The organism is Colwellia demingiae, from assembly GCF_007954275.1.
Classification (GTDB): Bacteria; Pseudomonadota; Gammaproteobacteria; order Enterobacterales; family Alteromonadaceae; genus Colwellia; species Colwellia demingiae.
The window spans coordinates 115344-469614 of sequence record NZ_VOLT01000005.1; the positions used below are offsets into that span (position 1 = coordinate 115344).

At 37.9% G+C, this 354271-nt stretch carries 282 protein-coding genes, 21 tRNA genes and 7 pseudogenes (1 of these 310 running past the window's edge); 130 read left to right on the forward strand and 180 right to left on the reverse strand.

Annotated features, from left to right (window positions below; translation table 11 throughout):
* The 3 genes from ESZ36_RS11075 to ESZ36_RS11085 all read right to left on the reverse strand — a co-directional run.
* Positions 1-403, reverse strand: partial view of a glycosyltransferase family 2 protein gene (locus ESZ36_RS11075; protein ID WP_146787701.1) — the 5' portion only. Its footprint begins 611 nt before the window's first position; 403 of the gene's 1014 nt are visible here — the first part of the coding sequence; it begins with the start codon at positions 401-403; the stop codon falls past the left edge of the window.
* Positions 404-416: 13 nt separating this feature from the next.
* Entirely contained in the window at positions 417-1682 is a 1266-nt protein-coding gene (locus ESZ36_RS11080) for an oligosaccharide flippase family protein (protein ID WP_146787703.1), read from the reverse strand.
* A gap of 173 nt (positions 1683-1855) precedes the next feature.
* Positions 1856-3322 carry a sigma-54-dependent transcriptional regulator gene (locus ESZ36_RS11085; RefSeq protein WP_146787706.1) on the reverse strand — a complete coding sequence of 489 codons (1467 nt, stop codon included), beginning with the start codon at positions 3320-3322 and terminating at the stop codon, positions 1856-1858.
* A gap of 380 nt (positions 3323-3702) precedes the next feature.
* Between ESZ36_RS11085 and ESZ36_RS11090 the strand changes: the two genes are divergently transcribed.
* The 10 genes from ESZ36_RS11090 to ESZ36_RS22885 all read left to right on the forward strand — a co-directional run bounded on the left by ESZ36_RS11090 (position 3703) and on the right by ESZ36_RS22885 (position 18842).
* The gene (locus tag ESZ36_RS11090; RefSeq protein ID WP_170235825.1) at positions 3703-4434 is read left to right on the forward strand and encodes a hypothetical protein; all 732 of its coding nucleotides are present in this window, start codon (positions 3703-3705) and stop codon (positions 4432-4434) included.
* 175 nt (positions 4435-4609) lie between these two features.
* The gene (locus tag ESZ36_RS11095) at positions 4610-5917 is read left to right on the forward strand and encodes a WecB/TagA/CpsF family glycosyltransferase (RefSeq protein WP_170235826.1); all 1308 of its coding nucleotides are present in this window, start codon (positions 4610-4612) and stop codon (positions 5915-5917) included.
* Entirely contained in the window at positions 5917-6597 is a 681-nt protein-coding gene (locus ESZ36_RS11100; protein WP_146787715.1) for a sugar transferase, read from the forward strand. The genes ESZ36_RS11095 and ESZ36_RS11100 overlap by 1 nt, the downstream gene beginning before the upstream one ends.
* A gap of 298 nt (positions 6598-6895) precedes the next feature.
* Positions 6896-8173 carry a polysaccharide biosynthesis/export family protein gene (locus ESZ36_RS11105; RefSeq protein ID WP_211357779.1) on the forward strand — a complete coding sequence of 426 codons (1278 nt, stop codon included), beginning with the start codon at positions 6896-6898 and terminating at the stop codon, positions 8171-8173.
* A 7-nt stretch (positions 8174-8180) separates the two neighbouring features.
* Entirely contained in the window at positions 8181-9593 is a 1413-nt protein-coding gene (locus tag ESZ36_RS11110; protein WP_146787717.1) for a GumC family protein, read from the forward strand.
* 272 nt (positions 9594-9865) lie between these two features.
* The gene (locus ESZ36_RS11115) at positions 9866-11134 is read left to right on the forward strand and encodes an O-antigen ligase family protein (RefSeq protein WP_146787720.1); all 1269 of its coding nucleotides are present in this window, start codon (positions 9866-9868) and stop codon (positions 11132-11134) included.
* Complete coding sequence (locus tag ESZ36_RS11120; protein ID WP_146787722.1) at positions 11127-12272, forward strand: polysaccharide pyruvyl transferase family protein; 1146 nt, start codon at positions 11127-11129, stop codon at positions 12270-12272. Before ESZ36_RS11115 ends, ESZ36_RS11120 begins: the two co-directional genes overlap by 8 nt.
* Positions 12232-13170, forward strand: coding sequence for a glycosyltransferase family 2 protein (locus ESZ36_RS11125; protein WP_146787725.1), 939 nt, complete (start codon positions 12232-12234; stop codon positions 13168-13170). The genes ESZ36_RS11120 and ESZ36_RS11125 overlap by 41 nt, the downstream gene beginning before the upstream one ends.
* Positions 13171-13416: 246 nt before the next feature.
* Entirely contained in the window at positions 13417-14814 is a 1398-nt protein-coding gene (locus ESZ36_RS11130) for an FAD-dependent monooxygenase (protein ID WP_246129087.1), read from the forward strand.
* Positions 14815-15230: 416 nt separating this feature from the next.
* Positions 15231-18842 carry an EAL domain-containing protein gene (locus ESZ36_RS22885; RefSeq protein WP_170235827.1) on the forward strand — a complete coding sequence of 1204 codons (3612 nt, stop codon included), beginning with the start codon at positions 15231-15233 and terminating at the stop codon, positions 18840-18842.
* Positions 18843-19043: 201 nt separating this feature from the next.
* Here ESZ36_RS22885 and ESZ36_RS11140 read toward each other — a convergent pair whose 3' ends face one another.
* From ESZ36_RS11140 to ESZ36_RS11205, 14 genes are all read right to left on the reverse strand, one after another.
* Entirely contained in the window at positions 19044-20840 is a 1797-nt protein-coding gene (locus ESZ36_RS11140) for a sensor histidine kinase (protein WP_146787732.1), read from the reverse strand.
* A 32-nt stretch (positions 20841-20872) separates the two neighbouring features.
* Positions 20873-22111, reverse strand: a complete 1239-nt coding sequence (locus tag ESZ36_RS11145; RefSeq protein ID WP_246129071.1) for an ABC transporter substrate-binding protein — start codon at positions 22109-22111, stop codon at positions 20873-20875.
* 478 nt (positions 22112-22589) lie between these two features.
* Positions 22590-22674 (reverse strand) — tRNA-Leu (locus ESZ36_RS11150).
* A 96-nt stretch (positions 22675-22770) separates the two neighbouring features.
* A tRNA-Gly gene (locus tag ESZ36_RS11155) sits at positions 22771-22846 on the reverse strand.
* A 39-nt stretch (positions 22847-22885) separates the two neighbouring features.
* Positions 22886-22970 (reverse strand) — tRNA-Leu (locus tag ESZ36_RS11160).
* 74 nt (positions 22971-23044) lie between these two features.
* A tRNA-Gly gene (locus ESZ36_RS11165) sits at positions 23045-23120 on the reverse strand.
* A gap of 68 nt (positions 23121-23188) precedes the next feature.
* A tRNA-Gly gene (locus ESZ36_RS11170) sits at positions 23189-23264 on the reverse strand.
* 42 nt (positions 23265-23306) lie between these two features.
* A tRNA-Leu gene (locus ESZ36_RS11175) sits at positions 23307-23391 on the reverse strand.
* 6 nt (positions 23392-23397) lie between these two features.
* Positions 23398-23471: transfer RNA gene (locus ESZ36_RS11180), tRNA-Cys, on the reverse strand.
* A gap of 63 nt (positions 23472-23534) precedes the next feature.
* Positions 23535-23610, reverse strand: a tRNA-Gly gene (locus ESZ36_RS11185).
* A gap of 251 nt (positions 23611-23861) precedes the next feature.
* Positions 23862-24443, reverse strand: coding sequence for a CDP-diacylglycerol--glycerol-3-phosphate 3-phosphatidyltransferase (gene pgsA / locus ESZ36_RS11190; protein WP_146787737.1), 582 nt, complete (start codon positions 24441-24443; stop codon positions 23862-23864).
* A gap of 159 nt (positions 24444-24602) precedes the next feature.
* The gene (gene uvrC, locus ESZ36_RS11195; protein ID WP_146787739.1) at positions 24603-26522 is read right to left on the reverse strand and encodes an excinuclease ABC subunit UvrC; all 1920 of its coding nucleotides are present in this window, start codon (positions 26520-26522) and stop codon (positions 24603-24605) included.
* Positions 26523-26547: 25 nt separating this feature from the next.
* Positions 26548-27192, reverse strand: coding sequence for a UvrY/SirA/GacA family response regulator transcription factor (gene uvrY, locus ESZ36_RS11200; RefSeq protein WP_146787742.1), 645 nt, complete (start codon positions 27190-27192; stop codon positions 26548-26550).
* A gap of 157 nt (positions 27193-27349) precedes the next feature.
* Positions 27350-27631, reverse strand: coding sequence for a hypothetical protein (locus tag ESZ36_RS11205; protein WP_146787744.1), 282 nt, complete (start codon positions 27629-27631; stop codon positions 27350-27352).
* A 454-nt stretch (positions 27632-28085) separates the two neighbouring features.
* Here ESZ36_RS11205 and fabA point away from each other — a divergent pair, with 454 nt between their 5' ends.
* Positions 28086-28601: a bifunctional 3-hydroxydecanoyl-ACP dehydratase/trans-2-decenoyl-ACP isomerase gene (fabA, locus tag ESZ36_RS11210; RefSeq protein ID WP_011044043.1), complete on the forward strand. Its 516-nt coding sequence runs from the start codon at positions 28086-28088 to the stop codon at positions 28599-28601.
* 158 nt (positions 28602-28759) lie between these two features.
* Here the strand turns inward: fabA and rmf are convergent, their stop codons facing one another.
* From rmf to rlmKL, 5 genes are all read right to left on the reverse strand, one after another.
* Entirely contained in the window at positions 28760-28933 is a 174-nt protein-coding gene (gene rmf / locus ESZ36_RS11215) for a ribosome modulation factor (protein ID WP_011044044.1), read from the reverse strand.
* A gap of 247 nt (positions 28934-29180) precedes the next feature.
* On the reverse strand, positions 29181-31022 hold the full coding sequence (locus tag ESZ36_RS11220; protein WP_146787747.1) for a DUF3466 family protein: 1842 nt from the start codon (positions 31020-31022) through the stop codon (positions 29181-29183).
* Positions 31023-31112: 90 nt separating this feature from the next.
* Positions 31113-33050 carry an ATP-binding cassette ATPase Uup gene (uup, locus tag ESZ36_RS11225; RefSeq protein ID WP_146787750.1) on the reverse strand — a complete coding sequence of 646 codons (1938 nt, stop codon included), beginning with the start codon at positions 33048-33050 and terminating at the stop codon, positions 31113-31115.
* 22 nt (positions 33051-33072) lie between these two features.
* Positions 33073-33336 carry a glutaredoxin family protein gene (locus ESZ36_RS11230; protein WP_146787753.1) on the reverse strand — a complete coding sequence of 88 codons (264 nt, stop codon included), beginning with the start codon at positions 33334-33336 and terminating at the stop codon, positions 33073-33075.
* Between the two features lie 17 nt (positions 33337-33353).
* The gene (gene rlmKL, locus ESZ36_RS11235) at positions 33354-35501 is read right to left on the reverse strand and encodes a bifunctional 23S rRNA (guanine(2069)-N(7))-methyltransferase RlmK/23S rRNA (guanine(2445)-N(2))-methyltransferase RlmL (protein WP_146787756.1); all 2148 of its coding nucleotides are present in this window, start codon (positions 35499-35501) and stop codon (positions 33354-33356) included.
* A gap of 302 nt (positions 35502-35803) precedes the next feature.
* Here rlmKL and ESZ36_RS11240 point away from each other — a divergent pair.
* The 6 genes from ESZ36_RS11240 (at position 35804) to ESZ36_RS11265 (ending at position 36795) form a co-directional block, all read left to right on the forward strand.
* Positions 35804-35880 (forward strand) — tRNA-Met (locus ESZ36_RS11240).
* Positions 35881-36024: 144 nt separating this feature from the next.
* A tRNA-Met gene (locus ESZ36_RS11245) sits at positions 36025-36101 on the forward strand.
* 79 nt (positions 36102-36180) lie between these two features.
* Positions 36181-36257, forward strand: a tRNA-Met gene (locus ESZ36_RS11250).
* A 109-nt stretch (positions 36258-36366) separates the two neighbouring features.
* Positions 36367-36443 (forward strand) — tRNA-Met (locus tag ESZ36_RS11255).
* A 110-nt stretch (positions 36444-36553) separates the two neighbouring features.
* A tRNA-Met gene (locus tag ESZ36_RS11260) sits at positions 36554-36630 on the forward strand.
* A gap of 88 nt (positions 36631-36718) precedes the next feature.
* Positions 36719-36795, forward strand: a tRNA-Met gene (locus ESZ36_RS11265).
* 259 nt (positions 36796-37054) lie between these two features.
* Here the strand turns inward: ESZ36_RS11265 and ESZ36_RS11270 are convergent.
* Complete coding sequence (locus ESZ36_RS11270) at positions 37055-37594, reverse strand: XRE family transcriptional regulator (protein WP_146787759.1); 540 nt, start codon at positions 37592-37594, stop codon at positions 37055-37057.
* Between the two features lie 249 nt (positions 37595-37843).
* Between ESZ36_RS11270 and ESZ36_RS11275 the strand changes: the two genes are divergently transcribed.
* Together ESZ36_RS11275 and ESZ36_RS11280 are read left to right on the forward strand one after the other, a co-directional pair.
* Complete coding sequence (locus ESZ36_RS11275; protein WP_101154834.1) at positions 37844-38032, forward strand: hypothetical protein; 189 nt, start codon at positions 37844-37846, stop codon at positions 38030-38032.
* A 252-nt stretch (positions 38033-38284) separates the two neighbouring features.
* Complete coding sequence (locus tag ESZ36_RS11280; RefSeq protein ID WP_146787761.1) at positions 38285-39235, forward strand: DUF808 domain-containing protein; 951 nt, start codon at positions 38285-38287, stop codon at positions 39233-39235.
* A 75-nt stretch (positions 39236-39310) separates the two neighbouring features.
* Here the strand turns inward: ESZ36_RS11280 and ESZ36_RS11285 are convergent, their stop codons facing one another.
* The 4 genes from ESZ36_RS11285 to ESZ36_RS11300 form a co-directional block, all read right to left on the reverse strand.
* Positions 39311-39661, reverse strand: a complete 351-nt coding sequence (locus ESZ36_RS11285) for a zinc-binding dehydrogenase (protein WP_146787764.1) — start codon at positions 39659-39661, stop codon at positions 39311-39313.
* A gap of 6 nt (positions 39662-39667) precedes the next feature.
* Positions 39668-40300, reverse strand: coding sequence for an alcohol dehydrogenase catalytic domain-containing protein (locus ESZ36_RS11290; protein ID WP_146787767.1), 633 nt, complete (start codon positions 40298-40300; stop codon positions 39668-39670).
* Positions 40301-40445: 145 nt separating this feature from the next.
* Positions 40446-40814 carry a HopJ type III effector protein gene (locus tag ESZ36_RS11295; RefSeq protein WP_146787769.1) on the reverse strand — a complete coding sequence of 123 codons (369 nt, stop codon included), beginning with the start codon at positions 40812-40814 and terminating at the stop codon, positions 40446-40448.
* On the reverse strand, positions 40814-41074 hold the full coding sequence (locus tag ESZ36_RS11300; RefSeq protein ID WP_146787772.1) for a DUF2999 family protein: 261 nt from the start codon (positions 41072-41074) through the stop codon (positions 40814-40816). Before ESZ36_RS11300 ends, ESZ36_RS11295 begins: the two co-directional genes overlap by 1 nt.
* A gap of 280 nt (positions 41075-41354) precedes the next feature.
* On the opposite strand from ESZ36_RS11300, the gene ESZ36_RS11305 reads away from it, so the two are divergent.
* A complete protein-coding gene (locus tag ESZ36_RS11305) occupies positions 41355-41894 on the forward strand; it encodes a M48 family metallopeptidase (RefSeq protein ID WP_146787775.1) in 540 nt (179 codons plus the stop codon).
* A gap of 86 nt (positions 41895-41980) precedes the next feature.
* On the forward strand, positions 41981-42151 hold the full coding sequence (locus ESZ36_RS22520; protein ID WP_170235828.1) for a hypothetical protein: 171 nt from the start codon (positions 41981-41983) through the stop codon (positions 42149-42151).
* Positions 42152-42269: 118 nt separating this feature from the next.
* Here ESZ36_RS22520 and ESZ36_RS22525 read toward each other — a convergent pair whose 3' ends face one another.
* From ESZ36_RS22525 to ESZ36_RS11315, 3 genes are all read right to left on the reverse strand, one after another.
* Complete coding sequence (locus ESZ36_RS22525; protein ID WP_011044058.1) at positions 42270-42437, reverse strand: hypothetical protein; 168 nt, start codon at positions 42435-42437, stop codon at positions 42270-42272.
* Between the two features lie 519 nt (positions 42438-42956).
* Entirely contained in the window at positions 42957-44129 is a 1173-nt protein-coding gene (locus ESZ36_RS11310; protein WP_146787777.1) for a vWA domain-containing protein, read from the reverse strand.
* 27 nt (positions 44130-44156) lie between these two features.
* Positions 44157-45002 carry an AAA family ATPase gene (locus tag ESZ36_RS11315; protein WP_101154827.1) on the reverse strand — a complete coding sequence of 282 codons (846 nt, stop codon included), beginning with the start codon at positions 45000-45002 and terminating at the stop codon, positions 44157-44159.
* 407 nt (positions 45003-45409) lie between these two features.
* Here ESZ36_RS11315 and ESZ36_RS11320 point away from each other — a divergent pair, with 407 nt between their 5' ends.
* Both ESZ36_RS11320 and ESZ36_RS11325 read left to right on the forward strand, forming a co-directional pair.
* Positions 45410-45706 (forward strand): hypothetical protein, encoded by a 297-nt coding sequence (locus ESZ36_RS11320; RefSeq protein WP_146787780.1) that lies wholly within the window; start codon positions 45410-45412, stop codon positions 45704-45706.
* A 93-nt stretch (positions 45707-45799) separates the two neighbouring features.
* Positions 45800-47017, forward strand: coding sequence for a methyl-accepting chemotaxis protein (locus ESZ36_RS11325; RefSeq protein ID WP_146787783.1), 1218 nt, complete (start codon positions 45800-45802; stop codon positions 47015-47017).
* Between the two features lie 199 nt (positions 47018-47216).
* Here ESZ36_RS11325 and ESZ36_RS11330 read toward each other — a convergent pair whose 3' ends face one another.
* Entirely contained in the window at positions 47217-48032 is an 816-nt protein-coding gene (locus ESZ36_RS11330) for a class I SAM-dependent methyltransferase (protein ID WP_146787785.1), read from the reverse strand.
* A 239-nt stretch (positions 48033-48271) separates the two neighbouring features.
* Here ESZ36_RS11330 and ESZ36_RS11335 point away from each other — a divergent pair, with 239 nt between their 5' ends.
* Positions 48272-49300, forward strand: coding sequence for a Solitary outer membrane autotransporter beta-barrel domain (locus ESZ36_RS11335; protein WP_146787788.1), 1029 nt, complete (start codon positions 48272-48274; stop codon positions 49298-49300).
* An 83-nt stretch (positions 49301-49383) separates the two neighbouring features.
* Here the strand turns inward: ESZ36_RS11335 and ESZ36_RS11340 are convergent, their stop codons facing one another.
* Genes ESZ36_RS11340 through ESZ36_RS11370 form a run of 7 tightly spaced genes read right to left on the reverse strand, consistent with a single transcriptional unit; the run spans position 49384 to position 70193 of the window.
* Positions 49384-49818 carry a hypothetical protein gene (locus ESZ36_RS11340; RefSeq protein WP_146787791.1) on the reverse strand — a complete coding sequence of 145 codons (435 nt, stop codon included), beginning with the start codon at positions 49816-49818 and terminating at the stop codon, positions 49384-49386.
* A 35-nt stretch (positions 49819-49853) separates the two neighbouring features.
* A complete protein-coding gene (locus tag ESZ36_RS11345; RefSeq protein WP_146787794.1) occupies positions 49854-50405 on the reverse strand; it encodes a hypothetical protein in 552 nt (183 codons plus the stop codon).
* Between the two features lie 57 nt (positions 50406-50462).
* Positions 50463-50903, reverse strand: coding sequence for a DUF805 domain-containing protein (locus ESZ36_RS11350; protein ID WP_146787796.1), 441 nt, complete (start codon positions 50901-50903; stop codon positions 50463-50465).
* A 25-nt stretch (positions 50904-50928) separates the two neighbouring features.
* A complete protein-coding gene (locus ESZ36_RS11355) occupies positions 50929-65103 on the reverse strand; it encodes a VCBS domain-containing protein (protein ID WP_146787799.1) in 14175 nt (4724 codons plus the stop codon).
* A 9-nt stretch (positions 65104-65112) separates the two neighbouring features.
* Positions 65113-66438: an HlyD family type I secretion periplasmic adaptor subunit gene (locus ESZ36_RS11360; protein ID WP_146787801.1), complete on the reverse strand. Its 1326-nt coding sequence runs from the start codon at positions 66436-66438 to the stop codon at positions 65113-65115.
* Between the two features lie 4 nt (positions 66439-66442).
* Positions 66443-68488, reverse strand: a complete 2046-nt coding sequence (locus tag ESZ36_RS11365) for a peptidase domain-containing ABC transporter (protein WP_146787804.1) — start codon at positions 68486-68488, stop codon at positions 66443-66445.
* Positions 68481-70193, reverse strand: coding sequence for an ABC transporter transmembrane domain-containing protein (locus tag ESZ36_RS11370; RefSeq protein ID WP_146787806.1), 1713 nt, complete (start codon positions 70191-70193; stop codon positions 68481-68483). The genes ESZ36_RS11365 and ESZ36_RS11370 overlap by 8 nt, the downstream gene beginning before the upstream one ends.
* 301 nt (positions 70194-70494) lie before the next feature.
* Between ESZ36_RS11370 and ESZ36_RS11375 the strand changes: the two genes are divergently transcribed.
* The 10 genes from ESZ36_RS11375 (at position 70495) to ESZ36_RS11425 (ending at position 85186) form a co-directional block, all read left to right on the forward strand.
* Entirely contained in the window at positions 70495-71361 is an 867-nt protein-coding gene (locus tag ESZ36_RS11375; RefSeq protein WP_146787809.1) for a putative selenate ABC transporter substrate-binding protein, read from the forward strand.
* Complete coding sequence (locus tag ESZ36_RS11380; protein WP_146787810.1) at positions 71361-72071, forward strand: ATP-binding cassette domain-containing protein; 711 nt, start codon at positions 71361-71363, stop codon at positions 72069-72071. The genes ESZ36_RS11375 and ESZ36_RS11380 overlap by 1 nt, the downstream gene beginning before the upstream one ends.
* 9 nt (positions 72072-72080) lie before the next feature.
* Positions 72081-73601, forward strand: a complete 1521-nt coding sequence (locus ESZ36_RS11385; protein WP_146787813.1) for a PhnE/PtxC family ABC transporter permease — start codon at positions 72081-72083, stop codon at positions 73599-73601.
* Positions 73602-73793: 192 nt separating this feature from the next.
* Positions 73794-74687: a glutathione-dependent disulfide-bond oxidoreductase gene (gene yghU, locus ESZ36_RS11390; protein ID WP_146787815.1), complete on the forward strand. Its 894-nt coding sequence runs from the start codon at positions 73794-73796 to the stop codon at positions 74685-74687.
* Between the two features lie 285 nt (positions 74688-74972).
* A complete protein-coding gene (locus ESZ36_RS11395; RefSeq protein WP_146787817.1) occupies positions 74973-76931 on the forward strand; it encodes a TonB-dependent receptor plug domain-containing protein in 1959 nt (652 codons plus the stop codon).
* 19 nt (positions 76932-76950) lie between these two features.
* Positions 76951-78114 (forward strand): HmuY family protein, encoded by a 1164-nt coding sequence (locus ESZ36_RS11400; protein ID WP_146787820.1) that lies wholly within the window; start codon positions 76951-76953, stop codon positions 78112-78114.
* A gap of 101 nt (positions 78115-78215) precedes the next feature.
* Complete coding sequence (locus ESZ36_RS11405; RefSeq protein ID WP_146787823.1) at positions 78216-78824, forward strand: MotA/TolQ/ExbB proton channel family protein; 609 nt, start codon at positions 78216-78218, stop codon at positions 78822-78824.
* Complete coding sequence (locus ESZ36_RS11410; protein ID WP_146787827.1) at positions 78811-79116, forward strand: DUF2149 domain-containing protein; 306 nt, start codon at positions 78811-78813, stop codon at positions 79114-79116. Before ESZ36_RS11405 ends, ESZ36_RS11410 begins: the two co-directional genes overlap by 14 nt.
* 28 nt (positions 79117-79144) lie before the next feature.
* Positions 79145-83473, forward strand: coding sequence for a cobaltochelatase subunit CobN (locus ESZ36_RS11415; RefSeq protein WP_170235829.1), 4329 nt, complete (start codon positions 79145-79147; stop codon positions 83471-83473).
* Between the two features lie 399 nt (positions 83474-83872).
* Positions 83873-85186 (forward strand): 3-oxoacyl-ACP reductase, encoded by a 1314-nt coding sequence (locus ESZ36_RS11425; RefSeq protein WP_170235830.1) that lies wholly within the window; start codon positions 83873-83875, stop codon positions 85184-85186.
* Positions 85187-85673: 487 nt separating this feature from the next.
* Here ESZ36_RS11425 and ESZ36_RS11430 read toward each other — a convergent pair whose 3' ends face one another.
* The 4 genes from ESZ36_RS11430 to ESZ36_RS11445 form a co-directional block, all read right to left on the reverse strand.
* The gene (locus ESZ36_RS11430) at positions 85674-85817 is read right to left on the reverse strand and encodes a tyrosine-type recombinase/integrase (protein WP_281285040.1); all 144 of its coding nucleotides are present in this window, start codon (positions 85815-85817) and stop codon (positions 85674-85676) included.
* Positions 85818-86159: 342 nt separating this feature from the next.
* Complete coding sequence (locus tag ESZ36_RS11435) at positions 86160-86342, reverse strand: hypothetical protein (RefSeq protein ID WP_146787836.1); 183 nt, start codon at positions 86340-86342, stop codon at positions 86160-86162.
* A 666-nt stretch (positions 86343-87008) separates the two neighbouring features.
* A complete protein-coding gene (locus tag ESZ36_RS11440; RefSeq protein WP_246129072.1) occupies positions 87009-87242 on the reverse strand; it encodes a hexameric tyrosine-coordinated heme protein in 234 nt (77 codons plus the stop codon).
* Positions 87243-87351: 109 nt separating this feature from the next.
* Positions 87352-87774 (reverse strand): MarR family winged helix-turn-helix transcriptional regulator, encoded by a 423-nt coding sequence (locus ESZ36_RS11445; protein WP_146787839.1) that lies wholly within the window; start codon positions 87772-87774, stop codon positions 87352-87354.
* 142 nt (positions 87775-87916) lie between these two features.
* Between ESZ36_RS11445 and ESZ36_RS11450 the strand changes: the two genes are divergently transcribed.
* Positions 87917-88873 (forward strand): catalase, encoded by a 957-nt coding sequence (locus tag ESZ36_RS11450; RefSeq protein WP_146787842.1) that lies wholly within the window; start codon positions 87917-87919, stop codon positions 88871-88873.
* 557 nt (positions 88874-89430) lie between these two features.
* Entirely contained in the window at positions 89431-91263 is a 1833-nt protein-coding gene (locus ESZ36_RS11455) for a monovalent cation:proton antiporter-2 (CPA2) family protein (RefSeq protein WP_146787845.1), read from the forward strand.
* A gap of 126 nt (positions 91264-91389) precedes the next feature.
* Here ESZ36_RS11455 and ESZ36_RS11460 read toward each other — a convergent pair whose 3' ends face one another.
* From ESZ36_RS11460 to ESZ36_RS11505, 10 genes are all read right to left on the reverse strand, one after another.
* Complete coding sequence (locus ESZ36_RS11460; protein ID WP_246129073.1) at positions 91390-92283, reverse strand: MBL fold metallo-hydrolase; 894 nt, start codon at positions 92281-92283, stop codon at positions 91390-91392.
* 673 nt (positions 92284-92956) lie between these two features.
* Entirely contained in the window at positions 92957-93892 is a 936-nt protein-coding gene (locus tag ESZ36_RS11465; RefSeq protein WP_146787851.1) for a DMT family transporter, read from the reverse strand.
* 265 nt (positions 93893-94157) lie between these two features.
* Complete coding sequence (locus ESZ36_RS22890; protein ID WP_246129074.1) at positions 94158-94910, reverse strand: PEP-CTERM sorting domain-containing protein; 753 nt, start codon at positions 94908-94910, stop codon at positions 94158-94160.
* A gap of 367 nt (positions 94911-95277) precedes the next feature.
* Positions 95278-95778 carry a peptide-methionine (S)-S-oxide reductase MsrA gene (msrA, locus tag ESZ36_RS11475; protein WP_146787854.1) on the reverse strand — a complete coding sequence of 167 codons (501 nt, stop codon included), beginning with the start codon at positions 95776-95778 and terminating at the stop codon, positions 95278-95280.
* 21 nt (positions 95779-95799) lie between these two features.
* The gene (locus tag ESZ36_RS23180; protein WP_425457384.1) at positions 95800-95961 is read right to left on the reverse strand and encodes a peptide-methionine (R)-S-oxide reductase; all 162 of its coding nucleotides are present in this window, start codon (positions 95959-95961) and stop codon (positions 95800-95802) included.
* A gap of 345 nt (positions 95962-96306) precedes the next feature.
* Complete coding sequence (locus tag ESZ36_RS11485; RefSeq protein ID WP_146787857.1) at positions 96307-97734, reverse strand: aldehyde dehydrogenase family protein; 1428 nt, start codon at positions 97732-97734, stop codon at positions 96307-96309.
* 50 nt (positions 97735-97784) lie between these two features.
* Positions 97785-99443, reverse strand: coding sequence for an acetolactate synthase large subunit (locus ESZ36_RS11490; protein ID WP_146787860.1), 1659 nt, complete (start codon positions 99441-99443; stop codon positions 97785-97787).
* Positions 99444-99809: 366 nt separating this feature from the next.
* Positions 99810-100037 carry a hypothetical protein gene (locus tag ESZ36_RS11495; protein ID WP_146787863.1) on the reverse strand — a complete coding sequence of 76 codons (228 nt, stop codon included), beginning with the start codon at positions 100035-100037 and terminating at the stop codon, positions 99810-99812.
* Positions 100038-100070: 33 nt separating this feature from the next.
* Positions 100071-100325 (reverse strand): hypothetical protein, encoded by a 255-nt coding sequence (locus ESZ36_RS11500; protein ID WP_146787866.1) that lies wholly within the window; start codon positions 100323-100325, stop codon positions 100071-100073.
* A 10-nt stretch (positions 100326-100335) separates the two neighbouring features.
* Positions 100336-102444, reverse strand: a complete 2109-nt coding sequence (locus tag ESZ36_RS11505) for an LruC domain-containing protein (RefSeq protein ID WP_146787869.1) — start codon at positions 102442-102444, stop codon at positions 100336-100338.
* A gap of 248 nt (positions 102445-102692) precedes the next feature.
* On the opposite strand from ESZ36_RS11505, the gene ESZ36_RS11510 reads away from it, so the two are divergent.
* Positions 102693-103538 carry a DUF3108 domain-containing protein gene (locus tag ESZ36_RS11510; protein WP_246129075.1) on the forward strand — a complete coding sequence of 282 codons (846 nt, stop codon included), beginning with the start codon at positions 102693-102695 and terminating at the stop codon, positions 103536-103538.
* Between the two features lie 17 nt (positions 103539-103555).
* Here ESZ36_RS11510 and ESZ36_RS11515 read toward each other — a convergent pair whose 3' ends face one another.
* On the reverse strand, positions 103556-103984 hold the full coding sequence (locus ESZ36_RS11515) for a hypothetical protein (RefSeq protein WP_146787872.1): 429 nt from the start codon (positions 103982-103984) through the stop codon (positions 103556-103558).
* Between the two features lie 404 nt (positions 103985-104388).
* On the opposite strand from ESZ36_RS11515, the gene msrA (ESZ36_RS11520) reads away from it, so the two are divergent.
* Positions 104389-105642, forward strand: a complete 1254-nt coding sequence (gene msrA, locus ESZ36_RS11520; RefSeq protein WP_146788426.1) for a peptide-methionine (S)-S-oxide reductase MsrA — start codon at positions 104389-104391, stop codon at positions 105640-105642.
* Between the two features lie 234 nt (positions 105643-105876).
* Here the strand turns inward: msrA (ESZ36_RS11520) and ESZ36_RS11525 are convergent, their stop codons facing one another.
* Entirely contained in the window at positions 105877-107511 is a 1635-nt protein-coding gene (locus ESZ36_RS11525; RefSeq protein ID WP_146787875.1) for a peptide MFS transporter, read from the reverse strand.
* A gap of 276 nt (positions 107512-107787) precedes the next feature.
* Here ESZ36_RS11525 and ESZ36_RS11530 point away from each other — a divergent pair, with 276 nt between their 5' ends.
* A complete protein-coding gene (locus ESZ36_RS11530; protein WP_146787878.1) occupies positions 107788-109200 on the forward strand; it encodes an alpha-amylase family protein in 1413 nt (470 codons plus the stop codon).
* Positions 109201-109278: 78 nt separating this feature from the next.
* On the opposite strand, the gene ESZ36_RS11535 is transcribed toward ESZ36_RS11530, so the two are convergent.
* Both ESZ36_RS11535 and ESZ36_RS11540 read right to left on the reverse strand, forming a co-directional pair.
* Entirely contained in the window at positions 109279-109704 is a 426-nt protein-coding gene (locus tag ESZ36_RS11535; RefSeq protein ID WP_146787881.1) for a MaoC family dehydratase, read from the reverse strand.
* Between the two features lie 454 nt (positions 109705-110158).
* On the reverse strand, positions 110159-110851 hold the full coding sequence (locus tag ESZ36_RS11540) for a PEP-CTERM sorting domain-containing protein (protein WP_146787884.1): 693 nt from the start codon (positions 110849-110851) through the stop codon (positions 110159-110161).
* A gap of 700 nt (positions 110852-111551) precedes the next feature.
* Between ESZ36_RS11540 and ESZ36_RS11545 the strand changes: the two genes are divergently transcribed.
* The 3 genes from ESZ36_RS11545 to ESZ36_RS11555 all read left to right on the forward strand — a co-directional run bounded on the left by ESZ36_RS11545 (position 111552) and on the right by ESZ36_RS11555 (position 114934).
* On the forward strand, positions 111552-113837 hold the full coding sequence (locus tag ESZ36_RS11545) for a marine proteobacterial sortase target protein (protein ID WP_146787887.1): 2286 nt from the start codon (positions 111552-111554) through the stop codon (positions 113835-113837).
* Positions 113821-114399: a class GN sortase gene (locus ESZ36_RS11550; RefSeq protein ID WP_146787890.1), complete on the forward strand. Its 579-nt coding sequence runs from the start codon at positions 113821-113823 to the stop codon at positions 114397-114399. The genes ESZ36_RS11545 and ESZ36_RS11550 overlap by 17 nt, the downstream gene beginning before the upstream one ends.
* 226 nt (positions 114400-114625) lie before the next feature.
* Positions 114626-114934: a putative signal transducing protein gene (locus ESZ36_RS11555; protein WP_146787893.1), complete on the forward strand. Its 309-nt coding sequence runs from the start codon at positions 114626-114628 to the stop codon at positions 114932-114934.
* A gap of 81 nt (positions 114935-115015) precedes the next feature.
* Here the strand turns inward: ESZ36_RS11555 and ESZ36_RS11560 are convergent, their stop codons facing one another.
* Positions 115016-116209 carry an amino acid aminotransferase gene (locus ESZ36_RS11560; protein WP_146787896.1) on the reverse strand — a complete coding sequence of 398 codons (1194 nt, stop codon included), beginning with the start codon at positions 116207-116209 and terminating at the stop codon, positions 115016-115018.
* Positions 116210-116460: 251 nt separating this feature from the next.
* Complete coding sequence (locus ESZ36_RS11565) at positions 116461-117366, reverse strand: EamA family transporter (protein ID WP_146787898.1); 906 nt, start codon at positions 117364-117366, stop codon at positions 116461-116463.
* Between the two features lie 215 nt (positions 117367-117581).
* Between ESZ36_RS11565 and ESZ36_RS11570 the strand changes: the two genes are divergently transcribed.
* Complete coding sequence (locus ESZ36_RS11570; RefSeq protein ID WP_146787902.1) at positions 117582-119084, forward strand: aminotransferase-like domain-containing protein; 1503 nt, start codon at positions 117582-117584, stop codon at positions 119082-119084.
* An 8-nt stretch (positions 119085-119092) separates the two neighbouring features.
* On the opposite strand, the pseudogene ESZ36_RS11575 reads toward ESZ36_RS11570, so the two are convergent.
* The 4 genes and pseudogenes from ESZ36_RS11575 to ESZ36_RS11590 form a co-directional block, all read right to left on the reverse strand.
* Positions 119093-119836, reverse strand: a pseudogene (locus ESZ36_RS11575) (alpha/beta hydrolase family protein); the annotation flags it as partial.
* A 67-nt stretch (positions 119837-119903) separates the two neighbouring features.
* Positions 119904-120374 (reverse strand): DoxX family protein, encoded by a 471-nt coding sequence (locus ESZ36_RS11580; protein WP_011044156.1) that lies wholly within the window; start codon positions 120372-120374, stop codon positions 119904-119906.
* 93 nt (positions 120375-120467) lie between these two features.
* The gene (locus ESZ36_RS11585; protein ID WP_011044157.1) at positions 120468-120782 is read right to left on the reverse strand and encodes a thioredoxin family protein; all 315 of its coding nucleotides are present in this window, start codon (positions 120780-120782) and stop codon (positions 120468-120470) included.
* Positions 120783-120806: 24 nt separating this feature from the next.
* Complete coding sequence (locus ESZ36_RS11590; protein WP_146787908.1) at positions 120807-121292, reverse strand: YHS domain-containing (seleno)protein; 486 nt, start codon at positions 121290-121292, stop codon at positions 120807-120809.
* A gap of 132 nt (positions 121293-121424) precedes the next feature.
* Between ESZ36_RS11590 and ESZ36_RS11595 the strand changes: the two genes are divergently transcribed.
* From ESZ36_RS11595 to ESZ36_RS11605, 3 genes are all read left to right on the forward strand, one after another.
* Entirely contained in the window at positions 121425-122246 is an 822-nt protein-coding gene (locus ESZ36_RS11595) for an AraC family transcriptional regulator (RefSeq protein WP_146787911.1), read from the forward strand.
* 291 nt (positions 122247-122537) lie between these two features.
* The gene (locus ESZ36_RS11600; RefSeq protein WP_146787914.1) at positions 122538-122921 is read left to right on the forward strand and encodes a VOC family protein; all 384 of its coding nucleotides are present in this window, start codon (positions 122538-122540) and stop codon (positions 122919-122921) included.
* A gap of 223 nt (positions 122922-123144) precedes the next feature.
* Positions 123145-123825: a helix-turn-helix transcriptional regulator gene (locus ESZ36_RS11605; RefSeq protein ID WP_146787917.1), complete on the forward strand. Its 681-nt coding sequence runs from the start codon at positions 123145-123147 to the stop codon at positions 123823-123825.
* 95 nt (positions 123826-123920) lie between these two features.
* Here the strand turns inward: ESZ36_RS11605 and ESZ36_RS11610 are convergent, their stop codons facing one another.
* Both ESZ36_RS11610 and ESZ36_RS11615 read right to left on the reverse strand, forming a co-directional pair.
* Positions 123921-125219 (reverse strand): DEAD/DEAH box helicase, encoded by a 1299-nt coding sequence (locus ESZ36_RS11610; RefSeq protein WP_146787920.1) that lies wholly within the window; start codon positions 125217-125219, stop codon positions 123921-123923.
* A 230-nt stretch (positions 125220-125449) separates the two neighbouring features.
* Positions 125450-125854, reverse strand: a complete 405-nt coding sequence (locus ESZ36_RS11615; RefSeq protein WP_146787923.1) for a hypothetical protein — start codon at positions 125852-125854, stop codon at positions 125450-125452.
* Positions 125855-126274: 420 nt separating this feature from the next.
* Between ESZ36_RS11615 and ESZ36_RS11620 the strand changes: the two genes are divergently transcribed.
* Positions 126275-129691 (forward strand): DEAD/DEAH box helicase, encoded by a 3417-nt coding sequence (locus tag ESZ36_RS11620; RefSeq protein ID WP_146787926.1) that lies wholly within the window; start codon positions 126275-126277, stop codon positions 129689-129691.
* A gap of 220 nt (positions 129692-129911) precedes the next feature.
* Here ESZ36_RS11620 and ESZ36_RS11625 read toward each other — a convergent pair whose 3' ends face one another.
* The 14 genes from ESZ36_RS11625 to ESZ36_RS11690 all read right to left on the reverse strand — a co-directional run bounded on the left by ESZ36_RS11625 (position 129912) and on the right by ESZ36_RS11690 (position 145185).
* Complete coding sequence (locus tag ESZ36_RS11625) at positions 129912-130715, reverse strand: HvfC/BufC family peptide modification chaperone (protein WP_146787929.1); 804 nt, start codon at positions 130713-130715, stop codon at positions 129912-129914.
* Positions 130716-131579, reverse strand: a complete 864-nt coding sequence (gene bufB, locus ESZ36_RS11630; protein WP_146788429.1) for an MNIO family bufferin maturase — start codon at positions 131577-131579, stop codon at positions 130716-130718.
* Positions 131580-131637: 58 nt separating this feature from the next.
* A complete protein-coding gene (gene bufA2, locus ESZ36_RS11635) occupies positions 131638-132111 on the reverse strand; it encodes a BufA2 family periplasmic bufferin-type metallophore (RefSeq protein WP_146787931.1) in 474 nt (157 codons plus the stop codon).
* Between the two features lie 315 nt (positions 132112-132426).
* Positions 132427-133638, reverse strand: coding sequence for a cation:proton antiporter (locus ESZ36_RS11640; protein WP_246129076.1), 1212 nt, complete (start codon positions 133636-133638; stop codon positions 132427-132429).
* Positions 133639-133843: 205 nt separating this feature from the next.
* Positions 133844-134395, reverse strand: coding sequence for an isochorismatase family protein (locus ESZ36_RS11645; RefSeq protein ID WP_146787934.1), 552 nt, complete (start codon positions 134393-134395; stop codon positions 133844-133846).
* Between the two features lie 64 nt (positions 134396-134459).
* Positions 134460-134957 carry a PaaI family thioesterase gene (locus tag ESZ36_RS11650; protein WP_146787937.1) on the reverse strand — a complete coding sequence of 166 codons (498 nt, stop codon included), beginning with the start codon at positions 134955-134957 and terminating at the stop codon, positions 134460-134462.
* Between the two features lie 138 nt (positions 134958-135095).
* A complete protein-coding gene (locus ESZ36_RS11655; protein WP_146787940.1) occupies positions 135096-136346 on the reverse strand; it encodes a phenylacetate--CoA ligase family protein in 1251 nt (416 codons plus the stop codon).
* A 206-nt stretch (positions 136347-136552) separates the two neighbouring features.
* On the reverse strand, positions 136553-137374 hold the full coding sequence (locus ESZ36_RS11660) for an ABC transporter ATP-binding protein (protein ID WP_146787943.1): 822 nt from the start codon (positions 137372-137374) through the stop codon (positions 136553-136555).
* Between the two features lie 114 nt (positions 137375-137488).
* On the reverse strand, positions 137489-138748 hold the full coding sequence (locus tag ESZ36_RS11665) for an ABC transporter substrate-binding protein (protein ID WP_011044174.1): 1260 nt from the start codon (positions 138746-138748) through the stop codon (positions 137489-137491).
* Between the two features lie 343 nt (positions 138749-139091).
* Positions 139092-140165 (reverse strand): branched-chain amino acid ABC transporter permease, encoded by a 1074-nt coding sequence (locus tag ESZ36_RS11670; protein ID WP_011044175.1) that lies wholly within the window; start codon positions 140163-140165, stop codon positions 139092-139094.
* A 93-nt stretch (positions 140166-140258) separates the two neighbouring features.
* A complete protein-coding gene (locus ESZ36_RS11675; protein ID WP_011044176.1) occupies positions 140259-141152 on the reverse strand; it encodes a branched-chain amino acid ABC transporter permease in 894 nt (297 codons plus the stop codon).
* Positions 141149-143119, reverse strand: a complete 1971-nt coding sequence (locus tag ESZ36_RS11680; RefSeq protein ID WP_146787946.1) for a long-chain fatty acid--CoA ligase — start codon at positions 143117-143119, stop codon at positions 141149-141151. Before ESZ36_RS11680 ends, ESZ36_RS11675 begins: the two co-directional genes overlap by 4 nt.
* Positions 143119-143931: an ABC transporter ATP-binding protein gene (locus ESZ36_RS11685; protein ID WP_146787949.1), complete on the reverse strand. Its 813-nt coding sequence runs from the start codon at positions 143929-143931 to the stop codon at positions 143119-143121. The genes ESZ36_RS11680 and ESZ36_RS11685 overlap by 1 nt, the downstream gene beginning before the upstream one ends.
* A 213-nt stretch (positions 143932-144144) precedes the next feature.
* Positions 144145-145185: a DcaP family trimeric outer membrane transporter gene (locus ESZ36_RS11690; RefSeq protein WP_146787952.1), complete on the reverse strand. Its 1041-nt coding sequence runs from the start codon at positions 145183-145185 to the stop codon at positions 144145-144147.
* A 274-nt stretch (positions 145186-145459) separates the two neighbouring features.
* On the opposite strand from ESZ36_RS11690, the gene ESZ36_RS11695 reads away from it, so the two are divergent.
* Positions 145460-147949, forward strand: coding sequence for a PAS-domain containing protein (locus tag ESZ36_RS11695; RefSeq protein ID WP_342779729.1), 2490 nt, complete (start codon positions 145460-145462; stop codon positions 147947-147949).
* Between the two features lie 12 nt (positions 147950-147961).
* The gene (locus ESZ36_RS23130) at positions 147962-149014 is read left to right on the forward strand and encodes a hybrid sensor histidine kinase/response regulator (protein ID WP_342779730.1); all 1053 of its coding nucleotides are present in this window, start codon (positions 147962-147964) and stop codon (positions 149012-149014) included.
* A 240-nt stretch (positions 149015-149254) separates the two neighbouring features.
* Here the strand turns inward: ESZ36_RS23130 and ESZ36_RS11700 are convergent, their stop codons facing one another.
* Both ESZ36_RS11700 and ESZ36_RS11705 read right to left on the reverse strand, forming a co-directional pair.
* On the reverse strand, positions 149255-149905 hold the full coding sequence (locus tag ESZ36_RS11700) for a response regulator transcription factor (RefSeq protein ID WP_146787963.1): 651 nt from the start codon (positions 149903-149905) through the stop codon (positions 149255-149257).
* Positions 149906-150142: 237 nt separating this feature from the next.
* Complete coding sequence (locus ESZ36_RS11705; protein ID WP_146787966.1) at positions 150143-151072, reverse strand: LysR family transcriptional regulator; 930 nt, start codon at positions 151070-151072, stop codon at positions 150143-150145.
* A 137-nt stretch (positions 151073-151209) separates the two neighbouring features.
* On the opposite strand from ESZ36_RS11705, the gene ESZ36_RS11710 reads away from it, so the two are divergent.
* From ESZ36_RS11710 to ESZ36_RS11725, 4 genes are all read left to right on the forward strand, one after another.
* Positions 151210-152712, forward strand: coding sequence for a CoA-acylating methylmalonate-semialdehyde dehydrogenase (locus ESZ36_RS11710; RefSeq protein WP_146787969.1), 1503 nt, complete (start codon positions 151210-151212; stop codon positions 152710-152712).
* Between the two features lie 104 nt (positions 152713-152816).
* A complete protein-coding gene (mmsB, locus tag ESZ36_RS11715; RefSeq protein WP_146787972.1) occupies positions 152817-153707 on the forward strand; it encodes a 3-hydroxyisobutyrate dehydrogenase in 891 nt (296 codons plus the stop codon).
* Positions 153708-154241: 534 nt separating this feature from the next.
* Positions 154242-156443, forward strand: coding sequence for a TonB-dependent siderophore receptor (locus tag ESZ36_RS11720; protein ID WP_170235831.1), 2202 nt, complete (start codon positions 154242-154244; stop codon positions 156441-156443).
* A gap of 123 nt (positions 156444-156566) precedes the next feature.
* Positions 156567-157238 (forward strand): Fe2+-dependent dioxygenase, encoded by a 672-nt coding sequence (locus ESZ36_RS11725; RefSeq protein ID WP_146787978.1) that lies wholly within the window; start codon positions 156567-156569, stop codon positions 157236-157238.
* 145 nt (positions 157239-157383) lie between these two features.
* Here the strand turns inward: ESZ36_RS11725 and ESZ36_RS11730 are convergent, their stop codons facing one another.
* The 5 genes from ESZ36_RS11730 to ESZ36_RS11750 all read right to left on the reverse strand — a co-directional run bounded on the left by ESZ36_RS11730 (position 157384) and on the right by ESZ36_RS11750 (position 165267).
* Entirely contained in the window at positions 157384-159024 is a 1641-nt protein-coding gene (locus ESZ36_RS11730; RefSeq protein WP_146787981.1) for an AMP-binding protein, read from the reverse strand.
* 106 nt (positions 159025-159130) lie between these two features.
* On the reverse strand, positions 159131-160546 hold the full coding sequence (locus ESZ36_RS11735; RefSeq protein ID WP_146787984.1) for a coniferyl aldehyde dehydrogenase: 1416 nt from the start codon (positions 160544-160546) through the stop codon (positions 159131-159133).
* A complete protein-coding gene (locus ESZ36_RS11740; protein ID WP_146787987.1) occupies positions 160546-162909 on the reverse strand; it encodes an efflux RND transporter permease subunit in 2364 nt (787 codons plus the stop codon). The genes ESZ36_RS11735 and ESZ36_RS11740 overlap by 1 nt, the downstream gene beginning before the upstream one ends.
* Positions 162910-162913: 4 nt before the next feature.
* On the reverse strand, positions 162914-164101 hold the full coding sequence (locus tag ESZ36_RS11745) for a WD40/YVTN/BNR-like repeat-containing protein (protein WP_146787990.1): 1188 nt from the start codon (positions 164099-164101) through the stop codon (positions 162914-162916).
* A gap of 140 nt (positions 164102-164241) precedes the next feature.
* Positions 164242-165267, reverse strand: a complete 1026-nt coding sequence (locus ESZ36_RS11750; RefSeq protein WP_146787992.1) for an AraC family transcriptional regulator — start codon at positions 165265-165267, stop codon at positions 164242-164244.
* Between the two features lie 159 nt (positions 165268-165426).
* Between ESZ36_RS11750 and ESZ36_RS11755 the strand changes: the two genes are divergently transcribed.
* From ESZ36_RS11755 to ESZ36_RS11775, 5 genes are all read left to right on the forward strand, one after another.
* Positions 165427-167268, forward strand: a complete 1842-nt coding sequence (locus ESZ36_RS11755; RefSeq protein WP_146787995.1) for a DUF1302 domain-containing protein — start codon at positions 165427-165429, stop codon at positions 167266-167268.
* A gap of 30 nt (positions 167269-167298) precedes the next feature.
* On the forward strand, positions 167299-168660 hold the full coding sequence (locus ESZ36_RS11760) for a DUF1329 domain-containing protein (RefSeq protein ID WP_146787998.1): 1362 nt from the start codon (positions 167299-167301) through the stop codon (positions 168658-168660).
* 115 nt (positions 168661-168775) lie between these two features.
* The gene (locus ESZ36_RS11765; RefSeq protein WP_146788000.1) at positions 168776-170395 is read left to right on the forward strand and encodes a GMC family oxidoreductase; all 1620 of its coding nucleotides are present in this window, start codon (positions 168776-168778) and stop codon (positions 170393-170395) included.
* 15 nt (positions 170396-170410) lie between these two features.
* A complete protein-coding gene (locus ESZ36_RS11770; protein WP_146788003.1) occupies positions 170411-170677 on the forward strand; it encodes a DUF1145 domain-containing protein in 267 nt (88 codons plus the stop codon).
* A 205-nt stretch (positions 170678-170882) separates the two neighbouring features.
* Entirely contained in the window at positions 170883-172007 is a 1125-nt protein-coding gene (locus tag ESZ36_RS11775) for a TDT family transporter (RefSeq protein ID WP_146788006.1), read from the forward strand.
* A gap of 133 nt (positions 172008-172140) precedes the next feature.
* On the opposite strand, the gene ESZ36_RS11780 is transcribed toward ESZ36_RS11775, so the two are convergent.
* On the reverse strand, positions 172141-174396 hold the full coding sequence (locus ESZ36_RS11780) for a sensor domain-containing phosphodiesterase (protein WP_146788435.1): 2256 nt from the start codon (positions 174394-174396) through the stop codon (positions 172141-172143).
* Between the two features lie 290 nt (positions 174397-174686).
* Complete coding sequence (locus tag ESZ36_RS11785; protein ID WP_146788009.1) at positions 174687-175469, reverse strand: phytanoyl-CoA dioxygenase family protein; 783 nt, start codon at positions 175467-175469, stop codon at positions 174687-174689.
* A 1240-nt stretch (positions 175470-176709) separates the two neighbouring features.
* Between ESZ36_RS11785 and ESZ36_RS11790 the strand changes: the two genes are divergently transcribed.
* On the forward strand, positions 176710-177093 hold the full coding sequence (locus tag ESZ36_RS11790) for a c-type cytochrome (protein ID WP_146788012.1): 384 nt from the start codon (positions 176710-176712) through the stop codon (positions 177091-177093).
* A gap of 160 nt (positions 177094-177253) precedes the next feature.
* On the opposite strand, the gene ESZ36_RS11795 is transcribed toward ESZ36_RS11790, so the two are convergent.
* From ESZ36_RS11795 to rlmE, 8 genes are all read right to left on the reverse strand, one after another.
* Positions 177254-179035: a class I SAM-dependent methyltransferase gene (locus tag ESZ36_RS11795; RefSeq protein WP_146788015.1), complete on the reverse strand. Its 1782-nt coding sequence runs from the start codon at positions 179033-179035 to the stop codon at positions 177254-177256.
* A 220-nt stretch (positions 179036-179255) separates the two neighbouring features.
* Positions 179256-179340, reverse strand: a tRNA-Leu gene (locus ESZ36_RS11800).
* A gap of 55 nt (positions 179341-179395) precedes the next feature.
* Positions 179396-179800, reverse strand: coding sequence for a preprotein translocase subunit SecG (gene secG / locus ESZ36_RS11805; RefSeq protein WP_146788018.1), 405 nt, complete (start codon positions 179798-179800; stop codon positions 179396-179398).
* A gap of 2 nt (positions 179801-179802) precedes the next feature.
* A complete protein-coding gene (gene tpiA, locus ESZ36_RS11810) occupies positions 179803-180573 on the reverse strand; it encodes a triose-phosphate isomerase (RefSeq protein ID WP_146788021.1) in 771 nt (256 codons plus the stop codon).
* Positions 180574-180836: 263 nt separating this feature from the next.
* Positions 180837-182174, reverse strand: a complete 1338-nt coding sequence (glmM, locus tag ESZ36_RS11815; protein ID WP_146788024.1) for a phosphoglucosamine mutase — start codon at positions 182172-182174, stop codon at positions 180837-180839.
* 105 nt (positions 182175-182279) lie between these two features.
* Positions 182280-183137, reverse strand: a complete 858-nt coding sequence (gene folP / locus ESZ36_RS11820; protein WP_146788027.1) for a dihydropteroate synthase — start codon at positions 183135-183137, stop codon at positions 182280-182282.
* A gap of 114 nt (positions 183138-183251) precedes the next feature.
* The gene (gene ftsH / locus ESZ36_RS11825; RefSeq protein WP_246129077.1) at positions 183252-185234 is read right to left on the reverse strand and encodes an ATP-dependent zinc metalloprotease FtsH; all 1983 of its coding nucleotides are present in this window, start codon (positions 185232-185234) and stop codon (positions 183252-183254) included.
* A gap of 157 nt (positions 185235-185391) precedes the next feature.
* A complete protein-coding gene (gene rlmE / locus ESZ36_RS11830; protein ID WP_146788034.1) occupies positions 185392-186021 on the reverse strand; it encodes a 23S rRNA (uridine(2552)-2'-O)-methyltransferase RlmE in 630 nt (209 codons plus the stop codon).
* 381 nt (positions 186022-186402) lie between these two features.
* Here rlmE and yhbY point away from each other — a divergent pair, with 381 nt between their 5' ends.
* On the forward strand, positions 186403-186699 hold the full coding sequence (yhbY, locus tag ESZ36_RS11835) for a ribosome assembly RNA-binding protein YhbY (protein WP_146788037.1): 297 nt from the start codon (positions 186403-186405) through the stop codon (positions 186697-186699).
* Positions 186700-186770: 71 nt separating this feature from the next.
* Here the strand turns inward: yhbY and ESZ36_RS11840 are convergent, their stop codons facing one another.
* The 9 genes from ESZ36_RS11840 to putP form a co-directional block, all read right to left on the reverse strand.
* Positions 186771-186971: a type II toxin-antitoxin system antitoxin gene (locus tag ESZ36_RS11840; RefSeq protein ID WP_146788040.1), complete on the reverse strand. Its 201-nt coding sequence runs from the start codon at positions 186969-186971 to the stop codon at positions 186771-186773.
* A 67-nt stretch (positions 186972-187038) separates the two neighbouring features.
* Positions 187039-187884 carry an SPFH domain-containing protein gene (locus ESZ36_RS11845; protein ID WP_146788043.1) on the reverse strand — a complete coding sequence of 282 codons (846 nt, stop codon included), beginning with the start codon at positions 187882-187884 and terminating at the stop codon, positions 187039-187041.
* 504 nt (positions 187885-188388) lie between these two features.
* Positions 188389-188865, reverse strand: coding sequence for a transcription elongation factor GreA (gene greA / locus ESZ36_RS11850; RefSeq protein WP_146788046.1), 477 nt, complete (start codon positions 188863-188865; stop codon positions 188389-188391).
* A gap of 170 nt (positions 188866-189035) precedes the next feature.
* Complete coding sequence (gene carB, locus ESZ36_RS11855; RefSeq protein WP_146788049.1) at positions 189036-192251, reverse strand: carbamoyl-phosphate synthase large subunit; 3216 nt, start codon at positions 192249-192251, stop codon at positions 189036-189038.
* A 28-nt stretch (positions 192252-192279) separates the two neighbouring features.
* Positions 192280-193455, reverse strand: coding sequence for a glutamine-hydrolyzing carbamoyl-phosphate synthase small subunit (gene carA / locus ESZ36_RS11860; protein WP_146788052.1), 1176 nt, complete (start codon positions 193453-193455; stop codon positions 192280-192282).
* 291 nt (positions 193456-193746) lie between these two features.
* A complete protein-coding gene (gene dapB, locus ESZ36_RS11865; protein ID WP_146788056.1) occupies positions 193747-194553 on the reverse strand; it encodes a 4-hydroxy-tetrahydrodipicolinate reductase in 807 nt (268 codons plus the stop codon).
* A 103-nt stretch (positions 194554-194656) separates the two neighbouring features.
* A complete protein-coding gene (locus tag ESZ36_RS11870; protein WP_146788059.1) occupies positions 194657-195076 on the reverse strand; it encodes a hypothetical protein in 420 nt (139 codons plus the stop codon).
* A gap of 110 nt (positions 195077-195186) precedes the next feature.
* Complete coding sequence (gene bamJ / locus ESZ36_RS11875; protein WP_146788438.1) at positions 195187-195804, reverse strand: BamJ family beta-barrel-assembly machinery protein; 618 nt, start codon at positions 195802-195804, stop codon at positions 195187-195189.
* Between the two features lie 275 nt (positions 195805-196079).
* Entirely contained in the window at positions 196080-197567 is a 1488-nt protein-coding gene (gene putP / locus ESZ36_RS11880) for a sodium/proline symporter PutP (protein WP_146788062.1), read from the reverse strand.
* 247 nt (positions 197568-197814) lie between these two features.
* Here putP and ESZ36_RS11885 point away from each other — a divergent pair, with 247 nt between their 5' ends.
* Together ESZ36_RS11885 and ESZ36_RS11890 are read left to right on the forward strand one after the other, a co-directional pair.
* The gene (locus ESZ36_RS11885) at positions 197815-199035 is read left to right on the forward strand and encodes an EAL and HDOD domain-containing protein (RefSeq protein ID WP_146788065.1); all 1221 of its coding nucleotides are present in this window, start codon (positions 197815-197817) and stop codon (positions 199033-199035) included.
* A gap of 208 nt (positions 199036-199243) precedes the next feature.
* Positions 199244-200575: a Na+/H+ antiporter NhaC family protein gene (locus ESZ36_RS11890; RefSeq protein ID WP_146788067.1), complete on the forward strand. Its 1332-nt coding sequence runs from the start codon at positions 199244-199246 to the stop codon at positions 200573-200575.
* 95 nt (positions 200576-200670) lie between these two features.
* Here the strand turns inward: ESZ36_RS11890 and ligA are convergent, their stop codons facing one another.
* Together ligA and zipA are read right to left on the reverse strand one after the other, a co-directional pair.
* On the reverse strand, positions 200671-202740 hold the full coding sequence (ligA, locus tag ESZ36_RS11895) for an NAD-dependent DNA ligase LigA (protein ID WP_146788070.1): 2070 nt from the start codon (positions 202738-202740) through the stop codon (positions 200671-200673).
* Between the two features lie 158 nt (positions 202741-202898).
* The gene (gene zipA, locus ESZ36_RS11900; RefSeq protein ID WP_146788072.1) at positions 202899-204035 is read right to left on the reverse strand and encodes a cell division protein ZipA; all 1137 of its coding nucleotides are present in this window, start codon (positions 204033-204035) and stop codon (positions 202899-202901) included.
* A gap of 488 nt (positions 204036-204523) precedes the next feature.
* On the opposite strand from zipA, the gene cysZ reads away from it, so the two are divergent.
* Both cysZ and ESZ36_RS11910 read left to right on the forward strand, forming a co-directional pair.
* Positions 204524-205279, forward strand: coding sequence for a sulfate transporter CysZ (cysZ, locus tag ESZ36_RS11905; RefSeq protein ID WP_146788074.1), 756 nt, complete (start codon positions 204524-204526; stop codon positions 205277-205279).
* 162 nt (positions 205280-205441) lie between these two features.
* Positions 205442-205888, forward strand: coding sequence for a hypothetical protein (locus ESZ36_RS11910; protein WP_246129078.1), 447 nt, complete (start codon positions 205442-205444; stop codon positions 205886-205888).
* 162 nt (positions 205889-206050) lie between these two features.
* Here ESZ36_RS11910 and ESZ36_RS11915 read toward each other — a convergent pair whose 3' ends face one another.
* Complete coding sequence (locus ESZ36_RS11915) at positions 206051-207955, reverse strand: M1 family metallopeptidase (RefSeq protein WP_146788076.1); 1905 nt, start codon at positions 207953-207955, stop codon at positions 206051-206053.
* Positions 207956-208144: 189 nt separating this feature from the next.
* On the reverse strand, positions 208145-209041 hold the full coding sequence (locus ESZ36_RS11920; protein ID WP_146788079.1) for a flagellar protein MotY: 897 nt from the start codon (positions 209039-209041) through the stop codon (positions 208145-208147).
* A 229-nt stretch (positions 209042-209270) separates the two neighbouring features.
* On the opposite strand from ESZ36_RS11920, the gene rnt reads away from it, so the two are divergent.
* Positions 209271-209966, forward strand: a complete 696-nt coding sequence (rnt, locus tag ESZ36_RS11925; protein WP_146788082.1) for a ribonuclease T — start codon at positions 209271-209273, stop codon at positions 209964-209966.
* 105 nt (positions 209967-210071) lie between these two features.
* Here rnt and ESZ36_RS11930 read toward each other — a convergent pair whose 3' ends face one another.
* Entirely contained in the window at positions 210072-210677 is a 606-nt protein-coding gene (locus tag ESZ36_RS11930; RefSeq protein WP_146788085.1) for a peroxiredoxin, read from the reverse strand.
* A gap of 155 nt (positions 210678-210832) precedes the next feature.
* A complete protein-coding gene (gene grxD, locus ESZ36_RS11935; protein WP_146788087.1) occupies positions 210833-211183 on the reverse strand; it encodes a Grx4 family monothiol glutaredoxin in 351 nt (116 codons plus the stop codon).
* A 272-nt stretch (positions 211184-211455) separates the two neighbouring features.
* Between grxD and ESZ36_RS11940 the strand changes: the two genes are divergently transcribed.
* Positions 211456-212037, forward strand: coding sequence for a Fe-Mn family superoxide dismutase (locus ESZ36_RS11940; RefSeq protein ID WP_146788090.1), 582 nt, complete (start codon positions 211456-211458; stop codon positions 212035-212037).
* 748 nt (positions 212038-212785) lie between these two features.
* Here ESZ36_RS11940 and lolE read toward each other — a convergent pair.
* The 3 genes from lolE to ESZ36_RS11955 are packed head-to-tail and all read right to left on the reverse strand — an operon-like array spanning position 212786 to position 216104.
* Complete coding sequence (gene lolE, locus ESZ36_RS11945) at positions 212786-214054, reverse strand: lipoprotein-releasing ABC transporter permease subunit LolE (RefSeq protein ID WP_146788093.1); 1269 nt, start codon at positions 214052-214054, stop codon at positions 212786-212788.
* On the reverse strand, positions 214047-214823 hold the full coding sequence (lolD, locus tag ESZ36_RS11950; RefSeq protein WP_146788096.1) for a lipoprotein-releasing ABC transporter ATP-binding protein LolD: 777 nt from the start codon (positions 214821-214823) through the stop codon (positions 214047-214049). The genes lolE and lolD overlap by 8 nt, the downstream gene beginning before the upstream one ends.
* A gap of 12 nt (positions 214824-214835) precedes the next feature.
* Positions 214836-216104: a lipoprotein-releasing ABC transporter permease subunit gene (locus tag ESZ36_RS11955; protein ID WP_146788099.1), complete on the reverse strand. Its 1269-nt coding sequence runs from the start codon at positions 216102-216104 to the stop codon at positions 214836-214838.
* Positions 216105-216562: 458 nt separating this feature from the next.
* On the opposite strand from ESZ36_RS11955, the gene ESZ36_RS11965 reads away from it, so the two are divergent.
* Both ESZ36_RS11965 and ESZ36_RS11970 read left to right on the forward strand, forming a co-directional pair.
* Positions 216563-217165, forward strand: a complete 603-nt coding sequence (locus tag ESZ36_RS11965) for a PilZ domain-containing protein (RefSeq protein ID WP_146788105.1) — start codon at positions 216563-216565, stop codon at positions 217163-217165.
* Positions 217166-217320: 155 nt separating this feature from the next.
* The gene (locus tag ESZ36_RS11970) at positions 217321-217488 is read left to right on the forward strand and encodes a DUF2897 family protein (RefSeq protein ID WP_146788108.1); all 168 of its coding nucleotides are present in this window, start codon (positions 217321-217323) and stop codon (positions 217486-217488) included.
* A gap of 300 nt (positions 217489-217788) precedes the next feature.
* Here ESZ36_RS11970 and ppiC read toward each other — a convergent pair whose 3' ends face one another.
* Positions 217789-218067, reverse strand: coding sequence for a peptidylprolyl isomerase PpiC (gene ppiC, locus ESZ36_RS11975; protein WP_146788111.1), 279 nt, complete (start codon positions 218065-218067; stop codon positions 217789-217791).
* A 516-nt stretch (positions 218068-218583) separates the two neighbouring features.
* Between ppiC and can the strand changes: the two genes are divergently transcribed.
* Positions 218584-219183: a carbonate dehydratase gene (gene can, locus ESZ36_RS11980; RefSeq protein ID WP_146788113.1), complete on the forward strand. Its 600-nt coding sequence runs from the start codon at positions 218584-218586 to the stop codon at positions 219181-219183.
* A 113-nt stretch (positions 219184-219296) separates the two neighbouring features.
* On the opposite strand, the gene hppD is transcribed toward can, so the two are convergent.
* Complete coding sequence (gene hppD / locus ESZ36_RS11985) at positions 219297-220352, reverse strand: 4-hydroxyphenylpyruvate dioxygenase (RefSeq protein ID WP_146788116.1); 1056 nt, start codon at positions 220350-220352, stop codon at positions 219297-219299.
* Positions 220353-220861: 509 nt separating this feature from the next.
* Here hppD and ESZ36_RS11990 point away from each other — a divergent pair.
* The 3 genes from ESZ36_RS11990 (at position 220862) to ESZ36_RS12000 (ending at position 225842) form a co-directional block, all read left to right on the forward strand.
* Entirely contained in the window at positions 220862-222796 is a 1935-nt protein-coding gene (locus ESZ36_RS11990; protein WP_146788119.1) for a PrkA family serine protein kinase, read from the forward strand.
* 197 nt (positions 222797-222993) lie between these two features.
* The gene (locus tag ESZ36_RS11995; RefSeq protein ID WP_146788122.1) at positions 222994-224271 is read left to right on the forward strand and encodes a YeaH/YhbH family protein; all 1278 of its coding nucleotides are present in this window, start codon (positions 222994-222996) and stop codon (positions 224269-224271) included.
* A gap of 32 nt (positions 224272-224303) precedes the next feature.
* A complete protein-coding gene (locus tag ESZ36_RS12000) occupies positions 224304-225842 on the forward strand; it encodes a SpoVR family protein (protein ID WP_146788125.1) in 1539 nt (512 codons plus the stop codon).
* A gap of 37 nt (positions 225843-225879) precedes the next feature.
* Here the strand turns inward: ESZ36_RS12000 and fadR are convergent, their stop codons facing one another.
* Positions 225880-226593 carry a fatty acid metabolism transcriptional regulator FadR gene (gene fadR / locus ESZ36_RS12005; RefSeq protein ID WP_146788128.1) on the reverse strand — a complete coding sequence of 238 codons (714 nt, stop codon included), beginning with the start codon at positions 226591-226593 and terminating at the stop codon, positions 225880-225882.
* A gap of 835 nt (positions 226594-227428) precedes the next feature.
* A complete protein-coding gene (locus ESZ36_RS22895) occupies positions 227429-227992 on the reverse strand; it encodes a PEP-CTERM sorting domain-containing protein (protein WP_246129079.1) in 564 nt (187 codons plus the stop codon).
* A gap of 1204 nt (positions 227993-229196) precedes the next feature.
* Here ESZ36_RS22895 and nhaD point away from each other — a divergent pair.
* On the forward strand, positions 229197-230600 hold the full coding sequence (gene nhaD, locus ESZ36_RS12015; RefSeq protein ID WP_146788131.1) for a sodium:proton antiporter NhaD: 1404 nt from the start codon (positions 229197-229199) through the stop codon (positions 230598-230600).
* Positions 230601-230734: 134 nt separating this feature from the next.
* A complete protein-coding gene (gene dsbB, locus ESZ36_RS12020) occupies positions 230735-231253 on the forward strand; it encodes a disulfide bond formation protein DsbB (RefSeq protein ID WP_146788134.1) in 519 nt (172 codons plus the stop codon).
* 208 nt (positions 231254-231461) lie between these two features.
* Here dsbB and ESZ36_RS12025 read toward each other — a convergent pair whose 3' ends face one another.
* From ESZ36_RS12025 to rnm, 8 genes are all read right to left on the reverse strand, one after another.
* Complete coding sequence (locus tag ESZ36_RS12025) at positions 231462-232325, reverse strand: DMT family transporter (RefSeq protein ID WP_146788444.1); 864 nt, start codon at positions 232323-232325, stop codon at positions 231462-231464.
* Between the two features lie 58 nt (positions 232326-232383).
* Complete coding sequence (locus ESZ36_RS12030) at positions 232384-232905, reverse strand: YcgN family cysteine cluster protein (RefSeq protein WP_146788137.1); 522 nt, start codon at positions 232903-232905, stop codon at positions 232384-232386.
* A 62-nt stretch (positions 232906-232967) separates the two neighbouring features.
* Positions 232968-233945, reverse strand: a complete 978-nt coding sequence (locus ESZ36_RS12035; protein WP_246129080.1) for a lytic murein transglycosylase — start codon at positions 233943-233945, stop codon at positions 232968-232970.
* A 65-nt stretch (positions 233946-234010) separates the two neighbouring features.
* A complete protein-coding gene (locus ESZ36_RS12040; RefSeq protein WP_146788140.1) occupies positions 234011-234304 on the reverse strand; it encodes a YcgL domain-containing protein in 294 nt (97 codons plus the stop codon).
* A gap of 152 nt (positions 234305-234456) precedes the next feature.
* On the reverse strand, positions 234457-235596 hold the full coding sequence (gene rnd / locus ESZ36_RS12045) for a ribonuclease D (protein ID WP_146788143.1): 1140 nt from the start codon (positions 235594-235596) through the stop codon (positions 234457-234459).
* Between the two features lie 20 nt (positions 235597-235616).
* Positions 235617-236684, reverse strand: a complete 1068-nt coding sequence (gene rluB, locus ESZ36_RS12050; RefSeq protein ID WP_146788145.1) for a 23S rRNA pseudouridine(2605) synthase RluB — start codon at positions 236682-236684, stop codon at positions 235617-235619.
* Positions 236685-236795: 111 nt separating this feature from the next.
* Positions 236796-237416, reverse strand: a complete 621-nt coding sequence (locus ESZ36_RS12055) for an L-threonylcarbamoyladenylate synthase (RefSeq protein WP_146788148.1) — start codon at positions 237414-237416, stop codon at positions 236796-236798.
* Between the two features lie 90 nt (positions 237417-237506).
* Positions 237507-238412, reverse strand: coding sequence for an RNase RNM (gene rnm, locus ESZ36_RS12060; RefSeq protein WP_146788150.1), 906 nt, complete (start codon positions 238410-238412; stop codon positions 237507-237509).
* A gap of 402 nt (positions 238413-238814) precedes the next feature.
* Here rnm and ESZ36_RS12065 point away from each other — a divergent pair, with 402 nt between their 5' ends.
* The 6 genes from ESZ36_RS12065 to trpA are packed head-to-tail and all read left to right on the forward strand — an operon-like array spanning position 238815 to position 245756.
* Positions 238815-240458, forward strand: a complete 1644-nt coding sequence (locus ESZ36_RS12065; protein ID WP_146788153.1) for an anthranilate synthase component 1 — start codon at positions 238815-238817, stop codon at positions 240456-240458.
* Complete coding sequence (locus ESZ36_RS12070) at positions 240451-241080, forward strand: aminodeoxychorismate/anthranilate synthase component II (RefSeq protein WP_146788156.1); 630 nt, start codon at positions 240451-240453, stop codon at positions 241078-241080. Before ESZ36_RS12065 ends, ESZ36_RS12070 begins: the two co-directional genes overlap by 8 nt.
* Positions 241081-241129: 49 nt before the next feature.
* Positions 241130-242200: an anthranilate phosphoribosyltransferase gene (gene trpD / locus ESZ36_RS12075; RefSeq protein ID WP_425457391.1), complete on the forward strand. Its 1071-nt coding sequence runs from the start codon at positions 241130-241132 to the stop codon at positions 242198-242200.
* A gap of 1 nt (position 242201) precedes the next feature.
* Positions 242202-243644: a bifunctional indole-3-glycerol-phosphate synthase TrpC/phosphoribosylanthranilate isomerase TrpF gene (trpCF, locus tag ESZ36_RS12080; protein ID WP_146788162.1), complete on the forward strand. Its 1443-nt coding sequence runs from the start codon at positions 242202-242204 to the stop codon at positions 243642-243644.
* Position 243645: 1 nt separating this feature from the next.
* Positions 243646-244908: a tryptophan synthase subunit beta gene (trpB, locus tag ESZ36_RS12085; RefSeq protein ID WP_146788165.1), complete on the forward strand. Its 1263-nt coding sequence runs from the start codon at positions 243646-243648 to the stop codon at positions 244906-244908.
* Positions 244908-245756 carry a tryptophan synthase subunit alpha gene (trpA, locus tag ESZ36_RS12090; protein WP_146788168.1) on the forward strand — a complete coding sequence of 283 codons (849 nt, stop codon included), beginning with the start codon at positions 244908-244910 and terminating at the stop codon, positions 245754-245756. The genes trpB and trpA overlap by 1 nt, the downstream gene beginning before the upstream one ends.
* Before the next feature lie 93 nt (positions 245757-245849).
* Here trpA and ESZ36_RS12095 read toward each other — a convergent pair whose 3' ends face one another.
* The 3 genes from ESZ36_RS12095 to ESZ36_RS12105 all read right to left on the reverse strand — a co-directional run bounded on the left by ESZ36_RS12095 (position 245850) and on the right by ESZ36_RS12105 (position 249326).
* Complete coding sequence (locus ESZ36_RS12095) at positions 245850-246206, reverse strand: hypothetical protein (protein WP_146788171.1); 357 nt, start codon at positions 246204-246206, stop codon at positions 245850-245852.
* Positions 246207-248094: 1888 nt separating this feature from the next.
* The gene (locus ESZ36_RS12100; protein WP_146788174.1) at positions 248095-248766 is read right to left on the reverse strand and encodes a GNAT family N-acetyltransferase; all 672 of its coding nucleotides are present in this window, start codon (positions 248764-248766) and stop codon (positions 248095-248097) included.
* Positions 248767-248933: 167 nt separating this feature from the next.
* Positions 248934-249326 (reverse strand): DUF3192 domain-containing protein, encoded by a 393-nt coding sequence (locus tag ESZ36_RS12105; protein ID WP_146788177.1) that lies wholly within the window; start codon positions 249324-249326, stop codon positions 248934-248936.
* A 193-nt stretch (positions 249327-249519) separates the two neighbouring features.
* On the opposite strand from ESZ36_RS12105, the gene ESZ36_RS12110 reads away from it, so the two are divergent.
* The gene (locus ESZ36_RS12110) at positions 249520-249891 is read left to right on the forward strand and encodes a hypothetical protein (RefSeq protein ID WP_146788180.1); all 372 of its coding nucleotides are present in this window, start codon (positions 249520-249522) and stop codon (positions 249889-249891) included.
* An 18-nt stretch (positions 249892-249909) separates the two neighbouring features.
* Here the strand turns inward: ESZ36_RS12110 and syd are convergent, their stop codons facing one another.
* Complete coding sequence (syd, locus tag ESZ36_RS12115) at positions 249910-250509, reverse strand: SecY-interacting protein (RefSeq protein WP_146788183.1); 600 nt, start codon at positions 250507-250509, stop codon at positions 249910-249912.
* Positions 250510-250564: 55 nt separating this feature from the next.
* Between syd and queF the strand changes: the two genes are divergently transcribed.
* The gene (gene queF / locus ESZ36_RS12120) at positions 250565-251425 is read left to right on the forward strand and encodes an NADPH-dependent 7-cyano-7-deazaguanine reductase QueF (RefSeq protein ID WP_146788186.1); all 861 of its coding nucleotides are present in this window, start codon (positions 250565-250567) and stop codon (positions 251423-251425) included.
* A gap of 58 nt (positions 251426-251483) precedes the next feature.
* Here queF and ESZ36_RS12125 read toward each other — a convergent pair whose 3' ends face one another.
* A complete protein-coding gene (locus ESZ36_RS12125) occupies positions 251484-253316 on the reverse strand; it encodes a M61 family metallopeptidase (protein WP_146788189.1) in 1833 nt (610 codons plus the stop codon).
* A gap of 281 nt (positions 253317-253597) precedes the next feature.
* Between ESZ36_RS12125 and ESZ36_RS12130 the strand changes: the two genes are divergently transcribed.
* From ESZ36_RS12130 to ESZ36_RS12150, 5 genes are all read left to right on the forward strand, one after another.
* Positions 253598-255208, forward strand: coding sequence for a GGDEF domain-containing protein (locus tag ESZ36_RS12130; protein WP_146788191.1), 1611 nt, complete (start codon positions 253598-253600; stop codon positions 255206-255208).
* Positions 255209-255300: 92 nt separating this feature from the next.
* On the forward strand, positions 255301-256647 hold the full coding sequence (gene ppnN / locus ESZ36_RS12135; RefSeq protein WP_146788194.1) for a nucleotide 5'-monophosphate nucleosidase PpnN: 1347 nt from the start codon (positions 255301-255303) through the stop codon (positions 256645-256647).
* A 2-nt stretch (positions 256648-256649) separates the two neighbouring features.
* Positions 256650-257480 (forward strand): flap endonuclease Xni, encoded by an 831-nt coding sequence (gene xni / locus ESZ36_RS12140; protein ID WP_146788197.1) that lies wholly within the window; start codon positions 256650-256652, stop codon positions 257478-257480.
* A 66-nt stretch (positions 257481-257546) separates the two neighbouring features.
* Positions 257547-257978, forward strand: coding sequence for a DUF3192 domain-containing protein (locus tag ESZ36_RS12145; RefSeq protein WP_146788200.1), 432 nt, complete (start codon positions 257547-257549; stop codon positions 257976-257978).
* A gap of 268 nt (positions 257979-258246) precedes the next feature.
* On the forward strand, positions 258247-259254 hold the full coding sequence (locus tag ESZ36_RS12150; RefSeq protein ID WP_146788203.1) for an isocitrate dehydrogenase: 1008 nt from the start codon (positions 258247-258249) through the stop codon (positions 259252-259254).
* 117 nt (positions 259255-259371) lie between these two features.
* Here ESZ36_RS12150 and rlmM read toward each other — a convergent pair whose 3' ends face one another.
* The 4 genes from rlmM to ESZ36_RS12170 form a co-directional block, all read right to left on the reverse strand.
* Positions 259372-260478, reverse strand: a complete 1107-nt coding sequence (gene rlmM / locus ESZ36_RS12155) for a 23S rRNA (cytidine(2498)-2'-O)-methyltransferase RlmM (protein ID WP_146788206.1) — start codon at positions 260476-260478, stop codon at positions 259372-259374.
* Positions 260479-260560: 82 nt separating this feature from the next.
* Positions 260561-260989 (reverse strand): DUF423 domain-containing protein, encoded by a 429-nt coding sequence (locus ESZ36_RS12160; RefSeq protein ID WP_146788209.1) that lies wholly within the window; start codon positions 260987-260989, stop codon positions 260561-260563.
* A 27-nt stretch (positions 260990-261016) separates the two neighbouring features.
* On the reverse strand, positions 261017-261727 hold the full coding sequence (locus tag ESZ36_RS12165) for an alpha/beta family hydrolase (RefSeq protein ID WP_146788212.1): 711 nt from the start codon (positions 261725-261727) through the stop codon (positions 261017-261019).
* Complete coding sequence (locus ESZ36_RS12170) at positions 261727-262659, reverse strand: transcriptional regulator GcvA (RefSeq protein WP_146788215.1); 933 nt, start codon at positions 262657-262659, stop codon at positions 261727-261729. Before ESZ36_RS12170 ends, ESZ36_RS12165 begins: the two co-directional genes overlap by 1 nt.
* Positions 262660-262979: 320 nt before the next feature.
* On the opposite strand from ESZ36_RS12170, the gene ESZ36_RS12175 reads away from it, so the two are divergent.
* Positions 262980-263267: a hypothetical protein gene (locus ESZ36_RS12175; protein ID WP_146788218.1), complete on the forward strand. Its 288-nt coding sequence runs from the start codon at positions 262980-262982 to the stop codon at positions 263265-263267.
* A 250-nt stretch (positions 263268-263517) separates the two neighbouring features.
* Here the strand turns inward: ESZ36_RS12175 and kdsA are convergent, their stop codons facing one another.
* From kdsA to hemA, 7 genes are all read right to left on the reverse strand, one after another.
* Positions 263518-264360: a 3-deoxy-8-phosphooctulonate synthase gene (gene kdsA, locus ESZ36_RS12180; protein WP_146788447.1), complete on the reverse strand. Its 843-nt coding sequence runs from the start codon at positions 264358-264360 to the stop codon at positions 263518-263520.
* 222 nt (positions 264361-264582) lie between these two features.
* Complete coding sequence (locus tag ESZ36_RS12185; RefSeq protein ID WP_170235841.1) at positions 264583-265845, reverse strand: DUF819 family protein; 1263 nt, start codon at positions 265843-265845, stop codon at positions 264583-264585.
* Positions 265846-265928: 83 nt separating this feature from the next.
* A complete protein-coding gene (locus tag ESZ36_RS12190) occupies positions 265929-266750 on the reverse strand; it encodes a SirB1 family protein (RefSeq protein ID WP_146788221.1) in 822 nt (273 codons plus the stop codon).
* Between the two features lie 82 nt (positions 266751-266832).
* Positions 266833-267198 (reverse strand): SirB2 family protein, encoded by a 366-nt coding sequence (locus tag ESZ36_RS12195; protein ID WP_011044310.1) that lies wholly within the window; start codon positions 267196-267198, stop codon positions 266833-266835.
* A gap of 150 nt (positions 267199-267348) precedes the next feature.
* Positions 267349-268200: a peptide chain release factor N(5)-glutamine methyltransferase gene (gene prmC / locus ESZ36_RS12200; protein WP_146788224.1), complete on the reverse strand. Its 852-nt coding sequence runs from the start codon at positions 268198-268200 to the stop codon at positions 267349-267351.
* 23 nt (positions 268201-268223) lie between these two features.
* Positions 268224-269312 (reverse strand): peptide chain release factor 1, encoded by a 1089-nt coding sequence (gene prfA, locus ESZ36_RS12205; protein WP_146788227.1) that lies wholly within the window; start codon positions 269310-269312, stop codon positions 268224-268226.
* A gap of 563 nt (positions 269313-269875) precedes the next feature.
* Complete coding sequence (gene hemA, locus ESZ36_RS12215) at positions 269876-271141, reverse strand: glutamyl-tRNA reductase (protein WP_146788233.1); 1266 nt, start codon at positions 271139-271141, stop codon at positions 269876-269878.
* Positions 271142-271336: 195 nt separating this feature from the next.
* Between hemA and lolB the strand changes: the two genes are divergently transcribed.
* The 12 genes from lolB (at position 271337) to ESZ36_RS12275 (ending at position 278282) form a co-directional block, all read left to right on the forward strand.
* The gene (gene lolB / locus ESZ36_RS12220; RefSeq protein WP_146788236.1) at positions 271337-271984 is read left to right on the forward strand and encodes a lipoprotein insertase outer membrane protein LolB; all 648 of its coding nucleotides are present in this window, start codon (positions 271337-271339) and stop codon (positions 271982-271984) included.
* A 46-nt stretch (positions 271985-272030) separates the two neighbouring features.
* Positions 272031-272933, forward strand: a complete 903-nt coding sequence (ispE, locus tag ESZ36_RS12225) for a 4-(cytidine 5'-diphospho)-2-C-methyl-D-erythritol kinase (protein ID WP_146788239.1) — start codon at positions 272031-272033, stop codon at positions 272931-272933.
* A gap of 161 nt (positions 272934-273094) precedes the next feature.
* On the forward strand, positions 273095-274039 hold the full coding sequence (locus tag ESZ36_RS12230; protein WP_011044317.1) for a ribose-phosphate pyrophosphokinase: 945 nt from the start codon (positions 273095-273097) through the stop codon (positions 274037-274039).
* 296 nt (positions 274040-274335) lie between these two features.
* Positions 274336-274971, forward strand: a complete 636-nt coding sequence (locus ESZ36_RS12235; protein ID WP_011044318.1) for a 50S ribosomal protein L25/general stress protein Ctc — start codon at positions 274336-274338, stop codon at positions 274969-274971.
* Positions 274972-275001: 30 nt separating this feature from the next.
* Positions 275002-275586, forward strand: a complete 585-nt coding sequence (pth, locus tag ESZ36_RS12240; RefSeq protein ID WP_146788242.1) for an aminoacyl-tRNA hydrolase — start codon at positions 275002-275004, stop codon at positions 275584-275586.
* Between the two features lie 34 nt (positions 275587-275620).
* Positions 275621-276712, forward strand: coding sequence for a redox-regulated ATPase YchF (ychF, locus tag ESZ36_RS12245; protein ID WP_146788245.1), 1092 nt, complete (start codon positions 275621-275623; stop codon positions 276710-276712).
* A gap of 726 nt (positions 276713-277438) precedes the next feature.
* A tRNA-Met gene (locus ESZ36_RS12250) sits at positions 277439-277515 on the forward strand.
* 64 nt (positions 277516-277579) lie between these two features.
* A tRNA-Leu gene (locus ESZ36_RS12255) sits at positions 277580-277664 on the forward strand.
* 42 nt (positions 277665-277706) lie between these two features.
* Positions 277707-277781 (forward strand) — tRNA-Gln (locus tag ESZ36_RS12260).
* Positions 277782-277837: 56 nt separating this feature from the next.
* Positions 277838-277912, forward strand: a tRNA-Gln gene (locus tag ESZ36_RS12265).
* Between the two features lie 115 nt (positions 277913-278027).
* Positions 278028-278112 (forward strand) — tRNA-Leu (locus ESZ36_RS12270).
* A 93-nt stretch (positions 278113-278205) separates the two neighbouring features.
* Positions 278206-278282, forward strand: a tRNA-Met gene (locus tag ESZ36_RS12275).
* Between the two features lie 366 nt (positions 278283-278648).
* On the opposite strand, the gene ESZ36_RS12280 is transcribed toward ESZ36_RS12275, so the two are convergent.
* Together ESZ36_RS12280 and ESZ36_RS12285 are read right to left on the reverse strand one after the other, a co-directional pair.
* Positions 278649-279842 carry an FAD-dependent oxidoreductase gene (locus ESZ36_RS12280; RefSeq protein WP_146788248.1) on the reverse strand — a complete coding sequence of 398 codons (1194 nt, stop codon included), beginning with the start codon at positions 279840-279842 and terminating at the stop codon, positions 278649-278651.
* Positions 279843-279928: 86 nt separating this feature from the next.
* Complete coding sequence (locus tag ESZ36_RS12285; protein ID WP_170235832.1) at positions 279929-283144, reverse strand: EAL domain-containing protein; 3216 nt, start codon at positions 283142-283144, stop codon at positions 279929-279931.
* A 275-nt stretch (positions 283145-283419) separates the two neighbouring features.
* Here ESZ36_RS12285 and ESZ36_RS22900 point away from each other — a divergent pair, with 275 nt between their 5' ends.
* From ESZ36_RS22900 to lnt, 7 genes are all read left to right on the forward strand, one after another.
* Positions 283420-283893, forward strand: a complete 474-nt coding sequence (locus tag ESZ36_RS22900) for a hypothetical protein (RefSeq protein ID WP_246129081.1) — start codon at positions 283420-283422, stop codon at positions 283891-283893.
* A complete protein-coding gene (locus tag ESZ36_RS12290) occupies positions 283847-286657 on the forward strand; it encodes a ligand-binding sensor domain-containing protein (RefSeq protein ID WP_246129082.1) in 2811 nt (936 codons plus the stop codon). The genes ESZ36_RS22900 and ESZ36_RS12290 overlap by 47 nt, the downstream gene beginning before the upstream one ends.
* Positions 286658-286807: 150 nt before the next feature.
* Complete coding sequence (miaB, locus tag ESZ36_RS12295) at positions 286808-288250, forward strand: tRNA (N6-isopentenyl adenosine(37)-C2)-methylthiotransferase MiaB (protein ID WP_146788257.1); 1443 nt, start codon at positions 286808-286810, stop codon at positions 288248-288250.
* A gap of 47 nt (positions 288251-288297) precedes the next feature.
* On the forward strand, positions 288298-289428 hold the full coding sequence (locus tag ESZ36_RS12300) for a PhoH family protein (RefSeq protein ID WP_425457385.1): 1131 nt from the start codon (positions 288298-288300) through the stop codon (positions 289426-289428).
* On the forward strand, positions 289428-289895 hold the full coding sequence (gene ybeY, locus ESZ36_RS12305) for an rRNA maturation RNase YbeY (protein WP_146788260.1): 468 nt from the start codon (positions 289428-289430) through the stop codon (positions 289893-289895). The genes ESZ36_RS12300 and ybeY overlap by 1 nt, the downstream gene beginning before the upstream one ends.
* A gap of 102 nt (positions 289896-289997) precedes the next feature.
* Positions 289998-290876: a CorC family transporter gene (locus ESZ36_RS12310; RefSeq protein WP_146788263.1), complete on the forward strand. Its 879-nt coding sequence runs from the start codon at positions 289998-290000 to the stop codon at positions 290874-290876.
* Positions 290869-292467 (forward strand): apolipoprotein N-acyltransferase, encoded by a 1599-nt coding sequence (gene lnt, locus ESZ36_RS12315; RefSeq protein ID WP_146788266.1) that lies wholly within the window; start codon positions 290869-290871, stop codon positions 292465-292467. Before ESZ36_RS12310 ends, lnt begins: the two co-directional genes overlap by 8 nt.
* Before the next feature lie 127 nt (positions 292468-292594).
* On the opposite strand, the pseudogene ESZ36_RS12320 reads toward lnt, so the two are convergent.
* Together ESZ36_RS12320 and ESZ36_RS12325 are read right to left on the reverse strand one after the other, a co-directional pair.
* Positions 292595-293563: pseudogene (locus tag ESZ36_RS12320) on the reverse strand (GGDEF domain-containing protein).
* 77 nt (positions 293564-293640) lie between these two features.
* The gene (locus ESZ36_RS12325) at positions 293641-294771 is read right to left on the reverse strand and encodes a response regulator (RefSeq protein ID WP_146788269.1); all 1131 of its coding nucleotides are present in this window, start codon (positions 294769-294771) and stop codon (positions 293641-293643) included.
* A 172-nt stretch (positions 294772-294943) separates the two neighbouring features.
* Between ESZ36_RS12325 and tpx the strand changes: the two genes are divergently transcribed.
* The 3 genes from tpx to ESZ36_RS12340 all read left to right on the forward strand — a co-directional run bounded on the left by tpx (position 294944) and on the right by ESZ36_RS12340 (position 297913).
* Positions 294944-295630, forward strand: coding sequence for a thiol peroxidase (gene tpx / locus ESZ36_RS12330; RefSeq protein WP_146788272.1), 687 nt, complete (start codon positions 294944-294946; stop codon positions 295628-295630).
* A 297-nt stretch (positions 295631-295927) separates the two neighbouring features.
* Positions 295928-296398, forward strand: a complete 471-nt coding sequence (locus tag ESZ36_RS12335) for an Hsp20 family protein (RefSeq protein WP_146788275.1) — start codon at positions 295928-295930, stop codon at positions 296396-296398.
* A 123-nt stretch (positions 296399-296521) separates the two neighbouring features.
* A complete protein-coding gene (locus tag ESZ36_RS12340) occupies positions 296522-297913 on the forward strand; it encodes an FAD-dependent oxidoreductase (protein ID WP_146788277.1) in 1392 nt (463 codons plus the stop codon).
* A 33-nt stretch (positions 297914-297946) separates the two neighbouring features.
* Here ESZ36_RS12340 and ESZ36_RS12345 read toward each other — a convergent pair whose 3' ends face one another.
* Complete coding sequence (locus tag ESZ36_RS12345) at positions 297947-298300, reverse strand: MGMT family protein (RefSeq protein ID WP_146788280.1); 354 nt, start codon at positions 298298-298300, stop codon at positions 297947-297949.
* Positions 298301-298419: 119 nt separating this feature from the next.
* Between ESZ36_RS12345 and ESZ36_RS12350 the strand changes: the two genes are divergently transcribed.
* Positions 298420-298875 (forward strand): YaiI/YqxD family protein, encoded by a 456-nt coding sequence (locus tag ESZ36_RS12350; RefSeq protein ID WP_146788283.1) that lies wholly within the window; start codon positions 298420-298422, stop codon positions 298873-298875.
* Positions 298876-298952: 77 nt separating this feature from the next.
* Here ESZ36_RS12350 and ESZ36_RS12355 read toward each other — a convergent pair.
* The 4 genes and pseudogenes from ESZ36_RS12355 to ESZ36_RS12370 form a co-directional block, all read right to left on the reverse strand.
* Positions 298953-299222: pseudogene (locus tag ESZ36_RS12355) on the reverse strand (ion transporter); the annotation flags it as partial.
* Positions 299223-299422: 200 nt separating this feature from the next.
* Complete coding sequence (locus ESZ36_RS12360; RefSeq protein ID WP_146788286.1) at positions 299423-301867, reverse strand: TrlF family AAA-like ATPase; 2445 nt, start codon at positions 301865-301867, stop codon at positions 299423-299425.
* A 32-nt stretch (positions 301868-301899) separates the two neighbouring features.
* Positions 301900-302145, reverse strand: a complete 246-nt coding sequence (locus ESZ36_RS12365; RefSeq protein ID WP_146788288.1) for a hypothetical protein — start codon at positions 302143-302145, stop codon at positions 301900-301902.
* 199 nt (positions 302146-302344) lie between these two features.
* Positions 302345-302572 (reverse strand): helix-turn-helix domain-containing protein, encoded by a 228-nt coding sequence (locus ESZ36_RS12370; protein WP_146788291.1) that lies wholly within the window; start codon positions 302570-302572, stop codon positions 302345-302347.
* A gap of 150 nt (positions 302573-302722) precedes the next feature.
* Between ESZ36_RS12370 and ESZ36_RS22530 the strand changes: the two genes are divergently transcribed.
* From ESZ36_RS22530 to ESZ36_RS12385, 4 genes are all read left to right on the forward strand, one after another.
* Positions 302723-302896: a hypothetical protein gene (locus ESZ36_RS22530; protein WP_170235833.1), complete on the forward strand. Its 174-nt coding sequence runs from the start codon at positions 302723-302725 to the stop codon at positions 302894-302896.
* A gap of 54 nt (positions 302897-302950) precedes the next feature.
* Positions 302951-303244 (forward strand): hypothetical protein, encoded by a 294-nt coding sequence (locus tag ESZ36_RS12375; RefSeq protein WP_146788294.1) that lies wholly within the window; start codon positions 302951-302953, stop codon positions 303242-303244.
* Positions 303245-303251: 7 nt separating this feature from the next.
* On the forward strand, positions 303252-304706 hold the full coding sequence (locus tag ESZ36_RS12380; RefSeq protein WP_146788296.1) for a DEAD/DEAH box helicase: 1455 nt from the start codon (positions 303252-303254) through the stop codon (positions 304704-304706).
* A gap of 141 nt (positions 304707-304847) precedes the next feature.
* Complete coding sequence (locus ESZ36_RS12385; RefSeq protein WP_146788298.1) at positions 304848-305642, forward strand: ion transporter; 795 nt, start codon at positions 304848-304850, stop codon at positions 305640-305642.
* 190 nt (positions 305643-305832) lie between these two features.
* Here ESZ36_RS12385 and ESZ36_RS12390 read toward each other — a convergent pair whose 3' ends face one another.
* The 5 genes from ESZ36_RS12390 to ESZ36_RS12410 all read right to left on the reverse strand — a co-directional run bounded on the left by ESZ36_RS12390 (position 305833) and on the right by ESZ36_RS12410 (position 312424).
* Entirely contained in the window at positions 305833-306075 is a 243-nt protein-coding gene (locus tag ESZ36_RS12390; protein WP_146788300.1) for a hypothetical protein, read from the reverse strand.
* 525 nt (positions 306076-306600) lie between these two features.
* Positions 306601-307575, reverse strand: coding sequence for a HupE/UreJ family protein (locus tag ESZ36_RS12395; RefSeq protein WP_170235834.1), 975 nt, complete (start codon positions 307573-307575; stop codon positions 306601-306603).
* A 4-nt stretch (positions 307576-307579) separates the two neighbouring features.
* A complete protein-coding gene (locus ESZ36_RS12400; RefSeq protein WP_146788305.1) occupies positions 307580-308497 on the reverse strand; it encodes a peptidyl-prolyl cis-trans isomerase in 918 nt (305 codons plus the stop codon).
* A 112-nt stretch (positions 308498-308609) separates the two neighbouring features.
* On the reverse strand, positions 308610-310601 hold the full coding sequence (locus tag ESZ36_RS12405) for a DUF3604 domain-containing protein (RefSeq protein WP_146788308.1): 1992 nt from the start codon (positions 310599-310601) through the stop codon (positions 308610-308612).
* 308 nt (positions 310602-310909) lie between these two features.
* Complete coding sequence (locus ESZ36_RS12410) at positions 310910-312424, reverse strand: DUF1254 domain-containing protein (RefSeq protein ID WP_146788311.1); 1515 nt, start codon at positions 312422-312424, stop codon at positions 310910-310912.
* A 413-nt stretch (positions 312425-312837) separates the two neighbouring features.
* Here ESZ36_RS12410 and ESZ36_RS12415 point away from each other — a divergent pair, with 413 nt between their 5' ends.
* Positions 312838-313854, forward strand: a complete 1017-nt coding sequence (locus ESZ36_RS12415; protein ID WP_146788313.1) for an AraC family transcriptional regulator — start codon at positions 312838-312840, stop codon at positions 313852-313854.
* A gap of 611 nt (positions 313855-314465) precedes the next feature.
* Here the strand turns inward: ESZ36_RS12415 and ESZ36_RS12420 are convergent.
* The 13 genes and pseudogenes from ESZ36_RS12420 to ESZ36_RS12480 all read right to left on the reverse strand — a co-directional run bounded on the left by ESZ36_RS12420 (position 314466) and on the right by ESZ36_RS12480 (position 327918).
* The gene (locus ESZ36_RS12420) at positions 314466-315143 is read right to left on the reverse strand and encodes a hypothetical protein (RefSeq protein ID WP_146788316.1); all 678 of its coding nucleotides are present in this window, start codon (positions 315141-315143) and stop codon (positions 314466-314468) included.
* A 25-nt stretch (positions 315144-315168) separates the two neighbouring features.
* Positions 315169-315684 (reverse strand): MaoC family dehydratase, encoded by a 516-nt coding sequence (locus ESZ36_RS12425; protein WP_425457386.1) that lies wholly within the window; start codon positions 315682-315684, stop codon positions 315169-315171.
* Positions 315685-315725: 41 nt separating this feature from the next.
* Positions 315726-317168, reverse strand: a complete 1443-nt coding sequence (locus ESZ36_RS12430; RefSeq protein ID WP_146788318.1) for a coniferyl aldehyde dehydrogenase — start codon at positions 317166-317168, stop codon at positions 315726-315728.
* Positions 317169-317470: 302 nt separating this feature from the next.
* On the reverse strand, positions 317471-317632 hold the full coding sequence (locus tag ESZ36_RS12435; RefSeq protein WP_211357782.1) for an acyl-CoA dehydrogenase C-terminal domain-containing protein: 162 nt from the start codon (positions 317630-317632) through the stop codon (positions 317471-317473).
* A 161-nt stretch (positions 317633-317793) separates the two neighbouring features.
* Complete coding sequence (locus tag ESZ36_RS12440; RefSeq protein ID WP_146788324.1) at positions 317794-318972, reverse strand: acetyl-CoA C-acyltransferase; 1179 nt, start codon at positions 318970-318972, stop codon at positions 317794-317796.
* 105 nt (positions 318973-319077) lie between these two features.
* Positions 319078-321192, reverse strand: coding sequence for a 3-hydroxyacyl-CoA dehydrogenase NAD-binding domain-containing protein (locus tag ESZ36_RS12445; RefSeq protein WP_146788326.1), 2115 nt, complete (start codon positions 321190-321192; stop codon positions 319078-319080).
* A gap of 122 nt (positions 321193-321314) precedes the next feature.
* Complete coding sequence (locus tag ESZ36_RS23135) at positions 321315-321443, reverse strand: acyl-CoA dehydrogenase C-terminal domain-containing protein (RefSeq protein WP_146788459.1); 129 nt, start codon at positions 321441-321443, stop codon at positions 321315-321317.
* A gap of 16 nt (positions 321444-321459) precedes the next feature.
* Complete coding sequence (locus tag ESZ36_RS12455; RefSeq protein ID WP_146788329.1) at positions 321460-322224, reverse strand: SDR family oxidoreductase; 765 nt, start codon at positions 322222-322224, stop codon at positions 321460-321462.
* A 58-nt stretch (positions 322225-322282) separates the two neighbouring features.
* Positions 322283-323257 (reverse strand): NADPH:quinone oxidoreductase family protein, encoded by a 975-nt coding sequence (locus tag ESZ36_RS12460; protein WP_146788462.1) that lies wholly within the window; start codon positions 323255-323257, stop codon positions 322283-322285.
* Positions 323258-323277: 20 nt separating this feature from the next.
* The gene (locus ESZ36_RS12465) at positions 323278-324324 is read right to left on the reverse strand and encodes a phosphotransferase family protein (protein ID WP_146788332.1); all 1047 of its coding nucleotides are present in this window, start codon (positions 324322-324324) and stop codon (positions 323278-323280) included.
* An 86-nt stretch (positions 324325-324410) separates the two neighbouring features.
* On the reverse strand, positions 324411-325622 hold the full coding sequence (locus ESZ36_RS12470) for an acyl-CoA dehydrogenase family protein (RefSeq protein WP_146788335.1): 1212 nt from the start codon (positions 325620-325622) through the stop codon (positions 324411-324413).
* 122 nt (positions 325623-325744) lie between these two features.
* A pseudogene (locus tag ESZ36_RS22535) lies at positions 325745-325954 on the reverse strand (histidine phosphatase family protein); the annotation flags it as partial.
* Between the two features lie 167 nt (positions 325955-326121).
* Positions 326122-327918 (reverse strand): acyl-CoA dehydrogenase C-terminal domain-containing protein, encoded by a 1797-nt coding sequence (locus ESZ36_RS12480; RefSeq protein ID WP_146788341.1) that lies wholly within the window; start codon positions 327916-327918, stop codon positions 326122-326124.
* Between the two features lie 967 nt (positions 327919-328885).
* Between ESZ36_RS12480 and ESZ36_RS12485 the strand changes: the two genes are divergently transcribed.
* The gene (locus ESZ36_RS12485) at positions 328886-329494 is read left to right on the forward strand and encodes a TetR/AcrR family transcriptional regulator (protein ID WP_146788345.1); all 609 of its coding nucleotides are present in this window, start codon (positions 328886-328888) and stop codon (positions 329492-329494) included.
* 46 nt (positions 329495-329540) lie between these two features.
* On the opposite strand, the gene ESZ36_RS12490 is transcribed toward ESZ36_RS12485, so the two are convergent.
* From ESZ36_RS12490 to ESZ36_RS12520, 8 genes and pseudogenes are all read right to left on the reverse strand, one after another.
* Positions 329541-329909: an alkyl sulfatase C-terminal domain-containing protein gene (locus ESZ36_RS12490; protein WP_246129083.1), complete on the reverse strand. Its 369-nt coding sequence runs from the start codon at positions 329907-329909 to the stop codon at positions 329541-329543.
* Positions 329910-329926: 17 nt separating this feature from the next.
* Positions 329927-330058: pseudogene (locus tag ESZ36_RS23190) on the reverse strand (alkyl sulfatase dimerization domain-containing protein); the annotation flags it as partial.
* A gap of 269 nt (positions 330059-330327) precedes the next feature.
* Complete coding sequence (locus tag ESZ36_RS12495; protein WP_146788347.1) at positions 330328-331395, reverse strand: patatin-like phospholipase family protein; 1068 nt, start codon at positions 331393-331395, stop codon at positions 330328-330330.
* Positions 331395-333050, reverse strand: coding sequence for an AMP-binding protein (locus tag ESZ36_RS12500; RefSeq protein ID WP_146788350.1), 1656 nt, complete (start codon positions 333048-333050; stop codon positions 331395-331397). The genes ESZ36_RS12495 and ESZ36_RS12500 overlap by 1 nt, the downstream gene beginning before the upstream one ends.
* Positions 333051-333088: 38 nt before the next feature.
* Positions 333089-334477 (reverse strand): DUF1254 domain-containing protein, encoded by a 1389-nt coding sequence (locus tag ESZ36_RS12505; RefSeq protein WP_170235835.1) that lies wholly within the window; start codon positions 334475-334477, stop codon positions 333089-333091.
* Positions 334478-334632: 155 nt separating this feature from the next.
* A complete protein-coding gene (locus ESZ36_RS12510) occupies positions 334633-335394 on the reverse strand; it encodes an SDR family NAD(P)-dependent oxidoreductase (RefSeq protein ID WP_146788355.1) in 762 nt (253 codons plus the stop codon).
* Between the two features lie 72 nt (positions 335395-335466).
* The gene (locus ESZ36_RS12515; RefSeq protein ID WP_146788358.1) at positions 335467-336441 is read right to left on the reverse strand and encodes an NADPH:quinone oxidoreductase family protein; all 975 of its coding nucleotides are present in this window, start codon (positions 336439-336441) and stop codon (positions 335467-335469) included.
* Between the two features lie 452 nt (positions 336442-336893).
* Positions 336894-337664 carry an SDR family oxidoreductase gene (locus ESZ36_RS12520; RefSeq protein WP_146788360.1) on the reverse strand — a complete coding sequence of 257 codons (771 nt, stop codon included), beginning with the start codon at positions 337662-337664 and terminating at the stop codon, positions 336894-336896.
* 376 nt (positions 337665-338040) lie between these two features.
* Between ESZ36_RS12520 and ESZ36_RS12525 the strand changes: the two genes are divergently transcribed.
* The 9 genes from ESZ36_RS12525 to ESZ36_RS22915 all read left to right on the forward strand — a co-directional run bounded on the left by ESZ36_RS12525 (position 338041) and on the right by ESZ36_RS22915 (position 347695).
* Positions 338041-340662, forward strand: a complete 2622-nt coding sequence (locus ESZ36_RS12525) for a TonB-dependent receptor (protein WP_146788362.1) — start codon at positions 338041-338043, stop codon at positions 340660-340662.
* 169 nt (positions 340663-340831) lie between these two features.
* Complete coding sequence (locus ESZ36_RS12530) at positions 340832-341455, forward strand: TetR/AcrR family transcriptional regulator (RefSeq protein WP_146788367.1); 624 nt, start codon at positions 340832-340834, stop codon at positions 341453-341455.
* 46 nt (positions 341456-341501) lie between these two features.
* Positions 341502-343166 carry a sulfatase-like hydrolase/transferase gene (locus ESZ36_RS12535; RefSeq protein ID WP_146788369.1) on the forward strand — a complete coding sequence of 555 codons (1665 nt, stop codon included), beginning with the start codon at positions 341502-341504 and terminating at the stop codon, positions 343164-343166.
* Between the two features lie 131 nt (positions 343167-343297).
* Positions 343298-344401, forward strand: a complete 1104-nt coding sequence (locus ESZ36_RS12540; protein WP_170235836.1) for a glutathione S-transferase family protein — start codon at positions 343298-343300, stop codon at positions 344399-344401.
* A 113-nt stretch (positions 344402-344514) separates the two neighbouring features.
* Complete coding sequence (locus ESZ36_RS12545) at positions 344515-346320, forward strand: acyl-CoA dehydrogenase (RefSeq protein WP_146788375.1); 1806 nt, start codon at positions 344515-344517, stop codon at positions 346318-346320.
* A 60-nt stretch (positions 346321-346380) separates the two neighbouring features.
* The gene (locus tag ESZ36_RS12550) at positions 346381-346839 is read left to right on the forward strand and encodes a MaoC family dehydratase (RefSeq protein WP_146788377.1); all 459 of its coding nucleotides are present in this window, start codon (positions 346381-346383) and stop codon (positions 346837-346839) included.
* A gap of 225 nt (positions 346840-347064) precedes the next feature.
* Complete coding sequence (locus ESZ36_RS23070) at positions 347065-347259, forward strand: SDR family NAD(P)-dependent oxidoreductase (RefSeq protein WP_281285042.1); 195 nt, start codon at positions 347065-347067, stop codon at positions 347257-347259.
* 14 nt (positions 347260-347273) lie between these two features.
* Positions 347274-347531, forward strand: coding sequence for an SDR family NAD(P)-dependent oxidoreductase (locus ESZ36_RS23075; RefSeq protein WP_281285043.1), 258 nt, complete (start codon positions 347274-347276; stop codon positions 347529-347531).
* A gap of 2 nt (positions 347532-347533) precedes the next feature.
* Positions 347534-347695, forward strand: coding sequence for a hypothetical protein (locus ESZ36_RS22915; RefSeq protein ID WP_246129084.1), 162 nt, complete (start codon positions 347534-347536; stop codon positions 347693-347695).
* Between the two features lie 38 nt (positions 347696-347733).
* On the opposite strand, the gene ESZ36_RS23195 is transcribed toward ESZ36_RS22915, so the two are convergent.
* From ESZ36_RS23195 to ESZ36_RS12570, 4 genes are all read right to left on the reverse strand, one after another.
* Positions 347734-348186 carry an acyl-CoA dehydrogenase family protein gene (locus tag ESZ36_RS23195; RefSeq protein WP_425457387.1) on the reverse strand — a complete coding sequence of 151 codons (453 nt, stop codon included), beginning with the start codon at positions 348184-348186 and terminating at the stop codon, positions 347734-347736.
* A gap of 7 nt (positions 348187-348193) precedes the next feature.
* Positions 348194-348472, reverse strand: a complete 279-nt coding sequence (locus ESZ36_RS23200) for an acyl-CoA dehydrogenase family protein (RefSeq protein ID WP_425457389.1) — start codon at positions 348470-348472, stop codon at positions 348194-348196.
* Between the two features lie 57 nt (positions 348473-348529).
* Positions 348530-349240 (reverse strand): histidine phosphatase family protein, encoded by a 711-nt coding sequence (locus ESZ36_RS12565; RefSeq protein ID WP_146788380.1) that lies wholly within the window; start codon positions 349238-349240, stop codon positions 348530-348532.
* 407 nt (positions 349241-349647) lie between these two features.
* Positions 349648-351693 (reverse strand): alkyl/aryl-sulfatase, encoded by a 2046-nt coding sequence (locus ESZ36_RS12570; protein ID WP_146788382.1) that lies wholly within the window; start codon positions 351691-351693, stop codon positions 349648-349650.
* A gap of 273 nt (positions 351694-351966) precedes the next feature.
* Between ESZ36_RS12570 and ESZ36_RS12575 the strand changes: the two genes are divergently transcribed.
* The 4 genes and pseudogenes from ESZ36_RS12575 to ESZ36_RS12585 form a co-directional block, all read left to right on the forward strand.
* Entirely contained in the window at positions 351967-353019 is a 1053-nt protein-coding gene (locus ESZ36_RS12575) for a GMC family oxidoreductase (RefSeq protein WP_246129085.1), read from the forward strand.
* A 30-nt stretch (positions 353020-353049) separates the two neighbouring features.
* Positions 353050-353580, forward strand: coding sequence for a GMC family oxidoreductase (locus ESZ36_RS22920; protein ID WP_246129086.1), 531 nt, complete (start codon positions 353050-353052; stop codon positions 353578-353580).
* A gap of 207 nt (positions 353581-353787) precedes the next feature.
* Positions 353788-354051: pseudogene (locus ESZ36_RS12580) on the forward strand (transposase); the annotation flags it as partial.
* A gap of 44 nt (positions 354052-354095) precedes the next feature.
* Positions 354096-354271 (forward strand): annotated as a pseudogene (locus ESZ36_RS12585) (transposase); the annotation flags it as partial.

Sequence of the window (354271 nt, forward strand, 5' to 3'; positions counted from 1 at the left end):
CAACACCTAAAAGTACACCTTCCTCATCAATGAATAATGAAGGGCAATAGCTAATACCCACTTTTGGGTTCACACTTAAATGTTGAATGTGCTTGGCTAATTTATCAGTTGCCCAATAATCATCTGCGTCCAATAAAGCAATGTATATTCCTCTGGCAGACTCTATACCTGTATTTCGAGCACCTGACAAACCTCTGTTAGCTTGTCTAACAACCTTAATACGAGGATCGGTAAAGTTATTAACTATATCCAAGGTATTATCAACACAGCCATCATCAACCAAAATAAGTTCAAAATGATGGTAACTCTGATTAAGGACACTATTAACACTTTGCTCTATATATTTTTCTACGTTATACATTGGAATAACGACCGATACTACCGGAATTGAATTAGCTTCCATGTGTTTTCTCCTATCAAATTACAGTACGTAAATTGTTACTAAAGGGCTTTATTACATTAATTAAATAAATTGGAATTAAACAAAATAAACTACTAAAAAATATCACCAAAGCGAACTCCATAGGCTCACTGGGAGTAAAGATAAAAAGCGTTACTAGACTGATGAAAAGACAGACTAATCGAGTAAATGTTTCCCGGTGGTATTGCTCGGTTACACGCTGCATGCAACACACAATATCGATTATTAAATTAGGGAGTGCGACTAAACATAAGATGGTAATAATAGGTATCGCTGAAGACCACTTTTCATCAAATAGAATAGGAACATAAATGGGTGCTAATAGCGCTTGAATAACAAACAGCAAGCCAATGCCTAAAGAGATAACAAATACTTTTTTTTGTTGTACTAATAACTGACCTTTTCGTTCTAATTTACACAAGTATGGGAATAAGGCACCAATATAGACTTGGCTAATTGACTGACTTAAGCCAACACCTGCGTTCTTCGCAAAGGTATAAAATCCAAAAAGTTCAGGTGTTAATAACCTACCGGCAATGAATGTATCCGCATGAAGTCGAATACCACGAAGAAATTCAGTATTAAACAGCTTTCCTGATGTTTTAAGCATCTGATGAATGATAAAGGGTTTACAACCAACCCCATATGATTTGACAGGTGAGAATGAAAATAACAATAACCAAAAGATTGAAAAAGCAATTTTTCCCAAAGCCACCGATAAGATATCGGCTCCTAATAAAGCGGCAATTGCAATTGTACAGTTTTCAATAATTACACAAAGGCCATTTCTAATACTGAACCAACGCATTTTGTTTTCACGCTGCAATAAAAATATTTTAATGCTTACCCACGGATATAGAAGGTAAATTACAGCCATCGTTTGTAATAAAAGTGTTATGTCATCATTATCATAAAGTGATGAAAAGTAATTTGCTGAACTGAATTGCCCTATCGCTATGGTTAAGCAAATACCCCATTGGATCACGATACCATTTTTAGCAAAATTTTCTAATTGATGTTGTTTACAATTAATAATTTGGCTACCAACACCTGCACGCAACAACAATCCAAAAACATCGTGAAATGCTAAAGCTAACATCGCAGTACCGTATGACATTGGTGATAATTGAGCAGCTAGCACAATAATGGTGAAAATTCGGGATGTTTTTGCTACAAATTCGGCACTGAGTAACCAAATAGTATTTGATAACAGCTCAATAACTGAATTAAATTGTATTCTAAAAAAATGTAGCAACTGCATTAGAATATTCCTGAATCATTGTTAATTAACAAGGTAGCTTCAAGATTCATTCCAACATGGAGTTTTTTTAATTCATTGATTTTAAATGGATTTATTTTAAGTTAAATATAACCACCGAGATTATTTGCATGATGAAAATCATTACAGTGGTTATTTGCATATTAGGAATACGGTTACTCTGCTGGCGATGTTTGCCATTGCTGTATTTTGCGATAGAGCGTTGATGGACTCACACCTAATTCACTTGCCGCTTTTACAATATTGTCTTGGCACAAGTCTATAGCCTGTTCAATAGTCTGTTTTTCAACTTCAGCCAGTGTAATAATTGGTGATGGCAAATGATTAACCTGATGAGCTTTATTATTTTGATTGTTCGGGGTTATTGAAGGAATGACGCTTTCTTTTTGTGAATTAAACACTGGCTCCGCTTGTTTGCTTTGTTTACCAAGTTGCTGAGCAATAATTTTTTCAGAAATCAGAGGTCCTTCAGACATAACTGTTGAGCTATGAATGATATTTTGTAACTGACGAACATTACCCGGCCATGAATAAGACTTTATCAATGCTTCTGCTCCAGAAGAAAATCCAGCAAACACTTTACCCTCAATTTCACTAAAGTGGCTTAAAAAGTGTTCCGCCAATGTAAGAATATCATTATCTCGTTCATTTAACGGCGGTAAATCTATTGAAATAACGTTTAACCGATAAAAGAGATCTTCGCGTAATTTATTTTCAGCGATAGCAATTTGTGGTTCTCTATTCGTAGCACTAATAAAACGAATATCTACTTTTTCTTCTTTTCCACTACCAACCTTTTGAAAACAACCCGTTTGGATAAATCGTAATAATTTTGCTTGTAAACCAATATCCATTTCGCCTATTTCATCAAGAAATAGACTACCACCATTTGCCAGAGAGGCTGCCCCATCTCGGTTAGAAACAGCGCCAGAAAATGCACCTTTAATATGACCAAAAATTTCTGATTCCATTAATTCTGACGGAATAGCCGCACAATTAAGCGCGATAAAGGGTCCGTTTTTCTTTTTACTTAATCGATGAATTGCTTGAGCTGCAACTTCTTTACCTGCGCCACTTGGTCCTGTGATAAAGACAGAAGCGTTACTAGGTGCACTTTGTTCGATACATGAGTAAACAAATTGCATAGCCACTGAATCACCTATGAAGCCTTCAAAATTTGATTTATGATATTTTTGGTATTGATCAATTGTTCTACGCATTAAAGTTCGTTCAGCCAAAACCTGCTGTAATTGTAAGGCTTGTTTTAACTTTATTATAAGATCGAAGTTATCCCAGGGCTTCTGAAGAAAACCCCATATATGACCATTGTTAATCAAATTAACGATCATTTCCATATCGCCATGGCCTGTCAGCACCATACGAACTGTTTCTGGTGAAATTTTAGCTACCTGTTCCAGTAATTGATTACCATCCATACTTGGCATATTAAAATCAGACACGATGACATCTACAGGACACTCATTAATAATATCCAGTGCATCTTGCCCACTCGAAGCTGTTAAAATAACAGCATCCAGTTTTTTTGTAATACGTTCAAGAGAACGCAGAATTTCTGGTTCGTCATCTACAAATAAAATTCTAGATTTATTTAAGTTCTGCATTTCCAATCCTTAAAATTGCGATTATTGATCATCTAAATTAAATTCAGCAAACACTCAACCGTGTTTTAAATAACTGTTGTCAAATTGATATCTTTCATTTAATAAAACTATAAATATCAAAAACTTTAACAAGCACCAGTTGTGATTATAATAAAACTTTATTTGTTTATATAGATAAATCATAGTTGATATTCATCATTAATAAATGCTCGATAAATAAATATAACCGTTAATTATAAAAAATTGCAAAACATATTTAAATTCAATCGTATAGCCAATAGTAATGCTGAATAAATGCTTTAGTGAAATATATGGAGCAAATATTGCTTGTTAACTTTAAATTAGAGAAAAATTATTGGTTAACTGCAAAGGTGAAATTTATGCAACATAAAACATTAATACTCAGTATTGCTCTAAACGGTTATCAATGGATGTATCAACGGGAGCTTAAATCTCATCAACGCTATGCACAAAAATACGGTTATGTTCACCAAGCCGTAACACGTCCTTTTGTTTCTGCCCTAGGGGTAGAGTGTTGCTGGCTTAAATTAACATTAATGCGAGCGGCTTTATTGTCCGGGTATGAGAATGTATTGTTTTTGGATGCCGATACTATGGTTAATCCAAATTGCCCTAGTTTAACCAATGTGTTTCAAGCGGGAAAGTATGTGTATATGGCAAAAGGATATTCGAATAGATTCAATTCTGGAGTGCTTTTAGCGAGAAACAATGTAATAACCATAGAGTGGCTTACCCGGGTTATTGATTCCCGGTTTGATAAAGTACAAAGTGAAAATGATGTGGGTTGGGGCGAAAATGGCCATGTTATTGAATTCAGTAAAGGAGTCCATTTTATAGTAGAGCTCGAACAGAAGTGGAACAACACATTCGATTATCAGTTAAAAGATTATATTCGTCATCGCAATTGTGGTCCTATGAGAACGGGCTTTTTTAATAATTTTTTTCATAAAATTGTTTTTTTTCTATCAGCCCGATTATTAGCTTTCGTTAATAAAAACAAGTTCATTTCTGCTAGGAAACTTAACGAAGATATTCTGTCACGAGAAACAAATATAATTCTATCTATCTACTCGAAAATTATCTGCCTCTAAAAAATCATAAATATATTGCAAAATGATAATATAATTTCTATTTTGCAATATTTTATCACCACCGCTTTCAATAAAAAGTACAAAATCCTTTATTTACAATCACATAAAATAAAAATACAGATTGGCATAGCTTAAGCAATGTATCAGTTAACCCTCAATGATTAGGTTAACTGAAATGATAAATACTAAATTCTCACTTCAAACGATGACTCAATCCCTTAAGCATTACGATTCCATTAATCATCATTACAGTGGCTCATTTATGGATCGCCCTATTGCACTTATGCTTATTTTAATTCTTCTCCCCTGCTTCCTAATCAATATAGTGTTGGCTCTATGTACTAAAAGAAGCTTATTTTCATTGCAACATAAAATAGATGCTTTAAGCAGACCGGTTATATTACATGCATTTAGTTGTGGTATTTGGGTCAAAACCGCCGTTTTATTTGATATTTACTTCGGAAAAATTTCTTTTTGCGGTATTCCTCTAACACACAGGTTATCACCCGATATACAGTTTTGTGTTATGAACCAAATTAAATGTAAAGCAGGCCTTTTTAGTTTGTATGATTTACACCTTAAAACGGGTTTAACAATAATGAGTAAAGAGCAACTACTTGAACAGCAGCTTAATGGTAATGCAGCTGATTATTTAGCACTTATTATTAAAAGTTTTATGTCTGTTATTTTTTATGGTCAAGAAATAAAAAAACCAATAAAAAAACCAATAAAAAATAATAGCTTATCCTTGTTTGGTTTAAACGTTAAAAACACATCTATGGCAGAAGCTGTTGACTGGATAACACACTCTCAGACACAACCAAATAAAACTCAAATAGTTTTTTTTATTAACGTACATTCAATCAACTTGTCGATAAGCGATCCTAAATTTTTTAATCAATTATCAAATGCTAATGCTTTATTCGCCGATGGTTCAGGCATGAGGTTAGCTGCGAAAAAGGCGGGTTTTCTTCTTAATGGCAATAATAACGGTACAGACATGTTGCCTCACATTTGTAGAAGCTGTGTTGAAAAAAACCAATCTTTGTATTTTTTTGGTGCTAAACCCGGTATTGCTCAACAAGCAGCGAATGCATTATGCAATCAATTCCCTGGTCTTAACATTACTGGTACCGAGCATGGTTATAACGAAGATAATAATTCTGAACAAATTATCGAATCAATAAACAATAGCGGTTGCGACATATTATTAGTCGCTATGGGCTCACCAGTACAGGAGAAATGGTTACTCGATCACAGAGACAAATTGCAATGCAAAACCGCATTAGCTGTAGGTGGACTATTTGATTTTTATTCTGGCAATATTTCACGTTCACCTATGTGGTTAAGAGAAATAGGTATGGAATGGATGTGGCGTTTATTACAAGAACCTCGCGATAAATTTAACCGATATGTTATTGGTAATCCAATTTTTTTATATAGAACTTTCATTCTTGGTTTAGTGAATACAGGGGAAAAATAATGACTATTCAAATTTTACAACTCTTTAAAAATAACGCTTTATTTACTGGTACTCACAAAGCCATTGGTAAAAATTACAAACATAAAGGGATCCCGGTTATCTTGCAACAAACAGTCGCATTCATTGCGTTACTATTAATTAGCCCATTACTTTTATTAGTGCTGCTTTTAATTAAAATTGAAAGCTCAGGCAGTGCATTATTCTCTCAAACAAGAGTGGGTGAGAATGGTCGACATTTTAAAATGTATAAGTTCCGTTCCATGTATTTAAAAACTGACCCTAATTATCAAGAGCCAGATCCTACACAAAGCTCTCGAGAAGGCGTTTGTAAAAAGTATATTAATGACCCAAGAATTACCAAGATTGGGCAATTTATCAGAAAATATTCGATTGATGAGATCCCACAGTTATTTAATATTGTTAGAGGAGATATGTGCTTGGTGGGCCCTAGACCTGCATTATCTATTGAAACTTATGAATATGATAATGTAGTTCAAACAAGATTATTTACCAAGCCGGGTCTAACTGGTTTATGGCAAGTATCTGGCCGAGCAGACACTAATTTTGAAGAACAATTACAATTAGACAAAACCTATATTAAGCAGCAAAGCTTTTTAATGGATTGTAAAATAATAGCACTAACGATACCTGCCGTGTTAAGTGCAAAAGGTGCTTATTAATATTAACCACTTTTTCGTGCTACGACATAATTAAAAAATTACTTATTAAAGATTAAAGTGAATTAATAAAACTCATTATTAATTCACTTTTTTACTTTCTATTCATATCTATTTTGGCTATTTCCTTGTAAATAGCATTTTGCAAAATAGATAAAGCGTATTGCACATTGCAAAACCATGTAACAACTCACTTAAACAATATAAAAAGTTCTTTAAATACAATAACTAAAAATAAAATAACTCTTGGTACGTTAAGTGCAAATACTGTTTATATAGTTAGCATCACCATGGAGATATTATGCTGTATCACACATTTAAAAATTATAAAATGATACCAGTACTTGTTGCTTTGTTAGCAGCTTTAGTTACACAAGGTTGTACTAGGCATTCTTCAGAAAACATGGATAAATCTGCACTTCGGTTTTATGGTAATCCTTCTGACAATGGCGATGACTTTATTCATGAAAAGGCACCCAACAGTGTCTTTTCTGACGGCTTAAGTTGTAGTCAGTTTCAAAATATGGGGGCGGCATTAAACTATAGAACAGATAAACCATTAAATTTAAATACATCGAACATGAAAGCTTCAGCCAAGAACGATCCTATTTTGGCACAAGGTTTACTATTGAGTCCTGGGGATTTAGTTGAAGTGATTATAGAAGATGGCGAAGGCTTTAATGGTCGTTACATTGTTGATAATGCAGGTTATGTCAAATTACCGATTATTGGTGTTGTTGAGGCCGGCGGAGCGACAACCAATAAATTGGAAACAAAAATTGAACTTGCTCTTATTAGAGCAGAAATATTTCAGCCTGATAGTGCAAGCGTAACCATATATGTTTTGAATTGGTCATCAATTGAAGTAGCTGTTGCAGGTGCTGTTTTTCAACCCGGTACAGTATTGATCAATAAGAAACCTACCGGCATTCAAAATTCAGAACATTTAGAAGCTTACGGTGATTATTCAACCACGCGTTTATTATCTGAAGCCATAAGAGCAGCATCAGGTATTAGACCTGATGCCAAATTAGATCAAATAATTTTGATAAGTAAAGGCTGGCAGGTACAAATAGATATGACTGGCATGTTAACTGGAAACCTAGTTAATGATTATCCCTTAGTCGCCGGTGACAGAGTAATAGTGCCTAGTACAGGTTGTTTTCAAGCTCATTTAGTTAGACCAAGCCAAATTACACCTAAAGGTTTTCGTGTGTTTATGTCTAATCTAATTGATTCAGCAGGCGATAACTCTAGTGCCGGTATTGGCCGATTTTCAACAAGCCTGCCCTATGGCACACGCTTACTTCAAGCAGCTGTTTCTGCTAACTGTGTTGGTGGTAAAGAATGGACTAATGCACCACGTAGAGTTGTGCTTTCAAGTAAAAATCCGATAACGGGTGAAACGCAAGTCATCGAACGTTCCGTTGAGCAGTTGATGACAATGCCGAATAAAGCGCGAATTAACCCTTATCTTATGCCAAACGATGCAGTTGCATGCTATGACTCAGACATTACCAATTATCGAGATATAGCTAAAACCCTTACTGACCTTATTATTCCATTCAAATTATTATAGGTGATTTATGAAGTATCCTATTGTTCCATTGACAAAATTTGGATTATTTAGAGCAAAAACATATGCGGTATTGAAACGCCCCTATTTGGTGATGGCTTTAGTTTCTTATTTAATAGTTACACTGCTTGTAATAATTTATTTAAATAAAGCCCCTTCATTTACCAGTGATATGGAAATGGTATTACCCGGCACAGGTAGTAGTAACAGCGTATCCTTAGATAATGTTGGTCAAGTTGTCTCACAAACTAATACCCCTTTTTCTGGTGGTGGTTTTAACCCTCGTGTTAATTATAAAGAAATGTTATCTAGCCGAGGCGTAAGAGCTCGTGCAGCAAAAAAACTGCAGCTTTCGCTCGAGGATCTTGGTGATCCTAGAATTAAACTGACTGAGCAAACGTCAATTATTTCACTTGAGATGAGTGCTAATGGTCAAGAATTAGCGCAAGCAAAGACGCTTGCCTTATATGAATCACTCCAAGACGAGCTAAATAACTTAAGAGCTGATGAAGTATTACGTCGAGATCAAAGTATTGAACAGGTGCTTGACCGATACCGAGAACGAATGAACATAACACGTAATGCCATTGTTGATTTTCAACAGCGTTCAATTGTCGTTTCAACAGACCAAATGGACCAATTAGTAAGAACTCTTTCAGGGGTTAAAGAAAAGCACCTTTATGTCAAAGCTGAAGCAAAACAATTGCAAGAATATATATATCAGTTAAGCGATGAGCTAGGCGTATCACCCAAATTAGCGGGGCAAGCTTTTGCACTGCAATCTGATGTTGAATTTCGTGCTTACATTACTGAGTTAAAGGAAAGCATAACCCAACTAACTGAGTACAGTTCAAGGTGGGGAGTGAATCATCCTAAAGTGAAAGCACAACAAAAAAGATTAAACTTTACGCGTATTTCGATTAACGAACGAAGCAATCAAATGTACGGGGTAAATTCTACTGAAATATTTAATTCATTGAATTTAGATTTAAACCCGAAACGCTCTGAGTTATTTGCAGATTTAATTGACGCATACGCAAAGCAAAAAGGCCAAGAGTCAATGCTGGAAGATTTAGGACGTTCAGCTCTACATTTAGCAGACCAATTAAAAATTTATTCTCGAGAAATTGTCGAATTAGAGCGTTTACAAAGAGAATTCAACATGGCAGAAGCAATATTTACTTCTGCTGCAGCAAGGCTTGAAGCGAGTAAGTCAGATGTTTTTGCCTCTTATCCAGTGCTGCAGATGTTAACAACCCCCTCATATCCAATGAAACAAAGCAGCCCTAAAAACATTATTGCTTTTATAAGTGCAATAACTGGATTTATATTTATCACCTTAGGATTAATTATTTTATCTCAACGTAATAAGTTAATTCAAATAATCCTTAAAAAAGAGGAAACGACTTCAGATAATAGTTAGCTTTTTTACATCAACGACAACAACTAATGAATTGCAAAATGATAATAAGCTTTTTATTTTGCAATTCACAAGTACCTTTTTTCTTCATCACGCCCCCCTTATAAACAAATAACTCAGTAATATCAATAGATTAAATTATTTTCACAAGTTTGGCATACATTTAGCTATACCAAGAGTAACAACACGGTTTTAGGCAAGAGACAAAGTAAGTTGCAATAGCATAATACTTTTAAAACAGCCTTTGTATTACTCACCATTGGACTAATGCTCTTATGACAACAAACCAATTAAACCCTAATTCTACCGAAGAAAAGCTGATCTGGTTTGGGTTAACGTTAACCTACCCATTCTTCGCTTTTGGTGGTCTTTATATTATGGGTTCAGTATTAGGTTGGATGATATTTGCAGTGGTTTTATTACGCTGGTATGTCAATGGTAAAGACAAGTTCTCAGCTATCCCTGCCATCGTTTGGTTATGGGTAATTGGTGGTCTGTTTATGTTATTAGCCTTACTGATTGGGCATTCAAATTGGGATTTAGGTTTGGCGAAAACAATTAAATCATCTATTGGCTGGGCAAAAGGTTGGGCCCTTATGCCCCTATTTTTATTTATTGGTGCCTTTGTTGATATAAAACCGCAATTAATCGTTAGAGCCGTATGCATAGTTTCATTTCATTCATTAATTTTTGGACTTGTCACCATGGCTCTTTATATGGCTGGTGTTCATGGCGACTTATTTGTTTCACCTTTAAAAGTTATTGGTGGCCCTGGCGAAACCTTTTTTACCGTGAGTTTCTTCGGATTAAACCCTGAAACAGGTGCTGGACGATGGAGATTTTTTACCCCTTGGGCGCCAGCTGCAGGTTTTATGGCCTGTATATTTTTAATTTTCACTTGCCAAGAAAAAGATTCTTTTTGGAGAAGTACTGGTTTATTAGGCAGCTTTGTTATGTCTTTGTTGTCTCAATCACGTGCTGGCTGGGTTATTTATATCGCCTTAACTCCATTATGTTTCTTACATAAGCATTTTAAAAATCCAATGCTGTTAGTCCTTATTGGGTTAGTGATCCCTGCTATTACCTTGTTAGGCGAGCCTTTATTTAGTTGGTTGAGCAATAGCTATGCAGACATCAAAGCCTCGCGCCCTGAATCAACACGTGTACGTAATACTTTAGAAGTATTAGCGTTACAACGTTGGGAGTCAGAAGCACCAATTTGGGGGCACGGTATCGTAGAAAGAGGCCCTAAGATTGTTGAAGGAATGCCTATTGGATCGCATCACAGTTGGTATGGGTTGTTATTTGTAAAAGGTATCGTAGGACTATTAGCCCTTGCAATTCCATTAGCATTTACTTGTATTTATTTGTTTTGGAACAGCCTCAAAAGCCAAATTTGTTATACCGCAGCGCTAATGCTTGTGGTGTTTATTTGTTACTCCTTTTTCGAAAACCTAGAAATTTTAAGTTTTATTTACTGGCCAGCACTTTTATGGATTGGTATTGCACTTAACCCATTAAAATCAGGAGAAAAATATGTTTAAGAAATATGATGCTTATTTAGTCGGGTATTACGGTATGCGAAATAGTGGTGATGACGCCCTAATGTACGCCACGGCTTGGGCAGCTAAAAATATTCTCGGATGCAATAACACTAAAGTAGGTTTATATGGTGATTACACCAGAGAAACACAAAGTGATAATCAGCTGCCTCTACAGTTTACTCAACAATTTCCGGGGCAAAACAGGTTACTGCATTATAAAACGGCCATTCAGAGTAAACGTATCATTTTTGGTGGCGGTTCAGTTTTACACAGCGAAAACGACATCAATCTAAAAAGACAATTAATGTCTTTAGCTAACCAGAAAAAAAGCTTAGCGGTCGGTATAGGTATCGGTCCCTTTAATTCTACTATGGCTGAAAAATCTTGCGCAAAATTTTTAGATGAATGTGGTTACGTGGGTGTTAGAGATAACGCTAGTTTAGCAATAGCACGAGATATTGCGCCTCATGCAAACGTACACAAAACATTTGATTTGGCGCCATTGTTGTTGTGCTCGAAACAATACAAACCATCGACGAGAGAACGCCAAGGTATCGCCTTAACCTTATGTTCAGTTGCTATTGATGCCATGGGCAATACAGATGAGTTCGAAGAAGAAAAAAGAGTAGAACAATTTGTTCAATTAATTACCAACATATATACGAGAACCGGTGAGCCTATTACCTTGATTGAGTTTAATGGCCATAAGGTATTGGGTGATTGGAAAATTAATAACAATATTATTACCCGTTTATTAGATAAGTACATTCCAGTGTCCATAAAAAAATACGACCCAAACCCTATTGCATTACTCAACAACCTTTCAGACTACAAAGCTATTATAAGTATGCGTTTACATGGTTCTATTCTCGGTTACTTAGCTAAGACCCCCGTTTTATCCATTAATTATCATAGTAAATGCAAAGGCTGGTGTGATGAAGTTGGTCTGCCAGAAGACTATCAAATAGATTTATTTAACCTAGACATTGAAAAAATTGTTTCGCAAATAACACTCGGTGTATCAACAACTTTTAAGCAACCTACTTTATCTGTTGAAAACGCCTTAAAAAATTCTTTATCTAACTGGAGTATTCAAAATGAACAATTTAAATTTTACCGTAGTTATTCCACTGTTTAATAAAGCAGAGCATATTTTAAGAACGCTACAAAGTGTTGAGTGGCAGAAATATCCTGCAGCAGAAATAATTGTGATTGACGATGGCTCTACAGACGATGGCCCTGCCATAGTAAAAAAAGCTAACATGAAAAATGTAAAACTGGTTCATCAGGAAAATCAAGGGGTATCGGCGGCGCGAAATAATGGTGTTGCCTTAGCTAGTCATGACTATGTTGCTTTTTTAGATGCGGATGACCAATGGTTACCATTATTTTTAGACGAAGTTGCACGCTTAATTGTTAAGTTTCCAGAAGCAAAATTCTTTGCCACGCGCTATCAAATAGTCGAATCAGAAGACAACTATTGTGATGCAAAAATTAAGCTAGAAAATATAAACCCAAAAGGCGTGATATTGGATAACTATTTTGATATTGCTTCTCAAGGCGATTTACCTTTTACTATGTCTTCTATGGTAATTGAACGTTCATTATTTCGGTCAATTGGTGGCTTTCCCCTTAATGAGCCAATTGGAGAGGATCAAGATTTATTTTGTCGCGTTGCTTTAAATGCGCCTATAGCTTATTCACCGAACATTCACTCTCTTTATCATAAAGATGCACAAAACCAAGCCAGTAAAACTAATGTTCCATCAACGGAGTGTGGTTTCAGCATTCGTATAACGAAAGAAGCCAGAAAGGATATAAAAAGAAGTAGTGCTAGAGATATGCTTAAATATAGCGCAGCACATTTATGCCACCTTGCGAAACTCAATATTGGCAATGGTAATTTTTCTAAGGCGAGAACCTTGTTATCGGATCCTCGTTGCAAATTAAAGCCTAAACATTTGGTAGGTCTTTACGGACTTTCATGGATACAACAAACAACACAATGGTTAGCAAATGTCATTCATTACAAATAATTATAATTTTTCATCACTAAAAAATCTATTTTCTAGCTTAACTCTAGCTATAGTATCGAATTTCTCACGGATAATAAAAGTCATGTTCATAGCGTTATTATTAGGCTAGCACCCGCTGTATCGGATAAGATGTACCTTATCAAGCAATGATTAAAGTCTTATTGTATAAAAGGTAGTGAAAAGTTGAAAGATGAACAGGTTAACTGGGCTACATGTCATGAATGTCAGGGACGTGGCAAAAGAAGCATGAGGTTACGCAAAAAGGTTAGACTCCGCTATCAAAGAGAGTTAGCGCTATTTGAAAAAACGAATAACGAAGGCACAGCTCCCGTTCGACCTAAGGGTCACCTTTATGATTGCTTGAATTGTTGCGGAACGGGCTTGGTTCAGTCTACCAACCACCCTATAGCAGATACAGAACACTACCCACACGTTGCTATTATTGGTGGTGGTATCGGAGGGGTTGCTTTGGCTGTCGCTTGTTTGCACCGTGGTATCCCCTTTACACTTTATGAACGCGATAGCGGCTTTGATGCTCGTTCTCAGGGCTATGGACTCACGTTACAACAAGCAAGTAAAGCGATCGAGGGATTAGGCATTTTATCGTTAGATAAAGGGCTGATATCAACAAGACATGTGGTTCATACCACAAAAGGAAAAGTGATCGGTGAATGGGGGATCAGAAAATGGCTGCAGTCAGATACGAAAAAGTCACCCAAGCGCACTAATATTCATATCGCACGGAAATCTTTACGCTTAGCTTTGCTTGAACAACTCGGTGGACATGATGCTGTGCAGTGGGGCCACCAGTTAGTCAGCTTTAAAGAAAGTACTAATGAAAACAAAGATCAAGTTGTTGATCTGAGCTTTCAAGTAGCCGGAAAGATAAAGAACGCCAAAGCTGATCTTGTGGTGGGCGCAGATGGTATCCGCAGTTCGGTACGAAAGTTTTTGATTGGTGAGCATACTTCCCCTTTACAATACTTAGGTTGTCTCGTGATCTTGGGTATTTGCCCTTTGGCAGCTCTCGATGGACTTGAGAATTCTTTGCTGGACTCGGCTACTGTGTTCCAAACCGCCAATGGCCATGAGCGGATCTACATCATGCCTTACTCCTCAGACTCGGTAATGTGGCAGCTTAGCTTCCCAATGCCAGAAGAAGAGGCTAAGGCATTGAGTGCCTTAGGGGTTCAAGCACTCAAGGAAGAAGCATGTCGTAGATGTCAGTGGCACGATCCCATACCTCAAATTTTAGCGGCGACTCTAGAAGCACAGATTTCTGGTTATCCGGTGTATGATCGAGCCTTGCTCAAGTCAGAATTGTTGGAGAAAGGAGAGCAAGTGACACTGATCGGAGATGCTGCTCACCCTATGAGTCCATTCAAAGGCCAAGGAGCGAATCAAGCCCTGCTGGATGCGCTTGCGTTGGCTCGAGGGATATCAATAGGATGTAGACCTTTTTCTAAATGGAGAGAAACTGGAATAAGGGATAGTGTGTTAACCGAGTTTGAATCAGAAATGTTAGCACGCAGTGCTTCCAAAGTGAAAGATTCTGCAGAGGCTGCACAATTCTTGCACTCAGATATCGTGCTCCATGAAGGTGATGAGCCCAGAGGACGGTGTCTACAGAGAAAAGATGCATAGTATCAGTCAAGCCAACTAACAGTATAATTTCTGCGTAGAGATAAATAGCGGACATTAAAAGTGTCTATTTACACATAGAACTTCCACAAATAATATGACTTAAAATCGCACCGAATAACCTTTGAAAGGGCTATTCGGTGCCTGAATCAGTCATTTGCTGTACGTCTTTTCAGGCAGTTTATTCTGATCTGTTAAGCGACGTTTACTATATATTTACTATCCTTGAAGATTATTAATTCAAGTATTCAATTTAATTATGGTTTTTAATTTAATTATGGTGATAATACTTGAGTTTTTGCTATATTAATAATCTTACATATATGATTATTTATAGCATGGCACTGGCTAAAAGGATGTGTCTCTACACCATTGAAATAAAGGACGTTAATCCACTGTATTAAGTATGGATGTACCTGATGACCACTGACTCTCGTAAAATACTCTTTATTTCTATCTCCGTAACACTGTTCACCATGGCAATCATTTACTATTCATTCCTCATCGGACGCGATATAGCAGAACGTTATACTCCTTTAGTTGATGCCACTATGGAAATTAAGCTTGAAGCAACTACAGCACATTTGTGGTTTGAAGAGATTATGAGTGGCGATGAAACGATTGATATCCAAGATATCTGGGACAACCTTGACCAATCAGAATGGTATGCTCAAGCAATGCTTGATGGTGGCACTAACGAGGAAGGCACCTTCCTCGCTTTAAACGACCCCTCCTTACGTAACCAAATTGAAGAAACAATAAACGGTATTCATCACTTTCGCCAAATGGCAAAAAATCGATGGGCATCACAGTCAATATCCGGTATTGGTTCTGATATCGAACAACAATTTGATCTCGCCTTTTTAAAATTTAATCTTTCTGCTGATAGTGTTGAGAGCGCGTTACAAAAAGCAAGAGCAGAAGACTTACAAGCATTTAAATTTACACAACTATTATTAATCACCCTTATTCTTATATTGGGAACCATCATAGGTGGTTTATCACTGCGCTATAACACTAGGCGAATCAAAAATATAGACGTACTAAGATTGAGCGATGAAAATGTTAATACCTCTCAAAAACAGCTTCTAAATGTAATTAATGGAGCGAAGTTGGGTTATTGGGATTGGTGTTATCAGACTGGAGAACATGTTGTTAATGATGAATGGTTATCAATACTTGGCCTGTCACGACAAGATATTACCAATCACATAAGTGACTGGGATGGACTTATTCATCCCAATGACGACGAGTTTATGAAAAAAACTGTCCAAACGCATATTCAGTCTGGAAAAAATTACGTTGTTGAATTCAGAATGAAGCATACTGATGGCCGGTGGGTATGGATTCAAGGCTCTGGCTCTGTTATTGAGTACGATGAAAAAACCCGCGAACCTCTTCGGCTTTGTGGTACACATCAAGATATTACCAAACGAAAACTCGCTGAACTACGTGAAAAATCGCGTACTCATGTATTAGAACTCCTAACAAGTGGCGACCTATTACCTGTGATCCTGGAAGCGATTGTGCGAGGTGTTGAGCAAGAAAACCCAGACATGCTATGTAGCATTCTGTTGCTAGATGATGAGGGTAAACATTTATTGATTGGCGCGGCACCGAGCCTTCCTGATTTTTATAACGCAGCAATTGATGGCATTGAGATTGGTGTCGGCGTTGGCTCCTGTGGTACCGCAGCATTTACCAATGAACGTGTTATCGTTGAAGACATTCCAAATCATCCTTATTGGGCCCCCTACAAAGCGCTAGCAAGCAAGGCAGGATTAGAGGCATGCTGGTCTGAACCAATACGTTCAACGCAAGGGAAAGTACTTGGCACTTTTGCTATCTATCATCATGAGGTAAATCAGCCAACAAAAGCCAATGTCACATTGATTGAGCAAGTAGCCAGTCTAGCAAGTATCGCCATTGAAAAAATTCAAGCCAATTTAGCCTTAAAAGCAAGTGATGAACAAATGCAACTAGTCTTAGCGGGGGCCGATCTAGGCTTTTGGGATTGGAATATAGTCACAGGTAAAGTGGATAGAAATGAGCGCTGGGCAACCATGCTCGGGTATACCCATAAAGAGTTAAAACACACTACTAATCAATGGGCAGACTTCGTACATTATGAAGATAGAGAGAAAGCATGGCAATCCATTAGTGACGTACTTGAAGGTCGATCAAAATCCCATAGTCTTGAATATCGCATGTTAACTAAAGAAGGTGGTTATAGATGGGTGCATGACCAAGCTAATGTGATGCAGCGTCATAGTAATGGCAAGCCACTTCGTATGAGCGGCACACATAGTGATATTACCAACCGAAAACTAGCAGAAGAAAAAATAAAACTAGCAGCCAGTGTCTTCAGCCATGCGGGTGAAGGCATAATTATCACTGATGATAAGGCCACTATTATCGATGTTAACGACGCTTTTACTAACATCACCGGTTTTAGTCATGAAGAGGCTATTGGCAAAAACCCACGTATTCTGCAATCTGGACGGCAATCACCTGAGTTCTACGCTGAAATGTGGCAAGCCCTACAAAAAGAAGGCTACTGGTCTGGCGAAGTTTGGAACAGACGTAAAAATGGTGAAGTATATGCGGTAATGCAAACTATTAGTGCAGTACGTGATGTACATGGTATAGCGACCCATTATGTATCATTAGGTAATGACATAACACAGATGAAAGAACATCAAAATCAACTGGAACACATTGCCCATTTCGACATACTCACTAATTTACCTAATCGCGTATTACTGGCAGACAGATTGTCGCAAGCCATGTTGCAATGTAGCCGTCACGAACAATCGCTCGCGGTGGTATTCTTAGATTTAGATGGTTTTAAACACGTCAATGATACTTATGGGCATGATATAGGCGATGAACTGCTGATAGCTCTCTCTGTGCGTATGAAAGAAGCATTACGCGAAAATGATAGCTTAGCACGCATTGGCGGTGATGAATTTGTGGCTGTATTAGCTGATCTAACCACAGTTGAAGATTGTGAACCCGTATTAGAACGGTTATTGCTAGCCGCGTCAGAGCCGGTCACTTTTGATGGTATTGTATTAAGTATATCAGCCAGTATTGGCGTCACACTCTACCCGCAAGATAATGTGGGTGCCGACTTACTCATGCGGCACGCAGACCAAGCTATGTATGTGGCTAAAGAATCAGGTAAGAATCGTTATCACTTATTTGATACAGCTCAAGATGATGCGGTGAAAGTGCAACGGGAAAGCTTAGGGGCTATTCGCAGTGCATTAGATAATCATCAATTTGTCCTTCATTATCAACCTAAGGTTAATATGAGGAGAGGTACTGTAACGGGAGTTGAAGCACTTATTCGCTGGCAACATCCGGAAAGAGGCCTTTTAAATCCAATAGAGTTCTTGCCTGTCATTGAAAATAATCCCATGAGTATTGAGATGGGTGAATGGGTTATTGATACCGCACTGACGCAAATTAGCCAATGGCAAAAATTGGGACTTAACCTCCAGGTAAGCGTTAGCGTAAATATTGCAGCAGTACAATTACAGCAACCTGACTTTGCGGATAGGCTAATGGCACTGCTAGCAGCCCACCCCGATGTTGAACCACACTATTTAGAGTTAGAGGTGCTGGAAACAAGTGCCCTAGAAGATGTATATAATGTTTCAACAATAATGAATGCCTGTATAGCGCTGGGTGTAAACTTTTCGCTAGATGATTTTGGCACTGGCTATTCGTCCCTGACTTACCTAAGACGATTACCAGCAAACTTAATTAAGATAGACCAGAGTTTCGTGAGAGATATGTTGTATGACGAGGATGATTTAGCCATTGTTGAAGGGGTAATAGCCTTAGCTAAATCATTCAAACGTGACGTGATTGCTGAAGGCGTTGAAACGATTGAACACGGCACCGCACTATTACAGCTAGGATGTGAATTAGCACAAGGTTATGGCATTGCCAGACCAATGCCTGCCAGTGATATTCCTGCGTGGATAAGTCATTGGAAGCCTGATGTTAATTGGCAAACCTGAATGAATGCTAGGACAGTATGATATCTATCAGTTTTACCCTGATGCCGGTTCGCTATAAGGTTGCTGAAATATATATCGAACATCCCTTGTGTTTTTAAACTACTTTATTTAATTCATGTAGTTTAAAAACAAACAATTGGCGATGCATTGAATGTTATTTCTACAAATATTTTAACAAGTCCAGACTGTGAGATCATTGGTTCAACTAATAGGTATGTAAACTGAAAAACAACTTCCCTTGCCTAACTCTGATTTCACCGTTATTTTGCCATTATGTTGTTCGATTATCTGGTGGCTAATAGACAAGCCTAATCCGGTACCCTCTCCGATGGGTTTACTGGTATAAAAAGGGGTAAATATTTGCGTTATATTCTCAGAATCAATGCCACTACCAGTGTCCTCAATTTCAATAACAATATTACCTTCTTCAACAAATGTTCTAACAAAGATGTCCCCTTTATCATTTATTGATTGCCCTGCATTAATCAATAAATTCATAAACACTTGATTTAACTTGCCTGGAAATGCATGAACCTTCGGCAATGGTTGTAAATCGACATGTACTTTACAGCTATATTTAAGCTCATTATGAACCATATTTAAGGTAGCATTTAATCCTTCATTGATATCAATAAGGGCTTTGTCTAGTTGGTCAACACGAGCAAACGTTTTTAAGTTTTTGACTATCTCATTGACGCGATCTACGCCTGAGATACTACTTTTAATTAACGGTGGTGAATCCTTAAAAAGGAACTCTAGCTCATATTTCTTTGCTAGTTTTGTATGGTTTTCCTTATCCACTTCGCTTACAAGCGAGCGATTAAATTCATAATAATATTTTTCAACATCAGAAAAATAATCTTCAAGTACTTCTAAGTTACTTCGAATAAAACCAATAGGGTTGTTTATTTCATGTGCAACCCCCGCAGCTAACACACCGATACTAGCCATTTTTTCAGATTGTACTAATTGTGATTCACTCTGCTTTAATTCTTCATTCGTGTTTGACAGTTTTTCATAACTTTCTTTTAACGCGCGTTCACGTTGGACTACTTTTTCACTCATAAGATTAAATTGATTGAACAAGTCAGCAAACTCCATAAACCTTAAATCGCCTTGTAAGACATCAGGTTTATGACCTTTTTCAAGGCTAGACGTTAACTGGGAAAGAGCAAGAATAGGTTTGACAAAATAGCGATAGCCATACAAATAGGCTAATAACGTCGTTAGCACTATTGCTAGAATAATATAACTACCCATTTGAAAAACTAAATCATATAGCGCATCGTTTCTATAAGCTTCATCAACGGTAAAATTAAAGCTAACCCCTGCATCTTGCCATTGTATTGTTTGCTTAGTACCTACGGCCTGTTTACCAAACTTAGCAATGGTTTGTGTACCCTTCACCACCTCAATCATTAAACCATCAAGAACCTCAACATCTATTTGACCTGCAAGGATAGTTTCTAAAGGAATATTCGCTAATAAAACGCCTTCAACATGTTTGTTATATATTACAGGGAATGCTACACACCAAAAATATCGCCCCTCAATGGCTAAAATTTGTATAGAGCTAGACTGCTCTTCATTGAGTATGGCTTTCACCCATGGAAATTCTTGGTAGTTAACCTCAGTGGCAGAGGTGGAATGTAATGTAGTACCTTCGAAATCAAGCAGGGTTTCATCATACTTCAGACCTAATAATGTTAAGCCCGCCATATAATCCTTTATTTTCCCTATGTTTCTTTTAGGCTGCATTATACCTTGAACAAAAAGTGACTCTTGAGATTGCTCTTTCAGTAAAATCAAGTGATGATTAAGAAACACACGGTAACTACTGTTTAATGCACTGATCTCTCCTTTGGCAATTTTTTCATATTCAGTATTAACTAGATCAACCACATGAGTACTAACTAAGCTGGTAATAATTACCGCTAAGCCGACACAACTAATAAAAACAAATCTTGCTAAAGCAAAAGAGACTGTAGTTTTAATCATTTATTTCACTCAATACTTTCAATAATATTACTTTAATGGTTATCCCCTAACGAGTTAAGTAAAACAATCTCATCTTTAAGAGTATATTTTCCCATTGCATAGTCTTCAATGGTCAATGCTTCATGAGCATTAAGCTGTTTTTTATTATAAGGAGAAAACGGCCGTTGATATCTTTTTAACAGTCCAGGTACAGGTTGGACTAAATGCTCCAAGGCATGATGAACCAAGCTTTTATCTTGGTTTCTATCACCGGTTAATTTAACTTGCTTAATGGCAGTAATGACAATTTTAGTGAGATCATAAGCATGAATAAAACCTGTTTGTGCTTTAATATCTGCGGGGTGTTTTATATTGCTATTGGACTTAACGGCCAAGGCTAATACGTTTTTAGCCAATGCTGATAAGTTATCATTAATGAAAGAGAAATTTGTTTGTATAAATTGCAAATCAATATTCTCACGCTGACTTGCGGGAACGTTGTCAGTAAAGTCTCCCCCTGTTATACCCCAATGGCTCCGAATAGGTAAACGAATGCTTTGGGGTAAATCAACCATAGCCTTAGCAAAAGTAACTCCTTCTGCTGAATTGCCGACAAAAAAGATGACATCGGCACCACTCGCTTTAATATCACGAAGTAACACCTTGGCATGATTCATCCCAACTCCCCAATTAAACCAAGACAAACCTTTAGGTTTTATTGATGATTCATTTAAGGCTTCAGTCATTGTTTTTTCATTAGAACGCCCCCACCCTGTATCCTCTAATAATAAATAGGGTTTACTAAAACCTTGTTCAATCGCTTTTCTACTTATAAATAGTCCTGCATTGCTATCATCAATAGATAAACGGAATATCCAGTTTTTATCTGAACCACTACGAGTTATCGGTCCTGCTGCTGCCCAAGGGTCTAATAATAAAATATCATTATCATTAATAAAGGATTTATTTGCTAACAAAGGGGGCGAATGTAAACCAGAAAAAACCATTAATGCTTGTTCATCGGCTAAGAATGCTTCTAAATTACGTCGGCTGCGCAATGAATTCGCTCTATGGTCTTTCAAAATTACGCCAAACTCGATTCCTTGAATTTGATTATCAACTTCGGCAAGCGCAGTAGTGATACCTTGTTGTATGGCTAAGCTCGATGCAGTAGCACCGCTAAAGTCCGCATCAAGGTAAATAGTATACTTTTGCTGTGCATAAACATTTGAAGTGTAAATAGTCATCAATGTGAGGTAGGAAAACAATAAATACCGAAACAAAAGTGTCATAACAAACATAAAGTATCCTTTTAATAATTAATGACATACTTGTCTTATTGATTTTAGTTAAGTTATCATTTTAGCAGGTTACTAATAAAGCTTATTCAATGTATTTATTGTTGGCGGGTTTAATATGTAGTGACTGATGTCATTTTATTAGGTCAATATAGTTTATTAGTTCGCGCCCACAATGAATAAAAAATAAGTCATAAACGAGGCTTGGAGTCAGCGCCTAAGAATCGAGGTGGGTTCAAGAATAGCATGAAGTGATTTGTATGTTTCTTAACATAATGAAACGATAGAACTTTTGATGATGAGATCTAAAAATATATTTATAATCGAAATTTGTGCAACTAGAAGGTGTGAATAGTTTGATGGTATGAGAGTTTATTTGTTTAAGACTGACAATAACTAAAATTATAACTTTAAATAAAAAATCAAAATGATTTTATTTTTTAACAACTTAGAATTTATTGTAGCTTTTAAATGGTACCCGGAGCCGGACTTGAACCGGCACGCTTTTCGGCGAGGGATTTTAAATCCCTTGTGTCTACCAATTCCACCACCCGGGCATTTTTTCTCATGATAAAGTATCAAGAGATAAAGGGGTAATTTTTTTTAGCGTAGGATATTGGAAACCTACGTAAACTTAGTCTAAATATAAACTTTGGAGCGGCTAACGAGACTCGAACTCGTGACATTCACGTTGGCAACGTGATGCTCTACCAGCTGAGCTACAGCCGCTTCGTAGAGATACTTGTACTAACTATCTTATTAAATAAATGGTACCCGGAGCCGGACTTGAACCGGCACGCTTTTCGGCGAGGGATTTTAAATCCCTTGTGTCTACCAATTCCACCACCCGGGCATAGTTATCTAAAAGATAAAGGGAGTTTTTTATAGTAGGTATTGGTAACCTACTTACTTCTTTTAGTGAAATCTTGGAGCGGCTAACGAGACTCGAACTCGTGACATTCACGTTGGCAACGTGATGCTCTACCAGCTGAGCTACAGCCGCTTCGTAGAATATTAATCTTCACTTACTACTTTTACAGGTAAAACTTCTTTTAGCATTACAACTAAAATTGGAGCGGCTAACGAGACTCGAACTCGTGACATTCACGTTGGCAACGTGATGCTCTACCAGCTGAGCTACAGCCGCTTCATGAGAGCTTTACTTTTTACTTCCCATCATCGTTAAGGATGGTACCCGGAGCCGGACTTGAACCGGCACGCTTTTCGGCGAGGGATTTTAAATCCCTTGTGTCTACCAATTCCACCACCCGGGCACAAAATGGAGGCGGATACCAGAATCGAACTGGTGTACACGGATTTGCAATCCGCTGCATAACCACTCTGCCAACCCGCCATTTTGTTAACGATGTTTTTCAATGATATCAATATCATAAGCTTGTATTTATTTAACTTAAATTGGAGCGGCTAACGAGACTCGAACTCGTGACATTCACGTTGGCAACGTGATGCTCTACCAGCTGAGCTACAGCCGCTAAATTTAAACTTAATAATTACAAACTTTAGTAAAGCGATTTGCTAGATAACGTAACATCATCTTGGCTCATTTCGTTTTACTTGCTGACTCCCTGTCAACGAAAACGCATTCTACATCTAAATATTTTCCAGTCAACTATTAAATCAAATTTTTATTCTAACTGCTTAAAAAGCGAGTCGTTTGCGCTATTTTTAACTAAACGGTCCATTTATTGGACCGTTTATAATTAAACAAAGCTTTTATAAAAGTTTACTGCCCTTTCAACTCTGGCCATGCCGCTTTGAAATAACTAATCCAAGTAGTCACGGTTAAGACCGTCGCAATAGAATAAAAGGCATAAGAAAGATAATTAATCACTTCATGTGGCAAATAAAACAGAATTAATGGAATATCATAACTAGGTTGCCAAATCAGTCCCATAATACCGAGCATTTGTGCAGCGGTTTTATATTTCCCCATATTAGAAACCGCAATAATGTCACGCTTTCCTATAGAAGACATAAATTCACGTAAAGCACTAATAAACACTTCTCTAGCTATCATGATAATAGCAGCGATGGAGACCAACCAAGAACTATAGTCTTGTGCAATCATTACCAACGCAACAACAACCATCAGTTTATCGGCTACGGGGTCTATAAACGCCCCAAAAGCTGATGACTGATTGAGCTTTCTAGCAAGGTAACCATCTAAGATGTCACTAATTGCCGCTAACCAGAAAACGGCAAATGCACCAAAATTACTCCACGAAAGGGGTAAATAGAAAATTATCAAGAAAATAGGGATCAAGACGATCCGAAATAAGGTTATTTGATTAGGTATTGTCCACATTTACTTTTCACTTCAAGTATTTTTCTTTAGTTTACACAAGTTGTTATAGCAGTGCTACGGCAGAATAAGACAAGTGTATGTAAAAGCTTTGAATAAAGTCTTGTATAGGAAAGTCTTTTCTATTTTTCAGCAGAGAGTGTAAATCGTAACACTGAACGCTTATTTATCATGAAGAGCATTATGAATTTTTTCAGCTAAAACATGGCTTATACCGGGAACTTTGGCTAAGGCGGTAATATCGGCTTGCATGACTTCTTGCAAGCCACCTAAAAACGTTAATAGGCTTTGACGTTTTTTTGCACCTATTCCTTCAATTGACTCTAAGCGAGACTTTTTGCTCACCTTTTGTCTTTTCGCTCTATGCCCAGTTATGGCAAAACGGTGTGACTCATCTCGAATATGTTGTACTAAGTGTAATGCTGGTGAGGTAGCTGGTAAAGAGATCAGCTGATGGCTACCCGCTAAAATTAACGTTTCTAGACCTGGTTTGCGTGACTCTCCTTTAGCAACCCCCACTAACAATGGTGTTCTTGTTAGTGCAAGCTGGCTAAAAAACTCTTCGGCTTTAGCAAGCTGTCCTTTACCACCATCTATAAAAACAATATCAGGTAACTTTTCTAATGCACCATGCTCTTCAGGCTTTATTGGGTTAGCTTTTAACTTCCCATAACGTTTGTTTAACGCAAATGCCATGGCTGCATAATCATCGCCAGGAGTGATACCAAAGACATTATAACGGCGATAATCCGTTTTCAGTGGTCCCTCTTGGTTAAAGACAACATTAGAGGCTATCGTTTGTTGTCCCATGGTATGGCTTATATCAAAACACTCAATACGTTGAATGCCATTTTCAAGCTCAAATACTTCGTTTAAAGCTACAAAGCGGGCTTGCATTGATTCTTTATGACTATTTCGGGTTACTAGAGCCGTTTGTGCGTTGGTACCGGCAAGCTTTAGATACTGGGCTCGCTCACTACGTGTATTGGTTGATATCTTAACGTCATACTCTGCTTGTTCACTCAATAGTGCCGCTAACTCTGTTACCTGTTCGATTGACTCTTTAATGACAATCTCTTTTGGAATACTACTCTGTACTTTGCCATGACTTAACGTTTCATTGCTTAAGTAGTGCTGAGCAATAAAAGCTTGTAATATTTCGCTATCGCTACTATCACTCGGCACTGTAGGAAAATAACTCTTACTGCCTAAAATTTTATGTTGCCTAATAAAGAGCAGATGAATACACACTTGAGTTTTGTCTCGATATAATCCCACAACATCAAGCTCTGCCACATGACCACTTACATGCTGCTGCTGCTGGACTTTACGTAATGTTACTATTTGATCACGATATTTTGCCGCAAGTTCAAAATGTAGTTCATTGCTAGCTAATTCCATTTTTTCAACTAACTGCTCTATTACCGCAGAGCTTTTTCCTTGCAAAAATAACTTAGCTAAATTGACTTGTTCTTTATAATCATCAACAGAGATTTTATCAACACAAGGCGCTGAACAACGACCTAATTGATGTTGTAAGCAAGGTCTTGACCGTGCACGATAATAGCTGTCTTCACATTGTCTAATAGGAAATATTTTTTGCATTAAACGCAAACTTTCCCAAACAGCACCAACCGTGGGAAATGGACCAAAATACTCACCTTTAACTTTTTTACCGCCACGGTGCAAACCTAGCTTGGGATGCTTATGAGCGGTAATAAGTAAATAAGGATATGACTTATCATCACGTAATAAAATATTGTATTTTGGTTGATACTTTTTTATGTAGTTATTTTCAAGGATCAGCGCCTCACCTTCCGTATGGGTAACGGTAACTTCAATGGCGGCAATTTGCTTAACTAAGACTTGTGTTTTAACAGACCCCACATCTTTTCGAAAATAACTCGCAAGACGTTTCTTTAACTGTTTGGCTTTACCTACATATATGACAACTTGCTTACTGTCATACATTCGATAAACACCAGCCTGCTCGGTAACTACACGCAAAAAAGCCTCACTATCGAAAGTTGAGGCTTTATTGGTTTGGTTCTTTTCTACATTATCAGTAGTATTTTGAGGCATTGAGGCTAATCTTTTTTAAAGAGATTTACAGCTTTTCTGTTTTTAACATACCATAGCGGATCGCTAAATGTGTTAGCTCTACATCATTACTGACATCAAGTTTTTCAAACATTCGATAACGATAACTGTTAATAGTTTTAGTGCTCAAATTTAGATGCTCTGAGATAGCAGGCACTTTATCACCACGCGTTATCATGATCATAATTTGTAATTCTCGATCGGATAACGTATTAAAATGGTTATCTTCAACCGATTTAAACTGGTTCAATGCCATTTTTTGGGCAATATCAGAAGGGAGGTAACGTTGACCACTGTGAACAGCACGAATAGCATTAACCATTTCATCTGGGCCCGCGTCTTTGGTTAAATACCCAGCGGCCCCCATCTGCATTACCTTACTGGGGAACGGATCTTCGGTATGCGCGGTTAAAACTATAATTTTAACACCGGGTGCAAAACGTAAAATTTTCTTGGTAGCCTCAAGTCCACCCATACCTGGCATATCCATATCCATGAGTAAAACATCAGGTTCATCTTTTCGGCAGAACTTAATGGCTTCTTCACCTGTTTCACATTCGCCGACAACCTTCAACCCTTTAACGCTCGTTAAAATTTTATTAATACCGACACGTACAAGGTGGTGATCATCAACCAATAAAACATTTATCACGCAAGGCAACCTTAATTAGATATGAAAAACAGCAAGGGTATAGCTAAACCACTGACTATTCAATTGATTATTATAGAAAACTAATGCTATTAAGAGTTTACTAGTCTGGTGCTATGTAAAAAAACAAGTACTTGTAAGTTGTTTTTATTAACAACAATTAGAGCTTATTATTTTTCAGCCAGTTATTTAATAAACCTATTTGCCCATTTTTATAAGCAGCATACGTTAGCCGCACTGCATTACTTAATATAACACTATCAGACCAGTTCGTTTGTTCACTAATAAGTTGATAACAATCTTTTGCTTCCGGTGACATATAGCCACGCATTTCCTGTAAACCACGCTCTTTTTGTCGTTCGCGATAGCGCTTTTGCTTCTCAGCGTTGCTCATGGCTACTTTTTTAGTAGGCAACTCGTTTGTTTGTTCGACGTTTTTCATAACAGCTTGGTTTATTTCTAGTTACATAGACCTATAATTACGTATAACGGCAGCAGAATCAAGAGATGAAATAAATTTGATATAATACCAATTACACTAATAAATTGATCAGCTTAGAGTTATGTTAGCGAGCTTAGAACAAGAAGAATTACTTAAACATAGTTATTCTATATTTCTTTAATTTTGAGCCGTTATTAGTTTGCTAATAAACTCCCAAAGGGCGATTTTAAAAGGCTTACATGCATCGTTATTAATTTCGACAAGGGAATAACCATTCTCTTCAATCAATGCCTTGCCTCTAAGCCTTTTAATTATCGCTAAGTGGTCAATTAATTAATGTACTTGGTATAAGACACTTTTTTTAAATATTTAACTGTTCAGAGTTGTTTAGTGTACAAGCGTACGCTAAAGTAGTCTCCTAAAATTTATTATCGGATTTCAGCTTATTATGGCTATGCCACAACAAAACTCATACAGTAAAGAAGATCTAGTAAAAGCAGGCACTGGGGAATTATTTGGTGAAGGTAATTCACAGCTTCCCTCTGATAACATGCTGATGATGGATCGCATAATCACCATCTCTGAAGAAGGCGGTGAAAATGGTAAAGGCTTCATCTTAGCAGAATTAGATATTACACCTGACCTATGGTTTTTTGATTGTCACTTTAAGGGTGACCCGGTAATGCCTGGTTGTTTAGGCTTAGATGCTATGTGGCAACTTGTTGGGTTTTTCTTAGCTTGGACTGGTGGTCCAGGTAAAGGTCGTGCTTTAGGTGTAGGTGAAGTTAAATTTACCGGTCAGATATTACCGACAGCAAAGAAAGTTACTTTCAAAATAGACTTTAAGCGTGTTATCAAACGTAAACTATACATGGGTCTTGCTGACGGTAGTGTTAGTGTTGACGGACGTGAAATATACACAGCTAAAGATCTTAAAGTAGGTTTATTTACTGATACAAGTAAGTTCTAAAGTAGCTTTGCCGTTATTTTAGTAAAGTATTAATTCACTGCTAATAAATACTTACGCTATAAGTTTAGATCGAAAAGCCCAGCAATTTGCTGGGCTTTTTAATAGATTCAAATGGGTTAAAATATTATTGAACTGTTCTTGGTATAACAAGTAATTGTTTATTTAAACAGCCCCTGTTGTTTATCCTCTATGGCTTCTCGCCATCCGCCAAGCCACTGTGACTTTATTGCATCAATTTGGTATGGGCAATGTTCCTTAGAACGACCAGATATACCTGCTTGGTAACCTCTTGTATGTGCCCTACTTTGGCGATCGCGTTTTTGCCGCTTCATCATAAATACACGCTCCTTGGTTGTTCTTAACAGAGACATCAATATCAGTTTTAATAATAAATAATTATTCAAAAGAAAAATCATTCATCAAATAGATATTGCCCAATTTCACTAAGCATAGTTCAAAAAAGTTGAAATACAATGAATTTCAACGTCAAATTTTAGACATAAAAAAAGCACTCAATGGTGCTTTTTTTTTATGCTTAACTATCAATAATTAAGCTATTAAATTTGCTCTTTGCAAAAATTAACGATTAAAAATTCTTCGGCGAAGACCCAATAAACTAAACAAGGCTAATATAGCAATACTGCCAATACTTGCTCCTTGTCTTTCTACTTTCTCTTCAACCGCAGCACAATCATCAATCACACCTTTAGGAATTGGCTTAAGTAAGACTGCTCTTACAACATCAATTCTTACTGCATTACCACTTTCATCAAGTATTAACTCACCTTTAGCATCGTAACTATCGGACTTGATAACGGCAGTAGCGGATATTAACCCTTCATCGTTAATATCACTGGCGTTAAGAACATTATATTCAGAATTACATTCTAGCAGTGTATTCACATCTATGATTACTGGTGAATCATTTGAAGTATCATACAAAAAACCAGCAGTACGGCGAGGATTATTTGTACTATCATTATGGCTTTCTATTTCTGCCTCACCGACAATAATACCGGTTGAATTGACTGCAAAAGCAGTACTCTTCGAGGTAGTAAAGAAATCTTTTGGCGTGATAAGCTTCATTTCACTTTCAGGAACAGTGGTATCAACATAAAAAAACTTTTTAACAGAAGTACTAATGTCATGGGTATAACCAACAGCCAAACCATTGTCATTAATATCTAATGCTCTAGAAAATGAAAAAACTGAGTTGGTATTAAATCTATAATGTAACTGATTAAAATCAAAAACAACTTTATTACCCAATTCATCCTCTTTGAATATTACCGCATAAGAGCCGCTCAATGGCTGAGTTGATGTAGGGGTGGTAACATCATTAGCATCCCAACCATGGGCATAGCCGACAGCTACTCCACTATTATTAATCGCAAGCGCTTGGCTAGAAAAAGCTCTAGTATCGTCAACATGAGGGGTAACTAACAAACCCAACTGCTCTGCTTCTACAACGTTATCAGCCGATAATGTTGCCTTAAATGCTTGGATATAATACATACCACTTTGAACTTTCTGTACACAAATTTCATAAGGAATATCATCTACAAGACCAGGATCGGCACAACCACCAGTTTCATCCAGTACATACTCTTCTCTAAGTTCACTCAACTTATAACTACTATAACCAACAGCACTGCCATTTTCATTCATATCAAAAACAGCTGAAATACCACCACCATATCGAGTTTCAATAGGAAGGACTGGGTAAATTGTCACGCCATTATCAGGAGAAAAGAATCCTCGTTGTCCGTGTTCTCTGACCCAATGGGTATGGAGATTACCAGAACTATCAGTAAATTCCGGCATTGCTAAATAAGGCGCCGATGCCGTACCAAAAGCGATATTGCTATCGGTGACGCCTTCAATAACATCAATTGTTGAACGGGTAATTACGCTTGCTGCGCTATATGTTCCGTCAAATCCAGTATCAAATATTCGTATTTCACTACTTTGGCTGCCATCACCTAGATTAGTCATGGCCGCAGTATCACCAACTATTTGATATTCAAAATTTGGGTTTTGCGATGATGAATTTCTATCTTGTAGGAATAACTTGGTCCAAGCTAAGTCATTAGCTGTTGGATTTCCAGCCTTTAACGCCTCAAAATCTTCAATTTCATCCAAACCAAATTGGTAGTCATGAAATTGCAAAGCAAAGCTTCTTATACTATTAAAATCAGTTTCACTTAAGTGTTCAAACTGCACTGGAAAATTATAGATATTAGTACCAGAAACAGCCATAACCCCTTGGATATTTTGTTTCTTACCGTAAGTATACTCAAGGTTTTCTGCATTACCTTTGTCGACTACTTCATAAGTAGCAGCGTGGCTGAAATTAAGGAAACCGACGCTTAAAGCACTGGTAACTCCTAACGCCAATATATTTTTTGCAAATTGCTTCATTCTACTTGCTTACTCTTTAAGGTTATCTGCTTAATTCGTTTACGTTAAACGAATTAAAGGCTGTTATTTAGGACTACAATTAGTTTACTACTATTGATCATCGAGTTCTTGCCATCTAGCATAAACGATCTCAAGGTTGGACTCACTTTCTGCCAACTGGTTCAAAACTTTTTGCGTTGTTTTATCATCTTTGCTAAAAAAATCAGCATCATTAACTTGTGCTTGCAGTGAATCAATCAATTTTTCTAATTCATCAATTTTTTCAGGCAACATTTCAAGTTCACGTGCGTCTTTAAATGATAGCTTTTTCTTTTTCACTTTAGGCTCTGTCGAACCGTTGCTTTGAGCAGAAGTAGCGCTGTTTTTAGTCTGCTTTTCTTGATTGCTTTTTTCTTGTACACCTTCTGCCATATTTTGACGCTGTACCTTTTTTAAAGCAAGGTATTCATCTACATCATCATAGCCACCAACAATCTGATTTATCTGCCCTGTACCATCAAAATACAAGCAAGTATTCACACAGTTATTAACAAAATCACGGTCATGGCTCACTAAAAGAACAGTTCCAGCATAATTTGCAACAACCTCTTCCAATAATTCTAATGTCTCGATATCAAGATCGTTCGTTGGTTCATCGAGAATAAGTAAGTTACTAGGACGTAAAAATAATCGTGCAAGTAACAATCTATTTTTCTCTCCACCTGATAAAGCTCTTACCGGAGTACGGGCTCTCTTAGGACTGAACAAGAAGTCTTGTAGATAACCTAATACATGGCGAGAACGACCATTAACCATAACCTCTTGTTTACCTTCACCGACAATTTCTTGCACAGTTAGATTTAAGTCAAGGGCTTCGCGATGCTGATCAAAATAAGCAATATCTAAATTAACACCTGAACGCATTTTTCCGCTCGTTGCTGCTTGCTTTTCCATGATGAGCTTAATTAAGGTTGATTTACCCGTACCATTAGCACCTATTAAGGCTAATCGATCATTACGAGAAATAAGTAGATTGAGGTTTTCAATCACTACATTATCACCAAAGGCTACACTAACATCTTCAGCTTCAAAGACCAGCTTGCCAGAGCGATCACCTTGAGTAATATTCATGGTGCTTTGATTACGCACATCACGACGAGCTGTACGTTCAAGACGAAGTTTTTCTAGCGAGCGAACTCGGCCTTCATTACGGGTACGACGGGCTTTAACCCCTTGACGGATCCATACTTCTTCTTCCGCTAATTTTTTATCAAATAGCGAGTTTTGTTGCTCTTCTACTTGTAAATCATGCTGTTTTTGTTCGATATACAAGTCATAATCACCCGGGTAGCTTTTCAATTTACCGCGGTCTAAATCTAAAATACGGGTAGATAGTCCACGGATAAACGCCCTATCATGGCTAATAAATATTATAGTGCCGGCAAAGTCCTTTAAGAATTGCTCTAGCCATAACACGCTTTCAATGTCTAAATGGTTAGTAGGCTCATCAAGCAATAAGATATCAGGGCTCGTAACAAGCGCTTTAGCCAACGCAACTTTACGTAACCAACCACCAGATAAATCACAAATTCTTGCGTCTGCATCCAATGATAAAGTAGTCATTGCTTGGTCAATGCGCTGTTCATCTAGCCAAGCATTCGCTTTTTCAAGCTCTTCTTGCACGTTTGCTAACTTGTTAAGATTTTTGTCACTTGGATCTTCGCCAATCAAGTGAATTAAGGCGTGATAACGACGGATAAGTTCGGCGTTTTCTTTTACCCCTTCAGCAACGTAATCAAACACTGTGATATCAGATGATTCTGGTGGATCTTGTTCTAACATTGACATTTTCATGGTACTAGACTTTAAAATCTGACCATCGTCTAAACCTTGCAAGTCCATTAATATTTTCATTAAAGTAGACTTACCTGCACCATTACGCCCGACTAAACATATGCGTTCGCCAGTTTGTACACTTAAATCTGCTTTGTTTAAAATCTTATCTTCGCCAAAGGCAAGCTCACCATTGGCTATTCTTAATAATTCCATAATTCCATAATTCTTGTAATTGCTACAGGCTTAGTTGTTCAACTTGCGCTTGGGTAAATGGCCAAAACAGTTTCGTATTTTCACTGCTGTTTTGTGCTAACTTTTCGAGTACGGGAATGTGTACACCATACAACTCGACCAGTGTTTTCGTTTCATGGTCAACATTTTCTTGTTCAATAATATCAACTTGCGTTAACTGCTCAACAGGCAATACCGTTAAACAAATGGCTAACGCTTGTTCACATAAATGACAGCCATCGCTACCATACAAATTATACTTATTCATTATTGCTATCTACTTACTTATGTCGCTGTACGCTTAATAGACCAACTATTATGAATGTGCTTATTACGAGCGAAATCTTTATCACGCGTAACATCAGACATTGCTTCTGCAGTTAGGCCCAATTCAACTAACGCTTCAAAATCTATCTTAAAGTTACGTTTGTTATTAGTGAAAAATATCTCACCACCTCTATTAAGTGATTTTAAAGCATCTGTGATTAAATCAACATGATCTCTTTGTACATCAAAGCTATCTTCCATACGCTTTGAATTAGAAAATGTTGGTGGATCGATAAATATTATGTCAAATTTATTAACATTCTTTTTCAACCAATCTAAACAGTCTGCTTGAATAAATTGATATTTATGACCGTTCAACTTATTTAAAGCAAAGTTATCTTCTGCCCAATTTAAATAAGTATTAGACATATCAACGGTAGTAATCGAAGCTGCGCCTTGTACCGCAGCTTGTACTGATACCGATCCCGTGTAGGCAAATAAATTAAGTAATGATTTACCTTGAGATTTCTTCGCAACTATTTGACGCGTTTTTCGGTGATCTAAAAACAAGCCTGTATCGAGGTAATCCCATAAGTTAATTTTAAACAAGGCGCCATGTTCATTAATAGTCAGCGATTGTTTCGTTTTTTCTAATCGTTCATATTGATTAGCGCCTCTTTGCTTAGCGCGCGTTTTCAAAATCACTTTATCTCTTGGAATATCTAATACCTTCGGCGCCCAATAAATAACTTCTTGCAGACGTTTTTGCGCTTTATCTTCTTCAATAGTTTTTGGCGCGGCGTACTCTTGTATCACTAAGTACTCACCGTAAAGATCAATGGCAACATTATATTCTGGAATATCACCATCATATAAACGGTATGCTTCAATTTTATTTGATTTCAACCAGCCCTTTAAATTTTTACGATTTTTCTTTAAACGGTTAGCAAACGCGCTATCTTCTTCAGCAAAGTCAGATTGCGGATTTAACACATCTTTTGCCGTTTGCTTTGCATCAAGATTATATAAAGCTAATTGACAATCTAACGGACCATTTTTAAATTTGTAACGCTTAAAACTCGACAGTTTCAACATAGAAAGCAAATCAACATTCGCCGTTAATATGGCAATACGCCAATCTTTAAACTGTGTTTTAAGTTTTTGACCGAATAAAACGAAGTTTTCTACTAACTCAGGTAATTCACCAATACGTTCACCATAAGGAGGGTTAAATAAAATGGTACCCGGCTGTCCAAAGGTATTATCCATGTCATTGGTGTTTTTACAGGTATACTCAATATATTGGTGTAATTGTGCATTACGGGCATTTTGTTGCGCCGTTCTTATTACACGTTCATCTATATCGATACCAAAGACTTTCACTTTGAGGTTAGACATATTTTCTTCAGAGCTGTCTATCGCTAGCGTTAGTTGTTTTTGCCAAACAGCGTCATCATGAGATAACCAAGACTCAAAACCCCACGATTGTCGGTTAATAGCAGGTGCTTGCTTAGCTGCCATTGAAACCGCTTCAATCAAAATAGTGCCGGAACCACACATAGGATCAACCAATGGCTTGCTGGTATCATTTAACCAACCCGAACGTATTATCAATGCTGCGGCTAAGTTTTCTTTTAAAGGTGCTGCACCGCTGTGCTCACGATAGCCACGTTGGAATAAACCTCGGCCGGAAAAATCAAGAAAAATGGTAACATTATCTCTTAGCAAGCGAGCCTGAAAACTGATTTGTGGTGCTTTTTTATCAACATTAGGGCGTTCAAAGCCTTGTTCTCTAAATTGATCAACTATCGCATCTTTAATCGTTAAGCCACCAAACTGACTATTACGTATCTCTTCACTGTAACCAACAAAGTCGATGGCAAAGGTAGTCGTTGAGTTAAAGATATCTGGCCAGTTAATACTACTAGCGGCTTTGAACAACTCATCTTTATCTTTCGATTCGCCTTCACCTATTTTGAGCATGATACGAGTAGCAAGACGAGTCCAAAGAGATATTTTATATCCCAAAGCTAAAGAAGCTTGAAAATAAACGCCTTCTGGTTTTTGTATAACGTTAAATGCGCCGAGGCTTTTTATTTCATCGAACAGTAAAACTTCAATCCCTGGAGAGGTTAAAGCTAAAAATTGTTGCGTGGATTCTTTCATGGTGACTTTCCGGAGTAAGCAGCAGAGTAAACTATGGGCGCGATTATATACACAAACGCAAAGCACATAAACAAAAGTTAACTTTAACTGTCCGAAACTGCCTGATTTTCACACGTAACGAATAACATTTATGCTAACGGTGTTTTTTTTATAAAAGCGCTTGCTTTATCGATGCTCTATCCTTACTATACGCATCGCTTTCAGGGAGTAACCTTTCTGAAAGAATCTTCTCGCAATAAGAAGTAAAATATTGTGGCTTGTTTAAGTAATCTCTAGCAATAGTAATATTTAAACCATTCGGACGCGGGATGGAGCAGCCTGGTAGCTCGTCGGGCTCATAACCCGAAGGTCGTCAGTTCAAATCTGGCTCCCGCAACCAACTTCGCTAAAGTATAAATAGCAGGTCGTCAGTTCCCTCTTCATAAGATAGGGCTCCAACAACCAATTCTCTGATAATAGAATTAAAACAATTATTGGCTTGTTTAAGTATTTTCTAGCGATAGTGATATTTAAACCATTCGGACGCGGGATGGAGCAGCCTGGTAGCTCGTCGGTCTCATAACCCGAAGGTCGTCAGTTCAAATCTGGCTCCCGCAACCAATTCTCTGATAATAGAATTAAAACAATTATTGGCTTGTTTAAGTGTTTTCTAGCAATAGTGATATTTAAACCATTCGGACGCGGGATGGAGCAGCCTGGTAGCTCGTCGGGCTCATAACCCGAAGGTCGTCAGTTCAAATCTGGCTCCCGCAACCAACTTGTTTCTTTAAAGAGATAAGTATAAAAAGTAAATTCTTAAGTTTGAATTAAAACAACTTGGCTTGTTTAAGTACTTCTAGCAATAGTGATATTTAAACCATTCGGACGCGGGATGGAGCAGCCTGGTAGCTCGTCGGGCTCATAACCCGAAGGTCGTCAGTTCAAATCTGGCTCCCGCAACCAACTTGTTTCTTTAAAAAGATAAGTATAAAAAGTAAATTCTTAAGTTTGAATTAAAACAACTTGGCTTGTTTAAGTATTTTCTAGTAATAGTAATATTTAAACCATTCGGACGCGGGATGGAGCAGCCTGGTAGCTCGTCGGGCTCATAACCCGAAGGTCGTCAGTTCAAATCTGGCTCCCGCAACCAACTTGTTTGTTAAAAGATAAGTATAAAAATTATTCTTAAGTTTGAATTAAAATAACTTGGCTTCCTACTTTATTGTAGGTCATTCGGACGCGGGATGGAGCAGCCTGGTAGCTCGTCGGGCTCATAACCCGAAGGTCGTCAGTTCAAATCTGGCTCCCGCAACCAATCTAAATATTTCTAATAAATCACTCGCTATAACCCTCCTAGCGGTTATAAATAAATCGATAAAATTTATCATACCTGTTTAAAATCTGGCACCCGCAAGACATTCAATATCTATCTTCAAATAAAATCTAGATTCAATCCCTCACTCTAGTACTCATTAATTACCGAAAATTAACACTGTCTGTTGAAAGCTCAATATCCATAACCAATTCAATATAAACTCCCCTTTTAAAAATTCCAAAGTGATTACTTCGATTAACTAAGCCATAAAGACCACCGCAACAGCATTTACCTGTTTCGAACTTTTATTGCCATAACAGTGAGGAAGATGACCATGGAAATAAATTAAGTTACCAGCCTCCACCATGTACTCTTCTCCTTGTACTTCAACACAAGCAATCCCTTCCAAACACAAAAACAACTCATGACTACCTTCTGGGTGTGGCACCCCTTTGCTATAACAATTCGGCTTCATACTAATATCATTTATTTGTAATTTCTGCGTACTAATAGGACTCGTTCGGGTGCTAGAAAATTTACCATCATCTAATTGAATCACCGGCATATCTTTACGAGATACCTCGGTAACATGCGCTGATTGCCGACTGATTAAATCATCAACTGAGACACCCAATGCTTGTGCTACTTTAACAACCAAGGTGATGCTTGGATTTGATTGTTCACTTTCCATATTAGCCAATGTTGCTCGTGGGATATCAGCCATATCAGCTAACTTAGTTTGCGTTAGTTTATGCTGAGCACGTAACCTTTTTATACCTTCACTAATGGGGTTGATCACTAGTTATCTCCATAATTCTGCGTATTGATTTACCACGATGTGAAAGACTTAATCAAGTAAGTCAAACAGTTATATTTAGGACTACAAAATATCAACATATTGCCACCCTTTATTCTATTATTAAAACATATTGTTAATTTATTGTCATTTATAGTGTATCTGCTCTAGACACTGTCGAAATTTTCATTACAATCTAGCCATCTTATCAATCTTGATAATTTCACTCATCAAAATGTCCTGGAGAATAATATGAATGTTGACCAACATATCAAAGTAGCACAATGGCACTTAGAGCAAGCTCGTTTACATAACGTTAGCGCTCACACTTGTGGCTGTCCTGCTAACAAGCATGACCAACGCGCAATCGACGCAGTTGAAGCTGGCTTAATCATTGAAGAGAAAGCGTGTACTTTAGAAGCTAAAGAAGCGCGCGTTTAAGCTGAAGTTTAAAGCCAATTGAATAGTAAAAACCGATAAATTTTTTTATCGGTTTTTTTATACCCTTCGACATTGAATCTGCCTATATCTCTCTTAATACCCTCTCTAACAATCAATTAATAACTCATTAATAATCAATACTATCCTTTAATTATTGTCATTGAGTATTTATCATTGAATAATCCCGTTAAGATAAATATAGTGTTTACTTAGCACTGATAATTTACACAAAAAAAATTTACAAGGATTTCTATGGCTGGTGCAAGTTTACTAACCCTATTGGATGATATTGCCATGCTACTTGATGATGTAGCTGTTTTATCAAAAGTTGCCGCTAAAAAAACCGCAGGAGTTCTCGGTGATGATTTGGCTGTAAATGCTGAGCAACTTTCTGGCGGCTTAAAAGCAGACCGAGAGCTACCCGTCGTTTGGGCTGTTTTTAAAGGCTCTATGCTTAATAAAGCCATTTTAGTACCCATTGCTTTATTACTGAGTTACTTTCTACCTATCGTAATAATGCCTTTGTTAATGCTCGGTGGTGCTTATTTGTGTTACGAAGGTTTTGAGAAAGTGTGGCATAAGTTTTCCCATAAAGAAGAGCAGAAAGAGCAACATGAAGAACTAGTAACTGCACTGCAAGATGAAAATATAGATATTACCCTTTATGAAAAAGATAAGATCAAAGGTGCTATCCGAACTGACTTTATTCTCTCAGCAGAAATTATAATTATTGCATTAGGAACTGTCGCAGACAAACCGATAACAACTCAAATATCAGTCTTAATTTTTATTGCTATTTTGATGACAATCGGAGTTTACGGCTTAGTGGCGGGTATTGTAAAAATTGATGATGGTGGTCTTTTACTGATTCAAGATAAGTCTGTAAACCTTTGGGCAAAAGCAAAACGTTCTTTAGGTTATTTTATGATTTCTTTTGCGCCGAAATTAATGAAGTTTTTAGCTTTTGCAGGCACTATCGCTATGTGGTTAGTCGGTGGCTCACTTATTACTCATGGCGTACCGGCGTTTCATCACACTATTGAATCCGCAACACACTTTGCAAGTAACCTTCCTGTTTTTTCAGGAATATTAGTTTTGCTTACGCCACTGTTAATCGACTTATTCGTTGGCTTTACTTTAGGTGCCCTACTGGTATTTATCTCTTTAGCTATTATGAAAGTAGCTAAAAAAATAAACAATTAATGGTATAAAATTAGTGGTTAGTTAATGCTTGATAAGCGCTTAACTAACCCTTAGCTTTATGCCACTAATTAAGAATTAGCTAACGAGTAAAACTAATTTACCAACATTCTTATTATTTGCCATTTTTTCATGGGCCTGCTCAACTTGATCCCATGGATAAACCGAGTCAATGATCGGTTGAATTCGACCATCAACTAAGTCCGCATAGAAATCATTAATGAAACTAGCAACGAGCTGAACTTTATAGTCCTCACTGCGATTACGTAACGTTGAAGCAGATAACGTTAATCTTTTTGCCAACAGCTTTGCTATGTCAACTTGCGAGCAATATCGTCCACCTAACATTGATAAAGTAACTATGTGTCCATCAAGCGCCGAAACATTAATGTTTTTAGCTAAATACTCACCACTAACAACATCAATAATGACATCTTAACCTGAAGGTATATTTTTTTTAGACCAAGAAACAAAATCCGTATCTTGGTAATTTATAGCACAATCAGCGCCAAGAGCTAGGCACGCTTTCGCTTTAGATTCACTACCCACAGTGACCGTAACATGACATTGCTTCGCTTTAGCAAGTTGTATGGCAGCACTACCCACACCGCTCGCGCCCGCATGTATAAGCACCTTACTTTTATCCGCTAACTTAGCAATACTGAATAAACTTTGATAAGCAGTTAAAAACACTTCCGCACAAGCTGCTCCTTGTTCAAAAGTAAATTGCTCGGGTAAACAAAATAGTTGCCCTGCTTTTACTTTGACATATTGCGCATATCCGCCACCTGCAACTAAAGCGAAAACTTTATCACTTACCTGCCATGGCTTTGCTAAATGATTATCGGAAACCGCCTCTCCACATCGTACAATTTCACCCGAAACTTCCAAACCAAGGATTGGTGACTCTCCCGCAGGAGCTGGGTATTTGCCAGCGCGTTGCAATAAATCGGCTCGATTAATTCCTATAGCGTGAACTTTAATCAAGCACTCATCCGCCGCCAGTTCAGGCATGTCGGTTTGACTAAACACTAATGATTGCTGGTTATCAACATGGATATATTTCAAAGAGATCACCTTACGTTAGGCTTTATTGGTTAAAGCTAGAGAGGAATTACGCTAAATAATAGTTAAGCTAGTGTAGAAATTAATAAAGTGCATAAACTTATACACTTTATCTAATAACTTTAGTTAATAAGCTTAACTTGGGGGGTTAAGCTAGTGGCGTTAAAGCAACAGAGTTGAACTCGACCTTGCTCCAACCACTTTGCATAAAGTTACGAATATTACCGTGGTCATTGCCTTGTGGATTATTTACCACGTCTTCACGATAGAAACGGCCGAAACAAGCTAACGTTTGTTGTTCAGTTAACTGATTAAGTTTGGCAAAATAAAATATCTTGCATGAACCTTCATTCGTGCCAGCTTCATTAAGTAAATCACCATTATTGAACGTTGCAGGTAGATAACGGTAGTTTTCACTAATAATTTGCATTACTTGTTCAAAGCTTACTTGTTCGGCATTTAAATCTAACTGGTTGATAAAATCAGCTACAGTCATATTTACTTCTTGAGTACTCATTAAACATCACCTGTTTTTAATCTAGCTTTTGCTTCCTCGACTTTAGAAAAGTCTAAACCTAGTTCATTAACCGCTTGCTCAATAAGGCTAGGGTCTGCCATGACTAAACTCATAATAGCTTGTAGTTTCTCTGGTGGAATACCAAGTTGTGTAATGAATGCCATTGCCATCATAGGGTTTTCAGTGAGCGCCTGAAACATCTCACTAATTTTTTCATCACTGATATTTAATTCTTTTAAAATTTGAATAATCGGGTTCATTAATTGTCTCTATTTAATATTAGGTATAGCGTTAGTAATAATCAGGCTGGTTTCACAAATATAGCCCTATGCGTCATGCAGATTATAATATCAAATTATAAAGAACTTTACAGACAGCAGCCCATTAATAAATAAAATATCTAATTAACTCACTACACTATTGGAAAAGAAAAAGTATAATAGCGCTGAATTAACGCAGACAAAACACACAATAACTGAGCCATTACTAAATTAATGATGCTCATATAACGCAAACGTTCCTAACTATCTATCATAATTTATGCCATCAAAATTTAAAAATGCAGAGTTTGAGTCTCCTAAATTAAAGTATTTATCTGCTTACTCAGCACAAATACAAATGCAAGTTCAGCAAATGCTCGAACAAAAAAATTTAGAGAAGTATTTATTAAACAAATACCCAACGGTCCATGAGGTAACTAACGACAAAGCCCTACGTGGTTATGTTATGTCACTAAAGAACCAGTATTTGAAAAAGTCATCCCCTTTAAGTCAGATAAAATATGACGATAAAATTCATATCATTAATAATGCTTTAGGCCTGCACACATATGTATCTCGCGTACAAGGCAACAAGCTTAAAAGTAAAAATGAGATACGTATAGGTAGCCTATTTAAAAAGGCCCCTGAAGCTTTCTTAGCCATGATAGTAGTGCACGAATTAGCACATCTAAAAGAAAAGGAGCATAACAAGCCGTTTTATAAGTTATGTCAAAGCATGCTGCCCGATTATCATCAATTAGAGCTAGACTTACGCATTTACCTTACCCAAGTTGAAATGATTGGAGATATTTACACCTAAGACCAATTAAGTCGCTACTTTCCACTTATTTGCTCAAGTAATTTTATATAAACTACTGAGCTACAACCAAAAAATATAATACTAATATGTCTGAAACTAAAATTAAATTTGAACTCGAAAAAGAAAACAAGAACAGTGTTCGCTATAAAGAAATCCCCAAGGATGGCATGCCACCAATTTTAGGCTCTATTTACGTTCAAAAGTGGTATGCAGGTAATAGCAAATATCTAGAAGTGACTGTTAATAAAGTGGATTAATACATTTTTATTTAAACTGTTACCACGTTAAAAGCAAAAAACCAGAATACCTTATAAAGGTAATTCTGGTTTTTTTGGGTTAACCGATAGTTAAACTAACGGTTATGATTTCTGCTTGTTATGCTTGATATAACATAGCTAGAAAATCTTTAGACTCATTCAACTGGCTAAATTTAAACAATTTTGAACCTGCTTGGTCTTTAACAACAACATTTAATTTGTTGATTGAAATAGACTTTACTGGTGCTTCAATAGCGTAAATCTTACCTTGATAAGTATAAGACATAATATAACTACTTTAATTGCGTAAAACGCAACATTAAAAAGCCCATAACTGCATATACATAATTGATAATAATACGATGAACTAACCGAAAATGACTCGGGATCTCATGCAGCAAAAAGCTTTAATTTAATAACTTTTTATTAAGGTGTTGGCTGACTGTGAAAGGGAAAGACAAAACACGAAAAAATCACTGGGGATTAACACCAATTAGATGAGGAAGGCTAATTGATGTTGGGCAATATACTGGGCTTTGTTGATAAAGTAAACATTTATTTTATTAAACACTAAATTATCGCTAAAGCATAATGAAAATGTTGTAAAGAAATAGTTATGATTCTGCGTCAAAACTCGCTTCAGCAATTCATCTGAATGCAATGAACCTCAACCTCAATTAACTTAGACACATAATGTCGTAAATCGCTATTCCTTCACTCCTTTCCCCTCCAGATAATAACTAGGGCCCTTCTCAATGCTCCTAGTTATCTCCTTACAATCGTATAGTCTGAGACGTTATACGACTTATAGTAGTGCCTTTATACCTTGAGTTAACCCTTCAACCGTTAAAGGATACATTTTATTAGCAACAATGCTTTTCATAATATCGATGGAACTATAATATGACCACTGCCTTTCCTCTTGTGGGTTTAACCAAATACTCTTATCGAAATGGCTTAATAACCTTTTCATCCAAACACTGCCAGGCTCTTCATTCCAGTGCTCTACACTACCGCCAGGATAAGTAATCTCATAAGGTCCCATCGTCGCATCCCCAATGAAAATCACTTTATAGTCACTACCATAAGTATGAATGACTTTATGAATATCAACGGGTTCACTGGTTCGACGGTTATTGTCTCGCCATACATGCTCATAAACACAATTATGAAAGTAAAAGAATTCTAAATGCTTAAATTCAGTGTGCACCGCTGAAAACAGTTGTTCACACACCTTAATATGATCATCCATGGAACCACCAACATCAAAAAACATCAGTAATTTAATGGCATTGTGTCGCTCAGGTTTCATCTTAATATCAAGATAACCCGCATTACGAGCGGTAGCAGATATCGTATCATCAAGTGCCAATACATCACTGGCACCAGTACGCGCAAATTTTCGAAGCTTGCGCAGGGCAACTTTGATGTTTCGTGTGCCAATTTCAACGTTATCATCTAGATTTCGATATTGACGCTTATCCCACACTTTTACGGCTTGGCGATGTCGAGAGTTTTCTTGACCCACTCTTACACCTTCTGGGTTGTAACCATTTGCACCAAATGGCGATGTACCACCCGTGCCAATCCACTTATTACCCCCTTCATGGCGTTCTTCCTGCTCTTTCAAGCGTTCAGCCAAGGTTTCCATTAATTTGTCTAAACCGCCCATGGCTGAAATCTTTGCTTTTTCTTCATCAGAAAGCATTTTTTCAAAATGTTTCTTTAGCCAATCTTCAGGTATTGCCGACAAATCAAGTTCAATGGTTGATACGCCTTTAAAATAGTCCGCAAAAGCACGATCAAATTTATCAAAATAACTTTCGTCTTTTACCAGAACTGCGCGGCTAACGACATAAAAATCATCAATATTAGCAAACACTACGTGCTGCTCTAATACGCGAATCAAGTCTAATAATTCACGTATGGTACAAGGCACTTTGTAGTCTCGTAATTTACAAAAAAAATCAATTAACATATGACTTTTGACCTCTGGTGATTCTATTTATCGATGAGAGCGATGCATAAAAGCAAGCTTTTCAAACAAATGTACATCTTGCTCATTTTTCAATAAAGCGCCATGTAAAGGCGGGATCACTTTTTTGGTGCGAGTTTCTTGTAAAACGTCAATATCGATATCTTCAGCTAACAGTAACTTTAACCAATCAATCAATTCCGAAGTTGAAGGTTTCTTTTTAAGACCCGGTATTTCGCGAAGATCAAAAAATAGCGCTAACGCTTCATCAAGCAGTTTTTGTTTGATGTTAGGAAAATGCACATCAACAATAGCTTTCATTTCTTCTGCTTCAGGAAAACTAATGTAATGAAAGAAACAACGACGCAAAAAGGCATCAGGCAACTCTTTCTCATTATTTGAGGTGATAATAATAATGGGTCTTTGCTTAGCAACAACTTTCTCTTGCGTTTCATAAACAAAAAATTCCATTTTATCGAGTTCTAATAACAGATCATTAGGAAATTCAATATCAGCCTTATCTATTTCATCAATTAATAAAACCGGTCTTTGATCAGCCGTAAAAGCATGCCACAGTTTTCCTTTTACTATGTAGTTACTTATATCATGAACTTTTTCATCGCCTAGCTGACTATCCCTAAGACGTGATACCGCATCATATTCATATAACCCTTGCTGAGCTTTAGTGGTTGATTTGATATGCCAAGGAATTAACTCTGTCCCTAAACTCAATGCTAACTCTTCCGCAAGCATAGTTTTCCCAGTGCCCGGCTCACCCTTAATTAGCAAAGGTCGTTCGAGTGTAATTGCCGCATTGACAGCAAGTTGCAGTGCTTTAGAGGCAATATAGTTACCCGTGCCATTAAATGATTTCATGTTTTTCCCACTTATTGTTTACAAATTAAACTAAGGTATTGATTAGATATGCCATTTCATGTGACCAAATAGAAAAATGACACTTAATATATTTATATGATGCTAACTTTAACCTGTTAGTAACAATTTTCCACAGGATTTAAAAAATAGTTGAAATAAGCAGGAGATATATACTCGTTAGCAATCAAGGTACATGTTGTAGAGTGCTTTGAATGATAGCAATAATACGATTAATACCGAGCAGAAAAATAAACTAACAATAATTAGACAGACTAGATCAAGAAACCTGTAAGTAGTGGTTATATTTATAGTTTAAGCTATATACAATCGAGGTAGATTAGAACTTGCTTAGGATGAGCAGTGTTCAATAAAGGGAATTATTTATTGTTATAGTAGGAACGAGCAATATGTTAAAAAACCTGTCACTGGCTAAAAAAATTCACTTAGCACTAACCTTAATTGGCGCTATTTTTTTAAGTACAACGATTTTCTTTTTTCATCATGATGAAAAAGAGCTGGCAGAGCACTTTGTTGAACGAAATCTTGAAAGCCTTGCACTTAATTACTTTGACTCTGTCAATACCATGATGCTCACTGGCACTATAGCTAATCGACAACTTATTCAAAATAAAATTCTCAGCCAAGACGATATCGTAGAAGCAAGAATTCTACGTACTCAAGCGGTTAATAAAGTGTTTGGTTAAGGCTTCTCTGATCAGAGTGCGAAAAGTGCATTCGAACGAGAAGGTTTAGCAGGTAAAAGAGCGTTCAAAAAGTTTGAACTTGATGGAAAGCGTATGATGAGCTTTATTATACCTGTCAAAGCGAGTTCAGATTATCGCGGTACCAATTGCTTAACTTGCCATCAGGTTAGTGAAAATGAAATATTAGGTGCGGTAAAACTTACCTATGACTTATCAACAGTAGATAAAGAAATCACCAGCTCTATTACCCAAGCTGCAATTTTACAATTGGTCATTACCTTAATTTGTTTTACCTTATTAAGCCTTACCCTGAGAAAACTAATTTTCTTCCGATTAAAACGCCTAAGCAACTCTATTACAACGGCTGCTGAAGAGCTCGATTTAAATAAAGAAATTAAAGTTAATTATCAAGATGAACTTGGTTCCGTTAGCATAGCGCTAAATGACATGATGAATAAGTTTAAAGTTAGCTTCATGTCAATTGCCCAAGCTAGTGAACAATTAACTGAATCAGCTAAAGAAGTTGATAAAATATCTTCGCTAACACTCGAAGCAGTGTTAGAGCAAAAAAATGGCACTGACTCTGTCGCTGCTGCAATCAATGAGTTAGATACCTCTGCAAATGAAGTGCAACATAATACGCAAAGTGCAGCCGATAAATCGGTTTCAGCAAATGAAAGGACCTCACAAGGGTTAATTCTTGTTGAACAAGCGAGGGTTGGCATTAATGATCTCAGAGATAAGGTTGTTGAAAATACAGCGATGATCACTGACTTAAGCAATAAAACTAATGAAGTCGGCAGTGTTTTAGAAGTCATTACCGCCATTGCTGAGCAAACAAATTTATTGGCGTTAAATGCTGCGATAGAAGCGGCAAGAGCTGGCGAACAAGGTAGAGGTTTTGCTGTCGTCGCCGATGAAGTCCGTTCTTTAGCAACACGTACTCGTGAATCCATTGAGCAAATACACGTGACCATGAGTCGATTACAAATAGGCGCAAAAGGTGCTGTTGATTCAATGAATGTGGTGAGTCAACAAGCCAGCGAAAAAGCAGAAGATGTTGCCAATGTTGCTGACTTATTGACAAGTATTAGTGCTGAAATTCAGGAATTAGACGAACTTAACTGTCAAATTTCAGATGCAGCGACGCAGCAGAACTTAGCCGCCGATGAAATTAATATTAATGTCGTTAATATAAGTAATGTGGCTGAAAAATCGAGTGATGATGCTATTCGAGGGAAAGAGATTAGCGAGCATTTGTTGTCACTTGCTTATGAATTAAATGCCCAGTTAACAAAATTTAAATTATAAAGCTAACAACAGTGATACTGATACTAAGTAGTGCTCAACTAATGTTGAACATTATTTAGTATGCAAGTTTAGCCTATTTTATTTGACTCAAGATGCCTTAGGATTAATTATTCTTAGTAAAGCGCATAGTTATTTCATCTAATAGCTATGTCCTTAATAATTAACTTAAGCCATAATTTTTTGTATGGCGATGAATAAATTATTTTACCGCTAAAATTTCAATCAAACTAATACGTTCATCATCAAGATTACGACGCATGTTATAAGCTTTGGTCTTAATGTCATTGCCAATTAGCATATGTAAACCTAGTTCTGGCAGTGTCGACTCTCCCGTAGGTTCTTTCATGCGTGCAAAGGCCTTTTGTGCCAAATCGGTCTTGTCGTTCCAAACTTCAATCTTAAAACCAGTGGATGCAATTAACTCGCGGAATGGTTCTTTTGGTATCAAAAAACTCATCGAACTGTCTTGAGCCCACGGCACAGGAAAATAAATAGGTTTATCTTCGTGACCACACACCTCATACAATACAGCACGCGCACCAGGTTTGAGTACACGATACATTTCTTTTAACCAACCCAACTTGTCTTCGACATTCATATTCATCTGAATTGACCAAGCACCATCGAAAGTATTGTCCCCATAGGGCAATTCCAGCGCACTACCAACATTGAATTTAACATGGTCTTGCATGTTGAGTAATTGTGTCAATCTTTCTGCTGCGTCAATGTATTCATCACTTAAATCTATACCGGTAACATGACAACCGGTTTCATGTGCCAAGCGACGTGTTGAACCGCCAACACCACAACCCACATCAAGGATGTGCATATCAGGAGTGAAATTACCAAGTTCAATCAGCTCTTTAGTGGCGATATCACCACGAATATGAAATTCATCAACAGGCTGAAGGTCATCAGGTGTGACCTTAGATAAATCTTTACCTAGATTATTGAGACCTTCAATTATTTTATTATACAAATTGTTCGGAGAGTAATAACTGTGAATATGCTTCATATAGATAATCTTGACTCAAAAGTAATGTGGGATAACTGTCTACAAACTATACATGATAAAGTCAGATAGTTAATAAAAATTATAAACTTATCCAAGTCTGTTATTGAGCTATATCAATAACATGGCAAATTTAGTCCATGCTAACCTCTAGGGTATAAATTAATCTTTTCGTGGTTAAATCTATTTTTATTAATTATACTGAATAAATAATATACTGACTTTATAAAACACCTAATTAGATGTTAATTAAACAAAAATTTCATTTTAAAACACTGGTTTTCTTAATATTATCTCTATTAAGTCATCATTCAATCGCTAATAATAAAACTCATTTTGAAGAGCTATTTTCCACCTCTGTCGTACTAACAGATTCAGAAACGATAACCTTGGGTGTTGGCAACTTTGATCCCGACAAGTTATTAAAACCCCACGAAAAGAGTTTTTCTGAAAGTGACTCTATCAAGCTAAGAAATGAGTTAACCGTTTACAGTATCCCTTATACTTGGCGTTTGACTAAAGATACATCTAAAAGTAAGTCTGAAGATAAGGCTAAAAAAGAAAATCCTAACTATTTTTATCGAGATGAAATAACCGCATCGCTCTCTTACCTTAAGCAAGAAAATAAAAGTGACTTGCTCTCTAGCTCTACCATGTCTGATGATAATAAAGATGAAGTTTACTCTGCCTATCTCGCCTATAGCCTACATAGTCAACTTAATGAGAATTGGAATTTAAGAACAAGAGTTGGTTCCTATTTAATGCACCATAAAAATAAATACAATTATAACAGCGAAGAATCAAAGCAATTCCAAGATGAATTAGATGGCATTTTTTTAAATTTATCAGCTAATGCTTTCATTATTGAACCTAATGTAAAGCTAACTTATAGCCAAAACAAAGATTGGGGAAAGTGGGAGTTTAGCAACGATTTAAATGTATTTACTGGCATAACATTTAATGGCGCTAAGTCTAGCCAAGAAGCAAAACCGACTGGTTGGCGTTTAAACAATGGCTTTAAATTTCACTTTAATGTTAATCAATCAAAATTTCATGCTGAATCAATTTATGTAAAAATTCAACGTTCTGATATTGGTGGCGATATGGTTAATAGTTTAGGTACGGATCATTTCTATGAATTTGGGGTAGGTTTATTACTCGACACGCGTAAATTTACGACTTTAGCGGATAATATTGGTATCGGCATTAATATTCATAAAGGCAGCGCACTTACCGGTGGTAGTATCGTATTTTATTTTAATGAGCTATAAAAAAATCTTTGAACGCTTTGAGGAGATCATGGCAAGTTAACGTGGCCCAAAGACCACTTTATTATTCGAGTGCATAAATGCATTTACTTGAGCAACTCTGCTTTTTGTCCTAATAACTCAGCATCTTTAGCAACACGGTCAATAAGACGCTCTATGGTAGGCTCACCTGCTGCTGGCGCCGTACCGCTGTGTGTTGCAAAAAAGGCATAACCTTCAACTTCTACACCGCCTTTCATACCTTTCATAGATTTAGCCAGTAGCGTTATCTTATCTTTATCAACGCCCCATTGAACACTGCCCTCATAACCAACCAGAGGCGAAGTGAGTACTTTAATATTTTTTTCATCAATTTCTATTTTCATTGCAGCAAACATAATGCGTGTAGCCACCTGCTTTGAAATAAGATAAACATGATCACTGCCTGTTTGGTTTGGGTCAAGTGAGGAGATGGTATTTGAACAAGCCGAAACGACAAGCAACAGAATCAAAATCATACTTTTTTTAAGAATCGTAAACATAAATTATTTCCTTTTATCATTATGAATTTGTACTTTTATTCACACAAAGCTCTTACTTTAACTAAAGCATGATCAATATCTTTATCACTTTTAGCCGTCAATGCTTCTCGTCTAGCTAAATCACATGCTTTAGCTTGTGATTTTTGCTGAGCAACAACGTCTGCTGAGCTGAGTGCTTTATGGTTAGGATTAATACAGAAGCTATTCGACACGCCTCTTAAGTTAATATGTTTACCATGCGTTTCAATTGCGGCACATTCACCTTCACTTAAACGGCCGGTTTCAATTAATATTTTCTTAGTCTGCTTATTCACCTTAAGCGTGTATAAATAAACACGTCTATCACCTTCTATTGCAGAAGTTATCGCAAAACCTGCCGCTCCACCATCAAGCGCTCCTTTTAAATCATGTCCTATGGCCAAACCTATGGCACCGCCAATAAACGCATTACGGGCAATGGTTGAATCGGGTGTTGTTACTTGTACTGAAGTTACCGTGCCATAATCGATTGTTTGTTTCTCTTTAGCGAAAGCATTTGCTGTAATAAGTGCAGCGGCTAAAACAGCTAGAGTAATAGTTTTTTTCATTAAATATCCTTTATTTCAATAGATTAAAACGGTTAACTTTAAATATTCTTTATCGACTCACTTCCTCAAGCTTTTAAATTGATCGCTCGGTGTGAATAATATAAATAGACTAAAAATCATATGCATTGCATAACTTGCCTGCTCGCTTATCAAAGCCACCGCTATGAACTCAAGCAAGAGTACAATCACCAATGTTATCCATCCCGGTAATCCAGTATCTCTGATTCTTTTTGCTGCAATATTTACATAAGAGAAACAAACAGCCCCCATAAACAAGGCAAAAACGAACAAAAAAGGCAGGGTAAACCATTCTCTTATCGTATTTTGGGCGTGCTCTAAATCCCCTGAAACGATATGTTCACCAACACCCATTAAAATAATTGTTAACACAATAAAAGTAAAAATGAATACTGAAAGCAATAATTGATAACCTAAATAAGGTAGGCGTTTCAATCGACCAATGCTTAACTCTTGAAAATAATTATTGAGTATATTCACGTTGTAAGCACCTTTATTATTTTAGTTAAAATTGAGAATGCATATCGTTTAATGCCTGATGCAAACTGTCATCATCGTTATTGATTAAAGGATCATCCAGTTGCGGTTCATCTGAAAGATCTGGTATTGCTGATAAATCTTGATCTTGCTTGTCATCATCTAATGGACTTTCAAACGGGTCAACCGCACTACCATCATCTAACAAGGGATCAGCATCGTCTCCCATTGGCGCATTATCGAATGCAGACAACACATGGCTATCATCCGTTTGAACATCCTGTGCCTGACTATCGGCTTTATTAATACCAAGCATGTTCAGGTAATGATCTACTGGATTAACCGTGTGTACAGTATCTGCGATCTGTCCTGCGTCTGGTAATAACGGCAATGTGAAGTCAACAATACTTCCTTCATCATCTGCAGGTATTTTATCGTCTACCTGATAAACAGAATCAGCATCTATTTGTACCGTAAAAGCGTCAATGTCTACTGGTTTCTCCGGTTCATCGTTGTCCGATGGTGGGGCTGGACTCGCAGAGGGTTGACCATCAGTATGCCCATTTATTATCATCTCGAATTCTTTAGAAATAACACCGCCATTTCCATCATCAACGATTACTGTAAAATGATCCTTTAGCTCTTCACCGTCATTTAATTTATCAACATCAGAATTCTTATCGTTTAGTGTATAAACCCAAACATTACCGGCTAGGACGACATTTCCATAGCTGGCACCATGGCTTGAATCAAGATTGAAGGTGTGGGTATCCGTGGCGTCAACATCATCAATAATAATAGCAGTCGCAGGGCTTAGTCCTTTATCCTCTAAAACAGTATAAATAGGATCCACACCACTTTGATTATGGCTATGAACGGCTGGGATATCATTAGTGCCTATGATAGTCATGGTGATGTCATGGCTTGTTCCATCTGCCGAATGTACCGTAATAGTTTCTGTTTCTGTCTGTCCTTCTGCTAATTGTTGTACCTTCAGATGGTTATTGTATAAATCATAGGTCCAATGACCATTGCTATCGATATGTGCATGACCGTAGCCTTTACTGCCTACGATACCAACGCCACTTTGTTCAGCGATAAAACCTGGAGTTCCATCGGGATCATTAACGGTTAAAGTACCCGAAGTGCTAGTTAAGTTATCTTCTGTTACTGCGCCACTAGATTGCCCTTTAAAGATTGCCGGATCATCAGTCTCTGCAATATTAAAATAAACCGAGCCAGGTCCCGAATCAACATGACCATCATTAGCCGTAAAGTGAATAACTGCTAAATCATTCTTTCCTACTGTATTGTAGTTTGCTGAAGGGGTAAATATTAAGCTATCGACATCAGTACCTTTAACTGTATCGCCAATATTAATAATATGGCCATTAAGGTGAAGTTGCCCGTGGGCAACTTGGGTAATGGTAATATGATCCAGCGAATCACCGTCAATATCTTTAAACGAAAAGTCGGATTTACTAAGGTTCTGTGAGGTATCTTCGTCAATGGTCATTTGGATTTGACCAACCGTCGGCGCATCATTAATAGCATTAACATTTAAGGTCATAGTTGCACTCGCTGAATCACTATGGCCATCATTTGCGCTGAATTCTAGATGCGCATACTGACTACCATTTTCATCGTGAGTGGGCGTAAAAATTAAATGCCCTGCGACAATATCTGCTTTATCAATCTGCTGATTTGCTGTTATTGACTTGCCATTTAGCGTTAAAATACCATCAGTGGGTATTTGAGTAATGTTGATATGAACTAAAGGGTCACCATCAACATCATTATATCCAAACTCGCTAAGTGTAAAGCTATGCACGGAGTCCTCATCTATATTTACCGTATTTGCACTCACCGTTGGAATGCTATTTTCATCAGCCCCATTAATAACGATATTAACTTCATGACTGACACTGCCACCATGATTATCAGTGACGATGACGGTAAAGGTATCAGTACCTTGTTGACCTGTGTTGAGTGTGTTTAGGTAGGTATCGTTGTTATCTAAATGATAAACCCACTTCCCTTGCTCAAAGGTGACTCTACCGTGTTGTGGTTGATTATGGGTATCAATACTCAATGACTGAGTATCCGATTTATCAAGATCTGAAATATCTATATTTCCAGAGACTAAATTGGTTTGCCCATCTTCAATAACTGTCCCTCTTAATGTTGAGCTTGCATCAATTACTGGGGATTGGTTGGTACCACAAATTGTAAAATCGAAGTGGCCAGTATCTGTAGCTCCTGAAGTATCGATTAACTCAAAATTAAATAAAGTATGCGATAACTCACCCGCAGCTAATGATTCAGCATCATTCGAATTAGTTCCGCCCATAATTGAGAAATCCCAATCACCATTTGGTTTTATCGTTAAACTACCAAGATCTCCCTGAAGCGTAACAGCACCATGGCTGAAATCTAATAAACTGCCATCTACTTTAATTTGTACCGCACTGCCGTCTTCATAATCACCTAAATCAATGTGACCTGAGCGCTGAGTAGTACCCTGTGTCATTTGAGTTTGATCAAGTGCCCAGTCTGGTAGGTCATAGCGTAATGCGGTTAAATCGCCACTGATAAATGGCTTATCGTTTGTACCTGTAATATGAATAGGAATATCAAAGGTAGTGCCGTCTTTTGCTGTGACCGTTAATAAATCATCTACTTTTTGACCATCAGTAAGGTGTTGAGTCACTAAACTGTCATTATCAAGGCTATATGCCCAGTTGCCATCCTTTGCAATGATCAGATCACCATAGGTGCCATGCACAGTTTCAGAAGTAAATTCAGGAATATTGTCAGGGTCGGTAATTGTGAGTTTTCCCTGCACACTTTCATTCTCATTTGTCCCGGTGCCTTGCTCAGTTATTTCTCGCTGTTGATCCGTTGTTGATAATCCAATAACTGCCGCGTCATTTTTACCTGTTAGGTGAATATTGATATTGTGATCTTGACCATCTGCAGTGCTTACGGTAAAGGTTTTTTCATCGGCTTTGCTGCCATCAGTTAAAATATCAGCGCGGCTGTCTGGGGTATAGGTCCAGTGGCCATCGGTTGTTATCGCCAATTTCCCGTAATTTCCGCTGATAGTGCTAGCGGTAAACATGCCATTAGTGGTGTCACCACCTGATACGATAAGGTCACCCTGTTGGCCACTATCTTCATCTCCCGTAGAGTCATCCTTACCACTGATAACTTCTGGGGCAAAGGCGACTGTGACTTTTATAGGCACTGTTAATGAAAAGTTTTGTCCTGATTCAGTTATCGTTTCATGTAAAACGATGTCTTGAGACCCCGTATAGCCGGCGGGCGCTAATATTTGAGCCGTTGCTAGTTGATTATTAGGTATCTGATAGGTGTTTGCGGGTACACCTATGCCACCGTCAACCGTTACCCCGACAATAGACCAGCCTGAGGGTAATGTTACTCTGGACTGGGTAATCGCTTCGTGGGTATCTGTTGTATTGCCAATCAGTACACCAAGAGAAATTGGCGTCGCTTGCACACCATTTACTTCACTAGTCGCCGCTGAAATGGTCATATCTAGAATGGGATTGATATGAATGGTTTGCTGGCTGGTGGTCTCTTTGTGATCACTGCCATCGGTATTGGTGGCGGTAATATTTAAGCTGATGGTAGTTGATTGATTTTGTGCCGTCAGTAAGGTGAGTCCTGTTAACTGCGCAGGGCTTAACGTATAAGAGCCATCGATTTCTAACTGCCCAGCGCTTAATATTGCGCCACTTGGGATGCCTGAAATACTGATACTTTGGGTTTCGCTAGCATCGCTATCAATAGCAAGACCGATACTAAGCGCCAGAGGGCCGCTATCTTCATCCATGGTTAAATCAGCAACACTTAACGTGGGGATTTCTGCCACGGCGGTAACTTCAATATTAACGGTATTGTGTGTGACGCTTGTATCGCCAATATGACCATCAACACTATCGGTGACTGTTGCATCTATGGTAAGTGATAATTTTCCAGAATAATCTTGGGGTAGCGTGAGCGCAATATTACCAATGTCAGAGCCTGCCACGGTAAATGTGCCATCGGCATTGAGCGTACCTACCGATAAACTCGCGCCGGCGGGCAAGCCATGAATCGTGATTGACTCGAGCTGTTCAGAGCCATCGGTGTCGGTGAGTGTCGCCTGTAAATGCAAAGGAATGACAGTGTCTTCATCTACACTGGCCACTTTAATGTCAGTACCAGGAATGGTTTGCGCTCTGTCAATCCAAAAATTTAGTTGAGCTGAGGTGTAAGAATTCACTTCTTGCGCAAATTGATTGGCATCAATAGAGGGACTCACTGTTGTAATATGAAACTGAAGATCCATTGTTTGAGGCGCATTAGGTGCAACGACAAATTCAACATCTTTACCTTCAAGGATATCTCTATAGGTTTGCTGATCAAAAACGTTGAGTGACGCGATGTCCCCATAATTAGCCAGAGTAGCTACATCAAAATGATTAGGATCAGTAAAAATACTGTTTCCATCAATTTTAATGTCGGTTATTTTACTCCAGTCGAAACTAGGATCACCATTGGCGACCAGTGATAAATGAAAACCCGGCAGATATGCATCCGGCGTACCATGGAAGTCACCTGGGTCTGCATTCTTTACCTCATTTAGTTTAATGCTAACCATAGAATCCTGTTCCGCCATGCCATATGTCGTCACATCATCTACTATTTGGGTCACACTAGCGGTTTTATGGGAAACCATTGGAATCGCTGATGCTTGTAAGCTAATACTACCTCCATCGGCAACGGCACCCACATCAATATGACCAGCGGCATTAGCGGTAGTATGGCCATCCGTGACATCAATAGTCATCGGAATCGCATTGGCCGCTAAATTACTATTGCCATGAAAAACCCAGTCACTACCGTGATGGGTGAAGGTGCCATATTTCGCATCTAAGTGAATAGCTGACACGCTTAAATTATCGCCATCAACATCATTGGCACCCACTAATTTGAGTATTTGAGCTTCGCTAAAGGTTTTATCGGTATCTTCATTGGTGGAGCCTAAATCAATGACTGTCGCGGTTACTGTAGGCGCATCGTTAACATTCGCTATAGTTAGCGTGGTGGTGGCTGGTGCGCTATCAACGGTTCCGTCATTAACGGTATAACTAAAATGCACATCGCCGTTAAAGTTAGCTGTGGGCTTAAAGGTTAGATTATTTATATCCGCATTATCAATTGCTTGATTTGCAGTAATGGCTACCCCATTGAGTAACAATACCCCCTCTGTAGGGTCTGGTAAATCGGTAATGGTGACATGCGCTAACGTATCGCCAGTATCAACATCTGTAAATCCAAAATTACTCGCGCTGAAGGTATAGTCTTTATCTTCAGTGCCAGTTAGCGCAACAGTCGTAATTGTTGGACCGTCATTACTGCCTTGAATTGTTATATCGACGACTTTGGTGGTGCCATCTGCTGTTGTCACTGTCACGTGATCGGTAAGCGACGCTGAACTGGCTAAAGCCGTTACTGCTGTATCGCCCGTGTTTAAGTTATAAGTCCAATTGCCACTTGAATCTATATTAAGCGTACCGTGTGTACCTGTTAAGCCTGTAACTGCTTGAAAATTCGACTCACCTGTATCAAGGTCTGTAATGGTTAACTGCCCACTAGCTGGTAGATTTGTTTGGTCAATAACTGAACCTGTAGCAACACCACCAAAAACAGGAATATCGTTAGTACCAGTAACGGTTAACGTGGCTGTTTGATTAACAATACCACCGTCACCATCGGTGATTTCATAGCTAACCGTTATGTTTTCTGATGTTCCAGCCGCTAAATGATTAAAAGTAGCGTGGCTTGGATCTATCGTTAAGGTATGACCATCACTGCCCAGCGTTATACCCGCAGGTAGCGAAGTACTTGCTACTCCAGTGCCGACGGCATAAGAAACCGATGCAAGACTTAGCGCTGCATTATCAGGATCTGTCGCCCCTTGCAGTAAATCAACCGTAGCTGCTGTTCCGCCTTCAGTTTCAGTATCAGTAATGGCAGTTGCAACAACTGGTGGTGCATTGACATGCAAGCTAACCGATTGTGTTGTTGATTCAGACTCACCGCCTGATGTCGCGGTTGCTGTCACATTAAAAAGCAAGTCACCATGAAAATTTGGATCTTTCACATCGAGTTTTAAATCGCTTAAATCACTGCCATGCAGCACCCAATATTTAGCAACACTGTCATAGGTTCCGTGATTAAGGCTAGCGGTGTCTGGCAAACCACTTATTTTAAGGGTAAGTGTTTCAGCATCGCCGCCAGTATCTGTCAACGCAGCTTGAAGGTTTAAGGCAATTAATGAGCCTTGTTGTGCGGTTGCAGCACTTGCGCTTAACGTTGGTGCATCAACAGAGCCATTGATGGTAATAACAACTTCACTGGTAGCTATTTCGCCGTCAGCGGTTTTGGAGGTAACCGTAATATGCTCTTGTATGCTTTGATTAACGCCTAAATGGTTAACATCGGCATTATTATTGTCGATGGTGTAATGGTATTTCCCTGACGCATCAAGAGAAAATTGACCATATTGGGTAGCGTGATCCGTTTGGGTAACAAAGGCCGGATTATCACCATGATCAGCATCAGAGGTTCTTATCTCTCCATTAATAACGGTATGAGCGCTATCTTCTTTTATCTCGGCTGTTAAGCCTGCAGGGGTGATGTCGTTAGCTGTATTGCCACTAATATCATAAATACGCTCGGCTGATGATTGTCCTGCCGCATTTTCAATATGTAACGTGTGCTGCCCATTACCTAATGAAGCAGCTGCGACTTCCCAATTACCGTGGCTATCAACAACAGAGGTTGTTATTGCATGCCCTTGATCATCCTTAACGGTGATAGTTTCACCAGCAATACCTTGACCGATAATGACTGCTGCACCAGGATGTAAGTTGTTATAGCTATGGAAATAAAGGTAATCAACTTCAGAGCCACCGCCAGTACATACTCGATTTACAATACCGATATGCTGTGTACCATCCGGAGCTTCAAAAATGGCTATGCCACCTGTCCATGCGTTTCCATGGCCACTTGCACCACCCGAACCAGTATTAACCGTATCTGGTACATGGTTTTGCGCCCACCAATCATGATTATCAATACGGCTGAATCCGCCAGCGCCACTGTGCGCTGTTGAAATAGTTGCTTCATGGCCTGTTGGAATCCAGTTACGAGCACTGCCAGGTTTGTATAAACCTACCAATTTCATGCCGACACCAATTTCAACTTGATCACTGCCCCAACGCGCTGCGTTTTCTGCCTCACTTGGTGCTACATCAATATTGGCACCCGTTGGCGTTGAGACCACTTCAAAATCATCAATTTTTAAGGTACTTGATGACCCTGCTGGTGCGGCGTGTGCTGATTCAATAATCGGTGCATCGTTAGTGCCTTTGATGACAATATCCACCACTTGTTTACTGCCATCACTGGCAGTAAACAAGTGGTGGTCGATAACTTGGTGCTTAGTGGCATCAATATCATTAGGGTCTAAATCTTGAATTTTGCTTTGGTCTACAGTGTAGGTCCATTGGCCATTAACCATAGCGATATGACCGTAAGTAGTTGTAGTTGAAGCGACATCTGGGAATGTTGGCGTATCAGTAATGTCTACATCAGTAATGGTTAAGTGACCCGTTGCAGTGTTGGTATCTCCAATATTGCCTTCGTTTAATGTTCCAGAGGTATCACCACTAGTAATCGAAATATCATCAATAGCAGAAAGTGTGGTTGTTGCGCCGGTATGGGTTAATCCGCCATGGCCGTCTTTAACGTCATAAGTAAAGTGTACTTGGCCGTTGAAATCACTCTTGGGGCTAAATCTGAAGGTACCATCTTTATTGTCAATGATAGTGCCGTTATCAGCAACTAAATTGGCAATACTTAACTGACCAATATCATTGTTGTCTATATCAGTCGCATTCGAGATTAACTCGGCAGTTGTTAGTTGTATGTCGGTGTCTTCAATACCGGGGGCAAGTTGAACCTCGGCCGACACTACAGGAGCGTCATTAGTACCATGAACAGTGACTGTCAAAACTTGACTAGCGCTTCCATCTTTAGAGTGTACGGTATGGGATTCAGTGAAAGATTCTCCAGCACCTAAGTGTTGAACTTCATCTATCGAGTTATCAATCTTGTAGCTCCAGTTGCCACTGGCTCTAATGGTAAACTCTCCATGGTGAGCGGTAGATATACTTTCCGCTTGAAGCTGAGCATCTCCGTGGTCGGGATCTATTACTTTTAGTAGACCACCCGCATATAGATGGGTTGTACTAGCTGGCACAAAATTTTCTTCAGTAACATTCTGACTGGCTGGCAGGGCTTGCGGCATAACCACTTCTATTCGAGCATTGTCATTCTCGCCATGAATGGTAACCGTGACCACTTTTGTTTGGCCGTCGCTAGTTTGTACTTGATATTGATCCGTTAATGTTTCACCAGCTTTAAGTGAAGCGACTTTATCGTTCGCATGGTGATTTCTTGCCATATCAAGATCATATTCATAGCTTCCATCAGGCCAAATTGTTAAGTATCCATAGTCCTTAGCGCCGTTATCATTAGAGAAGGCAAACTGAGTATGGTCGTTAGTATCAGGGTCTACTAAATTGAGTGTACCACTCACCATGCTGCCTAATTGGTAATAGGTATGAAGGGCTTGGCTTTCTGTCATATCAATGGTGGAAGATTGTAATTTTGCTTTGTCATTGCTACCGACCATAGTCACCGTGGCTACTGCTGCGCTTTGTCCACCATGATTATCATCAACCATGTAGTGCACAACGATATCGGCGTGTTGATTCGCACTGAGGTGTTGGAAAGTTGAATTATGACTATCAATGATCAGTGTATGGCCGTCGCTAGCAAAGCTGATCCCTGCTGGTAATGAACCTGTTTTACCCTCAAAAGTGATTTGGACTTGGCTAATCGATAGTGAGTCTCCATCCACATCAGTAGCATTGCCAAGTAGATTAACTTGGTGTTGTTTATCTGTGTCTTCAGTGAGACTATCGGTAATAGGTGCTACGTCAGGATTATCATTAATCGCGTTTAGAGAGGTTGTCGAAGTAGTATGTGTAATACCACCATGTGCATCTTTAACATCATAAGTAAATTGTACTTGGCCGTTGTAATCTTTATCAGGTGTGAAAGTAAAAGTGCCATCTGTGTTCGTTGCAATTGAGCCATGATCGGCAGTTAAATTAGCAATTGAAAGTTGCCCTATATCATTATGATCAACATCGCTTGCATGCGTTAATAACTGGACTGATGAGAGTGTTATTACTGTGTCTTCAGTGCCTGCAGTAATAGTTGTCGCGGCACTAACAACAGGGGCATCGTTAGTGCCGGTCACTGTGACCGTTACCTGTTCTGTATTCGTACCACCGTGGCCATCATCAATGGTGATCTTAAAAGTCACATTCTTCGTTTCAGTTACACCTAAAGATTGGAAATCTGTACCTGGCGTAAAAGTATATTCCCCTGTCTTTGAATCGATCGATACCGCGCCTTCACCAGTAGGCATACTTGTTACTGTGAAACTGTGTGTATCCGTCGTATCGACATCAGTAAACAAGGCAGTGCCTTTCACTGACGAGCCATCCTCGTTTGCAGTTAAATCTGGCGCAGAGAGTGTTGTCACATCATTGGAGCCATGAACAGTAATAACTATATTTTTTGTATCAGTCGAGCCGCTTTGATCAGTTACGGTAATTGGGATGGTTATAGTCTGATCTTGTCCTGCTGCTAAATACTGATAAGCGTTGTGGCTTGGATCGAAACTGTAGCTGCCGTCAATATTTAAGGTAAACCCATCAACAGTCGATGCGGTATAGGTTGCCGTTTCATGATCATCAATGTCAGTTGAAATGAAATTGCCTGTTAGCGTTACACCATCTTCAGTCGTACTTTGCGCACTGATTGCACTTAATATTGGTTTATCATTGGTGCCGGTAACTGTGATCACTAAACCTTTTTGATCTGTGCCACCAGAGCCATCCGTCACTGTCACTGGTATAGTAATTTTCTGTGTATCACCATCAGCTAAATGTTCATAAGCCCCGCTGGCGCCATTAACGGTATCGAAGGTGTAAGTGCCATCGTTATTTAGTGTGAACCCGGCCACTGTTGCTGTGGTCGTAAATGTCGAAGTATCACCGGTATCTGTATCCGTTGACATTATTGTACCTGTCGTTTCTGTCGCACCTTCTGTCGCTGTCGCTGCTGTAATGGTAGTGATAATCGGAGCATCATTAGACCCATTAATGGTGACAGTAATATTATGCACAGCGCCATCAACACCTTTTACCGTGATAATATCAGTAAGTGAACTGGTAGTATTTGCAATACCTGTACCGAGCGCTTGCACATCTGAATTAGCGTTATCTAGATCGTAAGTCCAGCTGCCATCGGCCTTTAAGTGAAGAGAGCCGTGAGTAGCGACAATATCGACTGCTTGAAAGTGGTCCTGACCGTCATCTTTGTCAGAGATAGTCAGTGTCCCGCTAGTTTGAAGCGTTGATTCTTCCTGAACAAGACCTGTATCGGTACCAGCGATAATTGATGCATCTTGCCTACCGTGAACAGTGATCACCAAATTATGGGTGTCGGTACAACCGTCTTGGTCGGTGACAGTCACCGGAATCGTTACCTTCTGATCTTGGCCTGCTGCCAAATGCTGATAAGCACCGTTACTTGGATCAAAAGTATAACTACCGTCTGTGTTTAATACGAAACCATCAATCGTTGGAGAAGTATAGGTTGCGGTTTCATGATCATCGACATCTGTTGAGGTCAATTGTCCTGTGAGTTTAGCGCCGTCTTCATTGGTACTTTGTGCGCTGATTGCACCTAATACTGGTTTATCATTGGTACCTGTGACGGTAATGATTAGATCTTTTTGATCTGTCCCCCCTGAACCATCAGTCACTGTGACGGGGATTGTGATTATTTGGCTATCTCCATCAGCTAAATGTTCATAGATGTTGTTCGCACCGTTTAGCGTATCAAAGGTGTAAGTGCCGTCAGAATTGAGCGTAAACCCTGGTACGGTTGCAGTGGTGCTAAAGGTGGATGTGTCGCCCAAATCTTTATCTGTTGAGGTAATCGTACCTGTTGTTGCCGTTGTACCCTCAATCGCTGTCGAAGCAGTAATAGTGGTAATGACTGGTTTATCGTCCGTACCATTAATCGTTACTGTCACTTTTTGTTCCATTCCATCAATAGAATGTACTAACAACGTTTCAGTGAGTTGTTCACCGGTTTTTAACCCTTGCACCGTTGCGCCAGAGTTATCAACGGTATAAGTCCAATGACCACTGTTATCGATAGTTATTTCGCCATACTGACCTTGCAGATGATCAGCAGTAAATTGCGCTTGCCCCGCATCGGGATCGGTTACGGTTAACTGGCCATCAGCACGTAAATTGCCGCCACTGGCTAAGTCTTTATCTTCGGTTAGGCTGGCCGTCGAGGTGCCTGCTATTACAGCCTTGTCATCCACACCGTTAATCGTGATGGTCACTTTCTGCTCTGTGCCATCGACGGAGTGAATCAGTAATGTCTCGGTTAACTGCTCGCCGGTTGTTAAGCCCTGAATCGTAGCGCCTGAATTATCGACGGTATAAGTCCAATGACCACTGTTATCGATAGTCATTTCGCCATACTGACCTTGCAGATGATCAGCAGTAAATTGCGCTTGCCCTGCATCCGGATCGGTTGCGGTTAGCTGGCCATCTGCGCGAAGATTACCGCCACTGGCTACGTCTTTATCTTCGGTTAGGCTGGCCGTCGAGGTGCCTGCTATTACAGCCTTGTCATCCACACCGTTAATCGTGATGGTCACTTTCTGCTCTGTGCCATCGACGGAGTGAATCAGTAAGGTTTCAGTTAACTGCTCGCCGGTTGTTAAGCCCTGAATCGTAGCGCCTGAATTATCGACGGTATAAGTCCAATGACCACTGTTATCGATGGTCATTTCTCCATACTGACCTTGAAGATGATCGGCAGTAAATTGCGCCTGACCCGCATCAGGATCGGTTGCGGTTAACTGACCATCGGCGCGTAAATTACCGCCACTGGCTAAGTCTTTATCTTCGGTTAGGCTTGCAGTCGAGGTCCCCGTAATTACAGCCTTGTCATCTACACCGTTAATGGTCACAGTCACTTGCTGCTCTGTACCATCAACGGAATGCACTAATAAAGTTTCAGTGAGTTGTTCACCGGTTTTTAAGCCTTGAACCGTTGCGCCAGCATTATCGACGATATAAGTCCAATGACCACTGTTATCGATGGTCATTTCGCCATACTGACCTTGCAGATGATCGGCAGTAAATTGCGCTTGCCCTGCATCAGGATCGGTTGCGGTGAGCTGGCCATCGGCACGTAAATTGCCGCCACTGGCTAAATTCTTATCTTCGGTTAGGCTTGCAGTCGAGGTGCCAGTGATTATGGCTTGATCATCAACGCCATTAATGGTCACAGTCACTTGCTGCTCGGTGCCATCAACTGAATGCACCAATAAGGTTTCAGTTAACTGATCGCCGGTTGTTAAGCCCTGAATCATAGCGCCAGAATTATCGACGATATAAGTCCAATGACCATTATTATCGATAGTCATTTCGCCGTATTGACCATGCAAATAATCAGCAGTAAATTGCGCTTGCCCTGCATCCGGATCGGTTGCGGTTAGCTGGCCATCGGCGCGTAAATTACCGCCACTGGCTAAGTCTTTATCTTCGGTTAGGCTTGCAGTCGAGGTCCCCGTAATTACAGCCTTGTCATCTACACCGTTAATCGTGACTGTAATATTTTGCTCTGTACCATCGACGGAGTGAACCAGTAAGGTTTCAGTTAATTGCTCACCAGTTTTTAAGCCTTGAACCGTTGCGCCAGAATTGTCGACGATATAAGTCCAATGACCATTATTATCGATGGTCATTTCGCCGTACTGACCTTGCAGATGATCGGCGGTAAATTGCGCCTGACCTGCGTCGAGATCGGTTACGGTTAGTTGGCCATCTGCGCGAAGATTACCGCCACTGGCTAAATTCTTATCTTCGGTTAGGCTTGCAGTCGAGATGCCAGTGATTATGGCTTGATCATCAGTACCGTTAATCGTAATGGTCACTTTTTGTTGTGTACCATCAATGCTGTGTACAAATAAAGTTTCTTGTAACAACTCACCCGTAGTTAAGCCTTGAATAATGTTTTGTGAATTATCAGCCGAGTAGGTCCAATGACCTTTATTGTCAATAGATAATGTGCCGAATTGACCATTATAAGAGTCTGTAGTGAACTGATCTTCACCAGCATCGGGATCGGTTACGGTTAGCTGGCCATCAGTATGTAATAGTCCTTGGCGAACATCTTTATCTTCAATAAGTGAAGCTTGTACTGTCCCACTAATAACGGCGTCATGATCAGTGCCATTAGCTTTCAGTGCTCCAGCTTTAGCAGGCACTTGCCCTGTTTTCTCTGGCGATAACGTCGGCGTTTGACCTGTAATCATGTCTGGCGTAGTTTGCTTTAAGAGATCACCTTCTGATAGATTGGAGGGTTGTGAATAGTTCGAAGAGCCCGATTTATTTTGACTGGTAGATGCATGTAAATCAGTTATTTCGCCCGCAGCGAAAATCCCACCGCCATGACCTTGTGTGAGACTAAAGTTAGTTTCTGGCGATGATGTTACCCCACCACCTTTACCAACTCTGTGACCTTGAGGCGTTTGGTTATCAGTACTATTTTCGTTAATACCGTTTACTTCACTACCATTCTCATCAACTTTTGATTCAACGGAAACGCCCCCAACCACTAGTTCATCACTTGTATTTTCAATGCCTTGTTCATCACCAGGATTTACGGTACCTAATACATCTTCGCTATCATCAACTACATCATTACTTCCTGTCGTTGCTACAACAATTTCTTCATCATTTTTGAGTCCATTTTCTGCAACTAAACCCACGCCTTTATCAGCAACTAAATCCTCATTTATCTTATGAGATGTCGATTTTTGATCTTTAAATTCTTTTGCTTTTAACAGCGCCGCTTGTCGTTCAAGCTCTGCAAGATTTTTAAGCTCTTTCTCTTTATTTTTTGCTTTGTCTGCAATTTGCTTAGCGGTTAATTTTTTGTCATCTTGGTTTTTCATCATGATTCCTTATTATCTTTCGCCAAACGCGCTGCTAACATTGGTAAATACTGGCTTCCATAAATATTGAAAAACAGTTTTATCACCGGTAACGATATCCGCTTCACCTGTCATGCCTGGAATTAAATCAAATCGCCCAGGAGATTCGCCAAAATAGGGTTTGGCAATGGATACTTGTACTTTGTAGAAAACACCACCACGTTCATCGGCATCTGTTGTAGGAGAAATTTTCTTCACTATACCGTCTAACGCGCCATAGCGACTGTAATCAAAGGCATCAATTTTAATTCGAACATTTTGACCTACATTGACAAAACCAATATCACGCGGTGAAAGTTTAGCTTCTAGCAACGCGGTTGCTGTTGTTGGCACAATTACGGCAACCGTACCACCGGGAGCAATAACACTGCCTTCAGAGCTACTCGGTAAAGATTGAATGATGCCATCAACAGGTGAAGTAATGGTATTTTGTAAAACATCGGAATCTGATGATCTAAGTCGTGCTTCTACTATGAGTAACTCAGCCTGCTTTTCTGAAACGTTAGCTTGAACCTCTTTTAAAATAGTCGCTTGTTTTTGTTGCAACTGTTTTTTCTGATTAATTAATTCACTAGCCAGTACTTTTTCCTGTCCTTGCATGGCCGTCAACTCTCGCAAATAAGAGTCGAGTTTTTGTTGTGATTCAAGTATTTGAACTTGGGAAATACCGCCTGTTTTTGCAAGTGTAGAATACATAGTAACCGTTTTTTCTGATGCTGAAATCTGATCTTTCAATGCAGGGATTTCATTTTCTACTGCGCTATATTGTGCTTGGCTTTTATTTAGCTCCGCTTGAGAAAGCTCTTTAATTGCATCACGTTCGCTATCCATACCAGATAAAGCTTGGCGTTGTTGAATAACAAGGCCAGGAAATTGAGTGGTAAATTCACCAAAATCTGCAGTGCGCTTTTCAATAAAAGCATCCAAACGCTCAATAGTCATCACCAAGTTGGCTCGCTGACTTAATAACTCTTCTTTAGCTGACTGACTATTAATAGCAACAAACTGTGCTAAAACATCACCTGCCTTAACAACATCGCCTTCTTCTACTTCCATCGCTGAAATAGTGCCGCCCAGTTGACTTTGAATAACCTGACGGTGTCCTAAAGGTACCACTTGCCCTTTAGCTTTCGCTATTTCTTCTACTTTGGTAAATATTGACCATAACAACAATAAAGCAATAGAGGCAGTTACTAATAACGTAATGTTTTTAATCAGCTTTCGTTCGCTTGGTGTTTCAAGCGCTTCTGTAAACTCATGAGCTGGGAAATTGTTTGCGTTTAATTGACGGTCGCTCATGAAATTATTCCTTTTCTGTTGATGTGTTTTCAGGGATTGGTCCAGCAAAAACGACATTGCCCTTATCTAAAATGATGACTTTATCTGCTAATTTAATTAAATCTGGATCATGGCTACTAAATAAAACAGTACTTTTCCCTTTTAATGACTGCAGTGTTTCACTAAATTTAATTTTAGCTAATGGATTTCTATTGGCGAGTGGTTCATCTAACAGCATATAAGGTGATTTTTTTAACAATGCTCTCGCTAAGCCAATATAATTAGCTTCAACTGCAGAGAGCAAATGTTCACTTTGTCCGCTCAAGTCGATAGATAAATTTTTACCTAAAGCATTAAATAACGACTCCCCTCCAGCATTAGTTAAGGCGGTTATCAACTCTTCATCGCTAGCATCAGGTTTCACGATGCGTAGATTATCCGCTAAGCTTCCAGGTAATAGCTCAGATTCTGCCGGTACGAAAGCGGCAAAACGTCTAAATTGTTCAGGATCGAACTGTTTTAAATGTTTATCATTAACCGTAATAAAACCAGACTGCGGCTCTATTACGCCCAACGCTGATAATAATAATGATGTTTTACCACAGCCATTAGGACCAATAATCGCAACACATTCACCAGCCTCAATATCCGCTGAGATTGCTGATAATGCGGGCTCATATTCAGCGCCATAACGTAAAGTGACATGATTAAAGCTAATTGCTGGGGCCTTAGTTTCATCTAATGTAGCCAACCTTAGTGCAGAATTTTCAGTGCTGGCTTGCATAAAACGGTCAAACTGCTTAATAGAACCATCCATCATGGTAAATTTTTGTCGAGAAGAAAATGCCAGTTGAGCCGGCCCTGTAATTCGCCAAATTAACATCACACAAGCAATCAAAGCACCTGCGGTAATACTTTGCTCTAACACTAAGAAAATACCAGTAAAAACAGTTGCCAACGCAGTAAGCATACTTAAGGCATGTGCGGTTGCCGCATTTAAACCATTTCGTTTCGCAAACAAAAAGTTTTGTCGACATGTTTCACGGGTTTGCCTAAAAAACTCTTTAGTCCATCCTGCAGTATGTCCGCTCGCTTGTAGCTGTAAAATATTATTCGAAAGTTCATTTAAAGAATTCTGATATTGACCACTCATCGTAGGTGAAGCCGCTTGAACATAACTATTCATCAGCTTATTAACTAACGCATAAATCATCAGCATCACTATAGGTACTAATACTAACCAACCACTTAAGAAGGCAATGGTCGCAAAGGCAATGAAAGTGAAAGGTAAATCAACCAAACCAGCACCACCTGGCCCCGAAAGTAAACTGCGTACCTTTTCTGCATTACGCATTCTTGCAATGTGATTTGAAACACCGACACGAGATAACACCAATAAAGGTAAATTAAGTAAACGGGTGAAGGTCATATCTGATAAATCACGAGCAAATCGGTTACTCACCGACGATAATACTTTAGCCCGAACCATGCGCGTAGCAACAAGTACCGTAAGCGCTAAAAAAGCACCCAGTGCGATTTTGGGTAATAAATCGGGTGCTTGCCCGCCAATAACACGGTCATAAACCGACATAGTAAATAACGGTACAGCAAGGCCGGTTAGGCTTGAAAGCAAACTTAACCAAAACACCGGTTTATACCATTTGGTACGCTTACTCATTTGTGTGGTAAATGCTTTTAACGTTTGCTTAGCTAAAGGCAAGCTATCAATCACAATAACTTGGCAATGTTCTTTTTTCTCATCAAGTTGATAATCAACCCATTGCTGCTTTTCATCCAGAATGAGATATATAGAACGTGAGCGTTTAACTAAACTCGACTGCCCATCATTATTTAATATAACAAAGGGAAGATTCGTTTTAGCTAATGCTGCTTGCGTAATGGGTAATACAGAAAAGATGACTTGATGTTTTTTCAGTTGCGCAATTAAATTAACTACTTCAAGGTTTTGTAACTGTGGGTTTTGCAACACATAGTTCGCTTGAGAAAACATACCAAGCTCTTTAAATAAAGCACAGAGTAGTGGTTGTAAATCAGTGGCAGACTTATCCATGGGCCGATACTCCTACTGTATTCTTACTCTGTTGCTGGTTAAGTTGCTGACTCTGTTCCAAATCTTGAGCATTGTTTTGCTTAGAATCTTGCGGCTCGACATTTATATGCACATCACTCATTTGTATTAATGCTTCAAAATGACTGGCAATTATAATGGTCATTTCTCCTTTTAATGCGGTTAACAATTTTGTTAAACGAAGCTGTGCATCGGCATCAAGAGAAATCATTGGTTCATCAAGCAATAATATTGAGGGTTTTTGCACTATGGCTCTGACTAAACCAATCAGCTTCATTGCCCCTTTGTTGAGCATATGTAGATTTTGTTCACCCAATTGGGTGGCGTAACCTGAAGGTAGCTGTGCAATCATTTGGGTTAAACCTAATTGCTTAGCTAAGTCAGTAGCTTGTGGTTCAAGCTCAGCCTGAAACATCGTCATATTTTCTAATAAGGTACCGGAAAATAGTTTTGGCCAGGGTAATACGTAGAGTACAGATTGGCGGTATTCATTTAATTGATGATCGGAAACCTTTATACCATCAATAGTGATATCTCCACTTTCAATGGTTTGAAATGGCGCTATGCTAGCTAATACTAAACTTGCATGCGTTAAGGGTTGAGAGCTTAATGTCATTATTTGTCCTGGCGGAAGCTCAAAAGACAAATCCTTTATTGAAGCGCCAACACGATGACTATTCACCTGTTCAAACTTTACTGGTCCTAGCGGTATTTTTTGCTGGTATATCTTGTTTGCCGTAAATGATTGTGGCGCTAACGACAGTAAATCATCAACTTGCTGCATTGACGTTTTAGCAGATACCAAACGTGATCGGAGACTTATAATGCCACTCAAAGGTGCAACTGCCCTGCCCGCTAAAATTGAACATGCTGCTAATCCCCCTGTAGTTAAGTTGCCATCAAGTACCGATAAACAACCAACAAGTACTAATAATAATGTAGTCGCTTGAGAAGCGCCTTGAATGATTTCTTGTAACTTTGAAGATAGCCAGTCGACCTGTTCTTGCTGTTTAATACGTTTATAATTAGTTTCTCGATACTGACCCGCAAACGTTTCTTCTAATGCTAAAGCTTTTGTTGACGTTAAGCCTGACAGCACTTTAAACAGTAATTTAGAGCGTAGTCCGTCACTTAACGCCAGGTCGCTGGTGGCTATCGCTAATTTTTTACCAATAACAACAACAAAGGCAAGTACAACGACCCACACCAATAAAGGAATAAAAACTAACGGGCCGCCTATATAGGCAACAAGGGCAAGAAAAATGAGCACAAACGGGAAGTCCATTAACGCGACAGCAGCTTGACCAGAATATAACTCCCGCATTGCGCCAATACCGCTTAAACCATTATGAATATTACCGGCGCCTAGTTTTGCTAATTTACTATGATCCGCCTCCAATAATTTATTAACGACATTCACCGTGGTTTTCAACTCAAAATTTGCTGATGAAGAAGCGAGTAACCAGCTGCGCGCATAGCGAAGAAACAACTCTAATAGGATGGCAATAGCAACGCCAATCACCAATACTGTGGCGGTACCAAAACTTTGATTCGGTAAGATACGATCATAGATTTGCAACATGGTAAAAGGCAGTGCTAATGATAAAAGATTGATAAAGATAGAGGAGAGGAACAACTGTGACGTTGCTCGGGTATTATTTAACAAGGTAAAAGTAGAGTTTTGCATAGTAATCCTTTGCTTTTCTTATTAATTTCATCATAGCGCAAAAAATATACCAAGGTAACTTTTTATCTAATTAATATACAAAAACAGCGGGTGATAGAAGACCACTTACATTACCAACATTGTGTTGTGCTTAGTCCTGTAATAGCGCAATAAACCGTCCCTTCGAACTAACAGGTATTTTTATCGGTAAATAGTGTGTGAATCACACCTTTTTAAGAGATAATGCGTCACTGAATACCCGCAACTTTATTACACCAATAACATCAAAAATACTGATGAAGTTCTAATAAACAGAGATATTATGAAAACATTGACCAAACTACTCGCACTATGTGTGTTAACGCTAAGCCTCTTTGTCACTACCAGCGTAATCTCAGCCACGTTTACTTTTACCGCCATCCCCGATGCAGATGAATCACAACTGAGAACCCGCTTCGAAAAGGTCGCCCTCTATTTAGAAAAAAAACTTGGCGTTGAAGTAAAATATGTTCCGGTTAAGTCCTACTCTGCCGCGGTAACCGCCTTTAGAAATAACCAAGTGCAGCTTGCCTGGTTTGGTGGTTTATCCGGGGTACAAGCCAGACGATTAGTGCCCGGTTCGCAAGCAATTGCACAAGGTTATGAAGATCAGTTTTTCAAAAGCTACTTTATTGCTCACTACAGCACCGGCTTAGATATGAGCGATAGTTTTCCTGATATCACCGAGAAAACTTTTACCTTTGGTTCAAAAGGTTCCACCTCAGGTAGATTGATGCCGCAATATTATATAGAGCAACATTTAAAGCAAAAGCCACAACAAGCTTTTAAACGCGTTGGCTTTTCTGGTGACCATAATCGCACTATTGTTCAAGTTCAATCGGGGACATACCAAGTTGGCGCAGTGAATTATAAAGTGTGGGAGAGTGCCCTAGCCGCTGGTAAAATTGACACTAATAAAGTGAAAGTCATTTGGAAAAGTCCTACCTACCCTGATTACCAATGGACAATACGCGCTGATGTTAAAAACAATTTTGGTCCAGGTTTTGCTGATAAAGTTAAAGCTGCACTGCTCAATATGGATAGCCCTGAGCTGTTAAACAGTTTTCCACGCTCCTCCTTTGTCAACGCTGAAAATAAAGATTTTCAGCCAGTAGAAGATGTGGCTAAACAAATAGGACTTATCGATTAATGATCACCATTGACAACCTAAACCTTCATTATGATAAAACTGCCGGCTATAATACCCGTAAGAAAACTGGTAAAAAAGAGACGTCTACTCAGGTTATTTTTGATCTGAGCCTGACAATCAATGAAGGTGAAAAGGTTGCCATTATCGGTCCATCTGGTGCTGGTAAATCTAGCCTGCTACACCATATTTATCAACAACTGCAAACCAGTGCGGCGCTGTGCTCACAGCGACAAGGCTTGGTTGATAATTTAAGCATCTATCACAATATCTTTATGGGTGCTTTAGCTCGCCATCATTGGTTATTTAACTTAGTTAATTTAATTAGGCCTTTCAAGCAAGATTTAAACGATATTGCTACACTTTGTCAGCAGTTGGAATTAGACCAGCCCTTGGCAAAAAAAGTGGACCAACTCTCTGGTGGGCAAAGACAACGAGTGGCGTTAGCCAGAGCCTTGTATCAACAACAAGATACCTTTATTGGTGATGAGCCCTTTTCAGCGCTCGATCCCTTAATGAAATCAAGACTACTCGACACCGTATTAGCGCGGCATAAAAGTGTCATCATGGTGGTTCATGACAGAGAGTTAGCCATTACCGCTTTTGATCGCGTTATCGCGTTAGATAAGGGCCGTTTGGTACTTGATAGTCAAAAGCAAAGTATCAACCAACAACAGATCACCGCGTTATATCAAACTAGCGCAGTCGCGTAGGCCTCTTTAATGTCGCAGCCCAAACAAGTGCAGCAAGTTAAAAATGAGCATTATCCTTTGGGGTATTGGCAAAAAGTCACGTTATCAATCTGGCTTATTGCACTGATTATTATCCCTTTTGCCGATATAGAAATTGTCAGTTTCGACCCCTTCCTCGAGTTAACTCGTATGGTAAATGGGCTAGTAACACCCGATTTTTTCGCGACTGAATACCTGTTTCAAGCCATCATTCAAACGATTAACTTTGCCATTATAGGCGTTTGTTTGGGTCTGGTACTAGGCGCTCCCCTCGCCTTGATATACCAAAACCCAATAGTATCAAGCTGCTGCGCTTTTTTACGTGCGATTCATGAAATTTTCTGGGCGTTGCTATTTTTACAGGTCTTTGGTCTTTCCCCCATTACCGGAATATTGGCTATCGCGATCCCGTTTGCCGCCACTTTTGCCCGCGTGTTTCACGATATTATCAATCAATCGTCAGACAGCCCTTTAGAGAGTATCGATAGTCGCGCCGATATAATTAGCCGTTTCACTTATGGAAAAATCGCCCAAGTCATGCCACAACTGACGAGTTACACTCGCTACCGTTTTGAGTGTGCTCTTCGCAGCAGCGCCGTACTCGGTTTTATCGGAATGCCAACGTTAGGTTTTTATATGGAAACGGCATTTAGACAGGGAAACTATAGTGAGGGTGCAGCGTTATTGATAATATTTATTGCCCTTATCGGCTCGATTCGTTACTGGTGTCCACCCAAGTTACTTGGGGTTTATCTTATTATTGCTTGCGTGACTCTCGTCGATATTCCTAACGTAGATAGCAGCCTACTAGTGAGCTTTATCAGCCAAGATATTTTGCCTCCCGCGTTAGTAAACGTCACAACGTTGGCAGAAGTTCAATGGTCATCACTCACTGCTTGGTTTAGTACTCTCTTATCGGATCAAGCTATTCCAGGAGCAATAGCAACGATTACCTTAGCGCTACTTGCGTTAGCTGCCACCCACTTTATTACGTTAAGCGCCCATGCTATCGCGAGTAAGCACTTATGGCCTACACCACTGACTTGGCTTGGGCGATTCATATTGTTAATAGGGCGTTCAGTACCTGAATATATATTAGCGTTTATTTTTTTAATGCTGCTCGGCCCATCGATGTTACCCGCTGTGATCGCGTTAGCCATTCATAATGGCTGCGTTATCGCTTACTTGGCTGTTAAGCAGAGCAATACGGTTGCCCCACAGCAGATGCAGATGAGTAGGATAAATCAATTTAACTACCACATCATGCCTACTATCTATCCCAATATGATGGCCTTAATGTTTTATCGTTTTGAAATTATAGTCCGAGAAACCGCAGTGTTTGGCATTTTGGGGATTATGACCTTAGGCTTTTATATCGACAGTAATTTCAGCGAAATACGCTATAGTAATGCATTAGTGCTTATCACGTGTACAGCTCTACTCAATGTCATCATTGATATTATCTCAAGACGACTGCTTAAATTCCCGCAAACGAGTAAGACTCGCTGTTAACGTTGCTAAGATTAGCGATAATGTTGTTCAAAAGTCATAGAGGGTAATTAAAAATATCTTTCTGATGAAATGAAACCCACTTAAGTAATGTCTATTCCAGTATCAATTGAATTAATGTTCTGATAAATATCAATTAAATGACTTAATTTTAATGATAATATTAAATAATCAATCATAATTACGGAGCTGAATATGTCTGAATCTACTTATGTACCACCAAAAATATGGCAATGGAAGACAGAAAGTGGTGGCCAATTCGCCAGTATTAATCGCCCTATTGCTGGCGCAACACATCAAGCCGACTTGCCCGTAGGTAAGCATCCTCTTCAGCTTTACTCGTTAGCGACACCTAATGGTGTGAAAATTACTATTCTATTAGAAGAGTTATTAGCGCTAGGCATAAAAGAAGCAGAATACGATGCGCATTTAATTGAAATCATGGAAGGAGATCAATTTGGCTCAGGATTTGTCGACGTAAATCCCAACTCTAAAATTCCCGCTTTGGTAGATAATTCTGCTGATATTAATGGTGATAAGAGTGACGAAAATAAACTGCCCATGTTCGAATCTGGCGCGATATTACTTTATTTAGCAGAGAAGTTTGATGCTTTTTTACCTAAAGAGCCGTTACTTAAATCACAATGTTTATCCTGGCTATTTTGGCAAGTAGGTAGTGGCCCCTATTTAGGTGGTGGCTTTGGTCATTTTTACGCTTACGCACCTGAAAAGTTTGAATACCCGATAGAGCGTTTTACCATGGAAGTAAAACGACAACTAGACGTGCTAGACCGACATTTGGCTAATAATAAATACATGTGCGGCGATCAATATACTATTGCTGACATCGCTATTTGGCCATGGTATGGCGCCTTAATGCAAAATAAAGTTTATGAAGCAGCTGAGTTTCTACAAACCCAAGAATATAAACACCTTACACGATGGACAGAAGAAATTAGCAAACGAGCGGCAGTTAAACGTGGAGTAATGGTTAATCGTACTTGGGGAGAATTAGACGAGCAATTGCATGAACGTCATGATGCCAGTGATTTTGAACTCAAAACGCAAGATAAAATAACCAGCACTTAATTAACTCGACTAACATCTAGATAGATGGCTAGATAATCAACTAGCCATCTTAGATAGACAGCTTACATAAATTTATACTGTCATGTATTTTATCAACTTTAGGCTGTCATAGTGACCTAATTAATGTGATTTACTCCTAGTTAAAACAAATATTTTCACAAAAATATTGTGACAAATATCGTAATTCTCTGGTTCGATTTCAACCCCTCACTGAAAATTAAGTTGCAATACCCCACCTATGACATATAATACGAATCAATCTCATTTAGGTTCGTATTATTAAAGATGTATACAAAAGATTACCTTTATACCCTGATATTAGCTTTAGCTATTTTTACCTCAACAAAAGCCTCATCGGATCCAACAGACCAAGAACACATAGTTGTTACCGGAACTCGTACCGCGAAATTATTAAGTGATTCTCCAGTATTAGTGGATGTTATTGACGGTGAAACTATTGCCAAAATCAGTCAAGGCACCTTAGCCCAAGCGCTAAACTATATTCCCGGCATTGTAGTAAAACGCAGTGTTAAGGATGGTTACAACATTCAAATGCAAGGGTTTGACGGCGATCACGTGTTAATACTCATTGATGGTCAGCCAATTATAAGCCCCACTGGTTCGTCAGCAGATTTAGACCAAATACCTGCCAATAATATTGCCCAGATAGAAGTTATCCGTGGTGCAGCATCTGTCATGTACGGAAGCTCAGCTATGGGCGGTGTTATTAATATCATTACCCAAAAAACTGACGGCTCTGCGCTTAAACTTGATTACGATGTTAGCCAATATCAAGGTAACACTATTAATGATGGTGACCTTAATCACACCATTAAAATACATGCGGTTGAAAGCTTTTCAGACTGGCGCACTCAGCTAAACGCATTGCTAATCGATGATCAAGGGTATGATTATGATAATACTACGGTTAGTCAAGACGCCTCCAGTGTCGAAAAAAAATTCATTACATTAAGCACCAGTAAAGAACATGAAAGCCTTGAAACTACTATAAAATATCAATGGCTAAGTGATAAAAAACTTCGTGACAGCTCAACAATTCCTGGACAAAGCGAAGTTATCTATTACCAAACCGACGTTGACCAACAACAATTAGATCTGGGCTTAAAGAGCACTGATAACCCCAAAGCTCCATGGCAACTTAATGCCAGATACATTAATCATCAAGAAACCAGTGGTCAATCCAATAGCTTACGTGATACCAACATTGTCTTATCAGAAATTAATGGCCAAAAGATCTTTCAATTAGACAGTATCGAGTTAGTTACTGGCGGGGTTGTTCACGCTGACAAGCTTAATCAAGATAAGCCTGGATCAAATGTTATTGAAATCAATAATGAAAGCCGTGAAAGCATTGAAGACTTTATTCAAGGTAATTGGATAAAGTCCGATTATCAAGTGTTAGCAGGCATGCGCAGTCAGTACGATTCAGACTTCGGTTGGCATAACGCATTGCGTCTTAGCGGCATGAAAAATTTTATGCTAGATAAAGGTAAATTACAGTGGCGCTCAGGCATTGGTCAAAGTTATCGAGTACCTAATTTAAAAGAACGTTTTTATGTTTTTGACCACAGCGCACTCGGATATATGGTTTTAGGTAATAAAGACCTTAAGCCTGAAACTGCAGATTCATTTAATTCGAGCTTAACCTTTGATACCACACTTGCTGAAAATTCTGTCGACCTACGCAGTGATATCAGTGTGCATTATTCAAAAACTAAAGACTTAATTGATTCAGTCATTGATCCAGAGAAATCAGCTGAAACGGGCTTATCCATTTATCAATATCAAAACATTAGCGAAGCAAAAATATACGGGGTTGATATTAGTACGGAATTAACCTTCAAGCATTGGAAAACACAATTAAATTACAGCTATTTAACCAGTGAAGATGAAAACAATGAGCGCCTACTATCGCGCCCACGTCATCAAGTAAAATTCAACATTACTTACGACATTGATATTTATGATATGCAGCTGATTGCCTATGCGGTTTATCAAGCAGGAGAAGCGATACCTGATAATTATCAAGGCATTGAAAACAACGCTTACACCACAGTTAATGCAGTATTGAACCAAGTATTAACTGAAAACCTATCGTGGCGTATGAGTGTCGACAATATTTTTGACGAACATAAAAGCCCTTCAGCAAACAGCGACAATTTATTTGATGCAAGACCTGTTAGTAGCCGCACCATCAGTGCTGGCATTAGTTACCAATTTTAAGATAATCTCGGAGAACAACATGAAAGTAAATACAAGTTTTTATAATAATTATAAATTAAGCAGCTTAGCACTTTGCGTTTTATTAACCGCCTGTGGTGGTAGTAGTTCAAGTGATGATAACCCAGCAGACCCCGCACCCAATCCGGGACCTGAAGCACCAGTACAAGCGGTTATTAGTGGACCACATAGTACCGGTAGCGTTAGCGAGCCTGTGTTTGTTTATTATGATTTAGATAACAAAACTGTTGTCGAATTAACAACGGAGCAAGCCGAAACAGATACTGTTTGGGATATTGCCTTTAAACGCAGTGGTGTTTACTTAAATCAACACAGCGATAATGCCGTTAAAGCATACTCGACCGCTACTAATAGTGACTTTTTCGATGCCGAAAGCAAAGCGATTGCAGCAAGTTTTATTAACGCAACGGCTGAAACTGAACTGGATGATTATTTAGCGATAAAAACCAGTGATATTCCTACTGATGAAACCAAGTTTGTCGGTGATGTGACTTCAAATATTATTGAAGGATTTTACGATTATAACTCAACAACCCATGTTGTTACCGCAGCAGAGACTAAGTACTTTATCGCCAACTCGGATGATGCCTTCACTAAATTTAGAGCGACAAACATCATTACAGCAGGTCGAGGTATCGGAAATATAACCTTAAAAACGGCTTATCAAGGTAGTTCTGACGTAGCATTTGCCGCAGAGCAAGATCTTGTTATCGATGCAGTGTTAACCTGTTCAGGTGATGTAACGCACGTTTACATTGATTTTGATACTAATCAAGAAGTAACCATGTCAGATGCATGGGACATTAACCTCCCGTGTGCCGCGGATAAAACGGGGGCTGATTTTACTATCAACATCGCTGACGACGCCCAAGCTATGCATGATTTCGACAACAGCTACGACGCCATCGATCCAACCGCTGTTGCCTACTATGGTTTACAAGAAAATAGCTACAGTGTTAAAGCCTTCGATAGCACCCCTTGGTACCAATACGGCTTAAATGGTGGACACTTATTATGGTCGCAATTTGATGTGTATTTAATCAAAACACCAACTAAAACTCATAAACTGCAACTCACCAGTTATTACAACGCTGACGGTGATTCTGGCTATATGAGCTTCAGAGCAGACGAAGTTAATGAGCTTGCTGGTATCACAGGTAATTAATCGATTGATATAAGCTTCATACTCAAGGTGCACTTCCCTTGCACCTTGAGTCCCTGTTTCATCCCCCTTCATTCATAAGTAGAACCTTCTAGGAAAATATTATGATCGCCCAGATCGAACAAATTATGTACCAGATGTCAGACCTTTTTATGGCGCCTGTACTCTGTTTAATAGCACTACTCTTTATTTATTCTTTATTTGCTACTGGACAATTTTTTACACAAACAGTGCAGCGCCGAAGTCATTATAAATCCTTTATACAATTACTGAATGGCAAGTTAGGTAGTAACAGTGAATTACCATTGAAGGGTTATCCAATGGCGAGCCTAGCCAATGAAATGCCTAATATAAGTCAAGATCAGCTCGATGTGGCTGCATTAAAAGAGCTTGAGGGTGTTCGTAATGTTAGTCGACTTGCACCAATGTTAGGCCTTATCGCTACCATGATCCCTATGGGACCAGCACTAAAAAGCTTAGCAGACGGGAATATACAAGGTATCAGTGAAAATCTGATCGTCGCATTTTCTGCAGTTATTTTTGGTTTAGTTATCGCTTCAATCACTTTTTGGATTGCATCGGTTAAAAAGCGCTGGATGGTTGAAGAGCTAGTAGCATTGATGCCGTTAATCACCAATAAACCTCACTTAACTTCTAGTCAAGAAACAAGCTTACCTGTACAAGCCGTGGAGAAAGATTATGAGGCTGCTTGATGAAGATGAAGGCATTAATCCAGCATTGTCTGTCGTCAACTTAGTTGATGTGTTTTTAGTACTTATTGCTGCTTTATTAATTGCCATAGCACAAAACCCATTAAACCCCTTCCTTGCTGAAGATGTCACTGTCATTAAAAATGCTGGTAAAGATAATATGGAAATTATTGTTAAAAAAGGCAATACCATCGAAAGCTTTAAAAGTGACGGAAAAACAGGGGCAGGTACAGGTAAAAAAGCAGGTACCGCCTATGAAATGGCAGACGGCAGCATGATTTACGTAAAAGAGTAGCGATATTAACCACATGAAAAATACTTTAATGAAAATTTCCATATTATTATTCAGTATCATTGCGCTTATTAGCAATGTTTATGCTGCATCGACAACTGCCGAAGTAGTACCTACACCAACAAAAAATACCCAAAACGTACTCTTTGTCAGTACCGCTCATACCAACACGGCTAAAATTACACTATTAAAAAAAGTTGCCGATGAAAAAACAAATACAAACTGGTACATAGCCCAAAAGTCATCAAAATCCTTATTAGAAAAAACGAATCAAACCGGCGCTCTTACCGCACTTTTTGATCAATATGATTTGGTCATACTTGATGCGGTATCGATAAGAGAAGCCAGCGCGGCGTTTGATAATTACGCCAGTGAAATAGCGAAAGTAAACACGACTGTCGTTGCTTTCAACTATTTAAACAATGAAAGTCTCAATAAAGATTTAAGTACAGATACTGCAACTACTTTACAAGATTATTGGGAAAATGCCGGACGCCGAAACCTAGATAACATGTTGTCGTATATCTCGATAAATTTTGTTAAAACCAAGCTTAATAACACAGAGGCACAAGCGATAACCAAAGTGCCTGCACCTATTATTTTTCCTCAACAAGGTATTTATCACCCTAGCCTACCAAACTTAATCGTTAACGACTTAGTGGCGTATAAAAAGCTACGCCAGGTAAAGCCTCAGCAAGCTAAAATTGCAGTATTGCTGCAACGAGCATTAATTGAGTCTGAACAAACACAGTTAATTGATGCGACTATTGCACAACTCGAAGCAAAAGGCGTCTACGTGGTACCTTTCTTTTTCGAGCTAAGTCCCGTCAGTGGCGATTATAGTCATCTACTGCAATTGCCTATGGCTGGTGAGACAAACGGAGAAAGTAACCCAAATAAATTAACCGCAATGCAAACAGATGTTGACCTGATTATCAGCTTTCGCAATATTCATTGGGCTAACCAACGTAAAGTTGAATTTGAAAAATTTAATGTACCGGTAATGCATGCCATGACTTATTACTCCGGCGATAAAAAAGCGTGGGAAAATGACATGCAAGGTATCAGTGCGAATATGATGTCATTCACGTTAGTTTTGCCAGAAAACGCTGGTGTTACTGATCCTATGATTGTAGCCGCGATGAATATGAGTGACCAAAATGTTGAAGTTATCGACTACCAACTCGAGCATCTAGTAAATAAAGCGATTAATGTCGTTAACTTAAAATATAAAGCCAACCAAGATAAAAGATTAACGGTATTTGTTTGGGGAGACAAAGATGTTGGTGCTTCGTTTATGAATATTCCTGAAAGTATTGAAGCCATTAGTCAACGTCTGGCCAATGAAGATTATAATACCGCGGAGCGAGACGCTGAATACCTTATTGCCAACGCAAAAAAGATTCTAGACCCTTTCTATCGTGATTTTCAATTAACTGAATTGTTAGACAATGACTTAGCAGAACTGATGCCTATTGATGAGTATCTGACTTGGTTTAATACCTTACCCGCTGAGCTAACGCAAAAAATAACTGATCATTGGGGCAAACCTCAAGATAACTTTATGGCAGTAGAAAAAGACGGTAAGCACTTTTTTATTCTGCCCCGTATTCGTAATGGCAATATGTTAATTATGCGACAACCGCCTCGCTCTGATAGCAAAAATGACGAAAACATGATTTATCATCAAGGCCTAGTTCCCATTAACCATTTCTACCTTGCTGCATATTTTTATGCGCGTGAATACTGGAAATCTGATGCCATTGTTCACTTGGGCACACATGGTTCTCAAGAGTATTTAGGCGGTAAAGAACGTGGTTTATCAATTTACGATCAAGGTAACTTAGCGGTTTGGGATACTCCTGTCGTTTATCCCTTTATTGTTGATGATGTTGGTGAAGCCATGCAAACCAAACGACGTGGACGTGCAACAGTTATTTCACATATGACCCCGCCTTTTGCTGCTGCAGGTTTAGAAGGTGAAATACGTAATTTACACGAGTTGATGCATCAATATAAACAGCTTGATCAAGGTGGCGTAAAACAAAAAACCGCTACACAGCTTGCCAAACTATGTTTCGATACCAACATTTGTAAAGATCTCGGTTGGGAGCAGCCACGCATCGACCAAGAGTTCGATAAATTTATTGATGCGCTTCATATTCATTTAGAAGCATTAGCAACAGCAAATCAGCCCTTGGGATTACATACTTTTGGTCATATTCCTGAGCAACCACTCACCATCTCAACCCTAGTACAAATGTTAGGAAATGACTTTACCCAACGGGCAAGTGAATTCGAGCATGAGCATTACACAGATAGTTTAATGGGTGAAAAACAAGACGATGATGAGGGTGATGAAAGTCTTGCTCATAGCCATACATACCATGAAAAGAGTCATAAAAAAGGTCATGATAAAGCACCAGAAAAAGATGAAACTACTGGCTCTGAAATACTACAAGAAAATGATATTACCCATTTATCGGGTTATTTAATGATTAAAAACTATATCATTAGCGCGGCAGATCAATCAGCCAACCGTCCTGTGCCATTAGCTGAACTATCAAAACCTTTACAAGCCGATATCGAACGCGGTAAAAAGCTATTTAAGAGCATGGCTGACATCCATGAACTCGATGCAATGGTAGACTTTCTTAGCGCTAAGTATATCCCCGTTAAATCTGGTGGAGACCCAATACGTCACCCTGAATCGTTATCAACTGGGTATAACTTATTTGGTTTTAATCCTTCTCGTGTTCCTACTAAAGCGGCCTTTGAACAAGGTAAAGAGCTTACCGAAGATATGATTGCAAACTACTACCAAAAACATCAAAGCTACCCTGACAAAATGGCATTTTCATTGTGGTCGATTGAAACGATGCGTCACTACGGGGTACTTGAATCACAAGTATTATACGCCATGGGCGTTAAACCAAAATGGAGTAAAAGTGGTCGAGTTATTGGCACCGAAATTATTCCATACAGTGAATTAAAACGCCCACGTATTGATGTCGTTATATCAGCAACCGGTTTGTATCGCGATGCCTTTCCTAATGTGATGCAGATGTTGGCCAAGGCAGTCAATCAAGTCGCCTCTTTGAAGGAAGACAACAACTCTATTTGGAAAAATAGCCAAAAAGTTAAAGCTGATCTATTAGCTGAAGGTGTCGAAGAGAAGGAAGCAGAATATTTATCGACTATTCGTCTTTTTTCAAATCAATCAGGCGATTATGGTACAGGGGTTGATGACGCTGCATGGGCTAGTGATACTTGGGAAACTGATAAAAAAATATCAGATAATTACCTGGGTAAAATGGGCTACTTCTTCGGTGCTGACAATACGCGTTGGGGACAAAAAGCAGTGAATAACCAAGGCAAAGAAGTACAACTTTATGCTAAACAGTTGTCGGGAACTGATATTGCCATGTTTGCCCGCTCTTCAAATCTGTTTGGTATGTTAAGTTCAGACGATCCTTTTGAGTATTTCGGCTCATTAAGTTTAGCCGTGCGCAATATTGACGGCAAAAGCCCTGATATGGTGGTCGCTAATTTACGTGATGCTAAAAATTCGAAAGCAGAAGATGCAGGTTTATTCCTTGCCAAAGAATTACGCACCCGTATGTTTCATCCTCGCTGGATAAAAGAGTTACAAAAAGAAGGTTATTCTGGTGCTGTATCATTAGCGTCGAAAATGGATAACTTTTTCGGTTGGCAGGTTGTTGACCCTAATTTGATCAGGAACGATCAATGGGACGAGTACATGGATATTTATGTTAATGACAAATTAGCATTAGAGCTTGATGAATGGTTCAAAAAAATTAATCCCGCCGCCTTTGCTCGTATGATGGAGAGAATGCTCGAAGCTGAGCGAAAAGACTATTGGCAAACAGACCCTGAACGATTAAAACAACTTGTTGAGCAATATATTGATGTTGTGAATAATAATGACTTAGTCATTTTAAATGATGCAGTAAAAGCCCATGTTAATGAACTTGCCCAAGGTTTTGGTTTAGACCCACTGGTGGCAAAAACCATGGAAGCTATGGCAGCAAACGCTAAAGCACAACAAAAAATGAATAATCAACAACTTGCTGAGCAAAAAAGCCAATCTACTAGCCAAGCACAAAACGCTGAACAAAACGCTGAACAAAACGCTGAACAAAAAGTTGAAGGGCAAAAATTAGAAAAGCAAACCATACAAGAAATGGAGCTTGATAATGCTATTTACTACAGCTTAGCGGGTATTTTATTACTCATAATATGTGGCGCTTTTTGGCAAACAATAGGCAAAAAGTCAAAAACACAACAAATATATTTACTGGAGTTAAACCACTCAAAACCACAAGATTTAGCCGCTTAATTATATAGTTACCTATAAACCTAACGAAATAGATTATTTATTTCAATGAAAAGTGATTTATATAACAAGTGTGGCAACCTTCTTTTTGAGGTTGCCACACTTTTGTGATTCAATTTTATTTTGTGATTCAACTCTATTTTGAGAGCTCTGCAGCCGTATCAACAAAAATACCTTGCATGTCTTTAGTCTCGCGTTCAGTTTGCCCGCCATTTTTTAGAAATGCAGTAATGATGGCTTATATTTTTCTTCTTTCGCTCGTTAAAAATGCATCAAGTTCAGCTTTAGGAAAAAACTAAGTAATGATATTTAACAAACAAATACAAGACAAAATAATATAAATACAGTATCAATGCTTTTTGGTAAGCTAGCCTCAAATAAGACAAGTGTACAATGAAATTTATGAGTGTAACAGATAAGGTATTTTCTTTATTAGGCTTCCCTAAACCAGCCCTACTCAAACGCTACAATGGCCATAACAACCTGCCTAATAATGTTTTAGTACTCAATACTGCAAAGAAAAATAATAAAAATATTAATCAATTGCTCACAAAATTAAGACTTAATATAATTATTAATAAAGATGATAGATTAATAGAAAAATCAGTTGAATCATTAGTCATTGATGCAACAAACTATCAAGATGAAAATAATTACCACACTATTTATAAATTAATTCATGAAAATTTAAAATATTTAAGTACTAATGCACGCATTGTACTAATAGCAAAATCAAGCCAAAAATCATTAAGCGTTGAAGAAAACACATTTAGCCAAGCGCTAGTTGGTTTCAGCAAAAGCTTAGCAAAAGAAGTTGGAAGAAAAGGCAGTACTGTCAATATTATTTTCACCAGTACAAACAAAATAACTGAAAACCCAAATGCTCTTTTGGGTCCGTTAAGCTTTTTATTATCAGCAAAATCAACTTTTGTCAGTGGTCAGATATTCTCAATCAATAGCAATAATATTAAAATAGAAGCAACAATAAACAAACAAAAAACAGCGATTGTTACTGGTGCCGCCCAGGGCATTGGTGCAGCCATTGCTGAAAAATTATCAAGTGAAGGCTACTTAGTGATTGGCGTTGATATTGAGCCAATGAAAGCAGCATTAACATCCACCATGGAAAAAATACAAGGTAAGGCTTTCATCTTAGATGTTTCTGACAACAGCGCGGGGGAGCAGTTAGTTCAGCTAGGTAAAAAGCATAATGGCTTTGATCTTATTGTGCACAACGCAGGTATTACCCGAGACAAGACTATCGGTAATATGCCTGAACATTGGTGGCAGCAAACACTAAATATAAACTTATTATCAGTCATGCATATCAATAAAGAGTTACTGAACCGTAATAGCATTAATTCCGGTGGGCGCATTGTCTGTTTATCATCAATGAACGGTATTGCAGGCCAAGGAGGACAAACAAATTACGCTTGTTCAAAGGCAGGGATTATTGGTTACGTTTCAAGTATTAGTGCAGAATTATCAACTAGAAACATTACTATCAATGCGGTTGCTCCCGGCTTTATAGAAACAAAAATGACAACAAAAATGCCTTTTATGCTGAGAGAAATGGGCCGTCGTATGAGCGCACTTAATCAAGGTGGCTTACCCATAGATGTTGCAGAAACCGTAGCCTTTTTCGCTAGTGATAACGCTTATGCTATATCTGGGCAAACAGTCAGGGTATGTGGTTTAAATATAATAGGCGCTTAAATAAAAAATTTTTTGACATATCATTAATTACCTTTCTGGTAATCAACATATACCCGTTCCACTTGAATATGCATGATTCAGCTGGAATTAAAAACGCTTTTAAGCAAAGCATTAATTGAAAAGTGCAAAATTTGCACTTTGCTATGTATCTTATAGGGCAAAAGTTAGCGTTATGAGATGAAACACCACAGGCAGCTTTGAGCTTGCAGGTGGCATAGAAGTACCCCCCTTGACTGGCATTGACGCCACTATTGCAGTCATTATACTTTAAATTAAAGCGACAACTTTCCCGATAAAACAGCACTAATGAAGTTAATAAAGTCGCTCCAATCTCTCAACGTGAAGTTTGAAAAATCAAGATTAAATCAAGATTTAAATTATCGAAAGCAGACATTCAATTCACATAACTTTTGTGGTCTAAACCTTTAATAGATCCAAGGCAGTTTGGGGCAAATAGCGTCATAAAAATCAGCGCTAAACGTCCAAGTTATTTATAATTATTTTCTATCCATAGGACTCGTTGTACCAGAGGAGTGTGCTGTCCAATTACATGGGTATATATTTGGGTGGTTCTCAAATCATTATGTCCTAATAGCTCTTGCACTGTTCTAATGTCGGCACCGTTTAACAATAGTTGTGTAGCAAAGCTATGACGAAAGGTGTGTGCTGTTACATGTTTCCTAATACTTGTTGGTTAAGCGCCTTTCGCAGCAATTTGGTCAAAGCTGTTCAGTTAAGGTGATGGCGACATTAGTAGCCATCAGTTGAATGTAGGCATCTAACCGTTGAAGGAAAGACATACTGCCATTTAAAGTCAATAATGGCATAAGGGTACTTTCGAGCTCCCCCTAAAGGGAGCCTTGTTTTACCTTCACCTTCAGCGAGGTCTTTTTGAAGCACTCTTTTTACTTTTTCAATTTGTTCTTTTAGCGGCTCGAATAATGATTCCGGTAGCCTTGTTTAATTAAATAGCTTAGAATTTTCGCTCCTGCCCTTCTTCCTGTTTAGGGATGAAAAGTGCTAAAACGACAACGACTGAGATAACGCCACCGGCTATATAACCCAAGCGCTCTAGGCTAACGCCTTCAATGCCATACGCATGATGGAACAGAAATACTGCCAAGCAAGCTACCATGATGGCTATAAATATTTTCATAATGTATCCTTAAGTTTTTACTACTATTTATCCCCACATATTACTAAATTTAGGCTTATTAGCCACCTTTGTTTTCATGAACGAAAGAGCTGATATTTAATTTGAAAAAAATAGAATTTATTGAAGCACAAGAGTCTCTTCAAAAAACATACTTTAAAAGTATCAACAAAAGCATCCCATAATCTGGTCAATTTCACACCATGGTATGAAATTTCGGTGCGGGGATTTGAGCGCCTGAGCCTATTACCTGATTGGTACATCAGCAGCTTTGTGTCTATTTCATTCTCAATGTTTGGGATTTCGCTGTTATTCAAATGGAAGGGCAAGTGATATTTAGCAGTTAGCTAAGCTCAAAAAGGCTCACTATCGAGGTATGATCACTTTTCCACTACAGCAGTCCTAATTTAGACACAGAGACACAGATTTTTCTTAAATAAAGAGTGTGCTTAGCCAGCCAATTGGTCCATTACGTAACTTTATTGCCATGACTCTAAAGTACTAAGAACGTATCAGCAATTGAATATCACTAACTGAAATCAATTGCTCTGGCCCTTTGAGTTTCATTCAATAAATAGCTTCATATTGAGTAAAAGGACATCTTGATACACTATCTAATATGACTAAAAAATTTTAGTTTACATCGTTATGTGCTGCTTTGAACATAAACTAATTTCGCCAATAATTATTAGCGGCAGACACAGTTTGAAAGTTAGTGGCAATTACCTGAGAAGAGGCAATCAAGTTATCAGCATTCTCACCATAAACAGGTCGTATTTTTCCTCTTATTTCCTCATCAGGTTGGGTATATTTAATCCCCATTCTTGATAGTTTTATCGCTAATTCATAGCCTTCTTGCGCCGTTTCAGTTATTAAACTTGTTAACCATTGCTCTGACATCATTTATTCCTCTTTTTGTTTAACATTTTAAATTACGGTGTTAAAAAATAAGTATTGAAGTCCTATCGCATTATTGATTAATGAAAAAGAGCAAAGAATAAGGCGTTAGATATTAACCACTAGGGTTAACAAGCTGATAACAAATATCAATAACCGTTTTTGCTTGCTCTTTTGATAGCTTACTCATGCAAAAAGCCTGTTCAGTAATTGTTGAACTCTGCTTTGATAACAATCTGCCAGCATCAGTTAATGCAATATTTTTTTGCCGTTCATTGCCCTCTAACATCTGACGTTCAATTAATTTTTTTTGCTCTAAACGTTTTAATAACGGCGTCATCGTCGATTTACTAAGCTTGGCATTTTTCGCCAATTCGCTAATCGAAATATTATCTTTTTCCCATAACGCCATCAGTACTATGAACTGCGTATAAGTTAAGCCTAACGGCTCTAATAACGGTCGATAAATACTGGTTAGGTGATTCGATGCTGAATACAGCGCGAAGCATAATTGTTCATTTAATTGGGCTACAGACAAAAAACTCTCCTACTTCAAAATAGTACACTTAAAATACATTATCAATTTTGCCTGCATATTATTTAATTCACAACTGTTTGTTGACGAATGATTCGTGCACGTACTATCATGTAAAATCTACAACTACTCAAGAGTAACTAACATGATAAACTCAAAAATGATAATTATGGCTCTATTATTGGCAGCAACACCTTCAGCATTTGCCAATGATATTGAAACCGCTAGTGATGGTATTAACACCTTTGAAAAGTTATTTGGTGTCGCTGAAGGTAAACGCCGAAACCACACCAAAGGATTTTGTTTTTCTGCTACTTTGACTCCAAAAAATAATAAAATACTACGATATAGCAACAGTAGTCTTTTTGCGGAAAGTTCCAATGTAACTGGTAGGTTATCTCATAAAGGCGGAAATTATTTAGCTGCTGATAATAAGCCAGGGGAATATGGCATGGGTTTATCGATCACAACGGCTAGTAATGAAATACACCTTATGTCGATGAATACTTTAGACTTTTTCCCTGTCTCTACACCTGAAGCATTCGCTGAACTAATGCATGCAAAGGTTGCAGGCTCTGCTGCGGTAAAAGCATTTAAACAAAACAATAAAGATTTACAACGCTTTAAAGCTCATCAATCAACAAAAACTAAAACGCTTAAACCTTATGAAGCAAACACGTTCAACAGTGTTAACAGCTTTTATTTAGTTAATGATGAAGGCAAGAAAACAGCCGTTCGTTGGTCTTTTGTGCCACAAATTCAGCAAGAACTTGTAGTGGCTCCAGCCCAAGATTTTCTTTTCAAAAATCTTCAACAAAACCTAGAAAACAATTCCGTCACTTGGAATATGGTGATTACCTTCGCTAATCCTGAAGATGACGTCGATAATGCCGCAATAGCTTGGAACGGCAAGCATCAACAATTAGTTGCTGCTGAGCTAAACATCAAGGCGATACAATCTGAAAAAGCAGGTAAGTGTGATCTAATTAACTTTGATCCCTTAGTTTTATCAACTGGCTTTGCACCATCTAACGACCCGCTACTACAAGCCCGACGTAATGCCTACGCGGTCTCTTTTGGCAGACGTTTATCTGAACAATAACTAGCTAAAACGACTGATATGCCTTAATTAAAATTTACTGAGTAATATATTTTAATTGCGCATTTATGTAGTTTTATAAAACCAAGGATTACATGGAGAAGGTAGTCTTTATTGCGGTGTTTGTGGCGGAAGACAACATTATTTACTAATTTTTTCAGTCATACTCATATATGAGTGTGACTTATTTAATATCTAGTATTTAAATAAAAATAACACTACTAATTAGGTAAAGCACATCAAATATTTTAAGATTCGAAAGAATATATTCTGGCAAAAGTTAGTATTCCTACTTTCCGTTAAGGTGACTAATGCACGCTAAGCTGCCCTTTATCGTGATTCGTTGATTCTAGATAAAGGCAAACTCAATCATATTTTTACAATTTATTTCAGGATTACACTCACCATTCATTTGATTAAAACCAACAACATCAAATTTCAACAACAGTAAAAATTTAAGTTAATCCCCATTAATCAAACTATTATTGGTCATAGTGTTAATAATAAAGTTAGCATAGCTTAGTATTAACAAAAAAAATAAAATCGATCAGGAGTAAGCGATGTTAGAAATGGCTGTGATATATCTCGCCGCGGCAATAATTGCGGTGCCCATAGCAAAGCGTGTCGGCTTAGGCTCCGTACTAGGTTATTTGTTAGCAGGTATTTTAATTGGACCTTTTTTATTGGGATTAGTGGGCGATCAAACGGATGTAATGCATTTTGCCGAGTTTGGTGTGGTGATGATGTTATTTTTGGTCGGCCTTGAATTACAGCCTTCGCGTTTATGGAAGCTAAGACACTCCATCATTGGCTTAGGTGGCTTGCAAGTTGTAATAACCACCCTTCTCATTGCCGCTGCCTGCTACACTGTTTTTTCACTGGCATGGCAAACCTCACTTGCCATAGGTTTAATGTTGGCACTTTCATCAACCGCCATTGTTTTACAGACATTAAATGAAAAAGGTTGGATAAAACAAGAAGCCGGTCAAAACTCATTTTCAGTATTACTTTTTCAAGATATTGCCGTGATCCCCATTTTAGCATTAGTGCCCTTATTAGCGTTTAGTGACAACATTAGCGACTCAGGCTCTCACGGGAACTTGATAGAACATTTTCCGGTGTACGTTCAAACAGCCATATCAATTGGTGTTATTGCCGCAATTATATTGGCAGGTAAGTATGTTTCAGCACCATTATTTCGTTATATCGCCGAGACCCGCTTACGAGAGTTATTTACCGTCTTTGCTTTATTTCTTGTGATAGTGATCGCAGTAATCATGCAAAAGATAGGTCTATCACCTGCCCTAGGAACATTTTTAGCGGGTGTTGTTTTAGCCGAAAGCGAATTTAGACATGAATTGGAAGTAGACATTGAACCCTTTAAGGGCCTTTTGCTTGGTCTATTTTTTATTACCGTCGGCGCTTCAATAGATTTTCCATTATTATTTGAAGAGCTGGGTTTAGTGACCTTATTAGTGCTGTCGTTAATTGTCATCAAAGCGGCTGTTTTATTCTTTTTAGGCACGTTATTCAAAATGGCAAAAAAGCAGAAGCTACTTTTTACCCTTGCCTTAGCGCAAGGAGGTGAATTTGCTTTTGTACTGCTATCACTCACTTCTACCTTACAAATACTCACACCAGAGCAGAATAAAATAACTACCTTGGTGGTCGCTATTTCTATGCTGATGGCGCCTGTTTTATTAATATTCTATGAAAAAGTACTCGATAAAGAGCAAGAAGACGCCAGCGAATTTGATAAACCAGAAGATATAGAAGCAACCAAAAGCGTTATCATTGCGGGTTACGGTCGTTTTGGGCAAATAATCGGCCGTCTACTCAGCTCTCAAGGTTATCATTTATCTATTTTAGACCACAGTCCTAGTCAAATTGAACTGTTGAAGAAGTTTGGCAATAAAGTGTTTTACGGTGATGCTGCTCGAGGAGATTTATTAGCAGCTTCAGGAGCCAAAGAAGCACAATTATTAGTAATAGCCATTGATGATGCCGATAAAATCATTGAAATAGCGCAACTTGCTCAGAAACATTATCCTAATTTACAAATTGTCGCCCGCGCTATCGATCGCCACCATGCCTATGAATTAATGCGTATAGGTGTAAAAACACTCAGACGAGAAACATTCGAATCTGCCTTAAGCTTAGGTGTTTCAGCATTAGAGTTACTTGGAAATAGTCCAGAAAGTGCTAAGCGCGCAGGCAAATTGTTTTTTGAACATGATAAAGAGTCAATGCATGTATTATCTGAAGTTTGGGGTGATGATCATAGTTATGGCGTTGCTGTTAAGCAACGCATGGAATTGCTTAAACAAGTACTCGTTAGCGATGAAGAAGAGCAAGATAAAATACAGACTTGCCAAAAATCATCTGAAGGCTAAGTTAAAGTTCACAAAGCAAAATTGTGCTTTAATGAGTTTATTACATATGGTTATTAGTACTTGCATAACAGGTATGTGCTAATAACCAATAACCTTTACATAAATAAAATATCGAAGCAAAATTTACTAGTGACTTTTATACAACAGCTCAACATATCGTTTAATTTCCGAGTCGAAATTTTTATATAAGGGTCTATATGTTGGCCCCAGATCATCACTCACATCTAGCATAATTTCATCGGAATTTTTATTATCGTCATGGCCCTCTTTTACAAGTTTCCAAACACCCGCGACTAAATCAGCATCACGTTTTATCGACTTGCCTGAAGTTGCTTTACCGTGCCCCGTTAAAACTATCTCAGGATTCAACTTTACCACTTCATAAAGAGTATCAATCAGATGAGGTACATTGCCATGATAAGTAAGAATCGGCATCCATTGCGAGCTTAAAACATCCCCACCAAATATAATTTTCTGTTTAGGCAACCACATTAAAATATCACCTGGAGAATGAGCATCATTTGAGAAAATAAACTCTACATCCAGCCCCCCTAAATTACGCTTCTCTCCTTGAGATAATAACAACGTTGGATACTTAACATGAGTGGTGCCAGTTGCTCCTTTCGTCATGCGAGAAAATGCATCCACAGGCCCCTGCCCGTCTTCTTTCATTACCCTAACCGCTCGACCACTAGCTATAATCTCAGCGCCCGCATCTATAAACCCTGCATTACCCAACCAATGATCCGCATGGCTATGGGAGTTAACCACCCAACGAACTGGTTTTTCCGTGACTGTTTTAATCGCTTTTTTAATTTCGTTACCAATGATTTCAGAAGATCCGGTATCAAATAACAGTACCCCTTTTTCAGTAACAACAAAATGGCTGTTGGAGTTCCAGCCTTTATTCTCAGGGGTTGGCAAACCAAATGATGGTGAAACAATGCTATAGACATTATCGGCAATCGGTGTCACCGAGAAGTCAAAACTCGCATTCTTTGCCCATGCGCTGTTGAACATAGAGCCAATTAGGCATGTGGATATTATAATGTTTTTAAAAGACTTCAATATGCATTCCCGTTACTTTATTTGATCAATTTATGGGTGAATTGAATAGATTATTTTGCCGTGAATAGAAATGGCATGTGACTCTATATTCTTATAATCATCAAGCTATCGCGCATTGATGAGCTGATATTTTTATAACAAAGCCTCAAATTCAAATATACATCTTTGAGATGAACTAGCGACTTTTTAAGTTGAAAACTAATTTCATTCTTACAATAAACGATGAAAATTCCTTATGAAGGGTGCGAATGCCGAGTAGAGTGTTTTTACTATTGCCCATCAACGATAGAAACAAGTACAAAAAAGTAAACTATAATTCATGTATAGCTTGGATGCTTGGATGCTTGGGAATATTTACCCACCCTAACGCTGAGGTTATCGAACATGAAGAAGTCTATTCAAGATATCAAGGTGATAGAAACTGTAGAGGTAAATGGCTGTTACTTAAAAGAGCACAGGCACCAAAGCGAACGCCGTAGAATGTTAAAGCTACATTTTATTTACTATGAGAGACGCATACGCAAGCAACGCCGTCAATCGCTTGAACTCGATGTTCAGGCTTAACGCCTAACAGGCAATCAACACGAAAAAGCGGTATGGTCATTAACCAATACCGCAGTAGTGTCTATTTCGCGTGCTTGTTTTTATTTTTACTCAATGCCGTAACACTTGAACCAATAACTAAGATTACCGCGCCGAAGATACTCATGGTATTTAGTGGTTCATTAGCGATTGCTCCGGGTAAAATATAATTAGTTATCTGCATAAAAATTAACGTTAATAACGGTGTTATTGCTAACGTTGCACTCACACGAGATGCTTCCCAATGTTCAAGAGCTTCCGCAAAAGCACCATAGGCCACCAGCGTATTAGCCCCACAAAATAGTAACAATAACCAACCGATGGTATCTAACTCTAATACTAACGAAGGTACAGATGATGGTAAAAACACCAAAGTTCCCGCTAAATAAATGAGTATCATAATTTCTTCTGAGGCAAAGTGTTTCAACAACTGTTTCTGAGCTAATGCATAAATGGCCCAAAGAATTGCCGCAAGAATAATAAAGAATAAACCTAGAGTATAATCACCATGAAAATTAAGTAATTGTTCAAAACGTTGATTAAAAAATAACAGTAATCCTAAAAAGAAGGTTAATAAACCCACTTTTTGTTTAGCGTTAAATGATTCTTTGAAAACACAAACACCACCGATAAGTAATAACATTGGGGCTATTTGAATCATAACCTGCGTGCTTTCTGGCGAGGTAAAATTCAGTCCCATCATATATAAAATATAATTTGCTAATAAACCAAATATTGTAAGTGCCATCAACACCAATATTCGTTTATTTTTTAGTAACGATAATGAAGGTAAACGCTTGGTGACTATTAGGTATCCACCTAAAAATATTGCAGCTATAAGAAAGCGATACCACGTAATGGTATTTACATCCATATATTGTAATAGCCCTTTGAGCGCAATCGGTAAAACGCCCCATAAGATGGCCGTAGTAAGAGATAAAAACAAACCCAGTCGCCATCGGCCACTAATTTCATGCATAGGAAAAAACTCAGTTAACAATGCTAAAATTAGCATTATTTTAAAAATGAGGATTATCTAGAAACTAGTTACCAAAAGCTATTATTATTAAGCGTTGTTTGCATTTAAAATGACTATCGTCATTATTTTTACCTGCGATGAAGCAAAAAAGCATTTACCAAACCGGTAAATGCTTCTTGATTATTATTGATGACATTGCTTTAAATGAGTTGAGTCAAACATACCGTTATCAATAATTAATTTTTATAACGAAATTATATTAAGATTATTTCTTAAATCGACGTAATGCTAAACCCATAATACTTAATGCAAAAATAGCAAGCGTTGATGGCTCTGGAACAGGGCTTGGAGGACTATCTATTTGCACTACATTAAAGGTCATTTTATAGTCAATACCTTCAACACAAAAGGATTCTAGCCCAATCTGTCCACCAACAGGTACTTGCCTATAAGATTGAGCGCAAGTTCCTGAGGCCGATAACAAACTACTATATATTCCCTGACCTCTGCTAAATTCTGATGCAGTGTAAAACGACGGTGCTACGTCAAAAGTACTACCTACTTTTCCTGCTTCTAAATTTTCAATCGTAAATATTTCAGGGGTAATAGAACTTTCTTCAAAGAACCAGTCGGGAGCAGCATCGAAAAACGTGTTTTGTTGAAGGAATCCAGGAGGAACTGAAGGAAAATTTAGCTCTAATCCAGGCAAGTTAGTACCCCAGCTTATTGTTGCCCCTATCAAACGTAGGTTTGCGCCAACTTCTATGAGAAAGACATCTGCAGGATCATTTGGGCTAAATATGGAGCCAACAAATTCGTTAGTTCCTGCTACTAATTCGAACAGAGCGACATCGTTTAAACCACCAATAGTGTCATAATCGCCTGCAGGGAGGCCATCTTGTGAAGATATAGATGACTCATCAAAGAAACCGCTATAAGCAACACTAACAAGACCAGCATTCGCATGAGTAGATAAAAATAAAATTATTGTTAAAGTTAGGTTTATAAACTTTTTCATTATTAGAATTCCATACTAAAAATTGAATGTATCCCCTTACAAAGCAAATATCACACCAAAACCAATAAGCGTCTAAATAACATACAACTAAATATTGTGATTTTGTGAGGGTTTGTAAGTATGTAAAATAACTTGACAGTTATTTTACATACTTACAAACAGCACCATACAATTATCCAGTATAATTACAGTAAATCGGCGACAAAAAAAAGCCCTAAAATAGGGCTTTAATACACTGAATAGACAACTTTATTGATGCTGCCTATCACCTGTTATGGGACTTAATAAAAGCACTACCAGCACTTTGCTGCAACTGCAGCATTGTTGTCGATTAAAGTAATCTACTATTGAGTTTACTCTTACTGGCTTATTTTACTGAAGGTAATACCCAGTTATTTCGGGGGAAATGACAAGTATAACCATCTGGTGTTTTCTGTAGATAATCTTGATGTTCTACTTCTGCTTCCCAAAAATCGCCTGCTGGAGCCAATTCAGTAACGACAGTCCCTGGCCATAAACCTGATGCATTTACATCAATTATCGTTTGAATCGCTACAGCATTTTGTTCAGCTGAACAGTAATAAATCGCTGAACGATATGAAGAGCCTAGGTCGTTTCCTTGCTGAAGCTCTGTTGTTGGATCATGGATCTGAAAGAACAATTCAAGGATACTGCGGAAACTGACAACATCAGTATTAAATGATATTTCTATGCCTTCTGCATGACTACCATGATTACGATAAGTGGCATTGATAACGTCACCACCCGTATAACCAACTCTGGTTGACGTAACGCCAGGAAGTTTACGTATAAGATCCTGCATGCCCCAGAAGCACCCCCCTGCCAAAATAGCGCGTTCAATTGTCATTTTATATGTTCTCCACTTGATCTATATATTCGCCATAACCGTTATCGCCATCTCATCAAGAGGGATAAAACGAAGTGACGCTGAATTAATACCGTAACGTAACCCACCTTTACTTGTTGGTCCATCGTTAAATACATGTCCTAAGTAACTGTCATCGTAACTTGACCGTACTTCAGTGCGCACCGTGGCGTGACTGCTATCACTAATCTCTTGTATGTTATTTGACTCTATCGTTTAGTAAAACATGGCCAACCGCAGCCAGATTCATATTTATCTGATAAAGCAAAGAGTGGTTCACCTCAAACAATATCGACATAAATGCCCACTAAAGCATTATCAAGGTGCTCGCCACTACCCGCTTGCTCGGTGCCACTTTCTTGTATTACTCGATATTGCTCTGGGTTAACGCTGAAATTGCTTCAGTGGATTTTTGATAGGCTGTCATAACTTTCTGTCCTTGGAATTTTGATTACTAATGTTACATTTTTTCTCATAAGAGATGGAGTATGTTGTTTCGAAAATTGGAAATTAAAGCTTAATTACAGCCATTTTATCCTGAGACATATCATGCATAGTATAAGCAATGCCGCCGGTATTATAACCAGACTGTTTACGTCCTGCGAAAGGCATCCAATCAACCCGAAAAGCGGTATGATCATTAACCATTACTGCGGTAGCGTCTAATTCCCGAATTGCCTTAGTTGCTACATCAAGATTTTTGGTGAACACAGAAGCTTGAAACGCATAGTCCAATGAATTAGCCTGATCAATGGCATCGTTGATATCATCGTAGCCATAAACACACACAACAGGGCCAAAGATTTCCATGGTAGAAACTTTCGCATCAACTGGCGGCTCAAGCAACACGGTTGGCGCATAGGTACTCTCACCTAATCGTTTACCTCCTGTGACTAAGATTGCGCCTGCTGCCAGGGCTTCATCAACCCACTCTTCAACGCGATCAACTTCTTTAGGGCGAATAAGCGGGCCACATTCGGTCTTCTCATCAATAGCGTTACCCACAACAAGTTTTGCTGCGCCATCAGCCAATAGTTGTGCAATAGCTTTGGCTTTATTCTTAGGCGCATAAATACGCTGTACCGACACACAAACTTGTCCTGAATGATAAAAGCCGCCTTTGAGTAAACTTGGGATCATCGCTTCAATATCAGCACTTTTTTCAATAATAACAGGGGCAACTCCACCATGTTCTAGTGCGCAACGCGTTCCTGGAGCTAATTTAGAACGTAACATCCAACCAATTTTAGCAGAACCAATAAAACTGAAAAAAGCCACTCTAGGATCGGTGATCATTTTTTCAGAGGTAGGAATATCACAGGCAACAAAACGGCACCACTGTGGCGGTAATCCTGCTTCATGCAAAATATCAACAAATGCCTTACATGATAATGGTGTATCTCGTGCGGGTTTAACTAACACAGGACAACCCGCTGCAATAGCCGGAGCCACTTGATGTACAATTAAATTTAACGGATGATTAAATGCCGAAACAGCAACCACCACCCCAATAGGCTCTTTAGTAGTAAAGGCTATTCTACCCGCGCCCGCTTGGGTTAAATCCATCGGGATTTGAGTACCGGTTAATTTAGCAATTTCTTTTGCGCAAAGCTCTACACCGTCAATCGCTCTGGTAACTTCAACTCGCGCATCGACCAGCGGTTTTCCTCCTTCATTTGCAATCAAAAATGCTAACTCATCGGCTCTTTCTGAAATCAACACCGCTGTTTTTTTGAGAATGCTGACACGCTCAAACGCAGGAATCCACTGATTACAATCTTTGTATAATTGATGAGCCGTTGATAAATATTTATCAATATCATCCCACATGACTGTTGGGATAGACTCTATGTAAGCTTGGTCATAAGGGTTAACAACGTCGAGTGTTTCAGGTACCTTGTTTTCTTCAGATACATTGCTTTTTTCTAAATTGTCCATAATGTTACTCTTCCTAAAGTAGGATAATAAGTTGAAAGTAAAATGAAGCGTTATATCAAACAAACCTTTTTAGCCAATTCATCTATTAAAACTTTTTGATTTTCAGAATAATCCACCGGTAACTCAACAAGATGAACACCCCCAGCTAAAAATGCTTTTTCATAAGTAGGAATAATATCTTCAGCACACGTAACTCGATGCCCTGTTGCGCCATAACTTTCTGCATATTTAACAAAATCAGGATTATTAAATTCTAAGCCCCAATCAGCAAAACCCGCACTGGCTTGCTTCCAGCGGATCATGCCGTAAGAATTATCATTTAAAACGGTAACCACTAAGTTTAATCCTAGACGAATGGCGGTTTCTAATTCTTGTGAATTCATCATAAAACCACCATCACCACAGATGGCCATTACTCTTTGTTTAGGATTTAACATAGCAGCCATCATGCCCGAAGGTAGCCCTGCTCCCATGGTGGCAAGGGCATTATCAAGCAATACGGTATTGGGTTGATAAGCTTTATAATTACGTGCAAACCAAAGTTTATAAATACCATTGTCCAAAGCAATAATATCTTTATCACCCATAACCTTTCGAATATCGGCAACAAAGCGCTGTGGAATAATAGGAAAACGCGCGTCATCTGCCCCTTCTTCAATATGCACATCAATGGCGAGTTTTATCATTTCAAAATAGCTTCTATCAAACTTAACCTCTCCGCCGAGCTTATCTTTTAAAGCAGAAACAGAAGCGGCTAAATCACCGATAATTTCTAGTTGTGGAAAATAGACTTGATCAACTTGCGCAGATTTATAATTAACATGAATAACCTTTTTACCGCCTTCTTCCATAAAAAATGGCGGTTTTTCAATAACATCATGTCCGATATTAATAATTAAATCGGCCCGTTCAATCGCACAATGCAAATAATCGCCAGCCGATAATGCTGCGGTACCTAAAAACAGACTTGAACGTTCATCAACGACGCCTTTCCCCATTTGCGTAACAAAAAATGGAATACGGGTTGAATGAACAAAGTCACACATAGCTGCTCGAACATTTTGACGATTGGCACCAGCGCCAATTAATATTAACGGCATTTTAGCGGCTTTTATTAACGCAACGGCTTCTTCTAGCGGCACATCACTTGGGCTCGCATAATAGCGTTTATGCGGGGTCATCACACTTTCAGTGCAATCTTCAGCTGCAATATCTTCAGGTAACTCTAACAGCACCGCACCGGGGCGTTCTTCTTCTGAAAGACGGAAGGCTTCACGCACTAATGAAGGAATAGTATCGCCATGCACAATTTGTTTAGACATTTTACAAATAGGCGCAAACAAGCCAACCACATCAATAATTTGAAACTGCCCCTGCTTCGACTTTTTGATTGGTTTTTGTCCGGTAATCATCAGTAAAGGCATGCCGCCTAAATGAGCATAAGCCGCTGGGGTTGATAAGTTTGTTGCGCCAGGACCCAGCGTTGCCATGCAAACACCTGTTTTACCGGTAAGACGACCATAGGTCGCAGCCATAAAACCCGCGCCTTGTTCATGGCGAGTTAACACGAGTTTGATGGTAGATTTACGTAAGGATTCAACCATATCCAAGTTCTCTTCCCCTGGAACAGCAAAAATGTGATCTACTCCTTCAGCTTCCAATGCCTGCACAAATAAATCAGATGCTTTTTTCTTATTGTTCTCACTCATAACTTATCCCTAATCAGCCTAAATACGGTGGTGTTAAATAAAATATTCTCCAATCATTAAACGGGTTGTATGGTGCCTTTCAATACGTTTAATGAAACGAAACTTTCCTTACTATAAGATTCTAGACCATAGAAAAAATGCTTCCATCAATATAGGTATTTAAGCGTTATATTTAAGACAAATATTCAGATAATAAATAGACGGATTTAAAGTAATAATTGGGCACACACACTAATGGATTCGCAGCTTTTATTATTCTGTGCACAATAAAAAACGCCCAAATAGGCGTTTTAAATAATGATTTTTGAAAAAACACATCCTGCTCATTATAAGTTATTGGGCACTCTATTTATCAAAATCAGTCCATTAATTGACATCAAATGTTCTTACCCCTTTAGCATTATTGTCATTTTCCCATACTTCATATCTTGGGTTTTTCATGTCTTCAAAATACCAGATAGCCATCACTAAACGATTCTTATCGTTTGCAACAGTTAATGTGCCAGCGTAGTCACTTTCAATAGAAGTGCGTAGTAAGCAACTGTTATAGTTTACTTTGATACCTTCTTTCCCATTCGTGAAATCGGTACACACTGATAAATAAGCATTACGGTTACCATCATTCTTTTAACTTACCGCTAAGGCATATTCTGGCTTAAGAAGAAATTTTCTTGAGACAATAAGCTCAGCCGTTGAATCATAAGTGGCATTAGGATCTGGCTCTACAATAGTACTTACCACTGGAGGTTCTGCTACGGCGCCCACAGGCTCTTCAACTGCTACTACAACAGGATCAGGCGTCGAAGAATCGTCACTTCCACCACCACACCCAACCATTAGTAAACTCATTAGAAATATTGAAGTATTGTTAGTAAGTTTCATGGTTTTCTCCTTATTGTTTAAATACGTTGTTAGTAGCGCTATTTCCAACCGTAAACCAATCCATATTCGATGCACCTGAAGTAGTAACGAAGCTATGAAAGTTTGGATAAGCATACTTAATATCCATATACTCTACTGGGTGCTCCCACTCATAAGGAATGCTAATAGCCCATGGCATACCGTTAGCATTAATAAAGTACTCTCCAATACCAGCATTTGAAACATCATCACCACGACCTAGAAAGTTCGCTTGAAAGGCTTCTGTCGGTGCTTGATTTTTAAGATGTATCTCAAATCGTCTTCCCGGTGCTTCACCAAATACGTAACTTCTTTCGTATCCTTCAGAAGCGAAAATAAAGGGATCATATGGGAAATCAGCCACGTCAGCTTTGTTTACATTCGCTTCCATAGGAATTTCCAATGAAAATGTCATCTGAATGTTTGAACCACAACCGGCTTCTGTTCGATAATATTTGCAGTCTTCACCGGCAGTAACAAAATCAAATAGATCATTAGCGATAATGAAAATGGCTTCATCTTTATCTGCTTCAAGTGGCGTAACACTTTGTTCAACCCCGTTAATTTTAAAAATTAAACGACCAATATCTACCTGGCTGCGCAGTAGCCCGGGCAGTCGAAAGGCAAAACCATTATGGTAAGACGCCCCAAGGGCAATGGTTTCCCCTTCTATTTTAACGCGCATTAAAGTCCCTTCTACGTGATAAGATGAAAGACGATAACGAACAACCACATCATTCATATCGTAATCCCCCTCCAGCGGCCAATTATCTTCGAACGCCAGCGTTGCCCAACCATCAGCAGAAGGGTAATAAGTAGCCGTTACATCTTGCTCAGCAATATCAATGGCATAATCTTCTACTTCACCATCAGAAACGCCACCAATAGGAGATAAAGACGCTTCAGAGCTTAATCTAAATCGCGCCCAAGTCGAGCCTGGTTCACTCCAAGTTGGTACATCGTAAGCAACAATATTACTGCCAGAACTCACTGCCTCTGCCGTTATAATTTGCTCATCAGCATCAAACGCTCCATTTTTGTCAGAATCGACCCAAGCGTTTACAAACCCATCTGCTGAAGAAGTGATATCAACAATCGCTGTTTTACCTGATTCAATACCGGTTACAAATGCAATACCATCATTGTCATTTACCTCAGAACCATTGTCTGCGTAAGCATTCGGTTCACTCACCACTGCTTCACCCAAGAATAAAGTACCGTCGCCTACATCATGGCGCGCACCATTATTATTTATACTAGAGCCGTAAGAATCGGGAGCATCACCAAAATCGGTGGTGGGAGCGTCAAGAGAAATAATAGGAGCCAGCGCACAACGTGCGCCATCGTTATTACTAGAAGAAGGGCCATTTGCAAAAAATTCAGCCACTGGATAAGCCCAATTGGTATTGATTCTGAAAATTTTACCGTCATTGTTACGACTGATATATAAGTTACCGGTAACATCAAAATAAACCGCACCAAATACGCCTGCCTCACCCACGTTACTAAGTTTTATCGAAGTCCCCACTTCAACATCAATCTTCCAAAGGTTACCCCAGCGATCAACCGCGTAAGCAAAGCCGTTATCCGGATGAAAGGCCAAATCATAAATAGCGAGGTTGAGATTTGTGCCGTTAACAATATTTTCCATTTGCAAATAATCGTCACTGCCTTCATCTAACGAAACGCGATACAAACCATAATTACCACCGGGACGATATAGATAATAAGCATCTTCTACCACAGCAATATCACCCACATAAAAACCTTTATCAGGAAGATTAGCTAGCGGTATAGGGTCTACCTGAAAATCGGCACCAATACGCACAATAGTGCCGTAGTAGTAATTGAACGCGTATAAATAGCGATCGTGCACACTAAATGCCAGTGCATTCATCTTTTGTTGGTTCCAGTCAGCAGGTGACGATTTCTCGTAAAAGCCAGTAGCAAGCTGAACACTATATAAGTTTGCTAACTTGTCTTGAATTAAAAAGGCTTCTGCTGGGCACTCAGTAAAAGATTGTGCGTGTAAGCCAATGTTGGTCATACCTACGGCAAGAATAATGCCTTTAATTGTGCTTTTTCTGACTGAATTTAACATAGTGAATATCACCTCTACATAAAATTTATTATTTCTCTGTAGTAGTTAGCAAAAAGCGCACCAACAAAAAATAACACTTACTTTCAGTAACTTAGAGGTTAAACAAGTGTTCACTAATTAGAAACACACTGAGGTTTTGCGATATGAAAATGCAAATTGCAAAATGAAACAACTAATCAGTACATAACTCGAGTTAATATAAGCATCTACATCACCTATATTTTCTAAAATAGTACTAGCCAATAATCATGACTAAACTGAAAAAACTGATAAAGTTAAAAAGCTTAGGCAACTTAACCAGCAGAGACTTCCCGTTATTAAAATCGCTAACACCTTTATATCTATTGGTTTTTTTCTTATTTGGCTTTACTGCTCAATTACAAGCTAATGTGATTAGCCCGTTAACGACAAAAGCGTTTAGTGACTTTCATCAGTGTGATAAAAAGTTTGAATATGATGTTTACTTTCTTGGGGGAAAAGTGGGTTATTTACACCGGAAAATAAAGTGGGATAACAACGCAGCAGCGGCTAGCAAAGCAACTGTAACGTCATACGGTGAAGTTACTTTTTTGTGGCTTGATTCAACCTACCAACAAAAAAGCGCTATGCATTACTCGCCTCAGGATAATCATTTTTTAACGCCCCGTTTTTCACAAAAACTAACCGGTCTTAAATCAAGAGTAATGACCGCTGAAATATCTGATAACGGACTATCATCAACGGTCACGTTAGATACTAAAGTTTCTCACTACCAACATACAGACAACAATGAGAGCAACCCTTTATATGACCTAGATACCTTAGGGGCACAAATTCGGCTTAATTTATTGCAAGGAAATACACGCTTTACCTTATTTCGCCAAGCGAGTAAAAAAGTTGAACGTTATCAATTTGAAGTAGCCGGACAGGAAGTCATTACTCATGAAAAGTGGGGAGATCTAACAACCGTTAAGGTGGTTGAAGTAGGCGAGCATGAAAATATCGTCTTATGGTTTTCGAGGAAACATGACCATCAACTGGTCAAGGCAGAATTGGATATGATATTTTCTCCGGTAGTCTGGTTATCTCACTTTAGTAAGCAGTGTAATACATAGAAAAAACATACATTTAATTAGGTTTTTCGGTTGGTAATAGTCCAGACATCAACATCAAGGTTATTGTCAGAAATAGCTTTATTTAAACGCTTTAAAAATCTATCTTTTGTTCTCGGGTTAACAATTAAAACAATGCCCGCTTTTTTGCCGGTCATGGCTGAATAAAATAACGCCTGCCCTAACGACTCAGCCCATTTTTTCCCCCAATCATATTCAATAGCATGGGTAGCTGTTAAACAATCAACTCGCGTTCTATCCGCTAACACATACTCTATTTCACCCTTACAATAAGCATCAACAAAATCTGCCTCATGCCATTTACCTAACTTTGCTGGTTTGGCTGACTTTGCTTGAGCCAAAGAAGCGGTAGACAAAAATGCAATCACAGCAAATAGTTTTAGTGATACAACGAGCACACGCGGTATAGAGGAGAAATGTTTAATCATTTAGTTGGTTTCTAATCTTTTCTTATTATTGTTACGTATTGATATTCAGACGTAATGAGCTTTGAGTACATGAAGTTCATTATTATCTGCCTATTGTAACGTAGCGCATGGCCTTTAGCGTAGTTAATTTCAGAATAGGTTTACATTTTTATACACTTTGTGCAGTTCTTTTACCATTGTGATGAAATTGTGATAATTCAGTGACCATATAGCGATATCAGTCATTTATACTTTAGATTAAGTTTAACAAATCAATCGCACTTCACTGGTTGAGTCAGGATAAAATTATGAAAAATATATTGTTCATCATAGCGCTCGCATTAATCTCGGTACTTACGTTTTATGCTGTATCACCAAACTCTACAGAGTATTCAGCGACAAACTCAACTGTTAGCTCAACTAAGATGCAAAATGATATCGAAAAAATGATGCCTAAATCAACAAGTTCAACGAAGAAAATACCTGCAACAACGCATTTAGATAGCATTGTACTTGGTGCTGGTTGTTTCTGGGGAGCTGAAAAAAGGTATCAAGCCATTCCAGGTGTTGTTGATGCTATCTCAGGTTATGCCGATGGTAAAAATGTGAGTGCTAGTTATCGAGAAATTACACAGAGAAAAAATAAATACAATGTAGATAACCATGCAGAAGTTGTTAAAGTTATTTTTAATAGCTCAAAGGTGAGCTTGGAAACTATTTTACAAAGTTACTATGAGGGACATGATCCAACGCAGCTTAATCGTCAAGGCAATGATATTGGCACGCAATATCGTTCAACTATATTAACGAGTAATGAACAACAAAACGACATTGCACTCAAAGTTACTACCCAGTATCAAAAACTATTAAATGACGCGGGTTATGGAAAAGTCGAAACCAAAATCAGCTCACTTACTGAATTTTTTGAAGCCGAGCAGTATCATCAAGATTACTTAGCTAAAAATCCAAATGGCTACTGTCCAGATCACTCTACTGGCGTTAAGTTTGATGCTGATGCAAGTAAAACGGGACTAGCCAGTCAAAAAATTGATAATACGCCCTTATTAACAGGAAAACATATTGTTGTCATTGAATCAGAGAATTATTGCCCTTATTGTGAAAAATTCAAAAAGAATGTCGTTAATGATTATAAAGGCACTATTGCTATAAACTTTCGTCTAGCGAGCCAACTGAAAGGCCTAACGATTAAGACTGAAACTTGGGCGACACCCACAATTATATTTATTGAAGACGGTGAAGAAGTATTTGGTAAACAAGGATACATGAGCCCTGACTATTTTTATAAAGCATTAGGTGCTTTTAAATTAGGAAAAAGTGAAGCCTTTAATGTCGCTTTCGACGAAGGAACTGATGGTCGTTTTTGTAAAGAATATGAAATATTCAAAAACACTCCCGATGGCGTTTTTGTTGATAAGTTAAGTGGCGCACCACTATTTGATACTGATGACCGTTTTAACTCCGCGTCTGGATGGTTATCTTTTACTAAAGCGGTTGATGGTTCAGTTATTGAAAAACCTGATAATCGTTACGGTATGGTACGCACAGAAATTCGCTCTAAAACGTCCGGTATTCATTTGGGTCACGTATTTCCAGATGGTCCGAATGGACAACCAAGATTTTGTATTAACGCCACAGTATTGGAGTTCAAAGCAAGATAATAGCCGCGTTATTCCATTAACTATCTCCACCTTTGCTATACTTAACTGTAGAGACAAAAGCGTATAGCAGAGGCAATCATGACAACACTTTCCTTGGTCGTTGGATTATGTTCAATAGCACTTATCATAGGGTTTTCGGTTCATGCTTATTATCACTACTTTAAACACTCCGATCACCACATCGATAAGCACCAGTAATACGTTTTTAGCGTTAGTCCTATCGCTAAAAACACCTTAGCGAACGCCATGCATACCACGCTTTAATAGCGGTGATATCAGTAAAACAACTATGCCTGTACCAATACCAATCCACATTAAAAACTCAAACAGCTGTGTATAAATAATAAGATTATCACTAACACTATTAAGCTCTCCACCTTGGGTATCAATGGCCGCTAATTTTCCCAAACGCATGGCCAGCGTTTCAGACAGCGCCGTAGCCAAAAACCACACGCCCATTGATAAACCTACCACACGGTGTATCGCAAGCTTAGTCACTGCCGAAAGACCTACCGGAGAAAGACACAACTCACCCGTCGTATGAATGAGATAAGCTAAAACTAACCACCATAAACTGATTTTCCCAGCCTCATCGGGAAATTTAGCCCCAATAACCAAAATGCCAAAACCTAAACCTGCTTGAATAATACCTAAAGCAAATTTTATCGGAAGATTAGGATTTAGCCGAAACTTCTCTAACCACACCCACAATGCAGCAAAAGGTAAGGCCAACATAATAATAAAACCTGCATTGAGAGAGCCAAACTGACCAGCAGATATCTCAATGCCAGCAATATTTCTCTCAACGACTATGTCGGCAAATAATGTCATCGACCCCGCAGCTTGCTCAAACAAGGCCCAAAAAACGATGGTAGAACCGATTAACACCATCAGCACCAGCATTTGCTGGAACTCTTCCCTGCTGCCTTTTAATGCCGCATAAGCGATTAACCCTACGCCCGAAACAATCAGTAAAACCTGCTGAGCAGCAAAGACTACCGGCTCATGTTGAATAACAAGCCAAAATACCGATAAACTTAAAATAGCCGTTAAATAGATTAAGTACTCTCTACTAATCAAACCCCAAACTTTTTCACGTAATACTTCAACACTTGGTGGCTCTGCCAATCCACGTAAATATTTAAGGCCCTTAGTAAACGTCACCAAACCAAACAACATGCCTATGCCCGCAGCACCAAAACCGTAACGCCAACCATAGGTTTCCCCTAAGTAAACACAAATAATAGTGGCGGCAAAAGAGCCAAGGTTAATACCCATATAAAAAATGGTAAAACCAGAATCTCGACGGGGATCATCTTTACTATAAAGTTGACCGACTATGGTAGAAATATTGGGTTTTAAAAAACCAACCCCAACAACAATAAGCGATAATGCAAAGTAGAAAACATTCAGCGCAGCTAAATCTTGAATTTTAATCGTTTGTGTTAAGAGAGTACCCGCACTGAGTACCGCGCCATTATTGAGGGTGATATCTGAAGTTAAAATGGTACCTGCCGCATATTGAACCGCTTGATGGCCTTCAACAGCCATCAGTAAATGCCCTAAACAGAGTAAGATACCACCGAATATCACTGACTTTTTCATACCAAGGTAGCGATCGGCTAACATGCCACCTATAACGGGCAAGGTATAAACTAAACCAGCATATGAGCCTAATACTTCCAAGCCTTCTCCGTCAGAGAACAAATGGTATTTAGTTAAATATAAGAGCAGCAAATACTTCATCCCATAAAATGAAAATCGCTCCCATAGTTCAGTAGCAAAACAAATATACAAACCTTTAGGGTGGCCAAATAATTCATCTTCATTGACTTGTTTATCAATATCAATGCTATCTGCTTTATCCATATGTTCGCCATGCCTTGCAACAGAGAAAGTAATAGAAGAAGTATAGAGTGACTATCAAGCTTATGCGAAGACTGACCTTTTTAAGCCAAATAGTTACGCATAAGAGTGCAGCAAAAGTACTGGCGTCTACGTTTAACTGAGCTGCTCAAGTTCACTTATGAATACGTATGTAGGGGGATTGCTAACTATCACCGCTTAATTTACGCTCAATTTAGTTGCTAATTCAGAAGTAAGTTTCAGCAACAAAAAGTTTAAAATAATATAAACGAGGAATGCATGAAATCTACACCCCTATTGAAAAAGTTCACCCAAGCATCAATCATCGCCAGCTCACTATTATTCAGTCAAGGATCATACGCTGATACCATACTGCATGCTTTTAACTGGACCTATGATGACGTTGCAACCAAAGCACAAGAAATTGCTGACTTAGGCTACAAAAAAGTACTTGTTTCGCCAGCATACAAATCTTCAGGTGATCAGTGGTGGGCTCGTTATCAACCACAAGACTTTAGAGTTATTCATAGCCCTCTAGGCGATACCAACGACTTTAAAGATATGGTTAATGCCCTAAAAGCCAAAGGCGTTGAAACTTACGCCGACATCGTATTCAACCATATGGCGAACGAATCATCTCAACGCTCAGATTTAAACTACCCAGGTACAGCGGTACTCGCTACTTATACTGCCGATAGCACTTATTACAATTCAATTAAGCTATTCGGCGATCTACAACAGGGTAGCTATGGTGCAAATGACTTTCATCCAGCAGGATGTATTACTGATTGGGGCAACCCCGGCCATGTACAATATTGGCGACTTTGTGGCGGCAATGGCGATGTTGGATTACCAGATTTAGACCCGAATAACTGGGTTATTTCGCAGCAACAAGCTTACTTACAAGCGTTAAAAACAATTGGTGTAACTGGCTTTCGCGTTGATGCCGCGAAACATATGAGCAACTATCACATTAATGCGGTATTTAATAACGACATCAAAAATGGCATGCATGTATTTGGCGAAATCATTACCTCTGGCGGCGCTGGTGACAATAGCTACGACGCTTTCCTAGCGCCGTATTTAAATGACACTGGTCATAGTGCTTACGACTTCCCATTATTTGCCTCACTGCGTGGTGCCCTTGGTTTTGGCGGTTCAATGAACCAACTTGTTGACCCTGCCGCTTATGGGCAAGCATTAACACCTGATAAAGCCGTAACTTTTTCAATAACCCACGATATTCCAACCAATGAAGGTTTTAGATATCAAATAATGAATGCTACCGATGAAGTGTTAGCCAACGCCTACATTATGGGTCGTGATGGCGGTACGCCGATGATGTACTCAGACCATAACGAAAGTAACGACAACAACCGTTGGTTAGATTTATACAAACGCTCAGACGTTGTTGGCATGGTGAAGTTTCACAACACTGCACAAGGCCATGGCATGCAAGTGATGAGCTTTAACGACTGTATTATTTTATTTAAACGTGACCACATTGGTGTGGTAGGTATTAACAAATGTGATAACGGCCAAGATGTTTGGGTGAATACCGCAGAGCACAATTTATGGTGGAATAAAAATTACCGTGATGTCGTTGGCGGTGCTGATTTACAAATTATTAACAGCCAATGGCATAAGTTTTACTTACCAGGGCGTAAAGCCAGAATGTGGTTAATGGAATAGACTCTAAAAACCATTAGCTCTATCACAAACGCTGCTTATACCGTTTACATTAACGTAGCGTTTGTCATTTCAGGCATTTTATAAATGCTGCTTTTTAGGCGGCATCACGGTTGCTAGCCCTTCAGCGACAACTTTACCCGCTTGATTAACTAAGGTGCAACGTAATTTAACGATATTTTTGTCTTTAATTATCTCAACTACTTCACACGTGGCAATTACGGTATCATCAATAAAAACAGGCGCTGTAAACTTACTTTCTTGCCCCAGATATATAGTGCCTTCTCCGGGTAACTTCTCCCCTAACAATGCCGAAACAGTGCTTAATACAAACGCGCCATGAACAACGCGTTGACCAAAGACACTGTTTTTTGCTGCAATATCATTAATATGTACGGGATTCCTATCTCCTGAAATTTCCGCAAATAACATCACATCTGAATTGGAGAAGGTTTTTTCGAAATGATCTTTTTGACCTAGATGTAACTGCTCAATTGTAAAAGACAAATTAACTCCTTTAATTTATACAATGACCACAGATAAAGCGATAACCGCTTAGTATGGATTCTTCTTAGTAATATCACATAATTTCATAGCTTTATAAACTACAAATAGTTGGTTTTAAGTTTGGTAGAGGTATTTTAGACGTGAATTTATCTTAATAGATAGTGCGCTTAGCCACCATAGAGGTCATTCATTATCAAATTATTAATGCTACTTTTGTGCGCTTAGTTGACTGTAGTTGGTTCACATTCTTAGGGTCAACAGTTTCGTTGAAAAGGGACATTTTTATGGGAAATATCCAAGGGCTCATGAACACCACAATAGATATGTAATTTCAGAGCTAATTTAGGGGGTAGTGATTCCTTTATTTCATCAAGCTGACATTAACCAATCACTAGAAAAAAAAACACCAATCATGACAATTGATGTTTTCTATAATCAAAACTTAAAAACTAAATTAAGATTGTTTCTTAAGTCTACGTGCTGCTAACCCCATAATGCCTAATGCAAAAATAGCAAGGCTAGTAGGTTCTGGTACGCTAGTTAAGTCACCATTTATCACAAGATTATCGAACCCTGCATTGTTTCCATTCCCTTCTCCACTACCTGTCAATCTAAGAATGTAATCATTGCTAGCTAAAAGAGAATATCCCTCAAGATCTACGCTGACGTTATGGCCGTTAGGGTTAGTGAAGGCCCCATTATTGGCATATATATCATCAAGTAAAGTGAATTCTTTAAGGAGCGTATTGGATGAATCAAATAGTGATATTGCAATATCTAGGTTTCTTTGTTGGCCTTGGAAGTTACCACTGTTATTAAATATATAAGCATCTAATGTTAGAGATGATAAGGATATATTATTTAGAGATAGCACATTCAATGCTATATTTACTATCCAATCTCCTTCATTAGAAAGGTTGCGGTCTACAGCAAACTTGTCTGCTGAGTCAGTTGTATCAAATAAGTTATAATCAGCAGATAAATCACCTGGTGAACTTAAGCCATCTAGAATCCAATCTAGAGTTGAAGCTGTATCTCCAGCAACAGTGCGATCATCAAAATCTGTCGATGCAATAATTCCAGCATTAGCGCTACTAGCTAACATTATCAGTCCGACTACAGCCGTTTGTAAAAATTTATTTTTCATTTGTATTTCCTTTTAATACCTTGCCACTCATTTTGGTAGGTAAATACTAAAATAGTAATCAATCAATCAATCTACGTATTTCAATACAAAAAATGCGCCAACTTTAAAAAAACCAATATTTTCAATGTTATGGTCGATAATGTGCATTTTAATATAATTACACTGTAAAATAATTCGACACAAACAAACTTGTCAATCACTTGAGTTAATTGAGAAATATTAACAAACAATCATTTAAAATAATTTTAATACACATATGTAATAAGATGGCCGAATATCACCTAAAACTATATGATAATCATCAAAAGGTTCTGTTTTAACTACGTAAAAAACCACCTCTGTAGTTTTATTGATTAAAACACAATGGTGGTAATGATTTTATTCTCCATGTAAATACCACTGTAAAACAGTGACTAAATGATTTTAGCCACCTATCACTAACTTGTAATTATATGCTTTGGATTGTAGTTATTTGGTATATCTCAATATCCTAAAGTTCCCGCCAAGACAACGCGGGAACGATAATATCAATGACACTTACAACAACGGCCGCAATGAATCAACAATATTTTTTCCTGTGTTTACGCTGAACTTGCCATATTTTCGCCACACTTCATCAGTACTCTGCCCTTAAGCTGACACGAGTAACGCTCATTACTTTGCTTTAATACTCTGTATCAACTAAAGACAAGAGCAAGTGATGTTTACTTCTAAGAAAAACCTACAACTTATCGATTATAAAAATTCGTATTATTGCCAACAACAGCGCAAAAAACGACGCTATAAATGGTTAAAAATTTCACTTTTTTTATTACTTATCATCTCACTTGCCTTGGTTTTCATGCCTTTTGCACAAAGTAATCAATTTGATTCTAAGGAACAAATAAAGCGAGATAATGCCCTTATTCATGGCCCGCAATTACTCTTTGAAAATCCTGATAAAAGTCCAAACAAAAGTCAGGGTCAGAGCCCAAACTCAGCCATGCGTGCAACCTTCCCTGTTGATATTGAAGCCAACATTGAAATTAATGGTTTAGTTGCTTACGCAGAAATAAAGCAAACCTTTATTAATCCCTACAATATTGCGTTGGCGGGAAAATACCAGTTTCCTTTACCTGAAAACTCAGCAGTTAAACAGTTAAAGATAAAAATTGGTGATGTAGAAATACTTGGCGAAATAATGGAAAAAAAAGCAGCAAAAGCCATTTACCAAAAAGCCAAAAAACAAGGACGAAAAGCAAGTTTAGTCGAGCAACAACGTCCGAATTTATTTACTAACAAAATAGCGAATATTCCGGCGCAGTCAACCGTTGTTGTTACGTTAAAATTTATCATGCCTGTCTCGTTCTCTCAGGGTAAATTCAATTTACGACTACCTCTTGCACTAACCGATAGGTACCAACCAAAATCAGCATCTTACTCGTCTGAGCAATCGTCTGGGCACTCAACTAAAGAATTACCTGAGCCATTTAAAACATCAACCACACGTTCACCAACCACCCATGTTCGATCAGTTGCGCGTAGTCAATCATCAATAAACATTGTATTAAACTCAGGTATTCCCATCACGTCTATTGTCAGTGATAGCCATAAAATACATTCACGTGAGTTAAACAGTGAGCAAAACGCTTACTTTATTACGTTAAATAAAACACAGGTAATATCTAACAAAACGTTTGATTTAACTTGGCAATTAATTGCCAGTAATCAACCTCAAATCAGTAGCTTTACCCAAGAAGTTTCAGGTGAGCATTATACTTTATTGACCTTTTTCCCGCCTGAACAATCCGTAGCGCAAGTGATAGCAAGAGATATCATTTTTATCATAGATACGTCAGGCTCAATGCAAGCCGGTTCGATGGAACAAGCGAAAGCGAGTCTGCAACTCGCCCTATTACAGCTTAATAATAAAGACAGTTTCAATATTATCGCTTTCGATCATGAAACCGAATTACTGTTCCCTGTCACTCACATGGCCTCAACAAACAATATCTCAAAAGCACAACAATTCATTGATAACTTAAGTGCAAATGGTGGCACTGAAATGTACCGACCATTAAGTAACGCTTTAATGATGAAAAAAGATAAAGCGCAGTCCGCAAAAGCAATTCGCCAAATAGTTTTTATTACTGACGGCGCTGTCGCTAATGAATTTGAGCTTATGCAATTACTTAACAATGCCCAAGAAAATTTTCGTTTAAACTTTCGTTTATATACGGTAGGAATAGGCGCAGCACCCAATGGTTACTTTATGAAAAAAGCGGCTCAATTTGGTCGAGGAAGTTATGTGTTTATTCAAAATAACAGAGAAGTGCAGCGAAAAATGAGCCACTTAATGACAAAAATAAGCCAACCTGCACTCACTAATATTGCCTTAACACTTGATAACCAAGTTCACCAGCAAGTAGAGGTTTATCCTAAAAAAATCCCTGATTTATATTTTGGTGAGCCGTTGCAAATAGCCCTTAAGTCCCAGTTCCCTATCACCAGTATTCAATTAACCGCTGAAACAGTATCAACACCTTTCTACCAGCAATTAGTCATTGATGATCGCAAGCCATCGAAAGGTATTTCATCACTTTGGGCACGGCGTAAAATAGAGAGTTTACTCGACAGTCTTATTGTTGGAGCAAATAAAGACAAGGTAAAGTCTCAGGTTATCGCCACTTCCCTCAATCATCAAATAATATCGCCTTACACCAGTTTTATTGCGGTAGAAAAGCAGCCAGAAGTTTCGTCTTTGCTCGCAAAAAATGACTTGTCATCTGTCAAAAAATCTCGAAATAACGCGATAAAAGCTCATGAGAGTTTACTGGTAGCAATGCCTAAAACATCCCTTGATTGGCAATTACAGTTTTTGATTGGCATAGCGCTAATGTTACTTAGCTTTGTTTTGATGAAGATCAGAAACTTAGCTTGGTTCACTAGTGCTCGGTTGACTAATAAAGCTTTTAAGTTGGTAAGTCGTAATGAAAAACCTCATTAAGACATCGCTACTTGTCACTGGCAGCTTGCTTTGTCTTCATGCGAGCTGGCTGCCTTTCAAAGGCTGGCTCTCTGAGCAATTAATAAGTTACAGCTGGCATCAGACCATCGATTTGAAGCAAAAGACTAAACCTTGGCCGTGGGCAGATACTTATCCCATTGCAGAGCTTTCATTTGAACGTTTAAACAAACGTGTGGTTGTGCTTAACGGCGGGGATCCAACCACATTAGCTTTTTCAGCCGGTGCTATTGCTCCTTTTAATCAAGCCAGAAGCGCTCAACCTTTTGTTGTTGCAGGACATAGAGATAGTCACTTTTCATTTTTAGACGAGGTAGTTATGAACGATATAATCTCATTAGCTGACAAACATGGCCAAAGCCAGCTTTACCAAGTTGAAGCAATTGATATTGTTGATGCTTCAACAGGCGAACTACCTATTTTGGCAGATGATTCACAGTTAATTTTAATCACTTGTTACCCTTTTACTAATACTCGCAATATAGGGAATGTTGCTGACAGTGATAGTAATGAAAGGTATGTGATAACAGCAAGATTGCTTTGAATGCCTTTTGTAATAAGTTTCATATAAACACGATAATGAACTAACTTAGCTATAACGAGACTAACCTAGTAACCAAAAGACAATGGATCTTCGACTAGAGACTTCGAAGATGACGTGATTAATCGCTTATTGAGTGAAGTACTTAGGCAATAAAAGAAATTATTTTTCTTCCTAAAGGTTCTATTATTAATATAACTCCTACTTTCATTAACAAAGAGCAGTGCCTATGAAATTAATTTATAGTAATGAAAATCAATTTTTAGTGAATAACGCTAAAAACATTCTTGAAAATCATAATATAGAAGTCACTTTAAAAAATGAGTTTGCCTCAGGTGCTGCGGGTGTATTAGCGCCTATAGATACTTGGGTAGAGTTGTGGATAATTAATGATTCAGACGAAGAGAGAGCGGAAATGACCTTAGCAAAGGCGTTAAAGCAGCAAGGAGAGCACGATTGGTTTTGTCAGCAGTGCCAAGAACAAAATGATGCCTCTTTTGACAGTTGTTGGCAGTGCCAAAATGAAAAGGCGTCATAGTACGCAGCTTATGTAGCTGCGACACTTATGCTATCGTATTGCGCTTATAAAATATTGCACATCACCGTTGAGTGACTTAAGTTATTCAACTGCTCGCGTTACCGCTAAAACACTCGTTACAAGATAATCAATATCTTGTTCAGGAATTGAGGCAAGATTAATTCGTCCGTTATTCAAGCCATATACCGCATAGTCAACCCGCAAACTTTCCATTTGCTCTTCTGTTGCAGGCAACATGGCAAACATGCCCTCTTGAGATAAAATATAGTCAAAATAGTTATCGCCTGAGTGTTGGCGAAAGGCAGCGCAAAGTTTTTTTCTTATGCCTTTAATTTTAACATTTATCTGTGCCAGTTCATCTGACCACATTTTTCTCAACTCAGGCGTTTTCAAAATGGTTTTGACAATTTCAGCGCCATTAGACGGTGGCACCCAATAAGTGGTTTTACTCATAATGGCGAGTTGAGATTGTGCTTTATCTGCTTCTTCTTGTGCTGGACTTAGAATATAAGCCGCGCCTACTCTATCACTGTATACACCGAAGTTTTTTGAACAACTTACGCAAAGAGCTAAGCGTTCAACCGTATTGGCGATAGTAAGTAAACCCGCAGCATCTTCATTTAATCCATCGGCAAAGCCTTGATAAGCCGTGTCGATTAAGGGCAAGAAGTGAGTTGATTTTGATAGCTGGGCAATTTGCTGCCAGTGTTGCGATGTTAAACGTAATCCTGACGGGTTATGACAAGAGCCGTGAAGTAACACCACGTCATTTTCGCCTAATTGCTCTAGTGTATTGAACATGCCCTGTTCATCAAGCGTCATGGTTTTATGGTCAATAAAAGGATATTCCTCATAAGCCAAACCGGCGGCGATAATGGTTGGAATATGATTGGCATACGTTGGATCACTTACCCAAATTTTAGCATCAGGGTTTGCGATTTTAATTAAATCTAATATGGCGCGTAAACCGCCACTGCCGCCTGCTGTTTGGATGCCACTGACATAGCCATTAACGCTTTGGTTTGCAAACACCAGATCTTGTAGTAACTGAACGTACTCTAGATCACCTTTTGAGCCGACATAACTTTTATTTCGTCCTGCATTGGCGAGCAGTTGGTCAGCTTCTTTCACCGCTTTCATTAACAAGGTATTGTCATTGCTATCTTTATAAACACCTACGGTTAAATCAACTTTACAAGGTCTTTCATCTTTAGATGAACGTGCCATCAAGTCGATAATTTCGTCAGCAGCAGGGTGAGGTATATTGGCAAACATAAGAACTTTTCAACTTTAGGTAAATAAATATCAGGGTAATTTAATACAGGTAAATCAAATATCTATTCTACCATCTGTTGTTATTTTTGAAACGACAACTTGCCCTATATCCCCATTACTTTTTAAAAACTGGATCCCCGATTAATACACCACGGGGATGACGACCCATAGCCATGTGCACGTTAATTATTACCTACAGCTAAGCTACTCATGCCCTATTATTGCGCTTGTTCGCTTTTTCTCAATACAATTTATCGTGTTTGTTGCTTTTTTAATTGTTGATTCATTAAGTATGTTTTCAGCTTTTCTGTTTTTAGTAAGCCAATAATTAGTCCCGTAATAATTAATAAACAAGCGAGTGCTTTCACCAGCCCTATTTGCTCTTGGTAAAAAATGGCACTACCCAATAAACCAAAAATAGGCACTAAAAAGGTTAACGGCGCAACGGTGCTTAATGGGTATTTCACTAATAAGCGATTCCAGACCCAATAGCCAAATAGCGTTACCGGATAAGCTTGAAATAACACAGAGAAAATAACAGAGCCATTAGCGAGTGAATTTAATGTCAGTAATTGTTCAGACCCACCGTGTAATAAAGCGAGCGAAAATAAAGGTAAAGGCGCAAACAACATGCCCCAGATACTAAACGCAAAAACCTCTTTGGTGCCTGCTTTTTTAACAAGAATACTGGTAATACTCCATGATAAAGCGGCGATTAAAATAAACAATAAGCCTAACCCTGTCACTGAACCATCGGTTACCGATACGCTTAAAGCCAAGCCTAGAATGGCGACAATGCTACCAATCACTTTGATAGGAGCAACGGTTTCTTTAAGCAAGAAGTAGCCCACTAACAAACTGATAACGACATTCATTTGTAATAGCACAGAAGCCATACCCGCAGAGAGCCCCGCCTGAATTGACCAACTACCCATACCCCAAACACCAATGGCAAAAACGAGTCCATAAGCCACTAAATATCGCCATTTTACCTGTGGTCGTTTAACAAAAAATACCGCAGGAAGGACGGCAAAACTAAAACGTAATGCGGTTAGTAACAAAGGGTCTATTTCACTGACGCCAAGTTTGATCACTGAAAAGTTAAGTCCCCAAATTATCATTACAAAAATGCCGAGTAGTAGATCTCTATTGTTCATTGTCCGTCCTTTTTAATGCCAGATTTAATGCCAAGTTCAATGGCAAGTGGATAAATCGTTTTCTTATAAGTGCAGCTATTATTGACGAAAACAAAAAAGATAACAGATACAATTTATGAAATTAAAAAGAGTACAGTTTGTTCTGACTTTGTTATATGGTTACTGTATTTTACTGCCGAAGCATTAGAAATAATATTAAAAAGGTAAACAAGTAGATGAGATATATTGATCTTGCTGAAATGTGTATTGCAGATATCAGCAGTGGAAAACTGGTGAAAAATAGCCGCATGCCATCGTTAAGAAACTTTAGGCAACAGCACTCAATAAGTATGACCACGGCGCTAAACTGTTACCAGCATCTTGAGTCCTTAGGTTGGATAATTGCTAGGCCACAATCAGGGTATTTTGTTTGTGGGCAACGAATGGCGAATGAAAAACCTGAACTCGTTGCGTTTAAAAGTATTATGACGGATCCAAAACTTCCTGTTGTTAAGCCTTCTTATCAGCATAACGATTCATCTGCTTGCGCAGAAAATAGCCCACACGATGCTGCTAGCGAACATTCGATTTATCACCCCATTAATAAAGAAAATGTGGGTCCGTTGGGCGTTGCTCGTATTTCTAGCGATTTTATCCCGCTAGATAAGTTACAAAATAGTTTTCGTCGGGCACTAAAAAGACAAGGCAGTAATATTAGTTTTTATCCCGACATTCAGGGAGAAAAAATACTGAGAGATACACTGAGTAGCCACTTTAAAAGTTATGACTTTCATATACCCAGCGATGAGTTTTTAATCACAAATGGCTGTATGGATTCAATTCAAACGGCAATAGAAATATGCACTGACATTGGTGATGCTGTCGCTATAAGTTCACCTTGTTTTAATGGTTTATTAGACATGTTAGCGGCACTTGGCCGCAAAGTTGTCGAAATTCCGTCAACTGAGCAAGGCATTGACCTTGTCCAACTTGAACAACACATGAAAAGTAATCAGATTAAAGCGGGCTTGTTTTGTACTTCGCATATGAATCCTCAAGGTATTTCTATGACCGCATTACAGAAGCAGCACTTGGTTAACCTTGCGCAAACCTACAAAATTCCGATTATAGAAGATGATGTTTATATTGAATTAGCGCACGGTAAAGTCATGCCCTTACCTGCCAAACATTGGGATAAACAGGGCTATATTTTATGGTGTGGTTCAGTATCAAAAACCATTGCCGCAGGCTATCGACTAGGCTGGTGCTGGCCGGGTCGTTATATAGCGCAATATTTACAAAAGCGTAAGTATTGTAATCAAGGAGTTTCTTCTCCGGTGCAACTTGGTCTAGCTGATTTTATAAGTAATGGTGATTATGCAAAACATCTAAAAAAATTGCGTGTCGCGATACAACAGCGCACATTGAGTTATCAGCGTTACTTAACACAAAACTTACCTGCTGCCAGTAAAATCAGTGATCCTTCCGGTGGTTTTGTTTTATGGATTCAAGTACCTAATTTAAATGGCCGTAAACTGCTTGAGCAAGCGCATGAATATAGTATTGATATTCGCATTGGTGAGCAGTTTAGTACCCGTGATTTGTATCAAGACTACTTTAGAGTAAACACAGGTTTTATGATAACTGAGAGTCATGACACAGACTCTCAAGCAGAGGTAGATAAACAACTTAACAAGCTAATGTCTTTGGTTAAAATAGCTAGCTCAGAGAGGATTTAAGGCGATGGAATATAACGACTCGCCCACCCTGAAATTGTTTGAGCGACATATTCACTATCGATTGCTTTTGATAAAAGGTGATCCGCGGTGTCTAGGCTAACGAAACTTTTAGGGTGTTTTGCAGCCTTGTAAATTTTCTCTGCATCGGAAATATCTACGGTTAAATCTATCGGTGAATGTAATACCAATAAAGCTTTATTAATATGCTGTATATGTTCTGTCGTTTGATTACGTAAATCATCCAAAAACTGTTTCTTAATGGTAAATTCACGTGAGCCTAAACTAACTTTCGCCGAGCCACTTTGCTCTATTTTTTCCAGGTGTGCATCAAAGTTATGTATGACATGACTTGCTTCATACGGGGCACCAATGGTCACTACACCTTTGACTTTAGGAAGTTGTGAAGCCATAGCTAAAACAGCTGCGCCGCCAAGACTGTGACCTATTAAAAGTTGAGGGGCCTCATAATTCTGTTCAAGAAAATATGCAGCTGATAGTAAATCTTCAGTATTAGATGAGAAATTAGTATTAGCGAAATCACCGTCACTATTCCCTAAGCCAGTGAAGTCAAATCGAAACACAGCAAAACCATGTTTCACCAAAAATCGACTAATTCTTGATGCTGCAGCCACATCTTTACCACAGGTAAAGCAATGAGCAAACAAAACATAGGCTCGTATTTCTTGTTCTGGCGTTTCTAACAAACCCGCTAGATATTGATCTTGGCTAGGAAACTCAACTTTAGTTCTCATTAATTAATTCCTCAGTTTACTATTAACCTTGCTTATACAAAGACATATAAATTAACTATAAAAAGTGTTAATTTTTGGCGTTAAAGAGCTGTATTTCAACCAGACGGTCTAGCGCTAAACGTCCGCCATTAAAAATGACAACTTGTGCTAATAAAACGCCCCATAAGACATGTTCGGCATAAGCTACAGGGGCAATTTCCTCTAAACTTATCACGGCAACAATATTAACAAAGAATAAACCTAAGGCTGAAAAACGACTTGCTAAGCCTGCCATCAATAACAATGGCAACACAATTTCTGCAGCTGTTCCTAAATAAGCAGCTAACTCAAACGGCAATACAGGTACTTGATATTCATATTCAAATAACAATAACGTACTTTCCCAGTCTCTTAATTTAGTCAATCCTGATGAGAAAAATGCCCAACCTACATAAAAACGTGCAGCTAATAATGCAACAGGCTCTAACAGACTTATTTTACCTGCGACATTACGGTAAAAGTGGCTAAGTGATAACAATAAATTTTTTAAGGTATGCATAGTTATTTATCTTTAAAAGTAAAAATTAAGTGATGGTTAATGTTGCACTGATTAATAGTTTATTATTCAGTGCCGCATTGTATAAAATGAGAATTAGGCAAGTTTATCTAACCATTGCATCATTTGTTGTGGTGGCAACCCACCAACACGCTGATCAATAATTTCATTATTTTTCACTAACATCAGCGTTGGTACACTGCGTATACCATAATCTGCAGCAACATTTGCCATATTATCAATATCAATTTTAATCGTGTTAAATCGACCATTCATCAGCCCAGAAACGTCTTCAACTATGGGTGACATTGATTTACAAGGCCCACACCACGAAGCAGTAAAATATAACAGTGAATATTGATGCTGAGATAATAGATCATCTATTGAGTCTGCTGATGTTAGTTGTTTCATAATAAAACCTTATTTAAGTGGATATTAATCGTAAACTTTTTCAATTTGCTCTTCGGTTAACCCTTTAATATCAACCCAATTAATTTGAGCTGTTTCGATGTAACCTGGAATGTCAGTTACCCATTTCTTTTGTACGTCTTTATTTAGGTTTAGGTATAATTTGTCGCCACGGATATGCCAAGCAGTAGGGTCAGTATCGAATTTCTTATTCATCGTTACGCCAAAGGCACAGAAACCACCATACTGTGGTGCGTATTTACTTGGCTCAGATTGAAAAAGGTCACGATTATTAGCCGTTGAAAACTGATAAATAGCGCCGTTGTAAGCTGCTGTAAATTTATCAGAACCTTTCGTTGGTTCGCCTTTTGTAAAGTAAGATACGGTGTCATAGCCTTTAATGGCTAAATCATTGCCATTTGCATTTACTTCAATGTTCGCCGCAAAACTTAAGCTGCTAACTAATAAGGCAGAAGTTGCGAAAGTAGATTTTATCATTGTTGAAAGTTTCATTTTTTGCTCCAATATTTAATTAATAAGGATGTTTTCCTTGGTTGATAATATAGGTCTTTCAATTACCTAAAAGGAATGACATAGTCCTAACTTTGAACCCAATCGTCCAGAATAGTCATAAAGAGAGATAAAATGGATAAACTTTCAGCCATCTTGCAACGCTTTTCGATGAATACAGAGGTTTTCTTTACCGGAAACTTGTGTGGTATTAGCAATTTTAATAAAGAGCCAAATCGAGGACACTTGCACTTACTTCTCAGTGGAGAGTTAACGCTGATTGATGAAGAGGGTAAATCTCGGATGGTTAGTGAACCGACCGTGTTATTTTTTCCAACACCTCATGCGCATCGTATTATTGGTAATGAGGAAAATCCCCCTGAATTGGTTTGCGCCAACATCATTTATAACGAAAGTTCCTCTAATCCAATTGCTAATGCTCTGCCTCCGATGATGTCCTTTAAACTTAGCGACGATGAAAGGTTGAAACAAACTGCAGACTGGTTATTCGAAGAAGCCTTTAACGAACGATGTGGAAAGCTACCCATGATTAATTCGTTAACCAATATGTTTCTTATTCATGTACTTCGTCATGTACTGGATAACAATATTATGCAGCATGGTTTACTCGCTGGTTTAGCTCATCCTCAAGTATCTATTGTTTTACTCGCTATTCATGAAGCACCAGAGAAACAGTGGGGATTAGAAGAAATGGCTGAACTTGCCATAATGTCACGATCAAAATTTGCAGATATATTTAAACGTACCGTTGGTCAAAGCCCTGGAGATTATTTAATTGATTGGCGTATCATTGTGGCTAAAGGTTTATTAAAGAAAAATAAGCCTGTGGCATTAGTTGCCAATGCCGTTGGTTATGAAAACGGATCGGCACTCGCACGAGTATTTAGAAAAAAACTGGGGATATCACCTAAACAGTGGGTTGAACAAACGCGCTAAGTTGATTTCGCTTTGTGGTTGGATTAAACCTTATTAACGCAGCCAACCCTTAAGTTTTATAACGTTCAAGCCTAATTTCGTTCTTCTTTTCTATCACTGTCAAGTAATGATAAGCGCTTGTAGCCATTACTCAAATGTCCTGAAATGAGCACTTTCAAATAGAACAAGTACATCCCCTTAAGTTTACCTTTTCAATAAAAACATAATGACTACTGACACCATGCTGTCAGTAGCACAGTGCTATTGTTCTTTTATCGCAATCAACCCGATTACGAATTAAAGGAATACAATATGTTAGAACATGCACCATTAGTCTGGGCCGAGATATCTGTTACTGATATGAACCGAGCAGTTGCCTTTTATCAAACGCATTTTGCGGTAACATTTAAGCAGGAAGTAATGAATGACATGGAAATGTCTATTGCTGAAACGGCCAATGTAGGTGACCCAAGTTTTGCCCTGTTAAAACACGATATGATGGTGCCAAGCCGAGATGGCAGTACCGTATATTTACATCTTAGTTTGACGTTAAATGACAAAGTGAATGAGATTAAAGCAGCAGGTGTTGAAATTTTATTACCACCGATGCCTATTAAAGATGGCGAATGTGGTTACATTGCTATTTTTGTAGATAGCGAAGGAAATAAAGTTGGGTTGTGGTCTCAAAGTCTGTAATTATATATTTATTTACTTATATTGAGGGTTCATCAAGATGTCTGACTCAACAACAAGATCACAAACTTAATGAAACTGGTATAACTAAAATACACTCTTACCTGTATATAAAAATAATACATATACCCAAATCACTTGAAGATGCGTGTTTCAGGTAGCTTGGGGATAAGCCCAGTTCAATGCTGGGTTTATGACTTATACCAATTGAAGTAATGGGATAATAATGCGTCGTGCAGACAGACTTTTTCAAATTATTCAGTTGTTAAAGAATCGCCGTTTAACTACCGCGAGTTTATTAGCTGAAGTACTCGAGGTGTCTACAAGAACTATTTATCGAGATATTCAAGATCTTATTGCTAATGGTATTCCTGTAGAAGGTGAAGCCGGTGTAGGGTACTTATTACGTCGTGAAGTAGACGTACCGCCACTTATGTTTAACGAGTCAGAACTTGAAGCGATTCAAGTAGGCATGAGAATGGTAGAAGCTTGGGGAGGCAGCGAACTCGCCAGTGCAGCAAAACAAGCAATGATTAAAATATCTGCGGTATTACCTGAAAGACTGCAAACCTTTAACTCATTAATGTTTGCACCTAAGTTTCATGCCAAATCAAATGAATTTCAACATCTAGACCTTTTACGTAAAGCGGCCACGGATAGACAATACCTTCAAATGGATTATGAAGACGCTAAACACGCACAAACCAGTAGAGAAGTACGCCCACTCGCTATCCATTTATGGAGAGGCTGTTGGACACTATTAACCTGGTGTGAACTTAGGAATGACTTTCGGAATTTTCGTATCGATAGGATAGTATTGATTAGCCTCACACCACGATTTTTTCCTGTGGTGGACGGTGAAGAACTCGATGACTTCATCAAGGAAATGCAGAGAAAATATGGATAAATATCATCTCAACTCTCCTTGATTCGAAGCAAACAAGGACTTATACCCAAGTAAGTTGAATCATGCATCTTCAAATTACTTGTGTATAAACAGTATTATTCTGGCTTAGAATATCCTGACCAGATATCAGCATTTATGGTGTTTTTCTTTTTGCGCTTTTTCTTACCTGTGCCTTCAGGCGCTGCCATCGGTTTCTCTACCGCTAGAATTGAATCACCGGTAACTTCTTCGGCTTCAAAACCTTCAACTTGCTCACGTTCAAGTCTGAATTTATTCTTCTTTTCGATCACGGTAAAGTGATGATAATCTTCATGATCGATAAGTGATATCGCTAAACCTACTTCGCCAGCACGGCCACTTCGACCAATACGGTGCATGTAATCTGATGGACTTCTTGGTAAGTTAAAGTTGATTACCACAGGTAGTTTTTCGATGTCTAAACCACGGGCAGCAATATCTGTTGCAATTAATACTTCAATATCGCCAGCTTTAAAGCCATCAAGCACACGGCTACGTTCGCTTTGACCTTTATCGCCATGAAACACTGCGGCAGTAATGCCACGTTTAGCCAATTTTTCAGCTAAGTGTTCACAGTGGTGTTTGGCATTAACGAAAATAAGCGCTTGTCGCCATTGCTCTTGATGAATTAAATGCGCTAACACCGCTGTTTTCTCGCCCTTGTTCACGGTGAAAACACGTTGTACTAACGTGCTGGCATCCGCACTTTGCAACTGTATTTCAATCGGGTTGTTAAGCAGCTCTTGGGTTAGCGTTTTTACTTGTTCAGGAAAGGTCGCTGAAAATAATAAAGTTTGTTTTTTCTTTGGTGTTAACGCTAACAGCGCCGTTAGCTCTTCAGTAAAACCTAGACTTAACATGCGGTCGGCTTCATCAAGTACTAAGGTTTTAACCTTATCAAGCTTGATAGCATTACTTGAAATTAAATCGAGTAATCGACCCGGCGTTGCCACCAAAATATCAGTACCACCACGCAATGCTAGCATTTGAATATTAACTGATACACCACCAAAAACAGCAACGGTTTTAATTTCACCGTTAAAGTGTACTGCATAAGATTTAATACTGTCAGCAACTTGCTTGGCGAGTTCACGGGTAGGTACTAAAATCAGTCCGGTAACAAAGTTACCTTTACTGTTTTTGCTGCCCGCTGAAATGTCAGCGCGTAATTTCTGCAACATAGGCAGTGCAAAGGTGGCTGTTTTACCCGATCCGGTATTTGCCCCAGCAATTAAGTCACGTCCCGCTAATACACTTGGGATAGCTTGCGCTTGAATAGGCGTTGGCTGATGATATTCCAGCTCAGCTAATCGCGCTAATAAGGGGGTAATAAGGCCAAGTTCTGTAAAGGTGGTAGGCGTTGTAACTGTGGTCATTAATGTAAAGGGCTCAAAGGGTAATTAATAGCCGGTTATTTTAGCGTATTTATGCCCTTGTCAGTTAGTGAAATCGCTCAAACTCAGTGGTAATTTTTTTTAGTTCAATGAAGCCAAGTAGATATCGCATTTGAATTGGTGCTATGTTCCAAGAAAATTAACTAGGAACATTGTCAATTCACCTGAATAACGGTGGGTGCCCTCATTATTTTGAACAGCAAAGTATGGCATTATTGTTGGTGTATTAAACCGGTATCATCATTTTCAAAACCATGACAGACATAACCATCTAACTGACGTTTTTTCTTCGATATTTGATGAAAGTGCTCATAACCCACCGAAAAGGCAAAAGGGTTAGCGTTGTAGTCTGCATAAGATTGATCACTACCATTTTTAGCTTCTCTTATTCCTGCAGCAAATGAGCTTAAAAAGTCATCTCTGTTGTTAATAAGGATAGTTGTTGAACCACTTCCTCCTTCAACCAATTCTAATGCACCTAGGTCAATATACTTATCAACGACTGCATTATTGAAATAGCCACTGTATTGCTCAGTTTCAACATCATAGGAAACAGGCGCATCATCTGCAGCTTCCATTAATGAGACAAATAGCTCTCTTACTTTTTTTGAAATCACATACTGTTCCTTGCTTAGACCTTACTGTTTATTGATTTTACTGTTTATTTAGAAAATTAACTAGGTTGTCCCTTGTTAATTTACTTAAATAACAAAGGTACTTTTTCTGAAGCAAAAAAGAGCTGTGACAGGCGTAGCAGGTCATTACGTCAATGGGGTGAGTAACGTAATGTTCATGCTTAAATAAAATCATTGAACATGTTTGATTGAAATACAGTTACCGTACTTATGAATAAGCTGTCTATATGGTACTATCGAGGTTACATAATGAGTGGCCCGCTATTAGCAGTTAACCCTGAAGGTTCTATTGCTGTAATTGATATTTATCATTTTATTGATATTTTTCATCTTATTGATAAAAGATAACGACCCAACTTTTCAACTTACCGATCGATTTGAATTCTTAATAATTAAATACCTATGGCCAAAAACATTTTTACACCTGAATTACTTGAACAACACTTTACCAAAAATGAATGGAAAAAAGGCGCGAGAATTTTTCAGGGAAATGGCGTTAAAACCTGCGCCCTTGACGGTGAAGTAATACGCGGTGTAGTTTTTAGTGAGCGATCGCGCGAATCAAGTTATTTAACGCGTTTAGTCTTTGATGGTAAGTTTGGTGATATTGCCAGTTATTGTGATTGTTATGTCGGTCGCGATTGTAAGCACGGTTCAGCGTTGGCGCATTGTTATATTCACGAACATTTTGACCGAAACAGCATCGCTACCTCAGAAACAATAATAGATAAATGGCTTAACCGTTTTCAAGCTCAGCCAACTAGATACCAGCCCAATACCCAACAAAAATCATTATTATACTTTTTAAAGCCCAACCCATATAACGAAGACGATTTTTTAACCTTAGGTATTAAGTCCGCTCGACCAAAAAATAGTGGCGGTTGGAATAGTTCTATTGGCAGTGAATATTCTGCCAGTTCGTTGATTAATAGTGCCTATGCGAATGACGAGGATGTTGCTGTACTTACCGAGCTTATGCGTACTAACCAGTATGGCGATACCATTAAGTATTTTGATTTATTTGAACGCATTATAAAAACTAATCGTAGCTTTTGGCATACAACGTACGACTTAAGCGAGCCGGTGACGTTAAGTGAGCCACTAGAAGCAGAATGGCAGTGGTTAGCGTTGGGCAACAGTTTACATACGTTAAAGCTTGTTTTAATGCAGCCATCAGAAAGTATTCGTATTATCAAAGCACAGCCACTGTGTTTTTATGATGAACAAAAAAATTGCTTTGGAAAAATTAATACTAATACTCAATGTGATTTTGAAGCAGGTTTACTTAATTCCCCTATTTTTGAAGAAGATAAATTACCCTGGATAATGAGTAAATTATCTATGTCCTTAGGCGATGCAGTGAAACGTTTGCCTAAACCTAAAACAAAATACTCTCAAGAATTAACACAGCCTGATGTGCACTTGCACTTTACTACGCCAGTAGCCTCTAATCGACAAACGGGTTATGTGCAGGTTAATTTTTCCTATCAAGGTAATTTAGTTAATCCCCATGATGAAAACGTTACGATTACGCCATCAAACGTAACTGAGCATAGTATTGATAGTGATGCTGATGCTGAGAGTGATGCCGATAGGAATATTGAGCGTGGTGCTTATAGTAATATTGAGGATGAAGTTGAGCGTGAAAATGAAAGTCCACGCGAGATAAAAATTTATCGTGACTTAGCCTTTGAGCAAACGGTTATTGATAAATTGACCACGCTGAAATTTAACCCTCAGCCTAAACCTAAACGTTACACTTATACTTATACTAGTCAGGACGACTTGAACAAAAGTAAAACTCCTGAATTTGCCATGCTGATGCAAGGCAGTGTCTTGTGGCAACGCTTTTTACATCAAGAATTATCACCACTTGAAGATCTAGGCTGGCATATTACTTTTGCTGATGATTTTTATTATAAAGCGCTTTCTACTGATAGCGTATTTGATGCCGAAGTGATGGAAACCGATGATCATGACTTTTTCTCATTAGGGTTAAACTTAACCATTGATGGTAAAAAAATGCCTGCGTTTCCTATTTTGCTTAGCGCTATTGAGCAGCTACCGAGATCAGCATTGCTTGACCGCGAAAAAGAAAACCTTATTTCTCCTGACTCCCCTATTTATGTAGATTTAGACAATGGTGGTTTTGTTGCCCTACGTTATCAAAGCGTGCAGCCAATATTAAAACAGTTCATTGAACTATTTATGCCTAATGCTTTAAGCCATGATGGCACCATAGAGCTATCGCGCTTTCAAGGGCATCAAACGTTATCAATGTTAGATGACCAAGGCATGATAGCAAAAGGCACAAGTAAGTTAAGAGCGCTGGCTGATAAACTAAAAGACTTTCAACAAGTAACTACGATTCCTGTACCCGAAGGTTTAAACGCGACGTTAAGAACTTATCAGCACCAAGGACTAAACTGGTTACAGTTTTTACGCGAATACCAATTAAACGGTATTTTGGCTGATGACATGGGTTTGGGTAAAACCATTCAAACCTTGGCGCACTTATTAATTGAAAAACAGCAAGGTCGACTGACTAAACCGATATTAATCGTTGCGCCTACCAGTGTTATTTTTAACTGGGCTAATGAAATAGATAAATTTACCCCTCAACTTTCTTATCAAGTATTACACGGCAATAAACGTCATGAGCAATTTGGCTGTCTTGAGGCCGTCGAAGGTGGTGAAAATCAGGTTGATATAATCATCACCAGTTACGCGTTAATTACTAAAGATTTAGCACATTACACTGACCAAAAATTTTATTACCTTGTGCTTGATGAAGCCCATTATATAAAAAATACCAAAACTAAATTATACCAAGCGTTTCTGACACTAAAAGCGCAGCATAAATTGTGCTTAACGGGTACGCCGATGGAAAATCATTTAGGCGAATTCTGGGCACAATTTAATTTTTTACTGCCTGGTTTTTTAGGCGGACAAAGACAATTTACTAAACTCTTTAGAACACCTATAGAAAAACATGGTGAGCTAGAGCGTAAGCAGTTATTAAATCAGCGTATTAAGCCGTTTATTTTACGTAGAACCAAAGACAAAATAGCCACTGAGTTACCACCAAAAACTGAAATAATTCAAACCTTGCGTATTGAAGGTAAACAAGCTGAGTTGTATGAATCGGTGCGCTTAGCGATGGATAGCCGCTTAAAAGATATTATTGCTGATAAAGGTTTAAAACGCAGTCAGATAGAAGTATTGGATGCGTTATTAAAACTAAGACAGGTATGTAATCACCCTAAGTTATTGAAACTGGAAGGCGCTAAAAAGGTAAATCAATCAGCTAAGCTTGAATATTTAATGGAAACACTGCCTGAGCAAATTGATGAAGGCCGTAAAATATTAATCTTTTCACAGTTTACCAGCATGCTCTCTTTAATAGAGGATGAGTTGATCGATGCAGGTATTGGTTATGTTAAATTAACGGGCTCAACCACTAAAAGACAAGAGGTAGTTGATAAGTTTCAACGCGGTGAAGTGCCGGTATTTTTAATTAGCTTACGCGCTGGTGGCGTAGGTTTGAACTTAACAGCAGCCGACACGGTTATTCATTTTGATCCTTGGTGGAACCCTGCGGTAGAGAATCAAGCCACTGATAGAGCCTATCGAATTGGACAAGACAAACCTGTGTTTGTTTACAAATTGATTATTGAAAACTCTATAGAAGAAAAGATTCAAAAAATTCAGCAAAACAAAGCTGAGCTAGCCAAAGCGTTGTTATCTGAAGAAGTGAGTGATAATAAATTGAGTTTAACTGACGATATTTTAGACTCGTTGCTTACACCGCTAAGTTAGTACAAGATAAAATATAAGCTAAGGACTGTTGGTATTTATCGGTTTAAATAAAGGTATTTTCTGCTATCAGATATCGCAGTACTCTGCCCTTTTGAATAGAAAAATTATTTATATGAGTGAGTGACTATTAATCCGTATAGTCACTTCTTTAATTAATCTTTCAGTCACCTAATTACTCAATATTTCAGTCACTCATTCAGCCAATAATTCATTCAGACAGTCACAGTTGAATAAATTCTTGTTTGATTAAGATGCCATCATCTAGCCATCTAAGTAGATAATTTAAGGCCACTTGGCTTGCTTGCTCTTCACTCACTTCTTCGAGTAAAAAATCACATAAAGCGGTAAAACTCGCACCATTTAAAATCATAGTGATCAGGTTATATTCTTGCTCTGGCAAGGAGCGAAACTGCGTCAGGCGATCGTTATTTCGCCAAAGCAACCAGTCGCTGTGCTGCTCTTTTGCTGGCTCAGGAGATTGTTCTTGTTTTAGTGCTTGCCAAGTTTCCACGCTGTTGTAATGAAAGTGCGCCAGTTGAACACTTGGATGAAAGCGAAAAACTAAGTCTGGCCACTGTTCAGGCGGTGTATTTGCGAGTAAGTCACGGGTAAATCGCGTTGCGTCAGCCGCATCAAATGCCACCATAAGTAAACGTTCAAAATGGGCTAATTCGCTAATAATAGGGTGATCTTTAAATGGCGCGTTATTGGCCAAAAACAAAGGTAATTTATCAGCGAAATATCTAAGCGAGGTATTATCAGACGGGTAAGCGTTAATGTAACCTAAGACCATTTGGTCAAATAAATCATCACCAAGAAAAAAACCTAACATTTCATGATCGTTTTCAATGGTCTCTTTCAGTCTTACTTGGTAAGCGTTCTTGTATATATGCAGACGAACGTCACGGGTAATACTGCCGTGGTCCTTAATCTGTTCCATGATAGTAGTCGTGGCAGTGGGATCGTCATCCACTAAATAATTAATTAATTTTTGCTGTAATGATGCTAACGGTAATTTATCCACTTACGTTACTATCTCCCGTTGCTTCACTCGCTCTAGTTGACCTAAGGTGTCGTAAGCAATATTTCGTGCGGTTTCAACTTCAGCTAATAGCTCAGCCAGCGGCGGAATATTATCATCGCGTTCAATCATAGTGCTTACCCAACCAAACCTTTGTAGTGCTTGTTTATATAAAGCCCAAACAGGATCAGCAACCGGATGGTCATGGGTATCGATAACGTAATTTCCGTAATCGGTATGACCCGCTAAATGAAACTGTTTCACCTTGTCTTTGTCGATACCTTCAAGATAATCTTGCGGATCAAACTCATGATTTCGCGCACTGACATAAATATTATTAATATCTAACAATATATTACAACCAGACCGACGAGCAACATTATTGAAAAAATCCCATTCACTCATTTCAGATTCTTTATAAGTAATGTAGCTAGATAGGTTTTCTAATAGGATAGGACGACCTAAAAAATTTTGAACTTGATCAACACGGTCACAAACGTGATTTAATGCTTCTTCGTTATAAGGCAAAGGCAGTAGATCATGGCTGTTCGTTTGATTAACACCAGTCCAACAAAGATGGTCTGAAATCCATTGTGGCTGTAGCTCATTTACCAGGACTTTTAACTTCCGTAAATACTGCATATTTAACGGATCCGTTGAGCCTATAGACAACGATACCCCGTGCATTACCATAGGATAAAGCTCACGAATTGCGTGTAAATAGTGTTTGGGTTTACCACCATCAACCATAAAATTTTCAGAAACAACTTCAAACCAATCAATATTGGGTTTAGTTGATAAAACATCTTGAAAATGATCTGTTCTTAGCCCTAGACCAAAACCGAGGAAATCATCAGGTGGAGCGATACCTTCAACAGCGCTAGAGAGTGAGTACTCTCTAGCGCTAGCTTGATTTTTTATCAAGTTATGAACCAACAGTGCCGCCTACATCATCACAAGTTTGTGCTGATAACGCGACAAAACCATGGCCTTTACATGCTGCTTGACCTTTACACGCATTTTCAGCAGTTTTACAGTCGTTGTGACCATTACATTTATTGACGCCGTAACAATGAGTCAGCTCAGCAGTATCAACTACGCCACGCCAATCGTCTTGTACATTACCGCCAATGTCATCACAGGTTTTAGTCGACATAGCAACAAAACCATGTCCCTTACAAACCGCTTGTCCTTTACAGGCATTTTCAGCCGTTTTACAGTCGTTATGACCATTACATTTATTCACGCCGTAACAATGCGCCATTTCAACCGTATTGGTTGCGCTAGTTTTAGCTGTTTTAGTACTTGAGTCGCCTGCAACTGCAGTACATCCCATTAAACCAGCAACCGCTAATGCTACCGCGGTACCTTGAAGTTTTGTTTTAGTGCTCTGATTCATTGTATTCTCCCATTATTTTTTAGTTATAGATCAGGCCACATTTTGCTTTAAGCTAAGTTACATATGAATCATGTTCAGTTTAAATAAAAATATTGCCTACAGCACTTTTAATCTTAGTTCAAGATCATCATTTTCTTAAAATAATTATGACCTATTATAAAAGTAACCACCTAATTTGACCTGCTAATGTCTTTATAAATTTCAATTTTTATCTGAATAATTATTTTATATTTTTTGAAATTTTAGAGACCGTTTACCGTTCGAACCGTAATAGCAATTGCATAATAAAGACAGTATTTGCGCAAATAGAATAATTTAAATGTTGAGTTTTCTAACTAAAAACGGAGTTGTTGTTGCTTGAACAATAAGAGTGAAAAGTACGATACCAAAGCCAATAGATTGAATAGTCCACCAATAAGGTAACTCGGTAGGCAACGACAAGACTAATGCAATGGTGACCGCTCCACGTAATCCTCCCCAAATCATGATAGGTGGATATTTGGGGTTAATAGGCTGTCCCACAGTGACATGATTTAGCCATACTGAAAAATATACGGCTGTGACGCGCGCAATAAAAGCCCCCACTATCGCTAATATTATTGCTAGCCACATTTGGGTAAACATATTGAGACTGACCACTAACCCTAGCAATACAAAAACAAAAATATTGGCAATGAAACCAAGTGATTCCCATATATTATGCAGACCTGTGTGAACATCTTTTAGCTGATCATGCGCTGACTTTTTAAAAAGTAATGCAGCAAACATGACTGCGACAATACCTGAAACATGGAATAAATGTTCCGCGATATAGAAGGTTCCATAAGCAAGAAACAGTGTGATAACCACCATATGAGGAACAGATGTATCAATTATTTTAACTAACAATGCCGCAATATATCCAAACACACTACCAACAATAATGCCGCCAAAAAATACTTTGCTAAACGTGATAATGGCAGATGTTAGGTCTGGCTCACTTTGACCTAAAGCGATACTAAGAATAATACTAAATAAAACAATGGCTGTTGCATCATTAAATAAGCTCTCCCCTTCGATTAACACGTTTAGGTCATCCGGCGCTTTTAACACTTTCAATTGACCAACCACGGCAACGGGATCTGTTGCTGAAATAACAACGCCAGTTAATAATGCTGCGATAAAAGGAAAACCTGAATGAGCGATACCAAAGTAAAGAATAACAGCGATAACAAGCGTAGAAATAATCAAGCCTAGGGTAGCAAGCGTTAGTACGTTCGGTAAAAATTTAAACAATAACTTACTGTTCAAAGCAAAAGCCGCTTCAAATATTAATACGGGCAATAGTATGAATAACATCAAGTCTTGAAAATTACTCGCTCTCACGCCAGTATCGATACCAAACTCTACTGTAAATAAGGACAGAACAAAGCCGAGTACAACTAAGAGTAAGGTGTAGGGAATACGGATGAAACGAGCGAGAACAATGGCAAATACGCCAACGGCTAAAATAAGCAATGTAATAGAAACAATCATGTGAATATTCATCGTTTTTTATACCCCTCTTGCATTATTATCAATTTTTTTTGAATCTTTATGAGGTATAGCTAAGCTTAGTCGATATAGCAAAATGCAGCGATTGAGAGTATGTGTTGAGTGTTTTTTGAATTATTTTAGGTATAAAAAAGCTCCAATGATATTGAAGCTTGGGACGTCGGTGTTTTAATCGATATATAATTAGACGTTCATATCACTACTTAATTAAGACAAGTATTTCTTTAAACACTGGTATTCGGCAATCTTTAACCAGTTCAAATAAACACATTTCCAACCCTGTTAACTCAACGCCATTGTTAACGAGTTTTTTTATAGCTAAATTTTTATTATAGAGCTCACGAGAAGAAACACAGTCTGAAACTATTTGCACTTCAAATCCCATACGTTTTAGACTTATTGCTGTTTGATAAACACAAATATGTGCTTCAATACCACAAACAATCCATGTATCTACGTTAGCCGCTTTAACCGCTTCAACAAATTGAGCGTTTTCACAACCATCAAAGGTATATTTTATAATGGGCTCTTGATGACCTGTAGGAGAACTAAGTAGCGAACTCAACTCATCTACTGTTGGGCCAATTTTTTCTGGATTTTGTTCAAGCCATAAAATAGGTAAATCAAGGGCTTGGACACCTTTGATAAGCTTTTCACAATTTGACACCAAAGCGTTACTTTCATGAACTAAACGCGTCAGTTTCCCTTGTATGTCGACAACAATTAAGCCGGTATTTTCTTTATTTAACATAATCGAGTTCCTTAAGTTTATGTCTTTATAATACCCCTTAAAATAAAAATTACGCGAGTATTTTCTATTTATTAGGTGACATGGTATCTGGCATCAATACTGCGATAACTTGCCCTTTTGAGCAAATAACACCACCAGCTGACAACGTTATATCAACGACAATCTTACGATCTTTAACTTGACTAAAACGACCAATTAATTCCAACTCAACGCCCTGTGGGGTTGGTGCTAAAAAACTAACATTCAACGCGCCAGTGACGAATCTTAATGCAGGCGAACTGCCCATTTCACGATTTTGTGCAAGGTAGGCCATAGCTGACGCACTGCCCGTGCCATGACAATCAATCAATGAGGCTGTCATGCCGCCATAAACAAAACCAGGAATCGCGGTAAAAATATCAGAAGGTGTAAAACGAGCAATAGTGACGCTAGCTAACAAATCATTCTTATCAATGTGTTGCCAGTAACTTTTTAATTGGTGACCATCTTGATTGTTTTTACCACAGCCATAACAATGGCTTAATTCTTCAGGGTAACAATCTTGGAAAGCTTGTTCGTTCATAAGAGACCTTATTTAATTTGATGAGCAACATAGACAAATAATGAGTAAAAATTTGCCTATGTTGATAGGTTTTAGGATAATTTCACTTTTGATAAAGTGATAGATAAAATCGTTGCTAAAAAGATTAGCAACGCTAACTTAGCCAATAGGTCGTAAGTCTTCAATGACTTTGCCATCATCAGCTAATGTGCCTACCGCAACTAATTCAACCGCACCATTAAGTTTGGTTATTTTTTTCAAACTGCTACTAATATTCTTAATTTCACCGGCAATATCAGCCTCAGAATAACCGCTACTATCCAATTCGCATTGCAAGTTCATTTGGTCATTATAATTAACCTGAGTCACTGACAAACGCATTTTAGCTATGTGAGGATAGGCTTGTCGTACTTGTTCTATTTGTTCTGCATGCACGAACATACCTTTAATTTTAGTCGTTTGGTCGGCGCGACCCAACCAACCTTTAATACACATATTAGTTCGACCACAAGCACTTTCGCTTGATTTCACTGCAGATAGATCTCCGGTAGCGAAACGAATAAGTGGGTAATCTACATTAAAACTAGTGACAACAACTTCGCCTATTTCGCCATCGGCAACAGGCTCTAAAGTGCCTGGACGGACAATTTCTACCAATAAATCTTCAGCAATAATAAAACCATCATCACTTTTAGATTCAAAACCAATGAGGCCAACATCTGCACTCGCATAGGCTTGTAAAGTGTTAATACCAGCAGCATCAAATTCAGCTCTAAGCCCTTTAGGGAGAGCTTCGCCTGTCACTAACGCTTTGGTAACACTTGAAATATCTCTGTTTTCCGCTTTAGCTTTATCAAGTAAAATTTTCAGGAATGATGGTGTACCGCTATAACCTTGAGGTTTTAAATGCTCAATGATATCAAGCTGCTGCTCAGTTTGCCCTGGGCCTGCAGGTATAACCACGCAACCACAAGCTCTAGCGCCTGAATCAAGAATAAATCCGCCAGGTGTTAAGTGATAAGACAAACAATTTTGCACTACATCACCAGCTCTAAACCCAGCAGCATAGAATGCTTGGCCCACACGCCACCAATCATCACTGGTATTTTCAGGATCATAAATAGGTCCTGGTGATTGAAAAATTCTGCCTATGTTAGCCTTGCTCGCATTTAAACCACCTAGTGGTGAGTTTTTTGCTTGTAGCTTCATTAAATCTGATTTACGCGTAATGGGAAGTTGCGCAAGCAATTCTCGGCTAGTAATTTTATCAGCATCTATATGCTGTAAAATTTGCCCATAATGCTGACATTCTTGCTTTGCATAGGTGATAAAAGAAGGTAAACGCTCTAATAGAGACTGCTCACGTAACTCAGGGTTTTGACATTCTCTTTCGTAAAAATATTGTTTCATGGTAACTCGATAATTTTTCAAATATGATCATTTCTAAATATGAAAACGTTAATTTTTCATGCTTTTTCTTATATCGTTTTTCATGTACTTTCAGAAAGCAGCCAGTTCGTTCTATTTTTAGGAGATAGCGCGGAGCTTACGAATGTAAGTGAGCACTTTCGACAACAAAATCGAGTGAAATGGCAATAAGCTGGAATGTACATAGGTTATAACCAACGTTTACGTCTTTTATAAGACTTTAAGTTTTTAAAGCTTTTACGTTCTTCGTTGCCGCCACCTAAATAGAACTCTTTAACATCTTCATTGCTAAGTAATTGCTCTTGAGTACCATCGAGTACGATTTTACCTGACTCCATAATGTAGCCATAGTCAGCAGCCCTTATTGCATAGTTAGCATTTTGCTCAACTAACAACATGGTAATACCTTGATCTTGATTGATTTTTTTAATAATACCAAATACTTCTTTAACGAGTAATGGTGATAAACCCATCGATGGTTCATCTAAACAAATCATTTTAGGACGAGCCATTAATGCTCTACCAATGGCTAACATTTGTTGTTCACCACCTGATAAATAACCGGCTAGACCCGTACGTTCTTTTAAACGAGGGAAGTAATTAAACACCATTTCAAGATCTTGATTTATTTGTGAATCATTACGTGTATAAGCACCTAATTTTAGGTTTTCAATTGAGGTCATATCTTCGATAATACGACGACCTTCCATCACTTGAATAAGACCACTACGTACAACATCCTCACCATTTTTCTTATCAATGCGCTCGCCCATAAAGGTAATATCACCTTTAGTAACTTCACCATATTCTGATTTAAGTAGACCTGAAATCGCTTTCAATGTTGTTGATTTACCTGCGCCATTAGGGCCAAGTAACGTTACGACGTCTCCTTCTGGTACATCTAATGTAACCCCTCGAAGTACTTGAATAACTTCGTCATAAACTACTTCAATGTTATTAACCGATAACATTGGTGTAGCTGTTTGAATTTTTGCTGCCGCCTGTGACATATGTATACTCCGTTGAAACTATAACTACCCAACTTGTTGCTATTTAGCCTAATGCCAACAAGCTGAATAGTTATAAAATAATAGAACTTTCTAATAACTATTTAATGACGAGGATTAGTAACCTAACCAATCATCACGACGTTCCAATGTAACTTGTGATACTTTTTCAACTTTAACACCACCGTTTTCGTAGTTACCTTTATAGATATTTACTTGGTTAATACCACGGTGATCTTCATTGCTCCAATTAGCAGCTAAACATACGCCTTCTAGGCCTTTAGGTACCCAGTTTTTGTTAACGTACATGCCTTTTTTAACATTTTCGCCAGTGATGCCACCGTTCTTTTTAGCCCATTCCATCGCTTCTTTCATGAAGTATGTTGAACATACGCCACGCATGTAGTGATGAACGCGCTGTTCTTCGCCTGATTTATCTGACATTTTGGAAATTTCATGTACCAATTTCATACCCGGTACATCGTCACCCCAAAATGGTGTCATCGTTGGGAAGATGTAATCTTTGATGCCTGAACCTGCAGCATTGAACATATTTGCATCGCCACCCCAGATACTTGACATAAATTGAATATCTACACCGACTGTGTCACAAGATTTAATTAACGACAGTACTGAACCACCTATGTTCGCAACATAACCGTAATTTGAACCAGAGCTTTTAATGCTTAAACATTGCGCTTTAAAATCACCTGGTTTCATAGAAACAACCACTGGTTGTAAAACATCAAAGCCAAGCTCTTCTGCATATTCTGCACAAGCTGCTTTAGGCGCATTTGGGAAAGGATGGTTTGCACCAATATGCGTAAATTTTGGCTTTCCTTTACTGCCTTTGCTTTTCCAATCATCCGATGCCCATTGCACTAAACCACGACAAGCATCTGAGTAAGATGCGCCATAAAAGAAGTTATAAGGTGCAGGTTTTTTCGTATGAGGGTTTTTACCTGTAGGGTCTGTTAAATGCCCAGAATAAGACGCTGAGAAAACCGGTGTTTTATCACGAGCAACAAACGAGATTAATGCTTCAGTATCCGCTGTACCCCAACCTTGCATAGCAACCATGCCTTCGCGTGATTTCCATTTTTTATAAGCAGCAATGGCTTGTGGAACTTTATAACCATAATCAATGGTTTCAGATCTAAGTTTAGTACCGTCAATACCACCATGGGCATTTATATAAGCAAGTGAATCACGCACACCATTGGCATAATTTTTACCAACAAAAGCAGTAGGGCCTGACATGTCGGCTAAATGGCCAACAAAAACAGAATCTTCTGCTTGAACTTGGCTAGTAAAACTTAAAGCAATACAAGTAGTAATTGAACTTAGTAATAATTTTTTGTTTTTAATGCTATTCATTTGAACGTTCCTCAACTTTTTATTTAGTACTTCTTTATATAAGCAACCTGTTTATATAAATAGGTAAGCAGTATTATTTTTATGTTTATATTTACGCTTATTTTCTCGCAGTTACCTTTTTAATATCCCTATTTCATACCAATCAAACTAACGAAGTGATCTTTTCAAATGGTCTAAATGTCCAAAAACATCGGTGTTTTCAATCTCAATAGCCAGCTATTACTCAATCAAACGCCTTGTTCTTGAAAATTTACTCTCATTAAAATTTGACCTCTTTATTAATTTAATCGGTATAACTGCAATTTATTCACCATTCATTTATCAAGTGTTTTAATAAAATCACTTAGTAAGCAAATGGATAGAATTTCCAATAGTTTTTAATTTGTGTCCAACGATGCGCTATTCCTTCTGGCTCAAAAATTAAGAAGCCGATAATAACTAAGCCAATAGCCATTTCTTTGATGTAAGCTAAACCGTCAACTACCATAGGGATATTGCCCCAATCAGTCATTTTCATTACGCCAACACCGCTCTCTAATACTTCAGGTAAGAACACCATGAAGATGACCCCCATCAAAGTACCTTTTATCGAACCTAAGCCACCGATAATGATCATGGCTAAGAACTGAATTGACATCATGATGGTAAAACCTTCGGCCGATACATAACCTAAGTAATGGGCATATAACGCACCACCGATACCGGCATAAAAAGAAGAGATACCAAATGAAAGTAAGCGATATTTATTTAACTTTACGCCCATGATTTCAGCAGATAAGTAATGGTCACGTACAGCAACAAAAGCACGTCCATCACGGCTACGCATTAAGTTACAACCCCAGATAAACATAAAGACTAGAGAAAATAGCGCTATATAGTAAAAGCTTTGGTCGGTATCAAAAGCAAAACCGAATAAGCTTACTGGTTCGGCCATTGAACCCGATGCACCACCAGAAAACCAATCTGCACGAGCGAAGAAATCTTCAATAATAAATTGCGATGCAAGTGTCGCTATCGCTAAATATAAACCTTTAATTCGAGCAGCTGGCGCACCAAACATCATGCCAACGCCCATGGTTAAGAAACCCGCTAAAGGAATACATAAAAACACTGGAATATGTAAACTTGTATTTAACCAGGCCGAGGCAAACGCACCAAAACCAAAGAAAGCACCATGCCCTAACGATATTTGTCCGGTGTAGCCAACTAAAATATTCAAACCTAATGCAGCAATGCCTAAGTAAGATATTTGAATTAATAAGGTAATAAAGTAACCATCAACAACTAACGGTGCAAAGCACAACGCTATAATGGTAAAAATGGTCACCCAACGGATGGTTTTTGTTTCAAAAATTGTATTATCTTGTTTATAGCTAGTACGAAAATCTCCGCACGGGCGCATACTTAAACTAGACATAAATCACTCCTAAATAATTGTTCTTTTTATTGATATTGTTAATTAAATTACGCTAGGCTTAACTAAATTCAGCTAAGCCCAGCTAAAATTATGCTATATACGTTCAATGTCTTTGGTGCCAAATAAACCGTAAGGTTTGAACCAAAGAATAATTAACAACACATAAAATGGTGCGATATCGTACATATTACCAATGTGTAAATATTGACTATCAAAAAACTCAGCGACGTTTTCTAGTACACCGATAATGAGACCACCAACAATGGCGCCAATAATTGAGTCTAATCCGCCTAAAATAACGGCTGGGAATACTTTGATACCCATAATAGAAAGTGAATCTGAAACACCGTTAACCATACCAAGCACTATCCCTGCCGTAGCAGAAACGGTTGCTGCAATACCCCAACTCATCGCAAAAACATGCTTTACAGACACACCTAGACTTTGCGAAGCTTGTTGATCAAAAGCAGTCGCTCTCATTGCTAAGCCATGCTTAGAGTGTTTAAAGAATAAATAGAACGCGACCATGATAATTAACGCGATTACCGTGCTCATTAAGTACGCCATTTCCACATTTAATCCCAAGATGTTAATACTTTGCGTATCAAATACTTGCGGGTAACTTTGTGGGGAGACACCAAATATCCATTTCATTAACGATTGGAAGAAAATAGACAGACCGATAGTGACCATGATCACCGAGATAATCGGCTCACCAATCATAGGACGTAGTACGACCATTTGTAATAGCACACCAAAGCCGGCCATAAATACAAGTGATAATATAAAACCTAAAAAGAATGGTAACTCTAAGTAAATCAATGACGCCCAACATACCCAGGCACCGATAAGTAAAAACTCACCTTGGGCGAAGTTAACAATTTGGGTTGATTTATAAACCAACACAAAACACATACCAATTACACCGTACAACAAGCCAACAATAAGGCCATTGATGACTAATTGAGTTAAGAGTTCAAAATTCATGATGCTTTCCTCTGAGTTTGACTACTTGTTGATGAAACAGCACTACCATCATTTTCAATTACCGTCGCAACCTTAAGTGTCGTTTGAATACGTGAGCTACCACCATCTTGGAAAGTAATCACTGTATCGATATCAACTATCTCTTTGTTGTCGTAAATAGACTCGATAATGTCACCATATTTGTCAGCAATAACAGTGCGTCGTACTTTACGTGTACGTGTTAATTCGCCATCATCTGCATCAAGTTCTTTATAAAGTAAAATAAACTTATTGATTTTTTGTGCGTCAGGTAATGTCGCGTTAACTTTTTCAACTTCTTCACTAAGCTTTTCATAAACCTCAGGTAAAGCAGAAAGACTGGTGTAGTTAGTAAAACCTAAACCTTGTTGTTCAGCCCACTTAGAAACAATAGAGAATCGAATACAAATAATGGCGCTTAGGTAAGGTTTGTCTTTACCTAAAATAACGGCTTCACCAATAAATGATGAGAATTTCAATTTGTTTTCAATATATTGTGGTGAGTACTGAATACCATTGCTGGTTTTAGCTAAATCTTTGATTCGGTCGATAATGACCAAGTGCCCTGAAGGTTTAAAGTAACCAGCATCACCGGTATGCATCCACCCATCAATAACATCTTCGTCATAGGCTTTTTGATTATCTAAATAACCGGTGAACATACCAACTGTTCTAGCGATAACCTCACCAACACCTTCTTTATCAGCATTAATAACTTTTACTTCAGCAGTATCAAAAGCAACACCAACACTGTCGTAATCAACGTCATTTTCTTTGTGAACTGTGTAAGCACCACATAACTCTGTTTGACCATAAAGTTGACGTAGCGGAACACCAATAGTCTGGAAGAATCTGAATGTATCAGGACCCATAGCCGCACCACCGGTTGCCGCTGATTTCAAATTGCTGAAACCTAATCTATCTTTTAAGGCATTCATCAATAAAAAATCGGCAAACCCTGAACGTTTACCCTCTAACTGTGCTTTTTCAGAGAGTGCAAAAGCATAATCAAATAATTTTTGTTTAAGTGGCGTAGAATCCATCATACGGGCTTTAACGTCGGCTAAAATACCTTCCCAAACGCGTGGTGCAAGTAAAACAAAGTTTGGTCCAATTTCACGTAAATCAGCCATCAGTGTTTCTTGACCTTCAACAAAATTGACTATTTGACGAGCAATTAATGCTTGGCCAACGGCATAGACTTGTTCCATGATCCATGGGAGTGGTAATACAGATACATAGTTATCGCCAGGCTGGCGAGGATCAGCACGTAAATATGAACTACAGTGCTTAACAAAATTACCGCCACATAAAAAGGCTATTTTAGGTTTTGAGGTGGTGCCTGATGTAGTACAGTAAATAGCAGTTTCATCAGCATTAGTCGCATCAACATAAGTGTCGTATAACTCAGGTGACATTTTTTCTATTGCTTGTCCCTGCTTATATATATCTTCAATGCTGATCAAACGTTTATCGTCATATTTGCGCATGCCTCGTGGATCGCAATAAACAATAAGTTTTACATCTGGAATGTCGTCGCCTAACTCAAGCAATTTATCACACTGCTCTTCGTCTTCTGCGATAACTACAGTGGCGTTACTTTTATTAAGTAAGTAAACCACTTCTTCATGTAAGGAGTCTTGGAAAATACCGATAGAGTAACAACCCATAGAATGTGCTGCTACTTCACCCCAAACCCACTCAGGTCTGTTATCACCTAACAAGGCGATAGCTTCTTTCGGGTTAACACCTAATTTTATTAACGCTAGTGATAACCACTTAACGCGATTGTTATAATCTACCCAGGTAAATTCGTTCCAAATACCGAACTCTTTTTCGCGCATGGCAATATCATTTGGCCAGCTTTTAGCATTTTGTCTCAGTATTTTTGGAAAAGTATCTAACTCCCCCATTTCAAAATCTTTTGTTGCTGCTTGTAAGTTAGACATTAGCTAGCCTCCTTTACGGCTTCTTCTTCTATTTCATCATCATCTTCGATACCAAGATAAGCACGTTTAACATGTGGATCAGCCATCACTTCTTCAGGTAAACCTGACATTAGCTTCTTACCAAAATCAAGCACCATTACCTGGTGTGAAATATCCATTACTACGCCCATGTCGTGCTCAATCATCACTACCGTGATACCAAACTCTTCATTTAAATCGAGAATATAACGAGCCATATCTTCTTTTTCTTCTAAATTCATACCAGCCATAGGCTCATCAAGAAGAATTAATTTGGGCTTTAATGCCATTGCACGCGCTAGCTCAACACGCTTACGTAAACCATAAGACAAGGTGCCAGCTACAGATTTTCTGATATGAGAAATTTCTAGAAAATCGATAATCTCTTCACAATAACGACGGTGGGCAAGTTCTTCTTTTTGCGCAGGTGATGCCCAATATAAAGGCCCTGTTAACCAGTTATTTTTCAATAGGTGATGACGGCCAACCATGATGTTATCTAAAACTGACATGTGACCAAACAAGGCTAAATTTTGAAAGGTGCGGCCCATACCAAGGTCTGCTCTATCATTTGGACGTAAATCAGTGACAATTTTGTCATTGAAAATAACGTTGCCCGAATTTGGTTGATACCGTCCAGAGATACAGTTAAGCATGGAGGTTTTACCAGCGCCGTTAGGACCGATAATGGAAAATACAGAGCCACGGGGAACTTCAAAGCTAACGTCGGTTAGTGCTTTTACGCCACCGAACGCTAATGAAACGTTCTCTACTTTGAGTATTGACTCAGTCATACTCACACTCCTCAATTGATAAAAAAATATATGCGTTTTTACACGCTTGAAACATCAAGACAATTTGCATCCTGCACTGTCTAATAAGCTAAATCCGTATTGCGTCTGTCATTGCGAGATACTTTATATGTTGTATCTAAAAAAGAGGGGGGATATTTCCCCCCTCAAAAACGTAACAACAGAATGGGAGTTGTTACGTGTACTAAGATAAAACTAAAGTACGTACTTCATTGTTACTTGTGCGTAGTTTGAATCTGCATCTAGGTTGTCCTGTCTGTACTGACCTACTTCAACACCTACCGCTAATTGCTTAGTAAGGTTTTCAAATAAGTTAACACTCCATTGACTACTTTCTGCACCTGAAACATCAGCTTCAGCTGAACCGTAAAGCACAGTAGATCTTAATGTTTCAGTCCAGTAATGGCGGTACGCCGCTAAATAAGCTGTGGTGTCTTCAACTTTATCGCCAACAACATCGGGAGCAAAACCAACGCCAACATAGCGACCTACTTCACCTTGGTGAAATTGAAATCTAAAATCATCTTTACCAATGGTTTTAATACGACCGGCAATTGAACCGCCAATGGCTGTTTCAGAATTACCCGACATAGTATTTACTTGGCGACCTAAAGCAGAGAGTGAAACAGAGCCCCAGTCACCTTTTAAGTTATAACGTGCGACTACATCTGGAACACTGTCATTTGCAGTATCACCACCAGCAGTTTCAGGATTTTCTAGTGAGAATTGGAAATCACCCATAGTGTAGCGAACTTGACCTTGACGAATAAATACTAAACCTTGTGTTGCACCAGCAAAATCTGCTGATTCAGGAATAGCACTAGTATTCATAAAGGTTGACCACGTTTGCCCTGCTAATACGTTTTTATATTTGATAAACGCATGACGAATACGAGGATGAGCAGAGTTTGATACGACTTCGTTACCGCCACCGCCCCAAAAATCCATTTCAATAAAACCCATTACTTCGCCATGGGTGTACTTCATGTTGAAACGAGTTTCATTGGCAAAGATATTAAATTGTGAAGCATCTTCAGCAAGTTTAGCACCTTTGCCAATCCAGAAAGGTCTATAGGCTACATTACCATCGACATAGCGGGCATCGACTTTGATGTACCCACCAAAAGATATTTTATCTTCATCTGATATTTTGATGTCATAACCAGCATTTGCTGCAGTTGCAGCTACAAGTAAAGGTGAGGCGAGTAGTAGTTTTTTAAATTTATTGCTAACCATTGCTATTTCCCTTGTTATATTTGTTATTTTATTTGAACTTATTATGTGTGTTTTATGTCAACCGAAGTCAGGTTTACCTAATCATCATAAGCCAGTACAAAAATGTAACAATCGGAAATAAGACTTAGCACCTAGCACCTAGTCCTTTGGTCGTAGAAAATAACTCATTCAAAGACTAGTCCTTAAGTCATAGAAATATAGAGGTTTTTATTTAAAGAAATATGTTAAATTTAACAGGTGATAAGTAGTTGAATAGTTAAGTAGGTTTAATATTATGTTTGCGAATTGGTTGCTGGTTAGCGTTAGTATTGGCTATATAGGTCTGTTGTTTCTTATTGCTCATCTAGGTGGGAAATATCGTAATAAACTAGAAGCAAAGCAACAAACAATTATCTATGCCTTATCTTTAGGTGTTTATTGTACTTCCTGGGGTTTTTTAGGTACGACAGCACAAGCTGCTAATCACTCTTTTACTTTCCTTTCTGTTTATTTAGCGCCCATTGTACTGTTTGTTTTTGCTTGGCCTTTCATTCAAAGAATTATAAAAACCAGTTTAAAGCTCAAAATCACCTCTATTGCCGATCTGTTATCAGCACGCTTTGGTAAATCGCAAACCTTAGCCATTATTATTACCTTAGTCGCCTTAATAGGCACCATGCCCTATATAGCGCTGCAGCTAAAAGCAATTGTTAATTCTTATCAAATATTACAAGAAACTCAAGACCTACCTATTTGGCAAATCGGCTTAGTCGTTAGCATTATCCTTGCTGTTTTTACCATTATTTTTGGCATTAGAACGATAGACATAACCGAGCGTCACCCAGGAGTGATGATAGCTATTGCCTTTGAATCGCTGGTGAAGTTAATTGCCTTTCTTTTAGTTGGTTTATTCGTCAGCTTTATTATTTATGACTCACCTATGGATATTTGGGAATTATCAAAAGATCAGTTTGATATTGAAAAACAGTTTGAGTTTAGTAACCTTTTTGGTTTGTTTGGCATGTTAATCATCGTCATGTCAGCTTTCTTATGTTTGCCAAGACAATTTCAAGTGATGTTTGTTGAAATAAAAGATAAAAAAACTAGCGGTATGGCAAGGTGGGTTTTACCGGTTTACTTACTTATTTTTGGTTTTTTTGCCGCTGTTCTCGGCTTAGCTGGTAATTTAAATTATGGCAGTTCTCTCGCTGCAGATGCTTATGTACTATTCTTGCCTGCTTTGGATGGCCAAGTGTGGTTATCTTTATTTGCCTTTTTAGGCGCTGTTTCAGCAGCAAGTTCGATGGTTATTGTTTCAACTATTGCTCTTAGTACCATGCTCAGTAATGAGATTGTGTTTCCGGTCATGTTTAACTTTTCACGCCAAAAGCAACAAGACTTTAATCACTTTCAATTACAGTTATTGTTCATCCGTAAAACACTGGTACTGCTGGTTATTTTTCTAAGTTATGGCTTGTTATTGGTATCACCTCCCGATGCATTATCATCATTAGGCGAAGTCGCTTTTGGCGCAATAGCTCAAATAGGTCCAGCTTTATTTGTCGCATTTTATTGGCGTAGAGCAACACTGTCGGGTGTGCTTGCAGGGATAATTTGTGGTTTTACTATTTGGACGGTATTTAATTTAATACCTCAATTAGGCATATATGCCCACCCTTTAGAAAACACAGACTTACCTAAAACGACCGTAATAACCCTTATTGGTTTACTCATTAATGTTATCGCGCTATGGCTTGTTTCTTTGGGTACAAGACAAAGTATTCGAGAGCAAATGCAAAGTGAATTTTTCTATAAAGACAGAAAAAAAATCAAGTGGAGTTTACCAACACAACCCAAAGTAGACATTGTAGAGTTAGAGCTTTTAGTGGCTAGATTTATAGGTGAAGAAAAAGCAACCAAGTGCTTTGAAAAGTTTCATTCAATGAATCAGACTAAGGACAACAAAAAATTTAATGAAGCGATATTGTTTCATGCAGAAAACACCCTTGCCCGTGTCTTAGGATCAGCCTCAGCAAAGTTGGTCACGTCTCTGGCGATTAGTAGCCGCGGCATGGCCTTTGATCAAGTCGCTAAGTTGGTAGAGGATAACTCAACTCAACAATTAGAGTTTAGTCGCACGGTATTACAAAGTGCTATTGAAAATGTGAGCGAAGGCATTTCAGTTATCGATAGCGAGCTAAAGTTAGTTGCTTGGAATAAGCAATACTTAGATATTTTTAGCTATCCTGAAGCATTTATTTATATTGGTTGCCCTATCAGTCAGCTAATACATTTCAATTTAAGTCAGCAAGGTTATTTTGCTAAAGATATTGATTTACGCGTTAAAAAACGTATTCAGTATATTATGGAAGGTAGTCGCCATAACACTGAATATAAGCTAAAAAACGGTAAAAACATTCGTATAGAAGGCAGTCCAATTCCCGGTGGTGGTTTTGTGATGATATTCTCTGATATTACCCAGTATCGTCAGACAGAAGAAGTATTGAAAGAAGAAAATACTGATCTTGAATCAAGGGTACAATTTCGCACTGCCGAGCTTGAACAGGCTAACAAAGAGTTGGCGCTTGCTAACCATGAACTAATACAAGCACAAACCAAAGCAGAACAAGCACACGTTAAGAAAAGTCAGTATTTAAAAGCGTGTAGCCATGATTTATTACAACCGCTCTCAGCCGCAAGATTATTTTCTTCTGCAATATCTTTAAGTCCAAGAGTCAGTAATGAAGAACGAGAACAAATCAAAAAAATAGATAATTCTTTATAAATAGCAAATAGCTTGTTGCTTGATCTCAATGAAATAGCACGTATTGAAAGTGGTAATATCACGCCAACTATTGAGCCCATTGAAATCAAAGAACTTTTCACTATGTTAGCCAATGAATTTAATGCATTAACAGATGAATATCATGTAGAGTTTCATTGTAAAATGAGTAAAATTTATGTGGCGAGTGACATCACTTTACTGGCAAGAATTGTACAAAACTTTCTCAGTAATGCCTTTCGTTATGCTCACAAAGGTGACAAAAAAATCCAGAGTAAAGTATTGTTGGGTTGTCGAAGACAAGGTAATGAAATATCTATCCAAGTTTTTGACAACGGCCCTGGCATTCCAATAGACAAACAACAGCAAGTTTTTGACCAGTTTACTCAATTAAACAATAGCAATGTTATGGGCCCTAAAGGGCTTGGCTTAGGACTAAATATCGCCCAAAGTTTGGCAAAAATTCTTGAGCACAAAATTGATTTAAAATCGAAACCAGGTCATGGTTGTTTGTTTAGTGTTAATGCACCGATAACGCTAGCACCTATGGCAAAGGAACAGGTATTACCTCCTGCGAGTATGAGTTTACATGGGGTTGGCGTATTGTGTATAGACAATGAGCCCGCAATACTTGAAGGCATGTCTAAATTATTAACTGCATGGCAATGTCAGGTTTTCACCGCTGTTGACGCCCAGCAAGCCAGAGAGCTTTATGCAAAACACGAAGATGAAATTGATATTTTGCTGGTAGATTATCAACTAGACGGTTGCCAAGACGATAACATTATTATGGCTACTGATATGCTGATCAGTGAAAGGAGTAACAGTTCATGTTCCATTGAGCCCGTCAATGGTATAGGGCTTATTAAACAATTAAGAGCAATGAGTCCCTATGCACTGCCTGCCATTCTTATTACCGCAACTACAGGTGAAAACCTGATGGCGTTAACTAAACAGCATAATATTGGCTATTTACGCAAAATAATCAGACCCCTTGCGTTACGTGCTTTAATGAGCTCGTTACTCACCGAAGAACTCGCAAAGAATTACTCACAAAATAATACATAAAAAAGTACTGTATGTGAGTATTCTTGTTATACGCAGAGACAATAAATCAGGATAAGGGCTTGGTTGAGTACTTGGTTGATAACTTGATTGAGTGCTTGATTGAGTGCTTGATTGAGTGCTTGATTAAGTGCTTAATTGAATGCTCGAACGAGTAATAAGCTGGGTATTGGGATTGAGAGCAACACAGCCTTGCTGTATTGCTCAATCAACAACAGTGGGTATTAACTTAAAGCATTGGTATCACTGACCAAAAGTGCTTTGATTTAATTGCAATTCATTTAAAGTGATCACCGCTTGAGTTCGATTTCGTACACCCAACTTTAAAAATATAATGCTCGCATGACTCTTGATAGTAGATTCTGATGTGCCAAGTTGAGACGCTATTTGCTTGTTAAGTAAACCATCAGCAAACATTAATAAAATTTCATGTTGCTTAGGGGTTAAAGACGCAATTTTGTCATCAATTTTATTGACTTTTTCATTCGGATTAAACTCACCATCAGGTGTCCATAATGTACCATTAAGTACTTCTTTTATGGCAACGACCATTTTAGGAACAGGCGTCGATTTAGGAATGAAACCAGCAGCACCAAAACTCATCGCTTTATGAATAGTCTCTTTATCTTCAAAGCCAGAAATAACCACGATACCTAAGTCAGGGTGTGAACGTCTAATACTAATTAAACTGTTAAAACCATGTGCACCTGGTATATCTAAATCAAGCAAGAGTAAATCAGCTTTTTCTTCACTTTCTAAATGTAGTTCAAGCTCAGGAATATTTTGAGCGTCAACAATTTTGGCACTAGTGAAGTGGGATTTTAGCGTGATGGTTAATGCTTGGCGAAATAGAGGATGATCGTCAGCCAATATTATTTTCATGTTATCGAACATAATTAAATCCATCCTTCAGCCGACTATGATTATTATAATATCGGCTTATTTTTTATTAAATGAAAACTTTTACTGTTACAAATACAATAACAAAGTCTGTATAAAGCTGCTAGGGAGATTTTTAATTTATCTTCGGTGCGTTTACAAAACCATCGCAATATTATCTATAATTATTCACTGAGTTTACTGCGTTATTACGTGAGTAGTCACGTGAGTAATGACCTAATTTAATTGATGTTATTCTTTTGGATTTAATAACTCGGCATGATCTAGTACTAATTGTTTTAAGTATTGCCAAACGGTATTTACATGTGATAACCGTTTGCTTTCGGGATGAGTAACCAACCAGAAACTTCTGCTAATAGTAATATCTTGGCTATGTAGTTTAATGAGATTTTTGTCTTGATCAGCAAGAAAACAGGGAAGAATTCCAATACCTAAACCACTTTTAATCGCAAAGTATTGGCTGATAATACTAGTGCTACTAAAATTTGCTTTTAACTCGCCAGCTAAGTAACGGTCTAACTCTTTTATATAAGAAAGCTGATCGGTAAATATTAGATTATCTACATAAGTAACCCACTTATGTTCGGCTAAATTGTCAAGGGTTATGCCTTGCGGGTATTGCTTAAAGTTATGGTCTAGACACTTATCTAGGTAATCCTGATGTGCGTAAAGTTGTAATTTATAATCGCAAAGTTTTGATACTATCATCGAAGTACTTTTAGGACGCTCTACTGCAATAGCGATATCAGCTTCATTTCTACTGATTTTCACATAACGTGAAAAGAGTAATAAATGTACATCAATATTAGGATGTTGCTGTTGTAATGGTAATAAGTTGGGTGAAACAAAAAAGTTACCTAACGCTTCTGTTACCCCAATGCGAACTAAGCCACAATTTTCTTCATTGTTATTATGTATGTTAGATAGTGCATGTTGTGCATCCTGCTCCATTTTGCATGCTGATTTAAGTAACATTTCGCCATCAGGCGTTAATACATGACCGTCTTGCGTTCGGTCAAATAGTTTTGTCGCTATACTTTCTTCTAACTTATGCAAACGCCTAGACACAGTAGAAGCATCCATCGTTAAGCGTTTAGCCGCTGTTGAAAGTCGCTCGGCACGAGCAACCTCAAGAAATATTTTAATATCATCCCAATTCATCTACTTAGTCTACTCTTTCTAGAATGCCATTGCAAAAATGCAAAGCGCGTTGCACCTATGCTTATTGTGACAACATTAATAAAGGCCTATCTTGCTTATAGAGATTTTATATTTTCAATTTATTAATAGAGGTTGCTATGAGTATTACTGAAGTTCCACTAATCATTAATGGTAAAAAAGTTCGTTCTCAAACTACAGAATGGTTGGATGTTTTAAATCCTGCCACTCAAGAAGTTGTTGCTCGTGTACCCGTTGCAACGCCTGAAGAAGTTGAATTAGCTGTTCAGAGTGCACACACTGCATACAAGTCTTGGTCTAGAACCTCTTTAACTAATCGCATGCGTATAATGGTAAATTTTGCACATTTGGTGCGTGAAAACACTCAAGAGCTTGCTGAGTTAGTAACACTGGAACATGGTAAAACATTACCAGATGCTGAAGGCGAAGTAGGTAGAGCGCTAGAAGCCATTGAAAATGCTTGTTCAGTAACTCGCTTACAAATGGGTGATATGGGTAATAATGTTGCTACTGGTGTAGACACTTATACCTTACATAAGCCACTTGGCGTAGGTTTAGGTATTACCGCTTTTAATTTCCCATTAATGCTAGCAGCCTTTATGTTTCCGCCTGCCATTGCTTGTGGTAATACTTTTGTGCTTAAACCTTCAGAGCAAGCTCCTTCTTCAACAGTACGTTTTGTTGAGCTTGCTATTGAAGCAGGTTTACCAGCAGGCGTTATCAATGTTGTTCACGGCGGTCCTGATGCAGTTAATGCGTTAATTGAACATGAACACGTGAAAGCAGTATCTTTTATTGGCTCAACTCATGTTGGTACGCATATATATAATCATGCGAGCAAGCACGGAAAACGAGCACAATCTATGATGGGTGCTAAAAACCATATGGTTATCATGCCTGATGCAAATAAAGACAGAGCCATTAATGATTTATTAGGTTCAGCTTTTGGTGCAGCGGGTCAACGTTGTATGGCTAATCCTGTAACTATTTTAGTCGGTAAAGCGCGTGACTGGTTACCTGAAATCGTTGAACGCGCGAAGTTAATGAAAGTAGGTCCTGGCTCTCAGCGTGATGCTGACTTAGGCCCGGTAGTATCACCTCAAGCTAAAAAACGTATTATAAGTTTGCTTGATAGTGGTGTTGAGCAAGGTGCTACCATGTTAATTGATGGCAGAGACTGCCAGGTAGAAGGTTATCCAAATGGTAACTTTGTTGGTCCAACGTTATTTACCAATGTTACTACTGACATGGATATTTATACGCAAGAGATCTTTGGCCCTGCGTTATGTGTTTTAGAAGCCGAAACTTTAGAACAAGCCATTGAAATTATTAATGCCAATCCTAATGGCAATGGTACGTCTCTTTTCACCTCATCAGGTTGGAATGCGCGTTTATTTGAAAATGAAATTGATGTTGGCCAAGTAGGTATTAACGTTCCTATTCCAGTGCCTGTAGCATTCTTTAGCTTTACCGGTTCAAGAGCTTCGAAATTGGGTGACTTAGGACCAAACGGTAAACAAACAGTTAGTTTTTGGACGCAAACTAAGTCAGTAACAACACGTTGGTTTGAACCAGATCATGAAGATGGTTTGAATGTTCACACTACTATTAGCATGAAATAAAGTAGTAACTATTTCTCGATAAGAAATTCTCGACGATACATTTTTATAGATAATTTATTGTCGAGTATTCTTGAATATTATTTTGAAGAAAACAGGAGTACGTCATGGCGAATATTGCTTTTATAGGTTTAGGAAATATGGGTGGCCCAATGGCCATCAACTTAGTTAAAGCCGGACATCAGGTTTGTGTTTTTGATTTATCAGAGCAAGCTGTTGCTCAAGTGGTAGAGCAAGGTGCAACAACAAAATCACAAGCCAGTGATTGTGTTAAAGATGCTGAATTTATTATTTCAATGCTTCCTGCAGGCAAACATGTCGAAGCCGTCTATTTAGCAGAAAATGGCTTAATTAATCATATCGCCAAAGGCGCTTTGGTTATTGATTCATCTACCATTGATTCTGCTACGTCAATCAAAGTTGGTACTGTATTGTTAGAACAAGGTATTAATTTTATTGATGCTCCTGTTTCTGGCGGTGTTGGTGGTGCAATCGCCGGTACTTTAAGCTTTATGGTTGGTGGTAGTGAAGCTGATTTTAATCAGGCTAAGCCCGTATTAGATAAGATGGGTAAAAATGTTTTTCATGCTGGTAATCATGGCGCTGGTCAGGTAGCTAAAGCCTGTAACAACATGCTGTTATCTGTATTAATGTTAGCAACGTCTGAAGCTTTGCAATTGGGTATCAGCAATGGTTTAGATGCATCAGTATTGTCAAATATTATGAGTAGTAGCTCAGGCAGTAACTGGACACTTGATGTCTATAACCCCTGCCCTGGTGTGATGGAAAATGTACCATCATCTAATGATTATCAAGGTGGCTTTATGGTTGACTTGATGGCTAAAGATTTAGGCTTGGCGATGGATACTGCGGTAAAGAGTCACTCATCAACACCGATGGGAGCGTTGGCACGTAGTTTATATGCCATGCACGCTGCCAATGGCAATGGTGCTAAAGATTTCTCCAGTGCGTTTAATCTTTTCAATCAATTAAAGTAATACCTATTTCATTAATTTATTCTTTTGGGAATAATTAATTTTGCTATTACAAACAACTCAAAGGCCGATATATTATGTATCGGCTTTTTAATTTATTCGTGGTCCGAATCGTTAACAATTCATTAGCTAAATCATTACCTAAATCATGACCTAATTCAGAAATAATAACGCCTGCCCTAGTCATAACTCTCCACCCTTTTCTATCACTTATCTCTAAATAATTTCCAAATTATCTCTGTAAAACCATACTTCCACTTAATCTCTTCCACACATTGTGTTGGAATAAGCCTTGCTAAATTGACTCAATTCAATACATATTTCAAACCTAAACCATACTAATCTCCCCTTATTCATTAGCGCTAACTCATTACCCACTAACAATTAATTTAATTAGCTCCCCTAAAATTAGAGCTGCCAACCCCACCTCTTTTGTTAATAAAATAAATTAAACAATTAACACTTGTAAATGATAATGATTACCATTAGGATCTGCGTTCTTTTACAGTTACAATTTTAAACATAATGAATAATAAAATGATAAACAACAAAATCTTAAACATGAAAAAAGTGTCTTTAGGCACAGTACTTATCTCATCACTTGTTAATCAAGTTTCAGCACAAGACGTACCTGATATTGGTTATGAGTCAGACACAATAGAACATATCGCAGTTTCTGGCAGGCCAATGAGTGATATTGACAAACCTTCCACGGCAGCAACCAAAATGGATGTATCTATCAAAGATACCGGCCGTTCTATGATGGAGCTTGATGCTGATGATTTAAAAATGCGCGCCCTGCAAGATGTCAGAGAAGCTTTCAATTATGTTGCTGGTTTTAGAGCCAATGGCCCCGCGGATCGTACCTACATAGCACGTGGTTTTTCAACGAGTATAGACAATGTAATGGTCGATGGTTTACGTTCATTACAAGGTGGTGAAGGTGGTACGGGCTCTAAATTACCGAGTACCTTTAATGCAGAAAACACTACCTTCCTTCGTGGCCCTGAAGCAATTCTTTATGGCGCTGGTGTGGCTGGTGGTTTAATTAATATTACCAGTAAAAAACCTCAAACTACGGCTAGAACATCCATTGGACTTAATAACCGTAGCTATGCATCAAGTGATACCGGTAATTTCAAACGTAATGACACCAGCTTTAACTTAGATAGTACTGGCCCAATAACAGATGAAAGTGTGTTATATCGCGTATTAGCACAATACACTCCTTCAGGTGACCACTTTCAAGATGGTCGAGAAATTGAAGAACTGTTGTTCGATGCCGCTTTAAGTTTCGAACTTGGTGAAAACACCACTATATTACCTCGCTTTGAAAGAACCGATCGTAAACGTACTGGCGGCAGTGGTTATGCCGATGGTGTATTTGAGTCAACATTTGCATCAGGTGAAGTGACTACTTACGGCAAACCTATTAATCGTGGTAAGTATTACGGTAGCCCGATAGATAAAGGTGAAAATGAATCAACAAGCACTAGTGTACTGATCAAACATCAAATAGCTGAAGATTGGAAACTTGCTGCGAACTTCCGCCATAATGAAACCACTTCCAACGCCTTAGATTTGTACATTTCTGATTCATCAGCATTAGAAAATGAAGTAGGTAAAGATCTCGTTAATCGTAAATGGGTATACTCTGCGGGTGATGATAGCTATAACTTATTTGATATTAACTTTGAAGGTAAAGTAGAAACCGGTAGCATTAAACATCATTTACTTGCTGGTTATAACTATCGAGATATGGACATTAAATTTGCGCGTAGTTTTCAAGATAGCGCAGATGCTGTTGGTAAGAATCCAATTTCAGCCTCAAATCCAGATCAGCAAGTCACTGGTCCTATTCCTGATGGTCTTGTTGATAGTCCAGCCAAACCACGCACCCAAACCGATACTAATATTTACTTAAAAGATCGTATAAGTATAGGTAACACTACGATAGCCGCTGGCCTTGCTTATGTTAAACAAGATCAAGAAGAGTTAAGTAGTGGTGAAACGATCGCTTCCAGCTTTGACGATACGCTTTGGGACTTAGGTGTTGTACAAAAAATTAATAGTGATATTAATGTCTTTGCTACTTATAGCCGTGCATATGAACCCGTTAAAGGTCGCTATATTGTCGAGTATGGTAATGGAAAAATAGACTATAAACCTGTTGAAGGTAATAACTATGAGTTAGGAATAAAGGGTGATTTACTTAATAACAATTTAACTGCCGCAGTTACATTATTTGCCTTAGACCGTAGTAACAGCACTAAATTTAATCGAGGTGATGACGGTTGGGAGTTATTGCAACTTGATGGTAAAAGTTTTGAATCAAAAGGCGTTGAAGTTGATGCAGCAATGTACTTTACGCCAAAATTTAATAGTAGTTTAAGTTACGCCTATACTGACGCACATGACACTGTAGGTGACGATAAAGGTGTTCAATCGAATAATACACCTAAACATGCGGTATCACTGTGGAACAACTACACCTTTGATAAAAACATCAGCTTTGCGCTTGGTTTACGTTATGAGTCTGAACGTAATGACGGAGACTATAAAATAAAGAGTTATTTTGAAGCTGATGTTGGTGCGTATTACAAAGCAGACGATTGGGATGCGGCATTGGTTGTTAATAATGTGCTTGATAAAAACCGAGTTGAAGCGGGCGCTAACTGGGTTACGGTTCAGCCTAACACACCTAGAGCGGTTAACTTGTCACTAAACTATCACTTCTAAAAAGCACTTCTAGAATATATTTCTAGAAGTACATGCTAACCAATAACTTTACATTTAATTAGGCAAACACACGTCCTTAATCTGTCAGCGAATAGGCAGATTAAAGAGGCGTTTACAAAAATCATGATCACAAAACTACCTCAAGTTCTTTCCGAAAAACAAGTGGCTTCTATTATTCAATTGATTGAACATGGCAGCTTTACTAGTGGAAAAGATACTGCTGGCTGGCATGCAAAAGCAGTAAAAAACAATCTGCAATGGCAAGGAGAGTCAGAATTAACTGAACAAATACAAACAGGCATACAAGGAGCGTTAACACAGCATCCACAATTTACCAGCGCTGCTTATGCAAAGTCGATGATGCCATTTATTATTAGCGAATCCACCCTAGGTGGTGGCTACGGCAATCATATTGATGATGCACTCATGGTAAACGAGACCGTATTACGAACAGACATTTCATGCACACTATTTTTAACACCTCCTCAAGATTACGAAGGCGGTGAACTGGTGATGAATTTATCAGGAATGGAAATGGCATTTAAGTTAAATGCTGGTGACGCCATCATTTATCCAAGCACCACCTTACATCGTGTAAATCCCGTGACTTCTGGCTCAAGAAAAGTAGCCTTAACGTGGATTGAAAGTCATATTCCTCAAGCGTCACAACGTGAAATTTTATCTGATTTGGACTGTGCCCGTAAAGATATTATGGAGTATCATGGTAAGACGGATGCGTTTGATCGTATCACCAAAACACATGCAAATTTATTACGCCAATGGGCGATGACCTAATAATTTTTTAATAGGGAAAAAAAACGCGTTAACTTAGAAGAGTTTTGTTAACTATTTAATTTAGGTATTAAAGTTGGGTATTAAATGAATATTTCACTTAATACCCGATCAGAAATTCAAATGTTAGTTTACATAAAACTAAAGGTTATCTTAACTCTCTGCGCAATAATTTACCGACACTCGATTTAGGGATTTCATCAATAAAGACCACATGTTTAGGCGCTTTATATGCAGTTAAGCCTTGGCGACAAAACTTGATGACATCTTGTTCGGTAATATTTGTATCTTCTGAGTCTTTATCAGTAACAATGAAAAGCTTAACCGCTTCACCTGTTTTCTCATCATCAACACCGATACAGGCCGACTCTAATATACCCGGCATTTTGGCCACTTCAGCTTCAATTTCATTCGGATAAACATTAAAACCTGAAACATTAATCATATCTTTTATTCGATCTACAATATGAAAAAAACCATGTTCGTCGAGCATAGCAACATCACCTGTTTTGAAATAACCATCATCGGTCATACATTCAGTGGTTGCTGCAACATTATTCCAATAACCCGACATCACTTGCGGGCCTTTAGCACATAGTTCACCCGATTGGCCTTGTTCAACACTATTTCCCATCTCATCACGAATTGAAATATCCGTATTTGGTACTGGAACACCAATACCTGGAACATCTTCAGTGTGATCTACGCTACCAAAATTTAACGTTAAAATAGGTGAGGTTTCTGATAAACCATAGCCTTCTTGCAGTTTAACACCGGTAACTTGTCGCCATTTATCAGCCACCGCTTGCTGAACTGCTGCGCCGCCGCCAATGCAAAGTTTCAATGAGGAGAAATCAACATCTTCAAAGCCCGGCGTATGTAATAAGCCGTTATATAAGGTGTTCACGCCAGTAAACATAGTCGCAGGTGTATTTTTCCAAACCTCAACAAAACTGGCCATATCGCGCGGGTTAGTGACTAAAACATTTTTAGCGCCAAAGCTAAAATAACTTAGCGTATTCGCCATCAAAGCAAAGATGTGGTACATCGGGATAGCAGTGATAACAATGTCATTACCGTAATCAATATGAGCTTTGGCAAATTCTTTATATTGCAAAATATTGGCAATTAAATTGCCATGGCTAAGCATTGCCCCTTTAGATAAACCTGTAGTACCACCGGTATATTGTAAGAAGAGTAAATCATCTTGGCACAGAGCTGGTTCATTCAAGCCAAGCGCTTTACCCTGCTCGAGTGCATCAGTGAAACTGACGGTGTTAGTTAAGCGCTTATCTACAGCAGCACAAGGTAAGCCCTTATTGACTAAGTCATCTAAATCAACAGTGATAATATTCTTAATGGCAGTATTGTCTAAAATTTCGGCTAACATTTCGGTTGACGGGGAGAAGATTATAATCGTATCAACTTGCGCATCATTAAGTTGGTGTTCTAACTCTCTTGGGGTGTACATAGGATTAACATTGACTTGTACACCACCGACACGAATGATGCCCCACATGGCTATCGGGAAACATAAGGTATTAGGACACATCAGCGCCACACGATCATTTTTAACTACGTTTAATTCATTTTGCAAAAATGCGGCGAAATCACGCGATAATTCATCTACTTGCTCAAAAGTAAGTTCAGCACCAAAATTACTGTAAGCGGTGTTCTTCTGATATTTTGCTGTGGTTTGTTGCAGCAAATCCGTTAACGAAGAGTAACGGCTTAAATCGACAGTATGTGCCACATTTTCGGGATAATTGGTAAACCAAGATTTAGTCATGTGCTTTCCTTAAGTAACTCGCTTTGTTTAGAATATAGTAGAACAAGCATCAAAACAAAACAGTATTAAATAGTAAATTGTTGTCGTCATTTTTATTGTTAAATGTCTAACGGATAAATAACTTATAGACAAGTTGATGAATTTTTTTGCCAAACGGTGGAAACAATAGTGATCCCAAGCTAATTCGTCCTAGTGAAAGTACCGCTTTACCATGCGAGAAGGTTTTGAAACCTTCACTACCGTGATATTGCCCCATACCTGATGCACCAATACCACCAAAAGGTAAATCGTCATTGATAACATGGAACGCAGCATCATTAATACAAACACCACCGGCATGAGTATTAAGTAAAATATTCTGCTGAAATGTTTTATTAAAACTGCAAATATACAAGGCAAGCGGTCTAGGTTTACTATTGATATAAGTAATCGCTTCATCAATTTTTTTATAACCAATAATGGGCAGTAACGGGCCAAAAATTTCTTGCTGCATCACGCTCATATCGTCATTAACTTTGGTCAGAATTGTTAATGGCATTTTTCTCGATGAACTATTATGACTGCCTGGAATTAACGGGATGATATTGGCACCTTTGTCTTTAGCATCCGTTAATAAACTATCAATGCGCGCTTTCTGTGCCTCATTGATGATGCAGGTGCAATCAACATTATCCTGAGTATTGGGGTACATGTTTTGATAGGCCTCTTTAAACGCTTGCGTTAGCTCTACTACCTTATTCTCTGGGCAAAAGATGTAATCTGGCGCAACACACGTCTGTCCTGAGTTAAGGGTTTTGCCTAAAATCAGTCGGCTAACTGCGGTTTTTATATCAATGTCGTCATCAATAATCGTAGGAGACTTGCCGCCTAATTCTAAGGTGACCGGTACTAGATTCTCTGCTGCGGCTTTCATAACCAATTTACCAACGCAGGTAGAGCCGGTGAAGAATAAGTGGTCAAAAGCTACACTTGAAAATGCTGCGGCTATATCAGCTTCACCACAAACAATGGCGACTTTTTTTTGAGGAAATTTGTTAGCCACTAATTCAGCCAACAAAATATTGGTATTCGGCGTATATTCGCTCATTTTTATCATGGCGGTATTACCCGCGGCTAATGCAGTGGTTAATGGCCCAAAAGCAAGAAACACAGGGTAATTCCACGGCGCGATAATGCCAACCACGCCTTTGGGTTGAAAAATAACCTTACCTTTTGCTGGTTGAAATAATATGCCGATATGTTTTTTTTCAGGTTTCATCCAAGCTTTTAATTTTTTTATCGCGTAGTTGATCCCCATAACCGTACTAAGGATATCGCCCAGCTTGGTATCATCAGCACTTCGGTGGCCAAAATCTTCGCTCATTGCGTCAATAAAGGCTGCTTGATTATCGACAAGAATCGCCTTTAATTTTGTTAAGTCGCTTATACGATCTTGGTAACTTGGGTAAGTGTTACTAGCAAAATGTTCTTTTTGTTGTAAAAAAGTTTCCTCTAGTGCTTTTTGTGATGTAATTTCAGTCATTATTTTTTAGTCCGATGAGAGCCAATATTAAGTAACCAAGCGATAGCAGGGATAAGAGTAAGTGCACCTAACATGTTAAAAATAAACATAAAGGTGAGTAATATACCCATATCAGCTTGAAATTTTATAGGTGAAAATACCCAAGTGGCGACGCCAATAGCTAAGGTTATGCCAGTAAAAGCAACCGCTTTACCGGTTTGATTTAAAGCGTAGCGGTAGGTCATGTACAGGGATTTTCCTTGACCAAGGGCTTCTTTAACTTTACTGAAGATATAAATGCCGTAATCAACGCCAATACCTACTCCTAACGCAATAACAGGTAAGGTTGCTACTTTTACGCCGATGCCTAATACCCCCATTAAACCTTGACTCATAATGCTGGTTAAAATTAACGGAGTGATGATACAAATAACGATTCGGCCACTTCTAAAAGTGATTAAACAAATAATAATAACGATAGAGTAAACCCAAAGTAACATTTCAGTTTCTGCTTCTTCAATAACCATATTGGTAGCAGATTCAATCCCTGCATTACCCGCAGCCATCAGAAATTCAATGCCCTCAATTTGATTTTCAGTATTAAATTTTTCTACTGCCTTAACTACATTATCAAGAGTTTGCGCTTTATGATCATTGAGGAAAACAAGTACTGGCACCATTGAGCAGTCTTTATTCATCAACCCTTGTGGAGTTTTAGACAAAGAAGCATTGGTCATTAATTGGTTACGGTTTAAACCGTACCATTTTAACGATCCTTCATTCATACCAAAGAGACCAAACTTTGAAACATCAGCGACTGATTTAACCGCTTGAACGCCTGCAACATTGCGTAATTGCCATTGGAATTGATCTACCCAAACCAGTGTTTGATATTGAGCACACTGTTCGATATCAGTTTTGACCATGATGACAAACAAGTCTGTACTGGTACTGTAATTATCAACTATATAGGCATTATCTACGTTATAACGTGAGTCAGGTCTTAGCTCTGGCGCGCCAGCATCTAAGTCACCAATTTTCATCGATTGTGAAAAATATAAACCAAGAATTAGACAGCACATGCCAACAACTAAGGCTATTTTTGCCAGTGGTGGTTTAGCGAAGTTTTTAAATAAGCTTTCTACAATACCTGTTTTGTGGGCAGATTGTTGTGCGTACTTTAAGCCCGCAGGTGAAACACCGATATAACTCATTAAAATGGGTAAAGCGATTAAATTGGTCACAATAATAATGGCAACACCAATACTGGCAGCGATGGCTAATTCTCGAATGACCGCTATATCTATGATCATCAAGGTAGTAAAACCGATGGCATCACTAACTAATGCCGTTATGCCTGCGATATAAAGTGAACGGAAAGCCAGCTTGGCCGAATCAATATTACTTGCGCCGGTTACACTATGATGAATGATGGAGTTAATAATCTGTACGCCATGACTCACACCAATGGCAAAGACTAAAAATGGCACCAACATAGAGTAAGGGTTAATGCCAAAACCCAGTAAATTGAGAATACCTAATTGACAGAACACGGCAAAAATTGAAAAAACTAAAACAGATATTGTGCTACGTAAACAACGTGAATAAAGCCAAAGTAAAGCAAAAGTAATAAAAACGGCTAATACAAAAAAAGCTACAACTTGTAAAGCGCCATCAATTAAGTCACCAACAACTTTTGCAAAGCCAACTATACGTATGCTGACATTTTCACTGCTGTATTTGTCTCTGATTTTCTCTTCCAAAACGCTCGATAATTCTCTGTAATCTAGCGGTAAACCTGTTTCAGGGTTTATGTCTTGTAATGGCGCGATAATAATAGCTGATTGAAAGTTGTTAGCGACAAGCACACCAATTTGTCCTGACTTGAACACATTTGCTTTAACACGTTCAATCATTTCTGCAGAGCCATCATAACCGTCAGGAATAACAGCACCACCAACAAAGCCTTCTTCTGTGACTTCTTGCCAGCGAACATTGGGCGTCCATAATGATTTTAAACCATCGCGACTTATGCCGGGGATGAAGAAAACTTCATCAGTTACTTCTTTTAACGTTTGTTGAAAGTCCGCATTGAAAATATCACTGTCCTTATTATCGACATGCGTATTTTCCACAACAATACGAATGACGTTGCCTAAATCAGCGAGTTCTTTTTTATAAGTTAGAAAATTAGTTACATAAGCATGAGAGCCGGGGATCATTTTAGTGAAACTAGCTTCAGGTTTAACCTTAACGGCTTGTAGAGTTAGCAAGGCGATACAAGTGATGATTATTGTCATCATCAGTGCACGATGTTTAAACACAAAGTTTTCTATTATTTGTTCTAATGTGCTCGGTGAGTGTGAGTTTTTTTTATTAGACATAAGCTTACTCCTTTTCCTTAATCGGCCATTGTGAGATACCGAATTGGCCAGCAAGAATTAACAAGTTTTCTTTCACTACAACACTCGAAAGTGCGGCGCCTGAAGGATGCTTTTTAATATTCAGTGTTGCTAAATTTTCAGGATCGAAACTAACAATTACGCCACCATGACCAACTAAGTAAGCGTTACCTTGCTTAGAAAAATTACCGCCGAGCAAACTAGTACTGCTTGGCAATTTTTTATGCTGCCAATGCCCCCCACCATCAAGGGATACCATGATGTTTCCTTGTAAGCCAAACGCGACAAGTTGTGTTTTATTTTTCGTTGAATTGATTTTGTCAGTGACGGGGTTATTGATAGTATTGGCGAGAATACCGAATAAACTCCCCGAATAAGGTAATGTCATTACCGACCATGTTTGGCCGATATCTGTAGAGTAAAAACCGGTGCCATTTTCACCAACAATATAGAGTTGGTCATCCGATGTAGCTATAACAGCATTAAGATGAAAACTATCGGGGTTATCAAGTTGATTGCTCACCAATTGCCAAGTCTCACCAGTGTCATTACTACTGAGTAATATACCGTAAGCGCCAGTGGCAAATAAGGTATCATTCGACGTTCTAGCAACGGATAGCAGCGGTTTATTCGGTCCAGATTTTAATTCTAATTGGTTGTCTTCAATAGCAAAGGCTAAATCATCAAGTTGGTAAGTTAATTCTTCAAGTTCATCTTCATCCTGAGCTTTTAATATGACTTGCTCTAAGGATTGATATTGCTGTTTCAATTGCGTAATTTTGAATTGTGTTATCTCTTTTCCCGTAAACACTTTGCGCCATGTCGTGCTATTACTATCAACTTTAAGAATAACACCATCATGCCCGACTGCAATTTTGCTACCATCAGAGAGAATAGTGACATCGGTTATAGCAACACTGACAGGCGATTGTTGCTGCTGCCAACTATCATCATTTTGCCAATTGATAATATGCCCACGTTCGCCTACGACTAGAATAGCGTCATTATTTGGCGTCATCGCCATCAGCACACTTTTATTGGCTAATGCACTTGCTTTAGCTGGTAATTCCAATAAATCGGAGGAGCTATTTGCCTGAGCTACATTAAAGAATGAACCCAGAAAAGTAATGAACAATAAGCTCATCACACCACAGTCGATATAGGGTATACGCATAGAAAACCTAATAAGTAAAAAATTTATACTTATTAGTATTGATGAATAAAGTTAACTTGAGAGGTGTTAAACGTGCCAAATGATTATCTTTGCAACACAGCTAATCTTTGAGTTCGTTTTTAGTAGAACTGTTCGAAGGGTTACGTTTTTTTGCTTTGTCGGTATTCACCAGGTGTTTGATTTGTCCAACGTTTAAAAGCACGGTTAAAGTTGCCTACGCTCGAAAAACCAACCAAATAGCCAATTTCACTCAAACTTAAATGTTGCTGCACAATGTAATCCATCGCTAATTTTTTACGGGTACTTTCTAATATTTCTTTGTAACTTGTGCCTTGCTCTTGTAGTTTTCGTTGTAAATTACGTAAACTCATTCCTAGGTCTTCAGCTATGACTGTTTGTGAAGGAGCACCTAACGGCAATAAATCAAAGATTTTATTTTTGATTACATGGCTTAAATCATTTTTATCAATCCTTGCCATGAATTCATCAAGCATTTTTTCGTGACTATGCGTAATTAAAGGGTTGCCACACATTAGCTTTTCTTGTGCTTGCTCAAAATTAAAAATAATAGCGTTTTTATCGCTATTAAATTCTATGTCACAATTGAAAAACGCTTCGAGGTAAGTCACATCATGAACAGGTTTTTGATAAGCAAAACAGATCTTTTCAGGTGAGAAATCTAAAGTTACCAACTCTCTAGCAAAACGGATAATGGTCGCTAAAAAGGTTTCGACTGTTGCAAGTGATAATACCGGACGATTAGTTCCCTCATAAGTAAAAATATTCATTTCAAAAACTAATTGGTTATTACTCTCGTAGGTAACTAATTGGCAAGTATTTGAAACTACACGTTTATAATGAGCTATTCGGTCTAGAGCATCCTGTAATGTGTTAGAAGACATCATGGCATAACCAAGCGCATGAAACATACCGGGATGGAATTGTTCCGCAATTAAAATAGAAAAATCATGTCGTCCTAATTTCTTATTACAATACTCTATTAAGTTATAAAACTTTTCGGCAGCAATACGAGATTCTTGGTCTGTCATAACATCTTGAGAAATATTACATTCTTTAAGTGCCGTTGTAAGATCAATCTGGTGAGCTTCCATTGCCCTTGAAATCGGGATCATCCAGCCAATCAACGTTGAATAATAATCTTGCACTGCGTTTCCTATAATTTGGGACCTATCTATATTACGGGGTTTGCACGAAATGACAACAGGTTGGCACATTTAGCGAAATATTAAACTGTTCATTGTCGTAATGTAATGATGAAACGAACATTACAATAAGTATTATAACGATAATAATAGGCGAATAATATGCTAAATAATAATCACAAAATCAAACCATTAGCTCTGGTTGTCGCTATGGCGCTTAGTGCGTCATCAGCGCACGCTGTAGACTTTAATTTTGGTGAAGACGATGACATTTTATTGCAAATAAATTCTCAATTGGATATTGGTTCAAGCTGGCGACTAGGCGATGCTGACCCACGATTTATTGGTAAAACTAACGGTGGAACTGGCGCTACAAGTACCACAGATGATGGGAATTTAAACTACTCAAAACATGATGCCTACTCGCAAATAATTAAAGGTGTGCATGATATTCAATTAAGCAAAGGGGATTTTGGTGCTTTTGTGCGTTTTAAGTATTGGTATGACTATGCACTTGAAAAGAGTGATGTTAACCATGGCAATTCGAACAATGGCTATATCCCAAATACGCCATTAAGTGATGATGGTTTTGAAAATAATACTAAATTTTCTGGCATCACTTTATTAGATGCTTATGTTTATGCCTCGTTTGATTTAGGCGAAACCCCGGTAGACATTCGCTTAGGTCGACAGGTGGTTAGTTGGGGAGAAAGTACTTTTATTCAAGGAGGCATGAATTCATCAAACCCTTTTGATGTCGCGGCCCTAAGACGCCCAGGTGCAGATTTAAAAGAAGGTATTTTACCTGTTGGAATGCTTTACGGTAACCTTGGTCTCACTGAGAACCTAAGTGTTGAAGCTTTTTATCAATACGAGTGGGAAAAAACTCAAATTGATGGTTGTGGTACCTATTTTTCAGGTGCTGATTTTGCAGCATCGGGATGTAATTATGTTTCAGTAGGCCCTTTAGGAGACCAAGCGGGACTGGCTGCAGGCTTTGTCGCTGAAAGAGAAGCGGATGTTGAACCGGATGACGGTGGTCAATATGGTTTGGCCGCACGTTATTATGCTGAAGAATTAAATGATACCGAGTTTGGCGTGTATTACATGAACATCCATTCACGCCTGCCGCTTATTAATACTGTTCGCACTAGCATTCCCACTGCGACAGGAAATGCAGCCCCCGTTTTTATTCCTAGCGCTCTCGACCCAACAGGCGGCTCTTTATCTGCATTGAATCCTGGTTATGACATTGAATTCCCGGAAGACTTAAAGTTTTACGGGGTTAGCTTTGCTACCAATGTTGGTGGTGTAGCACTGTCAGGTGAAGCCTCTTATAAACCTGATACTCCGGTACAGATCAGCGGTCCAGAATTACTCAACGGCACGTTATCTGAAGCGCCCTTTTTACGCTTTACCCCAAGAGTTACCGCCGTTGGTTATGGTGAAGAGGTGAAAGGTTGGGACGAGTTTGATGTAACCCAATTGCAGATGACCGCTATTCAATTTTTTGAAAACACCATGGGGGCTTCACGAGTCACAGTTATTGCCGAAGTAGGCATGATTTTAACTGATGGCGTTGAAGACTCTGATCAACATTATGGTAGAAACTCAGTCTTTGGGTTGGGGGATTTTGGTGGTGAAAGCGCTCTTAATTGTACCAACCTTGTCGGTGCAGGCGTGTTATCGGGCGATTGTCGCACTGATGGTTTTGTTACTGATAGTGCATGGGGTTATCGCATGCGTGCTGTTTGGCAATATTCTGATGTATTTGCCGGTGTATCTTTAAAACCAACTCTCTCTTGGGCACATGATGTTAGCGGTTACTCGCCAGATCCCGCCCAACAATTTCATGAAGGACGGAAAAACCTAGGCTTTTCTTTAGAAGCAGCATATCAGCAAAAATATACCTTCACCGTAGGTTACAACAACTATTCAGGTGGTAGTCATAATATTCTGGAAGATAAAGACTTAGTCTCGTTGTCATTTGGCATTTCATATTAATTATAGTGTAAACACATTAAGAGAGTCATCATGAAAAAATATATTACAACCGCAAGTTTACTGATGTTATCACTGGTAACGAGTGCTGCATTTGCAAAAGTTAGCCCACAAGAAGCGGCTAAATTAGGTAATACGCTAACACCATTAGGTGCTGAAATGGCGGCCAATGCGGCCGGAACTATCCCTGCATGGACAGGAGGATTAACCAGTAAAAACTCAACTAAAAGTAAAGATTCAGGACGTCCTGAAAATCCTTTTAATCAAGACAAACCATTATTTGAAATAACGCGTGCTAATTTTAATGAGCACAAAGAAAACTTAAGTGCTGGTCAAATTGCGATGTTTGAAAAATACGCAGATTATAAAATGCCTGTTTATAAAACCAGAAGAACAGCCGCTTATTCAAATGATCTTTATGATGTTATTAAGAAAAATGCGACAACCGCAGAACTAGTGCAATCAGGTAATGGTGTCGAAAATTTTGAGACAACGATACCTTTTCCTATTGCACAAAATGGCTCTGAAGTTATTTGGAACCACATCACCCGTTTTCGTGGTGGCACAGCTAAACGTTTTACTACCACTATTCCAGTGCAATCTAATGGCTCATTTGTACCCGTTAAAATGAATGATCAGTTGGTATGGCCTGAGTTTTTAAAAGGCGGCCGTGATGCTAAAAAAGATGACAATATTTTGTTTTATTATCTTTCACAAATTACCGCGCCTGCTCGTTTAACGGGCACCGCTTTATTGGTGCATGAAACCATGGATCAAGTGAAAGAAGCGCGTAAAGCTTGGGTTTATAACTCTGGCCAACGACGAGTTCGCCGTGCACCAAACGTTGCTTATGATGGACCTGGTCAAGGTACTGATGGTTTAAGAGCCTCAGATAACTATGACATGTATAACGGTGCTCCTGATCGTTATGACTGGAAATTGGTGGGTAAAAAAGAGCTTTATATCCCATACAACTCTTATAACTTACTTGATACCACTGCAAAGTATGATGATTTAATACAAAAAGGCCATTTGAATACTGATTATTTACGCTACGAGTTACACCGTGTTTGGCAAGTGGAAGCAACGCTGAAAGAAGGTTCAAGACATATTTATGCGAAACGTACCTTCTTTATTGATGAAGATACATGGGGCGCCTCTGTTATTGATCAATACGATGGCCGTGGTCAACTATGGAAACTATCTGAAGCACATAACATTCAATTTTATGATGTTGATACCCCATGGATGGTTGCTGAAACGCTATATGACTTAGACTCTGGACGTTATCTAGTAACAGGGTTAAGTAATGAAGAACCAACCTTCATGATTTGGGGCAAAAAAGTAAAAAGAAAAGACTTTTCTACCTCTGCACTTAGACGTTTAGGACGTTAATCTCAATGTAATTAGTCTCATAAATAGGGTAGATATTAACCATATATACCCTATATAAAGTGCACATTCTTAAGCGTGTTTTAAGCATGAATAGTAGAAATTTAAGGTAACGTATATGAATAAATCGCAAGGTAACGAGTTTGACTACATTATAGTTGGAGGAGGCTCCGCGGGCTGTGTTTTGGCGAATAGATTAACTGAAAATGGTAAATTTACTGTCTGTTTATTAGAAGCAGGTAGCGATAATAACTCTATGTTAGTCAAAACCCCGGGGGCATTTTCAGCCTTTATGTTTTTGAAAAAATTCAATTGGAGTTTTGATGCTAAACCTAGAAAGGATATTCGTAATGGTGACCCTCTCTTTGTACCTCGAGGACGTGGTTTAGGCGGCAGTTCAGCCACCAATGCCATGCTTTATATACGTGGGCAAAAACAAGATTATGACCATTGGGCAGAACTAGGTAATGATGGCTGGTCATTCGACGATATTTTACCTTATTTCAAGAAATCGGAAACCAATAGCCGTGGCGAAAGTGAGTTACACGGTGGTGACGGTCCCTTACAAGTAACTGATCGCCCTGCTTTCTATGAGATCAGTAAACGATATATTGAAGCTAGCCAACAGGCTGGTTTCAAAGTTACCGATGATTTTAATGGTAGTGATCAAGAAGGTGTCGGTTATTACCAGTGCACGATAAAAGATGGCAAGCGTTGCTCTGCAGCTCACGCCTATTTGTTGCCCGTATTGTCTAGACCTAATCTTACCGTATTAACCCACGCACAAGTGAGTAAGGTACTACTAAAAGACAAACAAGCTTATGGTGTCGATGTTTATGTTAAAGGCGCAAAGAGAACCTTAACAGCAACTAAAGAAGTCATTTTAAGTGGTGGAAGTATCGCTTCACCACAGTTATTAATGTTATCGGGTATTGGTGATAAAAGTGAGCTGACACAACATGGTATTGATTGTGTACATGAACTTAAAGGCGTTGGAAAAAACTTACGAGAACATGTAGATGCCTGTGTATTAGTCAAAAGTAAAAAAACAGATGGTTTTACCCTATCGGTTACAGGTTTGCTGAAAATGGTACCTGATGCCATGAAATATCTCACAGGTAAAAAAGGTAAACTTGCCAATAGCATTTTAGAAGCGGGTGGCTTTATCAAGTCGAATGACAACGAAAACAGACCTGATATTCAATTGCATATGCTGCCGTTATTATATGACGACAATGGTAGAGATTTGAAACTTTTATCACAGCATGGATTTTCATGTCATGTTTGTGTGCTACGCCCTGAAAGTACTGGTACTGTGTCATTAAAATCAGCTCGCTATCAAGATGCTCCAGAGATAGATTTCAACTTGTTTTCTGATAAAGAAGGTAAAGACAAAACAGTATTAATTAATGGTATGCGTCAGCTGCGTAAAATATTAACTGCACCTGCATTAGCACAACATTATGAAAATGAGGTCCATCCAGGTAATGCTTTTGAAACGGATGAACAAATTTTTGCTAAAGCCAAAGAGCGTATCGGCACCGTTTTTCATCCTGTTGGCACCTGTAAAATGGGCAACGATGAAATGGCTGTAGTTGATAATCAGCTCAAAGTTCACGGCATTGATAAACTAAGAGTAATAGACGCTTCTATTATGCCAACACTGACTAGTGGTAATACCAACGCACCTACTATGGCTATTGCTGAAAAAATTGCAGATATGATGCTGACACATTAATTAAGGAAAGAACCCATGTTTAATTTTATAATACACAGTACTAAAGCGTTACTTGCAGGTTTATGGATAATGGCAATACTAGGTTTGGTATCAATATCGCCTCTACCCTCAGAATACCAACTTTATCTTTTAGCCTTAGCCGGTATTGTACTTTTAGTACACCTTATTGAGTTTTTTGCGATGAAAACTAAAGTAAAAAGTAAAAGCAATATTGAAATAAGCTTTGTTCAAACGATGCTTTGGGGTTTTGGTCATTGGCTGCCTTTACTTAAAAGTAAGTAATCGATTAGCTGAATTACTTAACCACATTTAGGAAACTGGATGTGGTTTTTTTAATGGTATTGGTATTACTATTCATGACAACAAAACACCTGTAATCTATTACAATAATAATGAACGAAATCAATAGATTTAAAATATCTTAGTCTGCAGTTAAATATAGTTTATTCATGAATAGACTATTTTAACAAACAAGGAGAACAACGCAGTGGCGAATGTTGAAAATCAACAACCTGAATTAAATAAAGAGATCGGCCCAAACTGGTTTGCTTCTGTAATGGGGACAGGCATTATTGCTAATGCAGCTGTTGGTTTGCCTATGGTGGGTCAGCATCTAGGCCAATTCGGACTTGTGATCTGGGTTATTGCGTCACTTATGTTAATTGTAATGCTGCTACTAAAGACGGTTCAAACAATTACCAACCCTCATATTATCAAACGTCAATTTAACGATCCTGTGATGGCACAATTTTTTGGTGCGCCGCCAATGGCGCTACTAACTATTGCCGGCGGAACATTATTATTTGGACATCATTTTTTTGCACAAGAAACATTGATGGTAATTGCTTGGAGCCTATGGATAATTGGCACAATTGTGGGGATGATGACAGCCGTTATTATCCCTTATCGACTTTTTACTCATCATGAAGTACGTGGAGATGCTGCCTTTGGCGGTTGGCTTATGCCAGTAGTTCCACCCATGGTATCAGCAGCAATAGGGGCGATGTTCATTCCCCACGTTCAAGATACGTTATTACAACAAACCCTTCTCTATGCTTGTTATGCAATGTTTGGTACTAGCTTAATCGCAGCAATGATTATCCTTACCTTAATCTGGGGACGATTAGTACACTCAGGTACTTCAGGCGGCGCACGCGTACCAACATTATGGTTGGTGTTAGGACCACTAGGACAATCTATCACTGCAGCAGGGGCTTTAGGCGCAGTTGCCTTAACCGTTGTTGAACAACCCATTGCGGGTAGTTTGAATAATATGGCTATTTTGTATGGCGTTCCCGTATGGGGCTTTGCATTTTACTGGTCAATTTTAGCAAGCTTTCTGACATTACGTGCACTACGTAGAAAAATGCCTTTTGCACTCACTTGGTGGGCATTTACCTTCCCTGTGGGCACTTGTGTAACAGGTACTACCCAGTTAGCCTTACATACTGGATTGCCTGCATTTGAATGGGCTGCGGTTATTTTATTTGCAGGGCTACTATGTGCTTGGGTTATCGCAGCATTGGGCACGATTAAAGGCCTTAAGACTGGGCATATTATGAAAAACCCGGTGAGCTCTCCTGTCATCATTGCCAAGAAAGGCCCCAGATAATAACGTTTACTATCGGCGTAATAATCTAGCACTAAATATGGACACTCAAAGGCTTCTTAAAAATTTAGTGAGTGTTCGTATTACTTCAATAATATATACGCGCAAAATAATTAACGCTCAGAAGACACAAATATTATTGAAAGAGTGCTCTATTATGTTTATGCCACGCTAAATAATCATGAGTAATCATTGGTTTTGCAATTAAATAACCTTGAATTGAGTCAATATGCATAGTTTTAAGTATCTCGAATTGCTCTAATCCTTCAACGCCTTCAGCAACCACTGAAATGTTAAGACTTTTTGCCAAGCCTATTATCATTTGTACGATACTAAAACCAGATCCATCATCTAAAACTTTATCAATAAAACTTTTATCAATTTTCAATTCTTTAACCGGAAAAGCACTTAAGTGTGCCAAGGAAGAATATCCGGTGCCAAAATCATCTATTGAAAATATGAACCCCTTCTCTTTGAGTTCTTCCATTTGTTGTATCGTATTATCTATATCACCTGACAACATTGACTCGGTAATTTCTAACTTAATTTGTGATGATCGTATATCGAAATCATTAATGGTATTAAGTAACTCGGTTTTTAAAGTAGATGAGTTAAATTGACATTGGCTTATGTTGATTGAAACATTAAAAAACTCATCAATCATATTCTCAGCACTAAGTTCATTAATTAAGAAACAAATATCCCTTAGTACAATATTTTGTAATTGTTGAATTAGCCCATATTGTTCGGCAATGGATATAAACTCACAAGGTGGTATTACTCCCTTACTTGGGTGATGCCATCGAATGAGCGCCTCCGCTCCAACAACCCCGCCTAATGCACTTATTTTAGGTTGAAAATAAGCACAAAACTCACCACAAGCTATCGCTCTAACAATATCAGTTTCAAGCTCAATCTGCTTTTCTAGTAACGTTTGTAATTTAGGATCATAGAAACTATAACTATTACCTCCTTTCGTTTTAGAACGGTACATTGCTGTGTCTGCAAACTTCAATATATTCTCTGTTACTGAGTTTTCAGTATTTATTAAGCAAATACCAATACTACAACTTACTTGAAATGCAAAACCCTCTACTTCAAATTTTTCATGGAATACACTTAGTAGTTTTTGAGCAACTATTTCTGCTTCGATATTAGCTTGTTTATTATCCTCACCAATATACTCCAACAAAAGAATAAACTCATCGCCCCCAACCCTAGCTAAAGTATCAGATGCTCTTATTACTGAGCTCAGTCTTTTAGATAATTCAATTAAAATTTTGTCACCAGCACTATGTCCTAATGAGTCATTAATTCTTTTAAATTTATCTAAATCCAAAAATAATAAGGCACCCGTTTTATAGGTGCGTTTTATTCTCTCTACACACATTTTTAACCTTTCGTTGAGCATTCTCCTGTTAGGAAGGTTGGTTAAGGGGTCAAAAAAAGCTAACTTTTCTACTTCTTTTTCGGCCGTCCTTCGAATAGTAATATCTCTAGCCATCCATACAACATGCCTTTGAGATGGGTTATTTTGATGATAGTGCTCAATAGGAGCAGTTCTTCCTTCAAAGATAATTTTACCGTTTTTAACTTCAAGCTGATATTCAAAAACTTGAACATCATTAGTCTCTAACGTTTTTTCGATTACTGCCATAATCGGCTTAGAATCCTTTTCGGGTAAGACATCTTTTACATTTTTTTTAATTAGTTTACTTTGCGAGTTATATAACAATTCATCAGATGAGCCATAAATATCAGTATATTCGCCCTTTTCACTTAAAATTAAGATTAAGTCTGGCATTACTTTAGTAAAAGCCATAAATTTTTCATTACTTTGCTGCAAATCAACAATGAGTTGCTTAACTTTAAGTGACTCAACATTCTTTTCTAATGCAATGCTAGAAAAGTTCACGAAGTAATCAATTAACTCTAAGTCTTTCTTTGATGGGGCTTTAGGATAACTGTGGTAGATGACAAAGGTACCAAGAATCTTTGATTGTGTTGAAATAATAGGAGTTGACCAGCATGATTTAAGGCCAAAGCTTAATGCAAGTTCTTTTAAATCTGTCCATAAGGGTGATGTTGCAATGTCTTCAACAATTACGCGGGATTTTCGATATACGGATGTCCCACATGACCCTACATTTGGTCCTATATGCACTCCACTTATTAACTGACAATATTTATAATCGATATTTGGTGCTGCACGATGAAAAAGCTGATCTCCCTTTAACGATAAGATTGAACATCTTGCCGATTTATCCTCAATAGTTTCTTCAATAGATAAACAAATATCGTTAAGAATTTCATTTAAAGGCGTACCTAATGCAATTTTAGATAATATATTTTGTTGATGATCTAATAATCTACTTAACTTAACTGTGTCCATGTCCATAGTCTATATTCCATTATAGATTTTAATTAAATTGTTTCTAATCAATAAGAAACATCATAAGCATCAAAGTCTTAAATGCGCTAAAACTGAGATTTATCCTTATATCTCCATGATACATCAAAAGGCAGTGTTTGGCAGGAGAACATCCTTAAAAACACCTGTTTCACACTTATAAAATCAGTTATGTCATTGCGATATAGGCAGGAATACCTGACCATATAATTTGTAGAAAATGCTAGGTCCAACCTGCGTTCAAATAGCTAACTGACTTTATGAGTAATAAATTAACCCTCCGCCTTTAAATCGATAGAATTCATGAATAACCTTGGGTCCTCTATTTTTTCTAGCATTGAAGTCTCAGGTAAACAATCATCATCAACGTAATCAACATAATCACCAGTCGAATCAAAAACTAACATATCCAGCGCTAAACGATCTAATCCGTATATACCTCGATGGATCATGTCAGCCGAAAAAACTAACAAGTCGCCCGCAGCTAACTTAATTTTTTTACCGGTAGAGAGGCCTTCACTACTCACTCTGCCCTTTTCTTCTTGTCGGACATCAAATTCTTCCTCATTATCCCATCGTTTGTGTGTTCCTGGCACCAATTCCATGCCAAGTTCATCAAATAAAGGAATTCGAAAATGCACTACTTGCGTCTCCTGAATGACCTGTTTTTGATCTTCAACGTCATAGTCATATTGACAGTCTCGATGCCAAAAATCTTTTTGTAGAGGATTAACGGGGTTAAAAAATAACTGGGTATTCATAAAAGCTGGATTAGCCGCCATCACAGAATCGACAATGTTCATTATTTTTTTTGAACTAATAAAGTTAAAAAGCTTCACCCGATCGTCATACGCTAAGTACTGACTTCCCGTTATTAAAGAAGAGTTGAACGCTTCTTCTTGATAAAACTGTTCGTTGTCTTTTTTCCATGCTTCATGGAATTTTAATATGACTTTTCTAAGTGCTGAAATTTCAGCCGCATTAAAATAATCTCTAATGACAAAGTAACCTTGTTCGTGATAACTACTATTTAATTGACACCGATTTTCAACCATTTACACCCTTTGCCTCCACTTTAACTTTCTTATAAGAATAATATTTACTGAGCCGCTAACTTTTATGTCAAAAGCTCTAGCCTCAAAGTGACTATTAACGTTGTCAGGAATAAGGGACGATTTTGATATATTAAAGGGCACTCAATAGACATAACTTAGTTAATTCTATCTTAAGAATTATAAGCTATTTAAACTGGCTTTATCACTTAATTCACCCTGCTAAAAATCATCAATTTACTCCGACAATCGAACGCTGACCGTGAGTAACACAAACAAAGTGATATCAAAGGAAGTTATGAAAGAAAAAGAAGGGGAATAACGGGGATAGTAACTAAAGATAAATAATTAAAATATCCTTAGTTACTTTTCATGCTGATAAACCATTTAAGGTGTATCTCATTACTTTAATGTTCCAAAGTACATGATTCAACACTAAGATTTCATTATTTTAATATTGTCATTATGACCAATATTAATTAGTGATGTCATCTTTCATTTTTCGAGCGAATTCATCGGCATGGTCTTTACTATATTGACGTTCAGCTTCGGTGTTACATATTTTTTTACTAATACGTGTACCGGTCACCTTAACGTTTCTACATTCATAACCAGATTTTTTTTGTGCTGCGCTAAGTTGACTATCATCTCCCTGCTTATCAGTATTGCTACATGCAAATAAAAGCGTAGATAACGTAACTAATATAATAGTTTTAATTTAAAGTTCCCTTTAAGTTAAAGATATTCATGATTATTTCCTAACCAGACTGCCAAACATTAATCATTATCAATATGATTGTCAACTTTCGATTTAAGATTGTTTATTTAAACGTAATCAAAGCCTATTGCAGTTAAAAAACATTCAAAACAAGACAAATAAAATCACTTATAGCCCTATATAATTTATTCTCTTATTAACGGATTAACATCACTTGAAGAGGAGTGAAAATGGGCGTTATCGTTTTTCATGTTGCGTAATTGATACCAATAAACTGATATTGAGTAAAGCTATGCAAATAACTATTCTTACATGAGAGAAAAGAAAGCTATGTACTAAAATATCGGCTCCATCCCCCTATATCTAAAAATCTTATCGCTTGATCTCCTCCTCAATATAACAACTTAGTAATGATGAAAACTCATACTTTATGAGTAGATTCATTTCATCCTTTTGGTCTACATCTGCACAGGGAGATTAATAATATAATACCGCTGAGTCTTTCAGTTATATAAAGGGAATAAAATGAAAAGCAAGATATTGGGTATGTCAATTTTAGCAGCGACTATCTCTTTTACTTCATTAGCGGAAGGTAATAATGAAGTGATGATGCAAGCAGCAGGGCAAGAAATTTTTAAAAAGTGTAGTGCATGTCACTCAACCGATACTAGCAAAAATACATTTGGTCCTAGTTTAGTTGGTGTTATAAACCGCAAAGCAGCATCTCTTCCTCGTTTTGCTTATTCTGAAGCATTACAGAAGTCAGGTCTAACTTGGACAGAAGCAAACCTTCGTCGATGGATGGCAGGTAATGATATTTTAGTGCCGGGTACTCGTATGCGTCATGTGCAAATTACTGACCTAGCTGAACAGAACTATTTATTGGCGTACCTTAAATCATTAAAGTAATGATGAGTGTTTTATCACGATGAAAAAAGAGCTTTGACGTTGATTTTAAAAGCTCTTTTTTAATATAAAAACATGTCATTTAGAGAATGTAAACTTTCAACCATAATGCCTAACCCGCTTAATTATGATTAGTTAGTGAACAGCATTTAATAATATGCGATCACCATTCCCGCAATTGTTGCATTTCTTTCAATCGTCCACGTTGCATCACCAATGCTTCAAATAAATCATCCACTGACGAGTTATCTGAACTTAATCCCGGTAACGCAATATTCGCTTCAGCGAAAAAACGTTTCTGAATGTTATCTTCTGGCTCAAGCCAAGCGACTTGCCACCACTGTTGAATTCTTTCTTTTGCTTGTTTCAGTTTTTTTTCGGTTGGTAATTTATCGCTTTTCTGATTATTAATTTTTCTATCCGTTGGCAGTAAATTCCATAAATCATTATTCGGCCAACGTGCAAAAGGCATGCTGTGATCAATGTCGTACTTTTGTTTTAATGGTTTTGCCGACCATACACATCGAATCTGTTCTTGCTGATTATGTTTTAAACTTTGCTGTAGCTTTAACTCATCAAAGCGCTTACGTACTTCGGTTGTTGTGCGTTTAGGCTCTTCCCACTTTAACACTTGGTATAAGTGGTATTGATTTTCTGGTGATTTATATTGGCTATTGCCTGAATAACTCGCCATGGTTTTTACCCATTCACTGACTAATACAGGTTCAATCCAGCACGCGTAACGGTTGAACGCCAACCACGTTGACTCAGGTAATGAAAACTCCCCCCACTGTTCTAATGTTTGTAAATCAAGGAAGATACTGTCTTTTGCTTTAACCGTTTTACTGGCAACTTCAAAAACAGTCTTATCGCTGTTAGGCTGGGTGATAAAACGACATGGCATTGTTTTAATATTGCTAACGGCTGCCGATATTGTTTTATATAGCGCTACAGCAGTATCACCGGTAAATATATTTCCAATTCGATAATCAGAGGCTTGTAGCTTGGTTAATTTATGCCAACCATTAGGCTTCATAAAGCCCATGTTGGAATTTTTATTAGGCGTTTGATGTAAGTTATGTTTATCAATTAAGTCTTTATATTGGTGACACCAGTAAAGCGCAACTAGCCCTATGGGTAAGATCACTCTGTCACCGTCTCTACTTGACTCTCGTCTTAGCACTGATCCAGGATGTCCATCGGCAATACGCAGTAATACTCGAAGCAAGGCAAGTTTATGTGTGGCCGATTTACCGTCATTAATTGCGACATGGCGAATGAATGGAAAAGCACCCGTGCCGTCATCTGGCATTTGTAATACGACTGTTTGCCACGAAACGTGATTTCTACCGAGTTTATCGTCTTCTTTCTGGGTTTCTAATTTAGTGAATAACCCAACATTGTTTGCTAACTGCTTTAATTCATCAGCGCATACGGTATGCATTTTACGTGTAATGCGCTCTTCGTCGGTATGTCCGTGACGAAGTGAAATGACGAGGTTACCGCCCGGCTTTAACAGGTTAGCTAATTTACGAATTGAGCGTGCACGATCACTTGCAGGGATATGCATCCATACTGCACTTAATAGTATTAAGTCGAAACTGACTTCTTGCTTGGTGATGGTGCTTAATGCAGGTAATGAATCAGTTAGCCATTTTACGTTAAGGCCTGTGGTTTGGCGTGCGCCAATATCTGCAAGTATGTTGGCCGGCTCTACAGCAAAGACTTGAATGCAATTTTCAACGCCATGTTCTTTAACCGCTAATTCAGCAAAGTGTTTAGCATCGCGTCCCGAGCCCGCACCTAAATCGAGAATTCGTGCATGTGAATTATTTATAATGGCTGGCAAAAATTGCGACCAGCTTTTATGTACCTGTTCAAATGACTTTGAAAGATATTGCTCGGCTAATTTATTTGCATTTTCATTATAAAATTGTGGTGACAATCGCGTGTTCCTTTCGCGTTGGTGGATTTATCATTGTGATATTCTGACACAGGCACCATCAAATAACAGTTGTGCTTTGTCAATAAACAGTACGATAAATCAACAATACAATCCTAAACTAAACAAATAGTTAGCTTAAATCACAACGATTGGGGTGAGATATAAAACGAAAAAAGGCCGATACATTACGTATCGGCCTTTTATAATAATTTAAATCTAGTGGTGCGGATGGGGGGACTTGAACCCCCACGACCTAAGTCACCAGCCCCTCAAGCTGACGCGTCTACCAATTCCGCCACATCCGCGCAATACTAGATTTTTTAACTTTTACGAGTAACTAAATTGAGGTTTAGTTAAAGCCTAGTCTGGAACGTTGCTATTTTCTTCTTTCTTAGCAGGTTCGTCAGATGCAGGTACATCACTGTTTTGAACAGCAGGTAATGTAGTTGCTTCAAGACTTTCACTAGGAATAGCATCAACCGCTTGGTCAGCAGGAACAGCTAAGTTATTCCACTCGTCAACAGACTTAGTGCGGTTAGCTGTTAAGTTACCTAAAATTAAGCTGATAACAAAAAAACCTACTGCTAAATACGTAGTTGCTGATGTTAGGAAGTTACCTGAACCACCTGAACCAAAAACAGTGGCAGAAGAGCCAGCACCAAAAGATGCGCCCATATCTGCGCCTTTACCTTGTTGAATTAACACTAAACCAATTAGGGCTAAAGCAATTAGTACGTAGACTATAATTAATACTTGATACAACATTTCTATTTTCCTTTCGCTGCAGAACAAATAATTTTAAATTGTTCCGCTTTTAAACTAGCACCGCCGATAAGACCACCGTCTATATCAGTTTGTGCGAATAGTTCTTCACAGTTAGCTGCATTAACGCTGCCACCGTAAAGTAATGGTACTTTATTCGCCACTTGCTCACTTTGTTGAGCTAGAAATTGACGAATAAACTGATGTGTTTCTTGTGCCATTGCACTAGATGCCGTCTTACCTGTTCCTATGGCCCAAACTGGCTCATAAGCAATAACAACATCTTTAAATTTCTCTATGCCTATTTCATCGATAACTGGCTGAATCTGTGCTGATAACACGGTTTCAGTTTCTCCGGTTGCTCGTTCTGCTTCGCTTTCGCCAATACATAAGATTGGTGTTAAGCCTGCATTTAATGCAGCATGAACTTTTTTAGCAACTTGAGTAGACGTTTCTTTATAGATACTTCTACGCTCAGAGTGACCAACTATTACATAGTTAATGGCTAAGTTTTGCAACATAGCAGTGGATACTTCACCTGTGTAAGCACCACTTTCATGTTCACTCACATTTTGTGAGCCTACATGGATAGCTTCATTTAAGTTAGCTACTTTTATTTTCTGATTAAGTTCAGATAAATATGGGAAGCTAGGACAAATAACCACATCAACGTGTGATGATAGTTCAATATCTGCCAACCCTGAAACCATAGTATCAACTAGGGCTGAGTCACCGTTCATTTTCCAATTTGCGGCTACAATTGCTTGTCTAGTCATTTATACCTCTTAGCCTAGGTTATTATCTTATGACTTCAGTTAATATTTAAATGGAGTCATTGCTAAAATGAAGCCGCGAGATAGTAACTAACCTGCGCAAAAGATACAAGTATTTAACACATATCTTTTACTAGTTGCAGTTTTTTTATACTTATCGCGGTATTTAGCACAATATAGTGATTAATGTACGCTTTACTCTCTTATGGTTATTTCAGTAACAACCTAAGAGAGCCATAATTAATAAGAATGATTAATAGCTTTAATTAATTAACAAGTTTCACTAGATCAGCAATTTTGTTAGCCAATAAAGTTACTTCATCCATATCTGGACCTTCAACCATTACACGAATAAGTGGTTCTGTACCTGATTTACGAAGTAACACTCGACCGCGACCCGTTAGTGTTTCATTAACTTCATCAACAGCAGCTAATACATCAGCATCATTTAAAGGATTATTTTGCCCCGAAAAACGAACATTGACAAGAAGTTGCGGAAGCATAGTTAGGCCTTGGCGTAACTCAAATAACGATTTTTCTTGTTTAGTTACCGCAGTAAGTACGTTAAGAGCGGCAATAATACCATCACCAGTAGAGGTGTGGTTAAGGTTAATAACATGGCCTGAGTTTTCTGCGCCTAACTGCCAACCTTTTTCTCTTAATAACTCCATTACATGGCGGTCACCAACATTACTGCGAACAAATTCGATATCTAATTCTTTTAAGGCTAATTCTAACCCCATATTGCTCATCAGGGTACCAACAACGCCCCCTTCTTTTCGACCAGATTTTAAATCGTTACACGCGATGATATAAATGATTTCATCACCGTCAATAACATAACCCGTGTGGTCAACCATCATAATACGATCGCCATCACCATCAAGAGCGATACCTAGATCTGCCTTATGTTCAACAACAGCTTTGCTGATTGCTGCCATAGATGTTGCGCCACAATCCTTATTTATATTGGTTCCGTTAGGCGAAGTGCCTATTTCAATAACCGTTGCACCTAATTCACGAAATACATTTGGCGCTATGTGGTAGGTAGCTCCGTGGGCACAATCAACTACGATAGTTAAATCTTTCAATGAAATTTTGCTAGGGAAATTACTTTTACAAAATTCGATATAACGCCCTGCAGCATCATTAACACGACTCGCTTTACCTAGTTTTGCTGATTCAACACAACCCATTGGATTATCTAATTCAGCTTCAATAGCTAATTCAACCGCATCAGGGAGTTTTTCCCCGGTATTAGAAAAGAATTTGATGCCATTATCATAGAAAGGATTATGCGACGCACTAATAACAATGCCGGCTTCGGCTCTGAATGTTTTAGTAAGGTAGGCAATACCCGGAGTTGGCATAGGTCCAAGAAGACCGACATCGATACCTGCAGCTGAAAATCCAGCTTCAAGTGCTGATTCAAGCATGTAACCTGAGATACGCGTATCTTTACCAATAATCACCTTTTTAGTGCCTTGACCGGCGAGTACTTTACCCGCTGCATAACCTAACTTCATCACGAAATCTGGTGTTATTGGGTATTGCCCAACTAAACCACGGATACCATCGGTACCAAAATATTTACGATCTGACATATTTTTCCTTATATACTTACTGTATAGCTTTATTTATTGCAGCAATTTCCGTTAGATCTTCGTTAAGTTTACCTAACTTATTGTACTTTTTACTGCAACTGACCATCACTGGTATTTAGCTGTTATGGATAATACTTTTAGGGCATCAACAGTTTCTTTAACGTCATGCACTCGAATTATACTAGCGTTTTGCTGTGCGGCTATTATAGCGGTAGTTAAACTACCTGCAAGGCGTTCATCAACATTACGCGCTAATAAATTGCCTATCATTGATTTTCTCGATGTTCCTGATAACAGTGGTAAACCTAAATCACTAAATTGGTTTAGTTGTGCAAGTAATTGATAATTTTGCTCCAACGTTTTACCAAAGCCAAAACCGGGGTCTAAAATCAGACGTTCTCGGTTTATACCTGCTTGCTCACATACACTAATTCGGTCAATGAAAAACTGCTTAATGTCGCCAATAACATCATCATATTGAGGATTCTGTTGCATTGAACGTGGTAAACCCTGCATATGCATTAAACAGATGGGCACATTACTCTGTGCTAATACAGCTAAACAACCTTCATTTTGTAATGCTCGAACATCATTAATAATATCAGCGCCATGAGCGATTGCTTGTGACATTACTTCCGCTTTACTCGTATCGATTGACACCTTGATATCAAAATTTGATTTGATCGCTTTAAGTAAGGGAATAACGCGTGCTAACTCATCCTCTTCACTCACATCAACAGCGCCTGGGCGCGTGGATTCTCCGCCGATATCAATAATATCAACACCGTCGATTATCATTTGTTCGACTTGCGCTAGTGCCTTATCAAACGTAGCAAACTTTCCTCCATCAGAGAATGAGTCAGGAGTAACATTTAAGATCCCCATCACTTGAGCCTGGATCGTTATTTGCTGCTGAGCTTGCTCTTGGTTCGCATTATTAGATGAAAAATTATCTTGTGTCATTTTAGTCTTTTCTTTCTGTGTTTATATATGAAAGGTAAATAACCTGAACTCTGCATATGAAAAAGCCTCGGTATTTACAGTAAATAACGAGGCTTTAATAATTTTATGAACATCTTAGCTTGCTGGTGTGTCACCACTTGGCTTAGTTGTATCAGGTTTTACTTCACTAGATTTTTCAGTATCAGTATTCTGCTCAGTATCTTCACTAGTCACTTCAACATCTGCAGCTTCATTACCTTTACTATTGTCAGAGTTAGAGTTTGAACTATCTTTCTCTTCCCAACCTGCTGGTGGACGAACAGTCGTTCTTGCCATTAAGTCATCAATCTGTAAAGCGTCAATCGTTTCATACTTCATCAAACAATCTTTCATGGCGTGTAAAACGTCCATATTTTCTTTGATTAAGTCTTCTGCACGCTGATAATTACGATTAATAACTTCTTTGATCTCGCTATCAATCTCTTTTGCAGTTTCATCAGACATATGCAGTGATTTTGCAGAAGTGCGACCTAAGAATACTTCACCTTCTTCTTCAGCGAACAACATAGGACCCATTTTTTCAGATAAGCCCCATTGCGTTACCATTTTGCGAGCAATGTTAGTCGCTCGTTCAATATCGTTTGAAGCACCAGTAGAAACTTTATCACTACCGTAAATAACTTCTTCAGCAACACGACCGCCGTATAAAGAAGAAATATTACTTTCTAGATGTTGCTTAGAATGGCTAAATCTATCTTGCTCTGGTAAGTACATAGTTACACCAAGGGCACGACCACGAGGAATAATACTCACTTTATAAACAGGATCATGATCCGGCACTAAACGACCAATGATTGCATGCCCCGCTTCATGGTAAGCAGTCATTTCTCTTTCTGACTCACTCATTACCATTGATTTGCGTTCTGAGCCCATCATTATTTTATCTTTGGCTGCATCAAATTCTTTCATGCTAACTACGCGACGTGCAGTACGGGCAGCACATAAAGCCGCTTCGTTCACTAAGTTAGCTAAATCTGCACCAGAGAAACCTGGAGTACCACGTGCAATAACTTCAGCTTTAACATCATCACCTAGTGGTACTTTGCGCATATGCACTTTAAGGATTTGTTCACGACCACGAATATCAGGTAAACCAACAGTTACTTGACGGTCAAAACGACCAGGACGAAGTAATGCAGGGTCTAATACGTCAGGACGGTTAGTTGCGGCAATAACGATAACGCCTTCATTACCTTCAAAACCGTCCATTTCAACTAACATTTGGTTAAGTGTTTGCTCACGTTCATCATGACCACCACCCATACCAGCGCCACGTTGGCGACCTACCGCATCTATTTCATCGATAAAGATAATACAAGGAGCCGCTTTTTTAGCTTGTTCGAACATGTCACGTACACGAGATGCACCGACACCAACAAACATTTCAACAAAGTCAGAGCCTGAAATAGTAAAGAAAGGTACTTTCGCTTCACCGGCAATAGCTTTCGCTAATAAGGTTTTACCCGTACCTGGTTGACCAACAAGTAAAATCCCTGATGGAATACGTCCACCCAGCTTTTGAAAACGGCTAGGTTCACGTAAGTAATCAACTAATTCAGCAACGTCTTCTTTAGCTTCATCACAACCAGCCACATCGGCGAAAGTCGTTTTGATTTGCTCTTCACTAAGTTGGCGTGCTTTAGATTTACCGAAAGACATGGCACCTTTACCGCCACCACCTTGCATTTGACGCATGAAGAAAATCCATACACCAATAAGTAAAATCATAGGGAACCATGAAACGAAGATGGTTGTTAAGAAACTCGTTTCTTCAGGTAATTTACCCTCAGCACGAACACCTTGTTTAACAAGATCGTTTATTAAATCACGATCATAGCCACCAGGTATAACGGTTTTGTATGCTTCGCCACTACGCTTTTCACCCGTGATTACGCCATTTCTATCAACACTCGCATCGCGAATCTGTCCTTGACGTACATCCTGAATAAAGCGGGTGTAATCCATTTGTTGATCTTCTGTGGTATTTGGAGAAAAACTCTGAAATACACTCATCAAAACAACTGCAATAACTAACCATAAAATAAGATTTTTCGCCATATCGCTCAACTTAATGACCTCTTGTGATATTTAAAATATTTATTATAATAAATCTATACTAGTCTATTGTGCCTAATTTACTACAATTCAAGGCTAGTCGCTATTTAACTTTAGTCGCCAGTAACAACTAGTTACAACTTACCCTAGTCTAATGTTACTAACCTTTGTAGCCAGTAGCCACTAAATATACCTCTCTCGAACGTGCTCTTGAAGATTCTGGCTTGCGAGTTTTTACCGCTTTAAATACTGCTCGTGCCGCTTTCATATAATCTTCAAAGCCTGCACCCTGAAATACTTTTACCACAAATGCGCCATTAGGTTTTAATACTTGGCTACACATATCTAGTGCTAACTCAACTAGATACATACTACGCGCTGAATCAGCACTTTCATTACCAGTCATATTTGCCGCCATATCAGACATGACAACGTCAATGTTTTTCCCGTTTATACGAGTCAATAATGCATCAAGTACTTCTTCTTCTCGAAAGTCACCTTCGAGAAAATCAACACCTACAATGGCATCCATAGGTAAAATATCACAAGCAACAACCTGCCCCTTATCACCTACAACTTTAACGGCATATTCTGACCAACCACCTGGAGCTGCGCCTAAATCGACAACTTTCATACCTGGTTTAATCAATCTGTCTTTAATATTGATTTCTTCAAGTTTAAAAACTGCGCGTGAGCGTAAACCTAAACGTTGTGCTTTTTTTACGTATTCATCATCAAAGTGTTCATCTAACCAACGTTGACTACTCGCTTTGTGTTTTTTATTTGCCATGGTTTTTCTTACTCATCTAACTTTAAACGCGTTTAATTATTTAACTATTAGTATCATACCAATTCTAATAAATTTATTCCCTACTCAGAGCTATGTCAGGGAAGTTAGAATAAATAAATTTTGTATTGGTCTAGTTACTCTAGACCTAAATAAATTTATGAAATTATCACTTACCTGACAAGCTCCCGGAGGGCGAGTTTAAAAGGTTTATATGCTACTTTATTGATTTTGACAAGGGAATAACCATTCTCTTCAATCAATACCTTGCCTCTAAGCCTTTAAATTCTCGCTGAGTAGGAAAAAACTTAATAGACTTGGTATTAATCACTAGATAAGGGTAAAATGGCGGCAATTCAAGGCAACAGATAACGAAATTTAGTAATGAGCTTAAACAAAAAACAAATTCAGCACCTTAGAGGCGTAGCACACCCTTTAAAACCAGTAGTTTTACTTGGCAATAATGGCTTAACAGAAGCGGTTGTAGCCGAGATTGATTATGCACTTAATCACCATGAGTTAATCAAGGTGAAAATCCCAACAGATGATAAAGAAACTAAAGCGTTAATCGTTGAAGCTATTTGTCGTGAAACCAAATCAACCCAAGTACAAGTGATTGGTAAGACTTTAGTTATTTACCGTAAAAGTGAAGAAAATAAAATTAGAATCCCTAAGATTTAATTTTACCTTTGCTTTGCAACCATAAAAAATGACAGCAATTGCTGTCATTTTTTATGCCGCTTAAGAGCCATTTACTTTTTTACAGTCTCAGCCTCTTCAACAATAGTGACCACTTTTTGAATCAGCTTCACTCGGCCTGAATCAACCAAAGCTTTTCTTAATACATATTCAATTTGAGCATTAACGCTGCGTAGCTCATCATCAGACCATCGCTGCATTGCTGCTAAAACCTCAGGGTTAATTCTAAGTGGGAAGCTCTTTTTAGCTGCCATTATATTTCCTATTAATACCTAAACGATTAATAATTAAAGGGTTAACAACTGAACAATACCTAATAAATTAATATAAACTGCCCGTATTCACTACCGGTTGAGTACTTTTATCACTACATAACACTACCAATAAATTACTGACCATGGCTGCTTTACGCTCTTCATCAAGTTCAACAATACCTTTTTCTGATAGTTGACTCAATGCCATCTCTACCATCCCTACAGCGCCATCAACAATCAGTCTACGTGCAGCTATAATGGCAGAAGCTTGTTGTCTTTGCAGCATAGCATTAGCGATTTCTGGCGCATAAGCTAAATGACTAATACGTGCTTCGTGTACTCTAACGCCCGCTTTCCCTAATCGTTGCTGTATTTCTATTTTTAATGCTTCAGAGACTTCTTGTGGATGGCTACGTAATGCAACTTCATCACCTTCATGTTGATCATAAGGATAACTAATCGCCATATTACGTAAAGCCGATTCACTTTGAATATTTACAAAACTGATATAATCGTCCACTTCAAAAGAGGCCTCTGCAGTATCATCTACCGACCATACAACTACAGTAGCTATTTCAATAGGATTACCATGATTATCATTCACTTTCATCTGGTTGGATTCAAAGTTTCGAATTCGCAATGAAATATTCTTACGCATAAACAGAGGAATAGTCCAACGTAAACCGCTTGCCTTTACCGAGCCAACATAGCTCCCAAAGAAAGTCATTACCTTCGCTTGGTTTGGTTGCACCATAAAAAAACCAGGAATTGCTGCCACAGTCACTATAAATACAAGTACAGTGACTATTTCTATATTGCCTATCGCAGCTTGACTAACAATAAATGCCGCAGCGGCTAACAAGACAATAAAAATACCGTAACCGTTAATTGAAAAACCTATATTCTCGTTCATGCTAACTCCTTCGAATGAATTAAAGTGATATCATTTTGATATCACAAAAGAGTACTATTGATCTCGCTACTTTGCAAGACGATTGTTTTATACCAAGTCCATTAAGTTATTTCACACTCAGCGAGAATAAAAAGGCTTAGAGGCAAGGCATTGATTGAAGAGAATAGTTATTCTATTGTCAAAATCAATAACGCTGTATGTAAGCCTTTTGAACTCGCCCTTGGGAGCTTGTCAGAAAAGCAATAACTGCACGAATCTGTTAGATATAGAATGACTATACCAGCACAAATGTCATTTGTTATAACTTCTCTGACATAGCTCTGACATAGCTCTGAGGAGGGAATAAATTTAATGGAATTGGTGTTACATAAAAATCAGGCTACTTTGATTATTGCTCATTTAAGTAACGCCCACAAAAAAGGCCGAAAACATGACGTTTTCGACCTTTTACCTAAACAACGATAGCAGTATAAAATACCTTAATCGCTGTTTAAAAGTATTGCGTTAGATATGCTCAACGGAAACAATTTCATACTCTACTACGCCACCAGGAATAGTTATTTCAATTTCACTATCAACTTCTTTACCAATTAAACCGCGGGCAATAGGTGAGTTAACTGAAATACGACCTGTTTTAAAATCAGCTTCATCATCGCCAACAATTTGATAAGTCACTTCAACTTCGGTATCAAGGTTCAATAACGTAACAGTGGTGCCAAAAATAACTTTGCCATGGTTAGGTATTGCCTTTACGTCAATCACTTGTGCGTTACATAAGCGACCTTCGATATCTTGTATACGACCTTCACAAAAGCCCTGCTCTTCTTTTGCAGCATGATATTCGGCATTTTCTTTTAAGTCGCCGTGCTCACGAGCAGTGGCAATATCTTTAACAATGCGCGGACGCTTTTCTGTTTTTAACACTTTAAGCTCTGCGTGTAATAGATCAGAGCCACGAAGGGTCATTGGGTATTTAGTCATAATTTTTATCTTTTCTTTCTATATTTTAGGTAAGAATAAAATATTTATTCAAATAAATATAAGTAACGAAGCTAGTTTATGTGATAGCTAGGCGGAAGCGCGGAGTTGACGAATGTCAATGAGCACGTCCAACAAAGCTAACACTTAAAATAGCAAGTTAGCTGTTTTATTTACAACGTGTTATGCAACTCTTGCACGGTACGTACAGTACTCATTTCATCGGCAGAATGAGCCATACAGCTAGCAAATGCAGCATTTAATGTCGTTGTGTAAGCCACTTTATAACGTAATGCACCGCCACGTAATACTTTTGAATCTTCAATAGCTTTACGACCTTCAGTGGTATTAATAATATAGCTGTATTCACTATTTTTGATTCTATCAAGAATATGTGGACGACCTTCATGTACTTTATTAACACGACGAACCGGAACGCCCGCTTCACGTAAAATCACTTCAGTACCGTGAGTTGCATCTATATCATAACCCAAATCAACCATGATTTTAGCTAATTCTAGCACACGTTTTTTATCACTATCACGTACAGAAATTAATGCGCGACCTGTTTTAGGAACAGATACACCAGCGCCTAGGTTAGCTTTAGCATAAGCTTCTTCGAACGTATCACCTACGCCCATTACTTCACCTGTTGAACGCATTTCTGGTCCAACTAAAGGATCACTACCATGAAACTTGTTAAACGGTATCACAACTTCTTTAACAGAGAAATACTTCGGAATAACTTCCTTGGTTATGCCCTGCTCTTTCAGTGATTTGCCCGCCATTACGCGTGCGCCGACTTTAGCAAGTGGTACTGATGTTGCTTTAGAAACAAACGGAATGGTACGGGCAGCACGTGGGTTTACTTCAATGATATAAACTTCATTGTCTTTAACCGCCATTTGCGTATTCATTAAACCAATAACACCTAGCTCAAACGCTAAATCTGTTACTTGCTTGCGCATCACATCTTGAATTTCTTGGCTTAAGCTATAAGCTGGTAATGAACATGCGCTATCACCTGAGTGAACACCGGCTTGTTCAATGTGCTGCATAATGCCGCCAATTACAACGTCAGTGCCATCACAAACTACGTCAATATCAACTTCAATCGCATCATCAAGGAAGTGATCAAGTAATACTGGCGAATCATTAGAAACACTTACCGCTTCTGTCATGTAACGACGTAAGTCGTCTAAGTCATAAACGATTTCCATCGCTCGGCCACCTAATACATAAGATGGACGTACAACTAACGGGAAGCCAATACCTTCGGCTTTAGCCATAGCTTCTTCTATTGATGTTACTGTGGCATTTTCAGGTTGCAATAAACCTAAACGGTCAACGGCTTGCTGGAAACGTTCTCTATCTTCAGCTCTATCAATAGCATCTGGAGAAGTACCAATGATTGGTACACCAGCCGCTTCTAAAGCACGTGCTAATTTAAGTGGTGTTTGACCACCGTATTGCACAATAACGCCTTTAGGTTTTTCAATACGAACAATTTCCAGTACATCTTCAAAAGTAATTGATTCAAAGTATAAACGGTCTGAGGTATCGTAATCGGTAGAAACAGTTTCAGGGTTACAGTTAACCATGATAGTTTCATAACCATCTTCACGTAGTGCTAATGCAGCATGAACACAACAGTAATCAAATTCAATACCTTGACCAATACGGTTAGGGCCACCACCTAAAATCATAATTGATTCTTTGTCGGTCGGGTTTGATTCACATTCTTCATCGTAGGTTGAATACATATAAGCCGTATCAGAGCTAAACTCTGCCGCACAAGTATCAACACGTTTGTAAACTGGATAAATATCTGCATTATGACGTTTTTTACGTACTTCAGCTTCAGACACACCAATAAGATCGGCTAAACGAGAATCGGCAAAACCTTTACGCTTAAGTTTACGTAGATACTCAGGGTTTAATATTTTTAAACCGCCTTCGATAACTTTTGCTTCTTCTAAAACAATGTCTTCTATTTGTACTAAGAACCAACGATCAATCATTGTTGTTCTATAAACGTCTTCAACGGTTAAACCTAAACGGAAAGCGTCAGCTACATACCAGATACGGTCAGCACCTGCTTCTTGAAGCTCGTGCATTATTTTGGTTTTAGCACCCGGCTGAGTTACATCAACAATAGAATCAAAACCATTAACGCCAACTTCTAAGCCACGTAATGCTTTTTGCATAGATTCTTGTTGGTTACGGCCAATAGCCATTACTTCACCAACAGATTTCATTTGCGTAGTTAATCTGTCTTCTGCGCCAGCGAATTTTTCAAAATTAAAACGTGGGATCTTAGTTACTACGTAATCGATGGTTGGTTCAAATGATGCTGGTGTTTTGCCACCAGTAATATCATTACTTAACTCATCTAGCGTATAACCTACCGCTAACTTAGCCGCGATTTTAGCAATAGGGAAACCTGTTGCTTTTGATGCTAATGCTGATGAACGAGATACACGTGGGTTCATCTCGATAATAACCATACGGCCAGTTTCAGGACAAATACCGAACTGTACGTTTGAACCACCTGTTTCAACACCAATTTCACGTAATACCGCTAAAGAAGCGTTACGCATAATTTGGTATTCTTTATCAGTTAATGTTTGCGCTGGTGCAACAGTAATTGAATCGCCAGTGTGGATACCCATAGGGTCAATGTTTTCAATCGCACAAATAATGATACAGTTATCATTTTTGTCGCGAACCACTTCCATTTCATATTCTTTCCAACCGATTAATGATTCATCGATTAGTAATTCTGATGTTGGAGAAAGGTCTAAGCCACGCGTACAAATTTCATCAAATTCTTCGATGTTGTATGCGATACCGCCACCGGTGCCACCCATGGTAAATGAAGGACGTATAATACAAGGGAAACCTAGTATTTTACTTGCCGCGTGCGCTTCTTCAATAGTATGTACAATCTCAGCATTTGGCGTATCAAGGCCAATCGCTTTCATTGCTTTATCAAAACGAGATCTGTCTTCTGCTTTATCAATTGCGTCAGCAGTAGCACCAATCATTTCAACATTAAATTCTTTTAGTACGCCTTTGGCTTCAAGTTCTAAAGCACAGTTTAATGCGGTTTGACCACCCATAGTAGGTAGCACAGCACAAGGACGTTCTTTTTCAATAATATTACGTACAACTTCCCAGTGAATTGGTTCGATATAAGTCGCATCGGCCATATCAGGGTCAGTCATTATCGTTGCCGGGTTAGAGTTAACTAAAATAACTCGATAACCTTCTTCACGAAGTGCTTTACACGCTTGAGCGCCAGAATAATCAAACTCACAGGCTTGGCCAATAACGATTGGACCTGCACCTAAGATCAAGATACTTTTTAAATCAGTACGTTTTCCCATTATTTTCTCTCTTCTCTTGTCTGTCGGTTTAAGCGTTGTTTGATTTGTAGGTTTTGATCAAGTCAATAAAGTGATCAAATAACGGCGCTGCATCGTGTGGACCAGGACTTGCTTCTGGGTGACCTTGGAAGCTAAATGCTGGTTTATCTGTGCGATGTATACCTTGCAATGAATCATCAAACAATGATTTGTGCGTTACGGTTAAGTTACTTGGTAAGTTAGCTTCATCAACAGCAAAACCGTGGTTTTGTGAAGTAATCATAACGACATCACGTTCTAAATCTTTCACCGGGTGGTTAGCACCGTGATGACCAAACTTCATTTTAACTGTGCTTGCGCCACTTGCTAGGCCAAGTAATTGATGACCTAAACAAATACCAAAAACAGGTGTTTCTGTTTCTAAGAATGTTTTAATCGCAGTAATAGCGTAATCACATGGCTCTGGGTCACCAGGTCCATTTGATAAGAAAATGCCGTCTGGATTCATAGCCAGTACTTCACTTGCTGGTGTTTGTGCAGGTACCACGGTTAATTTACAACCACGGTCAACTAACATACGCAGGATGTTATGTTTAGCGCCAAAATCGTAGGCTACAACATGGAATTCAAATTTTTCTGGTTGAGTAAAACCTGTACCGGTGTTAGCACCATTGCTTAAATCAAGAGTCCAGCTACCACTCGTCCATTCATATTGTTCTTTAGTAGAAACAACTTTCGCTAAATCCATGCCCTTAAGACCTGGAAAAGCTTTTGCTTTTGTTAGTGCATCAGCTTGTAGAGTTTCATCGCTACTGTCATCAAGTGTTAAGATGCAGCCATTTTGTGCACCTTTCTCACGTAAAATTCGTGTTAATTTACGTGTATCAATATCCGCAATACCTAAAATGTTATTAGCAATTAAGTAATCACTTAAATTTTGTTCATTTCGAAAGTTACTAGCAAGTAATGGCAAATCACGAATAACCAAGCCTTTAGCAACAATGCTATTTGACTCTTTATCTTCGCTATTAGTACCAGTATTACCGATGTGCGGGTAAGTCAGGGTAATAATTTGCTCTGCATATGATGGATCGGTAAGAATTTCCTGATAACCTGTCATAGAAGTGTTAAATACCACCTCCCCAACAGCCGACCCTTGTGCACCAATTGCGGTGCCTTTAAAAACAGTGCCGTCTTCAAGCACTAAAATAGCAGATGTAGCCAATGTAACCTCCAAAGAAGAAATAAACGTAAACGCGCATGTAACAGCAAGTGCTCCATGCATTTGCTTTTTACTGTACTTCCCGTACAAAAATAGCTGTCAAAAACTGCTTTTCAGCTAAATTTTTGACAAAATCCACTTATTTTACGCTTGTACTTTACTTTCGTCTAGTAATAAAATGTAAAAACTCAGTCTTTTCTACCTTTTCCTAGCTTTTACTAGTCAAAGGTCTGAAAAGACAACTTATCTATAGTGAAATTTCGCCAATACCTAGATGTTAACTAAGTATTAACATTAATCTTTTAATCCGAGTACGTCTTGCATATCATAAAAACCAGCGTCAGCATCTTTTAACCAAAATGCTGCTCGCATAGCGCCGAGAGCAAATGTCATTCGTGAGCTAGCTTTATGAGTAATTTCAAGTCTTTCTCCTAAATCGGCAAAAAATGCAGTATGTTCACCAACAATATCGCCTGCTCTAACGGTTGCAAAACCAATAGTTTCTCTATCACGCTCTCCGGTTATGCCTTCACGCCCATAAACAGCAACTTTATTTAGGTCACGTCCTAATGTATCGGCAATGACTTGTCCCATTTTGACAGCAGTCCCAGACGGTGCATCTTTTTTAAATCGGTGATGCGCCTCAAAAATTTCTATATCAGTATAGTCGCCAATGGCTTTTGCGGTAATTTGCAATAACTTAAACATTAAGTTAACGCCTACACTGGTATTAGGGGCTAAGATGACCGACATAGTTTTACCCGCTTGTTCAATAACCTGTACTTGCTCATCAGAAAAACCTGTCGTCCCTATGACTAAGGCTTTTTTGTTTTCGTTACACCAAGTAAGGTTTTCTAGCGTCGTTTCTATCGAGGTAAAGTCAATAAAAACATCTGCAGAAGCCAATTGAGCTAACGCTGTTGATGTTTTAATACCAATGGCACCAATACCCGCCAACTCACCCAGATCAAAATCGACAAAAGATGAACTGGTACGTACGCTACCACCAACTAATTCGATACTTGCATGCTCATGAGCTGCTTGAATTAAATTGCGTCCCATACGTCCACTGCAACCTAAAATAGCTACTTTTACTTTCATATTGTTCTCTACTGTTCATTTGATAAGAGCGGAAACCGCCGATAAATTTAATTAAATTCTTGCTACTACCTATTCGCAACACCCTATTAGTAATGAATAGGTGTCACCAATCAAGTGGCTCAGTTAATGTTAACGAGCTATCAAGCTCATGAGAAATAACATTAATAATTTTCAATGCCCCTTCACTGTCTAACACATGGTAAATCGCAGTAAAGTCAGCAAAGACTTGCCCCTGGCCATCGATAAAATCCCAATCTATGCACACTAAATATAACTGTTTACTGACTTGCTCGAAAGACGCTTTCTTCGCAATAATATCACTCGTCTTCGCTTCTTTAAGTTGAGTGAAGATAGAACCAAATTCTTGGATACAATCAGATGGGCTTGAAAGTAAAATTATTTTATCAGGTGTATTTAGTGTGCATGGTAAGTGATAACAACGGCTTACTTCATTAATATCATAATGAATAAATGCATTTTGATAACGTTTAAAGAGTTCTTGTAACTTGATATCAATTCGCATAAAAAATTTACTCACCCTTGCTGGTTAAAATTAACCATAGCTGCGTTACATCAATTAGTTTTAGCTTAAAAAAAAGCCCTCAATTGAGGGCTTTCATTATAATACGATATTTATTTGATGCTTAATAATTCAACATCAAAAACTAACGTAGCATAAGGAGGTATAGCACCTTGAGAACCGCGCTCGCCGTATGCTAAATCATAAGGGATAGTTAATTTCCACTTACTGCCTTCAGTCATTAACTGTAGTGCTTCAGTCCAACCAGCGATAACGCCGTTTACTGGGAATTCAGCTGGTTGGCCACGCTCAACAGAACTATCAAAAACATCACCGTTAGCAAAAGTACCGTGGTAATGAACACTTACAGTGCTTTCAGCTGAAGGTTTTTCACCTTCACCTGTAGTAATTACTTCGTACTGTAAACCAGACTCAGTTACAGTAACTTCATCACGCTTAGCGTTATCAGCTAAGAATATTTCGCCTTCAGCTGAAGCTTCTTTAGCGGCAGCTTGTTCTTGTTCTTGTAATTTTTTAGAAATTATAGAAAAAGCATCGTTTAAATCTTCATCTGAAACTTGGCTAGCCACATCAGCAAGAGCATCAGCAATACCAGCTTGTACAGCAGTGATATCAAACTCTTTAAAAGGGTTATTGCGAAGTTGGTCACCTAATTGACGACCTACGCCATAACTAACACGTTGTTCAATAGTATCAAAACTCATTGGTATATAAACTCCAGACTGTACTGTCATTTTATTGATTAGTTTTTTGTAAACTTTACTTTTAAAGTTAACTAAATTAATCGAAGGTTTAAAATTATCGCGATTCTAGCATAAAAGCTTTAATGCGAACAACTTGAAATTACCACCTGACCCGAGTAATTATCAGTAAACGTCACCAGACAATAAAAGCCTAAATAATGCTAGGTACATATAAATAAAAAAGCTAATTACTTTAAGGCAACTAGCTTTTTAGACAAACGATTTAATAGACTTGGTATATGTTATTTATGATGTTCTAACATTTCATCAAACTTAGCACTGATACTCTCTTCTACTTCAGGTGATAGTTTGCTTACGATATAAATCGCTAATGAACAAATAATAAAACCAGGAACTATTTCATACATAACAGCACTAAGCGCTTGTCCACCGATGGTGATAGTTGCATAAATCCAGATAAGTACTGTTACTGCGCCACTAATGATGACAGCTAAAGCGCCATTACGGGTCATACCTTTCCAATATAAACAACCAATAATGACAGGTCCGAAAGCGGCTCCAAATCCAGCCCAAGCATTACTTACTAAACTTAATATACTACTGTCACGATCGTACGCTAAATAAATAGCGACCAATGCAACAATCAATACTGAAATTCGGCCGACTAAAACTAATTGTTTTTCACTGGCATCTTTATGTAAAAAGGCTTGATAGAAGTCACCCGTAAGTGAACTTGAAGTCACTAGTAATTGAGATGATATAGTACTCATGATAGCCGCTAAAATTGCCGCCAGTAAAAACCCTGCTATTAATGGGCTAAATAATAGTTGGGATAGTACAATAAAAATAGTTTCTGCATCATCAAGCTTCACGCCTGTTTTAGCCACATAAGCAATGCCCGCAAAACCAGTTGCCATCGCGCCAATAATAGAAACAATCATCCAACTCATACCTATACGGCGAGCGGTTGGCATGTCTTTTACACTTCTAATTGCCATGAAGCGCACGATAATATGAGGCTGGCCAAAATAACCTAAACCCCAAGCCATCGCTGAAATGATACCAAGAGCGCTAACACCACTAAAAATATTCAATAGATCAGGGTTTATCATCTCGATACTACTTTGCATTTCGGCCAGACCACCTATTTCACTTATCGCGACAACAGGTACCAATACTAAGGCAATAAACATAATACAGCCTTGAACAAAGTCAGTTAAACTCACGGCTAAAAAACCACCAAACATAGTATAAGCTACCACTACCCCAGCGGTAACATATAAACCAATCTCATAATTTAAGCCAAAAGAGCTTTCAAATAGTTTACCACCAGCCACAATACCACTAGAGGTATACAGGGTAAAAAACACTACAATAACGACTGATGAAACAATTCTTAATACACGTGATTTATCATTAAATCTATTTTCAAAAAAATCAGGTAGGGTTATCGAGTCATTTGCTATTTCGGTATAGGTTCTAAGGCGTGGCGCAACGACTAGATAATTAAGAAATGCTCCAATCACTAATCCAATAGCAATCCAAACACTACTCATGCCAGTTATATACATAGCTCCTGGTAAACCCATCAGCATCCAACCACTCATGTCAGAAGCGCCGGCAGATAATGCAGCAACACTTGGCGATAAACTACGACCACCCAACATATAACCTGCAACATCACTGGTTGATTTTCTGTAAGAATATAAACCAATTAATAGCATGGTTATAAAATAGAGAGTTAAAGAAATTAAGGTACCGATAGCCAAAGTAATTACCTGCTTATTATGTGGTAGAAATGTGTAAGGTCGCTAAACTAGCAAAATTGGTTAAAAAAAGAAACCTTAGATGAATAAGTTACGCCCGTATTGATAACGAGAATGATAACAATATGCAACAACGGTGTATATATTGAATAAACTGCATACTTATTCAAAAAACTAATGCAATAAAAGCCGCTATACCATATATTCAATAGTAATTAATATTTCTAAGCTAAGCTAGATAACTACCTCTATGAATTTTTACGCCGCAAGACAACCTATTTTAGATAAAAGTAAAAAACTTTTTGCATACGAGTTACTTTTCCGAGATAGCATAGATAATGTATTTCCTGATATTGATGGTGATGAAGCTACCAGCAAAATGATTGAAGCTAGCCAATTTAATATGGGCATCAGCGAGTTTACCGGTAACAAACCTGCCTTCATCAACTTTACCTTGGAGACATTGAAACAAGGCTATCCTGAAATGCTTACGCCTGATGAAGTGGTCGTTGAAATTCTTGAAACAATAAAACCAGGTAAACAACTATTAGCCCTCTGTAAAGACTTACATAAAAAAGGCTATACCCTCGCTTTAGATGATTACGAACACCAAAGTGTTTGGGCGCACTTCTACCCTTATATTAAAATCATTAAAATTGATATTCAAAAAAGCAGTATTGATGAAATTAAAGAAGTGCTTATTGCAACTAAAGATCATCCTCATATCAAAATGTTAGCTGAAAAAGTTGAAACATATGAAGAATATGATCAAATGCTGCAATTTGGTTTTGATTACTTTCAGGGATACTTTTTTGCAAAACCTGAAATGATTAAAACAAAAAATTTATCTCCTTCTCAGATAGCGATGGCCGAGTTGCTTTATGAAACCTCTAAAACTGAGCTTGATTTAAATAATATCACCCATGTTTTTGAACGCGATGTATCGCTGTCTTATAAATTACTACGTTATGCTAATTCTGCTATATTCAAACGCCGCAATGAAATATCTACAATTAAGCAAGCACTCGTTATTTTAGGCTCAGGTGAGTTAAAACGATTTATTGGATTGATGTTTGCTATTACGGCCAACCCTAATAAACCCTCCGAATTAATTAACTTAGCCATGACGAGAGCTAAGTTTTGTGAGTTGGTCGCACACGATATCCATTCACAACTTGATGCTTCTATTGCCTTCTTAACTGGATTGTTATCAATGATAGATGCCATTTTGGATGAAGATATGGCTACGGTATTAGAAAAGCTTCCTCTTTCAGAAGAGATCAAAAAACCATTACTAACAAAAAAAGGTATTATGGCTGCATTGATTAAATTAGTTGAATTTATCGAACAAGCTCAATGGGATAAAACGAGCTTGGTGATGGAGAAATTAAAGCTTGATAGAGATAAAGTAGTAGAACATTACAATCAAGCAGTTACATGGGCTGATGAGCAAACACAAGCTGTGGACTAACTTTACGTTGAAAAGAAAATAAGTTTCAGCTTAGATTTTACATTCTTTTATTATTAATTTTACAATAAAGGTCAGTTACTTAAGTAGTTGACCTTTTTTTATAGCCCTCTTTATACCATTAATGCATTTAGCCATCTAAACATCTACATTGACAGTTAGGATTTTACTTTTATAATGCAGCAACGATATTGTTTTATGTAGCTGTGATATGACTGAAAAAAATGCCCCCCAAGAAAACTTATTTGCCCTACTTCCTTTTGCCGTTTTTTTAGGGCTATTTCTCGGTACCGGTATAATTTTAACACTACAAGGCGTTGATTTTGCTTTTTATCAACTACCTGCAAGTATTGCTATTATTCCAGCTATCATCGTCTCGATTGGCTTAGGAAAGTACCTATCTAAAAGTACAATTGAAAAACAAGTAGAGCAATTTATCAGTGGTGCAGGTAATAGCAACATAACAACCATGTGTATTATTTATCTTCTTGCTGGTGCTTTTTCCGTGGTAGCAAAAGCGACCGGCAGTGTTGATGCGAGTGTACAGCTTGGCTTAGCTGTATTCCCTGATTACCTACTACTCCCTGGTTTATTTTTAGTGGCGGCGTTCTTATCTACCGCAATGGGAACATCTATGGGCACAATTGCTGCCATAGCACCTGTTGCACTAGGATTTATTGAATCAGCAAACTTAGATGCTGCGCTCGTCGCTGGTTGCTTGATTTCGGGTGCTATTTTTGGTGATAACTTATCAATTATTTCTGATACCACAATAGCTTCTACGCGCAGTCAGGGCGCGCAGATGAAAGATAAGTTTCGTGTTAACTTTAAGTTTGCCGTTCCAGCGGCCCTTATTTGCTTGGTGATATTTACAATCTTAGGCGGTGAAGTGAGTCATGAATTGAGCAACGAATCTTCTCTTATTGGCTTAATTCCTTACGTGACTATTCTTGTACTGGCCTTGCTTGGTGTGAATGTTTTTGTCGTATTAACACTGGGTATCGTTCTAGCCGCGGCCATTGGTATGATTAGTAATGGTTACCAGTTATCCGCTTGGTTAAAAGATATAACTGCCGGATTCTCTAGTATGCAAGACATCTTTCTATTATCCCTATTTATTGGTGGTTTGAGTGAACTAGTTCGTCAGCAAGGTGGTTTATCCGCTTTAACGCGTGTTATAGAAACACTTGCTAGAAAACTAACACCCAATAATAAGAGGCGCGCTGCGGGTTTAGGTATTGCCGGACTTGCCTTTATCTGTAACTTCTTTACTGCAAACAACACAGTCTCAATTATAGTTACGGGTGATACTGCTAAGAATCTTGCTACTGATGGCGAGTTATCCCCTGCTGAATCAGCCAGTTTACTCGATGTATTTGCCTGCATTAACCAAGGTATGTTGCCTTACGGCGCTCAAGTACTATTGCTTGGCGCTACTTTACATATTTCGCCCCTGTCAGTGGCAAGCCATTCTTTTTATCCTATGATATTATTTTTTGCAGCGGGTTTCTCATTTTGGCGATTAACAAGTAATACTAAATAATTCTTTTGATATTTACTTTTTAAAGCACACAAAAAAGGACGCTATCAAGCGTCCTTTTCTAATTCTCTTATTTACGATGAAAGATTAAGCATTAACTAAATAGTTATGCCATGTTCGGCAAGTAACTCTACTAATCCATCTTCAGTAAGTACTGATATACCTAAATCCTGAGCTTTGGCCAGTTTAGAGCCCGCTTTATCTCCCGCAACAACAAAATTTGTATTCTTCGAGACACTGCCAGATACTTTCGCTCCTAAGGACTGTAAGGCTGTTTTAGCTTCAGTTCTTCCCATTTGCGTTAGTGTACCTGTTAGCACAAAGATCTGCTCTGCAAGCGGTAATTCCTCAGCAGATTTTATTTCGATAGTTGGCCAGTGCATTACTTCACATAACCCTGAAACAATGGCTAAATTGTGTTCCTCTTTAAAGAAATTAATAATATTTTTGGCAACGACTTCTCCAACATCAGAGACTTCTTGTAATAATTCAAGAGATGCACTTTCAATAGCCGCTAAGGTATAAAAGTGATTAGCCAAGTTAGCGGCGGTTGCTTCGCCGACTTCACGTATGCCTAAACCATAAATGAATTTGGCTAATGTGGTGTTTTTAGCAACCTCAAGACCCGCGATTAAATTAGTCGCAGATTTTTTCCCCATACGATCCATAGTACTAACCTGTATTTCGGTTAATTTGAATAAATCAGCAGGCGTATTAATTAACTTTTCATCTACAAGTTGCTCTACAAGTTTGTCACCTAAACCATCAACATCATGTGCTTTTCGAGAAGCAAAGTGTTTAATCGCTTCTTTTCGCTGAGCCGCACAAAAAAGACCTGCGGTACACCTTAGCACTGCCTCACCTTCGGGTTTAACTACAGCAGAGTCACATACAGGGCAACTAGTAGGAAAGACTATATCGAGGGCATTATCTGGTCGTTTATCAAGTACTACACTAACAATTTGAGGAATAACATCACCAGCACGTCGAATAACGACAATATCATTCACTTTCAGCCCTAAACGGGTTATTTCATCTTGGTTATGTAATGTGGCATTAGAAACGGTTACACCACCAACAAATACAGGCTTTAAACGTGCTACTGGAGTAATAGCGCCCGTACGCCCTACTTGAAACTCTACATCTTCAACACTGGTTAACTCTTCTTCAGCGGGAAATTTATAAGCAATTGCCCAACGAGGGGCACGCGCGACAAAGCCTAAACGTTTTTGCAAAGAGATTTCATCAACCTTTAATACCGTGCCGTCAATTTCGTAACTTAATGCACTACGTTTTGCTAAGATATCTTGATAAAACGCATCGCAGGCTAGCTCACTTTCAAGTAAACGTACTTCTGGACACATAGGTAAACCCAACCTTTTAAGCTGGCATAGTCTTTCATGATGGGAGTTGGCAAAAAAATCACTAGTTAGATCTGTGTTTTCACCACTTTCAGTGGAGGACTCTCCTACAAACCCTAAGCTATAAGCATAAAAGGCTAAATTACGTTTAGCGGTAATTTTAGAATCAAGTTGTCGTAAACTTCCCGCTGCTGCATTACGTGGATTAGCAAAACCTTTCTCGCCACGTTTCTTAGCCAATGTATTTAAGGCATCAAAACTTGCCTTAGGCATAAAAACTTCACCACGAACTTCAACGATATCAGGAAAATCCTTACCAGATACGCCCATCAACTTAAGCGGAATAGATTTTATCGTGCGAATGTTAGTGGTAATGTTTTCACCTACATTACCATCACCACGTGTAGCCGCTTGTATTAACTGCCCCTTTTCATAACGTAAACTCACCGCTAGACCATCTAATTTAGGCTCTGCACAAAAGGCTAATACTTGATTGTCATTCAACCTATCTTTTACGCGTTTAACAAATGCATGGAAATCTTCTAAAGAAAAGACATTATCAAGAGAAAGCATCGGCAGCTGATGAGTGACTTGGGTAAATGATTTTAATGCCTGACCACCAACTTTTTGGCTAGGTGAGTCAATGGTCTTAAGCTCAGGGTTAGTCTTTTCTAAAGCGATTAATGCTGTCATTAATCGATCATATTCGGCATCAGGCACACTAGGTTGGTCTAATACATAGTATTCATGATTATATTGATTAAGCTGCTGTTGTAGTTGGCTAATTTGCTGTTCGACATTCGACATAAAAATAATTCACTAAAGTTTAATAATTTATATTAGGTCACCTCTGTTAGTTTTTAATAAGAAGGTGACACATATAGATGATTGGTAACAGGGTATAAAATAGAAAAACGGGCTTAAAGCCCGTTGTAACATTTAAGTATTGCAACAATTGTTACGGTTTATTCCACAAGCGCAATACGACTTTTGCGATCAAATTCTCGTATTTTACTTAGATAATGTTGCTCAGTTTGTTTAGTCATTACATGGCGTTTATCATCAAGAACTTGTGCATTAAACTCTTGAGCTAATTGCTTCGCTGCATTAAGCATTTGTTCGAACACATAAAAAGGATCACCTGCATTAGGTAAGGTCATAAATAAGCTGACACCGCGTGTTGCAAAATTTTCCATGCTATCTAAATCAAATGAGCCTGGGTTCATGATGTTAGCTAAACTAAAAGTTACTTTACCTTTACCTGCATTATCTTCATGACGATGAAAAATATTCATTTCACCATACTTTAAGCCAAGTGTAAGCAAGCTAGGTAAGAGCGCTGCACCAAGCATTTGCTGACTAGCCGGCATTACTACTGATAAAATAATGACCTGTGGGTCTAATTGAGTTTTAATCTTTTCAGGTGCAGCAGTTTTTTCACTCACCTGGTTATCAAAATCAATTTCAATTTGATCTCGTTTGAGTGTAGCTGTTGATGGTGTTTTGTTAACTTTATTAATCGGCGTGCGAGCAGGTTTAGCTTGCGTAACAGGCTGTTCATACAAAGGTTCAATGTGAACTGCTTTTGGTTTTGAAGGTTTCTTGTTAACTTTTTCTGGGGCAGGAGTTAATTCGTCACCTAATTCATCTTTAGTAAATTGGCCACTATTGTCTTCTTTGAACCAGTCATCTTCAAGGCTGCTATCTAATTCTTGCACCAAACTATTATCAAGTTCTTCCTGTTTAGCTTTCGAGGTCTGCCCCGCAAGATCGCCTAAGACATCATTTTTGATTATTATTTGGCTTTTAGATAGATCATCTGGCAGTTGAATACCTTCAGTTAAAAAGTGCTCAGTAACGGCCTCACTTTCAAGGTTTATATTGTCACTTTCTGCACTTGGTTTAACTTTTACTTGCCCAACACCATCTTGATCAAAACCTTTTCGGTCAAAATCTCGTGTAATAGGGTCGGCTTTGTCTTTCGATGTTTTTAGTTTATAGGGATTTTTTTGTTTTCTTAATGTCCATAAGCCATGAATGAATATTGCGGTAATGACAATGGCACTGAGTATAATTAAGACGTTTCTGAAGTTATCTTCCATTTTCGAGCCTATTTACTTTCTTGATTACTGTTTTTCATACGATTCTTATCGCGATATGTTAACAGAAAACTTTATCAGAAATTAGAGATATTTGTAACAAGTTAATGTTGTAAACGTATGAAATAAGCATTTATACCTGTTACTAATCAAGATATAGGTTTAAGAGTGCTTGAGCAATTTCAATTCAAGTCGCTCTGATGAGATAATGATTGTTCGGGAGAATATGCTCCTGCATTCTCTAATAAGCTACACCCATGTCGCGCCATTATGAATCACAGCAATGATAAAGTGGTGTTGCTCAAGCGCTTCTTTGATGGGTTTAAAATGACTTTATTCAGCGTTAAAAAATCAAAGCATAGAAATGATTATTTTTAAATTATTCTCCTTACCTAAAGCCACTTTAATTCCTACTGAAACCCTGCACTTTGAAGGGTAATGGGTATATACTCACGCGATGAATATCAGTCACTTAGGAATACTCTACGCTCATGCAAGATTCAGCTAAAAAAACTAAATTTCCATCCATTGATCACAGTGGCGCCAGCTACTTTTTTAAAGGGTTTAGTCTAATAAGACAAAAAGGTATACGCCGTTTTGTATTTATTCCTTTAGCAATCAATGCCCTATTATTCAGTTTTGCTTTTTATTTTGTCTACTCTGAATTGAATACCTACATGGAAAGCGTCATGGCTTGGTTACCAAGCTGGCTTGATTGGTTGAGTGTTATATTATGGCCTTTAGCTGTGATCACCATTTTAGTTATTTTTTCATTTCTTTTTAGCACGGTGGCTAATTGGCTAGCTGCTCCCTTTAATGGCTTATTGTCCGAAAAAATGGAAGCGCTTTTGTCAGGCAATGAAGCACCCAAAGGCAGCATGCTTGATATTGTAAAAGATATACCAAGAACGCTGAGTAGAGAATGGCAAAAACTCGCTTATTACTTACCCCGTGCCATTGGTTTTTTTATTCTCATGTGGCTATTGCCGGTTGTAGGGCAAATAATTTGGTTTTTATTTATAGCTTGGATGATGGCAATACAATACAAAGATTACCCGTTTGATAATCACAAAGTTCCTTTTGCAAAAATGAAGCAAGTCTTAAAACAAAATCAAGGCGTTAGTTATAGTTTTGGTGTTACTGTCGCAGTATTTTCTATGATTCCCATCATTAATCTTGTTGTTATGCCTGTTGCCATTTGTGGTGCGACAGCGTTATGGGTTGATTATTATCAAGACAAAGTTTAAAACTTAATATCAAAGTTGAAGTACAACAATAAAACTTAGTACTGAGATACTATCTAACTAACGATTTTTTATGATATTTGTAAGGGTCTTATCGCGTTAGTGCTAAAAATCGTATATATTTAAAATTATATAAAAACATAAACTTGAACGGAAGTAACTTAGATGAGAGTAAAACAAGCTGTTAAGCATTTTACATTACTTAGTATGATAGCAGTTGGCCTGAGTGCTTGCTCTTCGACGCAAGACATTGAAGAACAACCTACTCAAGTTCCTGTTGTTGTAGAGCCTGTTATTGAAGAGCTTGAAGAAGAAGAGGTAATCAGTACAGTAATCAATAATGGTGTTATTGATATTCCTGTATTAGATGATGCTCAAGTTTTTGCTGAATTTAGTGACTCATTACCTGCTGTCATTAACTACTTCACCCAATCAAGCGAAGCGAAAGTTATCGATTTTTATCAACAAGCGTTTGGGGAAGCATATTCACAAGATCGTAAACGCGGTAGATTAACCCTGCAATACCAAGAGGGTGAAGAAGCAATGCGTGTTGTTATTTCACAACAAAATAAGAAACGCCAAGTTGATGTTATTATCGAAAGCAAAAATTAATATTAGTGAAAATGACCATAATTACCTAATGACCCAATAACTATCTAGCAGTTAACTGTTTCTATAATTATTATTTTTTAGTTTACGGTAGTTAAAAGTTAAATAAAAAGGGCTCAATGTTTTCACATTGAGCCCTTTTTATTGTTTCGTGATATTAGTGAATTACTTCAAAACACCATCTACAGTACCTTGGGCTAAACCATGGTAACCAGGACGGGCTTGTTGATACACCTCAACTGCCCATGCTTTGCTATCTGCATTTTTAGCAAGCTCTTTGTACAAAGGAACTATCAACTTACGACGACCTATGCTTTTCAGATATTTAGCCATTGCAGGATAAACTTCTTTGTAACCAGCACGAACTGATAACAAGTACCAAGCGTGTGCAATCTCTGCATTATTACTATTGGTTAAGTCAAAAGCTTTATCTAAACTCACCATACGTTCATGATTAATATCTAACGGTAAGTTATTAATAAAATGCAACCATTCGTGTAATGTCCACTGAGCGGTAGGTAATTGTGCTAGCGTTAACTCATTAGCAACTAATTGCTTAATTTGCTTATCAATTACCTTAAAGGCATTCGAAGTAGGCTGTGGCGCATAACTAGGTAGACCTGCGTTGAAAATCCACTCGTTGATTTCGCTATCGCTAACAATATTTGGGTACTTATCCGTTAAATTAGCTTTTAAGTATTTAACAAAATTGTCGGTACCTAGACTTTCGAAAGCATGGCTATCAAAATACTCTAAAACAAAGGCATCAAAACGTTCGCGACCAAACTTCTCTTCAAGGTACATTAAAAATAACTGCCCTTTAACATAAGGTACACCAGAGAATGCATCATCTGGATCACGGCCTTTTAAATCAATATAAAGCTGAGTATCACCCGCATCAAGTTCAAGTAATTCTGCATTTAAATCTTGTGCGCCAAGTGCTTGTTCCATTACCGCTCGTTCAGTACCAAAAACAGCTTCCATAATACGGTTTTCAACGTAACTGGTAAAACCTTCGTTTAACCATAAATCACGCCAGCTTTCATTAGTAACTAAGTTTCCTGACCAAGAGTGAGCTAGTTCATGAGCAATTAAGTTAACTAAACTTTTGTCACCTGCAACAACGGTTGGAGTGATAAATGAAAGACGTGGGTTTTCCATGCCGCCAAAAGGAAAGCTTGGTGGTAACATCAATAAGTCGTAACGACCCCAACGGTATTTTCCATACATTTCTTCAGCTTTATCAATCATCGCTTGTGTATCATCAAATTCAGCAACGGCTGCATCTAAAATATAAGATTCAGCATAAATACCAGTTTGATGGCTCATCGCTTTAAACTGAAGATCACCCACACCAATCGCAATTAAATAAGGAGGAATAGCTTGAGGCATTGAGAAGAAATAATCGCCATCACGCTCAGTACCTGGTTCATTATTAGCGCTCATTACCGCTAATAAATCTTTATCGGTAGTTATACGTGCAGTATAAGTTACACGAACACTGGGTGTATCTTGGATAGGGATCCAAGAACGAGCATGAATGGCTTGGTTTTGACTGAATAAAAAGGGTTTCTCTTTACCAGCAGTTTGTTCAGCGGATAACCACTGTAAGCCAGTAGCTTTTTCTGTTGAGTGATAATAAACACGGACTTTTTCAGCGTTAAATTGAGTGTTAATGGTTAACTTGCTACCTAAAACGTCATCGCGTTTAGCTAAATCATAGTTCACCTTTACCCACTGGCCTTGACTATTTTTTGCCATCACCCGGTGAATAACAAGATCGCGTGTATCCAAAATTAATGGCGCTTTATTATCAGTAAGCCAATCGAGTGATAGTTCTGCAAAACCAGATAACGATTTTTTATCAAAATCTACATTAAGATCAAGGTAGACATGAGTTGCTTTAACTTGATCATAATTAGCATAAGTATATGCATCAGTTAATTTAGACACATTAACTTGTTTATGAGAGTCGTGTTGATGAGTGACACCCTCATGTGCCCATGTAACTGGTGCTATAGACACAGCAAAAGTGCTGAGTAATAAGCAAAATTTTGGAAAATGTTTCATGAAATTTTATACCTTAAAATTTAAAAGTCGTCCCCAAACAGGGCTCAGACAAAAACAGGCCTGTAGATTACTGCGAATCTACAGGCCTGTTCAATATTTTACTTTATATTTTTTACGCGCTCTATTGAGATAGTAGCAAGTATTATTTACAGTACTTTAACAAAAACACCTCAAAATGACTTAGGTAAGTTATGGTTTTTGCATTTGAATGACCACTCTACGGTTTTTCCCTCTCCCTAGCGTAGTGTCATTGGAAGATATATGGCGTTTTTCACCATAACCTTTTGCTTCTATTCGGCTAACTTCAATACCATTTTCTACAAAATAATCTCTTATTTTGGCTGCACGTCGTTCAGATAATTTTAAATTAGACCAACGACCACCATAGCTATCAGAATAAGCATCAATCAACACCAATTCTAACTCTGGATCTAAACTCAAATATTGACGGATCATTTCGATACGTCTTTGTGATGCTTTAGTAAATTTATCACTACTTGATTGATAATTAAGAACGGTATAAGCGATATCATCAAAACTATAATTCAATAAATTACCAACACAACCAACAAAATCTCTATAAGCTTTTTTAAAGCGAGCTGTTGAAAGGCCAACAGATATTTTATCTTGTTCGCTATACCAGTCATTGTAATAAAAGGTAGGACTCATGCCCTGCTCTAGTTCACTTAACATAGTCCAAGCAACTTTTTTAGGCAGACTAGGGTTAAATTGTTTATGCAATTTCATATTCGCTAACGTACGAGAGCCAGTGCCTGGCTGCCAATTAGGCGCAACACTTCGAACTTCAGCTAAAGAATAATTATCCGGTAACAACATCATGTCTAACTCAAATTCCATATTGAGCTTACGGCTGGCTTTTGCTGAAAATCGAGCTTCGCCATAGCGAGGAATTTGGTGTGATAATGTGCATTGTAAGCGTGAATCGTCAGATAATTGCCATTTAGAAGTATGGATATCTGCGCTATATTGACGTATGCCGGCTTTTACATCACTGGCTAACAAACTAGTGACTAAACTAGCTATAACAAGAAAATAAGTACTCATTGATGCGACTATTTTTTTCATAATTATGCACAATATCGATAGCGGTAACAGGACTATTCACTTTTTCCTGTATGGGATATATAGGGTATCGCCCTAAACTCAGATAACTTTAGCATTTTATCGGTAAAAAATCGCTTTACCGAGTAAAAAAATCGATTTAATGGCTTATAAGCCATCTTCATTGTCGTTTTTAAATAAACTTTCTGCGATAATAATCGGCATTATTTAAACCTATAATACTTAGTGACTAATGTCTGAATCAAGCTCTATAGATACCCAGCAAAAAAACAATCCTAATTCTGAAAAAGTAAAAAGCAAATTCTCTCAAAGATTTCGCGGCTACTTTCCCGTTGTTATTGATGTTGAAACAGCCGGTTTTAATGCCCAAACAGATGCATTACTTGAACTTGCGGCCTCAGTGTTACATTTAGATGAAGACACGGGTGATTTCTCTATCGATGAAACAATACAATTTAACATTGAGCCATTTGAAGGTGCAAACCTAGAACCCAAAGCGTTGGAGTTTACAGGCATAGACCCTACGAACCCGTTACGTGGTGCTGTTGATGAAGATGAAGCGCTTAAGGACCTTTTTAAATTGGTTCGAAAGAAAATGAAAGCTGAAGGTTGTCAACGAGCTATTATTGTTGCGCATAATGCAGCCTTTGATTTAGGCTTTTTAAATGCAGCTACCGAGCGCTGTAAGATTAAACGCAGCCCTTTTCATAGTTTTGTTAGTTTTGATACTACAACTCTTGCAGGTCTAGCTTTAGGGCAAACTGTTTTAGCAAAGGCTTGTATCGCTGCTAAAATAGATTTTAATAATAGCGAAGCGCATAGTGCTTTATATGATACTGAAAAAACGGCTGAGCTATTTTGTCACATCGTTAATAAATGGCGTTCACTAGGTGGTTGGCCTTTAGCTGATGAAGAAACAGAGGCATAACAGCTTCAATTAAAATTTAGATATAAAAAAACCGCTTTCGCGGTTTTTTTGTTTTTGCATGTTAGTTAATCAACTTAAGCAATTAACGTAAACGGTAAGCAAAAATTATAACTTATCTGCATTATCAGTAAGGTAAGAAGCAACACCTTCTGGAGAAGCAGTCATACCTTTATCACCTTTGTTCCAACCAGCAGGACAAACTTCGCCATGGTCTTGGTGGAATTGTAGTGCGTCAACCATACGTATCATTTCATCAACATCACGACCTAGTGGTAAATCGTTAACTACTTGGTGACGTACGTTGCCTTCTTCATCAATTAAGAAAGAACCACGGAATGCAACACCAGCTTCAGGATGTTCAACATCGTATGCTTTACAAATTTCATGTTTAGTATCAGCAACTAAAGTGTATTGTACTGGACCAATACCACCGTCATTTACTGGAGTGTTACGCCATGCGTTATGTGAAAATTGTGAATCGATAGAAACACCAATAACTTCTACGCCACGGCTTTTGAATTCTTCCATACGGTGATCAAAAGCTAATAACTCTGATGGACAAACAAAAGTAAAATCTAATGGATAGAAAAATACTACTGCTTTTTTACCGTTAATTGCTTCGCTTAATGTAAAGCTATCTACAATCTCACCGCTACCCAATACTGCTGCAGCAGTGAAGTCTGGTGCTTGACGACCAACTAATACGCTCATTTTATGCTCCATTTATCTTTATGTTAAAAAAGTTTAATTTTTCTGCCTACAAATTGTGTGGCAGATAAATACTCGTTACCAATAAAAATGCATATTTAAAAGATGAATTTAAAATGGTAACAAGTATATAAAATCAATAAGTTAAGTAATATTTATTATGCGTCTGCTGAACTATCTTCTGCTGGGGCATTTTTTGCCGCTGCAGCTTTCACTAAGGTTTGTAATTCACCTTGTTGAAACATTTCCATAATAATATCACAGCCACCTACTAACTCGCCCTCAACCCATAATTGCGGGAAAGTTGGCCAGTCTGCATATTTAGGCAATTCTGCACGAATATCAGGGTTCTGTAAAATATCAACATAAGCAAATTTTTCTTCACAAGAAATTAATGCTTGTGATGCTTGTGATGAAAAGCCACAGTTTGGTAATTTAGGAGACCCTTTCATATATAGCAAGATCGTATTTTCGCTAATTTGTTCTTTAATGCGCTCAATTGTATCCATAATACCCTCTCTTAATTAATACTTATTCTATTCTTTTGCACTGAGATAACTTACATATGGAGATAAAAAACAAATTATCAACTCTTTTCAATACAAGGTAATAGAATAAGTACTATTATAAAAATAGCTTAGCTATTGATTTTAAAATATATAGCCTTGAAAGTTGACTTCACAATACCTATATATAAATAATACTTGAGTATTTTACTCAAGTTTATATAAAAACACACCCATTTTTAATGAAAAATTAGAATTACAATCAGGAGAGTATAATGTCCATTGAATTACCTGCATTACCTTACGAGCAAAACGCATTAGAGCCACACATTTCAGCAGAAACCTTATCATTCCATTATGGAAAGCATCACAACACTTATGTTGTTAAGCTAAACGGTTTAATTGGCGGAACTGAATTTGAAAATAAAAGCTTAGAAGAGATAGTTAAAACGTCTTCGGCTGGAATTTTCAATAACGCGGCACAAATATGGAACCATACTTTTTATTGGAATAGCTTAAGTCCAAATGCTGGTGGTGAACCATCAGGTGATTTATTAGCTGCAATCATTAGTAATTTCGGTTCTTTTGCTGAGTTTAAAGCTAAGTTCACTGATAGTGCTATCAACAACTTTGGTTCAAGCTGGACTTGGTTAGTAAAAAATGCCGATGGCAGCTTAGCTATTGTTAATACCTCAAATGCAGCAACGCCATTAACTGACGAAGGTGTTACGCCACTTATTACTGTTGATTTATGGGAACATGCTTACTACATTGATTACCGTAACGTAAGACCTGATTACCTTAACGGTTTTTGGGCATTAGCTAACTGGGATTTTGCTCAAGCTAACTTTAGCTAATAAAGACAAAATCTATGCAGATCTAACAAAGGTTCCTGATCTTTGTTAGGTCTTCTATAAATTAAATATTCCACTTAACCGCAAAGTTACTCCTGCTACTATTACACTCGTAATATTCAAACGTGCAAATGTACAAATCCAACAACATCACCAATTGGCTCAAACAGCCGAACTTAAAAATTAGCAAGCCAATAAATTCGCTAGGATCATTTTTTGATTTTTAGGGGGGAAATGGCACTTGTTATTTACATTAGATTTTCTGACTCTGCAAAATCAATCTAAAAGTATTTAATAGGTATAGCGAGGTAAATAGACTGAATTAGATTTAAATAAAAATTAACTTACGCATAAAAATTCAGTCTAAAAGCCTATTAAACCTTGCTTAACAAAATAAAAAGAATAATTATTCACTTTATTAACAAAGTAAGTCCGCGCCACCTTTCGCATTAGTTTTTATAATGCGAAAACTACATTTTTTTTAGTTTGTCCAAGTAAATAAAGACTATTATGATGACTTTGTTTTCTGAGTTAGCGCAATGATGTTTTTTTCTTACTCCTAAGGATACATCATTAACTATGATTACTCTGAAATGATAGCTTACTATCTTTTCTCTCTGACATGTTTCTTGGAATGTAATTTCCTTATATCAACTTGATGTTATAGTTGGCCCGCACTTTGTTTGCGGGCTTTTTTTTGAGTTTTTTTTAGCAGATTAACATTTTATTGAAGCAGGACAAATTTCGGTATTTATAGCTGCCCTAACACTTGTGCAGGCTCGATTTTAGTAGCTCGCCACGCTGGGTATAACGTTGCCAATAGGCTCATAATAAGTGCAGTAATAATCGTTATATAAACATCACTAGCATGTAGCACACTGGGTAAGTAGTTAATAAAGTACACATCGCCAGACAAGAAGGTAATCCCCATTAACTGCTCTAGCATGCTAATAATGTCAGTAAGATTTAAGGCTAAATAGACACCGCACATAGCACCTAATAAGCTTCCAACAACACCATTAACCAGTCCTTGAGCAATAAAAGCCAGCATAATGGTACTTGAGCTTGCTCCCATGGTTTTTAAAATAGCGATATCGCCTTGTTTTTCATTAACCGCCATAATTAGGGTTGAAACGATATTAAAACTAGCCACCCCTATAACCAACACTAAAACAATAAACATCACCATACGCACCAGTTGAATATCATTAAATAAATGTCCCTGGGTACGAGTCCAATTATTAATATATACATAGTGGTCAAAATTATAGGCAACCTGTCGGGCAATTTTAGGCGCAGAAAAAACATCAGTGACTTTTAAACGTATACTTTGTGTTTCATTTTCTTTATATCCCATTACATTACTGGCTAGGCTTAGTGGGATATAAGCTAACGTTTCATCGACTGTGCCACCAAATTTAAAAATACCAACCACTTCTACCTGCCGGGTTATCGGTGCAGAAAACACTTGTTTTACATCATTACCTCCCCCTGGTGGTGGTAACAATAGCTGTATTTTATCACCGAGTTCTACCGATAATTTTTTTGCCACACCACTACCAATAACAATGGTGTTTTCATTTAACTGATTAGTCATTAAGGCTTGCCACTCGCCGGCAATAATATAATCATCAATACTTGATACTTGCCTTTCAAGGTTCGCATCTACGCCACGAACTTCTATGGCCTTGAGCTTTAAACCGTGTTGCAGCATCCCTGTCATTTTAATAACTGGCGCCGCCGCAATGACTGATGACTCTGTTTGTACTTTTTCAATACTTTTTGGCCAATCTGTTATTGGTTCATTGACACTTACTAACTCAACATGCGGTACTATCGAAAGAAGTTTTTCCGATAATTCTCGTTCAAAGCCATTCATCGCACTTAGCACGACAATGAGTACTGTTACGCCTAAAGCAATACCAATAGTAGAAGAGGCGGAGATAAAAGCTGAAAAACCATTTCCGTGTCGACCTCGAACATAACGCCAGCCTAAAAATATACTTAACGGTTTAAACATGACGTTCACTAAGCTGAGATTTATTATCTTTAATGCTACTAGCAGATTTTGTGGTAATTGAAGTAGGAGATAATGCTTGGTCACTTTTATCAGAAAGTGGTCTTAATTGTCCTTGAACTAATTTTACTTGTCTATCCATACGATTAGCTAATACCAGATCATGAGTTACGATAACAAAACTGGTTTTCGCGGTTTTATTTAAGCTACGAATTAATTGATAAATTTGTTCCGCTGTATCGCTATCTAAATTACCTGTAGGTTCATCAGCTAAAACGAGAGATGGCTTAGTCACTAATGCTCGAGCGATTGCCACACGTTGACGCTCGCCACCTGATAATTGTGACGGTCGATAATCAATCCGGTGAGATAAACCCACTTGGTCGAGCATTTCTTTAGCTGCTAACAATGCTTTCTTTGGCTTTTCACCTCGGATCATTAAGGGCATCGCTACATTTTCTTGAGCATTAAACTCCATCATCAAATGATGAAATTGATAAATAAAGCCAATATGCTCATTTCTAAATTTTGCTCTTTCTTTATCAGATAACTGGTGGATATCAATATCATTAATAAGCACTTTTCCTGAACTTGGCGAATCTAAAGCACCAGCAAGGTGTAAAAAGGTACTTTTTCCGCAACCAGAACTGCCCACTACCGCGAGTAACACTCCTTTATCAACACTCAGTTCTAAGTTATTTAAGACCTTAGTTTCAATGTCACCTTGTACATATGACTTAGATAGCTGACAACACTGTAATACTTTACTCATTAATTTTTGGCCTTATTCATTTCGTAATACCTGAGCTGGCTGAGTAGTCGAGGCTTGGTATGCTGGATAAAGTGTGGCAAGAAAGCTCATTGCTAGTGCTGATAAAATAATGGTAAGCACATCAAACCACTCAAGTTTGATTGGTAAGTCTTGCATACCCAAACCAAATAAATTGGCACCTACCACTAACAGTATACTATTCAAATTAAGAGCCAATATCACGCCGAGAAGCCCTCCTAAGCTAACTCCCCAAAGGCCATTAACCATACCTTGAGTGATAAAAATTTTAATGACCTCTATGCGCGCTAAACCTAATGTTTGCAATATGCCTATTTCAGCTTGTTTTTCAACAACAACCATTACTAGCGCTGAGACTATATTAAATGCAGCCACAGCAACGATTAAACTTAACATTAACCACATCATATTTTTTTCCATTTTCACTGCTGAAAATAGTGCCCCTTGGCTCTCATCCCAAGTACTAAAATTAATAGAATCGAGTGTTTTGCTATGCTGTGTATTCTGTTGCTCCTGTTCAAGGTTTTTCACTACGGTTTTGGCATTAAACGCATCATCTAAATAAAGGCGTAATTTATCAATACCATCACCCGTTCGCCTGAGCAGTTTCGCACCATAGCGACTATCAACATAAACCATGGCATCATCAACCTGTGAACCAATATGAAAAATCCCCGCAACAGTAAAAACGCGTTGTACTGGAATGCGTCCCATCGGAGTAAAAACACTTTTGTTAGGCAACACTAAGCGAACCTCATCGCCGAGAGCAACCTGTAATTTATTGGCTAAAGATTGTCCTAAGACTAAGGAGTAACTTTGTGTCGAGAGCATTTCCATACTGCCAGAAACCATATGAGTACTGACGATATTTTTTTGTTCAAATTTAGGCATAATACCTTGAACTAGAACACCTTGAAGCCCTTTAGCTGATTGGATCAAAGCTTCACTTTCAAGAAAAGGTGTTACTCGAAGCACATGGGGTTTAGTAAGTAACTCTTCTCGTAAGTTTTGCCAGGGTCGTTTTTGTTCAGCGCTGGTATCTATAGCACTGAAATCACTAACAATTACGTGGGGTACTATACCTAATATACGTTTCTTTAATTCGCCTTCAAAACCATTCATCACAGAGACAACGGTTATAAGCGCAGCCACCCCTAATAAAATACCAACAGTGGAAAAGAAAGTAATAAAAGAAACAAAGCCAGTATGACTTTTACTACGACTATAGCGTAGTCCGATGAAGATACTAATAGGTTGAAACATTGAGGTATTATTATTTTATCTGGTACTGATTTAGATTGTTCTGTAGCATAACACAGTCACTATCATTGTCTGAGATAAATAGCCGCTGAGATATTGTTAGTTACAATTCTCTGCTATATATACCCAAGCCACTTGAAGATGCGTGTTTCAGGACGCTTGAGAAACTCATGATCAAGGCGCCTCATTTTATTAAGGGTTATTCCCTTAAAAAAGGAGGCAACGAAGAACATGGTTTGCTCAGACGTCCCCGCAGGGCTGGTTTAGAAACGCTTTATGCTGCGTTATTGATTTCGACAATAGAATTACTATTCTCTTCAATCAATGCTTTGCCTAAAGGCATTTCTAATTCCAGCTGAAACCTGCATCTTCAGGTAGTTTGGGTATATCCTGCTATTGCATTAATTAATATGCTTTTATCTATTTATGAAAGCACTGTCTTCTACATGGAAATAAATAACATGAGCGATCTTTCCCTCGATCAAAAGTTAGCACAGTATGATGAGTTTTTTGCCATTGAACATGAGTTCTCGGTAAATATAATGGCTATTAGTAATACTGACGACTGCAGTTTTGACAAATTTATTTCCAGTATGCCTATGCCTTTTAAACTCGCTACTGATATGAGTACAATAGATCAATCAGCTTTACGATCATTGCAAGGCTTGGGTAACAGTGCCTCTCAGCTAGTTAGCTTTCTTAACCAACAATCAAAAAAAATTGACTTGCTTATTGGCTATATTCTCAGTCAGCAAGATGAGTTGCAGCATAGATATCAAGGAATAAACTTTGGAGGGGGCGGTATTAAATTTGTCACACCAAAGGCTTTTATTGTCGGCCAATTACTTGAGCTTAAAATATTCTTGCTAGAAAGCCATTGCGCTATATATTGCTATGGTGAAGTAATCGAGGTTGAATCAGCTAACGAAATGTTTACCCACAAAGTTACTTTTCATTTTATTCGAGAAGAAGACAGAGAAACCTTAGTGCGTAGCAGCTTACATGAACAATCTAAACAATTACAAAAGCTGGCTAAAATACGTAATCAAGAAAGAGAGCAGTAAACACCATTCATCTCATTAACATATGATGTCGCACTCCGTTGCGATAAAATACGACTACCAATGTGAGATGTTAAACGAGTAACCTTGTGAAAAGTTAACCAGTTACTTTTTTTGCGAGTACTTTAATCAAGATTATCAATAAGGATTATTAACCTATGTCAATCACAGCCATAATAATTACAACCCTTGCTATTGGTATTATAGTTGGAGGTATCTTGGTCATAAAAAAATCAGCTCACAAGTTCAATTTAACAGCAGAGCAATTAGCAAACATTAAGAAACGTAATGAAGAACTAGAGAAAGAAGAGAAGGATCAGGAATAAAAATAATAAATGATCTAACTAATTAACTTATACCCGTGACCATTCAAAATGCATGTTTCAGTGGGAGAAAAAAACGATTTAGACAAGGCATTGATTGCAGATAATGGTTGTTCCATTGACAAAATCAATAACGAAGTATAAATCGTTTTTATCCCCATCGTAGAAGTGCATGAGCAAACCTATTTCATTGTTGCGTCAAATAAATAGGGAATGACCATGATTTAATTAACGCGCCTCAAACTAGATTTGCTCAAGCACTCTGAATCGAGCATTTTGAATGATTACGGGTATAGCTAGTTGTTAACTTCGGTATAAAGTTTTTATTAAATGGTAACCAAACTTTGTTTTTATAGGTCCATGAACTTTTAATAAGGGCCTTTTGAAAACAACATCATCAAATGCTTTAACCATTTGCCCACGACGAAACTCCCCTAAATCACCACCTTTTTTCTTCGATGGGCAAAGTGAATGCTTCTTTGCAAGCGCTCCAAAATTAGCACCTTTATCAAGTTGCACTTTTAATTCTACTGCTTGTTTTTCCGTTTTTACTAGAATATGCAGGGCACATGCACTCGCCATAGCGTTTACCTATAAGATTATCATTGCCGTTATTATACTATAGCCAAGCGGCTAGAAGATATGTGTTTAAGGGCGCCCTAGCGACTCATGTTCAAATGTCTCATTTGACTTAAAGGCATTTCTAATTCCAGCTGAAATCTGTCTCTTCATGTAGTTTGGGTACATACCCGTTACCATTCAAAGTACAGGATTTCAGTGGGAATTAAAATCACTTTAGGCAAGGTAAATAATTTAAGCATAATCATTCTATGGTTTGAGTATTTAACGCGGTATAAAGTGATTTTAAACCCATCGAAGAAGCGCTTGAGCAACATCACTTCATCGTTGCTGTGATTTATAAGGGAATAACCATTATTTCATCACAGCGCCTTGAATTAAAATTGCTCAAGCACTCTGAAACATGCATCTTGATTGGTAGTGGGTATATAGATACTATCATTACAAATAATTACTTTTACTTACCTTTTCTATGACATAAAATGTCATCAATTTAACTACTCAATGTGGACTTAACTTATGACAAAAATCCAACACCTGTTTGATAATAATAAACAATGGGCAGAAAAAATCACTAAGGAAGATCCTAACTTCTTTAAAGCTCTATCTGAACAACAATCACCAAAGTATTTATGGATAGGTTGCTCAGACTCCCGCGTACCTGCAAACGCACTTCTAAACATGGATCCGGGAGAAGTTTTTGTACACCGTAACATTGCTAACCAAGTTATTCATACCGACTTAAATTGTTTATCTGTTATTCAATACGCTGTCGATGTATTGAAAGTACAGCATATTATTGTTTGTGGTCACTACGGTTGTGGTGGTATCAGTGCAGCACTTGATAATAAGAGTCATGGCTTAATAGACAACTGGTTACGCCACATAGAAGATGTTTACCGCTTCCATAAAGAAGAAATGGACCAGCTTACCGATGAAACAGAACGTATTAACTTATTATGTGAGCTTAATGTTATAGAGCAAGTCGCCAATATATGTAATACCACAACTCTGGTTAACGCATGGCAAAATGACCAAGATACAACCGTGCATGGCGTAGTGTACAACTTACACGATGGTATTTTAAAAGACTTAAACGTATCAGCTACGGGTAAATAAGCGCTGACTTTCTAAATAATACTGACTTAAACAAACTTAGCTTCAAATAATAAAAAGCCAACAAACTCACAGAGCTTGTTGGCTTTTTAATTTAGGAAATTTTAGACGTTTATTTATAAAACGCCACGTTCCATTTGATTTAACTCAATCGATTTAAATAAGGTTGAAAAGTTACCCTCTCCAAAACCCTGGTCATCGACACGTTGAATCATTTCAATAAAAATTGGGCCAAATAAATTTTTAGTGAATATTTGCAGTAAATATGAGTCTTCACTTTGGCTATCAACTAAAATTTGATGCTCTTTAATACGCTCTTTATCTTCTTTTACCCAAGGTACGCGGTCAAAAATTTCATCATAATACTCAGGAACGATATTAAGTGTATCAACAATTGATCGATCTAACTTATCAAGAGAGCCAACAAGATCATCTGTGATAAAAGCTAAATGTTGTACACCTGGACCATTATACTCGTTAAGGTATTCATCAATTTGATTATCTTTACTGCCCTTCCCTTCATTAATTGGAATGCAGAATTTTCCACAAGGTGATGCAAGTGCGTAAGAAATCAAAGCTGTTTTAACACCTTTAATATCAAAGTATCTAACTTCAGTAAAACCAAAGACATCTTTATAAAAATCAGCCCATTTATGCATAGTGCCTTGATAAACATTATTGGTTAAATGATCTACCGCTAAAAAACCTTTATCTTCAACTAATACCGGCTCAGCAATATCTTCAAAGTCAGTATCATAGATCAAGCCTTTGTTAGCGCCAGTTTTTGCAAAGTTCTCAATGAAATAGATAAGGCTATCACCAATACCAAAGATAGCTGGATATGGAAGTTTGTTTGCTTCATTTTCAGCAGATTTTGCTCCACGCTTGACCGCTTCGTTAAAGGCAAAATTAGCGTCTTCTACACGCCAACCCATAGAGCAGATAGCAGGACCATGACTTTTAGCGAACTCTTTAGAGAAACCAGCTTTTTCTTTATTTAATAAAAAGTGGATATCATTCTGATTAAAATATTCAACATCACGTCCTTTCATTTTTTTAGTTTTTGAAAAACCAAAACCATAAAAAGCTTTTTCCATAAAGTCTGAGTCTGGCGTGGCATATTCAGTAAATTCGATACCACACAATTTTAACGGGTTTTTATTATCGGTCATTGTTATCTCTCTTTCATTCAATGTCTGTCTTAAAGCTATTATCTAGGGCAAATGATTAAAGCGAAAGTCCTCTAGTAACAAGGCTTAAAAGACGGTTGTAACAGAAGTTGTACGTGTATTTGTCCAAAAAGATAACTGACTGCTAACAAGCCTATACTATGGCTCGCAGCTTAGTGTAAAGAAATATAAACAGCCTGTTAATTGACTGCAGAAATAATCAGTATTTGCTCATATATAATTTAATATCTGCAGATAAAGTTTCTAACTTCCTACTGGTAAAGCCAATACGCACTAAATCACCTTTGATTAATTAGAAATTAGCAAGTTGACTTAATGTGGATTTTTCATACTAGTTACAATTTAATTACTAATTTCCTTAGCAAAATCAGCCAGAACAACTAACCTTAAAATATAGCAAGTGCTTTTTACCTTACCTTTACAAGCTGTTAAGTGCTGGCTTTTACTATTTTTATCTTAGTGGATAGCATTGTATTCTTTTGGAGGTAGTTATGAGTATTTTTCAACATTATCAAACGCGCTATGAGCAAGCTCAACAAGAAGAGTTTGGTTTACAAGAATTCTTAACTATTTGTAAAGAGGATAATCTAGCCTATGCTAGTGCATCAGAACGTTTACTTACGGCCATTGGTGAGGCTGAAATGGTCGACACCGCGACAGACCCCAGGCTAAGTAGAATATTTTCCAACAGAGTTATTAAACGCTATCCTGCTTTTACTGATTTCTATGGTATGGAAGAAGCCATTGAGCAAATAGTGTCTTATTTAAAACATGCTTCACAGGGATTAGAAGAGCATAAACAAATTTTATATTTATTAGGCCCTGTTGGCGGAGGGAAATCTTCTTTAGCAGAAAAGTTAAAGTCTTTGATGCAGCAAGAACCCATTTATGTTCTAAGCGCAAATGGTGTGCGTAGCCCCGTTAATGATCATCCTTTTTGCTTATTTGATGCTCATTCAGACGGAAAGATTCTTAAAGAAGAATACAATATTCCTGGAAGGTATTTAAACAATATTATCTCTCCTTGGGCTGCAAAACGCTTACATGAATTTAAAGGTGATATTGCCCAATTTAAAGTAGTAAAAGTTTACCCGTCTATTTTAGATCAAATTGCGATAGCTAAAACCGAACCTGGTGATGACAACAATCAAGATATCTCAGCACTCGTTGGTAAAGTTGATATTAGACAGCTTGAACATTTTGCTCAAAATGATGCCGACGCTTATAGTTATTCAGGTGCTTTATGTCGTGCAAATCAGGGGTTAATGGAATTTGTTGAAATGTTCAAAGCGCCTATTAAAGTGTTGCATCCATTACTAACAGCCACTCAAGAAGGTAACTATAATCCTACTGAAGGTCTTTCAGCGTTACCTTTCAACGGCATTTTACTCGCCCATTCAAATGAATCAGAATGGCAGACTTTCAGAAATAACAAAAACAACGAAGCATTTTTAGACCGAGTCTATATTGTTAAAGTGCCTTATTGCATGCGCGTTTCTGAAGAAGTTAACATTTATAAGAAGTTACTTGAGCACAGTGAATTAAAAACTGCGCAGTGTGCACCCGATACCTTAGATATTCTTGCACAATTCTCAGTATTATCTCGTTTAAAAGATCCAGTAAATTCAAGTATATATTCGAAAATGCGTGTTTATGACGGTGAAACGCTTAAAGACACCGATCCAAAAGCAAAATCCTATCAAGAGTATCGTGATTATGCTGGCATTGATGAGGGTATGTCAGGACTATCTACTCGCTTTGCTTTTAAAATTTTATCACGGGTATTTAACTTCGATAGCGTTGAAGTAGCGGCAAACCCAGTTCACTTATTTTATGTGTTAGAGCAGCAAGTTGAACGAGAACAATTGCCTAAAGAAATTGCAGAACGCTATTTAGAATTTATTAAAGACTATTTAACACCGGAATATATAGCATTCATTGGGAAAGAAATTCAAACCGCCTATTTAGAGTCTTACTCCGAATATGGGCAAAATATTTTCGACCGTTATGTTACTTATGCAGATTTCTGGATTCAAGATCAAGAATATAGAGATGCTGAAACAGGTCAATTATTCGATCGACAATCACTGAATGATGAATTAGAAAAAATTGAAAAACCTGCTGGCATTAGCAACCCTAAAGATTTTCGTAATGAAATTGTGAATTTTGTACTGCGAGCAAAAGCCAATAACAATGGTAAGAATCCTGCTTGGACTAGTTATGAAAAGCTTAGAACTGTTATTGAGAAAAAAATGTTTTCCAATACTGAAGATTTACTACCCGTAATTTCTTTTAATGCCAAAACATCAACAGATGACCAACAAAAGCACGATGACTTTGTTAAGCGAATGATGACAAAAGGCTATACCCGAAAGCAAGTGCGTTTGTTGTCTGAATGGTATTTACGAGTAAGAAAGTCCTCTTAAGTTGTATCTCTAACAAAAAAGGATATATAGCCGTTACCGACCAAGATGCATGTTTCAAAGTTTGAGAGCCTTTTCAGTTTTTTAGAAGCAGTAATGAAATAGGATTAATCACAACCTTCTATGATGAGTTGTAAATAACTATTCTCCACATTTTGAATGGTATCGGGTATGTACAGTAAAAGAGATAAGGAGAACGTATGACCAACTTTATTGATAGACGTCTTAATAGTAAAAATAAAAGTACGGTTAATCGCCAACGCTTTTTAAGACGCTATAAAAACCAAATTAAAAAGTCTGTTTCTGAGGCCATAAATCAACGTGGTGTGACAGACATTGATTCTGGTGAAAGCATAGTCATTCCAAGCAGAGATCTATCTGAACCTACCTTTCACCAAGGTGATGGTGGTGTAAAAGATAGAGTTCATCCTGGGAATGATCAGTTTTCTACTGGTGATAGAATTCCTCGCCCGCCACAACAGCAAGGTCAAGGTGCGGGACAAGGGGATGCCAGTGACAGTGGTGAAGGTGAAGACGACTTTACTTTTTCAATTTCTAAAGAAGAGTACTTAAATCTTCTATTTGAAGATTTAGAGTTGCCTAATCTTGAAAGAAATCAATTAGACAAGTTAATTGAGTATAAAACAGTTCGTAGCGGTTTTTGTGCTGAAGGTGTTGCCTCAAATATAGATATTGTCAAATCGTTACAAGGCTCCATTGCCCGTCGTATAGCGATGACATCTTCAAAGCGCAAACAGATAAAAGCACTTGAACTGGAGTTACGGGCTCTAAATAATGATAAACACGACAATATTCAACGAAAACGAGACTTAATCGCTGAAATTGAGACCTTAAAAGGGAAGATAGCCAAGGTTCCCTTTATTGATACTTTCGACTTAAGGTTTCGTAATTATGCCAAGCAAGCTGTCCCTACTTCAAAAGCCGTTATGTTTTGCTTAATGGATGTATCTGGCTCCATGGATCAAGCAACTAAAGAAATGGCTAAACGTTTTTATATTTTACTTTATTTATTTCTTAGCCGTACGTATAAGAATATTGATGTCGTTTATATTAGACATCATACGCAAGCTAAAGAGGTTGATGAGCATGAGTTCTTTTATTCTCAAGAAACGGGCGGAACAATTGCATCAAGTGCTCTCGAGCTGATGAATGACATAATCAGTGAACGTTATAATGACAACCAGTGGAATATTTATGGTGCCCAAGCATCAGATGGTGATAACTGGGCAGATGACTCTCCCCGATGTCAGGCAATTTTAGAGAAGCAAATATTGCCTAAAAGTCGATATTTTAGTTATATCGAAATAACCCAACGAGCCCACCAGACACTTTGGAAGCACTATCAACAAGTGGAGGAGTCTCATACTAACTTTGCCATGCAGCACATTAAATCAGTTGCTGATATTTATCCTGTGTTTAGAGAGCTTTTCAAAAAAAACACACAGAGTGCCGCTTAACAGAATCTCTTAACAAAATAAGGGGGTGATTGATGACAAATTCTCAAAATGAAACAATTCAGAAAGCTAATGTAACGCCATTAGATGATACACCTGATTGGACTTTTGACTTACTTGGGCAATACCAGCATGAAATTGCCCGAGTTGCAGACTTTTATCGCCTTGATACTTACACCAATCAAATTGAAGTAATCACTGCAGAACAAATGATGGATGCCTATGCTAGCGTGGGTATGCCCATTGGTTATAGTCATTGGACCTTTGGTAAAAAATTCATCCAAACAGAACAAAACTACAAACGTGGTCAAATGGGCTTAGCCTATGAAATAGTCATAAATTCAAGTCCTTGCATATCCTATTTAATGGAAGAAAATACGCTTACTATGCAGGCTCTCGTCATGGCACATGCTTGTTATGGCCATAACTCGTTTTTTAAAGGCAATTATTTATTTAAGTCATGGACTGATGCTAGCTCTATTATCGATTATTTATTATTCGCAAAAAATTATATCGCTCAATGTGAGAAAAAATATGGTATTAGTGAGGTAGAGTCCACGTTAGACGCTTGTCATGCTTTAATGAGCCATGGGGTCGATCGATATAAAAGACCACAAAAAATATCGTTAGATGAAGAGCTTAAAAGACAATCAGAACGTGCTGAATATTTACAATCACAAGTAAATGCACTCTGGCGGACGGTTCCTAAAAAAGAGCAGCAAGAAAATGAAAAGCAATATAAATTTCCAAAAGAGCCTCAAGAAAACATTCTGTATTTCATTGAAAAAAATGCGCCTCTATTACAACCTTGGCAAAGAGAAATTGTCAGAATTGTAAGAAAAATATCCCAGTATTTTTATCCTCAAAAACAGACTCAAGTAATGAATGAGGGATGGGCGTGTTTTTGGCATTACACTATTTTAAACCACTTATACGATGAAGGATTAGTCACTGACAAGTTTATGCTGGAGTTTTTACACAGCCATACTAATGTTGTTGCACAGCCTGAATACAATAGTAAATATTATTCAGGTATAAACCCTTATGCACTAGGTTTTAATATGTTCATTGATATTAGACGTATATGCGAACATCCTACAGAAGAAGATAAAGAGTATTTTCCTGAAATTGCAGGGAGTAACTGGGTAGACACTTTACATTTTGCCATGGAAAACTTTAAAGATGAAAGCTTTATCAGTCAGTATTTATCGCCAAAATTAATACGTGATTTTAAACTATTTCACATCCATGATGATAGTGATAATAATTATGTTGAAATTGGCGCTATTCATAATGAGCAAGGATATAAAAAAGTACGTCACAATCTGGCCAATCAGTATAACCTCAGTAATATTGAGGTAAATATCCAAATAGTTGATGCAAATATTGACGGTGACAGAGCGTTAACACTAAGGTATACGCCACATAACGGAGTTAAACTAGGTAATTCTAAAGACGAGGTATTAAAACACCTGCATTACTTATGGCACTTTGACGTTAAGATTATCCAAGAAGATATGTCAGGTGAAGATAAAGTAATTGCTAGCTGCCCACAAAAAAAAGAAGACGATTAAATCGTCTTCTTTTTTTAGATTTTGTATAAATTAAACGTTAGTCTTCATAGAGCTCTTTTAATACTTCATCCTTGAGATCACTCCAAAGTAGACCGGAATCAATACCATTTTGACGAACAGCAAAAATTGCTTCATCAAATTTTTCTGCTTTAGCCAACTCGATTAACTTTTTATAATAATTTATCGATATTTCACGGCCCTTAGGGTGAGCGAAATATAAGTTACCTATGCGAGAATATAAACCGCTTAAACCATTTAATATTAATAAATAGATTGAATTACCTGAAGCGATAACTAAATCTTTATTTAGTTGATAATCAAATTGTGCAAAAGCCTCGGCAGAGTCTTCAACATCAATGTAGGCTTCTAATGATTCGATAGCTTTTTTAGGATTATTCTTTAATGCAGCGCGAATATAAATAGCACTTATATTTGTGCGCGCTGATAATAAATTATCAACTAAATCTGGTATTCCATCCTGATCTAATTGCACCAACGTTTCCAGAATATTTAAACTAGATGTTTCCCAGAAGTCATTTACTTTAGTTGGTTTACCATGCTGAATAGTTAACCAACCATCTCTGGCTAATCGTTGCAATACTTCTCTTAGCGTAGTTCGAGTTACCCCGATAAGTTCAGAAAGTTCGCGTTCAGCTGGCAATATAGATCCAGGAGGAAAACCACCATTCCAAATAGACTCAACGATGTATTGTTCCGCAAATCCTGCTGGGCTTTTAGCTTTTATGACCATTGATGATAATTACCTAATGATATATATGAATAGAGGAGATTATTTCAACTGATTGTACCAGAAGTACATTTATGCACAAGCATACAAAAGTTGTAAATCTGATCACTGCCATTCAGATTGAGAATTCACGGCAGCCTGAGAATTAGTAAAATACATCCTATCAAAGAATTCATAACACTTCAGAAGTTTTAATCATCATTAATGAGTTTTGTCTTACTCTTTTGATGATGTTTTTTTTTGATATGTATTGATGCGAGATACATCACTCGAAAAGAGAATGTCTTTCATGGGGAGTTACTATGCGAGAAAGGGCTAACCGTCACTATTGGCTAACTGTTGACCTAAAGAATGACCGATAGCTAACGTCGTCAATGCGCACCAAGGGAACATTAGCACTAACAAATGTTAGTGCCAAAAATGAGATCTTTTGAGGATTTGCTTTAATCGTCACTAATGCCACAAAGCCGACCTAGTTCATCGGATTAAATCATTTAACCTAATGATCACTTAGATACGAAAGCAGACGTTCCCCACAGATATAAATATGCATTGTTTGACTATAAATATTGCCAATTAATCGGATAGCATGACTGGCAAAAATGCCACCAACACTCGGTAGGAATAATTTTGGGGTTGAAACGAATAATTATGCTCAAGTAGTGCTAATAGTTTATCGATATTAGCCAGAAACCTTTATTTATCATAATTAGCAAAGGACACATAATCCTACGGTGGTGGCGTACTGATGAAACTACCTAAGTAATCAATCACCAGAAACAAAAAAACACCAATCATAACAATTGATGTTTTCTAGAGTTTAATATTAAAATCAATACTAAGATTGTTTCTTAAACCGACGTGCTGCTAAACCCATAATACCTAATGCGAATATAGCAAGGGTTGAAGGCTCTGGTACAGGTGTTGAATTATAAGAAAGAGACCAAGAAACAAAATCATCGTCCCAATAAGTGCTAACACCAGAACTTAATGCAAGTTTAAGACTAAAAGTATTATCACTTAATATGGATGTTAACGTACTTTCATCAATAGCGATTGTATGATTCCATGCTGCCCATGTATAGCCATCCTTTGATCCTGAGGTTCCAGAAAAATAATCTACATCATCTCCATTTCCGTCTAATAACGTTGCAAAAAGATTATTGCTTTCAATAAAAATACTCATAAACTCATGCGAGCCTTCAAAATCACCTTCACCTGATAAGTATAGGGTACCACCACCAACGTTATTAATAACAGGTGTAAAACTCCAAGTTTCTTCTTGTCCTGATGTTTCAGTTATGTCCATCAAACCATCGATAACAATAAGTCCAGCATTTGCAAAACCACTCACAGATAAAACCAAACCAGCTAAAGCTGCTTTTAACATTTTTATATTCATTCTTAATTCCTTTTAATACCTTTCCACTAAATTTTGGTAGGTAATCATTAAAATAGTAATTTATGAAGCTTTAATACAAAAACCATACCAAAAATAAAAAAAACAACAATTTCAGCCTATTGAAGATTTTAGGATTTAAATATATTACATACTGTAAAATAACCTGACAACAAGTGACTCATCAATCAGTTGGTTTTGTTGAGTTATTTAAGATTTCATGAATTTATATAAGTTTTGAGCAATAAGTGAAATAAGACAGCTAAATTTATAAGGTTTGACATATAAAGTCCTTAAATTTTGGATAATAATATATAGTAAAAACAGCCTTTATGCAGATAAATGAGTTAGCACTCATCTTATTGGCTTGGGTTATCTAAAACTAGAACTCCACAGTCGCCTATGAGCTTACACCAGTCCCTCACACGTATAGTGATTTCTGGTTAAAATTATACCTAATATGTTTATGATTTTACAAAAGCTAATGTAGGATTTTGGCTAACTGTTGACCTAAAGAATGACCGATAGCTAACATCTTCAATACGCACAAAGTGATCCTATTACTATGACGTGATATGCCCCAGAGCGTGATGAAGTTATTAAACTTTAATACAGGAAGTTAACCCCAAAGTGGACAAAAATCAAAATATAAAGTGTCTCGGAAACGTTGCTAAAAGGGCTAAAGCAGATACTTAATAGATGTAATGCTAAAATTTCAGAGCTATTACCCTTACCCCTCTATAATCTTCGCCCATTGGTACATCTCCGCAAATATAATGAGTAAATAATGACTATCCATTTCGAATTAATATTTATGGTAAATGCCGTAAATTTCATCAAAGTGTAGAGGCACTCACTTTTCATACTGGAGTGCTAAATTAAGCTTGGGGATTATAAATCTCAAGATGAGTGCCAAAATGAGCAGAAACCTCAACTTAAATGGCAACCTTTTATGTTGGCTATTTTCTAAAGTATTGATTTCGAAGAAAGGCAAATGCCTGAGATTCTCAAGTTAAATGGCAATGTTCAAAATAAAATGAATAGCCTAACCGTAAGCTTGTTATAAATCAAATTGATAGCCATTATCAACAAAATTAAGAGATTTCAACGGCTTTTTTGTGTCATTAAGTACAAAATTTGTTAGACTTCACGCCGAATAATAATCGCTAAATCAGCATATAACTTCACAGTCCATTTAGAGAGTAACATGAAACCACTTGTATACGTTTTACTGGCGTTATCAGCAGTGCTTTTTCCAAGCATGGCTTTTGCTTCAGAGGCAGCACATCAGAGTATTGATTTAACTAGTCATTGGATTGGCTATACCGCTATTGCTATTTTTGTTCTAGCTTATACGCTGGTGATTTTAGAAGAGCAGTTACATTTAAGAAAATCAAAACCCGTATTACTTGCTGCTGGTCTTATTTGGATTCTAATCGCTGCTTATTATGGCTCTAATGGTATGCCTCACGCTGCCGAAGTTGCAATTCGCCATAATTTTCTTGAATATGCTGAGCTATTCTTCTTCTTATTAGTTGCCATGACTTATATCAACGCCCTTTTAGAGCGCAATGTATTTGATGCGCTTCGTGATGTATTAATACAAAAAGGTTATAGCTATAAAGCTTTATTCTGGATCACAGGTATTTTAGCTTTTTTTATCTCTCCAATTGCAGATAACTTAACAACGGCATTAATCATGTGTGCTGTGGTATTAGCCGTAGGCAAAGATGAGCCCAAGTTTATCGCAATGAGCTGTATAAACATTGTGGTAGGCGCAAACGCTGGTGGTGCATTTAGTCCATTTGGCGATATCACTACGTTAATGGTATGGCAAAAAGGTATGGTTCAGTTCTCTGAATTCTTCCACTTATTCTTACCATCAGTTGTGAACTTTGTTATTCCTGCATTTATTATGCAGTTCTTTATACCTGCAGGTAACCCAAGTTCAGAGACAAGTGACATAACTCCTATCAAAAAAGGTGGTTTAACTATCGTTGGTTTATTTATTTTAACTATTCTTACTGCCGTATCTTTCCATAACTTCCTGCATTTACCACCGGTATTTGGCATGATGTTAGGTCTAGCCTATTTAAAATTCTTTGGTTATTACATTAAGAAATCAGGACAAGGTAAACTGAACACCTCTGATGTTCCTGCGGGTCGTACAAGGTCAGACGATTTTGATATCTTTGATAAAATAGCTAAAGCCGAGTGGGATACCTTATTTTTCTTCTACGGTGTAATCTTAGCAGTTGGCGGTTTAGGCTTTATGGGCTATCTAGGTATGGCATCAGAGTTTATGTACGGTGAATTAGGTGCTACTAATGCCAACATTTTAGTCGGTCTATTATCAGCCATTGTTGATAACATCCCGGTCATGTTTGCAGTACTAACAATGAACCCTGATATGAATCATACGCAATGGTTATTAGTAACACTTACCGCTGGTGTTGGTGGTAGTCTATTATCAGTAGGCTCTGCCGCTGGTGTTGCCTTAATGGGACAAGCAAGAGGTTATTATACCTTCTTCAGTCACCTTAAATGGACTCCAGTGATTGCACTAGGTTACGCAGCTAGTATTTATGTACACTTATTAATAAATTCATAGCTTGTATCAATTGCTTACATTAATAATGTAAGCTTAAAGCAAAGAAATACTTAATCTATAATTTCTTCATGCTACCCTTAAAAAGCTTCTAGTTTGCTAGAGGCTTTTTTATTGAACATTTTTAAGGATTTTTTGTGAATTACTTAAGTAATATAACCACCAGCCAAAGGCCATGGTTACTACTGGCACTCGCCGCGTTAGGCTTAGAGCTTTCAGCTTTATATTTCCAATACGTGCTCGATTTAGCGCCTTGTATCATGTGTGTGTATCAACGGCTTGCTATTTTGGCTATATTTTCCGCTGGTGCTATTGGTACTATCGGACATCAGAATATCTTTGCCCGAATTTTGGCTTATGTTTTGTGGGGAGTTGGCGCAATTTGGGGACTTATCATTGCGTTAGAACATGTTGAAATGCAGAAAAATAGCGGATCACTCTTCTTTAGTTGTGAATTCATACCTAACTTTCCTACTTGGGCTCCTTTGCATGAATGGATACCCTTCTTATTTGAGGCGACGGGAGATTGTGGTGAAATAAGTTGGCGTTTCTTCAATTACAGCATGCCACAGTGGATGGTCGTTGTTTATGCTTTATTTTCAATAGTGTTCACCATTGTAGTTATTAATCGCTTATTTTGTGCAAAGAAACCATAACGGCTAGGAAACAATCGACCTGAGCAGAGACATACTATTCTTAATAGCGTGTCTCTTCTTCTACTGCGACGTTTGGAACTAAGCAACATTTACTTAACACCCTCTCCTTTTTACTTGTATCTTTACTACTTTCTCTGCTAATACTAAATCAGCCACAAGTAACTCAGTTCAAGTAAAGAGTAAAGAGTAAATCATTAAAAAGACCTTACTAGCGTCTTCCCTTACTCACTGACCATGTTTCGAAAATAGCAGCACTAACTACCAGTAGGCCCCCGATTATAGTTAATATGTCAGGACGTTCATGTAATAGAACAATAGCTAATATACTACCGTACAAAGGCTGTAAACAAGAAATGAGCCCTGCTGTTGTGGCTGACAAAGAACGTAGACTTGAGGCAAATAAAGCGTGCGGGGTAGCGGTAAAAACAACTCCAACTAATAAAAGTAATAACCAATCGTTTTCTGTTACTTGCATTGGTGGTACCTCTACAAAAAGGCACAGCATCAAACAGGCTACCAAGGTTTGATATAACATGGTATGTGGGCCAGAATAATGAGAAAAGTAATTTTTATGCAGAATGTTTCGTAATGCAAAAAATACCGCAGAAATAATTCCGGTTACAATGCCTAAAGTAATTTGATTACCAAAACTAATTTCAGGAATTAACAGCACAATACCAATAATAACCACGAAAGCTGTGATCATATCTTTCATTTTAGGTACAGTTTTATTAAAAAAAGGCTCAATAAAGACGGTTATTACCGGGTAAGTAAAAAAAGCTATCATGCCGACAGTAACCCCTGCCATTTGCATGCCTGTAAAATAAGTGACCCAATGTAAACCTACCACACAGCCTAATAAAATGGCGATACCGTAATCTTTCATACTTGATAAAGTTAATTGTTTTTTTTGCAACGTTAGCAAAATAAACAATGCTAAGGCAGCAATACCCGTTCGATAAACGGTTATATCAAGAGCAGATAAACCAATGAGTTTAGAAAATAGCGCAGTGCCGCCGAAAAGGAAAACTGCTATATGTAAGTAAAGCAAGCTTTGCTGTTCAGCTTTTATTATAGAGGACGTGTGGGGATTACTTTTCGTCATGAACGATACAACAGTTGAATGTTAGTTAATCAATATCATTCAGTGGCCAGATGACAATGTGATCTTCAAAGTTATCAATACTCACTTCATTATCCTTAACTATTTTCCCTCTTACCGACATACCTGCTTTATGCATAGCAGACTTTTTACCTTTGTGAAGTAAAGGATGCCATGATGGCATACCTCGTCCTTCTTGAAGACGGCGGTAAGTGCAGCTCGGAGGCATAAAAAATACCGCATCAATATTCTCTTGTGTTAAACGAACACAGTCAGGTACTAATTTAGTACGCTGCTCATATTTAGAACACTGACAAGATTTTTCATTAAGTAAGTGACAAGCAATATTAGAGTAAAATATTTGCTCACCTTCATTTATATGATCGGTTGGTAAAAGCTCCGAAGCCTCATCCGTATGTTCATCATCAATAAACTTGTTTAAGCAACATTTAGCACAGCCATCGCACAATGACTCCCATTCAGGGCGAGTCATTTCCGCTAAGCTTTTAGTTTGCCAAAATGGATTTTCTTGTGTGTTTTTATCGTTCATTTACTACTACTTAATTGACGAATAGATTTACTCATAATTTACCTAATAAACTTCTAAGTAAATCACTGAATAGGGGGAAACTTAATACGATCAGATAAATGGCCAACTGAACTGACAAAATAATAAGATAAGTTCCAATGCATTAAACTCTTATAGTTATCATAAGCAAGGTATGCTCGGCCATTTTCATCATCTGGAAAAACTAACGCGGCTTTGATATCAACATTAGGTAAATTCGTACCATCAGAACGTCTCACGCCTAGTGTTTGCCATTGAGCAAGCGTTTTTTCAGTTTTAGACCACGCCTTTAACCAGTTTTTTCGACTGCCGGTATTTTTTGGAATAGCTAAGGTATAGTCAAAGTTTTTTGGTAACTTCACTTGACGACCCCAAGTCAGTTCATCATTCCAGCCTTCTTTTTGTAAGTAATTTGCCATAGATGAAAAAATATCAGCTTGATTTTGCCAGATATCCTTCTTACCATCACCATCACCATCAACAGCGTAGCTTAAAAAAGACGTTGGCATAAATTGATTTTGTCCCATTGCCCCTGCCCATGAGCCCTTCATATTTTTATTAGTAATATGACCTTCATCTAATATAGTTAATGCTGCCATTAATTGTTTTTTAAAGAACACTTCTCGTCGTCCTTCATAAGCCAATGTTGCTAAAGCAGAAATAACATTATATCCACCGGTAAACTTACCAAAGTTAGTTTCAAGGCCCCATAAAGCAACAATAAAACGAGGTTGAACCTGATACTTTTCACCTATCTGGTTTAACAAGACTTGATGCTCTTTATACAAGATCCTGGCTTTATCCACTTTCCACTTTGGCACTCGCTTAGGTAGATAAGTATCAAGTGTTTCGATATTTTCAGGTTGGCTTCTATCCGCTTTTACTGCACGTTTGTGAAATTTTACTTCTGCAAAACTTTCATCAATCAGTGCTTGGCTAAACCCCTGCGCTAATGCTTCTGCCTTTAGTTTAATAACATACTCAGCAAAACCTTCCTCTGTAAGCTCTGTTTTAGCGGCCATTGATTAGTTCATCATGCCAATAATAAGAAGCGTCGATAGAATGATGGTTTTTATAGTCAAATTCATTAAAGCTCTCCTTGCTCTTTGCTAGCTACCATAGCCGCTTTATGTTCTTTCAATAAATCTTCTTGCGGTGGTGGTAACTGTAAATAAAACCCTTTTTCTACTAAGTTTTTTTTAACTTTTTCTAAATCAGCCATTGCTAATTTATCTTTGGTGGCTAAATTAATTAACGTGACTAAATTTGGCGTACCAAACGTTTTCATCAACCCTTCAGGAACTGACGAAAAGTCATCGCGTTTATTAACAAAAAGATAAGTTTGTGCCTTTCTAGCACTTTTATAAATTGCACATAGCATAATGGAGACCTATAGATAATTGAGAAATACAATGTTGAATATTCAATATATCATGAGCCATGGGCGAACCCCATAGTGACTCAATGAAATATTGTTAACAAAAGTGTAAATTTAGAGGGTGCCTTACATAGAAAACGAAGGCTATTAAATGGTTATTCGAAACCTTGCTGAGCAAAATCTAATAAGGTTTGACCAAACAACTCATAACGCCAACCTGTTATGAGATCAACCTTAGCCAAACTATTACGTGCGTCATTAAGATTAAACTGCCAAGTTAAAAATTGATTGATTTGCTTCTTTGATGCAACATTTTCAATAGCTAAGCCTTGCTGCTCACTTGCTGTAATTAAGAAAGTTTTCATCTTTTTAAAAGTCTGTTTGTAGCCGGGATATTCATCTAATCTATCGATTTTCTCTGGATAACTACTGACTTCAGCCTGATCGGCTTGGCTTAAGACCGCCAACATAGCTTTACCTTTATGGCGCACATCAAGTGTTTCAACTCCTTCAAGCGTAAGCATGGTGTTTACACTATCCGGATTGCTTTGTGCTAATGCCATTAACGTATGATCTTTTGCAACAAAACCAATAGGCAAATCACGTTTTTGTGCTTGTTGAAAACGCCAAGTTGCTAGGTACTTTAATAAATTTAACTGCTTAGGATTCAAACGCCAGTTCATCTTAATATTAAGGTACATTTCATTTTCAATGATAGGCGTAAATTTTTTCTCTATCATGCTCTGTGTTTCTTGCTGAGCATAAGCTAAAAAACCGGCTTGAGTAATTTCAGCTAATAATTTAGGGTAAATATCAAACAAATGGTCAACATCGGCACTGGCATAGTCCAATTGTTTTTCTGTTAATGGCCTTTTTGTCCAATCTGTACGTGATTCCGACTTATCTAATTCTATATCAGTAAAATGCTTTACCATGGCTGCATAACCGAGAGATAAACCATGCCCTAAAAATGACATCATGATTTGACTGTCAATTAAATTCACCGGTTTACAATTCCCAGCGGTTAAGAAGACTTCTAAGTCTTCTGAACAAGCATGCAGCACTTTCGTGATATTTTCATTAGTGAGTAGCGCCCAAAAGGGCGATAAATCATCAATTGCAAGAGGATCAATAAGTGCTAATTGCTCTCCATCGCATACCTGAAGTAATCCTAACTTAGCATACAGAGTACGTGTACGAACAAACTCAGTATCTATGGCTAACACTTTAGCTTTAACTAGTTGATCACATAAATTATTTAAGCTGTTCTGATCTTCAATTAATTGATAATGCATAATTTTAATTTCTACTACGGCTACTTATGACGGCTACGAGTACTTTGCTGATGACGTTGCTGATGCTTTTTAACTGAACGACGAATTCGACGACTTTTAGCATTGTCCATTGCCTTCTCATCAACTTTAACTTTACTTTCGGCTTCAGGTGTCAAGTTAACTAATTGACGATAATAGTTCACTTCTTTTAAAGCCAACTCGCGCCAACCACCCATAGGTAATTGTCGCTGCATTTCCATATCACCGTAACGCACTCGAATAAGACGACTTACTTGTACATCTTGGCTTTCCCATAAACGACGAACTTCTCGGTTACGTCCTTCAGATAATACAACATGGAACCAATGGTTTCGTCCTTCTCCGCCACGGTAAGTTATTTTTTGAAAACGTGCCATACCGTCTTCTAATTTAACACCTGCACGCAAGGTTTGTAACATAGCTTCGTTGATTTCACCAAAGACGCGAACTGCATATTCACGCTCAACTTTTTGTGATGGATGCATTAATCGGTTAGCTAATTCACCATCAGTGGTAAACAACAACATACCGGAAGTATTTATATCCAAACGACCAACAGCAACCCAACGACCAGCATCAAGAGGAGGAAGACGATCAAAAACGGTTGGTCTTCCTTCAGGATCTTTACGTGTACACATTTCACCTTCTGGCTTGTTATACACAAGTACACGACAGATATCTTCATCTTGGGCAGTGAGTTTAACGTGATGTCCATCAAGACGAATTTGTTCTGTACCTGTGATTCTATCACCTAAAAAAGCGACTTTACCGTCAATACTGACACGACCTTCACTGATCATGGTTTCCATTTCACGGCGAGAGCCTTTACCAGCACGAGCTAATACTTTCTGTACTTTCTCTGAATCTGAATGAGTCGCTTTTTGAAACTCAACCTTTTCTACCTTTTCAGGCTCTTTTTTATGCTGGCCTTTTTTACCTGCGCCCTTCTTGGCAACATCTTGCTTGGTCATGCCTTTTTTAGCAGTTCCTTTTTTCTCAGTACCACGCGTGCCATATTTTTTATCTAAGGCGTCGTCTTTTCTCGCTTGTTTTTTCTTGTCAACCGTCATTATCTTTTACTCTGTTACGTCAGTAGCAGCTCCCTTGAAGCTAACTTCTGGCTCATTGTTCAGGTTCAATTACCTTGTAAAGTGCATTATTCACTTGCACTTAACTTCAGGTTACTGAAATGGAGAAGGGTCACCCTCTCCCACGCGTACTATCTCAATACTGTCATTAGAAAAATCAATTACAGTGGTAGGGTGTTCCCCTAAATACCCACCGTTGACGATAAGGTCAACTTGATGCTCTAACAAATCTCGAATTTGTTCAGGATCATACTCAGCCATTTCTTGGCCAGGCATAATTAAACTGGTAGACATTATAGGCTCTGCAAGTTCAGTCAACAAGGCTTGTGCGATAGTATTATCTGGTACTCTTATGCCTATTGTTTTCTTTTTAGGGTTTAATAGTCGCTTAGGGACTTCTTTACTACCTTTGAAGATAAAAGTGTAAGCGCCAGGAGTATTACTTTTTAGTAACCGATAGGCGGTGTTATCTACCCGTGTGTATTCTGATATTTGTGATAGATCTTGACAAACTAAAGTAAAGTTATGATCTTTATCTATGTCTCTAATTCGGCAGATACGCTCTAATGCTTTTTTATCACCTAAGTGACAACCTAATGCATAGCCTGAATCTGTAGGGTAAACAATTACCCCACCTTGCTTAATAATATCTGCCGCTTGTTTCATTAAGCGACCTTGAGGATTATCAGGGTGTACATAAAAAAACTGACTCATGAGACTTTCCTTTTCTTTAAAATTTTTTTGATTGTTTTTTGTCAGTTGAAACGGTTAATTAGTCTATTGAAATATATTCTATCGTTCGCTTTATTGCCATTGAGCCCAAATAGGTTTAGCACCAACAGGCATAGTCAGGTTACGACCTAAATCACTCCATTTATTTGGGTAATGAAAATCTGATCCCATAGAAGCATATAAATTGTATTCTTGGCAATAAGCCAACATCTTTTGTCTTTGATCTGGGCTCATTTGTGGTAATACAACTTCTAAGCCATCACCTGAGACTTCACTAAAGTGAACAATCAAACGTCGTAACCACTTAGCAGAAAGATCATATCTGATTGGATGAGCCATCACTGCACTTCCGCCAGCTTGGTGTATAGCCACAATAGCTTCTTCAATATTACACCAGTTAGGTTTTACATAAGCCCGTTGCCCTTTTGAACCTTTTTTGCCAATATATTTATCAAAGGCCTGTTGCATAGTACTAACATGTCCTTGTTGATAAAGTACTTTAGCAAAATGAGCTCGGGTAATAGAGCCATCACCAGCCATAGCTTTAGCATCGGTATAAATAGTTGGGAAACCACACTTTGTTAGTTTCTCACCCATTGAAATAGCGCGCTGTTCTCTCGCTTCTTGCTGTTGCTCTATAAGTGATTTTAATTGTGAATTATTCTTATCAATATTTAAACCAACAATATGAATCTCAAATCCTTGCCAAGCAGTAGATATTTCAATGCCATCAATCAATTTAAGTGGAATATTTTTATCTTCAATATGCTTTTGCGCTATATCAAGCCCAGCGACAGTATCATGATCTGTGATAGCTAAAACATCAATTTGAAAGTTAGCAGCCCTATCTATCAAGGTTTGTGGCGACAAGCCACCATCAGAGCAATTTGTATGGCTGTGAAGGTCGATACGTTTGTGTGCAAAACCTTCGGTTTTTACTATCTGATGCGGGAAATCAGTGGTTGACAGCAACGCCATAATAAGGTCTTCTATAGGGGTAAAACTTAGTCTTATGATAAGTTTACTGATAACGAGTAAACAATGATACTTTTTCCTTTATTATTAATCGAAAAGTAAGTAAGACAATACATTTTAAAGGCACGTAAATAATGAATACAGCAAAAACAAACATAACATTAATTTGGTGGTGGCATAGCTCGACATAATTGGGTTGTGATAATTGCGTGTATCTTAAAAAAGATTAAACAAATTTCAAAAAAACCCGCTCCTATCAGCGGGTTTTTCTCGTTAAAGCGTACGAGAGTTAGATAATAAGGGATGTAAAATGAACAGAACAAAAACATGGTTTATTTGGTGGCTGTTGCCTATTTACGCAGGCTGACAATTGTTCTTTAAATAAACTCTATAGAAGTATTCAATATGACTCAAAATTTACCAAGCAAAACCAAGGGTGAAGTAATCACCATACAAGATAGTACTTACTATCAAAATGATCCGTTAAGTGTTTACCAATTATTATGTCACCAACAGCAACATAATATATTACTAGAATCTGCCGAGATTGATAAAAAGCATTTATTAAAAAGCCTATTATTAACTGACGCAGCAGTAAAAATTGTATGTAATGGCAATACTGTCACTTTTTCTGCACTATCCTTAAATGGTGAGAGTGCTATCGATTTCGCCGCGGCTCAACTAGAGTCACATGCTCAAGTAAACTTTTCTGATGATGGAAAATCATTTCAAGCAACATTTGCTGAAGTTGCTAAAGATCTTGATGAAAAAGCTCGTTTAAGTGCAACCAATCAATTTCACAGTCTACGATTATTCAATCAACTTACCAATGAAAATAGTCACCCCTTCTCCGTATTCCTAGGGGGTGTTTTTGCTTTTGATCTTATGGCAATAGCAGAGGAATTACCCACAGTTGCTCAGGGTGATAATACTTGTCCTGATTTTGTTTATTACTTAGCTGAAACGCTAGTTATTATTGACCACGAATTACAAAGCACCGAAATTATAGGTAATATTTTCAACTGCAATGATTCTGAAAAAACCAAACAGAGCCAATTAGTTATTTCTAAGCGTGTTAGTCAGATTAAAGAAACACTTGCTAAGTCTATTGATGCCGAACAGGTATTACAATTAAGCCCTTCATTTACTGATATTGCCGATAAAGATAAACTTAATGAACAATTGCAAGTCGATATTAGTGATGAGCGCTTTTGTGACATCGTAGATCAATTAAAAGAAAATATTCGTGCAGGTGATATTTTTCAAGTGGTACCATCACGTACCTTCAGCTTACCTTGTTTTGATTCTATTGCAGCTTATAAAGCACTCAAGATTAGTAACCCTAGTCCTTATATGTTTTATCTTAAAGATAGTGATTTCTGCATTTTTGGTGCATCACCAGAATCGTCATTAAAATATCAAGCCAGCAATCGACATGTTGAGATTTACCCAATAGCTGGGACTCGCCCTCGCGGTTTCGATCAACAGGGAAATATCTCTCTAGACTTAGATAGTCGTATTGAATTAGAGCTAAGGCAAGATAAAAAAGAATCTGCCGAACATATCATGCTGGTTGATTTAGCACGAAATGATGTTGCTAGAGTTTCACAACCCGGTACTCGCTATGTTGCCGATTTACTCAAAGTTGATCGATACTCCCACGTGATGCACTTAGTTTCACGTGTATGCGGTACGTTACAAACCGATTTAGATGCGTTGCACGCCTATCAGGCTTGCATGAATATGGGCACTCTTTCTGGTGCCCCTAAAGTAAAAGCAACAACGCTTATTAGAGCCGTTGAAGGTAAAAGACGTGGTAGTTACGGCGGTGCGGTTGGTTACTTAACTGGCACGGGTGAAATGGATACTTGTATTGTTATACGCTCTGCCTTTGTTAAAGATAATATTGCTCAAGTGCAAGCGGGTGCTGGTGTTGTCTATGATTCAGACCCAATAAGTGAAGCAAATGAAACAAGGCAAAAAGCCCAAGCGGTTATTAGTGCCATTATCACTGCTAATACGTCTGCAAAGGAGCAAGCCAATGACTAAATTATTTATGCTCGATAACCTAGATTCTTTTACTTATAACTTGGTCGATGAGTTTCAATGTTTAGGATTTGAGCCCAGTGTTTATCGAAATACACTCAGTGCTGATTTTATTTTTAATAAAATGCTTGAGCATACCCAAAGAACGTCAGAGCCAGTATTACTCGTTTTATCCCCAGGTCCAGGTGAGCCAAATAAAGCCGGTTGCTTAATGGCATTGATCCAACTGTGTGCTGGGCGTATTCCAATGCTAGGTATTTGTTTGGGACATCAAGCATTAATTGAGCACTATGGTGGTCGAGTAGACCGAGCTGCAGAAATTGTTCACGGTAAAGCATCAAGTATTACTCATAGTGGCTCTGGTGCATTTAAAAACATTCAAAATCCTTTACCCGTTGCTCGTTATCATTCGTTGATAGGCAAAGACATACCAAAATCCTTAGACGTTATAGCTGAGTATAACGGTATGTGTATGGCCATTAGTAAAGAAGAAGATGCTGTTTTAGCCTTTCAATTTCATCCTGAATCAATATTAACGACATTTGGTTCCACCTTGTTAGCGCAGAGCATTCAATATTTACTTACCCTGGCACCATCGCTTAATAATAAAGTTATTGGAGAGTAAAATGACTAATCCACAAAATACTAATTCCGAAGGTATAGGTTCAAATGATATAAGCTCCGAAGATATCAATACTATTTTGCCTGTATTAGTCGATGGCCTTGATTTAAACCAAAAACAAAGCCATGACTTTTTTCAGCAAGTACTCCAAGGCAATATCGAACCAGCTTTAATGGCAAGTGTATTAACAGCACTAAAGATTAAAGGTGAAACACCGGAAGAAATCGCAGGTGCAGCAATAGCTATCCGCGCTGCTGCGACGCCCTTTCCTGCACGTAATAATCAAGAAGATATCGTTGCCGATTGCGTAGGTACTGGCGGTGATGGTGCTAATACCATTAACATTTCAACTACTGCCGCTATTCTAGCAGCCGCTTGTGGCTTAAAAATGGCAAAACATGGTAACAGAAGTGTTTCAAGTATGTCTGGCTCTGCTGATTTACTCGAAGCGTTTGGGGTCAATTTATCCATGTCACCTGAAACAGCAAATCATTGTTTAGCACAAACAAATTTATGCTTTTTGTATGCTCCTGCTTATCACACCGGTTTTAAACATGCCGCACCAGTGCGAAAAGCAATGGGCATTCGTACCTTATTTAATATTTTAGGGCCGTTAGTTAATCCCGCTAAACCCAATATAATGTTGCTTGGAGTATATACACCTGAGTTATTAATGCCTATAGCTCAAGCATTACAACTTACCGGTGTTAAACGCGCTTTTGTGGTTCATGGCAGTGGACTAGATGAAATTGCTTTACATGGTAATACTCAAATCGTTGAAATTAACGAGGGTGAATTAATTGAACGTACTATGAAACCACAAGACTTTGGTTTAAAAAGTTACTCTCTTGAGGATATTAAGGGTGGTACGCCGACAGAGAATGCCAATATCATTAGGGATATATTATCGGGTCAAGGAAAGGATGCACACAATGCAGCAGTGATCATTAACTGTGCTGCACTACTGTATTTACACAATAAGGCCGACTCTCTTACTCAAGCTGCGCAACTTGCAAGCGAGGTACTTGCCTCAGGTAAAGGCTTAACCACTTTATTAACATTGGTTAAACTTTCAAACCAAGATGTATCATCGACTCAAACTGAAATAAAGGCTGAAAAATAATATGAATACCGACACTAACACTTCAGCAGAAAAAAATATTTTAGAAAAGATAGTTGACAATAAACGCATTGAAATTGATGCTTTAAAAGTAAGCAAACCTTTAGCAAGCTTCATTGATGAACTCGTTCCGACAACTAAAGATATGTATGCTGCATTAACAAGAACTAAAGATAAGCCCTATGCTGGTTTTATTCTTGAATGTAAAAAAGCATCTCCTTCTAAAGGGCTTATCCGCCCAGATTTCGATGTTAAAGCCATTTGCCAAGTTTATGATAAATATGCCGCTGCGATTTCAGTATTAACGGATGAAAAATATTTCCAAGGTAACTTTGATTACCTAAAAACAGTAACCCAATCAGTAAACTGTCCAGTACTTAATAAAGACTTCTTTGTTGATAGCTATCAAGTATACCTAGCAAGATATTACGGTGCTGACGCAATTTTATTGATGCTCAGTGTATTATCAGATGAAGAGTACCTTGAGTTATCGGCAGTTGCCGAACAATATAACTTATCAATACTCACAGAAATATCTACTGAAGATGAGCGCGATAGAGCGATAAAGCTCAATGCAAAAATGATCGGTATCAATAATCGCAACCTACGTGATCTAAGTACTGATATTTCACGTACATTCGACTTTGCACCAACGATACCGGACGATAGAATCATTATTTCTGAATCAGGCATTTATTCTCACTCTCAAGTGAGAGAATTAGCCCCTGCTGTTGATGGATTTTTAGTGGGTAGTTCATTAATGGATCCCAAAAACAATCCTTATCAAGATATAGATTTAGCGTGTCGCAAGCTCATTTACGGTAATAATAAAGTCTGCGGATTAACAGATATAAAATATGCTAGCGCAGCCGCTGATGAAGGTGCACGTTTTGGGGGACTTATTTTTGCAGAGAAATCCCCTCGCTATGTTACTAAGAAACAAGCACAGGCTATTATCAAAGCAGAGCCCAAGTTAGAGTATGTCGGCGTTTTTGTGAATGAAGATCGTGATGAGATTATTGAATTAGTGAAAGCACTACACTTAAGTGCCGTGCAGCTTCATGGGAGTGAAGATATCCAGTATATTGAGGCTTTAAGCACTGAACTCTCCCAGAATGACTGTGGCTTTTGTCAAGTATGGCAAGCTAGCCCTGTAGCACAAAGTGTACCTTCACTTAACCCAAATGTCAGCCATCATGTACTTGATGGCCAAAGCCCTGGCAGTGGCAAAACCTTCGATTGGCAAGTGTTAGCTTTGAGTGAGCAAAACTTATCAAACAGCTTTTTAGCTGGAGGCTTAAACAATGGAAATATTGGCAAAGCCCTCGAGCAGTTAACCCATGTGGATTTATTTGGTCTAGACCTCAACTCCGGTGTAGAAGATAGCCCAGGTATAAAATCAAGCGACAAGCTAGCACAAGTATTTTCGAAAATTAGGAATTATTAAGATGTCAGATATTAATCAGAATACTCAAGAAAAAGAATTAAATAAAACCCGCTTACCTGCTTATTTTGGTGAATTTGGTGGTATGTATGTTGGGGAATTGTTAGTCCCAGCACTTGAACAATTAGAACAAGCTTTTATCGAGTCTCAAACCGATGAAGCCTTTTTAACCGAGTTCAATAATTTATTAACAAAATATGCAGGCCGACCTACGCCATTAACTTGTTGTCGTAACATTGTAAAAAATCCACTGGCTAAAATTTACTTAAAACGTGAGGATCTATTACACGGTGGAGCACATAAAACTAACCAAGTTTTAGGTCAAGCTCTGCTAGCAAAGCGCATGGGTAAAACTGAAATAATTGCTGAAACGGGTGCTGGACAACATGGAGTGGCAACAGCTATTGCCTGTTCATTACTTGGTTTGAAATGTAAAGTTTACATGGGCGCAGTAGATTGTGAACGACAACAACCTAATGTTTTTCGTATGAAATTAATGGGCGCAGAAGTTATTCCGGTAACCGCTGGCTCAGGAACATTAAAAGACGCCGTTAATGAGGCACTAAGAGATTGGTCTGCAAATTATGAAAATGCGCACTATTTATTAGGCACGGCTGCAGGACCTCACCCATTCCCGACTATAGTTCGTGAATTTCAAAAAATGATTGGTGAAGAAGCCAAAGCACAGTTTTATGAAGAGGAAGGTCGTTTACCGGACTATGTTATCGCCTGTGTTGGCGGTGGTTCAAATGCTATAGGTATATTCCACGATTTCATTAAAGAAGAAGGTGTTAAACTTATTGGTGTTGAAGCAGGTGGGAAAGGTATTGATACTAAACACCATGGTGCAACACTTGTTGCAGGCACAAAAGGCATGTTGCATGGAAACTACACCTATATAATGCAAGATAAATCAGGTCAAATTGAAGAATCTTACTCAGTTTCGGCTGGCCTTGATTACCCTGCCGTTGGTCCACAGCATGCATTTTTGAAAGATACTGGGCGGGCACAATATGTTCCTATTAATGATGATGAAGCATTAGCGGCATTTCAAGCTTTAGCTATGAATGAAGGTATTATTCCTGCACTTGAGTCATCTCACGCCCTTGCACATGCATTGAAAATGGCAGAAGCAGCCACTGAAGAAACAATTTATTTGGTAAACCTTTCTGGTCGTGGTGATAAAGATTTAGCACATGTACATTCCATTCTTTCACCTGATGAAGCTTCAACAGCGAAAACAGTTAAACATAGAGGAGAAGCATAATGACACACTCAAATATTCAACAAGCGGGTGCTCGTTATCAAACCTCGTTCGCCGCATTGAAAGAGAAAAATGAACAAGCTTTCATCCCTTTTGTTATGATTGGCGATCCTAATGCAGAACAGTCATTTGCAGTAATCAAAAGTTTAATTGATGCTGGGGCAGATGCTTTAGAGTTAGGTATTCCGTTTTCAGACCCAAGTGCTGATGGTTTAACTATTCAAAATGCAGCACTTCGCGCTTTAGGTGCGGGCATTAACACCGATACATGTATTGATATATTAAAACAAGTTCGAGAATACGCTCCACAAATACCCATTGGCTTATTGCTTTATGGCAACTTAGTTTTTGCTCGCGGTATTGACAACTTTTATCGAGATATGAGTGAAGCTGGTGTTGATTCAGTATTAATTGCTGACGTCCCTATTAGAGAGAGTGAACCCTTTCGAGAAGCAGCATTAAAATACGGAATTGCGCCTATTTTTATTGCTCCCCCTAACGCCAGCGATGAAATATTACGTGCAGTATCCTCATACTCTCGTGGTTATACTTATGTATTAAGTCGCGCGGGCGTGACAGGCGTAGACACTGCAGAAAGCCCAAAGAACACGGTAACTACTACAGCAAACAAGTTAATTGACAGTTTAGTAAAATATCATGCTGCTCCTCCAATACTAGGATTTGGCATCTCAACACCGCAGCAAGTTAAAGATGCCCTTAGCGCAGGAGCACTAGGCGCAATTAGTGGTTCGGCAGTAGTTAAAATTATTGAAGATAACTTAGCCGACAATAATAAAATGCTCATTGGTTTAGCTAATTTTGTTAGTGAAATGAAAGCAGCAACGAGATAATAAACGTCTACAAAAGTTATGCTTTTCAAACGAAAAGATAGCAGAGCACATAATAAAGGAGCTATTTTTAGCTCCTTTTTATATTGCTTTTGTTTAAATTCTGAACATGCGTAGTGATAAAAAAATTATCACTAATGTTAAACCGATAAAGAGCAATGCTAAAAAATGATATAAACTTCGTTGCACTTTAATTTTAGCGCGTATAAATATCCCTTTTGAGCCTTCGTCGTTCCTTGGGATATTATGAAAAAGAGAAAGTAATATATTAAATAGTAGTAACCATATCAAGCCAACAAAACTTAACATAGCATAAGGGTTGGTCGACTGCGTTGGCAAAGATGCTTGCAGCACCTGGGTAACAATAATTGCAACAAGGAGTGCTGCCACTATGTAAGTCAACTTACGAAATGGTTGCAACTTTGAAGATAGCTTTTCTAATATTTCCAACATGTACAACCCAACTCTGAAATGACTCTATGATTCACGAAGAAGTGATGTTCAAGACTTACCATACTGACTGATAATACTTTGCCTTAGTAAATTATAGCGATAAACGAACAAATATTATAATCTAAACAGAAAAAATGCGACTCAATGAGTCGCATTTTTATAACTAGCTTATACGGTGCGTCCTGCACACATATTAATGATCTCATTTCTTCCTTGAACAACTATCCTTAGTATATCCTTTATGAATCCATTCATATCCATGTTGGGTAACGATTACGTTCCCTATTCAATCATCCATAATTAGTGTCTTCCTGACGCTATTTCCTTTAAAGCTTACAATTCAACAAGTCCGTGTTTTTTCCTTTAGTTAACCTTCCTTAATTAACATTCCTTGGTAATAGTCTTCCATTACTACTGTCTTCCTGACCTTGGTTATCCTCACCAAGTCACATCCTTGTTCATATCATCCATAGTGGCATCCTACCACTAGACTTCGTCCTTAAAGCCTCCTTGTTAAACCCTATTAAAAATAACACTAACGTGTAATTCCTAATTAAAGCATCCTGCTTTAGGTTTTCCTTTTATCTTATACAAGCATCCTTACTCACATCTTCCTTGAATTGCATCCATTGCATCCTATCTATTCAACTCTATCCCTGAGTTATGCTACCGTCCTCGGTAAGTCCTTAAGTTACTAGATTCCATCTTAGTAACGGCATCTTCCTTAATCGCATTACAAGTAACGCCGAAGCCCCCTGCTCCTTGTCTTCCTGACATGATTGATAATACTCCTAAATATAGTTTATCGAAGCGGGTTAATAACAAAGATCCAAATGTAAAAACAATGTAACAATAGGTTTTTTGAATTTATCTTTATTAATCAGCACTATATATTTTATTTTTTTATGTTTTAGCGAGAATTGCCAACATATCTCACGCTGATGTAGGATATGTCTTACAAAGAATATAGAGGTTTGTCAGTACTATTTTTTGTCTGGGAATGTACCAAAATAAATTTGGTTCAAAATGGGGATTATCGAATAAATTTTTATAACTGTATAATTTATTAAAACCTATAAAAAATGCGACTCGTTGAGTCGCATCTTTATAACTAGCTTATATGGTGCGTCCTGCACACATATTTAATGATCTCATTTCTTCCTTGAACAACTATCCTTAGCATATCCTCTATGAGTCCACTCATATCCATTTAGAGAAACAATTAAGTTTCCCATTTAATCATCCATAATTTTCGTCTTCCTGACATTGGCTATTATCACTAAGCCACATCCTTCATTCCTTTGTGGTTTCCTACCACTTGACTCTATCCTTAAAGTCTCCTTATCAAACCCTATCCTGAATAACACAAAAATATTATTTAGAATTAAAGCGTCCTGCTTTAGGTTTTCCTTTTATCTGACACAAGCATCCTTACTTATATCTTCCTTGAATAGCATCCATTGCATCCAATTTTCTCAACTCAATCCTTAAGTTATAGTTACCGTCCTCGGTAGTCCTTAAGTCACTAGATTCCATCTCAGTAACTTGCATCTTCCTTAATTGCATTACAAGTAATGCTGAAGCCCCCTGCTTCTTGTCTTCCTGACAGGAATAATAATACCCTAAATATCACTGCTCGAAGCGAGTTAACAAATAAGATCCAAATACAGAAATAACATTACGATAAATAACAACATTTAACACTTAACAATCAACATGTTATATTAATAGTTCAAATGAAGCAGCAGAAATTGCCAATATATCTCACAGTGACGTAAGACATGTCTTACAAAAAAAATAGCACTTGTTCAGTGCTATTTTTTATTGGGGAATGAAATTAGGGTAAAAGAGACTAAGAGTAGCCTCAATAAAAGCAAAGAAATAACATTTATTCTTCTTTATCTCGATAATGAACCATCACAGAGCCACAGACATTACCTACTGTGACCTCTTTTACCGTGTGATAATCAACCTGTTTGAAGAACTCTTTAAATTTTCCTGATGTAGCATACACTGCGACACCCTCGCTATCAGGGTGTTCATCAAGAACTGTATTTACAGCAGCCATTAAATAATGACCAAAACCATGCTGCTGATGCAGAGGATGAACTGCAATAAAGGATAAAAAGTGAAATATTTTTAAAGGTACAGCAGCCAATACGGTTTGCTCTTTTTGCATCATTTGTTTGGTACTAAAGTAACCGGCATTCAACAGCATCTTTAAACGCCAATGCCAAAAACGATCACTTGCCAATGTTTCATCAGGGCTATTAATACAAGCAACACCAACCATAGCCTCACCTAGATACAAACCAATCATAGGCTGTTTAGCTTGCCAGAAAGCATTAAGTTCTTCTCTGATAGCACCACGAAGACGTTGTTCATAATCTTCTTTATCGCTTTTAAAAATATCTAAAAAAACGGGATCATCATGATAGGCTTGATATAAAAGTGACGCGGCTAATTTCAATTCATGAGCACCCAAATAAGTCGCTCGAATATTAACGTCTTGATTTATATTACTATCAACACTACTTTCTACCGATACTGTCTCACTCATTATTATCCCTACTCTGACGGTGGATTATCTTTAATTTAACAACCCACCATACCAGTATAATTTCAAATAGGTCAAATTTAATAAGTTTATACAAATTGTTACTATAGATGTGGGGTTAAAAAAATACCCCGCAATGCGAGGTATTTAAAAGCTAACAAAACCAATAATTAATTTACTATAACCTTATCAATTTTTGAATAATCTCCACCATTTCCAGTTTCCACTAGTTGACCATTAATAAATTGGAGGAAAGTACATTCATCTTTTGTCGTTAAACCATCTTTATGTTTGCGTTGGGTACGATAATATAGAACGCGTACTGTGTTATCGCCATCGGCATAAGTCTCAGAAAAATCAGAAACGCCTAACTGTTCTTGTATATCCATAAACGAAGTGCCTAATTGTATTTTGGCAATTTTCTTACGATTTTTATAAGTTCGGTCTTCGTTATCTCCAACAAAACCATGATCCATTCCATCATCATTTATTTTAATAACACAGCCAGATAATGTCATAGCTAGTGGTACTGCAATCAGTAAAGCTATTATTGATTTTTTCATGTCTATATTTCCTAAGGTATTTTTAATATTTATTATAATGCTCAAATGTATTAAAGCAAAAAACAAGCCAAACACCTAAGTAATTGAATTTAAATAATTTTAAAAATTAAAGAAATGTAAGCCAAGACATCTTTAGCTATATTGGCTAAAATATAGTTAAATTAATTAATCATATTCAAAATCAGTAAGTAAAATGACAATTATCGATGAAATTTTAATCTGCGCGAATCAATTAGCTAACGCAGGAAAAAAGCCGACTGTTGCTTTAATAAAATCAAAGCTCAGTCAACGTGCTCCATTAGCCACGGTAATAACTACTCTGAAAGGTTGGCAGCATCAACCCGATTTCATTGCCCCGACAATTGATGAAGAACAACAAGTGAATAACGATTCATCGACAAAAAACACGTCTGAATTACTTGAATCCTTACTTGAAAATGGCGTAATAAAAAAAGTGATTCAACAATCATTAGCTCTGGAATTAACTGAAATGAAAAAGGAGCTATCTGAGATGAAGTTGCTCATCAAAAATTTAAGTGAGCAACTGACTAAAAAATTGGATTGATTTTAACCTTTATTCCTATTATTTTTCACTCACTAAACTTTTATGAGTTAACTGATTTATAAATTCAGCTAATGAGTCGCTGAGTTTTTTATGCGGCTTACAACCAACTTGTTCGACCCAGACTTCTCCACTACTATTATCTACAGAAATAATCATATCGTCCTCATCGGTAACAGCGAAGAAAATAGTTTCACCTTGCTTTAATCTTTGCTTCATTAAAATATGACCGATGATGTTTTCTTGTAACCGTTCAAAGTCTTCTTTGTTCCAAGCAAAGAGAAGAGATAATTCACCTTCATCACACAGCGCTTCAATATCGCCACTATAAAAAGTGGTGAAATATATTTTAATATCTGGATGTAATTCAATGTTTAATGCTGACTCGACATTTACAAAAGAGAGTGCTTCTTCTTTTTTATCAGTTGATTGCTCACTTTCCATTGCAACGGCTTGCCAGTAATGGCGACTAGTATCATGTGAACCTAGCTCACAAGGTGATGGCCATAGTTCATCATGTTCTACTGTAGGAAGATGCCCAAATTGCTCGATGTGTTGTTTACTATAGTTTTTACTGAAGTTCAAAAGCGCTTGCGTTAAAGTTTTATTTGTAGATGTCATATAAAGAAAAGATCCTTTAAAATAGCGAGATACTAGCTCACTACTGAAAAATTTTATGGCCAATTATCAAAATGCAACGGAACTCAGCAAATTAACACTGGGAAAAAGTACACAATATTGCAGCGAATATACCGCAGATTTGCTACAAGGAGTACCTAGAAGTTTAAATAGGGATGACTTAGCACTAAATCAAAGCAATTTACCTTTTGTGGGTGAGGATGTTTGGTATGGATATGAACTATCATGGCTAAATGAAAAAGGTAAGCCCGTTGTCGCTGTTGCTGAATTTCGCTTTGCTTGCACCAGTGCCAATATTGTTGAGTCAAAGTCGTTTAAGCTTTATTTAAATAGCTTTAATCAAACACGGTTTGCCAGTGTTAAAGACGTTGAGCAAGTATTAACTAAAGATCTATCAAAAATAGCAGGCTCTGAGGCAAACGTAAATTTGTTTGGTGTTGATCACTGTCCTGCCTTAGATATTGCCAAAAAAGCAGATAAATGTATTTGTATCGATGGGGAAGATATCAGCATAGATAACTATCAATATGACGCACAATTGCTAGCTACAGCACAAGATGAAACAACAGGTACTCAAATTGAAGAGCATTTAGTTAGCCATCTATTAAAATCTAATTGTTTAATAACCAATCAACCAGATTGGGCAAGCATCTATATCCATTACCGTGGTAAAGCTATAGATCACTCAGCACTGTTAAAGTATTTAATATCTTTTCGCCAACACAATGAATTTCATGAACAATGCGTCGAAAGAATCTACTGTGATTTACAGCAATTTTGTCAACTTGATGAGTTAACCATTTTCGCACGCTATACTAGGCGGGGGGGATTAGATATTAACCCGTTCAGAAGTAGTCATACTGACCAAGCTCCTTTTGCCAGAACATTACGCCAATAATAGATATCATTTCTAAAGCATAAAGCGACATAAATGCACGCTTTATGCTTTCATATAGCTATTTCTTTTCTGGAAAGTCTACACCCGTCCATGCTTTAAAAAATGCTTTTTGTTCAACACTTGCCTTTGCAATAGGAATGATTTTTAACTTATTTTTAGGTATCGCAGCCAGTTTAAGGCGACTAGTTGTTAATTTATCTCTTCGAAAATATGTAACCGTAATAGTTTGCTCAGGTTTAAAGTCTTTTATACGATTATCAAGTTCATTATCGAGCATGCGCAATCCATCAATAGCAACAATGACATCTTCTGTAGTAAGTCCCGCATGCCATGCTGGACTATTTTTTTCTACCGATGAAACAATTAAATTATGATTATCTTGCTTAGCTTTAAGACCAGTCCATGCTTTAGATTGCTCACTCGATTTATCTTTAATACTTTTAGCATAACTCATCTTGAGACCAGCTTTAGCTAATAAAAGGGTAAAATCAATTTTTGTTGTACCTTGAATATTTTCTTGCCACCAAACTTGATAGTCGTCACCTGTTATTTGCTCTAATATACTTAAAACATCTTGTTCATTATAGCCTTTTGGTAGGCGATGTTGTTGGTATAGTTGATTGTGAGCATTACGATAACTTTTTGATAATCTAGTTTTAGTGAGTATATCAAAATCAAGTAACCAAGAGGCTAAGAAGCCTTCTGAATAGATGTTCACGCTATGGTTATTACCATAATCCCCTCCCTCACTTATCCAAGCATCAAAGCTTGCTTGTGCCACATTCTGACTTTCTTTTCCGGCTTTATGATCATGAGCTGTAATACGTTTAGCTAACGCAGTGAAGAATTCATCTGTCGTCATTAAATTACCACGTAATAAAAGCTGGTATTGCAAATAACTGGTTGACCCCTCTACTAACCATAACAAGTTAGAATAATTTTCTTGTTGATAATCATAAGGCACAATACCTTTCGGGCGATACTGCTTTACATTCCATGTATGAACAAACTCATGAGCAGCAACGGCAATAAAGCTGAGGTAATCTTTTCGAGTGGAAAATTTAAAACGTGAACGCTGAATGATGGTTGAATTTACATGCTCTGTTGCACCGCGAGCACCACTCGTTGCATGCACCATAAAGACATAGCGCTTAAAAGGATATCCCTGCCAAATGTGCTTGCTTTGCTTTACCAATATTTGTAAATCTTTCACCATTTTCGCACTGTCGTAATTACCTTCTCCCCATATGACCAGTTCATACTGTCGATTATCAACGCTAAACTGATGGTGTTCATTAAGACCACTTTCAATGGGAGAATCGACTAGTTGATCATAATTATGGGCAATAAATTGATGGCTATTTTTACCGGACTCAAGACCAGAAAAGCTTTGCCATAATTTAGGTACTGAAAGCTGTACGATATGTTCTGAACTTCTACTCGCCTTACTGTACATAACAACGGCAGAGCTATCTAAAAAAGCATGACTATCATCAATATGGCGAGTTCTTTTCGCCAATTCGTTTGCATAGATTTGGTAAGTTAAAGTGATTTTTTTATTTTTAGCATCATTCACCTGCCAAGTGTTTTTATTTATTTTATGCCAGCTAAGCACATTATCTTGGCTATCTTTAGCAATGAATTCTCGAATTCCATTGGCTAAGTTCAGCGTCTCGTAGCGACCGGTACGCCAAGTAGGAAGATAAAAATTGACCTTGTTCTCATTTATTTGCTCAAATTTAAGTTCGACGGTAGCTAAATGGTGTTCTGGTTGCTCTAAGTTAATGTTAACTTCTACACTCGCATTAGCTGGTATTAGCTGTGTAAAAAATATAGATATCGCTATTATTAATTTAATTTTATAGTTAAATACGTGCGTAAATTGTCTCATTATTAGTACACAAAATTGTTGCTTTAAGATGGCAGTATTTTACCAATGAAAAATTGCTTAATACTATTAAAATTTAATATGGAACAATGAAAGTGATTTTTTTTCACTCACATACTGATAAATAACATTTTTATGGTATAAACTGTCTTATAATAAGAACAAAGTAATAGTCTAGTATTAAAGTATTTATCAAGATAAATAACAGCTAAGATAACGTTAATCATCTTGTTTAGACTATATTACGCACTAACTATTCCTCTGCATTAGGATTTATTGGTTTTATGAATGACAGTTCTGTTGCCCAAAAGCAGCTAGTTGCACTAAAAAGAAAACTTGATACTGCAATCGAGTCTCGTAGTTTACTAGAAGATGATTTTAATCTGCAATCTAATCTGCTTATTCAGTTTATTGGTAAACTAACGCTGGTTTCCAAAGGTATTGATCTTGAACTAGATAATCGCCTAGCGCAATTAAGAACCCTATTTACCAAGTCAGCTCCAATCTCTGAAATTGAAGAAAAAATTTCAGTTATTTCAAAATTGTTGCAACAACACAGCATAGCCAATAGAAAAAATATTGCTCATGTGCATGAGCAGTTTAATCAAGCAGGTGAAAGCTTACAAAAAATAAATGGCTTACCAGGCGATTTACGTAGAGATCTGCGTACGTTGTTAACAGAAACTAAAGACGGTAAAGATTCTTTAATCCAGTACATTCCTCTATTAAGTCAATTATTGACATTTTATGACCATTCTCTAAAAGCCAAGAGTGGTATGGTTAACCAAGGTATTTTGCAGGCTCCTCCAGTTACATTACCCGAGAGTAAAAACGCTATAATAAGTGGCTCTGTAGTCCTCGATGCTCAATTCCTTGAAAAGATTTCAATTTCACTCAGTGCTTTGTCATTATCTAAAGCACACACTAATGATTTATTAGCCATTAAGAAAAAGCTTTTGGCTAATAAATCCAGCGATAAAATACTTCAAAATTTCATTGATATTTTTGATGTTATTGTCGCCGACTTTAAAGATGAACAAAGAAGTGCTAAGAATTTTTTAACCAGCCTAAGTGCAACGTTAACAACGGTGCAAAGCGCAGTCAAAGAGACGATTGTTACGCAGAAAACCTCTCAAAAAACCAATGATATGATCAACTTGAAGTTGCAAAGCCAACTACTGGATATGACTGGGGCCGTAGAGAAAGCGTTAACATTGAGTCAAGTAAAAGAAGATATTAATGAAAAACTACAAATAATTGCTAATACGTTAGAACAAAAATCAAAATTTGAACAACTGAATCATCAACAATTAGCTGATAAGCTTAATGACATGTCGGCAAAAGTTGAACAACTTGAACAACAGAGCGAGATGTTTGAAGAAAAGCTTGCCGAACAGCAAAGAAAAAGCATGCAAGATGCTCTTACTAAACTCGCTAACAGAGCTGCTTTTGATGATTTTTTTGCAAAAGCCATGATCCGTTTTCATCGTAAATCGTTTCCACTTGCCTTAGTCGTTATTGATATTGATGACTTTAAAAAGATAAACGATACTTATGGTCACACGGCCGGTGATAAAACACTGCAAGTCATTGCCAATTCAATTGTAAAAAATGTGAGTAAAGGAGTTTTTGTTGGTCGTTATGGTGGCGAAGAGTTTGTGCTCATTTATTCTAAAATCCAAGAAGAAGCATTATTCGCAGAACTCAATGCTTTGAATAACTTCGTAGCTCGCCTACCTTTTAAGTTTAAAGCGAATAAAGTAAGCATTACCCTTTCAATTGGCGCAACGCATATAAAACCTGACGATAATATCCATATTGCTTTTGAACGCGCAGACCAAGCGATGTATAAAGCGAAAAAAGAAGGTAAGAACCAAGTTATTTACGTTAAGTAGCGATATAAAGACACGGCTTAATCGCAGCCTTCAACATCTCACCAAGAACAGCTGTATTTTATCATAAGTGATTAGCATAAAAGGAGTGAGCTATGCATACTCAAATTAATCCGGTTGGAAATATGAATTTGCTTTCGCAAGCAGAAGTTGACCAACTGCAACAATCAGTTAGTAGTACCTTATACACACTTTATCGAAACTGTTACCTTGCTGTACTCAACGCAGGTTCAAATACTGATGATGCCGAAGAGATTTATCAAAAATACCTTTCATTCGAAATACAGGTATTAAGACGAGAACGTGGCGTCAAAATAGATTTAAAGAACCCACCGACTCACGCTTTTGTTGACGACAAAATAATCCGAGGCATTAGAGAACACCTATCGGCAGTATTACGCGATATTCTTTTCCTCCATAGTAGCTACAAAAAAGTGCCCTGCTCGTCGGAAAGTATTACCGATGCAATTTTTGATATCTTAAGAAATGCCGATGTAATATTGCCAGAAACCGAAGCGAACTTAGTTACTTGCTGGGGTGGTCACTCAATCAAACATAACGAATATAAATATACTAAAGATGTCGGTTACCAACTTGGTTTACGCGCATTTAATATATGTACCGGTTGTGGTCCTGGCGCTATGAAGGGTCCTATGAAAGGCGCAACAATTGGCCACGCTAAGCAACGTATCAAAGAAGGACGTTATATAGGTTTAACCGAACCAAGCATTATTGCCGCAGAGCCACCAAACGCAATAGTAAATGAATTGGTAATCATGCCCGATATTGAAAAACGCTTAGAAGCGTTTGTTCGCATGTCGCATGGCATTATTATATTTCCTGGAGGAGCTGGAACTGCCGAAGAGTTGCTCTATATTTTGGGCATTATGCTTAATGAAAATAATTCGCAGCAACAGTTACCTATTATTCTTACGGGCCCTGCAAGTTCTATTGAATATTTCAATGAAATAGATCTTTTTATTGGTGCCACTCTCGGTAAAAAAGCACAGTCGTTATACCAAATAATAGTTGATGATGCCGTTAAAGTAGCCCAAGTAATGAAGCAAGGTTTAGATAAAGTACTTGCACATAGAAAAGCAACAGGTGATGCCTTTCATTTTAATTGGTCACTTACGATTGCCGATGACTTTCAACACCCTTTTGAGCCTACGCATGAGAATATGGCAAATCTAAACATTAGTAATGAACTCCCTACGGCAGAACTCGCCGCTAATTTACGTCGCGCCTTTTCAGGGATAGTTGCAGGTAACGTAAAATCAGGAGGCATCAAAGCAATTAGAGAGTTTGGTCCTTTTGAAATATCTGGAGATAAAAAGATCATGGCACTTATGGATAAATTACTTGCCTCGTTTGTAAAACAACAACGTATGAAGCTACCTGGTAGTGAGTATATTCCCTGTTATAAAGTTATTGAGGGTTAATATTGTCCGCTCACTTAATACTTATTGATGCTCTAAATTTAATCCGTCGTGTGTACGCAGTGCAAGAGCGTCCTTTTATCCAAATAAAACAGGATCACGACGATGAGCTATCTGCTAGTACCTTAAAACAAGTACTATTTAACACGCAAAATACCTGTGTAAACGCTTTAATAAAAATTATCGACCAACATCAGCCGACGCACGCATTGGCAGTATTTGATAGTCAAGAGCCCTGCTGGCGGTATCAGTTATTTGAGGGCTATAAAAAAGGCAGAAAAAAAATGCCTGATCATCTTGCAAACAAATTAATCGATATTCAAGATGCTTTTATGGAGCAAGGTGTTGATTCATTGACATCCGATGAAGATGAAGCTGATGACCTTATTGCTACTTTAGCGGTAAAGATGGCACTTCACGGTCAAAAAGTTACTATTATTTCTACTGATAAAGGTTTCCTACCTTTACTTAGCCCTAACATACATATTTATGACTACTTTAATCGTCGTTATTTGGATGAAGAACATGTTCAAAGTAAGTTTAGTGTTAAGACTTCTCAATTGATAGATTTTTGGACGCTGACTGGCGACAATACCAATAAAATTGAAGGTGTTAGTGGCATTGGTCAAGTTAATGCGGCAAAGTTACTCAACCAATATGGTTCATTGAAAGCAATACTTGAAGCCTCTGATTTAAAAGACTCACTTGCAGAGAAGTTAGCACAAAGCCTCGAACAGATGGATTTGGCAAGAAAGCTACTAACCTTGAAACAAGATATTCCTTTAGGCTTTAATTTAAAAGATATCCGCTTAACAACCTCTTCATCTGCCTCCTAAATTAATGGTAATATAACGCTAACTAATGATGATAAAAGCTAATAATAGAAAGAAAGATAAATAACTATGAATAAAAAAATAATCGGTCGAATCTTACTTGCCCTGGCGGTTTATGGCATTTTTGTTGCCCTTGTTATGACTTTTTATGATGACAGCCCTGATCAGATGAAATGGAAAGACAGGGAAGCGTATAATCGTCAATTCATTGCAAAAGTCACGTTAGACAACTTTACTTTTGAGCAAGCATTAACTCAATTAGGAAGCCCTGACATCACTGAAGCGAGAATGATTGATGAAGTAAACTACCAAGTTATGTTTTATCGTACTCAGCACGTAAAATCAGATGGTATCACTACGCAAGATGAATGCACCTTTCTACTATTTGTTAATGGAGCACTTAAAGAAGTTGGCCTAGGGAATAATTACCCTGAGCAATGGGGAATAGTTAAAAACCATGTAAGTGTAAAGGTAAGTAAAAATCGACCAATTATAGACTAAAGTCAGATTGCCACTAGTTACGTAACCCTCTACTATCATTTGTTAAGTTACTAGGCCGTTAAAACAGCAAGTCTTTGTCGGTATCAGTAAAAGCTTTCAAGCTCGCTTACATAGCATTTCCATGATATAAAATGCCCTAATAAAAGTACTGAGCTGACCTTTAAATATATCAGCTATGCATTACGCAATTAATTAAATGTATGTTGTCGCTTATTACAAATTAAGAGACGACATATAACCCCCGAAGTATTATGACAAGGTGAACTTAATGACTAAACAAACCATCACGGTAATTCCTGGCGACGGTATCGGTCCAAGCATTATAGATGCTACGATTAAAATATTAGATAAAGCAGGCTGTGGTTTTGATTACGAATTCGCAGATGCGGGTTTAACCGCCTTAGAAAAGCATGGTGAATTAGTACCAGAAGAAACTATCAACCTTATCGAAAAAAATAAAATAACTTTAAAGGGGCCATTAACGACTCCTGTAGGTGAAGGTTTTACTTCAATTAACGTCACCTTACGTAAGCAATTTAAATTATACGCAAACCTTCGTCCTGTATTATCATTTAAGGGCACAAAGGCACGTTATGAAAATATTGATATTCTAACTGTCCGTGAAAATACTCAAGGCATGTATTCAGGTGCTGGCCAAGTTACTTCTGAAGACGGTACTGAAGCACAGGCAATGAGTATTGTCACTCGTGAAGGCGCTGAAAAAATATTAACCTTTGCTTACGAGACTGCCATCAAAGAAGGACGTAAAAAAATAACAGCTGTTCATAAAGCTAATATTCTAAAGTCGACTTCAGGTTTATTTTTAAAAGTTGCTCGTGAAGTTGCTCTACGTTACCCAGAAATCGAATCTACAGAAATGATTGTAGATAACTGCTGTATGCAATTGGTTATGAATCCAGAACAGTTTGATGTCATCGTAACAACGAACTTGTTCGGTGATATTTTGTCTGACTTATGTGCTGGTTTAGTTGGCGGACTTGGTATGGCGCCAGGTGCTAACATTGGTGAAGACTGTGCCATTTTTGAAGCTGTACACGGCAGTGCACCAGATATTGCAGGTAAAAACTTAGCAAACCCAACATCAGTTATACTTGCAGCAATTCAGATGCTTGAATATTTAGATATGGGTGATAAAGCAGAAAAAATTAGAGCGGCTATTACTGATGTTATCGCAACAGGTGATAGAACTACTGGTGATTTAGGTGGAACTCATGGTACTACTGATTTTACTGAAGCAGTACTTGAGAGACTTTAAGTAGCCCTTTATTAATAGAATGATTTAAAAAAGGCCCTCAAGTTTATTAAAACTTGAGGGCCTTTTTATTTGAATCCAATTTATATCAATGTGATAGATAAATCACATATTCATTAACTACTCTTTAGTACTTAATGGCGCTGGAGAAAGTAAACGTGCGTGTACAGTAACTTCTTCACGGTCATAATAAAGATGTTTTGCATAAAGCTCATATCTCAAATTATGCAAAGCGAATGCATCTTTCATCGCCTGTAAATCGTTGGTAACTTGTTGGAAACGACCTTTCATTGGCAGTTTTAAGTTAAATATAGCTTCTTTACAGTAGCCATGTAATAACCATTCACTCATCAGCTTAGCCACTCGCTGAGGCTTTTCAATCATATCACAGACTAACCAATGAACATTTTTCTTCAATGGTATGTATTTAAAGCCATCCATCATCTTATGCTTTACTTGCCCCGTTTCCATTAAGGATTCAGCCATAGGACCGTTGTCTATTGCTGTTACCATCATGCCACGGCGTACTAATTGATAAGTCCAACCGCCAGGTGCTGAGCCTAAATCAACGGCATTCATACCTGATGTTAATCGTTCATCCCATTCATCTCGAGGAATAAAATGTAAAAAGGCTTCATCAAGCTTTAAAGTAGAGCGACTTGGTGATGCACTAGGAAATTTTAATCTAGGGATGCCCATAACATGTGGAGAGCTATTACGTGCTAATGAGAAGCCTAAAATAACTTCTTGTCCGCTTAGAAATAACGCATGTAAAATTGCGCCTTCAGGATCATCGGCAGAATTGTTACCCTTCTGAGTAAGCACCTTATTTTTACGTAACGCTTGACGCAAAGGTACCGACAATTTTCGACAAAACTTACTTAACGATTTACCATCGTTATCATCAGCCATTTCCATACGTAAATCACTGTATTGCCAGTCATTACCTAATACTTCAGTAATAGCTTCAACACGATTGTAATCTGGAAGATCTATTTTATCAGTTACCGTAACAAACCACTGACGAGCGAAAATAAGTCGCTTAAGCGGCAACTTATTCATTAATGCTTCGCCATGTGCACTTTCATGTAAATGAAAAAACACTAATCCTTGGTTTTTCTTCAGCTCTAAATAGCCATACATTTCATTCCAAGCAGCTTTTTCTTGGATTTCTGCGCCACACTCTTTTTCAAAGCCTGGTCGACAAAATAATACAATGGAGGTCATATGTTGTTTTTACCTTCTATATCTAACATTCACCTTTATTTAAGGTTGAGCGTAAGAGTATTAACACGACAACAAAGTGTCGTTAAAAATTATTTTTACCTTCTAGCGCTAACAATAGCCAAGCGAGCGCAAAAGAAATGCCACCAAAAGGTGTTAACTTCCCGATAACGGCAAGTTCAAAAAAAGACTTAATATATATTGTGCCGCAAAAGCATAAAAGACCTACGACAAAGGCAAAACTTGCAGCAAGTAATACCTTAGAAGGCTTAGTTGTTTTCAACCAAACCAATGTAGCGAATAGCGCAAGAGTATGAATAAATTGATATTGTAGCGCTGTTGCTAAACTAGATTGCACTTTTATAGGCAATGTTTGACCACCGTGTGCTAGCCAAGCGCCGAATAGTACAGAAAAACAGCCACTGATACCAACAATAATCATCAAGCATTTAAGTAAAATAGCCGTACTATTTAATTTTATATCCTGCTGCTGGTTTATATTAGTAGAATTCATATCTTTTTCTCATGTTTGGCTTTGTTGTTAACTGCTAACAGTTAACTGTTCAATAAACGTCACAATTTCTTCAACAGCACGTTGCATGTGTGCCTGATGAGTAAAACCTGATTTAACCCTCGGTTTTAAACTGTGGTCACCGTCTTCTAGAAATACACATTGGCAGTGCTCAGCTAGCTGATAACTGACAATCTCAGCTTTATTACCTAAAGTATCACGGTCACCTTGTACAATTAACACTGGTTTATTGGCATCAACCAAAGGTTCAAGGCGTAGTTTTTCTGGTTTTTTAGTTGGGTGAAACGGATAACCTATACAAAAAACACCTGATATTTGATTAAGTAAACTACTTTTTAATAGATCAGAATCTGCCACTAAGCTTGCCGCAACGCGTGACCCCATAGACTTACCACCAATAAACAGGGGTAACTGATGGTTTAATTGTTTTTCAACTACGTATTCAATCACGGCTTCATAACAAAGCAGCAACTTAGGCATTCTATCAGGGGGATATTTTTTACCGGTAATTTCCCTTTTATCCATAAAAGGGAAATTAAAACGTAATACATTAATGCCCAAGTTATTAAGTAACCGGGATGTTTCATTCATGAATTCATGCGACATATTAGCACCTGCACCATGGGCAAATATAACGAGTGCTTTAGCATCTTTGACAGTGTTCAAGAGTATATTGATCTCGTTACCATCTTCGCTAGCAATTATTTCTTGGTGATTCATTAACTTATTTGTCCATCAGTAATTTGTGCTTGCTCTGCTTCGACCATATCCAACATCCACTCTCTAAAAGCAGTAATTTTACCAATATCTTTTTGATTTTCACGACAGACGATGAAATAGGCGTTCTTACTCACTAAAACATCGTTAAAAGGGCAAACTAAGCGTCCAGAGTCAATATCAGGCTTAGCTAATACACTGTAAGCCAACGCAATGCCTTGTCCGTGTAGCGCCGCTTGTAAAACCATAGCAGAGTGACTAAAAATAGGTCCGTGATTTACGTTAGCCCCCTTAACACCCACTTGCTTAAACCAGCGTTTCCAATCTCTACGTGAAGTATCATGTAATAAGGTATGCTCAGACAAATCCTCTAATGTTAAAAGAGGTGGTTTGCCATTAGCAGCATTCTCTTGCACTAATAATGGAGAACAAACCGGAATTAGATATTCGGTATGCAATTTATCTGCATGAATATTTGGCCAACGACCTCGACCATAATAAATAGCGATATCGACATCTTCAGTTAGTGAGTTCTCCGGTTGATCAACCGCTTTGATCCTAACATCAATATCCTGATGCAATGAATTAAAAGCCGTTAACCTAGGGACTAACCATTGAATAGCAAAACTTGCTTGCGAGCTAACCGTTATTGCTCCTTTAGCACCACGCGCCAATAGTCGCTCAGTGGCTTCATGCAAAGAAGTAAAAATATCTTTAATATCCAAATAATACGATTGACCTTCCTCTGTCAGTAGTAAGGCACGGTTTTTTCGCATAAACAATTTAATGCCTAAATGATCTTCTAGAGATTTAATTTGATGACTTATTGCAGCCTGCGTTACAAAAAGCTCTTCTGCTGCTCGCGTAAAGCTGAGCTGCCTTGCCGATGCGTCAAATGCCCGCAAAGCGTTTAATGGTGGGAGTCTGCTAGCCAAAATTCACCCTGGATTGTTCAATAAAATTTAAATTATGTCGTTAAAAACTGCATAAAAACCTATAAATAGAGCATAACAATTATTCATTAGTTTTTCTAATGAATAACATTAATTAAAGTCATTTTTATTTTTTTACCAACTTGCGTATTATTCACGCCGTAGATGAAGGACATCATCTCAACGTTTTATGAAACTCAGGTATAGCGTGTGCTCCCAACCATACGCTTTATTTTTGAAGAATAAAACCAGTCCGAGAAAAGGTCCTAATAAATCTATAGGGTATTACAAACTTATTATTAGGTCATACATAGGACAAACTCATGAAAAAAAGCATTAAAAAAACTAATTTACTTGTCGCATTATTCGCCACTACTTTATTAAGTGCTGCAGCTACAGCTGCTGTACCAAAATCAGCACTTGTTAAAGCTGAGCCAGTGAACCGAACTCAACTTACTACTGCTGCACATAAAAGCCTAAAGGTTTCTTTAGCACCAGCAAAAATTATATTTACACAACAATCGTCTGACTCAGGCTTTGCTAAACAAAAGCAAACGGCTAATCAAAACAAGTCTATTACGATAACTAACGCAAGTTTAATTGCTGAATAATTAAAGTGAACTACACTGTGTAAAGTAATACTAACCACGGTGGTTATCACGCTTCATGTCGGTTCATTTTAACCAGCATGTTACCATATTTCAAAATGCTCGCACATTTACTGAAGTAAGATCTTAACTATAAAGATCGACAATAAAAAAGGTGTCCTAGGACACCTTTTTTTATTTGTTTAAATTATGACGAACGTCTTTACTTAGTTAATTTAAGTAAAGAATATGAGCTCGCTACATGCCTAAATTGCTAATCAGTTATTAATGGTGTAAAACCTTTCACTAAATCATCTATGGCCTTCATTTGAGCCAAGTAAGGCGCTAATTTATCTAGTGGTAATGCACAAGGACCATCACACTTAGCTGCAGATGGATCAGGATGTGCTTCAATGAATAAACCCGCTATTCCTATTGCCATACCACTACGGGCTAATTGCGCCGCTTGAGCACGACGACCATCCGCGCTATCACTTCGACCGCCTGGCTTTTGTAGAGCGTGCGTTGCATCAAAGATAACAGGTGCGTAATTTTTCATTTCGTCCATTGCCAACATATCAACAACTAGATTGTTATAACCAAAGCAACTGCCTCGCTCACACAAAATAATGTTTTCATTTCCTGCTTCACCAAATTTGGTAATAATATGCTTCATTTCATGTGCCGCAAGGAATTGTGGTTTTTTAACGTTAATCACGGCGCCCGTTTTAGCCATAGCTACCACAAGATCAGTTTGCCTTGCCAAAAATGCGGGCAATTGAATCACATCAACAACTTCACTTACCGGCTGCGCTTGATAAACTTCATGTACATCAGTGATAATCGGCACATTAAACGTTGATTTTATTTCTTCAAAAATCTTCAACCCTTCATCTAAGCCAGGGCCTCTGTAGGAGTTAACTGAAGAACGATTTGCCTTATCAAATGAAGCCTTAAATACATAAGGTATACCTAGTTTTTGAGTCACTTCAACATAATGTTCAGCAATTTTCATTGCTAGATCACGTGACTCAAGCACATTCATGCCACCAAATAATACGAAAGGTTGCTCATTAGCAACCTCAATGCCTTTAACTTTAACTGATTTAATTGTCATCATTTCTTCCTAAAAAAGTATTCTTAAACAAGTACCGTAATTCAACTATCAGGTATGTGCTAAAAGTAGCCTCATGTAATGCTTCAGCTTTAAGCTGTATAAATCAATTTAAAGGAAAAAGTACGAAGTTGACACTTATCAAGTAGAAAAGTATCAATGAGTACTTTTGACGCCTAAATATCTTCATACAACGACAAGGTGATGTTTTACTAACTAACGAGCTTAACTACCTATGATACGTAATAATTGTCCACATATCCAAGCCATGTAAGTACCTAGGGCATAACCTAGTACCGCAAGTAAAACACCAACGGGTGCTAATGATGGATGAAATGCTGAGGCAATTACTGGTGCAGAAGCTGCGCCACCTATATTCGCTTTACTACCTACCGCTAAGTAAAAGATTGGTGCTTTGATAAACTTACCAACAGCAAAGAGTAGAATAACGTGTATTGCCATCCAAATTAAGCCGATAACTACATATTTTGGTGCTTCAGCTATTTGCGTAATATCCATGTGCAAACCAATGGTTGCAACAAGAATATATAAGAAGCTGCTACCCACTTTAGAGGCGCCTACCGATTCAAGTCGTCTGACTTTGGTAAAGGATAAAGTCAAGCCAATAGAAGTTACTAAGACAATAATCCAAAATAACTTGCTGTGTAAACTGAATTTTTTCAGTTCAGGAAAGTTTTGTTGGAAAAATGGTACTAACAAATCTGCAGCAAAATGAGCAACACCAGCCGCACCAAAAGCGATGGCAATAATCAGCATGAAGTCTTTTAATTCAGGCGTGCGTCTATGCTCTTTGTCAAAAGCTTCAACATCAGCAATTAATTTATCGATTCCCGAGGTGTCTGCACCACTTTTAGCATCAATAGCTTTATGGTTTGCAGCAATATAAAGTAATACGGCCATCCAGAGGTTAGCTACAACAATATCTACCGTGACCATAATAGTAAATATCTTACCATCCGCTTCAAATATTTCTTTCATCGCCAGCATATTAGCACCACCGCCAATCCAACTACCAGCAAGCGCTGCCATACCACGCCAAACAGCTTCAGGACCTGTAACTCCGATAAGCTCTGGCCAAATAGCAGAAACAATTAACAAAGCAATTGGCCCACCAATGACGACACCCACAGTGCCTGTTAAAAACATAATAATTGCTTTGCTACCAAGCCCTGCAATGGCTTTAATATCAATGCTCAGTGTTAACAGTACTAAACAAGCGGGTAGAAGAAAATACTTCGCTACTTCATCAACTTGGCTAACTTCAGCACTCACTATGCCAAAGGTATTTAAAAAAGAAGGTAGTAAATAGCACATTAATAACGCTGGTACATATTTATAAAATTTTTGACAGGCGGAATTTTTACTCGTAGAGGTATAAAAAACCAAACCTAAGATAAGCGCCAAAAGCCCTAAGACTACCGCATCATTTGTAATGAGTGGCGCATTCGCCACAATATTTTCTTGCATCATTTTGCCTTTTATCTTTATTTATATTTTTGTTTTTGTTTTTGTTTTTTGTTCTTATTTTTATTCTTGATAAAGTAAAAATTCTAGTGAAGTACGTTATTACCTACATCAATTTTTTCAAGTTGAATTTTTAATATTTTCGCTGCGGGATCTTTAGGGCATTGTTCTACGAAATAACGGTAATCATCTACCGCCACCTTAAAACAATCAAGCTGGTGCAGCAAGAAACCACGGTCTCTACGTTGCAATGGATCGTCAGGATTTAATGACAAGATAACATCAACACACGTTAATGCCTTATCAAATGCCTGTTCATGGATCAAAACGTTTTTCAGTGCTGATAAGTGTTCGACCAAAGCAACACTGTCATCAATTGCTTTTAATTCTTGCTCTCCAGGATCGCCATCTAACTCATCTAAGCGCACATCAAGCTCAGTCCAATCGAGTGATTCACCTGTTATTGCATCAAAAATAATAGCGTATTGCTCATCACAACACAGGCGTACCATAATTTTATTTGGAATAAATACTAAGTCTGTTTCAAAGCCACAAGCGGTTATTATTTCTTTAACTAAAGCCGCCTTAACAACAGGTGACATTGCACGTTGATTCAAACCTTTTGCGACACTATAAGCAGAAATAGGCCAGCGGGTCTGATAACGATCTATAAATAAGTGTTGAAAGTATAATTCATTAAGTAAAGCTTCAGCTTTTTCTAATGGCGATTCAATTTCGCTTATGATAGCAATACACTGGCTGATAATTAATTCTAAGCTATCTAAAGATGCTTCTGTTTGCACAGGTTCTTTAGCACTATCGGCAAAAACATGCTCTTCAATTAGTACAAGTTTTTGTAGTAGATCTTTATCGACAGACTTTAATTCTGATAAAAACAATTCATTCATAACTAATTATTTTAATGACTCCGTTTGATGCTTAACCAATAAACTTGATTTTGCATTTTAGTTCAGACTTTAACTGTAAATTTTAGCTAAAAAACATCGCTTCGCGAGTTATTGCTAAGCGCACTATCAACATTACCCAGCCCATAGCACCTAAAAAACCAAGAATTTGCATCGGCCTATTACGCGCTAATTTCAAGGTATAATAGCCAGTAAATATATAAGCAAACAAAGCTAGTATTTTTTCAGCTAACCACATTTGTTCCATTGGATTTAAATGTAATTTTACTGCTAATGAAATACCGGCAATAAGTAAAAAAGTATCGATAACATGGGGACTTATCTTTAACCATTTACGGTCAAGATTTTTTGATGCCATTAACGTTAAAATAAAACGGTAGGTGAATAAGCTAATGCTCAGTACTGCAAGGGTTATATGTAAATGTTTCAAAGTTATTCCTTTTATTTTAGCAAATGGTTCTATTAATTCGTCCCATTGCTCATTCAATTATTTTTGCATAGTGTATCGATTTTAGGTTATCAAAACGTTTTAAAGTGTAACCCTATCGTAAAAATCAACAATTAAGTTAAACAATAAGTATTAACCGACTTGCAATTTTGCCCAAGTGATACGCTCATGACCATTAAAGTCTCTAACAGTTTGTGCATTCTCATAACCTAAGTTCGTTAAGATATTTCTAACCGCTTTACCTTGCTCAAAACCATGTTCAAAAAATAGAGAACCGTGAGTATTGAGAAAATTAAGTGCTTGTTGTGCTATGTGCTTAATATCGCTAAGCCCTTTATCATCGGCAACCAAAGCAGAATCAGGTTCAAACCGCACATCACCTTGGCTTAGATGCTCATCTAATGCATCGATATAAGGAGGGTTAGAAACAATCACATCAAACTTCCCCTCATTAACCGCACTAAACCAATCACTTTGAAATATATTCACGTGCGATAAGTGTAGGTCTTGCGCGTTTTGCTTGGCTAGGTTTACTGCATCAAGACTAAAATCAATAGCGTCAATTTGCCAGTTTGGTTGTTCTGATGCAAGCGCTAGTGCGATAGCACCAGTGCCAGTGCCAAGATCTAAGCAATGTAAGGTATCTAATTCACCAAAATGTTCAAGTACAAGTTCAACTAAAATTTCAGTGTCCGGACGTGGGATAAGCGTAGCTGGCGAAACCCGAAATGGCAGAGACCAAAACTCTTGCACTCCGACAATATAAGCTATGGGCTCGCCCATTATCCGCCTTTGTAATAAGGCGAGATACTGCTGTTCAGATTGCTTAGTTACTTCTTTCTCAGGCCAGGTAAGTAAGTAACTACGCTCCTTATCAAGCACAAAACACAAGAGGATCTGCGCATCGAGCTTAGCACTATCAGAACAGGAAGCTAATTGTTCCTTACCATGTGCTACCCAGTGGGCTATGGTGGTATTTTCCATTGGTATGACTGACAAAATTACGATTAATGTTGTTCGGCTAATTCAGCTAACAAATCGGCTTGGTTTTCCTGCATTATCGGCTCCATCACTAATTGTAAACTGCCTTCCATAATTTCGTTTAAACGATATAGCGTCAGGTTAATACGGTGATCACTCATGCGACCTTGCGGAAAATTGTAGGTACGAATACGTTCAGAGCGGTCACCACTGGCAACGAGATTACGACGTGATGATTCTTCTTCACTACGACGTTTTTCATCTTCAGCCTGTTGAAGGCGTGCTTGAAGTACTGACATCGCTTGAGCTCTGTTTTTATGCTGTGAGCGTTGTTCTTGACACTCAACCACCACACCCGTAGGAATATGGGTAATACGAATAGCCGAGTCTGTTTTGTTAACGTGCTGACCACCTGCGCCTGAGGCACGGAAAGTATCAACTTTTAAGTCAGCTTTATTAATTTCAATCGCATCTGCCTCTGGAGTTTCAGGCATAACAACCACGGTACAAGCCGAAGTATGCACTCTGCCTTGAGATTCAGTCGCTGGTACACGTTGTACACGGTGACCACCTGACTCAAATTTCATATGACCGAAAACACCTTCTCCATTGATTTTCATGATCAGTTCTTTATAACCGCCCTGCTCACTTTCATTGGAGTTCATGACTTCAATTTTCCAGCCTTTCTTTTCTGCATAACGGCTGTACATTCTAAATAAATCACCTGCAAAAATAGCGGCTTCATCACCACCAGCTCCGGCACGAATTTCAACAAAACAGTTGTTATCATCGTTAGGATCGCGTGGAAGTAATAAAATTTGTAATTCATCTGCAATATCAGCAACCGCTTTTTTCGCGTCTTTGAATTCTTCCTGTGCCATTTCTCGCATATCAGGATCTTCATCTTTCAGCATCAACTCTGCGGTGGCAAAATCATCTTCAGCGCTTTTATAATTATTAAAAACTGAAGTCACTGCATCAAGCTGCTTAAACTCTTTAGATAAAGCACGAAACTTTTCTTGATCGCTAATGGTTGCAGGATCGGATAATAATGCCTGTACTTCTTCAAAGCGCTCTACTAGCACTTCAAGCTTTTGATAAACTGATGATTTCATTGGGAATATTCTTATATTTTAGATAAGGAGGACTAAATTACTGCTATTCTACCACAGTAATAACGCAATCCACCATGTCCGCTGCAAAATGTCATGGTGGCGCAGGAACAGAGTTGGGGGATATCAATCTTTCAGGATTATAATTTGTTCAATTTAAAACGGATTTAATCACGATCAAATTTTTAGCATAGCTATGCTATACCCAAGCCACTTCAAAATGCGAGTTTCAGGATGCCTGAGCGGATCATGATCAAGGCGCATCTTTTTATTAAGGGTTATTCCCTTAAAAACAGATGTAACGATGAACATGTTTTGCTCAGTCATCCCTACAGGGCTGGTTTAGAAACGTTTTATCCTGCGTTATTGATTTTGAGAAGGGAACAACCATTCTCTTCAATAAATGCCTTGCCTAAAGACGTTTCTAATTCCAGCTGAATCCTGCATTTTGAAGTAACTTGGGTATATACCAAAAAAATGAGATAATTTCCCTTATGAGTACTCACTAAATTCCAGCTGAATCCTGCATATTGAGGTAACATGGGTATGAAGTAATACGAAGTCTACTATTGAGAATCTATATTAAAGATGTCACGTAAATAGATAAGTTTATCAAGTTCACCACCTTGGGCAGCAGACTGGAGAGCACTGGTAGGTGCATGCATGAATTTATTGGTTAGCTTAGTGGCAAGTTCTGCTAGGACAGCCTCTGAATTTTTACCATTTTTTAATTGAATGAATGCTTTTTCGAGTAAAACATCACGGTTATCTATACATTGCTTACGATAACTAATAACAGTGTCTTGCGTATTTAAACCGCGTAACCACGCCATAAAATCATCAGACTGGGTATTAACAATGCTTTCAGCTTGAACGGCAGCTTTACGGCGGTTTTCCATGTTCTTAGCAATAATGCCTTGTAAATCATCAACGGTATATAGGAAAACATCTTCAAGTTCTGAAACTTGTTCTTCTATATCGCGTGGTACTGCAAGATCAACCATAAAAATAGGTTGGTGCTTACGTGACGCTAAAGCTTGTTCAACCATGCCTTTACCAATAATAGGTAAAGTAGAGCCGGTAGAGCTGATAACAATATCAGCATTACACATATGTTCAGGTATTTGCGCTAAGGTTATAACATCAGCGCCAATTTTCGTTGCCATGTTTTCAGCACGTGCTAGTGTTCGATTAGCGACGGTGATTTTACCAACATTATTTTCATATAAATGTTTTGCTACTAACTCAATAGTTTCACCCGCACCAACGAGCAATACTTTTGTTTTTTCAAGGCCGCCAAAAATATGTTTAGCTAAATTTACTGAAGCAAAGGCCACCGATACTGCACTAGCGCCAATTTCAGTTTCGGTGCGAACTTGTTTTGCCACACCAAAAGTACGTTGAAACAACCGGTCCATGATCAATGACATAGAGCCAGCAGCTTTTGCTTGGCTATAAGCTTGCTTCATTTGACCCAAGATTTGCGGTTCACCTAAAACGAGAGAGTCTAAACCACAAGCAACGCGCATCATATGATTAACGGCTTGTTGGTCTTTATGCCAATATAGGCTAGGTAAAATAGTTGAGGCAGGTACGTTATGGTAACTTTCTAGCCATTTAATTAGGCGTTGTTGAGTAACATCAAAGTCACCGTCTTGTACTAGGTATAATTCTGTTCGATTACAGGTAGAAAGAATAGCAACTTCACGACACTGTACTGCATTGAGCATTTCTTGAAGGGCAATAGAAAGCTTATCTGGATTAAAAGATATTTTCTCTCTCACCGCAACAGGCGCAGTTTTATGATTAATTCCAACAGCAACGATAGACACAGTAATAAACCTATTTTGTAAACATATCCGACAAGTTTTATAGAACTTGTTTTATCTAGTAACGTAAGTATACCCTAAGACCTGCTATTAAAATATGATCTGTGATAAAAGACCCTAAAATTAATACTGCTATTTACAAAGGCTAAAAAGCTATGTTTCAATAACAATTATCATCGTTTTAAGCACTTATCATTAATGTCCCTACTTTATAAAGCTAACCTTTATTCACCCTATTTACTCACCCTTGCCTTATGTACGCTTGTACTATCTGGTTGTAGTACTTTGCCTAATAAAGAAACCCAGGTATTGATTAAACAAACATCCCAACAAAGAATTAACAAGCTACAGCAATTACAACAGTGGAAAATAAAGGGCAAAATAGCTTTTATTGATAAAAAGTCACGCAGTAGCGCAACATTATCATGGCAAGTTGATGAAAATGAAAACACCCAACAACTCAATTTAACCACCTATTTAGGGATAAATGTTCTACAACTTGATTCGAATGCTAACAGCCATAAAATACAAGTAGATGGAAAAACCTATCAAGGCCGTGATTTAGAGGCACTTATTCATTCCATTACCGGCTTAACTCTACCAACTCAAGCACTGACGTTTTGGCTAAAAGGTATTGCCTACCAAGAAGATGATAGTATTCATTATCAAAAAGCAACGCAGCTACCACTAACGTTATCAAGCTATTATAATAATGAATTATGGCAAGTCAGTTACGCTAACTATCAGCAAATTGATGGCTATAGCTTAGCGACTAAGTTTTCGATTAAAAAAGATGATTTATTAATTAAAATTGTTGTCAATGACTGGTCTATTACCAACAAATAATTGGCTATTGCCAAATCATATCACTCAAAATAAGTAGAATATTTACATGACTTGCGCTTCTAACTCGAACTTTTTTCTTAATAAAGCGATTGAATTCCCCTCTCCGGCAAAGATTAACTTATTTTTACACATTGTCGGACAACGTGAAGATGGTTATCACAATTTAGAAACACTTTTTCAATTTATCAATCATAGCGACACCCTTACCTTAACGGCTACCGAAACGCCTGATATAGAATTATTAACGCCTATTGATGGTGTTAATAATGACGATAACTTAATTATAAAAGCAGCACGATTACTCAAAGATAAAAGTAATACAGATTTAGGCGTTAAGATCAGTATCAATAAAATCCTACCAATGGGTGGAGGTTTGGGTGGTGGTTCATCAAATGCAGCGACCGTTTTAGTTGCACTCAATTTGTTATGGCAATGCGAGTTTTCTTTAAGTGAATTATCATCGTTAGGTTTGAGTCTTGGTGCCGATGTCCCTATATTTATTCATGGCTTTTCCGCCTTTGCCCAAGGCGTAGGTGATGATCTTACCGCTATCAAACCACAAGAGTCTTGGTATTTGATTACTAAACCTGAATGTAGCATCTCTACAAAGGAAGTTTTTACTGCTGCAGATCTACCTAGAAATACTAAGAAACTTGCCCTCTCAGCCCTTAACACTAGCGACTTCGTCAATGAAAGCTTTCATAATGACTGTCAAACATTAGTAATTAAAAAGTATCCCGAGGTTGCCAAGTTACTGGCTTGGTTGGTAGAATACGCACCCTCAAGAATGACAGGAACTGGTGCGTGTGTTTTTACGCAATTTTCTAGTTATCAAGAGGCGCATTCATTACAAGCAAAACTCCCTAAAGGAATAAGCTCTTTTGTTGCGCAAGGACTGAATAAGTCCCCACTCTGCTCTGTAATAGCAAAGCTATCATTGAGCGAGTAAAGTTTTATAAAGATTTGCTAACTTAACCAACACGGCTACTTTTAAGCGCAATTATTGTGTTTAAAAAAAGCTGCTACAGTTAAGCCGGCCTATACTGTTCAATGATTGCTTATCAATCAGAGAGCCTACTATTAATGTCAAATATTTCTGAGGAATCGAAAGTGCCTGACATGAAGATTTTTGCGGGTAATGCCACCCCTGAACTGGCCAAAAAAATTGCTAATCGCCTATATATGCCTCTAGGTGATGCTAAAGTCGGTAGTTTTAGTGATGGTGAAATTAGTGTTGAAATAAACGAAAACGTCCGTGGTGCTGATGTTTTTATTATTCAATCAACCTGTGCTCCAACCAACAATAACTTAATGGAATTAATTGTAATGATAGACGCTTTGCGTCGTGCCTCTGCTGGCCGTATCACTGCTGTAATCCCTTATTTTGGTTATGCTCGCCAAGACAGACGCGTACGTAGTGCTCGTGTACCTATTACTGCGAAAGTAGTTGCTGACTTCTTATCAAGTGTTGGTGTTGACCGTGTATTAACCGTTGACTTACACGCAGAGCAAATTCAAGGTTTCTTTGATGTGCCTGTTGATAATGCGTTTGGTACTCCTATCTTATTAGATGATATGCAAAATCGTGAGTTAGACAACCCTGTTGTTGTTTCTCCTGATATCGGTGGTGTAGTTCGTGCTCGTGCAGTAGCTAAATTACTTGATGATGCTGATTTAGCTATTATCGATAAACGTCGCCCTAAAGCAAACGTTGCACAAGTTATGCATATTATTGGTGAAGTTGAAGGCCGTGACTGTATTATCGTAGATGATATGATCGATACTGGTGGCACTTTAGCTAAAGCAGCAGAAGCATTGAAAGAACATGGCGCAAAACGTGTTATTGCTTATGCTACTCATCCTGTACTATCAGGTAATGCAGCACAAAACCTTAGAGAATCTGTTATTGATGAAGTTGTTGTTACTGACTCAATACCTCTTTCTGATGAAATTAAAGCACTTAAAATGGTTCGTCAATTGACATTAAGTGGAATGCTTAGTGAAGCGATTCGTCGTGTAAGCAATGAAGAATCTATTTCTGCAATGTTTGACTAATCACTGGCAATTATCGCCTAGCGATTAATGACTACTATTGCAAAAAAGCAGCCTCCACCTAGGCTGCTTTTTTATTGCCCTTTTCTTCCCCCTGTACGCCCCTCAATTATTCTGTTTATTTAATAGCTTTACTTCACCCTAAATGTTATTATGCCGCGCCTTTTTTATCTAATAGCCTAGTTATTTATAGCTGGGATATTGAATGTAGATTCAAAATGGTGTCTCCTTGTTTTTGGTCGCAAAAAACAAGATAAAATTTTTAAGTTTTTTAACTTATATAACAGAAGAGTATTAAAATGACTGATTTATTAACATTAGAAGCTGAAGTACGTACTGATTTAGGGAAAGGTGCGAGCCGCCGCCTACGTCACGCGAACAAAGTTCCTGCTATCCTTTACGGTGAAAATGAAGAACCTATTTCTTTAACTTTAGAGCACAAAAACGTTTTCCGTGCTCAACAAGAAGAAGCGTTCTACTCGCAAGTATTAACATTGAACATCGCTGGCAAGCCAGTTGAATGTCTAATTAAAGACATGCAACGTCATCCGTTCAAGCAAGTTGTAATGCACTTAGATTTCTTACGCATTGATGCAAAGCACGCTGTTCATGCAAACGCTCCTATTCACTTCTTAAACGAAGATGAAGCGGCTAAAACTGGCGCGAACATTTCTCACCACATGAATGAAATCGCTATCACTTGTTTACCAAAAGACTTACCTGAGTTCATCTCAATTGACTTAGCTGGCTTAGAACTTGGTCAAACTATCCATTTATCAGACGTTACATTCCCTGCAGGCGTTACTTCTGATGAATTGGCTAAAGGCGAAGATCACGATCTAGCTGTTGTTTCTGCTAATGCACCTAAAGCTGCAAAAGTAAGCACTGACGATGAAGCTGCTGCTCCAGCAGAAGAAGCTCCAGCTGCTGAATAATAGCCACATTCATTTATAATATTATAGATAATGACTATTAAACTAATTGCGGGGCTGGGAAATCCTGGCCCCGAATATAGCAAAACACGCCACAATGCAGGTGTTTGGTTCGTAGAAGAACTAGCACGTAGCCATAACATTTCCCTTCGTCCCGAAAAAAAATACTCTGGCCTTTACGGCAAAGGGTTAATTGCGGGAAACCTTGTTCACTTATTAATCCCCACTACATTTATGAACCGTAGCGGTCAAGCAGTTGCACCTCTAGCTAATTTTTATAAAATATCGGTCGATGAAATTTTAGTTGCCCATGATGAATTAGACATGTTACCTGGTGTTTGTAAGATTAAAAAAGGCGGTGGGCATGGCGGACACAATGGCTTGCGCGACATTATAGATCGCATGGCTAACAATAAAGATTTTTACCGGTTACGTATTGGAATTGACCACCCGGGTCATCGCGATAAAGTAACGGGTCATGTACTGGGTAAAGCGCCGAGTGCAGAACAAGAAAAAATTGAACAGGCAATCGACGAAGCCAGTCGATGTTTAGATATTTGGCTAAAAGACGACTTAAAGAAAGCGCAAAATAGCTTACACTCTTTTAAAGCTGAATAAAGACACGTTAGTAAATAATCAGTAGGAAATAATCATGGGTTTTAAATGTGGTATCGTTGGCTTGCCTAACGTCGGTAAATCAACACTATTCAATGCACTTACCAAAGCAGGTATTGATGCGGCAAATTTCCCTTTTTGTACTATTGAGCCAAATACTGGCGTAGTACCTGTACCGGATCCTCGCTTAGACAAATTAACTAAAATAGTTAATCCTGAACGTGTATTACCAACGACTATGGAATTTGTGGATATCGCAGGCCTTGTTGCTGGCGCCTCAAAAGGTGAAGGTTTAGGCAATAAATTTTTAGCTAACATTCGTGAAACCGATGCCATTGGCCATGTTGTACGTTGTTTTGATAATGACAATATTATTCATGTTGCTAATAAGGTCAGTCCTCTTGATGATATTGATGTGATCAATACTGAATTAGCTTTATCTGATATGGACACAGCGGAACGTGCTATTTTTCGTTTAGCAAAAAAGGCTAAAGGCGGAGATAAAGACGCTAAATTTGAAATGCCGGTATTAGAAAAAATATTAAAACACGTTGAAGAAGGCCACATGGTACGTTCTTTAGAATTATCTAAAGAAGAAAAAGCAGCCGTTGATTACTTGAACTTTTTAACACTAAAACCAACGATGTATATTGCTAATGTCAATGATGATGGTTTTGAAAACAACCCTTACCTTGATGAAGTACAAAAAATAGCTGATGCAGAAGGTGCTATCGTTGTTGCTGTTTGTGCTGAAATTGAAAGTGAATTGTCTGAAATGGATGATGAAGACCGTATTGAATTTATGGCTGAAATGGGCTTAGAAGAGCCTGGTCTAAATCGTGTTATCAATGCTGGTTATTCCCTACTACACTTGCAAACTTATTTTACTGCCGGCGTTAAAGAAGTACGCGCATGGACAGTGAAACAAAATGCTACCGCACCTCAAGCTGCAGGTGTTATTCATACTGACTTTGAGAAAGGTTTCATTCGTGCCGAAATAATTAGTTATGACGACTTTATCGAATTTAACGGTGAGTCAGGCGCTAAAGAAGCTGGCAAGTGGCGCTTAGAAGGTAAAGAATACCGTGTAAAAGATGGCGACGTAATACATTTCCGTTTTAACGTATAACATCCTGTAAAATTTCATAATTCATAAAGGCTCATCACGATGAGCCTTTTTTGTGCCTGTAAAACACTAACGACATCAATTGAATTAATTAAGGTTACAGTCTCCATTTTAAAAGAGGCAAGATAATAAGTTTTAAAGAACAAGGCACTTGACTGAGCAATGGCTAGCTATTGAGGTTGAGAGCATTTGTAAATGTTCACTTACTTAATGCAATTGTTATAACACTCATCATAGAACCCACTATGCACGATCAGAGCACCTAACTTTACTTATAGAGCGTTTTTTTAGCAAATAAAAATGATTTAGTAACTTTTTAAAAACAAAACTACCTAACAATTTGTGTCATTTACAATGGACTGATATGTTGCAGCAATAATTAATTCAGTTTTGACACTAAATATTAAGCATGAGTAGTCAAATAATTTATAATTAATACGTTGCTAGCTAAAGAATTACGCAAGAAATAGATAACTTAACCAAATATTCAGCACATCTAACTGAGCAAATGTGAGAAAGACAAACTTACCTCTTTCGTTATAAAGACAAAAGCATTACCTATTTCATCAGAACAATGCATTTATCACCTTTTTTCTGCATAGATATTCGTCAAACTGCACACGCAATAGCCAAACAAATAAAAAGTGCAACTTTTTTGAAAATAACTGTTGACGCAAGGCAAGTAGATTAGCATAATACGCCGCACTTGCTACAGAGCAGGTTGGTAAAGGCTACATAGCTCAGTTGGTTAGAGCACATCACTCATAATGATGGGGTCCCAGGTTCGAGTCCCGGTGTAGCCACCATTTTACTTCAGTATTTATACTTTAGTAAAAAGAGTTCAAGTCTCTTTAAAAATTTGAATGTAATGCGGGTTTGGCGGAATTGGTAGACGCGCTGGATTTAGGTTCCAGTATCGCAAGATGTGAGAGTTCAAGTCTCTTGACCCGCACCATTTCAAAGCAACTATGTTGCACGTAAAAAGTAAGTACATTGCAGGGATATAGCCAAGCGGTAAGGCAGCGGGTTTTGATCCCGTCATTCAGAGGTTCAAATCCTCTTATCCCTGCCACTTTTTATTAATTAGCTTCTAATTATAAAAAGTCTGTGATGTAATTACCTCCCTGTAGGGATATAGCCAAGCGGTAAGGCAGCGGGTTTTGATCCCGTCATTCAGAGGTTCAAATCCTCTTATCCCTGCCATTTTTATATGGTAGTTTAAAATTCAAAACTGATGTTTTGTTTTTTTATTTCAGAAAGTAAATTATTTTACCTCTGTTATAGTAGAGCTCAAGTCTCGTTAAAAACTTGGATGTATGCGGGTTTGGCGGAATTGGTAGACGCGCTGGATTTAGGTTCCAGTATCGCAAGATGTGAGAGTTCAAGTCTCTTGACCCGCACCATTTCAAATTTCTAGAAAATCAAATAAACACTCCCTATCTATCTAAAGCATTATAAGTGACTACTTATATTAGATAGCTATTTGTGTTTTTAATGGCTACATAGCTCAGTTGGTTAGAGCACATCACTCATAATGATGGGGTCCCAGGTTCGAGTCCCGGTGTAGCCACCATTTTTACCTCAGTAAAAATGCGTGCAAGTCTTTTTAATCATACCCTTTCAAAGTATCTAGAAAACTCACATATCACTTCAAGTACATCACAACTAATACTTACAAATACAAAATCTTATACTTAACTATTCGTTATTCATATTAGTTATAAAAGTTAACCATATTGCTCTGCCATACATATAAGACTTCATCAGTGATAACAGCATGATCAGCTAACCATATTACTCATGGATGCTACTTCCATAATGTTTATCGCTTTAAAAGCCTATCCAGCACGTTAAAAACACATTGTATAACTCTTCCATCATAGTGTGAGGGTTCAACTCCCACGAGCAATGATTTCCCATTTAGCTCTCATTGATTTATCTATAAACCACAAGCATAAGCCAGAGCTTTGTTTTTGATGGTGCTGTTCAGTACAGGTACTTTGTTAACCGCTAACAAGGCTAAATTACGAGCAACTTTGATGAGCGGTGAAGGATGACTAAAGCTGGCATATAATGCATCCATGGTAGACATCATAAGTAAGTTATCTTTACGTCTCATTTTTTCATAACGTGCTAACACTGCCTCATCATGCCAAACGTCGCCATTGCCGATTGCTTCGGCGATAACATGCTGCAAGGCAAGAACATCTTTAAAACCAAGATTTACCCCCTGCCCTGCCATTGGATTGATGGTATGAGCCGCATCACCTAATAACAATACTCGTTTATGCTGATAAGTATTAGCGTGTCTACGTGTTAATTTGAAGTCACCTTTGGCCAGCACTTTGATATCACCCAATTGTGCAGGAAAGCATTTAAGTATTTCTTGTTGCAGTTGGCTATTTGATAACGAAGCTAGACGGGTAATTTCATCACGTTGGTGATACCAAACTAAAGAGGCATAACCGCCTAATGAGCTTTTTCCTGGCAGTGGTAAAAAGGCTACTGGCCCGGTAGGTGAAAATTTCTGCCAGGTAATGTCTTGTTGGCACATTGAAGTTTCAACATTAATTAACATTGCTGACTGTGGATAATCCCACCCTGTCATACCAATAGCTGACATTTGCCTTACTTTTGATTGTGCACCATCAGCGCCAATAACAAGCTTTGCCGTTACCACGCTATTGGTTAGTGTTAATGTTGCTTTGTTATCGTCTTGTTTTAAGGAGAGTAAACTTTCTGGACAGAAGGTTTGAATATTACTCATAGCAGTAATATTCTGCCATAACGCGAGTTGAATCAACCGGTTCTCTACAATATGTCCTAGGTGTGATTGTTCAATGTTGTCTGCATCAAATTCAGTGTAAGCACTTTCATATTCCCAAACACCTAAACGTTTGTAAGGACAACAGCGCCATTGCTTAATTTGTTGCCATGCGCCAACTTGAATGAGTAAGTTTTGTGAGGCTAAAGAAATCGCTGATACACGTAAATCAAGAGGTTGCTCTGCGCTGAAATCTTGGGGCGTAAATTTCTCCACCAAAGCGACCTTTAAACCAAGCTGCGCTAAGGTCAATGCACTTGCTGCACCAACCATACCACCACCAATAACCACACAATCAAAATGTTCCATACTTTAATGTTCACAACAATATCGGAATAGATCCTTATTTTACCCAAGCACACGAACAATTTCGACCCTTTATCAATTAATTAATATCAACTTGACCATTTAGGCGGATTATCGACGTGTTGGCATAAGGCAATCAAGGCTGTAGATTCGATTGGTTTAGAGATAAAATATCCTTGGCCATAGTCACATCCCAATGAACGTAAGTAATCGTAATGCTGCTTAGTTTCTATGCCTTCACCAACAAGTTTTAACGATAAGCTATGCCCAATTAAAACGACTGCTTCAACTAAACTTGCATCGGTTTTATCATCAATAGATCCCGCAATAAAAGAGCGATCGATCTTCATTACATCAATTGGAAAATGTTTTAGATAGCTCAACGATGAATACCCAGTGCCAAAGTCATCCATATAAATAGCGACGCCCAAACTGCGAATATCTTGTAAAGTAGTCATCATTTCTTCTGAATTATCCATCAATGAACTTTCGGTAATCTCAACTTTCAAGCTAGATGGCGAAATATTATTAACTTTCAAGGCTTTTTTTATTATGTCTTTTATCGGTGTTTGACTCGTTTGCTTGCATTGCCGACTAGACACATTAACGGCAACTTGTATTTTCATGCCAAGATCGTGCCAAAGCCTTAAATCTGTACACGCCTGTTCAATCACCCATTGCCCAATAGGTTCAATCAAGCCAGCCTCCTCCGCTATTTCTATAAAGCTATCAGGGTAAATTAATCCTTTATCTGGGTGTTGCCAGCGAATGAGTGCTTCAGCGCCAATAATTTCGCCAGTATCTAGCGAAACTACCGGTTGATAATGCAAGATAAACTCTTGGCGCTTAATGGCTTGTCTTAACGCCTGCTCTATATGCATCCGTCTACTGACAGTTTCATTCATGCTCTTAGTAAAAAATTGAAAAGTATTACGACCCGCAGCTTTTGCTTGATACATCGCGGTATCAGCATTTTTAAGTAGTAATTCAACATTGTCACCATCAACCGGGCCGACCGTAACGCCTATGCTTGCTGAAACAACGGCTTCATTATTATTTCTTAAATGAAAAGGCATCGATAGACTAGCCAAGATATTTTTAACGACTCGTTCAATAGCAAAACGATTAGACAGACCTACTAATAGAACAACAAACTCGTCACCGCCAAATCGAGCTACCGTATCTTTTTCACGTATACAGTTTCTTAATCGAATCGCCGCCAACTGTAATAACTCATCACCACTGCTGTGTCCCCAAGTATCATTGACAAATTTAAACCTGTCTAAATCAATGAACAACAAGGCTACTTCACTATCTTCAGCTTTATCTTCCTTCAATTTATTGTGTAATCTTTCTAAACATAAACCACGGTTAGGTAGCCCTGTCAGTGAGTCATAATTAGCTTGTAACCAAATATCTTCCTCATACTTTTTATGCTTGGTGATGTCTGAAAATAAACTAATATATTGGAGCGGCTTTTTATCTTGGTCTCTCACCACTGAGATGGCTAAAAATTCAGGGTAAATTTCACCATTCTTTCTTTTATTCCAAATCTCACCTTGCCAGCTATTATCTTGCTCAAGAGATTGCCACATTTTTTGATAAAAGTGATTGTCATGCTTACCTGAATTTAGAATATTAGGTGACTTACCTAATACCTCTTCTATGCTAAAACCACTGATATGACAAAATGCAGGGTTAACGGTTTCGATCATATTATCAGCATTCGTTATCATGATTGCTTCTGAGGCATACTTGAAAACTGCCGCGGAAATCCTTTGCTCGCCTTCGGATTTATTACGCTCGGCTAACATCTGATTAAAAGCTATCACCATGTCGGATATTTCATCATTTCCTTTGACTTTCAATGGCTGATTAAATTTATGCTCAACCTCCATTGTTGTCATTGCGGTACTGATATATTTTATTTTTGCAATAATGCGCCTAACCACTAAGAAAGAGAAATATAAGGTTGTTAAAAAAACCAAAATGAATGTTGTTACGTAGATCACTAGACTATCAATCGCTTGTTGCTCTTCATGACTAGCCAAGTCCTGCATTTCAGAACGGATATGGTTACTGATTTCTCTAAATTCATCAATGCGTAGCGAGGACAAATACCACCACTGCTCTGTATCTATACCGACTATATTTTGTTGTAATTCTTTAATGGCTGCAACGGCCTGACTATCATCAATACGAACCTCTTCATCTATTTGCTCAGCATGTCTTCCTTTGTCTCTTGACATTTTTGCTATTAAAATATGCTGGTGGTATCGATTTAGGGTTTGCTCAATGATATAAACAGCTTGTTTTTCATCATCTGTTAAATTGGCAATTTCATTGAACATTGTCAGATAGTTTTGGCTGCTAGATAACCGTATTAAAAAGCTATCGTAGTAATTCGCTTCGCCCCTTAAGATATAGTTTTTAAAGTCATGTATTAGGCCGCCATAGCCTATTTCTCGTTCTAGTTGGGCTAATTGCTCAGCGCGTATTAATTTTTCATTAAGTAGACTTCTAATACTCAGTACTTGCTGGTTGTTACCTGAATTAAGTTGTCGTTGTAACCAGAGTTGATGATGTGATTTTGACACAGAGAATAAATCATTAATGAGCTTTGTTTGTGCATTGCCATAAGAAATAACTTGCTGAAGCTGGCTTGCATATAACAGTTTAGTATTTAGCAAAGCGTTTAACGCTCCACGTTCCTGACCTGATTTCTCTTGTAATTTGAGTAAATTAAGGAAGTCGATACTATCTCGATTTTGTTCGTTACTTTTAAGATGAACTTGAACTTGTGATATTAATCGTAACAGGTCCTCATTAAACTGGGAGTAGTAAGCAAAGTAACTGCCGCTCTGGTAATCATCAATTTTGCTACGTGTCTGCGATAGTCCTGTAATGCTTACAAAAATATCTTTCAACACGTCATTGATTACTTGCTGACTGGCGATAGTATTGAGCTGTAATTCTGTTAATTCAATACGTTGAATAAAATCAATAGTGTGATCTATACGGAGATCTGTCCGCAGTCTTTGTTTTTTTAATTGAACTAAGTTTTTATGACTACTTCGGTCGATAACTCCTGCAGATAAACCTCGTTCTTTTTGTAGTTCATAAATTAATTTATCAATTTCACTCGAAATTTCTATCGACAAAATAGCTTTACGAGCCAGTTTAATATCCTCTAAATACTCACTGGTATGGTTAAGCCCAAAGCATAAAATGATTAGCCAAGGAAGCAATAAGAATGTTTTTAGTCGCGCACGAATACTAAAATGACAAACAAATTTTTGGAACATTACAATAGATCTACTTATTTTAAGTAAAAGGGATAGTAGGACATTTTGAATGGATGCTATCACAAGCATAAAAAAACAAATTTGTTTGATATCAAGATAGTCAGACAATGCTTGTTTGTCTTCAAATTTCAGCTATAGTAAAGTGCCAAACCATTGAAGTTAAATATAAATATTGCTTTTATTGGCTAGGGAAATATTACTAAAAAAAAAGTTATACCTTCTTAGGTAACTCAGTAGTAATTACAAACGATTTAACTAATCATTAAGGAAGCATTATGTCTGCATTGTTACAAAATCCCACCACGGAACGAACTACCGAAGAAAAACGATTGAGTAAGGACATTAATTTAATTTATGATTTTACTGAAAAGCCAAATCGAACTCATTTAAAAGCACAGAGTGATAGAGCAGTTGTTGCTAAGCTTCGTGCTGATTTAGTATTACCTAACAATAAAATTCTAACCGTAGATATAGATTTTGATAGTACAAGCGGCTACCATGACAATACTATGATGGTTATGGATGACTTTGGTGTTGAGATGCTAGTCACTGCCTTCGCAGTAAAATACGGCCAGCAATTTGCTGATAAAATATCTAACGCTTGGGCAGAAAAAAATCATCAAAATGATCCTCGAAAACCCACTTACTTGCTGGTACAAAAGCCAAGCATTCATGATGGCTTGCCACAAGTTTTTGTCGCCTGTGGAGAAAAAGAGCACAATAAAAGTAAGCCACAAAGTATCGTTTGATATCCAGCTAAATAAAATATTCAAGGCTAAGTTTTCTATACTTCTAGTACTTAGCCTCTTATCCGTTAGCTTTTTAAGTGAAGCCAACAATGCAACTTCGATTAAAACCCTAAGTAACGTTAATAAAATACTCCAAGACAAGGACGGTTTCGTCTGGTTAGCTGGCCAACAAGGATTAACGCGCGTTGATGCTAATAGTAATATTACTTTTTCGCTCAGTAATAAAGAATGGCCACTGCCGTATTCTTGGATACATAATATGAGCCTTGTTGATGACAAGCTTTTACTTGCCACAGAAACTCACGGTTTATGGTTATTTCACACTAAAAACGGTACGGTTAAAAAAGTCCCTGTTAATATTCCAAGACAGAGCCATTTTGATGCAGTAATGTTTAAAGATCAGTATTACATCAACGCGCCAAATAAGTTGTATCGATATAACCCAAGTACTAAAAAAACTAATGTTATTGATAATAATATTATCATTGACCACCTTGTTCATAATCAAAGACACCTATACATAGCGAATGATGAAGGTTTATTTCAACTAGAAGATGACCTACTTATTAACGTTATTGATGAGCCTATTACAGCATTAACTGCCCTATCTAATGCGGTGATAGCTATAACAGCGAAAAAGATTTACCGCCTATCCGATGATGGAAAGATCTCGAGTATCAAGCACAATGAGACGATTTATGGGTTAACTAAAGCGTTTAACAGTGATGACTTCTTTACAGTAAATAAGAAAAATATTATCACCAAGTATGACGGTCTGATACTTTCAAAAATTCCGCATCACTACGGACAAAGTAAAACGGTGCGGATTAGAGACATATTTCATGACGCTTCGGGCGTTCTATGGTTAGTAAGTAATCAAGGTGTTGAGCAAGTTAATGAGAACTACATCACCAATCATGAAGTTATTTTTGATATTCCAATCAATGCTAATGAAATGAAACTATTTAATAATGAGATCATTATTGGTAGTTATGGCGCTGGTTTACAAAACTTCTTAAAACCTATATTTAAGCCTAGTACCAATACTGACTTCACTAAAGAAGGCCTGAAAATATTTGACGCAATAGAGGTAAATGAAAGTCTATATATCGCAAGTTTAGATGGTTTGTGGCGCTATGATAAAAGCCAGGGAAAAGTTACTAAACTGAATATTATTGCCGAGCAACTTGTATTAAAACTTAAGCATGAAAACAACTTACTCTACATAGCCACTAATATTGATGGCCTCTATATATATGACTTAAATAGTAAAAAAATCATTAATCATATCGATGTTAAAAAGGGTTTGTCGAGTCCTGAAATTATTGATGTCCTACCATTAGAGGATGGAAAAATATGGATTGCAAACAGTAGGAACATTAGTATTTATGAAGAAGCAACCAACGCGATCACAACACTTAACTCGCCAAATAAAAGTAAAGTAGTTTCATTTGTTTTAGCTGACAACAAAATTTTTGCTTCAACCCTCGGTGATGGCATTTTAGTTTTTAATCAACAAGGTGACTTATTAGCTCAACTTTCTAAAGGTCAAAGCTTCACCGAAATGTTATCAATTAATGACGACGTATGGGCATCTGGCCAACCAGGTTTATATCGTATATCGCCAAAAAACTATCAAGTCACCATGATAGAGAATACTCAGCAGTATTCTTTTGTCAGCAGTATGTTAGTTAAAGATGATACGCTTTATGCCATCCATTACAGTGGTATTTTAGCACTCGACCTATCTGAAAAAGAACAGTTTAATCCGAACGTTATGATAAGCAAAACAACGATTTCAGGTAAGGCTTATTTACTCAATAAAACGATTGAAATTGAAAGTGGCAACGATGTCATCACCTTTGACTTGGCCAGTTTAGACTACCGCCCAGGGTTAGCAAAAAAATATCAGTATCGAATTAATAATAGCCAATGGCAGCAAATTAGTAATAATCAACTAACGTTAACTGGCCTGGCTTCGGGTCATTATAATATTGAGATTATGGCAACCAATAGCTTAGGTCATTGGAGTGACGTAAAAGCTTATACTGAAATAGATGTCGCCTATCCTTGGTACTGGACAGTAGAACTGAAAATTATTTATATCATCTTAATATTGTTTGTCGTGTTGTTGACCTCTTGGTTGCTTTATTTACGGACGAAGTCAATTAGGAACATTCACAACTTGCTCAAAGATGATATGAGAAATTGCGGTCGAGTGATGAAAACTATTCAACGCAATTTACAACTCACCTCCACATCACTAGCAAGTAATGAAGTAGAACAAAGTAAGCAATTAATTGAAAAAAGTATATTGGTGCTTAAAGAGAGCCTTGACTCACAGGAACCCGATAGTCTTGCTGGCAAAGACTTAACGGTAGCGATTCCTTTCTTAGCTAACTATATTCATAGCAAATACGAAGTAAAATTACACTGTACTCTTGATGATAAAATCGATAGTTTGAATTATGAGTTAAGGTCAGATGTCTATAAAGTCATCTTTGAAGCACTCATGTCGGCAATATTCAATAGTGAAGCACAAAACTTCAACCTTACGTTACAAGAGGTCAAGCAAAAGCTATGGCTCACTATTAATAGCGACAATGATTCTTTTAACCAACTCAACAGTAGAATAGACTTCGATCTCGCTAGTTATACGATTCGTCAAATTACCAGGAAACATCACGCCTCAATCAATACTTTTGATAATGATGACGGTAGCAGCCAACTTGTTATTAGCTTCCCATTAATGACTTTAAATTAGGCACTTCTTTTTTGATAAAACAAAATAATGAAGACATTTGCCTTATTCATTCGAAATTAGTCACCAATTGGTATAAAATACGCGTCCTTTTATCTGTACGGGGCTTGCTTAGGCATTTCCAGTACGAATTCGTGTGCAAAGAGTGAAGTAATGAGTAAAAAGCTATATATCAAAACTTGGGGCTGTCAAATGAACGAGTATGACTCGCAAAAGATGGCAGAATTGTTGGATTCAACCCATGGTTTATCGTTGGTTGAAGAAGCGGAACAAGCTGATGTTATTTTGCTTAATACTTGCTCCATTCGTGAGAAAGCGCAAGAAAAAGTATTTCATCAACTAGGTCGTTGGAAAAATCTAAAAGATAAAAAACCTGATTTACTCATCGGTGTCGGTGGTTGTGTTGCCTCACAAGAAGGTGACTCTATTCGTAAACGTGCTCCTTTTGTAGATATGATTTTTGGTCCGCAAACGCTCCATCGTTTACCTGAAATGCTAAATCAACTACAGCACTCAAAAAGTCCAATTATTGATGTTAGCTTTCCAGAAATTGAAAAGTTTGACCGTTTACCTGAGCCTAAAGCTGACGGTGCCAGCGCATTTGTCTCTATTATGGAAGGTTGTAGTAAATATTGTACTTTCTGTGTAGTGCCTTACACGCGTGGCGAAGAAGTCAGTCGTCCTCTTGATGATGTATTATATGAAATTGCACAACTTGCAGAGCAAGGTGTACGTGAAGTAAACCTACTAGGTCAAAATGTTAACGCTTATCGTGGTGCAACACACGATGATATTATTTGTCGTTTTGCTGATTTGGTACGCTTAGTTGCTACCATCGATGGTATCGATCGTATTCGTTATACCACCTCTCATCCAGTTGAATTTACTGATGATATAATTGAAGCCTATGCTGATATTCCTGAGCTAGTAAATCACTTACATCTCCCAGTTCAAAGTGGTTGTGATCGTATTATAACGCAAATGAAACGTGGCCATACCGCCATTGAATATAAGTCTCAAGTACGTAAATTGAAAAAAGTACGCCCTGAATTATCTATGTCTTCTGATTTCATTATCGGCTTCCCAGGGGAAACCGATGAGGACTTCATAGCAACTATGGACTTAATTAAAGCCGTCGATTTTGACTTAAGCTTTAGTTTTATCTATAGCGCTCGACCTGGTACTCCAGCAGCAGATTTACCTGATGATATTAGTGACCAAACTAAGAAAGATCGTTTAAAGTTACTACAAGACCAAATAACACACCAAGCATTACGCATTGCCAGACAAATGCTAAATACAGAGCAGCGTGTTCTTGTTGAAGGTCCTTCAAGAAAAAATCCTATGGAATTACGTGGTAAAACAGAAAATAACCGTACGGTTAACTTTGTTGCCCCGCATAGTGTTATTGGCCAATTTGTCGATATCAAAATTACTGATGTAGTTGCCAACTCTTTACGTGGTGAATTAGTAAGAGAAGAGAAAGATATGGGGTTACGAATTGCCCATTCTCCTGCTGATATTTTAGCAAACAATCACCATACAGCAACGCCAAGTAACCTTGACGAGTTAGGTGTTGGTACTTTTACACCATAACAGCCTTGTAAGGGCTGTATTATTAATTTAACAAAGCGGAAAGAATATTGACGATACCAACGACTAAATTAACCAAAGAAGTTTTCAGTTTGACACCTGTAGACAACCATAGGCAAGCAAATTTGTGTGGCCCTATGGACGATAACTTAAAAACTATTGAACGCCGCTTAGGTGTAGAGATAAGTTACCGTGGCCATGAGTTTACTGTCGTTGGTAAACCCAAAAATAGTCAGTCCGTTGTACTCATTCTAAAAGACCTTTATCTTGAAAGCCAAATAGTTAAAGGAGAAGGTAAAATAATAACACCTGAAATGGTACATTTAGCCATTTTAGAAGCTGACTGTCTCGAACAAGAACAACTTAGTGATAAAATATCATCGAAATCAAGTAATCAAGTAGACAACAAAACAGATAGTCTATTAGATGATCAGTTAGGTAATAAGTACGATGACATGGTTACCATTAAAACTAAACGTGGTGTCGTTAAACCGCGTAATGGTAATCAACAAACTTATGTACAAAACATAATAACCAATGATATTAGTTTTGGTGTAGGAGTTGCTGGTACGGGTAAAACCTATTTAGCCGTTGCTTGCGCTGTCGATGCACTAGAACGTCAAGAAGTACGTCGTATTTTACTCACCAGGCCTGCTGTAGAAGCGGGTGAGAAGTTAGGTTTCTTACCTGGTGATTTATCCCAAAAGATAGATCCTTATTTAAGACCGCTTTATGATGCTCTCTTTGAGATGCTTGGCTTTGAAAGAGTCGAAAAACTGATAGAACGCAATGTCATAGAGATTGCGCCACTGGCTTATATGCGTGGCAGAACACTTAATGATGCTTTTATCATTTTAGATGAAAGTCAAAATACCACCGTTGAACAAATTAAAATGTTTTTAACGCGTATTGGTTTTAACTCTCGTGCTGTTATTACCGGTGATATTACGCAAGTCGATTTACCACGTCATCAAATGTCAGGGCTTCGTCATGCCGTTGAAGTTTTACAAGATATTAATGGCATTAGTTTCAACTTCTTCCAATCAAAAGATGTGGTTCGCCATCCCGTGGTTGCCCGAGTTATTGATGCTTACGACAGTCATGATCAAAAAATAAATAGACAAAACCAAGAAAAAAAACAGGCTCAACAATCAAGTAATAATAAGAGCGATGCAAGCTAATGGCTCATGTGATTGACCTTCAAGTTGCCTGCACCCCCACCAAATTACCTACTAAAGAGCAATTCCAGCTATGGGTTGATACTGCCCTAGCTGAAGTTAGCAGTAAACCAAGCCAAGATTTTGAATTGACCATTCGCTTGGTAAATAATGAAGAAAGCCAACAGTTGAATAAACAATACCGAGGCAAAGATAATCCGACCAATGTTTTATCTTTTCCTTTTGAAGTACCTGATGGCATTGAACTTAATCTATTAGGCGACTTAATTATTTGCATTGAAGTAATGAAGCAAGAAGCGCAAGAGCAAAAAAAAGCCTTGTTTGAACATTGGGCCCATCTTGTTATTCATGGCTGCTTGCATTTAGTTGGCTTTGATCATATAAGTGACACTGAAGCACTTGAAATGGAGTCTATTGAGATTACCATTTTAGAAAAATTAGGGATTAGTAATCCTTATTTAGAACAGTAAATCATTAATTTATAACGATACAAATAAAATCAACTCATAATTTGATGAGTAACATGTTCGATTACATGCCCGATACCATAAAACAGGAATACAAATAGCTCCATGAGCGATGACACCCCCCAGTCTAGTAACGGTTCAGCCAATAAGTCTTTTTTACATAAAGTTCTGAAAGTATTAAAGCCTGAGCCGAAAAATAAAGATCAATTGGTTGATATACTGAATGATGCTCAAGAAAGAAACTTAATCAACTCTGAAACCAAGCAAATGATTACAGGCGTCTTAGACGTATCAGAAATGCGCGTTCGAGAGATCATGATCCCACGTTCGCAAATGGTTACTATTGACATTAACCACAGTCTAGATGAATTTTTACCTATTATTCTAGAGTCTGGTCATTCACGTTTTCCCGTTGTTAATGAAGATATCGATCACGTTGACGGTATTTTATTAGCAAAAGACCTACTCGCTTTTGGCTTTAACTCTCAAAGTGATAACTTTAGCTTAAGTGAAGTTATTCGACCTGCCATTATTGTCCCTGAAAGTAAGAAGGTTGAACCCTTATTAAAAGAGTTTCGTTCAAATCGCTACCATATGGCCATTGTTGTTGATGAATACGGCGGTGTTTCCGGTGTTATCACCATCGAAGATATTTTAGAACAAATTGTTGGTGAAATTGAAGATGAAACTGATGATGAGATTGAAGAAGAGATTAAACACTTAGCGGGTAATGTTTATCTAGTGAAAGCGCTGACAGAACTTGACGACTTCAATGATTACTTTAACTGTAATTTTAATGAAACCAACGCCGATACCATTGGTGGCATTGTTTTGCGTCAGTTTAATCATATGCCACAAAAAGGTGAACTATTCCGTTTAGGTAACTTTGAATTTAAAGTACTAGTAGCCGATAGTAGACGCATGCAGATGCTGCAAGTAAGTGTTGATAAAGGTCACGAAATTAATGGTAAAGTGAGTGACTAACATCAGTAAAACTTCTGTTTTTAAATCTATAAAAAGCAAACTAACAAGCCCAAGTAATTGGCTGTGTTTTCTTAGTGGCGTTTTCTTGGTTTTTGCCTACGCACCCTTTTCTTATTGGTGGTTGGCATTAATTTTACCTAGCTTCATGTTATATCAGGTCAAGCATGCCTCCCCTAAAGTCGCCGCTAAAAAAATAGCTCTTTTTGCTTTTGGTTGGTTTAGCAGTGGCATTAGCTGGGTTCATGTTAGTATCGACCAATTTGGTGGCCTACCACTAATAGTTTCTTTACTATTAATGTTAGCTTTGTGTGCTTACCTCGCCTTATTCCCAGCACTTGCAGGTTATTTAACGGCAAGAATAGCTAAGAATAAACACGTTAACTTATGGTTGTTCCCCTCTATTTGGTTACTGTGCGAATACTTGCGTGCTGTCGTATTAACCGGTTTTCCTTGGCTCTCACTTGGTTATAGCCAAATAGATAGTCCGTTAGCCAGCTTTGCACCTGTTATCGGTGAGGTAGGTATTACCGGAATTATCTTAGTCTTAAATATTTGCTGGGTAAAAATTTATTGTTTTTATTCAGATTATATCAACAACAAAAATCAGAAACACTCAGTCACTGTATCGCGTAAGCGCTTAGTTCTACCACTAACCTTAGTGGTAAGTATTATGCTTACCAGCTTTATATTCACTCATGTGAACTGGACCCAGTTAACCGGTAAATCAACTAAAGTGGCGTTAATTCAAGGTAATGTAGCCCAATCAATAAAGTGGCAGCCTGAGCAAGAATGGCCAACCATGTTGAAATACCTAGATTTAACACGAGTAAACTATGATGCTGATATTATTGTTTGGCCTGAATCGGCTATTCCAGCGCTAGAGCCGGCAGTACAAGATTATTTAAGTACCGTAAATAGCTCAGCGATTTTGAACAACAGCGCAATAATTACTGGTCTAATTAATTACAACTTTGAGAGTAAAGAGTACTTCAATGCACTACTCGTTCTCGGTAAGAAAAATACTGAAGATGAACAAGGTTATTATTATAATCACAGTAATAGATACTATAAAAGCCACTTATTACCTATCGGTGAATTTGTTCCTTTCCAAGAATTTCTTCGCCCTATAGCTCCCTTTTTCAACCTGCCGATGTCCTCTTTTACTCCAGGTAACTACGTGCAACCAAATTTGATCGCTAATAACTTACATATATTACCGCTAAATTGTTTTGAAATAGCTTTTCCAATGCAATTAGCAGCTAATTTTACTGATGATACCGATATGATTTTAACAGTAAGTAATGATGCATGGTTTGGTGATTCTCATGGTCCTCACCAGCACTTTGAAATTGCTCGAATGCGGGCGTTAGAGTTTGGTCGCCCATTAGTAAGGGCAACAAATAACGGTGTGACAGGCATGATAAATCATTTAGGAGAAGTTACTGCGGTTGCACCACAGTTTGAAGAGGTAGTACTTAGGGGAACGGTTGAGTTTGTTAAGGGCGATACACCCTATAGTCAATGGCCAAATCTAATTTTATGGTTGATGATACTGCTACCATTGACCTTGATGAAAACCTTTAAACTTTAGTAACGTAAACTTTAGTCATTTGAATAGTGATAGCTTTACCATTAGACATGTTTTCACGGTAACCGTAAATCATAAGTAGAATAAATAAAATGAACATTGTGACACTTTATTTATTCTACGAGGTTATCTACCTGTTGTGTTTCGGATGCAATGACGTTTTGTTACGACCTGTTTCTTTTGATTGATATAAAGCGGCATCAGCACATTCAATCCAAGCTTCGTGGCTTGTGATACCCTCATCAACTTCAGCTACACCAACACTTATGGTGTAATTAATATCAATATCATTGTAAGTCACTGTGGCTTTAGCCACTTCCTTACGAAGCCGCTCAGCAAATACGTATGCATTTTTAAGCGAGGTATCTGCCAATAAAATGGCAAACTATTCACCGCCATATCGACCACAAATATCGGTTTCTCTAACATGGTGGCGAATCAAGTTCGAAAGGTGTCGAATAACGACATCACCCACCACGTGACCATAGCTATCATTAACACTTTTAAAGTGATCAATATCTAGCATCACTAATGAGCTAGGATGTTGACTTCGACCCCAACGTTTATGTTCAGCTAATAAACACGACTCCCAGTGCGCACGATTAAACAATTGAGTTAAGCCATCTGTTTGACTCAGTATTGCCAACTCTTCATTCGCTTTTTTCAACCCTTGCTTGTGCACTGCATTGTCTGTGACATCATAAACCAATAAACACAAGTGGCTAACTTCACCGGTAGAAGATAAAAGCGGGATAAAAGTAGTGTTTTGATACATAAAATCAGCGCTACCGGTAACGGGACGATAACTATCAAACTTAAATAAGTAGGGTCTTTGTTCCCATATGGTAAAGGCTTTATTTTTCAGTAAAAAAACTGATTCTGCCTTACGGGTAAACCAATCCTGGGGGATCTCTTCAAATAGATCAAAGATTAACTTTCCCTTAACTTGACGAGGTAATAAGCCACTATGATTTTCCATAAAACCATTAAATATTTGAATGGTAAACTCTTTATCAAGCACAACTAGACCAACGTCAATGTTATGCAACATTTCCATTAGCCAATGTAATTCATTTAATTGTGATTTTTCTAATGTCATAACCAATTCCTGTCGTCTAACTCATACCCAGCTTATTTTTAATAAGTGTTTCAATTTTTAATTGATTAACTCATCAGTTAATCAATTAAATAGGCCAATTTATTATTAAGTGTCTGCATAGACTTTTCCGTAAAGAGTAATAACAAATCACACTTTATTGGATAGTCCTCTATGCTATAGCTAATTTCTATTGCGAGTGTTTTTTTCCATTTATTGGCATTATTAGCAATTAAGTCAGAGATTTTTCTATGTTGCCCTAATACCTCAGGGTGTCCCTGACTAAACTGAATATCGAGCTGCTCTGATATCCCTTTTAAGCAGGCGCCAATAAGTACATTTGCTAAGTCCATTAATAATTCTAACTCAGTCCCCATATCAGCATCGTATTGATAATTCATCAACGATGCGACATCTTTAAAGCTAGAGTCGTTAAGGATAAGCAAGGCTTCTCCTGAAATACCCGCACTAATAAAGCCTTGGCAAATACCCGATGTACTTTCATGATTTTCGATATCTTTCAGCGCCATTCGAAGCTCACTCACTTCGATGAAATTAACATTAGGAATAGGTAACTCAACAAAAACATTGAGTAAACGAGCCAATAAATCACCCGCTCGACCCATAGCGACATTAGCAATCTCTTGATAACAATCGCGAATATCTGTTGATAAGGTAAGATTAGGTTCAGTAACTTGTGGTTCACTCTCAACATTAGATACATTAACTTGAGTAACCCTAGGCTTCTCAGGAGTATTTATAACGGCAGGTGGTGGAGTTGCTGGAATATTGATTGACGAATTATGCGATGTATCTAGTTCATTACTCGTCGCTGGATTTTCATGAGAGAAAAGTCCATAAGATGAAAGTACTTCAGTGAGAATATCTTTATTGACCGGTTTTTGAATAAAACCTAGTGCGCCTAAACTCGTAACACGTTGATGAGCCTCTGGTTGAATATCACCTGATATAACAATGGTAAGTGTTGGTAAATCTTGCGCCAAAATAGCTTCAAGCACCTGATAGCCATCCATTTTCGGCATGTTAAGATCGAGTAAAAGTACATCGCCTTTCCCTGCCTTTATCGCTTCAATTCCCTCAACACCATCGGCGGCAAAACTTATCTCTACATCCCAACCATCGGGTAATGAACGCGCCACTTGCTTGCGCGCCATATTAGAATCATCACAAATTAATAATTTAGTGGTCATATTAATCTTAGGCCTTACATAAACAATAACAATGGCCGAGTATTAAATATCTAGCCTCTATTGATAACCTTAAAGTATCCAATATAAAACACAATGATTAAGTTCTATTTATAGAATTTTTATCGCTAAACGGCTAATATAATTTCACCTTAACCATTAATTTCAATAACCCATGAATTTTCCTACTTCAAACATTGCCTTATGTGCATTTTTTATCGCCAGTTTTACTATTGCTTTCACTAGCCATAGTGATAATTTTGACTCAAAAAAACTTAAATCAACACAAAATCTTGTCAAAGCCGGAGATAAGTATGTCACCCTTTTAGGCGAACAGGTAAATGTTGGCGAGCAAGCTCCACAGTTTAAAGTTGTTGATAAAAACTTTGCGCCAGTAACATTGGCAGACTTTCAAGGACAAACTTTACTTATTTCAGTGGTGCCAAGCTTAGATACCGGTGTTTGTTCTATTCAAACAAAACGATTTAATGAAGAAGCAGCAAAACTACCTGAGAATATTACAATTTTAACCATCAGTAATGATCTGCCATTTGCTCAAAAACGTTTTTGTGATGTTGAAAAAGTCGATGGTATTAAGGTGCTATCTGATTCAGTTTGGCGTGATTTTGGCACTAGTTATGGTTTATTAATTAAGGATATGGGACTGCTTACCCGTGCAATATTTGTTATAAATAACCAAGGCAAGATTGTGTACAAAGAGATAGTTGCAAACATATCACAACACCCTAATTATGATAAAGCACTAGCTAAAGTGAGATATACGGCGCCTGTTATTGTTATTGATCCGGAAGCTGAAGTTGAAGCGACTAAAGAACTTCCCGTGAAAGAAACTGAGAAATAACGCTTTAAAATATATATTTTAAATACATGAAAAACAACCAGTTAAAATTTATCCTATAATTTTATTTAACTTTATTCTTGAAAAACCAGTAAACAATCCCATCTTTAATTGTGTAGTCGCCGTAAGGGGCTACACAACAAAAATTGCCTGTTCATTATGAAAGGCAGCATTATTTTAAATGACTTATGATTTTGTGATTCAACTCTAGGCAATGTTTTTGCTAGAAAAAACTAACAACATTAACGTCGCTGTTTAAAATAATAATCAACTTATTGCTATATTATAGGATAACTTATTATGCGTAACTCTACAGACTACAGCCCTCTTTATCGTTCATTTATTGGCTTTGACCATTTAGCTAGTTTAATAGATAAAGCTTCCCAACCGGGAAAACAATCATCATACCCGCCATATAACATTGAGTTATTGGCCGAAAATCAATACCGCATTACTATGGCTGTCGCAGGCTTTAGTGAGGAAGATATTGATATTGAATCTAAAGACAATGGTTTAATCATTGTTGGTACCAAACAAACCACTGCTAATTCAAAACAGGAAAACGAATCATCCCCTCGTCATTTTTTACATCAAGGTATTGCAGAGCGAAATTTTGAGCGTAAATTTCAACTAGGTGAACACGTCAAAGTCATTGGCGCCTTTATGGAAAACGGTTTGCTGCACGTTGATTTAGAAAGAGAAATTCCAGAAGCATTAAAATCTCGGAAGATAGCTATCAATGGCAAAAGCTTATTGAATGGAAATTCATAAACCTTAACTTATTTCATATTTCTCCTTTTGTTTTACCTGTTGTTTTTGCCCAGTCTTTGACTGGGCTTTTTTGTTTTACTATGCTACTTAAATAGTTATAAAATTATTTAAGAAATTAAGCCATTGACTGAACTCCCACACTTAAAAAATAAAATTACTGTTGCAGGAGCCGGCCCTGTTGGCGCTATGTTAGCCATAATTTTATCGCGTGCCAATCACCAGGTCGATGTATTTGAATCACGCCCGGACCCTAGATCACACAGTGCACAACAAGGTAGAACCATCAATATTACCTTATCAGAGAGAGCATGGGCAGCACTTGAAATGATCGGCATTGATAAGAGAGTACGTCAATATGCTACACCACTTTATAAGCGTGTATTTCATGGGCAAGACGGAATTTTATCAGAACAAAATTATGGCCAAAAAAATCAAGCTATTTGGTCTATATCACGAGAAAAATTGACTGAGATTTTGATCAGCCAAGCCGAGCAAGAAGCACAAGTCAACTTACACTTTGAACAACGATTAACATACATAGATTTTAATACTGCTTGCTGCTCTTTTAGTTACTTGAAAGCTGGAAGAAAAGGCCATAAAGAGATTGATGCAGATTACGTATTTGCGGCCGATGGTGCTTTTTCTAAAGTACGTCGTCTTGCGCAGGAAACACCACGTTTTAGCTACTCTCAACGTTATGTGAAGCAATCATACATAGAGTTAACCATTTCCTCGAATAAAGATGGTAGTACTAAGTTATCGCCACATGCCAGTCATCTTTGGCCTCGCAATGGTTTTTTATTAATTGCACTGCCAAATAATGATGGTAGCTTTACCTGTACTTTATACTTAAATGACCAAGGACCCGTTTCATTTTCATCACTAACAAGTGCAAAGGCAGTAGAGGATTTTTTTCTCCATCATTTTACTGATGTTATGCCACTATTAGAAAATCCTGTCACTGAGTTCCTTACAAAAACACCTAACCCGCTATTTTTAGTGAATGTTGATCCTTGGGTGATAAATAATAAAGTGGCTTTGATAGGTGATGCTGCTCATGCCATGCTGCCTTTTTATGGCCAAGGTTTAAATAGTAGTTTTGAGGATTGTCACGCACTCGCAAAGCTTATCAAGTTATACACTGATGACTGGCTAAAAATATTGCCCGCTTATTACTTACAACGCAAAAAAAACAACGATGCTATTAGTAAACTATCTAATGACCATTTTATTGAGATAAGCAGTCTTGATGACAATATCGATGAGCTATTGAGTAAAAAAATAGCACATAAATTCGCATTAATGTGCCCTGAACTTTGGCCTTCATTAGATCAAATGGTCAGCTTTTCTCCTGACATTTCATACACAAAAGCCAGAGAGATATCAGTAGAGCAAAAGAGCATCATGACTGAAGTAATGCAAATTAAGAATATTCACCAGTGCTGGCAGGAGGATTACATATACCGGGAATTAGAAAAAATAGCCTTAACAAGGCTTGCCCCTCTATTAAAATAAATTGGGGATAACAAACTCGAGAATAACAATTAATTAAAACTCTAGCGAAAATAATAATTCTGATAAATCTGGCTTCCATTGGAATTCTTTTAGTTTGATCCTGCTACCAATCACAACGACCTGCTCATCTTGCAAATGATGTTTCTGCTTATCAAAATTTTCACTGCCTGGTGGGAAAGAAATCTTACCTTGTGAGTTAATAACTCTAAACCAAGGTACCGTTTGCCCTCGCCAGCCATCTTTTGGTACTTTACCAAGCGATTTTCCTACAAGACGCGCTCTACCAGGTAAACCAGCTAAGTCAGCAATTTGGCCATAACAAGCAACCTTACCTAGCGGAATTAACTGTACTGTTTGCCATATCTGTTGGTAATTGGGATTTAACATAGTGTTGTAAGTCCAATTTATCTAGGTTTTAACCCAATTTTTTAATTACCCAATGAATTACTGTATCATAGCAGCATAAGTAAAAATAACGTGAGTGGTCAATAGACCTAAGGAAAAACATGAAAATTTGGGTTGATGCTGATGCATGTCCAGTGGTGATCAAAGAAATATTATTTAAAGCGGCTGACAGAACGAAAATAGCCATCACCTTAGTGGCCAATCATCATGTCCGCATACCACCTTCACCCTTTATAAGTTTCATGCAGGTCAGTAGTGGCTTTGATGTTGCAGACGATGAAATAGTTAAGCGTATTGAGGCCAATGATTTAGTTATCACCAGTGATATTCCACTAGCAGATGAAGTGATAGATAAAGGGGGCGTTGCCCTGAGTCCTCGTGGCGAGCTTTATACTAAAGAGAATATAAAATCACGACTCAATATTCGTGATTTTATGGACACCATGCGCGCTAGTGGCGTTCATACAGGTGGGCCACCCGCCTTAAATCAAACAGATAGACAAAATTTCGCTAATCATCTTGATCGTATTATTACCCAATTCAAAAAAACGCTATAAATAACATGCGCAGATACTCACGTGAGCATCTGTACATTGATTATATCCATGTTCAATCAAGACTGCGTAACTTATCGCTAGCCTATCTCACTCTTAGTTTTCTCCAATAAGAGTGCTTTAATCTCTGCTATTTCACTCTCTAATTTATCAATTTGTGCACGACTAGCGGGTTCTCCGCCATCACCACTTTCACCATGTTGCTCAGCACGAAACTGCTCATGCTCTTGGCTCATCACTTCTAATACCGTACCCACCATCATATTTAAAAAGATAAAGGCGGTTAAAAAGATAAAGGTTAAATAATAAATCCAGCTTAGTGGATGTACTGCCATTGTTTCGTACATGACATATAAGTTATCTCCCTATAAAAAGTGTGACATTGGTGAGTGAGTGAGTGGCGGTACCTATAAATAATAGACTCATACAAAGACAGTGTTCAAAATAAACCCTGTCAACATATAATTCTGTGACAAAATAAAATTAAAAAAATGGTAATAACCAAGAAAAAAAATTGTTGACAAAATATAGTTCACTTTTGCATTCATTCTTACCCCATAACAACATACGGAAAATATTTTCTCTCACGCTTTCTAAAAGCATCAGTTCCACCTTCAAGTGAAAGAAGTTGCTCTCGGTAATCCATATTCTCAATAGAGGTTTCACTAGAATTTGTTATCTTAGAGTCAGACATTGAAAGTATATGAATCAATTCTGAATCACCATTGACAACAAAATTAGCATTGTGAGTCGCAAAAATAATCTGTCTGTTCTTTTTAACTGTTTTCACCAGCTCAACAAGATATTTTGCGATTAAGTTACTATCTAAATGAGCTTCAGGCTCATCAATAATTATTGGAGTATTCCCTAGCATTATCAAAGCTACAATAGCAGCAGTACACCTTTGACCAAAAGAAGTGTTTTGAATGGGTCTACCATCGTAAAAAACATTTATATTTCCATACTTTTCAACATTAAAAAGCGCTAACTCAATGTCGATTAATAATGTTTGAAAGTTGCTTTCTGATCCAAAGAAAGTTCTCAATGTAGAAGTCGTTACTCCATCACCTGCAACCTTTTCCAATAACGCCTCCTTTGACTGGATCGCAGTAAAGTCAAAACCTTCAAAAGCTCTAGCAACATTATGACTCCGGATATTGTTCTCCTGAGTGTTTTCGTTCACTTCTTGGCAGATGTGTTTTATCAATTCGCTAAACATCAATTCCTTGTCCCAATCAAAAGTTAAATTAATTGTTTTAACCTCATCGCTCACATTTTCTAATTGGGAATTAACACTCGTTAATGATTGGGTAATCAGGGTTTTGTAATCATTAATATATTTTCTATCAATGCTATTGGATTCTATTTTTTCCTCTAACATTGCAATATATGCCTGTAAATCAGGTAATTCTTGATTTAATCTAGATAGGGAATCTTGTGTATTGCTCACATCTATTAAGTTTTCTCTCGACAGTCCTTTACTAGCTAGATATTCATCGAGTGCTTCTCTTGATGACTCTAGTAAAGATATTGCCTCTTTTTCTTCAACCAGAGCCTCCTGAATATCCTCTGGCGACTCAACTTGTATCAATGTTTCTTCTAAGCTTTCTATCGCTGAAATATAACGGCTACCGAAAGAATTATTATCTTCATTATTTAGGTTAGTGGCCTTTGACTTTTGAATAAGTAATTTTAAGCTCTCAGCTAAATCACTTGTTAAGCTTTTCCACTTATTATTTATTTGTATTATGTTAGAGATCTTTGCAACTTTAAACGTTAACTCCGTATATTGGTCACTTTGATATGAAGCAACTATCTTCTGGTTTGCCTCTAATTCATTTTGCTTTCTTTTTAATGTTTGCTTGGCATCATATAGACTAATAATATCGGTACGACAAACTGCTAGCATTTTCAAACAATTATCTGTTTTTTGGCGAATAGCTGTAATATCCTTGCCTGATTCAAGTTTCATTAATCGAGAAAATATAGCTTCGGAGAAAACTTTAGAACTAGTAGCAAATTGCTCTATTGAGTTTTGTCCCAAAAATTCAATTTGTTCTGCTGTTACACTAGAGTCGATACTGACATACTCTTCAAAATCACCAGCATCCAACTCTATTTTATTAGCTTTAAAAAAATCATTCTCTCCTGGTTTAAATGACTCGTGAATAAGGTTTATGAGTGTACTTTTTCCAGAGCCTCTACCACCAATAATACAAGTTAAATAAGGGCTAAAATTAAAGCTGTGCTTCCCTGAAAAACAAAAAGTGTCACGATGATCTCCTGCTAAGATTGAAGTCTCATCTGGAAAAGAAAAACTTACATTGCTAATTTTAAGTGGTGGAGAAATGGGTTCGCTTTCATTTATTTGGACTCTTCCGTCGAACTCATACAATGCTTGCCTTAAACCTTCAAAGCTGCAATCAGCTTTAATCCAGCTAAAGCATTTACCTATACGATCTTTATTATCGGAGTCAGAAAATCGGTGAGCATCACTACAATCCAGCAACCTATCATTAACATTAGATTGAGTTAAGCTCTCTCTCGCTTTAAAATAGTGAGGAATTTTTGCAGATGATATAAAAACCAAATCAGTTTTATTGATAATATTCTTTTTATCAGCAATAGATTGATCATTCCATTTAATATCAGCCCACTCTGTTTTCCCTACGGCAGTTAAGAACTTCCCTTCAAAATACGGCCTAGTAAGTATGTCCGTCAACTTATCAAAGTTTACACAGAAATTATTAAAGCCTTCTTGTAAAGCAGGCCCAAAATGAATTTTTTGTTCATCGGGAACACTTGCAATGATCAACTCACCTAATTCACTTAAACTCTCTTTAGTCGGAAGAGCATTCCACTTTCCATTTCCCGCAACAGAATCATATTGGGGCATTACCTGATAAGCCGTTGCAAGAGCGTTAAGAAACTGAGCTTGAATAACATCCACTGGAACTTCGTTCGAGAAAATAATATGGTAATTTATTTTACTCATATTACTCTTACTACCACCAAATTTATCAACTCTCAGCTCAATAACAGGTAAAAAATCTCAATATTAGGAAAGCGGCCCTTAGCTTTTTCTTCTAAAACACGTCTATATCCATCAATAAAAATATAATCATTGATCCCAATCACTTTAAATTCAGGAGGCAGACTTTCAATATTTGTAATAAACTTATCCCAGTCCCCTCCATACTCGGAAACTAATGAATCTGGAGTATGCACATGTAGATCCCACTTAAACCAAGATGATCCTTTATAACTACTCATAATACTTTTCCTTAAAATTAAATTGGTCTACATGCCACCATAAAACGTACTAACAAAACTCTTAACTTTTTCAGTTATCCTAGGCATTACCTTTTTACGTTGCAGTACAACTTGGAGCTTTTTCCATTGTGGCGACGATATCTTCACGCAGTGGCTCAGTAAGCTTGATTAGACAGCAATACTGTTTTCTATGTCATTTTCAATCATTCGAGAGATCAATTTCGGGCATTAAATCAGCAGGTTGGCATTTTAGTGCCTTTGCTATTTTAAAAAGCTTATCAAGGGAGATGTTTACTTCCCCTCTATCGATACGGCCAATATAGCTTCTGTCAATATCTGTCAGCTTTGAAAGTGCATCTTGAGAAATATTATTTTCCCCTCTCTTAGCCCTTAATTTTTCTGCAAATTTTTGTATTAGGTCGCTCATTGGATAAACCTCAGATCCAAATAAGCAACTATTTCATATTGCGGATTATAATATCACGGATTATAATCCGTTGGATTATAATCCGTTGGATTATAATCACACCCGGCCATCAATTTTACCCTTGGTCGGTTGTTTGATGCGGAGTTCTATATGAAATTAAATAACCTTGTTGCTCAAATTATTGCTGCACCTAACTTTGATCACTTCTCTGCAATAGAGGTTCGATCTGCATATTTGGCTTTGAAATGTGATAACACCATTGACCCGAATGATGCGCGTCGTTTTGTTTATACCGAGCTTTTAAAGCTAGTAAAGAAAGGTTGATTAAAGAAGTCTGTTTCAAAGAAGAAAGAGATCACTTCGTTTATTAAAACTGAGATGTTTGACCCTGCCGCCCTCGCTGTAAACCCAGCAGTAGATATTGATCAAAAGAAAGAGTCTGATCTTGAGGTAACTAATAGCTTAAGTGAAACATTAGTCGATAGATTAAACCACTATAAAAACGAGCTACTGACAGGGCTTGGAGAGGTGGACGAATACAAACTTCTTTGCAACCAGTTTCCAGAACTGCACACTAAATTACAATCAAAATACAATGAAGTGCGAGAGAAAAACAGCAAACTCCTTGGCAGTATTAAAGCTGTTGAAAACCTTATCTCAATTAAGCATTAGGAATAACATGGAAAAACGTAAATGGCAGGCTGAGTGTATTAACTTAGCTCTAGATAAATATACCAGTGGTAATAAACACTTTTTGGCTTTAGCCACGCCTGGTGCAGGTAAAACTTTTATGGCTTCGGCACTTGGAAATGAAATAATCAAGCGTGAACTTGCTGATATTATTATTTGCTTTTCACCTTCCTCTGTCGTTTGCGAAGACTTTAGCGAAACTCTTGAAAGTGTAATCGGTGAGCGGTTTGACGGTCTTTTAGGTTCTAAAGGTCGTTCATTAACCTATCAGAGCATGAAATACCTTGATGAAGATTTTTGGATGTTGTTTCAAAAATATCGTGTGTTCGTTATTTTTGATGAGATTCATCATTGTTCAGGTTCTAACATTGAAAACGCCAACGCCTGGGGCGAAAAAATAATCCTCAATATTCGTGATAACGCTGAGTTCACTTTAGCTATGACGGGTACTCCTTGGCGCTCTGATACGGCTCCTATCGTGCTTTCTCACTATTCAAGCTTTACCAATAAAATTCGATGTGATTACGTCTACGGGCTTTCTAAGGCTATTAGAGATGGTGTTTGTAGAAAACCCCAGATCATTGTGATTGATAACGACAATATCTCGCTAACGGATAAAGGCGAAAGAAAATCATTTAGTTCCTTTAAGGAGCTATTAACCCAATCAGTATTTCCTTATCAGGACATCATCCAAAATGAACAGTTGTTATTGCATACTATCAGACAAGCTAATGACAGATTGGACAAGCTACGTATTACAAATCCAACTGCCGGAGGGTTAATAGTTGCTAGCTCTGTTGAACATACGACACAAATTGAAAAGCTAATGGCTGAGCACTTTAATGAAGCAGTTACAGTCATCACATATAGGGAAGATGAACCGACCAAACTCATTCATCACTATAGGCAATCTAGCTCTAAATGGGTTGTATCGGTTGGGATGATTAGCGAGGGAACGAATATTCCACGCTTACAAGTTACTTGTCACCTAACTAGAATCAAAACAGAAATGAATTTTAGACAATTACAAGGGCGTAATTTGCGTATAACCGATGCTCCAAATCAGGACGCTTTTCTATACATGCCTGCCGAGCCAAAACTTGTTGAATATGCTTTTCGAGTCGCTCAGGATATTCCCTTTGAGGCCGATGTCGTTAAATTTGAAAAAATGAGTACTCATTTTAAGGCAAAACAAAAGGATGATGATACAAATGAAGGTCATATTGATAAAGTGCCTGAGGATAAGGTTAAAGGTTCATCAAATAAGAATATTAACATTGAAGAGGAAAGACTCGAACTTGGTGAATTTGAAGAGAGGGTTTACCCGCAGATCACGCCTACTAATGAAAAGAATCCGCTAACAAACACTTACGAAAGTATGATGAATATATTTGGTAGGTTCAAGCAAGAAACTCTTGAGCTTGGGTTAAGCACTCTGGAGTAATGACATAGCAACATAACATTTATTCAAATAGCGATGACAGACACAGACATTTTGAAAAATAATTATAAGGAAATTATATGCTAATTGCGTATAATGCTGCCATTTTAAGCACACTCAATAGATATGTTGACAGAATAACCTATGTACCAATCCATAAAAATGAACCTGAATGCTCTCAAAAACAACAAGATTTTTGAGCTTATCGTTGTCTCCGTTATTATCATTTCCGCACTGGAAATCGGTGCCAAAACATTTCAATTAACAGACAGTGCTGTTTCGCTTACTGAGATATTAGATGTTTTTATAACTGTTTTCTTTCTCTTTGAGCTAACTATTCGCTTTATTGGAGATGATGACAAACGTTCATTCTTAAAAAAAGGTTGGAACGTCTTTGATACGCTTGTCGTAATGATAAGTCTTATACCCATAGATAATAGTGAAATGGCTCTTCTAGCTCGTCTTGTACGTATATTTCGTGTATTACGAATGATATCCGTTGTACCTGAGTTGCGAATTTTAATTAACTCTCTCATAAAAGCCTTACCACAATTAGGCTATGTCGTTCTGTTGATGTTTATAATTTTCTATATATATGCGGCATTTGGAAGCTTCATGTTTAGTCAAATCAATCCAAAACTCTGGGGCGACATAGCGATATCAATGTTGACACTTTTCAGGGTTATGACATTCGAGGATTGGACTGATATTCAATACGAGACAATGGAAGTCTATCCTTATAGTTTGATATTTTATCTGACGTTTATCTTCTTTACTGCCTTTGCATTTTTAAATATGGTGATCGGTATCGTTGTTAATGTCATGGAAGAAGAGCACCAAGCAGCCAGAGCCGAAAAAGTTGAAAAGCAACCAACTCTTATTGAGCTTCAACAAGAATTGAAAGAAATAAAAGCCTTGCTTATGGCACAAAATAAGTAATGATAAGCCGCTAAAAATGAGTATGTCGTAAAAATAATATTTATTCGTGTGTGAGTGAGGAGCTATATAAGACATGGCTTAGGTAAAATAACAAAAGCGTACACACTACCTGACAAAGAAAATCCTAACTCATTTTTCTAAAATACGAGTTAAGTGGGGAGGTGCATAGTCTGATGTGTTTGAACCAACATCATGGATATATTGGACCAGCCTTATTGCTATGCTGGACCACAGCCGAAATAAACGAACGCATGATTTCGTAATCACCACCACCATGAAGCGTCATTTCACTTTCAGCATCTGTTGCTTCAATATGAGTTTGTTGATCAGATAAAAAATCATATATTTTCAAAGATGAGGTATCACCTTCGATCATACCTTTAGTACCAAAAATTCTCGTTTTTCTTTCTGTATAGTCAATAAATGCCGTCATAGTAAATGAAACAGTTTACCTCCTTCAAACTGCATATTAACAACTTGATTGTCAACGACATCATTATCTCAAAGGTAAACACAACGACCATACCCAACCCAACGTTTGATGATATTTTTATAAGTGAATTACGTTCTAAAAAGTTACATACCGAGGTTGTTACTTCTTCTCAAATATTTTTGCCAACTAGAACATATTCTAAAGAAGATATGAGTGATATTATTGCAAAGAATAAATTCGACACAATCTTATACATTGTTGTAAATGGTGAAAATTCAAATAGCCAGGTTGTTAGTTATCTCACAAACTCTTCGGCGTAAGCATATTCTACTGGATAAACATCGAGTATAACTAAGCGCACCGCTTAGTTTTGCGCTTACTGTGGTACTCCCTTATGATAAAGTCAGAATGTCAGGCTCAAGAGAATAGAAATAGATTACATTATTGGGGCAGAGCTTGAATTAATAACCGGTCTTTTCGAAAAAATACACTGTTCCTGTTGGTTAGCCGGTTGCTTAAACGCTATTAAATCAACAGCCAAAAACGCTCTATAACCCAATAACCACTTAGGCCACCAATAGCATAAACCCCCAGATTAAAACCTCTTTTAAAAAAGGTAAACTTTGAATTTATCATATACATCAGTAAAGATACTGCTGAAATAAACAAGAGCTGACCAATTTCAACCCCAAGATTAAAACTTACTAATGCGTTAAATTTATTTTCAGTAGGCAATCCATATTGATTTAATACTGAGGCAAAACCAAATCCATGAAGCAAGCCAAATAATGACGCGATCGTAAAAGGATGTTTCCAACTGAATGTTTTCTTGTTGTTTTTTGTTATTTCAACAGATAAAAATAAAACACTTAAAGCGATTAAAAACTCTACAAAACCTATAGGTAGGGATATCCATTGATAGCTGCTAGCAATAAGCGTAAGAGTATGCCCAGCAGTGAAGCCAGAGATCGCGAGAATTAAACGTTTCCCCCAACCTGTAATTATAAAAAGACATAAAATAAAAAGAAGATGATCAAATCCTTCCAAGATATGCTTTATGCCGGATACGATATACTCTTTGGAAATATCCTTTCCGTTGAGGACCTTGTCGACTTCGACTCTTTGAATACTGGGGTCGTTAAAGTGTTCTATTATATCGCCTTGAAGCGGCGTATAAGAAATAAGTGAAGTTAATGCTGGGTTATGTAAAGGATAGGTAATATCAATAACCAAGTTGTCATTGATGTTGTCACATTTATAAATAATAGCGCCTTGAAGGCGGTCTTGTTTTAGGATTTTAGTTATAAGGCAGTTATCACCAGACAGAATGATATAAGGCTCATTACCTAGTTCAACAATGGGTGGTGTCTTCCATTTCAATAATATTTGAGTATAACTTTTCGCCTCTAATTCGATATATAAAGGCCGAGCATCATGTGCAAACGAATAGTTCGAAAAAAACACAAGTAATAAAAGTGTACAGTTAGATAAAAATTTCATAAACTCACTCAACAATTTCATACTTTTCAATAATTTTATTAATCGCCCTACGTTCTACGTCTTTAACTTTTAGCTGTTGTAAGTCAGCTAGAATCAAAGAAGCCACGTCCTCTATAGGTGGGGTTATTTCAGCTGTATTTTTAATGATATACACAAGGTGGTAGCCATAAGTTGATTTGAAAGGGCCTACCCATAGTCCTATTTTATTTTCAGAAAATATATCCTTTGAAAAATCATCTCCAAGTTGGCTAGCTACAAACTTTTCACTTTTATTAATATAACTTCGAAAGTATAAAAAATGATCGCCATATTTTCCAGCTTGCTCAGGATAGAGTGCTTCTTCCCTTACTTTTAACTTTGTATTTTGTGCGTCAAATAACGCATTTTTTAAACCTCTTTTATTTTTAGAAAAATAAATGTGGCTAAAGCTAACCGTTTGTTCTTGAATGTATAGATAGATATTGTCTTGGTAGTATTTTTTTATTTCTGTTTCATTAATGGCTTCAATATCTTGGCTAAATCCTCGTGTTAAATATTCCATTTTTTGAACAAGACGACGTTTTATCATTTCATCATTTTCATCTAGGCCTAATTTCAATCCTTCCCGATAAAGAACTTCTTGATGGATATATCGTTTTTTTATCTCTTCTTTTTCATCTTCTGAAAGTGCTTTAAAGTACGCCTTTGCACTTTTCTCTTTATATACTTTGTTTTGGGCTTGGATAAACGAGATTAAGTTTTTTTCGCTTACGTTAACCAAAAATGGCTGCTCACTTTTTAACGAATCAGGGTTGATTGCTCTAATAAAAATAAAACCTAAAAAACCTAATATCAAGAAAACAAATAGAGGTTCTCTGGTAATTATATTAATTAATTTGTTTTTCTTTCGTAAGGTAATAGGACGTTTAGCCTTGGTTTTCATTTTACTCACTTAGTATTTATATTGGATAAATGGGGAAGTACGTAGACGGTTATATAAAGAGACCGTAAAGTAATGAAGCGATGAGGCCTCATTACTGTACGATCTAAATATTTTATTTTGGCGTATACCAAATTGGCGAACTATAGGCGCGTTCTTGAATAGTTGCTGGCCCTTCAGACGGAAGCTCTGTTTGTGTTGCTAGGCTATCGTAAAGTGAGTTTCTAGGTGTTGGGATTTGCAGTACGCGTACATAATAATATGCTCTCTCTGCTAAATTAAAATCAGGGTCTGTCCATTTTCCTACTATCTCTTCACTTCCTATCGTGTTGGTATATTGCGCATTATCTAAATTCACTGTTGACCCGACAGCAGGTAACACTCCTGTTGAGTCAAGCTTTCGCTCGCCCGCCCAAGCAACATTATAAACCGCTTCATGACGTTCACCTGTCGCTGAAATCCAACCTTTAATAATTTGAACGCGATCTAAATTTGCATCAATAGGATCTTTCACTGCTCTAAAAATAAATTCCGGCGAAGTTTTTGAAGAAGTTAAAGAAGGGGTAGTTAGGTCGCCGCCCATAGGTACACCATTTTTATAACCATAGGTAGCGAAATCATTACTTTGTATAGCTTGTTCATCCATATTCCATCCAGCAAAAACACGTACACTTAAACGAGTTCCTGTGGTGGCATAAACTTCTTTACGTTGAAACGCATTAAAAATATCTTCTCGGGTATTTTCAATAGCCCAAACAGCTGTAAGGCCTGACGCAGACATATTAAATCCATTAAAGGATATTGGACTTTCACCATGGCTGTCTGAAAGTTTTTTACCCTTGGGTAGTGAGTCTGCGCTTGTCTTCCCCCAGTAGTTGTTCTCTTCTGGTGATGAATAGCCCGTATGACTGTCTGTTGAACCAATCATTCCGAACTTAAAAGGGTTGACACCTACTTTCTCTTCAATGGCTAAACCTGCCGTTAATGCGCCTCGTGCAAAATCATTTTTAATTGGGATGTAAGTATCACCGCTGGTATCTAGGTAATGATAAAAGTTTTCAAAGTCTGCAAATTCGTCTTTTGGTGAAAAAACACCTCTTGCTTCCATGTCACCTTTAGATTGTGTAACTTCAACCAATGGCTCCCACTCTATACGTGTCTTAGCATAATCTGCAGTGATAACCTCTCCCCTTAATGTTGTTTCAGCGAACATAAAGCCACGAGATACGTTTGAATTGTGTGGAATAGAAATAAAGCGGCTTTTCGTTTCTTTTGATGTTTTCTCTAACCACGACCATAAATCCTCGGGGTACTGGCTAGAATCCGCGCCAAAGGGTAGGTATTGACGTGTTTTATCTGCGCCATCCGGCGTAAAAATAACACGGTGTAAATTGGCACCCGTAGGCATTGAACTCCATTCCCACCCTGCAAACGTTGTAAATGTTCCTGGGTCGTTATTGCGCTCGGCTGCATCAATAGTTTTATTCCAATAACTTGCTCTTAATGCATTGTTCTCACCAAAGGCATGATATCCATCAGTATTGTTGTTGGGATCTTGTACAGGATTTTTACCTGGGTTTTCAGGGCCTACAGGAATAAAGCGCGAGAACATTTTGAGGCCCATATCATTATCAACACCAAACTCTATATATTTAATCGCTGCCCAACGTTTAAGACTATCTAAAAATCCTAATTCATCTAAAGAAACAACTTCACCTTTGAAGTTGTTGTCTAATAGCCCCATACCTTCTGCGTGATCCGCAATAACCAGAAAATCTAAGGGTGTTTTTATTTGGATTTTTGCCTGGCTTATATTGTGAACCATTGGGGCGCCCTTAGCCCAACGATAGGCCATTTCAGGATCTACGGTTTGATTTTTATTAAGGAATGCATCGAGTGAATAACTAGTGTGAAGGTGCGTGTCTCCAAACAGAAGTTTATTCGGAATAGTTTGCGCTTCTTGATTCGCATTTACTGAAATTGAAAGTGTAGCAATGGTTACAGAGAGAACTGTACGTTTAAATGATTTATAGTTAAACAGCGGTGAGATACTCTTAATAATTGACGCTGACAGATTAATACGTGCGAAATATGGGTTTTTATTCATGACTTAGATCTCTATTTTATTTTTTAGGTATTCAGCGATATAAATTTAAATTATAGGGTTTTAGGTTGAGTTTCAGACTTACCTATTTCACCTACGCTTCTTCAATAAAACCGCTCTATTGTGAGTTAACTCAGCGTGATGCTACTTCACTGATACATTCATAAATATTTATAAATAGAGCATCACCTAGAGGGAACTAACTAACTAACTAACTAACTAACTAACTAACTAACTAACTAACTAACTAACTAACTAAGTAATACTCTGCAGTCTACCTGCCGAGACTAAACGAAAAATATGATTAACAACTATTGTAGAGTTAACTTTGGCGGCGTCCAGGTTTGCTCAATGATTTCTTGGCCTGGTAGGTAGGCACGAAAGACCATGTAGAATTCACCTTTGGAGGTTGGCAGCCAGTTACTTCGTTCAGCTTTGTCAGACGGTTCATCATAACTAATATACAAAGAAACCCCACCGTCATCGTTATATACAAGCCCTTTAGTTCTATCGCCAATTGAGTATCTGTTTATTTTATTTGCTATCAAATTATTTGTATCATCATAAGCAGAAAGCGACCAAAAAGCACCTACCTTGGGCATTTGATCGGAAGTGAAATGCAGAACATAACGATATTCACCACTGGGCTTTTGGACGCCAGTTCGAGTAACATCATCATTGAGTAAGGAATAGCTAGCCTCTTCAATATCATTAGCAACGATTCCCGTTAATGACTGTAAGGCACTACGTACAAGGTATTTCCCTTCCATTCCTGCGTGCCCATAAATGGGGTCCAATACTGTCCAACCGTCGACACTCTTACTACCATAGTTTGTCTCTGTTGATTTCACTACATCGAGTAAACCCAAGGCGGCACCTTTGAGACGTCCTTTAATAAAGTCCTGACGTAACTCGCTTAAATCAATATCGCTACCAATTCCGACCTCTCGAAACTGCTCCATGTAGCCTTGCTCAGCTTCAGGAATACCGTTAAGTGTCATTGAGTAATTCATCATAGCCAAATAGTTTTCGGGGTTATATTTAATGAAATCCTCCAGAATAGCTTTTAAGCCCAAATCAGGGTCCGCAAACATCGCAGCATATTCTGGGAAAGCATTTTCCACGGGTACAAATGAAGGACGGACGTGCTCAGCCTTACCCCAGTCACTCAACGCCGTTAACTGGTATTGATCTTGTATTTTGTGCACGTTCGGGAGGTCAGCTTGACTCCGCACGACAGTTTGCCCTACTAATAAAGACCATTTAGTGGGAGCCTCCGCTAAATAGGTAACACCCTCTGGGAGAGTACCCTTCCAGCCAGAAGGAACAATTGCAAAATTACCACCGCCATTACCCGTTGCCCTCTTACTTATATATGCATAGTTGTCTGACGTAAATGAGGTAAATTGAAGCGCCCAGTATCGGTCATCATTTCCTAACACTGGCGCGGTAACGATTACAGGCTCTTTATCGACGTAAAGGTAAGCGAGTGAATAGACCGCGTCATTATTAGGGGCTCCTCCATCACGGTATTCTGCATCGGTTAGCTTTCTAACATGATAAAAATTATTTAAGGTATCCCTTGGTTTTTTTGAAATAATCCCCTTTTCTAAAGGCTGACCCCAATCATTAAGTAGCAAATAGTTGAATACATAAGGAAACCCGTAAAGTGCCCCTAGCTGGCTTTTTGATTTAGAGTAATTTTCTTGCCATGGGGAGGTCATCTCTACAATATTTTTCACTTTATCAGATAGCATTATCGCTACAGTTGCCCCTGAAGTGAGAACTATCATAGCGAGGATTGTTGATATTTTTTTTATTTTCATAGTAGTAAAAGTTCCAAGGTTTAAGTTAATTCATAGAAAAATATAAATCACTATGGGTCTATTCTTATCGGCACAAGCCAAAACGAAACCGACCGATCTTCGATTAATTAGGCCAATACATATATATGTCATCCTTAGATATTGGCTCGCCTCCTGTTTTATCGATGCGTATTGGCGCATGGACAACTCCAGGTCAAAGTGGTTCTGCTTGTTCACTATTATGAACTTCTAAAAGCGCCTGTAATTGTTATACCCTCTCAGGGTTTTGAAACACATGACACCCCAATACTTCGAAGAGTTATAGTATTGACTTGCGGATCCGACACTTACCATATTGCGCAAGACGAGCCAAATAACTTATACTATACGCATCGATCACGAAACGCCGCGATACAAACACAGAGTACCTAATCATGAAAAATAAAGTTTCCAGCCAAGTGCTAGAAGGAGCTGCAGAATTTATTAAATGCTATGGACAGGACCCGGATGATATTGCTAGATGCGTAGATCTAACTCCAGAATCTCTTCGTGTTACCAATGTAATGATTCCCGAAATCAAAGTGAATGAGCTTTTTGAAGAGGCATCTATAAGATGTAATGACCGATTCTTTGGGTTAAGGTTTGCTAAGGTCAAAAAAGTTAGCACTATGGGTATGATTTGGTCAATGATGAGAGGCGCCAAGACCATTGGCAAGTCAATGGAAATACTTTCTGCCAATATTGAGAAACATTCCCAAGCACTTTCTGTCTATCTATCTCCCGAAAAAAATGGTTTCTCAATTAATATTGAAGTAAGAAACCCAGAGACTGAAAATAGAAAAAACATTCACAAGTCGACAATTCAAGTAGTTGAGCATTCCCTCGCATTGTTGTGCAAAGATCTCCGTGAAGAAGCCGGCTCAAAATGGAATCCAAGCTACATTCAATTTCGACATAAAAAACCCAATCCTTGCTCACCATTATTTGATTTTTTCGGTGATAACATATTTTTCGATCAAGATGTTAACTCCATTCATCTGAGTAAAGAAGACTGGATAAAACTGCAGGGCACAATCTCACAGAACGAAAATAATCAAGAGAGTTACTCTTCTGACATTGATGTCGAGAGCGAGCTACCTATCATTTTAAGAGTAGACAGAGTCATTCGAGATCTTATGAATAAAGATGGTGTTACAGCAGCACTAATTGCCCATGAGCTAAATGTTACAGTACGTACAATGCAACACAGGCTAACGCAGCATAAAACCAGCTATCAGCAAATTTATGATCGCGTGCGCCTAGATCTTGCAAAGCAGTATCTCAAAAATTCACGCCTATCCTTAACGGAAATATCAGAACGACTACACTTTAAGATCCCGGCTCACTTTTCACGCTTTTTCTCGCAAAATACCGGTCACTCTCCCCGCGATCACAGAGGAGGTAACCACTAGAAATATCTCAATACTACGCGTAAAAAACAGTCTAGACCGGTGCGTGGTATAACAAGGGGTCAATCAATTAGGCGAAACGAGGAAGACACCGCCCAATCTATGAATGGCTATCCTGTACTAAAGAGCAATTTCCTGAATTAAGCATTACTCAACGAACCTAATAGATAATGGAACTACTGCTTCCTATTACCGAACCAACAAAATGTATTGTCTCACAAATACTCAACATTTCAGTCAGCACACTAGACCGACGCTTAAAAAACCAAAAATTTCCTTTAAATTAATACTGTTACAACTAAAAAAATGCTTGCTGTAGAGTATTTATTCACCTGCAACAAATCCGTATCAAAAACCAGTTATCTACTAGGCTATACATCCTTAGCCCCATTTTTTAAAGCATTTAAAAAATGGTTTGGACAAACATCCAACCAGTTTAAAACATCATTGATCGTTGCGTAGAATAAGGTAATTTCTGATAACGCATCCCCCAAATAACCTTATATAAGGTATTAATAAGAGGAAATGAGTACTTTAAAGTATAGGAGTTTATGTAATGAAACTCATCGCATTCAGCTGAAATTTAAAGCGTAATCTATTAAGACGATCTCTGGTTATTTATGGAGAGGATCATTACGCTCCGCTAAAATCTGTTTTATTGCATTATTTACTTGTTCTTGCATAAAAGCGTATTTTTTATGCAAGACATGGTACACCTGCTCCTCATACAATATGAAATATTTTACATTTTTAAAGTTATGCTGATAGTGCGTCTTTTGAGAGAGCACATAGGTGAAGTAATCGAATTTTTTGCTTTCAAAGAGCTCTTTAAAATTTCCCAAATCACTGATTTTATAAACTTGGGCGTGCCAATCATCGCTATAGGCGAAAACTTTTGAGCCAACTCCCATTAAAATTGTATTTTTAGGGTTTTGAAGTATATTAGGATTACAAGGTTTACTCACTCGACAAAACACAACAAAGCGAGCATTATCTATTGGTTGACTGACAGCTATTAAATTTTCATATTGCTTTATTCTAAATAATGGCTTTATAACATTGCCGTCTATGATTCCCTTGCTCGTTTGCATAAGGTCTCGCTCGATAGGCATAGCGACGAACTCTGTCGCTATGCCAAGATTTTTATAGGCCTGTCTAATGATTGGTATATGATATTGAATGACAGCCGGATGATAATTATAACCGAATATTAAATGTTTAGGCAGAGTCGTTTCAGCCACCAAGTATGGTGACAGTATTACACATGTTAATAAAATTATTGATTTAAACATACCTAAACTCCTCTTTGCTGCTCTTTTATTTTACCATCTGCATGGCGATACTTTCAGCTACAAGAGCTGGTTTTTTCTCATGCTCTGTTTCAATTTCTCCCGCTGTTTTTAGCATAAACTGCCCTTTCTTTTTTTCAATCACTTCAATCAATGTCGCGTGAGCGCGTATACGCTTACCAACCTTGACAGGGGAAATAAATCGCTGATTATCCATACCGTAGTTAACGCTCATATATGTCCCTTCGATCACCACACTAAAACTCTCGGTGAAGTGTGACAGCATCGACAGGGTCAAAAATCCGTGGGCTATTGTTGAACCAAAAGGTGTTTTGGCCGCTTTTTGTGGATCAACATGGATAAATTGTTGATCATGGGTGCAATCAGCAAAAGCATTGATCTGTTCTTGAGTGATGGTAAACCAAGATGTGGGTTCAGCTTTGATCCCCACCTCAGAATATAGATTATCAAGTGAAATGAATTTAATTTTTGTTACCCTAAATAGATAAGTGTTTTTTATTATTGAATATGGCAAAAATGCCAATCAAACCGTTATATAAATGACCATATAAAGGTCAACAGAGTCTAATATAACTTCCATTTTAAAATCGCTTTAGTTAGTTTTTCAAACTTTTCGCCGTAAGGTGGTGCAAGCGCTAAACCGGCTGATTTTTTTGCTTGTTTGAAAATAGGGCGAAGCTTTGAAAATTCGTTAAAGCCCTCTTGTCCGTGGTAATGCCCCATACCACTATTACCAATACCGCCAAAAGGCATGTCGTGTTGAGCAACATGTAGCATACTGTCGTTAATACATATACCACCAGAGAGAGTATTGTTAATGAATTCCTGCTGGATTTGGGTTTTATTACTGTATATATAAAGTGCTAAAGGGCGTTCATTTTTATTGATATAGCCAATGACTTCATCTAAATCATCATAGGGCTTAATCGGTAATAAAGGACCAAATATTTCATCTTGCATTATTAACATATCTTCGCTTGTATTAATAACAATGTATGGTGGTATTTTGCGTGTTTGTGTATTTAGCTCGCCAGTTTCACAAAGATTAACTGCTTTAGCTCCCTTATCGACAGCATCTTGTAACGTTGTTTGTAATCGATTAAATGCTTTATCATCAATAATTGAAGTGAAGTCTTTACTTTCAATTGAAGGGTAACGACGTTTAATAATGTCTTTAGCTAAGTCAACAAATTGGTCTACTTTACTTCGAGGAACAAATAAGTAATCAGGAGCAACACAAGTCTGTCCTGCATTTAAGTATTTAGCGAACAGAATTCGCTCTGCTGCCTCTTTTATATCGAAATCATCAGCGACTATTGCGGGAGATTTTCCGCCTAACTCTAAGGTAACTGGCGTAAGATGTTTTGCCGCACTCGTCATGACTTTTTTACCTACTTCAGGCGAGCCAGTAAAAACAATATGATCCCAAGCTTGAGCTGTAAACTCACTCGCACTAACACCTGGTATAATAGCAAAGACCTCATCATCAAAAACTTCAGCAATCAATTTTGATAATAAGTGACACAATGTTTGTGAATTACTCGCCATTTTAACAATACAACGGTTACCTGCGGCAATAGCACTAATACACGGACTTAGTGCTAAAAATAGAGGATAGTTCCAAGGGCTTATTACCCCAATGACACCTTTAGCTTGGGCGACAACGGTGTTTTTAGCACCGAAAAAAGCGATACCTACATGGCGTTTTTGTGGTTTCATCCACTGTTTTAACTTTTTACGGCTGTGTTTAATTCCGCCTAGCAAACCAAATATTTCTGATACTAAGGTTTCTTGAACTGCTCTATTGCCAAAGTCTTTATTAATCGCTTGGGCAATTGCATCTTGATTGTTCAATAGTATCTTTTCTAATTTGTTTAAACTTACCAAACGATTATCTAAGTTGATATAAGTGCAGTTTTGGGCTGCCTCTTTTTGCTTGGTAAATACCTGTTGAAAATAACTAGTTTCTTCGGTATTAACTGCAATATTCTCTAAAACACTATTCATAAAACTCACCTTAAATATATAAAGTGGTCAAGTAAAATTGGCCACAGTTTTGTAGTTGAACCTGTACCTTCGTTCTGACTCATTTGGACTTGATTCTGCGTTATGCCTCATGTTTATTTAGATAACATGGTCTATATCTACGCAATACTTCGAATAATCCACTTCGCCCATGCCATCATTAACATTGAGTTTTCCACTAAGTGGGTTGGCTGCATTTGCGAATAAATGCCATGAATAAAGACCTAATAACTAAGTAAAATAATTATTTAGCTAATTATTATCAATGAACTTTTGAGATATTATTATTTCTGCCCTAGAAAAAATTCCTCTACCTCAAGTGCCATCATCGAATAGGCACCGTTTACTACACAGGTAGCATGACCACTTGCTCTTGGCAGAATACGTTGAATATAGAAACGTGCAGTTTTAATTTTGGCTTGATAAAATGCTCTATATTCAGGCAAAGGATTCTCCAATATTTAATTCAGTTGTTTTCAGGTGGTCTAACTACTAGTTATTAACAAACCTTTAAACAGTTTTTTGATTTAATGTTTAGCGTGCTGACAATAACGGCAAACACGCTTAATTTAGCTCAAAACACTTAAAAAGATAGCTGTAACGAGTATTACAATACTTCGAATAAACCTGCAGCGCCCATACCACCACCAACACACATGGTAATAACCACATATTTAGCACCACGGCGTTTACCTTCAATCAAGGCGTGACCAGTCATTCGCGCACCACTCATGCCATATGGATGACCAATAGAGATAGCGCCACCGTTAACATTCAGTTTTTCCACCGGAATATTAAGTTTGTCAGCACAATAAAGTACTTGCACGGCAAAGGCTTCGTTAAGCTCAAATAAGCCGATATCGTCTACGGTTAAGCCATGTTGCTTTAATAACTTAGGTACCGCATAAATTGGCCCTATACCCATTTCATCTGGTTCACAACCCGCAACCGCCATACCCACATAACGGCCCAATGGTTGTAATCCACGTTGTTCAACAAGTTTTGCTTCCATTAATACTGACGCAGATGCACCATCTGATAATTGACTAGCATTACCTGCCGTGATCAGACCACCGTCAACTACGCTGCGAAGACCTTGTAAACTTTCAATGGTAGTTGCACGTACGCCTTCATCCATAGAAATCGTTACTTCTTCGTAACTGACTTCTTTGGTTTCTTTGTTCATTACCGCTTTAGTCGTGGTCATAGGAGCCAATTCAGCATTGTAGCGCCCTGCTTCATATGCAGCAGCGGTACGTTGTTGGCTTAACAAACCATATTCGTCTTGACGTTCACGGCTAATGTTATAACGGCTAGCGACGATTTCTGCGGTCTGTAACATTGGCATGTAAATGTTTTGGTGTTGAGCTACGAGTTTTTTATCTAACCCTTTATGCATATTTAAATGTTCATTTTGCACCAGTGATATTGACTCCATACCTGCACCAATTGCTATGTCCATACCGTCATGCATAATTTGTTTTGCCGCTGTCGCAATCGCCATCAAACCTGATGAGCATTGACGCTCAATTGTCATGCCACTCACTGAAGTTGGTAAACCACCAGCCAATGCTGCTAAACGACCTACATTCATGCCTGTAGTGCCTTGTTGCAAGCCACAACCCATAACAACATCTTCAACTTCAGCACCATCAATGCCCGCACGCGCTACTGCATGTTTAATGGCATGACCACCCAATGTTGGACCTTGAGTAATATTAAACCCGCCACGGTAAGCTTTACCTATTGGCGTACGTGCTGTTGATACTATTAGTGCTTCTCTCATTTTATAATTCCTCTATTTTCTAGCCATTTATATTGGCAGGGACATTTCATCAGCAGGAATATAACGACTATATTCACTGCCATGTCGATTAATTTGTTCTAGCGTTTAAACACTTATTTTGTATTGCCTAAACTTCTTGCCGCTCGCCACAAGTTGCTCTAATACCGGCGCAGGTTTAAACCACATTTCGCCATACTCGCCTAACTCACTGCGATATTTGTTGATGGCGTTTAATACTGACTCTAAGCCAATTTCATCGGCATATTGCATTGGACCACCGCGCCACCAAGGGAAGCCATAGCCATTGCCATAAATCAAATCACAATCGCTTGAACGATTAGCCTTGCCTTCTTCCAGAATTAACGCGCCTTCGTTGATCATCATAAAGACCATACGTTCAACAATTTCTTGATCGCTGATTTCACGACGTTCAATATCTAAATCAGCCGCAATTTGCGTGGCTAATTCAATGACTTCTGGATCTTCTTTTTGCTCGCGACCTTCATAGAGGTATAAGCCTCGAGCTGTTTTTTGACCATAACGACCAAGTTCAGCTAATTTGTCACCTAGCGCACAGTAACTCTTGTCATGTTCGATAAATTCACGACGGCTTTCACGCACAAAATAACCAACGTCAAGCCCTGCCATATCGCCCATTGCACATAAACCCATAGCAAAACCAAAACCATATAGTGCTTTGTCAATTTGTGTAGGTGTTGCACCTTCGAGCAATAAGCGCATGCCTTCACGACTGTAAGGCTCCAACATACGATTACCAACAAAACCAAAACAAACACCAACAATCACAGGCACTTTGCGAATAGCTTGTGCTAATTTGATACAGGTCACTAAGGCATCGTCAGCGGTTTTTTCACAACGAACAATTTCTAACAAACGCATTACGTTGGCAGGACTGAAGAAGTGCAAGCCTAAAACGTCTTGCGGACGGCTAGTCACTGCGGCAATTTCATCAATATTTAGTGTTGAAGTGTTCGAGGCTAAGATACAGCCAGTTTTACATACACGGTCTAACTCTTTAAATACCGCATGTTTCACTGCCATTTTTTCAAACACGGCTTCAATGACTAGGTCAACATCGCCTAAATCGTCGTAGCTGGTAGTACCTGATAATAAGCTCATCAAGTGTTCAACTTTTTCTGCGGTTAAGCGACCTTTCTTTGCACTGATTTCGTAGTTTTTACGAATAACCGCGATGCCTTTTCCTAAGGCTTCACCATTAAGATCGAGCATAACTACAGGGATACCAGCATTCATAAAGTTCATGGCAATGCCGCCCCCCATAGTACCAGAGCCAATAATAGCGACTTTTTTCACATCACGCGTTGGGGTTTTAGGATCTACGCCCGGTACTTTAGTCGCTGCACGTTCAGCAAAAAACAAATGCTGTTGAGCACGTGCTTGTGGTGTTGCCAAACATTCAGAAAACAATTGTTGTTCACGTTTTAAACCGTCGGCTAACGGTAATTCAAGCGCCGCTTCCACGCATTGTACAATGCGCTCAGGGGCATAAAAACCACGGCTTTTACGCGCGATAGATTGTCTAAATTCGATAAAAAAGTTTTCAGGTAAGTTACTGGTATCCACTTCAATGCTGTGACAATTACGCAGCTCTGCACCGTTATCGGCCAACTCAGCCGCGTACTCAACAGCGTCATCGATTAAGTTACCTTCGCTGATACGATCAATCAAACCCGCTTTATGCGCTTTAGCAACAGGAATAGGTGCGCCTGAAGTCATCATTTGTAATGCTAACTCAACCCCAGCAAGACGTGGCACACGTTGTGTCCCGCCACCGCCAGGTAGAATACCTAAGTTTACTTCTGGTAAACCCACTTTAGCTTTTGGCTCGGCAATGCGATAATGCGCGCCAAGTGTCAACTCGAGACCTCCGCCTAGCGCCATACCATTAATGGCGGCAACGATAGGTTTATCAAAAGTTTCCATTTTAGCAATAACACCCGGCAAATGTGGTTCAGCCATAGCTAATTTTGGGTTAGAAAATTCGCTGATATCTGCACCACCACAGAAAATTTTCTGTGCGGAAGCAATCACAACAGCTTTAACCGAATCGTCGGCCGCTGCGTTGTCTAAGCTATCAACAATGGCTGTGCGTAGCGGGTGACCCAAACCATTAACCGGTGGTGAGTTAAGGGTGATGATGGCGATATTATCGCGGACTTCATAATTAACTATGGACATAAGTTTTCCTGTTTATATTTTTAGACTGTAGAAGGGCTAGCGCGATTGTGCGTTAGCCCTGCTACTTATTAAATTATTTCTGGTTTAAAACCACTGTTCTTGCATATCAAAACAAACGGTATTTACGCTTTGTAAAATTTTTCTTGAGCTTCAATCTCTGGCAGTTCCCACTCAATATAGTGTTTCGCGGTTTGTATTTTTCCCTGATAGAAGTTCTTTTCATCATCGATTAAATCGGTGCTAAGAGCTATTTGTACTTAGAATTGACTAAATAGTTAAACCGCCATCAACGACAATGGTTTCACCATTAGTATAACTGCTGGCATTTGACGCTAAATACAACACAGCACCCGCCATTTCACTTGGCTCGGCATGACGACTCATAGGGATATTGGTCACGGCTTTTTGGTAGATTTCATCGTTAGTGAATAACGCACCGGCAAATTTCGTTTTAGTAAAACCTGGTAACAGTGCATTACATCGAATACCAAATGGCGCACATTCTTTAGCAAATGCTTTGGTCATATTGACGACAGCCGCTTTGGTAATTGAGTAGATGCCCTGCATTTCGCCCGGTTGAATGGCATTGACCGACGCGGTATTAACGATTGCACCGCCACCGTTTTCCCGCATGAGTTTACCTGCTTCAATCGACATGAAGAAATAACCACGAATGTTTACATCAACGGTTTTGTTAAACGCGCCTAAGTCCGTATCTAAGATATGACCAAAATAGGGATTGGCAGCGCCATTATTGACTAAAACATCTAACTTTCCATGAGCTTGTTTGATATGCGCAAACGCCGCGGTAATATCGTCCATACGGCCAACATTGCAGGCCAACGCTTCGGCACTGCCACCACTAGCATTAATAGCATCAGCTACCCCTTGGCAACCTTCAACTTTACGACTAGACACGATCACGTGAGCGCCATGCTCGGACAAACACTTGGCAATTTCTTCACCTATGCCACGGCTTGCTCCACTGACTAGTGCCACTTTTCCCGTTAGATCAAATAAGTTCTTATACATAATTAGTTTCCTACAAAAAGTTTTTTAATAAATAGTTTTTAGCTTAAAACGATTGACGCTATGGCTTAAGGATCACTTTGCCTTTGACATTGCGCGACAACACTTTGTTAATCGCATCAGCGGCATTGACTAATGGAAAGACTTCGTCGACTACGACTTTCACGTAGCCCTTAACGTACCAAGTTAGCAACTCGTGCATATTGGCAATAAAGTCTTTGGGTTGGTGTTGGGTAAAAGCCCCCCAAAATACACCAATTACACTAAACCCTTTTACCAGCGCCAAATTAACCGCGAATTTGGGAATAACCCCACAGGCAAAACCAACCACCAATAATCGACCGTTCCACGCCATATTGCGAGCGCAAGCACCAAAGGTTTCACCACCAACACATTCGTAAACGACGTCAACGCCTTTACCACCTGTGAGTTCTTTAAGCTGTGACTTTAAGTCAACGTCCTTGTAGTTAATTAATACATCTGCGCCATTGTCTTTGGCTACTTGCAATTTTTCTTCGGTAGAACACACCGCGATAACTTTTGCGCCCATGGCTTTGGCAATTTGCACGGCGGCTAATCCAGTGCCGCCAGCAGCACCTGTAACTAATACCGTTTCACCCGCTTTTACATTAGCCCGTTGTTTTAAGCCATAATGAGCGGTGGCATGAGCCGTAACTAAACCAGCTGCTTCTTCAAATGAAATTTGCTCTGGAATAGGAAATACGTTTGTCGCATCAACCACTACTTGCTCGGCAAAACCGTTTAACATAGACAAACCAATGACGCGTTGACCAATATTGAGATGAGATACACCTTGACCTAACTCACTAATGACGCCAGAGAATTCAGCACCTGGCACAAACGGCGTAGGTGGTTTCATTTGGTATAAACCTTGAATTAATAAACCATCTGGAAAATTAATCCCTGCCGCTTCAACCTTAACTAATACTTGACCTTTTTTTAGCGTCGGCACCGGCATATCTTTATATTCTAAGTTTTCTACTGGGCCAAATTCATTACATACAACCGCTTTCATATTTTTCTCGGTCATGGCTACTACCCTTCTTTAATTATTTGCAGTGCCATTTGGGCTAGTGGACCGACAAAATTACCTGCCGCTTCTGCTTGTTTACTTGAGGCGTTTCCTTGAGTAGCACGCTTGGCAACCCCTTGAGCAATAGCCGCTAAACGGAAGAAACAAAAGGCCAAATAAAACGGCCAATGATCTATTTTTTCTATACCGGTTAGCTGGCAATATAAATTGATAATTTCTTGTTCACTCGGGATCCCCAACGTTTCACGGTCAATACCCATCAAGCCTTTTGATGCTGGTGATTCAGGAGGCATACGCAGTTGCATACAGTGATAAGCTAAATCCGCATAAGGATGACCTAATGTGGACAGCTCCCAATCTAATATTGCAATAATCTCAGGTTTGTCAGGGTGAAACATCACGTTATCTAAGCGATAATCACCATGAGCAATGGATACCAAACCATCATCTGCTGGCATATTGGCTTGCAGCCATGTCATGAGTTGTTCCATGGCTTCAATTTTGTCAATTTCTGAGGCGCGGTACTGAATACTCCAACGTTTGATTTGACGCTGATAATAATTTCCCGGCTTGCCGTAATCTGTCAAACCTAACGCCTCTACATCTACGTTGTGCAATTTAGCCATGACGCAAATGATCTCTTGATGAATAGCAGCGCGTTCTTCATTTGGTTTTTCATTAGCGCTGGCTTCAGGTAACGCTGAATCCCAAAATATACGTCCGGGCAAAAATTCCATCAGGTAAAACATCGAACCAATGACGTCACAGTCTTCACATAAGTGAAAAACTTTAGCAACTGGCACGTCGGTTGCTGCTAATGCGCTTAATACACGATATTCACGATCAACCGCATGGGCAGATTTTAATAATTTACCCGGCGGTTGGCGGCGTAAAACGTACGTTCCTGACGCTGCAATGACCTTAAAGGTAGGGTTAGACTGACCACCAGAAAATTTTTCTAACTGAATGGGGCCCTTAAAACCCTCAACATAGCTTTCTAAATAGTGGGTTAATGCAGCAATGTCTAATTGTTCAACAGCACTAGTCATAGAATACTCCGATAGTTTAATACGAGAACAACTCACTTAAAATTGAGCTGAGTCGATTTAGTTAAGCCAGTCATTTTAGCCCTAAGTTAAGCCGTGTTTTTTTTAACCAAATCACGCCCTAACTGCATCATATGCACTTGATCAGGTCCATCGGCCAAACGCAATGTTCTTTGTGCCGCATACATATGCGCTAAAAATGTATCTTGGCTTACACCTACAGCGCCGTGACATTGAATAGCGCGATCAATCACATCTAACGCCATTGATGGCGCGACTATTTTTATCATCGCAATTAATTCTTTCGCAGCTTTATTCCCATCTGTATCCATTTTTTGAGCGGCTTTAAGCGTCATCAATCTGGCTTGCTCTATCTGACAAGCTGATTTAGCTATATCTTCACGAATAGACTGCTGTTTTATCATAGGTCGACCAAAGACAATACGCTCGTTCACCCGCTTGCACATTAGATTTAATGCACGCTGAGCTGCACCAACAGAACGCATACAATGATGAATTCGACCAGGGCCTAATCGGCCTTGAGCAATTTCAAACCCCTTACCTTCACCCACAATAATATTTCCAACCGGAACTCTTACATTATCGAAGATGATTTCTGAGTGCCCTTCAGGCGCATCGTCATAACCAAAAATTTTCATAGGTCTGGTGACTATGACCCCAGGCGTATTCATTGGCACTAACACTTGCGAATGTTGAATGTAACGATTGCTATTATCTGGGTCAGTTTTGCCCATTACGATTAAAATTTCACACTGCTTGCGACTTGCACCACTAATGTAAAATTTCTTTCCATTAATAACGTATTCATCGCCATCACGAACAATGCTAGTTTGAATATTAGTGGCATCAGACGATGCTACTTCAGGCTCTGTCATAGCAAAAGCAGAACGAATTTCCCCCGCTAAAAGCGGTTCTAACCAGCGTTTTTTCTGCGCGACGCTTCCGTATTTAGCTAGCACTTCCATATTGCCAGTATCAGGAGCAGCACAGTTAAATACTTCAGGCCCCCACAGAACTCCACCCATAATTTCAGCTAACGGCGCATATTCCAAATTAGTTAAACCTGGGCTATATTCGCCGTAAACAGGAGGTAAAAAAAAATTCCACAATCCTTGCTCTTTTGCTTTAGCTTTAAGTTCTTCCAGTAAGGGAGGCGTCGACCATTTGTCATCTTTCAGTTGCTCGTGCATTTTATTTTCATTTGGATAAACAAACTCATCCATAAAAGCTTGTACTCGTGCTCTGAGATCATTTACTTTTTCGCTGTATTCAAAATCCATTAGTCTCTCCTAAAAATAAGTAATATTTTGTTTGTCTTCTAAGCTATTTAAATGCGGTAGGCATTAAATTGACTCAGTTGAAAACCCGAAGCGTTAAAGTAACAACGACTCAGGGCCGTATTTCAGGTTTGCAGATTAAGTTGCACCATAGTTTGAGACGGTGCCTGTAAAATAATGGTTAACGCCATGGCAATCGTACCGCCTGAACTCTCCACTAAAACGCGTTCGCTAGCGTTAATATTCTGTAATTCATTAAGCATATCGATAATGCGTTGCTCAAACTCATGCCATTGTTCTTGTACATTGTTGGTAAGTTCGTCAGTGGCCCAACTATCTAATGATTGTTTTAATAGCCCAAAGTACTCGGCAGTTTTTGCTTGGTCGTTGTATCGGAAATTTCTGCAAAATGGCGTGTATTAACTGTTTAAAATAAAATTCAGTCCAACAATATAATCAGAGAGAACACCCTGACTATATTGTTTATTGTTAGATATATTGTTTAGAAAAGCATATGTTCTTCATTAATAGCCATCATACTTTCACCGCCTGATTTAATACAGGCAGCATGCCCAGCAGCTTTTGGTAAGACGCGGTCAAAATAGAATTGACCCGTTTGAATTTTAGCAAGATAAAAATCTCCTTCATCAGTACCTGAGTCTATAGATTTCTGAGCTGTTACCATCATCTTTAACCAGTAGTACCCTAAAGTTACATAACCTGCATACATAAGATAATCCACCGATGCGGCACCGATCTCATCAGGATTATTCATCGCTTTAACACCAATTTCTTGAGTTATTTTCTCCAATTTTTGGAAATATCCGCCTAGTGTTGTACATAAAACAGTAAATTGTGGCTTAGTAGCATTAGCTATAATGAATGATGTTACTTCTTCACCAAATGACTTTAATAAGGCACCTTTTGACCCTAATACTTTTCGGGCCAATAAATCTAATGCTTGAATACCTGTAGTACCTTCATATAAGCAAGATATCTTTGTATCACGCATCAGCTGTTCCATACCCCATTCAGAAATATAGCCATGACCACCGTACACTTGAACACCTAGGCTTGTTGCTTCCAATCCCGCTTCTGTTAAAAATGCTTTTGCAATAGGAGTTAATAACGCTAGTTTGGCGTCGGCTTGAGCTAGAACGGCAGGATCTTTACCATTTAATTTTTCATCAACCAATAATGTCAAGTCGTAGATCAATGCTCTACCACCTTCAGCTATAGATTTTTGGGTTAATAACATACGACGTACATCTGGATGAACAATAATAGGATCAGCAGGGCCATTAGGGTTTTTAACACCCGTTAAAGATCTCATCTGCAGTCTATCTCTTGCGTAAGCTAATGCACCTTGAAAGGATGCGTCAGCTGCTGCTACACCTTCTCCAGCTACACCAAGTCTCGCTTCATTCATAAAGGTGAACATACAATTCAAACCACGATTGATCTCACCAATTAAGTAACCTTTCGCTTCATCAAAATTAATAACACAGGTAGCACTGCCTTTTATACCCATTTTATGCTCTATCGAACCACATTCCACAGTGTTTCTATCAATAACATTACCACCTGGATCAATATTGAACTTAGGAACAGCAAATAAAGAAATTCCTTTTGTGCCTTCTGGTGAACCAGGAATTCTGGCAATAACGATATGAACGATATTTTCTGACATATCGTGCTCACCGGCCGAGATAAAGATTTTACTGCCACTCAAGTTGTAGCTACCATCATCATTCAATTCAGCTTTTGTTCGTAACATACCTAAATCTGTACCACAGTGTGCTTCCGTTAAACACATTGTTCCCGTCCAAGTACCTTCAACTAACTTAGGTAGTATCATCTCTTTAAGCTGTTGAGAACCATGTTCCTCAAGAGTAGCCATAGCTCCATGACTTAAACCCGGGTACGTAGCAAAACTATGATTAGCAGCTGAGAGCATTTCTGAAACACAAGCATGCAAAGAAGCAGGCATGCCTTGGCCACCCCATTCTTCTTTCTGAGATAGCGTAGGCCAACCACCTTCAACATATAATTTATAAGCTTCTTTAAATCCATCAGGTGTAGTAACTTCACCTTTATCCCATTTACATCCTTGCTCATCGCCAATTTGATTTAAGGGCGCAATTTCTTGTTCTGCAATTTTAGCGCCTGCTTGTAAAATGGCATCAACCATGTCTGGCGTTGCATCTTCAAAACCAAGTCTTTCATAGCGTGAATGACAATCAAGTAGTTCTTGCATGACAAACTTCATGTCTCTTATAGGGGCTTTATACTCAGGCATTATCTTTATCTTCCTATTTGTTGTTTAAAAAAGTACCTACAAAGATACTACTTTCATTATCCTTAGACTACCTATTGACACTATGAGTGTCAATAGGTAGTCATTATTATATAGTCACTAACTGTGGGTAAAGTAAAAAACCAGCTGTTTAAAAGTGAAATTGGTTTAATGTTTTGCATTAATTGATGCTGATAAGCCGTGTCAAAGCTTTCCGTCAACGTTTCTGAAGCGGTAAGAATGTTATTCCAATAAGCGAATCGGCTACTATCATCTAAGAGTTTTAAATCATTTCTATCTGATATTTTTTGGTAAGGTAGTGAATTAATAAATTTTTTCGATGGGTAAATCAAAACAACATTGTCATAGGTGTTTGGGTGTAAATTACGCTTTAGGTTTTTAGTGATATATATACGAGCAAACTATGCTTTTTCGAATAGTAATCCTCTATTACAGCCACCACTCTCCTTTTCTGTGGGGACGCTTGAAAATGTGGCAGCACGTCGAAGAAAATACCCATAAAAATATATTACCTTTCGATTATATTTGCTAACAAGGTGACAGTTTACAGGCCGCTACTTCATCAGATACTTGGACTCTATTACGAACAATGCAAAACCTTTTAAAAAGAGCAAGCATTCGATGTGATGAAATCTATGAAAGATATGATATTAAGGTCATTTATCGAGCGAAACTCGGCGTCGCCTACTTTGACATAGGTATCAATCTATTATTTTCTTCACTCATAAAAGTGATAAATATTCTTTCATTTAATTACAATTTCAATCAATAAATTAACTAAAACTCACTGAGGCATTGCTTTGTTTAGTAATGCCTCACCCGCTAAATATCAATCATTCCTCAAAGTCTTTGGCTAGGCATCGTCTATGTCTTAGTGTATTATATTCCCTAAAATCAAGTTTTTTTCGTACTTGTAAGTCTTTGAATATATAAATACAGGAATGCACCTTTGACAACAGATCTCAACGAAAAAAAAATTTCAGCCAAACCAGATGGACGTAAACTGCGCACTGATGATAGCCGACAAAAAATAGTCAGTGCCTTTTTACAATTGATCCGTGAAGGAACTGTAGCTCCAAGCGCTGAATGTGTTGCTAGAGCAGCCAATGTAGGACTTAGAACTGTTTTTAGGCGCTTCAAAGAGATGGAGTTGTTGTATCGAGAAATGATTATAGAGCTACAAAATAAATTTGCTCCCGAGGTTGTCAAACCTTGGAAGACTACTGGCGTGGAAAATCAACTGCAAGAAATGCTTGAACGTAAAGCTATTATTTATGAAGATTTAATGCCTTATCGAATAGCATCGAGCTATCATAAATACCACTCAGAATTTATAAAACATTCTCATAAACATTGGAATGAAATTGAACAGAAAAGTCTCGAAAGTATTTTACCTTTTAAAAAAAGCAGCGAGCCAGTGTTATTCAATGCTATAGAAGTAGCATTGAGTTTTGATACTTGGCTGCAACTTAGAGTAGATCATAATATTAATCCAGAACAAAGCTATGACACAATGAAACTGAGCCTGTCAGCTTTATTACAAACCTACAATAATTAAATATTGTAATACCAACTTAATGAATTAAGTTGGCATTAAGAAGTTATCACGGCGTAACAATATTAAACGTACCTTTGGGTTTATCAAGTAGACTAAAAAAGGTTAGTAAATCCAGTTTACTGCCTTCAATATTTAGCTCATCACCAAATAAAGTTTCCTTTAACCCTGCTTCTCCAACAATCAAATCAATAAAGAGTGATTGCGTTATGTTAATTGTTGTACCCGCCTGAGTTGCCTCATTTGCTGTTTGATGCCTTAACACTGAGTTTTCTAAAGTCAGCAAATATTGATGCTGTAAATCAGTAAAATTAACTTTGATGGTTAAAAACTCTCCTTCTGCTTTTATTCCGTTTAAGCTCACAGACATATTTTCAAAAAAATTATGAACAGGCGTTTTCAGTAAAACATTTTTCATCGTTGCAGGTATAACACCTATACTAGTACACCATGACGAAGCTCATAGACCCCTAATAAATAGAAGTCTCTCCATGAAGCTGACTCTGCAATATAACCAAGTTGATCATAGGTTTTAGCAAGTAACGCTTTTGCTGGTAAATGCTCTGGCTTAACAAAACAACTTGATTGAGCAGCGGGGTATTAGGTGATCGCGATGCATGAGAATATGCAAACCACTGGTACCATGGAACATTAAGCGCGGCTAGGTGCCGATCCTTATACGCTTACAAAAAAACTTATTGGAATTGGTATCTCAATAGTTTATAAAATTTGAAGAATTAGGTAGTTTACTTTATTGCCAACGAAGTTCACCATGCCAAGATAGTGAACCTATTGATTCTACATTTGTGTACCTATGTAGTTAGGTAGTTATTTTCTTATGTACTTAGCAGTGAGATGACTTTTATTTTTTTTAGCTGTTGATGTTGATAAAAATCGTCAAAGCTTTGTGCTAATTGCTCTGATGCAACAAGTACTTTTTTCCAGTATTTAATTCGACTTGAGTCATCGAGTGTATGAAAGTCATTTCTATCGGGTATCTTGGTATAGGGTAGTGACTGTATAAACTTTTTAGAGGGGCAAACAAAAACAATATTATTGTAATTTTCGGGCTTAAAACTACGTTGTAAATTTTTATCGAACCAGCCAGCTTTAATGGTATGACTAAAATGAGGGTATAGAGTTAACCCTTGATTTTTAATATGAAAATCAAAGTGATAATCAATAATGCCGCCATCACGATAAACGCCCTCAGGGCTGCCCGTAATGTCTTTAATACCTGCCATTATCAATGGAATACAACCAGAGGCGAGCAAAGCATCCTTAAAATTGTCTGCTGATAAATTTACGGTATGTGTTTGAATATTGTAGGGGTCATATAAGTCAATATCACTCGCTACACTATGATAAATAAAGCGTTGATATTGACTCGACAGTCCTTTCCGGCTTTGATAGTTTTTTATATAGCTTTTAAGCAGTCCTATTCCTTGTAGCAGTTTGTTTTCAGAAGCGACTAAGCCATTTACTTTTGTAACAATAAAGTGAGCTTTATATAAAGGGTTAGTTATGATTTCGTTGATTCGGTTACTATTTTTACCGAGTAAACTATCCACTAAATCAATTGCACTATCCGTTACTTGTTGTGGTGTAGGACGTTTAGATTCGTAGGTAATTTCGCTATAACGCTTTGCAAAATCAGACACTGCTGACACAGGATCATTGGTACAAAAGCAGGCAGCACGAAAAGCGCCTGCACTTGAGCCAATAATGTTGAGTGGTTTGCTCCTATTCACAAAGAAGTCACCAAATAGGTATTTATCTAAGCCGAATAAAGTAAACCATTTAGGACCACCACTTGCGCCTAGAAAACTATTAAACAGATCGGCTTTAAAACCTTGCTCGTTAATTGTTTTTAATGCGGATGGCCCTGCATAAAAATCTAACATTATGATCTTAAATCTTTGCGCAATATTTTTCCAACATTACTCTTTGGTAATTCGTCTCTTAGCTCAAATTCTTTAGGGATTTTGTAGCTCGTCAGTTGCAATCGACAATGTTCAATCAAAGCTTTCTTGTTTAACTCGCCACTTTTAGTCACTAAGAATACTTTGATTTTTTCACCTGACTGTTCACAAGGTATGCCAATAACGGCCACTTCAATTATGTCATCAATCATGGAGATAACTTCTTCAATTTCATTAGGGAAAACATTGAAACCAGAGACCAAAATCATGTCTTTTTTACGATCTACGATGGTAAAAAATCCATTTTCGTCAACGGTAGCTACATCACCCGTCGCAACCCAATCATCTATAATTACCTCTGCCGTTGCTTCAGGTAAATTATAATAACCTTGCATAACCTGAGGACCTCTTATCCACATTTCACCCGGTTCATTAAGGGCAACTTCATTACCTTCATCATCAAGCAGCTTTACACTTGTTGAAGGTAAAGGAACTCCGATAGCGCCAGAAAAAGAGGTTTGATCATAGGGGCTAGTAGTTACGCAAGGTGAGCATTCTGTCAGCCCATACCCTTCAAGTACGGGTGAACCTGTAACATCATGCCACTTATCTGCTACTGATTTTTGTGTTGCCATACCTCCAGCAAACGTTAATTTTAAAGTGCTAAAGTCTAACTTTAAAAAATCAGGTTCATTTAATAAGCCATTAAATAACGTATTTAAACCTGCAAAGGCAGTAATAGGATATTTACTCATGGTTTTAATAAACATAGGTAAATCTCTTGGATTAGTGATAAGTAAATTAGCACCACCAAAAGTCATAAAGCTTAAACAGTTACACGTTAATGCAAAAATATGATAAAGCGGTAAAGCGGTAACCACTAACTCTTTATTCTCTACTGTTAAGGGTTTTACCATCGCGTTCATCTGTAGCATATTTGCCACAATATTTCGGTGACTTAACATGGCTCCTTTCGCTACGCCTGTTGTTCCACCCGTGTACTGCAGAAAAGCAAGATCTTCAGGAAAAACATCAACCTCTTGAAAAGAGAGTTTTTTACCTTGTTTAAGTACGGTATTAAACTTAATGCAATCCGGTAAACTAAAGTTAGGTACCATTTTCTTTATGTGCTTAACGGCTGTATTAATCATTTTACCTTTTAAAAATCCTGCTCTGTCGCCTAATTGTGTTGTTATCACATGTTCAACTGAGGTATTAGCGATAACTGACTCTAAAGTAACAGCAAAATTTTCAACAACTAACATAGCCTTGGCTTTAGAATCTTTAAGTTGATGTTCAAGTTCCCTCGCCGTATAAAGAGGATTTACATTAACAACGGTAAGTCCTGCTTTTAATGCACCAAATAAGGCAATAGGATACTGCAATACATTGGGTACCATAATCGCGAATTTATCGCCTTTTTGAAGCCCCATATTTTGTTGTAAATAAGCCGCAAAATCTCGCGATTGTTCAGCTAAATCACCATAACTTAAGTTTGTTCCCATATTAATAAAAGCAATATTATCAGCATACTTTTTAGTAGATTTATCAAATAACGTAACCAATGATTTATATTGCTCAGGGTTTATTTCTTCCGGTACACCCGGTGGGTAACTTTTTAGCCAAACTTTTTCCATTATATATCTCTCTATGTAGAATATTTAAAATGATGCGATTAAACCGCTTTTAGCGAGTCAGATTTATTTTCAACTTTACGTACAGGAGGAAGCGTCCATTCACCCTTAAGAAAAGCCTCATCAACCATGTAAAGTCTTAACAATAAATTAAATTTATCTGCTGGGGCAGGAAGCCAGTTACTCGTACCTTGGCTGGGCGGTTGGTTTTGAATATACAAATCTAACGAGCCATCTGCATTAAACTCTAATCCAGAACGATCACCTATGGCATAACGATTAATGTAATTATCGATAAAAAATCCTTCATGGTCGTACATAGATAATGACCAGAATGCACGGACTGATGGAATATTTTCTGCAGGGAAATGTAAGACGTAATTATTACTACCATCGTAGGCATGTCCTGTCGCATCAACACTAGTACTTGGGTAACTCGCCTCTATTGCGGGCAATGCTCCTAAACCAAGTCGTGCAATCGCAGCTCGAAGTTTATAATTAGTGCCGTAAGTACCTAAATCAAGCATCACATTCCACCCTTGTTCATTGGCTTCTCTAATGCCCACTGCTTGCAATAATTTTTCTATCGTTAATGGTAAGGCTTTCTCTACCGCCCATTGCTGTATGAACCCTAAATTATCTTTTTGAAAATTAGCACCTGCGACAATATTTAAATGCGCAAATTTAGCAAGCTCATCACTATCGACAGACGCTGGAGATTGTTGTTCCATCAGTGTGTTCATCTTACTAAAAAAGGTCTGAGCATCCATGGCATCAACAATTTTCATTGGATCAATAGATTTATCTTCTGATAAACTATTCGTTACACCTTTATATCTTTCTCCTGTTTTCCATAACGCTAGAGGTGTTAATGCCATATCAGCTTGAATGTTTGCAACATTAACGACATCAAATTTACTGTTACTTTGAATTCGACCTATCATCCAAACCATATCCGTAGGCGACTTTACTACCGAATCAATACCACTGGGCAACTCGCCGGTAAAGTCTGGGCCAACGACGGCAATTTCTTGTGCTTCATTACCGGTAGTACTGGTGCCACGGCGTTCAAATACATTAGTCCATGCATCCATAAAAGGTAGCACGTAATAACGTTCTCCTGTAGCGGGCATAGATAAAATTAAGGGACCTTGTGAAAGGTCAATCCATGCAGAGGTATAAAGCGTGTCTACATTTGGTCTAACGACTAAACGAAAATCACTATCAGGAAAATCTTGAGTATGTTTTAGTTGATTCATACCACCATGGGCAGTCAAACCTTTACGGGTTTCTTCCATAATAACTAAGGGATAACCATATAAATAAGCTGATGCCGCAAGCTTTATTTCATCAATAGCGGTTTTAGCAATCCCAGCTAAACTTGCGATTACTACTATTGCTGCCATTGAGTATTTTATTGTTTCATTCATCTTCATCCCCTAACTAAAACCACAAACTTAATTTTTATATGTTATTAATTGTTTGTTGGTATATTTATAAAGCCACTCAACATTGCCAATATGAGTGGTAGTTATTTTTCTATATCAAGACTAGATCAGGACTATATTAATACTGAATGCTATAACTAGCTGGCAGAAACACCACCATCAATAGCAATACATTGCCCTGTCATGTAAGTGTTTTTAGGTGATAACATCATGACCATCATCGCAACTATTTCCTCTGGTTGCCCCAACCGTTTCATCGGCGCACCTTGACTCATCTGCGCACGCATATCACTATTGGTAGATTCAGTGACCATACTGGTTAAAGTAAAAAATGGGCAAATAGCATTAATACGTATATTTTCGCTGGCATATTCAACCGCTGCCGTTTTCGTTAAACCTATTACCGCATGTTTCGCGGCACAATAAGCCGATATTCTAGGTGCTCCACCTAAACCAGCCATTGAACTGACATTTAAAATACTGCCATTACCCTGTGTTAACATTTGGCTAATTTGATAACGCATCCCAAATTGAACGCCCTTAACATTCACATTGAACTGAAGATCCATTAAGGCTTCGTCAGTTTCATGAAGCGGCATAAAACCTTGACCTATACCTGCATTATTTACCGCTATATCTAAACGGCCATATTTTTCAACGGCAGTATCAACCATCGCTTTACATTGAGAGTTTACCGAGACATCACAAGACAAAGCGACAACATCAGCACCATTATTCGCTAAGGCGCTTGCTACTTCATCAACACCTTTTTTATCAATGTCACCCAAGACTAATTTAGCGCCACGTTCAGCTAATGCTTGCGCGAGTAATTTTCCAAAGCCTTTTGCTGCCCCTGTAATTAAAACAACTTTATTGGTGAAATCTAGCAACGGATCCATCTTTAATCTCCTGTAATGTAGTATTTTTATTATGGGTTTACTTATCAGTTTTTCTTATGAACAGCAGAAAAATTAGGGTGTAATGATTACTTTGCCTTTGACCTTACGACTCATCAATTTATTAATAGCATTGACCGTTGCCGATAACTCAAAGATTTCATCAATAACGACTTTAACTTTACCTTCTTGATACCATTGTAATAATTCATGCATATTCAACATAAAATCTTTCGGCTGTTTCTGGGTAAAGGTCCCCCAAAAAACACCAACCACACTGCAGCCTTTTACTAACGTTAAGTTCACTGACACTTTAGGTATGTCGCCGCTGGCAAAACCGACAACTAACAACCGACCATTCCATGCCATATTACTTAGGCAAGCATTAAATAACTCACCACCAACACAGTCGTAAGCAACATCGACTCCTTTGCCCTCTGTTACTGATTTGAGAGTAGATTTTACATCGACCTCACTTGAGTTAATAAGGATGTCAGCACCGTTTTCTTGGGCTATAGCGAGTTTTTCATCACTTGAACAAACAGCAATAACATTAGCGCCAATAGCCTTACCTATTTGAATAGCGGCTAATCCTGTACCTCCTGCAGCTCCTGTGACTAATAAAGTTTCACCTGCGGCTAAGTTGCCACGTTGACGAAGTGCATGATGCGCGGTAGCGTGCGCTGTTAATAAACCAGCAGCTTCAGTGCTAGCAATCTCTTGAGGTAAAGGCATAACCATTCGTGCATCTACTGCCACTTGCTCTGCAAAACCGCCCAACATACAAAAACAAACAACTCGTTGGCCTTCTTTAAGGTGTGTAACACCCTCTCCAAGTGTCGCAACCGTACCCGCAACTTCAGAGCCTGGAATAAACGGTGTTGGTGGCTTCATTTGATAAAGCCCTTGAACTAAAAGCCCATCAGGAAAGTTAACCCCTGCTGCTTCAATGTTAAGTACTACTTGTCCGGCTTTAGCTTGTGGAGACTCAACATCAGAAAGTGCTAAATTTTCTAATTCACTAAATTCATTACATACAATTGCTTTCATTGATAATTGCCTTATTTTTTCTTTATTTCAAACGCTACATTTAACGTGACTTTACGAGTAAACTTTATTGCCGATTTTCTCATTAAATTTATGTCTTAGTAACGTATTGAACCATTATTTCGACTCAACAAAATATCCAATTATTATTTTTATATCGCCATATACTGGCAATAACCAGCAACATACTCTTCTTTACTTTGTACACCGATTAGGATTCGGTCATTCCCTTTAATATACGGGTAGGCACATCAGAAAACGGGGACTCTAGTGTAAAAACATTTCAATTCTGCATGGCTATTATTTCAAGGCTATTTTGTCTAAACATCATATTATCTAAACAAACACCACCGTAAGCGAGTAAGACCCTGCAATCATCTTTCGTTCCTCAATGGTATAACAATCGACAAATGTTAAGCTATTATCATCATGTTCATATATTGAAGTGACTATCATCAAGCTAACAAGTACCCGCCATCAACATTAATGCATGTACCTGTGGTATAGCTTGACGCATTAGAAACCAAATACAGTACTGTACCCGCCATTTCATCCGGCTCCGCAACACGATTCATTGGGACATGAGCCATAACATGGCTTAATATTTGAGGGTTTTTGACCAACGCTGAAGCAAATTTTGTATCGGTTGCGCCGGGTAATAAAGCGTTAACACGAATATTGAATGGCGCGCATTCTTTAGCAAACGCTTTGGTCATGGAGATTACTGCGGCTTTGGTAATAGAGTATATTCCCTGCTGTTCTCCCGGGATTACGCCATTAACCGATGCTACATTAACAATTGCGCCACCACCTTGTTTTTTCATCAGTTTTCCGCCAATAGTCGACATAAAGAAATAACCACGTATGTTTACATCAACTGTTTTTTGAAAAGCATCTAAATCAGTATCAAGTATGTGACCATAATAGGGGTTTGCCGCTGCATTATTTACTAAAATATCAAGTTTTCCGTGTTGCTGTGCTATATCGGAAAAAATACTTTTTATTTGAGTCAAATCACCGATGTGGCATGCTATAGCTTGTGCACTGCCGCCTTGCTCAATAATGGTATCAACCACTTTTTGACAATCATCTAGTTTACGACTCGAAATAATGACATGTGCGCCATTTTGAGCCAGTAATTTAGCAATACTCTCACCAATACCACGACTTGCACCGGTAACTAATGCCACTTTACCCGTTAAATTAAATAATTCAGATGCGTTCATATATTCTCCCTATTAAATTTATTCAAACGATTTATTTACGTTATAAATTGATATCGTTAACCGTAATAAATATAAACCACCTTTCTTACCAGTGTCAATTATTTTGACACTAAGAGTGTCAAAAGATAACACGATAAACATAAATCATTGATAATTATGCAAATAAAGACAAAACACCATATAAGACCTTAGTAGAACAACAAAAAACACATAACGGTAGATAACCTATATAACAAATTAAAAATATTAATCTCAGCAAAAATTTAATGATTATCTAAGTTTGTTTTTTATTCAAAATAATATTGACACACAGAGTGCCAATATGTATTAATGATATAAAAATAATTACAAAAAATAACATCTACTGGGGAAAAACATGAATTCAAATAATAAATTAATAACTAATAAAAAGTATTTATCCGTACTTATTCCTGCACTACTTGCTAGTTCGAGTTTGTCATTACAAGCTGCGGAGCAAGAAGATAAAACGCATTCACTAGAAGTAATTACGGTAACCTCTCAAAAAAGAATTCAAAACTTACAAGAAGTTCCTATTGCGGTTACAGCCGTTACAGGCGAAACCTTAACGTCAGAAGCGATAAAAGATATTTATGACCTTCAAGCAAGTGTTCCAGGTTTAGGTGTTTTTCAAAGCCAAAGTGCTACCCATGCTAGTTTTTCTATTCGAGGAGTAGGTACATCTCCTCAAAACTACGGACTTGAGTCTTCAGTAGGTTTATATGTTGATGGCGTTTATCGTTCTCGTCAAAATGCGATGATTAATAACTATGTCGATGTTGACGCGGTTGAAGTATTAAGGGGTCCGCAAGGCACCTTATTTGGTAAGAACACTCCAATGGGCGCTATTAATATACGTACTGTTGCGCCTAGCCATGGTGACCGAAACGGTTTTCTTGAGTTTACCGCAGGTAATTATGGACTACTGAGTTTTTCTGGTGCTTCATCATTCACCGCCGTTGAAGATTTACTAACCTTTAGGGTAACGGGGTTTGGTAGTCAACGTGATGGTACCGTAAGTGATATAGAGTTTGGTGAAGATGTTCTTAATGACCGAAATAGATTCGGTGGTAGATTACAAGCGTTATATACCCCATCAGATGACCTTACTGTACGCATAGTTGCCGATTACTCTGAAATTGACGAGATCTGTTGTGGTGCAAACCCTACCACTAATAATTTTCAAGCAAGTGGAATACCCGGAAAATTTGGTAGTGACACTCTACTTTCATCGCCGCTTTTCAACGCAACAATCATCAAGTCAGCTGATTTTGATGAACGAATGACTGCATTTTCATTTTTACCTGAATCAACAATGGATGACAGTGGCCTGTCGGCAGAAATAACATGGGATATTAGCGATACGTTATCGTTCACTTCCTTATCGGCTTATCGACAATTTAACTCCTTTGACCATACAGAAGGTGATTTTACTAACCTCAACATGCTAGACAAAACAAATGATGCAGAGCAAAACTCCATTTCTCAAGAACTTCGCTTAGACTATAGCGGTGAAAAACTCCATGTCATCGGTGGTTTGTATTACTTCAGTCAAAACTTAGATGTTGATGGTATTCTTCATGTAGGTGATGACTTTAATAACTACGTCTTAAATGGCGCACTTCAAGGTGGGTTGAATGGCGTAATTCAGGGTATTAACCAAATAAGTGCTCTAACAGGTGGTGCGATTGCACCGGCTGCGTCAGCAGCTCCCGGTGACACAAATTTTTCAGCTTATTCAGAGCAAAAGCACAAAAGTTATGCTGTATTTGGGCAAGTTGATTACAAGCTAAGCGATGAATTAACTATTACGGCCGGCTTACGATACACCGATGAGAATAAAAAATTAAGCAATACCTTTACTGAGCATTACGCCAGTGGTGCAATCCATCCGACAGATATTACCTCTATAGGTAACCGCGCTGATCCTGAAACAATTGTTCCTGGTAGCTTGTTATACAGTGCAGGTGCTGCTGGTGCAGCCTTGCAGATGATTCAAGCGGGTGTTATTACACCGGGTACCCCTGCATTTGGACAGGCAGTTCAAACTTTTCAGCCCTTTCAGAAGGAAGGTTGGGCTTTCCAATCTTTAGCACCCGCAACTTCGTCTCGGCCAGATATTCAAGACAGTCTAGACGACGAACAAGTTACGGGTACGTTTAAACTCGCTTATCAGCCTAATGATGATACTTTAATTTATGCATCTTACGGTACAGGTTATAAATCAGGCGGAACTAATACAGATAATATAGATGAATCATTCGATCCAATATTTGACGCTGAAACATCACAATCATTTGAAGTTGGATTGAAGAAAGATTTTCCTGATCAAGCGTTACGACTTAATATTGCTGCTCATCAAACAAAAGTTGAAGATTTTCAACAGGCATCTTACACAGGTACTGGTTTTAATTTACAAAATGCAGGTGATTACGATACCTCAGGTGTTGAGGTAGAAGGTGTTTGGTTACCTACTGACACTCTCACTGTATCGCTTGCTTATGCATTTACTCAAGCTGAATATGAAACATTTGATAAAGGGAACTGCTGGATTGTTACTCCATGGCATACTGGTATAACACCTCCAGGACTAGAAAACCCAGATGACCCTTTTTGTGACCAAGCTGGAAATAAACCCGTGCTACAGCCCGAAAACACCTTGTTGCTTCAATTATCACAAGAGTTCGAATTTACTAATAGTATCTATGGTACGGCAAGCATTGATTATAATTATAGAGATGATTTTTATAGTGAAACTGGTAATGATCCACTATCTAAGGTTGATTCCAGTCGTTTAATAAATGCGCGTGTATTAGTTACCTTTGATGACTACGATTTCAACCTACTTTTTTGGGGACGTAATATAACCGATGAGACGACTAAAGGTTCAGGCATACCGGCAACACTGCAACCCGGTAAAATGATTAATTTTTACACCGAGCCTGCCACTTACGGCGTAACATTTAGAACGACTTTCTAGCGCTAACTTTTAGTACTAACGTTTAAGCACTATTTTTCAGTGCTAATTTTTAATACTAATATTCACAACGGTTAAATCACACAGATTTAGCCGTTGTGTTTTTTATAAAATCATATGTATTTATCATCTGCCTTTACGACACAAATAATAAACTAATGAGGGTGTTTTAGTGGTTACTCCCGTGGAAAAAAACGTTGATTGCATAATAAAACCAGATGGAAGAAAAGCACGTTCTACTGTCAGTAGAGTAAAAATCGTACAAGCTTTTTTACAATTAATAGGCGAAGGAAAAATAACACCTCGAGCCGAAGAAGTTGCCAAAATATCTGGCGTTGGCTTAAGAACTGTTTTTCGTCGTTTTAATGAAATGGAATTATTATATCGTGAATTAGTCCCTGAAATTGAACGAACCTTCGAAGATATGATAGTAAAGCCTTTAGAAGTTAATACCTGGCAAGATCAACTGCATGAATCGTTAATAAGAAAGTGCGCTATTTACGATAAAACAATGTGTTACAGAGTCGCTATTGTCTACCATAGCCAGCACTCTCCCTTTCTAAAAGATCGTTTAGAGAAGTGGCTATACGTTGAAGAAAAGGCGCATAAACAGATCTTACCTTTTGATTATGCTGAGAATAGAACACTCTATGCAAGCCTACAGGCTGCTACCTCTTCAGATACTTGGGCGCAATTACGAAATATGCAAAACCTTTCTAAAGAAGGTGCGTTTGAGGTGATGAAATCGATGAAAGATATGATAGTAAAATCTTTTATTGAACAAAACCCAAGTTAACCCAAGTTGATATACAAGCATCAACTAATACACTACGGATAACATAATGAAAAAAATAATTATTATTCTATTATCTCTTTTAGCTATTGGGATATTTACTTATCAGCAAAGATTAAATATTACCATGTTGTTAGCGCCTATCGCGAGAGACTATCAATACCCCGTTGGCCCTAATATCGACATTAATTGGTCACAAGGGCCCGAACAAGCGAAAAATTCACCAGTACAAAGAAAACCTAACATTGTACTTATTGTTGCAGATGACATGGGCTTTAATGATATTTCATTATATAACAAAGATATGACCCGAGTCATTGAAACACCTAACATTGATGCTATTGCGCACCAAGGCGTGCAATTTAATAATGGTTATGCGGGAGCCGCTATTTGTGCTCCCTCTCGCGCCAGTATGCTAACGGGTAGATATTCGACTCGCTTTGGTTTTGAATACACACCTATATTTAAAGTGGGTGTAAAAATATTGAATTGGATTGAAGAATTAGAGCCAAGTCCTATTCCAACACTAGTGGATACCGCAACATCTAAAACATTACTCAATATCGAACTATTAAGTATGCCTGCATCAGAATTCACCATTGCTGAATTATTAAATCAAGAAGACTACTACACCGCCCATATAGGTAAATGGCATGTTGGGTTAACACCTCAAATACAAGGTTTTGATGACTCTCTGATGTTAAATGGCTCTTTATATATGCCAAAAGACGATGAGAATGTAGTAAATGCCCCTGTAGAAGCTTCTGGTCTCGACAATATGGTATGGGCTGCTGGACAATATTCCGCAAAATTTAATGATGGTGAAGCGTTTTCACCTAAGGGTTACTTAACAGATTATTACACTGATGAAGCAGTAAAAGTTATTGAGAAAAATAAAAACAGACCATTCTATTTAGAATTAGACCACTGGGGTATTCATAATCCATTACAGGCATCAAAAGCCGATTATGATGCGCTGTCTCATATTAAAGATCATAAACTAAGAGTTTATAGTGCCATGATACGCGCGCTTGATCGTAGTGTAGCTAAAGTTATTCAAGCATTGGCTGATAACGGGCTAACTGACAATACTTTGGTTATTTTTACTAGCGATAATGGCGGTGCTGGTTATATCGACTTACCTGATATCAATAAACCCTACCGAGGTTGGAAAATAACAAACTTTGAAGGAGGAATACATATTCCCTTTATGGCAAAGTGGCCAGCCAAAATACCCGCAGGCATAACCTATGACAAAGCCGTTCATCATTCTGATATATTTCAAACAATTGCAGCAGCCGCAGGCGCCAGTGCACCGGCACACATCAAATTAGATGGTGTCGACTTTTTACCTTATATATTAAATGAAAATACCGGAACACCACACGAAACCCTATTCTGGCGACAAGGCCATCAACAGTCTGTGTTACATAAAGGGTGGAAGTTAATTCGAGCAGAACAGCCAAATTTTCCTGACGCTCCACCAATGAAGTTTTTGTTTAATTTAACTAATGATCCAACCGAACAAAATAATCTCGCATTAGTTCAACACGAAAAAGTGACTGAATTAGAAGTTTTATTAGTCTCGCATAATGCTGAACAAGTAGCACCCTTGTGGCCAAGTGTTGTTAACGTACCAATTATGATAGATAAATCGGGCGAGATAAGACATAAATATAAAAAAGGCGATAAATATCTTTATTGGCAAAATTAATAGTAAGTCATTGGTTGTACATATTTTAAAGATACGTACAAAGCGTAATATTAATGACTTAGTTTACTAGTCACTTAGTATTTATGTCGCATATTCAGAGCAATAAATATTTATTAAAGGCAACATATAAAATGAATTCACACTATACGCTTTACGGTTGGCAGCTATCTTATTTTGCCGGAAAAATCAGAGGTTACTTAAATTTCAAAGGTATTCCCTATACAGATAACAACGTTAATGCATTTAATCTTTTATATCGTATTCCAAAAAAGATCGGCGTTATGGTAATGCCCGTAGTTCGCGATGCTAAGGGAGATTGGCTTCAAGACAGCTCTATTATTATTGACGTATTAGAACAGAGATTTCCTAAGGACAGTGTTATCCCACATTCACCAAAACAAAGGGTGGCATCTAAATTACTTGAAGCATGGGCAGATGAATGGTGGATACCTATTGGATTACATTATCGTTGGTCATATCCTGAAAACTACCCGCTTTTTATTAATGATGCGAGTAAAGCGCTATTACCATATGTCCCTAATTTTATTCGTCGGCCCATGGCAAAAAAAATAGCAAAAAAAATGCATGATTTTTTACCTTCATCAGGTGTTCGTTCAAATCAAATAGAGATGATAGAGCGTTGGACCAATAAAGTGTTAGATATGCTTGAACAGCATTTTTCCTGCTATAAATTTTTATTTGGTGATAAGCCATCTATTGCTGACTTTGCTTTATTAGGCCCTCTATATGGTCATTTAAATCGAGATCCTGTCCCTAAACGTACGTTATTAGATACACGTCCAAACTTGCAACAATGGGTAGAGCGTACCCACTCAGGTGAAGGAAAAATGGGTGATTATTTAGCTAATGATGAAATTCCAGATTCAGTAATGGAAATATTAAACGTTATTGGTAGTGAGTTTATTCCCATGTCAAAAAGCATTGTTACTGAATTGAGAGCTTTCATCACAACACATCACTTAAAGAGTGGTGACAAACTTCCACGTAGTGTTGGCCAAGCACGTTGTTTTATGGATGGAGAACCCTTTTCACGAGCAGCAATGCCCTACACAGTATGGATGTTACAGCGTATTCAAAAAGAGTTTACTTCACTAGATAACCAGACTAAAAAACAAGTCGATGAATTTACCTGTACATTTATGAACGAGCCTTTTAGCGAGCTTGATTTAGGCCCTGCTCTTACGCGAAGAAATGTAGCAACACAGCTTAGTTAGTTAAATTTAAGGCCCTCTACAGATCCATCTGAAATAATTACACACAATGTATTGACACCTTATGTGTCATAAGTTTTAATGACTATCAATATATAGTTTTTTTGGAATACAGAATGTCTGCAAAAATGTTAAATGAACGTGATTTATCCTTCATGTTATACGAACTGTTTGACGTAGAAAAATTAATAACTCGAGAACGTTTTAAAGATCATGATAAAGAAAGTTTTAATGCTGCTGTTGACACAGCAAAAGTCATAGCGGAAAAATATTTTTTACCTATCCGAAAAAAAATAGATCAATGCGAACCAACATTCGATGGTAGCAAAGTAACAATGATCCCAGAAATAAAGCCCGCAATTGACTCTGTAATTCAAGCTGGTCTTGCAGCGCCCGCTTCTGACTACGATGCTGGAGGTATGCAACTACCAGAAATAGTCGCAAATACGGTTAACGCTTATCTAATCGCAGCAGCAAGCACAACCTTAGGCTATGTTGCGTTAACCAATGCTAACTGTAATCTTATTGAAGCACACGGCAGTGAAAAACAAATTAAAACCTGGGTCAAGCCCATGCGCGAAGGTCGCTTTATGGGCACTATGGCTATGACTGAACCAGAAGCAGGGTCAGGCTTAGCAGATTTAACCACTACCGCGATAAAACAAGATGATGATTATTATTTAATTAGCGGTAATAAAATTTTTATTTCAGGTGGAGATCATGAACTTAGCGATAATATTGTACACTTAGTTTTAGGCCGTGTTAAAGGTGCTCCTAAAGGAATTAAAGGTATCACTTTATTCATTGTCCCTAAGTACTTAGTCAATGATGACACTAGTCTAGGTCAACGTAATGATGTTAATTTAACCGGACTTTTCCATAAAATGGGTGGGCGCGGTCAAACGTCTACCGCATTAAATTTTGGTGAAAAAGGTGGTGCCATAGGTTATTTGGTGGGTGAAGAGAATATGGGACTCACTTACATGTTCCATATGATGAACGAAGCAAGAATTATGGTGGGAAGCAGTGCCGCAATCACGGCTATGACTGGCTACCAATATTCTTTAGATTACGCCAAAGAAAGACGACAAGGTCGATTACTGTCTTGTAAAGATCCAAAATCAACACCTGTAAACATTATTCAACATCCCGATGTTCGTCGAATGTTATTAACTCAAAAAGCCTATGCCGAAGGCGCTTGGTCGCTCTGTTTATTTGGTAGTTTATTATCTGACAATATAAAAACGGCAGAGAATAAAGAAGAGCGTCAACAAGCACAATTTCTACTGGATTTTCTAACCCCAATGATTAAAAGTTGGCCTTCAGAATGGGGACCAAAAGCTAATTCTCTTGCTATTCAAGTATTAGGGGGGCATGGGTATATTAACGAACACCCTGTAGAGATGTTCTATCGTGATAATAGGCTAAATCCCATCCATGAAGGCAGTACTGGCATACAGTCCCTTGATTTAATGACAAGAAAGATATCGACAAAGAACAGCGCAGGTTATATCGCTTTACTTCAACTAATGCAAAATACCATAGAAAAAGCGACAGGAATAAAGCAATTAGCGTCTTGTGCTAATGAATTAAACAATGCCATTGCTATCTTAGAGTTGACAACAAAAAAAGTACTCGACGCCAGCTCTGTAGAATGTGCTGACCTAGTCTTCTCAAACTCAGTAACTTATCTCGATATGTTTGGACATATTGTTATTTCATGGCTTTGGTTGAAACAAGGAATGAGTGCCATTATTGGACTCGCTAAAACACCTCACCAAGAAGATAAAGAATTTTATCTTGGTAAATTACAAGCAATGAAATTTTTCTATCGCATTGAATTACCTAAAACTTACTTATGGGCATCCATTGTAGAAAATATTGATGACACACATTTTGCTATGCAAGAAGCTTGGTTCTAAATCAGCTGTAGCAATAACTAATCACTATATAAGTAATAAAGAATTAGCCAGGAGTTAATAATGAAAACTTTAGCCAGATCTGAAATTCAAAGTATTGTTGGTAAGCCATTAGAAAGTACCGATTGGTTCACCGTCACTCAAAAACAAATTAACCAATTTTCCGACTGTACCCTTGACCATCAATTCATTCATGTAGATGTTGAAAAAGCCCAGAAAACACCGTTTGGCTCAACGATAACTCACGGATTTTTAAGCCTTTCTATGCTTTCATATTTTGCTGAATCATTCGCTGTTACTGTAGACACCATAATAATGAGCATTAATTACGGCTTCGATAAAGTCCGTTTTATTAACCCTGTGAAGGTTAATAGCCGCATAAGATGTCATGCTAAAACGATAGAGATCATCGAAAAAAAACCGGGACAGCTTATTTTTAAAACAGAAGTAACGATAGAGATTGAAGGTGAAGACAAACCAGCATTGACCGCACTATGGCTATCAATGCAAATAGTTAAGTAATACCAAACAAAGTGGTATTAGGTATATTCAAATAAAAAAGATGCAATTTATTTATAAATTTAAAAGAGAAAGATATGACTATTAGTTTTTAAGGTAAAGTTGCCAGGAAATGGTTTAGGTCGCAGCCATGCATTAGCACTTGCAGAACGTTGAGAAAAAGTTGTAATTAATGATTTAGGTGGCGCTCGAGATGGCAGTGGCGCTTCCTCAGAGGCCGCTGAAGAAGTGGTTAAGTTAATTATAAAGTCAGGAGGTGAAGCTTTTAGCCATGCTGCTAACGTGGCTAACTATGACGAAGTTCAAGATATGATTAAGAAAACAATGGAGAAGTGGGGCCGAGTTGATATTTTAATCAGCAATGCTGGTATTCTTCGTGATAAATTATTTTCCAAAATGGAACTTGATACTTTAACATGGTAACCAATGTACATCTAATGGGTTCAGTAATCTGCAGCAAAGCCGTTTGGCCTATTATGCGCGAACAGAACTATGGCCGTATTGTAATGAGCACTTCATCCAGTGGCATGTATGGTAATTTTGGTCAAAGTAACTACGGAGCTGCTACAATGGCGGTATTAGGTTTAATGAATACCTTGGTACTCGAAGGTGCAAAAAACAACATTCGTGTTAATGCCCTAGCGCCTACTGCCGCAACACGCATGACCGAAGACTTGATTCCTAAAAAATATTAACCTTGTTAACCCCCAAGTCAGTGACCGCTGCAGCGTTAGTGTTATGTGATGATGATACACCCAATCGTTATATTTTGTGTGCAGGAAGTGGTGGTTTTTCTAGTACTAAGTTGTTTGAAACCGAGGGTATATTCTTACCTGAAGCAGAACAAACACCTGAATAAGTACGTGCTCATTCGGATGAAATAAATAATACCCATAATCAACGTGAATTAGCTTCTGGTCCTAAACGCCCTTGAGCAACTTCAAAACCTTTACCCTCACCTTTAATTATGTTTTCCAAGGGTACTCTGTCATTTTCAAAAGTTATTTCTGAATGCCCTTCAGGCGCATCATCATACCCCATCACTTTCATTGGCCTAACTATAGTCACACACGGTGTATTCATAGGCACTAATACCATTGACTGTTGAATATAACGATTGGCATTGTCAGGGGCTGACTTACCTATAACAATCATAATTTCACACTGTTTACGTTGAGCGCCACTAATGTAAAACTTACGACCATTGATAACGTATTCATCACCATCACGTTCTATCAGTGTTTCAATGTTAGTCGCATCACTCGATGCTACATCAGGTTCTGTCATAGCGAATGCAGAACGTATGTCTGCGTTTAATAAACGCTCTAGCCATTTTTTCCTTCTGATCATCGCTACCTTACTTGGCGAGCACTTCCATATTACCCGTATCTGGCGCTGCACAATTAAACACCTCAGGCCCCCAATGAACATACCCCATAATTTCAGCAAGAGGGACATAGTCTAAGTTAGTTAACCTCGAACTGTATTTTCCATAAATAGTCGGCAAAAACAGGTTCCATAATCCGGCATCTCGGACTTTTTGTTGTAGTTCTTTCATTAATGGTGGTGTATTCCAACCATTAGTCTCTACTTGCTGATGCATTACTTCTTTGTTAGGAAACACATATTCGGCCATAAAGGCATTTAACTTCTCGACTAAGACTTGTACTTTGTCACTATATTTAAAATTAACTTATTTTCTTGTTATAAATTTACTGCCCGCAAGCTCTACATGGCTATAATTATTCACTGAATCCAACGTTACCTTATCTTTATTAAATAACAGTTTGGTTACGCTGGTATTCACTAATTGTTGATTGAGTGACATCATTTCTTTGTCGCCAATACCTAAAACGTGTGCGCAAATTGACGCAATTACTCCACCAGAAGTAAATATCATAATATTTTCAGCAGATTTACCTGTAGCATCTTGTTGTAAGTGAACTTGTTTGATTACGTCTTCGAGGGCTTTACTACAACGCTGTTTAAAAACAACAAAGGACTCTTTATAATCACTAAAATCGCCACTAAACCACCGTTTTAGTGCTTGAGTAAATTCAACAATAAAGGCCTTGTTAGGATTTTTTTGTAATTTCAAAAACTGGTTAAATTTACGTTGGTCAATCCAGTCAGGTTGATAACAGCTGAGTACGTCCATATGGTCAAATTCGTTAAAACCTAAGTGACTTGTTATAGACTGATATTGTTCTAAACCATTAAAGAAGTGCTCGGCGGTTTTCCCATGGCGTATCATGCCACCTGAATAATATAAATCTGGTTTAACCATGTTTTGCCAATGACGCCCTAAAATCACACTTTGTTCACAACCTAATGTTGAAAGTTGATCATATTCAGGTTTTCCCCATGACGCCTGCCCATGACGAATAAGATAAATACTAGCCATAATGCTTATTTCTCTAACTTCTTACTAAAGGACTTGACATAAAACTGGGTCATTTTTTTGCAAACCACGCAGGGAATAATCGCTGAAGCCGCCATAGATTTCGTTCTCTTTTATGGGGTAATAAATACAATTCATTATCCTCAACTTGACGAGCGATCATAGCCGCTATATCGTCAGCCGTGAGCGATGATTTTTCCATCATTTCAAAACTCGAAGGTTTCTAATGGCATATATTAAGTCATTACATTCATATTACAACTAAAATCACGACTTCCAGTACTGGCCTGAACAGTTTGATTGTCAGCCAGTAGTATCCCGAGTACGTCTTGGATAATACTGGCTAGCAGTTATGATGTAGTTGTCCAATAAACTCAACATCAGCGATAATTATCATAACCTTAGCTTTATTAAGGTGTCACAATATTAAAGGTACCCTGAGGTTTATCAATTAGACGTAAGAACGTTAACAAATCAAGTTTACTCCCTTCTATATTTAAGTCTTCGCCAAATAAAGTATCTTTTAAACCTGCGTCTCCCACAATTAAGTCAATAAAGAGTGGTTTAGTAATGTTTATGGTTGTACCCGCCTGCGTTGTTTCATTGGCTATTTTATGTCTTATCACTGAATTTTCTAGAATCAATAAATATTGTTGCTGTAAATCAGTAAAATTAACTTTGATGGTTAATGACTCACCCTCTGCTCTTATTCCATTTAAGTTTACAGCCATATTTTCAAAAAACTTATGAACGGGTGTTTGAAGTAAAACATTTTTTATTTCAGAGAGAGAGCGCCCTTTATCAGATACACCATGGCGAAGCTCATAAGCCCCGGATAAATAAAAATCTCTCCATGGCGCTGATTCAGCCATATAACCAAGTTGATCATACGTTTTAGCAAGTAATGCTTTTGCTTGTGAATGTTCAGGTTGGGCAAAGACAACTTGGTTCAGTAACTGAGCAATCCATCTATATTCTGCATTAACTTCTTCGGCGTTAAGCTCGTTAACCTTTTCAAATAATATACTAGCATTTTTATAAACTAATTCAGCACCACCCATTGCCGCTATGTAACGCTTTGCTGTTTCTTCTTCTGGTAATGGATCAAGCATTGCGGGGTTTGCAGTAAACCACCCCATATAAGCTTGATATACCGCTTTTACATTATGTTTTAGCGTGCCGTAATAGCCTCGATTTGAAAAAGACGTTTGAAGTGATTGAGGTAACACTAACATTTCGGCTATTTCGTTAGGCGTATGCCCCTCGTTCATTAAGCGAACGGTTTGATCATGGATATACTTATACGTATCTCGTTGCTGAATCATAAAGGACTGAATATTTTCTTGACCCCACACTGGCCAATGGTGACTACCAAAATATAATTCTGCCGTACTAAATTTATCTCTTGCTTGATCAATAAAAGCGCTCCATTGTGTTGCATTTCTCACCTTTGCACCTCGAAGTGTATAAAGGTTGTGCATGGTTTTTGATACAATTTCAGCGCCACAAAATGCTTTGTGTTCAGGTAAATAAAAAGTGAACTCTGCTGGTGCTTCTGAACCCGGTGTATACTGGAAAACAAATGGCACACCATCAATATTTAATTCATTGGTTGTATAATCTATCAGTGTCGTTGGCTCAATTAAGCCAAAAGTACCAAACGCAGGGCCTTTACCTAAACCTGAGCCGACATGCCCTCTTTCTGAGCGTGCTAAATGTTTACCATACATAAATTCAGATCTGCGACCCATGGCAATACCTGCAATCAGATTCTCACTTACCGCTTCTTCTAGAAAACCTTTAGGGGCTATTATTTGTAACGTGTTTTTTTCATCTTTACTAAGCATAGATAAAACACCGTCAATGCCACCAAAATGATCTATGTGGCTATGGGTAAATATAATTGCTTTAATGGGTTTTTTACCCAGATGTTGTTGAGCAAATGATAATGCTTTAATGGCTGTTTCTTTCGCGGTTAATGGATCAACAATAATCCAGCCATTATCACTTTCAATAATGGTCATATTAGCTAAATCATAATTTCTTAATTGATATATACCGTCTTGTAGTTTATATAATCCATGATTATTGTTTAACGACACTTGGCGCCATAAACTTGGATTTACACTACTAGGAGCATTGCCGTATTCGCCTTGATATTTTATAAAATTATACGCTGACATATCCCAAATAGTTGTATCATTTGGCCCTTTGATAACTAAATTGTCTTCGCCGGCAATAAAACCACGTTTAACATCATCAAAATCTTTTCGGTCATTAAAAGGTAATGTTGTTAATAAACTTTCATTCACTTTAATTGTTGCCGCTGTAGGAGCGGTATGCCCTTGCTCGTCCGCATCAACTTCGTATTGAACAGGATCAGAACAAGCACTCAACAAAGCTATTAAACTTAATACTTTACAAAAACGATAAGTAATCACAGATATATTTCTCATAGTAAATTTCACAATATCCCTTAACTAGGATCCCAACCAATACTAACTAATAACACGCAGTACAGTATTCTACTTAGTAAAAATATACTACTGACATACAGCGTGTCAATAGTGTCATCAAGAATAAACTTCACGTTACCTTATTTCCCAGTATTCTCTATAACTCTACTCTTTTCCTCAAATAGATTGATTATTTATTTACCAAAAATATATTGACACATGGAGCGCCACAATAAATACTACTGAAAAATAATAATAGTTGGATTTAAGACCATGGCGAATAAAATACATGATTATATCATCGTAGGAGCTGGTTCCGCCGGTTGTGTATTAGCAAATAGGCTCTCTGAAAATGGTAAGTACACTGTATGTATTCTTGAAGCGGGGCCTGTAGATAAAACGCCTTTTGCAAGCATACCTGCGGCTTTTGGTTACTTTATGTTTTCAAAAAAATATAATTGGTCTTATAACGCAAAACCTGAACCCAGCATTAGAAACGGAGCACCTATATTTGTCCCTAGAGGTAAAATGCTAGGTGGAAGCTCTTCAACTAATGCGATGTTATATATTCGGGGTCAAAAACAAGACTACGACCATTGGCAAAATTTAGGTAATGAGGGCTGGTCTTATGATGACATGCTTCCCTATTTTAAAAAATCTGAAACAAATACTCGAGGCGAAAGCCAATACCATGGCGGTAATGGCCCTTTACATGTGAGTGATGGAAATATTAATTTTCCTCTCAACAAGATATTTTTAAATGCTTCTGAAGAAGCGGGTTATAACATTACCGATGATTTTAATAATGGCTCTCAAGAAGGTGCTGGTTACTATCAATGTACCATAAAAGACGGTAAACGATGTAGTGCCGCTAAAGCATATTTAATTCCAACACTTGAAAGAAAAAATGTAACGGTAATTGTTGAAGCCTTAACCACTAAGGTTTTACTTGAAAATAAAAACGCTATCGGTATTGAATACGTAAAACGGGGTAAGCACTATACAATTAAAGCCAATAAAGAAGTCATCATATCCAGCGGGGCAATAAACTCACCGCAACTATTAATGTTATCGGGCATAGGTGACAAGCAACACCTTCAACAACATGATATTCACTGTATTCATCACTTACCCGGTGTTGGAAAAAACCTACAAGAACACGTAGATGCATGTGTACTTGTGAAAAGTAAGAAACGTGATGGTCTTAGTACTTCAGTAAGAGGATTGCTGCGAATGCTGCCTGAAACTATTAAATACTTCACCAAAAAACAGGGGAAGTTATCTAATACAATTACAGAGGCTGGTGCCTTTTTAAAGTCAAATTAGACCTGTGAACTACCTGATATTCAATTGCATATGGCGCCTTTATTATACGATGACAATGGTCGAGCAATTAAGCTTATGATGAACGAAGGTTATTCTTGTCATGTTTGCGTGTTACGTCCTAAAAGTACGGGTATGGTCACACTCAAGTCTGCCAATGCAATGGTTGCCCCTGAAATTGATTTTAATTTCTTTTCACACCCTGCTGATAAACAAATATTGATTGATGGTATCAAAGTGATTAGAAAAATTTTTGCTACATCTGCTTTTGATGAGCATAGAGGTGAAGAGATGCATCCAGGTGTTCAAGCACAAAGTGATGAAGATATTTTCATTAAATCTAAAGAACTATTAGGCACTGTTTTTCATCCCGTTGGTACATGCAAGATGGGTAATGACGATAATGCCGTGGTTAATCATCAATTACAGGTTTACGGCATTGAAAATTTGCGGGTGGTTGATGCGTCAATAATGCCGACTTTGATTAGCGGTAATACTAACGCACCCACCATGGCCATTGCAGAAAAAGCCGCAGATATGATTTTATCTTCAGCTCAGCTTTAAAAGTTAGGTCAAATTTAGAAAAAAGTTTAATAAAAAAACAATGTCCGCTCTTAATAAAGGTATTGAGTAAATGTAGAATAAATTCATAAAATATTTAAAATTTTTTACTGGTGTTATTAGGGTCTGTTGATCTTTCGTGATTAGATTTTGAACTAAAAAGGCAATCTCGTATAATTATTTCGCCAGAAATAGAAACACGAGATCACCATGCCCCGAACAATGCTTAACGATGAACACTGGTCAAAACTGAGCGTTATAATGCTCAAAGATAGAGTGTATGACAAGCCTACACACAGAAATACTATGGAAGGTATTTTATATCGAATGCGAACAGGTTGTCCTTGGCGTGATGTGCCGGAGTCGTTTGGTGATTGGAGTGCCATATATAGGCGCTTTAATTTATGGTCCAAAAAAGGTGTTTTAATGAGGATTTTCAGATCATTAAGGCATGAACCTGATCTAGAGTGGGAAACCTAACCGCTAGCCGTTGCTTATCTGATATTAGTAACGCCGCTGACTTTAAAAATGGGAGGCACTTAGCCGCTTGGATTGGCTTGGTTCCACATCAGTTTTCAACGGGAGGAAAGCCAAGGTTACTCGGTATAAGTAAACGAGGGAATAAAGGCCTACGAGAATTATTTATTCACGGTGCAAGAGCTGTGCTTGTAAGGCCAGAAAAGCTGTCGCTATC

What these genes read in the sequence shown, in the direction of transcription:
- ESZ36_RS11080 (WP_146787703.1), bottom strand. Translation starts at nt 1,682, where the DNA reads ATGCAGTTGCTACATTTTTTTAGAATACAATTTAATTCAGTTATTGAG.
- ESZ36_RS11085 (WP_146787706.1), bottom strand. Translation starts at nt 3,322, where the DNA reads ATGCAGAACTTAAATAAATCTAGAATTTTATTTGTAGATGACGAACCA.
- ESZ36_RS11090 (WP_170235825.1), top strand. Translation starts at nt 3,703, where the DNA reads ATGCAACATAAAACATTAATACTCAGTATTGCTCTAAACGGTTATCAA.
- ESZ36_RS11095 (WP_170235826.1), top strand. Translation starts at nt 4,610, where the DNA reads ATGATAAATACTAAATTCTCACTTCAAACGATGACTCAATCCCTTAAG.
- ESZ36_RS11100 (WP_146787715.1), top strand. Translation starts at nt 5,917, where the DNA reads ATGACTATTCAAATTTTACAACTCTTTAAAAATAACGCTTTATTTACT.
- ESZ36_RS11105 (WP_211357779.1), top strand. Translation starts at nt 6,896, where the DNA reads ATGCTGTATCACACATTTAAAAATTATAAAATGATACCAGTACTTGTT.
- ESZ36_RS11110 (WP_146787717.1), top strand. Translation starts at nt 8,181, where the DNA reads ATGAAGTATCCTATTGTTCCATTGACAAAATTTGGATTATTTAGAGCA.
- ESZ36_RS11115 (WP_146787720.1), top strand. Translation starts at nt 9,866, where the DNA reads ATGACAACAAACCAATTAAACCCTAATTCTACCGAAGAAAAGCTGATC.
- ESZ36_RS11120 (WP_146787722.1), top strand. Translation starts at nt 11,127, where the DNA reads ATGTTTAAGAAATATGATGCTTATTTAGTCGGGTATTACGGTATGCGA.
- ESZ36_RS11125 (WP_146787725.1), top strand. Translation starts at nt 12,232, where the DNA reads ATGAACAATTTAAATTTTACCGTAGTTATTCCACTGTTTAATAAAGCA.
- ESZ36_RS11130 (WP_246129087.1), top strand. Translation starts at nt 13,417, where the DNA reads ATGAGGTTACGCAAAAAGGTTAGACTCCGCTATCAAAGAGAGTTAGCG.
- ESZ36_RS22885 (WP_170235827.1), top strand. Translation starts at nt 15,231, where the DNA reads ATGACCACTGACTCTCGTAAAATACTCTTTATTTCTATCTCCGTAACA.
- ESZ36_RS11140 (WP_146787732.1), bottom strand. Translation starts at nt 20,840, where the DNA reads ATGATTAAAACTACAGTCTCTTTTGCTTTAGCAAGATTTGTTTTTATT.
- ESZ36_RS11145 (WP_246129071.1), bottom strand. Translation starts at nt 22,111, where the DNA reads ATGACACTTTTGTTTCGGTATTTATTGTTTTCCTACCTCACATTGATG.
- pgsA (WP_146787737.1), bottom strand. Translation starts at nt 24,443, where the DNA reads ATGTGGACAATACCTAATCAAATAACCTTATTTCGGATCGTCTTGATC.
- uvrC (WP_146787739.1), bottom strand. Translation starts at nt 26,522, where the DNA reads ATGCCTCAAAATACTACTGATAATGTAGAAAAGAACCAAACCAATAAA.
- ESZ36_RS11205 (WP_146787744.1), bottom strand. Translation starts at nt 27,631, where the DNA reads ATGAAAAACGTCGAACAAACAAACGAGTTGCCTACTAAAAAAGTAGCC.
- fabA (WP_011044043.1), top strand. Translation starts at nt 28,086, where the DNA reads ATGCCACAACAAAACTCATACAGTAAAGAAGATCTAGTAAAAGCAGGC.
- rmf (WP_011044044.1), bottom strand. Translation starts at nt 28,933, where the DNA reads ATGAAGCGGCAAAAACGCGATCGCCAAAGTAGGGCACATACAAGAGGT.
- ESZ36_RS11220 (WP_146787747.1), bottom strand. Translation starts at nt 31,022, where the DNA reads ATGAAGCAATTTGCAAAAAATATATTGGCGTTAGGAGTTACCAGTGCT.
- uup (WP_146787750.1), bottom strand. Translation starts at nt 33,050, where the DNA reads ATGGAATTATTAAGAATAGCCAATGGTGAGCTTGCCTTTGGCGAAGAT.
- ESZ36_RS11230 (WP_146787753.1), bottom strand. Translation starts at nt 33,336, where the DNA reads ATGAATAAGTATAATTTGTATGGTAGCGATGGCTGTCATTTATGTGAA.
- rlmKL (WP_146787756.1), bottom strand. Translation starts at nt 35,501, where the DNA reads ATGAAAGAATCCACGCAACAATTTTTAGCTTTAACCTCTCCAGGGATT.
- ESZ36_RS11275 (WP_101154834.1), top strand. Translation starts at nt 37,844, where the DNA reads ATGAATGTTGACCAACATATCAAAGTAGCACAATGGCACTTAGAGCAA.
- ESZ36_RS11280 (WP_146787761.1), top strand. Translation starts at nt 38,285, where the DNA reads ATGGCTGGTGCAAGTTTACTAACCCTATTGGATGATATTGCCATGCTA.
- ESZ36_RS11295 (WP_146787769.1), bottom strand. Translation starts at nt 40,814, where the DNA reads ATGAGTACTCAAGAAGTAAATATGACTGTAGCTGATTTTATCAACCAG.
- ESZ36_RS11300 (WP_146787772.1), bottom strand. Translation starts at nt 41,074, where the DNA reads ATGAACCCGATTATTCAAATTTTAAAAGAATTAAATATCAGTGATGAA.
- ESZ36_RS11305 (WP_146787775.1), top strand. Translation starts at nt 41,355, where the DNA reads ATGCCATCAAAATTTAAAAATGCAGAGTTTGAGTCTCCTAAATTAAAG.
- ESZ36_RS22520 (WP_170235828.1), top strand. Translation starts at nt 41,981, where the DNA reads ATGTCTGAAACTAAAATTAAATTTGAACTCGAAAAAGAAAACAAGAAC.
- ESZ36_RS22525 (WP_011044058.1), bottom strand. Translation starts at nt 42,437, where the DNA reads ATGTCTTATACTTATCAAGGTAAGATTTACGCTATTGAAGCACCAGTA.
- ESZ36_RS11310 (WP_146787777.1), bottom strand. Translation starts at nt 44,129, where the DNA reads ATGTTAATTGATTTTTTTTGTAAATTACGAGACTACAAAGTGCCTTGT.
- ESZ36_RS11315 (WP_101154827.1), bottom strand. Translation starts at nt 45,002, where the DNA reads ATGAAATCATTTAATGGCACGGGTAACTATATTGCCTCTAAAGCACTG.
- ESZ36_RS11320 (WP_146787780.1), top strand. Translation starts at nt 45,410, where the DNA reads ATGTTAAAAAACCTGTCACTGGCTAAAAAAATTCACTTAGCACTAACC.
- ESZ36_RS11325 (WP_146787783.1), top strand. Translation starts at nt 45,800, where the DNA reads ATGATGAGCTTTATTATACCTGTCAAAGCGAGTTCAGATTATCGCGGT.
- ESZ36_RS11330 (WP_146787785.1), bottom strand. Translation starts at nt 48,032, where the DNA reads ATGAAGCATATTCACAGTTATTACTCTCCGAACAATTTGTATAATAAA.
- ESZ36_RS11335 (WP_146787788.1), top strand. Translation starts at nt 48,272, where the DNA reads ATGTTAATTAAACAAAAATTTCATTTTAAAACACTGGTTTTCTTAATA.
- ESZ36_RS11340 (WP_146787791.1), bottom strand. Translation starts at nt 49,818, where the DNA reads ATGTTTACGATTCTTAAAAAAAGTATGATTTTGATTCTGTTGCTTGTC.
- ESZ36_RS11345 (WP_146787794.1), bottom strand. Translation starts at nt 50,405, where the DNA reads ATGAAAAAAACTATTACTCTAGCTGTTTTAGCCGCTGCACTTATTACA.
- ESZ36_RS11355 (WP_146787799.1), bottom strand. Translation starts at nt 65,103, where the DNA reads ATGATGAAAAACCAAGATGACAAAAAATTAACCGCTAAGCAAATTGCA.
- ESZ36_RS11360 (WP_146787801.1), bottom strand. Translation starts at nt 66,438, where the DNA reads ATGAGCGACCGTCAATTAAACGCAAACAATTTCCCAGCTCATGAGTTT.
- ESZ36_RS11365 (WP_146787804.1), bottom strand. Translation starts at nt 68,488, where the DNA reads ATGGATAAGTCTGCCACTGATTTACAACCACTACTCTGTGCTTTATTT.
- ESZ36_RS11370 (WP_146787806.1), bottom strand. Translation starts at nt 70,193, where the DNA reads ATGCAAAACTCTACTTTTACCTTGTTAAATAATACCCGAGCAACGTCA.
- ESZ36_RS11375 (WP_146787809.1), top strand. Translation starts at nt 70,495, where the DNA reads ATGAAAACATTGACCAAACTACTCGCACTATGTGTGTTAACGCTAAGC.
- ESZ36_RS11380 (WP_146787810.1), top strand. Translation starts at nt 71,361, where the DNA reads ATGATCACCATTGACAACCTAAACCTTCATTATGATAAAACTGCCGGC.
- ESZ36_RS11385 (WP_146787813.1), top strand. Translation starts at nt 72,081, where the DNA reads ATGTCGCAGCCCAAACAAGTGCAGCAAGTTAAAAATGAGCATTATCCT.
- yghU (WP_146787815.1), top strand. Translation starts at nt 73,794, where the DNA reads ATGTCTGAATCTACTTATGTACCACCAAAAATATGGCAATGGAAGACA.
- ESZ36_RS11395 (WP_146787817.1), top strand. Translation starts at nt 74,973, where the DNA reads ATGTATACAAAAGATTACCTTTATACCCTGATATTAGCTTTAGCTATT.
- ESZ36_RS11400 (WP_146787820.1), top strand. Translation starts at nt 76,951, where the DNA reads ATGAAAGTAAATACAAGTTTTTATAATAATTATAAATTAAGCAGCTTA.
- ESZ36_RS11405 (WP_146787823.1), top strand. Translation starts at nt 78,216, where the DNA reads ATGATCGCCCAGATCGAACAAATTATGTACCAGATGTCAGACCTTTTT.
- ESZ36_RS11410 (WP_146787827.1), top strand. Translation starts at nt 78,811, where the DNA reads ATGAGGCTGCTTGATGAAGATGAAGGCATTAATCCAGCATTGTCTGTC.
- ESZ36_RS11415 (WP_170235829.1), top strand. Translation starts at nt 79,145, where the DNA reads ATGAAAATTTCCATATTATTATTCAGTATCATTGCGCTTATTAGCAAT.
- ESZ36_RS11425 (WP_170235830.1), top strand. Translation starts at nt 83,873, where the DNA reads ATGAGTGTAACAGATAAGGTATTTTCTTTATTAGGCTTCCCTAAACCA.
- ESZ36_RS11435 (WP_146787836.1), bottom strand. Translation starts at nt 86,342, where the DNA reads ATGAAAATATTTATAGCCATCATGGTAGCTTGCTTGGCAGTATTTCTG.
- ESZ36_RS11440 (WP_246129072.1), bottom strand. Translation starts at nt 87,242, where the DNA reads ATGATGTCAGAGCAATGGTTAACAAGTTTAATAACTGAAACGGCGCAA.
- ESZ36_RS11450 (WP_146787842.1), top strand. Translation starts at nt 87,917, where the DNA reads ATGATAAACTCAAAAATGATAATTATGGCTCTATTATTGGCAGCAACA.
- ESZ36_RS11455 (WP_146787845.1), top strand. Translation starts at nt 89,431, where the DNA reads ATGTTAGAAATGGCTGTGATATATCTCGCCGCGGCAATAATTGCGGTG.
- ESZ36_RS11460 (WP_246129073.1), bottom strand. Translation starts at nt 92,283, where the DNA reads ATGTTCAACAGCGCATGGGCAAAGAATGCGAGTTTTGACTTCTCGGTG.
- ESZ36_RS11465 (WP_146787851.1), bottom strand. Translation starts at nt 93,892, where the DNA reads ATGCATGAAATTAGTGGCCGATGGCGACTGGGTTTGTTTTTATCTCTT.
- ESZ36_RS22890 (WP_246129074.1), bottom strand. Translation starts at nt 94,910, where the DNA reads ATGAAAAAGTTTATAAACCTAACTTTAACAATAATTTTATTTTTATCT.
- msrA (WP_146787854.1), bottom strand. Translation starts at nt 95,778, where the DNA reads ATGACAATTGAACGCGCTATTTTGGCAGGGGGGTGCTTCTGGGGCATG.
- ESZ36_RS11485 (WP_146787857.1), bottom strand. Translation starts at nt 97,734, where the DNA reads ATGGACAATTTAGAAAAAAGCAATGTATCTGAAGAAAACAAGGTACCT.
- ESZ36_RS11490 (WP_146787860.1), bottom strand. Translation starts at nt 99,443, where the DNA reads ATGAGTGAGAACAATAAGAAAAAAGCATCTGATTTATTTGTGCAGGCA.
- ESZ36_RS11500 (WP_146787866.1), bottom strand. Translation starts at nt 100,325, where the DNA reads ATGAAACTTACTAACAATACTTCAATATTTCTAATGAGTTTACTAATG.
- ESZ36_RS11505 (WP_146787869.1), bottom strand. Translation starts at nt 102,444, where the DNA reads ATGTTAAATTCAGTCAGAAAAAGCACAATTAAAGGCATTATTCTTGCC.
- ESZ36_RS11510 (WP_246129075.1), top strand. Translation starts at nt 102,693, where the DNA reads ATGACTAAACTGAAAAAACTGATAAAGTTAAAAAGCTTAGGCAACTTA.
- ESZ36_RS11515 (WP_146787872.1), bottom strand. Translation starts at nt 103,984, where the DNA reads ATGATTAAACATTTCTCCTCTATACCGCGTGTGCTCGTTGTATCACTA.
- msrA (WP_146788426.1), top strand. Translation starts at nt 104,389, where the DNA reads ATGCAAAATGATATCGAAAAAATGATGCCTAAATCAACAAGTTCAACG.
- ESZ36_RS11525 (WP_146787875.1), bottom strand. Translation starts at nt 107,511, where the DNA reads ATGGATAAAGCAGATAGCATTGATATTGATAAACAAGTCAATGAAGAT.
- ESZ36_RS11530 (WP_146787878.1), top strand. Translation starts at nt 107,788, where the DNA reads ATGAAATCTACACCCCTATTGAAAAAGTTCACCCAAGCATCAATCATC.
- ESZ36_RS11540 (WP_146787884.1), bottom strand. Translation starts at nt 110,851, where the DNA reads ATGAAAAATAAATTTTTACAAACGGCTGTAGTCGGACTGATAATGTTA.
- ESZ36_RS11545 (WP_146787887.1), top strand. Translation starts at nt 111,552, where the DNA reads ATGTTTACTTCTAAGAAAAACCTACAACTTATCGATTATAAAAATTCG.
- ESZ36_RS11550 (WP_146787890.1), top strand. Translation starts at nt 113,821, where the DNA reads ATGAAAAACCTCATTAAGACATCGCTACTTGTCACTGGCAGCTTGCTT.
- ESZ36_RS11555 (WP_146787893.1), top strand. Translation starts at nt 114,626, where the DNA reads ATGAAATTAATTTATAGTAATGAAAATCAATTTTTAGTGAATAACGCT.
- ESZ36_RS11560 (WP_146787896.1), bottom strand. Translation starts at nt 116,209, where the DNA reads ATGTTTGCCAATATACCTCACCCTGCTGCTGACGAAATTATCGACTTG.
- ESZ36_RS11565 (WP_146787898.1), bottom strand. Translation starts at nt 117,366, where the DNA reads ATGAACAATAGAGATCTACTACTCGGCATTTTTGTAATGATAATTTGG.
- ESZ36_RS11570 (WP_146787902.1), top strand. Translation starts at nt 117,582, where the DNA reads ATGAGATATATTGATCTTGCTGAAATGTGTATTGCAGATATCAGCAGT.
- ESZ36_RS11580 (WP_011044156.1), bottom strand. Translation starts at nt 120,374, where the DNA reads ATGCATACCTTAAAAAATTTATTGTTATCACTTAGCCACTTTTACCGT.
- ESZ36_RS11585 (WP_011044157.1), bottom strand. Translation starts at nt 120,782, where the DNA reads ATGAAACAACTAACATCAGCAGACTCAATAGATGATCTATTATCTCAG.
- ESZ36_RS11590 (WP_146787908.1), bottom strand. Translation starts at nt 121,292, where the DNA reads ATGAAACTTTCAACAATGATAAAATCTACTTTCGCAACTTCTGCCTTA.
- ESZ36_RS11595 (WP_146787911.1), top strand. Translation starts at nt 121,425, where the DNA reads ATGGATAAACTTTCAGCCATCTTGCAACGCTTTTCGATGAATACAGAG.
- ESZ36_RS11600 (WP_146787914.1), top strand. Translation starts at nt 122,538, where the DNA reads ATGTTAGAACATGCACCATTAGTCTGGGCCGAGATATCTGTTACTGAT.
- ESZ36_RS11605 (WP_146787917.1), top strand. Translation starts at nt 123,145, where the DNA reads ATGCGTCGTGCAGACAGACTTTTTCAAATTATTCAGTTGTTAAAGAAT.
- ESZ36_RS11610 (WP_146787920.1), bottom strand. Translation starts at nt 125,219, where the DNA reads ATGACCACAGTTACAACGCCTACCACCTTTACAGAACTTGGCCTTATT.
- ESZ36_RS11620 (WP_146787926.1), top strand. Translation starts at nt 126,275, where the DNA reads ATGGCCAAAAACATTTTTACACCTGAATTACTTGAACAACACTTTACC.
- bufA2 (WP_146787931.1), bottom strand. Translation starts at nt 132,111, where the DNA reads ATGAATCAGAGCACTAAAACAAAACTTCAAGGTACCGCGGTAGCATTA.
- ESZ36_RS11640 (WP_246129076.1), bottom strand. Translation starts at nt 133,638, where the DNA reads ATGAATATTCACATGATTGTTTCTATTACATTGCTTATTTTAGCCGTT.
- ESZ36_RS11645 (WP_146787934.1), bottom strand. Translation starts at nt 134,395, where the DNA reads ATGTTAAATAAAGAAAATACCGGCTTAATTGTTGTCGACATACAAGGG.
- ESZ36_RS11650 (WP_146787937.1), bottom strand. Translation starts at nt 134,957, where the DNA reads ATGAACGAACAAGCTTTCCAAGATTGTTACCCTGAAGAATTAAGCCAT.
- ESZ36_RS11655 (WP_146787940.1), bottom strand. Translation starts at nt 136,346, where the DNA reads ATGAAACAATATTTTTACGAAAGAGAATGTCAAAACCCTGAGTTACGT.
- ESZ36_RS11660 (WP_146787943.1), bottom strand. Translation starts at nt 137,374, where the DNA reads ATGTCACAGGCGGCAGCAAAAATTCAAACAGCTACACCAATGTTATCG.
- ESZ36_RS11665 (WP_011044174.1), bottom strand. Translation starts at nt 138,748, where the DNA reads ATGAATAGCATTAAAAACAAAAAATTATTACTAAGTTCAATTACTACT.
- ESZ36_RS11670 (WP_011044175.1), bottom strand. Translation starts at nt 140,165, where the DNA reads ATGTCTAGTTTAAGTATGCGCCCGTGCGGAGATTTTCGTACTAGCTAT.
- ESZ36_RS11675 (WP_011044176.1), bottom strand. Translation starts at nt 141,152, where the DNA reads ATGAATTTTGAACTCTTAACTCAATTAGTCATCAATGGCCTTATTGTT.
- ESZ36_RS11680 (WP_146787946.1), bottom strand. Translation starts at nt 143,119, where the DNA reads ATGTCTAACTTACAAGCAGCAACAAAAGATTTTGAAATGGGGGAGTTA.
- ESZ36_RS11685 (WP_146787949.1), bottom strand. Translation starts at nt 143,931, where the DNA reads ATGACTGAGTCAATACTCAAAGTAGAGAACGTTTCATTAGCGTTCGGT.
- ESZ36_RS11690 (WP_146787952.1), bottom strand. Translation starts at nt 145,185, where the DNA reads ATGGTTAGCAATAAATTTAAAAAACTACTACTCGCCTCACCTTTACTT.
- ESZ36_RS11695 (WP_342779729.1), top strand. Translation starts at nt 145,460, where the DNA reads ATGTTTGCGAATTGGTTGCTGGTTAGCGTTAGTATTGGCTATATAGGT.
- ESZ36_RS11700 (WP_146787963.1), bottom strand. Translation starts at nt 149,905, where the DNA reads ATGTTCGATAACATGAAAATAATATTGGCTGACGATCATCCTCTATTT.
- ESZ36_RS11705 (WP_146787966.1), bottom strand. Translation starts at nt 151,072, where the DNA reads ATGAATTGGGATGATATTAAAATATTTCTTGAGGTTGCTCGTGCCGAG.
- ESZ36_RS11710 (WP_146787969.1), top strand. Translation starts at nt 151,210, where the DNA reads ATGAGTATTACTGAAGTTCCACTAATCATTAATGGTAAAAAAGTTCGT.
- mmsB (WP_146787972.1), top strand. Translation starts at nt 152,817, where the DNA reads ATGGCGAATATTGCTTTTATAGGTTTAGGAAATATGGGTGGCCCAATG.
- ESZ36_RS11720 (WP_170235831.1), top strand. Translation starts at nt 154,242, where the DNA reads ATGATAAACAACAAAATCTTAAACATGAAAAAAGTGTCTTTAGGCACA.
- ESZ36_RS11725 (WP_146787978.1), top strand. Translation starts at nt 156,567, where the DNA reads ATGATCACAAAACTACCTCAAGTTCTTTCCGAAAAACAAGTGGCTTCT.
- ESZ36_RS11730 (WP_146787981.1), bottom strand. Translation starts at nt 159,024, where the DNA reads ATGACTAAATCTTGGTTTACCAATTATCCCGAAAATGTGGCACATACT.
- ESZ36_RS11735 (WP_146787984.1), bottom strand. Translation starts at nt 160,546, where the DNA reads ATGACTGAAATTACATCACAAAAAGCACTAGAGGAAACTTTTTTACAA.
- ESZ36_RS11740 (WP_146787987.1), bottom strand. Translation starts at nt 162,909, where the DNA reads ATGTCTAATAAAAAAAACTCACACTCACCGAGCACATTAGAACAAATA.
- ESZ36_RS11745 (WP_146787990.1), bottom strand. Translation starts at nt 164,101, where the DNA reads ATGCGTATACCCTATATCGACTGTGGTGTGATGAGCTTATTGTTCATT.
- ESZ36_RS11755 (WP_146787995.1), top strand. Translation starts at nt 165,427, where the DNA reads ATGCTAAATAATAATCACAAAATCAAACCATTAGCTCTGGTTGTCGCT.
- ESZ36_RS11760 (WP_146787998.1), top strand. Translation starts at nt 167,299, where the DNA reads ATGAAAAAATATATTACAACCGCAAGTTTACTGATGTTATCACTGGTA.
- ESZ36_RS11765 (WP_146788000.1), top strand. Translation starts at nt 168,776, where the DNA reads ATGAATAAATCGCAAGGTAACGAGTTTGACTACATTATAGTTGGAGGA.
- ESZ36_RS11770 (WP_146788003.1), top strand. Translation starts at nt 170,411, where the DNA reads ATGTTTAATTTTATAATACACAGTACTAAAGCGTTACTTGCAGGTTTA.
- ESZ36_RS11780 (WP_146788435.1), bottom strand. Translation starts at nt 174,396, where the DNA reads ATGGACACAGTTAAGTTAAGTAGATTATTAGATCATCAACAAAATATA.
- ESZ36_RS11785 (WP_146788009.1), bottom strand. Translation starts at nt 175,469, where the DNA reads ATGGTTGAAAATCGGTGTCAATTAAATAGTAGTTATCACGAACAAGGT.
- ESZ36_RS11790 (WP_146788012.1), top strand. Translation starts at nt 176,710, where the DNA reads ATGAAAAGCAAGATATTGGGTATGTCAATTTTAGCAGCGACTATCTCT.
- secG (WP_146788018.1), bottom strand. Translation starts at nt 179,800, where the DNA reads ATGTTGTATCAAGTATTAATTATAGTCTACGTACTAATTGCTTTAGCC.
- tpiA (WP_146788021.1), bottom strand. Translation starts at nt 180,573, where the DNA reads ATGACTAGACAAGCAATTGTAGCCGCAAATTGGAAAATGAACGGTGAC.
- glmM (WP_146788024.1), bottom strand. Translation starts at nt 182,174, where the DNA reads ATGTCAGATCGTAAATATTTTGGTACCGATGGTATCCGTGGTTTAGTT.
- folP (WP_146788027.1), bottom strand. Translation starts at nt 183,137, where the DNA reads ATGACACAAGATAATTTTTCATCTAATAATGCGAACCAAGAGCAAGCT.
- ftsH (WP_246129077.1), bottom strand. Translation starts at nt 185,234, where the DNA reads ATGGCGAAAAATCTTATTTTATGGTTAGTTATTGCAGTTGTTTTGATG.
- rlmE (WP_146788034.1), bottom strand. Translation starts at nt 186,021, where the DNA reads ATGGCAAATAAAAAACACAAAGCGAGTAGTCAACGTTGGTTAGATGAA.
- yhbY (WP_146788037.1), top strand. Translation starts at nt 186,403, where the DNA reads ATGAGCTTAAACAAAAAACAAATTCAGCACCTTAGAGGCGTAGCACAC.
- ESZ36_RS11840 (WP_146788040.1), bottom strand. Translation starts at nt 186,971, where the DNA reads ATGGCAGCTAAAAAGAGCTTCCCACTTAGAATTAACCCTGAGGTTTTA.
- ESZ36_RS11845 (WP_146788043.1), bottom strand. Translation starts at nt 187,884, where the DNA reads ATGAACGAGAATATAGGTTTTTCAATTAACGGTTACGGTATTTTTATT.
- greA (WP_146788046.1), bottom strand. Translation starts at nt 188,865, where the DNA reads ATGACTAAATACCCAATGACCCTTCGTGGCTCTGATCTATTACACGCA.
- carB (WP_146788049.1), bottom strand. Translation starts at nt 192,251, where the DNA reads ATGGGAAAACGTACTGATTTAAAAAGTATCTTGATCTTAGGTGCAGGT.
- dapB (WP_146788056.1), bottom strand. Translation starts at nt 194,553, where the DNA reads ATGAAAGTAAAAGTAGCTATTTTAGGTTGCAGTGGACGTATGGGACGC.
- ESZ36_RS11870 (WP_146788059.1), bottom strand. Translation starts at nt 195,076, where the DNA reads ATGCGAATTGATATCAAGTTACAAGAACTCTTTAAACGTTATCAAAAT.
- ESZ36_RS11885 (WP_146788065.1), top strand. Translation starts at nt 197,815, where the DNA reads ATGAATTTTTACGCCGCAAGACAACCTATTTTAGATAAAAGTAAAAAA.
- ESZ36_RS11890 (WP_146788067.1), top strand. Translation starts at nt 199,244, where the DNA reads ATGACTGAAAAAAATGCCCCCCAAGAAAACTTATTTGCCCTACTTCCT.
- ligA (WP_146788070.1), bottom strand. Translation starts at nt 202,740, where the DNA reads ATGTCGAATGTCGAACAGCAAATTAGCCAACTACAACAGCAGCTTAAT.
- zipA (WP_146788072.1), bottom strand. Translation starts at nt 204,035, where the DNA reads ATGGAAGATAACTTCAGAAACGTCTTAATTATACTCAGTGCCATTGTC.
- cysZ (WP_146788074.1), top strand. Translation starts at nt 204,524, where the DNA reads ATGCAAGATTCAGCTAAAAAAACTAAATTTCCATCCATTGATCACAGT.
- ESZ36_RS11910 (WP_246129078.1), top strand. Translation starts at nt 205,442, where the DNA reads ATGAGAGTAAAACAAGCTGTTAAGCATTTTACATTACTTAGTATGATA.
- ESZ36_RS11915 (WP_146788076.1), bottom strand. Translation starts at nt 207,955, where the DNA reads ATGAAACATTTTCCAAAATTTTGCTTATTACTCAGCACTTTTGCTGTG.
- ESZ36_RS11920 (WP_146788079.1), bottom strand. Translation starts at nt 209,041, where the DNA reads ATGAAAAAAATAGTCGCATCAATGAGTACTTATTTTCTTGTTATAGCT.
- rnt (WP_146788082.1), top strand. Translation starts at nt 209,271, where the DNA reads ATGTCTGAATCAAGCTCTATAGATACCCAGCAAAAAAACAATCCTAAT.
- ESZ36_RS11930 (WP_146788085.1), bottom strand. Translation starts at nt 210,677, where the DNA reads ATGAGCGTATTAGTTGGTCGTCAAGCACCAGACTTCACTGCTGCAGCA.
- grxD (WP_146788087.1), bottom strand. Translation starts at nt 211,183, where the DNA reads ATGGATACAATTGAGCGCATTAAAGAACAAATTAGCGAAAATACGATC.
- ESZ36_RS11940 (WP_146788090.1), top strand. Translation starts at nt 211,456, where the DNA reads ATGTCCATTGAATTACCTGCATTACCTTACGAGCAAAACGCATTAGAG.
- lolE (WP_146788093.1), bottom strand. Translation starts at nt 214,054, where the DNA reads ATGTTTAAACCGTTAAGTATATTTTTAGGCTGGCGTTATGTTCGAGGT.
- lolD (WP_146788096.1), bottom strand. Translation starts at nt 214,823, where the DNA reads ATGAGTAAAGTATTACAGTGTTGTCAGCTATCTAAGTCATATGTACAA.
- ESZ36_RS11955 (WP_146788099.1), bottom strand. Translation starts at nt 216,104, where the DNA reads ATGTTTCAACCTATTAGTATCTTCATCGGACTACGCTATAGTCGTAGT.
- ESZ36_RS11965 (WP_146788105.1), top strand. Translation starts at nt 216,563, where the DNA reads ATGAGCGATCTTTCCCTCGATCAAAAGTTAGCACAGTATGATGAGTTT.
- ESZ36_RS11970 (WP_146788108.1), top strand. Translation starts at nt 217,321, where the DNA reads ATGTCAATCACAGCCATAATAATTACAACCCTTGCTATTGGTATTATA.
- ppiC (WP_146788111.1), bottom strand. Translation starts at nt 218,067, where the DNA reads ATGGCGAGTGCATGTGCCCTGCATATTCTAGTAAAAACGGAAAAACAA.
- can (WP_146788113.1), top strand. Translation starts at nt 218,584, where the DNA reads ATGACAAAAATCCAACACCTGTTTGATAATAATAAACAATGGGCAGAA.
- hppD (WP_146788116.1), bottom strand. Translation starts at nt 220,352, where the DNA reads ATGACCGATAATAAAAACCCGTTAAAATTGTGTGGTATCGAATTTACT.
- ESZ36_RS11990 (WP_146788119.1), top strand. Translation starts at nt 220,862, where the DNA reads ATGAGTATTTTTCAACATTATCAAACGCGCTATGAGCAAGCTCAACAA.
- ESZ36_RS11995 (WP_146788122.1), top strand. Translation starts at nt 222,994, where the DNA reads ATGACCAACTTTATTGATAGACGTCTTAATAGTAAAAATAAAAGTACG.
- ESZ36_RS12000 (WP_146788125.1), top strand. Translation starts at nt 224,304, where the DNA reads ATGACAAATTCTCAAAATGAAACAATTCAGAAAGCTAATGTAACGCCA.
- fadR (WP_146788128.1), bottom strand. Translation starts at nt 226,593, where the DNA reads ATGGTCATAAAAGCTAAAAGCCCAGCAGGATTTGCGGAACAATACATC.
- ESZ36_RS22895 (WP_246129079.1), bottom strand. Translation starts at nt 227,992, where the DNA reads ATGAATATAAAAATGTTAAAAGCAGCTTTAGCTGGTTTGGTTTTATCT.
- nhaD (WP_146788131.1), top strand. Translation starts at nt 229,197, where the DNA reads ATGAAACCACTTGTATACGTTTTACTGGCGTTATCAGCAGTGCTTTTT.
- ESZ36_RS12030 (WP_146788137.1), bottom strand. Translation starts at nt 232,905, where the DNA reads ATGAACGATAAAAACACACAAGAAAATCCATTTTGGCAAACTAAAAGC.
- ESZ36_RS12035 (WP_246129080.1), bottom strand. Translation starts at nt 233,945, where the DNA reads ATGGCCGCTAAAACAGAGCTTACAGAGGAAGGTTTTGCTGAGTATGTT.
- ESZ36_RS12040 (WP_146788140.1), bottom strand. Translation starts at nt 234,304, where the DNA reads ATGCTATGTGCAATTTATAAAAGTGCTAGAAAGGCACAAACTTATCTT.
- rnd (WP_146788143.1), bottom strand. Translation starts at nt 235,596, where the DNA reads ATGCATTATCAATTAATTGAAGATCAGAACAGCTTAAATAATTTATGT.
- rluB (WP_146788145.1), bottom strand. Translation starts at nt 236,684, where the DNA reads ATGACGGTTGACAAGAAAAAACAAGCGAGAAAAGACGACGCCTTAGAT.
- ESZ36_RS12055 (WP_146788148.1), bottom strand. Translation starts at nt 237,416, where the DNA reads ATGAGTCAGTTTTTTTATGTACACCCTGATAATCCTCAAGGTCGCTTA.
- rnm (WP_146788150.1), bottom strand. Translation starts at nt 238,412, where the DNA reads ATGGCGTTGCTGTCAACCACTGATTTCCCGCATCAGATAGTAAAAACC.
- ESZ36_RS12065 (WP_146788153.1), top strand. Translation starts at nt 238,815, where the DNA reads ATGACTCAAAATTTACCAAGCAAAACCAAGGGTGAAGTAATCACCATA.
- ESZ36_RS12070 (WP_146788156.1), top strand. Translation starts at nt 240,451, where the DNA reads ATGACTAAATTATTTATGCTCGATAACCTAGATTCTTTTACTTATAAC.
- trpCF (WP_146788162.1), top strand. Translation starts at nt 242,202, where the DNA reads ATGAATACCGACACTAACACTTCAGCAGAAAAAAATATTTTAGAAAAG.
- trpB (WP_146788165.1), top strand. Translation starts at nt 243,646, where the DNA reads ATGTCAGATATTAATCAGAATACTCAAGAAAAAGAATTAAATAAAACC.
- trpA (WP_146788168.1), top strand. Translation starts at nt 244,908, where the DNA reads ATGACACACTCAAATATTCAACAAGCGGGTGCTCGTTATCAAACCTCG.
- ESZ36_RS12095 (WP_146788171.1), bottom strand. Translation starts at nt 246,206, where the DNA reads ATGTTGGAAATATTAGAAAAGCTATCTTCAAAGTTGCAACCATTTCGT.
- ESZ36_RS12100 (WP_146788174.1), bottom strand. Translation starts at nt 248,766, where the DNA reads ATGAGTGAGACAGTATCGGTAGAAAGTAGTGTTGATAGTAATATAAAT.
- ESZ36_RS12105 (WP_146788177.1), bottom strand. Translation starts at nt 249,326, where the DNA reads ATGAAAAAATCAATAATAGCTTTACTGATTGCAGTACCACTAGCTATG.
- ESZ36_RS12110 (WP_146788180.1), top strand. Translation starts at nt 249,520, where the DNA reads ATGACAATTATCGATGAAATTTTAATCTGCGCGAATCAATTAGCTAAC.
- syd (WP_146788183.1), bottom strand. Translation starts at nt 250,509, where the DNA reads ATGACATCTACAAATAAAACTTTAACGCAAGCGCTTTTGAACTTCAGT.
- queF (WP_146788186.1), top strand. Translation starts at nt 250,565, where the DNA reads ATGGCCAATTATCAAAATGCAACGGAACTCAGCAAATTAACACTGGGA.
- ESZ36_RS12125 (WP_146788189.1), bottom strand. Translation starts at nt 253,316, where the DNA reads ATGAGACAATTTACGCACGTATTTAACTATAAAATTAAATTAATAATA.
- ESZ36_RS12130 (WP_146788191.1), top strand. Translation starts at nt 253,598, where the DNA reads ATGAATGACAGTTCTGTTGCCCAAAAGCAGCTAGTTGCACTAAAAAGA.
- ppnN (WP_146788194.1), top strand. Translation starts at nt 255,301, where the DNA reads ATGCATACTCAAATTAATCCGGTTGGAAATATGAATTTGCTTTCGCAA.
- ESZ36_RS12145 (WP_146788200.1), top strand. Translation starts at nt 257,547, where the DNA reads ATGAATAAAAAAATAATCGGTCGAATCTTACTTGCCCTGGCGGTTTAT.
- ESZ36_RS12150 (WP_146788203.1), top strand. Translation starts at nt 258,247, where the DNA reads ATGACTAAACAAACCATCACGGTAATTCCTGGCGACGGTATCGGTCCA.
- rlmM (WP_146788206.1), bottom strand. Translation starts at nt 260,478, where the DNA reads ATGACCTCCATTGTATTATTTTGTCGACCAGGCTTTGAAAAAGAGTGT.
- ESZ36_RS12160 (WP_146788209.1), bottom strand. Translation starts at nt 260,989, where the DNA reads ATGAATTCTACTAATATAAACCAGCAGCAGGATATAAAATTAAATAGT.
- ESZ36_RS12165 (WP_146788212.1), bottom strand. Translation starts at nt 261,727, where the DNA reads ATGAATCACCAAGAAATAATTGCTAGCGAAGATGGTAACGAGATCAAT.
- ESZ36_RS12175 (WP_146788218.1), top strand. Translation starts at nt 262,980, where the DNA reads ATGAAAAAAAGCATTAAAAAAACTAATTTACTTGTCGCATTATTCGCC.
- kdsA (WP_146788447.1), bottom strand. Translation starts at nt 264,360, where the DNA reads ATGACAATTAAATCAGTTAAAGTTAAAGGCATTGAGGTTGCTAATGAG.
- ESZ36_RS12185 (WP_170235841.1), bottom strand. Translation starts at nt 265,845, where the DNA reads ATGCAAGAAAATATTGTGGCGAATGCGCCACTCATTACAAATGATGCG.
- ESZ36_RS12190 (WP_146788221.1), bottom strand. Translation starts at nt 266,750, where the DNA reads ATGAATGAATTGTTTTTATCAGAATTAAAGTCTGTCGATAAAGATCTA.
- prmC (WP_146788224.1), bottom strand. Translation starts at nt 268,200, where the DNA reads ATGGAAAATACCACCATAGCCCACTGGGTAGCACATGGTAAGGAACAA.
- prfA (WP_146788227.1), bottom strand. Translation starts at nt 269,312, where the DNA reads ATGAAATCATCAGTTTATCAAAAGCTTGAAGTGCTAGTAGAGCGCTTT.
- lolB (WP_146788236.1), top strand. Translation starts at nt 271,337, where the DNA reads ATGTCCCTACTTTATAAAGCTAACCTTTATTCACCCTATTTACTCACC.
- ispE (WP_146788239.1), top strand. Translation starts at nt 272,031, where the DNA reads ATGACTTGCGCTTCTAACTCGAACTTTTTTCTTAATAAAGCGATTGAA.
- ESZ36_RS12235 (WP_011044318.1), top strand. Translation starts at nt 274,336, where the DNA reads ATGACTGATTTATTAACATTAGAAGCTGAAGTACGTACTGATTTAGGG.
- pth (WP_146788242.1), top strand. Translation starts at nt 275,002, where the DNA reads ATGACTATTAAACTAATTGCGGGGCTGGGAAATCCTGGCCCCGAATAT.
- ychF (WP_146788245.1), top strand. Translation starts at nt 275,621, where the DNA reads ATGGGTTTTAAATGTGGTATCGTTGGCTTGCCTAACGTCGGTAAATCA.
- ESZ36_RS12280 (WP_146788248.1), bottom strand. Translation starts at nt 279,842, where the DNA reads ATGGAACATTTTGATTGTGTGGTTATTGGTGGTGGTATGGTTGGTGCA.
- ESZ36_RS12285 (WP_170235832.1), bottom strand. Translation starts at nt 283,144, where the DNA reads ATGTTCCAAAAATTTGTTTGTCATTTTAGTATTCGTGCGCGACTAAAA.
- ESZ36_RS22900 (WP_246129081.1), top strand. Translation starts at nt 283,420, where the DNA reads ATGTCTGCATTGTTACAAAATCCCACCACGGAACGAACTACCGAAGAA.
- miaB (WP_146788257.1), top strand. Translation starts at nt 286,808, where the DNA reads ATGAGTAAAAAGCTATATATCAAAACTTGGGGCTGTCAAATGAACGAG.
- ybeY (WP_146788260.1), top strand. Translation starts at nt 289,428, where the DNA reads ATGGCTCATGTGATTGACCTTCAAGTTGCCTGCACCCCCACCAAATTA.
- ESZ36_RS12310 (WP_146788263.1), top strand. Translation starts at nt 289,998, where the DNA reads ATGAGCGATGACACCCCCCAGTCTAGTAACGGTTCAGCCAATAAGTCT.
- ESZ36_RS12325 (WP_146788269.1), bottom strand. Translation starts at nt 294,771, where the DNA reads ATGACCACTAAATTATTAATTTGTGATGATTCTAATATGGCGCGCAAG.
- tpx (WP_146788272.1), top strand. Translation starts at nt 294,944, where the DNA reads ATGAATTTTCCTACTTCAAACATTGCCTTATGTGCATTTTTTATCGCC.
- ESZ36_RS12335 (WP_146788275.1), top strand. Translation starts at nt 295,928, where the DNA reads ATGCGTAACTCTACAGACTACAGCCCTCTTTATCGTTCATTTATTGGC.
- ESZ36_RS12345 (WP_146788280.1), bottom strand. Translation starts at nt 298,300, where the DNA reads ATGTTAAATCCCAATTACCAACAGATATGGCAAACAGTACAGTTAATT.
- ESZ36_RS12350 (WP_146788283.1), top strand. Translation starts at nt 298,420, where the DNA reads ATGAAAATTTGGGTTGATGCTGATGCATGTCCAGTGGTGATCAAAGAA.
- ESZ36_RS12360 (WP_146788286.1), bottom strand. Translation starts at nt 301,867, where the DNA reads ATGAGTAAAATAAATTACCATATTATTTTCTCGAACGAAGTTCCAGTG.
- ESZ36_RS12365 (WP_146788288.1), bottom strand. Translation starts at nt 302,145, where the DNA reads ATGAGTAGTTATAAAGGATCATCTTGGTTTAAGTGGGATCTACATGTG.
- ESZ36_RS12370 (WP_146788291.1), bottom strand. Translation starts at nt 302,572, where the DNA reads ATGAGCGACCTAATACAAAAATTTGCAGAAAAATTAAGGGCTAAGAGA.
- ESZ36_RS22530 (WP_170235833.1), top strand. Translation starts at nt 302,723, where the DNA reads ATGAAATTAAATAACCTTGTTGCTCAAATTATTGCTGCACCTAACTTT.
- ESZ36_RS12375 (WP_146788294.1), top strand. Translation starts at nt 302,951, where the DNA reads ATGTTTGACCCTGCCGCCCTCGCTGTAAACCCAGCAGTAGATATTGAT.
- ESZ36_RS12380 (WP_146788296.1), top strand. Translation starts at nt 303,252, where the DNA reads ATGGAAAAACGTAAATGGCAGGCTGAGTGTATTAACTTAGCTCTAGAT.
- ESZ36_RS12385 (WP_146788298.1), top strand. Translation starts at nt 304,848, where the DNA reads ATGTACCAATCCATAAAAATGAACCTGAATGCTCTCAAAAACAACAAG.
- ESZ36_RS12390 (WP_146788300.1), bottom strand. Translation starts at nt 306,075, where the DNA reads ATGACGGCATTTATTGACTATACAGAAAGAAAAACGAGAATTTTTGGT.
- ESZ36_RS12395 (WP_170235834.1), bottom strand. Translation starts at nt 307,575, where the DNA reads ATGAAATTTTTATCTAACTGTACACTTTTATTACTTGTGTTTTTTTCG.
- ESZ36_RS12400 (WP_146788305.1), bottom strand. Translation starts at nt 308,497, where the DNA reads ATGAAAACCAAGGCTAAACGTCCTATTACCTTACGAAAGAAAAACAAA.
- ESZ36_RS12405 (WP_146788308.1), bottom strand. Translation starts at nt 310,601, where the DNA reads ATGAATAAAAACCCATATTTCGCACGTATTAATCTGTCAGCGTCAATT.
- ESZ36_RS12410 (WP_146788311.1), bottom strand. Translation starts at nt 312,424, where the DNA reads ATGAAAATAAAAAAAATATCAACAATCCTCGCTATGATAGTTCTCACT.
- ESZ36_RS12415 (WP_146788313.1), top strand. Translation starts at nt 312,838, where the DNA reads ATGAAAAATAAAGTTTCCAGCCAAGTGCTAGAAGGAGCTGCAGAATTT.
- ESZ36_RS12420 (WP_146788316.1), bottom strand. Translation starts at nt 315,143, where the DNA reads ATGTTTAAATCAATAATTTTATTAACATGTGTAATACTGTCACCATAC.
- ESZ36_RS12430 (WP_146788318.1), bottom strand. Translation starts at nt 317,168, where the DNA reads ATGAATAGTGTTTTAGAGAATATTGCAGTTAATACCGAAGAAACTAGT.
- ESZ36_RS12440 (WP_146788324.1), bottom strand. Translation starts at nt 318,972, where the DNA reads ATGAGAGAAGCACTAATAGTATCAACAGCACGTACGCCAATAGGTAAA.
- ESZ36_RS12445 (WP_146788326.1), bottom strand. Translation starts at nt 321,192, where the DNA reads ATGTCCATAGTTAATTATGAAGTCCGCGATAATATCGCCATCATCACC.
- ESZ36_RS12455 (WP_146788329.1), bottom strand. Translation starts at nt 322,224, where the DNA reads ATGTATAAGAACTTATTTGATCTAACGGGAAAAGTGGCACTAGTCAGT.
- ESZ36_RS12460 (WP_146788462.1), bottom strand. Translation starts at nt 323,257, where the DNA reads ATGAAAGCGGTTGTATGTAATGAATTTGGCCCAGTAGAAAACTTAGAA.
- ESZ36_RS12465 (WP_146788332.1), bottom strand. Translation starts at nt 324,324, where the DNA reads ATGACTAGTGCTGTTGAACAATTAGACATTGCTGCATTAACCCACTAT.
- ESZ36_RS12470 (WP_146788335.1), bottom strand. Translation starts at nt 325,622, where the DNA reads ATGGATTTTGAATACAGCGAAAAAGTAAATGATCTCAGAGCACGAGTA.
- ESZ36_RS12480 (WP_146788341.1), bottom strand. Translation starts at nt 327,918, where the DNA reads ATGCCTGAGTATAAAGCCCCTATAAGAGACATGAAGTTTGTCATGCAA.
- ESZ36_RS12490 (WP_246129083.1), bottom strand. Translation starts at nt 329,909, where the DNA reads ATGAAAAATGTTTTACTGAAAACGCCTGTTCATAATTTTTTTGAAAAT.
- ESZ36_RS12495 (WP_146788347.1), bottom strand. Translation starts at nt 331,395, where the DNA reads ATGTTAGATTTTTATGCAGGGCCATCCGCATTAAAAACAATTAACGAG.
- ESZ36_RS12500 (WP_146788350.1), bottom strand. Translation starts at nt 333,050, where the DNA reads ATGGAAAAAGTTTGGCTAAAAAGTTACCCACCGGGTGTACCGGAAGAA.
- ESZ36_RS12505 (WP_170235835.1), bottom strand. Translation starts at nt 334,477, where the DNA reads ATGAATGAAACAATAAAATACTCAATGGCAGCAATAGTAGTAATCGCA.
- ESZ36_RS12510 (WP_146788355.1), bottom strand. Translation starts at nt 335,394, where the DNA reads ATGGATCCGTTGCTAGATTTCACCAATAAAGTTGTTTTAATTACAGGG.
- ESZ36_RS12515 (WP_146788358.1), bottom strand. Translation starts at nt 336,441, where the DNA reads ATGAAAGCAATTGTATGTAATGAATTTAGTGAATTAGAAAATTTAGCA.
- ESZ36_RS12520 (WP_146788360.1), bottom strand. Translation starts at nt 337,664, where the DNA reads ATGAACGCATCTGAATTATTTAATTTAACGGGTAAAGTGGCATTAGTT.
- ESZ36_RS12525 (WP_146788362.1), top strand. Translation starts at nt 338,041, where the DNA reads ATGAATTCAAATAATAAATTAATAACTAATAAAAAGTATTTATCCGTA.
- ESZ36_RS12535 (WP_146788369.1), top strand. Translation starts at nt 341,502, where the DNA reads ATGAAAAAAATAATTATTATTCTATTATCTCTTTTAGCTATTGGGATA.
- ESZ36_RS12540 (WP_170235836.1), top strand. Translation starts at nt 343,298, where the DNA reads ATGAATTCACACTATACGCTTTACGGTTGGCAGCTATCTTATTTTGCC.
- ESZ36_RS12545 (WP_146788375.1), top strand. Translation starts at nt 344,515, where the DNA reads ATGTCTGCAAAAATGTTAAATGAACGTGATTTATCCTTCATGTTATAC.
- ESZ36_RS12550 (WP_146788377.1), top strand. Translation starts at nt 346,381, where the DNA reads ATGAAAACTTTAGCCAGATCTGAAATTCAAAGTATTGTTGGTAAGCCA.
- ESZ36_RS23075 (WP_281285043.1), top strand. Translation starts at nt 347,274, where the DNA reads ATGGGTTCAGTAATCTGCAGCAAAGCCGTTTGGCCTATTATGCGCGAA.
- ESZ36_RS23195 (WP_425457387.1), bottom strand. Translation starts at nt 348,186, where the DNA reads ATGATCAGAAGGAAAAAATGGCTAGAGCGTTTATTAAACGCAGACATA.
- ESZ36_RS23200 (WP_425457389.1), bottom strand. Translation starts at nt 348,472, where the DNA reads ATGGCCGAATATGTGTTTCCTAACAAAGAAGTAATGCATCAGCAAGTA.
- ESZ36_RS12565 (WP_146788380.1), bottom strand. Translation starts at nt 349,240, where the DNA reads ATGGCTAGTATTTATCTTATTCGTCATGGGCAGGCGTCATGGGGAAAA.
- ESZ36_RS12570 (WP_146788382.1), bottom strand. Translation starts at nt 351,693, where the DNA reads ATGAGAAATATATCTGTGATTACTTATCGTTTTTGTAAAGTATTAAGT.
- ESZ36_RS12575 (WP_246129085.1), top strand. Translation starts at nt 351,967, where the DNA reads ATGGCGAATAAAATACATGATTATATCATCGTAGGAGCTGGTTCCGCC.
- ESZ36_RS22920 (WP_246129086.1), top strand. Translation starts at nt 353,050, where the DNA reads ATGGCGCCTTTATTATACGATGACAATGGTCGAGCAATTAAGCTTATG.